422 protein-coding genes and 18 pseudogenes (1 of these 440 only partly in view) are annotated in these 450,860 nt (G+C 65.1%); 207 read left to right on the forward strand and 233 right to left on the reverse strand.

Annotated features, from left to right (window positions below):
- Positions 1-22: 22 nt before the first annotated feature.
- The 8 genes from ACZ899_RS06060 to ACZ899_RS06095 form a co-directional block, all read right to left on the reverse strand.
- Positions 23-838, reverse strand: coding sequence for an HpcH/HpaI aldolase/citrate lyase family protein (locus ACZ899_RS06060; RefSeq protein ID WP_234561676.1), 816 nt, complete (start codon positions 836-838; stop codon positions 23-25).
- Positions 835-1,677, reverse strand: a complete 843-nt coding sequence (locus ACZ899_RS06065) for an HTD2 family dehydratase (RefSeq protein WP_234561675.1) — start codon at positions 1,675-1,677, stop codon at positions 835-837. The genes ACZ899_RS06060 and ACZ899_RS06065 overlap by 4 nt, the downstream gene beginning before the upstream one ends.
- 13 nt (positions 1,678-1,690) lie before the next feature.
- Positions 1,691-2,620 carry an electron transfer flavoprotein subunit alpha/FixB family protein gene (locus ACZ899_RS06070; RefSeq protein ID WP_234561674.1) on the reverse strand — a complete coding sequence of 310 codons (930 nt, stop codon included), beginning with the start codon at positions 2,618-2,620 and terminating at the stop codon, positions 1,691-1,693.
- Positions 2,620-3,369 (reverse strand): electron transfer flavoprotein subunit beta/FixA family protein, encoded by a 750-nt coding sequence (locus ACZ899_RS06075; protein ID WP_234561673.1) that lies wholly within the window; start codon positions 3,367-3,369, stop codon positions 2,620-2,622. Before ACZ899_RS06075 ends, ACZ899_RS06070 begins: the two co-directional genes overlap by 1 nt.
- 53 nt (positions 3,370-3,422) lie before the next feature.
- Positions 3,423-4,619 (reverse strand): CaiB/BaiF CoA transferase family protein, encoded by a 1,197-nt coding sequence (locus ACZ899_RS06080; RefSeq protein WP_234561672.1) that lies wholly within the window; start codon positions 4,617-4,619, stop codon positions 3,423-3,425.
- Between the two features lie 54 nt (positions 4,620-4,673).
- Positions 4,674-5,837, reverse strand: coding sequence for an acyl-CoA dehydrogenase family protein (locus ACZ899_RS06085; protein ID WP_234561671.1), 1,164 nt, complete (start codon positions 5,835-5,837; stop codon positions 4,674-4,676).
- 71 nt (positions 5,838-5,908) lie between these two features.
- Positions 5,909-6,505: a thiamine pyrophosphate-dependent enzyme gene (locus ACZ899_RS06090; protein WP_234561670.1), complete on the reverse strand. Its 597-nt coding sequence runs from the start codon at positions 6,503-6,505 to the stop codon at positions 5,909-5,911.
- Positions 6,493-7,023: a thiamine pyrophosphate-binding protein gene (locus ACZ899_RS06095; protein ID WP_234561669.1), complete on the reverse strand. Its 531-nt coding sequence runs from the start codon at positions 7,021-7,023 to the stop codon at positions 6,493-6,495. The genes ACZ899_RS06090 and ACZ899_RS06095 overlap by 13 nt, the downstream gene beginning before the upstream one ends.
- 487 nt (positions 7,024-7,510) lie before the next feature.
- Here ACZ899_RS06095 and ACZ899_RS06100 point away from each other — a divergent pair, with 487 nt between their 5' ends.
- From ACZ899_RS06100 to ACZ899_RS06110, 3 genes are all read left to right on the forward strand, one after another.
- Positions 7,511-8,803 (forward strand): dicarboxylate/amino acid:cation symporter, encoded by a 1,293-nt coding sequence (locus tag ACZ899_RS06100; RefSeq protein ID WP_234561668.1) that lies wholly within the window; start codon positions 7,511-7,513, stop codon positions 8,801-8,803.
- A gap of 183 nt (positions 8,804-8,986) precedes the next feature.
- Positions 8,987-9,910 carry a LysR family transcriptional regulator gene (locus tag ACZ899_RS06105; RefSeq protein ID WP_234561667.1) on the forward strand — a complete coding sequence of 308 codons (924 nt, stop codon included), beginning with the start codon at positions 8,987-8,989 and terminating at the stop codon, positions 9,908-9,910.
- Positions 9,911-10,184: 274 nt separating this feature from the next.
- On the forward strand, positions 10,185-11,555 hold the full coding sequence (locus tag ACZ899_RS06110; RefSeq protein WP_234561666.1) for an MFS family transporter: 1,371 nt from the start codon (positions 10,185-10,187) through the stop codon (positions 11,553-11,555).
- Between the two features lie 1,175 nt (positions 11,556-12,730).
- On the opposite strand, the gene ACZ899_RS06115 is transcribed toward ACZ899_RS06110, so the two are convergent.
- The gene (locus ACZ899_RS06115) at positions 12,731-13,468 is read right to left on the reverse strand and encodes a PA3715 family protein (protein ID WP_234561665.1); all 738 of its coding nucleotides are present in this window, start codon (positions 13,466-13,468) and stop codon (positions 12,731-12,733) included.
- An 831-nt stretch (positions 13,469-14,299) separates the two neighbouring features.
- On the opposite strand from ACZ899_RS06115, the pseudogene ACZ899_RS06120 reads away from it, so the two are divergent.
- Positions 14,300-14,479 (forward strand): annotated as a pseudogene (locus ACZ899_RS06120) (HAMP domain-containing protein); the annotation flags it as partial.
- 135 nt (positions 14,480-14,614) lie between these two features.
- Complete coding sequence (locus ACZ899_RS06125; RefSeq protein ID WP_485628011.1) at positions 14,615-15,340, forward strand: methyl-accepting chemotaxis protein; 726 nt, start codon at positions 14,615-14,617, stop codon at positions 15,338-15,340.
- A 403-nt stretch (positions 15,341-15,743) separates the two neighbouring features.
- Here the strand turns inward: ACZ899_RS06125 and ACZ899_RS06130 are convergent, their stop codons facing one another.
- The 9 genes from ACZ899_RS06130 to ACZ899_RS06170 all read right to left on the reverse strand — a co-directional run bounded on the left by ACZ899_RS06130 (position 15,744) and on the right by ACZ899_RS06170 (position 26,463).
- Entirely contained in the window at positions 15,744-15,923 is a 180-nt protein-coding gene (locus ACZ899_RS06130) for a hypothetical protein (RefSeq protein WP_442799986.1), read from the reverse strand.
- A gap of 217 nt (positions 15,924-16,140) precedes the next feature.
- Positions 16,141-18,378, reverse strand: coding sequence for a TonB-dependent receptor (locus ACZ899_RS06135; RefSeq protein WP_234561663.1), 2,238 nt, complete (start codon positions 18,376-18,378; stop codon positions 16,141-16,143).
- Between the two features lie 275 nt (positions 18,379-18,653).
- Positions 18,654-19,616, reverse strand: coding sequence for a siderophore ABC transporter substrate-binding protein (locus ACZ899_RS06140; RefSeq protein WP_234561662.1), 963 nt, complete (start codon positions 19,614-19,616; stop codon positions 18,654-18,656).
- Positions 19,613-20,395 (reverse strand): iron ABC transporter ATP-binding protein, encoded by a 783-nt coding sequence (locus ACZ899_RS06145; RefSeq protein WP_234561661.1) that lies wholly within the window; start codon positions 20,393-20,395, stop codon positions 19,613-19,615. Before ACZ899_RS06145 ends, ACZ899_RS06140 begins: the two co-directional genes overlap by 4 nt.
- Complete coding sequence (locus ACZ899_RS06150; RefSeq protein ID WP_234561683.1) at positions 20,392-21,327, reverse strand: iron chelate uptake ABC transporter family permease subunit; 936 nt, start codon at positions 21,325-21,327, stop codon at positions 20,392-20,394. Before ACZ899_RS06150 ends, ACZ899_RS06145 begins: the two co-directional genes overlap by 4 nt.
- Positions 21,327-22,271 carry an ABC transporter permease gene (locus tag ACZ899_RS06155; RefSeq protein WP_203646454.1) on the reverse strand — a complete coding sequence of 315 codons (945 nt, stop codon included), beginning with the start codon at positions 22,269-22,271 and terminating at the stop codon, positions 21,327-21,329. The genes ACZ899_RS06150 and ACZ899_RS06155 overlap by 1 nt, the downstream gene beginning before the upstream one ends.
- Positions 22,268-24,037, reverse strand: a complete 1,770-nt coding sequence (locus ACZ899_RS06160; RefSeq protein ID WP_234561660.1) for an ABC transporter ATP-binding protein — start codon at positions 24,035-24,037, stop codon at positions 22,268-22,270. The genes ACZ899_RS06155 and ACZ899_RS06160 overlap by 4 nt, the downstream gene beginning before the upstream one ends.
- A 2-nt stretch (positions 24,038-24,039) precedes the next feature.
- On the reverse strand, positions 24,040-25,827 hold the full coding sequence (locus ACZ899_RS06165) for an ABC transporter ATP-binding protein (RefSeq protein WP_234561659.1): 1,788 nt from the start codon (positions 25,825-25,827) through the stop codon (positions 24,040-24,042).
- Positions 25,828-25,947: 120 nt separating this feature from the next.
- Positions 25,948-26,463, reverse strand: a complete 516-nt coding sequence (locus ACZ899_RS06170) for a sigma-70 family RNA polymerase sigma factor (RefSeq protein WP_234561658.1) — start codon at positions 26,461-26,463, stop codon at positions 25,948-25,950.
- 217 nt (positions 26,464-26,680) lie between these two features.
- Between ACZ899_RS06170 and ACZ899_RS06175 the strand changes: the two genes are divergently transcribed.
- Positions 26,681-28,786, forward strand: a complete 2,106-nt coding sequence (locus tag ACZ899_RS06175) for a condensation domain-containing protein (protein WP_234561657.1) — start codon at positions 26,681-26,683, stop codon at positions 28,784-28,786.
- Positions 28,787-28,908: 122 nt separating this feature from the next.
- On the opposite strand, the gene basC is transcribed toward ACZ899_RS06175, so the two are convergent.
- Positions 28,909-30,228: a putative histamine N-monooxygenase gene (gene basC / locus ACZ899_RS06180; RefSeq protein ID WP_234561656.1), complete on the reverse strand. Its 1,320-nt coding sequence runs from the start codon at positions 30,226-30,228 to the stop codon at positions 28,909-28,911.
- 61 nt (positions 30,229-30,289) lie between these two features.
- Positions 30,290-34,576 (reverse strand): amino acid adenylation domain-containing protein, encoded by a 4,287-nt coding sequence (locus tag ACZ899_RS06185; RefSeq protein WP_234561655.1) that lies wholly within the window; start codon positions 34,574-34,576, stop codon positions 30,290-30,292.
- Positions 34,577-34,704: 128 nt separating this feature from the next.
- Between ACZ899_RS06185 and ACZ899_RS06190 the strand changes: the two genes are divergently transcribed.
- From ACZ899_RS06190 to ACZ899_RS06220, 7 genes are all read left to right on the forward strand, one after another.
- The gene (locus ACZ899_RS06190) at positions 34,705-35,877 is read left to right on the forward strand and encodes an isochorismate synthase (protein ID WP_234561654.1); all 1,173 of its coding nucleotides are present in this window, start codon (positions 34,705-34,707) and stop codon (positions 35,875-35,877) included.
- 26 nt (positions 35,878-35,903) lie between these two features.
- Complete coding sequence (locus ACZ899_RS06195) at positions 35,904-37,505, forward strand: (2,3-dihydroxybenzoyl)adenylate synthase (RefSeq protein ID WP_234561653.1); 1,602 nt, start codon at positions 35,904-35,906, stop codon at positions 37,503-37,505.
- Positions 37,506-37,522: 17 nt separating this feature from the next.
- Positions 37,523-38,389 carry an isochorismatase gene (locus ACZ899_RS06200; protein WP_232856207.1) on the forward strand — a complete coding sequence of 289 codons (867 nt, stop codon included), beginning with the start codon at positions 37,523-37,525 and terminating at the stop codon, positions 38,387-38,389.
- The gene (gene dhbA, locus ACZ899_RS06205) at positions 38,389-39,138 is read left to right on the forward strand and encodes a 2,3-dihydro-2,3-dihydroxybenzoate dehydrogenase (protein WP_234561652.1); all 750 of its coding nucleotides are present in this window, start codon (positions 38,389-38,391) and stop codon (positions 39,136-39,138) included. Before ACZ899_RS06200 ends, dhbA begins: the two co-directional genes overlap by 1 nt.
- Before the next feature lie 80 nt (positions 39,139-39,218).
- Positions 39,219-40,502, forward strand: a complete 1,284-nt coding sequence (locus ACZ899_RS06210; RefSeq protein ID WP_326491851.1) for a histidine decarboxylase — start codon at positions 39,219-39,221, stop codon at positions 40,500-40,502.
- A gap of 427 nt (positions 40,503-40,929) precedes the next feature.
- Positions 40,930-41,997 (forward strand): GNAT family N-acetyltransferase, encoded by a 1,068-nt coding sequence (locus ACZ899_RS06215; RefSeq protein ID WP_234561651.1) that lies wholly within the window; start codon positions 40,930-40,932, stop codon positions 41,995-41,997.
- A gap of 88 nt (positions 41,998-42,085) precedes the next feature.
- The gene (locus ACZ899_RS06220; protein ID WP_234561682.1) at positions 42,086-43,000 is read left to right on the forward strand and encodes a fatty acid desaturase family protein; all 915 of its coding nucleotides are present in this window, start codon (positions 42,086-42,088) and stop codon (positions 42,998-43,000) included.
- A gap of 111 nt (positions 43,001-43,111) precedes the next feature.
- On the opposite strand, the gene ACZ899_RS06225 is transcribed toward ACZ899_RS06220, so the two are convergent.
- Positions 43,112-43,546 (reverse strand): LLM class oxidoreductase, encoded by a 435-nt coding sequence (locus ACZ899_RS06225; RefSeq protein WP_442799987.1) that lies wholly within the window; start codon positions 43,544-43,546, stop codon positions 43,112-43,114.
- Positions 43,547-43,572: 26 nt separating this feature from the next.
- Here ACZ899_RS06225 and ACZ899_RS06230 point away from each other — a divergent pair.
- Positions 43,573-43,677: pseudogene (locus ACZ899_RS06230) on the forward strand (hypothetical protein); the annotation flags it as partial.
- Between the two features lie 319 nt (positions 43,678-43,996).
- Here the strand turns inward: ACZ899_RS06230 and paaX are convergent.
- Together paaX and paaY are read right to left on the reverse strand one after the other, a co-directional pair.
- A complete protein-coding gene (gene paaX, locus ACZ899_RS06235; RefSeq protein WP_234561650.1) occupies positions 43,997-44,920 on the reverse strand; it encodes a phenylacetic acid degradation operon negative regulatory protein PaaX in 924 nt (307 codons plus the stop codon).
- A 59-nt stretch (positions 44,921-44,979) separates the two neighbouring features.
- Positions 44,980-45,579, reverse strand: coding sequence for a phenylacetic acid degradation protein PaaY (paaY, locus tag ACZ899_RS06240; RefSeq protein WP_234561649.1), 600 nt, complete (start codon positions 45,577-45,579; stop codon positions 44,980-44,982).
- Positions 45,580-45,920: 341 nt separating this feature from the next.
- Between paaY and paaF the strand changes: the two genes are divergently transcribed.
- The 17 genes and pseudogenes from paaF to ACZ899_RS06325 all read left to right on the forward strand — a co-directional run bounded on the left by paaF (position 45,921) and on the right by ACZ899_RS06325 (position 63,602).
- Positions 45,921-46,694 carry a 2,3-dehydroadipyl-CoA hydratase PaaF gene (gene paaF / locus ACZ899_RS06245; RefSeq protein ID WP_203646643.1) on the forward strand — a complete coding sequence of 258 codons (774 nt, stop codon included), beginning with the start codon at positions 45,921-45,923 and terminating at the stop codon, positions 46,692-46,694.
- Positions 46,695-46,725: 31 nt separating this feature from the next.
- Positions 46,726-47,520 carry a 2-(1,2-epoxy-1,2-dihydrophenyl)acetyl-CoA isomerase PaaG gene (paaG, locus tag ACZ899_RS06250; RefSeq protein ID WP_234561648.1) on the forward strand — a complete coding sequence of 265 codons (795 nt, stop codon included), beginning with the start codon at positions 46,726-46,728 and terminating at the stop codon, positions 47,518-47,520.
- Between the two features lie 2 nt (positions 47,521-47,522).
- A complete protein-coding gene (gene paaH / locus ACZ899_RS06255; protein WP_234561647.1) occupies positions 47,523-49,040 on the forward strand; it encodes a 3-hydroxyacyl-CoA dehydrogenase PaaH in 1,518 nt (505 codons plus the stop codon).
- Positions 49,033-49,482, forward strand: coding sequence for a hydroxyphenylacetyl-CoA thioesterase PaaI (paaI, locus tag ACZ899_RS06260; protein WP_203646647.1), 450 nt, complete (start codon positions 49,033-49,035; stop codon positions 49,480-49,482). Before paaH ends, paaI begins: the two co-directional genes overlap by 8 nt.
- A complete protein-coding gene (gene pcaF, locus ACZ899_RS06265; RefSeq protein WP_326491850.1) occupies positions 49,475-50,695 on the forward strand; it encodes a 3-oxoadipyl-CoA thiolase in 1,221 nt (406 codons plus the stop codon). Before paaI ends, pcaF begins: the two co-directional genes overlap by 8 nt.
- A gap of 94 nt (positions 50,696-50,789) precedes the next feature.
- Positions 50,790-52,109, forward strand: coding sequence for a phenylacetate--CoA ligase PaaK (gene paaK / locus ACZ899_RS06270; protein WP_234561646.1), 1,320 nt, complete (start codon positions 50,790-50,792; stop codon positions 52,107-52,109).
- Between the two features lie 284 nt (positions 52,110-52,393).
- Positions 52,394-53,383, forward strand: a complete 990-nt coding sequence (gene paaA, locus ACZ899_RS06275; protein ID WP_234561645.1) for a 1,2-phenylacetyl-CoA epoxidase subunit PaaA — start codon at positions 52,394-52,396, stop codon at positions 53,381-53,383.
- A 28-nt stretch (positions 53,384-53,411) separates the two neighbouring features.
- Positions 53,412-53,693 carry a 1,2-phenylacetyl-CoA epoxidase subunit PaaB gene (gene paaB, locus ACZ899_RS06280; protein ID WP_011533969.1) on the forward strand — a complete coding sequence of 94 codons (282 nt, stop codon included), beginning with the start codon at positions 53,412-53,414 and terminating at the stop codon, positions 53,691-53,693.
- Positions 53,694-53,701: 8 nt separating this feature from the next.
- Positions 53,702-54,460, forward strand: a complete 759-nt coding sequence (gene paaC, locus ACZ899_RS06285; protein WP_203646653.1) for a 1,2-phenylacetyl-CoA epoxidase subunit PaaC — start codon at positions 53,702-53,704, stop codon at positions 54,458-54,460.
- On the forward strand, positions 54,447-54,971 hold the full coding sequence (paaD, locus tag ACZ899_RS06290; protein ID WP_234561644.1) for a 1,2-phenylacetyl-CoA epoxidase subunit PaaD: 525 nt from the start codon (positions 54,447-54,449) through the stop codon (positions 54,969-54,971). The genes paaC and paaD overlap by 14 nt, the downstream gene beginning before the upstream one ends.
- A gap of 15 nt (positions 54,972-54,986) precedes the next feature.
- On the forward strand, positions 54,987-56,063 hold the full coding sequence (paaE, locus tag ACZ899_RS06295) for a 1,2-phenylacetyl-CoA epoxidase subunit PaaE (RefSeq protein ID WP_234561643.1): 1,077 nt from the start codon (positions 54,987-54,989) through the stop codon (positions 56,061-56,063).
- 132 nt (positions 56,064-56,195) lie between these two features.
- Positions 56,196-56,504 (forward strand): DUF485 domain-containing protein, encoded by a 309-nt coding sequence (locus ACZ899_RS06300; protein ID WP_234561642.1) that lies wholly within the window; start codon positions 56,196-56,198, stop codon positions 56,502-56,504.
- Positions 56,495-58,063 (forward strand): annotated as a pseudogene (locus ACZ899_RS06305) (cation acetate symporter); the annotation flags it as partial. The gene ACZ899_RS06300 and the pseudogene ACZ899_RS06305, both read left to right, overlap by 10 nt.
- A 35-nt stretch (positions 58,064-58,098) precedes the next feature.
- On the forward strand, positions 58,099-59,331 hold the full coding sequence (locus tag ACZ899_RS06310; RefSeq protein WP_234561640.1) for an OprD family porin: 1,233 nt from the start codon (positions 58,099-58,101) through the stop codon (positions 59,329-59,331).
- 25 nt (positions 59,332-59,356) lie between these two features.
- Positions 59,357-61,405 carry a phenylacetic acid degradation bifunctional protein PaaZ gene (gene paaZ, locus ACZ899_RS06315; RefSeq protein WP_234561639.1) on the forward strand — a complete coding sequence of 683 codons (2,049 nt, stop codon included), beginning with the start codon at positions 59,357-59,359 and terminating at the stop codon, positions 61,403-61,405.
- Positions 61,406-61,731: 326 nt separating this feature from the next.
- Positions 61,732-62,757 (forward strand): IS110 family RNA-guided transposase, encoded by a 1,026-nt coding sequence (locus ACZ899_RS06320; protein WP_203646634.1) that lies wholly within the window; start codon positions 61,732-61,734, stop codon positions 62,755-62,757.
- Positions 62,758-63,290: 533 nt separating this feature from the next.
- Positions 63,291-63,602 carry a hypothetical protein gene (locus tag ACZ899_RS06325; RefSeq protein WP_232856177.1) on the forward strand — a complete coding sequence of 104 codons (312 nt, stop codon included), beginning with the start codon at positions 63,291-63,293 and terminating at the stop codon, positions 63,600-63,602.
- Between the two features lie 5 nt (positions 63,603-63,607).
- Here ACZ899_RS06325 and ACZ899_RS06330 read toward each other — a convergent pair whose 3' ends face one another.
- Positions 63,608-65,239, reverse strand: coding sequence for an ATP-binding response regulator (locus ACZ899_RS06330; protein ID WP_234562802.1), 1,632 nt, complete (start codon positions 65,237-65,239; stop codon positions 63,608-63,610).
- 107 nt (positions 65,240-65,346) lie between these two features.
- Here ACZ899_RS06330 and ACZ899_RS06335 point away from each other — a divergent pair, with 107 nt between their 5' ends.
- A complete protein-coding gene (locus tag ACZ899_RS06335) occupies positions 65,347-65,961 on the forward strand; it encodes a LuxR C-terminal-related transcriptional regulator (RefSeq protein WP_234562801.1) in 615 nt (204 codons plus the stop codon).
- A gap of 151 nt (positions 65,962-66,112) precedes the next feature.
- On the opposite strand, the gene ACZ899_RS06340 is transcribed toward ACZ899_RS06335, so the two are convergent.
- The 5 genes from ACZ899_RS06340 to ACZ899_RS06360 all read right to left on the reverse strand — a co-directional run bounded on the left by ACZ899_RS06340 (position 66,113) and on the right by ACZ899_RS06360 (position 67,893).
- Entirely contained in the window at positions 66,113-66,334 is a 222-nt protein-coding gene (locus ACZ899_RS06340; RefSeq protein ID WP_050705694.1) for a DUF6555 family protein, read from the reverse strand.
- Positions 66,335-66,438: 104 nt separating this feature from the next.
- On the reverse strand, positions 66,439-66,645 hold the full coding sequence (locus ACZ899_RS06345) for a con-10 family general stress protein (protein WP_234562800.1): 207 nt from the start codon (positions 66,643-66,645) through the stop codon (positions 66,439-66,441).
- 141 nt (positions 66,646-66,786) lie between these two features.
- Positions 66,787-67,338 (reverse strand): ATP-dependent Clp protease proteolytic subunit, encoded by a 552-nt coding sequence (locus ACZ899_RS06350; protein ID WP_234562799.1) that lies wholly within the window; start codon positions 67,336-67,338, stop codon positions 66,787-66,789.
- Between the two features lie 14 nt (positions 67,339-67,352).
- Positions 67,353-67,748, reverse strand: a complete 396-nt coding sequence (locus tag ACZ899_RS06355) for a low affinity iron permease family protein (RefSeq protein ID WP_110736983.1) — start codon at positions 67,746-67,748, stop codon at positions 67,353-67,355.
- Positions 67,749-67,761: 13 nt separating this feature from the next.
- A complete protein-coding gene (locus ACZ899_RS06360) occupies positions 67,762-67,893 on the reverse strand; it encodes a hypothetical protein (RefSeq protein WP_267967267.1) in 132 nt (43 codons plus the stop codon).
- Between the two features lie 230 nt (positions 67,894-68,123).
- Between ACZ899_RS06360 and ACZ899_RS06365 the strand changes: the two genes are divergently transcribed.
- The 10 genes and pseudogenes from ACZ899_RS06365 to ACZ899_RS06410 all read left to right on the forward strand — a co-directional run bounded on the left by ACZ899_RS06365 (position 68,124) and on the right by ACZ899_RS06410 (position 74,223).
- Entirely contained in the window at positions 68,124-68,420 is a 297-nt protein-coding gene (locus ACZ899_RS06365; protein ID WP_234562798.1) for a hypothetical protein, read from the forward strand.
- A 108-nt stretch (positions 68,421-68,528) separates the two neighbouring features.
- Positions 68,529-68,672 carry a hypothetical protein gene (locus ACZ899_RS06370; protein ID WP_234562797.1) on the forward strand — a complete coding sequence of 48 codons (144 nt, stop codon included), beginning with the start codon at positions 68,529-68,531 and terminating at the stop codon, positions 68,670-68,672.
- A 46-nt stretch (positions 68,673-68,718) separates the two neighbouring features.
- Positions 68,719-69,258: a type 1 glutamine amidotransferase domain-containing protein gene (locus ACZ899_RS06375; RefSeq protein WP_234562796.1), complete on the forward strand. Its 540-nt coding sequence runs from the start codon at positions 68,719-68,721 to the stop codon at positions 69,256-69,258.
- A gap of 35 nt (positions 69,259-69,293) precedes the next feature.
- The gene (locus ACZ899_RS06380; RefSeq protein ID WP_234562795.1) at positions 69,294-69,668 is read left to right on the forward strand and encodes an NUDIX domain-containing protein; all 375 of its coding nucleotides are present in this window, start codon (positions 69,294-69,296) and stop codon (positions 69,666-69,668) included.
- 589 nt (positions 69,669-70,257) lie between these two features.
- A complete protein-coding gene (locus tag ACZ899_RS06385; RefSeq protein ID WP_442800056.1) occupies positions 70,258-70,446 on the forward strand; it encodes a hypothetical protein in 189 nt (62 codons plus the stop codon).
- A complete protein-coding gene (locus tag ACZ899_RS06390) occupies positions 70,443-71,216 on the forward strand; it encodes an endonuclease/exonuclease/phosphatase family protein (RefSeq protein WP_234562793.1) in 774 nt (257 codons plus the stop codon). The genes ACZ899_RS06385 and ACZ899_RS06390 overlap by 4 nt, the downstream gene beginning before the upstream one ends.
- Entirely contained in the window at positions 71,213-72,415 is a 1,203-nt protein-coding gene (gene clsB, locus ACZ899_RS06395) for a cardiolipin synthase ClsB (RefSeq protein ID WP_234562792.1), read from the forward strand. Before ACZ899_RS06390 ends, clsB begins: the two co-directional genes overlap by 4 nt.
- On the forward strand, positions 72,415-73,374 hold the full coding sequence (locus ACZ899_RS06400; RefSeq protein WP_234562791.1) for a lysylphosphatidylglycerol synthase domain-containing protein: 960 nt from the start codon (positions 72,415-72,417) through the stop codon (positions 73,372-73,374). Before clsB ends, ACZ899_RS06400 begins: the two co-directional genes overlap by 1 nt.
- Positions 73,375-73,401: 27 nt before the next feature.
- Positions 73,402-73,830 (forward strand): hypothetical protein, encoded by a 429-nt coding sequence (locus ACZ899_RS06405; RefSeq protein WP_234562790.1) that lies wholly within the window; start codon positions 73,402-73,404, stop codon positions 73,828-73,830.
- A 14-nt stretch (positions 73,831-73,844) separates the two neighbouring features.
- Positions 73,845-74,223, forward strand: a pseudogene (locus tag ACZ899_RS06410) (Rho termination factor N-terminal domain-containing protein).
- Positions 74,224-75,157: 934 nt separating this feature from the next.
- On the opposite strand, the gene ACZ899_RS06415 reads toward ACZ899_RS06410, so the two are convergent.
- Complete coding sequence (locus tag ACZ899_RS06415) at positions 75,158-75,388, reverse strand: metallothionein (RefSeq protein WP_234562789.1); 231 nt, start codon at positions 75,386-75,388, stop codon at positions 75,158-75,160.
- The gene (locus tag ACZ899_RS06420; RefSeq protein ID WP_234562788.1) at positions 75,388-75,849 is read right to left on the reverse strand and encodes a phosphotransferase system, HPr-related protein; all 462 of its coding nucleotides are present in this window, start codon (positions 75,847-75,849) and stop codon (positions 75,388-75,390) included. The genes ACZ899_RS06415 and ACZ899_RS06420 overlap by 1 nt, the downstream gene beginning before the upstream one ends.
- Positions 75,850-76,006: 157 nt before the next feature.
- Here ACZ899_RS06420 and ligD point away from each other — a divergent pair, with 157 nt between their 5' ends.
- The 5 genes from ligD to ACZ899_RS06445 are packed head-to-tail and all read left to right on the forward strand — an operon-like array spanning position 76,007 to position 81,513.
- Positions 76,007-78,469: a DNA ligase D gene (gene ligD / locus ACZ899_RS06425; protein WP_234562787.1), complete on the forward strand. Its 2,463-nt coding sequence runs from the start codon at positions 76,007-76,009 to the stop codon at positions 78,467-78,469.
- Positions 78,469-79,491, forward strand: a complete 1,023-nt coding sequence (locus ACZ899_RS06430; protein ID WP_234562786.1) for an acyl-CoA dehydrogenase family protein — start codon at positions 78,469-78,471, stop codon at positions 79,489-79,491. The genes ligD and ACZ899_RS06430 overlap by 1 nt, the downstream gene beginning before the upstream one ends.
- Positions 79,488-80,258 (forward strand): PIG-L deacetylase family protein, encoded by a 771-nt coding sequence (locus ACZ899_RS06435; RefSeq protein WP_203646674.1) that lies wholly within the window; start codon positions 79,488-79,490, stop codon positions 80,256-80,258. Before ACZ899_RS06430 ends, ACZ899_RS06435 begins: the two co-directional genes overlap by 4 nt.
- Positions 80,255-80,854 carry a class I SAM-dependent methyltransferase gene (locus tag ACZ899_RS06440; protein WP_234562785.1) on the forward strand — a complete coding sequence of 200 codons (600 nt, stop codon included), beginning with the start codon at positions 80,255-80,257 and terminating at the stop codon, positions 80,852-80,854. The genes ACZ899_RS06435 and ACZ899_RS06440 overlap by 4 nt, the downstream gene beginning before the upstream one ends.
- The gene (locus tag ACZ899_RS06445; protein WP_234562784.1) at positions 80,851-81,513 is read left to right on the forward strand and encodes a glycosyltransferase; all 663 of its coding nucleotides are present in this window, start codon (positions 80,851-80,853) and stop codon (positions 81,511-81,513) included. The genes ACZ899_RS06440 and ACZ899_RS06445 overlap by 4 nt, the downstream gene beginning before the upstream one ends.
- Before the next feature lie 14 nt (positions 81,514-81,527).
- On the opposite strand, the gene ku is transcribed toward ACZ899_RS06445, so the two are convergent.
- From ku to ACZ899_RS06460, 3 genes are all read right to left on the reverse strand, one after another.
- Positions 81,528-82,364, reverse strand: a complete 837-nt coding sequence (gene ku / locus ACZ899_RS06450; protein ID WP_234562783.1) for a non-homologous end joining protein Ku — start codon at positions 82,362-82,364, stop codon at positions 81,528-81,530.
- Between the two features lie 9 nt (positions 82,365-82,373).
- Complete coding sequence (locus ACZ899_RS06455) at positions 82,374-82,511, reverse strand: PSPA7_2676 family Cys-rich small protein (protein ID WP_203646679.1); 138 nt, start codon at positions 82,509-82,511, stop codon at positions 82,374-82,376.
- Positions 82,512-82,651: 140 nt separating this feature from the next.
- Positions 82,652-82,840, reverse strand: coding sequence for a con-10 family general stress protein (locus ACZ899_RS06460; RefSeq protein WP_203646680.1), 189 nt, complete (start codon positions 82,838-82,840; stop codon positions 82,652-82,654).
- Positions 82,841-83,080: 240 nt separating this feature from the next.
- On the opposite strand from ACZ899_RS06460, the gene ACZ899_RS06465 reads away from it, so the two are divergent.
- Positions 83,081-84,292 (forward strand): multidrug effflux MFS transporter, encoded by a 1,212-nt coding sequence (locus ACZ899_RS06465; RefSeq protein WP_234562782.1) that lies wholly within the window; start codon positions 83,081-83,083, stop codon positions 84,290-84,292.
- Positions 84,293-84,297: 5 nt separating this feature from the next.
- Complete coding sequence (locus ACZ899_RS06470; RefSeq protein WP_234562781.1) at positions 84,298-84,894, forward strand: TetR/AcrR family transcriptional regulator; 597 nt, start codon at positions 84,298-84,300, stop codon at positions 84,892-84,894.
- 108 nt (positions 84,895-85,002) lie between these two features.
- On the opposite strand, the gene hpaR is transcribed toward ACZ899_RS06470, so the two are convergent.
- Positions 85,003-85,425, reverse strand: coding sequence for a homoprotocatechuate degradation operon regulator HpaR (hpaR, locus tag ACZ899_RS06475; protein WP_203646685.1), 423 nt, complete (start codon positions 85,423-85,425; stop codon positions 85,003-85,005).
- Positions 85,426-85,596: 171 nt separating this feature from the next.
- On the reverse strand, positions 85,597-86,499 hold the full coding sequence (hpaA, locus tag ACZ899_RS06480; RefSeq protein ID WP_028688922.1) for a 4-hydroxyphenylacetate catabolism regulatory protein HpaA: 903 nt from the start codon (positions 86,497-86,499) through the stop codon (positions 85,597-85,599).
- 162 nt (positions 86,500-86,661) lie between these two features.
- On the opposite strand from hpaA, the gene ACZ899_RS06485 reads away from it, so the two are divergent.
- The 8 genes from ACZ899_RS06485 to ACZ899_RS06520 all read left to right on the forward strand — a co-directional run bounded on the left by ACZ899_RS06485 (position 86,662) and on the right by ACZ899_RS06520 (position 93,855).
- Positions 86,662-87,336 carry a fumarylacetoacetate hydrolase family protein gene (locus ACZ899_RS06485; protein ID WP_234562780.1) on the forward strand — a complete coding sequence of 225 codons (675 nt, stop codon included), beginning with the start codon at positions 86,662-86,664 and terminating at the stop codon, positions 87,334-87,336.
- The gene (locus ACZ899_RS06490; protein WP_232855108.1) at positions 87,333-88,112 is read left to right on the forward strand and encodes a fumarylacetoacetate hydrolase family protein; all 780 of its coding nucleotides are present in this window, start codon (positions 87,333-87,335) and stop codon (positions 88,110-88,112) included. The genes ACZ899_RS06485 and ACZ899_RS06490 overlap by 4 nt, the downstream gene beginning before the upstream one ends.
- Positions 88,109-89,569, forward strand: a complete 1,461-nt coding sequence (hpaE, locus tag ACZ899_RS06495; protein ID WP_234562779.1) for a 5-carboxymethyl-2-hydroxymuconate semialdehyde dehydrogenase — start codon at positions 88,109-88,111, stop codon at positions 89,567-89,569. Before ACZ899_RS06490 ends, hpaE begins: the two co-directional genes overlap by 4 nt.
- Before the next feature lie 89 nt (positions 89,570-89,658).
- Positions 89,659-90,582: a 3,4-dihydroxyphenylacetate 2,3-dioxygenase gene (gene hpaD / locus ACZ899_RS06500; RefSeq protein ID WP_203646703.1), complete on the forward strand. Its 924-nt coding sequence runs from the start codon at positions 89,659-89,661 to the stop codon at positions 90,580-90,582.
- 11 nt (positions 90,583-90,593) lie between these two features.
- Positions 90,594-91,004: a 5-carboxymethyl-2-hydroxymuconate Delta-isomerase gene (locus ACZ899_RS06505; protein WP_232855110.1), complete on the forward strand. Its 411-nt coding sequence runs from the start codon at positions 90,594-90,596 to the stop codon at positions 91,002-91,004.
- A 7-nt stretch (positions 91,005-91,011) separates the two neighbouring features.
- Positions 91,012-91,815 (forward strand): 2-oxo-hept-4-ene-1,7-dioate hydratase, encoded by an 804-nt coding sequence (gene hpaH / locus ACZ899_RS06510; protein WP_203646706.1) that lies wholly within the window; start codon positions 91,012-91,014, stop codon positions 91,813-91,815.
- A gap of 135 nt (positions 91,816-91,950) precedes the next feature.
- The gene (gene hpaI / locus ACZ899_RS06515; protein ID WP_234560970.1) at positions 91,951-92,751 is read left to right on the forward strand and encodes a 4-hydroxy-2-oxoheptanedioate aldolase; all 801 of its coding nucleotides are present in this window, start codon (positions 91,951-91,953) and stop codon (positions 92,749-92,751) included.
- A 144-nt stretch (positions 92,752-92,895) separates the two neighbouring features.
- On the forward strand, positions 92,896-93,855 hold the full coding sequence (locus tag ACZ899_RS06520; protein WP_234560971.1) for a ribonuclease Z: 960 nt from the start codon (positions 92,896-92,898) through the stop codon (positions 93,853-93,855).
- Between the two features lie 153 nt (positions 93,856-94,008).
- Here ACZ899_RS06520 and ACZ899_RS06525 read toward each other — a convergent pair whose 3' ends face one another.
- Positions 94,009-95,577 carry a sensor domain-containing diguanylate cyclase gene (locus ACZ899_RS06525; protein WP_234560972.1) on the reverse strand — a complete coding sequence of 523 codons (1,569 nt, stop codon included), beginning with the start codon at positions 95,575-95,577 and terminating at the stop codon, positions 94,009-94,011.
- 179 nt (positions 95,578-95,756) lie between these two features.
- Complete coding sequence (locus ACZ899_RS06530) at positions 95,757-96,647, reverse strand: LysR family transcriptional regulator (protein ID WP_234560973.1); 891 nt, start codon at positions 96,645-96,647, stop codon at positions 95,757-95,759.
- A 108-nt stretch (positions 96,648-96,755) separates the two neighbouring features.
- Between ACZ899_RS06530 and ACZ899_RS06535 the strand changes: the two genes are divergently transcribed.
- Positions 96,756-97,730: a polysaccharide deacetylase family protein gene (locus ACZ899_RS06535; RefSeq protein WP_234560974.1), complete on the forward strand. Its 975-nt coding sequence runs from the start codon at positions 96,756-96,758 to the stop codon at positions 97,728-97,730.
- A gap of 130 nt (positions 97,731-97,860) precedes the next feature.
- On the opposite strand, the gene ACZ899_RS06540 is transcribed toward ACZ899_RS06535, so the two are convergent.
- A complete protein-coding gene (locus ACZ899_RS06540; RefSeq protein ID WP_234561025.1) occupies positions 97,861-98,364 on the reverse strand; it encodes an ester cyclase in 504 nt (167 codons plus the stop codon).
- A 179-nt stretch (positions 98,365-98,543) separates the two neighbouring features.
- Here ACZ899_RS06540 and ACZ899_RS06545 point away from each other — a divergent pair, with 179 nt between their 5' ends.
- Positions 98,544-98,957 carry a winged helix-turn-helix transcriptional regulator gene (locus ACZ899_RS06545; RefSeq protein WP_234560975.1) on the forward strand — a complete coding sequence of 138 codons (414 nt, stop codon included), beginning with the start codon at positions 98,544-98,546 and terminating at the stop codon, positions 98,955-98,957.
- Positions 98,958-99,089: 132 nt separating this feature from the next.
- Here the strand turns inward: ACZ899_RS06545 and ACZ899_RS06550 are convergent, their stop codons facing one another.
- The 20 genes and pseudogenes from ACZ899_RS06550 to ACZ899_RS06645 form a co-directional block, all read right to left on the reverse strand.
- Positions 99,090-99,941, reverse strand: a complete 852-nt coding sequence (locus ACZ899_RS06550) for a CsgG/HfaB family protein (RefSeq protein ID WP_186735546.1) — start codon at positions 99,939-99,941, stop codon at positions 99,090-99,092.
- A 32-nt stretch (positions 99,942-99,973) separates the two neighbouring features.
- Positions 99,974-100,393 (reverse strand): curli assembly protein CsgF, encoded by a 420-nt coding sequence (locus ACZ899_RS06555; RefSeq protein WP_050705917.1) that lies wholly within the window; start codon positions 100,391-100,393, stop codon positions 99,974-99,976.
- The gene (csgE, locus tag ACZ899_RS06560; RefSeq protein WP_203646718.1) at positions 100,390-100,785 is read right to left on the reverse strand and encodes a curli production assembly/transport protein CsgE; all 396 of its coding nucleotides are present in this window, start codon (positions 100,783-100,785) and stop codon (positions 100,390-100,392) included. Before csgE ends, ACZ899_RS06555 begins: the two co-directional genes overlap by 4 nt.
- Positions 100,782-101,303: a type II secretion system protein gene (locus ACZ899_RS06565; protein WP_234560976.1), complete on the reverse strand. Its 522-nt coding sequence runs from the start codon at positions 101,301-101,303 to the stop codon at positions 100,782-100,784. The genes csgE and ACZ899_RS06565 overlap by 4 nt, the downstream gene beginning before the upstream one ends.
- Positions 101,278-101,652 carry a type II secretion system protein gene (locus ACZ899_RS06570; protein ID WP_096050074.1) on the reverse strand — a complete coding sequence of 125 codons (375 nt, stop codon included), beginning with the start codon at positions 101,650-101,652 and terminating at the stop codon, positions 101,278-101,280. The genes ACZ899_RS06565 and ACZ899_RS06570 overlap by 26 nt, the downstream gene beginning before the upstream one ends.
- Positions 101,653-101,657: 5 nt before the next feature.
- The gene (locus tag ACZ899_RS06575; protein ID WP_203646723.1) at positions 101,658-102,131 is read right to left on the reverse strand and encodes a type II secretion system protein; all 474 of its coding nucleotides are present in this window, start codon (positions 102,129-102,131) and stop codon (positions 101,658-101,660) included.
- Positions 102,128-104,005, reverse strand: coding sequence for a secretin N-terminal domain-containing protein (locus ACZ899_RS06580; RefSeq protein WP_234560977.1), 1,878 nt, complete (start codon positions 104,003-104,005; stop codon positions 102,128-102,130). The genes ACZ899_RS06575 and ACZ899_RS06580 overlap by 4 nt, the downstream gene beginning before the upstream one ends.
- Positions 104,002-104,502, reverse strand: coding sequence for a hypothetical protein (locus ACZ899_RS06585; protein WP_234560978.1), 501 nt, complete (start codon positions 104,500-104,502; stop codon positions 104,002-104,004). Before ACZ899_RS06585 ends, ACZ899_RS06580 begins: the two co-directional genes overlap by 4 nt.
- On the reverse strand, positions 104,502-105,053 hold the full coding sequence (gene pilO / locus ACZ899_RS06590; protein ID WP_232855122.1) for a type 4a pilus biogenesis protein PilO: 552 nt from the start codon (positions 105,051-105,053) through the stop codon (positions 104,502-104,504). Before pilO ends, ACZ899_RS06585 begins: the two co-directional genes overlap by 1 nt.
- Positions 105,040-105,582, reverse strand: a complete 543-nt coding sequence (locus tag ACZ899_RS06595; protein WP_110739465.1) for a PilN domain-containing protein — start codon at positions 105,580-105,582, stop codon at positions 105,040-105,042. Before ACZ899_RS06595 ends, pilO begins: the two co-directional genes overlap by 14 nt.
- A gap of 1 nt (position 105,583) precedes the next feature.
- The gene (locus ACZ899_RS06600) at positions 105,584-106,366 is read right to left on the reverse strand and encodes a hypothetical protein (protein ID WP_203646728.1); all 783 of its coding nucleotides are present in this window, start codon (positions 106,364-106,366) and stop codon (positions 105,584-105,586) included.
- A complete protein-coding gene (locus ACZ899_RS06605) occupies positions 106,347-108,098 on the reverse strand; it encodes a GspE/PulE family protein (RefSeq protein ID WP_234560979.1) in 1,752 nt (583 codons plus the stop codon). Before ACZ899_RS06605 ends, ACZ899_RS06600 begins: the two co-directional genes overlap by 20 nt.
- A gap of 54 nt (positions 108,099-108,152) precedes the next feature.
- A pseudogene (locus ACZ899_RS06610) lies at positions 108,153-108,687 on the reverse strand (response regulator).
- A gap of 239 nt (positions 108,688-108,926) precedes the next feature.
- Complete coding sequence (locus ACZ899_RS06615; protein ID WP_234560981.1) at positions 108,927-109,568, reverse strand: SurA N-terminal domain-containing protein; 642 nt, start codon at positions 109,566-109,568, stop codon at positions 108,927-108,929.
- A 21-nt stretch (positions 109,569-109,589) separates the two neighbouring features.
- The gene (locus ACZ899_RS06620) at positions 109,590-111,080 is read right to left on the reverse strand and encodes a cytochrome c/ABC transporter substrate-binding protein (RefSeq protein ID WP_442799928.1); all 1,491 of its coding nucleotides are present in this window, start codon (positions 111,078-111,080) and stop codon (positions 109,590-109,592) included.
- 152 nt (positions 111,081-111,232) lie between these two features.
- The gene (locus ACZ899_RS06625) at positions 111,233-111,889 is read right to left on the reverse strand and encodes an SCO family protein (protein ID WP_234560982.1); all 657 of its coding nucleotides are present in this window, start codon (positions 111,887-111,889) and stop codon (positions 111,233-111,235) included.
- Positions 111,886-112,539 carry an SCO family protein gene (locus ACZ899_RS06630; RefSeq protein WP_203646734.1) on the reverse strand — a complete coding sequence of 218 codons (654 nt, stop codon included), beginning with the start codon at positions 112,537-112,539 and terminating at the stop codon, positions 111,886-111,888. The genes ACZ899_RS06625 and ACZ899_RS06630 overlap by 4 nt, the downstream gene beginning before the upstream one ends.
- Complete coding sequence (locus ACZ899_RS06635; protein ID WP_234560983.1) at positions 112,536-114,515, reverse strand: cytochrome D1 domain-containing protein; 1,980 nt, start codon at positions 114,513-114,515, stop codon at positions 112,536-112,538. Before ACZ899_RS06635 ends, ACZ899_RS06630 begins: the two co-directional genes overlap by 4 nt.
- A gap of 360 nt (positions 114,516-114,875) precedes the next feature.
- Positions 114,876-114,950: pseudogene (locus ACZ899_RS06640) on the reverse strand (DUF3077 domain-containing protein); the annotation flags it as partial.
- 69 nt (positions 114,951-115,019) lie between these two features.
- Positions 115,020-115,841, reverse strand: a complete 822-nt coding sequence (locus ACZ899_RS06645) for a shikimate 5-dehydrogenase (RefSeq protein WP_232855128.1) — start codon at positions 115,839-115,841, stop codon at positions 115,020-115,022.
- Between the two features lie 164 nt (positions 115,842-116,005).
- On the opposite strand from ACZ899_RS06645, the pseudogene ACZ899_RS06650 reads away from it, so the two are divergent.
- Positions 116,006-116,351: pseudogene (locus tag ACZ899_RS06650) on the forward strand (hypothetical protein).
- A 101-nt stretch (positions 116,352-116,452) separates the two neighbouring features.
- Positions 116,453-116,635 carry a hypothetical protein gene (locus tag ACZ899_RS06655; protein ID WP_203646739.1) on the forward strand — a complete coding sequence of 61 codons (183 nt, stop codon included), beginning with the start codon at positions 116,453-116,455 and terminating at the stop codon, positions 116,633-116,635.
- A 68-nt stretch (positions 116,636-116,703) separates the two neighbouring features.
- On the opposite strand, the gene ACZ899_RS06660 is transcribed toward ACZ899_RS06655, so the two are convergent.
- The 12 genes from ACZ899_RS06660 to gntR form a co-directional block, all read right to left on the reverse strand.
- On the reverse strand, positions 116,704-117,762 hold the full coding sequence (locus ACZ899_RS06660) for a metal-dependent hydrolase (protein WP_234560985.1): 1,059 nt from the start codon (positions 117,760-117,762) through the stop codon (positions 116,704-116,706).
- 75 nt (positions 117,763-117,837) lie between these two features.
- A complete protein-coding gene (locus ACZ899_RS06665) occupies positions 117,838-119,088 on the reverse strand; it encodes an OprD family porin (protein WP_234560986.1) in 1,251 nt (416 codons plus the stop codon).
- Positions 119,089-119,280: 192 nt separating this feature from the next.
- Entirely contained in the window at positions 119,281-120,195 is a 915-nt protein-coding gene (gene catA, locus ACZ899_RS06670) for a catechol 1,2-dioxygenase (protein ID WP_234560987.1), read from the reverse strand.
- 35 nt (positions 120,196-120,230) lie between these two features.
- Entirely contained in the window at positions 120,231-120,521 is a 291-nt protein-coding gene (gene catC, locus ACZ899_RS06675; protein ID WP_203646744.1) for a muconolactone Delta-isomerase, read from the reverse strand.
- Positions 120,522-120,665: 144 nt separating this feature from the next.
- Positions 120,666-121,787 carry a muconate cycloisomerase family protein gene (locus ACZ899_RS06680; RefSeq protein WP_234560988.1) on the reverse strand — a complete coding sequence of 374 codons (1,122 nt, stop codon included), beginning with the start codon at positions 121,785-121,787 and terminating at the stop codon, positions 120,666-120,668.
- A gap of 28 nt (positions 121,788-121,815) precedes the next feature.
- Entirely contained in the window at positions 121,816-123,150 is a 1,335-nt protein-coding gene (locus ACZ899_RS06685; protein ID WP_232855140.1) for an MFS transporter, read from the reverse strand.
- A 55-nt stretch (positions 123,151-123,205) separates the two neighbouring features.
- Complete coding sequence (locus ACZ899_RS06690) at positions 123,206-123,967, reverse strand: 1,6-dihydroxycyclohexa-2,4-diene-1-carboxylate dehydrogenase (RefSeq protein WP_234560989.1); 762 nt, start codon at positions 123,965-123,967, stop codon at positions 123,206-123,208.
- Between the two features lie 216 nt (positions 123,968-124,183).
- On the reverse strand, positions 124,184-125,194 hold the full coding sequence (gene benC / locus ACZ899_RS06695; protein WP_234560990.1) for a benzoate 1,2-dioxygenase electron transfer component BenC: 1,011 nt from the start codon (positions 125,192-125,194) through the stop codon (positions 124,184-124,186).
- 66 nt (positions 125,195-125,260) lie between these two features.
- Positions 125,261-125,746: a benzoate 1,2-dioxygenase small subunit gene (benB, locus tag ACZ899_RS06700; protein WP_234560991.1), complete on the reverse strand. Its 486-nt coding sequence runs from the start codon at positions 125,744-125,746 to the stop codon at positions 125,261-125,263.
- Positions 125,743-127,101: a benzoate 1,2-dioxygenase large subunit gene (gene benA / locus ACZ899_RS06705; RefSeq protein WP_203646751.1), complete on the reverse strand. Its 1,359-nt coding sequence runs from the start codon at positions 127,099-127,101 to the stop codon at positions 125,743-125,745. Before benA ends, benB begins: the two co-directional genes overlap by 4 nt.
- 336 nt (positions 127,102-127,437) lie before the next feature.
- On the reverse strand, positions 127,438-128,160 hold the full coding sequence (locus ACZ899_RS06710) for an RHS repeat-associated core domain-containing protein (protein WP_234560992.1): 723 nt from the start codon (positions 128,158-128,160) through the stop codon (positions 127,438-127,440).
- A gap of 443 nt (positions 128,161-128,603) precedes the next feature.
- Entirely contained in the window at positions 128,604-129,623 is a 1,020-nt protein-coding gene (gene gntR, locus ACZ899_RS06715) for an HTH-type transcriptional regulator GntR (RefSeq protein WP_203646752.1), read from the reverse strand.
- A 349-nt stretch (positions 129,624-129,972) separates the two neighbouring features.
- Between gntR and ACZ899_RS06720 the strand changes: the two genes are divergently transcribed.
- The 3 genes from ACZ899_RS06720 to ACZ899_RS06730 all read left to right on the forward strand — a co-directional run bounded on the left by ACZ899_RS06720 (position 129,973) and on the right by ACZ899_RS06730 (position 132,384).
- Positions 129,973-130,512 carry a gluconokinase gene (locus ACZ899_RS06720; protein WP_186735161.1) on the forward strand — a complete coding sequence of 180 codons (540 nt, stop codon included), beginning with the start codon at positions 129,973-129,975 and terminating at the stop codon, positions 130,510-130,512.
- A gap of 114 nt (positions 130,513-130,626) precedes the next feature.
- Positions 130,627-131,979, forward strand: a complete 1,353-nt coding sequence (locus tag ACZ899_RS06725; protein WP_203646753.1) for a GntP family permease — start codon at positions 130,627-130,629, stop codon at positions 131,977-131,979.
- 105 nt (positions 131,980-132,084) lie between these two features.
- The gene (locus ACZ899_RS06730) at positions 132,085-132,384 is read left to right on the forward strand and encodes a hypothetical protein (protein ID WP_234560993.1); all 300 of its coding nucleotides are present in this window, start codon (positions 132,085-132,087) and stop codon (positions 132,382-132,384) included.
- A gap of 326 nt (positions 132,385-132,710) precedes the next feature.
- On the opposite strand, the gene ACZ899_RS06735 is transcribed toward ACZ899_RS06730, so the two are convergent.
- The 4 genes from ACZ899_RS06735 to ACZ899_RS06750 form a co-directional block, all read right to left on the reverse strand.
- Complete coding sequence (locus ACZ899_RS06735; protein WP_234560994.1) at positions 132,711-134,138, reverse strand: sigma-54-dependent transcriptional regulator; 1,428 nt, start codon at positions 134,136-134,138, stop codon at positions 132,711-132,713.
- Positions 134,107-135,600, reverse strand: coding sequence for a sensor histidine kinase (locus tag ACZ899_RS06740; RefSeq protein ID WP_203646756.1), 1,494 nt, complete (start codon positions 135,598-135,600; stop codon positions 134,107-134,109). The genes ACZ899_RS06735 and ACZ899_RS06740 overlap by 32 nt, the downstream gene beginning before the upstream one ends.
- Positions 135,601-135,890: 290 nt before the next feature.
- Positions 135,891-137,336 (reverse strand): ATP-binding protein, encoded by a 1,446-nt coding sequence (locus ACZ899_RS06745; protein ID WP_203646758.1) that lies wholly within the window; start codon positions 137,334-137,336, stop codon positions 135,891-135,893.
- 417 nt (positions 137,337-137,753) lie between these two features.
- A complete protein-coding gene (locus tag ACZ899_RS06750) occupies positions 137,754-138,353 on the reverse strand; it encodes a lytic transglycosylase domain-containing protein (RefSeq protein ID WP_203646759.1) in 600 nt (199 codons plus the stop codon).
- A 185-nt stretch (positions 138,354-138,538) separates the two neighbouring features.
- On the opposite strand from ACZ899_RS06750, the gene gspG reads away from it, so the two are divergent.
- The 3 genes from gspG to ACZ899_RS06765 all read left to right on the forward strand — a co-directional run bounded on the left by gspG (position 138,539) and on the right by ACZ899_RS06765 (position 141,377).
- The gene (gene gspG / locus ACZ899_RS06755; RefSeq protein ID WP_203646760.1) at positions 138,539-138,964 is read left to right on the forward strand and encodes a type II secretion system major pseudopilin GspG; all 426 of its coding nucleotides are present in this window, start codon (positions 138,539-138,541) and stop codon (positions 138,962-138,964) included.
- A gap of 11 nt (positions 138,965-138,975) precedes the next feature.
- Positions 138,976-140,154, forward strand: coding sequence for a type II secretion system F family protein (locus ACZ899_RS06760; RefSeq protein WP_234560995.1), 1,179 nt, complete (start codon positions 138,976-138,978; stop codon positions 140,152-140,154).
- A 65-nt stretch (positions 140,155-140,219) separates the two neighbouring features.
- Complete coding sequence (locus ACZ899_RS06765) at positions 140,220-141,377, forward strand: GGDEF domain-containing protein (protein WP_234560996.1); 1,158 nt, start codon at positions 140,220-140,222, stop codon at positions 141,375-141,377.
- 15 nt (positions 141,378-141,392) lie between these two features.
- Here the strand turns inward: ACZ899_RS06765 and ACZ899_RS06770 are convergent, their stop codons facing one another.
- On the reverse strand, positions 141,393-142,307 hold the full coding sequence (locus ACZ899_RS06770; RefSeq protein ID WP_234560997.1) for a site-specific integrase: 915 nt from the start codon (positions 142,305-142,307) through the stop codon (positions 141,393-141,395).
- Positions 142,308-142,521: 214 nt separating this feature from the next.
- Here ACZ899_RS06770 and ACZ899_RS06775 point away from each other — a divergent pair, with 214 nt between their 5' ends.
- On the forward strand, positions 142,522-143,703 hold the full coding sequence (locus tag ACZ899_RS06775; RefSeq protein WP_234560998.1) for an NnrS family protein: 1,182 nt from the start codon (positions 142,522-142,524) through the stop codon (positions 143,701-143,703).
- 112 nt (positions 143,704-143,815) lie between these two features.
- Positions 143,816-144,463: a DUF1345 domain-containing protein gene (locus tag ACZ899_RS06780; protein WP_062574194.1), complete on the forward strand. Its 648-nt coding sequence runs from the start codon at positions 143,816-143,818 to the stop codon at positions 144,461-144,463.
- Here the strand turns inward: ACZ899_RS06780 and ACZ899_RS06785 are convergent.
- A complete protein-coding gene (locus ACZ899_RS06785; RefSeq protein WP_234560999.1) occupies positions 144,389-145,618 on the reverse strand; it encodes a pyridoxal phosphate-dependent aminotransferase in 1,230 nt (409 codons plus the stop codon). The genes ACZ899_RS06780 and ACZ899_RS06785 overlap by 75 nt on opposite strands.
- 296 nt (positions 145,619-145,914) lie before the next feature.
- Between ACZ899_RS06785 and ACZ899_RS06790 the strand changes: the two genes are divergently transcribed.
- The gene (locus ACZ899_RS06790) at positions 145,915-146,178 is read left to right on the forward strand and encodes a DUF1652 domain-containing protein (protein WP_186714368.1); all 264 of its coding nucleotides are present in this window, start codon (positions 145,915-145,917) and stop codon (positions 146,176-146,178) included.
- Here the strand turns inward: ACZ899_RS06790 and ACZ899_RS06795 are convergent.
- Positions 146,175-148,262, reverse strand: coding sequence for a putative bifunctional diguanylate cyclase/phosphodiesterase (locus tag ACZ899_RS06795; RefSeq protein WP_203646770.1), 2,088 nt, complete (start codon positions 148,260-148,262; stop codon positions 146,175-146,177). The genes ACZ899_RS06790 and ACZ899_RS06795 overlap by 4 nt on opposite strands.
- A gap of 364 nt (positions 148,263-148,626) precedes the next feature.
- Here ACZ899_RS06795 and ACZ899_RS06800 point away from each other — a divergent pair, with 364 nt between their 5' ends.
- Positions 148,627-148,908, forward strand: coding sequence for a hypothetical protein (locus tag ACZ899_RS06800; RefSeq protein ID WP_234561000.1), 282 nt, complete (start codon positions 148,627-148,629; stop codon positions 148,906-148,908).
- Position 148,909: 1 nt separating this feature from the next.
- Here the strand turns inward: ACZ899_RS06800 and ACZ899_RS06805 are convergent, their stop codons facing one another.
- From ACZ899_RS06805 to ACZ899_RS06815, 3 genes are all read right to left on the reverse strand, one after another.
- Positions 148,910-149,590 carry an alpha/beta hydrolase gene (locus ACZ899_RS06805; protein ID WP_203646774.1) on the reverse strand — a complete coding sequence of 227 codons (681 nt, stop codon included), beginning with the start codon at positions 149,588-149,590 and terminating at the stop codon, positions 148,910-148,912.
- A 116-nt stretch (positions 149,591-149,706) separates the two neighbouring features.
- The gene (locus tag ACZ899_RS06810) at positions 149,707-150,516 is read right to left on the reverse strand and encodes a substrate-binding periplasmic protein (RefSeq protein WP_234561001.1); all 810 of its coding nucleotides are present in this window, start codon (positions 150,514-150,516) and stop codon (positions 149,707-149,709) included.
- Between the two features lie 141 nt (positions 150,517-150,657).
- Positions 150,658-151,284 carry a glutathione S-transferase family protein gene (locus tag ACZ899_RS06815; RefSeq protein ID WP_234561002.1) on the reverse strand — a complete coding sequence of 209 codons (627 nt, stop codon included), beginning with the start codon at positions 151,282-151,284 and terminating at the stop codon, positions 150,658-150,660.
- Positions 151,285-151,522: 238 nt separating this feature from the next.
- On the opposite strand from ACZ899_RS06815, the gene ACZ899_RS06820 reads away from it, so the two are divergent.
- Complete coding sequence (locus tag ACZ899_RS06820) at positions 151,523-151,840, forward strand: DUF2388 domain-containing protein (RefSeq protein WP_232855179.1); 318 nt, start codon at positions 151,523-151,525, stop codon at positions 151,838-151,840.
- A gap of 40 nt (positions 151,841-151,880) precedes the next feature.
- Here ACZ899_RS06820 and ACZ899_RS06825 read toward each other — a convergent pair whose 3' ends face one another.
- The 4 genes from ACZ899_RS06825 to ACZ899_RS06840 all read right to left on the reverse strand — a co-directional run bounded on the left by ACZ899_RS06825 (position 151,881) and on the right by ACZ899_RS06840 (position 155,100).
- Complete coding sequence (locus tag ACZ899_RS06825; protein WP_234561003.1) at positions 151,881-152,816, reverse strand: 5'-nucleotidase; 936 nt, start codon at positions 152,814-152,816, stop codon at positions 151,881-151,883.
- Between the two features lie 40 nt (positions 152,817-152,856).
- Complete coding sequence (locus tag ACZ899_RS06830) at positions 152,857-153,555, reverse strand: MOSC domain-containing protein (protein WP_234561004.1); 699 nt, start codon at positions 153,553-153,555, stop codon at positions 152,857-152,859.
- 288 nt (positions 153,556-153,843) lie between these two features.
- Complete coding sequence (locus ACZ899_RS06835; protein ID WP_234561005.1) at positions 153,844-154,113, reverse strand: hypothetical protein; 270 nt, start codon at positions 154,111-154,113, stop codon at positions 153,844-153,846.
- A 66-nt stretch (positions 154,114-154,179) separates the two neighbouring features.
- Entirely contained in the window at positions 154,180-155,100 is a 921-nt protein-coding gene (locus ACZ899_RS06840; RefSeq protein ID WP_234561006.1) for a LysR family transcriptional regulator, read from the reverse strand.
- Between the two features lie 124 nt (positions 155,101-155,224).
- On the opposite strand from ACZ899_RS06840, the gene ACZ899_RS06845 reads away from it, so the two are divergent.
- Together ACZ899_RS06845 and ACZ899_RS06850 are read left to right on the forward strand one after the other, a co-directional pair.
- The gene (locus ACZ899_RS06845; RefSeq protein WP_232855186.1) at positions 155,225-155,959 is read left to right on the forward strand and encodes an SDR family NAD(P)-dependent oxidoreductase; all 735 of its coding nucleotides are present in this window, start codon (positions 155,225-155,227) and stop codon (positions 155,957-155,959) included.
- Between the two features lie 16 nt (positions 155,960-155,975).
- Entirely contained in the window at positions 155,976-156,182 is a 207-nt protein-coding gene (locus ACZ899_RS06850; protein WP_203646781.1) for a tautomerase family protein, read from the forward strand.
- Positions 156,183-156,223: 41 nt separating this feature from the next.
- Here the strand turns inward: ACZ899_RS06850 and ACZ899_RS06855 are convergent, their stop codons facing one another.
- From ACZ899_RS06855 to ACZ899_RS06875, 5 genes are read right to left on the reverse strand one after another with little or no spacing between them, the layout of a single operon-like run.
- The gene (locus ACZ899_RS06855) at positions 156,224-156,601 is read right to left on the reverse strand and encodes a response regulator (RefSeq protein ID WP_203646783.1); all 378 of its coding nucleotides are present in this window, start codon (positions 156,599-156,601) and stop codon (positions 156,224-156,226) included.
- A 44-nt stretch (positions 156,602-156,645) separates the two neighbouring features.
- Entirely contained in the window at positions 156,646-157,872 is a 1,227-nt protein-coding gene (locus ACZ899_RS06860; RefSeq protein WP_232855188.1) for a hybrid sensor histidine kinase/response regulator, read from the reverse strand.
- Complete coding sequence (locus tag ACZ899_RS06865) at positions 157,866-158,441, reverse strand: chemotaxis protein CheB (RefSeq protein ID WP_203646787.1); 576 nt, start codon at positions 158,439-158,441, stop codon at positions 157,866-157,868. The genes ACZ899_RS06860 and ACZ899_RS06865 overlap by 7 nt, the downstream gene beginning before the upstream one ends.
- Positions 158,438-159,259: a CheR family methyltransferase gene (locus ACZ899_RS06870; RefSeq protein WP_050705979.1), complete on the reverse strand. Its 822-nt coding sequence runs from the start codon at positions 159,257-159,259 to the stop codon at positions 158,438-158,440. The genes ACZ899_RS06865 and ACZ899_RS06870 overlap by 4 nt, the downstream gene beginning before the upstream one ends.
- Positions 159,260-159,263: 4 nt before the next feature.
- Positions 159,264-162,731 (reverse strand): response regulator, encoded by a 3,468-nt coding sequence (locus ACZ899_RS06875; protein ID WP_232855193.1) that lies wholly within the window; start codon positions 162,729-162,731, stop codon positions 159,264-159,266.
- 256 nt (positions 162,732-162,987) lie between these two features.
- On the opposite strand from ACZ899_RS06875, the gene ACZ899_RS06880 reads away from it, so the two are divergent.
- Both ACZ899_RS06880 and ACZ899_RS06885 read left to right on the forward strand, forming a co-directional pair.
- Positions 162,988-163,353 carry a response regulator gene (locus ACZ899_RS06880; RefSeq protein WP_234561007.1) on the forward strand — a complete coding sequence of 122 codons (366 nt, stop codon included), beginning with the start codon at positions 162,988-162,990 and terminating at the stop codon, positions 163,351-163,353.
- A gap of 226 nt (positions 163,354-163,579) precedes the next feature.
- Positions 163,580-163,867 carry a hypothetical protein gene (locus tag ACZ899_RS06885; protein WP_186714385.1) on the forward strand — a complete coding sequence of 96 codons (288 nt, stop codon included), beginning with the start codon at positions 163,580-163,582 and terminating at the stop codon, positions 163,865-163,867.
- 2 nt (positions 163,868-163,869) lie between these two features.
- Here the strand turns inward: ACZ899_RS06885 and ACZ899_RS06890 are convergent, their stop codons facing one another.
- The 3 genes from ACZ899_RS06890 to ACZ899_RS06900 all read right to left on the reverse strand — a co-directional run bounded on the left by ACZ899_RS06890 (position 163,870) and on the right by ACZ899_RS06900 (position 165,932).
- The gene (locus ACZ899_RS06890) at positions 163,870-164,130 is read right to left on the reverse strand and encodes a DUF1652 domain-containing protein (protein WP_203646791.1); all 261 of its coding nucleotides are present in this window, start codon (positions 164,128-164,130) and stop codon (positions 163,870-163,872) included.
- Positions 164,131-164,337: 207 nt separating this feature from the next.
- Positions 164,338-165,243, reverse strand: coding sequence for a LysR family transcriptional regulator (locus tag ACZ899_RS06895; RefSeq protein ID WP_203646793.1), 906 nt, complete (start codon positions 165,241-165,243; stop codon positions 164,338-164,340).
- A 146-nt stretch (positions 165,244-165,389) separates the two neighbouring features.
- The gene (locus ACZ899_RS06900) at positions 165,390-165,932 is read right to left on the reverse strand and encodes an RrF2 family transcriptional regulator (protein WP_234561008.1); all 543 of its coding nucleotides are present in this window, start codon (positions 165,930-165,932) and stop codon (positions 165,390-165,392) included.
- 261 nt (positions 165,933-166,193) lie between these two features.
- Between ACZ899_RS06900 and ACZ899_RS06905 the strand changes: the two genes are divergently transcribed.
- The 4 genes from ACZ899_RS06905 (at position 166,194) to ACZ899_RS06920 (ending at position 173,416) form a co-directional block, all read left to right on the forward strand.
- Positions 166,194-167,396: an NAD(P)/FAD-dependent oxidoreductase gene (locus tag ACZ899_RS06905; protein ID WP_234561009.1), complete on the forward strand. Its 1,203-nt coding sequence runs from the start codon at positions 166,194-166,196 to the stop codon at positions 167,394-167,396.
- Positions 167,397-167,655: 259 nt separating this feature from the next.
- Complete coding sequence (locus tag ACZ899_RS06910) at positions 167,656-169,239, forward strand: methyl-accepting chemotaxis protein (RefSeq protein ID WP_442799931.1); 1,584 nt, start codon at positions 167,656-167,658, stop codon at positions 169,237-169,239.
- A gap of 204 nt (positions 169,240-169,443) precedes the next feature.
- A complete protein-coding gene (locus ACZ899_RS06915) occupies positions 169,444-171,051 on the forward strand; it encodes a methyl-accepting chemotaxis protein (RefSeq protein ID WP_442799932.1) in 1,608 nt (535 codons plus the stop codon).
- Positions 171,052-171,232: 181 nt separating this feature from the next.
- Entirely contained in the window at positions 171,233-173,416 is a 2,184-nt protein-coding gene (locus ACZ899_RS06920) for a response regulator (protein WP_234561012.1), read from the forward strand.
- A 64-nt stretch (positions 173,417-173,480) separates the two neighbouring features.
- On the opposite strand, the gene ACZ899_RS06925 is transcribed toward ACZ899_RS06920, so the two are convergent.
- Together ACZ899_RS06925 and ACZ899_RS06930 are read right to left on the reverse strand one after the other, a co-directional pair.
- Entirely contained in the window at positions 173,481-175,661 is a 2,181-nt protein-coding gene (locus ACZ899_RS06925) for an ATP-binding protein (protein ID WP_234561013.1), read from the reverse strand.
- 87 nt (positions 175,662-175,748) lie between these two features.
- Positions 175,749-176,381, reverse strand: a complete 633-nt coding sequence (locus tag ACZ899_RS06930; protein WP_203646805.1) for a LysE family translocator — start codon at positions 176,379-176,381, stop codon at positions 175,749-175,751.
- Between the two features lie 107 nt (positions 176,382-176,488).
- Between ACZ899_RS06930 and ACZ899_RS06935 the strand changes: the two genes are divergently transcribed.
- From ACZ899_RS06935 to ACZ899_RS06945, 3 genes are all read left to right on the forward strand, one after another.
- Positions 176,489-177,232, forward strand: a complete 744-nt coding sequence (locus tag ACZ899_RS06935; RefSeq protein WP_234561014.1) for an RHS repeat-associated core domain-containing protein — start codon at positions 176,489-176,491, stop codon at positions 177,230-177,232.
- A 391-nt stretch (positions 177,233-177,623) separates the two neighbouring features.
- Positions 177,624-177,857 (forward strand): hypothetical protein, encoded by a 234-nt coding sequence (locus ACZ899_RS06940; protein WP_028689390.1) that lies wholly within the window; start codon positions 177,624-177,626, stop codon positions 177,855-177,857.
- Positions 177,858-178,243: 386 nt separating this feature from the next.
- Positions 178,244-179,245, forward strand: coding sequence for a FecR family protein (locus ACZ899_RS06945; protein ID WP_234561015.1), 1,002 nt, complete (start codon positions 178,244-178,246; stop codon positions 179,243-179,245).
- 167 nt (positions 179,246-179,412) lie between these two features.
- On the opposite strand, the gene ACZ899_RS06950 is transcribed toward ACZ899_RS06945, so the two are convergent.
- Positions 179,413-180,732, reverse strand: a complete 1,320-nt coding sequence (locus ACZ899_RS06950; protein ID WP_198745489.1) for a Na+/H+ antiporter family protein — start codon at positions 180,730-180,732, stop codon at positions 179,413-179,415.
- A gap of 586 nt (positions 180,733-181,318) precedes the next feature.
- Between ACZ899_RS06950 and ACZ899_RS06955 the strand changes: the two are divergent.
- The 7 genes and pseudogenes from ACZ899_RS06955 to ACZ899_RS06985 form a co-directional block, all read left to right on the forward strand.
- Positions 181,319-182,284: pseudogene (locus tag ACZ899_RS06955) on the forward strand (methyl-accepting chemotaxis protein); the annotation flags it as partial.
- Positions 182,285-182,386: 102 nt separating this feature from the next.
- The gene (locus ACZ899_RS06960; RefSeq protein WP_371041468.1) at positions 182,387-183,142 is read left to right on the forward strand and encodes a methyl-accepting chemotaxis protein; all 756 of its coding nucleotides are present in this window, start codon (positions 182,387-182,389) and stop codon (positions 183,140-183,142) included.
- A gap of 391 nt (positions 183,143-183,533) precedes the next feature.
- The gene (locus tag ACZ899_RS06965) at positions 183,534-184,550 is read left to right on the forward strand and encodes an ABC transporter substrate-binding protein (protein ID WP_234561016.1); all 1,017 of its coding nucleotides are present in this window, start codon (positions 183,534-183,536) and stop codon (positions 184,548-184,550) included.
- Positions 184,547-185,395 (forward strand): ABC transporter permease, encoded by an 849-nt coding sequence (locus tag ACZ899_RS06970; protein WP_198745492.1) that lies wholly within the window; start codon positions 184,547-184,549, stop codon positions 185,393-185,395. Before ACZ899_RS06965 ends, ACZ899_RS06970 begins: the two co-directional genes overlap by 4 nt.
- 52 nt (positions 185,396-185,447) lie before the next feature.
- Entirely contained in the window at positions 185,448-186,059 is a 612-nt protein-coding gene (locus tag ACZ899_RS06975) for a cell wall hydrolase (protein WP_234561017.1), read from the forward strand.
- Positions 186,060-186,297: 238 nt separating this feature from the next.
- Positions 186,298-187,161 carry a LysR family transcriptional regulator gene (locus tag ACZ899_RS06980; protein WP_203646814.1) on the forward strand — a complete coding sequence of 288 codons (864 nt, stop codon included), beginning with the start codon at positions 186,298-186,300 and terminating at the stop codon, positions 187,159-187,161.
- A 285-nt stretch (positions 187,162-187,446) separates the two neighbouring features.
- Positions 187,447-188,364 (forward strand): AEC family transporter, encoded by a 918-nt coding sequence (locus tag ACZ899_RS06985; protein ID WP_234561018.1) that lies wholly within the window; start codon positions 187,447-187,449, stop codon positions 188,362-188,364.
- A gap of 459 nt (positions 188,365-188,823) precedes the next feature.
- Here the strand turns inward: ACZ899_RS06985 and ureG are convergent, their stop codons facing one another.
- The 8 genes and pseudogenes from ureG to ACZ899_RS07025 form a co-directional block, all read right to left on the reverse strand.
- Positions 188,824-189,447: an urease accessory protein UreG gene (gene ureG / locus ACZ899_RS06990; protein ID WP_203646818.1), complete on the reverse strand. Its 624-nt coding sequence runs from the start codon at positions 189,445-189,447 to the stop codon at positions 188,824-188,826.
- Positions 189,448-189,458: 11 nt separating this feature from the next.
- On the reverse strand, positions 189,459-190,133 hold the full coding sequence (locus ACZ899_RS06995; RefSeq protein ID WP_234561019.1) for an urease accessory protein UreF: 675 nt from the start codon (positions 190,131-190,133) through the stop codon (positions 189,459-189,461).
- Positions 190,133-190,678 (reverse strand): HupE/UreJ family protein, encoded by a 546-nt coding sequence (locus ACZ899_RS07000; RefSeq protein ID WP_234561020.1) that lies wholly within the window; start codon positions 190,676-190,678, stop codon positions 190,133-190,135. Before ACZ899_RS07000 ends, ACZ899_RS06995 begins: the two co-directional genes overlap by 1 nt.
- 19 nt (positions 190,679-190,697) lie before the next feature.
- Positions 190,698-191,183 carry an urease accessory protein UreE gene (ureE, locus tag ACZ899_RS07005; protein ID WP_234561021.1) on the reverse strand — a complete coding sequence of 162 codons (486 nt, stop codon included), beginning with the start codon at positions 191,181-191,183 and terminating at the stop codon, positions 190,698-190,700.
- A 10-nt stretch (positions 191,184-191,193) separates the two neighbouring features.
- A complete protein-coding gene (ureC, locus tag ACZ899_RS07010; RefSeq protein WP_234561022.1) occupies positions 191,194-192,897 on the reverse strand; it encodes an urease subunit alpha in 1,704 nt (567 codons plus the stop codon).
- A complete protein-coding gene (locus tag ACZ899_RS07015; protein ID WP_232855380.1) occupies positions 192,894-193,211 on the reverse strand; it encodes an urease subunit beta in 318 nt (105 codons plus the stop codon). The genes ureC and ACZ899_RS07015 overlap by 4 nt, the downstream gene beginning before the upstream one ends.
- Before the next feature lie 10 nt (positions 193,212-193,221).
- A complete protein-coding gene (locus ACZ899_RS07020) occupies positions 193,222-193,524 on the reverse strand; it encodes an urease subunit gamma (protein WP_038706005.1) in 303 nt (100 codons plus the stop codon).
- Positions 193,525-193,535: 11 nt separating this feature from the next.
- Positions 193,536-194,370 (reverse strand): annotated as a pseudogene (locus ACZ899_RS07025) (urease accessory protein UreD).
- Positions 194,371-194,653: 283 nt separating this feature from the next.
- On the opposite strand from ACZ899_RS07025, the gene ACZ899_RS07030 reads away from it, so the two are divergent.
- The 3 genes from ACZ899_RS07030 to ACZ899_RS07040 all read left to right on the forward strand — a co-directional run bounded on the left by ACZ899_RS07030 (position 194,654) and on the right by ACZ899_RS07040 (position 197,366).
- Positions 194,654-195,022: a glyoxalase superfamily protein gene (locus tag ACZ899_RS07030; RefSeq protein ID WP_050706017.1), complete on the forward strand. Its 369-nt coding sequence runs from the start codon at positions 194,654-194,656 to the stop codon at positions 195,020-195,022.
- A complete protein-coding gene (locus tag ACZ899_RS07035) occupies positions 195,019-195,372 on the forward strand; it encodes a hypothetical protein (protein WP_234561027.1) in 354 nt (117 codons plus the stop codon). The genes ACZ899_RS07030 and ACZ899_RS07035 overlap by 4 nt, the downstream gene beginning before the upstream one ends.
- A 347-nt stretch (positions 195,373-195,719) precedes the next feature.
- On the forward strand, positions 195,720-197,366 hold the full coding sequence (locus tag ACZ899_RS07040) for an ATP-binding cassette domain-containing protein (protein ID WP_234561024.1): 1,647 nt from the start codon (positions 195,720-195,722) through the stop codon (positions 197,364-197,366).
- 318 nt (positions 197,367-197,684) lie between these two features.
- On the opposite strand, the gene ACZ899_RS07045 is transcribed toward ACZ899_RS07040, so the two are convergent.
- Entirely contained in the window at positions 197,685-198,710 is a 1,026-nt protein-coding gene (locus ACZ899_RS07045; RefSeq protein ID WP_203646634.1) for an IS110 family RNA-guided transposase, read from the reverse strand.
- Positions 198,711-199,370: 660 nt separating this feature from the next.
- On the opposite strand from ACZ899_RS07045, the gene ACZ899_RS07050 reads away from it, so the two are divergent.
- The 3 genes from ACZ899_RS07050 to ACZ899_RS07060 all read left to right on the forward strand — a co-directional run bounded on the left by ACZ899_RS07050 (position 199,371) and on the right by ACZ899_RS07060 (position 202,702).
- Entirely contained in the window at positions 199,371-200,390 is a 1,020-nt protein-coding gene (locus ACZ899_RS07050; RefSeq protein ID WP_203646838.1) for a branched-chain amino acid aminotransferase, read from the forward strand.
- A 262-nt stretch (positions 200,391-200,652) separates the two neighbouring features.
- The gene (locus ACZ899_RS07055; protein ID WP_050706019.1) at positions 200,653-201,333 is read left to right on the forward strand and encodes a response regulator transcription factor; all 681 of its coding nucleotides are present in this window, start codon (positions 200,653-200,655) and stop codon (positions 201,331-201,333) included.
- Positions 201,311-202,702: a sensor histidine kinase gene (locus tag ACZ899_RS07060; protein ID WP_234562499.1), complete on the forward strand. Its 1,392-nt coding sequence runs from the start codon at positions 201,311-201,313 to the stop codon at positions 202,700-202,702. The genes ACZ899_RS07055 and ACZ899_RS07060 overlap by 23 nt, the downstream gene beginning before the upstream one ends.
- A 118-nt stretch (positions 202,703-202,820) precedes the next feature.
- Here ACZ899_RS07060 and cysS read toward each other — a convergent pair whose 3' ends face one another.
- Positions 202,821-204,203 carry a cysteine--tRNA ligase gene (gene cysS / locus ACZ899_RS07065; protein WP_186714427.1) on the reverse strand — a complete coding sequence of 461 codons (1,383 nt, stop codon included), beginning with the start codon at positions 204,201-204,203 and terminating at the stop codon, positions 202,821-202,823.
- 9 nt (positions 204,204-204,212) lie between these two features.
- Complete coding sequence (locus ACZ899_RS07070; RefSeq protein ID WP_203646844.1) at positions 204,213-205,916, reverse strand: glutamine--tRNA ligase/YqeY domain fusion protein; 1,704 nt, start codon at positions 205,914-205,916, stop codon at positions 204,213-204,215.
- A 247-nt stretch (positions 205,917-206,163) separates the two neighbouring features.
- Between ACZ899_RS07070 and ACZ899_RS07075 the strand changes: the two genes are divergently transcribed.
- Both ACZ899_RS07075 and ACZ899_RS07080 read left to right on the forward strand, forming a co-directional pair.
- Positions 206,164-206,667 (forward strand): peptidylprolyl isomerase, encoded by a 504-nt coding sequence (locus tag ACZ899_RS07075; RefSeq protein ID WP_234562498.1) that lies wholly within the window; start codon positions 206,164-206,166, stop codon positions 206,665-206,667.
- The gene (locus tag ACZ899_RS07080; RefSeq protein ID WP_234562497.1) at positions 206,664-207,386 is read left to right on the forward strand and encodes a UDP-2,3-diacylglucosamine diphosphatase; all 723 of its coding nucleotides are present in this window, start codon (positions 206,664-206,666) and stop codon (positions 207,384-207,386) included. The genes ACZ899_RS07075 and ACZ899_RS07080 overlap by 4 nt, the downstream gene beginning before the upstream one ends.
- A 150-nt stretch (positions 207,387-207,536) precedes the next feature.
- On the opposite strand, the gene pvdQ is transcribed toward ACZ899_RS07080, so the two are convergent.
- A complete protein-coding gene (gene pvdQ, locus ACZ899_RS07085) occupies positions 207,537-209,843 on the reverse strand; it encodes a bifunctional acylase PvdQ (protein ID WP_442800037.1) in 2,307 nt (768 codons plus the stop codon).
- 199 nt (positions 209,844-210,042) lie between these two features.
- On the opposite strand from pvdQ, the gene ACZ899_RS07090 reads away from it, so the two are divergent.
- Complete coding sequence (locus ACZ899_RS07090; protein WP_110737627.1) at positions 210,043-210,405, forward strand: fe2+ zn2+ uptake regulation protein; 363 nt, start codon at positions 210,043-210,045, stop codon at positions 210,403-210,405.
- 36 nt (positions 210,406-210,441) lie between these two features.
- On the opposite strand, the gene ACZ899_RS07095 is transcribed toward ACZ899_RS07090, so the two are convergent.
- Positions 210,442-210,630, reverse strand: coding sequence for a hypothetical protein (locus tag ACZ899_RS07095; RefSeq protein WP_011533313.1), 189 nt, complete (start codon positions 210,628-210,630; stop codon positions 210,442-210,444).
- Positions 210,631-211,064: 434 nt separating this feature from the next.
- Here ACZ899_RS07095 and ACZ899_RS07100 point away from each other — a divergent pair, with 434 nt between their 5' ends.
- Positions 211,065-211,445, forward strand: coding sequence for a Mor transcription activator family protein (locus ACZ899_RS07100; protein ID WP_232855220.1), 381 nt, complete (start codon positions 211,065-211,067; stop codon positions 211,443-211,445).
- An 18-nt stretch (positions 211,446-211,463) separates the two neighbouring features.
- On the opposite strand, the gene ACZ899_RS07105 is transcribed toward ACZ899_RS07100, so the two are convergent.
- The 3 genes from ACZ899_RS07105 to ACZ899_RS07115 are packed head-to-tail and all read right to left on the reverse strand — an operon-like array spanning position 211,464 to position 217,581.
- Positions 211,464-215,138 carry a translocation/assembly module TamB domain-containing protein gene (locus ACZ899_RS07105; protein ID WP_442800036.1) on the reverse strand — a complete coding sequence of 1,225 codons (3,675 nt, stop codon included), beginning with the start codon at positions 215,136-215,138 and terminating at the stop codon, positions 211,464-211,466.
- The gene (locus ACZ899_RS07110) at positions 215,135-216,877 is read right to left on the reverse strand and encodes an autotransporter assembly complex protein TamA (protein ID WP_234562495.1); all 1,743 of its coding nucleotides are present in this window, start codon (positions 216,875-216,877) and stop codon (positions 215,135-215,137) included. The genes ACZ899_RS07105 and ACZ899_RS07110 overlap by 4 nt, the downstream gene beginning before the upstream one ends.
- Before the next feature lie 53 nt (positions 216,878-216,930).
- Positions 216,931-217,581: a GNAT family N-acetyltransferase gene (locus tag ACZ899_RS07115; protein ID WP_062574305.1), complete on the reverse strand. Its 651-nt coding sequence runs from the start codon at positions 217,579-217,581 to the stop codon at positions 216,931-216,933.
- Positions 217,582-217,744: 163 nt separating this feature from the next.
- On the opposite strand from ACZ899_RS07115, the gene xthA reads away from it, so the two are divergent.
- The 5 genes from xthA (at position 217,745) to ACZ899_RS07140 (ending at position 225,464) form a co-directional block, all read left to right on the forward strand.
- Complete coding sequence (gene xthA / locus ACZ899_RS07120) at positions 217,745-218,557, forward strand: exodeoxyribonuclease III (protein WP_232855224.1); 813 nt, start codon at positions 217,745-217,747, stop codon at positions 218,555-218,557.
- Between the two features lie 420 nt (positions 218,558-218,977).
- Entirely contained in the window at positions 218,978-219,856 is an 879-nt protein-coding gene (locus ACZ899_RS07125) for a formylglycine-generating enzyme family protein (protein ID WP_234562494.1), read from the forward strand.
- Between the two features lie 130 nt (positions 219,857-219,986).
- Positions 219,987-221,651 (forward strand): cyclic peptide export ABC transporter, encoded by a 1,665-nt coding sequence (locus ACZ899_RS07130; protein WP_234562493.1) that lies wholly within the window; start codon positions 219,987-219,989, stop codon positions 221,649-221,651.
- Positions 221,652-221,881: 230 nt separating this feature from the next.
- On the forward strand, positions 221,882-224,326 hold the full coding sequence (locus tag ACZ899_RS07135; RefSeq protein ID WP_234562492.1) for a TonB-dependent siderophore receptor: 2,445 nt from the start codon (positions 221,882-221,884) through the stop codon (positions 224,324-224,326).
- A gap of 130 nt (positions 224,327-224,456) precedes the next feature.
- Complete coding sequence (locus ACZ899_RS07140) at positions 224,457-225,464, forward strand: GlxA family transcriptional regulator (protein ID WP_203646867.1); 1,008 nt, start codon at positions 224,457-224,459, stop codon at positions 225,462-225,464.
- A gap of 108 nt (positions 225,465-225,572) precedes the next feature.
- On the opposite strand, the gene ACZ899_RS07145 is transcribed toward ACZ899_RS07140, so the two are convergent.
- Positions 225,573-226,088 carry a thioredoxin family protein gene (locus ACZ899_RS07145; protein WP_442800039.1) on the reverse strand — a complete coding sequence of 172 codons (516 nt, stop codon included), beginning with the start codon at positions 226,086-226,088 and terminating at the stop codon, positions 225,573-225,575.
- A 19-nt stretch (positions 226,089-226,107) separates the two neighbouring features.
- The gene (locus tag ACZ899_RS07150; RefSeq protein WP_203646871.1) at positions 226,108-226,383 is read right to left on the reverse strand and encodes a DUF2790 domain-containing protein; all 276 of its coding nucleotides are present in this window, start codon (positions 226,381-226,383) and stop codon (positions 226,108-226,110) included.
- Positions 226,384-226,602: 219 nt separating this feature from the next.
- Here ACZ899_RS07150 and ACZ899_RS07155 point away from each other — a divergent pair, with 219 nt between their 5' ends.
- A complete protein-coding gene (locus tag ACZ899_RS07155) occupies positions 226,603-227,343 on the forward strand; it encodes a response regulator (protein WP_050705623.1) in 741 nt (246 codons plus the stop codon).
- Positions 227,340-228,626 (forward strand): sensor histidine kinase, encoded by a 1,287-nt coding sequence (locus tag ACZ899_RS07160; protein WP_186733277.1) that lies wholly within the window; start codon positions 227,340-227,342, stop codon positions 228,624-228,626. The genes ACZ899_RS07155 and ACZ899_RS07160 overlap by 4 nt, the downstream gene beginning before the upstream one ends.
- A gap of 26 nt (positions 228,627-228,652) precedes the next feature.
- On the opposite strand, the gene ACZ899_RS07165 is transcribed toward ACZ899_RS07160, so the two are convergent.
- From ACZ899_RS07165 to ACZ899_RS07210, 10 genes are all read right to left on the reverse strand, one after another.
- Positions 228,653-231,727, reverse strand: coding sequence for an error-prone DNA polymerase (locus tag ACZ899_RS07165; protein WP_234562490.1), 3,075 nt, complete (start codon positions 231,725-231,727; stop codon positions 228,653-228,655).
- Positions 231,724-233,142, reverse strand: a complete 1,419-nt coding sequence (locus ACZ899_RS07170) for a Y-family DNA polymerase (RefSeq protein WP_234562489.1) — start codon at positions 233,140-233,142, stop codon at positions 231,724-231,726. Before ACZ899_RS07170 ends, ACZ899_RS07165 begins: the two co-directional genes overlap by 4 nt.
- Positions 233,143-233,148: 6 nt before the next feature.
- Entirely contained in the window at positions 233,149-233,769 is a 621-nt protein-coding gene (imuA, locus tag ACZ899_RS07175; protein WP_234562488.1) for a translesion DNA synthesis-associated protein ImuA, read from the reverse strand.
- Positions 233,769-234,377, reverse strand: coding sequence for a transcriptional repressor LexA (lexA, locus tag ACZ899_RS07180; protein ID WP_485627514.1), 609 nt, complete (start codon positions 234,375-234,377; stop codon positions 233,769-233,771). Before lexA ends, imuA begins: the two co-directional genes overlap by 1 nt.
- A gap of 70 nt (positions 234,378-234,447) precedes the next feature.
- Entirely contained in the window at positions 234,448-236,046 is a 1,599-nt protein-coding gene (locus ACZ899_RS07185; protein ID WP_234562486.1) for a hypothetical protein, read from the reverse strand.
- A 3-nt stretch (positions 236,047-236,049) separates the two neighbouring features.
- On the reverse strand, positions 236,050-236,811 hold the full coding sequence (locus ACZ899_RS07190) for a hypothetical protein (protein ID WP_234562485.1): 762 nt from the start codon (positions 236,809-236,811) through the stop codon (positions 236,050-236,052).
- 160 nt (positions 236,812-236,971) lie between these two features.
- Entirely contained in the window at positions 236,972-237,499 is a 528-nt protein-coding gene (locus ACZ899_RS07195; protein ID WP_198743174.1) for a thioesterase family protein, read from the reverse strand.
- Between the two features lie 268 nt (positions 237,500-237,767).
- A complete protein-coding gene (locus ACZ899_RS07200) occupies positions 237,768-238,178 on the reverse strand; it encodes an acyl-CoA thioesterase (RefSeq protein WP_234562484.1) in 411 nt (136 codons plus the stop codon).
- Positions 238,179-238,506: 328 nt separating this feature from the next.
- On the reverse strand, positions 238,507-239,352 hold the full coding sequence (locus tag ACZ899_RS07205) for an IS3 family transposase (RefSeq protein ID WP_324256565.1): 846 nt from the start codon (positions 239,350-239,352) through the stop codon (positions 238,507-238,509).
- Entirely contained in the window at positions 239,349-239,708 is a 360-nt protein-coding gene (locus ACZ899_RS07210; protein WP_075043813.1) for a transposase, read from the reverse strand. The genes ACZ899_RS07205 and ACZ899_RS07210 overlap by 4 nt, the downstream gene beginning before the upstream one ends.
- A gap of 173 nt (positions 239,709-239,881) precedes the next feature.
- On the opposite strand from ACZ899_RS07210, the gene ACZ899_RS07215 reads away from it, so the two are divergent.
- Positions 239,882-240,547, forward strand: coding sequence for an HAD family hydrolase (locus ACZ899_RS07215; protein WP_234560354.1), 666 nt, complete (start codon positions 239,882-239,884; stop codon positions 240,545-240,547).
- Between the two features lie 76 nt (positions 240,548-240,623).
- On the opposite strand, the gene ppk2 is transcribed toward ACZ899_RS07215, so the two are convergent.
- Positions 240,624-241,442, reverse strand: a complete 819-nt coding sequence (gene ppk2 / locus ACZ899_RS07220; RefSeq protein WP_234560355.1) for a polyphosphate kinase 2 — start codon at positions 241,440-241,442, stop codon at positions 240,624-240,626.
- Positions 241,443-241,700: 258 nt separating this feature from the next.
- Here ppk2 and ACZ899_RS07225 point away from each other — a divergent pair, with 258 nt between their 5' ends.
- Entirely contained in the window at positions 241,701-242,333 is a 633-nt protein-coding gene (locus ACZ899_RS07225) for a hypothetical protein (protein ID WP_234560356.1), read from the forward strand.
- Positions 242,334-242,431: 98 nt separating this feature from the next.
- Positions 242,432-242,650 (forward strand): hypothetical protein, encoded by a 219-nt coding sequence (locus ACZ899_RS07230; protein ID WP_234560357.1) that lies wholly within the window; start codon positions 242,432-242,434, stop codon positions 242,648-242,650.
- A 159-nt stretch (positions 242,651-242,809) separates the two neighbouring features.
- On the opposite strand, the gene ACZ899_RS07235 is transcribed toward ACZ899_RS07230, so the two are convergent.
- Positions 242,810-243,709: a proline iminopeptidase-family hydrolase gene (locus ACZ899_RS07235; RefSeq protein ID WP_234560358.1), complete on the reverse strand. Its 900-nt coding sequence runs from the start codon at positions 243,707-243,709 to the stop codon at positions 242,810-242,812.
- A 98-nt stretch (positions 243,710-243,807) separates the two neighbouring features.
- Positions 243,808-244,569, reverse strand: a complete 762-nt coding sequence (locus ACZ899_RS07240; protein ID WP_203646892.1) for a LuxR family transcriptional regulator — start codon at positions 244,567-244,569, stop codon at positions 243,808-243,810.
- A gap of 172 nt (positions 244,570-244,741) precedes the next feature.
- Between ACZ899_RS07240 and ACZ899_RS07245 the strand changes: the two genes are divergently transcribed.
- From ACZ899_RS07245 to ACZ899_RS07270, 6 genes are read left to right on the forward strand one after another with little or no spacing between them, the layout of a single operon-like run.
- The gene (locus ACZ899_RS07245; RefSeq protein WP_203646895.1) at positions 244,742-245,632 is read left to right on the forward strand and encodes a proline iminopeptidase-family hydrolase; all 891 of its coding nucleotides are present in this window, start codon (positions 244,742-244,744) and stop codon (positions 245,630-245,632) included.
- A 3-nt stretch (positions 245,633-245,635) separates the two neighbouring features.
- Positions 245,636-246,583, forward strand: a complete 948-nt coding sequence (locus ACZ899_RS07250) for an ABC transporter permease (RefSeq protein WP_234560359.1) — start codon at positions 245,636-245,638, stop codon at positions 246,581-246,583.
- Positions 246,580-247,428, forward strand: coding sequence for an ABC transporter permease (locus ACZ899_RS07255; protein ID WP_234560360.1), 849 nt, complete (start codon positions 246,580-246,582; stop codon positions 247,426-247,428). The genes ACZ899_RS07250 and ACZ899_RS07255 overlap by 4 nt, the downstream gene beginning before the upstream one ends.
- On the forward strand, positions 247,425-248,411 hold the full coding sequence (locus ACZ899_RS07260) for an ABC transporter ATP-binding protein (RefSeq protein WP_234560361.1): 987 nt from the start codon (positions 247,425-247,427) through the stop codon (positions 248,409-248,411). The genes ACZ899_RS07255 and ACZ899_RS07260 overlap by 4 nt, the downstream gene beginning before the upstream one ends.
- Positions 248,408-249,382 (forward strand): ABC transporter ATP-binding protein, encoded by a 975-nt coding sequence (locus ACZ899_RS07265; protein ID WP_203646901.1) that lies wholly within the window; start codon positions 248,408-248,410, stop codon positions 249,380-249,382. The genes ACZ899_RS07260 and ACZ899_RS07265 overlap by 4 nt, the downstream gene beginning before the upstream one ends.
- 34 nt (positions 249,383-249,416) lie before the next feature.
- Positions 249,417-250,958, forward strand: a complete 1,542-nt coding sequence (locus ACZ899_RS07270) for an ABC transporter substrate-binding protein (RefSeq protein WP_234560362.1) — start codon at positions 249,417-249,419, stop codon at positions 250,956-250,958.
- A gap of 43 nt (positions 250,959-251,001) precedes the next feature.
- Here the strand turns inward: ACZ899_RS07270 and ACZ899_RS07275 are convergent, their stop codons facing one another.
- Positions 251,002-253,149: a hypothetical protein gene (locus ACZ899_RS07275; RefSeq protein WP_234560363.1), complete on the reverse strand. Its 2,148-nt coding sequence runs from the start codon at positions 253,147-253,149 to the stop codon at positions 251,002-251,004.
- The gene (locus ACZ899_RS07280) at positions 253,136-254,338 is read right to left on the reverse strand and encodes a DUF3142 domain-containing protein (protein WP_234560364.1); all 1,203 of its coding nucleotides are present in this window, start codon (positions 254,336-254,338) and stop codon (positions 253,136-253,138) included. Before ACZ899_RS07280 ends, ACZ899_RS07275 begins: the two co-directional genes overlap by 14 nt.
- A 287-nt stretch (positions 254,339-254,625) precedes the next feature.
- Between ACZ899_RS07280 and ACZ899_RS07285 the strand changes: the two genes are divergently transcribed.
- Positions 254,626-255,615, forward strand: a complete 990-nt coding sequence (locus ACZ899_RS07285; protein WP_234560365.1) for a hypothetical protein — start codon at positions 254,626-254,628, stop codon at positions 255,613-255,615.
- A gap of 119 nt (positions 255,616-255,734) precedes the next feature.
- On the opposite strand, the gene ACZ899_RS07290 is transcribed toward ACZ899_RS07285, so the two are convergent.
- The gene (locus ACZ899_RS07290; protein WP_234560366.1) at positions 255,735-256,586 is read right to left on the reverse strand and encodes a hypothetical protein; all 852 of its coding nucleotides are present in this window, start codon (positions 256,584-256,586) and stop codon (positions 255,735-255,737) included.
- Between the two features lie 367 nt (positions 256,587-256,953).
- On the opposite strand from ACZ899_RS07290, the gene ACZ899_RS07295 reads away from it, so the two are divergent.
- Positions 256,954-257,472, forward strand: coding sequence for a GNAT family N-acetyltransferase (locus ACZ899_RS07295; protein ID WP_234560367.1), 519 nt, complete (start codon positions 256,954-256,956; stop codon positions 257,470-257,472).
- 3 nt (positions 257,473-257,475) lie between these two features.
- A complete protein-coding gene (locus tag ACZ899_RS07300; RefSeq protein WP_234560368.1) occupies positions 257,476-258,510 on the forward strand; it encodes a GSCFA domain-containing protein in 1,035 nt (344 codons plus the stop codon).
- Between the two features lie 655 nt (positions 258,511-259,165).
- Here ACZ899_RS07300 and ACZ899_RS07305 read toward each other — a convergent pair.
- From ACZ899_RS07305 to ACZ899_RS07330, 6 genes and pseudogenes are all read right to left on the reverse strand, one after another.
- Positions 259,166-260,036: pseudogene (locus tag ACZ899_RS07305) on the reverse strand (TauD/TfdA dioxygenase family protein).
- On the reverse strand, positions 260,018-260,701 hold the full coding sequence (locus ACZ899_RS07310) for a hypothetical protein (RefSeq protein ID WP_234560371.1): 684 nt from the start codon (positions 260,699-260,701) through the stop codon (positions 260,018-260,020). The pseudogene ACZ899_RS07305 and the gene ACZ899_RS07310 overlap by 19 nt, the downstream one beginning before the upstream one ends.
- Positions 260,691-269,711, reverse strand: coding sequence for a non-ribosomal peptide synthetase (locus ACZ899_RS07315; RefSeq protein ID WP_234560372.1), 9,021 nt, complete (start codon positions 269,709-269,711; stop codon positions 260,691-260,693). Before ACZ899_RS07315 ends, ACZ899_RS07310 begins: the two co-directional genes overlap by 11 nt.
- On the reverse strand, positions 269,708-273,823 hold the full coding sequence (locus tag ACZ899_RS07320; protein ID WP_234560373.1) for a non-ribosomal peptide synthetase: 4,116 nt from the start codon (positions 273,821-273,823) through the stop codon (positions 269,708-269,710). The genes ACZ899_RS07315 and ACZ899_RS07320 overlap by 4 nt, the downstream gene beginning before the upstream one ends.
- The gene (locus tag ACZ899_RS07325) at positions 273,820-282,795 is read right to left on the reverse strand and encodes a non-ribosomal peptide synthetase (RefSeq protein ID WP_234560374.1); all 8,976 of its coding nucleotides are present in this window, start codon (positions 282,793-282,795) and stop codon (positions 273,820-273,822) included. The genes ACZ899_RS07320 and ACZ899_RS07325 overlap by 4 nt, the downstream gene beginning before the upstream one ends.
- Positions 282,796-283,278: 483 nt before the next feature.
- Positions 283,279-284,304, reverse strand: a complete 1,026-nt coding sequence (locus ACZ899_RS07330; RefSeq protein WP_234560375.1) for an AraC family transcriptional regulator — start codon at positions 284,302-284,304, stop codon at positions 283,279-283,281.
- Between the two features lie 171 nt (positions 284,305-284,475).
- Here ACZ899_RS07330 and ACZ899_RS07335 point away from each other — a divergent pair.
- The 3 genes and pseudogenes from ACZ899_RS07335 to ACZ899_RS07345 all read left to right on the forward strand — a co-directional run bounded on the left by ACZ899_RS07335 (position 284,476) and on the right by ACZ899_RS07345 (position 287,124).
- Positions 284,476-285,661, forward strand: a pseudogene (locus ACZ899_RS07335) (acetyl-CoA C-acyltransferase family protein).
- Positions 285,662-285,675: 14 nt separating this feature from the next.
- Positions 285,676-286,524, forward strand: a complete 849-nt coding sequence (locus ACZ899_RS07340; protein WP_186715304.1) for a 3-hydroxybutyryl-CoA dehydrogenase — start codon at positions 285,676-285,678, stop codon at positions 286,522-286,524.
- Positions 286,525-286,536: 12 nt separating this feature from the next.
- A complete protein-coding gene (locus ACZ899_RS07345) occupies positions 286,537-287,124 on the forward strand; it encodes a TetR/AcrR family transcriptional regulator (protein WP_234560376.1) in 588 nt (195 codons plus the stop codon).
- 895 nt (positions 287,125-288,019) lie between these two features.
- Here the strand turns inward: ACZ899_RS07345 and ACZ899_RS07350 are convergent.
- From ACZ899_RS07350 to ACZ899_RS07390, 9 genes are all read right to left on the reverse strand, one after another.
- Positions 288,020-289,504 (reverse strand): efflux transporter outer membrane subunit, encoded by a 1,485-nt coding sequence (locus tag ACZ899_RS07350; protein WP_234563037.1) that lies wholly within the window; start codon positions 289,502-289,504, stop codon positions 288,020-288,022.
- On the reverse strand, positions 289,501-292,611 hold the full coding sequence (locus tag ACZ899_RS07355; protein WP_234563038.1) for a multidrug efflux RND transporter permease subunit: 3,111 nt from the start codon (positions 292,609-292,611) through the stop codon (positions 289,501-289,503). Before ACZ899_RS07355 ends, ACZ899_RS07350 begins: the two co-directional genes overlap by 4 nt.
- Positions 292,608-295,706: an MdtB/MuxB family multidrug efflux RND transporter permease subunit gene (locus ACZ899_RS07360; protein WP_234563039.1), complete on the reverse strand. Its 3,099-nt coding sequence runs from the start codon at positions 295,704-295,706 to the stop codon at positions 292,608-292,610. Before ACZ899_RS07360 ends, ACZ899_RS07355 begins: the two co-directional genes overlap by 4 nt.
- A complete protein-coding gene (locus ACZ899_RS07365; RefSeq protein ID WP_234563040.1) occupies positions 295,703-296,977 on the reverse strand; it encodes an MdtA/MuxA family multidrug efflux RND transporter periplasmic adaptor subunit in 1,275 nt (424 codons plus the stop codon). The genes ACZ899_RS07360 and ACZ899_RS07365 overlap by 4 nt, the downstream gene beginning before the upstream one ends.
- A gap of 288 nt (positions 296,978-297,265) precedes the next feature.
- On the reverse strand, positions 297,266-297,766 hold the full coding sequence (gene tpx, locus ACZ899_RS07370; RefSeq protein WP_234563041.1) for a thiol peroxidase: 501 nt from the start codon (positions 297,764-297,766) through the stop codon (positions 297,266-297,268).
- Between the two features lie 163 nt (positions 297,767-297,929).
- Entirely contained in the window at positions 297,930-299,210 is a 1,281-nt protein-coding gene (locus tag ACZ899_RS07375; RefSeq protein ID WP_234563042.1) for a serine/threonine transporter, read from the reverse strand.
- 282 nt (positions 299,211-299,492) lie between these two features.
- Positions 299,493-300,689, reverse strand: coding sequence for an amino acid aminotransferase (locus ACZ899_RS07380; RefSeq protein WP_203646918.1), 1,197 nt, complete (start codon positions 300,687-300,689; stop codon positions 299,493-299,495).
- 463 nt (positions 300,690-301,152) lie between these two features.
- Positions 301,153-302,178 (reverse strand): IS110 family RNA-guided transposase, encoded by a 1,026-nt coding sequence (locus ACZ899_RS07385; RefSeq protein WP_203646634.1) that lies wholly within the window; start codon positions 302,176-302,178, stop codon positions 301,153-301,155.
- Between the two features lie 344 nt (positions 302,179-302,522).
- A complete protein-coding gene (locus ACZ899_RS07390; RefSeq protein ID WP_234561130.1) occupies positions 302,523-303,548 on the reverse strand; it encodes an Ldh family oxidoreductase in 1,026 nt (341 codons plus the stop codon).
- Between the two features lie 143 nt (positions 303,549-303,691).
- Between ACZ899_RS07390 and ACZ899_RS07395 the strand changes: the two genes are divergently transcribed.
- The 6 genes from ACZ899_RS07395 (at position 303,692) to ACZ899_RS07420 (ending at position 308,941) form a co-directional block, all read left to right on the forward strand.
- The gene (locus ACZ899_RS07395) at positions 303,692-304,564 is read left to right on the forward strand and encodes a MurR/RpiR family transcriptional regulator (protein WP_203646922.1); all 873 of its coding nucleotides are present in this window, start codon (positions 303,692-303,694) and stop codon (positions 304,562-304,564) included.
- 26 nt (positions 304,565-304,590) lie between these two features.
- Positions 304,591-305,343 (forward strand): transporter substrate-binding domain-containing protein, encoded by a 753-nt coding sequence (locus ACZ899_RS07400; RefSeq protein ID WP_234561129.1) that lies wholly within the window; start codon positions 304,591-304,593, stop codon positions 305,341-305,343.
- 104 nt (positions 305,344-305,447) lie between these two features.
- On the forward strand, positions 305,448-306,167 hold the full coding sequence (locus tag ACZ899_RS07405; RefSeq protein WP_232855319.1) for an ABC transporter permease: 720 nt from the start codon (positions 305,448-305,450) through the stop codon (positions 306,165-306,167).
- Entirely contained in the window at positions 306,164-306,874 is a 711-nt protein-coding gene (locus ACZ899_RS07410) for an ABC transporter permease (RefSeq protein WP_203646925.1), read from the forward strand. Before ACZ899_RS07405 ends, ACZ899_RS07410 begins: the two co-directional genes overlap by 4 nt.
- Before the next feature lie 16 nt (positions 306,875-306,890).
- Positions 306,891-308,135: an NAD(P)/FAD-dependent oxidoreductase gene (locus ACZ899_RS07415; protein ID WP_234561128.1), complete on the forward strand. Its 1,245-nt coding sequence runs from the start codon at positions 306,891-306,893 to the stop codon at positions 308,133-308,135.
- Positions 308,136-308,158: 23 nt separating this feature from the next.
- A complete protein-coding gene (locus ACZ899_RS07420; protein ID WP_096047910.1) occupies positions 308,159-308,941 on the forward strand; it encodes an amino acid ABC transporter ATP-binding protein in 783 nt (260 codons plus the stop codon).
- A gap of 43 nt (positions 308,942-308,984) precedes the next feature.
- On the opposite strand, the pseudogene ACZ899_RS07425 reads toward ACZ899_RS07420, so the two are convergent.
- Positions 308,985-309,868, reverse strand: a pseudogene (locus ACZ899_RS07425) (LysR family transcriptional regulator).
- A 275-nt stretch (positions 309,869-310,143) separates the two neighbouring features.
- Here ACZ899_RS07425 and argC point away from each other — a divergent pair.
- Positions 310,144-311,073, forward strand: coding sequence for an N-acetyl-gamma-glutamyl-phosphate reductase (gene argC, locus ACZ899_RS07430; RefSeq protein ID WP_234561127.1), 930 nt, complete (start codon positions 310,144-310,146; stop codon positions 311,071-311,073).
- 59 nt (positions 311,074-311,132) lie between these two features.
- Positions 311,133-311,819, forward strand: coding sequence for a GNAT family N-acetyltransferase (locus tag ACZ899_RS07435; protein ID WP_234561126.1), 687 nt, complete (start codon positions 311,133-311,135; stop codon positions 311,817-311,819).
- A gap of 12 nt (positions 311,820-311,831) precedes the next feature.
- On the opposite strand, the gene ACZ899_RS07440 is transcribed toward ACZ899_RS07435, so the two are convergent.
- From ACZ899_RS07440 to ACZ899_RS07450, 3 genes are all read right to left on the reverse strand, one after another.
- A complete protein-coding gene (locus ACZ899_RS07440) occupies positions 311,832-312,311 on the reverse strand; it encodes a VOC family protein (RefSeq protein WP_234561125.1) in 480 nt (159 codons plus the stop codon).
- 87 nt (positions 312,312-312,398) lie between these two features.
- Positions 312,399-312,713 (reverse strand): DUF2388 domain-containing protein, encoded by a 315-nt coding sequence (locus tag ACZ899_RS07445; protein WP_234561124.1) that lies wholly within the window; start codon positions 312,711-312,713, stop codon positions 312,399-312,401.
- A complete protein-coding gene (locus tag ACZ899_RS07450) occupies positions 312,710-313,081 on the reverse strand; it encodes a VOC family protein (protein WP_203646931.1) in 372 nt (123 codons plus the stop codon). Before ACZ899_RS07450 ends, ACZ899_RS07445 begins: the two co-directional genes overlap by 4 nt.
- Positions 313,082-313,630: 549 nt before the next feature.
- On the opposite strand from ACZ899_RS07450, the gene ACZ899_RS07455 reads away from it, so the two are divergent.
- Positions 313,631-314,239, forward strand: a complete 609-nt coding sequence (locus ACZ899_RS07455; RefSeq protein ID WP_234561123.1) for a hypothetical protein — start codon at positions 313,631-313,633, stop codon at positions 314,237-314,239.
- Between the two features lie 60 nt (positions 314,240-314,299).
- Positions 314,300-315,115: a protein phosphatase 2C domain-containing protein gene (locus tag ACZ899_RS07460; protein ID WP_234561122.1), complete on the forward strand. Its 816-nt coding sequence runs from the start codon at positions 314,300-314,302 to the stop codon at positions 315,113-315,115.
- Positions 315,116-315,182: 67 nt separating this feature from the next.
- On the opposite strand, the gene ACZ899_RS07465 is transcribed toward ACZ899_RS07460, so the two are convergent.
- Both ACZ899_RS07465 and ACZ899_RS07470 read right to left on the reverse strand, forming a co-directional pair.
- On the reverse strand, positions 315,183-315,608 hold the full coding sequence (locus ACZ899_RS07465; RefSeq protein WP_234561121.1) for a GNAT family N-acetyltransferase: 426 nt from the start codon (positions 315,606-315,608) through the stop codon (positions 315,183-315,185).
- Positions 315,609-315,958: 350 nt separating this feature from the next.
- Positions 315,959-316,558 (reverse strand): hypothetical protein, encoded by a 600-nt coding sequence (locus ACZ899_RS07470; protein WP_234561120.1) that lies wholly within the window; start codon positions 316,556-316,558, stop codon positions 315,959-315,961.
- Positions 316,559-317,326: 768 nt separating this feature from the next.
- Here ACZ899_RS07470 and ACZ899_RS07475 point away from each other — a divergent pair.
- Positions 317,327-317,641, forward strand: coding sequence for a hypothetical protein (locus tag ACZ899_RS07475; RefSeq protein WP_234561119.1), 315 nt, complete (start codon positions 317,327-317,329; stop codon positions 317,639-317,641).
- Here the strand turns inward: ACZ899_RS07475 and ACZ899_RS07480 are convergent.
- The 10 genes from ACZ899_RS07480 to ACZ899_RS07525 form a co-directional block, all read right to left on the reverse strand.
- Positions 317,625-318,107: a DUF2514 domain-containing protein gene (locus ACZ899_RS07480; protein WP_234561118.1), complete on the reverse strand. Its 483-nt coding sequence runs from the start codon at positions 318,105-318,107 to the stop codon at positions 317,625-317,627. The genes ACZ899_RS07475 and ACZ899_RS07480 overlap by 17 nt on opposite strands.
- A gap of 17 nt (positions 318,108-318,124) precedes the next feature.
- Positions 318,125-318,556 carry a lysozyme gene (locus ACZ899_RS07485; protein WP_234561117.1) on the reverse strand — a complete coding sequence of 144 codons (432 nt, stop codon included), beginning with the start codon at positions 318,554-318,556 and terminating at the stop codon, positions 318,125-318,127.
- 57 nt (positions 318,557-318,613) lie between these two features.
- A complete protein-coding gene (locus ACZ899_RS07490; protein ID WP_234561116.1) occupies positions 318,614-319,210 on the reverse strand; it encodes a tail fiber assembly protein in 597 nt (198 codons plus the stop codon).
- On the reverse strand, positions 319,210-319,971 hold the full coding sequence (locus ACZ899_RS07495) for a phage tail protein (RefSeq protein WP_234561115.1): 762 nt from the start codon (positions 319,969-319,971) through the stop codon (positions 319,210-319,212). Before ACZ899_RS07495 ends, ACZ899_RS07490 begins: the two co-directional genes overlap by 1 nt.
- A 99-nt stretch (positions 319,972-320,070) precedes the next feature.
- Positions 320,071-320,928: a hypothetical protein gene (locus ACZ899_RS07500; protein ID WP_234561114.1), complete on the reverse strand. Its 858-nt coding sequence runs from the start codon at positions 320,926-320,928 to the stop codon at positions 320,071-320,073.
- A 301-nt stretch (positions 320,929-321,229) separates the two neighbouring features.
- Positions 321,230-324,706 carry a TipJ family phage tail tip protein gene (locus ACZ899_RS07505; protein ID WP_234561113.1) on the reverse strand — a complete coding sequence of 1,159 codons (3,477 nt, stop codon included), beginning with the start codon at positions 324,704-324,706 and terminating at the stop codon, positions 321,230-321,232.
- A gap of 56 nt (positions 324,707-324,762) precedes the next feature.
- Positions 324,763-325,344, reverse strand: coding sequence for a tail assembly protein (locus ACZ899_RS07510; RefSeq protein ID WP_234561112.1), 582 nt, complete (start codon positions 325,342-325,344; stop codon positions 324,763-324,765).
- Positions 325,341-326,096, reverse strand: coding sequence for a C40 family peptidase (locus ACZ899_RS07515; RefSeq protein ID WP_234561111.1), 756 nt, complete (start codon positions 326,094-326,096; stop codon positions 325,341-325,343). Before ACZ899_RS07515 ends, ACZ899_RS07510 begins: the two co-directional genes overlap by 4 nt.
- A 2-nt stretch (positions 326,097-326,098) precedes the next feature.
- Positions 326,099-326,848, reverse strand: coding sequence for a phage minor tail protein L (locus ACZ899_RS07520; protein ID WP_234561110.1), 750 nt, complete (start codon positions 326,846-326,848; stop codon positions 326,099-326,101).
- 9 nt (positions 326,849-326,857) lie between these two features.
- On the reverse strand, positions 326,858-327,196 hold the full coding sequence (locus tag ACZ899_RS07525) for a phage tail protein (RefSeq protein ID WP_234561109.1): 339 nt from the start codon (positions 327,194-327,196) through the stop codon (positions 326,858-326,860).
- Between the two features lie 48 nt (positions 327,197-327,244).
- On the opposite strand from ACZ899_RS07525, the gene ACZ899_RS07530 reads away from it, so the two are divergent.
- Positions 327,245-327,457 carry a hypothetical protein gene (locus tag ACZ899_RS07530; RefSeq protein ID WP_234561108.1) on the forward strand — a complete coding sequence of 71 codons (213 nt, stop codon included), beginning with the start codon at positions 327,245-327,247 and terminating at the stop codon, positions 327,455-327,457.
- A gap of 2 nt (positions 327,458-327,459) precedes the next feature.
- On the opposite strand, the gene ACZ899_RS07535 is transcribed toward ACZ899_RS07530, so the two are convergent.
- The 6 genes from ACZ899_RS07535 to ACZ899_RS07560 form a co-directional block, all read right to left on the reverse strand.
- On the reverse strand, positions 327,460-330,870 hold the full coding sequence (locus tag ACZ899_RS07535; protein ID WP_234561107.1) for a phage tail tape measure protein: 3,411 nt from the start codon (positions 330,868-330,870) through the stop codon (positions 327,460-327,462).
- Between the two features lie 50 nt (positions 330,871-330,920).
- The gene (locus ACZ899_RS07540; protein WP_234561106.1) at positions 330,921-331,418 is read right to left on the reverse strand and encodes a hypothetical protein; all 498 of its coding nucleotides are present in this window, start codon (positions 331,416-331,418) and stop codon (positions 330,921-330,923) included.
- 367 nt (positions 331,419-331,785) lie between these two features.
- Positions 331,786-332,244 carry a hypothetical protein gene (locus tag ACZ899_RS07545; RefSeq protein ID WP_234561105.1) on the reverse strand — a complete coding sequence of 153 codons (459 nt, stop codon included), beginning with the start codon at positions 332,242-332,244 and terminating at the stop codon, positions 331,786-331,788.
- Positions 332,237-332,812 carry a hypothetical protein gene (locus ACZ899_RS07550; protein WP_326491844.1) on the reverse strand — a complete coding sequence of 192 codons (576 nt, stop codon included), beginning with the start codon at positions 332,810-332,812 and terminating at the stop codon, positions 332,237-332,239. Before ACZ899_RS07550 ends, ACZ899_RS07545 begins: the two co-directional genes overlap by 8 nt.
- Positions 332,809-333,753 carry a BRO-N domain-containing protein gene (locus ACZ899_RS07555; protein WP_234561103.1) on the reverse strand — a complete coding sequence of 315 codons (945 nt, stop codon included), beginning with the start codon at positions 333,751-333,753 and terminating at the stop codon, positions 332,809-332,811. The genes ACZ899_RS07550 and ACZ899_RS07555 overlap by 4 nt, the downstream gene beginning before the upstream one ends.
- Positions 333,731-333,904, reverse strand: a complete 174-nt coding sequence (locus ACZ899_RS07560; protein WP_234561102.1) for an Arc family DNA-binding protein — start codon at positions 333,902-333,904, stop codon at positions 333,731-333,733. The genes ACZ899_RS07555 and ACZ899_RS07560 overlap by 23 nt, the downstream gene beginning before the upstream one ends.
- A 141-nt stretch (positions 333,905-334,045) precedes the next feature.
- On the opposite strand from ACZ899_RS07560, the gene ACZ899_RS07565 reads away from it, so the two are divergent.
- The 3 genes from ACZ899_RS07565 to ACZ899_RS07575 all read left to right on the forward strand — a co-directional run bounded on the left by ACZ899_RS07565 (position 334,046) and on the right by ACZ899_RS07575 (position 336,345).
- Entirely contained in the window at positions 334,046-334,501 is a 456-nt protein-coding gene (locus tag ACZ899_RS07565) for a helix-turn-helix transcriptional regulator (RefSeq protein ID WP_234561101.1), read from the forward strand.
- 55 nt (positions 334,502-334,556) lie between these two features.
- Positions 334,557-335,018: a hypothetical protein gene (locus ACZ899_RS07570; protein WP_234561100.1), complete on the forward strand. Its 462-nt coding sequence runs from the start codon at positions 334,557-334,559 to the stop codon at positions 335,016-335,018.
- A 256-nt stretch (positions 335,019-335,274) separates the two neighbouring features.
- Positions 335,275-336,345 (forward strand): hypothetical protein, encoded by a 1,071-nt coding sequence (locus ACZ899_RS07575; protein ID WP_234561099.1) that lies wholly within the window; start codon positions 335,275-335,277, stop codon positions 336,343-336,345.
- 128 nt (positions 336,346-336,473) lie between these two features.
- Here the strand turns inward: ACZ899_RS07575 and ACZ899_RS07580 are convergent, their stop codons facing one another.
- Positions 336,474-336,716: a hypothetical protein gene (locus ACZ899_RS07580; protein ID WP_234561098.1), complete on the reverse strand. Its 243-nt coding sequence runs from the start codon at positions 336,714-336,716 to the stop codon at positions 336,474-336,476.
- Between the two features lie 856 nt (positions 336,717-337,572).
- Between ACZ899_RS07580 and ACZ899_RS07585 the strand changes: the two genes are divergently transcribed.
- Both ACZ899_RS07585 and ACZ899_RS07590 read left to right on the forward strand, forming a co-directional pair.
- Positions 337,573-338,742 carry a PAS domain-containing sensor histidine kinase gene (locus ACZ899_RS07585; RefSeq protein WP_234561097.1) on the forward strand — a complete coding sequence of 390 codons (1,170 nt, stop codon included), beginning with the start codon at positions 337,573-337,575 and terminating at the stop codon, positions 338,740-338,742.
- 179 nt (positions 338,743-338,921) lie between these two features.
- A complete protein-coding gene (locus tag ACZ899_RS07590) occupies positions 338,922-339,119 on the forward strand; it encodes a hypothetical protein (protein ID WP_054573889.1) in 198 nt (65 codons plus the stop codon).
- 205 nt (positions 339,120-339,324) lie between these two features.
- Here the strand turns inward: ACZ899_RS07590 and ACZ899_RS07595 are convergent, their stop codons facing one another.
- The 6 genes and pseudogenes from ACZ899_RS07595 to ACZ899_RS07620 form a co-directional block, all read right to left on the reverse strand.
- On the reverse strand, positions 339,325-339,711 hold the full coding sequence (locus tag ACZ899_RS07595; protein ID WP_485628012.1) for a DUF1799 domain-containing protein: 387 nt from the start codon (positions 339,709-339,711) through the stop codon (positions 339,325-339,327).
- A complete protein-coding gene (locus tag ACZ899_RS07600; protein WP_234561096.1) occupies positions 339,639-340,022 on the reverse strand; it encodes a phage tail assembly chaperone in 384 nt (127 codons plus the stop codon). The genes ACZ899_RS07595 and ACZ899_RS07600 overlap by 73 nt, the downstream gene beginning before the upstream one ends.
- A gap of 9 nt (positions 340,023-340,031) precedes the next feature.
- A complete protein-coding gene (locus tag ACZ899_RS07605) occupies positions 340,032-340,685 on the reverse strand; it encodes a phage tail protein (protein ID WP_094011945.1) in 654 nt (217 codons plus the stop codon).
- 37 nt (positions 340,686-340,722) lie between these two features.
- Positions 340,723-341,151, reverse strand: coding sequence for a phage tail terminator-like protein (locus ACZ899_RS07610; protein ID WP_234561095.1), 429 nt, complete (start codon positions 341,149-341,151; stop codon positions 340,723-340,725).
- A pseudogene (locus tag ACZ899_RS07615) lies at positions 341,148-341,823 on the reverse strand (hypothetical protein). Before ACZ899_RS07615 ends, ACZ899_RS07610 begins: the two are co-directional and overlap by 4 nt.
- A 1-nt stretch (position 341,824) precedes the next feature.
- A complete protein-coding gene (locus ACZ899_RS07620; RefSeq protein ID WP_234561134.1) occupies positions 341,825-342,217 on the reverse strand; it encodes a hypothetical protein in 393 nt (130 codons plus the stop codon).
- A 40-nt stretch (positions 342,218-342,257) separates the two neighbouring features.
- Here ACZ899_RS07620 and ACZ899_RS07625 point away from each other — a divergent pair, with 40 nt between their 5' ends.
- Positions 342,258-342,482 carry a hypothetical protein gene (locus ACZ899_RS07625; RefSeq protein ID WP_234561093.1) on the forward strand — a complete coding sequence of 75 codons (225 nt, stop codon included), beginning with the start codon at positions 342,258-342,260 and terminating at the stop codon, positions 342,480-342,482.
- A gap of 6 nt (positions 342,483-342,488) precedes the next feature.
- Here ACZ899_RS07625 and ACZ899_RS07630 read toward each other — a convergent pair whose 3' ends face one another.
- The 29 genes from ACZ899_RS07630 to ACZ899_RS07770 form a co-directional block, all read right to left on the reverse strand.
- Positions 342,489-342,866, reverse strand: coding sequence for a hypothetical protein (locus ACZ899_RS07630; protein WP_234561092.1), 378 nt, complete (start codon positions 342,864-342,866; stop codon positions 342,489-342,491).
- Between the two features lie 3 nt (positions 342,867-342,869).
- Complete coding sequence (locus tag ACZ899_RS07635) at positions 342,870-343,310, reverse strand: hypothetical protein (RefSeq protein ID WP_234561091.1); 441 nt, start codon at positions 343,308-343,310, stop codon at positions 342,870-342,872.
- A gap of 47 nt (positions 343,311-343,357) precedes the next feature.
- Positions 343,358-344,335, reverse strand: coding sequence for a major capsid protein (locus ACZ899_RS07640; protein WP_234561090.1), 978 nt, complete (start codon positions 344,333-344,335; stop codon positions 343,358-343,360).
- Positions 344,336-344,338: 3 nt separating this feature from the next.
- On the reverse strand, positions 344,339-345,112 hold the full coding sequence (locus tag ACZ899_RS07645; RefSeq protein ID WP_234561089.1) for a hypothetical protein: 774 nt from the start codon (positions 345,110-345,112) through the stop codon (positions 344,339-344,341).
- Between the two features lie 89 nt (positions 345,113-345,201).
- On the reverse strand, positions 345,202-345,558 hold the full coding sequence (locus tag ACZ899_RS07650) for a hypothetical protein (protein WP_234561088.1): 357 nt from the start codon (positions 345,556-345,558) through the stop codon (positions 345,202-345,204).
- 103 nt (positions 345,559-345,661) lie between these two features.
- Positions 345,662-346,753, reverse strand: a complete 1,092-nt coding sequence (locus ACZ899_RS07655; protein ID WP_234561087.1) for a minor capsid protein — start codon at positions 346,751-346,753, stop codon at positions 345,662-345,664.
- Positions 346,680-348,131: a DUF4055 domain-containing protein gene (locus ACZ899_RS07660; protein ID WP_234561086.1), complete on the reverse strand. Its 1,452-nt coding sequence runs from the start codon at positions 348,129-348,131 to the stop codon at positions 346,680-346,682. Before ACZ899_RS07660 ends, ACZ899_RS07655 begins: the two co-directional genes overlap by 74 nt.
- Positions 348,131-349,456 (reverse strand): phage terminase large subunit family protein, encoded by a 1,326-nt coding sequence (locus ACZ899_RS07665; protein ID WP_234561085.1) that lies wholly within the window; start codon positions 349,454-349,456, stop codon positions 348,131-348,133. The genes ACZ899_RS07660 and ACZ899_RS07665 overlap by 1 nt, the downstream gene beginning before the upstream one ends.
- Positions 349,431-349,907 (reverse strand): DUF2280 domain-containing protein, encoded by a 477-nt coding sequence (locus ACZ899_RS07670; protein ID WP_186668957.1) that lies wholly within the window; start codon positions 349,905-349,907, stop codon positions 349,431-349,433. The genes ACZ899_RS07665 and ACZ899_RS07670 overlap by 26 nt, the downstream gene beginning before the upstream one ends.
- Positions 349,908-349,938: 31 nt before the next feature.
- Complete coding sequence (locus tag ACZ899_RS07675; protein ID WP_234561084.1) at positions 349,939-350,562, reverse strand: putative metallopeptidase; 624 nt, start codon at positions 350,560-350,562, stop codon at positions 349,939-349,941.
- Positions 350,537-350,989, reverse strand: a complete 453-nt coding sequence (locus ACZ899_RS07680; protein WP_234561083.1) for an Ntn hydrolase family protein — start codon at positions 350,987-350,989, stop codon at positions 350,537-350,539. The genes ACZ899_RS07675 and ACZ899_RS07680 overlap by 26 nt, the downstream gene beginning before the upstream one ends.
- A complete protein-coding gene (locus ACZ899_RS07685; RefSeq protein ID WP_234561082.1) occupies positions 350,986-351,273 on the reverse strand; it encodes a hypothetical protein in 288 nt (95 codons plus the stop codon). Before ACZ899_RS07685 ends, ACZ899_RS07680 begins: the two co-directional genes overlap by 4 nt.
- 18 nt (positions 351,274-351,291) lie before the next feature.
- Positions 351,292-351,594, reverse strand: a complete 303-nt coding sequence (locus ACZ899_RS07690) for a phage holin family protein (protein WP_023379912.1) — start codon at positions 351,592-351,594, stop codon at positions 351,292-351,294.
- Complete coding sequence (locus ACZ899_RS07695) at positions 351,591-351,980, reverse strand: putative holin (protein ID WP_046854952.1); 390 nt, start codon at positions 351,978-351,980, stop codon at positions 351,591-351,593. The genes ACZ899_RS07690 and ACZ899_RS07695 overlap by 4 nt, the downstream gene beginning before the upstream one ends.
- Before the next feature lie 10 nt (positions 351,981-351,990).
- A complete protein-coding gene (locus tag ACZ899_RS07700; protein ID WP_234561081.1) occupies positions 351,991-352,380 on the reverse strand; it encodes a hypothetical protein in 390 nt (129 codons plus the stop codon).
- Positions 352,370-353,059, reverse strand: a complete 690-nt coding sequence (locus tag ACZ899_RS07705) for a hypothetical protein (protein WP_234561080.1) — start codon at positions 353,057-353,059, stop codon at positions 352,370-352,372. The genes ACZ899_RS07700 and ACZ899_RS07705 overlap by 11 nt, the downstream gene beginning before the upstream one ends.
- Positions 353,056-353,178, reverse strand: coding sequence for a hypothetical protein (locus ACZ899_RS07710; RefSeq protein WP_267967118.1), 123 nt, complete (start codon positions 353,176-353,178; stop codon positions 353,056-353,058). Before ACZ899_RS07710 ends, ACZ899_RS07705 begins: the two co-directional genes overlap by 4 nt.
- The gene (locus tag ACZ899_RS07715) at positions 353,175-353,777 is read right to left on the reverse strand and encodes a recombination protein NinG (protein ID WP_234561079.1); all 603 of its coding nucleotides are present in this window, start codon (positions 353,775-353,777) and stop codon (positions 353,175-353,177) included. Before ACZ899_RS07715 ends, ACZ899_RS07710 begins: the two co-directional genes overlap by 4 nt.
- Positions 353,768-354,082, reverse strand: a complete 315-nt coding sequence (locus ACZ899_RS07720) for a hypothetical protein (protein ID WP_234561078.1) — start codon at positions 354,080-354,082, stop codon at positions 353,768-353,770. The genes ACZ899_RS07715 and ACZ899_RS07720 overlap by 10 nt, the downstream gene beginning before the upstream one ends.
- Positions 354,082-354,480 (reverse strand): recombination protein NinB, encoded by a 399-nt coding sequence (locus ACZ899_RS07725; protein WP_234561077.1) that lies wholly within the window; start codon positions 354,478-354,480, stop codon positions 354,082-354,084. Before ACZ899_RS07725 ends, ACZ899_RS07720 begins: the two co-directional genes overlap by 1 nt.
- Positions 354,473-354,694: a hypothetical protein gene (locus ACZ899_RS07730; protein WP_234561076.1), complete on the reverse strand. Its 222-nt coding sequence runs from the start codon at positions 354,692-354,694 to the stop codon at positions 354,473-354,475. Before ACZ899_RS07730 ends, ACZ899_RS07725 begins: the two co-directional genes overlap by 8 nt.
- On the reverse strand, positions 354,691-354,963 hold the full coding sequence (locus ACZ899_RS07735; protein ID WP_234561075.1) for a phiTE_015 family protein: 273 nt from the start codon (positions 354,961-354,963) through the stop codon (positions 354,691-354,693). Before ACZ899_RS07735 ends, ACZ899_RS07730 begins: the two co-directional genes overlap by 4 nt.
- Positions 354,963-355,196 (reverse strand): hypothetical protein, encoded by a 234-nt coding sequence (locus ACZ899_RS07740; RefSeq protein WP_234561074.1) that lies wholly within the window; start codon positions 355,194-355,196, stop codon positions 354,963-354,965. Before ACZ899_RS07740 ends, ACZ899_RS07735 begins: the two co-directional genes overlap by 1 nt.
- A complete protein-coding gene (locus ACZ899_RS07745; RefSeq protein WP_234561073.1) occupies positions 355,193-355,996 on the reverse strand; it encodes a hypothetical protein in 804 nt (267 codons plus the stop codon). Before ACZ899_RS07745 ends, ACZ899_RS07740 begins: the two co-directional genes overlap by 4 nt.
- Positions 355,986-356,924, reverse strand: a complete 939-nt coding sequence (locus tag ACZ899_RS07750; protein ID WP_234561072.1) for a helix-turn-helix domain-containing protein — start codon at positions 356,922-356,924, stop codon at positions 355,986-355,988. The genes ACZ899_RS07745 and ACZ899_RS07750 overlap by 11 nt, the downstream gene beginning before the upstream one ends.
- Positions 356,921-357,097 (reverse strand): hypothetical protein, encoded by a 177-nt coding sequence (locus ACZ899_RS07755; RefSeq protein WP_234561071.1) that lies wholly within the window; start codon positions 357,095-357,097, stop codon positions 356,921-356,923. Before ACZ899_RS07755 ends, ACZ899_RS07750 begins: the two co-directional genes overlap by 4 nt.
- The gene (locus ACZ899_RS07760; protein WP_234561133.1) at positions 357,094-357,888 is read right to left on the reverse strand and encodes a Rha family transcriptional regulator; all 795 of its coding nucleotides are present in this window, start codon (positions 357,886-357,888) and stop codon (positions 357,094-357,096) included. Before ACZ899_RS07760 ends, ACZ899_RS07755 begins: the two co-directional genes overlap by 4 nt.
- Before the next feature lie 296 nt (positions 357,889-358,184).
- Positions 358,185-358,379, reverse strand: coding sequence for a hypothetical protein (locus tag ACZ899_RS07765; protein WP_160290763.1), 195 nt, complete (start codon positions 358,377-358,379; stop codon positions 358,185-358,187).
- Positions 358,380-358,408: 29 nt separating this feature from the next.
- Positions 358,409-358,648: a transcriptional regulator gene (locus ACZ899_RS07770; RefSeq protein WP_160290764.1), complete on the reverse strand. Its 240-nt coding sequence runs from the start codon at positions 358,646-358,648 to the stop codon at positions 358,409-358,411.
- Positions 358,649-358,788: 140 nt separating this feature from the next.
- On the opposite strand from ACZ899_RS07770, the pseudogene ACZ899_RS07775 reads away from it, so the two are divergent.
- The 5 genes and pseudogenes from ACZ899_RS07775 to ACZ899_RS07795 all read left to right on the forward strand — a co-directional run.
- Positions 358,789-358,917: pseudogene (locus ACZ899_RS07775) on the forward strand (helix-turn-helix domain-containing protein); the annotation flags it as partial.
- A gap of 84 nt (positions 358,918-359,001) precedes the next feature.
- Positions 359,002-359,829 carry a S24 family peptidase gene (locus ACZ899_RS07780; RefSeq protein WP_234561132.1) on the forward strand — a complete coding sequence of 276 codons (828 nt, stop codon included), beginning with the start codon at positions 359,002-359,004 and terminating at the stop codon, positions 359,827-359,829.
- Between the two features lie 34 nt (positions 359,830-359,863).
- Positions 359,864-360,205, forward strand: coding sequence for a hypothetical protein (locus ACZ899_RS07785; protein WP_234561070.1), 342 nt, complete (start codon positions 359,864-359,866; stop codon positions 360,203-360,205).
- Positions 360,206-360,329: 124 nt separating this feature from the next.
- On the forward strand, positions 360,330-360,782 hold the full coding sequence (locus tag ACZ899_RS07790) for a hypothetical protein (RefSeq protein WP_234561069.1): 453 nt from the start codon (positions 360,330-360,332) through the stop codon (positions 360,780-360,782).
- Positions 360,783-360,895: 113 nt separating this feature from the next.
- Positions 360,896-361,333: a DUF2846 domain-containing protein gene (locus tag ACZ899_RS07795; protein WP_234561068.1), complete on the forward strand. Its 438-nt coding sequence runs from the start codon at positions 360,896-360,898 to the stop codon at positions 361,331-361,333.
- Positions 361,334-361,383: 50 nt separating this feature from the next.
- Here ACZ899_RS07795 and ACZ899_RS07800 read toward each other — a convergent pair whose 3' ends face one another.
- The gene (locus ACZ899_RS07800) at positions 361,384-361,707 is read right to left on the reverse strand and encodes a DUF1654 domain-containing protein (RefSeq protein ID WP_234561067.1); all 324 of its coding nucleotides are present in this window, start codon (positions 361,705-361,707) and stop codon (positions 361,384-361,386) included.
- A 466-nt stretch (positions 361,708-362,173) separates the two neighbouring features.
- On the opposite strand from ACZ899_RS07800, the gene ACZ899_RS07805 reads away from it, so the two are divergent.
- From ACZ899_RS07805 to ACZ899_RS07855, 11 genes are all read left to right on the forward strand, one after another.
- Positions 362,174-362,353 (forward strand): hypothetical protein, encoded by a 180-nt coding sequence (locus ACZ899_RS07805; RefSeq protein ID WP_234561066.1) that lies wholly within the window; start codon positions 362,174-362,176, stop codon positions 362,351-362,353.
- Positions 362,354-362,411: 58 nt separating this feature from the next.
- The gene (locus tag ACZ899_RS07810; protein ID WP_234561065.1) at positions 362,412-362,597 is read left to right on the forward strand and encodes a hypothetical protein; all 186 of its coding nucleotides are present in this window, start codon (positions 362,412-362,414) and stop codon (positions 362,595-362,597) included.
- The gene (locus tag ACZ899_RS07815; protein WP_234561064.1) at positions 362,594-362,779 is read left to right on the forward strand and encodes a hypothetical protein; all 186 of its coding nucleotides are present in this window, start codon (positions 362,594-362,596) and stop codon (positions 362,777-362,779) included. The genes ACZ899_RS07810 and ACZ899_RS07815 overlap by 4 nt, the downstream gene beginning before the upstream one ends.
- A gap of 248 nt (positions 362,780-363,027) precedes the next feature.
- On the forward strand, positions 363,028-363,201 hold the full coding sequence (locus ACZ899_RS07820; RefSeq protein WP_234561063.1) for a hypothetical protein: 174 nt from the start codon (positions 363,028-363,030) through the stop codon (positions 363,199-363,201).
- A gap of 239 nt (positions 363,202-363,440) precedes the next feature.
- Positions 363,441-363,869 (forward strand): hypothetical protein, encoded by a 429-nt coding sequence (locus tag ACZ899_RS07825; RefSeq protein WP_234561062.1) that lies wholly within the window; start codon positions 363,441-363,443, stop codon positions 363,867-363,869.
- Complete coding sequence (locus ACZ899_RS07830; protein ID WP_234561061.1) at positions 363,866-364,054, forward strand: hypothetical protein; 189 nt, start codon at positions 363,866-363,868, stop codon at positions 364,052-364,054. The genes ACZ899_RS07825 and ACZ899_RS07830 overlap by 4 nt, the downstream gene beginning before the upstream one ends.
- Positions 364,051-364,224 (forward strand): hypothetical protein, encoded by a 174-nt coding sequence (locus ACZ899_RS07835; protein ID WP_234561060.1) that lies wholly within the window; start codon positions 364,051-364,053, stop codon positions 364,222-364,224. The genes ACZ899_RS07830 and ACZ899_RS07835 overlap by 4 nt, the downstream gene beginning before the upstream one ends.
- Before the next feature lie 290 nt (positions 364,225-364,514).
- Entirely contained in the window at positions 364,515-365,246 is a 732-nt protein-coding gene (locus ACZ899_RS07840) for a hypothetical protein (RefSeq protein WP_234561059.1), read from the forward strand.
- On the forward strand, positions 365,243-365,806 hold the full coding sequence (locus tag ACZ899_RS07845) for a siphovirus Gp157 family protein (RefSeq protein WP_234561058.1): 564 nt from the start codon (positions 365,243-365,245) through the stop codon (positions 365,804-365,806). Before ACZ899_RS07840 ends, ACZ899_RS07845 begins: the two co-directional genes overlap by 4 nt.
- A 9-nt stretch (positions 365,807-365,815) precedes the next feature.
- Positions 365,816-366,286: a single-stranded DNA-binding protein gene (locus tag ACZ899_RS07850; protein ID WP_234561057.1), complete on the forward strand. Its 471-nt coding sequence runs from the start codon at positions 365,816-365,818 to the stop codon at positions 366,284-366,286.
- A 259-nt stretch (positions 366,287-366,545) separates the two neighbouring features.
- Positions 366,546-367,106 (forward strand): hypothetical protein, encoded by a 561-nt coding sequence (locus tag ACZ899_RS07855; RefSeq protein ID WP_234561056.1) that lies wholly within the window; start codon positions 366,546-366,548, stop codon positions 367,104-367,106.
- Here ACZ899_RS07855 and ACZ899_RS07860 read toward each other — a convergent pair.
- Positions 367,061-367,321, reverse strand: a complete 261-nt coding sequence (locus ACZ899_RS07860) for a hypothetical protein (protein ID WP_234561055.1) — start codon at positions 367,319-367,321, stop codon at positions 367,061-367,063. The genes ACZ899_RS07855 and ACZ899_RS07860 overlap by 46 nt on opposite strands.
- Before the next feature lie 121 nt (positions 367,322-367,442).
- Here ACZ899_RS07860 and ACZ899_RS07865 point away from each other — a divergent pair, with 121 nt between their 5' ends.
- The 3 genes from ACZ899_RS07865 to ACZ899_RS07875 all read left to right on the forward strand — a co-directional run bounded on the left by ACZ899_RS07865 (position 367,443) and on the right by ACZ899_RS07875 (position 369,499).
- A complete protein-coding gene (locus tag ACZ899_RS07865; RefSeq protein WP_234561054.1) occupies positions 367,443-368,036 on the forward strand; it encodes a hypothetical protein in 594 nt (197 codons plus the stop codon).
- Positions 368,037-368,050: 14 nt separating this feature from the next.
- Positions 368,051-368,461 carry a hypothetical protein gene (locus tag ACZ899_RS07870; RefSeq protein WP_234561053.1) on the forward strand — a complete coding sequence of 137 codons (411 nt, stop codon included), beginning with the start codon at positions 368,051-368,053 and terminating at the stop codon, positions 368,459-368,461.
- 87 nt (positions 368,462-368,548) lie between these two features.
- Positions 368,549-369,499 carry a phosphoadenosine phosphosulfate reductase domain-containing protein gene (locus ACZ899_RS07875; protein WP_234561052.1) on the forward strand — a complete coding sequence of 317 codons (951 nt, stop codon included), beginning with the start codon at positions 368,549-368,551 and terminating at the stop codon, positions 369,497-369,499.
- A gap of 58 nt (positions 369,500-369,557) precedes the next feature.
- Here the strand turns inward: ACZ899_RS07875 and ACZ899_RS07880 are convergent, their stop codons facing one another.
- The gene (locus tag ACZ899_RS07880; protein ID WP_234561051.1) at positions 369,558-369,803 is read right to left on the reverse strand and encodes a hypothetical protein; all 246 of its coding nucleotides are present in this window, start codon (positions 369,801-369,803) and stop codon (positions 369,558-369,560) included.
- 84 nt (positions 369,804-369,887) lie between these two features.
- On the opposite strand from ACZ899_RS07880, the gene ACZ899_RS07885 reads away from it, so the two are divergent.
- Complete coding sequence (locus ACZ899_RS07885; RefSeq protein ID WP_234561050.1) at positions 369,888-372,056, forward strand: DNA cytosine methyltransferase; 2,169 nt, start codon at positions 369,888-369,890, stop codon at positions 372,054-372,056.
- A gap of 13 nt (positions 372,057-372,069) precedes the next feature.
- Here the strand turns inward: ACZ899_RS07885 and ACZ899_RS07890 are convergent, their stop codons facing one another.
- Positions 372,070-372,315 (reverse strand): hypothetical protein, encoded by a 246-nt coding sequence (locus ACZ899_RS07890; protein ID WP_234561049.1) that lies wholly within the window; start codon positions 372,313-372,315, stop codon positions 372,070-372,072.
- A 48-nt stretch (positions 372,316-372,363) separates the two neighbouring features.
- Here ACZ899_RS07890 and ACZ899_RS07895 point away from each other — a divergent pair, with 48 nt between their 5' ends.
- The 9 genes from ACZ899_RS07895 to pbpG all read left to right on the forward strand — a co-directional run bounded on the left by ACZ899_RS07895 (position 372,364) and on the right by pbpG (position 377,847).
- The gene (locus ACZ899_RS07895) at positions 372,364-372,951 is read left to right on the forward strand and encodes a hypothetical protein (protein WP_234561048.1); all 588 of its coding nucleotides are present in this window, start codon (positions 372,364-372,366) and stop codon (positions 372,949-372,951) included.
- An 89-nt stretch (positions 372,952-373,040) separates the two neighbouring features.
- A complete protein-coding gene (locus ACZ899_RS07900) occupies positions 373,041-373,691 on the forward strand; it encodes an ASCH domain-containing protein (RefSeq protein ID WP_234561047.1) in 651 nt (216 codons plus the stop codon).
- Positions 373,688-373,939 carry a hypothetical protein gene (locus ACZ899_RS07905; RefSeq protein WP_234561046.1) on the forward strand — a complete coding sequence of 84 codons (252 nt, stop codon included), beginning with the start codon at positions 373,688-373,690 and terminating at the stop codon, positions 373,937-373,939. The genes ACZ899_RS07900 and ACZ899_RS07905 overlap by 4 nt, the downstream gene beginning before the upstream one ends.
- Entirely contained in the window at positions 373,936-374,457 is a 522-nt protein-coding gene (locus ACZ899_RS07910) for a DUF1643 domain-containing protein (RefSeq protein ID WP_234561045.1), read from the forward strand. The genes ACZ899_RS07905 and ACZ899_RS07910 overlap by 4 nt, the downstream gene beginning before the upstream one ends.
- Positions 374,458-374,551: 94 nt before the next feature.
- Complete coding sequence (locus tag ACZ899_RS07915; protein WP_234561044.1) at positions 374,552-374,926, forward strand: hypothetical protein; 375 nt, start codon at positions 374,552-374,554, stop codon at positions 374,924-374,926.
- A gap of 43 nt (positions 374,927-374,969) precedes the next feature.
- Positions 374,970-375,161: a hypothetical protein gene (locus tag ACZ899_RS07920; RefSeq protein WP_234561043.1), complete on the forward strand. Its 192-nt coding sequence runs from the start codon at positions 374,970-374,972 to the stop codon at positions 375,159-375,161.
- Between the two features lie 109 nt (positions 375,162-375,270).
- Entirely contained in the window at positions 375,271-375,756 is a 486-nt protein-coding gene (locus ACZ899_RS07925; protein WP_234561042.1) for a hypothetical protein, read from the forward strand.
- Complete coding sequence (locus ACZ899_RS07930; RefSeq protein WP_485628013.1) at positions 375,657-376,790, forward strand: tyrosine-type recombinase/integrase; 1,134 nt, start codon at positions 375,657-375,659, stop codon at positions 376,788-376,790. Before ACZ899_RS07925 ends, ACZ899_RS07930 begins: the two co-directional genes overlap by 100 nt.
- Before the next feature lie 130 nt (positions 376,791-376,920).
- On the forward strand, positions 376,921-377,847 hold the full coding sequence (pbpG, locus tag ACZ899_RS07935; RefSeq protein WP_203646942.1) for a D-alanyl-D-alanine endopeptidase: 927 nt from the start codon (positions 376,921-376,923) through the stop codon (positions 377,845-377,847).
- Positions 377,848-377,909: 62 nt separating this feature from the next.
- Here pbpG and ACZ899_RS07940 read toward each other — a convergent pair whose 3' ends face one another.
- Positions 377,910-378,335, reverse strand: coding sequence for a hypothetical protein (locus tag ACZ899_RS07940; RefSeq protein ID WP_232855340.1), 426 nt, complete (start codon positions 378,333-378,335; stop codon positions 377,910-377,912).
- Between the two features lie 182 nt (positions 378,336-378,517).
- Here ACZ899_RS07940 and pvdM point away from each other — a divergent pair, with 182 nt between their 5' ends.
- From pvdM to ACZ899_RS07975, 7 genes are all read left to right on the forward strand, one after another.
- On the forward strand, positions 378,518-379,891 hold the full coding sequence (gene pvdM, locus ACZ899_RS07945) for a pyoverdine-tailoring dipeptidase-like protein PvdM (protein ID WP_186714606.1): 1,374 nt from the start codon (positions 378,518-378,520) through the stop codon (positions 379,889-379,891).
- Positions 379,884-381,164, forward strand: a complete 1,281-nt coding sequence (gene pvdN / locus ACZ899_RS07950) for a pyoverdine-tailoring periplasmic protein PvdN (protein ID WP_234561041.1) — start codon at positions 379,884-379,886, stop codon at positions 381,162-381,164. Before pvdM ends, pvdN begins: the two co-directional genes overlap by 8 nt.
- A 431-nt stretch (positions 381,165-381,595) precedes the next feature.
- Entirely contained in the window at positions 381,596-382,405 is an 810-nt protein-coding gene (locus ACZ899_RS07955; RefSeq protein ID WP_234561040.1) for a gamma-glutamyl-gamma-aminobutyrate hydrolase family protein, read from the forward strand.
- Between the two features lie 461 nt (positions 382,406-382,866).
- Positions 382,867-383,778: a 5-dehydro-4-deoxyglucarate dehydratase gene (gene kdgD / locus ACZ899_RS07960; RefSeq protein WP_234561039.1), complete on the forward strand. Its 912-nt coding sequence runs from the start codon at positions 382,867-382,869 to the stop codon at positions 383,776-383,778.
- A 102-nt stretch (positions 383,779-383,880) separates the two neighbouring features.
- Positions 383,881-385,236, forward strand: a complete 1,356-nt coding sequence (locus ACZ899_RS07965) for an MFS transporter (protein WP_234561038.1) — start codon at positions 383,881-383,883, stop codon at positions 385,234-385,236.
- 78 nt (positions 385,237-385,314) lie between these two features.
- Positions 385,315-386,868, forward strand: coding sequence for a galactarate dehydratase (gene garD / locus ACZ899_RS07970; protein WP_234561037.1), 1,554 nt, complete (start codon positions 385,315-385,317; stop codon positions 386,866-386,868).
- 138 nt (positions 386,869-387,006) lie between these two features.
- Positions 387,007-388,587 (forward strand): aldehyde dehydrogenase (NADP(+)), encoded by a 1,581-nt coding sequence (locus ACZ899_RS07975; protein ID WP_234561036.1) that lies wholly within the window; start codon positions 387,007-387,009, stop codon positions 388,585-388,587.
- Positions 388,588-388,664: 77 nt separating this feature from the next.
- Here the strand turns inward: ACZ899_RS07975 and ACZ899_RS07980 are convergent, their stop codons facing one another.
- The gene (locus tag ACZ899_RS07980; RefSeq protein ID WP_186714600.1) at positions 388,665-389,414 is read right to left on the reverse strand and encodes a FadR/GntR family transcriptional regulator; all 750 of its coding nucleotides are present in this window, start codon (positions 389,412-389,414) and stop codon (positions 388,665-388,667) included.
- 79 nt (positions 389,415-389,493) lie between these two features.
- The gene (locus tag ACZ899_RS07985) at positions 389,494-390,261 is read right to left on the reverse strand and encodes an AraC family transcriptional regulator (protein ID WP_234561035.1); all 768 of its coding nucleotides are present in this window, start codon (positions 390,259-390,261) and stop codon (positions 389,494-389,496) included.
- A 108-nt stretch (positions 390,262-390,369) separates the two neighbouring features.
- On the opposite strand from ACZ899_RS07985, the gene ACZ899_RS07990 reads away from it, so the two are divergent.
- The 9 genes from ACZ899_RS07990 (at position 390,370) to pdxR (ending at position 399,713) form a co-directional block, all read left to right on the forward strand.
- Positions 390,370-391,185 carry a sulfite exporter TauE/SafE family protein gene (locus ACZ899_RS07990; protein ID WP_234561034.1) on the forward strand — a complete coding sequence of 272 codons (816 nt, stop codon included), beginning with the start codon at positions 390,370-390,372 and terminating at the stop codon, positions 391,183-391,185.
- A 63-nt stretch (positions 391,186-391,248) separates the two neighbouring features.
- Positions 391,249-391,899, forward strand: a complete 651-nt coding sequence (locus ACZ899_RS07995; RefSeq protein WP_203646957.1) for a DUF998 domain-containing protein — start codon at positions 391,249-391,251, stop codon at positions 391,897-391,899.
- Positions 391,900-391,973: 74 nt separating this feature from the next.
- A complete protein-coding gene (locus ACZ899_RS08000) occupies positions 391,974-392,303 on the forward strand; it encodes a hypothetical protein (RefSeq protein ID WP_203646959.1) in 330 nt (109 codons plus the stop codon).
- Between the two features lie 173 nt (positions 392,304-392,476).
- Complete coding sequence (locus tag ACZ899_RS08005) at positions 392,477-393,697, forward strand: M20/M25/M40 family metallo-hydrolase (RefSeq protein WP_234561033.1); 1,221 nt, start codon at positions 392,477-392,479, stop codon at positions 393,695-393,697.
- A gap of 6 nt (positions 393,698-393,703) precedes the next feature.
- On the forward strand, positions 393,704-395,203 hold the full coding sequence (glcD, locus tag ACZ899_RS08010; RefSeq protein ID WP_234561032.1) for a glycolate oxidase subunit GlcD: 1,500 nt from the start codon (positions 393,704-393,706) through the stop codon (positions 395,201-395,203).
- Entirely contained in the window at positions 395,203-396,249 is a 1,047-nt protein-coding gene (gene glcE, locus ACZ899_RS08015; protein ID WP_234561031.1) for a glycolate oxidase subunit GlcE, read from the forward strand. Before glcD ends, glcE begins: the two co-directional genes overlap by 1 nt.
- Positions 396,250-396,258: 9 nt before the next feature.
- Positions 396,259-397,515 (forward strand): glycolate oxidase subunit GlcF, encoded by a 1,257-nt coding sequence (gene glcF, locus ACZ899_RS08020; protein WP_234561030.1) that lies wholly within the window; start codon positions 396,259-396,261, stop codon positions 397,513-397,515.
- Positions 397,516-397,680: 165 nt separating this feature from the next.
- Positions 397,681-398,022, forward strand: coding sequence for a hypothetical protein (locus ACZ899_RS08025; protein ID WP_110738654.1), 342 nt, complete (start codon positions 397,681-397,683; stop codon positions 398,020-398,022).
- A 257-nt stretch (positions 398,023-398,279) separates the two neighbouring features.
- A complete protein-coding gene (gene pdxR / locus ACZ899_RS08030) occupies positions 398,280-399,713 on the forward strand; it encodes a MocR-like pyridoxine biosynthesis transcription factor PdxR (protein WP_232855355.1) in 1,434 nt (477 codons plus the stop codon).
- Here the strand turns inward: pdxR and ACZ899_RS08035 are convergent.
- Complete coding sequence (locus tag ACZ899_RS08035; protein ID WP_234561029.1) at positions 399,706-400,899, reverse strand: cyanate transporter; 1,194 nt, start codon at positions 400,897-400,899, stop codon at positions 399,706-399,708. The two genes, pdxR and ACZ899_RS08035, sit on opposite strands and share 8 nt — an antisense overlap.
- Positions 400,896-401,354 carry a nucleoside deaminase gene (locus ACZ899_RS08040; protein WP_234561028.1) on the reverse strand — a complete coding sequence of 153 codons (459 nt, stop codon included), beginning with the start codon at positions 401,352-401,354 and terminating at the stop codon, positions 400,896-400,898. The genes ACZ899_RS08035 and ACZ899_RS08040 overlap by 4 nt, the downstream gene beginning before the upstream one ends.
- Before the next feature lie 196 nt (positions 401,355-401,550).
- Here ACZ899_RS08040 and ACZ899_RS08045 point away from each other — a divergent pair, with 196 nt between their 5' ends.
- Complete coding sequence (locus tag ACZ899_RS08045) at positions 401,551-401,988, forward strand: carboxymuconolactone decarboxylase family protein (protein ID WP_062364339.1); 438 nt, start codon at positions 401,551-401,553, stop codon at positions 401,986-401,988.
- A 4-nt stretch (positions 401,989-401,992) separates the two neighbouring features.
- Here ACZ899_RS08045 and ACZ899_RS08050 read toward each other — a convergent pair.
- A pseudogene (locus ACZ899_RS08050) lies at positions 401,993-402,307 on the reverse strand (LysR substrate-binding domain-containing protein); the annotation flags it as partial.
- Here ACZ899_RS08050 and ACZ899_RS08055 point away from each other — a divergent pair.
- Positions 402,299-402,436: pseudogene (locus ACZ899_RS08055) on the forward strand (NAD(P)H-dependent oxidoreductase); the annotation flags it as partial. The pseudogenes ACZ899_RS08050 and ACZ899_RS08055 sit on opposite strands and share 9 nt — an antisense overlap.
- 321 nt (positions 402,437-402,757) lie before the next feature.
- Positions 402,758-403,782: pseudogene (locus tag ACZ899_RS08060) on the forward strand (IS110 family RNA-guided transposase).
- Between the two features lie 215 nt (positions 403,783-403,997).
- Here the strand turns inward: ACZ899_RS08060 and ACZ899_RS08065 are convergent.
- Positions 403,998-404,171, reverse strand: a complete 174-nt coding sequence (locus ACZ899_RS08065; protein ID WP_485627551.1) for a hypothetical protein — start codon at positions 404,169-404,171, stop codon at positions 403,998-404,000.
- A 77-nt stretch (positions 404,172-404,248) separates the two neighbouring features.
- Here ACZ899_RS08065 and ACZ899_RS08070 point away from each other — a divergent pair, with 77 nt between their 5' ends.
- From ACZ899_RS08070 to ACZ899_RS08095, 6 genes are all read left to right on the forward strand, one after another.
- Positions 404,249-405,025 (forward strand): ABC transporter substrate-binding protein, encoded by a 777-nt coding sequence (locus ACZ899_RS08070; protein ID WP_234562294.1) that lies wholly within the window; start codon positions 404,249-404,251, stop codon positions 405,023-405,025.
- A gap of 24 nt (positions 405,026-405,049) precedes the next feature.
- The gene (locus ACZ899_RS08075; protein ID WP_234562295.1) at positions 405,050-405,739 is read left to right on the forward strand and encodes an ABC transporter permease; all 690 of its coding nucleotides are present in this window, start codon (positions 405,050-405,052) and stop codon (positions 405,737-405,739) included.
- A gap of 12 nt (positions 405,740-405,751) precedes the next feature.
- A complete protein-coding gene (locus tag ACZ899_RS08080) occupies positions 405,752-406,450 on the forward strand; it encodes an ABC transporter permease (RefSeq protein WP_186714582.1) in 699 nt (232 codons plus the stop codon).
- A gap of 9 nt (positions 406,451-406,459) precedes the next feature.
- On the forward strand, positions 406,460-407,572 hold the full coding sequence (locus ACZ899_RS08085) for a succinylglutamate desuccinylase/aspartoacylase family protein (RefSeq protein WP_234562296.1): 1,113 nt from the start codon (positions 406,460-406,462) through the stop codon (positions 407,570-407,572).
- Positions 407,573-407,591: 19 nt separating this feature from the next.
- Positions 407,592-408,356: an ABC transporter ATP-binding protein gene (locus tag ACZ899_RS08090; protein ID WP_234562297.1), complete on the forward strand. Its 765-nt coding sequence runs from the start codon at positions 407,592-407,594 to the stop codon at positions 408,354-408,356.
- A 78-nt stretch (positions 408,357-408,434) separates the two neighbouring features.
- Entirely contained in the window at positions 408,435-409,340 is a 906-nt protein-coding gene (locus ACZ899_RS08095; protein ID WP_234562298.1) for a MurR/RpiR family transcriptional regulator, read from the forward strand.
- Between the two features lie 33 nt (positions 409,341-409,373).
- Here ACZ899_RS08095 and ACZ899_RS08100 read toward each other — a convergent pair whose 3' ends face one another.
- On the reverse strand, positions 409,374-410,306 hold the full coding sequence (locus ACZ899_RS08100; protein WP_232855361.1) for a LysR family transcriptional regulator: 933 nt from the start codon (positions 410,304-410,306) through the stop codon (positions 409,374-409,376).
- A gap of 144 nt (positions 410,307-410,450) precedes the next feature.
- On the opposite strand from ACZ899_RS08100, the gene ACZ899_RS08105 reads away from it, so the two are divergent.
- Complete coding sequence (locus tag ACZ899_RS08105) at positions 410,451-411,674, forward strand: MFS transporter (RefSeq protein WP_234562299.1); 1,224 nt, start codon at positions 410,451-410,453, stop codon at positions 411,672-411,674.
- Between the two features lie 328 nt (positions 411,675-412,002).
- On the opposite strand, the gene ACZ899_RS08110 is transcribed toward ACZ899_RS08105, so the two are convergent.
- The 5 genes from ACZ899_RS08110 to ACZ899_RS08130 form a co-directional block, all read right to left on the reverse strand.
- The gene (locus tag ACZ899_RS08110; RefSeq protein WP_234562300.1) at positions 412,003-412,551 is read right to left on the reverse strand and encodes a hypothetical protein; all 549 of its coding nucleotides are present in this window, start codon (positions 412,549-412,551) and stop codon (positions 412,003-412,005) included.
- A 55-nt stretch (positions 412,552-412,606) separates the two neighbouring features.
- Positions 412,607-412,915, reverse strand: coding sequence for a hypothetical protein (locus ACZ899_RS08115; protein ID WP_234562301.1), 309 nt, complete (start codon positions 412,913-412,915; stop codon positions 412,607-412,609).
- A 200-nt stretch (positions 412,916-413,115) separates the two neighbouring features.
- Complete coding sequence (katB, locus tag ACZ899_RS08120) at positions 413,116-414,657, reverse strand: catalase KatB (protein ID WP_234562302.1); 1,542 nt, start codon at positions 414,655-414,657, stop codon at positions 413,116-413,118.
- A 166-nt stretch (positions 414,658-414,823) separates the two neighbouring features.
- On the reverse strand, positions 414,824-415,237 hold the full coding sequence (arfB, locus tag ACZ899_RS08125) for an alternative ribosome rescue aminoacyl-tRNA hydrolase ArfB (protein ID WP_050705520.1): 414 nt from the start codon (positions 415,235-415,237) through the stop codon (positions 414,824-414,826).
- A 56-nt stretch (positions 415,238-415,293) separates the two neighbouring features.
- A complete protein-coding gene (locus ACZ899_RS08130) occupies positions 415,294-416,520 on the reverse strand; it encodes an NADH:flavin oxidoreductase/NADH oxidase family protein (RefSeq protein ID WP_234562303.1) in 1,227 nt (408 codons plus the stop codon).
- 207 nt (positions 416,521-416,727) lie between these two features.
- On the opposite strand from ACZ899_RS08130, the gene ACZ899_RS08135 reads away from it, so the two are divergent.
- Positions 416,728-417,681 (forward strand): acetoacetate decarboxylase (ADC), encoded by a 954-nt coding sequence (locus ACZ899_RS08135; protein ID WP_234562322.1) that lies wholly within the window; start codon positions 416,728-416,730, stop codon positions 417,679-417,681.
- 118 nt (positions 417,682-417,799) lie between these two features.
- Here ACZ899_RS08135 and ACZ899_RS08140 read toward each other — a convergent pair whose 3' ends face one another.
- A complete protein-coding gene (locus ACZ899_RS08140) occupies positions 417,800-418,240 on the reverse strand; it encodes a MerR family transcriptional regulator (RefSeq protein WP_203646976.1) in 441 nt (146 codons plus the stop codon).
- Positions 418,241-418,357: 117 nt separating this feature from the next.
- Between ACZ899_RS08140 and ACZ899_RS08145 the strand changes: the two genes are divergently transcribed.
- The 4 genes from ACZ899_RS08145 (at position 418,358) to ACZ899_RS08160 (ending at position 422,792) form a co-directional block, all read left to right on the forward strand.
- The gene (locus tag ACZ899_RS08145; RefSeq protein ID WP_203646978.1) at positions 418,358-419,188 is read left to right on the forward strand and encodes an alpha/beta fold hydrolase; all 831 of its coding nucleotides are present in this window, start codon (positions 418,358-418,360) and stop codon (positions 419,186-419,188) included.
- 376 nt (positions 419,189-419,564) lie between these two features.
- Positions 419,565-420,722, forward strand: a complete 1,158-nt coding sequence (gene cprA, locus ACZ899_RS08150) for a cationic peptide resistance protein CprA (protein ID WP_234562304.1) — start codon at positions 419,565-419,567, stop codon at positions 420,720-420,722.
- A 375-nt stretch (positions 420,723-421,097) separates the two neighbouring features.
- Positions 421,098-422,396: an NAD(P)/FAD-dependent oxidoreductase gene (locus ACZ899_RS08155; RefSeq protein ID WP_234562305.1), complete on the forward strand. Its 1,299-nt coding sequence runs from the start codon at positions 421,098-421,100 to the stop codon at positions 422,394-422,396.
- Positions 422,397-422,426: 30 nt separating this feature from the next.
- Positions 422,427-422,792: a cupin domain-containing protein gene (locus ACZ899_RS08160; RefSeq protein ID WP_050705511.1), complete on the forward strand. Its 366-nt coding sequence runs from the start codon at positions 422,427-422,429 to the stop codon at positions 422,790-422,792.
- 157 nt (positions 422,793-422,949) lie between these two features.
- Here ACZ899_RS08160 and feaR read toward each other — a convergent pair whose 3' ends face one another.
- The 4 genes from feaR to pobA form a co-directional block, all read right to left on the reverse strand.
- Entirely contained in the window at positions 422,950-423,915 is a 966-nt protein-coding gene (gene feaR, locus ACZ899_RS08165; RefSeq protein WP_234562306.1) for a transcriptional regulator FeaR, read from the reverse strand.
- A gap of 364 nt (positions 423,916-424,279) precedes the next feature.
- Positions 424,280-424,843, reverse strand: a complete 564-nt coding sequence (locus tag ACZ899_RS08170; RefSeq protein WP_234562915.1) for a DUF3156 family protein — start codon at positions 424,841-424,843, stop codon at positions 424,280-424,282.
- Positions 424,824-426,323 carry an APC family permease gene (locus tag ACZ899_RS08175; protein WP_234562914.1) on the reverse strand — a complete coding sequence of 500 codons (1,500 nt, stop codon included), beginning with the start codon at positions 426,321-426,323 and terminating at the stop codon, positions 424,824-424,826. Before ACZ899_RS08175 ends, ACZ899_RS08170 begins: the two co-directional genes overlap by 20 nt.
- 248 nt (positions 426,324-426,571) lie before the next feature.
- Positions 426,572-427,759 carry a 4-hydroxybenzoate 3-monooxygenase gene (gene pobA, locus ACZ899_RS08180; RefSeq protein ID WP_234562913.1) on the reverse strand — a complete coding sequence of 396 codons (1,188 nt, stop codon included), beginning with the start codon at positions 427,757-427,759 and terminating at the stop codon, positions 426,572-426,574.
- Positions 427,760-427,925: 166 nt separating this feature from the next.
- Between pobA and ACZ899_RS08185 the strand changes: the two genes are divergently transcribed.
- The 3 genes from ACZ899_RS08185 to ACZ899_RS08195 all read left to right on the forward strand — a co-directional run bounded on the left by ACZ899_RS08185 (position 427,926) and on the right by ACZ899_RS08195 (position 430,335).
- Complete coding sequence (locus tag ACZ899_RS08185; protein WP_234562912.1) at positions 427,926-428,798, forward strand: helix-turn-helix domain-containing protein; 873 nt, start codon at positions 427,926-427,928, stop codon at positions 428,796-428,798.
- A gap of 215 nt (positions 428,799-429,013) precedes the next feature.
- Complete coding sequence (locus ACZ899_RS08190; RefSeq protein ID WP_028692177.1) at positions 429,014-429,415, forward strand: MerR family transcriptional regulator; 402 nt, start codon at positions 429,014-429,016, stop codon at positions 429,413-429,415.
- A gap of 20 nt (positions 429,416-429,435) precedes the next feature.
- Positions 429,436-430,335: a hydroxymethylglutaryl-CoA lyase gene (locus ACZ899_RS08195; RefSeq protein WP_234562911.1), complete on the forward strand. Its 900-nt coding sequence runs from the start codon at positions 429,436-429,438 to the stop codon at positions 430,333-430,335.
- 539 nt (positions 430,336-430,874) lie between these two features.
- On the opposite strand, the gene ACZ899_RS08200 is transcribed toward ACZ899_RS08195, so the two are convergent.
- Positions 430,875-431,411, reverse strand: a complete 537-nt coding sequence (locus tag ACZ899_RS08200) for an MgtC/SapB family protein (protein WP_203646987.1) — start codon at positions 431,409-431,411, stop codon at positions 430,875-430,877.
- Positions 431,412-431,836: 425 nt separating this feature from the next.
- On the opposite strand from ACZ899_RS08200, the gene ccoG reads away from it, so the two are divergent.
- The 4 genes from ccoG (at position 431,837) to ACZ899_RS08220 (ending at position 438,941) form a co-directional block, all read left to right on the forward strand.
- On the forward strand, positions 431,837-433,243 hold the full coding sequence (gene ccoG, locus ACZ899_RS08205) for a cytochrome c oxidase accessory protein CcoG (protein ID WP_232855376.1): 1,407 nt from the start codon (positions 431,837-431,839) through the stop codon (positions 433,241-433,243).
- A 39-nt stretch (positions 433,244-433,282) separates the two neighbouring features.
- Complete coding sequence (gene mapR / locus ACZ899_RS08210; protein WP_234562910.1) at positions 433,283-434,692, forward strand: GntR family transcriptional regulator MpaR; 1,410 nt, start codon at positions 433,283-433,285, stop codon at positions 434,690-434,692.
- 65 nt (positions 434,693-434,757) lie between these two features.
- Positions 434,758-436,821 (forward strand): PAS domain-containing sensor histidine kinase, encoded by a 2,064-nt coding sequence (locus tag ACZ899_RS08215; RefSeq protein WP_234562909.1) that lies wholly within the window; start codon positions 434,758-434,760, stop codon positions 436,819-436,821.
- A 68-nt stretch (positions 436,822-436,889) separates the two neighbouring features.
- Positions 436,890-438,941: a PAS domain-containing protein gene (locus tag ACZ899_RS08220; RefSeq protein ID WP_234562908.1), complete on the forward strand. Its 2,052-nt coding sequence runs from the start codon at positions 436,890-436,892 to the stop codon at positions 438,939-438,941.
- Positions 438,942-439,088: 147 nt separating this feature from the next.
- Here ACZ899_RS08220 and ACZ899_RS08225 read toward each other — a convergent pair whose 3' ends face one another.
- From ACZ899_RS08225 to ACZ899_RS08255, 7 genes and pseudogenes are all read right to left on the reverse strand, one after another.
- A complete protein-coding gene (locus ACZ899_RS08225; protein WP_203646991.1) occupies positions 439,089-439,835 on the reverse strand; it encodes an SDR family oxidoreductase in 747 nt (248 codons plus the stop codon).
- A 94-nt stretch (positions 439,836-439,929) separates the two neighbouring features.
- Positions 439,930-441,465 (reverse strand): DHA2 family efflux MFS transporter permease subunit, encoded by a 1,536-nt coding sequence (locus tag ACZ899_RS08230; RefSeq protein ID WP_203646992.1) that lies wholly within the window; start codon positions 441,463-441,465, stop codon positions 439,930-439,932.
- A complete protein-coding gene (locus ACZ899_RS08235; protein WP_234562907.1) occupies positions 441,462-442,655 on the reverse strand; it encodes an HlyD/EmrA/EmrK family protein in 1,194 nt (397 codons plus the stop codon). The genes ACZ899_RS08230 and ACZ899_RS08235 overlap by 4 nt, the downstream gene beginning before the upstream one ends.
- Before the next feature lie 30 nt (positions 442,656-442,685).
- Positions 442,686-443,159, reverse strand: a complete 474-nt coding sequence (locus ACZ899_RS08240) for a MarR family winged helix-turn-helix transcriptional regulator (RefSeq protein ID WP_203646995.1) — start codon at positions 443,157-443,159, stop codon at positions 442,686-442,688.
- A 914-nt stretch (positions 443,160-444,073) separates the two neighbouring features.
- On the reverse strand, positions 444,074-446,077 hold the full coding sequence (locus ACZ899_RS08245; RefSeq protein ID WP_234563128.1) for a MacB family efflux pump subunit: 2,004 nt from the start codon (positions 446,075-446,077) through the stop codon (positions 444,074-444,076).
- Positions 446,078-446,079: 2 nt separating this feature from the next.
- A pseudogene (gene macA, locus ACZ899_RS08250) lies at positions 446,080-447,235 on the reverse strand (macrolide transporter subunit MacA).
- Positions 447,236-447,301: 66 nt separating this feature from the next.
- Positions 447,302-450,860, reverse strand: partial view of a non-ribosomal peptide synthetase gene (locus ACZ899_RS08255; RefSeq protein ID WP_234562870.1) — the final stretch only. Its footprint extends 10,967 nt past the window's final position; only the last 3,559 of its 14,526 coding nucleotides appear in the window; its start codon lies beyond the right edge, outside the window; its stop codon occupies positions 447,302-447,304.

Here is a 450,860-nt window from a genome sequence, read left to right on the forward strand (position 1 = left end):
GCCGGGAGCGATAACGGAGGCTTCAGCCGGCTTGGAGCAGCATGGCCCGGGCGCGAAGGATCACGGGCGCGTCGACCATCTGGCCATCGAGGGTGAATACGCCGGCGCCAGTTTCAGCGTGTTCAACCACCCGCTGCGCCCAGTCCAGCTCGGCAGCCGAGGGCTTGAGTGCGGCGTGAATCACGTTGACCTGGCCAGGATGGATGCACAGAGCGCCGGCAAAGCCCATGTCCCGGGCGAAATGCACCTGGCGCTGCAGCCCGTCGGTGTCCTGAATGGCAGGGAATACGCCGTCCAGAGGCGCGGCAAGCCCGGCGACACGGCTGTGCAGCAGCACCGCATAGCGGGCATGGTCCAGTACCTGTTCGGCAGCGGCACTGCCAGTGTTCAGCCCGAGGTCCAGGCCCAGGTCCAGGCTGCCGAACGACAGGCGGTCGACGCCTGGCGCCGCCGCCAGGAGGGGCAGCGCGGCAAGGCCCTTGGCACTTTCAATGATTGGCCATACCGCTTTGCCAGTGGCATGGGCACGTTCGATCTGGCCGACGGTTTCCGCTTTCGGCAGCAGGATGCCAACGACGCCGGTGTGGCGCTGACACAGCGCCAAGTCGGCCTCATGGGCCCAGTGGCCCGGCGCGTTGACGCGCACAAGCACTCGGGCCTGGGGTTGATCGCTGAGAAACTGCTCGAGGTTGTCGCGCGCCTGTTCCTTCAGCGCCTCTTCAACGGCATCCTCAAGGTCAACGATGACTCGATCTGCGCCACTGACCAATGCCTTGGGTATGCGCTCTGGGCGGGTAGCTGGCACGAACAGCGCGCTGCGTACGATCTCTGCGTTCATGGGCGTACCCCCTGGACGAATTCGATTTCGCCAACCTGCGCCTGACCGGCCTGATTACCCGCCCAGACCTGCGCCTTACCGTCACCGGTCAACCGCCCGCCGACTTGGAACGCATCCGGGCAGATCAGCGGGCGCACACCGCGATAGCTGAAGCGGCGGACGTTCAGTTGCGGGTTCGCGCGCACGAAGGCGCGCAGGTTCAGGGTAGCGATCAGTGGACCGTGGACCACCAGACCCGGGTACCCCTCGGTTTCGGTGACGTATGGCCAGTCGTAATGGATACGATGTCCGTTGAAGGTCACCGCCGAGTAGCGGAACAGTAGCGTCGGATCTGGCTGCACGCTTTCGCTCCAATCGCCGTGGGGCATCGGCTCGGTGCCGCCAAGCTTGGGCGGTGAGGGCTCGCGGTAGACGATGTCCTGCTCTTCAACCAATGCTCTCTGCCCGTCCTGCACATATTCATGCTGCACGGTGACGAACATCAGGGAGCCGGTGCGCCCGTGCTTCTCCTCGACATTGAGGATGGTCGAGCGGCGGGACACCTGAGCATCGATCCGCAGCGGGCGGATGAATTCCAGGCGCCCCCCGGCCCACATGCGGTTGCGGTTGTCTGCCGGGGGCAGAAAACCGCCCCGCGCCGGATGGCCATCGCCACCTAGGCCGACCGCTTCGACAGGCTCCTGGAAAAACGCCCAGTGCCAGAGTGCGGGTAAGGCATCACCAGGGGCGGGTGCCGGCTCGCTCAAAGTGGCAGCTATGCGCTTGACCAGGTTATGGCTGATGCAGTCATGGACAGTCTCGCTGCGGCCAATCCATGTTTGGGGTGCAGGTGTACTCATTTTTTATTGTCCTTTACAGCGTCGAAGTCAGTTCCGGTACGATCTCGAACAGGTCGCCGACCAAACCGTAATCAGCTACCTGGAAGATAGGTGCTTCTTCATCCTTGTTGATCGCGACAATGACCTTGGAGTCCTTCATGCCGGCCAGGTGCTGAATAGCGCCGGAGATACCCACTGCAATGTACAACTGCGGCGCTACGATCTTGCCAGTCTGACCGACCTGCATGTCGTTGGGCACGAAGCCTGCGTCTACCGCTGCGCGCGAAGCGCCAACCGCAGCGCCGAGCTTGTCGGCCAGGCTATACAGGTGGCTGAAGTTTTCACCGTTGCCCATGCCACGACCGCCCGACACCACGATCTTGGCGGCCGTCAGTTCGGGACGGTCGGACTTGGCCAGTTCTTCGCCGACAAATGCCGACAGGCCTGCATCTGCAGCGCCTGCCAAGGCCTCGATTGGCGCGCCGCCGCCTTCTGCCGGTACGGCCTCAAAAGCGGTGGAGCGCACTGTGATGACTTTTACCGCAGCGCTGGACTGGACGGTGGCAATGGCGTTGCCGGCGTAGATCGGGCGCTTGAATGTGTCAGCTGACTCGACCGAAATGATCTCGGAGATCTGGTCGACATCCAGCAGCGCAGCTACCCGCGGCAAGAGGTTCTTGCCGTTGCTGGTGGCCGGGGCCAGCACGTGGCTGAAATCGCGACCCAGGTTGGCCACCAAGGGCGCCACGTTTTCCGGAAGCTGATGGGCGTAGGCGGCATTGTCAGCCAGCAGCACTTTGGTCACCCCAGCGCACTGCGCGGCAGCGAACGCCACACCGGCTGCGTCCAGTCCGGCTACGAGCACCACGATGTCAGCGCCGATCTGGTGAGCGGCGGCCAGGGTGTGCAGGGTTGGGCTGGCGAGGGTGCGATTGTCGTGTTCAGCAATTACCAGAATGCTCATCAGATCACCTTCGCTTCGTTCTTCAGCTTTTCGACCAGTTCGGCCACCGATTTGACCTTGATGCCAGCGCTGCGGGCAGCCGGGGCTTCAACTTTCAGGGTCTTGTTGGTGGAGGCGAGGGAAACGCCCAGCGCATCTGGAGTAACGGTTTCCAGCGGCTTTTTCTTGGCCTTCATGATGTTCGGCAGCGACGCATAGCGTGGCTCGTTCAGGCGCAGGTCGGTGGTGACGATGGCAGGCAGGTTCAGCGCAACGGTCTGCAGGCCGCCGTCGATTTCACGGGTGACGTTCAGCTTGTCGCCAGCCACTTCGACCTTGGAGGCGAAGGTGCCTTGGGCGAAACCGGTGAGCGCCGCCAGCATCTGGCCAGTCTGGTTGTTGTCGCTGTCGATAGCCTGCTTGCCGAGGATGACCAACTGCGGCTGCTCCTTGTCGACAACGGCTTTCAGTGCCTTGGCGACGGCCAGGGAGCTCAGTTCGTCAGCGGCTTCGACCAGGATGGCACGGTCGGCACCCAGGGCCAGGGCGGTACGCAGTTGCTCCTGGGCGGTGGTCAGGCCGACGGAAACGACCACGATCTCGCTCGCCACGCCTTTCTCCTTCAGGCGTACGGCTTCTTCGACGGCAATTTCGCAGAAGGGGTTCATGGACATCTTGACGTTAGCAAGGTCGACGCCGGAGTTGTCCGCCTTGACGCGAACCTTGATGTTGTAGTCGACCACTCGTTTGATTGCGACGAGCACTTTCATAGGCAGGGATACTCTGTGTTTAAGCGATGGCAACGGGCGGGAAAAAAGAGGGGTCAGATGACCCCTGAAGCGCGCAGTTGCTGAATACGTTCAAGGGGCAGTCCGAGCCCGGTAAGGATGCTTTCGCTGTGCTGGCCCAGCGCGGGGACCGGGTCCATGCGCGGTGCATAGGCGTTGCTGGTGGCGGGCGGCAACAGGCTGGGTACTGAACCCGCGGCGGTGCCGATCCGCCGCCAGCGGTCGCGGGCCTGCAGTTGCGGGTGGGCCCAGACACCCTGCATGTCATTGACCTTGGCATTGGCGATGCTTGCCCCATCGAGGCGCCCGATTACCGTGTCGAAGTCCAGCGCAGCAAAGGCCTCGACGATCAGTCCGCGCAGAGCATCGCGATTGGTCACGCGCTTGAAGTTGGCGCTGAAGCGGTCATCACTGGCCAGTTCTGGTTGCTGCAGCACCTGTTCACAGAAAAGCTGCCACTCCCGCTCGTTTTGCAGGCCAAGCATGACGGTGCTCCCGTCACCCACCGGGAACGGGCCGTACGGATAGATGGTGGCGTGCGCCGCGCCGGCACGTGGCGGTGGTGCGGCACCTTCGTAGGCGTAGTAGAGCGGGTAGTTCATCCACTCCACCAAGGCCTCGAGCATGGACACTTCCACCTGGCTGCCGATGCCGGTCTTTTCCCGCAACAGGACCGCCGAAAGGATACCGGTATAGGCATACATGCCAGCGGCGATATCAGCGATCGAGTTGCCGGCCTTGGCCATCCCGTCTTCCCCCGGCCCACCAGTGACCGACAGGAAGCCGCCTTCGCTCTGAATCAGCAGGTCGTAGGCTTTCTTCTGTTCATAAGGGCCGCCCGCGCCATAGCCGGAGATATCGCAAACGATCAGCCGTGGGAATCGCGCGTGCAGCGCCTCGAAGCTCAGTCCCAGGCGAGCGGCCGCACCTGGTGCCAGGTTCTGCACCAACACATCGGCCTGCTCTAACAGTTGGTCGAGAATATCGCCGGCGATTTCCTGCTTGAGGTCCAGGGCCAGGCTCTCTTTCGAGCGGTTGGTCCACACGAAATGCGAGGCCAGACCGTTGACCCGCTGGTCGTAGCCCCGGGCGAAGTCGCCACTGCCAGGGCGTTCCACCTTGATGACCCGGGCGCCCAGGTCGGCCAATTGGCGGGTGCAGAAGGGCGCCGCGATAGCGTGTTCAAGGCTGATGACGGTAATGCCGTCAAGGGGGCGGATGGGCTGGCTCATGCTGGTTGTCTCTCTTGTTATGGCAGGCCCCCGTAGGTAACGGGGCGGTCCGGATCAGAACGAACGTGGCAGTTCCAACAGGTGTTCGGCCACGTAGGACAGGATCAGGTTGGTCGAGATAGGGGCAACCTGGTACAGGCGGGTTTCGCGGAATTTGCGCTCGACGTCGTATTCATTGGCAAAGCCGAAGCCACCGTGGGTCTGCAGGCAGGCGTTGGCCGCCTCCCAGCTGGCCTTGGCGGCCAGATACTTGGCCATGTTGGCGGCCGCCCCGGCGTTGCGCCCGCTGTCGTATTCGGCGCAGGCGCGCCAGCGCATCAGGTCGGCGGCTTCAATCTCGATGTGGGCTTCAGCGATGGGGAACTGCACGCCCTGATTCTTGCCGATCGGCCGGCCGAACACCTCGCGGTCACGGGCGTACTGGCTGGCTTTCTCGACGAACCAGCGGCCATCGCCGATGCATTCGGCGGCAATCAGGGTGCGCTCGGCGTTGAGGCCGTCGAGGATGTAGCGGAAGCCTTTGCCTTCTTCACCGATCAGGCTACTGGCCGGGATTTCCAGGTTGTCGAAGAACAGCTCGTTGGTCTCGTGGTTCACCAGGTTGGCAATTGGCTGCACGGTCAGACCATTGCCGATGGCCTCACGCAGGTCGACCAGAAAGATCGACATGCCATCGACCTTTTTTGTCACCTCGGCGAGCGGGGTGGTGCGTGCCAGCAGAATCATCAGGTCGGAGTGCTGCACACGCGAGATCCACACCTTCTGACCATTGACCACGTACTTGTCGCCCTGGCGAACGGCGGTGGTCTTGATCTTGGTGGTGTCGGTGCCGGTTGACGGCTCGGTCACGGCCATCGATTGCAGGCGCAGTTCGCCGCTGGCCAGCTTGGGCAGGTAATAGCGCTTCTGCTCGTCGCTGCCGTTACGCAGCAAGGTGAACATGTTGTACATCTGGCCGTGGATGGTGCCGGAGTTGCCGCCGCAGGCATTGACCTCCTCGAGAATCACCGAGGCCTCGGCCAGGCCCAGGCCGGAACCGCCGAACTCCTCGGGAATCATCGCCGACAGCCAACCTTCTTCGGTCATGGCCTTGACGAAGGCTTCAGGGAAGCCCTTTTCCTCATCGATCTTGCGCCAGTACTCGGCGGGGAAGTCGCCACACAGGGCACGCACACCCTCACGAATGGCGTTGAGTTCTTCGTTGTTGTTGTCGTTCATCATCATTCTCCAAATCGGGCCGGGCCGGCAGCGTCATCGTGGTTCGGCCGCCGGCCGGCCCTTTAACACGGTCAGATGGGCTGGAAGCCCAGAGCAGCGCGGAAGCGGTTCTTGATGTAATGACCATCGCGCGGCGGCAGTACCCGAGGGGGGTTCTCGGCTTTGATTTTTACCGTCGCCAGCTTGACGCCATCACGGGTGGCGAATTGCTCGCGCAAAGCATGCACACCGTCCATTTCACGGATTTCCTGAGTCCAGGAAAAACCGCAGGTATCGGCGATCCGGTCCAGCTGAATGCCGAACCCGGCGTGGCTGACCTGCATGCCGGTCTCACCGAAGTGGCCGTTATCCAGCACCACGATGGTCAGGTTCTTGGGCTGCTGCAGAGCAACCGTGGCCAAGGCGCCAAAGCCCATCAGCAGTTCGCCGTCACCGGTGACCACCACCACGCTTTTGTCCGGCTGAGCATTGGCCAGGCCCAGACCCACGGTGATGGCGCTGCCCATGGCGGCCCAGAGGTAGTAGTTGTTGTCGTGATCGCCTGCGGCCATCACATCATAGGAGGCCGAGCCCAGACCGGTGACCACAAGCACATCGTTGCGATCGGCGAGCAGGGTACGGACGACTTCACGGCGGCAGAGCACGTGGTTGGCGCTTACTTGACCCATTTCTTTTCTCCGATCAGACGCTGGCCAAGCAGCAGGGCAGTGGCGGCATCGCCATTGAAGGCCATGGTGGCGGCACCATGGAGAAGGGGCGCCACATCCTCAGGCTTGTCAGCGCGCCAACTCATTACCTTCATCAGGTTCAACGAGGCTTCGGTGGCCTGGCCCATGGGGTTCTGCCAGGCATTGAACTCGGCCCAGTCGCCGCGCATGGTCACCACCATCAGCAGCGGGAAGCCGGCGCAGTTCTGAAGGGCGAGGGTGTTGATGCAGTTGCCGACGCCGCTCGATTGCATGAGCAGGGCGCCCCGTTCACCGCCCAGCCATGCGCCGGCCAGGTAGCCGATGCCTTCTTCTTCGGTGGTGAGTACCACGGCCTTGATATCGGGGTCGGCGTAGGACATGCGGATGGCTGCCGAGTGGCCGGCATCCGGGACGAACACGACGTGCTTGACGTCGTGGGCCTTGAGGACACGGAACACGTCCTCTTGCCAGTTCTGTTCAGCTTCTTGCGATGACATGGGTATCTCCCGGCAGTGCTGCTTTTGTTTTCCACATGATGGGGGGAGTTGCTGTGCACGACGACTACCGTTTTTTTCTTTGAGATATGCCGGGTCGGCATAGGTTGGCCCATGTGATGGCGGGTTAGCGTTCGGCGCGACCAGCTGCCGCATAAAGTCAGGCATGGCTCACGCAGGAGAGGTTGCCTCTATAGAAAGCGGGCATAGCTGATAGACACATGCGGTGCTTATGGGCCGCAGGCGAAGACGTTAGGTTGTCCACTCGGTTGCGGCCGCGCCGCTGTCGAATCAAAACAACAATAAGATCGAGGGTTGTCCATGATGCTTCGTTACCTGCGCACACTCGCCGGGTGGCTCACTGCTGAGCCGCCAGTGGCCGATACGCCATCCTCGCCCTGCCGGTTCCGGCACCTTGCACTGTCCTACTTCGTTCCGTAATGCACTGCTCAGGCGGTGACGGATCCTATTGCTTGAATACAGGTGCTCAATGAGACTCAAACTACCGTTAGCGGGCTGGATACTGCTGGCCATGTTTCTAGGCGTGGTAATCGGCTACGTCATTTTTCTCACCAGCCCGGACAAAGCCGCAGCCGCCCATACCGCCGGGTACATCTCGGTGATCTCGGACGTTTTCCTGAGACTAATCAAGATGCTGATCGGGCCTCTGGTGTTTTCCACCCTGGTAGTGGGCATCGCCCACATGGGCGATGCCGGTGCGGTAGGCCGGGTGTTCGGCAAGGCCATAATGTGGTTCTTGACGGCCTCATTGCTGTCGCTAGCGGTCGGTCTGATGATGGCCAATATCCTGCAGCCCGGGCTGCATCTGGCGCTGCCCTTGCCGGACGTCAGTGAAACCACTTCGCTGCAGACCTCGGCCTTTACCCTCAAGGCCTTTGTCACCCACCTGGTACCCAGGTCGTTCGCCGAAGCCTTGGCCAACAACGAGATCCTGCAGATCGTGGTGTTCTCATTGTTCTTTGGGGTCGCTCTGGCGGCGCTGGGGGAAAAAGCCAAGGGCCTGGTACGCTTGGCCGATGAGCTGGCCCAGGCCATGCTTCTCATCACCGGCTATGTCATGAAGCTCGCGCCCTTGGCTGTCATGGCGGCGATGGCTGCCACGGTGGCAGTCAATGGTTTGTCGATCCTGGCCACGTTCGCCGTGTTCATGCGCGACTTCTATCTGGGCTTGGTCTTGCTGTGGGTGTTGCTGGTGCTGGCCGGGGCGATGTTCCTGGGCCGGCGGGTGTTCGCCTTGCTGGCACTCATCAAGGAAGCGTTTCTGCTGGCGTTCGCCACAGCCAGTTCCGAATCGGCCTATCCGAAACTCCTCGGGGCGCTGGACCGCTTTGGGGTCAGCCGCAAGATTTCCAGTTTCGTGATGCCCATGGGTTACTCCTTCAACCTCGACGGCTCGATGATGTACTGCACCTTTGCCGTGCTGTTCATTGCCCAGGCGTATGGTATCGAGATGACACTCGGCACGCAGATCCTCATGCTGCTGACCTTGATGCTGACCTCCAAGGGGCTAGCAGGGGTGCCGCGGGCATCATTGGTGGTGATTGCCGCGACGCTTGTTCAATTCGATATTCCCGAAGCGGGGCTGCTGCTGATTCTGGGCATCGACACCTTCCTCGACATGGGACGCTCGGCGACCAACGCCGTGGGTAACTCGATCGCCACTGCGGTGGTGGCCAAGTGGGAAGGGGAGTTGCAGGATCCGGACGTAGAGTCGCCCCCCCCGCGCGCCACTGCCTCGGGCGCAGAACGGCCAATGGTTTGAGGTCAACGCTTGCCCCACGTTTGAAGTATCCATCTAGGCTGGCCTCACCCCGGGGCTAGCCCGCTCCGTATCAAATGGATTCTAACTGCTATGCTCAAATGCTATAGCTGGTGCCCCAGGCCGTCTTTAGACTGTCAAATACGCCGCTCCAGCGGCACTCCCTTCCCTGCAAGTGGTTGATCGATGGACGTAACGCAACTCAAAACCCTGATCCATGTGGCGGAGCTTGGCAGTTTGAGCAAGGCGTCGGATCGCCTGCACGTGGCGCAACCGGCTTTGAGTCGGCAGATCCGGCAGTTGGAAAAGGAACTGGGCGTCTACCTGTTCGAGCGCCACGGCCGTGGCATGGAAATCACCGCAGCGGGGCTGGAGGTGCTTGAGCGGGCCACCCGAATCATGAATGAGCTGGAGTCCATTCGTACCTCGGTAGCCGGCGGGCGTGCGGCCTTTCGCGGCATGGTCGCCATCGGTACCACGCCGACGATCGCCGAGATCGTCACGGTTCCGCTGGTCAAGCGCATCAGCGATACCCACCCGGATCTCTCCATCCGCTTTTCATCGGCTTTCAGCGGCTATCTGCTGGACTGGTTGCAGCGGGGCGAACTGGAACTGGCCATCTCCTACGATCCGCAGCCCCTGCATACACTGCGCATCGAACCGGTGATGATGGAAAACCTGGTACTGGTTGGCCACCCCGATTCTGGGCTGAATCTCGATACGGCGGTCCCTTTCGCACAGTTGGCCAGGGAACCGATGGTCTTACCCAGCCCCCGTCACGGGCTACGCAAGATCATGGACCAATGTGCCCTGGAGCGCGGCTTCAAGATCACCACTAGCGTCGAGGCGGATTCATTCGGCGCGATGATCGACCTTGTGCGCAATGGCTTTGGTTACACCGCGTTGCCCTTGGCCTCGATCTACTCGCGCTTGAACGACGGCACGCTATGCGCGGCACCGCTGGTAGACCCTACGCCCATGCGAAAACTGGTGCTGGTGCTGCCGGCCGATCGCCAGGTGAGCCCGGCTACCCGCTATGTCGGCCAGACTTTCGTCGACATTGCCTCGGAGCTGGTGGCCGAAGGTATCTGGGCTGGGCATATGCTCTGACGCAGCGAGCTATTCAATTGAGGCATAACTGCTAGAGGGGACCGGGTCTGGCCGCTATCCAGGTGAGGGCGTAGCTTTGCTCGGGAATAAAAGTCAGTGCGCTTTCGCTGACTTGTAAAATAATAGATCCCAGAAGGTACCCCCCATGATGCGCGTTTCATCGCCTTGCGTTTTGCCGCCCGCTTTTTCCCACCACGACTCCAAGCCGATCAATCGAACGTAAACCGACGCTGTCGTTCCTGCCTTACGTTTGCCTTAGATCTGGAGTTACCCAATGCACGCCAACAATAACAATCCCGCTGCGCCTGATATCCACAATCTGACCAACCGCCAACGAATCCGCGCCATTCTCGGTGCCTGCTCCGGCAACCTGGTGGAGTGGTACGACTTCTTCATCTACGCCTACACCTCGATCTACTTCGCAGCCCTGTTCTTCCCCCAAGGCGACCAGACCACGCAGTTGCTGGCGACCGCCGGAATCTTCGCCGTGGGCTTCTTCATGCGCCCGTTGGGCGGGTGGATCTTCGGCTATCTGGCCGACACCCGTGGTCGCAAGTTCTCCATGATCATCTCTGTGTTCCTGATGTGTGGCGGCTCGCTGATGATCGCTGTATTGCCCACTTACGAGTCCATCGGCATGGCAGCTCCGGTGCTGCTGCTGGTAGCCCGCTTGATGCAGGGGCTCTCGGTAGGTGCTGAATACGGCACCGGGGCCACCTACATCAGCGAAATTTCCCGCAAGGGCAAGCGCTGCTTCTTTGGCTCGTTCCAGTACTTCACCATCATCGCCGGCCAGTTGCTCGCGCTGCTGACGGTGGTGGTGCTGCAAAATGTGCTGCCAATCGAGGAGCTCAAGGCCTGGGGCTGGCGGATTCCGTTCTTCATCGGTGCGATCAGCGCACTGGTAGTGGTGTACCTGCGCCGCTCGATGCTTGAGACCGCCCATGCCCAGGGCGCCAAACACAAGGAAGCCGGCTCGATCAAGGCACTGATGAAACACAAGAAAGCCGTGCTGCTGACCATTGCCATCACGGCCGGTTGCTCGCTGCACTTCTACACCTTCTCCACCTACATGCAGAAGTATCTGGTGGTGTCGGCTGGCTTCGACCCCTCGACGGTCAGCTTCATCATGACAGCTGCCTTGGTGGTGTTCATGTGCCTGCAGCCGGTGTTCGGGATGATGGCTGACCGGATCGGCTCACGTAACAGCATGATTGCTTTCGGCCTCCTATCAAGCATGTTGATCGTGCCGTTGCTTACTGGTCTGAAGAGCGTCACCAACCCGTATGAGGCCTTTGCATTGGTCATGCTTGGGCTGCTGATTGCTGCGTTCTATACGCCGGTGACCGGCGTACTTAAAGCTGACCTGTATCCCGCCACCGTGCGCGCGCTTGGGGTAGGCTTACCGTATGCGCTGGGCAATGCGCTGTGCGGCGGTACGGCCGAGTACGTGGCACTCTCATTGCGCGGGGCTGGGGTGGAGTCATACTTCTATTACTACGTGGCGGCCATGAGCGCTATTACCCTGCTGGCTGCCGTGCTCATGCCCGACCTGCGCAAGCATGGCTACCTGGACGGCACCGGCGCGGTGGAAGAGAACACCGGCCTGCGCAGCGGCCCTGCTTACTCCGACGCCCGGGGCTGACCCCGGCTGGGCAGCCGCTGGCGGTTGCCCAGAGTCCCCCACGATCGTGCCGCCCGGCCTTTCGGGACCTTGATGTCCCGCTATACCTGTGCCGCGATGTTGCCCTCTATGTCGACAAGATTCAGCGCTAGACGATGGCATTGCCAACTGCGGCAAGGATAGGCAGCCAGTTGCTCTAGGAGTAGGGCATCCAACATTAAAGGAGGGTGAGCACGAACTCGCCACACGGCCGCTTATCGCGCTGCAGGATGAACCCTCAGGCGGATGGTGGGTGAGGGTGTGGGACACGCTCCTGTTCCACAATAGGTTCGGCCACATCAGCTGAGAACCTTGGCTGCCTGCTCAAGAACCTTGGCGAATTGAAAGGCTATTGCGCTCTGTGAAGCGTTGAGTCTTAAGGTGCCGTTATCAGTCTTTTGTGGCTTCGACTTGCCCAAAATTCGATCAATTACCTTTGACGAGGCCGGCGTAGAGCTTGGAAATGGAGACCATGGCGCGTACGTCTTGCAGCGCGAAACCATCTTTTACCAACAAGAAAATGTTTAGCTGGCTCAAATGCTCGGTTTTGATCTGAGTCAGGCAATCCGTTGGACTCCGAAACTCGGGAGGTGAAATGGGCATCTGGGCACGAGGAGAAACCATAGGTCACTGATCACGTTCATCGTTATTGGACGATGCAGTCAAGCTGTGCGGCTGTCGGCGACCAAGGCAATTGAATATTGATTAGACGGGCTCAGTCAGGGGCTTGTAAGGCGCTTGCCAGCTCTGGCCTAAAAAAAGAAGCCCGCCATGGTAGGCGGGCTATCGAATGTCTCCAAGGGGAGGCTCATCGCCAACAAGTCTCGGAGCAAGCATGCTCACGATACACAATAAACAGCCCAGTGTCGCTGGCAGCTCAGCATGGCGGCACACGTAGGACCCATACGCAAGACCCAACCAACACGCTGGCACGAACTAAAAATCCCCAAATATCCGGCGCGTCTGATTTTGCACCATCAGTTTTTAGCTTTTCGCATGTTTAGTTCTGAGCGCTACCACAGGTGATCGACTCAGGAGGTCACCTCCCATAATACTCAATTTAACATAATATACATTATGCGTATGTTCGTATTGAGCATCACGCCCAGAGGGAGGCCAGATTTCAGCCTCCATCAAAGCCCCGTGGCCAACCCAGATCACTGGAACGTCAATTCCTTCGGCACCTCATACCGACTGCCGTCATAATCCAGATTGAACGTCTTCGTCGTCGAACTGCTCTCGATCTCCTCACAGTCATCAACACCTTTCACAACGCTCTGACTTCCGGTCGTGATCTCGGTAACCCGCAACCTGCTGAAACCATCCTTGCCAGGTTTGCCAATCGCCAGAGTCCGCTTTGTCTCGCCGAACTCACCAGCGCAGGAACCATCCCATTCACCGTTGCCCTTGCTTACAACCAGGCCTCCCATGATCTGGCGCAATTGCGAGCCGTCGTTCACGTAAAGACTCAGGGTCTCGCTACTGAACGGATTGACCCGTGACGAGCCGGTATGGCTGATACGCACGCCAAATGCCCGCTGCCCAGGCGCAACCTGATACCGCGCCGTGTCCAACGTCAGGCCTGAAAACTGCACAGCGTCGGAGACGATCGCAGCCTCTTGGTAACTGCGAGCAATGATCTTGCCGCTGGCGGCTTCGGCCACCAGTACATCCAGACCGTAATCGCCTTGCCCGTACTCATCGACATTCATCATCACGGGCAAGGCTGCCAGTACCTGGTTGGCGTCTGCGGGATTGACCTTGCAGACCGCAAACTCGCTGGCGAGCTTCAAGGTTGGATGCAGGTTCTGGGCCCAGGTTTGCAGGTGCTGCGTGCAGTCGCCCCAGGCGATCATGGGAGCAAACAACAACGGTATTACGGTGAGTCCACGCATGGATATATCTCATTCCTTTGATGGTTTTTTCAGGGTATGTGAACTGGGGGCAAACTTCACATGATCGGCAGGCTCCTGCAACACGTCTGTGTGCCCTGCCCGACTATTGATAACCAATAATTATAACTCAACTAAATGAATATTTAGTTGAGTTATATATGAGTTCTTGGAACAGCGTCACCCTCCTCCATGGCCCTTTCCCAACCAGCGAAATACCTCCAGCCATCTATGCTCACCAGACCCACCCCACGGAGCCTGTTCGAAATGGACATTCGCCAGAAAACCATCGGGTTCGGTCTGGTCAGCATCCTCGCCGCGCTGTTGCTCGGCGGCAGCGGCCTGCTCGCCGAGCATGACCAGAACCAGGCACTCAAGCGCAGCGAGGACAGCATGGCCGCCCTGCGCAACCACATGGAAGGCGACATGATGCACGACGCGCTGCGCGCCGACGTGCTCGCCGCCCTGCTGGTCAAGCCGGGCGATGTTGATACCGCCAACCAGGTGCTGGCCGACCTCGACGAGCACGCCAAGTGGTTCCGCAGTGTTGTGCAGAGTAATCTCGAGCTGTCCCTGGACGCCGATCTGCACCAGGCCATCAGCGACCTCGGCCCCCTGCTGGACCACTACATCGCCAGCGCCACCTCGATCATCCAGCTGGCGTTGAAATCGCCCGAACAGGCGCAGGCGCAGTTGCCGGCCTTCGTCGCGGCGTTCAAGGAGCTGGAGCAGCGCAACAGCACCCTCAGCGACCTGATCGCCGGCAACGCCGACAAGAGCCGCGAGCAGAGCACCGCCACCCTGCACCAGGGCGTCGCCGTGCTGGTCGGCGGGATGGTCCTGGCCACACTGGTCCTGGCGCTGTGCACCGTCCTGCTGCTGCGCTCGATCCTGCGCCCCTTGAGCCAGACCATGGCGGTGGCCGAACGCATCGCCCAGGGCGACCTGACCACCGAGATCCAGGTCCATGACCGCGACGAGACCGGCCGTCTGCTGCGCTCGCTGGCCGACATGCGCGACAGCCTGGGCAACATGATCAAGGCGATCCACCAGGAGAACCTGCTGCTGCGCGAGGTGGCCGACGAACTGGGGCTGGCCTCAAGCAGCCTGGTGGAGCGCACCAGCCAGCAGTCCGACAGCGCCGTGAGCATGGCTTCGGCCACCGAGCAGATGATCGCCAACCTAGCGCAGATTGCCGAACATGCCCGGGATGCGCAGTCCATTTCCGGGCAGTCCGAACGCCTGGCCAGCGACGGCGGCGAGGTCATCCTCAGCGTGGTCGGCGGCATGCAGGGGATCGACGAGGCGGTCAACCGCTCCTCCGAGACCATCACCGTGCTGGGCCAGAGTTCCGAGGAGATCTACTCGATCATCCAGGTGATCAACACCATCGCCGAGCAGACCAACCTGCTGGCCCTAAACGCGGCCATCGAGGCGGCCCGCGCCGGCGACGCCGGTCGCGGCTTCGCCGTGGTGGCCGACGAGGTGCGTGGCCTGGCCGGGCGCACGGCGCAGTCGACCCGGGAAATCGCCGACATGATCGAGCGCATCCGCCACAGCACCGGCAATGCCGTGGACAGCATGCAGACTGGCGTCACCCGGGTGCGCGCCGGCGTGGAACTGGCCACCCAGGCGGGCGCGTCGATCCAGCAGATTCGTGAAGGGGCGCGCCGCGCCGCCTCGGTGGTCGAGGAGATCTCGCTGACCATCGGCGAGCAGACCAAGGCCAGCCAGGAGGTGGCGCAGCAGGTCGAGCTGATTGCCCGCATGTCCAGGGACAGTACCGACACCACGCGGCAGCTGGCCTCGGCGGCGCAGCGGTTGGGGGAGATTGCCCAGGGCATGCAGGCGAGTGTGTCGCGGTTTCGGGTGTGAGGGGGCTGCGGGGTGTTCGACGAGAGAGTTGCAGCGCTCTTGAGATCGAGCGCCGCCCGCGCGGCGCATCGCGGGACAAGCCCGCTCCCACATCTGTTGCAACGTGCCAAACCTGTCAGGCCATGGTTGCCAGCCTTGGCGCATGTCTTGAGTCATGTGGAGCGGCGGCAGCGACCACGCTAAAACCGCGTCGTACAAACAAGGTGGACCAGGTAATGGAACAGGATTGACTGGCCCGAAACAGATGTGGGAGCGGGCTTGTCCCGCGATGCGCCGCGCGGGCGGCGCTCGATCTTGTAGGCGCCGCAAGACTATCGCCAAACACTTGGAGCCAACACTTCGCTCTCTGCCTGACACCGGCTGTGCCGGTGATGCTTGGCAACTTCATACCCTGCACGAGCAGTTATGCGTCGCCGTGCGGAGCTGGTAATGGTGCATCCGGGCCGAGGCTATCGACCCAGGCCTCAACGGCCTGATGGTCAATCACACAGTCAGTGTCAACATCCGCCAACGCTTCCAATGTCAACCGCATGTGTTCCTCTTCATGGGTCAAGATAGAGCAGGCTTTGACAATAGTCGCCATGATCGGATCTCCTCAGTAGTCGTGCTGAAACTGACGGTTCGCTCATGAGTACCTTCACCGGTGCTCTGTTTTGCTAGACCGTTGAGCAGTTTGATGCAAAAACAGCGAATGGTCATCCTGCATCCAGGGCTTGGATAACTTGGCACCGGCTACGCGGTGATCGCGGGGCGACTCGCATCGGCGCACCGCCCCTCCCACGTAGCCAGCGCTGGTCTGGCTAGAAATCCACCGAGGTAGAGAACAACAACGACCGCGGCGTCCCCAGCCCACCGGACAAACCACTGCCATCACCGCCATTCCACGAACCAATCCAGTAGGCCTTGTTGGCCACGTTCTGCACGGTAGCGCGCAAGGTCACCGGCTTGTCCGAGATCTTCAGGCTGTAGCGGGCGCCCAGGTCGAAGATCGTGTAGGACGGCAGCGACAGGTTGTTGGCATCGGTGGCGTAGCGCCGGCCGGCATAGTTGGCGTTGCCGGTCAGGGTCAGGCCGGGAAGCGCGCGCAAGTCGTACTCGACGCCGAGCTTGGCCAGCACCTTGGGCACGCCGGTGGCCTGGTTGCCTTCGTTCTCCTTGCGTATCGATTTCGTCAGCTCGGCCTTGGTGTAGGACGCACCGCCCAGCAGGCGCAGGCCCGGCTCGAGCTCGCCGAAGAACGACCATTCCAGGCCACGGTTGCGCTGCTCGCCGTACACGCCGTAGATCTGCGTGGCCGGGTCGGTATAGGCGCTTGGCTTCTTCACCTGGTAGACACTGACCGTGTGGGCGAAGGTGCCCAGGTCGAGCTTGGCGCCCAGTTCGTACTGCTTGGTCTGGTACGGCGCCATGATCGCGCCCGCGTTTCGCGCGTTGTCCGGCGCGATGCCGCCCTGGCTCAGGCCTTCGATGTAGTTGCCGTACAGCGACAGCTCGTCGGTGACCTTGACCAGCAGGGCCGTGGCCGGCGATACACGGCTTTCATCGTAGGCCTTGGAGGTGCGCTGGTGGTTGCCGTCGTAGTTCGACGCTCGCACGTTCTGGTGACGTGCGCCCACGGTCCACTGCACCTTGTCATCGAGGAACGACATCGTGTCGAGCAAGGCTTCGCTGCTCAGCCGGGCGCGCATGCGCGAGGTGACATTGCCGTACACGCCGATCTCCGGGCGCGGGCCGTAGTCCAGGTTGTAGTAGTTGGTGAGGATGCGCGTCGGCAGGCGCTTGTCCTTGAAGCTGTTCTCGGAGTCGTAGCGGGTGGCCGCCAGCGACCAGGCGTGGTCCACGGGGCCGGTGGCGAAACGCCCGCGCAGGCCGACTTCGCCGGACTTCTGCTCGCCGTCGCGGGCCGAGCGGATCGGCGTGGCGGCGATGTCGCCGGCATCATTGAGCAGCATGCCGCTGGTCATCAGCGCGTTGTAGCCCCCTTCCCTATGGCCCCAGCCGGCAAAGGCGGTGAGCGAGTCGTTGAGGTCGTACTCGCCGCGCAGCACCACGGTGTCGGTGTCGTTGACGGTGTAGCCCCACTCCGGAGCCAGCGAGTGATCGCCCTTCTTGGCCTTGGGCAGGTGGGTCACCCCGGGGCTGATCGAAGAGATACCGAAATAGTTGACCCCGTCCATGCGCTCGCGCTGGTGGTAGTAGTCCAGCGACGCCCTCGCCCGCTCGCCGCGCCAGTCCAGGGCCAGCGACGACAACTGCATGCGGTGCTGCTGGTCGTCCACCGGGGTGTCGCCGTCGCGGTAGACGCCGTTGAAGCGCACGCCGAACTGCTTCTGGTCGCCGAAGCGGCGGCCGATATCGGCATGCATGCCGGCCAGACCGTCGGACTCGTAGGAGGCGGTCAGCCGGGCCAGGGGCTCGTCGCCGGCTCGCTTGGGCACGATATTGATGCTGCCGCCGACGCTGCCGTCGGGCGGCATGCCGTTGAGCAGCGCCGACGGACCCTTGAGCACTTCGATACGCTCGGCCAGCTCGGTGGAGCCGCGCATGTTCGGCGCCATGCTCGGCAGGCCATTGAAGGTGATGTCGTTGCCGGTGCTGTAGAGACCTCGGATGAAGAAGGTCTCGAAGATGCCACGCTTGCTCGGCACATAGACCGACGGATCGGTGGCGCCGATCAGCGAGCCGATGTCCTGGGCCTGGCGGTTCTCGATGTATTCCTTGGTGTAGCTGATGGCGTTGAATGGTGTTTCGCTGAAGTCCTTGTTGCCCATCAGGCCGAGCCGGCTGCCGGAGCCGACCTGGCCACCGGCATATTCCGGCGGTGGCGAGCCCAGCGAATCACGGGTGTCCTGCACCAGGGTTTCCGGCAAGGTCAGGCCCTCTTCCTTCACATCGGGGGTCTGTTGCTGCGCCGAGGAAGTGGGGCGTGGCGGTTGCGCGAACGTGTTGCCGGCAAGGGTGGCCATGCCCAGCAGCAGGGCCATGTGCAAGGCCCTGCGGGGCAGGTTTGGGGCCTTGGGGTATTGCAGTGGCGACATGAGGGATTCCTTTCGGGACGAAATGGTAATGTTTCTCATTAGTCATTCCGTACGAGTCGACGAATCCCTCAACAGAAATTACAGTCATTTGGCCACTATCGTTTCAGCAACACATTCCGTGTAGGAGCGGCCTTGTGTCGCGAAAGGGCTGCGTAGCAGCCCCGGCAATCTTGAGCCGGACTCAAGATCCCGGGGCCGCGCTGCGGCCCTTTCGCGACACAAGGCCGCTCCTACAGAGAATGCGAAAGGCCTGAATTGGCGTATGGCCTGCAGGCTTAGCCCTGATACCCCTTCACCACCTCGTCCGCTACCCGCTCCAGGCAGGTCACGCTGGCCGTGCACAGGTACCAGGTCTGCGGGTCGACGAACACCACATGGCCGCTTTTCCACGCCTTGGTCTGGCGCAGCAGCGGGTTGTCCAGGGTCTCGCGGTCCAGCGCGGCCCGGCGCTCCATTACTGCGGTGCGGTCGATCACGTAGAGGATGTCCGGGTCGGCCTGGTGAATGAACTCGTTGGAAATCGGCTGCCCGTGCAGGCCTGCCTGCATGTCGTCACTGGCCGGTTTGACCCCGAGGGTGTCGAAGATGAAGCCATAGCGTGAGCGCACGCCGTAGGCGGTGAACGCGCCGTTGTTGTGCAGCACTATCAGCGCCTTCTCCGGACGCCCGTCGGTCACCTGGCGTACCTGGGCCACCTTGGTGTCGATGCGCGCGGCGGTTTCCCGGGCCCGCTCTTCCTTGCCGAGGATCCGCCCGACGGTCAGCAAGTGCTGCTTGGCGGTCTCGATGACGTTGCCCTGGCGGTTGTCCATGTCAATGTCGTAGTGCACCGTCGGGGCGATCTGGCTCAGTTCCTGGTAGCTCTGTGCCTGCAACGGCGAAATCAGGATCAGGTCGGGCTTGAGCGCATGCAGGCGCTCGAGGTTGGGCTGGATGGTGGTGCCGACATCGGCCACCTGCGGGTCGTCGCGGTACTTGACCAGGAAGCCCGCCACATAGTCCTTGGCGATGCCGACCACCGGCGCGCCGAGTTGGTCGAGGGTGTCCAGCTCGCTCATGTCGAAGGCCACCACGCGCTGCGGCTGGTGTTCGACCAGCGTGGTGCCCAGGGCGTGCTCGACCTTCACCGGGGCGTAGTCGGCGCTGGCGGCGCGCGCCTGTGCCGGCGGGGCCTGGTCGCAGCCGACCAACGCGGCCGCCACGGCGGCGGCCAGCAGTATCTTGCAGATTCCGTTCATACCAGCTCTCTCGATAGTGATGGGTTGAAGTAGTTGCAGACGAAACCGTGCGCGCTGGGCAGGATCTCGAAGGCCAGGCCGAACAGCGCGCGCAGGTTGGCCTGGGTGACCACCTCGGCGACCGTCCCGTGGCTGTGCACGGCGCCGCCCTTCAGGGCGACGATGTGGTCGGAATAGTTGGCGGCGAAGTTGATGTCGTGCACCACCAGGATCACCGTGCGCCCCTGCTCGTCACAGAGCCTGCGGACCGCCTGCATGATCTGCACCGCGTGCTTCATGTCGAGGTTGTTCAGCGGCTCGTCGAGCAGCAGCAGGTCGGTGCGCTGGGCGATGGTCATGGCCAGGAAGGCCATCTGCCGCTGGCCGCCGCTGAGCTCGTCGAGGTAAGCCCCGCGCAGGGGTTGCAGCCCCAGGAAATCCAGCGACTCGTCGATCACCTGCTGGTCGTCGGCGGTAAGCAGGCCGCGGCTGTACGGGAAGCGGCCGAAGGCGACCAACTCCTCGACGGTCAGGCGCAGGTTGAAGTCCAGCACCTGGCGCAGGGTGGCCACGCGGCGGGCGTAGTCGGCGATGGCGATGCGGCCGATGTCCTGGCCGTCGAGCAGGATTCGCCCGCGATTGGCCGGCAGCAGCCGGGCGATGCACATCAGCAGGGTGCTCTTGCCGGCGCCGTTGGGACCGATCAGCGAGGTGACCTGGCCTGCGGGAAACGCCAGGCTCACGTTGTCGAGCACGGTCTTCTCGCCGTAGGCCTTGTACAGGTGTTCAAGGGTGATCATGGGGTGCCTCGGGTGCGGACCATCAGCGCGAGGAAGTACGCGCCGCACACCAGGTTGACGAGGATGCTCACGCTGGTCCGGTAGTTGAACAGGTGCTCGACCAGCAGTTGGGCGAGCAGGAACATGCCGATGGCCACGGCGCAGGCCAGTGGCAGGGTCACCTGGTGCCGGGCGCTACGCGCCAGGGCGTAGGCGATGTTGGCGACAAACACCCCCATGAACGCGGTCGGCCCCACCAGGCTGGTGGACACCGCCACCAGCACGGCGATCAGCGCCATCTGCAGGCGCAGGCAGCGGCCATGGTCCAGGCCCAGGGCGATGGCCTGGTCGCGCCCCAGCGCCAGCACGTCGAGCACCCGCGTGCCGCGCACCACCAGCAGCGCCACCGCCGCCACCAGCAGGCCCGAGTACAGCACCTGGGCCGGCTGGGCGCGGTTGAAGCTGGTGTAGCCCAGGCTCTGCAGGATGGAGAATTCCCCCGGACTGGTCTTGAGCTGGATGAACTGGGTGAAAGTGCCCAGCACCATGGTCAGCACCAGGCCCAGCAGCAACAGGCGGTAGACATCACCCCGCCCCTCGCGCAGCAGCCAGCGTTGCAGCAGCCACGAGTAACCGAGCATCAGCGCGATCGACAACAGCGCGTTGCCCTGGGCGCCCAGCAGCGCCACGCTGGCGGTGCCCAGCCACAGCACCAGCAAGGCCTGGAACAGCAGGTAGATGCCTTCGTAGCCCATGATCGCCGGGGTCAGCACGCGGTTGCCGGCCAGGGTCTGGAAGATCACCGAGGACAAGGCGATGCACACCCCGGCCACGACGATCGCGCCCAGGCGCACCAGGCGCTTGGGGATCACGTAGCTGAAGTCCATGCCCGAGCCCAGCAGCAGGAACGCCAGCGCCAGGGCCGGCAACAACAACCAGGCGACGCGGCGCATCATTTGCACTTCCACAGGATCAGCAACAGGAACAGCACGCCGCCGACACTGCCGGCGGTCAGGCCAATGGGTACCTCGTAGGGATGGATCAGCAGCCGGCCGAGGATGTCGCAGGCCAGCAGCAGCGCCGCGCCGCACATGGCAACGATGGGCAGGGTGCGCTTGAGGTTCTCGCCGTAGCGCAGCGCCACCAGGTTAGGCACCACCAGGCCGACGAAGGGAATCGCGCCCACGGTGATCACCGTGGCCGACACGGTCACCGCCACCAGCACCAGGCCGAGGATGGCGGTGGCCGCGTAGTTGAGCCCGAGGCTGGTGGCCATGCCCTCGCCCATGCCGAGCACGGTGAAACGCTGGGCGTACAGGTAGGTCAGCACGACGATCGGCAGGATCAGGTAGATGATCTCGTAGTTGCCCTCGATCACCCGCGAGAAGTCGCCCAGCAGCCAGCCCTGCATGCTCTGCAGGATGTTGTGGCGATAGGCGTAGAACTCGGCGATGGCGCTTAGCAGGCTGCCGTACATCAGGCCGATCACCGGCACCAGCACCAGGTTGGTGAAGCGGATGCGGCGGATGATCGCCACATACACCAGGCTCGCCAGCAGGCAGAACACCAGGGCGAACAGCATGCGCCCGCTGGCCCCGGCCCCGGGCAGCACGGTCAGGGCCACCAGGATGCCCAGCTTGGCCGCGTCGAGTCCGCCGCAGGTGGCCGGCTCGACGAAGCGGTTGCGCACGATCTGCTGCAGGATCACCCCGCAGATCGACAGGCCGACACCGGTCAGCACCAGCGCCGCCAGGCGTGGCAAGCGGCTGGCGGTGAGGGTCAGCCAGGCATCGTCGCTGGCCGACCACAAGGCCGACCAGGACATCTGGCTGGCCCCGACCATCAGTGAAACGCCACACAGCAGCAACAACAGCGTTGGCAGCAGCACCCGACTCAAGCGGTCACTCCATCACCCGCCGCCTCGCCGATACGCCAGCCCTTGGCGGCCCGGCGCTGCTCAAGGAAGTGCGCGTACAGCCCACCTTCGGCAGCCAGCTGGGCATGGGCACCCTGCTCGCGGATGCGCCCTTGGTCCAGCACCACGATCTGGTCGGCCATGGCCACCGTCGACAGCTGGTGGGCGATGACGATCAGCGTGCGCTTGCCGCGCAGCCGTGCCAGCGCCTCGGCGATGGCCGCCTGGTTCTCGGCATCCAGCGCCGCGGTGGCCTCGTCGATCAGCAGGATCGGCGCGTCCTTGATCAAGGCACGGGCAATCGAAATGCGCTGGCGCTCCCCGCCGGACAGCCGCGCCCCGCCCTCGCCCACCGGCGTGTGCAAGCCTTCGGGAAGGCGCTCGAGGATCTCCTGCACCCCGGCCAGCCGCGCTGCCTCCAGTACCTCGGCCTCGCTGGCATCGGGTTTGCCGAGGCGGATGTTGTCGGCGATGCTGCCCTGGAACAGGTAGGCGTCCTGGAAGATCTGGCTGATCTGCCCGGCCAGCTGCTCGGCGGACATCTGCCGCACATCCACGCCGCCGATCTTGACCCGGCCCTGGGTGACATCAAAGAACCGGGCGATCAGGCGCACCAGGGTGGTCTTGCCCGACCCCGACGCGCCGACCAGCGCGGTCATGCTGCCGGGCGCGATATCCAGGCTGACCTCGCGCAGCACTTCGGGTTGGTCATCGCCGTAGCGGAAACCGACCTGCTCCAGCTGCACCGACCCGTCGACCGGCGCCTGCGGCGCGGCGGGTTCGGGCAGCGGTTCTACGGCCAGCAGTTCGGCCACCGCCTGCAACTGGCCACGGGTGCCGCGCAGCACCTCGCTGTAGCCGGCCACATCCAGCAGCGGATCGATGAAGCGGGTCGCCAGCACCAGCGCGACCAGGGTGGCGATCACTGCCGCGCTGTCGAAGGCTGCACCGGCCTGCTCGCCGAGCCACAGGGTGGCGACCACCAGCAAGGCGGCGAAGCTGGCCTGCACTGCCCAGACATTGAGCACCGACGACAGCGCCGAGAGCTGGATCAGCTTGCGCGCGGCCTGCTGTTGCTGGGCCACGGCCTGCTCCAGGAAGCGCGTGCCGCCCTGCTCGCCATTGAAGGCACGCAGCACCGACTGCGCCTGGGCGAACTCGACCATGCGCTGGCTGGTCTGCGCGGTGTCGCGCTGGTAGCGCTGGTCGGCACGTTGGCCCAGGCGCATGGTCGCCAGCATCACCAGGGCCAGCAGCGGCAGGCTGACCAGGGCCACCAGGCCCAGGCGCAGGTCGACCAGCAACAGCGCGACGAGGATCACCAGCGGCGTCACCACCCCGGTGAACAGCGGCGTGAACACGTGGGCTGGCAGTTGCGCGATCTCCATCATGCCCTGGGTGGTCACATGGCTAAGGCGCGCGGTATTGGCGGCGCTGAACCAACCCACCGGCAGCGTGCCGACATGCTCGCCCAGGCGCTGGCGGCCGCCGCGCAGCACCGCGATGCCCACGGCGATGCCGGCCTCCTCCACCCGTCGGCGCAGGTACCAGCACACCACCACGCCCACGGCCAGCAGCGCTAGCCATTGGCCGGCGGCTTCCAGCTGGTTGCCCAGCAGGTGACGCAGGATCGGCACCAGGGTGACGATGGTCAGCCCGCACAGCACGCCATACACCAGTGCCAGACGCATGTAGCGGCGCAGGAACACGGCGTCGGCGCCGAGCAGTCGAACGAAAATCCCCAGCATGATCAGTGCTCCTCCACCTGTGCGGTCGCCCGCGCCTTCGCATAACCCCCGGCAGCCCACAAGCGGGCGTACAGGCCACGCCGGGCCAGCAGTTCGTCATGATTGCCGCGTTCGGCGACCGTGCCTTGGTCCAGCACCAGGATCTGGTCGGCGTGCATCACCGTGTCCAGGCGGTGGGCGATCACCAGCAGCGTGCGGCCCTGGGCGAAGCGCGACAGCGCCTGTTGCAGTTTGACTTCGTTCTCGGCATCGGCCGCCGCGGTGGCTTCGTCGAGCACCAGCACCGGCGGGTCGAGCAGCACGGCACGGGCGATGCTCAGCCGTTGCAGCTCGCCGCCGGAGAACTGCACGTCCTCGCCGATCACCGCGTCGTAGCCGCGCGGCTGGGCGAGGATGCGCTCGTGGATATTGGCGATCCGTGCCGCGGCCTCGATCTGCTCCTGGCTCGCCGAAGGCCGGCCCAGGGCGATGTTCTCGCGCACGCTGGCATGGATCAGGCGCACGTCCTGCAGGACGAAGCCGATACGCCGGTACAGCTGGGCGCTGTCGATCTGGCGCAGGTCGACGCCGCCCAGGGTGATGCGCCCGGCGCTGGGGTCGAAGAAGCGCAGCAGCAGGCGCGCCAGGGTCGACTTGCCGGCCCCCGAGGCACCGACCACCGCGGTCACCGTGCCGGGCTCGAGGGTGAACGACACCTCGCTCAGCACCGGATTGCGCGGGTCATAGTGATAGCCCAGGCCCTGCACTTCGATCCGAGCATTGGCCGGCAGCTTGCCGGCGGCGCCCTGGTCGTCGGTCTCCAGCACCGGCGTGCGCAGCAGCGCCTGCACGCGCTGGGCGGCACCGGTGGCGTTATTCAGGTCATGGGTGATATAGGCCAGCAACAGCAGCGGCGCGCAGATGCCCGGCGCCACCAGGGCGAACGGCAGTACCTGCACCGGGGTGATCCAGCCCAGGCTGACGAACAGTGTGCCGAACGCCAGCACCACACCGAGCACCGACACCGGCGCGATCATCGCGTTGGCATTGGCCATGGCGCTGACCAGCGGCCGGGTGAAGTCGGTGAAGGCCGCGGCGAAGGCGTCCACCGCCTCGCGGTAGCTGCCATGGGCCTTGCGCTGGCCACCGAAGGCCTTGACCACAGGGATGCCGTTGACGAACTCGACCACGGCCTGGTTGATCCGCCCCATGCCGGCGCCGAAGGCCTGCATGTTGCGGGCGCTGGCCTGGTGGGCGCGGGCGAAGAACAGGAAGAACAGCGGGAACGGCAGCATCGACACGATCGCCATGCGCCAGTCCATGGCGAACAGGTAGACGATCGAGGCCAGCACCGCCCCGGCGCTGCGTCCGAGAGTGGTATAGAAGTGCGCGGTGAGGCTGTGCAGGATGCCTATATCGTCCTGCATGGCCTGCTTGACCTCGCCCGAGGCGCGGCTGGTGAACCAGCCCAGCGGTACCCGCGCCAGGCGGCGGATGATCGCCAGGCGCAGTGTGCCGGTGATGTGGTTGTCGGCCAGGTGCGCCACCAGGTCGCCCAGCGAGATCAGCGCCATGCCGGCAAACAGGCAACCCAGCCCCACGGCGATGACCGGCCAGGCCTGGTCGACGCCCTGCCCGCCGGCGAAGGCCAGCCGGGCAACTTCAGCGATCGCCGCCAGGGGCGCCAGGGTCAGCATGGCGCCCAGGGCGGCAAGCAGCCCGGCGACGATCAATCGGCCGCGTATCGGCGCAAGCACCGCGGCGACCGGCCCACGGGCGGACGATTCCGCCACCCCTTGTTCAACACTCATGAATGCTCCTTTTCAGCACGAGGGGCGGGCCGGGCCGTCCCAGGGGCGCCCTGCCCGCGTGTCCTTCTCAACCTGTATTCCGCACGAGGCGGTCAAACCCGCAAGAAAATCTGCGCACGCTCAGGCGCCGCCCAGCCGGTAGCGCCGGCAGGTGCGCAGGCCGGCGGCGATGTATTTTTCCACCGAGGACACCGAAACCCGCAGCTCGGCGGCGATGGCGCGATGGGCCATGCCGTCGAGGCGGCACAGCAACAGGGCCTGGCGCGCCTTGGGCGAGTGCCGTTGCAGGGCGCTGTCGATCGCACCCAACGCTTCGACCACCAGCGCCCGCGCCTCCTCCGACGGCACCCGTGGCTCGGGCTGCAGGCCATGATCTTCGAGGTAGCGGATTTCGCGCTGGCGACGGCGGTACAGGTCAATGACCTTGCCGTTGGCGATCTGCGTGAGGTGGCAGCGCGACTGCTCGGCGCTGGGCACCTGGCCCTTGTTCATCAGGTGCAGGTAGATGTCGTGGGCCAGGTCCGCCGCGTCCACCGAGTTGCCCAACTTGCGCCGCAGCAGGTCGCACAGCCAGCCGTGATGATCCTGATACAGCTGGTGCAGCTGCTGACGAAGCGCGAACGTTCCGTTGTCCACGGTACCTCTCCCTGAGCGTGGTGCATTCCAGACGGCTTGCTTTGACGTGCGCCAATCTAGATGATAATTATTTGCATCTTTCACACCATAACGAATCCCCGGGATTCACGCAATGCACCCCGGTGGTGCAACCCCTCTGCGCGGCCACTCACCGCGATCCATGGATGGCAGTGAGGCCGACGCGGGCCTTGAACGATCGAACAGCAGGAAGCTAGCTATGTTGGAACGCAACACCACCCCACCCTCGCCCCAGGTCCTTGACGAACACGAGGAACTCGCCTGGTTCGCCCAGCAGCAGCAACCCGAGCGGTTGCACCGGCAACTGGGCGCCTGGCGCCTTGGCCCCCGGGCCGACCTGTCGCTGCTGGCCCTGGCCGTGCAGGCGGTGGTCGAAGCCACGCCGGGCCTGAACAGCCGCTACCACTTCAGCGACGACGGCGACCTGTACAAGACCCAGGAACCCGGCTGGTACCCGTGCCTGCGCATCGAACGGAGCGCGGCCGAGGGCATGGACGCCCTGCTGCGGGCGCGCCAGGCGGCGCCCTGGGATTCCACCAGGCAGCCGCCGTTCGAGGCCCTGCTGCTGGCCAGCGAACAGCAGGCCGTGCTCGGCCTGCTCTGCCATGCGGTGCTGCGCCAGTCGCCACAAGCCTTGCTCGAACGCATCCGCGCCGAATACGACGCCCAGGCCGGCGACCAGCCACTGCTGCTCGAACCGCTGTCGCAGGCGCCCTCGACGGACATTGCGCAACGCATCCTCGACGCGTTCCGCCAGGCCCTGGCGGAGCCTGGCATGACCCTGGACGATGACTTCTTCGACATGGGCGGCCACTCGCTGCTGGCCACGCGGATCATCGGTCGCCTGCAGGGCGAGCACGGTATCGAACTGCGCTTCAGCGACTTCTTCGCCTCGCCCAGCGCGTCGGCGCTGGCCACCCGCGCCAAGCTGAGCCAAGGGCAAGCCGACCAGGTCAGCCAACTGGCCGAGGAAATCCAGCAAGCGCCGATGGCCCTGGCCCAGGCATCGTTGTGGCGCGCCTGCGCGGCCTTCGACTACGGCACCATCTTCAACCTGCCCTTTGCCCTGGACTTCCACGACCCGGTGGACGAAGTGCTGCTGCAACAGGCCTTCACTGACCTGCTGGAACGCCACGCCAGCCTGCGCACCACCTACCATGGCGAAGGCGACAGCGCCTGCCAGCGCATCGTGCCGTTGGCCGAACTGGGCCGCTACAAGTGGTTCTGGAACAGCACCGAAAGCACCGGTGCAAGCCTGGCCAGCGAGGCCAAGCACCGCTTTGACCTGGCCCGCGAGCTGCCGCTGAGGCTGCGCCTGCTGCGTGACCCGCACAGCGGCCACCAGGTGCTGTCGTTCCTGGTCCACCACATGGCCATCGACGAGTGGTCGCTGAACGTGATCATGGCCGAACTGGCCGAGGCTTACCTGGCCCGCGCCCAGGACCGGGCGCCGCAATGGCCGGCGGCGGCGCGTACCTTCCACGAATTCGCCCTCGCCCAGAGTGCCCAAGGCCCGAAACCGCGCCACCTGGCGTACTGGACCGAGCTGCTGCGCGACGCCACCCGTGGCCTTGCCCTGCCCGCCTGCGCCGACGCCCCGAGCGTTCCCGCCGAACAAGCCACCACACGCGCACGCTGGCTGGAGCTGCGCCCCGAACCCGGCGTGCTGGAGCAACTCGGCGCCAGTGCCCGGCAGCACCAATCATCGCTGTTCAGCGTGATCTACACCGCCATCGCCCTGTCGCTGCACAAGCTCGGCAACCTGTCGGACCTGGTGATCGGGACCTCGGCCTCGGGGCGTACGGATCCGGCGTTCTTCGACACCGTCGGCTACTTCACCACCATGGTCGCCCACCGCGTGCAGTTCGCCCCGGAGCAGTCGCTGGGCGAGCTGCTGGGTGAAGTGACGCGGATGATCAACGACTCGATGGCCTATGCCGACGTGCCCATGGAGACCATCCAGCAGGCATTGGGCATGACGCCCGCCGAGGGCCTGATGTTCGATGTGTACGTGCAGATCCACGCCAACAACGCCCTCAATGGCGCCCTGCGCACGCCCGAGGGCCAGGCGATCCGCTACAAGCAGATCGACCCGGACAAGAGCGAGTCGATGTTCGGCCTGCAGTTCGAGATCATGGAGGATGTGTTCGACGGCCAGCGCTCGCTGCGACTGGTGGTCACCTACCGCAGTGATCGCTACAGCGCTGTCCAGGTCGAGCGCCTGTGCGCGATGATTTCGGCGGCGTTCGGGGTATTTGCCGAGGTGGATGCCGGCCGGCGGGCGCTGGGCGACGTAGTGTTGTAGCACCCCGGGGGGGGGGCGCTTTGCGCCCCTTTCGCGGCGCAAGGCCGCTCCTACAGAGAGGTACGCGTTCCCCTGTAGGAGCGGCCTTGTGCCGCGAAAGGGCTGCGAAGCAGCCCCATGGCTCAGTCCTGCGGCAACCCGTAGAGCTGGAACGACGACCGCTGCGGCACCCGGTACTGCGCCCGGCCCAGCAACTGGTTGAGGATCACCGCATTGCGCACCGGCCCCAGACCCAGGTCCGGCGAGCCGACGCCATGCTGGAAGATCTCCGCGTTCTGCACGAACACCCGGCCACTGCCGCCATCGCAACGCTGTGCGGTGAAATCCTCACCGACGATGCAGTCACCGTGCGCGTCGGTGGCCAGCACCGTGCCCTTGAGCTGCTCGAACCACTGCGGCCAGGCATGGGCATAGCCGGTCGCCGCGACAATCGCATCGGTTTCCAGCGTCGCCCGCTGGTCCAGTTGGCGGTGGCGGAAGGTCATGCGCAGGCCCGCCGAGGCCAGGTCCTCCACAGTCTCCACGTCGCAGTTGGACAACAACGTCAGCCCCGGCTCGCGCCCGCCGATGGAACGCTCGTAGATCAGGTCGTAGATTGCGCCGATGGTGGAGAAACTGATGCCCTTGTACAGCAGGCCCTGCTCCGCGACGATCTCGCGGCGCTTGTCGCGGTCCAGGGTGTGGAAGTAGTTCATGTAGGCCGGGGTGAAGCACTCCTGGCCAAGCTTGGAGTACTCCATGGGATGGAAGCCCCCCGACCGAGTAATCCAGTGGATCGACGCCCCCGCCTCCACCTGCTCCGGCGTCAACGCATTGAACAGGGCCAGCACGCACTCCGCCGCGCTCTGCCCGGAGCCGACCACCACCACGCGCCGGCACTGCTCCAGTTCGGCCTGGCGCTTGCCGAACTCCGCCGAGTGCAGCACCGGTGCCTGGCTGCGCGCGCGCGCCCAGGCCGGCAGCCACGGCCGGGTGCCGAGGCCGATGGCCAGGTCGCGGCTGCTGTAGCGCCGCTCCAGGCCCGACACCGACACACTGTCGATGACGAAGCGCTCGCTGCCGCCATCGTAGCGCACCCCGGTGACCTCTTCGCCGAAGTGGCAGGCTGGCAGCTGGCGCGCGGCCCAGCGGCAATAGTGATCGTATTCGCGTCGGGGCACCTGGAAGTGGTCGTAGTAGTAGAACTGGAACAACCGGTCGTGCTGGTGCAGGTAGTTGAGGTAGCTCAACGGGTGGCACGGGTCGGCCAGGGTCACCAGGTCGGCGAGGAATGGCACCTGCAAGGTGGTGCCCGGCAGCAGCAGCCCCTCGTGCCAGCGAAATTCCGCCTTGCGCTCGAGGAACGCGCAGCGCAGGTCCGGGTGGCGCGACAGCAGCGCGGCCAGGCCCAGGTTGAACGGTCCGACGCCGATGCCGGCGATGTCTACGGTTGCTATGTCCATATGCTCGATGATTTCCCAAAAACTACGGATGGCGCCCTGGGCCGGGCCCAGGGCGGTTGATTCAGGCAGGCGTGGCGGCAAGCAGGCGCTCGACGTCTTCGACCGTGCGGCACGGCAGCAACTGTGCGGGCGACAAGCGCACCGCAAAGGCCTCGCCCAGGCGTGCCGCCAGGGGCTTGAGGTGCTGCGGGCGCAGGCCCATGGCGAGGAAGTCCAATGCCGGCTGCGTGGCACCGAGCACCTGCTGGTAGATCGCCAGCACCTGGGCGCAACGCTGCGGGTCATTGGGCGTCGCTGCCGGCGCCTGCTCGGTTTCGCCTTCCAGCAACGCGCGGGCGCGGCGGCGGTCCGGCTTGCCGTTGGCCGTCAACGGCAACTCGGCCACTTCGACGAAGCGCGTGGGCACGTGGGACTGCGCCAGCAGCGCCCGGGCATGCTCGCGTAGCGCCACGGCGCCGGGCGGCGCGCCGTTGCGCCGCACATAGAGCGCGCCGATGCAGGCCTCGCCCTGTTGCGTGTCGCCATAGTCCACCACCAGCACCTGCTGCACCGCCGGGTGGCGGATCAGCTCGATCTCGATGTCCGGCAGCGACACGCGCACGCCGCGCACCTTTACATAGCCATTGACCCGGCTGTCGAACAGCAGCACGCCGTCCTCGCGATAGCGGCCACGGTCGCCGGTACGGAAGGCACGCACCGGCGCGCCGTGCTCGTCGAGCACGCTGACGAAGTCGTTCTGCACCAGCTCGCCCTCCTGCAGGTAGCCCAGGGCCAGGCCCACGCCGCTGGTGTGAATACGCCCGGCGACGCCCTGCGGGCAATGCTCGCCGTGCTCGTCCAGCAGCCAGTAGCGATTGCCCGGCAGTGGCCGGCCATAGGGCACCCTGGCACGGTCCTGGTCACCGATCTCGTGCCAGATGCTCCAGATGGTGGTCTCGGTCGGCCCGCCAAGGGACACCAGCCGTGCCGCCGGCAACTGCTCGCGCAGCTCAGCGATCACCGCCGGCTTGATGTAGTCGCCGCCCTGGGCCAGCAGGCGCAGGCTGTTCAGTCCGTCGCCCTGGCGGCAGGCCAGGAGCATTTCGAGGATGGCCGGCACCGAGCACCAGAGGCTCACGCCATGCTGCCTGACCAGCTGGTTCCAGCGCAGCGCGTCCTTCTCCTCGCCGGGCTCGGGCAACACCAGCGCCGCCCCGGCGCAGAGGCTGCCGAGCACGTCGAACACCGACATGTCGTGGTGCAGCGGGGTCACCGAGATGAATACGTCATTGCGGCTGACCTGCCACTGCGCCAGGGTGCTGCCGATGACGTTGGCCGTGGCGCGGTTGTTCAGCACCACGCACTTGGGCTTGCCGGTGGTGCCAGAGGTATAGAGGTAGTAGGCCGGCGCGCTGCTGGCCGACAAGGCCGCCAGGCCACCCAGGTCCAGGGTTGCCGGCGGACTCGCCAGCAGTGGACCGACTGCGTCGACCACCAGCGCCGGCTGGCAGTTGTCCAGCAGGTAGCGCAGGCGCTCCTCGGGCGCCGCCGCGTCGATCGGCACCCAGACCAGCCCGCTCAGGGCGCAGGCCAGGGTCGTCATGGTGTGCTCGGGGCCACGTGGCAGGCAGATGGCGACCACCTGGCCGGGGCGCAACCCGCGAGCCTGGAATGCCCCGGCGATGCGATTCACGCCCTGCCCCAGTTCGGCATAGCTGATACGCCGTTCGCCGTGCAGCAAGGCAATGCGCCCATTGTCCGGGCCGAACAGGTTGTGGGCGATGCGCCCGAGGATGTCGACAGGTTCGGCCTGCGCCTCAGTGCTGTTCAGGCGGTAGTGACCAAGGTCGATGAACTGCCGTGCGTGAATTTCGAACGCGGCCTGCCCGGCCAACTGCTCCACCGCCTGGCCAAGAGCCGCGAGCAACTGCCCGACCCAGCGGCCATCGACCGCTTCGCGGGCATAGTCGATCTCGAACGCCAGGCCTCCCTCGGCGGTGTTGCAGAAGCGGATGTCCATCGCCACCTGGGGCGTCTGAGTCAGGCCCGCGCTCAAGGTCATCGGACCATCGACCGCGCCCACCGGCCAGGACAAGCCATTGGTCAACACCACCGGCAGTGCCGGGCCCGGGCCGTTGCTGTCGTATAGCAGGCGGGCCAGGTCCACGCCGGAGAACGCCAGGTGCTGCAGCCCCTCCAGCACATCGGCCTGCAGGCGCTTGGCGCGCTCGGCGAGCGTGGGCAGGCGGTGTTGCCAGTCGAGGGCGATGAAGCTGGAACGGTTGGCGAACGCGCCGTCCTGGGGCGGCGCCACCGGCACCGCCACGCACAGGCTGCCCTCGTCGAGCCAGTGGCCGAGCACTTCCAGCACCACGGCCATGATCGTCGAGTTCTTGAACAGCCCCTCGCGCGCACCGGCACGACTCAACGCCTTGAACGCCGGGGCCGGGATCACCTGACGCTGGCGTGCATACCGGGCCACGCCGACCTTGTCCAGGGCGCAGCGCCACGGTAGCCGTGGCGCGCCATCAACCTCGGCCAGCTTTGACTTCCAATACTCGGCATCGGCTTTGCGCACCTCGCTTTGGTCGTTAACAGCCGCCGTCGGCTCGCTGGCGGTCAGCGGCTGGCAGTGCCCGTTGAACAGTTCGACCATCAGGGTAGCGATGGAGCGTCCATCGAGGATCAACGCATCGAAGCGCACGAACACCACCAGCTCGCCCTGCGGCAACGGGAAGGCGGTGACATTCCAGGGCGGCCCGGCAAGGTCGGACAGCGCATGGGCGTAGACCTCACGACGAACGTCGAGCTGTGCCTGGGCCTGCTCGGCCGTCAAATCGTGCAGGTCGATCACCTCCAGGTTGACCTGCACCTGGTCGCTTACCGACTGGGTCAGTGCCTGGGCGTCGATGCGGGTGCGCAGGCTGTCGTGGCGGCGCACCATGTCCATGAGGCGGCTGCGCAGCAGCGCCAGGTCCATGCGCCCGCGATACTCGCGAAACTCCTGCATGGCCACGCCGCCCAGCGGCAGATGTTCGCCTCGCCCCAGCAGGTAGGCCTGCTGCAAGGCGTTCAAGGGACAATCCCGGTTGGCCGCGATCGCCAAAGGCTGTTGCAGCGCGCCCGTGTCGGCAGCCACCGCCACGGCCAAGGCGATGAAGCGCTCGAACAGCGCCTGGACCCAATCCGCCGGCAGTGCGTCCAGGCGCACATCCCAGTTGACCAGCAGACCGCCATCGACCTGGACCACCTGCGCGTCCAGTGCCACCTGCGGACCTTGGGAGATCACCCAGTCCATCGGCCCGAACACCCGGCCCACGCGCTCGGAGAACAGCTCGCCACCGGGCAGGTCCAGCCCTGCGGTAAAGACCACTGGCGCCAATTGCGGCGTGCCGTGATGGCGCGACAGGTCGCGCATCAGGTCCACGCCCGGATAGGCGCTGTGCGCCAGGCGCTCGACCAATTGCCGGTGCAGGTCCTGGCACAGCGCGGCAAGGCTGGTGACGCCGGTGAAGTCGACATCGACCAGCACCAGGTTGGCGAACTCGCCGACGATCCGTTGCACCGGCTCCAGCACCGGCTCGCGCCAGAACACCGGTACGTTCAGGCGCAGGCGGCGGTCCCCGGTGTGTTCGCCCAGGGCGCTGGCGAACAGCCCGAGCAGCAACGCCGACGAGGTGATCCGCTGCGCCCGCGCCGCCTGCTGCAAGGCGCGGTACTGGGCAGGTTCGAGCCGGGCGGCAAGGCGCTCGCTGCGCGCCGGCCCTGGCGGGAGCAAGGGTAATGAGGGCGCCGGGGCGATATGCGCCAGGCGTGCTCGCCACCAGCCGCGGTCACGGCTGCGGGCGGCGCGCAGGTCGGCATCGGCACGCACCTGGTCCAGCCAGTCGAAGTAGCTCGGCGTGGTCGGCAGCACGGTTCCAGGGGTGTCGTACAGCCGGGCCAGGTCTTCCATCAGTACCCGGAAGCTCGACGGGTCCACCGCGATCATGTCGGTGTCCACATGCAGCCGGCTGGCATTGCCCGGCAGCAGGCTGAGGCCAAAGCGTGCGCCCTGGCCGACATTCAGGTCCAGGCGCTGGTGGCTCCACTGGCGACGTTTCTCCAGCAGGCGCCGCTCCACGGCCGGCCCGTCCAGGTGGCTGAAATCCTCCAGCTCCAGCTGGGCGCACAGCGCCTCGTCGATGCTCTGCCGCCCCTGCCCGTCGATGCGCAGCCTGAGCATCGAATGCGCCCGGTACAGCCCCTCAAGTGCGCCCGTCAGGCGCGCCACATCGATGGCCTGGCCATCGAACTCGGCATACAGGTGAGCGCTGACGCCACCCAGTGCCGCATGTGCATCCCGCCCGATCCAACAGGCGGCCTGCATCGAAGTTAACTCTCTCATCGCTTACCCGCGTGGTTGACAAATCCATGTGTTTCGCGTCCTCATATTTACTAACGAGAATGATTATATTTCAAGGTTTTCTTTCTCACCCATCGCCAAGGAGGCTACCCATGAAGACAGGCACCCTGCGTTTGCAAGACAGGGACACCGTGCCGCTCAGCCAAGAGGACACGAGCTTTTCATTCACATCCGGCGACCGCGAACTGAGCGTCAGCGGTCTGCGCGAGCGTATCGACACCCCGGCGCAAGGAAGCCATCTGGCCGGCGGCGCACTGCGGCGCAGCATCGACCAGGCCTTCGAACGCGCCCGCCAGGCGGGGCAGGACAACCCGATCGTGGTCGGCGCCATCCCTTTCGACACCACCCAGGCTTGCAGCCTGTACGTCCCCCAGGCCTATGCCTGGCAGGCGCGCACCGCGGCTCCCGCCCAGGCCGGCGCACTGCCGGCGTTGCTCAGCCAGGCCAACATCCCCGACGAACACGGCTTCAAGCGCGCCGTGCGCCACGCCATCGTCAACTTCCAGCACAGCGATGTGCGCAAGGCCGTGCTCTCGGTGCAGCGTGAACTGCACTTTGCCGCACCCGTGGACCCGGCACAGGTGCAGGCCAACCTGAAAGCACTGAACCGCGAGGGCTACCACTTCCGCGTGCCCCTGGCCGATGGCGCCACCCTGCTGGGTGTGAGCCCGGAGCTGCTGGTGCACAAGCAAGGCACGGCGTTCGTCAGCAACCCGCTGGCCGGCTCGGTGCGGCGCATGGCCGACCCTGAGGCCGACCGCGCCAATGCGCAATGGCTGGCGGCGTCGGAGAAGGACCACTACGAGCACCGTCTGGTCACCGAGGACATCGCCCAGCGCGTCGGTGAACTGTGCAGCCGCCTGCAGGTCCCCGAGCGACCGTCGCTGATCAGCACTGCCGCGCTGTGGCACCTGTCCACCCGTATCGAGGGCGAACTGGCGGCGGCCGATATCGACGCCCTGCAACTGGCCTGCCGCCTGCACCCGACCCCCGCCGTGTGCGGCTATCCCACCGAGCGGGCCCGCCAGTTGATCCGTTTCGTCGAGCCTTTCGAGCGCGGCCTGTTCACCGGCATGGTCGGTTGGTGCGACGCCCAGGGCAACGGCGAGTGGGTAGTGACCATCCGCTGCGGCACCTTCAACGGCCAGCGCGTGCGCCTGTTCGCCGGCGCCGGCATCGTCGAGGCTTCCAGCCCCGATACCGAATGGAACGAAGTACAGACCAAGCTCGGCACCATGCTGCGTGCCTGCGGCCTGGACCATTGACCTCAAATCCGTTTTCCGAGACCTTCATGACTATCGAATTCACCCCCTGGCCGGCGGACCGGGCGCAGCGCTATCGCGCCGCCGGCTACTGGAACGACCAGCCGCTCAGCCAGTTGCTGATCGAGCGCGCCGCCGCGCAGCCACAAGCACCGGCGATCCTCTGCAGTGAGCGCCGCATCAGCTACGGCGAACTGGACCGGCGCGCCTCCAACCTGGCCTCGCGCCTGGCCGCCCACGGCCTGGGCCAGGGCGACACGGCGCTGGTGCAGCTGCCCAACGTCGCCGAGTTCTACATCGTGCTGTTTGCCCTGTTCAAGGCCGGCATCGCCCCGGTCAACGCGCTCTACAGCCACCGCCAGCACGAGCTGGGCGCCTTTGCCCGGCAGATCCACCCCGCCCTGCTGATCGCCTCGGCCGAGCACGAAGTGTTCCGCAACGACGCGTTCCTCGACGACCTGGCCAAGGAAGGCCTGCGCCCGAAGCTCACGCTGATGCTCGATGCCCTCGACGACTGGAGCGCCAGCGCCGATGTGCGCGGCACCCACTACGCGCCCAGCCCAGCCGGCGCAGTGGCGCTGTTCCAGCTGTCCGGCGGCAGCACCGGCACTCCCAAGCTGATTCCGCGCACCCACAACGACTACGCCTACAGCGTGCGCGCCAGCGCGCAGATCTGCGCACTGGACAGCGACACACGCTTTCTCTGTGCCTTGCCCGCGGCGCACAACTACACCCTCAGTTCCCCCGGTGGCCTGGGCGTGCTGCATGCCGGTGGCTGCATCGTCATGGCGGCCAATCCGGAGCCGCTCAACTGCTTCGCCCTGATCGAGCGCCATGCCGTGACCATGGCCGCCCTGGTGCCCAGCGCCGTGGCCCTGTGGCTGCAGGCCGCGCCCGGGCATGCCGCCAAACTGCGAAGCCTGCGCCTGCTGCAGGTCGGCGGCGCCAGTTTCGCCGAGGCCTTGGCCCGGCAGGTGCCCGAGGTGCTGGGCTGCAGGCTGCAACAGGTGTTCGGCATGGCCGAGGGCCTGGTCAACTACACCCGTCTGGATGACAGCGACGAGCAGGTGTTCACCACCCAGGGCCGGCCGATCAGCGAGCTGGACGAAGTGCGCATCCTCGACGAACAGGGCCAGCCGGTCGCCGACGGCGAGCCGGGCATGCTCGCCACCCGTGGCCCCTATACCTTCTGCGGCTACTACAAAAGCCCCGAGCACAACGCCCAGGTGTTCGACCAGGACGGCTTCTACCACTCCGGCGACATCGTCCAGCGCAGCGCCGACGGCAACCTGCGGGTGGTCGGCCGGGTCAAGGACCAGATCAACCGCGGCGGCGAAAAGGTCGCCTCGGAAGAGATCGAGAACCTGATCGTCATGCACCCGGACGTGACCCACGCCGCCCTGGTGGCGCTGCCCGACGACCTGCTCGGCGAAAAGAGCTGCGCCTTCATCGTCTCGCGCAATCCGCAGCTCAAGCCGATTGCCCTGCGCCGTCACCTGATGGGCCTGGGCATCGCCGAGTACAAGCTCCCGGACCGGATCCGGCTGATCGACGCCATGCCGCTGACCGCAGTGGGCAAGATCGACAAGAAGCAACTGCGCGCGCTGCTCGCCGTTGCCCCGACCGCCTGACCGTCCAAGGACCCGACATGACCATTCCAACCATCCACGACTATGCCATGCCACAACGGGCCAGCTACCCGGCCAACAAGACCCAGTGGCAGCCCGACCCGGCCCGCGCCGTGCTGCTGATCCACGACATGCAGCGCTACTTCCTGCGTTTCTACCAGCCCGACGGCGCCCTGCTCACCGCCCTGGTGGACAACCTGTCGCGGCTGATCCAGTGGGCCCGCGAGCAGGGCATCCCGGTGGTCTACACCGCCCAGCCCCATGAACAGCCGCCCGAGGACCGCGCCCTGCTCAACGCCATGTGGGGTCCGGGCCTGCCGGCGGCCAGCCCCGAGCAGCAACCGATCATCGACGCCCTGGCGCCGCAGCCGGGCGATACCGTGCTGACCAAGTGGCGCTACAGCGCCTTCCAGCGCTCCGACCTGCTCGAGCGCATGCGCGGTTGGCAGCGTGACCAGTTGCTGATCGGTGGCGTGTACGCTCATATCGGCTGCATGATCACCGCCGCCGACGCCTTCATGAACGATATCCAGGCCTTCCTGGTGGGCGATGCGGTGGCCGACTTCTCCGAGGAGGAGCACCGTCTGGCCCTGAAGTACGTGGCCACCCGTTGCGGCCATGTGACCGACACCGCCACCCTGCTGACCCAGCCCGCGGGCGAAACCACCCGCGACTGGCTGCACGGCCGGGTGCGCCAGATGATCGAGGACGACAGCGACCTCGACCCGCAGGAAAGCCTGATTTTCTACGGGCTGGACTCGCTGCAGGTGATGAAGCTGGCCGCTGAGCTCAAGCAGCGCGGCATCGCCGTCAGCTTCGAGGAACTGGCCAACGCGCCGACCCTGGACGGCTGGTGGTCGCTGGTGCAAGCGCGGGGTGCCGCCTGATGGCCATGGCCCGTTTCACCGGCCGGCGCGTGCTGGTCACCGGTGCCGCCAGCGGCATCGGCCGCTGCGTGGCGCAGCAGTTTCTCGACGAAGGCGCCGAGGTCATCGGCCTGGACTGCGAGGAGGCCGAGGTGCCGTTCCCGCTGCTGCATGTCGAGCTCACCGATCCGGCCGACGTGCAGCGGGTCTGTGACCGCCTCAAGGAGCAGGCGCAGTACCTCGACGTACTGGTCAATGTCGCCGGCGTGCTGCGCCTGGGGCGCAGCGACGAGGTGTCCTGGGAGGACTGGCAGCGCTGCCTGGATGTCAACGTCAGCGCGCCGTTCTACCTGATGCGACAATGGACCCCGGTGTTCCGCCGCCAGCGCCGCGGCGCCATCGTCAACGTCGCCTCCAACGCCGCCCATGTACCCCGCCTGAACATGGCCGCCTACTGCGCCTCCAAGGCCGCGCTGGTCAGCCTGAGCCATTGCGTGGGCCTGGAACTGGCGCCCTATGGCGTGCGCTGCAACGTGGTCTCGCCGGGCTCGACGCGCACGCCGATGCTCGCCGGCATGCTCGGCGACCCGGCGCTCGAGCGCCAGCTGGTCGACGGCCTGCCCGGGCAGTTCAAGCTCGGCGTGCCGCTGGGCAAGATCGCCACGCCCGACGACATCGCCAATGTGGTGCTGTTCCTGGCCTCCGAGCAGGCCGGCCACGTGACCCTGCAGGATATCGTGGTCGACGGCGGCGCCACCCTGGCCGCCTGAGCCTGATGCGGCACTGACAAGGACTTTCACCCGCACCGCGCTCGGCCCTGGCTGGCCGAGCGCGCACCATGGAGCTGGACATGACATTCTCACCCGCCAACCACAAGCGTCTCGAGGCTTTCTGGCAATACTGCCTCACCCACCAGTACTTCAATGTCGGCTACCCCGAGTCAGCCGACTTCGACTACAGCCTGCTGCACCGTTTCATGCGCTTTTCCATCAACAACTGCGGCGACTGGAACGAGCCCAGCAACTACCTGCTCAACTCCTTCGACTTCGAGCGCGAGGTGATGCGCTACTTCGCCGAGCTGTTCCACATCCCGTTCGAGGACAGCTGGGGCTACGTCACCAACGGCGGCACCGAAGGCAACATGTTCGGCTGCTACCTGGCCCGCGAGCTGTTTCCCGATGCCACCCTCTACTACTCGAAGGACACTCACTACTCGGTGGCCAAGATCGTCCGCCTGCTGCGCATCAAGGCCCAGGTGGTTGAGTCCCAGGCCAACGGCGAGATGGACTACGACGACCTGGTCGCGCGGATCGCCGCCGACGGCGAGCGCCACCCGATCATCTTTGCCAATATCGGCACCACCCTGCGCGGCGCCACCGACAATATCGCCACCATCCAGCAACGCCTGGCCCGGGCCGGCATCCGCCGCGAGGACTACTACCTGCATGCCGACGCGGCCCTGAGCGGCATGATCCTGCCCTTCGTCGACGCCCCCGAGCCCTACTCATTCGCCGACGGCATCGACTCGATCTGCGTCTCCGGGCACAAGATGATCGGCTCGCCGATGCCCTGCGGCATCGTCGTGGCGCGGCGTGGCAACGTCGAGCGCATCTCGGTGGAAATCGACTACATCAGCGCCCGCGACCAGACCATCAGCGGCTCGCGCAATGGTCACACGCCACTGCTGATGTGGGCCGCCCTGTGCAGCCGGTCGCGGGAGGACTGGCGCGCACGCATCCAGCGCTGCCTGGATCTGGCCCAGCACGCGGTGGACCGGCTGCGGGCGGCCGGCATCGAGGCCTGGCGCAACCCCAACTCGATCACCGTGGTGTTCCCCTGCCCCTCGGCCAGCGTGTGGAAACGCCATTGCCTGGCCACCTCGGGCGACACCGCGCACCTGATCACCACTGCCCACCATCAGGACAGCGCACAGATCGACGCCCTGCTCGACGAGGTGATCGCTGACCTCAAGGCTCGCACCCGATACCCGCTGCAGGCGCCACTGGTGGATGGCCTGGGCAGTCGTACCCGAGTCTACAGCACGACAGGACTACCCCGGCCGGAGCCGCTGCCGGGCCATGCCAGACCCTCGCGCGACAGCGGCCTTGCCCGCCTCAAGGACAGCGATATCTGAACGCCTGGTCATCTTTACAACCATTTACATGTAAGCCTTTTCTTACGGCGCACTGCTCCGGGACCTTGCGTGCCGAAAAACAGGGGGCGGGCCTGCCCGCCGCCTCGGCACCGTGGCGGGGCACCGCGTTGCAGACGCCGGTCGCCCCCCGTTTGACGGCCCATGGCGTGGCTCTATAGTCCGTTTCCTGGCAGCGGCAAGGATTTCCGCTGGCCTTGGACAAGAACCCGCCATGTACAGGAGTCGTATGATGGCCATGCTCACGGATGACGCACCCTCGCCTCACCCTCTACACACATCACCCAGCCGCGCCGACCTGCGACGACATCCCCGTCACTGACCCCTGCACCCACCCCGCCACGTGCTTGTGACCCGCCTTGGGCGGTCACTGCATTCGTTCGCCTTCAATAAAGACAAAAGGTGCGTCATGACTGCGACCCGTTCGCCGCAAACGGCCGTTACGCCGTTGCCGGAAACCGAATCACTGCGTTATCGCCCGGCCAGCCCCGCCGATATCGAAGCCCTCGCCGCGCTGTTCCAGCAGGTGTATGGGCAGACCACCCACCCCTGCCAGAACCCGGGCTATATCCGCCACTCCATGGGCAGTGGGCAACAACAGTGGTTCGTTGCCGAGGCCCAGGGCCAGCTGCTCGGTTGCTGCTGCATCGCCCGTCGCCCCTGGAACCGCTCGTGGGAAGTCTGCCACGGGGTCATCCACCCCGATGCGCGCAGGACCGGCGCCATCTCCAGCCTGATCCGCCTGGGCTTCGAGACCCACCGGCCCGAGCCCGTGGAACTGGGCTTCTACATCACCCGCAACATCGCAAGCCACAGCGTCATGAACAAGATCCGCCCGGCCGTGCTGGTGGGGCATGACGGCGGCCCGGACACGGTCGACGGCCTGCGCGAATATCACCTGACCGCCATCCAGCCGGTGCTCCAGGCCGGTTTTGTCCATGTTGCGCCCTGGTACGTGACCACCCGCGCCGCCGACTTCGTCCGCCGCCTGCTCTACCCCGCCCTTCGGCTCGGCGTCACCCCCGGCAGCTACCCGGAGACCTTCCTGAGCGGCCCCACCGGCGCCGAACGCCATGGCCAGCTCAGCTACACCCACGATCCCAAGGCCCGCGCGCTGATGCTGTCGGGCCAGTGCGGTTGCTACCTGTCAAGCCAAGCCGTGCTGGCGGAACTGGGCGCACTGCTGCGCCAACATGCGCAGGCCGAGTACGTCAGCCTGGTGATCCTGGCCGACAAGCTGGAACTGCTGGCCAGCCTGCGCCGCCTGGGTTTTGCCATCACCGCCTACCTGCCGGCCTGGCACCTGGAGAACGGCACGCGCTACGACTGCATCCAACTGGTGTTCCAGGACTTCGACGTGGCGCCGCGCAGCCACGGCTTCGACGACGACATCGCCCGCTTCGACCTGGCCTACGCGCACCTGGCCAACAACCTCTGCAGCCTTCCCGCGGCCCCGGCTTCCCGGGCCGCCAGCTAACCGATCGGAGTTTTTGCAAGTGACCAAGGACCAATGGCTTAGTGTAAGAAAACAGATCCCCGACGGCGCCCGGGAACCCTGGACCGTGATGCTTTGGGTCGCCGACCTGGCGTTGTTGGCGGTGGCCTGGAATCTCTGGCTCGCCGACTCCACCGCCCTGCAGTTGCTGGGCCTGGCGCTGGCCGGCCTGGCCACCGTGCAGCTCTACCTGATCATGCACGAGGCGACCCACGGCGCCGCCTCGGCCAACCGCCGGCTCAACGACTTCATCGGCCACTGCGACGGCTGGCTGATCGCCCTACCGTTCCTGGTCCGCCGGCGCTTCCACATGGCCCACCACACCTGGACCGCGCACCCGGTGAACGACCCGGAGAACCGCGGCATGATCGAGCGCTTCTCGGTGATGACGAAAAAACAGGAGCGCACCCTGGAGTTCGTCTGGAAGCACTGGATCCCGATGATCGCCGCCAACCATTTCCTGCTCAACTGGCGCGCGCCATTCATTGCCCGGGCCAAGGGCGACAGTTCGCCGAGGATTCTCAAGGAGATCCGCTTCGCCCGCCTGTACCTGGCCGGTTATCTGGCGGCGGCGGTGCTGGCCTGGAGCCTGGGGCACCTGCTGGACCTGGTGCTGTTCTACGGGATCACCTGGGTATTCCTGTTCTTCATGGTCGAGCTGCTCAACCTGCCTCACCATGCCGAGGCGCCGTTGCTTGCGCGGGACGCCGACCGCCTGCAGTTCTGGGAGCAGGACGGGGTGTCCCACGACTGCAAGGACCTGCCGCTGTGGTCGCGCTATGTGATCCTCAACTTCAACCTGCACATCGTCCACCACGCCTTCCCCTCGGTGCCGTGGTACCGGTTGGCCCAGGTGCAGAAGCTGCTGAGCGAACATGAGGTCGGCCATGCGCCGTCGCAGACCCATGAGTGGGAGTTCGCGGTGAAGAACCGGCGGCGGCCGTTGTTGCAGCTGATGGGGCATTTCTTCGATCAGCGGGGTTGAGCTGCCCCTCCGGGTCAGTACAGGTATTCGTGGGAGCGGGCTTGCCGCGCGATAGCGTCAGTTCACTAATGACGCCATCGCGGGGCAAGCCCGCTCCCACAGGTGCCATGCTCAGTTCGAAAAATGTCGATTGGGCACATACCGCAACCCCAGATTCTCCCGCGATGTGCGCCCCTCGTACTCACGCCGGAACAACCCCAGCCGCTGCAACTCGGGCATCACCTGCCCGACAAAATCAATCAGCCCACCCGGCAGGTGGGTGAACAGCAGGTTGAAGCCATCCGCCGCCCCTTCCTCGAACCAGCAGGCCATCTCCTCGACGATCTGCCCCGGCGTGCCCACCAACAGCCGGTGCCCGCCCGCGCCAAGCCTGGCCAGTAACTGCCTGGCCGTTGGCCGTTCGCGGCGGATCAGGTCAACCACCAGTTGCTGGCGGCTCTGGTGCCGCTCGGTCAGCGGCAACGGCTCCGGCAGCACTACCGGGGCATCCGCCGGCAACTGCTCCAGGTCGATGCCGATGTCCAGCAGGAACGACGCGTGGGGCATTCAACGGGCCACGCCCCCGAAAATGCGGCACCGACAATCCTCGGGAAGCGATGCAGGGGTATCTGGACTGGGAGTTTGGGCTCGTGGACCAGTTGGGGCGTGACGGGACCCATGGGTTCTTTGTGATCTGAAGAAAATACACCCGACTATCGGCCCTGTGCTGTCACGCAGAGAACCATGATTGCGCGGCTAGCGCGCACCCTGTAGGAGCAACTGTCTTGCTCAACTGCTAAAGCTAGCGCGATCCCTGTGGGAGCGGCCTTGCGTCGCGAAAGGGGCGCGTAGCGGTCCCAGGTTCTGAGCCACCATCGAGATCGCCGGAGCTGCTGCGCAGCCCTTTCGCGACGCAAGGCCGCTCCCACAGGAGGACAGTTCCCTGCGCGACAGCGTAGCCCGAAGGGCTTGGCGATCTCTTACAGTTCCCTGCTAAACCCATCAGTTAGGTGCCACTCAACCAAGCCCACCAAACCGCCGATAGTAACTCTCGTTGGCATCCGGCAACGGCCCGTCCGCCGTTTCCAGCGCGCTGGCCAGATACTCCTCCGCCCTGCCCTGCACCAGCCGGTACAGGTTGCGGCACAGCTGCCGCGCCGCGCGCCCTTCCCAATCCCCCGGCAACAACTCGTCCGGCAACTGCGGGTCACGCAACAACAGGCGGCGGTATTCGTGGATCAGCAGCGTGCGCGCCAGGAAACAATCCTGCGGGCTCGCCGCCTCGAGGTCCTTCATGGCCTGCCACAGCGGGCGGAACAGGCGGATGAACTCACTGTAGTGCTGACCCAGCTCCTCGATGTTCCAGCTTTCCCGCACCTGGGCGCGCAGGGCCTTGGAGGCCAGCACTTCCTGGGCGAGGGTTTCGAAGACGATGCAGTCGTCCTCGACGTCCTGCTCGCGCAGGGTCGCGGCGAGGTCGGCGCGGTCGGTACGCGGGCAGCCCAGCAGGTTCGCACCCATGGCGCCGAAGCCCTGCCATTCGAGTTCTTCGCGCACGGCCTTGCGCTTGCCGGCGTCGAGCTGCGACAGCAGCACCAGGGTCCAGGCGCCGTTCCAGGCCGGCAGGCTGGCGCTGTAGACGCGCTTGAAGGCTTTCTCGAAACGCCGCCGGCCGGTGCCGGTAAGGCTGTAGTAGCTGCGCCGGCCGACCTTCTCGGCGGTCAGCCAGCCTTCCTTGGTCAGGCGGAAGATCGAGGTACGGATCAGCCGCTCGTTGATGCCCATCGGCTCCAGCAGGTTGATCAGGCTGCCCAGCCAGACCGTGCCGCCATGGGGTTCGATGGCATCGCCATACAGGGTGATGATCAGGGAGCTTGCGCGGATCGGCGTCTGCTCCTGGAAACGGGTGATCAGGTGGTTCAGGGGGGCAAGGCTGCTCATGGGGGAACGAGGCGCGGCTAAAGCCTCGACTATACCTGCCTGTCGCGACCGCGCAAGGCTCATGCGCCGCCCTCGGCCTTGGGCCGGAAGCCGGAGTCGCCCATGCGTGGGCGGTCAGCTTCGGGCGCAGTCAGTGGCGGGCACTCCACCAGCGCGGTCATGCAGCGCCGGGCCAGGCTGTGGTATTCGGCGGTGCCGCGCTGCTTCCAGGCCAGTTCCTGGTCGCTGAGCGGGCGCTTGACCTCGGCTGGCGCGCCGACCACCAGGCTTTGCTCCGGGCAGGTGAACCCCGCCTTGACGAAGGCCGTGGCGGCGACGATGCAGCGTGGGGCGATATGCGCGCCGTCCATGACCACCGCGTTCATGCCGACCAGGGCGTCCTCGCCTATCCGACAGCCGTGCAGCACGGCGCCATGGCCGATATGGCCGTTGCGCTCGACCACCGTGTCGCCGCTGGGGAAGCCGTGCATCACGCAGGTGTCCTGCAGGTTCGCGCCCTCTTCCAAGACGATTCGTCCGAAATCGCCGCGCAGCGAAGCCAGGGGGCCGATGTAGCAGTTAGGGCCGACCAGCACGTCGCCGATCAGCACGGCGCTGGGGTGTACGTAGGCGCTGGGGTGAACCACTGGGGTCAGGCCGTCGAGGCGATAGCAGGGCATGGGCTGGGCGCTCGATATGATTCAGAAGACATGGTGATCCTGTATCAGATCAAATCACTTAGTCAATGCCTTGCTGGTGTATCGCTTTCTTCACAAAGCGTCAGGACAGTGATGACCTAATCGCTAGGCAAGCCAGCTCCCACAAATGGTTACAATAGTGAGGCAGCGTGGGAGCGGGCTTGCCCCGCGATAGCGTCGCTCGCCTCAACTATAGATACGTAATTACAATTTCAATGTTGATTTTACGTATCACTTTGAACATATACTTGCCCCAGCACCGCGAACAATTCCAAGAAAAGCCGGCCCCAGCCGGCGCCGAACGTGCAGCCTGAGGTACCCCCATGCCAAGCAACCTCATCGTGCAGGCCCCGGCGGACGGCGTCCGCCTGATCACCCTGCACCGCCCGCAAGCCCTCAACGCCCTGAACACGGCGCTGCTGGAAGAACTGGCCGCAGAACTGGACGCCGCCGACCAGGACCCGCAGATCCGCGCCGTGGTCATCACCGGCAGCCGCAAGGCCTTCGCCGCCGGCGCCGATATCAACGAAATGGCCCAGCGCGACCTGGTCGGCATCCTCAATGACCCGCGCGTGGCCCACTGGCAGCGCATCGCCGGCTTTGGCAAACCGCTGATCGCCGCCGTCAATGGCTTCGCCCTCGGCGGTGGCTGCGAACTGGTGATGTGCGCCGACATCGTCATCGCCGGCAGCGACGCCCGTTTCGGCCAGCCGGAAATCAACCTCGGCATCATCCCCGGCGCCGGCGGCACCCAGCGCCTGCTGCGCGCCGTGGGCAAGCCGCTGGCCATGCAGATGGTCCTCGGCGGCGAAGCCATCGACGCCCGTCACGCCCTGCAGGCAGGCCTGGTCGGCGAAGTCACCCAGCCCGAACTCACCGTCGAGCGCGCCCTGCAGGTGGCCGCCGCCATCGCCGCCAAGGCACCGCTGGCGGTGCGCCTGGCCAAGGAGGCGCTGCTCAAGGCCCAGGACATGGACCTGGCCTGTGGCCTGCGCTTCGAACGCCACGCCTTCACCCTGCTGGCCGGCACCGCCGACCGCGACGAGGGTATCCGCGCCTTCCAGGCCAAACGCCCGGCCCGATTCCAAGGGCTGTAAGCCTTCCACCGACTGACGGAGCGAGCCAGTCATGTCCTTCCAGCACATCCTGTTTTCCATCGGCGACGACGGCGTCGCCCTGCTTTCGCTGAACCGGCCCGAGCAGCTCAACAGCTTCAACAGCGCCATGCACCTGGAAGTGCGCGAGGCGCTGAAGCAGGTGCGCCAGAGCGAAACCGCCCGGGTGCTGCTGCTGACCGGCGAAGGCCGTGGCTTCTGCGCAGGCCAGGACCTGGCCGACCGCAATGTCGCCCCCGGCGCCGAGCTGCCTGACCTGGGCCAGTCCATCGAGCAGTTCTACAACCCGCTGGTGCGCAGTCTGCGCGACCTGCCGCTGCCGGTGATCTGCGCGGTCAATGGCGTGGCCGCCGGCGCCGGCGCCAACCTGCCGCTGGCCTGCGACCTGGTGCTGGCGGCGCGCTCGGCAAGCTTCCTCCAGGCGTTCTGCAAGATCGGCCTGGTGCCGGACTCCGGTGGCACCTGGCTGCTGCCGCGCCTGGTCGGCATGGCCCGGGCCAAGGCGCTGGCCCTGCTCGGTGAGCGCCTGAGCGCCGAGCAGGCCGAGCAATGGGGGCTGATCCACCGGGTGGTGGACGATGCCGCGCTGCGCGACGAAGCGCTCAAGCTCGCCCGCCACCTGGCGACCCAGCCCACCTATGGCCTGGCCCTGATCAAGCGCGCCCTCAACCAGAGCTTCGACAACCGCTTCGACCAACAGCTGGAACTGGAGCGCGACCTGCAACGCCTGGCTGGGCGCAGCGAGGACTACCGCGAGGGCGTCGGCGCCTTCATGAACAAACGCACACCTGTGTTCAAGGGGCGCTGACCATGGCCGCACTCGACAACGACGCCCTGGTGGCAGTGATCGGCGCCGGCGCCATGGGGGCCGGTATCGCCCAGGTGGCGGCCCAGGCCGGCCACCCGGTACGCCTGTATGACAACCGTCCCGGCGCCGCCGCGCAGGCTATCGAGGGTATCGACCGGCAGCTCGGCCGGCTGGTGGAGAAAGGTAGGCTTACCCCTGACACCCGCCGTGCTATTCACGCTCGCCTGCAACCGATCGACAGCCTCGACGGCCTGGCCGATGCCCGCCTGGTGATCGAGGCCATCGTCGAAAGCCTGCCGATCAAGCAGGAGCTGCTACGCCAGCTTGAAGCCCGCTGCGCCGACGACTGCATCCTGGCCAGCAACACCTCGTCACTGTCGATCACCAGCCTTGCCGCCGGGCTCCGGCACCCGCAACGGGTGATCGGCATGCATTTCTTCAACCCGGCACCGCTGATGGCGCTGGTGGAGGTCGTGTCCGGACTGGCCACGGCGCCGACATTGGCGAGCACCCTGTACGACACCGCCCGCAACTGGGGCAAGCAACCGGCGCACACCCGTTCGACGCCGGGCTTTATCGTCAACCGCGTGGCTCGGCCCTTCTACGCCGAAAGCCTGCGCCTGCTGCAAGAAGGCGCCGCCGACTGCGCCACCCTTGATGCCCTGCTGCGCGACGCCGGAGGCTTTCGCATGGGCGCCTTCGAGCTGACCGACCTGATCGGCCATGACGTCAACTACGCGGTGACCTGCTCGGTGTTCGAGGCGTTCTATGGCGACTTCCGCTTCCAGCCATCGCTGGTGCAAAAAGAGCTGGTCGACGCCGGGCGCCTCGGGCGCAAGACCGGCCAGGGCTTCTATAGCTACGCTGAAGGCGCCGAGCGGCCAGCGCCTGCGGCACTCACCAGCCAGGCGCCTGTCGAGCGCTGCACGGTGGAAGGTGACCTCGGTGTCCTGCGGCCCCTGGTCGAGCGTCTGCGCGCCAAGGGTATCGACGTCACCGAGCGCGCTGGCAGCGGCCTGCTGCGGGTGAGAGACGCCACCCTGGCGCTGTCCGATGGCCGCCTGGCCAGCCAGCGCGCCCGCGAGGACGGTTTGCGCAACCTGGTGCTGCTGGACCTGGCCCTGGACTACACCAGCGCCACGCGCCTGGCCATCAGTCACGGCGCCGAGTGCAGTGCCGAGGCCCTGGACCAGGCCGTTGCCCTGCTCGCCCGGGCCGGCTTGAGCGCCTGCCCGGTGGCCGACCTGCCCGGCCTGGTGGTGCTGCGCACCGTGGCCATGCTCGCCAACGAAGCCGCTGACGCCGTGCTGCAAGGCGTCGGCACGCCCGGCGACATCGACCTGGCCATGCGCGCCGGGGTCAACTACCCGCGCGGCCCGCTGGCCTGGGCCGACGACCTGGGGGTCGGCTACACCCTGAACGTGCTCGACAACCTGCAACGCAGCTACGGCGAGGAACGTTATCGCCCGTCCCTGCTGCTGCGCCGCACCCACGCCGAAGGAGGCCGCCTGCATGGCTGAACAATCCGCACACACCCTGGCCCGCGCCTGCGCCCAGGCCATGTTCGCCCGCGACGCCGCCAGCCAGGGCCTGGGCATCGAACTGCTCGACGCCGGCCCAGGCAGCGCCCGGCTGGGCATGCGCGTGCGCGCCGACATGCTCCAGGGCCACGGCACCTGCCACGGCGGCTACCTGTTCGCCCTGGCCGACTCGGCCTTCGCTTTTGCCTGCAACAGCTACGATGAAGCGGCCGTGGCCCTGGGTTGCAGCATCGACTATGTGGCGCCGGCACGCCTGGGCGATCAGTTGCTGGCCACCGCCAGCGAGCAGAGCCGCAAGGGCCGTACCGGCAACTACGACGTGCGCATCGAGAACCAGCAGGGCGAGCTGATCGCCCTGTTCCACGGCAAATCCTACAAAGTGCGCGGCACCGTGCTGTCGCCGGAGACCTCCCATGACTGACGCCACCCTGCCCCACGCGCTGATCATCGATGCCGTGCGCACGCCCATCGGCCGCTATGGCGGCGCCCTGTCCAGCGTGCGCCCCGATGACCTTGCCGCAGTGCCGATCAAGGCGCTGATGGCGCGCCATCCCGATTTGGACTGGGCGGCCGTGGACGATGTCATCCTTGGCTGCGCCAACCAGGCCGGCGAAGACAACCGCAACGTCGCGCGCATGGCCGGCCTGCTGGCCGGGCTGCCGATCGAGGTGCCCGGCACCACCCTCAACCGTCTGTGCGGCTCGGGCCTGGACGCCATCGGCAACGCCGCCCGCGCCCTGCGCTGCGGCGAGGCCGGGCTGATGCTGGCCGGCGGCGTCGAATCGATGTCGCGGGCGCCCTTCGTCATGGGCAAGTCGGAACAGGCCTTCGGCCGCAGCGCGCAGCTGTTCGACACCACCATCGGCTGGCGCTTCGTCAATCCGCTGATGCAGGCGCACTACGGTATCGACTCGATGCCCGAGACCGCCGAGAACGTCGCCGAGCGCTTCGCCATCTCCCGCGAGGACCAGGACGCCTTCGCCCTGCGCAGCCAGCTCAAGGCCGCCGCCGCCCAGGCCAATGGCCGCCTGGCCCGGGAGATCGTCGCGGTGCAGATCCCCCAGCGCAAAGGCCCGGCCAAGCGTATCGAGCAGGACGAACATCCACGGGGCGACACCACCCTTGAGCAACTGGCGCGCCTGGGCACGCCGTTTCGCGAGGGCGGCAGCGTCACCGCCGGCAATGCCTCGGGGGTCAACGACGGCGCCTGCGCCCTGCTCCTGGCCAGCCCCGCGGCAGCCCGGCGACATGGCCTCAAGGCTCGCGGCCGGGTGCTTGGCCTCGCGGCGGCGGGCGTCGAGCCGCGACTCATGGGCATCGGCCCGGTGCCAGCCACCCGCAAGGTACTGGAACTGACCGGCCTGTCCCTGGCCGACATGGACGTGATCGAACTCAACGAAGCCTTCGCCGCCCAGGGCCTGGCCGTGCTGCGCGAGCTGGGCCTGGCCGACGACGATCCCCGGGTCAACCCCAACGGCGGCGCCATCGCCCTGGGCCACCCGCTGGGCATGAGCGGCGCACGGCTGGTCACCACCGCCCTGCACCAGTTGGAACAGACCGGCGGGCGTTACGCCCTGTGCACCATGTGCATCGGCGTCGGCCAGGGCATCGCCCTGGTGCTCGAACGCCTCTGATCAGCCGCCAGAGACGCCACGCGACGCGGGCAGTATGCTGCCTGCCATGACACTCAGGGCTTCGGCCCACGACAAGAACAACTCGAGTGAAACCATGAACCTCTACCACGATGCCGACCGCGCCCTGCTCGACCCGATGGAAACCGCCAGCCTCGACGCGCTGCGCCAGCACCAGCTGGAGCGCCTGCGCTGGAGCCTGAACCACGCCTATGCCAACGTGCCGCTGTATCGCCAGCGCTTCGACGCCTGCGGCGCCCACCCCGATGACCTGAAGTCGCTGGACGACCTGGCGAAGTTCCCCTTCACCGGCAAGAACGACCTGCGCGACAACTACCCCTACGGCATGTTCGCCGTGCCCCAGGACCAGGTGGTGCGCCTGCACGCCTCCAGCGGCACCACCGGCAAGCCGACGGTGGTCGGCTACACCCAGAACGACATCGACACCTGGGCCAACGTGGTGGCGCGCTCGATCCGCGCCGCTGGCGGGCGTCGTGGCGACAAGGTGCATGTGTCCTATGGCTACGGCCTGTTCACCGGCGGCCTGGGCGCGCACTACGGCGCCGAGCGCCTGGGCTGCACGGTGATCCCCATGTCCGGCGGCCAGACCGAGAAGCAGGTGCAGCTGATCCGCGACTTCCAGCCGGACATCATCATGGTCACCCCTTCGTACATGCTCAACCTCGCCGACGAGATCGAGCGCCAGGGCATCGACCCGCACGACCTCAAGCTGCGCCTGGGCATCTTCGGCGCCGAACCCTGGACCGACGAACTGCGCCGCTCCATCGAGCAGCGCCTGGGCATCGACGCACTGGATATCTACGGACTATCGGAAATCATGGGCCCGGGCGTGGCCATGGAATGCCTCGAGACCAAGGATGGCCCGACCATCTGGGAGGACCACTTCTACCCCGAGATCATCGACCCGGTCAGCGGCGACGTGCTGCCGGACGGCCAGCTTGGCGAGCTGGTGTTCACCTCGTTGAGCAAGGAGGCATTGCCGATGGTGCGCTACCGCACCCGTGACCTGACCCGCCTGCTGCCCGGCACGGCGCGGCCGATGCGGCGCATTGGCAAGATCACCGGGCGCAGCGACGACATGCTGATCATCCGCGGGGTCAATGTGTTCCCCACGCAGATCGAGGAGCAGGTGCTCAAGATAAAACAGCTTTCAGAGCTTTATGAGATCCATCTGTATCGCAATGGCAACCTCGACAGCGTCGAGGTGCATGTGGAACTGCGCAGCGACAGCCAGTACCTCGACGAGGGCCAGCGCAAGCAGGTGGTGGGCGAGCTGGCGCGGCAGATCAAGACCTATATCGGTATCAGCACGCAGGTCCAGTTGCAGCCTTGCGGCACGCTGAAGCGTTCGGAGGGCAAGGCTTGTCATGTGTATGACAAGCGGTTGGCGGGCTGATCGATAGAGCTGACAGGCAAGCCCCGGTAGAGTCCGGGGCTTTTTTTTGCCTCGAGAAAGCTGGGGGCGCTTTGCGCCCCTTTCGCGACGCAAGGCCGCTCCTACAGGGGAACGCGAATCCCTGTAGGAGCGGCCTTGCGTCGCGAAAGGGCTGCGCAGCAGCCCCGGCATTCTAAAAGCGATACACAAATCTTATTTGATACATCAAATACTGTTTGATGTTGTGTTTTGTATCGCTTATAAATGACCCACGCCCCAAGCAGCCCACAACCGGGAGCCTGAACATGTACGCACAGCTCGTAGAAACCGGCGTCAAGCGCCTCAAGTCCCTGGAGGAGATGTCGCCCGAAGAGCGCGCCTTCCAGGAGAAGATCGACGCCGAGATCAAGATCGAAGCCAAGAACTGGATGCCCGAGGCCTACCGCCAGACCCTCATCCGCCAGATCTCCCAGCATGCCCACTCGGAAATCGTCGGCATGCTCCCGGAAGGCAACTGGGTCACCCGCGCCCCGTCGCTCAAGCGCAAGCTGCAGCTGATGGCCAAGATCCAGGACGAAGCCGGCCACGGCCTGTACCTGTACAGCGCCATGGAAACCCTCGGCGCCGACCGCGACGAAGAGATCGCCAAGCTGCACAGTGGCAAGGCCAAGTACTCGAGCATCTTCAACTACCCGACCCTGAGCTGGGCCGACATGGGCGCGGTGGGCTGGCTGGTGGACGGCGCGGCGATCGTCAACCAGGTGGTGCTGCAGCGCACCTCCTACGGCCCCTACTCCCGCGCCATGATCCGCATCTGCAAGGAAGAGAGCTTCCACCAGCGCCAGGGCTACGAGCTGCTGCTGACCATGATGCGCCACGGCACCCAGGCGCAGAAGGACATGGTCCAGGACGCCATCGACCGCCTGTGGTGGCCGGCGCTGATGATGTTCGGCCCCAGCGACGAGCATTCCCCCAACAGCGCCCAATCCATGGCCTGGAAGATCAAGCGCCAGACCAACGACGAACTGCGCCAGCGCTTCATCGACCAGACCGTGCCCCAGCTCGAACTGCTCGGCTGCACCGCGCCGGACCCCGCGCTCAAGTGGAACGAGGCCCGTGGCCACTACGACTTCGGCGAGATCCAGTGGGATGAGTTCTACGAAGTGATCAAGGGCAACGGCCCGTGCAACCAGGAACGCCTGGCCACCCGGCGCACCGCCATCGAAAGCGGTGCCTGGGTGCGCGAGGCCGCCGTGGCTTATGCCCGCAAGCAACAGAACAAGAACGCCGCCTGAAGCGGCGAATGATGCGGAGATACCCCCAATGTCTGTCTGGACCCTGTTCGAAGTCTTCGTGCGCAGCAAGCACGGCCTGAACCACAAGCACGTCGGCAGCGTGCACGCCGCCGACGCCGCCATGGCCATCGAGAATGCCCGCGAGCTGTACACCCGCCGCAGCGAGGGGGTGAGCCTGTGGGTAGTGCCCTCGGCGCTGATCACCGCCTCCTCTCCTGACGAGAAGGATCCGCTGTTCGCCCCGGCGGATGACAAGGTCTATCGCCACGCCAGCTTCTACGAGCTGCCGGCAGAAGTCGGACACATGTGAGGCGCGCCATGCACAAGCAAGCACTGATTCAATACCTGCTGCTGCTCGGCGACAGCGCCCTGGTCCAGGGCCAGCGCCTGTGCGAGTGGTGCGGCAAGGCCCCGGCGCTGGAGGAAGAACTGGCGCTGATGAACGTCGGCCTCGACCTGGTCGGCCAGGCGCGCAACTGGCTGGACTATGCCGCCGAACTGCAGGACGACGGCCGCGATGCCGACGCCCTGGCCTTCCGCCGCGACGAGCGCGCCTACCGCAACCTGCTGCTGGTCGAACAGCCCAACGGCGACTATGCCGTGACGATGCTCAAGCAATTCCTCTACGACGCCTGGCACCACGCCGTGCTTGACGGTCTGTGTGCCTCGAACGATGAGCGCATCGCCGGTATCGCCGCCAAGGCCCTGAAGGAGGTGACCTACCACCTGCGCCGCTCCGGCGAGTGGGTGCAGCGCCTGGGCGGCGGCACCGAAGAGAGCCGCCAGCGCATGCTCGAGGCCATCCCCGTGCTGTGGCGCTTCACCGTCGAGCTGACGGTCGCCAGCGACAGTGAAGTGCAACTGGCCCAGGCCGGCATCGCCGCCCACCCGGCGCAGGTCGCCCAGCGCTGGCACGCCACGGTGGAAACGATCTTCGCCTCGATCGAGCTGCCGCTGCCCAAAGCCGCCAGCCACTTCTACCTGGACGGGCGCAAGGGCCTGCACACCGAGCACCTGGGCCTGCTGCTGGCCGAGATGCAGTGCCTGCCGCGAGCCTACCCCGATGCGACCTGGTGAGCTGATCGCGGGTGACCGCGGCGCCCGCGCCCTGCGCGACGGCGACCTGGCCCAGGCCTGGGCGGTGCTGGTCGAGGTGATGGACCCGGAGGTACCGGTGGTCAGTGTGGTCGACTTAGGTGTCGTGCGCGACCTCGACTGGCGCGCCGGCCACTTGCACCTGGTGGTCACCCCGACCTACTCCGGCTGCCCGGCCACCGAGGTGATCGAGGCCGATATCCGCCAGGCGCTGGAGCAGGCCGGGTTCGCCGAGCCCGCGCTGGAGCGCAGCCTTACCCCGGCCTGGAGCACCGACTGGATCAGCGACCAGGGCCGCGAGCGCCTGCGCGCCTACGGCATCGCACCGCCCGTCGGCAGTGCCAGCCTGCGGGGGGCCTCGCCCACGGTGTGCTGCCCGCAATGCGCAAGTAGCGATACCGAACTGCTCAGCCAGTTCGGCTCCACCGCCTGCAAGGCCCTGTACCGCTGCCGTGCGTGCCTGGAGCCGTTCGACTATTTCAAATGCCTTTGAGCCGTGGAGAACGCCATGAGCCAGTTTCACAGCCTGACCGTCAAGCAAGTGCGCCAGGAGACCCGCGACGCGGTGTCCATCGCCTTCGACGTGCCCGCGCACCTGCACGATGAGTTTCGTTTCACCCAGGGCCAGTACCTGGTCATGCGCACCCGACTGGATGACGAAGAAGTGCGCCGCTCCTATTCGATCTGCAGCGCGGTGCAGGACGGCGAATTGCGCGTGGCGGTCAAACGCGTGCCGGGCGGTCGTTTCTCGGCCTTCGCCAACGAAGTGCTCAAGGCCGGCCAGCAGCTCGAGGTAATGCCGCCGTCGGGCAGCTTCTTCGTGCCGCTGGACCCGACGCGCCGAGGTCACTACCTGGGCGTGGCCGCCGGCAGCGGCATCACCCCGATCCTGTCGCTGGTCGCCACCACCCTGGCCTGCGAACCCCACAGCCGCTTCACCCTGCTGTACGGCAACCGCGCCAGCAACAGCGCGCTGTTCCGCGATCGCCTGGAAGACCTGAAGAACCAGTACCTCGACCGCCTCAACCTGATCTTCGTGTTCAGCCGCGAGCAGCAGGATGTCGACCTGTACAACGGCCGCATCGACGCCGACAAGTGCGGCCAGCTGTTCGCCCGCTGGCTCGACGTCAAATCACTCGATGCGGCATTCATCTGCGGCCCGCAGGCGATGACCGAGACCGTGCGCGACAGCCTGCAGGCCAATGGCCTGGCCAGGGAGCGCATCCACTTCGAGCTGTTCGCCGCCGCCGGTGCACAGGCCCGTCGCGAAGCCCGCGAGGCGGCGCGCCAGGTGGATTCGGCGGTCAGCCACGTCACCGTGATCAGCGACGGCCGCGCCCTGGCCTTCGACCTGCCGCGCAACACCCGCAGCGTGCTCGAGGCCGGCAACGCCATCGGCGCCGAGTTGCCCTGGTCGTGCAAGGCCGGGGTGTGCTCGACCTGCAAGTGCAAGGTGATCGAGGGCGAGGTGGAGATGGACAGCAACCATGCCCTGGAGGACTACGAAGTGGCGGCCGGGTATGTGCTGTCGTGCCAGACCTACCCGCTGAGCGACAAGGTGGTGCTCGATTTCGATCAGCTTTGAACCCCATCGCGGGGCAAGCCCGCTCCCACGAAGGCAGCTGAAACCCGTGGGAGCGGGCTTGCCCCGCGATCTCCCAAAGCAACACCCGCGTGACCTGAAAAAACAATTACAACAGCCAGAGAGAACGCCCCCATGACACCCGAACACCTCGAATCCATCAGCAAGCACCCCGCCTTCGTGCAACTGATCCAGCGCAAGCGCCGTCTCAACGGCTCGCTGACCCTGACCATGCTCGTCGCCTACTACGGTTTCGTCCTGCTGGTGGCCTTCGCCCCCGGCGTGCTCGGCCAGTCACTCAGCGGCGGGGTGACCAGCGTCGGCATGCTGGTGGGCGTGCTGATGGTGCTGCTGTCCTTCGCCCTCACCGGCATCTACATGCACCGCGCCAACCGCGTCATCGACCCGCTCAACGAGGTGGTCAAGCAGGAGTGCGCGCGATGAACTGGACCGCCATCTCGATGTTCCTGGTGTTCGTCGGCTTCACCCTGCTGGTGACCCGCTGGGCCGCCCTGCGCACCCGCTCGGCCAGCGACTTCTACACCGCCGGCGGCGGCCTGACCGGCATGCAGAACGGCCTGGCGATCGCCGGCGACATGATCAGCGCCGCCTCCTTCCTCGGCATCTCGGCGATGATGTTCATGAACGGCTACGACGGCCTGCTCTACGCCCTGGGCGTGCTGGCCGGCTGGCCGATCATCCTGTTCCTGATCGCCGAGCGCCTGCGCAACCTGGGCAAGTACACCTTCGCCGACGTGGTCTCCTACCGCCTGGCCCAGGCCCCGGTGCGCCTGACCTCGGCCTTCGGCACCCTGGCCGTGGCGCTGATGTACCTGGTGGCGCAGATGGTCGGCGCCGGCAAGCTGATCGAGCTGCTGTTCGGCATCAGCTACCTGTACGCGGTGATGCTGGTGGGCGTGCTGATGGTGCTGTACGTCACTTTCGGCGGCATGCTCGCCACCACCTGGGTGCAGATCATCAAGGCGGTGATGCTGCTGTCGGGCACCACCTTCATGGCCTTCATGGTGCTCAGGCACTTCGGCTTCAGCACCGAGGCGATGTTCGCCAGCGCCGTGGCCGTGCACGCCAAGGGCCAGGCGATCATGGCGCCGGGAGCGCTGTTGTCAAACCCGGTGGACGCCATCTCCCTGGGCCTGGGCATGATGTTCGGCACGGCCGGCCTGCCGCATATCCTCATGCGCTTCTTCACCGTCAGCGATGCCAAGGAAGCGCGCAAGAGCGTGTTCTACGCCACCGGCTTCATCGGCTACTTCTACCTGCTGCTGATCGTCATCGGCTTCGGCGCCATCGTCATGGTCGGCACCGAACCGTCCTACCGCGACGCCACCGGTGCGATCATCGGCGGCGGCAACATGGTCGCGGTGCACCTGGCCCAGGCCGTGGGCGGCAACCTGTTCCTCGGTTTCATCTCGGCGGTGGCCTTCGCCACCATCCTCGCCGTTGTGGCGGGCCTGGCGCTGTCCGGCGCCTCGGCGGTGTCCCACGACCTGTACGCCTGCGTGGTGCGCAAGGGCCAGGCCAGCGAGCAGGAAGAGATGCGCGTCTCGCGCCTGGCCACCCTGGGGATCGGCCTGTTCGCGGTGCTGCTGGGGTTGCTGTTCGAGTCGCAGAACATCGCCTTCCTTTCCGGCCTGGTGCTGGCGGTGGCCGCCTCGGTCAACTTCCCGGTGCTGCTGCTCTCGATGTTCTGGAAAGGCCTGACCACTCGCGGCGCGGTGGGCGGCAGCCTGGCCGGGCTGGTCTCGGCCATCGTCCTGGTGGTGCTGGGGCCGGCGGTGTGGGTCAACGTGCTGCACAACGAGCGGGCGCTGTTCCCCTATAGCAACCCGGCGCTGTTCTCCATGTCGCTGGCCTTCCTCGCCGCCTGGGCCTTCTCGGTCACCGACAGCTCAGAGCGGGCGCGCGAAGAACGTGGGCGCTACCTGGCCCAGTTCATTCGCTCGATGACCGGTATCGGCGCCGCCGGCGCCAGCAAGCACTGACCTCAAGAACAATAAAAATGTCGGGTACAACAACAATGAACCGCACGCACCTCAAGTCAGCCGCCTGGCTGGCCACCCTCGCCCTGCCCTTGCCGGCCATGGCGGACTTCGTCGCTGACAGCCACGCACGCCTCGAACTGCGCAACCACTACATCAACCGCGACTTCCGCCAGGGCAACGCCCCGCAGAGCAAGGCCGAGGAATGGGGCCAGGGCTTCACCGCCCGCTTCGAATCGGGTTTCACTGAGGGGCCGGTCGGCGTCGGGGTGGACGCCATGGGCCAATTGGGCATCAAGCTCGACTCCAGCCGCGACCGGCGCAACACCGGCCTGCTGCCCTACGGGCCACGCAGCCTGGAACCGGTGGACGATTACAGCGAACTGGGCCTGACCGGCAAGCTGCGGGTGTCCAAGAGCACCCTGCGCCTTGGCACCTTGCAGCCGATCCTGCCGGTGGTGGTGTACAACGACACCCGCCTGCTGGCCTCGACTTTCCAGGGCGGCCTGCTGACCAGCCAGGAGCTGGACGGCCTGACCTTCAATGGCGGCCGCCTGACCAAGGCCAACCTGCGCGACTCCTCCGGGCGCGACGACATCGGCTACGGCGCCGCCAGCAGCGACCACTTCGACTTCGGCGGCGGCAGCTACGCCATCACCCCACAGGCCAGCGTCAGCTACTACTACGCCAAGCTCGAAGACATCTACCGCCAGCAATACGTCGGTTTGCTGCATACCCAGCCCCTGGCCGAAGGCGTCAGCCTGCGCAGCGACCTGCGTTACTTCGACAGCCGCGGCGACGGTGCCGAGCGCGCCGGGCGCATCGACAACCGCAACTTCAACGCCATGTTCACCCTGGGCGTGAAGGCCCACAAGTTCACCGCCACCTGGCAGCAGATGTCCGGCGACAGCGCCTTTCCGTTCCTCAACGGCGGCGATCCGTACACCGTCAACCTGGTCACCTACAACACCTTCACCCGCGCCGGGCTCGACTCCTGGCAAGTGCGCTACGACTACGACTTTGTCGCGATGGGCATACCTGGGTTGAGCTTCATGACCCGCTACACCGACGGTCGCCACGCCGAAACCGCCACGCTCAGCAATGGCCGCGAGCGCGAACGCGACACCGACATCACTTACGTCATCCAGAGCGGCCCGTTCAAGGACGTCAGCCTGCGCTGGCGCAACGTCACTTTCCGTTCCGGCAACGGCCTGACCAATGCCGTGGACGAGAACCGCCTGATCATCGGCTACACCCTGGCGCTGTGGTAACCGCGCCCCTTCAAAGGAGAACAGCATGTCCGCCGCCCCTACCCTGCAAAGCTTCATCGCCGGCCGCTGGATCGGCCAGCACGGCGCCCAGGCCCTGCGCAGCGCCCTGGATGGCCATATCCTGGCCTACAGCCACGAAGAACGCCCGGACTTCGCCGAGGCCGTGGATTTCGCCCGGGCCCAGGGCCTCAAGCAGCTGCTGGCCATGGATTTCCAGCAGCGCGCCGCCCGGCTCAAGGCCCTGGCGCTGTACCTGGCCGAGCGCAAGGAGCAGCTCTACGCCCTGTCCCACCACAGCGGCGCCACCCGCGCCGACAGCTGGATCGACATCGAGGGCGGCAACGCCACGCTGTTCGCCTATTGCAGCATGGGCCGGCGCGAACTGCCGTCGGGCAACCTGGTGCATGAAGGCCCGGCAATCGCGCTGGGCAAGCAAGGCCATTTCGCCGGCAGCCATATCCTGGTGCCGCGCACGGGGGTGGCCGTGCATATCAACGCCTTCAACTTCCCGATCTGGGGCATGCTGGAGAAGTTCGCCCCGACCTTCCTCGCCGGCATGCCGTGCATCGTCAAACCCGCCACCTCAACCAGCTACCTCACCGAAGCCGTGGTGCGCCTGATGAACGAATCGGGCCTGTTGCCGGCCGGCAGCCTGCAACTGGTGATCGGCAGCACGGGCGATCTGCTCGACCGCCTCCAAGGCCAGGACGTGGTGACCTTCACCGGCTCCGCCGACACGGCGGCCAAGCTGCGCGTCACCCCGAACCTGATCCGCCATTCGGTGCCCTTCACCGCCGAGGCCGACTCGCTGAACTGCGCCATCCTTGGCCCGGACGTGAGCCCCGACAGCGAGGAGTTCGAGCTGTACATCAAGGAAGTAGCGCGGGAAATGACCACCAAGGCCGGGCAGAAATGCACGGCGATCCGCCGCGCCATCGTCCCGGCCAAACACCTCGACGCGGTGGCCACCCGCCTGCGCGAGCGGCTGCGCAAGGTGATGGTGGGCGATCCTGCGGTCGAAGGCGTGCGCATGGGCGCGCTGGCCTCCCACGACCAGCAGCGCGATGTCGGCGAGCGCGTGCGCCAGTTACTGGACAGTTGCGAGCAGTTGCTGGGGGCCAGTGACGGTTTCACCCCGGTGGGTGAAGGCGTGGCCGAAGGCGCGTTCTTCGCCCCGACCCTGCTGCTGGCCCGCGACCCGCATGCCGAGGGCGGCGCCCATGATATCGAGGCGTTCGGCCCGGTGAGCACGCTGATGGCCTACGACGACCTCGACGAGGCCCTGGCCCTGGCCGCCCGCGGCAAGGGCAGCCTGGTGGCGTCGCTGGTCACCGCCGACCGCGCCGTGGCGGCCAAGGCCATTCCGGTGGCGGCGGCCTGGCACGGGCGGCTGCTGGTGCTCGACAGCGAGGCGGCCAAGGAATCCACCGGCCATGGCTCGCCATTGCCGCAGCTCAAGCACGGCGGCCCCGGCCGTGCGGGCGGCGGTGAAGAGCTGGGCGGCCTGCGCGCGGTCAAGCACTACCTGCAGCGCGCCGCCGTGCAGGGCTCGCCGAGCATGCTGATGGCGGTGACCGGCGAATACGTGCGCGGCGCCGAGGTGATCGAGACCGAGGTGCACCCGTTCCGCCGCCATTTTGACGACCTGCGCATCGGCGAGTCGCTGCTGACCCACCGCCGCACCGTGACCGAGGCCGACCTGGTCAACTTCGGCTGCCTGTCGGGCGATCACTTCTACATGCACTTCGACGAGATCGCGGCGAAGCAGTCGCAGTTCGGCAAGCGCATCGCCCACGGTTACTTCGTGCTGTCGGCGGCGGCCGGGTTGTTTGTTTCTCCGGGCGAAGGGCCAGTGCTGGCCAACTATGGCCTGGACACCCTGCGCTTCATTACCCCGGTGGGGATCGGCGACACCATCCAGGCGCGCTTGACCTGCAAGCGCAAGATCGACCAGGGCAAGACCAGCCCGCAGGGGCAGGCGCAAGGGGTGGTGGCGTGGGATGTGGAGGTGACCAACCAGCTGGGTGAGCTGGTGGCCAGTTATGACATCTTGACGTTGGTGCTTAAACGCTGAGCGTGGTTGGGTTGAGGTGCCTGGCGACAGCCTTGCAGCGCTCTTGAGATCGAGCGCCGCCCGCGCGGCGCATCGCGACGCAAGGCCGCTCCTACATTTGTTGCAACGTGCCAAACCTGTCAGGCCATGGTTGCCCGCCTTGGTGCATGTCTTGAGGCAGGTGAGGCGCCAGTGGTGCCCACGCTGAAACCGCGTCGTACCAACAAGGCGGACCCGGTAATGGCACAGGATTGACTGGCCCGAAACAAATAATGAAATGGCTACCCCCGCCCCACCCTGTGTCAGCCCTCTAAGCTTTCACAGGGTGCCTATCGGAGTGCAACGCCATGAACACTGTCGCCATCATCGCCATCGACCTGGGAAAGTTGAGCTTCCATGTACACGCTCAGGATGATCGGGGTCATGAGCTCTATCACCGCAGGTTCAACCGTGAGTCACTCATCCGCCACCTTGCCAATCTTGCGCCCTGCACGGTGGCGATGGAGGCCTGTGGTGGCTCTCATTTCATGGCGCGAGAGGTGACGAGACAGGGTCATACGCCCAAACTTATTCCCGCACAGTTCGTTCGCCCCTACGTGAAAAGCAACAAGAATGACTTTGCCGATGCTGCCGCTATCGGTGAGGCGGCAACCCGCGATCAGATGCGCTTCGTGCCTCCCAAAACCGAGGCCCAGCAGGCGCTGGCGATGCTCAATTCACTGCGCGACAGCTTCATCAGAGACCGTACTGCCACCATGAACCGCATCCACGCTTATTTGCTCGAGGTGGGGGTCAGTTTGGCACCCACCTTCAAGGCGGTCCGGGAGCTCCCCATTCTGCTGGACGACAGTACCTTCTCACCGTTGATCAAGAAGCTGTTGCTGGACCTACATGCCCACTTCCGCTATCTCGATGATCGGATCAAGGCTCTGGACAAGGAAGTGCATAGCCAGGCCGTTAGCGATGATCTTGCTTCCCGTTTGATGTCGATACCTTGTATTGGCCCGATCACCGCTACCGCCCTGGCTGCGGAATTGGGTGATGGTAAGCAGTTCCGCTGTGGGCGAAATTATTCAGCCTCCATAGGCCTGGTTCCCAGGCAGCACACGACAGGCGGCAAACCTTGCCTGGGGCGAATCAGCAAGCGGGGCGACGGCAATCAGCGACGACTGCTGATCCAGTGCGCGAGGGTCTATCTGATTGGGCTGGAGCGCAAAACCGGCAAGCTGGCGGACTGGGTACGTGGCTTGCTACGTGTTCACCACCCCAACCTGGTGGTGTGCGCTATCGCCAACAAACTGGCCCGAATCGCCTGGGCCATCACGGCACACCACAGCGAATTTGATGCAGGGTCAAGCGCCATGAACGCTTGACCCTGCAGACACACGAGTAACAACCCACCTGGTTTTGCGATGCTGCACACAGATGACGTGAACGGTATACCGGCCTGGCGATCAACCTGAGCTCCTACTCGGCTTCAGAAGCCGAACAAATATCTAGGCTCGTCGGGCGCGATTTTCATCGAGGCGCGGGACCAACCTCCCACACGACGCCGTATAGATTGACGCAAACCAAACTCACGCACAACTCAGTACAGTATTGCAGAAATGGGGGTAACCATAGATGTAGGAGCGGCCTTGCGTCGCGATGCGCCGCGCGGGCGGCGCTCGATCTGATAGGCGCTGCAAGGGTAGCGGCGAACACTTGGTGGCCCTCACTCGGTCAATAGCCCTCGCGCCCAAAGGCCTTGAAAGGCCCGATACTAAAGGCCATATGCCACCTCGCACATCCGCCCTACATCGCGCAACGCCACCTAGGCGCTATAGTCGGCCCATCGCCCCACCGCCAGCCCCCCTTCCTGGCGGTGGGTGCGCCGTACCGAGAACAATGCCAAGGAAGCAACGCGATGATCCCCATGTCCTTCCCCTTCAAGTCCCTGGTCCTGCTTGCCGGCCTCGCCACCCTGGCCGGTTGCCAGACCGCCAGCCCCAGCGCCGACACCCTCAAGCAGCGTACCGAGGTCACCCTCGGCGTGCCGGTAAGCAAGGTCAGCAACCTGCGCAGCGACTCCAACACCACCTACTTCACAGCCAGCACGTCCAAGGGCCAGTTTGACTGCCAGGTGCCCAGCGGCGGCCTGGTCGCCGTGGCCGGCATGGGCATCTACACCCCGTCACCAACCTGCTGGAAGGAAGGCCAGGCCCCCGTCTTCCAGTGACACCCTCAAGCGCCGGCCTGAACCGTCGGCGCCGCTGCCGTCTCGCGCAGGGCACGCAACGCCGCGCGCAACTCGGCAGGTCGCACCGGCTTGGCCAACACCGCGATGCCCCGCGCCTGCAAGGCGCCCTGCAACCTGTCGATATCGTGACCGGTCATGATCAGCGCCGGCACATCGGCGCCGCGCTGCGCGCGCAACTGGTCGATGCAGTCGATACCGGTAGCCTGCGGCCCCAGGTCGTAGTCGGCGACGATCACATCACAGTCGCTGACCAGGCCATGGGGCGAACTCTCTGCCTGGACCTCGCACCCCCAGCGTTGCAACAAGGCACTGGTGGCCTGCAGCACGTTGTGGTCGTCCTCCACCAGGCACACCCGCAGCCCGGTGAGCAGGCCCGCCCGCACGGCCTGGTCGAGCGTGGCCCGCGGCACCTGCGCGGGGGCCTTGGCCAACCCCTGCAGGGTCACGCAGGTACCATGCCCCAGGCGCGAGCGCAGGCTGACCTCCAGGCCCATCAAGCGCCCCAGCCGCTTGACGATGGCCAAGCCCAGGCCGACCCCCTCGACATCCTTGTCGCGCACTTCGCGCACCCGGTAGAACTCCTCGAACACCCGGCTCTGGTGCTCCTCGGCAATCCCCCGACCCTGGTCGCAGACGACGATGGCCAGGCCCTGCCCGCGAGGCCGCACACCGATCAGCAGCGGGCGGCCGGCGGCGTACTTGAAGCTGTTGGACAGCACGTTCTGCACCATGGTCGCCAGCATGCCCGGGTCGGCGCGGATCCAGTGACGGCTGGGCACCAGGCGCATCTCGACCCCGGCCCAGCGCGCCGCTTCGCTGTTCTGGCGCAGCAGCTCGCGCAGGAAGCCGTCCACGGCAATGGTCTCCCATTTCGGCTGCACCCGGCCGTTGTCCAGGGTGTACAGGTCGAGGATCGAGCGAAACAGCTGCGAGACGTTGAGCAGCGAGCGGTCGATGCTGTCCACCAGGCGCCGCTCCTCCTCGCCCAGGCGCGCCTCGCGCAGGCAGGCGGTGAACAGGCCGATGGAGTGGATCGGCTGGCGCAGGTCGTGGCTGGCCTGGGCCAGGAAGCGCGATTTCTCGCGGGTCGCGGCCTCGGCCAGGGCCGTGGCCTTGCGCGTGCGCTCCAGCAGCAGGTGGGCGTAGAACGGAATCAAGGTGCTGGTGGTCAGCAGCATCGGCAGCAGGAACGGCTGTTCCTGCCAGTAGGGCGTCAGCCGCCACACCACCAGCAACGCGGCCAGGGCCAGCACCGTGGCGATGGCCAGGTAGCGCGAACCGAAGCGCATGCCGTTGCCCAGGTTGATCCATACCATCACCGCATACAGCGGCAATGCGGTCTCGCCGCCGACCACCAGGCCGAAGCAGGTACCGGTGTAGTCGCCGAGCATGCCGAAGATCCGCCGCGCCGGGTAATGCCCCGGCCAGCGCTTGATGGCCTGGCGCATGCCGATCGACACCACTACAAAACCCGCGTAGTAGAGCAGTACCGGCAGGTAGGTGGCCGGCGAGCGTCCCGGCAGGAAGCCCAGCAGCGCCACGTAGCTGATCGCGCAGGAGGCGACGATGATGCGCAGGTTGGCTTGGTCCAGTTCGTTGTTTTTCTCGAACCTCATGGGGTAACGTCCTTGTGCGCCAGTCGGCATTTGCGGCATCCATCATGGGAAAATGCCACAGGTGACTGCTAAATTAGCATGTGTCGGACGACAGGGAGTTCCTCGACGTGAGTTGCCGCATCATCGTGGCGGACGACCATCCGCTGTTCAGGGAAGCCATGGTCAACACCGTGCGACGCATCCTGCCCGACGCCCGGCTGGAGGAAGCCGGCAGCCTGGCCGATGTGCTGCGCCTGGCTACCTTGGGCGCCACGCCCGACACCCTGATCCTCGACCTGCGCTTTCCCGGCCTTACCTGCATCGGCCGCCTCGCCGAGCTGCGCCGGCAACTGCCGCGCACCACCCTGATCGTGGTGTCGATGGTCGATGACCCGGAGGTGATCTGCGAAGTAATGGCCGCTGGCGTCGACGGTTTCATCGGCAAGAGTGTCAGCCCTGCGGAAATCGGCGCGGCCATCCTCGCCATCCGCGCCGGCGAGGTGGTGGTCAACTACCTGCCCAGCGGCCTGCTGCCGCAACCGGGGGCCTCCAGCGAGCTGGAACAGCTCACTCACCGCCAGCAGGACGTGCTGCGCCTGATCGCCCAGGGCAAGACCAACAAGGAGATCGCACGGGCGCTGGATATCTCGCCGTTCACGGTGCGTATTCATGTGTCTTCGCTGCTCAAGACCCTCAATGTACCAACCCGCACGGCAGCGGCGGTGAAGTATTCGGGGAACTGAGAAACCATCAGACGATTGTGTGTGACTGCGTGGGAGCGGGCTTGCCCCGCGATGCAATGCCTGGCACCGGCTTTGCCGGTGTTCGCGGGACTAGCCCGCTCCCACGTTGATTCAGGTACCTGGCCGATTTCCCGCAGTTCGCCTCGACGCCTCACACCCGCCAGTGCACATCAGTAATGCCATGCCGCTCGGCCATCGGCCGGCTGACCTTCTTGATCTTTTCCCGTCCGAACTTCGGAATGATCCCCAACCCCGCGTCGCAACTTGCCCAGTGCCAGGCTTCGGCGTTGTCCATGTGCTCCTGGCGGATGATGAACCGCCGCGGCTCTCCGTGCAGCCGATATTCAATGGTAAATAGCTGGGGACTTGGCATTGCCGCTGGCCCTCCTCTTCTCCATGGATGACTCTTTGACTGATCGTGGTGTTCCATGAAAATTCAAAAAAATTGTCAGACACGGTGAAGGGAGGGCCAACCACTCACGAATCAGCGCCCCCATGACTGTTGCGGCCGCCCTTGCGGCCCGCCTCGGAGGCGCGGGCCCGGTCATTGGCGAAGTTACCACCTGAGTTGCGACCGCCCTTCTGACCCGCACGGGATGCCCGCTCACGATCATTGGCGAAGTTGCCGGGATTGGTTTGCTTGGTGCCGCCGCGCCGGCCAGTCTGGTCTGGGTCACGAGCCATGACGTGTCTCCTTCTACGTATTGGTTGGACGTGGCAGACAGTGCCACCGTGCAACAGTTATGAGTTGTCGCGATTCGTGACAGCTCATTCGTTCTCGTCGCGTTCTCACTAACGGCAATCAGCGCCTGAGGTGTGCCCCACTCACGCATGCACGCTCCATTGCACCGCATCCGCAGCGATGGGCATTTCGTCGATGGCATGGATCATTCCGCTGGCCAGCGCCTCCTGCGGCTCCAGGATCCGCGGATAGGCCATCAGGTAGCGCGGCACGTCGAGCACGTCGCTGGCGCCTTCGGTGCGCTCGGCGACGATTTGCGCATACAGGCGCAGGTCGTAGTCCAGGCTCATGGCGTACTCGGCCATGCGCGCATGGTCCACCGAGCCGTGCAAGGTCCAGTGGAAGGGATGGAACAGGAACTTGCTGCAGGCACAGGCCGTACGGTGAACGCCGGCCAGGAACAGGATGTTGCCCATCGATTCGACCGTGCCCAGGTTGTGGGTATGCACCGGTACCGGCAAGGCGCGCAGGAAATTGTACAGGGTGAAGCCGTAGCTGCATTCGCCGCCCATGGTGGCGATGTTCAGCTGCAACACCTCGGCGCCCTGCTGCAGGGCCTTGGAGCAGGTATTGATCAGGTTGCCGCAGGTCGCGGAGTTGATCGGGCCGGTGTAGTGGATGATGTGTCTGGCCATGTCGTCCTCCAGGGTCAGTCAGGCGTGTTCTTTTCCACAGCGTCACTGCCCGGCGTCGCCGGGTCGTGCTCGCCCATCTGCTGGTAATGCTTGCGCAGCGCATGCAGTTCGGCCGGCCCCATGTCCTCGAGGTCGAGCAGTGCCTTGTGCGCCCGCTTGGTGGTGCGCAGCAGCTCGTCGATCTTGATGTGCAACTCATCGTTGTCGCGGTTCTGGGTGTTCTGGATCAGAAACACCATCAGGAAAGTGATGATCGTGGTCGAAGTGTTGATCACCAGTTGCCAGGTGTCGTTGAAGTGGAACAACGGCCCGCTGACGCCCCAGGCGATGATCAGCATCAATGCGATGGCGAAGGTCACCGGGCGTCCACTGTGGTTGGCCAGCCATTGGGCAAACCGGTCGAATTTCATGGCTGGATCTCCTTCAGGCCGGTTGCCCGGTTTCGTCAGGCAGGCCTTCGATGTCCGGGTCGTCCGGCTGCACTTGCGGTTCCCCCTCATCCGGTTGCACCGGGGGCTGCGGTTGATCGTCGTCGAAATCGTTGTCGCTGTTCATGGCCCACCTCGGTTTACGCGCCGCCATGCGGTGGAGGCTCGCAAGGCGCGCAAAGTTCCAGTTTTCTCCCACACCATGACCTGTACTGCGGTTGTTCACCCGCCAAATATTTGCCTCGCGGTCCTTCAGGCAACTGGTCCGAAAAACCGAGAATATTTGCAGTGCGATGACTGACCACCCAGTCACAACTGAACACAGACCTTCCTGTGTTCGACCAGAGGTAAGCCATCATGGCTAACAATCAAGACAAGGGCGGCGACCGTAACGCCGACAACAACATGGGCAACGCCGGCCAGCAAGGGGGCCACGGCTCGGCAGGCGACATGACCGACCGGCACAAAGGCGGCCAGCAAGGCGGTCAACGGCCTGAGGACAAGACCGACAAGGATTGGGCACAGTCCCAGGATACCGGGCGACAAGGCGGGCAATCGGTGGAACAGCCTGATGACAGGGAGAACCTTACCGACCCTGGAAAAGTTGGTGGTCAACAACGCGACCAAGACCAGGGCATGGACAAGGAACGCTGATTTCACTGGGGTCCACCCAGGGCGACAGCGTTCGCCCTGGGGATCGTATTGACAATCCCGGTACTGGCGGTATGCAAGGCCGAAAATTCTCTGACGAGGTAACAGCCCATGATCGACCCCAATCATCCAGACCCTTACGTCGATGAAGTACCGCACGATCCCGGCGAAAAGGTACCACCGCCCGATCCGCAACATGAGGCACCCGACTGGCCGGAAGGCCAAGTGCCACCCGAGGAGCAATCCGACGGATGACAAAGTCCTTCGCTTCCACAGGCTCATCGAAAACGGAGATCGAACAATGACAGCTCAATTGAATGGCAAGCGTGTGGCCTTCCTGGTTACTGATGGCTTTGAACAGGTGGAGCTGACAGGCCCTCGTGAAGCTCTCGAAACCAATGGGGCGATAATCGACATTCTGAGTGACAAGGAAGGCACCGTTCGCGGCTGGCATCACGACAAGCCTGCCGACGAGTTTGCAGTGGACGCCACCTTCGAGAGCGCCCACCTTGATCTGTACGATGCCATTGTGCTCCCGGGTGGCGTACAGAACGCCGATACCATTCGCCTGATACCCGCGGCTCAGAAACTGGTGAAAAGCCACAACTCGGCAAGCAGACCGCTGGCGGTGATTTGTCACGGTGCCTGGCTGCTGGTGTCGAGTGATCTGGCCAAAGGCAGGCGGCTGACCAGCTACAAGACGTTGCAGGATGATATTCGCAACGCCGGTGGCAACTGGGTAGATGAAGAAGTGGTGGTGGATGGCAACCTGATCACCAGTCGCCAGCCAGACGATATCCCGGCCTTCAACGAGCAGTTGATCAAGGCACTGGCGGGTTGAGTGCTGTCGATTCGCCACTTGCCCCAGGAGGCCTCATGAGTGAACCCCGAGAGTTGCATTCAACCGTCATTTGCGTGCAGGAGGGCAAGATCCTGTTCGTGCGCAAAGAAGCGCCAGAGTGGTCTTTGCCCGGCGGCAAGCTCGAACCGGGCGAACAACCCCTCGAGGCGGCCCGTCGGGAACTGCGGGAGGAGACAAGCCTGACGCTACGAAACGCTCGGCACCTTGGCCATCACGCCTATGCGATGGAACAACATTACCTTTACCGGATGCCTGTCGAGCGTTCAGAGGTACCGCGCGCATCCGGGGAAATAGTCGAATGCCGCTGGTTCACACCCGTCGAGTTGGTTCATGTGACGGTGAAGCCTACCAACCTGGACCTGCTCAAGCGGGCAGGACAAATTTGCTAGGAAAATGCTAATAGACCGGTCGCTCCCTCTTCAGTGGGAAGCGGCACCCGAACAGGATTGAGAAGACGCCAGTTCACGCGCTCTGGCAACACCCCACAGCATGGCGGTCGTCATGGACTGCCCTGGACGCGTTCCATATGCCTCTTCGTGGATCAATGCGCCCTCGTGACCATAGATACCCATGAACAATTGCGTGGTACCCACGCGTGATAGGCGTACCTGGACATCGATAGTCCAGCCGGAATCAAGTATTTCAGTGTGCGTACGGCAGTGCAGCTGGGCATCCATCCAATCCCAATAAGTCTGGCCTCTTTCTCTCATCACTTTCTCCCAGGGTGAGATCTAAGTAATACACATTGTCGCAAACGAGGCTGACCGCTGATCGAATTTCTGGAACCTTTTCAAAAAGTTGAATGCTTTGACGCTGACTTACCAGTCACAGGAAGAGCTAAACATTTTGCTTTTCGGCGGATATGGACCGCCAAGTGCGGAGAAGGATTTCCAGCCAGCGCCACTCGTCAATCCTGCTGAACCCTACTGCGCCGCCACCGGTCGCTATTAGATGAGTACACAAACGCAGGGGGCTCTGGTGAGTGAGATCCGCATTGGCAGTTCCGGTTGGCGTTATGACACCGGGCACAGGGACTTCTACCCCAAGGGCCAATGCCAGGTCGACGATCTGCCGTTCGCCTTGGGGGCGACCAGCCTGCTGGCCGAGCTCGGCCTTGACGGCGAGCTGGTGACCGAACCTGGCGTCGAGCCGCAGGAGGCGCTATGAACGGAACCCTGCCTGCCCCCCGCTGCATCATCGACAAAGTAACCGCCGTACACCGCCTGACGGTGCTGACCCTCAACGTGCACAAGGGCTTCACCCTGTTCAACCGCCGCTTCATCCTGCCGGAGTTGCGCGAGGCGGTCCGTGCCACCGGAGCCGACCTGGTGTTCCTGCAGGAAGTGCACGGCAGCCACCAGCGGCATGCCGAACGCCATCCGACCTGGCCGACGGCACCTCAGTACGAATTCCTCGCCGACAGCATGTGGCCGCAGTTCGCCTACGGGCGCAACGCGGTCTATCCCCATGGCGACCATGGCAACGCCCTGCTGTCCAAGTTTCCAATCCGCGCCCACGACAACCTCGACGTCACGATCCACGGCAACGAGGAGCGCGGTCTATTGCACTGCCTCCTCGAAGTGCCCGGCCATGAGCAGGTGCACGCGATCTGCGTACACCTGGGGCTGCGCGAAGACCATCGTCAGCGCCAGGTCGGCCTGCTGCTGGCGTTGCTCGACAGCCTGCCGCCGGACGAGCCGGTCATCGTCGCCGGCGACTTCAACGACTGGCGCCTGAAAGCCGATGCACGACTGTCGGGGCATCTGCGCGAAGCCTTTGGCAAACCAGCGCGCAGCTTTCCCGCGCGCCTGCCGCTGCTGCGCCTGGACCGCATCTACCTGCGCAATGCACAAGCCTGCGAGGCGCGGGTGTTGTCCCGATACCCGTGGTCACACCTCTCCGACCATGCCCCGCTGGTGGCTCAGGTGACGCTATGAAGCAGTCCTGGAGCGACGGCAACCGTGTCGAACTGTTGATCAACGGCGAGCAGTACTACCCGCGCGTGTTCGAAGCCATGGCCCAGGCACGGGAGGAGATCCTTCTGGAGACCTTCATCATCTACGACGACAAGGTCGGCCAACCCTTGCGCCAGGCTCTGATCGACGCCGCGCGGCGCGGGGTACGGGTCGAGGTGGCGGTGGACGGCTACGGCACCGCGGACCTGCCCCACGATTTCATCGCCTCGATGACCGAGGCCGGGGTGCGCTTCCATTCGTTCGATCCGCAACCCCGGCTGGCCGGCATGCGCACCAACCTGTTCCGCCGCCTGCACCGCAAGATCCTGGTGATCGACGGGCAGCGCGCGTTCATCGGCGGCATCAACTACAGCGCCGACCACCTCGGCGATTTCGGTCCGCAGGCCAAGCAGGACTACGCCGTGGAGGTCGTCGGCCCGGTGGTGGCCCAGGTGCACGCTTCCTCGTGCCGTATGCTCGCAGCGGTGCTGGACGCCGCCAGCCAGGTCCAGCCGACCTGCACCACCGCAGGCACGGCCAGCGCCGTGCTGGTGGAACGCGACAACCGCCGCCATCGCAACGATATCGAGGCCTGTTACCTGCAGGTCTTCCGTGAGGCCAGGCAACGTATCGTCGTGGCCAACGCCTACTTCTTCCCCGGCTATCGCCTGCTGCGTGAACTGCGCAACGCCGCCCGGCGCGGGGTCGAAGTGACCCTGATCCTCCAGGGGCAGCCGGACATGCGCTGGGTGCGCGCGCTCTCGCGACTGCTCTACAACTACCTGCTGCGCGACGACGTGCGCATCCACGAGTACTGCCAGCGCCCGCTGCACGGCAAGGTGGCGTTGGTGGACGACGACTGGTCCACGGTGGGTTCGAGCAATCTCGACCCGCTGAGCCTGTCATTCAACCTCGAGGCCAACCTGCTGATCCGCGACCGTGCGTTCAACGAACATCTGTTCCAGCACTTGAGCGAACTGACCCGCGAGCACTGCAAGACCGTGACGCTGGAGCGCATGGTGCGTGGCTACTGGTGGCGCGCGCCGTTGATCTTCCTGGGCTTCCACATCACCCGCTATTTCCCGCGTATCGCCGGCTGGTTCCCGGCGCACCGGCAACGCCTGCAGTCGTTGCAAGCCGACAGCGAGGCCCCGGCCGGCTACCACGGGGGCAAGACCTGATGGCCACGCCACGCTGGAAGACCTGGGGCAAACGCCTGCTGACCGTGCTGTTCCTGGTCCTGATCCCGGTGCTGCTGTTCACCCTGGCGCGTAACCTGGACTGGAACGAAGTGCGCCAGTCGCTGCTGGCCTACCGACCCTCGACCCTGGCCCTGGGGTTGCTGCTGGCCCTGTGCAGCTACCTGGTGTTCGCCAGCTACGACCTGCTCGCCCGCGCCTACACCGGCCACCGCCTGCCAGCTCGCCAGGTGCTGCCGGTGGCGTTCGTGTGTTATGCGTTCAACCTCAACTTCACCACCTGGGTCGGTGGCGTGGCCCTGCGTTATCGCCTGTACGGCAGGTTGGGTCTCGATACTCCGACCATCACTCGCATCCTCACCCTGGGCCTGTTGACCAACTGGATGGGCTACCTGCTGCTGGCCGGCACAGTGTTCACCTTGGGCTTGGTCAAGCTGCCGGATAGCTGGGAGGTGGGCGCCGGCGGCCTGCGTCTGATCGGCGTGCTGATGGTGGCGGTCGCGTTGGCTTACCTGTTCGCCTGTGCCTTCGCCAAGCGGCGAACGTGGGACCTGCGCGGGCACGAAGTCACCCTGCCGAGCCTGCGCCTGGCGTTGTGCCAGGTGGCCCTGGGGGCCAGCAACTGGGCTTTGATGGCGGCGCTGATCCACCTGCTGCTGCCGCCGGAACTGTTCTATCCGTCGGTATTGGGCGTGCTGCTGATCAGCTGCGTGGCGGGCGTTGTCGCGCATATTCCCGCAGGGCTCGGCGTGCTGGAGGCCGTGTTCCTCGCCCTGCTCCATGGCCAGCTCGGCCAGGGCACGCTGGTCGCCGCGCTGCTGGGTTATCGAACGTTGTACTACCTGATTCCGCTGCTGTTGGCGGTGGTCACCTACCTGATCCTCGAGAAGCGTGCCAAGGCCTTGCGCCAACAGGCCGGTCAGGCCCTCGACAAGCGCTGATGGGCCGTCGGGCCCGGGAGGTACATCATGCGGTTCATTCTGTGTATGGCACTGCTGGGCACCTTGGCCAGCGGGCAGGTGCTGGCCGAAGGCTGCGATGTGGTCACCCGCTCCTCCAGCGAGGCGGTCAAACCAGTGCAGCAGCACACCTGCTACAGCTACGGCAACATGCCGGCCGAAGCGATCGCCTGGTCGTGCAGCAACCAAAGCAAGGAAATGCTCAACAGCCAGAAACGCAGGGTCGAGCGTTGCGCCGACGGCAGCGTCGGCAGCTGCATCGCGCCACTGACCCAGGAGACCCTGGCCAACCCCGATGCCGCAGGGCGTGGCGAGCCCTCCACTCGCCCCGCCGTGCCCAAGGATGCGCGGATCATCACCTACTACTACGACACCCCGAGCCTGGGCCAGGCGCGCAGCGATTGCGAGCGCAACAACGGGGTCTGGCAGACTCACTGACGCGGAGAACGACCATGCCACGTGGAGACAAAGACAAGTACACCGACAAGCAGAAGCGTAAGGCCGAGCATATCGAGCAGAGCTACGAGGACAAGGGCGTGTCCAAGGACGAAGCTGAAGCCCGCGCCTGGGCCACCGTTAACAAGCAGTCCGGGGGTGGCGAGCGCAAAGGCGGTTCCGGGCAGAAGAAAAGCCCGGCGGCCAAGGCCGAGGCGCGGGCTTCATCGGCCCGGCGCGCGGTGGCGACGAAGCACGGCGTGCCTCGCCCCGCGACAGCGGCTGGAGGACATGACCAAGGCTGAACTGATGGACCGTGCGCGCAAGCGGCACATTGCCGGGCGCTCGACCATGCGCAAGGGAGAATTGATCGAGGCCCTACGCAAGGTGGCTTGAGACGCGCCGGCGTCCCCTCGAGGCAAGCTCGGCGCTGTGGCGTTGCCGTTGCCGTTGCCGTTGCCGTTGCCGTTGCCGTTGCCGTTGCCGTTGCCGTTGCCGTTGCCGTTGCCGTTGCCGTTGCCGATCAAGAGTCTAGCGCCATACCCAACTAGCGACAGCTGCGTCAGCCCAGGCGCCGCTCGTACCTTCGCGACTTCAGGAGGCCGAACGCAGGCCTTGCGGAGGGAGGTGACGGGCATGGATGCCCGTCAAGCGCTGGGGCCCAGGATGGGCCCTGCAGCGCGGTCCTCCCGGGAGCAAGGCCGGAGTGAGGGGACCCGGAGCGAAGCGTAGGGCCGGATGAATGGAGCGAGGATTTTTTGGTTCCTTTTTGATCCTTCAAAAAGGAACTCGCCGTAAGGGCGAAAAGGTGACTATGCGTCGACATCGCAAATGAATGCACTTAGAGCCATTAAAACCAGCACCGGCCGACTTTGACTTTGACTTTTAGAGTCATGTGTTTTGAAAGTTATATGCGCATTCATTTGCGATGGTGACGCATAGTCACCTTTCCGCCCTTACGGCGGCTCACTTTTTGAAGGATCAAAAAGTAAGCAAAAAATCCTCGCTCCATTCATCCGGCCCCTACGCTTCGCTCCGGGGTTCCCTCGCTCCGTTCTTGCTCCCGGGAGGACCGCGCTGAACGCCCCATCCTGGGGCGCAGCGCTTGACGGGCATCCATGCCCGTCACCTCCCTCCGCAAGAACTCCGCTCGGCCTCCTGAAGTCGCAATTGGCGGCGCCTGAAATATCGCGCACTTAGAAGCAAGATCAAGATCAAGATCAAGATCAAGATCAAGATCAAAAGGATTACTGCTGCGGTGCGTACATTGATGTAACAGTTGGCACTTCACTGGAGATTCCAACAAAAGGATCGTCAAGAGTGAAAAACCTTATGGCGATATAGGATCACTCGCCGGGAATGTTTCATCCAGCGCATTATCGACATTGCTCTCCTTCGGCTGGATCATCTCACCACATTTGCAGTCAGCCATACGACAAGGCTCCCCATTGCGATGCCCCGTCGCACAGGCTTCGCAGCAATAGGCCTTGCCATCCTGGACCACGGCATTGGCATCCACGGTGCAGGAACAGTGGTTGCAGGAACAGCGTTGCTCATTCATCACGGCTCTCTCCTGTCGTCATCAGGCACCACCTCATCGACCCACGGCTCACCATCCAACGGCGCCGAGCGGGCCAGTTCGGCCTCGTCCAGGCCGATGCCACCACCGATCTCGTGGGCCTCCACCTGGCGCAGGGTCTGGTCGGCAGGTCCGCTGCCTGCGCCAGGTTCATGCGGGTCTCGAGCACCGGTTTCATCGAACAGCGTATCCGGGCTCAAATCGTCGAGGGTGACATTGTCCTCGTGCAGGCTGTCGCCCAGGGTCTCGCCACCGGTCATGCCGCTTTCGGCGACGCGCCGGGGCGGGTAGTCCTCGGCGATCTCGCGCGCCGGACGCTCGTCGCCGACACGCCCCTGGCGCTCATCGCGGCGCTCGCTGAAATCCAGCTCGTGGACGCTGCCCATGCGGTCCTCGGTGTCGTCTATATCAACCTGCGGTCTTGGGTCATCGGGTCTAGGCATGAACGTTCTCCGTCAGTGGGCTTCACACGGTCGACTGCCCCCACCAAGCAATGATTCAGAGTTTCTTCACAAGGCACCGCCCCGCGCTTTTTTTGAACTCCGCGCCGCACCGCCGCCTCCCAATCCTGAGACCCCGCGAACCGTCCCGGAGCCCGCCATGGCCAAGCCCCTGCAGGAGTACCAGCGCAAGCGCGATTTCAACGCCACGCCCGAGCCGGCTGGCAAGCGCGCCAGGCCACGCTCGGCCCACGCCCTGCAGTACTGCATCCAGAAGCACGATGCCAGCCACCTGCATTACGACTTTCGCCTGGAACTCGACGGCACCCTCAAGAGCTGGGCGATCCCCAAGGGGCCCTCGCTCGACCCCAAGGTCCGGCGCCTGGCGGTGCACGTGGAAGATCACCCACTGGACTACGCCAACTTCGAAGGACACATTCCCGAAGGCCATTACGGCGCCGGTGATGTGATCGTCTGGGACCGGGGTGTCTGGGAGCCCGAGGGCGATCCGCATGAAACCTATGCCAAGGGCAAGCTGCGCTTTCGCCTGCAAGGCGAGAAGCTGTCGGGAATCTGGAACCTGTTCCGCACCCACCTGGCCGGCAAGAAAGAGCAGTGGATGCTGGTCAAATCCCATGACGGACAGGCGCGCAGCGAATCCGACTACCGCATCGTCGAGGCCCTGCCGGACAGTGTGCTGAGCGACCGCACCCTGCCACCGCGGCGCCCGACCAAGGCAACCGCTTCCACGCGCAAGCGCAAGGCCGGTCGCAAAGCCCTGCCGGCGCAGCTCCAGCCACAACTGGCGACGTTGCTTGACTCACCTCCCAGCGGCGACTGGCGTTACGAAGTCAAGTTCGATGGCTACCGGATCCTGGCGCGCATCGACGGTGACGACGTACGCCTGTTTACCCGCAATGGCCACGACTGGAGTGCGAAGATGCCTCGTCAGGTCAAGGCGCTCAAGGCACTGGGGGTCGACACGGCGTGGCTGGACGGCGAGATGGTGGTGGTCGACGACAACGGCGTGGCCGATTTCCAGGCCTTGCAGAACGCCTTCGACTCCGAGCACGACGAACGCATCACCTATTACCTGTTCGACCTGCCCTGGCTGGGCGGCGAGGATCTGCGCGAACTGCCGCTACAGGCCCGTCGCGCCACCCTGGTCAAGCTGCTGGAAGACAACGCTTCGCCGCTGCTCAGGTATTCCACCGATTTCAACGAGCCGGTTGACTCGCTGCTCGACAGCGCCTGTCGGCTGGAGCTCGAGGGGCTGATCGGCAAGCGTGCCAACAGCCCCTACATCGGCCGGCGCAGCAGCGACTGGATCAAGCTCAAGTGCAAGCAGCGCCAGGAATTCGTGATCGTCGGCTATACCGACCCCAAGGGCAGCCGCCACGGCTTTGGCGCCCTGCTGCTGGCCCTGCACGACCATGACAGCGGCCAGCTGCGCTACGCCGGCAAGGTCGGCACCGGCTTCAGCGCCGCCACCCTGGACAGCATCCTCACCCGACTGAAACCGCTGCAGACCGCCAAGCCGCCCTTGGCCAGCCCTCCCACCGGAGCCGAAGCCCGCGGCGTGCACTGGCTCAAACCGCAACTGCTGGCGGAAGTCGCCTACGCCCAGATGACCCGCGAAGGCATCGTGCGCCATTCAGTGTTCCACGGTCTGCGCGACGACAAGCCCGCCACCGCCATCGACCTGGAGCCAGCGATGCCCGCCAAGCACGTAGCACAACCCGAGGGCCTGGGCACCCTGCGCCTGACCCACCCCGACCGCGTGGTCGACGCAACCACCGGGGCCACCAAACGCCAGGTCGCACAGTACTACGCCCAGGTCGCCGACTGGCTGCTGCCGCAGCTCAAGGATCGGCCCGTGGCCCTGGTCCGGGCACCGGATGGCCTGGGCGGCGAGCTGTTCTTCCAGAAGAACGCCGGCCAGTTGCACATCCCCCACGTGCTCAGCTACAGCAAGGCCCAGGCCGGCCAGGCGGCCATGGTGCTCAACCGCGCCGACAGCCTGCTGGGCGCGGTGCAGATGAACACCCTCGAACTGCACACCTGGAATGCCACCACCAAGGACTTCGACAAGCCCGACCGCTTCGTACTCGACCTCGACCCTGATCCCGCACTGCCTTGGAAGGCCATGCTTGAGGCCACCCAACTGACTCTCACCCTGCTCGATGAGCTGGGCCTGAAGGTGTTCCTCAAGACCAGCGGCGGCAAGGGCATGCACCTCGTCGTGCCGTTGACCCGGCGCGCCGGTTGGGACGAGGTGAAGGACTTCAGCCATGCCTTGGTCGAGCACATGGCCGGCCTGTTCCCCGATCGCCTCAGCGCCGTGTCCGGGCCAAAGAACCGGGTCGGGCGGATCTTCATCGACTACCTGCGCAACGGCAAGGGCGCCACCACCGTGGCCGCCTACTCGCTGCGCGCCCGCGAGGGATTGCCAGTGTCGGTGCCGATCTGGCGCGAGGAACTGACTCAGCTTAAAGGCGCCAACCAATGGAACATCGGCAACCTGCAGGCCCGGCTTGCCGAGGTGGACGATCCGTGGGCCGACATGGCCAGGACCCGTCAGTCGATCACCGTGCGCATGCGCAAGCAACTGGGGATTGCCTGATGGAATCGACCCACTTTGATCAGCTGCTACACCGGCTCGCTGCTCGTTCGCAGCCCCTCGAACTCGAACCCTTGCTGCCGGAGCTGCTGCAGGCTCTGCAGCGCGAACACCTCGACCTGCTCCCCTTGCCGGGCCAGGGGCAGACCCTGGAGCGCTGGCGGGCACTGGCGTGGGTCGCCGCTTGCGATCTCAGCCTGGCCAAACTCTACGAAGGCCATACCGACGCCTTGGCGATCCTTGCCGAGTGCGGCGCCGCTCATCATGCCGGTGAAGGGACCTGGGGCGTGTGGGCTGCCGAACCGCCGGATGCCCGCACCCTCATCGTCGAACGGAACGGCGAGCAGGTTCGCCTGCAAGGCCGCAAGGCCTGGTGTTCGGGGGCGTTGCAGATCGACCGTGCGCTGCTGACCGCCTGGCAAGACGACCAGCCTCAACTGGTGGCCATCGAGCTGCGCCATCCCAGCCAGCGCATCCATGCCGACCACTGGCAGGCCGTCGGCATGGCCACCACCACCAGTGTCGCCATCGCGTTCGACGACTCGCCGGGGTTGGCCATCGGCAAGCCCGGCCAGTACCTGTCCCGTCCGGGCTTCTGGCACGGCGGCGCGGGCATCGCCGCCTGCTGGTACGGCGCCGCCGAAGCCTTGGCGGACTACCTGCGCGAACACTGCCGCAAACCCCGGCCCGACCCGCACGCCGATGCCCACCTGGGCGCGGTCGATGCCGCCTTGTTCGGGGCCCGTGCCGCCCTGCGCGAATGCGCCGCCTGGATCGACCGGCACCCTCACGACGATGCCAGTTTCGAGGTGCACCGCACCCGCGCCCAGGTCGAGCAGGCGGTCGAGTTGGTCATCCAGCATGTCGGCCGGGCGCTGGGCGCCACACCGTTCTGTTGCAGCAGCCATTTTGCCCGGCTCAGCGCCGACCTGCCGGTATACCTGCGGCAAAGTCACGCAGAACGCGACCTGGCCGAGCTGGGGCGGCAACTGACCGACATGCCTGCAGGAGCATGGCAACTATGAGCCAGAATCTGATTCAGACCGCTGACGGCACGCCATGGAGCGCCTGGCAGCAATCCGCGCACCTGGCCCGGGCCACCTGGCTGACACCCGACCGACTGTGCCCGCCCGGCAGACGGCTAGTGCTGCTGGCGCCGCACCCGGACGACGAAATCCTCATGGCCGGCGGCCTGTTGGCCAGCTTCCACGGCCGGGAACAGGACCTGGTGCTGATTTCCGCCACCAACGGCGAGGCCAGCCATCCGCATTCCAGCCAGTGGACCGAGCACCGCCTGCGCCATCAGCGCCCCCTTGAGAGCCGCCATGCCCTGCACAAGCTGGAGCTGGACCTCAACCGCGTCGATTGGCGACGACTCAATCTCAAGGACGGCGCCCTGCCACGCGACGAGGCTTTCCTGGTCACGCACCTGGAACAGTTGCTCCAACCCGACGACCTGCTGCTGACCACCTGGCGTGGCGATGGGCACTGCGATCATGAAGCCGCCGGCCGCGCCTGCGCCCGAGCGGCCCAGTCGCGCCGCGCGCAGTTGGCCGAAGTACCCGTGTGGGCCTGGCACTGGGCCGTTCCCGACGATCCGCGCCTGCCTTGGCCCCAGGCATATCGCCTCCAGCTCGACGAAACGCGCCTGGCGCGCAAGCGCGAGGCCCTGGCCGCCCATGCCAGCCAGTTGCAGCCCGATGGCGATCGTCCGCCGGTACTGCCCGAACAGCTGCAGGCCTGCCTGCTGCAACCTTTCGAACTGGTCTTCCTGTCAATGGAGTCGCCATGAGCCTCGACGCGCAGTACTTCGCCGACCTGTATGCCGGCAACGATGACCCGTGGGCCTTTCGCACCCGCTGGTACGAACGACGCAAGCGCGACCTGGCCCTGGCCAGCCTGCCGCGCCAGTGCTACGCGCGCGTGTTCGAGCCGGCCTGCGCCAACGGCGAATTGAGCGTCCTGCTGGCCGGGCGCTGCGTCGACCTGCTGTGCCAGGACATCGACGCCACCGCCGTGGCCCTGGCCCGCCAGCGGCTGGCAGGCGTGAGCCATGCCCGCGTCGAACAGGGACACCTGCCGGGCGATTGGCCGGGCGGGCAGTTCGACCTGATCGTGCTCAGCGAGATCGGCTACTACCTGGCCCCCACCGACTGGTTGCAGGTGATCGAGCAATCGGTGGCCAGCCTGAACCATGACGGCGGCCTGCTGGCCTGCCACTGGCGCCATCCCATCGCCGGTTGCCCCCAGGATGGCCGCGAGGTCCATGCCCTGCTGGCCCGACACCTGCCGCTGTACCCGCTGCTGCGCCACGAGGAGGCGGACTTCCTGCTCGAGTACTGGTCGTGCCAGCTCAGCCTGGTGGACCTGGACGAGACCTGCCCATGATCGCCGTCATCATTCCGGCCCACAACGAGGCCCGCCGCCTCGGGCACTGCCTGGCCGCCGTCAAGCTGGCGGTGGCGCGGGCCGAGGCGGCGGGCCTGGAGGTCGAGGTGCTGGTGGTGCTCGATCGCTGCGTCGACGCCAGCGCGCGCATCGCTCGTCGTCATGGCGTGCACACCCTGGAACTGCAGGCCGGCAACGTCGGCTTCGCCCGGCGCCTGGGCGCGGCGTGGATGATCGAGCGCGGCGCCCAGTGGCTGGCTTTTACCGATGCCGACAGTCGCGTGCCTGGGCACTGGCTGGTGTCGCAACTGCAATGGCATGCCGACGCGGTTTGCGGCACGGTGCACATCGAGCGCTGGCAGCCCTGGCACGGCGCCGCCCTGCGCCAGTTGTACCGTAGCCGTTACCAGGCCCGGGACGGGCACCGGCATATTCACGGCGCCAACCTGGGCGTCTGCACCAAGGCCTATGAGCGCGTCGGCGGATTCCAGCCGTTGCCGGCCCACGAAGATGTGCAACTGGTGCTGGCCCTCGAGGCCAGTGGCGCGCAGATCGTCTGGACGGCGGCGCACAGCGTGGCCACCAGCAGTCGCCGGGACAGCCGCGCCCGCCAGGGCTTCGGGGACTACCTGAATGGACTGGAAGGGCAACTGCCGTAACCGCTGCGCAACCGCTATGACGCTTTGCGCGGTCGCTTGGTCGCCGGTTTCTTCGCCTTGGCCTTGCCACCCAGGCTGCGCTTGAGCAGCTCGGTAAGGTCGATGATGTCCGCGCCCTTCTCCGCTGGGGCACCCTCGCCTTTGTCCACGGTCTCGATCTTGCCCTTGCTGGCCTTCTCTTCCACCAGGTCGAGGATGGTCTGGCGAAAGGCATCATGGTACTCGTCGGGTGTCCATGGGCCGCTCATGTCTTGCACCAGCTTCCTGGCCATGTCCAGTTCGCGCTTGTCCAGCTTGCTGTCGGTCACACTCTTGTCCAGTTCCAGCGACTCCAGGCCGCGCACCTCCTCGGGCCAGCGCAGGGTGATCATCACCAGTGCGTCCTCCAGGGGGCGCAGTAGCGCCAGGTGCTGGCGGGTGTGCAGCACCACGGTGGCCAGGGCGACCTTGCCGGTGCTGTGCAAGGTCTCGCGCAGCAAGGCGTAGACCTTGCCGCCGCGGCGGTCAGGGCTCAGGTAGTAAGGCGTGTCGAACTGTTGCAGCGGGATCTCCCCGGCATCGATGAAGGAAAAGATCTCGATGGTCTGGGTCGCCTCGGGCCGGGCCTTGCGAATCTCCTCCTCGCTGATCACCACATAGCGGCCCTTCTCGTACTCCACACCCTTGACGATGTGCGCCTTGTCGATCTCCTTGCCGGTCACCTTGTTCACCCGCTTGTAGCCCACCGGCTCCATGCTGCGTTTGTCGAGCCAGTCGAAGTCGACGCGTTCGGTACGCACGGCGGTGTTGAGGGCGACGGGGATATGCACGAGGCCGAAGCTGATCGCACCTTTCCAGATTGCCCGGGGCATGGTCGGCTCCTACGCGTCGAACGGTTGGCCGGGCTGGCTGTAGCGCAACGCGCCGCAGCGCTCGCAGCACTGGCAGTCAAGCCCGGCGATTTCCCGGACCAGCAGGCTGCGCCATTGGCAGCCACGCAACAGGCAGACGAGTTTCATCAGCCACCTCCTTGGCCCGCATGTAGGGGCTCATACAAGGAATGACTGCACAGCATGTCAAAGGTTTACTCGATGTTTTCGGCCGATCCAAGTCGGGATATGCGCGGTACCAGGCGAACCCGGCACCGCGTGCCCTTCACTTACGAGCGGCCACCCTTGCGGCCGGACTCGGTCTGGCGGTTGTCGCCACTGCTCTGGCCGCCCTTGCGACCGGCTTCGGATGCTTTTTCGCGGTCGTTGGCGAAATTGCCCGGGTTCTTCGATCCACCCTGGCTGCCGGTCTTGTTGCTGTCCTGGCGACCGGTCATGTTGCTGTCTTTATTGGCCATGGTTGCAAAACCTCATGTGGCTGGGGGATGCACGGCTGCATGCCGTACAGAGTTGGGAGTGCAGCGATAAGGAGGGATTCGGATTATTCCGGGGTGATCGGACCGGTGGCGCTAAACATGCCGATGCCCTGTATCTGGGACGCAAGCGGACGCTGCCATGGTTGACCCCTTCACGCACTCTGGCATAATTTGCACAACCTACCGGTCGGTAGGTTTTTTTTGCCAACGGATTTTCCAGTCATGCCTGCTTCCAACCTGCGCTTCGCCGCCTCCCTCGCCCTGATCGGCGCCCTCGGCCCTTCGGCCATCGACATGTACCTGGCCAGCCTGCCGGAAATGGCCCGCGACTTCGCCACCGGCTATACCCAGGTGCAGCTGACCCTGACCGTGTTCCTGCTGGCGATGGGCGCCGGCCAGTTGCTGTTCGGCCCCGTGGTGGATGCCCTGGGTCGTCGTCGTCCATTGCTCGCGGGCCTGATGGTGTTCTGCCTGGCCTCCCTCGGCGCCGCCGCCGCGCCATCGCTGGACACATTGCTGCTGGCACGCCTGGTCCAGGGCCTGGCCAGCGCGCTGACGCTGGTGGTGATCATGAGCATGGTGCGCGACAGCGCCGACGGCGCGCGGGCGGCGCAGATCTTCGCCCTGCTGATGACCATCGAAGGCCTGGCGCCGATCCTCGCCCCGGCGCTGGGCGGGGTGATCGACGCGGCCTACGGCTGGCGGGCGATCATGCTGGTGCTGGCCGGTCTGGGCCTGCTGACCCTGCTCAACTCGATGCTGACGCTCGACGAGACCTTGCCTGTGGCGCAGCGGGTACGCCTGGCGCCGACCAGCGTATGGCGCACCTATGCGCGCATCGCCGCCGACGGCGCGTTCCTGCGCCCTGCCCTGGCGTTGTCGGCGGTGTTCTTCTTCCTGTTCGCCTACATCGCCGGTTCCGCCTACGTATACCAGCAGCATTTCGGCCTCTCCAGCGCTCACTTCGGCCTGCTGTTCGGGGGCTGTGGCGTGGCCATCCTGCTCGGCGCGGCGCTGTCCGGCTACTGGGTGACGCGCCACGGCGTGGCTCGCGTGGCCTGGTGGGGCGCGCTGTGCATGGGCGGCGGCGCGCTGCTGGCGGTACTTGCCGGGCTGACCGGCGCGGACCTGGTGCTGCTGCTGGCGGGCGTGGTACTGGCGCTGTTCGGCTTAGGCATTTGCGAGGCCACCTTGATGGCCCTGGCGATGTCGTCGCAACAACGTGACGTCGGCTCCACCGCAGCGTTGCTCGGTGCCCTCCAACTGGTGATCTCGTCCAGTGCCACACCGTTGGCCGGGCACCTGGCAACGCTGGGGCCGCTGGCCTGGGCCTGGCTGCTGGCGGCCGCTGCCCTGGTCATCGTCGGTTTGACCCGCGCCGCCGTGGCAAAGACAATCAGCGCCTCGCCCTACCCCAGCGCCAATCCGGAGTGACCGCCTTGAAAGCCCTGACCCCTTCCGCCGCGCGCATCTGCGACCATGCTGTCGAGCACTTTGCCGAACATGGCTACGACGGCTCGTCGCTGAACGAGATCGCCGCCCTGGCGGGCATGCGCAAGGCGTCGCTGTATGCCCACTTCGCCAACAAGGACGCGTTGTTCGTGCGCGCCTTCGAACGGGCGCTGGCGGACGAGACCGCCTACGTCGAGGCAGGGTTCGGCCATGAGGCGGCGGGCCGCGAGGCGCCGGGGCACTGGCACCCGCTGCACCTGGCCGAGCGCTACGCCGCCTCGGCCAACCTGCGCTTCGTGCTGCGCACGGCGTTCCTGCCGCCGGCGCCGATCCGTGCGATCGTCACCGGCGGCTTCGAGGCCTACCTGGAGCAGATCCGCCTGGGCTTCTGCCAAGCGCTGCGCGAGCGCCACGCCTGGGCTCGCAGCGATGGCAACAAGCTTGAGCTGTATGGCGATGCGTACCTGGGGATCATCGACAGCCTGCATGTGGAGCTGCTGTATGCGAACCCGGCGGTGTATGCGCGGCGGGCGGCTTCGTTGCTGAAGATTCTCGATGATTCGTTGCATCTTGCCGGGCTCTAGCAGGACCCTGTACACGGTTCAAGGGCCCTATCGCGGGGCAAGCCCGCTCCCACGTTTATCCGTGGGAGCGGGCTTGCCCCGCGATGGCGGAGGCCAGCGCTCGCGCCATCAGGGCCTGACCTTCTTCAGCTCGTTCAACAACCCCATCAACTGCTCCAGCTTGTCCTCGCCGAACTGGCGCTGGATCTCCTGGTAATTGCGCTCCATCTCCTCGCTCATGGCCAGGAACGCCTGCTGCCCGCGCACGGTCAGGCTGATGAAGATCCGCCGCTGGTCCTCCGGCGACTTGCGCCGGCCCACCAGGCCGTCGCGCTCCAGGCGCTTGAGCACGCCGCTCATGCTCGGTTTGAGGATGCAGGCCAGGTCCGCCAGCTGGTGGCTTTCCAGCTCGCCCTGCTGGCGCAGGATGCGGATCACCCGCCACTGCTGCTCGGTCAGGTCATGGGCATTGAGGGCCGGGCGGAAGAACGCCATGGTCGCTTCGCGGGCCTGCAACAGGGTCAACGTCAGGGAAGGTCTAGGAGTGGTCATCAGGATAAACGGCTGGTTTTATTAAGATATTAATAAAGTGAAAACCATTTTCACCCGTGCTGTCCAGCCCCTGTGAAAAGTACCAGCGCTCCCGGCAAACGCCCATTTTCCAGGCGCCGCCTTCGTTGCACGATCAGTTGAAGCCTGTAGCCCGGAGCTGATCGCCCCATGTCAACGCAATCCCGCCTGGCGCTGGCGATACTCCCCCGGCGTCATCTGCGCATGGCGCTGGAAGAAGCGGCTGAAATACGCCGGATCCTTGAACCCCAGCCGATAGCAGATCTCGTTGGCCGAACCGCCGGTGTACAGCAGCAATCGGCGCGCCTCCTGCATCAGCCGTTCGAACACCAGGCGCTTGGACGGCAGGTCGGCCATGCGCCGGCACACATCGTTCAGCCGCGCCTCGGTGACGCCCAGCGCCGCCGCGTAGGCCGGCAGCGTCCAGTGGTCGAGGTAGTGGCGCTCGATCAGCTCATTGAATCGATGAAACAGCTGCAGGTCCTCGTGCCGCGCAGGTGTGGCCTCCAGCGAATTGGCGCCCAGGCGCAGCAGGCTGATCATCACCAGGCGCGCCAGGTCCTGCACGGCGGTGCCCTGCCCGGCCTGGCCATGGCCGATTTCGTCGCCAAGCAGGTCGAACAGTTGCTCCAGGCGCCGCACCTCGCCGGCCGCCGCCCCCTGCAGGTGACCCAGGGCAACGCACGCCGGTTGCAGCCGCGGCCCCAGCGCCAGCCCAGGCTCGGCCTGCAGCAGTTGCCAGACCAGTTGCTGGCGCACGGTCAGCACATGGCCGTCGGCGTCGGCCTCGGTGACGAAGGCATGGGGAATGGTCGGCGGGGTGAGGAAGAACATCGGCCCGGACTCGTGGTAGCGCTGCTCGTCCAGGTACACCCGCACGCTGCCGGTCTTCACGTAGTGCACCTGGAAGAAGCGGTCGTGGCGGTGCACCGGCATGTTGCGGCCGAAGAATCCGGCCAGGTTGCCCAGGCGGTCGTAGTGCACCTCGCTGTCGCTATAGCGCTGGTCGTACACCTGACCGATGTTGATGTTGGGAATCGGCTGTCGTTCTTTCATTGTTGTTCTCGCAGCGGTGAAACGCGCCGGGGAAACCATCGTAGCACCACCGGCCAGCGGTAGACGCCTTGACGATCGTTAACATATTAAATATAACGTTAACACATTAACAAAAACACCACGAGGCGCCCCTGGTCGCCTCAATCACCGCAGGAGAAAAGCATGAGCCGTGCCTTGCACGAGGTCGCCAACGGCAGCTTGTTCGGCGTCGCCCTGAACTACCAGGGCCTGCTGCAGCAGCATCTGGCATCCTTCCATGAAGCGCCGTACCTGCAGCCGCCGGTCAAACCGGTGCTGTTCATCAAGACCCCGAACACCCGCAACGAGCATGCCCGCCCGGTGACCTACCCGTCGGCAGTCGAGCGCCTGCAACCCGGCCCCGCGTTGGGCGTGGTGATCGGCAAGGACGCCAGCCGCATCAGCGTCGAAAACGCCCTCGCGCATGTGGCCGGCTACACCATCGTCAACGAGTTCAGCCTGCCCGAGGACAGCTACTACCGTCCGGCGGTCAAGGCCAAGTGCCGCGACGGCTTCTGCGCCATCGGCCCGCAGCTGGTGCCGGCCGCGCAGGTCGGCAACCCCGATGCGCTGGGCATCCGCCTGTGGGTCAACGGCGAGCTGCGCCAGCACAACAACACCGCCAACTGCGTGCGCGGCGTGGCCCGGCTGATCGCCGAGATCAGCGAGTTCATGACCCTGCATGCCGGCGACGTGCTGATCACCGGCACCCCCGAAGGCCGCGTCGATGTGCTGCCCGGCGACCGGGTGACGGTCGAGATCGACGGCCTTGGCCAGCTGACCAACCCCATCGTCGCCGAACAAGGACTCGCCCCATGAAGCACGCCCGTATCCAGTTCGACGGCCAGGTCCATCAGGTCACCGTCGAGGACGACCAGCAACTGCGCCTGGCCGATGGCCGCCTGGTCCATGCCGACCAGGTCACCTGGCTGCCACCGGCCACCGGCAACATGTTCGCCCTGGGCCTGAACTACGCCGACCACGCCGCCGAGCTGGCCTTCACCCCGCCCACCGAACCGCTGGCGTTCATCAAGTCGCCGGGCACCTACACCGGGCACGACCAGGTCACCTGGCGCCCGGACAACGTCAAGTACATGCACTACGAGTGCGAACTGGTGGCGGTGATCGGCAAGCCGGCGCGCAACGTCAGGCGCGAGGACGCCCTCGACTACCTGGCCGGCTACACGGTGTGCAACGACTACGCCATCCGCGACTACCTGGAGAACTACTACCGCCCCAACCTGCGGGTGAAAAACCGTGACGCCACCACCCCGGTGGGCCCGTGGATCGTCGACGTCGCCGACGTGCCGGATCCGTCGAAGCTGACGCTGCGCACCTGGATCAACGGCGAGCTGAAACAGCAAGGCAGCACCGCCGACATGATCTTCGACATCCCCTACCTGATCGAATACTTCTCCAGCTTCATGACCCTGCAGCCCGGCGACATGATCGCCACCGGCACCCCGGAAGGCCTGGCCGACGTGGTACCGGGCGACGAGGTGGTGGTGGAAGTAGAAGGCGTTGGTCGCCTGGTCAACCGAATCGTCAGCGAAGCCGAGTTCTTCGCCCGCAAAAAACACGAGGCAACAGCATGATCAAGCACTGGATCAACGGCCGCGAAGTCGAGAGCCGCGACACCTTCATCAACTACAACCCGGCCACCGGCGAAGCCATCGGCGAAGTCGCCAGCGGCGGCGCCGAGGAAGTCGCCCAGGCCGTGGCCGCGGCCAAGCAAGCCTTCCCCAAATGGGCCAACACGCCGGCCAAGGAGCGCGCCCGGCTGATGCGCCGCCTGGGTGAGCTGATCGAGCAGAACGTGCCGCAGCTGGCCGAACTGGAGACCCTGGACACCGGCCTGCCGATCCACCAGACGCGCAACGTGCTGATTCCCCGCGCCTCGCACAACTTCGACTTCTTCGCCGAGGTGTGCACGCGCATGGACGGCCACACCTACCCGGTGGACGACCAGATGCTCAACTACACCCTCTACCAGCCGGTGGGCGTGTGCGGGCTGGTGTCGCCCTGGAACGTGCCGTTCATGACCGCCACCTGGAAGACCGCGCCATGCCTGGCCCTGGGCAACACCGCGGTGCTGAAGATGAGCGAACTGTCGCCGCTGACCGCCAATGAACTGGGACGCCTGGCGGTCGAGGCTGGCATCCCCAATGGCGTACTCAATGTGATCCAGGGCTACGGCGCCACCGCCGGCGATGCCCTGGTGCGCCACCCGGACGTGCGCGCCATCTCCTTCACCGGCGGCACCGCCACCGGCCGCAAGATCATGCAGACGGCGGGCCTGAAGAAGTACTCGATGGAGCTGGGCGGCAAGTCGCCGGTGCTGATCTTCGAAGACGCCGACCTGGACCGTGCCCTGGACGCCGCGCTGTTCACCATTTTCTCGCTCAACGGCGAGCGCTGCACCGCCGGCAGCCGGATCTTCATCCAGGAGAGCGTATACCCGCAGTTCGTCGCCGAGTTCGCCGCCCGCGCCAGGCGCCTGGTCGTCGGTGACCCGACCGATCCGCAGACCCAGGTCGGCTCGATGATCACCCAGCAGCACTACGACAAGGTCACCGGCTACATCCGCATCGGCCTCGAGGAAGGCGCACGCTTGGTGGCCGGCGGCCTGGAGCGTCCGGCCGGGCTGCCGGCGCACCTGGCCAAGGGGCAGTTCATCCAGCCGACGGTGTTCGCCGACGTGAACAACTCGATGCGCATCGCCCAGGAAGAGATCTTCGGCCCGGTGGTCTGCCTGATCCCGTTCAAGGACGAGGCCGAGGCGCTGCAACTGGCCAACGACACCGAATACGGCCTGGCGTCGTACATCTGGACCCAGGACATCGGCAAGGCCCACCGCCTGGCCCGAGGCATCGAAGCGGGCATGGTGTTCATCAACAGCCAGAACGTGCGCGACCTGCGCCAGCCGTTCGGTGGGGTGAAAGGCTCGGGTACCGGGCGCGAAGGTGGGCAATACAGCTTCGAGGTCTTCGCCGAGATCAAGAACGTGTGTATATCCATGGGTAGCCATCACATTCCGCGCTGGGGCATCTGACGCCATCGCGGGGCAAGCCCGCTCCCACGACTTTGTGGGAGCGGGCTTGCCCCGCGATGCGGCCACAACAACAATCACAGGAGATTCCCATGGGCAAACTCGCTCTCGCCGCCAAGATCACCCATGTTCCCTCGATGTACCTGTCCGAACTGCCCGGCCCGCGCCAGGGCTTTCGCCAGGCGGCCATCGACGGCCACCACGAGATCGGCCGGCGCTGCCGTGAACTGGGCGTGGACACCATCGTCGTGTTCGACACCCACTGGCTGGTCAACGCCAACTACCACATCAACTGCGCCGCGCATTTCGAAGGCCTGTACACCAGCAACGAACTGCCCCACTTCATCGCCAACATGGACTACGGCTTCCCCGGCAACCCCGAGCTGGGGCGGATCCTTGCCGAGGAATGCAACCGCCTGGGCGTGGAGACCATGGCCCACGACGCCACCACCCTGGCCCCGGAGTACGGCACCCTGGTGCCGATGCGCTACATGAACGCCGACCGCCACTTCAAGGTGATCTCGGTCTCGGCCCTGTGCACCTCGCACTACCTCAATGACAGCGCGCGCCTGGGCTGGGCCATGCGCAAGGCGGTCGAGGACCACTACGACGGCACCGTGGCCTTCCTCGCCAGTGGCTCGCTGTCGCACCGCTTCGCCCAGAACGGCCAGGCCCCGGACTTTGCCACCAAGGTCTGGAGCCCGTTCCTGGAGACCCTCGACCACCGCGTGGTGCGCATGTGGCAGGACGGCGACTGGGCCGACTTCTGCGCGATGCTGCCCGAGTACGCAGTCAAGGGCCACGGCGAAGGCTTCATGCACGACACCGCCATGCTGCTCGGCGCCCTGGGCTGGTCCCAGTACGACGCCAAGGCCGAGGTGGTGACGCCGTACTTCGGCTCCTCCGGCACCGGCCAGATCAACGCGATCTTCCCGGTCACCCCGCAGGACGGCAGCGCGATCCCCGCCGCCCAGGCCTCGAACCCGGCCGGCGTCACCGCCACCAGCCGCCTGTAAGGAGTACCGTCATGCCTCATCTGGTCCTGCTCTACAGCCCGGACATCGAAGCCGACGCCGATATGCCCGGCCTGTGCCGCGCCCTGGCCGACTGCATGCTCGCCCAGCGCGACGAACATGATCGCCAGGTGTTCCCCACCGGCGGCACCCGCGTGCTGGCCTACCCGGCCGCCCACGCGGCGATCGCCGATGGTCGTGGCGACTACGGCTTCGTCTACGCCAACCTGCGCATGGGCAGCGGTCGCAGCGCCACAGTGCACCGGCAGGTCGGCGATGCGCTGCTGGCGGTGCTGCGTCGGCAGTTGGACGCGCTGCTGGAACGTCGCCCGGTCGGGCTGACCCTGCAGATCGATGAAAGCCAGGCGCAGGTGTACGACGCCAAGCACAGCAGCCTGCATCCCCTGTTCACCCGTCAGCCCTGAGGTCTCCATGCTCGACGCCCGCATCATCCAGCAAGCCGCCGCCCGCCTCGACCAGGCCGAACGCACCCGCGAACAAGTCGGCCAGTTCTCCCTGGAACACCCCTCGATCAGCATCGAGGACGCCTACGCCATCCAGCGTGCCTGGGTGGCGCAGAAGATCAAGGACGGCCGCAAGCTGGTCGGCCACAAGATCGGCCTGACTTCCCGGGCCATGCAGGTCTCCTCGAACATTACCGAGCCGGACTATGGCGCGCTGCTCGACGACATGCTGTTCGACGAAGGCAGCGACATTCCCTTCGAGCGCTTTATCGTGCCCCGGGTCGAGGTGGAGCTGGCGTTCATCCTCGGCAAGCCGCTCAAGGGGCCGAACGTGACCCTGTTCGACGTGCTCGACGCCACCGAGTGGGTGATTCCGGCCCTGGAGATCATCGATGCGCGCATCCAGCAGGTCGACCCGCTCAGCGGTGCCACCCGCAAGGTGTTCGACACCATCTCCGACAACGCTGCCAACGCCGGCGTGGTCATGGGCGGTCGCGCCGTGCGCCCGGGCGACGTCGACCTGCGCAAGGTGCCGGCGGTGCTGTACCGCAACGGCGTGATCGAGGAGTCCGGCGTGTCGGCGGCGGTGCTCAACCACCCGGCCAAGGGCGTGGCCTGGCTGGCCAACAAGCTGGCGCCATACGACGTGGGCCTCGAAGCCGGCCAGATCATTCTCGGCGGCTCCTTCACCCGCCCGGTGGCCGCCCGGCCTGGCGACACCTTCCACGTCGACTACGATCAACTCGGTTCGATCGCCTGCCGATTCGTCTGACGCCTGCCCAGACAGCAGAGATTCCCGTGGGAGCGGGTTCACCCGCGAAAGCATCATCAGCATCACCATCGCATTCGCGGGTGAACCCGCTCCCACAGTGTACCTGCGACCCCACACGCTCAACGAGGACCGCCCATGGACATGCCCATCAACACCTTCAAACAACGCCTGTGCGCAGGCCAGGCGCAGATCGGCCTGTGGCTCGGCCTGGCCGACCCGTACTGCGCGGAGCTGGCGGCCAATGCCGGCTTCGACTGGCTGCTGCTCGACGGCGAGCACGCGCCCAACGACCTGCGCAGCCTGCTCGGCCAGTTGCAGGCGGTGGCGCCCTACCCGGCCCAACCCATCGTGCGCCCGGTGATCGGCGACACCGCGCTGATCAAGCAATTGCTGGATATCGGCGCGCAGACCCTGCTGGTGCCCATGGTCGAAAGCGCCGAGCAGGCACGCCAGCTGGTGCGAGCGATGCACTACCCGCCCCACGGCGTGCGCGGCGTCGGCAGCGCTCTGGCACGAGCGTCGCGCTGGAACAGCCTGCCCGACTACCTGGACCAGGCCGACGAACAGATGTGCCTGCTGGTGCAGGTGGAGAACCGCGAAGGCCTGGCCAACCTCGACGCGATCTGCGCCGTCGAAGGCGTCGATGGCGTGTTCATCGGCCCCGCCGACCTCAGCGCCGCCATGGGCCACCGGGGCAACCCGGGGCATCCCGAAGTGCAGGCGGCCATCGACGACGCCATCGTGCGCATCGGCCGTGCCGGCAAGGCGGCTGGGATCCTCAGCGCCGACGAGGCGCTGGCGCGCCGGTACATCGAACTGGGCGCGGCGTTCGTCGCGGTCGGGGTCGACACCACGGTGCTGATGCGCGGCTTGCAGACGTTGGCGGGCAAGTTCAAGGACGGGGCCGCTGCCAGCGCCCAGGGCGGTGTCTACTAGTCCGGCCTGGTAACGCGTAAGCTCGATGTTGGGAGCGGTCCGGTAACAGCAGGAAGCAGCACTGGCCCCTCCGGCAGCACCATGCTAGCCTCCGCGCGCCCCGCCCTGCGGGGTCGCAACAACATCGAATCAAGGAGCCAGGCAATGGACCTGCAGTTTCTGGGCACCTCTTCCGGTGTGCCCACCAAGGCCCGCAACGTCAGTGCGACCGCGGTCATCGAATCCTCAGGCACCGGCTGGTACCTGGTCGATTGCGGCGAAGGCACCCAGCACCAGTTGCTGCACAGCCCGCTGTCGGTGCGCGACCTGCGCGCCGTCCTCATCACCCATGTGCACGGCGACCACTGCTTCGGCTTGCCGGGGCTGCTGGCCAGCGCCGGCATGTCGGGGCGCAAGGAGCCACTGCAGCTGGTTTTACCGGCCGACCTGCAGGCCTGGGTACGCCAGAGCCTGGCGGTCAGTGACACCTACCTGCCCTTCGAGCTGCAAATGCAGCCGGTCGAGACCTTCACCGGGCTGGAACATGGCAATGTGCAGATTGGCGTGGTCGAGCTGTCGCATCGGGTGCCGTCCTACGGTTTCGTGTTCGAGGAACGTGACCCAGAGCCACGGTTGGACACCCAGCGCCTGCAGGCCAACGGCATCCCCGCCGGGCCACTGTGGGGGCAACTGGCCCGTGGCAGGACTGTCGAGCACGAAGGGCGCCAGCTCGACCCGCAGGCCTACCTGCAACCGACGCGCCCGGCGCAGCGGATCATCGTCTGCGGCGACAACGACCGCCCGGAGCTGTTGAGCACGCTGGCGGCGAACGTGGATGTGCTGGTCCACGAAGCCACCTTCACCCAGCCAGTGGTCGAACGCGCCCAGGCAAGCTTCGGCCACAGCACCGCCGCCGCGGTGGCGCGCTTCGCCGAAACAGCGGGGGTGAACAACCTGGTACTGACGCATTTCAGCGCCCGCTACCAGTCCGGCGGCGGGCGTGGTGGCTCCATCGAGGAGGTACGCGAAGAGGCGCTGGCGCACTACAACGGGCACCTGACACTGGCCCGGGACCTGCAGCGTTATCGGCTTGGCCGTGATGGGGTGCTGGTCGAGGTGGAGTAACCCCCCCGACGGGGACCTATCGTGGGAGCGGGCTTGCCCCGCGATGAGGCCTGACCAGGCACCTTCATTGCCTGACCGGACGCTATCGCGGGGCAAGCCCGCTCCCACGAATGCCCGCACAACGCTAGTAATGCCTGGGCGACTCCTGCGACCTCAATGCGCCGGATGCTGCTCCACACTGGCTGCCAGGCAGTAGCGATCCCGCCCCTGGCGCTTGGCTTCATAGAGCGCCGCATCCGCCGCCGCCATCAGGTTCTCCGGGGTCACCGTCTCCAGCGTTGGCGCGCCCACCGCGATGCCGGCGCTGGCCGAGACATGCCCAAGCGGGCTGCCGGCATGCTCGATGGCCAGCCGGCGCAACAGCTGCAGGATCTCCTGGACGATCTGGCTGGCGCCCTGGCCATCGGTATCGGGCAACAACAGGGTGAACTCCTCGCCGCCATAGCGCACCGCCAGGTCCCCCGGGCGCTTGAGCGCCTGGCGCAGCAGCTCGGCGAAACGCCGCAGGCACTGGTCGCCCGCCGGGTGGCCGTAGCGGTCGTTGTAGGCCTTGAAGTAGTCCAGGTCGAGCATCACCAGGGCCAGCGGCCGACCCTGGCGCCGCGCCCGGCGGATCTCCGGCTCGAACACCGCGTCCAGGCGTCGGCGGTTGCCCAAACCGGTCAGGCTGTCGCTCAGGGCCAGCGCCTTTAGGGTCTGGTGGGCCTGGTGCAGTGCGCGCTCGATGGCGATGCGCTCGCGCAACTGGCGCAGGACGATCCAGCCGAAGCCGGCCAGGCCGACCAGCAGCAGGACCAGCACGGCCAGTGACTTGATCATGTCATGCCGCCAGGGCCCGACGATCGACTCGCGGGACAAGCCCGCCTGTACCACCAGCGGGTAGCTGGACAGCGCACGGAACGCATACAACCGGGTGGTGCCATCAACCACCGCCACCGCTTCGGTCACGCCTTCGCTGGCGTAGGGCAGGTAAAGACGGAAGATCTCGCTGCCCGCCAGGCTGCGGCCAATGACCTGCTCGACGAACGGCCGGCGCACGAGGATGGTACCGTCGCGTTTGGCCAGCACCAGGGCGCCACGTTCATCGATCTTGAAATCACCGTAGTAACGCACGAACCAGTCGACCTTGATGGTGCCCAGCAGCACCCCGGCGAAGCGGCCATCGGGCAGGTCCAGGCGCCGCGAGATGGGGATGATCAGGTCGCCCGTGGAACGGCTGCGCACCACCGAGCCGATACGCACCTGGTGACCGGCGTGGGTCTGGTGGTAGATGAAATAGTCGCGGTCGGCGTTGTTGGCACCCGGCGGCACGGCGTCCTTGTCGGTGACGATCCAGCTGCCATCGGCGCCGTAGACGAACAGGCCGTGCAACTGCGGCATGATTTTCACCTGCTGCTTGAGCAGGGCGTGCAGGCGCGGTCGATCGACATGGGCGAAGCCATCGCCTTCCAGGCGCTCGGCCAGGACGGCGGTGATCGCGTCCACCTGGCGGATGGCGTCCTCGGCGTGCTGGGCGGTGGCCCTGGCCAGGTTGGTGACCGCGTTCTCGGCGTCGCTGAACGCCTGCCGGTACTCGCGCCAGATCCGCCAGCCCTCGATCAGCACGAACGCCAGCATCACCACCGCCATGAAACCCAGCACCAGGCGGAATAACGACACGGCGCGGCCCTCGCCGGTCACCGCGAAGACGCTGTCATCAGTGTGTTTCCTGGCTGCTGCCATCGAAGTCCCTTGTCATCACGCATTGGCCGCTCATCACTATAGTTCAGCCAGGACACTGTCCATCTACTGTAGGAGCGGCCTTGTGCCGCGAAAGGGCCGCGTAGCGGCCCCGGCGATCTTTGCGTCAACGCTGACATCCGGGGGCCGCTCTGCGGCCCTTTCGCGGCACGAGGCCGCTCCTACAAATACCCCGCCCCAAGCTCCACCACGATCGCCTCCATCAACGCCCGCACCCGCCTCGGTTGCACCCGAGTCGGCGGATAGACGATCTGCAGCGCCACCTGCCCGGCGCTGAATTCGCCCAGCACCTCCACCAGCCGGCCACTGTCCAGGTCATCGCGCACATCGCGCAGCGACTTCAGGCACAGGCCATGCCCGGCCAGTGCCCAGCGCCGCACCTGCTCGCCGTTGTTGGCGACCCGCCGCCCGCGCACGCTGACCGGATAGGCCGCCGCGCCCAGGCGAAACGGCCATACCCGCTCGGTGTGGATGCCGAAGCGCATGACGATGCAGTTGTGCCGCGCCAGGTCGTCCGGGTGCAGTGGTGTGCCGTGCCGACTCAGGTATTCGGGCGCGGCGCATACCACCCGGCGGTTGTCGCCCAGGGGCCGGGCGCGCAGGGAGCTGTCGGCCAATGTGCCGTAGCGGACGGCGAAGTCGATGCCCTGCCCGACAAGGTCGACGTAGCCATCGGTCAGGTCCAGGTCGATCGACACTTCGGGGTGTTCGGCAAGGAAGCGGTCGAGCAGCGGCGCGATGCAGTGCTGGCCGAGGTCCACCGGGGCGCTCAGGCGCACCAGCCCGGAGATCTTCTGCTGGCCGTGGCGCAGCTGGCTCTGCAGCTCGTCGGCCTCGGCCAGCAAGCGCCGGGCGCCGTCGGCCAGCAGCCGACCGGCGTCGGTCAGGCTGAGCGAGCGGGTGCTGCGGGTCAGCAGCGTCACCCCGTAATGCGCCTCCAGCGCCGACAGGCGCTCGGACACCGTGGCCGGTGACAACCCGCGCTCACGGCCCGCCGCCGACAGGCTGCCCTTTTCGATGATGGTGAGGAACAACGCCAGTTGATCCAGCATGGCTTTCGACTTTTCCGAAATATGATTTTGTCTTTCGGCTGATTATTAGCGATTTTCTCGCTAATTACACTGCCCGGCATCGAAACCCACGCACTCAGGAGCGAACCGATGACCAGCAGAAGAGACTTCATGAAAGGCACCCTTGCCGGCGGCATCGCCGTGGCGGCGGGCGCGGCACTGGCGAGCGAGCCAGGCAGCACCAACGGGACGACGCCAGGTAGCGGCGATGGCAAGGCGTTCTGGCCCAACGGCGCGCAACTGGTGATATCGGTGTCGTTGCAGTTCGAATCGGGTGGGCAGCCGGAGCATGCCGAAAGCCCCTTCCCGCCCCTGGACCCACGCTACCCCGACACCATCGCCCCCAGCTGGTACCGCTACGGCCCGCTGGAAGGCGTGCCGCGCCTGCTCGCGCTGTTCGACCGGCACGGCATCAAGGTTACTTCGCACATGGTCGGCAAGGCCGTGGAAGCTTACCCGGAGCTGGCGGCCGAGGTGGTCCGGCGTGGTCACGAAGCCGCCGGTCACGGCCTGCACTGGGCGCCCCAGTACAGCCTGACGCCCGCCGAGGAGCGCCGCCAGTACCAGCAGGCCAGCGCCATCATCGAGCGCGTCACCGGGCAACGTCCGCTGGGTTTCAACGCGTTCTGGATGCGCCACTCCCGCGAGACCCTGAATATCCTCCAGGACCTGGGTTTCCTCTACCACATCGACGACCTGGCCTGTGACGAGCCGTCGATCACCCCGGTGCGCGGCAAGCCGTTCGCCGTGGTGCCCTACACCCTGCGCAACAACGACATCGGCCGCATCGCCGGGTCCACGGCGATGACCGGCGCCGCCTTGCTGCAGGAGCTCAAGGACGAATTCGACGTGCTGTACGCCGAAGGCCGCCAGCGCCGCCGGCTGATGTCGCTGTCGGCCCATGACCGCATCGGCGGCACGCCCACCGTGGTGCGGGCGCTGGACCAGTTCTTCGCCTATGCCCGCAGCCATGCCGGGGTGGCGTTCATGCGCAAGGACGACATCGCCCGCTGGACCCTGGCCCAGGGCGATGCGCCGGTCAATCCGCCGCGGGTGTTCAGCTGATCGCAGGCCAGGCCCAACCTGTAGGAGCGGCCTTGTGCCGCGAAAGGGCTGCGCAGCAGCCCCGGGATCTCAGCCTCAAGGCAGATATTGCTGGGCCGCTTCGCGGCCCTTTCGCGGCACAAGGCCGCTCCTACAGCCCCACCAGACCCGCCTGGCGCATGAACGCCAGGTTGTCCTCCAGATGCCAGTCCTCGGCGATGCGGCCATCGGCGATGCGATAGATGTCCATGGCGATGAAGTCGATGGCCTGACCCTGGCCCCGGTGCTCGCCCAGTGTGCCGGTGAAATGGCCGGTGAAGCGCAGCGCCGCAGTAACCCGGTCGCCCGCGACGATCATCTGCAGCACCTCGCAGCGCAGGTCCGGCACTGCCGCGCGGAATGTCCGGGAAGCCTCCAGCGGCCCTTCGACGCCCTGCACCCGCCCCGGCGGCAGGGTGTTGTCGCGAAAGTCGGCGGCCAGCGCGGCGCGGGCCATGGCCTCGTCGCCAGTGTTCCAGAAGGTGTCGTAGCGGCGGGCGGCGAGGATCTGCTGCTGCGCCTGGGCCTCGGGCAGGCTCTGGTCGACCACCAGCGTGGCCGGCGTCACCAGCTCACTGGCGTTGCCCAGATTGGCCGCCGCCGTCAGCAGCAGCATGGAGATGCAGCGGGCGGCACGCAGCGCCGAAGCCTTGGTTTCGGTGTTCATCCTGATTTCCTTCAGTGCGTTTACAAGGGGGCATGGCGCGGCCGCGAACCATGGACAACAGCCTAACCAGCCCCGAGCAAGCGCTCAAGAAGGCACTTTTCACTCACCTGATTACCTTGGAGTAACCCATGGCCCACTACCGCGAATGCCCGGCCTACGACGTCTTTGCCCCGAACTGCCCGGCACGCCTGGTGCTCGATCGGCTGGCCGACAAATGGGTGCTGCTGCTCATCGACCGCCTCAGCGCCGGCGAGCGGGTGCGCTTCAACCAGCTGCGCCGGGATATCGCCGGGGTCTCGCAGAAGGTGCTGTCGCAGACCCTGAAGAAGCTCGAGCGCGATGGCCTGGTGGAACGCCAAGTGCATCCGACCGTGCCGCCCACCGTCGAATACGCCCTGACCGAACTGGGCGCGACACTGGGTGGCACGGTGGAACAACTGGCGCATTGGGCGGAGTCGAACATGCCGGCGATAGTTCAAGCTCGGCAACGCTACGATAAGAGGCCGGACCCAGGATCCCCCCGCAATGCACTTCCCCTGTAGGAGCGGCCTTGTGCCGCGAAAGGGCTGCAAAGCAGCCCCGCCGATCTTTGCATTAGCGCGCAAATCCCGGGGCCGCTGTGCGGCCCTTTCGCGGCGCAAGGCCGCTCCTACAGGCAAGCGCGTAACCTCGACTTACGGCTGCTGATACTGACTCAGGTACTTGTCCAGCACCGCCTTGTCCCCCGCCCCATCCCCCGCCACCTGCCACAACCGCCGCTCGATGCCCTGGGCCAGCAGGTGGCCCACCGCGGCTTCGATGGCCGACAGCACGCACAGCTGCGCCGGTTCGTTGGTGGTGTAGCCCACCTCGGCTTCGAGCAGCTTCTTGAACTCGATGAACTTGAACACCCCGGCGTTCTGCCCGACCGAGTAGATGGTCTTGCTGGTCATCACGTTGGCCAGCACCTGGCCGGTGCGCACGTCCACCGCCCGCAGGTTGACCGTGACCTGGTCGACCCGGTACTCGCGGGACAGGCCGATGCCCAGGTAGCGGGCGCCCTCACCGCCGCTGCGCACATTGGTGTCGTAGGCGATGATGCCACCCTCGAGCATCAGGTTGGCCGCCTGCAGCGGCGGCAGCTCGCCCTGGATGTTTTCCGCGACGTCGGGCTTCTTCTGCGAGGCGCGGATGATCTTGCGCTCGGTCAGCAGGTTCTGCAGGCCCTCGCGCTCCAGCACCACGAACCAGCCGCTGGCATTGAGCGCGTCCATCAGCATGCTCGCCGCCCCCTGGGTGACGCTAGTGGAAAACGAACTGGCCGGGGTCGGCTTGTATTGCCCGGTCTGGTCGCGGAAACCGTACACCACCGCCATCAGCCGCCCGCGCGGCCGAGGCATGTTGACCAGGTCGTAGTAGGTCGAGGCCCGCGGCGTCAGCGTCGGGGTCTCGGGGTCCTGTTCGGCGGGCATCGGCTCGCGCAGGCCGCAGCCTGGCAGGCTACCCAGGGCGGCGAGGACCAGCAGTGTGCTCAGCAGGCGTTTCATGGCGTTCTCTCCCCAGTAAAGACCCGTCCCTCTCAGGGGTTCAGGCCGCTGACCTCGATGATCGAGACTTCCCCGGTGGCCCGGTCGGTGACCTTGATGCTCAGCGCCCCCGAGTCGTCGATGACGTCGATCAGGAAGGCGTCGGTGGACATGCTGCCGGTGTTGCCGTTGCTGATGTTGTCCAGCAGCTGCCCGAGCAGGCGCGACTCGAGCTGGTTGCTGAAGCGCTCCAGGGCCGAGGTGCCGGCGAATGCCGAGCTGCGGTCCTTGAGGTCGGGATCGTCGTAGTCGTTCTGCGCCTGGGCGTTGTTCAGCAGCCAGGTGCCATTGATCGGGTTGCCGCCGAAGGACGGGTTGACCGGGGTGTACACCAACTCGGTGGCCAGGGCCTGGCCACCGAGGCCGGCAGCCAGCAGGCAGGCGGCGATGCGTCGTGCAAGATGGGTGCTCATAGCTCGTCCCTCTCCAGATCGGTTGTGTCCTGCAGCAGTCGTTGCAGCTTGCGCTGGATGATCTGTTGCCTGACCAGGTCGGCGGCCGCGATGGCCTCGTCGTTGAGTTGCGTGGTGTTGGGCGGCAGGAAACGCCGGTACAGCACCTCGCGCTCGTATTCCACCGTCACCAGGCTGCCCCAGCGGGCATCCGGGCGTTCGCGCACCACCAGGTTGAAGTCGAGCCGGCTGGTGGCGCGCAGCCGGTCGCTGAAGGCGTGATAGAAGTCGTGGCCGATGTGCGAGATGGTGTTGTCGACGATAAAACCCATCATCTCGTCCTCGGCACCCGCCCGGGCCTGACCCTGCAGCAGGGCCAGGCACAGGCACAGCAACGTGGCCAGGCGTTTCATGGCGCCTCTCCCGGGCCTGCGTGTTGACGGGCGCCGCCGGCACTCTCGGCAAAGGCCTGCTCGGCGACGAACTGCCAGTCGCTGTAGTGTTCCAGCCCTTCGAAAGCGCTCCACTGGGCGTCGAAGCCACTGCGCTTGAGCGGCGCGGCCTCGGAGCGGCTGTACACCCCGGTGATACGGCCATCGACCGCGCGCAGCAGGCCCCACTCCTCGCCGCCGCCGACAGGGTCCGGGTAGAGCCTGCGCAGGTGGCGCTGCGGCGATGGAAAACGGTTGTCCTCCACCAGCTCGCCCAGCTCCTGCGGGTACTGGGCCAGGCCCGGCGAGGCGCGGTAGTAGCTGCGCAGGGCCTGGGCATACTGGCCGCCCACCCACAGCAGCTGGCGCTCGCGCTCACGCTGCACGCTGGTGGCCCACAGGGGGCCGGTGGCCGCCAGGGCCACGCTGCTGACGGCGATCAGCAGCAGCACGCCCAGGTAGGTGAAGCCGGTTTCACCATTCGGCATAGAGGCTGCCATCACGCGCCCTCCCGCTGGCTCCACTCTTGATGTCGGCCACCCCGCCAGCCACGCCCTCGGGCGGCGGCACCAGCTGCCAGGCATCGCGGCGCTCGGTGATCGGGTCGACCGGTGTGTTGCGCAGGTAGCGCTGCTCCACCAGCTGATCGAGGGAATCGGGGTAGTGCCCGGTGTCGCCGTAGTAGTGGTCCAGGGCCTCGCGCAGCACCGCCAGGCTCTGGCGCAGGGTGGCCTCGCGGGAGGCCTCCAGGCTGTTGAAGTAGCGCGGCATGGCGATGGTCATCAGGGTGGCGATGATCGCCATCACCACCAGCAGTTCGATGAGGGTAAAGCCCTTGCTCGGTTTCATCGCCGTCACCATTGCCCGTAGGGGACGTTGTTGAGGCCCTTGCCGGCGGCCGTGGAATAGACGTCGAACACGTCCTCGCCCTCGCGCGGGCTGTCGGCCGCGCTGTCGTAGGCGCGCAGGCCCCAGCCGCCCTGGTCGTCGGCCTTGGCGGCGCGCAGCGGGTCGTGGGGGATGCGCCGCAGGAAGTAGAACTTCGCGCCCTTGGCGCTGCGCACATCGCGCACGCCGTCCACCAGCACCTGCAGGTTCGGTGGATAGCCGCTGCCGTTCAGGCGCTTCTCGATGTAGCCGGCGTCGAAGGCGCGCTTGTAGGCATCGATGGCGTCGCGGATCTGGTACAGGGCCTCGCGCAGTTGCTGCTCCTTGCCCCGGCGTACCACGGTCTCGGTCAGTGGCGCGGCCATGCTGGCGAGCAGCCCGAGCAGCGCCAGGGTCAGCACCACCTCGATCAGGCTGAAGCCCTGCTGGCGGCGTGTCATGGCCGTGGCCTCGGGCTGGCGGGCACCACCGCCATCTGCCCTTCCACCAGCGGCGCCTCCTGCGACTCGCTGCCCGGCACCTCGGTGGGCACCGCGCTGGCCGGCACCGGCTGGGCCAGCTGGCGCACCTGCAGGGCCGACTCGGTGCCGGTGGCGAACTCCATGTCCGACGGGCTCTGGTACGGCAGGTTGCGCACGATGCGCGGGGTGATCGCCAGCACCAGTTCGGACTTGCTCATGTCGTCCTTGTTGCTGCCGAACAGCCGGCCCAGGCCGGGAATGTCACCCAGCCCCGGGATCTTGTTGCCGCTGGCGTTGTGGTCGTTGCGCACCAGCCCGGCCAGCACCTGGGTCTCGCCATCATGCAGGCGCAGGCTGGTCTGGGCGTTGCGGGTATCGACCTGGACCGGAATGGTGCCCTGGCGGGTCGCCTCCAGGGGCGTGGCGTTGCTCACTTCCAGCGCCACCTTGATCGCCACCTCGTTGTTCAGGTGCACGGTGGGCTGCACTTCGAGCTTGAGGCCGACGTCCAGGTAGGTGACGCTCTCGGTGATCACCGGGCCCTGGGTCGAGGGCACCGAGGTCGCGCTGATGATCGGCACCCGCTGGCCGATGTGGATGCGCGCCTGCTCGCGGTTGCTGACCCGGATCACGGGGCTTGCCAGGGTGTTGATGTCCTTGTCCTGGGCGTTGATCTTGGCCTGCGGCGCCGGCGAGATGCTGATGCGGCTGGAGTCGATGCCGCGCAGCTGGTCGAGCACGCTCACCGACTTGCCGTCGCTGGTCAGCACGCCGAAGGTGTTGGGCCATTGCAGGCCAAGGTCGAGGATGCGCGAGGTGGCCACCTCCATCACCTCCACCTCCAGCACCACCTCGGGGTTGGACTGGTCCTGGGACTGCAGCAGTTTCTCGGCCATGCGCACGGCGTCGGGAGTGTCGCGCATGGTCAGGGTGTTGAGGCGCTCGTCGACGAACACGTCGCGGGTCTTGAGCATGGTTTTGACCATGTTCAGCGCGGTGTTGGCGTCGATGCTGGTCAGGTAGAAGGTGCGCATGACCAGTTCCTGGTAGTCCTTGGTCTTCTGCGGCGAGTCCGGGTAGATCAGCAGGGTGTTGTCGTTGACGATCTTCTGGCGCAGCTGGTTCTGCTCCAGCAGCAGGGCCACGGCGTCCTCGATGCGCACCTCGCGCACGAAGATGGTGGCCTTCATGTCCGGGCGCAGGTCCTTGTCGAAGATGAAGTTGATCCCGGCAACCTGGGCCAGCACCTCGAAGATGGTCTTGAGGTCTGCATCGCGAAACTCCAGGGTGACCGGGCGCTCCAGCTTGCTGCGCAGCTGCGGATACGGCGTGGCGGTGCGCGCCTGGACGTTCTCGATGTCGCTGCGCAGGGTCTGGCCTTTCTGGTTCTGCGGATCCAGGCGCAGCACCTCGTGCATGTAGCGCTCGGCGCCGAACAGGTCGCCCTGGCGCAACGCCGCCTGGCCGAGGGCGACGCGATCGTCGAGGGTGCGGATCAGCTCCAGCTGGCGGATGCCTTCCTGGGCGCGGCGGTTGTTCGCCTCGATGGTCAGTACCCGGCCGTAGCCCATGCGCGCGCCGGCGAAGTCGTGGCGCACGCGGTCGCTGTCGGCCTGGGTCAGCAGCGCTTCGACCGCGGCCTGGCGGCCGTGGGCCAGGGCGATGTTCAGTTCGGTGTCGCGCGGGTCCTCGCGCAGGGCCTCTTCCAGGCGGGCGATCCCGGCCTCGTACTGGCCTTCCTTGATCAGTTCCTGGCTGTCCTTGCGCGCGGCGCTCGAGCCGCATCCGCCGATGGCCACGCACAGGGCCAGGAGCATGAACGGCGCAGGCTTGCACAACTTCGACGATTTCATGGTGCGCTCCCGACAGACAGGGTCTGTGGCTGGTGCAGTGGCAGGTAGACCAGGCTCAGCTCGGTGGCCGAGACGTGGTCCAGACGGTAGGTGTCATCGATCACGTCGCCCTGGCGCACGACGTAGAGCTTGTCGCCGCTCTGCAGGAAGATCTGCAGGTCGTCGCGCTCGCCCATGCGGCCGATGAAGCGAAACGGCAGCGTCGGCGCGGTGGGCGCGGCGGCCACCGGGGCGCTGACCACGGGTTGCTCGGTGACGGTGGCCAGGGCCTGGGGTGGGGTCCATTGCTGGCTGGGGAACAGGTCGTGTGAAGGGCTGGTGGCCTCATCGCGGGGCAAGCCCGCTCCCACCGGGACCGTGGATGCTGCGTGGGAGCGGGCTTGCCCCGCGATCGGGCCAACCTCCTCCTCCACACCAAACCAGTGCCCCGGTGCCCACGCCAGCGCGGCGCTCAACCCCAGGAACCCGGCCCACGTCACCGCACGCTGAGTGTTCATCACGACCTCGACAGGTAAAGGGTCATGCGCACACGACCGGTCAGTTCCCGGTCACCGATCCGCTTGCGCTGCAGCTCCAGGTCTTCCAGCACCAGGGTCGGCAACTGGCCGAGCAGGGCCTTGAGGAAGCCGCGTATCTGCGGGTAGCTGCCGCGCACCGGCAGGACGATCTGGTAGCGCGCCAGCTGGGTCTTGGGGTCCACCCCCAGGGCGTACTCGCCGCGGGACAGGCTGATGCGCTCGGCGCTGGCCAGGTGGTACAGGCGCTCGATCAGCTCGCTGGCCTGGGGCTGGCCGGGCAACTGCTGGCGCAGTTCGTCCAGGGCCTGCTGCTCGGGCCGGGCCTGGACCTTCAGCTCGCCGCGCGCCAGGCGCTGCACCTGGGCGCTGGCATCGGCCTCGCTGGCGCGCAGCTCGCGCACCGCCTGCCAGTGCGGCAGCACCCCGGCCAGGGCGATGGCCAGCGCCAGGGCGCCAACCAGCAGCGCCGCCAGCCCTGCCCGGCCCAGGCGCCGCAGCGCTTCGTGGACAATCAGGCTAGGGACGCGCATGGCCGGTCTCCCAGGTGGCGGTGAGGTTGAAACGCACCGGATGCTCGGCCTGCCCGGCCAGCACTTCGTGGTTGAGCAGCGACACGTCGGACAGCTCGGCGCTGCGCTCCAGGCGCTGGTGGTACTGCAGCATCGCCTCGAGGTTGCGCGCCTCGGCGCTGATGCGGACCTGGCCCTTGCGTGCGTCTGGGGTGAGGCTGAGCAACGCCACGTCTTCCTGTGGCATCGCCTCGAGCATGGCGAACAGTTGCTGCCAGGGACGCTGCAGCTGCTGCGAGACGCTGCGCATCTGTGCCAGGCGCTCGGCCTGCTCGCGGATCACCGCGCTGCTCTGCACGGCGGCGGTGGCCGGGCGCCGGCCGAGCTTGAGTTCGAGCTGGTGCACGCGGCCTTCAAGGTCCACCTGCTCGCTCACCAGTTGCTGCTGGGCCAGCACCAGCACCGCCAGCACGGCGCCGCCCAGGGCCAGCAGCGACCAGGCCAGGGGGCTGCTGTGACGGGGCTGGAATTCCAGGTCGAGGCGGCGCATGTCAGGCCACCGCCCGCCACATGGCGCACAGCGGGTCGGCCTCGGCGCAAGGCGCGCACAGCTGCACCGCCGCCAGCTGCGAGGCCGCCGTGCGTCCCGGCGCGTGCAGGTACACCCGCGGCAGCTGCTCGCCGTACAGCTCGCAGGTGCGCTCGATCAGCGCCTGCAGGGCCTGGTCGCTGTCGGCGCAGCCCTGGGCCAGCACCTGTTGCCAGGCGCCGCCGGCGGCCAGCAGCAGCACGCTGCGGCGCGGCTCGGCGAGCACGAACAGGAAGTCGCCCTGGGCCAGCTGTGCCGAGCAGCGGTTGTAGGCGGCCATCAGGTACGGCTGCACCGAGCGCAGGCTCAGCCGGCTTTCCCGGCCCAGGGCCTGCAGGCCCTGGAGCAGCGCCTCGGGCAGCGCGGTGGCGATGCGCGCGGCGCCTGCCGGCTCCGGCGACAGGACGATGCGCCAATCGTCCAGGGCCTGGCCGTAGAGATGTTCGAAGCAGGCCCGGGCGTAGCTGTCCAGCTCGCCCGGGGTGCCTATGGCGTCGCTCCAGGGCACCAGGCAGAAGCGGCTGTAGCGGGCCGAGAGCAGCACCCGCAGTTGCGCGCCGCGTGCCGGGTGCTCGTCGAGCAGGCCGGCCAGGGCCTCCAGGGCCGCGGCCCAGGCCGGCTGGGCGGCGTCGCAGTTGAAGGCGCGACTGCCCAGCCACTGGTGTTGATGACCGTGCCAGCGGCCCAGGCCGACACCCTCGGCGCCGAGTACGGCGCAATACCGATCAGGCGATAAATGTGACACGGTTGATCTCCTCGAGTGTGGTGCGGCCGTTGCGGACCAGGTCCAGGGCCGAGGCACGCAGCAGGCGCAGACCGCGTTGGCAGGCCAGCTGCTTGATTTGCGCGAGCGGGCGGCGTTCGACGATCATCTGCCGCAGGTCGTCGTCCAGGTGCAGCAGCTCGGCAATGGCGTTGCGCCCGCGGTAGCCACTGCCACGGCACTGGCCGCAACCCTGGGCGCGCACGAAGCGCCAGCCGGCCACCGCGTCACGGGCCAGGCCCGAGGCGGCCAGCAGTTCGTCGTCGGGCTCGCAGGGCACCGCGCAATGCGGGCAGGCCAGGCGTACCAGGCGCTGGGCCAGCACGGCGTTGAGCGCCGAGACGAAGCTGTAGGGGTCGACCTGCATCTGGCTGAAGCGGCCGATCACGTCGAACACGTTGTTGGCGTGGATGGTGGTGAACACCAGGTGCCCGGTGAGCGCCGACTGCACGGCGATCTGCGCGGTGTCCGGGTCGCGGATCTCGCCGACCAGGATCTTGTCCGGGTCGTGGCGCAGGATCGAACGCAGGCCGCGGGCGAAGGTCAGGCCCTTCTTCTCGTTGACCGGGATCTGCAGCACGCCGGGCAGCTGGTACTCGACCGGGTCTTCGATGGTGATGATCTTGTCGACGCCGTGGTTGATCTCGCTGAGCATGGCGTACAGCGTGGTGGTCTTGCCGCTGCCGGTGGGCCCGGTGACCAGGATCATGCCGTAGGGTTCGCTGGCCAGGCGGCGCAGGGCGCGCAGGGTGTGCTCCTCGAAACCCAGCGCCTGCAGCTGTACGCCGCTGACCTGGTCGGACAGGTCCTGCTTGTCCAGCACCCGCAGCACCGCGTCCTCGCCGAAGATGCTCGGCATGATCGAGACGCGAAAGTCGATCTGCCGCTCGCCGATGGCCACCTTGAAGCGCCCGTCCTGGGGCACGCGCTTCTCGCCGATGTCCAGCTCGGCCATGACCTTGATGCGCGAGATCACCTGCTCGGCGAAGGCGCTGCCGCTGGCCTTGCCGGCACCGTTGAGCACGCCGTCGATGCGGTACTTGATGGTCAGGCCCTGGCCGGTCATGCCCAAGTGGATGTCGCTGGCGTGCAGCTTGAGGGCGTCGTACAGGGTCGAGTTGACCAGCTTGACCACCCGGCTCTGGTCTTCGCTGATGCTGGTCAGCGACAGGCGCTGCAGCGGGTCGGCCTCGCCACCGGCCTCGGCGTCGTGGCCGAGGGCGTCGACGGCGTGGAAGCTCTCTTCGTGGCGGGCCAGGAACGCGGCCAGGTCGGCGGCGTGAACCAGGTACAGCGGCGCGCCCTGCAGGCAGTCGTCGATCCAGGCCAGGCGGGCGCTGTCGAAGGGGTCGGCGAACACGCCAACCCGCTCGCCGTCATACTCGACCAGGGCGAATTCACGCTTCAGGCATTGCGCCAGGCTGACCTGGTCGAAGGCCGGGGCGCAGGCGAACAGGGTCTGGGTGGCGAGTGCCGGGTAATGCAGGGTGGCGGCCAGGCGCTGGGTGAAGGTGGCGGGCGTGTCACCGGCGAGGCGTTCCAGACAGGCCAGCAGGCGCTCTTCGCCGGCTTGCTGGCGGGCCTGGGTCAGGAGATCGCGGGGGTAGCCAGCAATCGCGGGGCAAGCCCGCTCCCACGAGTCCGTAGCCAGTTGCGTGGGAGCGGGCTTGCCCCGCGATGGGTCCAGTGGATCTGTATCGAATGCCTGGGACATGGCCTGCGACTCCGCTCAGGGGCGGCGCCGCAGGCTGGGGGGCCTTGGGCGCCGCTATTCCCCGGTGAGCAGTTGATCGTCGTCAGGTTCGGGAGGCCTGGCGCCGTTGCGTCGGCGGTCGGCCAGGACCCAGCTGCCATCGTACAACTGCAAGGGGAACGACTCGTTCCTGTTCTGGCGTCGTTCGACGAACCCCGTGGCCGGCTGGTCGGTGCTCCTGCGCTGGCGCTCGATGCCCATCAGGTCGAAGACGGCGCGGGCCAGTTCCATCAGCGGGAACGGCTTGAACAGGACATGGGTCACACCCAGCTCGGCGGCGCGCTCACGGACCTCGGCGGTCGGGTGGGCGGTGATCAGCACGAAATGACACGACCTGTTCCTGCGCACGGTCTCCAGGACCTGAAACCCCTCCATGTCGGGCAAGCGGTAATCCAGCACGATCACGTCCGGTGCCAGGTTCTCGGCCTGATCGATGCCGCTGGCACCGTCATGGGCGAGATGGGACCTCCAGGCCTTGCGCCTGCAGATACGCTTGCAGGTTCTGCGCAAGGGTCTGTTCGTCATCGACTACCAATACTCTGTTCACCAAGGTCCACTCCCATGAACTGCCCGGTTTCCCGGTCTGCGAAGTGCGGCCTTGTAGAGGCTTGAGCAGGCTTCGTGCCAGGCATGAAAAGTCATTGCGCACCGCTTTCAAGTCATTGATATCGTTGTCGCTTTCAATCCACTTCAAGCCGTGCCGGCAGGCCGTCCCCCACAACCGGGGAAGCTGATGGCACTTTGCCTTTGGGGCATTCCCCAACAGTGGGGGAACGCCCTGGCGCGGCTTCAATCGCCGCGCTCCACTGTAGCGGAATCACGCAAACGTTGGCGCACCGCTTGACGCGCCTGGGCCTGCAATTGCGCGACGAGCGCTGCCCTGGCCAGGCGCAGGCCGTGTTCAGGTAAGACAGAAGTATTATCACTTTGGTTCTGCATCCCTTGCAGTCTTTGCCGATTGGCCTGATGGAAGGCCGCGACCTCGGCTTCGCTGGGCTCGACCACCGCCGTCAGCCGGGCGTAGACCTGCTGGGCGGCCATCTCCTGACGAGTGTAGTCAGCGAAGCTGCGCCGATCGAAGCCCGCCTCCTCCAGGCGGCGCTCGAACACCGCGGGACTGCCGAAGGCCGCCTCCACCTCGCCGACCCGGGCCGTCAGCTGCGCCTCGCTGATCTCGACGCCCTGGCGCTTGGCCTCCTGCCATAGCAGCTCCTTGTCGATCAGTTCATCCAGGGCCTGCTCGCGCAAGCGCTGGTAAAGGTTGGGGTTGCGGATGCTCGCCACCGCCCGCCCCTGGACCTGCAGGTATTCGCTGAAGTAGCGCTCCAGCCGCAGCACGCCGATGTCTACGCCATTGACCCGCGCCGCCGGCGTGTCGGCGTGGCTTGCCAGGGCAAGCAGTGACAGCAGGCAGGCAATCAGTACGCGCATGGTCATCCACTCCTGAAGGGATCATGGTGAGTCCGGCACCGGACGATACGGCGCCACCTCGACATAGCCCGGCCCCGGCAGGCTCACCGCCACCACATGGGCGCCGGCCATGCCCTGGCGGCGCCCAGGGCCGAAGCCCAGCAACGGCGTCAGCCCGGTCTCGACGTCATGCAACTGTTCCAGGGCGCCGAGCAGTTGTTCACGGCTGGCGTCGCGCCCCACCTGTTTCAGGGCTTCGACCAGCAACTGCCAGGCGCACAGCGTGCTCACCTGCAGCGACGCCTGGCGCGGTTCCAGCCCCTGGCGCTGCTGCACGCCGGCCAGGGTGGCCCGGCCCCTCGCGGTCCAGTCGCCAGGCACGAACGGATAGGCCAGCAGCACGCGTCGCGACCAGGCCGGTGCCAGCCCCGGCACGGCACCGGCCACCTGGCTCGACGCGGCCAGCAGGTATGGGTTGCGTCCGGCGGCCTGCAGGCTGGCGGCCAGCTCGGCAAACGCCTGGGCGCGCCCCAGGAAGACGATGCCCTCGCCCGCCAGTGCCTGGCCGGTGAACGCTTGCGCGGATACGCCGGTAAAGCCCAACTGGCGCAAGCGCTGTTGTACAACCTGCGCCGCCTCGGCCTGGTCGTCACCGGCGTAGATCACCTGCACGGCATCGGCTGCCAGGCCAAGGCTGTCGCGGGCATGCAAGGCCACGCTGAGCAATTGCTCGGGCACGCCCGGCAAAGGGTCGAACACCTGCGCGTTGCCGCCACTGCGCGGCGTGGCGCCGATCAGCGGCAGGCTCGCCTGTTCCAGCTGGCGACTGTCGAGCAGTGGTGCCACGGGCGCGATCAGGGCGAAAACCTGCTCGCGCTGGATCAGCTGGTCCAGCGCCTGTGCGGTACTGGCCGGATCCGGCCCAGGGTCCAGCGCGATCAGCTGCAGTCGACGGCCATGGATGCCCCCCGCCTGGTTCAGCTGAGCGACACCATCCTCCAGCACCGCCCGCACCGTTCGCCCGGCCTCGGCCAGCGGGCCCTGTTCGGGCAGCAAGGTACCGAGGCGCAGGGTGCCCTCCTCCACGCCCGGGTCGCGGTCTTCGCCCAGGCGCTTGAGGTAGGCCGCCAGGTTGCGCTGGTCGGCCAGGCTCAGCTCGAAGCGTGGCATGGCCGGGTCCAGGTGGTTGCCGGCGGGATCGACGCCGCTGCGCACAACCCGCGCCAGGCTGGCTTCGGTATAGGCCGGGTAGCGTCGGTTGTTGACCTCGCGATCGCCTGGGCCGAGGGCCAGGCGCTGCCAGTCCAGGCTCGGCGGGCGTACCCCGCCTTCGCTGCGGCCGCGCCCGTCGTTGCCGTGGCAACTGGCACAGGGCAGCACGCTGGCCGGCACGCTCATGTCAGCGGGGCCGACCCGGGCCAGCAACTGGGCGTCGCTGCTGGAGAGGCCTTCGCGGTAGAGGCGTTTGCCCGCTTGCTCCTGGGCCGTCAGATCCAGTGCGTGCGAGGTGTTGCACATCATCAGGATCAACATCAGGTACAGGGGCAGGCCATTTCTGATGCCTGCAGCGCCTCCTGTGGGAGCGGGTTTACCCGCGAATGCTGCACTGGGCTCACTGACGCATTCGCGGGTAAACCCGCTCCCACAGGGGCCGTACCGCCCGATTGCCCAGGGCTTCATGATGTTCACCGCCCCGCCAGCGGCTGGGCCAGCAGCTGCATGCGCTGGGCGATGGCGGCAGGCGGTGCATCGGGGCGGATCTTGCTCCAGCGCTTGCCTGCCACATCACCGGCGATCAACTGCGTCGAATGCTGCTCTGGGCTGGGCAGGAACTGCCCCAGGCGCCCGAGCACCAGGTCGACGCTGGCCTTGTCGCCGGTCAGGAACAGCCAGTTCGGCCCGTCCACCCCTTGCTTGCGGGCAAACGCCTTGAGCACCTCGGGCGTGTCGTTCAGCGGATCGCTGCTCACCGAGACGAAGGTCACCTGCGCCGCAAGCTCGGTGCCCATGGCCTCGCGCACCTCGCGCAACTTGCGGGTGATCAGCGGGCAGGCGTCGTTGCAGTGGGTGAAGATCACGTTGAGCATCACCACCTTGTCCTTGAGCACATCGCTGTAGAAGCGCAGTTCGCGGCCGTCCTGGTCCTTGAGCACGGTGTCGGTGAACCAGGTCTGCGCATCGCGGGTACCGCCGCCGCTAACCATGGGCTGCGGCGCGGGTTGCGGTGCCGGCGCGTGGCCCTCGTGGGCGAACGCGACCGAAGCGAGGATCCACAGGCAGCCGCCGAGCACCAGCCAGTCGAGGCTGCGCATGCCGGCATGGCGGGAGGTCTGCGCGCTCATGGCCGCACCTCCTGGCCGGCGATGGCCGTGCTCTTGGCGTGCACCCGGCGCGCGCTCAGGCGGTTGATCTCGCCGATCAACACGTTGGGGTCGGTGAAACCGTAGTAGCGCGTCCAGTGCCCGCTGCGACCGTCCCCGACCAGGATCAGCGGCGGGTGCTCGCTGAGGTTGGCGCTGAAGCTGCCCAGCCCCTTGAGCGTCTCGCTGATGGCATAGGGCGAACCGGTCAGCCAGCTCCACCCCGGCCCGTGCTGGAACGCCCGGGCATAGCCGGCCAGGCGTTTCGAGTCGTCGCGCTGCGGGTCGACGCTGATCGATACCAGGCGGATCTCCTCGCCCACCCGCCCGCCCAGCTGCTGCTGGACCTTGCTCATGATCGACGAGACCACCGGGCACACCGTGGTACAGCTGGTGTAGATGAAGCCCATGACCACCAGGTGATCGCCCACCAGGTCTTGCTCCAGACGCACAGGCATGCCGTCCTGGTCCAGCAGCGCCACGTCGGCGAAGCGCACGCTGGCTTTCTCCTGGCGTGCGGCCGGGGGTTGCTCGGGCTGGCCGCCGTGATCGTGACCAGCGTGGGCCAGGGCCAGGTTGCTGGCCAGCAGCAGGCTCAGGCCCAGTAGTTTTCCGCCATGCAGACGCGTCATCGCACACTCCTGGCTTCCCCTTGGGAAGTACTGGGCTTTGCTGCGGCCGGCAGGACGCGCAGGCTGGTGTAGTTGTCTTCGGTGAAGGCGCGCCCGAGGCTGGGCGACTGCACGTGCAGGTACCAGGCGCCGGCCTCGGCCAGCTCCAGCGGTGCCTGGTAGAGCCCGTCGCCCACCTCGACCAGCGCCACGTCACGCGGCAGCGACGAAGGCGCCAGGAAGTAGCGCAGGCTCAGGTCATCGAGCCCGTGGCGCGGCTTGCCGTCCTCGCCGAGGATGCGTACCTGGGCCATGTAGGGCGCGTGCTGCTGCAACGGCCGGGCGGTGCCGATGAACTCGGCATGGGCCCGCTTGCGCAGGCTCGACTGCGGCAGCGCCGCGACCTCGGTGCTGAAGCAGTGGATGATCTGCGGCTGGTTGAGCAGGAACGCCACGTCGAAGGTGCCGGCCGCCGGCAGCTTGACCGTCGAGCCATACACCCCCGGCGCCACCTCGCGCAGGCTGCGATCGACGACCAGCGCGGCGCGGGCCTGGTGGCCGCGGTTGTTGTAGCCCGACATCGGTGCGTTCATGCCCTCGGCGTAGAAGTAGGTGGTGTTGTCCACCGGGTTGACCACGAACACCGAGTTGTCGTCGCGGGAGATGCTCACCCCCTGGGCCAGCGGCAGGTCGCCGGCCTGGCGCGGCGCCGCCGGGCCGGCCTCGAAGCCCTGGACGATCGGCGTGCGCCCCTGCCCGAGGCTTGCCAGGTTGATCATGCTCACCTTCGGTGAGGCCAGGCCGCGCACGTAGGCGTAAGCCTTGGTAAAGGTCAGCTGGTAAGGCTCGGCGGCCACCGGGATGCGGTGGATCAGCTGGTCGGTACTGGCATCTATCACCAGCGCCTGGTTCTCCAGGGTATTGAGCACCACGCCGTAGCGGCCATCGTGGCTGAAGCGCATCGGCCCCAGGCCCTGCTCGGCCTTGACCGTATGGCGCAGGCTATGGCTGCGCGCATCGATCACCCGCACCGAGCCCTCCTGGCCATCGACCACATACACCGCCTGCGACAAGGGCGAGTAGGCCACCGCCAGCGGATGCGGGCCGACTTCGAGGGTCTTCACCAGACGCATCTGGGCGGTGTCGATGACGCTCAGGGTGCCGCCGTCGCGGTTGCTGACGAAGGCGAAACGCGAATCGGCGCTGAAGGCGATCTCGTGGTGGCCGGAGCCGGTGACGAACGACTTGAGCTTGGTGCGGCTGGGCACGTCGATCACCGTTACCCCGCCCTTGGCCGGGTCCTGGCTGTTGTTGCCCACCCACAGCAGGCGCTGGTCGGGTTGCAGCGCCACCCGCAGCGGCTGCTCGCCGGCCTCCAGGGTGGCCACGCGGGTGAAGGTCTCGGTGTCGATCAGCGCCACCTGGTTGCGTTCGGGCATGGACACGAACACCTGCTTGTCATCGCCGGTGGCCACCCAGTCCATGGGCCGCCCCGGCAGGTCGATGCGCGCCAGGGTGCTGGTGACCCCGCCCACCGACACGGTCGGGTCGATCACGGTGAGGCTCGCGTCCTTGTTCAGCACCAACAGGAAGTAACTGTTCAGATCGAGCAAAGGGCGAGCGCCGATGCTGCTCTTGAGGAACAGCGCCACCCGCGCCTTGCAGCTGCTGTCGCGGTCACCGACCGGTGCCGACTGCGCAGGGTCGAGCCAGGCGCCGGGGGCCATGCCCGACAGCGGCTGGCCGCTTGACTGGTCGCTGACCTTGAAGCGGATGTTGGCAAAGTCGCCCTCGCGCAGTTCACCGCCGCCGAGGGGGCGCGCCTCGAACTCCACGGTGACGCCGTCGCGGCTGAGCGTGTGCAAGGCCTGGGGATCGGCGGCCTCCTGCAGCAGTTCGCGGGGGTCGCACCAGAGCTTTTCGTAGGCCACGCCGAGGCCGATCAGCGCGGTGCCCAGCAGCAGGCCCAGGTAGGCTGGGCGCAGCTTGCGGTTCATGCCCGCGCTCCGCTGGCACGGGTGGGCGCGCACGGGGCAGCGCCTTCGAGCGGGATGACCATGCTGCACCTCCACGGGGCTCAAGGGTTCTGTGGAGGGTGGAAGCAAGCGTTATGCCATCAATAAAAGTGTTTTGAATCAGTGTGTTGGAGAAACAAGTGGAGAGTATTGGGGAGGCTGCCCCAAAGACGGGGGCGCTTTGCGCCGCTTTTCAAGGCTTTTGCGGTTTTCAAGATTGCCGGGGTCGCTTTGCGACCCTTTCGCGGCACAAGGCCGCTCCTACAGAGGATCGCGCGCCCCTGTAGGAGCGGCCTTGTGCCGCGAAAGGGCTGCAAGGCAGCCCCGGCGATTACAAGCCGGGCCCAGTTCGGCATCGTCCATCAACGCCTTGGCCAGGGCACTGAGATAGTGAGCGGCCCAGACCATGCGTGGGTCGCTCTCCACCACCCCGACCAGGGTCAGAAGAAAGCGATTAAGTCTGATGTTTCTGGGCAAGGTTTCAGGTCAGATCTCCCGGGCATGCGCCACTGCCGCCGCCACCTGCTCGGCCGTCGGCCGCACCCCGGTATACAGCACGAACTGCTCCAGCGCCTGCAACGCGATGACATCGAGCCCGGTGATCACCGGTTTGCCCAGCGCCTCGGCGGCGCGGATCAAGGGCGTGCGCACGGGCATGGCCACCACGTCGAATACCTGCTGCGCCGCCGCGATGGCGGTTTCGCTGAACGCCAACTGCTCGGCTTCAGGCCCTCCTGCCATGCCGATCGGCGTGACATTGACCAGCATCGGCGGACACCGGTCGCCCAGGTCCGGCAACCAGCGGTACCCGCAGGTGTCCGCCAACTGCCGCCCGGCTTGCTCGTTGCGGGCGACGATGGTGCCCTCACGGAATCCTGCGTCCCGCAGCGCACTGGCCACCGCCTTGGCCATGCCGCCGCTGCCGCGCAGGGCGAACGCGGTGCTCGGATCGACCTCATGCCGGGTCAACAGTTGGCGCACCGCCAGGTAGTCGGTGTTGTAGGCCTTGAGATGGCCATCGGTGTTGACCAGGGTGTTCACCGAGGCGATGGCCGCGGCGGACGGATCGAGCTCGTCCACCAGCGCCAGGCACGCCTCCTTGTACGGCATCGACACGCCGCAGCCACGGATGCCCAGGGCGCGGATGCCGGCCACGGCGGCGGGCAGGTCATGGGTGGTCATGGCCTTGTAGTAGTAATCCAGCCCGAGCTGGCGGTAGAGGTGGTTGTGAAAGCGCACGCCGAACGTCCCGGGGCGCCCTGCCAGGGAGATGCACAGCACCGTGTCCCGGCTCGGAGAATGGCTCATCGCGGTTCCTCTGTCATGTGGCTGAATCGATTTTTCCAGCGTACCAGACCCTGCCGCCGATCGCCCCTTACACAACCTTTACCCTTTGCCGGCACGCACTTTACCGTGGCTGCGGTCATAGTTATCAGGCCCCGTGCGTGGGGTTGTCTTGCGAGGTGTTCGCCATGAAGCGTTTCATCCCCGGAATCGCCCTGCTGGTCGGTGCGCTGGCCATCAGCGGGCAGGCATCGGCCCATGGTGGCGGCTGGTATGGCCCGGGGCCCAGTGATCGGCGCGGCGGTAGTGGGCGCGGTGGTCGGGGCGGCGGTATCGGGCGGCCACGACCGTACCGTCTATGTCGAGCGCCAGCCGGCCTACTACCCGCCGCCACCGGTCTACGTGCAGGCGCCACAGCCGCCGGTCTACTACCAGCCCTACGTGGTCGAGCGCTATGTCCCCGCCCCGCCGCCACCGGTGTACCGTCGCTACTACGGCCCGCCACCGGTGTACTACGGTCCGCCACGCTGGTAAGGGGCATAGTTGATAAAAGCAATGACCACTATCGAGGACATTGATTTCAAACCCTGAGGGCATCTGCGTAAGGTGGGGCCATGTTCGAGAGGAGATACACCATGGCCCCGATCCAGATCATGTCCGTTGTCGGCAGCGCGGTACCCAGCAGCCTGCGCCAACAAGGCCTGCTGGCCTGCTGGTACCTGTTGCGCAACGGTGAAACCATCAGCGGCCCATTGACCAGCCGCCGCTCGGCCGAGACCCTGGCCGACCGCCTGCTCGGCGAGACGTTCGCCGCCTGACCCCGAATTTGTTGTGCGTTGCTCCCTACGCCTCTTGTTGCCCGCCGTCATGGCGGGCTTTTTTTGCCTCACAAGTGCCCGGAGCCCGGCGTCCCCCATGCCGCCAAAGGCAGCGGCGGTTGCTGCTCGAGGATGCGACGCCAGATCAAGGCCAACCTGCCGCCATCGAACAGGGACGCGGCTCCGCCACCGATCCAACCCCGGGGCTGGGAGACCGCCCATTGTCCGGCAGCGTCACGCCGGGCCATCTCGAAGCGGAAACTGTAGCTACCAGGCATGCCCATGCGCAGGTCGGTGACCACCAGCGAGTCGCCGATGATGTCGTAGCGCAACCAGTCATCGGTGAACCAGCGCAGCCGCTCGTGTAACGCGGCTCCCGCCAGTATCCCGGCCATCTCCAGGTTGCGCGACTGACGCAGCATCTCGGGCGGCTCGCGGTCGAACCAGCTGCTCACGCCCTCGTAGTAGTCGCCCTCCGGGGTTTTCGCCAGCACTCGCCAGATCAGGCTGTTGAAGGCGATGGGCACCGCGCGGACCTCGCTGTTGCTGACGCCTTGCGCCTGCAGGGCCATGGCGAAACGTTGCTCGGCAGCCATCCGCCCAGCCAGGCCGAAGCCCAGGTATGCAGTGCTGAACGCCAGCGCCAGGGACAGCAACACGGTCGCCCTGCCCTTCAGGCCCTTGACCGCCGCATAGCCGACCGCCAGCAACAACGGCACGGTGTATACCGGGTCGATGATGAACACCGCGGCCCAGCTTTCCGGCGTCAGGTGCAAGGGCCAGAACAGCTGGGTACCGTAGACGGTGAACGCGTCGAGAATCGGGTGGGTGACCAGCGCCAGCCAGAAGGCCAGGAACAGCCGGGGCCGGGTGTAGCCCTTGTCCGGCCAGCGCCAGGCGACCAGCCAGGCCAGCAGCAAGGCCAGGCCGGTCAGGACGAAGATCGAATGGGAAAAGCCACGGTGGAAGGTCATCTGCGACACCGGATCGGCGTAGCGGATCACCACATCCAGATCGGGCACGGTGCCAAGGGCGGCGCCGTAGAGCAGCGCACGGCGCCCCTGGAGGCGGCCCAGCACGGTGCCCTGCAGGGCGGCGCCGAGTACGGCTTGGGTGAGTGAGTCCAAAGGGAACGGTTCCTGAGCGAGACCTGCGCAAGCTACCTGCTTCGCCAGTGAATATGCAAATAGCCATCGTGGCAGTCAGAACAGCTGCCAGGTGTACACCAGGATCAAGCGGTTCTCGTCGATGTCGCTGCGATAGTTCGAACGTGCCATGGCGTTGCGCACCCGGATCCCCAGCCCCTTGAACACCCCGCTCTGCACCGCGTAGCCCAGGTCGATATCCCGCTCGCGATCCCGGCCTTCGAAGCCCTGCCCGGTGTCGACATTGTCGCCAGTGATGTAGCGCACCATCGCGGTCAACCCGGGGATGCCCAGGGCGGCGAAGTTGTAGTCGTAGCGCAGCTGCCAGGAGCGCTCGTCGGTGTAGGCGAACTCGTAGGTCGGCACCTCGTTGCCCAGCGGCGAGATGTTGGCGAACACCCGGGGAAACGGGCTGTCGCCGTAGATGCCCTGGTAGCCGACATGAAAGCCGTGCCCGCCACGCCGGGCAGTCAGCAGCGAGAAGAACGCCTGGTTGTCGATCCGCCCCAGCCGCGCGTCGCCCGCCTCGCGGGCGCTGAAGTAGCCGAGGTTGGCGCTGAGCACCCAGTCGCCCACGGGCTTGCTGTGCTTGAGGCCCACAAAGCCCTGCCGGTAGATATCCTCCAGTTGCCCATACCACAGGCTGACACTGCTCTGGCCGGCATTGAACCCATAGTCGCCGCCCGCATAGTCGAAGGCGTCGCTCTGTACCTGGCGCATGGGCACATGGCCGAGCATGGCGCTCATCCTATCGTCGCCACCCTCGTTGCGCAGGTGCGTGCTGCCCAGGTGACCGGCCTGCACGGTCAGGCCCTCCAGTTCGGCGGAGCTGAGGCTGATGCCCTGGTAGGTCGGCGGCAGCAGGCGGATATCGCTGAAGGTGAGGACCGGCAGGTTGGGTTGCAGCTCGCCCAGGCGCAGTTCGCTCTTCGACCAGCGCGCCTTGAAGGTCGGCGCCAGGCGGCTGTACTCGGCCGCGGCGCGGCCATCGCCGTGCACCGGCAGCAGCCCGCTGTTGACCCGATCGGGGCTGCTGTCCAGGCGGATGCCCAACAGGCCCAGGGCGTCCACACCAAAACCGACGGTGCCGGGGGTATAGCCGGACTTGAAGTCGAGGATGAAGCCCTGGGCCCACTCCTCGGCCCGGGACTGCCGGTTGGCGCCGACGATGTCGCCGTAGTCGCGGCTGAAATAGTAGTTGCGCGCGCCGAGGCTGGCTTTGGCGTCTTCGAGGAAGCCGCCTTCGGCGGCCAGCAGGGTGGGGCTGAGCAGGGTCAGGCCCAGGACGACGCAAGGGGTGTGGTTCATTCCGAAGCTCTCTGATCTTGTTGTTATGTGATGAAGTGCTGGAACGGGGGTGAAACGCTGGTATGCCCTCCTCCTGGGCATGGCGAAGGCTGCGCCTTCGATCGCGGGGCAAGCCCGCTCCCACGCGGCCCTTGGCAAACCAAAGGGCCACGGTTTGATCTGTGGGAGCGGGCTTGCCCTGCGATGAGGCCCTCAGTCCTGCTGCAAGGCCCGTGGTCTTGAGCTACGTTGCTCGGTCTCGCTGTCCTGCGCCTGCTGCAGCTGGAAGTCGAAGGTCAGTTCCGCAACCCGCCCCTGCCCGTCGTCGCGCAACACCACCTCGCCCACCAGCCCTTCACGGGTGGCATAGGCGAAGTCGTCCCACAGGTAGCGGTCGCCGGCGAGGTTGATCTGGGTGGTCAGGTGGCGGTAGCCCGGTGCCGAGATGAAGAAGTGAATGTGCGCCGGGCGCTGGCCGTGGCGGCCGAGCAGGTCCAGGCACTCCTGGGTCGGCCCCTGCGGGTCGCAACCGTAGCCCGACGGCACGATCGAACGGGCGCGGTAGCGGCCCTGGGCGTCGGTAACGATGCGTCGACGCAGGTTGTAGGCGGACTGGCTCTGGTCGAAGAACGAGTAGGTGCCCCGGGTGTTGGCGTGCCACAGATCGACCGTGGCGCCGGCCAGTGGCTGGCCCTGCGGGCCGAACACCTGCCCCTCGAGGAACATCACCGTGGCCACGCCCTCCTCGCTGCCATCGTCCATGCGCGCCTCGCCCTCGGTGATCGGCGCGCCCGCCACATACAACGGACCTTCGATGGTGCGTGGGGTGCCGCCACCCAGACCGGCCTGGGCATCCTTGGCGTCCTGCAGCAGGTCGAGGAAGTGCTCCAGGCCCAACCCGGCCACCAGCAAACCGGCCTCGCCGCGTCCGCCGAGGCGGTTGAGGTAATCGACGGCGTGCCAGAACTCGTCCTCGCTGATCTCCAGGTCTTCGATCAGGCGCGCGGCGTCCTGCAGCACCCGCTGGACGATACGCTTGAGGCGCGGACTGCCGTTGTCGTTGTGCAGGCCCGCGGCCTCTTCGAAGAACTGCTGCACCTCAGGGGTATGGGAAATCTTCACGGTCATGATCAGGTACCTCGTGTTGTTCTTGTCGTGTGGGGTCAGCGGTCGTCGGCATGGATCGACGAGGGGTGGCGGCACAGGCCGGCGACCTCGATGTCCATGTAGGGGAACAGCGGCAGTTGCAGCAGGGTGTCGTGCAGCGCCTCGACGCTGGGCACGTCGAACACGCTGTAGTTGGCGTAGTGGCCGGCGATGCGCCACAGGTGCCGCCAGGTGCCCTCGCGCTGCAGGCGCTGGGCCAGTTCCTTTTCATCGGCCTTCAGTTGCGCGGCCTTGGCCGGGTCCATGTCGACCGGCAGTTTCACGGTCATCTTCACGTGGAACAGCATGGCGTCTCTCCTTACGTATGACGGAATCATTCAGGCAGGGACCCTGTGGGAGCGGCTTCAGCCGCGAACACCGGCGCAGCCGGTGCCATCCACCGTGTCGCCTGCTTCGCGGCTAAAGCCGCTCCCACAGGACTGGGTGTTTCTTCAGCGGCGGGCGAAGCGCGACAACCGCGCCTCGTCCAGGGTCAGGCCCAAGCCGGGGGTGGCCGGAACGTGCAGGTGGAAATCGCGGTAGACCGGCGCCTCGCAGACGACGTCCTCGGTCAGCAGCAACGGGCCGAACAGCTCGGTGCCCCAGGTCAGCTGGCGCAGGGTGAGGAAGGCATGGGCCGAGGCCAGGGTGCCCACCGCCCCTTCGAGCATGGTCCCGCCATACAGCGCGATGCCGGCGGCCTCGGCGATCTGCGCGGTGCGCAGCACGGCGCGGGGGCCGCCGTTCTTGGCGATCTTCAGGGCGAAGACACTCGCCGCGCCCTCGGCGGCCAGGCTGAAGGCGTCCTCCACGCTCTCGATGGACTCGTCAGCCATGATCGGCGCCGGGCTGCGCTGGTTGAGGCGGACCTGGCCGCCACGGTTGATGCGCGAGATCGGCTGCTCGACCAGGTCGACGCCGTTGTCGCCCAGCACCTGGCAGGCGCGGATGGCCTGGGACTCGTCCCAGTACTGGTTGACGTCGACCCGCACGCTGGCGCGCTCGCCCAGTTCGCGCTTGATCGCCAGCACGTGACTGAGGTCCTGCTCCAGCGGGTTGGCGCCGATCTTCAGCTTGAACAGCCGGTGACGGCGGATCTCCAGCAGGTGCTCGGCCTCGGCGATATCCCGGGCGGTGTCACCGCTGGCCAGGGTCCAGGCCACCTCCAGGCTGTCGCGTACCCGCCCGCCGAGCAGCTCGCTGACCGGCAGCCCCAGGCGCTTGCCCTGGGCGTCGAGCAAGGCGCTCTCGATTGCCGACTTGGCGAAGGTATTGCCCTTGGCCAACTTGTCCAGCCTGAGCATGGCGGCGTTGATGTTGCCCGCAGGCAGGCCGATCACGGCCGGCGCCAGGTGCGCGTCGATATTGGCCTTGATGCCCTCGGGGCTTTCGTAGCCGTAGGCCAGACCGCCGATGGTGGTGGCCTCACCGATGCCTTCCACGCCGTCGCTGCAACGCAGGCGCAGGATCACCAGGGTCTGACGCTGCATCGTGTGCATGGCCAGCTTGTGCGGGCGGATGGTCGGCAGGTCGACGATGAGCGTCTCCAGCCGGTCGATGGTTGGGCGTGTCATGCAGGCTCCAGTTCAGTCAGGTTGGGGTTCAGGCCGCTGCGGCCAGGGCGTGGCGCCGGCCGCTGGCCAGGTGCACGGCCATGGCCAGCGCGGCAACGGCGCCGGGGATGGCGAAGGCAATGAAGTTCAGTTGCAGCGGCAGATTGATGCCCATCAGCGCGCCGCCCAGCAACGGCCCGACGATGGCGCCGTTGCGGCCGATGCCGGAGGCCCAGCCCAGGCCCGTGGAGCGCACCGCCAGGCCATACAGCTGGGCGGCACCGGCATACAGCAGGATCTGCGTGCCGATGGTGGTGGCGCCGGCGATGAAGATCAGCAGGTACAGCACCGGCATCGGGCTGTTCACCCCCAGCAGGCTGATCGACAGCGCGGCGGCGAGGAAGAACGCCACCTTGACCTTGACCAGGTTGTAGCGGTCGCCCAGCCAGCCGCCGAGAATCGCCCCGGCCATGCCGCCGAAGTTCAGCACCAGCAGGAACGACAAGCTCGAGCCGAGGCTGTAGCCGGCGCTGGCCATCAGCTTGGGCAGCCAGGAGCTGAGGGCGTAGACCATCAGCAGGCAGCAGAAGAACGCCAGCCACAGGGCCAGGGTGCGGATCGCCAGGCCGTTGCGGAACAGTTCGAGCACTGATGAGGCTTTACCGGCATCGCGGGGCAAGCCCGCCCCCACGACCAGGTCATCGTGCTCGGTGACACCGCAATCGGGGTCGAGGCGCTTGAGCAACTGGCGCGCTTCATCGACGCGGCCCTGGCGCACCAGGAAGCCGATGGACTCCGGCAGGTAGAACAGGATCACCGGCAGGAACAGCAGCGGTACGGCGGCAGCGAAGAACATCGACTCCCAACCGAAGCGCGGCAGCAGGAGGATGCCGATGCCCGCCGAGAGCATGCCGCCCAGCGAGTAGCCGCTGAACATGATCGCCACCAGGGTGCTGCGCAGGCGCTTGGGCGCGTACTCGTTCATCAGCGCCACGGCGTTGGGCATCAGCCCGCCACAGCCGAGGCCGGCAAAGAAACGATAGAGGCCGAACTCGCTGGGGCTGCTGGCGAAGCCGTTGAGGATGGTCGCCCCCGAGAACAGCGCGAAGCACAGGGCGATGCCCTTCTTGCGCCCGATGCGGTCGGCCAGGCTGCCGAACGCCAGGGCGCCGAACATCATGCCGAACAGCGCGTAGCTGCCCAGGGCGCCGGCCTGCAGCGGGGTCAGCGCCCACTCCTGCATGATCACCGGCAGCACCACGCCGTAGATGAACAGGTCGTAGCCGTCGAAGATCAGCAGCAGGCCGCACCAGGCCATGACCCTCCAGTGGAAGGGGGTGAAGCGGGCATTGTCGATGATCGCGTGGACGTCGAGTGTTCGCATGGCATCTGTCTCCGTTGTTCTTGTTGTGTGCAGAGAAACCTTGCCGGGGCGGCCTTCAGCCGAGGTCGCCACCGCCCACCGGCAGGGTCACGCCGGTGATGTACGAGGCCTCGTCAGAAGCCAGGAAGAGGATCGCGCCGACCTGCTCGTCGAGGCTGCCATAGCGTTTCATCAGGCTGCTGGACAGGGTCTGGTCGACGATCTGCTGGTACCAGGCCCGCTCCTGGGCGCTCTGCTCGGCCTCGTTGCGCGGAATGCGCCGCGGTGGCGCCTCAGTGCCGCCGGGAGCGGTGGCGTTGACCCGGATGCCGCGCCCGGCGGTTTCGAAGGCCAGGCACGCGGTGAGCGCGTTGACGCCGCCCTTGGCCGCGCCGTAAGGCACGCGGTTGACGCCCCGGGTGGCGATGGACGAGACGTTGACGATGGCGCCGCTGCCGCGTTCGAGCATGTACGGCAGCGCCGCGTGGCAGCACCATAGGGTGGGGAACAGCGAGCGGCGCACCTCGGCCTCGATCTGCTCGACCTGGTAGTGCTCAAAGGGCTTGGCCCAGATCGTGCCGCCGACGTTGTTGACCAGGATGTCGAGGCGGCCGAAAGTCTCGACGGCGCGGGCCATGACCTGGGTGCAGTCGGCATGCCGTTCGAGGTCGGCGGTGAGGGTCAGCACGCCCTCGCCCGCCAGTTCGTGGACCAGTTCGGAGCGGTCCACCGCCACCACCTGCGCGCCCTCGGCCTTGAGCCGCCAGCACACGGCGCGGCCGATGCCCTGGGCGGCGCCGGTGACCAGGGCGACTTTGCCTTGGAATCGGTTGTTCATGTAGATCTCCTTTGAATCCGAAATTGCCGGGAGGGCTGCGCCCTCCATCGCGACACAAGGCCGCTCCTACAGGTATTACGCTGGGTTCAGGGCACAGGAGAACCTGTGGGAGCGGCCTTGTGTCGCGAAAGGGCCGCAACGCGGCCCCGGCAATCTTGCAGTCAAATAAAAAGAGGCCACCCTCACCCGCACGATGCAGGCAGCCCCATAAAAGCTTCAGGCCGCCGCCGCGAACTTCTCGTAGTAGAAATTGGCCGGGGTGATGCCCTGCTCGCGGATGTACTGGCTGACCGCCTCGACCATCGGCGGCGGGCCGCACAGGTACACATCGACATCGCCGTCATTGAGGTGGCGTGGCTCGATGTGCTGGGTGACGTAGCCCTTTTGCGGATACTGGCTGTCGGGGTTGGCCACACAGGCGCTGAAGGTGAAGTTGGGAATGCGCGCGGCCAGGGCTTGCAGGCGATCCAGTTCGACCAGGTCGAAGTCGTTGGTCACCCCGTAGACAAGGTGCAGCGGATGCCCACTACCCTGCTCGGCGATCTTCTCCAGCATTGCGGTGAATGGCGCGAGGCCCGTGCCGCCGGCCAGCAGCAGCAAGGGGCGCTGGATCGGCCGTAGGTAGAAGCTGCCCAGCGGCCCGGCCAGGCTCAGGCTGTCGCCGGTCTTGGCCAGTTGGGTCAGGAAACTGCTCATCAGCCCGCCCGGCACATTGCGGATCAGGAAGCTGACTTCGCCGTCCTTGGGCAGCGAACTGAACGAATAGGCGCGGCTCTGCTCGCTGCCCGGCACCTTGAGATTGACGTACTGCCCCGGCAGGAATGCCAGGCGACTGAGCGCCTCGCCCTTGATCGAAAGGGCGATGGTGCTGGCCGACAGCTGGCGCACGTCGCTGATGGCCGCTTCAAAGCTGGCCTGCTCGGTCTTGCACAGTTGCGACGAAGCCGGGATGCGCACCACGCAATCGCTGGCAGCGCGCATCTGGCAGGTCAGCACGTAACCCTGGGCGATTTCCTCCTGGCTCAGGGCGTCCTCGATGAAGTTGTCGCCCAGCTCGTAGTGCCCGGACTCGGCCTTGCACTTGCAGGTGCCGCAGGCGCCGTCGCGGCAGTCCAGCGGGATGTTGATGCCCTGGCGGTAGGCGGCGTCGGCCACGGTCTCGTGGCCGGCGGCCTCGATGAAACGGGTGACCCCGTCCTCGAAATTCAGTGCGATCTGGTAGCTCATGGTGCACCTCGCGGGCGAGCCTGGGCGCGGCGCGCCATCAGGCACACCGACAGGCTCGGCGGTGAATCAGATGTGGTAGATGTCGATGACCTGGCGCACGTAGTCGTTCTTCAGGACCACCTTCTTGGCCTTGATCAGCGGCTGTTCGCCGCGCAGGTCGAGGGTGTAGAAGCTGGTGCCGAAGTAACTGTCGGTGGTCTTGTAGCGAAAGCTCAGGGTGTGCCAGTTGAAACGCACCTGGCAGCTGCCCTCGTCCGCCGCGACGATCTCGATGTTGCTGAGATTGTGCGAGGTGCGGGTATCCGGGACCGTGGCGCTGGAGCGCTCGGTCTTGATGCGGAACACCCGGTCCTCGAGGCCGCCACGGTTGCCGTACCAGATCAGCGAGATCTCGCTTTGCGGGTCTTCGGTCAGGGTGTCGTCGTCATCCCAGGAGGGCATCCAGAAGGTCGCGTCGCAGGCGTACAGCTCCAGCCACTGGTCCCACTGGGCGTCGTCCAGGTAGCGCGCCTCGCGGTAGAGGAATTTGCGCACGGTGTCATGCAGGCTCATTGCACGGCCTCCACGGGGATCAGCTGTTGTTCGTCCTTCAGGGCCTGGACCATGGTGTCCTGCCAGTACTTGTGCTGCAGCACGAACAGGCCTTCGTCTTCGGTGCGCACGCCCGACAGCAACGGCTTGAGCGCGATCTCGCTGGCCGCCGCGTCGGCGCCTTCGATCCAGTGCCTTGCGCCCCGGGACATGTCGTTCCAGCCGGCACCTGCGCCGTAGCCGGTCTGGCAGGAGCGGAACTCTTCCAGATCGTCCGGGGTGGCCATGCCGCTGACGTTGAAGAAGTCCTCGTATTGGCGGATGCGCCGGGCGCGGGCCTCGGCGCTTTCACCCTTAGGCGCGATGCAGTAGATGGTGATCTCGGTCTTGTTCACCGAGATCGGCCGGGCCACGCGGATCTGCGAGCTGAACTGGTCCATCAGGTAGACGTTCGGGTACAGGCACAGGTTGCGCGAGTTCTCGATCATCCAGTCGGCGCGGGCCTGGCCGAAGTCGGCGGCCAGTTGCTCGCGGCGCTCGTAGGCCGGGCGATCCTCGGGGTTGGCCCAGCGGGTCCAGAGCAGCAGGTGGCCGTGCTCGAAGGAGTAGAAGCCGCCGCCCTGCTTGGCCCAGGCGCCGGCGCTCATGGTCTTGATCTCGTCGCCCGCCTCGCGCTGCTTGCGCTGGTTCTGGGTGGCGGCGTAGTTCCAGTGCACGGAGCTGACGTGGTAGCCGTCGGCGCCGTTCTCGGCGGTGAGCTTCCAGTTGCCTTCATAGATGTAGGAGCTTGCGCCGCGCAGCACTTCCAGACCCTCGGGCGACTGGTCGACGATCATGTCGATGATCTTCGCCGACTCGCCCAGGTGTTCGACCAGCGGCTTGACCTCGGCATTCAGGCTGCCGAACAGGAAGCCCCGGTACGACTCGAAACGGGCGACCTTGGTCAGGTCGTGGGAGCCGTCGCAGTTGAAGCTGTCGGGGTAGCCGGCGTTGCCCGGGTCCTTGACCTTGAGCAGCTTGCCGCTGTTGTTGAAGGTCCAGCCGTGGAACGGGCAGGTGTAGCTGGAGCGGTTGCCGCGCTTGTGCCGGCAGAGCATGGCGCCGCGGTGGCTGCAGGCGTTGAGGAAGGCATTGAGTTCGCCGTCCTTGTTGCGCGCGATGAAGATCGGCTGGCGCCCCATGGTCAGGGTGAGGAAGTCGTTGTTGGCGGGAATCTGGCTTTCGTGGGCCAGGTAGATCCAGTTGCCCTCGAAGATGTGCTTCATCTCCAGGTCGAACAGGCGCGGGTCGGTGAACATCTCCCGCTTGCAGCGATAGACGCCCTTCTCCCGGTCATCCTCGAGCAAGGCATTGAGATAGTCGAATCCCAGGGACATGGCCAGGGCCTCCGTTGTTATTGTTCAGGCCGGGTCAGGTTAGGTCCCTGGGTGGGACGGGGATATCCGGATTGTGCAGAGTGCTATCCGTTTTGTGCAGGCTCCTTGTGTGTTGCGGTGCGCTGATGGGGCGCTACTTCCACGCTTGCGGTAGAGATGAAAGCGCCAGGCGCGCTGGGATGGCTGGTACTGGTTTTGCCGATGCTTGCTCGGAAAGTGCGGTGACCGAGTAACACTCAACGCCCCGTCGTGGTCATGCGATGAGTCGTCGCCGCACCTTGATCGCACATTAAAGCCACCCGCCAAAAGCGAACAGGTTATTTCCGAGACAGCAGACTAGACAGGACTAAAGTTGTTGGACTCACGGACAGCGGAACCCTGATTGTTAGGATTTTTGGGGGAGTTAGAGGCAGGCCCGTTTGCAACAAGCACCGACTTTACAGCAATCAGGTCAATTGAAGGGCTTGAGGAAGAATATGATTTTTTATCAGAATCCATAGAGGCGCTTGAACATGAGACTTTTGGCGCCAACTCAACCTCTACTCCCTTCTCAACGATTATTTCACTTGAACGTTCCCCTGATTCAGTGACCGCCTTCCTCCTTCCTTTTTCATGGAATAACTTTCTTTTCTCCGAGGGCCCTAGCACGAATGTATTGTCATCGACAGGCTTCGTTCTTTCATGGAATCTTTTTCTTTTTTCAGCAATTGTAGTAAGCGACGTATTCTTAGACGCCCTGCTTATTGAGATGGGTACCCCATCCATATGCCCGGTCGGATCACTCCGAGAAACAGGATCCCCACTACAGTACATGTAACAATTCCCCCCGCCTGCCCCAAAAGGACTGTAGCTATCAGGCGAGTTGAACCGCATCAGCACCGGATTGTACGCACGATAGCCATTGCCCAGCAGGTAATAACCGGAGATCAATTCACGAAGCTGGCCACCGAATCGCAGGCATGGCTCAGTTGCAAGGTTGCCGTGGCCATAGACCGTATAGGCCAACAGGCTGGATCCACCAACGGCGTGCATTACTGTCCCAAGGATGTCCACTTGCATAAGTCGAGGAGCCATGATGTTTGGTAGCCCTACCTGAAAATCTTAGGTTCCGGCCTCCTTCGGTCATTTACAACTGGTAAATCTGATAGCTTGCCCAGTGATGTATACACCGCACGGGCTATCGCCCTCAGGGCCGACGTGTATTCACATACAGGTTTGCGCTACTGCCCCATCTCGAAGAATGCGGCCAAGGCGCCGCCAGAAGTGAACAGCTTTTTTTGAGACAGGACACTTGCCCCAAGGTCAGTTCATGCAAGGCAGGGGTCAAACCGTCGCGTTTCTGGTACAGCATCGTCACGCGCTTTCATGGCTTTTGAGCAAGCCGAACGCCGCGCCACTCCCAGCAGGCGATGTCCCGCGACTTCGCCCGGCCAGCAAACTTCAATAATTGAGAGTGAGCAATGCCGCGCAGTGCGCCCTCCCAAGAAAGCGCAGCTCAATTCTCAGGAGCTCTCCCGCACCATCAGCTCGAATCCCAGGTCCTGCTGCCCGGTGGCCACCCGCTTGCCGTCGAGCAGCGCCAGCAGCGCCTGGGCCGCGCCGCGGCCGACCGCCGCGCGCGGGGTGCGGATCGAGGTCAGGCGCGGGACCATGTGCGCCGAGGCCGGCAGGTCGTTGAAGCCGACCATCGCCACCCGCTGAGGCACCTCGACGTCCTCGCGCAGCGCCTGCAGCACCGCGCCCTGGGCCAGGTCGTCGTTGCAGAAGAAGATCCCGTCTACGTCCGGCGCCTTGGCCAGCAGGCGGCTGAACAGCGTGCCGCCCAGGCCGATGGACGACGGCTGCGGATCGAGCATTTCCAGCTCGGGCGCCTGCAGTCCGGCCTCGGCCAGGGCCTGGCGGAAGCCCTCGGCGCGCTGCATCACCCGCGGGTCGAGCTGCGCGGCGATGAAGCCCAGGCGCCGCCGGCCGCGCTCGATCAGGTGACGCGCCGCGGCGCGCCCGGCCTCGTGCTGGGAGAAGCCCACCGACAGGGCATCGGCCTCACCACCCAGCTCCATCATATGCACGCACGGCACCCGGCTGGCGGCGAGCATCTGCCGCGAGGCGTCGCTGCGTTCGAAGCCGGTGAGCAGCATGCCGCACGGCTGGTAGGCCAGGTAGTTGCGGATCAGGTTCTCTTCCTCGGCGATATCGTAGTGATAGTTGCCGATCAGCACCTCCAGGCCACGGGGGCGCATCACCTCGTGGATGGCCTCGAGGGTATCGATGAACAGCTGGTTGGACAGCGACGGGATCAACACCACCACCGACTGGCTGCGCGCCGAGGCCAGAGCACGCGCCGCCGGGTTGGCGACGTAGCCCAGGCTGGCCGCTGCGGCCATGACCTTCTGCGCCAGTTCCGGCGCGACCGTGCTGACGCCGCGCAGGGCGCGGGAGGCGGTGATGGGGGAAACCCCGGAAAGCCTGGCGACTTCCGCCAGGGTGGGACGACCGGTAGTGCGCGAGCCAGTGCGGGACATGAGTATTGTAATTTTACCGCTTGCAGGAATGGGGAACGGTCACTAAGGTAGCGCTGTCTCTGAATGCAGGCAATGCAATCTTGGTAGGGTCTGTACGAAATGTGTCTGCGCGAAGGCCAGACAAGGCGAAACGGGGGGAGCAAGCGCAGTGTACTGGAGTACATGAGCATTCCGAGCCCCGTTTCAACGCAGTATGGGCGAGTGCAGATACATTTCGGACAGAGCCTGGCAGGCATGCGTTCAGCGTCCATACTGCCAAAGACAAGATCAATAACACCCGGGAGGGTGGCGCATGACCTTCGGCTCGTCCCGGCCAAGACAGCGCTATCTCACCCAGCAGGAGGTACAGATGAACCCTTCCCTGTCCGCGATCGTGGTCATGGGCGTAGCCGGCTGTGGTAAAAGCAGCGTCGGCGCCGCCATCGCCACCCGCAGCGGCGGCCGCCTGATCGAAGGCGATGCCTTCCACCCCGCCGCGAACATCGCCAAGATGAGTGCCGGTATTCCCCTGGACGACGACGACCGCGCCGGCTGGCTGGTGCGTCTGGGCCAGGAGCTGCAAGACACCCTGGCCGCCGGCGAACGCCCAATCCTGACCTGCTCGGCCCTCAAGCGCCGCTACCGCGACACCCTGCGCCAGGCCGTGCCCGAACTGTGCTTCGTGTTCCTCGAACTGACCCCGCAGGAAGCGGAAAAGCGCGTGCTGGCCCGCCCCGGCCACTTCATGCCGGCCAGCCTGATCGACAGCCAGTTCGCCGCGCTGGAACCGCCGCACGCCGAGCCCCTGACCCTGGCCCTGGATGCCACCCGCCCGCTGATTACCCTGGCCGAGGACGTGCACCAATGGCTAAAGCCTTGCGGTGAGCAGGCGCTGGCGCGGACTGCCTGATCCGGCGGTTTTTCCGGCTCACCAAAGACAGCGCTGTCTCCATGCTTCTCAAGACGCAATGACGCAAGACACGCGACACCAAAACAACAACGAAAAGACCGAGGTTCACGAACCATGTTCGGACTGGCTACCGATACCTTCCTGTTGCTCGACGCACTGGTCACCATCGTCGGGCTCATCCTGCTGATCACCCATTTCAAAGTCCACCCCTTCGTCGCCCTCACCCTGGCCGCAGGCTTTCTCGGCCTGACCTCCGGCATGCCGGTGGCCAAGGTGATGAAATCGTTCCAGGACGGCTTCGGCGGCGTGCTCGGCTTCGTCGGCATCGTCCTGGCGCTGGGCACCATGCTCGGCAAGCTGATGGCCGACTCCGGCGGCGCCGACCAGATCGCCCAGACCCTGATCCGCGCCTTCGGCAAGCAGAAGGTGCACTGGGCGATGATGTTCGCCGCCTTCCTGGTGGGCATCCCGCTGTTCTTCGAGATCGGCTTCGTGCTGCTGATCCCGCTGGTGTTCATCGTCGCCCGCCGCTCCGGCGTGTCGCTGGTGAAGATCGGCATCCCGCTGCTGGCGGGCCTTTCGGTGGTGCACGGCCTGGTGCCGCCGCACCCGGGGCCGCTGCTGGCGATCGGCATCTTCCACGCCGACATCGGCAAGACCATCTTCTACGGCCTGCTGGTGGCCCTGCCGACCGCGGTGATCGCCGGCCCCCTGTTCGGCAACTTCATCTCGCGCTACATCCCGGGCAACCCGTCCCAGGAGCTGATGGACCAGATCGCCCGCGAGTCGAACCAGCAGAACCTGCCGAGTTTCAGCGTGACCCTGATCACCGTGCTGCTGCCGGTGGTGCTGATGCTGCTGAAAACCTTCGCCGACGTGGTACTGCCGGCCGAGCACATCGTGCGCCAGTGGATGGACCTGATCGGCCATCCGATCACCGCCCTGCTCGCCGCCCTGCTGCTGGCCTTCTACACCTTCGGTTCGGCCCGCGGCTTCAACCGCCAGCAGATCATGAAGATGCTCGACCAGAGCCTGGCCCCCACCGCCGCCATCGTGCTGATCGTCGGCGCCGGCGGCGGCTTCAAGCAGATGCTGGTGGACACCGGCGTCGGCAACGTGATCGGGCAGATGGCGGTGCAGGCCGAGATCTCGCCGATCCTGCTGGCCTGGCTGGTGGCGGCGGTGATCCGCATCGCCACCGGCTCCGCCACCGTGGCGACCATCACCGGCGCCGGCATCGTCGCCCCGGTGATCGACCTGGTGCCGGGGGTCAACCGTGAGCTGCTGGTGCTGGCCACTGGCGCCGGTTCCTTGATTCTGTCCCACGTCAACGACGCCGGGTTCTGGCTGGTCAAGCAGTACTTCAACATGACCGTGGCCGAGACCTTCAAGACCTGGAGCATGATGGAGACCATCCTTTCGGTGGTGGGCATCATCTTCATCATGCTGCTGTCGCTGGTGGTGTGACCGTTGGTCGCCGTCATGGCACCTTGCTGACGGGCCACAGGCCCAAGTGAGACAGAGGCCCTGCGCAGGCAGGGCCGCTTTCTCCGTCGCAAAGGAGCCTGCCCCATGAAACACGCCTTCCTCCTCGCCGCCCTGCTCGCCTCGCCCCTGGCCTTCGCCGCCGGTACCGGCGCCACCTACCCTGACGATCCGCACAATCCGGCGCCACAGCCGGGGGTCGACAGCACCCTCAACCCGATCGAGAAGCCCATGCCACGGGATACCGACCCGCGGATCAAGGGCAATGACCCGGAAAGTCCGCCAGCTGAGCAGAACGATGATCGTGACCTGCCGGGGATGGGCGACAGCGGGTCGGAGGGGATGGGGCGTGACGGTGGTGGATCAGGGACTGGCGGGAAACCTTGAGCCCATAACGCTACTCGATCCCTGTAGGAGAACGCCCAGCCCTTCGGGCTACGCTGTCGCGCAGGGAACAGAGTTCCAGCGTGGGAGCGGGCTTGCCCCGCGATCACCGGTGTAGCCGGTGCCAAACGCCGCATCGCGGGGCAAGCCCGCTCCCACGCTGCCCCAGTCAAATCAAAGAGTTGTGTTTTGTTCCATGAGAGCGGCCTTGTGCCGCGAAAGGGCTGCAAGGCAGCCCCGGCGATATCGGCTTGATGCACGAATCCTGGGGGCGCTTCGCACCCCTTTCGCGGCACAAGGCCGCTCCTACAGGGATCGCGCTGGGCTGGTCACCACTGGCGCTTGTCTGGACGGGTCAGGCCGAGTTTTTCGATCTTGTAGCGCAGCATGTCCCGCGACAGCCCCAGCAGCCGTGCCGACTTGGTGACGTTCCAGTCGGTGCGATCAAGCGTGCGGCAGACCATGTCGCGCTCCATGTCCGGCAGGCTGGCGGCGCTCGGAGGCTCGTGGCGCGGTGCTTCGAACGCTAGCACCTGCGCGGGTTGCGCCGGCGGCTCGTCGACCAGGGTCAGGCACAGGTTCAGCTGATGGGCGCCAATCACCTCGCTGGGGGCCAGCAGCACCGTCTGCTCAAGCATGTTGCGCAGTTCGCGCACATTGCCCGGCCAACCGTAACCCAGCATCAGCGCCTCGGCCTCGGCCGAGAAACGCAGGTTGGGCTTGCCGTAGCGCCGCCCGTGGTGGGCCAGGAAATGCCGGGCCAGGCGCAGGATATCCTGCCCGCGCGCGTACAGGCGCGGTACCTTGAGCGCGATGATGCGCAGGCGGAAGAACAGGTCGCGGCGGAACTTGCCCTGCTGGACCATCTGCTCGAGGTTGCAGTTGGTGGCGCTGATTACCCGCAGGTCGACCTTGCGCTCCTTGACCGCGCCGATGCGGCGGATGGTGCGGTCCTCCAGCAGCTTGAGCAGCTTGGCCTGCAGCACCAGGTCCATCTCGCCGATCTCGTCGAGGAACAAAGTGCCGCCGTCGGCCGCCTCGACCAGGCCCACGCGACGTTCCTTGGCATCGGTGAAGGCGCCCTTTTCATGGCCGAACAGCTCGGCCTCCAGCAGGTTGGCGGGAATCGAGGCGCAGTTGAACTCGATGAACGGACCCTTGGCCCGGCTGCCGTCGAAATGCAGGGCGCGGGCCACCAGCTCCTTGCCAGTGCCGGTCTCACCCTCCACCAGTACTGGCGGCAGGTCGCCGCTGGCCATGCGCTGCTCGGCGTCGAGCAGCTGGCGCAGGGTGTGCTTGAGCTCGAGCATGGCCGGCGACTCGCCGATCAGCGCCTGCAACCCGGACTTCTGCGCCTCGCGCTCCTGGTAGAACGACAGCGTGCGCTCCATGCGTTCGGCGGCCAGGGCCTTGTCCAGCATCAGCTTGAGCTCGGCCAGCACCACCGGCTTGGTCAGGTAGTGGAACGCCCCCTCCTTCATCGCCAGCACGGCGTCCTCGACGTTGCCGTAGCCGGTCATCATGATCACCTTGAGCTCCGGCGCCTTTGCCACCAGCGTGCGCAGCAGGTCGTGGCCGCTCATGCCGGGCAGCGAGTTGTCGGTCAGCACGGCGTCCGGCTGGGCGCGCTTGATCTGCTCCAGCGCCAGTTCCGCACTGTGGCACACCGTGACCTCGAAGCCTTTCAGGCCCAGGTAGGTGCGAATGTTATCTGCAAGGATTTCATCATCCTCTACCACCAGGATGCTGTGCTCCATGGTCCCCTCCCGCTGCAATGTTGAAAGTCAGGCTGACGCGGGTTCCTTCCTCTTCGCGGCTGGTCAGTTCGACCGCGCCGCCAAAGCGTTCCATGATCCGTTTGACCAAGGCCAGGCCGACACCCAGCCCGCCCTGCTTGGTGGTGAAGAACGGCTTGAACACCATGCGCCGCTGCTGCTCGCTCATGCCCTTGCCGGTGTCGCTGAGCTGCAGCTGGGCCTGCTGGCCCTCCAGCTGGCGCACCTCGGCGCGCAGCTCGCCACCCTGGGGCATGGCCTCCAGGGCGTTGGCGAACAGGCTGTTGAGGATCTGCGTCAGTTGCAGCGGCTGGCTGGCCACCCATTGCGCCGGCGGCCCGTCGAAGGCGAAACGTACGCCGTTGCGCTCGATCTGCGGGGCGAAGGCCTGGCGCGCATCCTCGATGGCCGCCACCAGGTCCACCGACTCGGCTTCGTCGCTGGTCGGGCGCAGCGACACCAGCAGGTCGCGGACCCAGCGCGACATACGGTCGACCTGGGTGATGATGTCGCCAATGTTCTTCTGCGCCGCCGGACTGGCGATGTCCTGCGCAAGTTCGGCGCTGGAGCGGATGTTGGCCAACGGGTTGCGCAGGCTGTGGGCCACCGCCGAGGACATCTCGCCCAGGGCCACGTAGGTCTCGCTGGCCACCAGGCGGTCCTGCTGGTGGTGCAGCAGGCTGGCGGCGCGGCGCACGATCCAGAACAGGCCGAAGTAGATCAGCGCCCCGCCGACCAGGGTCGAGGCCCAGATCAGCACATAGCCGCGCTGGATACGTCGCACCAGGTCCTGGGGTTCCTTGTAGATCTCGACCATGGCCAGCACCTGTTCACCCTGGCTGTCGAACAGCGGGATGTAGTTCTCGATGAACAGGTGCCGGGGCTCGCGCTGGAACTTCTGTTCCTCGCGGTCCTCGTCGGCCTTGTGGTAGCTGGCCGATACCGCCTTGCGCGAGTGGAAGGCATGCTCCAGGTCGTCGTCCTCGTCGATGCGCTTGCCGATCAGGTTGGGGTTGGTCGACCAGACCACCAGGCGGTCGCGGGCGTAGACATTGGCCAGCAGGGTGTCGGGCAGGTGTTCGACGTGGTCGAGAAACTCGACCCGGGTCGACTCCGCCAACTGCGGGGTGAACTGCAGGTGTTGCTGGTCCAGGCGCGGGTCAAGCAACTCGCCCATGGTGATGCCCGGCGGCAGTTGCGAGTGACGCACCTCGGCCTGGGCCATGGCCTGGATGAACTGGGCGGTGAGCATGGCGTCGCGCTCGACGCTGTCTCGTACCACGAAACGCGTCGAGACGTACCCCAGCCCGCCGGCGACCGAGGCGATGATCAGCAGGCTGACCAGCGAGAACCAGCGCAGCAGGTTGAACTCGCGCAGCGGCGCGGCCAACCCGCTGGCGGAGGCGCCGGGCTTGTCTGGGGCTTCGTTTTCGAGCGTCTGCATCGCGTCGCTCCCGCCTGGGGCCGATGAGGGCTATCGGCATGCCCTTGCTACCGGTGGTAGCAAAGTGACTCCATTGAGCCCGGACAGACGATGCCGCCTCAGGCCTGTATCAGGTCTAGCAAAAACTCAGCCAGCACATTCAATATTCTATTTTTTATTATAAATCATAGACTTAAATAAATTTGTTAATGCTAAATGTTGAAAAACCCCCCACTTTTGGGGAATTGCTACCCACATCCAATAAATTCCTTATAAAACAATCCATTAAGAGACATTTCTACCGTTACACATCACACTGCTGCGACGCGAAAATTCAACAGCACCCGTGTCCCCATCCCCTCGCGACTGCTCAACCGCACCGAACCACCAAAGCACTCCATGATCCGCTTGACCAGCATCAGCCCTACCCCCACGCCACCCTGCTTGGTGGTGAAGAATGGCCGGAAGGCCATGCGCTGCTGCTGCTCGCTCATGCCCTTGCCGGTATCCGATAGACGCAGGCTGAGGGTGCGTCGGTCGTGGCGCACCACCTCCACGCGCAACTCTCCGCCCGCCTCCATCGATTCCAGAGCGTTGGCGATCAGGCTGTTGAAGATCTGCCCGAGCAAGGCCGGCTGGCCCAGCACCCGGACCGTCGGCAGGTCGGCCAGGACCAACCGTACACCACCCTGTTGCAGCGCCTGGCCATGGGCCTGGAGGCTGTCGCGCAGGGCCTGGGCCACATCCACCGGCACAGCCTCGTCGCCGAGCGGGCGCAGCGACTGCAGCAGCTCGCGCACCCACTGCGACATGCGATCGACCTGGTTGATGATGTCGCTGATGTTCTTCTGCGCCGGGCCTTCGTCGAACGCCTGGGCCAGTTCGGCGCTGGAGCGGATGCTCGCCAGCGGGTTGCGCAGGCTGTGCGCCACAGCCGACGACACTTCGCCCAGGGCGACGAAGGTTTCGTTGCCAATCAGCCGCTTCTGCTGCACCGCCATCAACCGGGCGGCGCGGCGCATGATGCCGTACAAGCCGACATAGACCAGGCCGACGCCCACGGCGATGGCCAGCCAGATCAGCAGCAGGCCGTGCTCGATGCGCACGATCAGGTCGTGGGGCTCCTTGTAGATCTCGACCATGGCCGTGACATGTTCGCCGTCGGCATCGAACAGGGGGATGTAGTTTTCGATGAACAGCTGCTCGGGCGGGGTGACGAACTTCTGTTCGCTGCGCGCCTGCTCGAAGTCGTGGTAGCTGGCCGACACCCGCATCTTGTACTCGAACGCCCGGTCGAGGTCGTCGTCCGACTCGATCAGCTTGCCGATCAGCGCCGGGTTGCTCGACCAGATCACCGTGCGGTCGGGGGCGTAGATGTTGGCCAGGAGCATGTCCGGCAGGTGGGCGATATGGTCGAGGAACTCGCCCCGGGCCCGGCGCCGGGCCTCGGGATCGACGTCCGAAAGGGCGTGGTCGGTGCGCGGATCGAGTAGCTCGCCCATGGTCCGCACGTTGGGGATCGACACATGGCGCACTTCGGCATCGGCGATGGAGGTGATGAACTGCGCGGTGAGCAAGGCGTCGCGCTCGACGCTCTCGTCGATGATGAAGCGGCTGGAGATCAGGCCCAGGCCGACACCCACCGAGAGGATGATGGCCAGGCTCACCCAGGCGTACCAGCGCAACATGTTGAACGGTTTGCGCGCCGGGCCGGTGTCGGCGGGCGGCAACGTGTCGGGACGTGGGGCGAGGTCCATGGCGGGCTCCGCGGCTGGGCACCTCTAGAGGTTATAGCCCAGAGTTGGGGGAAGCATGGGGTGTTGGGGGGGCTATTGATCGTGTGGGGGCTGCCAGGTGTCCGCCGAATGCCTTGCAGCGCCTATGAGATCGCGCGGCGCATCGCGACGCAAGGCCGCTCCTACATTTGTTGCAACCTGCCGAACCTGTCAGGTCATGGTTGCCCGCCTTGGCGCATGTCTTGAAACAGGTGGCGCGGCAGTGATGCCCACGCTGAAACCGCGTCGTACCAACAAGGCGGATCAGGTAATGGCACAGGATTGACTGGCCCGAAACAGATGTAGGAGCGGCCTTGTGTCGCGATGCGCCGCGCGGGCGGCGCTCGATCTCATAGGCGCTGCAAAACTCACGGCGAACACCTCGAAACCCCACCCCGATCAAAGCGGCGCATCCTCAGCCAACCCCCGCAACAACCGATACTCACGCAACACCGCCGGCACATACCGCCGCGTCTCGGCAAACGGCGGCACCACCCGCCCCCGGCTGAGCACGGCATCGGGCCCGGCATTGTAGGCCGCCACCGCCAACGTGATGTCGTTGTCGAACAGCTTGAGCATGCGCTTGAGATAGCGCGCCCCACCCTGCACGTTGGACGCCGGGTCCAGCACATCCGCCACGCCCATCTCCTTCGCCGTGTCCGGCATCAGCTGCATCAGCCCCGCCGCCCCTTTGGCCGAGCGGGCCTTGGGGTTGTAGCCAGACTCGGCCTTGATCAGCGCATGCAGCAGCGCCGGCGACACACCGTTGGCCAGGGCCGCGGCCGCCACCAGGTCGGCATAGGGCCTCCCGGTGACCAACTGGGCGTTGACCGGCCCGCCAGCCACCCCGTTCTCCTGGATCACCCGCTCATAGTGCCGTCCTGGCCGATGCACGTTGGACAGCACGAAGCCGCCTTTGCCATCGCTGGAGATGTAGATATCGGCCTGGGCGCCAAACGCCATCAGCCCCACCGCCAGTCCCAGGATCAGTCCACGCATGTCGGTCGCCTCCCGTCGCACAAGATCAAGAGTGGCCCCCGATGTGGGGGATATGCCCCGTCGATCCGGGCTTTTCAGCTATGACGCAAGCGCCGTGCCGCCCGCCATCACGCACGGCGCAAGGGCCCGACGCAGACGTGCACGGCTGTTGCATGGCAGGGGCAAACGCACTGGAGGGTTTCACCATGCAGCGCAACATCCACAACCAACGCGGCTTCACCCTGCTCGAACTGTTGGTGGTGCTGGTGGTGCTGGGCCTGCTGGCCGGCATCGTCGCGCCCAAGTACTTCAGCCAGCTGGGCCGTTCCGAGGCCAAGGTGGCACGGGCGCAGATCGAAGGCCTGGGCAAGGCCCTGGACCTCTATCGCCTGGAAGTGGGCCACTACCCCAGCAGCGAACAAGGCCTTCAGGCCCTGGTGGTCGCGCCCGGCGGCGAGGCACGCTGGTCGGGGCCGTACCTGCAGAAAGCGGTGCCCCAGGACCCTTGGGGACGCCCCTACATCTACAAGCAGCCCGGCGAGAACGGCGGCGAGTACGACCTGCTGTCGATGGGCAAGGACGGCCAGCCCGGCGGTGACGGGGAAAACGCCGAGATCACCAGCTGGCAGTGAGGAGCCCGGCCATGCGCTATCAGCTCAAGGCCCTGGGCAGCCAGGGCGTGGTGCAATTGCAGGTCGAGGCCGAGGACAGCGACCAGGCCCGGCGCCAGGCCGAGGACCAGGGCTTGCGCGTGCTCAGCGTGCGCCGCCAGGGCCTGGCCCTGCGCCGCCGCCCGGCGGCGTTCGACCTGATGCTGTTCAGCCAGGAACTGGCCACCCTGCTCGGCGCCGGCCTGCCGCTGATCGACGCCCTCGAGAGCCTGGCCGAGAAAGCCCCGGGCGGCGCCACGCGCAAGACCCTGGAGCAACTGGTGCGCCAGCTGTATGAGGGGCGCTCGCTGTCCCAGGCCCTGGCCCAGCAGCCACGGGTGTTTCCCGCCCTGTACGTGGCCCTGGTGCAGTCGAGCGAGCGCACCGGCGCCCTGGGCGACGCCCTGAACCGCTACATCGGCTATCGCCAGCGGCTGGACCTGGTGCGCCAGAAGCTGGTCGGCGCTTCGGTCTACCCGCTGCTGCTGTTGCTGGTGGGCGGCGGCGTGGTGCTGTTCCTGCTGGGCTATGTGGTGCCGCGCTTCAGCCTGGTGTTCGAGGGCATGGGCACCGAGCTGCCCTGGCTGTCGCGGGTGCTGATGCGCATCGGCCTGTTCCTGCATGCCCAGCAACTGCCCCTCGGGCTGGGCACGCTCGCCGGCATCGGCGCGCTGGTCGCCCTGCGTCGCCATCCGGCGCTGCGCCGTGGCGCCGGTCGCCTGCTGCGCCGGCTACCGGCCCTGCACCAGCGCCTGATGATGTACGAACTGGCGCGCTTCTACCGCTCGCTGGGGATCCTCCTGCAAGGCGGCATTCCCATCCTCACCGCCCTGGGCATGGCCCGCGGGCTGCTGGGCAGCAGCGCGGCCGAAGGCCTGGAGCAGGCCAGCCGGCGGGTCGCCGAAGGCCTGCCGTTGTCCGATGCGCTGCAGGCCGGGCAACTGGTCACGCCGGTTTCGCTACGCCTGCTGCGCGCCGGCGAGCAGTCGGGCAACCTGGGCGAAATGCTCGAACGCTGCGCGGACTTCCACGACCAGGAGATCGGCCGCTGGGTCGAGTGGTTCGTCAAACTGTTCGAGCCCTTGCTGATGACCTTCATCGGCCTGCTGATCGGGCTGATCGTGATCCTCATGTACATGCCGATCTTCGAGCTGGCGTCGAGCATTCACTGAGCAAGGTAGCAAATGGCCATGCGCATGGCTTAGCATCGCCGGTTTGCCCTTTGAGCCCTTGTATCGTGCCGCTTAGCCTGCCGACCCTGATCCTGGTCGCCGTTTTCATCCTGACCCTTACGGGCATCCTGACCCTGCACGCCTGGCGGCGTTGCGCCAGCGATCCGAGCTTGGGCTACCTGGGCGCGATGCTGCTGCTCTCGGCCCTGGGGGTCAGCCTGAATGCCCTGCGTGGCATTGACATGGACTACCTGGCCCTGGTGCTGGGCAACATCGTCCTGCTGGTCGGCACCGGGCTGGGCTGGACGGCCATGCGCGTGCTCGGCGGGCGCAAGCCGCACTGGCCGCTGCTGCTGGCCGGTGCCGTGTTCTGGGGGCTGTTCAGCCTGTGGCCGGGTTTTTACGGCGATCTCGGCCTGCGGGTGAAAGTGTATTCGCTGCTGACCCTGGGTTACACCTGCCTGAGCATCGGCGAGTTGCTGCGGCCACGGGTGCGCCTGCAGGTGTCCTATACCCCGGCGTTGATCCTGACCACCCTGCATGCAGCGCTCTACCTGATGCGCACGCTGCTCGAGGACGGTGTCGCCCTCGACCACGCCATCAACAGCGGCGGCGCCAGCCCGGGCTTCTTCGCCTTCATCCTGTTCGAGTCGATGCTGTTCGCCATCGGCATCTCCTATGTGACCCTGGCGATGGTCCGCGAACGCGCCGAGATCATGCTCCGCGCCGCGGCCTACAGCGACCCGCTGACCGGCATCGACAACCGCCGGGCGTTCATGGAGCGCGGCGCAGGCTTGCTGCATGACTGCGCGGCAGGCCAGGCACCGGTGGCGCTGCTGCTGTGCGACCTGGACCACTTCAAGCGCATCAACGACCGCTTCGGCCACCCCGTCGGGGACGAAGTGCTGCTGGCGTTCGCCCGGGAAACCGCTCGTCACCTGCGCCGGGACGACCTGTTTGCGCGCATCGGTGGCGAGGAGTTCGCCTGCCTGCTGCGTGGCGCCAGCGAAGCCGAGGGCGAACAGGTGGCACAGCGGATCTGCGCCGGGTTTTCCGGGCTGGCGCTGCTGGAGCCGGGGCTGCTGGGCGTGAGCATCGGCATCGTCAGCCAGCCGGCCGCGCAAGGCGAGCTGTCGCGGCTGCTGTCGATGGGCGACCGGGCGCTGTATGCGGCCAAGCAACAGGGGCGTGGCCGGGTGTTGCGCTATGCCGAGGTGTCCTGACGCCCTCGATCCCTCTCAGTAGTCGAAGCGCTCCACCGCCCGCCGCCGCTCGTTGTCATCGCGCCGGTCATAGCTCGCCGTGGTCTGGATGTTGGCATGGTGCGCGAGCTTCTGCGCGATCGACAGGTCGTGCTCCTCGATTACCCGGGTGATGAACGCCCGGCGAAAATCATGGGGCATGATCTTCGCCCCCACCTGCGCTCCGCGCTGGCGGGCGATGTAGTAGATCGCGTGTTTGGTGATGCGCGCACGGGTGATATGGCTGCCGCGGCGGATGCGGTTGAACAGGAAGCTGTCGTCGCGCTCGCCGGCGGGCAGGTGCTCGCGGCGCAGGTCGAGCCAGGCCTGCAGCTTGTCGAAGGCCCAGGCCGGGGCGTACTTGAGCAACTGGCGGTTGCCCTTGGCCAGCACCTGCACGCTGCGCTCCTGGAAGTCCACCTGGTCCAGGTCGACGTCCACCGATTCCGACTTGCGCATGCCGGTGCCGTAGAGCAGCGCCAGGATCGCCGCGTCGCGCACGCCCTGGGGGCGCGGGTCGGCGGCGCAGACATCCATCAGTTCACGAATCAGGTTACGCCGCAGGTTGCGCCCCGGCGGCAGGCGGCTGCCGCTGGCTGGCTTGACCTCGCGGATCATCAGCAACTGCTCGTGGTCGATCAGCCCCTGGCGCCAGGCCTCGTTCATCACCCCGCGCACGGCATTGACGTACAGCGATGAGGTATTGGGCGCGTAGCCATCCGCGCGTAACGCCGCGACCAGGGCGATCACATGGCCGGGCTCGAGACGGTGCCAGGGCACCTCGGCGATATCGCCATCGGCGAAGCCCAGGCGGTCGGCGGCATCCTGCAGGATGTAGCGCATGGTCAGCTGGCTGGACGGGGCCAGGCGGGCAAGGTACTGCAGCAGCGGATTGCGCAGGAGGTCGGTCACAGCGGGGATCCTGTAGCAAAGCCGAATGCTCGGCGGCGCAAGACGGCGCAAAGCGAGTCGTTTCGACCCTGATCAAGGTCAAAAAGACTACAAACAAAAAGAGTCATAATGACTTCACACAGTGCCATCACCTTGATATTCAAGGCCTTTGAACGCTGGCATGGTTCGTGATGGTACCCCATTCAACCGCTCCGATCGAACCAAGGTCCCCGCCATGCTCGTCCAGCCGATCACCGCTCGCCCACGCCAGGCCCTCTGGGCCCTGGGTTTTCGTCCGTTCTTCCTCGGCGGCAGCCTGTTCGCCCTGCTCGCCCTGCTGCTGTGGGCCGGCGTGCTGGCCGGCGCGTTCCAGCTCGACCCGGCCGGCGGCATGCTCGCCTGGCACCGCCATGAAATGCTGTTCGGCTTCGCGGTGGCCGTTGTCGCCGGTTTTCTGCTTACCGCCGTACAGAACTGGAGCGGCATCCCGGGCCTGAGCGGCCGGCCGCTGCAGGGGCTGTTCCTGCTCTGGCTGCTGGGCCGGATCAGTTGGTTCCTGCCCTTGCCGGCCTGGCTGCTGGTCCTCATCGAAGGCGCCTTCCTGCCCCTGGTGGCGCTGGCCCTGGCCCGACCGATCATCCAGCGGCGGCTGCGCAACAACTACCCCATCGTGGTCCTGGTGCTGCTGATCGCCGCCTGCCAGTGGCTGACCCTGGCCGGCGGGCTGCTGGGCAACGAGGTGTGGCAACGCCGCGGTGTGCTGGCCGGGCTGTGGCTGGTGGCGGCGATGATGAGCGTGATCGGCGGGCGGGTGATCCCTTTCTTCACCCATCGCGGCCTGGGCAACATGAGCCCGGCGCCGGCCCGGCCCTGGCTGGATCGTGCCAGCCTGCTGGGCAGCGTGGCGCTGCCGCTCACCTACGTACTGGGCTTCAACGATGCGCCGCAGCCACTGATGGCCGCGCTGTTCGCCGCCCTGGCGGTGCTGCACGGCGTGCGCCTGGCGCTGTGGCATGACCGTGGCCTGTGGCGGGTGCCGCTGCTGTGGTCACTGCACCTGGCCTACGCCTGGCTGATCCCGGCCTGCCTGGGCCTGGCGCTGTGGCATGCCGGGTTGGCGATCAATCCGAGCCTGGCCGCCCACGCCCTGACGGTCGGCGCCATGACCGGACTGATCGTGGCGATGATGGCCCGGGTCAGCCTGGGGCATACCGGGCGGCCGCTGGCGGTGCCGCGCAGCATTGGCTGGGCGTTCGCGCTGATCCAGCTGGCGGCGCTGGCCCGGGTCGTGGTGGTGCCGTTCACGGCGCTGGGGCTGGGGTTGTCGGTGCTGTTCGGCAGCGCCGCGCTGCTGCTGTTCCTTTGGCACTACCTGCCTATCCTGCTGCGAGCGCGAGTGGATGGCATGCCGGGCTGAACGACCTGTATGGGCTGCGCGCATGGAATGAGTTGCGTGGGAGCGGGCTTGCCCCGCGATAGGGGCGCATCTGGTCTACAGTTCAACCCACGCCCATCCGCCAAGGGACCGCATGGCCTTCCACCACCTCACCCGCACCCACCCCCGTCTCAGTATCGCCACCCTGGCCGGCCTGCTCGGTGGCTGGCTGATCCCCGCCGGCGACACCGTGCAGCATATCCTCGCCGGCTGGAACCTCGGCGTCTGGCTGTACCTGGCCATGGTCCTGTGGCTGAGCCTGCGGGCCAATGCCGAGCGGGTGCGCAAGGTCGCCCGGATCGAGGATGAAAACGCCGGCCTGGTGCTGATCACCGTCTGCGTCTCGGCCATCGCCAGCCTGGCCGCCGTCACCCTGCAACTGGTGTCCAGCCGCGGCCTGGAGGGCGGCGCCCTGGCCCTGCACTACCTGTACACCGGGCTGACCGTGGCCGGCTCATGGCTGCTGATCGGCTGCATCTTCAGCCTGCACTACGCCCGGCTGTTCTACACCGGCGACCGCCATGAGCCGCCCCTGCGCTTTGCCGACGGCGAACGCAACCCGGACTACTGGGACTTCCACTACTTCTCGTTCACCATCAACGTCGCCGTGCAGACCTCGGACATCGGTGTCGCCGGCCGAGCCATGCGCCGGGTGGTGCTGGCCCACTCACTGGTAGGTTTCGTGTTCAACACGGCGATCCTCGGCTTTACCATCAACATCGCCGCCGGACTGCTCGGCTAGCACCCGCAGCGCGCAGGCGGCGATCCGCCGGCACACCTGCTCCAGCACGTCGGCCTCCAGCACCAGCCCCAGGCGCAGGTGCCCCGCCGCACTCGGTCCGAAACCATCCCCCGGCAGCAACGCCACGCCCTCCTCGTCCAGCAGGCGCTGGGCGAACGCCTGGGCGCCGAGCCCGCTGCCGCGGATATCGAGCATCACGAACATGCCACCGGCCGGCCGATGGGCATGAATGCCAGGACAGCCCTCCAGCACCGCGCATACCCGGTCACGCCGCTGCCGGTAGATCTCGCGCATCCGCCGCACGTCATCCCCTGCCTGATCCAGGGCCACGCAGGCAGCATGCATGACGAACTCCGGCAGGCCGAACAGCATGCTCATGACCAGGGTACCGAGGTGCCTGGCGAACAGCGGCGGCCCGATCACCCAGCCGACCCGCCAGCCACTCATGGCATGGGACTTGGACAGGCTGCCGATCGACACGCAGCGCTCGGCCATGCCCGGGAGGCTCAACGGACTGGGCGCCTCACCGTCGTACAGCAATGACTGGTAGACATCGTCGCAGACCAACCACAGGTCATGCTCCCGGCATAACTGCGCCAGGCGCTCCAGGTCGGCCTGGTCGATCACCGCGCCCGTCGGATTGTGCGGACTGTTGAGCAGCAGGCCCCGGGTGCGCGGGGTGATCGCCCTGGCCACCGCCGCAGGATCCAGGCGAAACCCCTGTTCCGGCCGCACCGCGACCTGCACGGCCCGTGCACCGCAGGCACCGAACACGCCGTGATAGGTCACGTACATGGGTTCGGCGACGATCACCTCGTCGCCGGGTTCGAACAGGCACTGGAAGGTCGCAAACAGACCGCACTGTGCCCCTGCGGTCACCACCACCTGCACCGGATCGAGGGGCAGTTGGCTATGGCGCACCACCGCCTCACGCAGGGCGAGGCTGCCGCGCACATCGCTGTAATGGGTGTCGCCGCGGCGCAGGCTGGCCACGGCGGCCTCGACCACCGGGGCCGGAGTGTCGAAATCGGGGTCGCCCACCGACAGCAGCATAATCTCTCGCCCCTGTCGGCGCTGCTCCAGGGCCTGGTAGTGAATGTCCCAGGCGGCGACTGCATGGCCGGCAATACGTTGGGTGAGCGTGGAATAACGCATGACTGTCTCCCTGTCTGCCGGCCGGCACCGTTGGTCCGAAAAGCGCTGCAGATAAACATAGCAGAGCAACCCTCGCTGCCAGCCGTCCACCCACGGGGAAAACGTTTGCCCAGCCAACGAGCACCCACCGTTCATCGTGACAGGACTGTGACCGCCGTCATGCATTAGTACATCTGCCATATTTTCCGGCGAACACTGCCATGGCAGGTGCTATGGTTAGAGTCCCGACGGCCAGGACGGCCACAGTATTACCGCTACGCAATCACCGCGTTCAGGATACGAACAAGGAGGCTGGCATGAACAAGATGACGTTCCCCAACGCCTGCCAGGTGATGCGCTGGCATTTCCATCCGCTGGGTTTCGAGGCCAGCATGGATGCCCCGCGCAGCATGGTCGCCCGGCTGTTCGACCGGGCCACTGGCGAAACCCTTCTGGCGATCGCCGGCATTCCCTGCGCCACCATCATGCCCGCCGCCGATGTCGAGCGGATCATCGAGGCGGTGGAGGCCGAGATGGAAACCTTCGACCTGCTGGCCGGCCCCATGCGCAGCGCTGTCTAAATTGCCTGTTCCTGACGCGCTTTCAACGCCTGCAACCCCTTCATGAACTGCTCGGGCGGCACCGGCTGGCCAAGCAGGTAGCCCTGCAGCGAGTCGCAACCCAGCCGGGTCAGGAAGTCCTGTTGGCGGTCGGTCTCCACGCCTTCGGCGACAATCCGCAAGCCCAGTGCCTGGCCCAGGGCGACGATGGCCGAGACGATCGCCGCATCGTCGCTGTCCTGCTCCAGGTCACGCACGAAGCCGCGGTCGATCTTCAGCTCGTTGGCCGGCAGGCGCTTGAGGTACATCAGGCTGGAGTAGCCGGTGCCGAAATCGTCGATGGACAAATCCACGCCCATGTCCGACAGGCGCTGCAGCACATGCAGGCTGGCGTCGGCATCGCGCATGGCGGTGGTTTCGGTGATTTCCAGGGTCAGGCGGTTGGCCGGCAGGCCATTATCACTCAACGCCTGGGCCACGTTGTCGACCAGTCCGGCATGGCAGAACTGAATGGCCGACAGGTTGACCGCGATACGCCAGTCGTCGTTGCCCTCATCCAGCCACTGGCGCATCTGCCGACAGGCTTCGCCCAGTACCCACTCGCCGATCGGAATGATCAACCCGGTCTTCTCGGCCAGGCCGATGAAACGGTCCGGCAGCATCAGGCCATGTAGCGGGTGCTCCCAGCGCAGCAGGGCCTCGGCGCCGATGGGCTGGCGCTGCACGGCGTCGAACTTGGGCTGGTAGTGCAGGCGGAACTGCTGGTGCTCCAGGGCCGTGCGCAGATCCTGCAGCAATTGCAGTTGCTGGCGCGCGTTGCTGTTCATCGAGGCGTCGAAGAAGCTGTAGCCGTTCTTGCCGGCGCTCTTGGCGTGGTACATGGCCGCGTCGGCGTTGCGCAGCAGCTCGTGCTGGTCCAGGCCATTGCCCGGGTACATCACGATGCCCAGGCTTGCCGACAGTTGCAGGTCGTGCTCGGCCACGCGGAACGGCCTGGCCATCAGGTTGACCTGCTTGACCGCGACATTCATGGCGTCGTCCGGCTCTTCCAGCTCCACCAGCAACACGAACTCGTCGCCGCCGATCCGCGCCAGGGTGTCCTGGCTGTGCAGATGGCCGCGCAGGCGCGCCGCCACGGCCTTGAGCAGCAGGTCGCCGACATGGTGGCCGAAGGCGTCGTTGACCGGTTTGAAACCGTCCAGGTCGATGAACATCAGGGCGAAGCAGCCGCCCTGCTCCGCCACCCGGCCCATGGCCTGGTCGATACGGTCGGCCAGCAGCGTGCGGTTGGGCAACCCGGTCAGGGTGTCGTGCAGGGCCAGTTGGGTCAGCTCCTGGTTGGCCAGGGTCAGCGAGCGTGCCAGCTCCGCCGTGCGCGCTTCCAGGCGGGCGTCCAGCACCGAGGTGAGCAGGGCCACCGCCAGCACCGCCAGGGTGGTGATCAATACCAGGTAGTCCAGGCCGTCGCCGGCCAGGCCCGTGGCCAACGCACCACAGAAGCTGCCCGCCGGGAAGTTGGCCGCGGCCATGCCGGTGTAGTGCATGCCGACGATGGCGATGCCCATCACCACTGCCGCGACGCCGCGGATCTGGCGCACATAGGGCGTGTGCTGGCGCAGGCGGAAGGCAATCCACAGCGCCGCCGCCGACGCCCCCACCGCGATGGCCAGCGACGCGCCGAACAGCGTCGGGTCGTAGTCGATACCCGGCTGCATGCGCAGCGCGGCCATGCCCATGTAGTGCATGCAGGCGATGCCGGTGCCCATGATCAAGGCGCCGAACGCCAGCTGCAACCACGGCAGCTTCGGCTGGCTCACCAGCCACAGGGCAAAGCCCGAGGAGGCCACCGCGATCAGCAGCGACAAGGCCGTCAGGGCGGTGTCATAGCCCAGCTCGATCGGCAGGCTGAACGCCAGCATGCCGATGAAATGCATCGACCAGATGCCGATGCCCATGGCGAACGCCCCGCCACCCATCCACAGGTACACCGCCCGCCCCTTGGCCGTGGCGATGCGCCCGGTAAGGTCCAGGGCCGTATAGGAGGCAAGGATGGCCACGCACAGCGAAATCAACACCAGCGAGGAGGAGTAACTACCGATCAGCATTCGCACTTCCAGGAACAGGCCGAAGGACGGCCCGGGAAAAGCCGATAATTGTACTCAAGCTTTGGCGAAACGCACGGGGTTTTCGTGGGTCTGAGTGGATCCAATGATTGACCGGAGGCGCCGCAGGGACTGGGCTAGAGCGCGTTCCCCAGCAATTGAAGGCATATTGCCACTTGTCGTCTCGGACCTCATCGCGGGGCAAGCCCGCTCCCACGCTGTGAAACATGCCTGAATGACCTGGAAGATGGCGTGGGAGCGGGCTTGCCCCGTGATAGCGTCACGACGAAACCCAAGCCAGGCGAAGCGACTCCAGCTAATCTAAACAGGCCAACACCCTGAAACCACGCCGCCCCAGGAGCTCGCCATGGCCACCCGCCCCAGGCAGGTAGTGCTGCTCACCCTGCTTGCCGCCTCACTGTCCCTGAGCGCAGGCTGTTCGAGCAAACACGCCACCACCCGCTACGCAGCACAAGGCTCCGCTTGCTATGCCAAGGCCCTGCCCAGCAGTGGCGAGGGTGGCCTGGCCTTCGGCCCCACCCTCGCCATGGCCAGCAAGAAGTCGCTGGCCAGCTGCGTGCGCTACGCTGGCAGGTCGGGCGGCACGCCGCATACCTGCCAGGTCGTCGTGGCCAAGTGCAAAGGCTGAGCTAGCCCAGCGCCTCTTCGATCAGCGCGGCGACTTCCTTGGCCCGCGAGGCCAGCGACGCGTGGCTGGCATCCAGGGTGATGACCTTGCGCGCCTTCAACCGCGCCGACATCATCTGCTGGTTGGCCGGCGCGATCATGTGATCCTGGCTGGAGACCTGGTACCACGACGGTTTGTGCTTCCACGCCGGATCAACGATGGTGTCGCCAAAGGTGCTCGCCAGCGGCGCCTTCTGCGTCACTGCCATGACCAGCGCCTCATCCGCCGACAGGTCCTGGCAGAAACTCTCGTGGAATTTGTCGGGTTTGATCCACAGGTAGCCGTCGCTGTCCGGCGCCAGGTTCGCTGCCGCCAGCGGTGGATGCTGCTGGGTCAATCCGCCCGGGCTTTCACCCGCATCGGGTGCGAAGGCCGCGATGTAGACCAGCCCCGTTACATTGGCCTGGTTGCCCGCCTGGGTGATCACCGCCCCGCCATAGGAGTGGCCGACCAGCAGCACCGGTCCGCCGACCTGCGCCACCATCTTGCGCGTGCGCTCGGCGTCGTCCGCCAGGGAGGTCAGCGGCAGCTCCACGGCGCGGACTTGCGTGATGCCCTTGCGCGCCAGCTCGACGATCACCTTGCCCCAATGGGCGGCACCGCCCCAGAAACCGTGTACCAATACGACCGTTGGCTTGCTCATGGATGAACACCTTCGCTAGGGAAACAGGGATGTGATTCGCCGCAACAGCATAGGCCATAGGCTGGCGCGCCTTAGATCAAAGGCACTGGACGGCACTCGCGCAAATGACGCAAAACCTATTGGCCGGTCTGCTGGCGTTGCCAGCGTTGCAGGTTTTCTGCCACCAGTTGCTCGGGCAACGGGCCTGCAACCAGCGCCTTCATCTTGCGCGCCAGCTGCTCGCGCAGCGCCGGCTTGTTGCAGCCGGACTTGTGCGACAACGCCAGGTACAACCCTTCGCTGGAGACTGGCGGTTCGAGCACCTCAAGCGCCTGCTCCTTGCCCAGCGTGCGAGCCAGGGCCAGCCCGGGATAGTGCTCGAAGATCACATAGTCGCTGCGCTTGAGCAGCAGCTTCTGGAAGGCCTGAGTGACACTGGGCACGGCCTCGAGGTTGAGTTGCGCCCTTGCGTAGTCGTCGAAGGCCTGGCCGTGGCTGTTGTTGACCAGCGTCCCGCCGCGCCGGCCCTTGAGGTCGGACCAGTCGCTGTAGGCGAAGCCCTCGCCCTTGCGCACCCAGACCACACTGGAGTTGAACAGGAATGGCGGATTGACGAAATCCACCAGCAGTTCCCGCGCCTGGGTGTGGAAATACCCGGCAAGCATGTCGACGCGCCCGCTGCTCACCTCTTCCTGGGCCCTCGACCAGGGCCCGACATACACCACGTCCACCACCAGGCCGAGCTCCTTGGCCACCTGCTTGAGCAGGTCGGCATTGGCACCGATAAGGCGCTCGGGGTCCTGCGGGTCACGCCAGAGGTAAGGGGGGTATTCAGGATTGCCGGTGGCGGTGAGGTGCTGGCAGGCGTCAGCGGCGACGCTGATCTTGGGCACCGCCGCCAGGGCGAACGACAACAACACAGACACGCCCAGACAACGTCCGTTCATTGCGTTCCTCGTACTATGGATTACGCCACTGACAACGTGGCCTTACACAGTGTGCACGAGAAATGGCCGAACGCCACGTGCGCTGTCGCGATCCGTGCTGCGGTACGTCGTCACGCCTACTGCTGAACGTGCAGGGCTGCCTCAGCCGGCCGCCCGCGGCATCAGGTCGTAGGGGTGCTTCCAGCCTGGAACCGCCTGGATACGCGCCTTCCAGGCTTCGATATGGCGGAACTCCTCCAGCGCCAACCCCGTGTCTTCAGGCATGTACACATATCCCGCCAGGGACAGGTCGGCAATGGTCAGCCGCCCACCCACCATGAACGGCGTGTTTGCCAGGTGCGCATCGACGATCTGGTAGGCCGCCTTGGCCCGCTCGCGCAAGAAGCGGGTGACATCCGACTCGCCCATGCTCTTCAGGCAATAGATGAAACGCAAGGCCGCGTAGTAGCTGGTGAACTTGTGGTTGTCGAACAGCATCCAGCGCCAGATCTCGCGCTTCTCATGATCGTCACGCGGGCCGAAGCGGCCGGTGCGCTCGGCCAGGTAGTCGAGGATCAGCGCCGACTGGGTGAGCTTCTCCCCGGCGTGCTCCAGCACGGGCACCTCGCCCTGTTCATTGACCGCATCACGCCAGTCCTGGCCACGGGTCTGGCCGTGGAAGAAATCGACGAACTCCGGCGCCCAGTCCTGGCCGGTGAGTTCCAGCATCAATGCGACCTTGTAGGCGTTGCCGGATTCGGCAAAGCAGTGGAGCGTGTATTCGGCCATGGGTATCAGCGTCCTTTGATTGTTGAACGTCTGTCAAACGAACAGATCCTAGACCCGCAACGACTGTGCGCGCTACTGTCGCTTGCCATTCAACGATATTCGCTTGCGCCTCTCCTTGATCCTGTCCTTTTCCACTGCCCATCATGGCGATTGTGGGGAGTGGAACTCCCGGCGACCCTTTGCGCTCTTAACATCATGCAGTAACTCCCTTGGGCATCACCTTTCCGGAGGACTCGCCATGCGCCATTTACTGCTCGTTCCCGCACTGCTGCTCCTGCTCCCCGCAGGTTTCGCCCTGGCCCGCGTCGATGCCGGGGATGTCGCCACCTCGGCGGGGATCTCCGCATCGCTGTACTCGACCTTCAAGGACGACAAACGGATCATTCCGGCCCGTGACGAACTGTCGGCCTTCGTCGCCAGTGGTGGTGCCATTCGCGGGGCTTACCTGGAGTCGGCGCTGGCCCATGTACGCCAGGCCAATCCCGGGCTGCAGGCCAGTGACGAGGAACTGGCCCGGGCGCTACTGTCGCAGGATGACGGTTTGGCGGATCACTGAGCTCAAGAAGCCCGGGGCCGCCCATGCGGCCCCTGCCTGCTCAGCGCGCCCGGTTGGTAACCCCGAACGGGATGTGCACCGACGGCGCCACGGTGCTGGTGCTCTTCAAGTGCCCCGACTGGTCGTCGAAGAAGATGTGCGGCTTGAGCACCTGAAGCACCCGTCGCTTCTCGATGCCGCCGAGGAAGAACGCATCGTTGGCCATCACCCCCCAGCTTTTCAGGGTGTTGAGCGCTCGTTCATGGGAGGGCGCGTTGCGCGCCGTGACAATCGATACCCGCAGGCGGTTCTCGTAGCCCGGATGGGTCAGCTTGTGCTGTTCCTCGGCCGCCTGGATGCGGGCGATGCGCACGAAGAACTCCTTGAGCGGGCCAGGGTTGTGCGGCTGGGTGACGTTGATCACCTCATGGGCGTGAAAGCTGTCCAGCCCGCCTGACTGCATCACCGCCTCCGACTCGTCCCCGGCCAGCACGCCGTCGAAGTCAAAGGCGATGCGCAGGTTGTCGTCGCTTTCGTCGTCATCGAACTTCGAATCCAGCACCTGCCCTGCCGGATAACCGGCCTTGATCGCGGCATCGACGTGCTGCTTGTCAGCGGAGAGGAACAGGGCGATGTTCAGCGCCGGGATGTACTCGTACGGCGAGCGGCCCTGGGTGAAGATCGCCCGGGTCATGTTCAGGCCGTAATGGCCGATGGTCTTCATCACCCGCATGCCGGTGTCCGGGTCGTTCTGCGACAACAGCACCACCTCCACCAGCGGGTCCTCGGGATCGCCGCGCAGGTCGTTGAGGGCCAGCAGGCGCTTGATGAAGGGATAGGCAATGCCTTTTCCCAACGGCACGTCCAGGTGCTGCTCCTGGTATTTGCGGTACTGTGCCTCGCCCTCTCGACGGAACACCGCGTCCGATTCACTGAGGTCAAACACCGCACTGGAGGCGACACCGATGACCAGCCGATCATCCAGTTCGAAGGCCATGGGGCTTTCCTTGTATTGATAACGTTGTACGCGATGCCGCTCAGCCTTCGCTGCGGCCCTGCAGCCGCGAGGTCCAGTCTTCGACCTGATGTTGCTCCAGGCGCTTCTCCAGGGTCCGGCGCCAGTTCGGCACCAGCGGCAGCACCAGGCACTCGCGCAAGAGGTCGGGTTCCAGGCGCTTGTCGAACAGCACCGCCGAAAGCCGCGCCACCGACCATTCGCCGTGCGGGCGCTCGACCAGTTGCAGGGCATCGCCGGCCTCGATCACGCCCTCCTCCAGCACCCGGTAGTACCAACCGGTTCGCCCGCTCTGTTGCACCCGCAACGCCATCTGCGCCACGTCGAAGCGGTCGTTGAGCTTCCAGCACGGCATGCGCCCCTGGGAGATTTCCAGCAACGCCGTGCCGACGCGGATCCGGTCGCCCAGGCAGACATCGGCCTCGCGCCAGCCGGTGCTGCTGAAGTTTTCGCCGAAGGCGCCGGGCCGGTCCAGCAAGGGATGCTCGCCCAGTTCGGCAGTCCAGTCGGGATAGTGATCGCGGGGGTAATGGTGGATGGCTTTCTCGACACCACCGTGTACCCGCAGATCACCCTGTTCGTCGCCGGCGATACCGAGGAAGGTCACTGCCAGAGGCCCTTGGCGAGGCTGCTTGTCGATGGCACTGTGCGAACCCGGGCGGGTAAACGGCCGGGCACAGCCGGTGAGCAGGCTGTCGAGGCGCGGGCTGGGCAAGTTCATGCGGCGGTCTCGTGGAAAGGTCCGCAGAGCTTACACCAGAGCGCCTGAGGGCCCAACCGCATTGCCTGTGGGAGAAACGGTCTTGCTGAGTTTTTTCAACTGACGCGATCTCTGTAGGAGCGGCCTTGTGCCGCGAAAGGGCTGCGAAGCAGCCCCAGTATTTCAGCGTTCTTGCAAAGATCGCCGGGGCCGCTTTGCGGCCCTTTCCGGCCGGTCCGGCGCCCCGGCAAGGCCGCTCCTACAGGTTGGAGTAGCACCTGTGGGAGCTGGCCGCGCAATCATAGACCGTTACTTGCCCCGCGCCTTGTTGTAGATGGTCTTGGCGCGGTCGGCCGAGGCTTGGCACTTGGCCATGTCGCCTTTGTCCCGGGCGTCCTTGGCCTCCTTGAGCAGCTCGTGATAGTCATGGGCCATGCCGCCATGCAGTGCCTGGCCATCGGTCTTGCTGATGTACTCCAGATCGTTGATCTTGGCATCGCAATTGGTCGCCGGGCCATCCTCGGCTTGGGCGGCGAAACTCAGTACGCAGGTGATCGCTAGCAGTGTCATGGATTTCATGGCGTGTTCTCCTGGGAAATCGACGCAGAACAGAGCTTAGTCCGCCCGTGCATGCCCGACGGTGCTTCAGCCCAACGGTCGTGCAACCTCGCCGATCAGGAAGTCGATGAACACCCGCACCTTCAACGGCATGTACCGGGCTTGCGGATACACCAGCATGAACGGCCGCGACGTCCCGCCATGCCCGGCCAGCACCTCCACCAGTTCGCCACTGTCCAGCGCATCCTGCACGGTAAAGCGGTACGCCTGCATCAGGCCGCCCCCATGGCGCACCAGGGTCGTGGTGGCGAGGAAATCGCCCAGGCAAGTCAGCGCGCCCTGGGTCTCGAGCTCGACCAACAGCCCGTCACGGCGAAAGCTCCAGGGCGGACGCCTGCCGCTGCTGGGCAGCTCGAACTGGATGCACTCGTGCCCAGCCAGATCCTCCAGGGTCTGTGGCGTACCGGTCCGGGCCAGGTAGCCGGGGGTGGCGACCACCACCAGCTCGGCGTCCTCCAGGCGCCGGGCCACCAACCGCGAATCGGCAGGCGCGCGGCCACGGATCGCCAGATCAAAGTGCTCCTCGGCGAAATCGACGTTGCGATTGCTGACATGCACATCTACCTGCACCCCTGGATAGCGCTGGCGAAAACGCGGCAGCAGTGGCAACAGGCGGTGATGGGCATAGGGCGTAGGTGCGCTGATGCGCAGGCGGCCAGCGGGCTCGAGCTGGCCACCGGTGACTTGGCGCTCGGCCTCGACCAACTGCCCCAGTGCCTGGCGGCAGTGCAGGTAATAGGCCTGGCCGGCCTCGCTCAGGCGCATCTGCCGGGTGGTGCGCACGAACAGGCGCACGCCCAGACGCTCCTCCAGGCGCGCCACCGAGCGGCTCACCGCCGCGGGGGTGACCCCTGCCAGGGTGGCCGCCTCGGTAAAGCTGCCGGCATCGGCGGCAAGGCAGAACAACTCCAGGCTGCCCAGTTGCAGGTCATCGAAATGGCGGGTCATGGCGGGCTCTATTAATTACATGATGTATCGATTGAAATGCCCTGCGCCTCATTTTTCAAGCCGAGATTGCAACTTAAAGTGACTCCACACCCGAGCAACGGCTCGCATTACCGGAGAGTTTCCCATGAGCAACGCAAGAACCGTCATCATCACCGGCGCCTCCAGCGGCCTGGGCTTCGCCCTGGCACAGGCCTACCTCAAGCGTGGCGATAACGTGGTCGGCAACGCCCGCACCCAGGCTCGCCTGGACGAAGCCGCAGCGCGCCTGGGAAATCCGGCCGCCTTTATCGGCGTGGCGGGCGACATCGCCGAAAAAGCCACCGCCGAGCGGCTATTCGCCGCCGCCCAGGAAGCCTTTGGCCGGGTTGATATCCTGGTCAACAACGCCGGCATCTTCATTCCAAAGCCCGTGACCGACTACACCGAGGCAGACGTCGATGCGCTGGTCGGCACCAACCTCAAGGGCTTCTTCTACCCTGCCCAGGCCGCGGCGAAAATCATGAAGGCCCAGGGGCACGGGCATATCGTCGCCATCACCGCCTCGGTGGCCCTGCAACCGGACACCCGCGTCCCGGCGCTGCTGCCGGTGCTGGTCAAGGGCGGGCTGAACCAGGCGGTCAAGGGCCTGGCCCTGGAGCTGGCAGCGAGCGGCGTGCAGGTCAACGCCGTGGCCCCAGGCATCATCGACACGCCGCTGCACAGCGGCCACACCGAAGGGCTCGGCGCACTGTCGCCAAGCGGTCGCACCGGCAAGCCAGAGGATGTGGTGGACGCCGTGCTGTACCTGACCGATGCCCGTTTCGTCAGCGGCGTCATCCTCCCCGTCGACGGTGGCAGCACCGCCGGTACCTGGCACTGAACCTGGAGCGACGCACATGCCTTATGTCCATATCCGCGTGACCGATGAAGGCGTCACGGCCGAACACAAGCGTCAACTGATCGAAGGCACCACCCGCCTGCTGGAAAAGGTCCTGAACAAGCCGCCGGCGAGCACTTTCGTGGTGATCGAGGAAGTGCCCACCGACAACTGGGGCGTCGGTGGCGAATCGGTGACCTCATTGAGAGCACGCGAACGGCGATAAAAGCAACCACCGGCCTGGAAAACTGGCCGGTTCGCATGCGCCTAGCGCAACAGCGTCTGGATCTGCTCGTGGAGCGTGTCGAGGTCGAAAGGCTTGGCCAGGATCGGCGCCTTGCGCGCGATCGGGCTGCCCGACTCGACGATCTCGGCCGGGTAGCCACTGATGAAGATCACCTTCAGGTCCGGGCGCAGCTTCACAGCAGGCTCGGCGATTTCCACCCCGGAAATCCCGCCTGGCAGGCGGAAATCGGTGACCATCAGGTCCAGGTGCGGCTTGCTCGCCAGGATCGCGAACGCCTCCTCGCCGTCCTCGGCCACCAGCACGTGGTAGCCCTCGCCGGCCAGGTAATCGCGCAGGATCATGCGGATCGCCGGTTCATCCTCGACCACCAGTACCACGTCTTGTGCATCTTCACTCATGACAACGCCTTCGCATTCAACAGGTTGGCCATCAGACCCCAGCACTACGCAGAGGTTGCGCGGGCCGGGTCACAATGTTGCGACTGTGCCGACAGCGGCAGATACACGGTGAAGGTCGAGCCGATGCCGGCCTGGCTGTCGACCTGGATCCGCCCGCCATGGGCCAGGACGATCTGCTCGGAGATGTACAGGCCCAGGCCCAGCCCGCCCGTGGCCTGCTGCGCGGCGACGCGCTCGAATTGCTGGAAGATCCGCTGCAGGTGTTGCGCATCGATACCGATGCCATGGTCCTGCACCTGCACGCAGGCCATCTCGCCCGCTTCGAACACCCGCACCTGGACCGGTTTGCGCTCACCATAGCGCAAGGCATTGGACAACAGGTTGGCCACCACTTGTTCAATGCGGAACTCGTCCCAGTCGCCCTGCAAGGGGTCGCAGCGCTGCAGTTCGAGCGGCGTGTCCACGGCGCCGGCCTGGGTGGCGAAGTTCTCCACCAGGCCCCGCACCAGTTGCCCAAGGTCGAAGGTCCGCGGGCGGATCGACAGCTTGCCGGTACGGATCCGCGATACATCGAGCATGTCCTCGACCAGGCGGATCAGGCTGTTGATCTGGCGCTCGTCGCGCTCGACCATGGCCTTGAGCTTGTCCTCGCTGAACGCCGCCAGGTTGCCGCGGGACAGGTGCAGGCGGCGCAGCTGGGTTTCCAGGATCAGCCCGTTGAGCGGCGTGCGCACCTCATGGGAGACAATCGACATGAAGTCGTCACGCATGCGCACCGCGTGCTCCAGCTCGCCCCGCGCCACCTGCAACTGGGCCAGCAGCAGCTCTTGCTCCTGGCGGCTCTGCTCCAGGGCCTGCAACTGGCGGTCGAGGGCCTTGCGCTGGCGGAACAGATCGACGAACACCGACACCTTGCTCTTCACCGCCAGGGTTTCCAGCGGCTTGTGCAGGAAGTCCACGGCGCCGCTCTCGTAGCCCTTGAAGGCGTAGTTCATTTCGCGCCCGGCGGCGCTGACGAAGACGATGGGGATGCTGCGGGTCTTTTCCGTGCCGCGCATCAGCTCGGCCAGCTCGAAGCCGTTCATGCCCGGCATCTGTACATCGAGAATGGCCAGGGCGAACTCGTGCTCGAGCAGCAGCGACAACGCCTGCTCGGCGGACTGCGCCTGGTGCACCTCGCGGTCCTCGCCCTGGATCAGGGCGTCGAGGGCCAGCAGGTTCTCCGGCAGGTCGTCGACGATCAGCAGTTTCGCGGTAATGTGGCTTAGCATGCGCTGGGTTCCAGGGTAGCGAGCAACTGCCCGATACCGCCAAGGGAAAGAATATGGTCAGGGTCGTGCAGGGCCAGGGCGGCCTCCGGCATCAACGCCACCTGTGCGTCGCGGGGGTCCTGGACAACCGTCCGGCCACCGCTTTGTCTGATGCGCAACAGCCCCCGGGCGCCGTCTTCGTTGGCGCCGGTGAGCAGCACGCCGAGCAGGCCCGGGCCATAGGCATCGGCGGCCGACTCGAAGAGAAAATCGATTGCCGGGCGCGAGAAATGCACCGGCGCTTCCTGGCTGAGCGAGAAGCTGAGGTCGCGCTCGACCGACAAGTGATAGCCCGGCCCCGCCACGTAGATCAGCCCTGGCTCGATCCGCGCCTTGTCGAAGGCTTCGCGCACCGGCCGGCGCAGGCGCCGCTGCAGCACTTCGGCGAGCTGGCTGTGGCGGTCGTCCGGCAGGTGCAGCAGGCACAACACCGGGATGGCGAAGTCCGCCGGTAGCGCGCCAAGCACGCTGAACAGCGCCGTGACGCCGCCCGCCGAGGCGCCGATGACGATCGCGCGCACGCCGTTCATGTCTTGCGGTAGATCCGCTCGGGCCGCACCAGCGGCTCGAAGCCTTCACTGTAGGCCGAGAAATCCACCGACTCCTTGCTGCCCAGCACCAGGAAGCCGCGGTGGCACAGCGACTCGTGGAACAGGCCCAGGGCGCGGTCCTGCAGGTCCTTGTTGAAGTAGATCAGCACGTTGCGGCACGACACCAGCTGGGTCTCGGAGAACACGCTGTCGGTGGCCAGGCTGTGGTCGGCGAAGGTCACGTTGTCGCGCAGGCTGCTGTCCATGATGGCGTTACCGTAGGCGGCGGTGTAGTACTCGGAGAAATCCCGCCGGCCACCGGCCTTGCGGTAGTTCTCCTCGTACTCGCGCATGCTCTGCATCGAGTAGATGCCCTGTTTGGCGCGCTCCAGCGAATGCGGGTTGATGTCCGTGGCGTAGAGGATGGTGCGCTCCAGCAGGCCTTCCTCGCGCAGCAGGATGGCCATGGAGTATACCTCCTCGCCGGTGCTGCAGCCGGCGATCCAGAGCTTCAGCGACGGCCAGGTGCGCAGCAGCGGCACCACTTCGTTGCGCAGCGCAAGGAAATGCCCGGGGTCGCGGAACATCTCGCTGACCGGGATCGTCAGGTACTGCAGCAGCTCGAGGAACATGCCCGGGTCGTGCAGCACCCGCTCCTGCAGCGCCGACACCGTGCGGCAGTCGAACTGGCGCACGGCGTGGAGGATCCGGCGCTTGATCGAGGCGCCGGAGTAATCGCGAAAATCGTAGCTGTACTTGAGGTAGATCGCCTCGATCAGCAGCCGGATCTCGATATCGGTGTTGCGTTCACTGGTCAAGATTTCAGATTCGCTCCAATTGCGGCAGCCAGACCCGGATCAGCGAGAACAGGCGGTCCAGGTCGATCGGTTTGGCCAGGTAGTCGTTGGCCCCGGCCTGCAGGCAGCGCTGCTGGTCATCCTTCATCGCCTTGGCGGTCACGGCGATGATCGGCAGCTTGCGCCAGCGCGGCTGCTGACGGATCAGGCGGGTGGCCTCGTAGCCGTCCATCTCCGGCATCATCACGTCCATCAGCACCAGGTCGATGTCATCGTTGGCCTCCAGGCACTCGATGGCTTCGCGCCCGTTGCGGCCGATCTCGACGATGGCGCCCTTGTGCTCCAGGGCGCTGGTGAGGGCAAAGATGTTGCGCACATCGTCGTCCACCAGCAGGACCTTGCGCCCCTCGAACACCTTGTCGCGGCTGCGCGCGGTCTTGAGCATGCGCTGGCGTTCGTTGGACAGCTGCGACTCGACCTTGTGCAGGAACAGCGTGACTTCGTCGAGCAGGCGCTCGGGCGAACGCGCGCCCTTGATGATGATCGAGCGCGAATACTTGAGCAGGTCGGCCTCTTCCTCGCGGGTGAGGTTGCGCCCGGTGTAGACGATCACTGGCGGGAAGCTGCGGATGTCCTCGGCGGTCATGCGCTTGAGCAGCTCGTTGCCGAGCATGTCGGGCAGCTTGAGGTCGATGATCATGCAGTCGTAGATGTTCTCGCGCAGCAGCGCCAGGGCGTCCTGGGCCATGGCCACGGCGGTGATCTGGATATCGTCGTCACCGATCAGGCGGGCGATGCTCTCGCGCTGCAGGTCATCGTCCTCCACCAGCAGGATGTGCTTGAGCTTCTGCGTGAGCTTGGCCTCCAGGCGGCCGAACACCGCCTTGAGCTCCTCGCGGCTGGTGGGTTTGACCGCGTAGCCCACCGCGCCCATGTGCATGGCCGCCTCGACGCGATCTTCCACCGAAATGATGTGCACCGGGATGTGCCGGGTGCCGGCCTGCTCTTTCAGGCGCTGCAGCACGGTGAGCCCGGAATGGTCGGGCAGGCGCATGTCCAGCAGGATGGCGTCGGGCAGGTACTGGGCGGCCAGCTCGAAGCCTTCGTCGGCGGCATGGGCGACCAGGCAGCTGTAGCCCAGCTCGTGGGCCAGGTCGAAGAGGATGCGGGCGAAGTTCGGCTCGTCCTCGATCACCAGGATGCAGCGGTTGGCGAACGGCGCCTGGGCGCGGTCGTCGGCAAAGGCCGGGGCCGGGCGCTCGGTGCGCACCGGCGCCGGTACCGGCGGCGCTGGCGGCAGTTCGTCGACCGCCGGGCGCAGGCTGTGCACCTCTACCTGCTGCGCCGACGGCTCGAAGTGCTCGGGCAGGATCAGGCTGAACACGCTACCCTGCCCCGGGCTGCTGTCAACATTGATCTGCCCGCCCAGCAGGTGCGCCAGGTCGCGGGAAATCGACAGGCCCAGACCGGTGCCGCCGTAGCGGCGGTTACTGGTGCCGTCGACCTGGTGGAAGGCGCCGAAGATCGCCTGCTGCTGGTCGGCGGCAATGCCGATACCGGTGTCGCGCACGGCAAAGACGATGCCCAGGCCGGCCTGGTGGCTGATGCCCAGGCTGACCTGGCCGCGCTCGGTGAACTTGATGGCGTTGGACAGCAGGTTCTTGAGGATCTGCTCCAGGCGCTGGCGGTCGGTGAACAGGCTCGCCGGCAACGGCTGCTCGAGTTTCACCTCGAAGGCCAGGCCCTTGTCCTGGGCCAGCGGCTGGAACATGCCCCGCAGCCCTTCGACCAGGCGCTCCAGCGGCGTGCTCTCGGCGCGCACCTCCAGCTTGCCGGCCTCGACCTTGGCGATGTCGAGGATATCGTTGATCAGGTTCAGCAGGTCGTTGCCGGCCGAGTAGATCGACTCGGCGAACTTGACCTGCTCCTCGCTGAGGTTGCCTTCGGCGTTCTCGGACAAGAGCTTGGCCAGGATCAGCGAGCTGTTGAGCGGCGTGCGCAGCTCATGGGACATGTTGGCGAGGAACTCGGACTTGTACTTGCTCGAACGCTGCAGGTCGTCGGCGCGGGCCTGCAGCTCGACCTGGGCCTGGTTCAGCTCGCTGTTCTTGCGATCCAGGGCCTCGGTGCGCTCGGCCAGCTGTTCGTTGGTCTGCTCCAGTTCCGCCTGCTGGGTCTCCAGGTGGGCCTGGGACTCCTTGAGCACCCGCGATTGCTCCTCGAGCTCTTCGTTGGCGGTCTTGAGCTCTTCCTGCTGCACCTGCAGCTCTTCGTTGAGCTGCTGGGTCTCGGCCAGTACTTCCTGCAGGCGCTGGCGGTAGCGTGCGCTCTCGATGGAGATGCCCAGGTTCTCGGTGATCCGCTCCAGCAGTTCGACGTCGCGCTCCTGCAGCGTGCGCAGGAAGCCCAGCTCCAGTACGCCGTTGACCCGCCCGTCGTCCTGGGACGGCACCAGCACGCCGCTGCGTGGCAGGCCGCGCCCCAGGCCAGAGCTCAGGCGGTAGTAATCCTCGGGCAGTTCGTCCAGGCGCAGCAGGCGCCTCTGGATCACCGCTTCGCCCAACAGGCCGGCATGATCGCCCAGACGCGGCTCGCTGCCCTGCTGCTCGGTGTCCAGCCCATAGGTGGCGACCCGCACCAGCTGGCCATGCTCGTCGCGCACGTACAACGCGCCGACCACGCTGCCCAGATAGCCGGCGAAGAAACGCAGGATATTGTCGCCGAGCATGGGCAAGGTCAGCTGCCCCAGCACCTGCTCGGCCAGCTGGGTCTGCCCGGCCCGCAGCCAGGCCTGTTGCTCCAGGCGCTCGGCGGCGCGCTGCTGGGCCTCCAGGTTCGACACATAGCTGGCCGATAGCGCCAGCAGGTCGCGGCGCCCCAGGTAGGCAAGCAAGGCACTCAGGGCGACGATGAACAGCACAAAGGCCGAGATCGCGGTCATGGTGACCGTGCTGACCGTCTCGTTGCGGGTCGTACGCAGTTGCTGCTCGGTGTTGATGAAGGTGTCGAACTCCTTGCGGATCTCGTCGGTCAGGCGCTTGCCGCGGCCACGGCCAATCGACGCCTGCACGTCGCCCTGGCTGCGGCGCTGGCTGATCATCTCGTTACCGAAGGTATTCCACTCGCGCTGCAAGGCCGCGATGCGGTCAATGCGGTCGACCTGCTGGGGGTTGTCCGCGACCATTTCCTTCAAACTGTCCAGGCTGCCGAAAATACGCGGCTTGGCGACCTCATAGGGGTCGAGGAAACGCTCCTCGCCAGTCAGCAGGTAGCCGCGCATGCCGGTTTCCATGTCGATCGACAGCTTGATCGTCTCGTTGGCATTGCCGATCACCCGGTCGGTGTGCTCGACCCACTGCATGGCCGAGAGCAGGTAGTTGATCACCGCGACAAACGCCACGGCGCCCAGGAGCCCTACGCCCAGGGGCAGGCCGACGTTACGGCTCAGCAGTTTGCGAAAGCTGCGTTGGTCCATCGAGGCTGCTTGAATCATCTGAAAGTGCCCGAGTGAAAAAAGTCCATTGAACAGACTGGCGTCTACATCGTGTAAGGGTTGCCCTGCGCCAGACCGACCGGGGGAATACAGCGAGTCTAACCAGCTTTGGCGGATCTGGCAGGGCATTTAGCCAGTATTTGAAGCCTGTCTGCGGCAATCGTTCCATCTATTTGCCGGTGCCGTTAAGCTTGGGAACTTCTGCCACCGCCTTGCGCACAGAGTAGAGACAATCCACCGAAACAGGATCCGCACAATGCACCTTCTGGTAGTCGAAGACGACGACATCGTACGCATGCTGATAGTCGAAGTGCTCGGCGAACTGGGCTACACCACTACCGAGGCCGACAGCGCCGGCGCGGCCCTGAAGATCATCGAGGATCCCGAGCAGTCCCTGGCACTGTTGATGACCGACGTCGGCCTGCCCGACCTGCGCGGCGAGGAACTGGCCGCCAAGGCCCGCGAGGCCCGGCCACTGCTGCCGGTGCTGTTCGCCAGCGGCTATGCCGAGAGTTTCACCGTGCCCGAGGGCATGCACCTGATCGGCAAGCCGTTCAGCATTGATCAACTGCGCGATAAGGTGCTGGAGATTCTCGGCGCGCCGTCCATGCCTGGCCTGTAGGAGCGGCCTTGTGCCGCGAAAGGGCTGCGAAGCAGCCCCGGCAATTGATGCATCAACGCTTGGACCCAGGAGCCGTTCTGCGCCCCGTTCCGGCCGGTCCGACGCCTCGGCAAGGCCGCTCCTACAGGCAGGCGCCTGGCAACAGGCACAGGCTGAAATAATTTGAACGTCTTGCGCTTTTAAGCTTCCAACGTTCGAGGTATGCCTCTTTCGCCGGAAAGCCACCATGAAGATGCCCTGCCGCGCCCCCTGCGTCCTTCTGGAACTGGACTTTGTCCGCGACACCCTGTTCGGCCGGGTGGCCCAGCGCGCCGAGTGCCAGGTGCAGTTGGCGGCCCTCAGTCTGCAAGGCCGCCCGGCACTGCGCCTGCATATCGAGCCGCCGCTGCCGGGCAAGGTCGAGAAAGCCCACAGCGTCGCCTTCGCCTGGGAAGGACGCAACTATCGCGGCGTGGTCCGCGAGCATGTCAAATGCGGTGACGGTGGCATCAACCTGCTGCTCGAGCTTTTATGACCTCAGGCGCTGACCTTGCGCACGGTGGCCGGGGCCTTGCGCTGCGCCTTGACCCTTGCCACCAGGCCCAGCAGGTCATGGCAGCTGTTCAGCTCGGCAATCGGCACACCGGTCACGGTCAGGCAGTCGTCCAGGCTCTGTCCCTGGCCCAGGCGAATGGTAAGGTGTTCGCCGTCCGGGCAGCTCACCTCGCAGCGGTCAGGCAGGCAGGCCTGTTCGATCATCTGCCGCATCTCAAGCATTGAAACGCCAATCAACGACATGGTACGACCCTCTCTGTACTGGATGGCCTGTTGGGTGTGGTACGCCCTCGACTGGCGAGCCGCCAATTGATATTGCCCATGCCCGGGTGCAGGTCCATTCGCCCAGGCAATGACAACGTCGAAGTGCCTCTAGCACCTTAGTGGAAGAAACCGCTGGCATGGCAACGTTCGCTCGCCAGCGCCATGTTGGCGACGGATGGTCAACGCCTACAGGCGTGCCAGTTCCTCGCGACAGAATTCGACGAACAATTGCGCCGGCTTGGTCAACTGCACGCGCTTGAGATGCGCCGCCGCCAGGCCCGACAGCGCCACCGGCTCGGTGATGTCGAGGGTCACCAGGCGCTGTCCGTCGTAGGTGAATTCGGAGTGCGGCCGGGTCACCAGCAGCGAGAAACCGAAACCCTGGCCCACCATGCCCCGGACCATCTCTATCGACGGCGAGCTGAAGACGATGTTCGGCGTCAGCCCCAGCTCGTTGAACAGGCTGACGAAGTAGGTGCGGCTAGGCGCCACGTCAAGCAGGATCATCGGTTCCGGGCACAGGTCGCGCAGCGACACCTGGGTTTGGCCGGCGAAACGGTGCTTTTCCGGCAGCAGCACATAGGGTTTCTGCGCCGGCATCAACGGCTCGGTCTCTATGGTGCCGTCCAGGTCATGGTCGTAGAGGAACGCCAGGTCGAAGGTGCCCGCCGTCAGGCCCTGAATCAGGTCCTGCTGCTCGCCATCGCGCAGGCGGATGTCCACCCCCGGGTAACGCTGGCGAAAACCGGCGATCAGTCGCGGCAGGTACAAAGGCGCCACGGTCTCGAAACAGCCGATGTCGATCTGCCCGGCCACCGTGTCGTTGTCGGCCAGGGCGTTCTGCTCGAACTCATGGGCCATCTGCAGCAGGGCCCGGGTCTTGGCATAGAAGCGCTTGCCGCTGGGCGTCAGCGACACGCCCTGGGCGTGATGGCGGATGAACAGCTGCACACCGAAGCTCTCTTCCAGGCTCTTGATCGCGGTGGAGATAGACGGCTGGGCGATATACAGCTGGCGCGAGGCCTCGGCGACGCTGCCGGCCTCCACCGTGGTGACGAAGTACTTGAGTTGGCGCAAGGTGTAGGAAGCCACGCTGACCTCTCTGGCGCCGGGAGCGGCGCACGGAATTTTTCTGTCAGCTTACCTCGGCTTGGCACCTGTGGGCTTATCGCGCAGGCAAGGATTTACCTTGGGGTTGAGCACAATTTTCCGTTGCGCCGCCCAACCGACCCAGCTCGTCAGACGGCCTGCAGCGGAATGTCCCCACTGGCGCCCTTGCCGTCGCGCCGCTCGCTCATCCAGTCATTGACCTTCTGCCCGAACTCGGCCGGAGCCTTGCGCCCGAAGCGCCGCGCCAGGTCGAGGATGGTTTGCTGGGCCAGCGCCTCCTCCATGCGTTTCTGCGCCCCCAGCATCACCGCATGGATCGCGCAGGTGCCTTCGGTGGCCCAGGCCGGCGCGGCGCCCTCGAACACCGCGCAACGCTCGCGGATCTCCCGGCAGTCGAAGAGCTTCTTCGGCCCGTCGATGGCCGTGACGATATCCAGCACGGTGATCTCGTCGGACGGCCGCGCCAGACGGAATCCGCCGCGCACGCCTTCGGTCGCCGCCACCAATCCGGCGCGGGCCAGCTTGGTGAAGACCTTGGCCAGGTATTCCTGGGGCACGCCCTGCAACTCGGCCAGGTCGCGCACGCTGGATTCGCGGCTGTCGCCGCGCTCGTCCACCAGGAACAGCAGGCAATGGATGCCGTATTCGACGCCGGCGCTGTAAAGGGACATATCAATCTCCGACTAATTCTGTCGCAAATAGTACGCCCATAATCGGTGGCAGGCAAAGCCGGTCGTCGCCGTGCAAGCATATCAATATCCCAGCAGAAGCCAATAAACACGCTGGATACAGCCGATACACCTGCGTTTGCGAAAGGACGACCCGAAAAATAACACTTGCCGACTTAAACTACGATCAATACAGTCGTAGTTATTCGACGGGCCGTGAACGCCTCATCGAAGACCTTTTTCCTGTCCTTGCGGAGCATCCACATGACCTCTCGTATCCTGATCATCGGTGCCGGCTTTGCCGGTGTCTGGAGCGCCCTGAGCGCCGCCCGCCTGCTCGACCAGGCACAACGCGGCGACGTGCGCATCAGCGTGCTGGCCCCGCAGCCGCAACTGCGCATCCGTCCACGCTTCTACGAGGCCGACGTCCACACGCTGCAGGCACCGCTGGAGGCGCTGTTCGACGTGGTGGGCGTGGAGTTCATCCCTGGCACCGCCGACAGCATCGACAGCGCCGCCCGCCAGGTCGGCTACCGCGATGCCGATGGCCTGCCGCAGCAGCTCGCCTACGACCGCCTGATCCTCGCCGCCGGCAGCCAGGTGGCCCGCCCTGCCGTACCGGGCCTGGCCGAGCACAGCTTCGATGTCGACCAGATGGAGTCGGCCGTGCGCCTGGAACAGCACCTGCACGGCCTGGCCAGCCTGCCCGCCTCGCCGGCGCGCAACACCGTGGTGGTCTGCGGCGGCGGCTTCACCGGCATCGAGACCGCCACCGAGATGCCGCCGCGCCTGCGCGCCATCCTTGGTGAAGGCCATGCCCGCGTGGTGCTGATCGACCGTGGCGCCAGCGTCGGTGCCGCCCTCGGTGCCGGGATCACCCCGGCCATCGTCGCCGCCAGCGAGCAGGCGGGCGTCGAATGGCTGACCGGCACCTCGGTGGTGGCGGTGGATGCCGGCGGCGTGACCCTGGACAACGGCGAGTACATCGCCAGCAAGACCGTGATCTGGACCGCTGGCGTCAAGGCCAGCCCGTTGACCGCGCAGGTCGCCGGCGAGCGTGACGGCTTCGGTCGCCTGCGGGTCGACGACCACCTCAAGGTGATCGGCCAATCGCACATTTATGCCACCGGCGATGTGGCCTGGGCCGCGGTGGACGAGCTGGGCAACCACGCCCTGATGACCTGCCAGCACGCCATCCCCATGGGTCGCCACAGCGGCAACAACGCCATGGCCGACCTGCTGGGCCAGGCGCCGATAGCGTACCGCCAGCCCAAGTACGTCACCTGCCTGGACCTGGGCGACTGGGGCGCCGCGTACAGCGAAGGCTGGACCCGCGAACTGAAGCTGCAGGGCCAGGAAGGCAAGGACCTCAAGCGCCAGATCAACTCGGTCTGGATCTACCCGCCGGCCGCCGACCGCGCCCTGGCCCTGGCGGCGGCCGACCCGATGATTCCGATCGTCGAGTGAACGAAAACAACAGGCCCGTCCCGGAAGTGACGGGCCTGTTTGTATGCGTCATTACATTGAACGACTGGTCAATAATAGTGGCGTTATGTCATCATTCAGAAAAAACAACATGAACCGTGAGGATATAACCCCCTTCGCAGTGCATCGAGAGCCTTTCCAGCCGAGCCCGGTCAGTCCGCGCTCTTGACGCCTGCCAGCCACCGTCAAGGAGCGTCGCATGCAGTTACGGAACATGAAGATCGGTATTCGGGCAGCAGGAATGTTCACCCTGCTCGGGGTCCTGGTCCTGGCCCTGGGCCTGGTCGCCCTCTACGAAACCCGGCGGATGGACAGCGCCACCGACGAAATCCGTCTCACCTGGATGCCCGCCGTGCTCGCCCTGGGCGAGGTCAGCAGCAACCTGGGCCGGGCCCGCGCCCTGACCCTGCGCAGTGTCCTTGAGGACAGCAGCAGCGCCCGCCATGCCACGCTGGACAAGATCGTCCAGGTCAACCAGCAGCTCGAAAACGACCTCAAGGCCTACGAGCGCACCATCTTCGCCGCGGACGACCGCGCCCTGTTCGACGCCTTCATGGGCCTGAGCGAACGCTATCACGCACTGCAGCAAGCCATTCGCAGCGCCGCCGGCGATGACCGACTGGACGAGGCCCGACGTCTGGTCAACGGCCCGCTGGCCGAGTACGCCGACAGCATGATGAAGGCCCTGGCCGAACTGATCGACTACAACACCCAGGGCGCCGAGCAAGCCTCGCTGCGCAGCAGCGCGGCCTCCGACGAAGCCTTCAGCCTGATCATCGCCGCCATTGCCGTGATCACCCTGGCGCTGATCGGCATCGCCACCCTCCTCACCCGCAGTATCGTCGTGCCCCTGGCCGATGCCGTTGCCGTGGCCGAGCGGGTCGCCACCGGCGACCTGACCCGCGAAATCGTCGTGCTCGGCCGCGACGAACCGGCCTTGCTGCTGGCCGCCCTGAGCCGCATGCAGCATAGCCTGCGCGACACCCTGCGCAGGATTGCCGCGTCTTCCGACCAGTTGGCCTCGGCCTCCGAGGAGCTGCACACCGTCACCGAGGACACCAGCCGCGGCCTGCACCAGCAGAGCGCCGAGATCGACCAGGCCGCCACGGCGGTCAACCAGATGACCGCCGCCGTCGAAGAGGTAGCGAGCAACGCCGTGAGCACCGCCGACGCCTCCCAGGGCGCCGACCGCACTACCCGCGACGGTCGCGACCAGGTCAACCAGGCGCTGGCCTCGATCCAGCACCTGGTCGATGACGTGACCGGCACCTCCGGGGAAATCGAGCAGCTGGCCAGCCACGCCAACGAGATCAGCCAGGTCTTGGACGTCATCGGCTCGATCGCCGGGCAGACCAACCTGCTGGCCCTCAACGCCGCCATCGAGGCCGCCCGCGCCGGTGAGGCCGGCCGCGGCTTCGCGGTGGTCGCCGACGAGGTCCGTGCCCTGGCCCACCGCACCCAGCAGTCCACCGCGGAGATCGAGCAGATGATCGGCGGCATCCAGTCCGGCACCGAGCGTGCGGTCAGCGCCATGCACAGCAGCCAGGGCCGTGCCAACGGCACCCTGGCCGTGGCGCAGTCGGCCGGCCAGGCCCTGGAGCTGATTGCCGAGGCGATCGCCACCATCAACCAGCGCAACCTGGTAATCGCCACCGCCTCCGAACAGCAGGCCCAGGTGGCCCGGGAGGTGGACCGCAACCTGGTGAACATCCGCGACCTGGCGATGCAGACCTCGGCCGGCGCCAACCAGACCAGCGCGGCGGCCCAGGACCTGTCGCGCCTGGCGGTGGAGCTGAACGGGATGGTGGCGCAGTTCAAAGTCTGAGCAAGCGCATTACATTGCCGCTCAACCGGGCTACCAGCGGATGACGCCGTCCGCTGGGAGCCCGCCTACGCCGGGACAGGTACCGGCAAATAGGAAAATCCGCCGCAATACGTGCGACCTGGCGACTATCTCCCCGCAGCCCCCGGAATCATGCTCCTGACGTTTGCATTCTGACGTCAAGGAACATCCATGCTGTTGAGAAACATGAAGATCGGTAAACGGGCGACCAGCCTGTTCACGCTGCTGGCCGGCCTGGTCCTGGCCATGGGCCTGGTGGCCTTGTACGAAACCCGGCAGATGAACGATGCCACCAACGAGATCCGCCGCAACTGGCTGCCGGCCGTGATCGCCCTCAACGAGATCGGCGGCACCCTGGCCCAGGAACGCGCCGCCACGCTGCGCGCGGCGCTGGAGGAAGACACCGACGAAAACGCCAGCGTCAACCTGCTCAACAGTATCGAGGAAGCGATCCAGCAGGACCTCAAGGATTACGAGAAGACCATCTCCGACCCCCAGGACCGCGGCCTGTTCAATGCCTTCCTGGTGGCGCGCCAGCAATACACCCAGCAACAGCAACAGGTGCTGGCGAACATCGGCGCCGGGCGCATGGCCGAAGCCAGACGCCTGATCAATGGCCCGCTGATCCAGCGCGCCGACCGTATGATGGACGCCATGGCAACACTGGTGGCCTTCAACTACAAAGGCGCGGAAACGGCCTCGCACCGCAGCGACACGGTCAGCGACCAGGCGTATGCGGTGATCATCACGGCACTGGTGCTGATCGTCCTGGCACTGATCGCCATCGCCACCCTGTTCACCCGCAGCGTCGTCGCGCCGCTGGCCGACGCCGTCATGGTGGCCGAGCGCATCGCCACCGGCGACCTGACCCGCGAGATCACGGTAGTCGGCCACGACGAGCCGGCATTGCTGCTGCACGCCCTGCGCCGCATGCAGCAGAGCCTGCGCGACACCATCGGCAAGATCGCCGCGTCCTCCGACCGCCTGGCCTCGGCCTCCGAAGAGCTGCACAGCGTCACCGAGGACACCAGCCGCGGCCTGCAGCAACAAAGCACCGAGATCGACCAGGCCGCCACTGCGGTCAACCAGATGACCAGCGCCGTCGAGGAAGTGGCGAGCAACGCGGTGAGCACCGCCGAGGCCTCCCAAGGCGCGGACCAGACCACCCGGGACGGCCGTGACCAGGTCAACCAGGCGCTGGCTTCGATCCAGCATCTGGTCGACGATGTCACCGGTACCGCCGGGGAGATCGAACAGCTGGCCAGCAGCGCCAACGAGATTACCCGGGTGCTGGATGTGATCGGCTCGATCGCCGGGCAGACCAACCTGCTGGCCCTCAACGCCGCCATCGAGGCCGCCCGTGCCGGCGAAGCCGGGCGTGGCTTCGCCGTGGTCGCCGACGAGGTGCGGGCGCTGGCCCATCGCACCCAGCAGTCCACCGCCGAGATCGAACAGATGATCGGCGGCATCCAGGTCGGCACCGAGCGCGCGGTCAGCGCCATGCACAGCAGCCAGGGCCGTGCCAGCGGCACCCTGGAGGTGGCGCAGTCGGCCGGCCAGGCCCTGGAACTGATCGCCCGGACCATCGCCTCGATCAACCAGCGCAACCTGGTGATCGCCAGCGCTTCGGAACAACAGGCCCAGGTGGCGCGGGAAGTGGACCGCAACCTGATGAACATCCGCGACCTGTCGATGCAGACCACCACCGGGGCCAACCAGACCAGCGCATCGGCCCAGGACCTGTCGCACCTGGCGCTGGAACTCAATGGGCTGGTGGCGCAGTTCAAGGTCTGATTCGGGTCGCCCTGCGCTCCATCGCCGGCAAGCCCGCTCCCACGTGATTCTTCCAGAGATGCATACCGTGGGCGCGGGCTTGCCCCGCGATGGCGCCCCCCCCAGACGACACTAAACCCCTCGCCAAGCGCCGCGTCTCGGTGCACCCTGATGCTCTCACGCACAAGGACCCGCACAGCTCATGGCGAAATGGCTCGACGGCGGCGGTCTCATGGCCGAACGCATCCGCAACCACGACTGGTCGTCGACCACCCTGGGCCCCCTTGCCAGCTGGCCCGATGTGCTCAAGACCACGGTTGCCCTGTGCCTGGCCTCGCGCTTTCCCCAGGCCGTGCTGTGGGGCGACGCGCTGATCACCCTGCACAACGACGCCTTCAGCGAAATCCTCGGCAACAAACCCTCTGCCCTGGGCCGCCCCTTCAGCGCGGTCTGGCAGGAAGCCTGGAGTGATATCCACCACCTGGCCCAGCGCGCCCTCGACGGCGAAGCCGTATACATCGAAGATTTCCCGCTGATGATCGAGCGCCACGGCAGCCCGGAGCGCGCCTACTTCACCTTCTGCTACAGCCCCATCCGCGACCACGACGGGCAGGTGGTGGGGATGATCGACACGGTTACCGAGACCACCGCCAGCGTGGTGGCCAACCAGCGCCTGAACTTTCTCGACAGTTTGAGCCGGGCGGCGGCCAACGCCATCGATCCTGAACGGGTCATGGCCACCACCACGCGCCTGCTGGGCGAGCACCTGCACCTGTCGAGCTGCGCCTATGCGGTCATGGACCCCGACGAGGACGGTTTCACCATCTGCGGCGACTGGGTCGCGCCAGGTTCGCCGCGCCTGCTTGGCCAGTACCGCCTTGCCGACTTCGGCGATCTGGCCGTCAGCCGCCTGCGCGCCGGACTGGCGCTGGTGATCGAGGACAACCTTGCGCAACTGCCACCCCGCGAATCGGCGACCTTCCAGGCCATCGGCATTACCGCCACCATCTGCATGCCCTTGATCAAGGAAGGCCGCCTGACGGCGCTGATGGCCATCCATGACAAGGCGCCCAGGACGTGGACCCGCTACGAGAGGGCCTTGATCGGTGAGGCCACGGAGCGCTGCTGGGCACATATCCAGCGGGTCCAGGCCAATGCCGAGGTGCGCGAGGCGTTGACGGCGCTGGAGGCCCTCAACGCCACCCTCGAGCAACGCGTGGAGGAGCGCACCAGCCAGCTGCTGCACACCGAGGCCGTGCTGCGCCAGGCGCAGAAGCTCGAGGCCATCGGCCAATTGACCGGCGGCGTGGCACACGATTTCAACAACCTGCTGACCATCATCCGCTCCTCCATCCACTTCCTGCAGCGGGCGGACCTCGACGAGACTCGGCGCAGCCGCTACTTCAAGACCGTCTCCGACACCGTCGACCGCGGCGCCAAGCTCACCGGACAACTGCTCGCCTTCGCTCGGCGCCAGGCCCTCAGCCCGCAGGTGTTCGAGGCCGGTCCCAGGCTCGAAGCCATGGCCGAGATGCTCGACACCGCCACCGGCGCCCGCATCCAGGTGGGCCTGGAACTGCCCGACACGCCCTGCCACGTGCACGCCGACCTCGGCCAGCTGGAAACCGCGGTGATCAACCTGATGATCAATGGCCGTGACGCCATGGACGGCATCGCGGGCACGCTGCGTCTGCGCCTGGAGGCCAATCAGCGACTGCCGGCGTTGCGTGGACAGGCGGCGCAGGACGGGCCGTTCGCGGCGATCTCGGTCATCGACAGTGGCGTTGGCATCGCCCCGCACCTGCTGGAGCGCATCTTCGATCCGTTCTTCACCACCAAGGCCGCCGGCCAGGGTACCGGGCTTGGCCTGTCGCAGGTGTTCGGCTTCGTCAAGCAATCCGGTGGCGATGTGCAGGTGGTCAGCGTGCCAGGCCAGGGCACCACCTTCACCCTGTATCTGCCCCAGGTGCCGCAGGCCGATGGCGAAACACCTGACGTGACGGTGCCGCTGGTCCTGCCCGGCGAGCGCAAGCGCATCCTGGTGGTGGAGGACAATCCGGATGTCGGCAGCTTCACTGCGCAGATCCTGCGTGACCATGGCTACCAGATCAGCTGGGCGACCTCGGCCGAGGATGCCCTGGCCCAGATCGCGGCGGCCCGCGGCGGATTCGACGCAGTGTTCTCCGATGTGGTGATGCCGGGCATGGGCGGTCTCGCCCTGGCCAGGGAACTGCGGCGCAGCCAGCCGCAACTGCCGGTGATTCTCACCTCCGGGTACAGCGAAGCGATCGCCGAGGGTGGCCACCAGGGCTTCGCGTTCCTGGCCAAGCCCTATTCGGCCGAACAGGTGTGCCAGATGCTGGGGGATGTACTGGCTAGTCGGTGAGTCGCATCAACTCGCCATGGCATGGGAGCGGGCTGCATGCTGTTCGAGGTTTCCTCCACAGCGTTCACTTTCGCGTCGCCAATAGCCGCGCCAGACTCTGCCCCAGCTCGTCCTGGCGAAACGGTTTGCGCAGTACCTCGAAGCCATGCAACTCACGTGGCGTCAGGTTGGTGTAACCGGTAATGATCAGCACCGGCAATTGCACCAGCTGCTCGCGCACCTGCTGGGCGAAGCGCACGCCGGTAGTCTCGGCCATGACATGATCGGTCAGCAGCACATCGGGCAGCAGGCCCTTGTCCAGCAACGCCAACGCCTGGGCCGGTCCCTCGGCCTCGGTCACCTCGTAGCCGAGGGCACGCAGTTGCAGGAGCGTGGCCTGACGCACCAGTGGCTCGTCGTCCACCAGCAGCACGCGGATCTGGCCTTGCGCCCGGGGAACCTCGACCGGCTTGGCCGCTTCATCAACCACCTCCTGCTCGCTGGCCGGGAGCCACAAGGTCGCTTCGGTGCCCTCACCCACGCGCGAACGAATGCCGAAGCCGCCGCCGGACTGCAGCGCCAGGCCCTGCACCATCGGCAAGCCAAGCCCGGTGCTGCGACCCACGCCCTTGGTCGAGTAGAACGGCTCGACGCAATGCGCCAGCACCTCCTCGCTCATGCCACAGCCATTGTCGGTGACCCGCAGCCACACCTGTGGCCCTGCCTGCAGACCGGGCGGACCAGGCGTACCGTCGCCGCCAAGACCGGCGCGTATGGTCAACTTCCCGCCCTCGCCCATGGCATCGCGGGCATTGACCACCAGGTTCAGCAAAGCCAGTTCGAGTTGGTGCGGGTCCACCAGCACCCCCGGCAGTGCCGTCTCGACACTGACCTCCATGGCAACGGTCGGGCCCAGCGAGCGAGCGATCAGCTCGCGCATGTCCCCCACCAGCGCCGCAAGCGACACCGTCGTCGGCTTGAGGGTCTGCCGCCGCGCGAAGCTGAGCAGGCGCCCGACCAGATTGCGCGCGCGCTCGGCCGCCTGCAGGCCGCCATCGATGAGGCGCTCGGCGCGCTCCGGTTGCGGATGGCGGCGCAGCAGTTCCAGGGAAGCGATGATCGGTGTCAGCATGTTGTTGAGGTCGTGGGCAATGCCGCCGCTAAGCTGGCCGATCATCTCCATCTTGCGTGCTTCGTGCAGTTGCACCAGTGCGGCCTCGCGCTGGGCAAGCATGTTGGCCACCCGCTCCTCCAGGTTTTCGTTGAGCATGTGCAGGGCGCGCTCGGCACGGGCGTGAGTGACCGCCGCCCAGACCTGCCGGGCGGCCTCTTCCACCAGCAGGCATTCGCTCTCGCCCCAGGCATGGGGTGTATGAAAATGCACCGCGAGCATCGCCTCCAGATGCTCGGCGCGCAGCACCGGCACGTGCAGCGTGGCGCACAGGCCCTTGAACCGGGCCGGCGCGCCCTTGCTCGGTTCATAGTTGCGCTGCACGGCCTGGCCGGCCAGCAAGGCCTCACGCAGGGCCGGGTCCAGGGCCGAGTACTGGTTGAAGCCGACCATCGACGGTACTTCGGCGGCCCACTCCTGAGCAACTCGATAGCGTCGGCCATCGCCCAGGTCCTCGCCGAAGCAGACCCGCGCCGCGCCCAGTTCCTCCCCCAGGCGGCGCACCGCATGGGCCTCGATGCGCTCGGCCTCGCCCAGGCCCGGCAAGGCCTGGCGCAACTCCTGGAGAAACGCCTGGCGTTGCTGGAAACGCACCCGCTCGGTGGTGTCGGTGACGATGCACAGCACGCCGCCCACCCCACCGTCGGCCTCGCGCACGGCAGAGTAGGAGACATCGAAATAGGCGGTTTCGCCCGGGCCATGTCGCTCGATATAGAACGGCCGATCCCGGGCCGAGAAGGTCACCCCGGTTTCACGCACTCCGCGCAGCAGCGGCTCGAGGTCGTTCCACAACTCGCTCCAGTGCTCCTGTCCGGGCCGGCCCAGGGCCGCGGGGTGCTTGCTGCCGATGGTCGGCCAGTAGGCATCGTTGTACAACGCGATGTACTGCGGCCCCCAGAACAGCACGATCTGCGCCTGCGCCGGCAGGAGCATGGCCACCACCGACTGCAGCACTGGCGACCAGCCATCCGGCACTCCGAGCGGAGACTGTCGCCAGTCCATCGCCTGCAACAGGCAGCTGACTTCGCCACCGCCGCCCAAGAAGCTCGGCAGTGCTTGCAGGTTAACCGTCTTGCTCTCCTGGCGCGCTTTCATGTCTCGGTTTTCCCGGGCACGTTTTCTTTCCTCTGAGGGTAAGAAGTCGCCCGGTGGCAAAACGTTCCATCGGATCGACGCCGACGATCAACGGCGTCCTTCGGCCAGCATGCGCAGCGCCAGCGCCGCCAGCACCGTGCCCATCAGCCAGCGCTGGACTTGCTGCCACACCGGCCTGCCGGCCAGGAACACGGCGATGGAACCGGCCATCAGCGCGATCAGCGCGTTGACCGTGACGCTGATGGCGATCTGCGTGCTGCCCAGCACCAGCGACTGCGCCAGCACGCTGCCGTGGCCGGGCTCGATGAACTGCGGCATCAGCGACAGGTACATGACCGCGATCTTGGGGTTCAGCAGGTTGGTCAGAAACCCCATCATGAACAGCCGCCGCGGGCTGTCGGCCGGCAGGGCGCGGACCTGGAACGGCGAACGCCCGCCCGGGCGCAGCGCCTGCCAGGCCAGGTACAGCAGGTACAGCGCGCCGCCGATGCGCAGGGCGTCGTAGGCGAAAGGCACGGCCATGACCAGCGCGGTGATGCCCAGCGCGGCGCAGAGCATGTAGAAGACGAAGCCCAGCGCCACGCCACCCAGCGAGATCAAGCCGGCGCCACGCCCCTGGCAGATGGAGCGGGAGATCAGGTAGATCATGTTGGGGCCCGGCGTCAGCACCATGCCCAGGCTGATCAGGGCGAAGGCCAGCAGGTTGGAGGGTTCTGGCATTGCAAGTCCTCTTTGTCGGTAGTGCCATACCTGGCATTTTTGCCAGTTTCACTGGCCAGGGGCGCACGTTAACGTGGATTGGTCATTTCTGAACAGTGGGTGGGAAGGTGGTTAGTCCAGATACCAGGCTGCTGGCAGGCGACTTGGCAGGCTCCGTGCTGGTGGCGTCGCGGGGGGCCTTGCGCCATGGGTTCGTTTTCTCGGCTTACGGCCATGATCCGGCCCAGGCGGATATCCGCGCGCAGCTTGGCTTCAATGGCGTGATACGGGAACTGTTGACGGGCTGTTACCTGCTCGGCAATGGGCATCGTGCGTTCAGCCCGACATTGATGCGGTTCCACTCGCCGGACGGGCTCAGCCCTTTTGCGGCGGGTGGGATCAATGCCTATGGGTATTGCGGGGGGGATCCGGTAAATCATGTCGACCCGGATGGGAGAATGATTAAAAGTACAGCCGAAAAAAGGTTGAAAGAAATTATAAATAACACGCCATCCCATGAGATGGAAACATTATCCAAAGAGCTCAAATTTGACCTGGCGACGCTCCAAAACACAACCAGAATGAACGCACTAAAACAAGCGTCAAATATACCGACTATAGATCAAATAAAAAAAGACGGTACAACATTTGATCCATCCCCCTTAGGGATCACAGAGAAAAACTATATACTTCTGGAACAGGTAGCCATCTCCGCTAAAAATTTCAGCGCCGCGCACCTTAAGTTGACCAGCTCTCCAAGCTCAGACTCACAGTCCGACTACGCTCAGGCATCAGCAAACTACATCGAAAGCGTGAACGCAGTCGCTAACTCCTTGAGGCAAGATAAAAGAACATCTGAAGAACTATCCTAGTTCCATTGGATAAATTTTTACATATTCGTTCTTGAATCTCCCGCGTTCCCCCGGTAACCTTCGCCCGCTGCTGTAAGTCCAGCAGCCGGGTTTGGTCACCCGCGAACATCAAGGCGCACAAGCGCCCGCTCTGCGATTCAGTTGGCGCTTTTTTTGTGCCCGGCTGTCTCGTTCTATGGCGGCTGTGCGTGGGGCGCCTCCGTGCGCGCCGGTTTCCTTGATTCCCGGTTGACCAACCCGCGTACAGTCGCCACCCATTCGTTTGGTCACGTCGAGTGGCGGCTCCATTGAATCAAGGAGCGACACAATGACAAAAGGCTTACCTGATCCTCCGTCCCGCGCCACCACGGCGCACTCCAGCTTCGGCAACTGCGAATGCAGCCACCCTTCCTTGTTCGCCGTGCGCGAAGGCGTGGACTTCGAAGATGCACTGGTGCACCTGTCCACCCTGCTCAAGGGCGCGTTCGCCACCAACCTCAAGGCCATGGAGCTGGCAACCGGCACCTGCCACGACCTGCTGCTGGGCAACGACCACGGGCTGGACGCGGCCAAGGCAGTGGTCGAGGCGTTGCTCGACGGGGTGGAAATGCAGCAGGTGGAAAAGGCGCGCCTGCGTACCGTCTGAAGGGCCTCATCGCGGGGCAAGCCCGCTCCCACGCAGCCCCCCCCTGTAGGAGCGGGCTTGCCCCGCGAACACCGGCCCAGCCGGTGCCATAAAACGCATTGCCTTCTTCGCGGGTAAACCCGCTCCCACAGGGTATCCGATGCGCGCTCGAGTATTGCTTCGTGCATCGCATCGCGGTCCCTGTGGGAGCGGGCTTGCCCGCGAACACCGGCGCAGCCGGTGCCATGCGCCAGGGGATCGCCCGCGCAAACCGGCAAATCACCCTGTCGCAGATGAAACCCAACCTCAGATACGACGAAAAACTGCACAATTGATAGTCATTCGCCATTAACTCGTTCTCGGAAGCACCCGCCCGGGGGTAGAATGCCGCAAAACCGGGAGCCGCGATGAACCAGGACCGCCACATTCCAAGCGAAGAAGATGCCATTACCGATGCCGCCGCGCATTGGTGCATGCGCCTGCACGCCGACGACTGCACGGCGGGCGAGCGCGAGGCGTTCGGCCAATGGTTGGCGAGCGACCCGCGGCACGCCGAGGAATACCAGGCGATGCTGGAAATCTGGGACACCGCCGACCTGCTCCCACGTAGCGCCCAGGTGATCCCACTGCCCACCCGGCAAGCGACGCCGACGCGTCACTGGCGCCCGTTCGCCTCGGCTGCCGCCATCGCCCTGCTCGCCTTGCCCCTGGCCGGTTGGGTCGGCTGGGAGCAAGGTTGGCTGCCCAACGGCTACCAGCACTTCGAAGCCACCGACCAGTTGCGCCACGTGCGCCTGAGCGACGGCAGCAGCGTCGAGCTGAACCTGCATAGCGAATTGCGCTTCCTCAACTACAAGGACGAGCGCAAGGTCACCCTGGTCAAGGGCGAGGCATTCTTCAAGGTCACCCACGACAGCAACCACCCGTTCATCGTCCACGCCGCCAACGGCCAGACCCGGGTTACCGGGACCCAGTTCAACGTGTGGAAGTATCAGGACCAGGTCAAGGTGACGCTGGTGGAAGGCTCGGTGCTGGTGAGCGCCGGCGGCAACACTGGCGGCTACCGTCTTGGCCCGGGCATGCAGGCCAGCTACCACAAGGGCGATTTCGAACCCGAACTGAACCAGAGCGACGATTACGCCAACAGCCTGGCCTGGCGCAGCGGCAAGCTGGTGCTGGACAACCTCAGCCTCGGCCAGGCCCTGCCGGTGATCAACCGCTACCTGGACAAGCCGCTCATGGTGGCCGACGACAGCACCGCCAGCATTCGCATCAGCGGTGTCTACAGCACAAGCGAGGTTGCACGCCTGGTCGACACCCTGCCCAAGGTGCTGCCGGTGTACCTGACCCGCAGCAAGGACGGCAGCACCGTCCTCAACCGCATCGTCCCCGCGCCGACCCGCGGCTGAGCTGAAGCTGCGCCCTCTGACCCTGTAGGAGCGGCCTTGTGCCGCGAAAGGGCTGCGCAGCGGCCCCAGGGTATCAGCGTTTACGCAAAGATCGCCGGGGCCGCTTTGCGGCCCTTTCGCGGCACAAGGCCGCTCCTACAGAGACAGCGTGCGGCTGTGACAGCAGATCAGAGCGTCATCGCCGCCAACCAGCCAAACGCCAGCAGCGGCAGATTGTAGTGGATGAACGTCGGCACCACGGTATCCCAGATGTGATGGTGCTGTCCGTCCACGTTCAGCCCCGAGGTCGGCCCCAGGGTCGAGTCCGACGCCGGCGAACCGGCATCGCCCAGGGCGCCGGCGGTACCGACGATGCACACGGTGGCCAGCGGGTCGAAGCCCAGCTGCACGCACAGCGGCACGAAGATCGCCGCCAGGATCGGCACGGTGGAGAACGACGAGCCGATGCCCATGGTCACCAGCAGCCCCACCAGCAGCATCAGCAGCGCGCCGACGCCCTTGCTGTGGTCGATCCACTGGGCCGAGGCTTCCACCAGGCTCTTGACCTCGCCGGTGGCCTTCATCACTTCGGCAAAGCCGGAGGCGGCGATCATGATGAAGCCGATCATCGCCATCATCTTCATGCCTTCGGTGAACAGGCTGTCGGTGTCCTTCCAGCGCACGATGCCCGACAGCGAGAAGATCAGGAAGCCGACCATCGCACCGATGATCATCGAATCCAGCCACAGCTGGATTATGAACGCGGCGCCGATCGCCACCCCGGCCACCAGCAGGGTCACCGGGTTGTACTGCACGCTGACCTGCTCGACCTGTTCGATGCGTTCCAGGTCGTAGTCACGCTTCTTGCGGTAACTGAAGAACACCGCCAGCAACAGGCCGGCGAGCATGCCCGCCGCCGGGATGGCCATGGCGTGGGTCACATTGACGCCGCTGACGTCCACTCCGGCGCGGCTGACATTGGCCAGCAGGATCTCGTTGAGGAAGATGTTGCCGAAGCCCACCGGCAGGAACATGTACGGGGTGATCAGGCCGAAGGTGATCACGCAGGCGATCAGCCGGCGGTCGATGCGCAGGCGGGTCAGCACGTACAGCAGCGGCGGCACCAGCAAGGGAATGAAGGCGATGTGGATCGGCAGGATGTTCTGCGACGACACCGCCACCACCAGCATCAGGCCGACCAGCAGCCACTTGACCTTGCCACCGTCGGCATGGCCCTGGCGATCGATCATCGCCAGCGCCCGGTCGGCCAGGGCATGGGCCAGTCCGGACTTGGCGATGGCCACCGCGAAGGCGCCGAGCAAGGCATAGGACAGGGCCACCGTGGCCCCGCCACCCAGGCCTCCATTAAAGGCCTTGAGCGTACCCTCGATACCCAAGCCACCGACCAGGCCTCCGGCCAGGGCGCCGATGATCAGGGCGATGACCACATGCACGCGGGACAGGCTCAGGATCAGCATGAGCCCGACCGCGGCAATCACTGCATTCATGGTGTGCGAACCTCGTTACGACAGACAAAAAGCGGGCATTCCGGCGACAGACTGCGCGCAGGCAGTGGCCGGACCAGGGGATGTTGTTATGAAGGGCGCACACTCTGAAGCACAGGCCGGCAGAAGTCAAAAGCGTCTGCGCCGCAACATCGCGTAGGGAATAGACGAAAGTCGCAGGGTTTAATTGAACGTTTGAATAAAGAAAAATCCGAGCAGGCCGACACAGTCGGCAGCATCAAACCTATTACAAGGGATTTTCCCCATGCCTTTGCTGCGACAACTCTCCATCCAATGGAAGATCACCCTGCTGGCGGGCCTGTGCCTGGCGGCCATCGTCACCCTGCTCGTCGGCCTTTCGCTGTACCGCATGGACCACAGTTCGGACCTGGTGAAAGCCAGCAGCATGCGCATGCTCTCCGACTCGGCCCAGTCGCGCATCGAATCCCAGGGTGAGGTCCAGGCCCTGAACATCCGCCGCCAGTTCATGGACGCCTACCAGTACGGCGCCGGTTTCGCCCGCCAGGTGCTGTTCCTGCGCGAACAGGCCGAGAAACGCTTCCTCGACGCCTACGACCTGCGCCAGGACATGACCGCCCAGGTGCGTGCCGCGTTGCAGGCCAACCCCGACCTGCTCGGCCTGTCGCTGGTGTTCGAGCCGGGCGCGCTGGATGGCAAGGACAAGTTGTTCGCCGGCCAGAGCGAACTGGGCAGCAACGAGACCGGGCGCTTCGCCCTGTACTGGTCGCAGCCGCGGGTCGGCCAGCTGACCTCGATGGCCCTGCCCGAGCACGACATGGCCAACACCGAGATCGGCCCCAGCGGCCAGCCGGCCAACACCTGGTGGGTGTGCCCGCGCAGCACCGGCACGGTGTGCGTGGTCGAGCCGTACTTCTATGACATCGACGGCCAGCGCGTGCTGATGACCAGCATCGTGTTCCCGCTCAAGGCGGGCGACAAGGTCATCGCCACCCTGTCCATCGACATCAACCTCAACAGCCTGCAGGCCCTGAGCCAGACCGCCAGCCGCAGCCTCTACGACGGCCAGACCACCGTCGGCATCCTCAGCCCCGTGGGCCTGCTGGCCGGCTACAGCGCCGACGCCGGCAAGCTGGCCCAGCGCTTCGACCAGGTCGACCGCACCCAGGGCGCGGAGCTTGTGCGCAAGCTCGCAGACGGCAAGCTGCAGATCCTTCACGACCAGCAACGCCTGAAAGTGCTGGCCGCTTTCGAGCCGATCCCTGGCGGCAAGCCATGGGGCGTGCTGCTGGACGTGCCGGAAAGCGCCCTGACCGGTCCGGCCGAGGCCCTCAAGGTTGAACTCGACGCCCTCAACACCAGCGGTACCCTGCTCGAACTGGGCCTGGGCCTGGCCGCTGCCATCGCCGGCCTGCTGCTGGTGTGGCTGATGGCCCGCGGCGTGACCCGGCCGATCCTCGGCGTGGCCGCCATGCTCAAGGACATCGCCAGCGGCGAAGGCGACCTGACCCGCCGCCTGCAGTACGACAAGCAGGATGAGCTGGGCGAGCTGGCCGGCTGGTTCAACCGCTTCCTCGACAAGCTGCAGCCGACCATTGCCGAGGTGAAACGCTCGGTGCAGGCCGCTCGCGGCACCGCCGACCAGTCCGCGGCGATTGCCGCCGAGACCAGCGCCGGCATGGAGCAGCAATACCGCCAGGTCGACCAGGTGGCCACCGCCTCCCACGAGATGAGCGCCACTGCCCAGGACGTTGCCCGCAGCGCGGCCCAGGCCGCCCAGGCCGCGCGCGAAGCCGACCAGGCGACCCGCGAAGGCCTGGCGGTGATCGACCGCACCACCACCAGCATCGACACCCTGGCCGCCGACATGAGCGGCGCCATGGCCCAGGTCGAGGGGCTGGCGCGCAACAGCGAGAAGATCGGCTCGGTGCTCGAGGTGATCCGCTCTATCGCCGAGCAGACCAACCTGCTGGCGCTCAACGCCGCCATCGAGGCCGCTCGCGCCGGTGAGGCCGGCCGTGGCTTCGCCGTGGTCGCCGACGAGGTGCGCAACCTGGCCCGCCGCACCCAGGAGTCGGTGGAGGAAACCCGCCAGGTGATCGAAGCCCTGCAGGCCGGTACCCAGGAAGTGGTCGGCGCCATGGACAGCAGCCACCGCCAGGCCCAGGGCGGCGTCGAGCAGGTCGGCCAGGCCGTCACCGCGCTGCAGCGCATCGGCCAGGCGGTGACCGTGATCACCGACATGAACCTGCAGATCGCCAGCGCCGCCGAGGAGCAGAGCGCGGTGGCCGAGGAGATCAACAGCAACGTCGCCACCATCCGTGACGTGACCGAGTCGCTGAGCGGCCAGGCCAACGAATCGGCGCGGGTCAGCCAGTCGCTCAACAGCCTGGCCAACCAGCAGCAGGGGCTGATGGATCAGTTCCGCGTTTAAGCCTTCAGAGATGCAGTGCCTGTGAGATCGAGCGCCGCCCGCGCGGCGCATCGCGGGACGAGCCCGCTCCCACATCTGTTGCAACGTGCCAAACCTGTCAGGCCATGGTTGCCCGCCTTGGTACATGTCTTGTGACATGTGGAACGGCAATAGCGACCACGCTGAAACCGCGTCATACCAACAGGGCGGACCAGGTAATGGCACAGGAGATACTGGCCCGAAACAGATGTGGGAGCGGGCTCGTCCCGCGATGCGCCGCGCGGGCGGCGCTCGATGTGATAGGCGCTGCAAGGTCATCGCCAGACACCCCGCAGCCCATCGGCCATAGCTGAAAACCCTCGTCGTCTACACTTCTGCCCGAACCCAAGGACCGGCAACCGACGAGGCCCCGATGAAGAAAGTCCCCACCCTGCTGGCCAGCCTGCTCCTCGCCTTCGGCCTGGCCAGCACCGATTCTGCCGCTGCTGCGGACCAACCCGCCCCCATCCACTTCGGCGCCATCGGCTGGGAAAGCGGTGCCCTGACCACAGAGATCCTGCGCCTGATCGTCGAACGCGGGTACGGCTACACCACCGACACCCTCCCCGGCAGTACCGTCAGCATGGAAGTGGCCCTGGCGCGCAACGACCTGCAAGTGATCGCCGAGGAATGGGCCGGGCGCAGCCCCGCCTGGGTCAAGGCCGAACAGGCCGGCCAGGTGTTCGCCCTGGGCGACACGGTGAAGAACGCCGAGGAAGGCTGGTGGGTGCCGGCCTACGTGATCAAGGGCGACCCTGCACGCTACCTGAAACCCTTGGCCCCGGACCTGCGCAAAGTCTACGACCTCAAAGACTACCCCCAAGTGTTCAAGGACCCCGAGGTACCCGGCAAAGGCCGCTTCCTCAATAGCCCCAGCGGCTGGACCTCCGAGACCGTCAACAGCCAGAAGCTCAAGGCCTACGGCCTGGACGGGCTGTACAACAACTTCCGCAGCGGCTCCGGCGCCGCCCTCGACGCCGAGATCGGCTCGGCGATCCGCCGAGGTCAGCCTGTACTGTTCTACTACTGGAGCCCGACGCCATTGATGGGCCGCTACGACTTGGTTCGCCTGGAGGAACCGGCGTTCGATGCCACCGCCTGGGCCACCCTCACCGATGCCGCCAACCCCAACCCGAAAGGCAGCCGCTCGTTGCCGGCCAAGCTCTCGATCGGCGTGTCGAAGGCATTCCGTGACGCCCACCCCGAGCTGGTCGCGGTGTTCGAAAAGGTCGACCTGCCCATCGCCACCCTGAACAAGGCCCTGGCACGCATGAGCGAAACCCGCCAGCCGCCCCGCGAGGCCGCCCTCGCCTTCCTGCGCGACAACCCCACTGTGTGGAAGGCCTGGCTGCCCGCCGAAAACGCCGCCAAGGTCGAGGCCGGCCTGTGAGTGGTGGTTTCCCCGAAGCTCTGCAATTCTCCTTCGCCGCCTGGGTCAACCGCCTGGTCGACTGGCTGGTGCTGCACTATGGCGATCACCTGCGCAGCATCTCCGACCAACTGCTGCAACTGCTGGTGGGCCTGGAGAACCTGCTCCGGTTACTGCCCTGGTGGCTGCTGTTGCTGCTGGTCGGGCTGCTGGCCTGGCACGCCAGCCGCAGCCTGGCACGGGCGTTGGTGTTGCCGCTGCTGCTGGCGCTGATCGGCATGCTCGGGCTGTGGGATAAGCTGCTGCAGACCCTCGCCCTGGTGCTGGTGAGCACCGGCCTGTGCGTGCTGGTCGGCGTGCCGCTGGGCATCCTGCTGGCCACTCGCCCCCTGGCCCGGCGCCTGATCCTGCCGGTGCTCGACGTGATGCAGACGCTGCCGGCCTTCGTCTACCTGATCCCGGTGCTGATGCTGTTCGGCCTGGGCAAGGTGCCAGCGGTGTTCGCCACCCTCATCTATGCCCTGCCGCCGCTGGTTCGCCTGACCGATCTGGGCCTGGCGCAGATCGACCCGTCGCTGCTGCAGGCCGCCCACGGCCTGGGCGCCAGCCGCTGGCAGCGCTTGCGCCGCATCGCCCTGCCGCTGGCCTTGCCGAGCATCATGGCCGGGCTCAACCAGTCGGTGATGATGGCATTGTCGATGGTGGTGGTGGCGTCGATGATCGGCGCCCGCGGGCTGGGCGAAGACGTGCTGGCCGGGATCCAGACCCTGAACGTCGGCCAGGGCGTCGAGGCGGGGCTGGCGATCGTCGCCCTGGCGATGGTCATCGACCGCATCAGCCAGGCTTATGGACGACCTGGGCGCTGAGTTGAAGCCGTGCAGCTAGACTGTGGACAGCCCACCCTCAGGAATATCGACCATGCGCCTACCGTGGATGCTGTTCGGCCTGTCCCTCGCCCTGTTCGCAGGCCTCCTCCCCGCCGCTGACAGCCAGAAAGCCGCGGTCGCCGAAGACAAGGCTCAGGTACTGGAAGAAAAGGTGGCCGAGGATGCACCACCGCCGAAAAAGCAGGAGACCCTGACCCCTGGAGAAGTCCAGGCGGTCGACCCGGCGGGCCAGTCGCCGATGGATGACAGCATCACCTGCCTGGCGCGCACCATCTACTGGGAGGCCAAGGGTGCCAATGCCCAGGACATGGGTGCGGTAGCCAGCGTGGTGCTCAATCGCCTGGGGCACGAGGGCTTTCCCGACAGCATCTGCGCGGTGGTCAAGCAAGGTGTAGAGAGCAAGAGCTGCCAGTTTTCCTGGTGGTGCGATGGACGCCCCGATCAGGTGGAAGAAGAGGAACGCTATGCAGTGGCCAAGGAAATTGCCCGCAAGGCCCTCAACCAGCAGTTGAAGGACCCCACCGGCGGCGCCCTGTATTTTCACGACCGCAACGTCAACCCGGATTGGGCCAAGGCCTACCGCAAGACGGCCGAGACCACGCACTTCCTGTTTTACAAACCGAACCAAGCGCTAGCCCGATGATGACCGGCGGCAGTCCGACATTGATCCGTGGGCGCCTCGTACGATAATGAAATCGGTCCATCTGAGCCAAGACTTCGCCCATCAGTGCTCCCACAATCTTGTCCTCCAGCATCCTTCGCGTGATCAGACCTCAGGCCTACGCTCGCCTTGAGCGTGGAACCATGTTTTCGCGTATCGTACCCGCCTCCCCCTCCTGCACGGCCCAACCTGCCAAGCCACGAACCGGAGCCTGCCCCGCGTGTCCCTCAAAGCCTTGCGCACCCTGGTCACCATCGCTCGCCATGGCACCTTCGCCCGCGCCGCCGACCTGCTGAGCCTGACCCCCTCGGCGGTGAGTCTGCATATCAAGACCCTGGAGGTCGAACTGCAGGTCTCCCTGTTCGACCGCAGCCGCCGCCAGGTCATGCTGACCGAGGCTGGCCAACTCGCAGTGGTCCGTGCCGAAGGCATCCTGGCCGCCTACGACGAGCTGGCAGACACCCTGGCCAGCGGCCCAAGCTTGCGTGGGCGTCTGCGCATCGGCGCAATTCATACCGTGCTTGCCCGGCGCCTGCCCAAGGCGCTGGTGTGGATCAAGGCGCACCACCCCGAACTGCATGTCAGTGTGGTTTCGGGCATGTCGGCAGAGCTCGCCCGACGGGTCGAGGATGGGGAGCTGGACGCGGCGATCACCACCGAGCCGGTCAGCCCCTACCCGCAGAGTCTTCAGTACACGCCGCTGTTCGAGGACCGCTTCTGGGCCATCGCCAGCCCGGAACTGGCCGGCCAGAACCTGCCGACGCTGCTCGCCGAGCAGCCGTTCCTGCGCTTCGACAAACGCGCCTGGGCCGGTCGGCAGATCGAGCAGGAGCTGCGTCGTCAGCGGCTGCAGGTGAACGAGCAGATGGAACTGGACAGCCAGGAGGCCTTGGCGCGTATGGCGGCCATGGGGCTGGGGGTGGCGGTGATTCCCATGAGCGACGACGACCTCGAGCGGCTGCCAGCAGCCACCGTGCTGCCCTTCGGCGAACCGCAGCTGATCCGGCGTATGGTGCTGCTGGAGCATGAGAAGAGTCAGCGCCGGCATTTGAGTGCAGTGTTGAGGACCGCGTTGGAGGCCTGATCACAGTGTCGCGCCGCGAACCATGATTGCGCGGTCAGCGCGCACCCTGTGGGAGCGGCTTCAGCCGCGAAGCAAGCGACGCAGTGGATGGCACCGGCTTCGCCGGTGTTCGCGGCTAAAGCCGCTCCCACAGGATAAAATTAAATCAATGAGTCACGCATTGGTCATGGAGCGCGGGCTTTCAGTTCGTGCAGTTTTTCTCAACAGTCGCTCAAGAAAACACCGTTTTTTCTGCTCACTCCACTCCGCTAGTCTGTGACGGTACCCGACCACGGACCCGCCCCCATGCTTCATCTGCTGCTCACCACCCTCGTCCCGATCATCCTGCTCATCACCCTCGGTACCTGGCTGCGAGTGCGTGGCTTTCTCGCCGAAACCTTCTGGCCCGGCGCCGAGCGCCTGAGCTACTACGTGCTGCTGCCGTCGCTGTTCCTCCACGGCCTGGCCACCGCCAACCTCGACGGCGTGCCGGTGCTGGGCATGGTGGGCGTGTTAATGCTCTCGACGCTGCTTGGCGCCCTGTTATTGGTGCTCTACCAGGGCGTTGCCAATTATGACGGTGCCGATTTCACCTCGGTATTCCAAGGTGGCGTGCGCTTCAACAACTACATTGGCGCGACCCTGGCCGCCGGTATCTACGGCACGGCCGGCATCGCCCTGGCGGCCGTGGCCAACGCCGCCATCGTGCCGCTGGTCAACCTGCTCTGTGTGCTGGTCTTCGCTCGCTTCAGCGCACGCCACAGCTCGCCGGCCGTGGTACTCCAGGCGATCTTTGCCAACCCGCTGATCATCGGCTGTGCCGGGGGGCTATTGCTGCGATTGACGGGCGTGGGCCTGCCAGCAGGCCTGGAGCCCACGGTCAAAGCCCTGGGCCAGGCGGCGTTACCTTTAGGACTGCTTTGCGTTGGCGCAGCACTGGGTGGCGCGCGGATCGGCCAGCAGGCCAAGCCCTTGGTAGTCTCGGCACTGTTCAAGTTCCTGGTCATGCCAGTGACCACCTGGGCATTGTGCCGGCTGCTCGGGCTGGGCGGCCAGGCGGCTGTGGTGGCCGTGCTGTTCCAGGCCCTGCCCACCGCCTCGTCATCCTACGTGATGGCCCGACAGATGGGTGGTAACGCGCCGCTGATGGCGACCATCATCGCCCTGCAGACCATCATCGCCGCCGTGACGCTGCCAATGGTGCTGACATTGGCGCTGAGTTGAAACAATACGCTTTGAGGTTGGGCAGCCCACGCTCAGGAGAAAGGCCAGCAAGCAAAAAAAGCGCCGCTGAGCATGACTGCCCAGCGGCGCGGGTATCGCATTGAAACAGCTGACTTGACTTAGTCGAAGTCGAAATCAGGCTGGCAGGATCCCATTGCCGTCGGGTAGTAACCCTCTGGGCATTCGATCGGCATCGGCAACCAGGACGATTGAGCCTGAGCTAAGCCAGCAGTGGCCAACAGAGCGACAAATGCGAACATTTTCATAACAGTTTCCTTCAGTAAATAATGTGGTTTAACCGCGACAAGTGAAACTTCTCATTCCGCCCTGTCATCAGTCCGACACACGATATCCCTTGTCGCAGGAAACGACTTTCACCAAAGGCCCATCCATAACCCGGAAATCAACGCCTAAACCGTAGGAAATATGTCGAAAATGCCGAGTTAGGCACCAATTTCATCACTTATCCTTCTCCAACATCCCCCGCTCGACAATGAAGTCGATCACCGCTTGCAACCCCTCACCCTTCTTCAGATTGCTGAAGGTCCACGGCCGCTCCGGGCGCATGCGCCGGGTATCACGCTCCATCACTTCCAGCGAAGCACCGACATAAGGCGCCAGGTCGGTCTTGTTGATCACCAGGAAGTCCGACTTGGTGATCCCCGGCCCGCCCTTGCGCGGGATCTTCTCGCCCTCGGCGACGTCGATCACGTAGATGGTCAGGTCGGCCAGTTCCGGGCTGAAGGTGGCGCTGAGGTTGTCGCCGCCACTCTCGACGAAGATCACTTCGAGGTTACCGAACCTGCGCGCCAGATCTTCGACGGCGGCCAGGTTCATCGAGGCGTCCTCGCGGATCGCGGTGTGCGGGCAGCCGCCGGTCTCGACGCCGACGATGCGCTCGGGCGCCAGGGCCCCGGCCTCGGTGAGGATGCGCTGGTCTTCCTTGGTATAGATGTCGTTGGTCACCACGGCGATCTGGTAGTGGTCGCGCATGGCCTTGCACAGGCACTCGAGCAGCGCGGTCTTGCCGGAACCGACCGGGCCGCCGACACCGACGCGCAGGGGTTGCTGGTAGTTTTCCATCTAGGCAGTCCTCAGGAACGGAACAATCGGGTGTATTGGGTTTCGTGACGCGATGAGGCGATGGCCAGCAGCGGCAGGCCGCCGCCGAGCTGGTCGTCATCGAGGGCCAGGGCATGGTCGAGCACGGCGGGCAGCGCCTCGCCCAGGTCGCGCAGCAAGGTCTGGGCGGCCTGCTGGCCGAACGGCACCAGCTTCACCCCTGCCATCACCGCGCCTTCCAGCCAGGCGAAGCCATGGCCCAGGGCGAGCTGGCGCAACGGGATCGACCAATGTGCGCCGAGCCAGGCCATGCCGCCCAGCTGGCTGAGTTCGAGGCTGGCGCGCCAGGCCGGAGCCTGCGCCAGCTGCCAGCCATCGAGCAGGCGCGCCAGGGCGCTGCCGCGCTGGCGCTCCTCGAGGCGCAACTCGGCGGTCTCGCGGTTGGCCAGCAGGAACAGGCTCCAGTGGGCGAAGGCCTCGGCATCGTCCGCCTGGCAGGCCCGGTAGAGGCGCGCCAGCAGCGGCCAATCGAGATGGCCGAGGGTGTCTTGCAACTGCTCGCGCTGCCAGGCGGCAAAGCCCTTGGCATCCTTCACCCAGCCAGCTTCCACGGCCCACTCCAGGCCTTGCGAATAGGTGAAGCCACCCACGGGCAGCCCGGGGCTGGCCAGCTGCAGCAGGCGCAGCAGCGCCAGGTCGCTGGTCATCAACCGGCCAGCACCAGCGCGGCACCGGCCAGCAGGCCGCCGCCAAAGGCTTTCTGCAGACCGGCATGGCGGCGCAGCAGGCAGCCGACGCCGAAGCCCGCCGCCAGCAGCAGGCCGCTGACCGTGACAAAGCCGGCGCTGAACTGCCAGAACGCGCTGGGGGTGGCTTCCACGCCATGGGCCCAGCCGTGGAACAGGGCGAACACCGGCATGATCAGCGACAGCAGCAACTGGCGGCTCGGCAGCAGCATGGCGGCGGCGGCCACCAGCAGCGAGCCGAGGATCATCTGCTCCATGCCGACCACGTCGCCGAACAGATGGCCGCACACCGCGCCGCCGAACATCGCCGCCAAGGTCGCCAGCGGCAGGGTCAGGTTGCGCCGGGTCAGGGCGGCGAGCACGCCGGTGCCGAGCAGCATCAGCAGGTGATCGAGCCCGGTCAGCGGATGCAGCAGGCCGTCCTGCAGCGGGTTGGCGTCGTGGCCGGGGTGGGCGAAGGCCGGCAGGGCCACCATCAGCAGTACCAGGGCGAAAGTCTTTTTCATTGTGGGCTCCAGGGTGAGGTCAGGAATGGGCTGGCAGGCGTACGAACGGATGGGCGTGGCCATGGGAATGACCATGGGGTGCGCTCTGGTAGGCACCGGCCTCGGGCTCGAACGGCGCCTGTTCGGCGACCACCTCCAGCCCCAGGCCGCGCAGCATGTCGTCGAGCACATGGTCGTGCTGGTAGCGCAGCAGGCCCGGCTCGATCTGCAGCGGCACATGGCGGTTGCCCAGGTGGTAGGCGGCGCGGGCCAGCAGGTGCGGGTCGGTGCAGCGCACCGTGGACACCGCCTCCGGCGCGGCCAGTACCTGGATCACTTGAGTGCCTTCGGCGTCGCCCAGCAATTCGCCGCCACGCAGCAGATGGCCGCGCTCAAGCATCAATCCGGCCTCGCGGCCATCGTCGAGGGTGACCCGCAGGCGGCTCTTGATGCGGCTGTCGACATTGAGAGTGACGGTGCCGGTGATGGCCTCGGCCTGGGTGATGCGACGGGTAAGGACAATCATGTTCGCTCCTTCAGAACAGGAAATAGCGCTGCGCCAGCGGCAGCTCGTGGGCCGGCTCGCACACCAGCAGCTCGCCATCAGCGCGCACCTGGTAGGTCTGGGCATCGACCTCGATCAGCGGTTGCAGGGTGTTGTGGAGCATGTCGGCCTTGCGCACCCGCCGGCAGCCATGGGCCACGCCGATCAGGCTCTGCAGCTTCAGTTCATGGGATAGGCCACGGTCCACGGCGGCCTGGGGCAGGAAGGTCATGCGCGTGGCATGCCGCGCCGCGCCCAGGGCGCCGAACATCGGCCGGTAGTGCACCGGTTGCGGGGTCGGGATCGAGCCGTTGATATCGCCCATCGGCGCCGTGGCGATCATCCCGCCCTTGAGCACCAGGGCCGGCTTTACCGCAAAGAACGCCGGCGCCCACAGCACCAGGTCGGCCAGCTTGCCCACCTCCACCGAACCGACTTCGTGGGCGATGCCGTGGGTCAATGCCGGGTTGATGGTGTACTTGGCGATGTAGCGCTTGACCCGGAAGTTGTCGCTGTAGGCGCCGTCCGGCGCCAGCGGGCCGCGGCGCAGCTTCATCTGGTGCGCCACCTGCCAGGTGCGCAGCACCACCTCACCGACCCGGCCCATGGCCTGGGAATCGGAGGAGGTCATGGCGAAGGCGCCCATGTCGTGGAGGATATCCTCGGCGGCGATGGTCTCGCGGCGGATGCGCGACTCGGCGAAGGCCACGTCCTCGGCAATGCTCGGGTCCAGGTGGTGGCAGACCATGAGCATGTCCAGGTGCTCGTCCACCGTGTTCACGGTGTAGGGCAGCGTCGGGTTGGTCGAGGACGGCAGCACATTGGCCTGCCCCGCCGCGCGGATGATGTCCGGCGCGTGGCCGCCGCCCGCCCCTTCGGTGTGGAAGGTATGGATGGTGCGCTCGCCGATGGCGGCCAGGGTATCCTCGATGCAGCCCGACTCGTTGAGGGTGTCGGTGTGGATCGCCACCTGGATGTCCATCTCCTCGGCCACCCCCAGGCAGCAGTCGATGGCGGCGGGCGTCGAGCCCCAGTCTTCGTGCAGCTTGAGGCCCACGGCACCGGCGGCGATCTGCTCGCGCAGGGCCTCGGGCCGCGAGGCGTTACCCTTGCCCAGCAGGCCGATGTTGATCGGCAGGCAGTCGGCGGCCTGAAGCATGCGCGCCAGGTACCAGGGGCCGGGGGTGCAAGTAGTGGCGTTGGTGCCGGTGGCGGGGCCGGTGCCGCCGCCGATGAACGTGGTCACGCCGCTGGTCAGCGCCTCTTCCACCTGCTGCGGGCAGATGAAGTGGATATGCGAGTCGATGCCGCCGGCGGTGACGATCTTGCCTTCGGCGGCGATCACCTCGGTACCCGGCCCTACAGGCACCGTGACACCAGGCTGCACATCGGGGTTGCCGGCTTTGCCGATGGCGGCAATACGCCCGTGCTTGACACCGATATCGGCCTTGACGATGCCCCAGTGGTCGATGATCAGTGCGTTGGTCAGCACCAGGTCCATGGCCTGCGCCGCGAGCATCTGCCCCTGGCCCATGCCGTCGCGGATCACCTTGCCGCCGCCGAACTTGACCTCCTCGCCGTAGATCGTGAAGTCCTTCTCCACCTCCACCCACAGCGCGGTATCGGCCAGGCGCACACGGTCGCCGACGGTGGGACCGAACATGTCGGCGTAGGCCTGGCGGGAAATGCGGCTCATGCCCTGCCCTCCAGCGCGCCCATCACCTTGCCCTGGAAACCGTACACCTCGCGCTTGCCGGCATAGGCCACCAGTTGCACGGTGCGCGCCTGCCCCGGTTCGAAGCGCACCGCGGTGCCGGCCGGTATGTCCAGGCGATAGCCACGGGTCGGCTCGCGCTCGAATACCAGGGCGTCGTTGACTTCATAGAAGTGGTAGTGCGAGCCCACCTGCACCGGGCGGTCGCCATGGTTGGCCACGCTGACGCTGACAGTCTGGCGGCCGAGATTGAGCTCGATGTCGCCCGCGGCGACCTGGACTTCTCCGGGGATCATGCCGGCTTCCTCAAACGATGGGTTCATGCACGGTCACCAGCTTGGTGCCGTCGGGAAAGGTCGCCTCGACCTGGACGTCGTGCAGCATCTCCGGCACACCGGCCATCACCTGTTCGCGCACCAGCACCTCGCGCCCCAGGCTCATCAGCTCGGCTACCGTGCGGCCATCGCGGGCGCCTTCGAGTACCGCGGCGCTGATCAGCGCCACCGCTTCCGGGTAGTTGAGTTTCAGGCCACGGGCCAGGCGCCGCTCGGCCAGCAAGGCGGCGGTGAACAGCAGCAGTTTGTCTTTCTCTCGCGGGGTCAGCTCCATGGCGGCTCTCTTCAGGTGGCCCAGATGCGCGGCGGGCACGGCGCCAGGCCGAGCACGGCCGGGCGCAGCAGGTGCCAGAGGCGCTGCAGGTTACGTTGCAGGTGTTGGTTGTCATGGTCGAGCAGGCGGATCACCAGCAGCGGGCCGAGCAGGGTCGCGCCGGCGGGCGTGGCCAGTTCGTCGAGGGCCTGGCGCACCTGGTCGAGCAGCGCCTGGTCGGCCGGCGCGGCGCAGAACGTGGCGATCAGCGGGTGCCCGGCCAGTTTGTCCAGGTGCCCGCCTTGGATGCGCAGGCGCTCGTGCAGGCCGGGCTCACCGGGCAGTTCGATGCGCAATCGGCTATCCAGGGCGCCCTGTTCGAAGCGCTCGCCCATCACCGGGCGGCCCAGGCACAGCGTCTCCCAGGCCAGCAGGCGGGCACCGGGCTCGAGGGTGAAGCGGCTGTCCAGGCAGGCCCGCGCACCGTTGAAGAAGATGCTGTCCTGGGGCAGCCACTCCAGGGTGCTGCCGGCGGCGAGGTGAAAGCGCTGGGCCAGGCGCGCGGTGGGGCCAATGCTGCGGTAGAACTTGCTGGCGCGCGGGCATGGTCAGCAAGGCGTGGCTGCCGGTCTCCAGGTGGATGTCCAGCTCCAGGCGGTCACCAGCAACGATCCCGCCGGGCGGGTGCAGCACATAGACATGGCACGGCGCGCCCTCCGGGTAGAATGGTCGCTGCACCAAAAGAGGTCCGACATGACGGCGCGCACCAAGGCGGGTCACGCCCTCGCGCTGGACGAAGCGCAACTGCAGATGGGCGCTCCAGCCCGGGTCTGCCTGCGGTGGGTCGATCTGTTGCGCCAACGACATCCTGGAACCCCTGAAATCCGTGGCCTGGCGGCCGGATTGAGGGTCAAGCGCGGGGGCTTGCGGGCACGCCGGGCTGACCACTCGATCAATATTCGCTGATGGGATATAGCAGGGAGCGGGCCAACTGCGCAGATGAACGATGATGAAACTTTCGAACCGTCAGTCATGCCGCAAGGCTGCGGCCCAGAGCGGCTGCGCCCCGGCGCGCAATTCGGGTGCCAGCCTCGATGGCGAAGTGCGCTAAAGTGACCACCCTGCCCTTTTTCGAGCCAAGGACGCCACCATGCAATTCGCCCCCGCCATTCCGATCCTGCGGATCTTTTCGGTCGACAAGGCCCGGGAGTTCTACCTCGACTTCCTCGGTTTCCAGCTCGACTGGGAACACCGCTTCGCCCCGGACCTGCCGCTGTACATGCAGGTCCACCGCGACGGTCTGATCCTGCACCTGTCCGAGCACCACGGCGACGCCACGCCGGGCGCGGCAGTGTTCGCCCGGGTCGAGGACCTCAAGGCCCTGGAGCGTGAACTGCTGGCCAAACAATACGGCTATGCGCGACCGCACGCCGAGGCAGTCGATTGGGGTCTGGAGATGCAGGTCGCCGACCCGTTCGGCAACCGCCTGCGCTTCTGCCAGCAGATCGACAACGTCTGATGGCCGGCGGCAAGCGTGCCCTGGCGCGCCTGGAGCGGGAGATGGTCGCCTGCCTGACCGAGGCCTGCGCCACCGCCCAGGGCGAGATCGTCGGTTTCGCCTGGCTCACCCACCAGGTGGACCTCGACGACTTCCCCGCCAGCCTGCGCATCACCTGGGTGTTCACCGACGACACCGACAAGGCCCGGGCCCTGGCCGGCACGGACAAGGCGCGGATGATCGCGTTGACCGCCCAGGCGCTGAGCGACGCGGGGATCGAGCTGGACCATGTGGCCTGGCATGTGCGCTTCGACAGCGAAGAGGCATGCTGTCGCGATCATGGCGGCGACTGGAACCGGCGTTTGCGCTGAGCCCTTCAAGCCCTGCGCGGTCCCTGTAGGAGCGGCCTCGTGCCGCGAAGGGGGCGCGTAGCGGCCCCAGGTTTTCAGCGTTGACGCATCAATCGCCGGGGCTGCTACGCAGCCCTTTCCGGCCGGTCCGACGCCTCGGCAAGGCCGCTCCTACAGGGGATTGCGCATGTGCTGACGACGCGCATAGGCGAAAACGTTGCCTTCCAACGCGTTGCTGGACTAGTCTTGCACCCATTCCACACCACGAGGTATTCGTCCAATGCGCCATTGATGCCGCCGTCAGCCTGACGGCCAGTCTTCAGCCTCCGGTTCACACCGGGGATGTCGCGGCATGAGTGGAGTTGTGCATGACGAACTCGTCGATCCTGACGCTGGACAGCGTCACCCTGGTCCTGCCCGATGGCAGGCCACTTTTCACCGACCTCAACGAATCCTTCGACCTGCGCCACACCGGCCTGGTCGGACGCAACGGCGTGGGCAAGAGCTTGCTCGGGCAACTGCTGGCCGGCCTGCGCGAGCCCAGCCAGGGCCACTGCCTGCGCCATGGCCGGGTGCATCATCTCGACCAGCAGGTACTCGCCAACAGCGCCACTCTCGCTGACCTGGCCCGGATCGGTGGCACCCTGCGCGCCCTCGAACGGATCGAACGCGGCAGCATCGACCCGGCGGACTTCGACGCAGTCGACGATCGCTGGGACATCCGCTCGCGATTGCAGGCCCAGTTGCAACGCCATGGCCTGGGTCATCTCGACCCGCACTGCCCGGCCAATCGCCTGAGCGGCGGCCAGGCCATGCGCGTCGCCCTACTCGGCGCCTGGCTGAGCGAGGCCGACTACCTGATCCTCGACGAGCCAAGCAACCACCTGGACAGCAGTGCCAGGGCCATGCTGCATGACATGCTCCAGGGCTGGGACAAGGGCCTGCTGGTGATCAGTCACGATCGGGCACTGCTCGGGCACATGGCACGCATCGTCGAACTGTCGCCCCTTGGCTTGCGCGCCTATGGCGGCGATTTCGCCTTCTACCGGCAGCAGAGCACCGCGCAGGCCGAACTGGCCGCGCAGGAATTGCTGCGCCTCAAGCAGCAACGTCAACGCCAGGCCCTGGCATTGCAACGTCAGCGCGAGAATCTCGAGCGTCACCAGGCCAGTGCCGGGCGCCAGGCCAGGCAGGCGAACCAGGCGCAGATTCTGCTCGACCGCCAGCAACAGCGCAGCCAGGCCACCGCCGGGCGCCAGCGCCGCGAGCAGCAAGACGCCAAGGTGGCGCTGGACGCACAGGTGCGCCAGGCAGCGCGCCAGGTCGAGCGCGAGGTACCGATCATACTGCACGCCCCCATGCCGCAACGGCATGCGGGGCGCGAGGTGCTGGCCCTGGAGGGTTTGTGCCTGCCACGGGGCACGACGGATGCGCTGGACCTGCGCCTGTGCCTGGGCCAGCGGCTGGGGGTGGTGGGCGACAACGGCAGCGGCAAGTCCACCCTGTTGCGGGTGCTGGCCGGTGAACTGGCGCCGCGCGCGGGCAGCCTGCGGCTGACTGGCGAAGTGGCCCTGCTCGACCAGCATGGCAGTTGCCTGGGGCCACGGCAGAGCGCCCTGGAACATCTGCGCGCCGCCAATCCGCGCCTGCCCGACGACGAACTGCGTCGTCGGCTGGCGCAGCTGGGCATCGACGCGGCACGCATCACACTGCCCGGCGCCCTGCTCAGTGGCGGCGAACGGCTCAAGGTCGCGTTGGCTGCCGTGCTGTACCGTGAACAGCCATTGGACCTGCTACTGCTCGATGAACCGAACAACCACCTCGACCTGCCGTCGCTCGAGGCGCTGGAGCAGTTGTTGCGACAGTTCAAGGGGGCGCTGCTGGTGGTCTCGCATGACCACGTTTTTCTGGAAAACCTGATTCTGAAGGACTATCTGCGTTTAGGCTCATCCCTTTCAAGGTCTTTTGGCGCGAGGGCTATTGACCGCATCAGGGCTACCAGGTGTTCGCCTTAACGCTTGCAGCGCCTATCAGATCGAGCGCCGCCCGCGCGGCGCATCGCGACGCAAGGCCGCTCCTACATCTATGGTTACCCCCATTTCTGCAATACTGTACTGAGATGTGCGTGAGTTTGGTTTGCGTCAATCTATACGGCGTCGTGTGGGAGGTTGGTCCCGCGCCTCGATGAAAATCGCGCCCGACGAGCCTAGATATTTGTTCGGCTTCTGAAGCCGAGTAGGAGCTCAGGTTGATCGCCAGGCCGGTATACCGTTCACGTCATCTGTGTGCAGCATCGCAAAACCAGGTGGGTTGTTACTCGTGTGTCTGCAGGGTCAAGCGTTCATGGCGCTTGACCCTGCATCAAATTCGCTGTGGTGTGCCGTGATGGCCCAGGCGATTCGGGCCAGTTTGTTGGCGATAGCGCACACCACCAGGTTGGGGTGGTGAACACGTAGCAAGCCACGTACCCAGTCCGCCAGCTTGCCGGTTTTGCGCTCCAGCCCAATCAGATAGACCCTCGCGCACTGGATCAGCAGTCGTCGCTGATTGCCGTCGCCCCGCTTGCTGATTCGCCCCAGGCAAGGTTTGCCGCCTGTCGTGTGCTGCCTGGGAACCAGGCCTATGGAGGCTGAATAATTTCGCCCACAGCGGAACTGCTTACCATCACCCAATTCCGCAGCCAGGGCGGTAGCGGTGATCGGGCCAATACAAGGTATCGACATCAAACGGGAAGCAAGATCATCGCTAACGGCCTGGCTATGCACTTCCTTGTCCAGAGCCTTGATCCGATCATCGAGATAGCGGAAGTGGGCATGTAGGTCCAGCAACAGCTTCTTGATCAACGGTGAGAAGGTACTGTCGTCCAGCAGAATGGGGAGCTCCCGGACCGCCTTGAAGGTGGGTGCCAAACTGACCCCCACCTCGAGCAAATAAGCGTGGATGCGGTTCATGGTGGCAGTACGGTCTCTGATGAAGCTGTCGCGCAGTGAATTGAGCATCGCCAGCGCCTGCTGGGCCTCGGTTTTGGGAGGCACGAAGCGCATCTGATCGCGGGTTGCCGCCTCACCGATAGCGGCAGCATCGGCAAAGTCATTCTTGTTGCTTTTCACGTAGGGGCGAACGAACTGTGCGGGAATAAGTTTGGGCGTATGACCCTGTCTCGTCACCTCTCGCGCCATGAAATGAGAGCCACCACAGGCCTCCATCGCCACCGTACAGGGCGCAAGATTGGCAAGGTGGCGAATGAGTGACTCACGGTTGAACCTGCGGTGATAGAGCTCATGACCCCGATCATCCTGAGCGTGTACATGGAAGCTCAACTTTCCCAGGTCGATGGCGATGATGGCGACAGTGTTCATGGCGTTGCACTCCGATAGGCACCCTGTGAAAGCTTAGAGGGCTGACACAGGGTGGGGCGGGGGTAGCCATTTCATTATTTGTTGCAACGTGCCAAACCTGTCAGGCCATGGTTACCCGCCTTGGTGCAAGTCGTGAGACAGGTGAGGCGCCAGTGGTGCCCACGCTGAAACCGCGTCGTACCAACAAGGCGTCCCAGGTAATGTCACAGGATTGACTGGCCCGAAACAGATGCAGGAGCGGCCTTGCGTCGCGATGCGCCGCGCGGGCGGCGCTCGATCTGACAGGCGCTGCAAGAGTTACGGCGAACACCATGAAAGGCCTGGCGTTTAGGCTGAATACTCAAAGACATGTCTGACTAACATCCGACAACCTTCAGAATCCTCCAACACATCATTCGGAAGTCGGGGTCTTTAGCAACATCCCCCTGCACGGCAATGTTCCTGGCCAAGGTAAATTCCAAGGAATGTGGATGTGCAGTTCTGCACAGGCTCAGGCCTGTTCGTTCATCGTAATCGCCATCGCGACAGCGACTGACCCGAACGTACACGCCCGGCGGATTGTGTGACTGGCCGTTCCCGATCCGCGCCGGATGTATTATGGTGGCGGGGTGCGCATATAAAAGCAGCCCGCCGTGTTCGGGCCAGAGCAATGAGGGTGTCATGAGTAACGAAAGCATTAACTGGGACAAGCTGGGTTTCGACTACATCAAGACCGACAAACGTTACCTGTCCGTATGGCGTAACGGCGAGTGGGACAAGGGCACCCTGACCGAAGACAACGTGCTGCACATCAGTGAAGGCTCCACCGCCTTGCACTATGGCCAGCAGTGCTTCGAAGGCCTGAAGGCCTACCGCTGCAAGGACGGTTCGATCAACCTGTTCCGCCCGGACCAGAACGCCGCGCGCATGCAGCGCAGCTGCGACCGCCTGCTGATGCCACGGGTCTCGACCGAACAGTTCATCGAAGCCTGCAAGCAGGTGGTCAAGGCCAACGAAAAATTCGTGCCGCCGCACGGCAAGGGCGCGCTGTACCTGCGTCCATTCGTGATCGGCACCGGTGACAACATCGGCGTGCGCACCGCTCCCGAGTTCATCTTCTCGGTCTTCGCCATCCCGGTCGGTTCGTACTTCAAGGGCGGCATGACCCCGCACAAGTTCCTGATCTCCGACTACGACCGCGCAGCCCCGCAAGGCACCGGCGCAGCCAAGGTCGGCGGCAACTACGCGGCCAGCCTGCAACCAGGCTACGAGGCCAAGAAAGCCGGCTTCGCCGACTGCATCTACCTCGATCCGCTGACCCACAAGAAGATCGAGGAAGTCGGTTCGGCCAACTTCTTCGGCATCACCGCCAACGACGAATTCGTCACGCCGAAGTCGATCTCGGTATTGCCGGGCATCACCCGCCTGTCGCTGATGGAACTGGCCGAATCGCGCCTGGGCCTGAAAGTGATCGAAGGCGACGTGGAAATCGACAAGCTCGACCGTTTCATCGAAGCCGGCGCCTGCGGCACCGCCGCGGTGATCACGCCGATCGGCGGCATCCAGTACAACGGCAAGCTGCACGTGTTCCACAGCGAAACCGAAGTCGGCCCGGTCACCCAGAAGCTCTACGCCGAGCTGACCGGTATCCAGAGCGGTGACGTCGAAGCCCCGGCGGGCTGGATCGTCAAGGTCGCCTGAAGCATCCGCCTGAAGTGACGATGGGGCATGCCAGCGATGGCATGCCCCATTTTTCTTAGAACCTCCACGCCCCCCTGTAGGAGCGGGCTTGCCCCGCGAAACAGGCACCGCGTTGCATGGCACCGGCTTCGCCAGTCTTCGCGGGACAAGCCCGCTCCTACAGGGGAATGCGTCTCCCATACAGCCAGATGAATTTTTCTTAAATCGCCGGTTGTCTATTCTTTGGCACAATCAGGTCTCCACTCGCCGCCCAGGAACCAGCATGCCTCGCGTACTGACCATCGAAGACGACGCCGTCACCGCCCAGGAAATCGTCGCCGAACTGTCCAGCCACGGTCTGGAAGTCGACTGGGCCGACAATGGCCGTGAAGGCCTGGCCAAGGCCATCGCCGGCGGCTACGACCTGATCACCCTCGACCGCATGCTGCCCGAGGTCGATGGCCTGACCATCGTCACCACCCTGCGCAACCTGAAAATCACCACGCCGATCCTGATGATCAGCGCCCTGTCGGACGTCGACGAGCGCGTGCGCGGCCTGCGTGCCGGCGGCGACGACTACCTGACCAAGCCGTTCGCCTCCGACGAGATGGCCGCCCGGGTCGAGGTGCTGCTGCGCCGCAACAGCGTGCCGATGACCCAGACCCGCCTGCAGGTCGCCGACCTCGAGCTGGACCTGATCAGCCACGAGGCGCGCCGCGGCGAACAGGCGCTGAACCTGCTGCCCACCGAGTACAAGCTGCTCGAGTACCTGATGCGCCACTCCGGCCAGGTGATCACCCGGATGATGATCTTCGAGGAAGTCTGGGGCTATCACTTCGACCCGGGCACCAACCTGATCGACGTGCACATCGGCCGTCTGCGCAAGAAGATCGACTCGCCCGGGCAGAACCCGCTGATCCGTACCGTGCGGGGCTCCGGCTATGCCATTGCCGAACCCGTCTAAGGGCTGGAGTTCCTCCACCAGCCGCCTGCTGGCGCTGTACAGCTTCCTGTTCGTGGCCTGGAGCAGCATCCTCATGGGGGTGCTGTACTTCGAGGTCACCAGCTACCTGAACAAGCTCACCCGCCATTCCATGCTGCAACGCCAGCACCTGTTCGCCCACATGAGCGGCAAGCAGCTGGACGACGCGCTGATCGCAAGCCAGGCCTTCGAGGAACGCAGCTTCGACGCCTACGGTTTGTTCGACACCCAGCTCAACCCGATCGGCGGGCGCATCCGCACGATACCCTCGGAGCTGGGCCTGGACGGCAAGGTCCACGAGCTCAAGCGCTGCCTGGACGCCGACGACCCCCACCTGCCCCGCGACAGCTGCGACGCCGTGGCGATCAAGGTGCAGGACGGTCGCTGGCTGGTGCTGGTGCGCGACAATGGCTCGCTGTTCGTGGTCACCCGGATCATTCTCGACGCGCTGCTTTGGGGCATTTCCCTGACCCTGATTCCAGGCTTCGCCGGCTGGTACCTGCTGCGCCGCCGACCGCTCAAACGCATCCGGGCGATCCAGGCCCAGGCCGAACTTATCGTCGCCGGTGACCTGACCCACCGCCTGCCGGTGTCGGTGCGCCGCGATGAACTGGACATGCTGGCCGCCATTGTCAACGCGATGCTCGACCGCATCGAAAGGCTGATGCATGAGGTCAAGGGGGTCTGTGACAACATCGCCCACGACCTGCGCACGCCCCTCACCCGCCTGCGCGCACAGCTCTATCGCATTCGCCAGCAAAGCGGCGCCGACTCTGCCGAAGGCGCAGCGCTGGACCAGGCGATCGGCGAGACCGACACGCTGATGGCGCGCTTCCGTGGCCTACTGCGCATCAGCGAACTGGAAGACCGCCAGCGTCGCGCCGGCTTCGTCCAGCTTGACCCGCAGGCCTTGCTGGTGGAGCTGCACGACTTCTACCTGCCACTGGCCGAGGATGGCGGCATCCGCCTGCAACTGGAGCAGCCCGCACAACTGGCGGCCCTGCATGGCGATCGGGAACTGCTGTTCGAGGCCCTGGCCAACCTGGTAGGCAATGCGATCAAGTTCACCCCGCAAGGCGGTCAGGTGCGCATGGTCGCAAGCGAGGACGATCAAGGCGTGCATATCGCCGTCGAGGACAGCGGGCCGGGGATTCCGGCGGATGAGCGTGAGGCGGTGTTGAAGCGCTTCTACCGCAGCGAGGAAGGCCATCGTCACCCGGGGTTCGGGCTGGGATTGTCGATCGTCGCGGCGATCGTCGACCTGCATGGGTTCGGGCTGGAGGTGGCCAGCAGTGCGCTGGGTGGGGCAAAGCTGGTGCTGCATTGCCCATTGGCGGGGCCGGCAAAGTAGCAGCCTGAAAAGCATCGCGGGGCAAGCCCGCTCCCACGTTGACACCCAATAGCAGGTGCGTCGACGTGGGAGCGGGCTTGCCCCGCGATTGGGCCGCACAGCGGCCCCGGTTGCAGTATCAGTCAGCCAGGCGCCAGGTGGTGGTGCCCTTGCTGTCTTCCAGCACCACGCCCATGGCCGTCAGCTGGTCGCGGATGCGGTCGGACTCGGCCCAGTTCTTGTCGGTGCGTGCCTGCAGGCGCGCCTGGATCAGCGCCTCCACTTCGGCGGCATCGACCTTGCCCTCGGCACCGGCGCGCAGGAAGTCATCGGCTTCCAGCTGCAGCACGCCCAGCACATCCCCCAGCTCACGCAGGCGACCGGCCAGGCCGGCGGCGGCCTCGGGGTCGCTGTCGCGCAGGCGGTTGATCTCGCGCACCAGGTCGAACAGCACGGCGCAGGCTTCCGGCGTGCCGAAGTCGTCGTTCATCGCCACGGTGAAACGCTCGACGAATGCCTCGCCACCCTTGGCCGCGACCCGCGGCAAGCCGCGCAGCGCGTGGTAGAAGCGCTCGAGCGCGCCCTTGGCGTCGCGCAGGCTGTCCTCGGAGTAGTTGATCGCGCTGCGGTAGTGGCTGGCCACCAGCAGGTAGCGCACCACTTCCGGGTGGTACTTGTCGAGCACGTCGCGGATGGTGAAGAAGTTGTTCAACGACTTGGACATCTTCTCGCCATTGATGCGGATCATGCCGCAGTGCATCCAGGCGTTGGCGTACTGCTTGCCGGTGGCCGCCTCGCTCTGGGCGATCTCGTTCTCGTGGTGCGGGAACTCCAGGTCGCTGCCGCCGCCGTGGATGTCGAAGCTCTCGCCCAGGCAGCAGGTGGACATCACCGAGCACTCGATGTGCCAGCCCGGACGGCCCGGGCCCCACGGCGAATCCCAGTAAGGCTCGCCGGGCTTGACGCCCTTCCACAGGACGAAGTCCAGCGGGTCCTGCTTGGCCTCGTCGACCTCGATGCGGGCGCCGATGCGCAGGTCTTCGATCTTCTTGCGCGACAGCTTGCCGTAGCCGACGAACTTGCCGACCCGGTAGTACACGTCGCCGTTGCCCGGCGCGTAGGCATAGCCCTTATCGATCAGGGTCTGGATCATCGCGTGCATGCCGGGGATATGGTCGGTGGCACGCGGTTCCAGGTCCGGCGGCAGGATGCTCAGGCGCCGCTCGTCCTCGTGCATCGCATCGATCATGCGGGCAGTCAACGCGTCGAACGACTCGCCGTTCTCGTTGGCCCGGTTGATGATCTTGTCGTCGATGTCGGTGATGTTGCGCACATAGGTCAGCTCATAGCCGCTCTTGCGCAGCCAGCGGGTGACCAGGTCGAAGGCCACCATGCTGCGGCCGTGGCCCAGGTGGCAGTAGTCGTACACGGTCATGCCGCACACGTACATGCGCACCTTGTTGCCGTCCAGCGGCTTGAAAACTTCCTTGGTCTTGCTCAGCGTGTTGTAGATGGTAAGCACGAAGGTTCCTCAGCTGCCCCACGAATCGCGCAGGGTCACGGTCCGGTTGAATACCGGGCGACCCGGCTGGGAGTCTTTCAGGTCGGCGCAGAAGTAGCCTTCGCGCTCGAACTGGAAGCGGTCTTCTGGCTGGGCCTGGCCCAGGGAAGGTTCCGCGCGACAACCGCTGAGCACCTGCAGCGAATCGGGGTTGATGTTGTCGAGGAAGCTGCCGCCGTCTTCGGTCTTCTCCGGGTTGGCGGAGCGGAACAGGCGGTCGTACAGACGCACTTCGCACTCGACGCTGCCTTGCGCCGGCACCCAGTGGATCACGCCCTTGACCTTGCGGCCCTCGGGGTTCTTGCCCAGGGTGTCCGGATCGTACGAGCAGCGCAGTTCGACGATGTTGCCGCCTTCGTCCTTGATCGCCTCGTCGGCGCGGATCACGTAGCTGCCGCGCAGACGCACTTCACCGGCCGGCTCCAGGCGCTTGTAGCCCTTGGGCGGCTCTTCCATGAAGTCGTCGCGGTCGATGTACAGCTCGCGGGCGAACGGCAACACGCGCACGCCCATGTCTTCCTTCGGGTGGCGCGGCAGTTCGAGCTGCTCGACCTGGCCCTCGGGGTAGTTGGTGATCACCACCTTCAGCGGGCGCAGCACGCACATCGCGCGTGGCGCGGTGCGGTCGAGGTCGTCGCGGATGCTGAACTCGAGCATCGCCATGTCGACCACGCCGTCGGAGCGGTTGGTGCCGATCATCTCGCAGAAGTTGCGAATCGAGGCCGGGGTGTAGCCGCGACGGCGATAGCCCGACAGGGTCGACATGCGCGGATCGTCCCAGGCCTCGACGTGGCCTTCGTCCACCAGCTGCTTGAGCTTGCGCTTGGAGGTGATGGTGTAGTTCAGGTTCAGGCGGCTGAACTCGTACTGGCGCGGGTGCGCCGGCACCGGCAGCTTGTCGAGGAACCAGTCGTACAGCGGACGGTGACTTTCGAACTCCAGGGTGCAGATCGAGTGGGTGATGCCTTCGATGGCGTCCGACTGACCGTGGGTGAAGTCGTAGTTGGGGTAGATGCACCACTTGTCACCGGTCTGGTGGTGGTGGGCATGACGGATGCGGTACAGGATCGGGTCGCGCAGGTTCATGTTCGGCGAGGCCATGTCGATCTTGGCGCGCAGCACGCGCTCGCCGTCCTTGAACTCGCCGGCCTTCATGCGCGCGAACAGGTCCAGGTTCTCCTCGACGCTGCGCTCGCGGAACGGGCTGTTCTTGCCAGCCTCGGTCAGGCTGCCGCGGTATTCCTTGGCCTGCTCGGGGGTCAGGTCGCAGACATAGGCGTTGCCCGACTTGATCAGCTCCACGGCCCAGGCGTGCAGTTGCTCGAAGTAGTCCGAGGCATAGCGCACCGGGCCTGCCCACTCGAAGCCCAGCCATTTGACGTCACGCTGGATGGAGTCGATGTACTCCTGGTCTTCCTTGGCCGGGTTGGTGTCGTCGAAACGCAGGTGGCAGGCACCGCCGAATTCCTTGGCCAGGCCGAAGTTGACGCAGATCGACTTGGCGTGACCGATATGCAGGTAACCGTTGGGCTCCGGCGGGAAACGGGTGACGATGCTCTGGTGCTTGCCCGAGTCCAGGTCGGCCTGGACGATCGGCCGCAGGAAGTTCACAGGGACGGCGGGTGCGCCTTTGGCAGCGGCGTTTGGCGCGTTGTCGGCAGTGGGCTTGCTCATAGTGTCCTTGAATGCAGGTAGCCGGCCGGGTAGGCCGATTGAATCAAAGCGCCTATCATAGCCGAAGCAGTCAAGCTGCTGACAGCCGGAGCACCGACAAAGTGGCGCGTTTTGTCGCCGCAGCGGTCTACAATCCGGCACAATGGCGCCCCAGTGGCGTGTGCCGCGGCGGCCTGATCCTGCGTCAGGTCATCCGAGCGCACCGCGCACCCTATTTCCCGAATGCCTTGAAAGAGCGAATTTCAGCATGTCCAAAGTCAAACTGAGCACCAACCACGGCGATATCGTCATTGAACTGAATGACGAAAAAGCCCCGATCACCGTGGCCAACTTCCTCGAATATGTGAAGGCCGGGCACTACAGCAACGTCGTGTTCCACCGTGTGATCAAGGGTTTCATGATCCAGGGCGGCGGTTTCGAGCCAGGCATGAACGAAAAACGTGACAAGCGTGCCAGCATCCTGAACGAAGCCGACAACGGCCTGAAGAACGACAAGTACACCATCGCCATGGCCCGTACCATGGAGCCGCACTCGGCCTCCGCGCAGTTCTTCATCAACGCCTCGAACAACGACTTCCTCAACCACAGCGGCAAGAATGTCCAAGGCTGGGGCTACGCCGTGTTCGGTAAAGTGACCGAAGGCACCGAGGTTGTCGACGCCATCGAAAAGGTCGCCACCGGTTCCAAGTCTGGCCACCAGGACGTACCGAAAGAAGACGTGATCATCGAGAAAGCCGAGATCATTGAGTGATACTGCTGATCTCCGATCTGCACCTGCAAGAAGAACGCCCGGACATCACCCGGGCGTTTCTTGATCTGCTCGACGGCCGCGCCCGCCACGCCAAGGCGCTGTACATCCTTGGCGACTTCTTCGAGGCCTGGATCGGCGACGATGCGATGACGCCGTTCCAGCAGTCGATCTGCCAGGCCCTGCGCCGGCTGAGCGACAGCGGCACGACGATCTACCTGATGCACGGCAACCGCGACTTCCTCATCGGCCAGGCGTTCTGCGACGCCGCCGGCTGCACCCTGCTGGCCGACCCCAGTGTGGTCGAGCTCGGTGGCGAGGCGGTGCTGCTGATGCACGGCGACACCCTGTGCACCCGCGACGTAGCCTACATGAAGCTGCGCCGCTACCTGCGCAACCCGCTGACCCTGTGGGTCCTGCGGCACCTGCCGCTGGGCACGCGGCACAAGCTGGCGCGCAAGCTACGCAGCGAAAGCAGTACGCAGGTGCGCATGAAGAGCACCGAGATCGTCGATGTCACCCCCGAGGAAGTGCCCAAGGTGATGGCCGCCCATGGCGTGCGCACCCTGGTCCACGGCCACACCCACCGGCCGGCGTTGCACAAGCTGGTGGTCGACGGCCAGCCGGCGCGGCGTATCGTGCTGGGGGACTGGGATCGTCGGGGCTGGGCGTTGCAGGTGGACGAACAGGGCTTCCAGCTGGCGCCGTTCGAGTTTTCCTGAACGACAGACGCTTGCCCCCTGTAGGAGCGGCCTTGTGCCGCGAAAGGGCTGCAAAGCAGCCCCGGCGATCTTTGCATAATCGCTGAAATCGGGGGCCGCTTTGCGGCCCTTTCGCGGCACGAGGCCGCTCCTACATCATCTGACGCCGGATCACTGAGCGCTGACCACGCGCCCCTTATCCCGCTCACTGATCACATACTGCCGATACTGCGGATCAGCCTTGATCTGCGCCTCGGTAAACGGGATCGGCGCCAGTTGCTTGGCCGCGAAGGCCCGCGTCTGGTCGGCGGCATGCGCCGACGCCTTTTCGCTCGACAGCGAGAACGCCAGCAATCCCTGAGCCTGTGGCCCTTGCTCGGTGAAGCTGACCACCTGCAGATAGCTCGAACCACTGACCACCAGGCGCTTGCCCGGCCCCACCGGCACACTGACCATCGCGTTGTAGACCCCCAGGGCCTGCGGACCGCCAGGCACCGGTGTGCCATCGGCAGCCTGCTGTATCTGCCCCCAACGCTGATCGGCGGCGATGCCCGCCTTGCCCACCTGCTCCAGCGACGCCAGCGCCGCCTCGCGCAGCAGCTTGCCTACCGCGGCCTGCTCCACCGCCAGGCTACGCGGGGTGTGCTGCGGGTCGGCCGGATCGAACGGCACGCGCCAGCTTTGCGGGTGCTCGGCCAACGCGCCGGCGATGTTCATGAAATGAACCAGGCCGACACTGCTGTCCAGGTCGGCCTTGCCGTTCCAGTCCCGCAAGCTGGCACACACTGGCTCAATATCCGCCTCCACGCCCTTGCACCATTGCAGCAGGTCCGGCAACAGCAGGCTGGCCTGGTACACCTCGTCATCGAACACCATGCGCTGCAGCTCGGCGACACCCAGCTTGTCCCTGCCCTGCAGGCGCTGCAGGGCAAAGCGGCTGCGCATGCCCAGGGGCTGGTCGGCACGGCTGACCAGTGGCGAGAAACCGGTCAGCGGCTGGGCCGGGTTGGCCATCCACGCCGAGTCGTTGGCGTGCTGCACATAGTCACGGCGCTCCAGGCTCGGCAGCAGGTTCGCCGGGAAGATCCCCGGCTGGGCCGCCTGCGCATCGACCTTCCACTGGCAGGTGCTGCGCGAGCCATCGAGCACCACCAGCGGGCCAGACGCCGCCGGATTGCTGCACTGCGCCAACAGCGCCTGGTCGACATAGGGCACCACCGACTGGTTCAGGTACAGGGCCTGGCCGGCGGCATCCACCGCCAGGGTGTTGACCCAGGGGATACCCTGCAACTGCCCCACCGAGGCCTTGAGCGCCTCCAGGCTATCGGCGCGGTTGATCCGGTACCACTGCTGCAGCACCCGGGTATTGTCCAGGTTGGCGTCGCGCAGGCTGTAGGCCACCTGGTTGTCCCAGTCCAGCCGCCCTGGCCACTGCACCACCGGGCCGAACTTCGACAGGTGGATGGTGCGTTCCACCTCGCTCAGCGTGCCGTCCTCGCCCTTGACCGTGACCTTGAGCGGCTTGCGCTCGAGCGGCAGCGACTGGCCGTCATACAGGTAACGGGTCGCGTCCTTGGGATCCAGTTGCAGGCGGTAGAGGGTGAAATGCTTCGAGGTGTCGACGGTATGGGTCCAGGCCAGATGGCGGTTGAAGCCGATGTTGACCACCGGCAGGCCCGGCAGGGCCGCGCCCATCACATCCAGCTGCCCGGGGATGGTCAGCTGCATCTGGTAGAAGCGCATCCCGCCGATCCAGGGGAAATGCGGGTTGGCCAACAATAGCCCGCGCCCATTGGCCGAACGCTCGCTGCCCACCGCCACGGCGTTGCTGCCACGCTCGGCGGCGAACTGCGCCTGGCGCGCGAGGGCCATGCCGTAGTCGACCGCCGGGCGTTGCGCCGCCAGCTTCGGCGGGGTCGCGGCCACCACCGCCTCGACGAACTGGCCGACACCACCTTCGGCCAGCAGGCGCCGGGTCAGCTTGACCAGGTCGCGGCTGCTGATCGGTCGCACCCAGTCCCCTGCCCCGCACTCGGCCGGCAGGCCCTGGGCGCGCCGCTCGCCCAGGGCACGGTTATAGCCGCTGGCGTAGCCGTCGAGCAGGTCACGCACCGCCACCGGTTGCGCCTGCAGGAAGGCGTCCACTGCCGCCGATTCGTTCAGCCAGGTGAAGAACAGGTCGCTGGACAGGTTGTCGCGCTGCTCGACCGTCTTGGCGTCGCCACCGAAATAGCGCGAGCGCTCGCCATTGACCGTCAGCACCTCGTTGGCCAGCAGGCACAGGTTGTCCTGGGCGTAGGCATAGCCGATGCCGTAGCCCAGGCCGCGTTCGTCCTTGGCCAGGATATGCGGCACGCCAAAGCTGGTGCGGCGGATCTGCGCAGAGGCCTCGTCGGCGACCTCCCGTGCCTGGACGGCCAGGCTGGAGGCAACCAGGGCGGCGGCAAGGCCCAGGCGGAACAGGGGAAGAGGGATCACAGGCACTCCTCGTGCTATCGGGGTCATCCCGAACAGACGAATGGCCGGATGAAAATTTTACGGTCGACGCGAGGCTGCAACGTTCTCAACAGAACGTGTCAGATTTTTTTCACCGAGGGTTGCAGTTTTGTCGATCTCATTCGTCTTTAGATGTGAGGCACCCATGATTTCGGGACAGTCCACGAAAAGGAGCATTCACATGTATAACCCGCAACAAACGCTATCGGCGCCGCCCGCCCCAGGCCAGGCCGCCGCCCCCCAGGAGGAACGCGTGGGCAACGAACAGATCCGCGAGCTGCTGCGCGCCTATGGCCTGCGCACCAGCCTGATCCGCCTGAAGGTCATCGACGCGCTGCACACCGCCGGGCGCAATGGCCGCAGCATTGGCGTGCGCGGCGTGCATGCGCAACTCGAGCAACTGGATATTCCCTTGTCGTTCCTGAGTGTGCGCGAGGTGCTCAAACGCCTGTGCAGCGAAGGCGTGATCAGCCTGGGCAGCGACAAATGCTACAGCCTCAACCCCCAGGCCTGGGCCGTGCTCGAGCAACCCGTCTCGCGTTGAGCGCATGGCCGGCAAGGATATGCCGGCCCGCCCGCCTCAGGGCTTGACCTTGCGCCGCAGGATCCCGTTGATCACCACCACTACCACCGCGATGGCGATGGCGATGTACTGGAACGTCTGCTCGCTGATAGTGCCCTGCTTCTGCAGGTAGCTTAGGCCGAGCATGATTCCCAGGACCACCAGGATGATCAGGATCGAGTATTTGAGGCGCTGCACGTGGGTCATCGGAAATTCCTTGCGACATCGGGGACATGAGGCTCCAGCGGAGCCGACGCCATGATACCTCGCCCGCTTTTCCCCCGCTGAAGTTCCTGCCTGCCTCCTTTTCCTGCACATACCTCCTCACCCCAGGACCCCGGGCGTGTCTGCGCGCGAACGCCTGGGTCATCCACCCAAACCGCCATCATGGAACCCCTTCACTAGACGATTTGGGGCCTGTAGCTAAAGGGTGAAGGCGTTTCCTACTTCACGCTATCAGGCTGCCCGCAAACAACAGGCAGTTGCGACTACAAGCTCCGGTCCGCTTCACGCCTAGCGACCCTTTCCGCTGCTGTTCGAAAATCGGACCACGCCACTCGGACCGCCACCTGTGGCCGACCACGCCGCAGCCAACCGGGCCTCGGCGTCTGCCAAACCTACATGACGGAAGGAACCATTTCGTGGAAACGCCAGACCTGAGCAATATCGACATCACCCAACTGCCTCAATCGCTGCAGGCGCTGATCGAGTGCGTCGGCCTGGACAGCGCCTACCGCCTGACCTGTGCCTTCGGCGGACGACCCAAGTACATTCCCAAGCACCGCGACCGCAGCAAGCTGGCCGATGTGCTGCCATCTGCGGCGCTCGACGCGCTGATCGAGCGCTACGCCGGTCTGGCCCTGGAAATCCCCAAGCCCGACCACTTCCAGCGCCAGTTACGCAACAAGCAGATCCAGAAGGAAAGCGCCAGCGGGCTGTCGCGCAGCCTGCTGGCCAACAAGTACGGTCTGAGCTTGCGACAGATCGGCAACATTCGGCGTCAGGAGTGCCATGCCCGCTAAGCAGGCACTCCACCGGGCTCAGAAATCGCGCTTGTAGAAGATGTCCAGCGAGCTGGCCAGGCCGCTGGCGGCCTCGAGGTAGACCTTCTTGCTGAGCTTGTAGCGCAAGGCGATGGTGTTGGCCGGCTCGAATACGCCGACGCCATAACGCAGGCTAAGCCGCTCGGTAAGATTGCCGCTGGCCACCACGCTGGTCTTGTTGCCCGTGCCCTGGGTGTCGAGCTGGAAGTCGTCGATGCCCAGGTTCGAGGCCAGGCCGCCGGTCAGGCCGGCGCTGCCCATCAGGCCCAGGCCCAGCGCCGCCTCGGCAAGCATGTTGTTGTCCTCGCCGGAGCTGTTCAGCGGCCGGCCCAGCACCAGGTAGGACAATGCCTGCTCCTGGCTCATCGCCGGCTCCGAGAACACCTTGGTGGTCGGCTGCTCGGCGCTGCCGCTCAGGCGGATGCCGGCAATCACCTCATCGACCTGGCGGATGGCCTCGATGTCCAGGTACGGCTGGTCGATGGGCCCGGCGAACAACAGGCGCGCGCGGCGGATGGTCAGATTCTGCCCATACTGCCGATAGCGCCCGTCGGCCAGGCTCAGTTCGCCGCGGGTGTCGAGGTTGTCGCCGATATGTACATGGCCCAGCAGGTTGGCGGTAAGGCCGAAGCCCTTGAACGACAGTTTTTCGCTGCCGACCTCGACATCGATGTCCATGGCCACCGCCATCGGCGGCTTGCCCTGCTCGGTCTGGTGGCCGACGATCACCGTGTCATCCGAGACCTTGACCGTGGACGGCGGCAACTCGCGCACGGTGATCTTGCCCTTGGGCACCAGCACCTTGCCGGTGACCGCCAGGCGGTCGTCCAGCAGGCGGATGGTCAGGTCGGGCGCCACCTCCAGTGCCGCGTACGGCTCGACACTGACCGGCAGTTGCTGGCCCTGCAGGCGCAGGTCCATGCCCAGCGCCTGCCCCCAGGTCAGGTGACCGGCCAGTTGCCCACGGCCGGCGGCGCCGCTGCGCCAGTTGCCGTTCAACTGCACCTGCTCACCGGCGATCAGTGCCTGCAGCGACAGGTCCTCGAGGCTGACCGGCAGTTCCGCGCCGCTGACTTCGCCGCCGCTCAAGGCCAGGTTGCCATTGACCTTGGGCGCCAGCAGGCTGCCCGACAGGCGCCCGCTGCCATTGAGCTGGCCGGCCAGGCGCTCGACCATCGGCAGGAACGGGCGGATGACCGACAGATCGAGCCCGGCCAGGCGGAAGTCGCCGGAAAGCGGCTTGTTGCGGCCCAGCGGGTCGATGCGGGCATTCAGGTTCAGCTCGCCCAGGCGCTCGCCACGGAAATCCACGCGGGTGTCGACCCGGCGTGGCGCCAGGGTGCTGTCCAGGCGCAACACCTGGTAGGGGAAGTCGATCCAGCGGTCCTTGTCGCGCACCCGCAGGGTACCGCCGCCGGCATCGATGCGAATGCTGCCCTTGGGGCCACTGGACGGGATGTCGAGGTTGATGTCGGCGTTGAGCAGGCCGTGCCAGGCGAAGTCCTTGGGCAGCCACTGCGCCAGGCTGTCCAGCGGGAACTGCTTGAGGTGGTAGCGCAGGCGCGGCTCCGGCGCCAGACGCTGGTCCTCTCCACACAGGCTGGCCTGCCCGGAGCGCCAGCAGTGGGCACCGAAGTCGAGCTGGCCGCTGGCCAGGCGTTGCAGGCGCGCTGGTGCCTGCAACTGCCAATCCTGGCCGCCGGCCTGGATGCGCCCGCTGGCCAGGCGGCCCCGCCAGTCGCCCTTGCTCAAGGCGCCATCCAGCGCCAGGTCGAGCTTGAGTTGCGAGCCATCAAGGGCCAGCGTCGCAGCCTGCTGGCGGATATCGCCCTTGCCTTGCACATCGAGGCTGCCCAGGGCGGTGTCCCCCAGGCGGATCCCGCCGGCCTTGAGCGTCAGCTGGCCGCGCTGGGCGCTGTCCAGTCGCGCGTCGAGGTCCAGGCGCTGCACGCGGTTGTCGGCCTGGCCCAGTTGCTGGCCCTGCAGGGCCAGGGTGCCCTGGGGCGCGGCCAGGGTACCGGCCAGGTCCAGGCGGCCCTTGGCCTGCCCTTGCAGTTGCGGCCAGAGCTGGCCCAGGCGCGGCAGGTCGAGGTCGATGCGCCCGGCCAGGCGCTGCTGCAGGCTGGCGCTGCCGCTGATGCGGTTGTCACCCAGCTGCACCGCCAGGCTGCCCAGGGTCCAGCGCTCGCCGGCGCCCTCGGCGTCGACCTTGACCAGCGCCGACTGGCCGCGCAGGCGACCCTTGAGGTCCAGCTGCGCCTTGAGCGCCAACTGCTCGTGCTTGAGCTCGCCCTGGCTGCGCAGCGGCCCGGCCAGGGTGCCCGGCAGCTCCGCCAGCCAATAGGCCGGGTCCAGCGCCGACAATTGCAGGTCGACATCCCAGGCCAGGGTGTCGGCGAAACGCAGGGCGACACTGCCCGCGGCCTTGCCCTGCCCCGCGCTGAGCAACAACTGCGGCAGGCGTACCTGGCCCAGGTCGCCCTCGAACGGGCTGGCCAGGCTGAAAGCGCCCGCCGGACCGTCCAGGTCGCCGTTGAACGCGCCCTTGTAGTTGCCGTCGCGGTACTGCACCTGGGCGTTGAAGCGCTTGAGGGTGACCTGGGGCGGCTGTTCCAACGGATACAGGCGCAACCAGGGGAAGTCCAGCCAGTCGAGGCTAGCCTCGGCGCTCAGGCCTTGCTGCCAGTCGGCGCTGGCCTGCAGCTTGAGCCGCTGCGTGTCGCTGGCATTAAGGTCCAGGGCATCGACCCGTGCGCCCTTGGCGTCCACCTTACCGGCCAGCACCAGGCCCACCGGCCCTTGCTCGGCGGGCAAGGTGGCCGAGCCTGAGAGCTGGTAGCCCTTGAGCAGGTCGCCCTGGGCATCGAGCTTGAGCTGGTTCAGCTGCAGGGTGTCGGGCAACTCGCCGGCGGGCTTGAAGGCCTCCGAGCGGATGCTCAGGCGGGCCGGCAGGTGCTCGGCCAAGGCCTGCAATTCACCGTTCAACCGGGCATCCAGGTAACCGCTGCTGGTGGCCTCGATGACGAGGGTCTGCTGCAGCTCGCCCTTGGCGTTCAATGCCAGCTGCCACGGCTTGCCATCCACTGTCGGCAGTTGCAGCGTGCCCTGCAGCTGCAGCGGCCAGTCACCCTGGGGCGTTAGGTCGCCTTGGACATCCAGGTGCAGATCGTCTCGGCGCAGTCGCAGGCTGTCCACCCGCAGCCCGCTGGCGGTCCAGTGCGCGGCCAGGCTCAGGTCGCCCAGCAGTTCGCTGCCATCCAGGCGCAACTGGCCCACCTTGACCTCGCCCAGTTCGATGGCCAGCGGCAGGTTCAGCGCCGGCAATTGCAGCGGGCCGCTGTTGGGGTTGTCCTCTCCCGGCGCGAAGGCCATGTCGATGCGCTCGGCCTGCAGGCGCTCGATGCACAGGGTGGCACGCAGCAGGCAGGCCGGCGACCAGGCCAATTGTGGCGTCAGCAGCTCGACCCGATCGTCGCCGGCGGACCAGCGCAGCAGGCTGGCCTGCCAGCTGCCGCCAAGGCGCCCGGTAAAATCGCTGACCTCGAGCCCCGGCACCCGCGCCAGCGCCCAGCGGCTGCCCGCCTGGGTGCCGAGCACCAGCCCCAGCGCCAGGACGATCAGCACCAGCAGGCCCGCCAGCACCAGCAGGATCGGTTTGAACACACGCATCACAGCTCGGGCCCCATGGAGAAGTGCAAGCGAAAACCACCGTCATCATCCAGCGCGCGGGCCAGGTCAAGGCGCAGCGGCCCGACCGGCGACACCCAGCGCACACCGATGCCGACACCGGTCTTGAGGCTGGGGAACTCCAGCGAATTGAACGAGTTGCCCTGGTCGACGAAGGTCGCCAGGCGCCATTTTTCCGCGATCGAGTACTGGTACTCGGCGCTGCCGGCCACCAGGTAGCGGCCGCCGATGCGGTCGCCCTGGTTGTTCTTTGGCGACAGCGACTGGTAGTCGTAGCCGCGCACGCTCTGGTCGCCACCGGCGAAGAAGCGCAGCGACGGCGGGATGTTCTGCTGGTAGCCGTTGGTGGCGCTGCCGCCGAACTGCACGCGACCGAGGAAGCGATGGTTCTGGCCCAGGGTGGTCAGGCCCTTGAGCAGCACGTTGCCGTGGATCAGGTTGGTGTCCGAGCCCAGGCCTTCCTTGGCCGCCTGCAGGTCGAACTGCAGGCGGTAGCCGTTATGCGGGTCGATGCGGTTGTCGCTGCGCAGGTACGAAAAGCTGACGCCCGGCATCAGCAGGTTGCTCAGCCCCGAGTCGTCACCCAGCCGATATTCCTCGCGCTGGTACTTGAGCGAGATCACCCGTTGCCAGCCGCTGGGCAGCTTGCTGTGCCACTCGGGGCCAACGGTGAGCAGCTTGCTCAGGGTGTCGGTGCCGGAGATCTCCTCGTTCTGGTAGCCGCCGGCGAAGCGCAGCTTGTCGGTGAGCGGCGGGTCCAGCGGGATGTCGTACCACAGCCCGACGTTCTGCCGGGGCGCCGACAATTCGGTTTCCCACCCATAGCTGTGCCCTTGCGGGTTGACCCAGTGGCGGGTCCAGTTGGCCTTGCCGCGCGGCCCGACGTCGGTGGAAAAGCCCAGGCCCAGGCCCAGGGTGCGCGGCTTGCGGGTATCGAGGCGCACATCCACCGGGATGTCCTCGCCCACTGCGGCGGTGGGCGCGGCGTCCACCCGCACGCTGTCGAAGTAGCCGCTCGATTGCAGGTCGTTGTTGAGTTCGGCGATCAGTTCAGAGTCGTAGGGGGTGCCGGGCTTGAACGACACCATGCGCTGCAGCAGGTCATTGTCCAGCGGCGCGTCGCCGCCGAAGGTCACCGCGCCCAGGCGGTAGCGCGGGCCGCTCAGGTAGACCAGCTCGATGTCGGCCACGCCGGCCTGCGGGTCCACCGCCAGGCGCTGGCGCTCGAAACGGCCGGCGAAGAAGCCGTAGCGCGACGCCTGGTTCTGGATCAACCGCTTGGCATCCTCGTAGATGCCGTGGTTGAGTTGCTCGCCCGGGCGCAGCGCCTTGCTGTCGGGGATGCGAAAGGCCTTGAGTTCGCTGGCCGGCCCGTCGACGCGCACGGTCACGTTGCGCAGGCGCACAGGCTCCCCGGGCTCGACCCGGATGATCAATTGCGCGGGTTTGTCCTTGTCGCTGGCGGGCTTGACCTCGGTCTCGACCCGCGCCTGGTAGTAGCCCAGGGCCTGGGCGGCCTTGCGCGTCTGCTCCTCGGCGCCCCGGCTGAAGCGCAGCAAGGCTTCTTCGTCGCGCTCGCCCAGGCTGCCGATATACCCTTCTATATTGGACTTGAGCGCCTTGTTGGCGGGTTTGACCCGCACCAGCAATTCGCTCTGCGCCCATGCCATGGAGCTGGCGGCCAGCAACAGCAGGCCCCAGCCAAGTCTTCCTGAATACGTCATGCGCGGCATGCTACCAGAGCAAAGGGGTCAAGAGGGTTGTCGGCAACCACCTGTCACAGGTTCGCCACCCTGGACGAGCGGGGATTGGGGTGGAAGAACACCCGCTCCCTGATCGGTCCCACCGCGATCTCGCCGATCTCTTCATAGCCCTGGCGCTGGTAGAACGCCAGGTAGTGCGCATTACCGGTGTCCAGCACCACGCCCTCGGTGCTGGCGTCCTCCGCGCACCAGTCGTGCACGGCCTGTAGCAATTGTTCGCCGTAGTGCTGGCCCTGGAACTGCGGGTGCACGCCCAGCAGCGGCAGGACATGGACATTGTCGCCCGGCAGGCAGCCGGCCAGCGCGGCCTGGTAGTCCAGGTAACGCCGGGTGCAGCGCAGGCCGGTGCCGAGGATCATGCGCAGGCGCCAGGCCCAGCTGTCGGCCACGCCCAGGCGCCGCTGTGGCGGCACGATCAGCGCCAGGCCGATCAAGCGGTCCTCCAGCAGCAGGCCGATTGCCGGCAGCTGCAGATAGAAGTGCTGGCGCACCCACTCGCGCACCATCACCCGCAGGCGACGCTCGTAGCCGGGGCGCTGGCCCTCGAACAGCCAGGCGAAGGTCGGCTCGTGGCGATAGGCATGGTAGAGCAGCGAACGCGCCTCACGGGCGTAGCCGGCGTCGAGCAGGCAGGTGCGGGCCGGGGCGGCGATGACGTCGGGCATTGCGGGCAGTCCTCCTGGAATGGGCGTACAGTGCCTTGGAGCCAGATTCCGGCGCTGGGTTCACCTCCTCCAGCACGTTAGCAGTGCCCGACGCGCGGCGCCATGCTGGCCGTGGCCGGCGATGTCGGCTAGCATCCGTGGCTTTTACCAGGATCATCTTTCCATGAAGATCGTCTCGTTCAACATCAATGGCCTGCGCGCCCGTCCGCACCAGCTGGCGGCGCTGATCGACAAACACCAGCCGGACGTGATCGGCCTGCAGGAAACCAAGGTCAGCGACGATCAGTTCCCGTTGGCCGACGTCGAGGCGCTCGGCTACCACGTGCACTACCACGGCCAGAAGGGCCACTACGGTGTCGCCCTGCTCTCGCGCCAGGCGCCGCTGTCGTTGTTCAAAGGCTTTGCCAGCGATGAAGAGGACGCCCAGCGCCGTTTCATCTGGGGCACCTTCGCCGATGCCGACGGCACGCCGATCACGGTCATGAACGGTTACTTCCCCCAGGGCGAGAGCCGCGACCACCCCACCAAGTTCCCGGCCAAGCAGCGCTTCTACAGCGACCTGCAGGCCCTGCTCGAAGGGCAGTTCAAGAATGACCAGCCCGTCGTGGTGATGGGTGACCTGAACATCTCGCCCCAGGACTGCGACATCGGCATCGGCGCGGACAACGCCAAGCGCTGGCTGAAGACCGGCAAGTGCAGCTTCCTGCCCGAGGAGCGCGAGTGGATGGAGCGGCTCAAGGGCTGGGGCCTGGTCGACAGCTTCCGTCACCTGCACCCGGAGGTGGCCGACCGCTTCAGCTGGTTCGACTACCGCAGCCGCGGCTTCGAGGACGAGCCCAAGCGGGGCCTGCGCATCGACCTGATCATGGCCTCCCAGGGCTTGCTGCCACGGGTCAAGGCCGCCGGGGTCGACTATGAGCTGCGGGGGATGGAGAAGCCTTCGGACCATGCGCCGATCTGGCTTGAGTTGGGTTGAGTTGAGGCGCTAGCGCTTGACTGTAGCCTTGCAGCGCTCTCGAGATCGAGCGCCGCCCGCGCGGCGCATCGCGGCGCAAGGCCGCTCCTACATCTGTTTCGGGCCAGTCAATCCTGTGCCATTACCTGGTCCGCCTTGTTGGTCCGACGCGGTTCCAGCGTGGGCACCGCTGCCGCTTCACCTGCCTCAAGGCATGCACCAAGGCGGGCGCCGCCTCACTCTCAGGCATAACTGGCCCGAAACAGATGTAGGAGCGGCCTTGCGCCGCGATGCGCCGCGCGGGCGGCGCTCGATCTGATAGGCGCCACACCTCTCCCGCCAAACACTTGTTACAACCCACCCTTAAACATCGCCTCGTTCATTTCGTCCATCAGCACGAACTCCCGCTGTCTGCCCAGCAACCCTGAACAAGGCTTCCCCATGACCGCACCCCTGAACCGCCTCACCCTGGCCGCCCTGCTGGTCGCCTGCAGCCTGCCGGCCCTGGCCGCGGCGCCCGCGCACAAACCCGGCACGGTGTTCCGCGACTGTGCCAAGACCTGCCCGGAAATGGTGGTGCTGCCCGCCGGCAGCTTCATGATGGGTACCCCGGACGACGAAAAAGGCCGACAGGACGACGAAGGACCGCTGCACCAGGTGACCTTCAAGAAGGCCTTTGCCGTCAGCCAATACCAGATCACCAACGGGGAATGGAAAGCCTACCTCAAGGCCAGCGGCTACAAGGTCCCCAACGGCGACACCCGCCCGGGCCGCGAATGCATCGCGGGCGTGCCGCGCTACCAACAGGGTGACCGCCAACCCGCCGTGTGCCTGAACTTCCACGAAGCCGAGGCCTACGCCTCGTGGCTGTCGAAGAAGACCGGCAAGGTCTACAAGGTGCTCAGCGAGTCCCAGCGCGAATACGCCGTGCGCGGCGGCAGCACCGGGCCGTTCCCCTTCCCGCTCGATGACAACGACGAGCAGAAGTACCAGATCTCCAAGCACGCCAACACCTACGGCCCCACGGACGGTTTCTCCTTCACCTCGCCCGTCGGCAGCTTCCCGCCCAACGCCTTCGGCGTCTACGACGGCCACGGCAACGTCTACGAGTGGACCCGCGACTGCTACGTCGACAGCTACGCCACCGCCCCCACCGATGGCAGCCCGCAGACCAACAGCAGCGAATGCGAGGACCGCCGGGTGATCCGCGGCAACGACTACACCGAGGCGCCGATCTTCTCCCGCTCGGGCAACCGCAACGAACGCAGCTCCACCCTGCGCGGCGACTGGATCGGCTTCCGTGTCGCCCGCGAGCTCTAAGCCCTCCCCACTTCCGGCGCCCCTGGCGCCGGATCCGCCTCGCCACTAAATCCGCGCAAAACCCTCTCGTCTACCAAGATCAGGGCCTGGTCCGCCGCCCTGCGCCAACGAATACTCACGAGATGACTCCATGACGTCCAAGACTCCCAGCCTCGCCCAGGAAACCCTGCGGATACTCAAGCCGTTCTGGATGCTGGTCGCGCTTTCGGCGGCCCTCGGCGTGGTCAGCGGCCTGAGCGTCACCGCCCTGCTGGCCACCATCAACAGCGCGATGAACGCCGTGGACGGGCCGGACACCCGCACCGCCCTGCTGTTCGGCGGCCTGTGCCTGCTGACCCTGGCCTGCTCCACCGGCTCGAACCTGCTGACCAACTACGTCGGGCAGAAGGTGGTGGCGCGCCTGCGCCGCGAACTGGCCGCCAAGGTGCTGGTGGCGCCGATCGCACAACTGGAGCGCTACCGCGCCCACCGCCTGATCCCGGTGCTGCTCAATGACGTCAGCACCATCAGCGCCTTCGCCCTGTCAGTGGCGCCGATGGTCATCGCCTTCACCGTCACCCTCGGCTGCCTGTCCTACCTGGCGCTGCTGTCCTGGCAGATCCTGCTGGTCACCGTGCTGACCGTGGTGATCGGCACCGGCGCGCAGTTCCTCGCCCATCGCCACGGCATGAAGAACATCCTCACCGCGCGCAACAACGAAGACGAGCTGCAGAAGCACTACCAGGCCCTTTCCGGCGGCGCCAAGGAGCTGCGTATCCAGCGCCAGCGCCGCCAGCATATGCACGACCAGCTGATCCACGGCGCCACCGAACGCATCTGCAAGGCCAACATCCGCGCGGCGAACATCTTCGTCAGCGCCGAGACCTTCGGCTCGATGCTGTTCTTCGCGGTGATCGGCATCGCCATCGCCTTCCAGGCCTTGTGGCCGAGCACCGACAAGACCGTGCTGGGTGGTTTCGTGCTGGTGATGCTGTACATGAAGGGGCCGCTGGAACAGCTGATCACCAACCTGCCGAGCATCAGCCGGGCACAGATCGCCCTGCGCCGGATCGCCGAACTGTCCCAGCGTTTCTCCTCGCCCGAACCGCACCTGCTGGTCAGCGACCGCGCGCCACAGGTGACAGAGGTCGCCTCCATCGAACTGCGCCAGCTGCGCTATGACTACCCTCAGGTCGAAGGCAGCCAGCCGTTCCACCTGGGTCCGGTGGACCTGACCATCCGCCAGGGCGACATCGTCTTCATCGTCGGCGAGAACGGCTGCGGCAAGACCACCCTGATCAAGCTGCTGCTGGGCCTGTACACCCCGCAACAGGGCGAGGTCCGCCTCAACGGCGAGACAGTTACCCCGCAGCGCCTGGACGACTACCGCCAGCTGTTCACCACCATCTTCGCCGACTACTACCTGTTCGACGAACCGCTGCCGGGCCTCGCCGAGCTGCCGCCGGAGGCCGCCAAGTACCTCGAACGCCTGGACATCGCCCACAAGGTCGGGATCCGCGACGGCAGCTTCACCACCACCGACCTGTCCACCGGCCAGCGCAAGCGCCTGGCGCTGATCAACGCCTGGCTCGACCAGCGCCCGGTGCTGGTGTTCGACGAGTGGGCCGCCGACCAGGACCCGGCCTTCCGCCGGGTGTTCTACACCGAGCTGCTGCCGGAGCTGAAGCAGCAGGGCAAGACCATCATCGTCATCTCCCACGACGACCGCTACTTCCCGGTGGCCGACCAGCTGGTGCGCATGCACAGCGGCAAGATCCTGGTCGAACGCAACCAGGAACCGGCCCTGCCCGCCTGACCCCTCCTCCACGGGCGGTGGCCCTGTCACCGCCCGCGCCGCTTAAATTCCCCGCCGCACCGCTCGTTCCCCTATTGCCGCACGCTGAATCAACCCTGCCTACAGGGAAGTCGCAGGTCACGCCTCTACCAACCGCAATAATTATTTTTCCGGTTTTGGCATTCGCATGCGTCCTACTCGCAACGGAATAATTTTCATTTACTTTGCGTACCTTGAGCCAGAGCATAAAAATGCCAATACCAGCCAACACCCTGACCCCTTTGAGCAAAGCGCTGATGCTGCGCCGGATGCTGCGCTCCTCGCCGGCCATGGCCACCCTCGGCCTCGCCCTGTCCCTGCCGCTGGCCGCCCAGGTGCAGGCCCAGGAGCAGGACTTCGACATTCCGGCCCAGTCGCTGGCCAGCGCTCTGCAAGAGCTGGGTCGCCAGGGCAACCTGCAGGTGCTGTTCAGTCCGGAAACCGTCCAAGGCCTGCGCAGCAGCCCGGTCAAGGGCCGCTTCTCGCCAACCCAGGCAGCTGGGGAGCTGCTCAGGAACAGCGGGATTCGCTACAGCGTGCAGGACAACACCCTGATCATCAGCGGCGCGGCGGAGTCCGGTTCGGCCATGACCCTGGACGCCACCACCATCAACGGCCAGGTGCTCGGCGCCACCACCGAGGGCAGCAACTCCTACACCACCGGTGCCGTGACCATTGGCAAGACCGCGCAATCGCTGCGTGAAACCCCGCAGTCGGTGACCGTGGTCACCCGCAAACTGATGGACGACAAGAACCTGGTCTCGCTGGACCAGGTGATGGCCCAGACCACCGGTATCACCCGCGCCAACCGCGGCTACGGCAACCACCACTTCAGCTCCCGTGGTTTCGACCTCACCGACGAAAGCTACATGGTCGACGGCGTGCCCGGGCAGGCCTATGCCTACACCGGCTGGATGACCCCGGACATGGCGATCTTCGACCGCGTCGAAGTGCTGCGCGGTGCTTCCGGCCTGCTGGTCGGCGCCGGCAACCCGGGCGGTGCGGTGAACCTGGTGCGCAAGCGCCCAACCGCCGACCCGCGCTTCACCGTGATCACCCGCGCCGGCTCCTGGGACAACTACCGCCTGGACCTGGATGCCAGTGGCCGCCTCAACCCCCAGGGCACCCTGCGCGGGCGCATGGTCGCCTCCTATGAGGACCGCGGCTACTTCACCGACGTCACCAAGTCCAAGCGGCCACTGCTGTACGGGATCGTCGAGGCCGACCTGAACGATGCCACCACCGTCGCCCTGGGCCTGCGCCGCCAGACTTCGCGCATCGACGGCTACAGCGTGCTGGGCATCCCCAACAACCCCGATGGCAGCAACCCGCACCTGAAGCGCTCGACCTACCTGGGCCAGGACTGGACCAAGCTGCAGACCGACATGGACGAGGTGTTTGCCGACCTCACCCACCGTTTCAACGACAACTGGACCGCCAAGCTGGCGCTGTCCCATTCCGAGGGTGGCTACAACCGCAGCGCCATCGAGTGGGGCGCGCGGGAAACCCTGGAGTACAACGCTCCCGGCGGTCCGACGGTCAACACCGTCAGCTATCACAAGTTCGATGTGACCTCCAATGCCGTCGACGGCCACCTGGACGGCACCTTCGAGGCCTTCGGCCTGACCCACCAGTTGACCCTCGGCGCCAACTGGTCCAAGCGCAAGATGAACGACAAGGACAACACCATCGCGCTACCGAGCCCGATCCCGCTCAATGTGTTTGATCCCAATCACAGCAATATCCCTGAGCTGCAGCGTAACGGCTGGAAGTCCATGGACGACACCATCGACACCCGCTACGGCACCTACCTGAGCGCCCGCCTGCACGCGACCGAAGACCTGAGCTTCGTCCTCGGTGGTCGCCTGAGCTGGTACAAGAACGAAGCCTGGAACGGCCCGAAGGTGACCACCAGCCGTCAGGATGAAGAATTCACACCCTTCGTCGGTGCGATCTACGACCTGAACGACCAGTGGTCCTGGTACGCCAGCTACGCCGATATCTTCCTGCCGCAGGCCAACTACCGCACCGTCAGCGGCAGCGTGCTCGACCCGTCCATCGGTTCGAACTACGAAACCGGTATCAAGGGTGAGCTGTTCGACAAACGCCTTAACGTGTCCTTCGCCGTGTTCTACATCGAGCAGGAAGACGTGGCCCAGCAAGACGCGGCCAACCGCGGCAAGTGCCCGACCGACCCGGCCGGCCGCTGCTGGACCAACGGCGATGGCATCAACCGCAGCAAGGGCTTCGAAGCCGAGGCCACCGGCGAACTGCTGCCGGGCCTGCAGGTCGCGGCCGGCTATACCTACAACACCACCAGTTCGTCCGAGGGCGGCCCGATCTCGGCGCAGACCCCGAAACACATGGTGCGCGTGAACACCAACTACACCTTCCCGGGTGAATGGAACCGCCTGAGCGTCGGCGGTGGCGTCTCGGCGCAGAACTCCTACGTCGATGCCTACAACGAGGCGTACAACAGCGGCCGTGCGATCTTCGACGCCCGCGCCGCCTACAAGCTCGACGAGCACTGGACCGTCGGCGTCGACATCGAGAACCTGTTCGACCGCAAGTACTTCGACTCCATGGGCTACTGGACCCGCGGCACCACCTACGGCACCCCGCGCAGCTACATGTTCACCCTGCGCGGCGACTTCTAAGTCCCGCGTTGCATGACCGGCGCCCCCTCTCGAGGGGGCGCTGTGCTTTCAGCGCCAGCGAGCGCCGCTGTTGTCTTTCCCCGCGTCCCGCCGCACACTCGTGCGCGCCAGCCAGGAAGCGGAGTCCGCAGTGCCCACGCCACGCCAGTTCAGCAAGAAGACCAGCACCAGCAACATGCTGCGGCTCAAGTCCGGCGATGCCGGCAACCAGCGCCCCTACCGCGTCGACTTCGTCCTGCTCGAGCATTTCTCCATGGCCAGCTTCACCGTGGCGATGGACGTGCTGGTCACCGCCAACCTGCTGCGCACCGACAGCTTCACCTCCACCCCGCTGTCCCTGGCGGGCGATCGCGTGCTCAGCGACCTGGGCCTGGAACTGGTGGCCAGTCCGCTGGCGCCGCGCAGCCTGCAGGACCTCGACCTGCTGGTGATCTGCGGCGGCCTGCGCACACCCTTGAAATACCCCGACCTCGACCGCCTGCTGGGCGATTGCGCCAGCCACGGCATGACCCTCGGCGGGCTGTGGAACGGCGCCTGGTTCCTCGGCCGCGCCGGGGTGCTCGACGACTATGGTTGCAGCGTGCACCCCGAGCAGCGCGCCAGCCTGGCCGAGATCAGCCCGCAGACACGCATCACCCCGGCCAGCTTCACCCTCGACCGCGACCGCCTGAGCGCCGCCAGCCCCAACGGCGCCATGGAGCTGATGCTCGGGCTGGTGCGGCGGCTGTACGGCGATGCCCTGGCCGAAGGCGTCGAAGAGATCCTGTCGTTCTCCGGGGCGCGCTATCGCCAGGTCGGACCGGGGGCGAAGAAGTCCATGAGCCTGCACCTGCGCACCATCGTCGAGCTGATGGAGAACAACCTCGAGGAGACCCTGAGCCTCGACCAGCTGGCCACCTACTCCGGGCGTTCCCGGCGGCAGATCGACCGCCTGTTCCAGGCCCAGCTGGGCACCTCGCCCCGGCGCTACTACATGGAGCTGCGCATCACCAAGAGCCGACGATTGCTGCAGTATTCGGACCTGTCGGTGATGGAGGTGGCGGTGGCCTGCGGGTTCGTCTCGGTATCGCACTTCAGCAAGTGCTATGCGGCGTATTTCGGCTATCCGCCGTCGCGGGAGCAGCGGCTAGGGGAGTGAAGTTGCCTGGGCCGGCTCTATCGCGGGGCAAGCCCGCTCCCACGCTATCACTGCACGGACGGCGTGGGAGCGGGCTTGCCCCGCGATAGGGCCAGAGCGGACAACGAATCAACCCGGCTCATTCAACAACGCCTGAATCACCCCCTCCTGCCCCGCATAATCACCCTCGCCAAAGTGCACATGGCGCACCTGCCCCTTGCGATCGACAAAATAATGCGCCGGCCAGAACTGGTTGCCCCAGGCGTTCCAGATCCGGTAGCCATTGTCCACCGCCACCGGGTAGGCGATGCCCAGTTGCTGCACCTGGGCCCGGACATTGTCCAGGTCGTGCTCGTAGTCGTACTCCGGCGTATGCACCCCGACCACCACCAGCCCCTGCTCGCCGTAGCGCCGCGCCCAATCATTGACATGGGGCAGGCTGCGCCGACAGTTGATGCAGTCGTAGGTCCAGAAGTCCACCAGCACCACCTTGCCCTTGAGCGCGGTGCCATCCAGCGGCGGCGAGTTGAGCCACTGCTCGGCCCCCGCCAGCGACGGCATGGGGCCGTAGCTGTCCCTGGCCAGCAGGTGGCCGGCCAGGCCCAGCCCGAGCAGGGCCAGGGCCACGCCGCCGGCCTTGAGCAGGCGGCGCTTGCCGCGCGCCTCAGTTGTCATGGCAGCCACTGGTGGCGTAGGAGCGGTACTCGACACTCTGCGGCTTGCCCTGGGAGTCGAGGTAGTCCATGCGAGTCTTCACCGGCCCGCAGGTGGTGCCTGGCTCATCCTTCACCGACAGCACTTTCTTCACATCCAGCCGGTCGCCGTAGCGGTATTGCATCACACTGGCGTCGTTCAGCGAGCTGCTGCTGGCCTGGGCCGTCAGGGCGCCGAGGCCGAGGACGGCAAACAGGGCGGCGCTGGCGAGGGTCTTGAGGTTCATGGCGTGTCTCCTTGTGCGGATTCTGGTTTGGGAAGGCTTTACTCCCCGGTCGAGAGCCATTTCACGCCTGCCAGGTATCGCGCATGTGTCCGGCCAGGGGCCGCCGTGCTTCTTCCTGTATCTGTGTCGCCAGCAGATACACTGCAATACAAACCCGGGCAGGCAAGCCCGGATCCACTCGGTACACTGCGCCCATTCCCCACGTACAAGGACACCCCGATGGAACACGCCGATCACATCCTGATCGTCGACGACGACCGCGAGATCCGCGAACTGGTCGGCAACTACCTGAAGAAGAACGGGCTGCGCACCAGCATCGTCGCCGATGGCCGGCAGATGCGCGCCTTCCTGGAAAACAACGCCGTCGACCTGATCGTCCTCGACATCATGATGCCCGGCGACGACGGCCTGCTGCTGTGCCGCGAACTGCGCGCCGGCAAGCACCGCAACACGCCGGTGCTGATGCTCACCGCGCGCAACGACGAGACCGACCGCATCATCGGCCTGGAGATGGGCGCCGACGACTACCTGACCAAGCCGTTCTCCGCCCGCGAGCTGCTGGCGCGGATCAACGCCGTGCTGCGCCGCACGCGCATGCTGCCGCCGAACCTGACCATCAGCGAGAGCAGCCGGCTGATCGCCTTTGGCCCATGGCGCCTGGACACCACCGCCCGCCACCTGCTCGACAACGAAGGCACCCTGGTGGCGCTATCGGGTGCCGAGTACCGCCTGCTGCGGGTGTTCCTCGACCATCCGCAGCGGGTGCTCAGTCGCGAACAGCTGCTCAACCTCACCCAGGGCCGCGAGGCGGACATCTTCGACCGCTCCATCGACCTGCTGGTCAGCCGCCTGCGCCAGCGCCTGGGCGACGACGCCCGCGAGCCGACCTGCATCAAGACCGTGCGCAGCGAAGGCTATGTGTTCTCGCTGCCGGTGCAGCTGCTGGAGTCGCCGGCATGAAATGGCCGCGCACCCTGGCTTCGCGCCTGGCCCTGATCTTCTTCACCGGGCTGGTGCTGGCCTACGGCCTGTCGTTCAGCCTGCAGGCCTACGAACGTTACGTCAGCAGCCGCTCGATGATGCTCAGCAACCTGGAGCTGGATGTCTCGACCTCGGTGGCCATCCTCGACCGCCTGCCCGCCGCCGAGCGCCCGGCCTGGCTGTCACGCCTGGAGCGACGCACCTACCGCTACCGGCTGGACGGCGGCCTGCCCGGCGAAGCCATGCCCAGCGCCGACCCGCCGATGGCCGCCGAGTCGATCGTCAAGGCCATCGGTGACCGCTACGCCCTGACCTTCCAGGAAATCCCCGGCCCCAACGCGCACTTCCAGGCTCACCTGCGCCTGGCCGACGGCGCGCCGCTGACCATCGACGTCACCCCTGCCCCGGTGCCGGTGGCCACCTGGCTGCCGGTGGTGCTGCTGATCCAGCTGGCGGTGCTGCTGGCCTGCACCTGGCTGGCCGTGCGCCTGGCCATCGGCCCGCTGACCCGCCTGGTCCAGGCGGTAGACAACCTCGACCCGAACAGCCCCGGCCCGCAGCTCGACGAGAGCGGCCCACGCGAGGTGCGCTACGCCGCCGTTGCCTTCAATGCGCTGCAGGCGCGCATCGGCGCCTACCTCAAGGAGCGCATGCAGCTGCTCGCCGCCATCTCCCACGACCTGCAGACACCGATCACGCGCATGAAGCTGCGGGTCGAGCAGATGGACGACGGCCAGGAGAAGGACAAGCTGGCGCACGACCTGGACGCCATGGAACACCTGGTGCGCGAGGGCGTGGCCTATGCCCGCAGCATGGACAGCGGCACCGAGGCGCCGTGCCGGGTCAACCTCGACGCCTTCCTCGACAGCCTGGTATTCGACTACCAGGACAGCGGCGCCCGGGTGGACCGCCGCGGCAGCGCCCAGGCGACCCTGCAAACCCGCCCCCATGCCTTGCGCCGGGTGCTGGTGAACCTGGTGGACAATGCCCTCAAGTTCTCAGGCGCCGCGCAGCTGGAGGTGGGCTGCGAGAACGGCGTAACCCTGATCCGCGTGCTCGACGATGGCCCGGGCATCCCCGAGGCGGAACTCGACGACGTGCTCAAGCCGTTCTACCGGGTCGAGGGTTCGCGCAACCGCAGCACCGGCGGTACCGGGCTGGGGCTGGCGATCGCCCAGCAACTGACCCAGGCCATGGGCGGCAGCCTGACCCTGCGCAACCGTGCCGAAGGGGGGCTGTGCGCGCAGGTCGAACTGCGCTGAAACGCGGCTGTTCATAGCTTGCCGTGCTAGTGAAAATCTCGACTGCGCACATCCAGCCCCTGCAACAAGGGGCTGATGTCCTCCAGTCGTCGGGCGATCAGGTGCCGCACCCCGCTCTCCTGCTCCAGGCGCCCGCTCACCTTGAGCAATTTCGAGCCTACCAGCGCCCGCCGCTGGCGCTCGGCCAGCTCGCGCCAGACCACCACGTTGACCATCCCGTGCTCATCCTCGAGGGTGACGAAGGTCACGCCACTGGCGGTCTGCGGGCGCTGCCGGCCGACCACGATGCCGGCCACGGCAATCGTGTCGCCATGCTCGACCCCCGCCAACTCCGTCGAGCTGCGACAACCCAGTGCCCGCAAGCGTGAACGCAGCAGGGTCAAGGGATGCGGTCCGAGGGTGGTGCCCAGGGTGTCGTAGTCGGCGGCCAGGTCCTCGGCGACACTCGGCAGCGGCAACATCACCGCCTGCTCGGGCACGGAGTCGACCTCGGCAAACAGCGGCAACTGCGCCTGCACCGCCGCCACCTGCCAGCGCGCCTGGTGGCGGTCACCGGCCAGCCCGCGCAAGGCCCCGGCATCCGCCAGGCGCGCACGGGCCCGAGCGTCGAGCCCGGCACGCAGGCACAGGTCCTCGACGTCGCGCCACGGACGCTGTGCCCGCGCCTGCGCCAGGCGGCGGGCATCGTCTTCCCCGAAGCCACGAATCTGACGCAGCCCCAGGCGGATGGCCAGCGCGCCCTCACCCACGGCTTCCAGCGTGCAGTCCCAGTCGCTATGGAACACATCCACCGGGCGCACTTCGATCCCTTGGCGGCGCGCCTCCTGCAGTAGTTGGTCGGGGCTGTAGAAGCCCATCGGCCAACTGTTGACCAGCGCGCAGGTGAAGATCGCCGGCTCATGGCACTTGAGCCAGCTGCTGGCGTAGCACAGCAGGGCGAAACTGGCGGCGTGGGACTCAGGAAAACCGTAGCTGCCGAAGCCCTTGATCTGCTCGAAGATGCGCTCGGCAAACGCCAGTTCGTAGCCATTGCGCAGCATGCCCGCGATCAACCGCTCGCGGTGCGGTTCCAGGCCGCCATGGCGCTTCCAGGCAGCCATGCTGCGGCGCAACTGGTCGGCCTCGCCCGGGCTGTAGTCGGCGGCGACCATGGCCAGCTCCATCACCTGCTCCTGGAACAACGGCACGCCCAGGGTGCGCTCGAAGACGGCCTGGAGTTTTTCCGATGGATAGGTAACCGGCTCCTGCTTGAGCCTGCGGCGCAGGTACGGGTGGACCATGTCGCCCTGGATCGGCCCGGGACGGACGATGGCCACCTCGATCACCAGGTCGTAGAACTTCACCGGCTTGAGCCGGGGCAGCATGGCCATCTGTGCCCGCGACTCGATCTGGAACACGCCCATGGTCTCGGCGCGGCCGATCATGGCGTAGGTGGCCGGGTCCTCCTTGGGCAGGGTCGCCAGCGTGTACTCGCGCCCCCGGTGCCGGGCGATCAGGTCGAAGCAGCGGCGCAGGGCGCTGAGCATGCCCAGCGCCAGCACATCGACCTTGAGCAGGCCGACCATGTCCAGGTCGTCCTTGTCCCACTGGATCACCGTGCGCTCGGCCATCGCCGCGTTCTCCACCGGCACCAGCCGGTCCAGCGGCTGCTCGGAGATGACAAAGCCGCCGGGATGCTGCGACAGGTGCCGGGGAAAGCCGATCAGTTCCCCCGCCAGCACCAGGATGCGCCGCAGCGAGGGGCTGTGCGCGTCGAAACCGGCCTCGGCCAGGCGCCCGGCATCGGGGATGCGATCACTCCAGCGCCCGCAGCACTTGGCCAGGGCGTCCACCTGGTCGGCCGGCAAGCCGAGCACCCGGGCTACGTCGCGCACCGCCCCGGCGGCGTGGTAGCTGCTGACCACGGCGGTAAGTGCCGCACGGTGCCGGCCATAGCGGCGGAACACGTACTGGATCACCTCTTCGCGGCGGTCATGCTCGAAGTCCACGTCGATGTCCGGCGGCTCGTTGCGCTCGCGGGAGAGAAAGCGCTCGAACAACAGGCGATGCTCCATGGGGTCGAGCTCGGTGATGCCGAGGACGAAACACACCACCGAGTTGGCCGCCGAACCGCGCCCCTGGCAGAGGATGCGCTGGCGGCGGGCGAAGGCGACGATGTCGTGGACGGTCAGGAAGTAACTCTCGTAGCCCAGTTCCTCGATCAGTGCCAGCTCCCGCTCCAGCACCGTGCGCACCTTGTCGCTCGGGCCCTGGGGCCAGCGCTCGGGCAGGCCGCGCCGGCACAGTTCGCGCAACCAGCTGGCCGGGGTCTGCCCTTCGGGCACCAGTTCCCGTGGGTACTGGTACTTCAACTGTGACAGGTCGAAGGTGCAGCGCCCGGCAACCTGGGTGGTCTGCGCGAGCAGGTCGGCGGGGTACAGCTCGCGCAGCTGGTCGAGCGACCTCAGGTGACGCTCGCCGTTGGCGAACAGGAAGCGCCCCGCCTCGGCGACCGCGCAATGTTCGCGGATGGCGGTCATGCAGTCCTGCAGCGCCCGCCGCCCGCGCACATGCATGTGCACATCGCCGCAGGCCACCAGCGGGATCTCCAGCCGAGTCCCAAGCGCGCGCAGCTGCGCCAGGCGCTGGGCGTCGTCGGCCCCGCGGTGCAGGTGCACTGCCAACCATAGGCGCTCGCCGAACAGCGGCCGCAACCAGGCCGCGTCGCCATCGTCGGGCTCGGCCACCCACAGCGCCAGCAGGCCCTGGTGGTGGGCCTCGAGGTCCTCGGCGAGCAACTGGTAGCTGCCCTTCTCCGAACGCCGCCGGGCGCGGGTGATCAGCGCGCAGAGGTTCTGGTAGCCGACAAGGTCCCCCACCAGCAGGACCAGCTTCGGCCCCTGGTGCACCCGCACCTCGCTGCCGACGATCAGCTTCAGCTGATGCTGCTTCGCTGCCTGCCAGGCCCGGACAATCCCCGCCAGCGTGCATTCGTCGGTGATCGCCAGGGCCTGGTAGCCCTGCTCGCGGGCGCGGCGGAACAGTTCGTCGGCACTGGAGGCGCCGCGCTGGAAACTGAAGTTCGACAGGCAGTGCAACTCTGCATAATCCGGGCTGTTCATGCGAACCAGCCCTGCAACCACAGCGGCCCGGGGCTCGCCAGGTCACGGAAGGCCCAACCGCGCAGGCCGTCGCGGGTCTCGATGCGGTAGTAGTCACGGCGCACGTCGCCACCGTCCCACCAGCCGGACTCGATGCGCTCGGCCTGCCCCAGCAGTTGCAGGCCGGTCTCGCTCAAGAGCTGGGGTGTGGGCAGCAGCCAACCGGGACGACGACCAGGAGCCATCACCCGTTGGCCCTGGGCGCCCTGCTCCACGCCTTGCCAGGCGCACTCGGGGCGATGGTCGGCTGCGGCGCGCAGGCCCCTGACCGCCTCGTCACCGAGCCGTGCCCGCAGCCGTTCACGCAGTTGCTCCCAGGGCTGGGCCTGCTGTGCACGCGGGTCGAACAGCGCCTGGCGTTGCGGCACGAATGGCGGCAGGTCGGCGGCCAGCAGGCGCAGGTTGCGTACCGGCGCCGGAATACGCAGCGGCTCCAGGCGACCACGGGCCAGCTCGAACAGCAGCGAGGCGTCGCGCTCGGCGGCCAGCAGGCCGACCTTGAGCACGGTGTCCGCGCCTTCGGCGTGCTCCAGATGCAGCTCGAAACGCTGCACGCCGCAGTCGCGCCCGGCGAGGAAGGCCGCCAGGTCGCTGATGAGGCGACGCAAGGGGAACAGCAGCGCCTGATGCGACTCGACATCGAAATTCAGCTCCAGCCGCGCCTCGAAACGATCGGGCGGCTGGTAAAAGTCCAGCCCCAGGTTGCGCAGGCCGAGCAGCTGGTCCAGGTGCAACTGCACCTGGACACTGAAACGCCTGGCCAAGGCATCGCGCGGCAATGCCAGCACCTGCCCGAGCCGGTGCAGGCCCATGCGGGCGAAGGCTTCGGCCGCCTCGGCGGGCAGGCCGACACGCTCGACGGGCATCTCGAGCAAGGCGGCGCGGGTGGCCTGCGGGCAGGTCAGCGCCAGGCCATCATGGCCATTGGCGAGCATCCTCGCCGCCACCGGATTGCTGGCCACGACGATCCGCTGGCGCAACCCCAATGCCGCCAGTTCCTTGCGCAGGCGGGCCTCGAACAGCGGCCAGGGGCCGAACAATTGCAGGCTCGAGCCCACCTCCAACAGCAACGCACGGGGATAGTGCAGGCTGACCTGGGCGCTGAAGCGGTAGGCCCAGGCTGCCAGCAACTGCTGCAACTGCTCGATGCGTGCCGGCTCGACCTCAACACAGGTGAAACCGTCGGCCAGGGCGCGGGCGGCGGTCAGCGTCTGCCCGGCGCGCAGGCCCAGCTCAGCGGCCGCCGGGTTGACCGCCCGCAGCACGCGGCGCTGGGGCGGCCCGCCGAGCAGCACCAGCGGTGCCTCGGGGTCGTCGCGTTCGCGCAGGACGGTGTCCAGCGCCAGCTGTGGCAACAAAATGCAAGCCCAGAGCATGGCGCATCACTCCCGCCCCGGGCAGGCGATGGGCGTGGCCGGCGCCAGGCCGCCCCGGCACTTGAGCACGCGCCATTGTGCCGGACGCAGGTCGAGGGCGATGCGCAGGGCGGCGGGTGACGGGTTCAGCGCGGCCTGGTGCGGACGACAGGCGAACGCCAGCGCGTCGCCGGTCTCCGCGGCCACCTGCAGGCGGCGCAAGGCACGGTCGTCGGCACGCGCTGGCCAGCACAGCACGGCGGCGCAACTGCCCGAGCGCAGGCACTGCTCGGCCGCCCACAAGGCATCGGCCGCCTCGGCATCGACCTGCACCAGCCAGCGCAGGTCCACCCCGGCGGCCTGCCAGGCCGGCGCATAGGGAATGAACGGCGGCGCCACCAGCACCACCCGCTGCCCCTCCCCGGTCAACCGGGCGAGTGTCGGCCAGAGCAGTTGCAGCTCACCGCAACCGGGGCTGGCCAGCAGCAGCTCGCTCAACGCCGCCGCCGGCCAACCGCCTTCCGGCAGTCGATGGTCGAGGCTCGTATGCCCGGTGGGTTGCAGGCCCTGCGGACGCGCCTGGGCCTGCCGCCCACGCCATACCTGGCGCTGGTCGAGCAGCCGGTCGAGTTCGACCACGGCGCCCATCAGTCACGCCTCAGCAGGCCGCAGAACACGCCTTCGATGAAGAACTCGTGCCCGGGGGTCACGTCGATGGGGGCATAGGCCGGGTTGCGCGGCAGCAGGCGATAGCCGTCGCGGGTGCGCTGCAGGCGCTTGATGGTCACCTCGCCGTCGAGCCGGGCGACCACGATCTGCCCGTCGCGGGCCTCGCCCTGCTGGCGGATGCCGACCAGGTCGCCGTCGAAGATGCCGTCATCGATCATCGAATCGCCGCGCACCTTGAGCAGGTAGTCGGGGGTGCACCGGAACAGGCTGGGGTCGAGCAGCAACTGCTCGTGGATGTCGAGGTCGGGGCCGATCGGCGCACCGGCGGCGACCTGGCCAAGTACCGGGATCTCGAGGATTTCGGGCCGGCGCAGGGGCTCGGCCAGGCGGATGCCACGCGCCTGGTTGGGCGTGACGTCGATGAACCCGGCCTGGCTCAGGGCGGTGATGTGCTTGCGCGCCACGCTGCGCGAGGCGAAACCGAAGCGCTCGGCGATGTCGGCCAGCGATGGTGGCTGGCCTTGATCGGTGATGCGCTCGCGGATGAAGCCGAGGATGGCGCGGCGTTTGGGGGATAAAGTGTCCATGGAGTACATTTGTACTCTTTTTTCAAAACACTGAACAGTCCCCTTCGTCGCCGGCCCTCCCCGCCTCGCCTCAGTAGCGAATGGACAAGGCGATCGCCTCGTTCGGGGTCTGGTGTTTGTCCAACAGGCCCAGCACCTCTTTCTTCAACTGCTCCTGCCGATCGATCAGCGCCAGGTCGCGGAACTTGTAGTCCAGGTCGGCATAGCTTTCCGACACGCCGGCATTGAGGTGGTTCTTGCCGAAGGTGTGCACGATGTGCTTGGACTTCCAGATGTCGTACTGGCTGAACACCTGGTCCTGCGGCAGGTGCCTGGCGACCGAGAACGGCACCCGGGTCAGCAGGCAGTAGTTCATCTTGTACTTGTGGAACTGGTAGTGCTCCAGGGAGTGGACGAACGACACGTACCAGATATAGGTGGCGATCACCTCGATGTTGAAGGCCTTGTCGCCGGGCTGGCACGGCAGGTTGACGTAGCGGCACAGCTCGGCGACCCAGTTGTTGATGTAAGGCTCGGAGCCGTCGCGCAGCAGGTCGTCGTAGCTGGCCGAGACGAACTTCAGCACCGCCGCGTAGTAGTCGCGGTACTGGGCGTTGAGCGCGTGCTGGCCATTGAGGTACTGGTCGAACGGGATGGCGAACCTGATCTCGAACTTCTGGGTCAGCGCCTGGTCCTCGGTCTCGCGCTTGTTGTACATGTTCAGGGCATTTTCATAGCCGACCTTGTAGAAGGTCTGCGCCGAGTAGTAGCCGATGCAGCTGTAGAGGAACTTGTCGGCGATGCCGGTGGTTTCGCGCAGCGACAGTGGCGATTCCTTGAACTGGTGGTTGAGCATCAGGATGTAGGCGGTGTGCGGGTCCATCAGCTTGTGGAAGTTCGACTCCCTGGGCACCAGGTTGAACAGGAACGCCGCGCCCATTTCGGCGAAGAACAGGTGATGGTGCAGGTGCGCGCCGAGGATGAAGAACACCATGGTGTTGGACATGAAGTACACCTTGGCCAGGTCCCAGTCCGGCTCACCCGGGCCGACGCTTGAACCGTCGCGCAGGGTGATGCGCATGCTGTCGGCGGCAAAATCCTCGGCGATGGCGATGCTGGCCACGTCGAACACCGAGCTGGACAGGCGGATCTCGCGAGTGAAGTCACGCATGTCGAAGGTCGACACGCCATCGACCGTCTGCAGGTAGTGGGTGATCTGCGAGGACATCAGGAATACCCGCAGGTCCTCGTCCGAGATGGCCGTCGGCTGCGGGAACTGGCCCAGCGGCACCTTGTAGTAGTCGCGGTTGGCCTTGATGATCGACTGGATGTAGTTGTGGTAGACCTTGTCCTTTCTCCAGCGGTAGACCAGCTCGGCGGGGAGCTTTTTCGGGATGTAGCCCATGTGGTAGTCGGTGCCCGGGATCGGCGTGCTTTCCATCGAGATGGAATCGCGGTTGTAGTGGCGGTAGCCGAAGTAGCGAGGCAGCAGCCACTTCAACTGGACCCACTTCCAGGCCAGGAAGCTGGTGCCGAGGTTGACCGCGTACAGCGCCAGCAGCAGCGGCACGAACTTCACGTAGTACAGACCTACGTACACATGCTTCAACGGCTCGGCACGGGTCTTGCTCATCAGGATGATCACGGGGCTGACGGTGATGAAAAACGCCAGCAGGATGACTTCCAGCATGCTTCAAACTCCTTGTTCGATCGCTTTGTTCTTGTTGCGGCTTGCGCCGTAGCTGTACAGGCAGGCGCCTGTGAAAATCACGTTGGCCACGCTCCAGGCGAGGGCCGCGTCGGGGCTGTACCAGTTCGTCAGGTCGAAGGCCGGCAGGTTCATCAACGGTGTGTCGCCGGCGAGCGTGCGCACGAACAGGTAAAAACCAAAGGTGTAGGCACGGGCCTGGAAGTACAGGTCCGAACGACGCAGGAGCAAGGCGTAGGCCACCGGTGCCAGCAACAGCGGCAGGGCGTAGCCGAAGGTGGTGATCCGTGCCGAGTACAGGAAGCACAGGTTCCAGGTGGTGTAGAGGTAGGGCCAGTAGGCCGGGACACGCACCACGAAATCATTGTGACGGCCAGAGATCTCCCAATGCTTGCGCGAGTACGGCAGGCAGACGATCAGGCCCACGGCGGCGACGATGTTGAGGATGTTGCCGGTCTGCCAGTCGATCACCGAGGCTTCGATGATGTTCAGCACGATCACCACGTAGATGAGCTTGTAGATGAAGCCTTCGATCCTTGGCTTGTAGCGGGCATAGGCCAGGAAGCACATGGGCAGCAACACACTGATGGTCTTGATGCGCATGAACAGGTTGGCGTTGGGCACCAGCAGCGCCGGCAGCGACAGGACGAAGAAGGTCAGGCCCACCAGGCGGTAGCGCCTGAACAGCTCGGCGACCAGCAGGAAGGCGGCGAAAAAGGCCAGCATCAACAGCAAGGTGTTCGACATGAGGTGTTTCCCTACTCATTCATGGATCGACGTGCGGCGCGAACGCCGGGCACGGCAAAGCCTGCCGCGCACGTCCGGGCCAGAGGCCGGGGACGGTGGAGCAATGGACAGGCGTTGCAGGTATCAGGTGGCTGGCAAGGAGGCCGCGGCGCGGCCTGGCTCAGGCCTTGCCGAGGACGTGCGCTTCAGCCTCCAGCCACTTCTTCACGGCTTCGGGCATCGGCGCGGTGGTGGGCTGGACCTTGAGCTTCTCGGCGATCACCGCATTGGCGACCAGGCCCTTGCGACCGACCCAGGCGCCTTTGGAGTAGCCGGTCACGACCACTTCGCCAGCCATGTTCAAGAAGCTGTACTGGAAGTAGGTCCAGTTTTCGTCGAGGCAGCAGATGCTGAATTCGGCGGTATACTTCTCGAACATGGAAAGTTGCTTCTTGTAGACAACCAAGTTGCCACCGAGCATCGGCTTCCAGCCCAACTTGAAGGCCGGAATGAGGATTTTCGCGCGCAGGCAAAGTTCCAGCATGAACAAGTCGGCGATGGTCATGTAACGACCATTGTTCATGTGTTTGTTGATGTCGATATCGTTCGGCCAAACCCGCAGCGTGCGGTGCAGCGTGTCGGTCAGGGCCATGGGCGGCTTGAAGAAACCGCGCAGGACAGCCAGCAACAGGCGGATGTACAGATTCATCCGGTTATCCCTCCCTAGGATTTTTATTATCGTTCCCTGTCAAGCCAGCCGTTGATGCGTCGGCTGGCGGCAAGCGGCGCATTGCAGGCCTGCTTGTTTGCTTCGTAGCGGTGGCGAAACTAACAGCTTTCCCCAAGAGCAACCAGTGGCCAACACCTTAATTGGTCGAAAAACGCCAACTGAATAACCGGTCACGTTCGGACTTTATATCCGATTGATGCTGAAACGTTTGTTCTTTTATTGGAAAACTATTCGTCGCGGTGTCCCGCTAGTCCATGTGCTCGCTCAATGCCTGGCGCAATGCCTCGGGCACTGCAACCGGCTGCATGCTCTCGGGGCAGACGCACACCTGGGTCATGCTGGCGCGAAAGCAAACCTGGCCGTCGGCGCCGCGCGCCTCCACGGCGAAGCTGAATGATGTGGTACCAGGCTCACCACTGCTGACCTGCACGCTGATCAGGTCGCCCCAGGTCATGGGCGCCAGGAATTCGATGGACAGGGCCCGCGCCGGCGGCATCACGCCCATGGCGAACAAGGTGCGCAGACCTTCGCCGCCAAGGCGGTGGGAGAGAAACTCATGAATCGCCTCGATGACGAAATAGGAGATGCGCGGCGTATAGACGATCCCCGCAGGATCGCAGTCGCCAAACAGAACTTTCCTGGTAGTGACAAAAGGCATGGCGTTATGTGCTCCGTGCTGGGAATGCCTGGCCGCTCATACTAACGTACAAACGGCTGGCATCTTTGCTGCCCACCACTCCCAAGCCATGCACCAAGGCAGGCAACCATGGCCTGACAGGTTCGGCACGTTGCAACAAATGTAGGAGCAACTGTCTTGCTGAGATTTTTCAACCGGCATGATCTCTGTAGGAGCGGCCTTGTGTCGCGAAAGGGCCGCAAAGCGGCCCCGGCGATCTTTGCGACAACGCTGAAATCCCGGGGCTGCTTCGCAGCCCTTTCGCGACACAAGGTGAACTGGTCAAGTAATTTTGGACACCGGTTAAGGTTCATGCCGCTGCCTTGAGCTTTTCCTCCATGGCTACTGGCGTTTCATAGCCGTTGTAGCTGTGGAGGCGCTTGAGGTTGTAGCGCATCAGATAAGCCTGGATATCCACTCGTGCCTGCGCTTCGGTCTCGTAACCCTCTGCCGGCACCCATTCTGATTTCAATGCTCCGAAGAATCGCTCCATGGCAGCGTTATCCCAGCATTGGCCTCGATGGCTCATGCTCTGGTTCAAGTTGTACTCATCGAGCGCGGCTCTGAATTTATGGCTGGTGTACTGACAGCCCTGGTCTGAATGAAACATTACGCCCGCCGGCCTACCCCGCGATTCAGCGGCCATGCGCAGGGCGTTACAAGCTAAGTTGGCATCTGCAATCATCGAGAATGCCCAACCCACTACGCGACGGGCATAGAGGTCAATCACGGCGGCTAGGTACAGCCAGCGCCTGCCAACCTGGATATAGGTCACATCGCCACACCAAACCTCATTGATCGCCGAAACCTTGAAATTGCGCTTCAGCTGATTCTCGGCGATCAACGCTTCTGCCCCTGATGACCGATAGCGGTGCGGCCTGCGCTGTTTGCACTTCAGGCCAGCTTCACGCATTAGCGCACGCACCTTGTATCGTCCTATTTCATGGCCTTCGTGCCGCAATTCCTGCGCCAGGGTTCGCGAGCCAGAAGCACTTCGCGATGCGTTGAAGTGCTTGATTACCAGCAGGCGTAGCGCATCTCTTGCCGGGTTTTCACGTCCTTGCCGTTTGCGCCACGCATAGAAACTGCTGCGCTTAACCCCAAGCACGCGGCAGCAGTCGACAACAGGGTATTGCTCACTCAGCTCGTTGATCAGCGAGAACGATCTTTGGAGTCCCGAAGCAGGAGAGCACTGGCCTTTTTTAGGATTTCGATATCCCGATCCTTTTGCCGAACCAGCGCTTCGAGTTCTTCAATTCGTTGCTGCTCGGGTGTGATCGCTTTGGCTCCAGCAGGAACCTTACCGGCTCTCTCTTCACGCACCTGATCAACCCAGCGGCGAAGCGCGGTAGGGCCCAGCCCAAGGGCTGCACAGACCTCAGGAACTGACTGCCCACCATCCAGCACCATTTCGGCAGCTTGGACTTTGTATTCTCTTGAATAAGATTTACGCACTGATTTTGCCTCCAATTGGGCGCCATCATAGCGCCCGATGAAGGTGTCCAAAATCATTAGGCCAGTTCAAGGCCGCTCCTACAGGTTGGCGTAGTACCTGTGAGCCTTGCGTCGCGATGCGCCGCGCGGGCGGCGCTCCCGCCGAGCACCTCGAACGCCCCCAGCCAAGTGCATTTCCCCCCCCTGATCCCTTATGATGCTGAATGGTTTCTCCACCCCCAGGATGCCCGATGCTGACCGCCCTGCTGTTCGACCTCGATGGGACCCTCACCGATACCGACACCTTGCACCTGCAAGCCTTCCGCCAGCTGCTGTTCGACCATGACGGCCGCGAGCTGACCCAGGAGCAGTTCAACACTCAGGTCAGCGGTCGCTCCAACGGCCTGCTGTTCGCCGAACTGTTCCCCCAGGCCAACGCCGCCAGCCGCCAGGCCCTGGCCGAACGCAAGGAAGCGCTGTTCCGCGAACTGTCACCGACCCTGGCGCCGATGCCCGGCCTGTTGCGCCTGCTGGATCACGCCACGCGGCATGGCATCGGCATGTGCGTGGTAACCAACGCGCCCCGCCTGAACGCCGAGCACATGCTCGGCGCCATGGACCTGGCCACGCGTTTCGAGCATGTGCTGATAGCGGACGAGCTGGCGCGCCCCAAACCCGACCCCCTGCCCTACCTCACCGGCCTGCAGCGCCTGGACGCCAAGGCCGGACAGGCACTGGCATTCGAGGACTCGCTGCCAGGCGTCAAGGCCGCCGTCGATGCCGGCATCTTCACCGTCGGGCTGGCGACTACCCAGCCCGCCGAGCGCTTGCTGGAAGCCGGGGCAAGGCTGGTGATCGAGGACTATGACGACCCACGGTTGTGGGACTTGGTCGAGCGAATGCAGTCTGCTGGCTGATTGTCCGGGGAGCGCAACGTGCACCTTGCCCGAGTGCTCGGAACAGTCGCCGCCACGGCTTGCGTCGATCCAGGCGTCAGAACCGCTCCGCCACCATCTTGAACGGATACGGCTGCGCCTTGTGCTTGCCGATCTTGCCGCGCTTGGGCAACGACACTTTGTGCGCTTGGCTGAGGTCCTTGTAGGGGATCTGCTGCAGCAGGTGGCTGATGATGTTCAGCCGCGCCTTGCGCTTGTCCTCCGAGCGCGCCATGTACCAGGGTGCCCAGGAAGAGTCGGAGGCGGCGAACATGTCGTCGCGGGCGCGGGTGTAGTCGTCCCAGCGGTTGTAGGACTTGACGTCCATCGGCGACAGCTTCCACAGCTTGCGCCCGTCGCTGATGCGGTCCTGCAGGCGGCGGGTCTGCTCCTCGGCGCTGACCTCGAGCCAGTACTTGATGAGGATGATCCCCGACTCGACCATCATGCGCTCGAACATCGGCACCACGGTGAGGAACTTGTGGGCCTGCTCGTCAGTGCAGAAGCCCATCACCCGCTCGACGCCGGCGCGGTTGTACCAACTGCGATCGAAGATCACCACCTCGCCCGCCGCCGGCAGGTGGACCAGGTAGCGCTGGGCATACATCTGGGTCTTCTCGCGCTCGGTGGGAGCCGGCAGCGCCACCACGCGAAACACCCGCGGGCTCACCCGCTCGGTGATGGCCTTGATGGTGCCGCCCTTGCCGGCGCCGTCGCGGCCCTCGAAGACGATGCACACCTTCAGGCCCTTCTCCACCACCCACTGCTGCAGCTTGACCAGCTCGACGTGCAACCGTCGCAGTTCTGCCTCGTAGCTCTTGCGCCCGAGTCTGTCCGTGGCATCGCCCTTGCGTTTCTTGCCCTCGCCCTTGGCCATCGGCGGCTCCTCTGTGTGCGTTGCAGGTCTGTCCGTTGCCGGTTGCCCCGACGGCGCCAGGGCGGATCAAAGGAGTATGGATGAGCAGCGGCATTTTGCCGGGCATGGCGTTGCCCGGGTGCTGCGAAACAGCGCACACCCTCGAGGATATGTCGTCTTGCCACGATTGCGGGGGCTCTGGCCCGCGGGTTCTAATCCCGCACCAGCCGGCCCGGCCGGCGCGCATCCCTGCAATTGGCAACTCAAGGAAGCCCTACGATGGACAGGAAGATCATACCGCTGGCCCTGCTGGCGACCCTGGTCGGCTGCTCGGACGGCCAACAGCCCCGCGAAGCCGACCTGCGCCAGGCTGCCCAGGCCTACCTCGACACCCAGTACCCGCACTGTTTCGTGATCAGCGCCTTCCCCACGCGCACCCGTGACTTCGATGTGGAAGGCACCAACAAGGCCCTGCACGCCCTGGCCCGGGTCGGCGTGGTCAGCGAACGGGAAGTCGCCCGCACCGAGGTGCCGGAGCGCCTGTGGCAGCCGGCGCGGACCGACATCTACTACGCCTACGACCTCACCGACGAGGGCCGGCGCCACTACAAGGCCGATGCCCGGCGCGAGGCAAACGGCGCCAGCACCGGCGGCCTGTGCTTCGGCAAGGCACAGGTCACCACCATCAAGGGCTTCAGCCCCCCTGTCGAACACGATGGACGGCAGCAGTCCCAGGTGACCTACAGCTACCAGATCACCGAACTGCCGGGGTGGGCCGACGACGCGGCGATCCAGGCCGATATCGCCGGGCTTGGCCAGGCGGTCGCCAGCGCCGCCAAGCCGCTGGAGGAAACCCGATCCATGGTCCTTACGGCCCAGGGCTGGGTGCACGAACAACTGCTGGCCAACTGAACGGCTTGTTAATCCTGGGAAAATCCGCGCACGCCATCCTTGCCTCAACCCGGCCGTCAGGCGGCCGACCTTCAGGTCAAACGATGGAGACTCCAGTGATGAAATCCGTAGCATGCGCACTCGCCGTGCTGGCAACGATCTCGGCCACCTCGGCCTTTGCCGAAGGCGGCGCCGACCGCCTCAGGGAGCGCAGCGACCAACTTGCGCTGCAACGCCAGCAGGCGGCCGAGCAGGTTGCCAAGGGTGACGCCCCGTCACCCACCCGGCAGCATCTCGGCCAGCAAGGACAGGACGCTAGCGACAAGCCCTCCAGCTGATGCCCCCTGAACAGCGTCTTTCAGCGCAGACGCCTTGCGCGTGGATGGCTTGGCCCCTGATGGCTTGGCCCCTACCTGACAACACCGCGCAAAAAACTCAGGCCCGCCGGGCAACGCCCGGACAGGCCTGAGGAAGGGAAAACGGTCGAATGCTACGCGCTACAGACTCTCGTCGAGGAACTTCACCACCGTGCCCATGCACGCCACCCGCTCCTCTACATGGGGCATATGGCTGGAGTTCTCGAACAGCGCCCAGCGGATCCCGGGGATCAGGTCCAGGTACGGCTTGACCACCAGCGGCGTGGCCTCGTCATAACGCCCGGAAATCAGCAGGCTCGGCACATTGATCTGCGGCAGGCGGTCGACGATGGTCCAGTCCTTGGTGCTGCCGATGATATGGAACTCGTTCGGCCCGGTCATGGCGTGGTACACGGTCGGGTCGGCATCCACCTGGGCGAAGGTGCGCGCCACTTCTTCCGGCCAGGGCTTGAGCCGGCACACGTGGCGGTCGTAGAACACCCGGGTGGCGGCGATATAGTCGGCTGCGGTGTAGTCGCCCACGGCCTCGTGCCGCAACAGGGTGTCCTGGACCTCCTTGGGCAGCTCTTCACGCAGGCGGTTGGCCTCGCGTACCCAGGTGCGCATGTCGGCCGGCGAGTTGGCGATCACCAGGCAGCGCAGGCCCAGTGGCTGGCGCACCGCGTGCTCGCTGGCGAGCATGCCGCCCCAGGATTGGCCCAGCAGCGCGTAGCGCTCGCTGATGCCCAGGTGTTCCAGCAGGTTGTCGAGCTCCTCGAGGAACAGCTTGACCGTCCAGAACGATGCCGGCATCTGCGGCAGGTGGGTCGAGCGGCCGTTGCCCAGCTGGTCGTAGTGAATGACCGGGTAGCCACCGGCAGCGACATCCTTGTAGGCGTCAACATAATCGTAGGTGCAACCCGGGCCACCATGCAGGATGACCAGCGGGGTGCGGCCACAGTCCAGGTCACCGGTAACGCGGTACCAGGTCTTGTAGTTGCCGAAGGGGGCAAAACCTTCACGCGATTGGGTGAGTTCCATGTCATCCGGCTCCGTGCGAATCATGGAGCACACAATAACCTCACGCGCGGCGCGGCATAACTAGAGAGTTCTCTAGGTTTTCGACCTTTTTTGTTGCTTCATTGGTCCAGCAGGCGGTAGTGCACCGCCCGGGCGACCGCCTGGACGCGGTTTTTCGCCCCCAGTTTGTGCATGGCCGAGGTCAGGTGCAGGGAAATCGTCGCCAGCGAGCGGTTGAGCTTCTCGGCAATCTCCCCTGCCGTCAGGCCTTCGGCGGCCCAGCGCAGGCATTCGACCTCGCGGCGGGTCAGGCGGATGACGCGGGTGGCGGACGCCTTGGCCAGCAAGGGATAGGCCGCCTCCTGCAGGGCATGGGCGATCAGGCTGAAATCGCCCAGGTGCTCCCGGGCGTCGTCCAGGTCGCGTTGGCTGGCCTGGGGGCGCAGGCCGGTCAGGGTCGCCAGCCCGCCCCGTGGCAGGTGGATGGGCACGGTCACGCCGCAGGTCAGCTGCGCGTCGTGCAGGTAACCGACCACCGGGGCGTGGCGCTGGTCGATGTGGCGCTGCAGGACGGTCTCGCCCTTGGGCAGGTACGACCAGACGAAGGGTGCGATGGATGACACCGCCACCTGCTGCACCGGGTCGATCTGGTAGAAGCCCTCGGAGCACCACAGGTCCTGCCAGTCCTTCGGGGTCTGGCGCAGCCGGACCACACTCGGGGTGATCAGCTCGCCGACATGATCCAGCGGCACCGGGCTGTAGTCGTACACCAGGGCATCGAAGCCCAGTTCCGCCGCCAGTTCGGCGACGCTGTCCATCTGCTCGTCGAGGCTATCGTCCGACGCCAGACGCGCATTGAGTTCAGCCATCTTGGCCTGCATACCTGACACTCCCTGTGATTCCTTTTGGATTTCCATCTCGAAGTCCGGCACGTAGAATGCCACGGCTTGGCGCGGGACTGCCATACGAAACCTATAGGAAACACTAGCTTGTAGGCGACGAAAACTCCTGCGCTAGTTATAGCTGCAAGCCATGGCCAACAGGAGAGTAGCGATGTGGCGTGAGATGCAACCTGACCAGCAGTTCAACGTATCGGTCGATGGCCACAATCTCGTGGTGTACAGCTTTGGTGAAGGGGACGAGGTGCTGCTGTGCCTCAATGGCGGGCCGGGGCTGCCCTGCGACTACCTGCGCGACGCCCATGCCTGGCTCAAGGACAAGGGTATCCGCGTGGTCGCCTTCGACCAGCTGGGCACCGGCGCCTCCGACCGCCCGGATGACGACAGCCTGTGGAACATCACCCGCTACGTGGCCGAGGTCGAGCAGGTGCGCCAGGCCCTGGACCTGGGCCGTGTGCACATGCTCGGGCACTCCTGGGGCGGCTGGCTGGCGATCGAGTACGCCATTCATCACCCGCAGTCGCTGAAAAGTCTGATTCTCGAGAACACCGTCGGCGACATTCCGCACCTGATCACCGAGCTGGAGCGCCTGCGCGGCGCCCTGGGCAGCGAAACAGTGGCGATGATGCAGCGCCACGAGGCCATGGGCACCCTCGACCACCCGCAGTACCAGGCCGCCATCACCCTGCTCAACTACCGCCATGTCTGCCGGCTCGATGAATGGCCGGCGCCGATCCAGCGCTCGCTGGGCGACTGGAACATGGGCCCCTACGCCACCATGCAGGGCCCCAACGAGTTCCTTTATATCGGCAACCTCAAGGACTGGAACCGCCTCGAGCAAATGGGCTCGTTCCGCATGCCGGTGCTGATCACCACCGGCCAGCACGACGAACTGACCCCGGCCTGCGCCATGCGCATGAAGCTGGCGCTGCATGAGCGCGCCGAGCTGCACGTGTTCCCCAACAGCAGCCATATGCCGTTCTACGAAGAGCCCCAGGCCTATTTCCCGGTGTTGCTGGATTTCCTGCAACGCAACCGGGGCTGATCGATGAGCCTGGCCCGCTACCGGTTCGTCCTCATCCGTCCGTTGCAATTGCTGCCGGTGCTGCTGGGCATCAGCATCATCACCTTCGTACTGGTGCGCTCGATCCCGGGCGACCCGGCGCGGGTGCTGCTGGGCGCGCGCAGCACCCCGGACGCGATCCAGAAGATCCGCGCCCAGTTCGGCCTCGACGAGCCGATCTGGGTGCAGTACCTGTACTTCCTGAAGAACCTGCTCAACGGCGACCTGGGCAAGTCGCTGCTGTACAAGGTCGACGCCCTGCCGCTGATCGCCAGTCGCATCGAGCCGACCGTGATGCTGGTGCTGGGTAGCGTGGCCCTGGCGCTGCTGATCGCCGTGCCGCTGGCCATACTTGCCGCCCGCAGCAAGGGCGGCTGGGCCGACAACCTGATCCGCCTGTTCACCACCGCCGGCCTCGGCTTGCCGGCCTTCTGGCTGGGGCTGATGCTGATCCTGCTGTTCAGCGTGCACTGGGGGCTGTTCCCGGTGTCCGGCTATGGCCGTACCTGGACCGACAAGCTGCACCACCTGGTGCTGCCCTGCCTGACCATCGCCCTGGCGCTGTCGGCGGTGCTGGTGCGCAACCTGCGCGCCAGCATCCTGCTGGAGATGCAGGCCGACCATGTCACCGCCGCCCGTGCCCGGGGCCTGGGCGAAGGGGCGATCCTGCGCCGGCATGTCCTGCCCAACTCCATGGTGCCGACCATCAACCTGCTGGCGGTCAACATCGGCTGGCTGATCAGCGGCACGGTGGTGATCGAGAGCCTGTTCTCCCTGCCGGGCGTCGGCCAATTGCTGGTGCGCGGCATCTTCACCCGTGACTACATGGTGGTCCAGGGCGTGGCCATGGTGCTGGCCTGCGCCACGGTGGCGGTGAACTTCCTCGCCGACGTGGCGACCACCGTCCTCGATCCGCGGGTGAAGATCCAATGAGCGCCACCCTCGCCCTGCGCGCACGCCTGGCCTGGAACCTCGGCGATGGTCGCCTGACCCTGTACTGCGGCCTGGCCATCGTCCTCGGCTGGTGCCTGCTGGCGCTGTGCGCGCCGTGGGTTGCGCCATTCGACCCGCTGCTGCAGAACGGCGACCTGCGCCTGGCCGCGCCGAGCCTGGCGCATCCCTTCGGCACCGACAACTTCGGCCGCGACGTGCTCTCGCGGGTGATCTGGGGCGCCCGCGTCGACCTGCAGATGGCCTTGATCGGGGTGATCTTCCCGTTCCTGCTCGGCACCTGCATCGGCGCGGTATCCGGCTACGTCGGCGGCTGGCTGGACAACGCCTGCATGCGCCTGATCGACATTGTCCTGGCCTTTCCGTTCCTGGTGCTGATGCTGGCGATCATGGCCATTCTCGGCCCGGGCCTGGGCAGCTTCTACATCGCCATGGCGCTGGTTGGCTGGGTGTCCTATGCGCGGCTGATCCGCTCGCAGATCCTCGTGCTCAAGCACAGCGACTTCGCCCTGGCCGCCAGGAGCCTGGGCTTCAGCCACCGACGCACGCTGTTCGGCCACCTGCTGCCCAACGCGCTGTTCGGCTCGGTGGTGTTCTGCATGTCGGACGCCGTGCTGGTGCTGCTCAACGGCGCCGCCGTCAGCTACCTGGGCCTCGGTGTGCAACCGCCGACCCCGGAATGGGGCACCATGGTCGCCGAGGGGCAGAGCTTCATCACCAGTGCCTGGTGGATCTGCACCTTCCCGGGCCTGGCGGTGGTGACCCTGGCCATGGGCTTCAGCCTGCTGGCCGACGGCGTCGCCGAACGCCTGGGAGACCGCTCATGACCACGCCCCTGCTCCAGGTCCGCGGACTGAGCGTCATCGCCCGTGCCGGCCAACGGGATATCACCCTGGTCGACCGGCTGTCCTTCGACCTTGGCGAAGGCGAGATCCTCGGCCTGGTGGGCGAAAGCGGTTCGGGCAAGACCCTGGCCTGCCGGGGCCTGATGCGCCTGCTGCCGGCGCCGAACCTGCGGCTCGAGGGCCAGGCCGTGCGCCTGGCGGGCCACGACCTGCTGCAGCTGGACGAAGCCGGCATGCGCCGCCTGCGTGGGCGCGAGCTGGGGATGATCTTCCAGAACCCCAGCAGCCACCTGGACCCGCTGATGCGCATCGGCGAGCAGATCGCCGAGGGCATCCGCCTGCACCAGGGCGTTTCGCGTCGCGAGGCCCGGGCCGAAGCCATCGAGGTACTGCGCCAGGTCGGTATCCCCGATCCGAAGTCCCGGGTCGACAACTATCCCCATGAGTTTTCCGGCGGCATGCGCCAACGGGCGATGATCGCCGTGGCCCTGGGCTGCAACCCCAAGGTGCTGATCGCCGACGAGCCGACCACGGCCCTGGATGTCACCGTGCAGGCGCAGATCCTGCGCCTGCTGCTGGAGCTGCGCGACCGCCGCGGGCTGTCGATGATCCTGATCAGCCACGACCTGGGCGTGGTGGCGCAGACCTGCGACAGCATCGCCGTGATGTACGCCGGGCGCCTCTGCGAACACGGCGCCAAGCACGAAATGCTGGCCCGGCCTCGACATCCGTACAGCGCCGGGCTGCTGGCCTGCCATCCGGCGGCGCAACCCGAGGCACGGCGCATGACCACCATCGCCGGGCAGCCACCGCTGCTCGATGACCTGCCGGCGGGCTGCCGCTTCGAATCACGTTGCCCCCAGGCCATGCCGCTCTGCCGGCAACAATTGCCCGAACTGCTAGAGGCAAGCCCCGGCCACCGCCTGGCCTGCCATGTCCCGCTGCTGGCCGGAGGCCTGTCATGACCAGTTTGTTGCAGGTCAAGGACCTGCAGGTTCAATTTCCCGCCGCCGGCAGCGGCCTGTTCAACCTGCGTCCGCGCAAGGTCAGCGCGGTCAACGGCGCCTCGCTGAATCTCGCCGCCGGCGAAACCCTCGGCCTGGTGGGCGAATCGGGCTGCGGCAAGAGCACCCTGGCCCGGGCCATCCTCCAGCTCACCCCGAGCTGCGGCGGCCAGGTGCTGTTCGACGGCACCGACATGAACCAGGGCAGCCCGGCGGATATCGCCCGCCTGCGCCGCGAGACCGCGATGATCTTCCAGGACCCGTACAGCGCGCTCAACCCGCGCCAGCGCATCGGCCAGATCCTCGCCGAAGTGCTGCAAGTGCAGCGCAAGGTGCCCGCCACGCAGATTCCGGCCCGGGTCGGTGAACTGCTCGAGCTGGTCGGCCTGCGCGCCGAGCTGGCCGAGCGCAGGCCCGGTTCGCTGAGCGGTGGCCAGTGCCAGCGGGTCGGCATCGCCCGGGCCCTGGCCGTCGAGCCCAGGCTGATCGTCGCCGATGAATGTGTCGCCGCGCTGGACGTGTCGATCCAGGGGCAGATCATCAACCTGCTGCTGGAGCTGCGCGAGCGCATGGGCCTGGCGCTGCTGTTCATCACCCATGACCTGGGCGTGGTGCGCCGCCTGTGCGACCGGGTGGCGGTGATGTACCTGGGGCAGATCGTCGAGGAAGGCCCGGTGCATGAAGTCTTTACCGCCCCGCGCCACCCCTACACCGCCGCGCTGATCCAGTCCATCGCCGACATCGACCCGGCCCGACGCCTGCCCCAGGACCCGCTGGCCGGCGAGCCGCCGAGCCCACTGAACCTGCCATCCGGCTGCGCCTTCCATCCGCGCTGCCGGCACGCGCTGCCCGGCTGCGGCGAAACCGCGCCACCCGAGCATATCCAGGGCGCCCGGCGCCACGCCTGCGTTCACTCGCAACTGCCCTGCTGACATCACCACCATGACCATCAAACGGAGCTTGAGCATGAAACCCGCCGCATTGAAACTTCTCACCGCCGCCGTGCTGGCCGCCAGCACCCTGGCCAGCGGCATGGCCCAGGCCGCCGGCGTGCTGACCATCGGCTGCCGTGAGGAAAGCACCACCTTCGACCCGATCAAGAGCGCGCAGAACCGCGACAGCTGGGTATTCGCCAACGTCTACGACGTGCTGATCCGCGTCGACAACAGCGGCACCCGGCTGGTGCCGGGCCTGGCCGAAAGCTGGAAGGTTTCCGACGACGGCCTGACCTACACCTTCAAGATGCGCAACGCCAAGTTCTCCGACGGCTCGCCGATCACCGCCGAGGACGCCGCCTTCTCCCTGCTGCGCATCCGCGACAACCCGGGTTCGCTCTGGGCCGATTCGTACAAGATCATCGACACCGCCAAGGCCGCCGACCCACATACCTTGGTGGTGACCCTGCACAGCAAGTCGGTGCCGTTCCTGGCCCAGCTCGCCACCGCCAACATCTCGATCCTGTCGAAAAAGGCCATGGACAAGCTCGGCGAGGAGGAATACGCACAGAACCCGGTGGTGTCCGGGGCCTTCAAACTCAAGGAATGGCTACGGGGCGACCGGGTGATCCTGGAGAAGAACCCGGAGTTCTGGCAGGCCGACAAGGTCAGCCTGGATGGCGTGGAGTGGATCTCCATCCCGGATGACCGCACGCGCATGATGAAGGTCCAGGCCGGCGAACTGGACTCGGCGATCTTTGTGCCGTTCACCCAGGTGGACGAGTTGCAGAAGGACAAGAAGATCACCATCCATATCGACCCCTCGACCCGTGAAGACCACCTGCTGATCAACCACTCCAAGGGCCTGCTGGGCAAACAGGAAGTGCGCGAGGCCATCGACCTGGCGATCGACAAGAAGGCGCTGGTGGACACGGTGACCTTCGGCCATGGCGAAATGGCCTACTCGTACATTCCCAAGGGCGCGCTCTACCACAACGCCGACAACCCGCAGCGCCCGTTCGACCCGGCCAAGGCCCGCGAGCTGCTGAAAAAAGCCGGTGCCGAGGGGCTGAAGGTCAACTACGTCGTCAACGCCGGCAACGAGGCCGACGAGCAGATCGCCGTGCTGGTGCAGAAGCAGCTGGCCGATGTCGGCATCACCGCCAACCTGCAGAAGGTCGACCCGACCCAGAGCTGGCAGATGCTGGTCGACGGCGACTACGACCTGTCGGTGATGTACTGGACCAACGACGTGCTCGACCCGGACCAGAAGACCACCTTCGTGCTGGGCCACGACACCAACATGAACTACATGACCCGCTACCACAACGACAAGGTCAAGGACCTGGTGGCCGCGGCCCGGGTGGAAACCGACCCGGTCAAGCGCAAGCAGATGTACCAGGACCTGCAGAAGCTGGCCAAGCAGGACGTGCACTGGATCGACCTGTATTACAGCCCGTACATCAACATCTCGCGCAGCAATATCCAGAACTTCCTGCAGAACCCGCTGGGGCGTTTCACCCTGGAGGAGACAGTGAAGCTGGAGCCTGGGCAGAAGACCGCGCAGAACTGACGGCGGTTTATCGAGCGCCGCCCTCGCGGCGCTCGATCTCATTTCAAGCCTTTGCCTTGCGCCGCCGCATCCACGCCCAGGCAACCCCCGCCAGCACCACCAACCCCACCGGCAGCACCTGCGCCTTGTACGGCCGCAACGCCGTGCGCACGCTGTCCAGCTTCTCGGTCAGGTAGCGCTTGTTGGCCTGGTCGAACCGGGGCTCTTCGCATTGCTTGCCGAAATCCTCCGCCCACTGCACGAACGGCCCCTGCTGGACGTAGCGCCTGTACAGCGCGCTTTCCTGTTCGCTGCCGGGCACCCAGCCGGCCGCGATGCACAGCACCGCGGCGAAGGCCTGGCTGCTGTGTGGCAGCTGGTCAGCGGCCTGGTTGGCCAGGTCGGCGGCGACATAGCGGTAGTGGTATCGCTGATCGGGCTTGGCCTCGGTCGCCCGTTGGCGCTGCACCTCGCCAGCGGCCAGGAAAGGCCCTGGCTTCACCTCGGCATTACCGAGGCTGTAGCTGCCGCCCAACCAGGCGTAGTCGGGCGCCATTTCATAACCGAGGATCTCCATGCCCGCGCTGCGCGCCAAAGTCGCTGCGGCGTACAGTGCTTCAGCCCGGCCGGTAGGCGTCCAGCGCGAGACGGCATCCTGGCGGTGCTGGCCGTAGGCCTTGGCGTCGGCCTGCAACTGCGGCGTGGCAAAGTAGCCGGGCGCTTCGTCGTAGCGTCCTTCACGCAGCAAGCGTCGCCCCAGCAGCTCGCGCAACTGTGTCGCTACCGGGCGCGGCACATAGCCGCCCTCTTCCACCTTGGGCGCTGGCGGCGCCGGCACATGGGCATCGACATAGCCCTTGAGCTCATCCAGGGTCAGCACGCGGTCAGCCACGTTGGCCGTGTCCTGCCAGTAGATCTCCTGGCTGCGGTACAGCAGGTCGAAGGCCTGCAGGTAGTCGCCACGCTCCAGCGCCAGGATCGCGCCTTCGCCTTCGACGCGGCAGCCGGGCTTCACGCTTTCGTAGTCCCAATCGGGTGTCTGTCGCGAACCCCATGACTCTTCGCGGGGGAACGCGGCAGCGGCCTTGGCATAGGCCGCCGCTGCCTGGTTCTTGTCGCCGTCGCGCAGGGCCAGCTTGGCGCGCAGCCACCACGCCAGGCCGGTGTCACCTGCCTGCTGCAGATAGCTTCTGGCTGCGGCATAGTTGCCTTGCTGGTAGGTCAACGCAGCCAGGCGGTCGGCGTCTTCCAGCTTGCCGCCGACACTGGCCTGCAGCAACGCAGGCAGGCGCCGGGCCTGGGTTGGCGGCTGACCGTCGTAGTCCCAGCCGACATGGCTGAGCAGGTAGGCGGTGAGCAGCTTGCGCGGCATTGGCTGCGCCAGCAGCGCCTTCAGTTGCTCATCCGGCAGGCTCACCAGTTCGTCGGCAAGCTGCCTGAGCGAGCTGTAGCCGCTGCCCGAGCCCAGACGGCTCTGGCTGGCATACAGCTGGATGGCGCTGTTCCAGTCGCCGGCGAGCTTGGCCAGACGGGCCTCCTCACCAAGGCTGGCCACCCCGAGCTCCAACGGGTCGCTGAAGCCTTCGGCGCTGAGCGCGCGGGCCTGTTGGAAGGCCTCGCGCGCCTGGGCTTGCAGGGCCTGCGGCGTCTGTTGCGGATCATCGCTGGCCTCGAAGCTGCGGGCCATCAGCGCCCGCCCCAGCGAGTAGGCCGCCCAGGTGCTGCGCAGCTTGCGTTGCTCGGCAGGCAGGGCCAGCACCTTGGCGAAGTAATCCGCCGCCAGGGTGTGGTCGTCGGTGTCGAAGGCGACTGCGCCGGCAATGTACAGGCGCAGTTCATCCGGCAGTTCGGCGCCCTGCTCCAGCACTTGTTGCGGATCGTCCAGGGCACGCAGCTGCGCGACCTTTTCGCGCAGCGATTCCGGCAACTCGCTGGCCTCGATATGGCGGCGCTGCTCACGGTAAGGTCGGTCGTTGTCGTCACCGTCCCAGTAAGGGGTCAGGGTCATCTCGGTGGTGGGTTTGAGGCCTGCCAACTGCTCACCGAGGCGATTCACCTCGAAGCCGAAGTTACCTTCCGGCAGCTCGGACAGGGTCTGCGCCCGGTCATCCAGCAGGCGCATCGGGAAGTCCGGGCCACAGGCCAGCGCCGTGCCGACCGGCACGCTCAGGGACAGGCACAGCAGGCGTCGGGGCCAGTCAGGGGTTGACATTCCATGCTCCTTGTTCGATTCCATGGCAGCGCGCCCAACCGAGGACGCGCCGGCCGCCAGCGGCCACACGCACGCTGGACTGGCGGTTGAAGATGAGGTGTTGCGGGAATTGCTGCAGGCGGTAGCCATTGAGCCCATCCGCGGCGTCGCAGGATTCGACGTTCAGTTCCACGCGCGCGGGCACCGCCAAGTCGAGATTGCCGACATTGACCAGGCTGATGTCGAAGAGCCCGCCCTGCCCGGACAGTTCGACCCGCCACTGACTGGCGAGCGTATCGCCGCGCGCCACCGCCTTCAGGGTGGCCAGGCTCCAGGCCCGGCGGTCGCCGGGCAACGGCAGGCGGAACCAGATCAACCCGGCCAGGTGCGCGGGCGGCTTGTCCCGCAGTTGCCTGCTCAGGTCCGCCAGTTGCTGCGGATCGGCCAGCAGCTCGCGGCGCTCGCCGGGCCGGTTCAATGGGGTTTCACTTTCCACCACCGGCGCACCGCCGGTATCCGGCAGCAGCGCGACGCCATAGGCGGGCAAGGCCAGGTAGAACGGTCGGTCACTGACGCGACTCCAGCGCTCGGCCCAGGCCTTCGCCTGCAGCGGATCGAACAGGCCCCGCCGCGGATCGCTCACCGCGTGCACCTGCAACACGCTGCTGTCCACCGCCTGCAACAGCGCCGGCAGGTGCGGACTGTCGAGCCAGGCGGGCAGCGCGGTGATGCTCAGTTTCAGGCCCGGCGGCAGTTGCTCGCGCAGTTTCAGGAGGAATTCGGTATAGCCCGGCAGGCGGGCGCTGCCGCTGTCGTGGTCGATCTCGAGTCCGCTTGGGGTCAAGCCGGCGGCCTGCCAGTCGGCCAGCAATCGGGCGATATGGGTGCCGGCCAGCTGCAGGTCGAGCGCGGGCAGCTGACCGTCAAGACGCACCACGGCGATCACCGGGCGGCCATCGGCCTTGAGCTGAGGCAGGTTGACCAGCGCCCTGCTCCAGCCTGCCTTGGGCTGGGCCTGCAAGGCCAGCACACGCAGGGTCGAGAAGTCGGCGCGACTATCGGCCAGGGCTTGTTCGTGGGCTGGCCGCCACTGGCGTTGCCAGATGTAGAGTTGCTGGTCGAGGGGCGGTGCAGGCTCGGGCTGGCAGCCGGTGAGCACTGCGAGGACGAAACCTGCGAAAAGACGACGCAGTAGCGGGATGGCGGGCATACAGTCCTTTGTCTTATGGCGTTGGTACTATTATGCAGTTCCCTTCGTGTCGATCAATATATTCTGCTCCTCACGACCGCATTTGCTTCTGCTGAGACCGGATTATGACGCGTGATGTAGCGTCTTGAAGGATTTGGAAGATTTTCCGAAATAGGTAGAACCATGTCATTATGAGGGAGGCTGCATACCCGCCAGCCAATAGTTAGCTGAAAGATTTTTGCAATCAGCACAATATGGAAGCTCGCCAAATACTTGACTACCTCAATGTATTTTCAATGGAACAGAACATGAATATTTTGACTAAATTTCTTTACAATAGCGACTCTCAAGCGCCCAGCACCCCTCCAAGCCTGAACATCAAGAATGTTCTCTTTGCCTGTTTCGCTTCGATCGTGCTAGTCGTGCTTTCATATGGTGGCTTCCTGATTGTCATGACATTACCGGTGACGCGATACTCTATCGAATCAGCCGGAACATTCGGGGATAGCTTTGGTGCATTAAATAGTCTTTTCACTGGATTAGGCTTTGCGGGCCTGCTCGTAACCATTTTCCTGCAACGCGAAGACCTCAAGCTTACCAGGCTGGAGCTTTCCGAGACTAGAAACGAAATAAAAAGCCAAAGCGAAACATTCAGGCAACAACAATTTGAAGAATCATTCTATCGACTACTCACTCTTTACAAAGCAAACTTAGAGCAAGTATCGGTAAAGTCAGGACGCACACCAGAAGAACGAATACATGGAGTCACCGCACTACGACAGAAACAGAAAAAATTTGATGAGGCCTGCGCCACGCAGCGCGGCCTGCAATTTCCAAGCGCTGAAAAACCCCAAGAACAAGAAGATTACGCTTACCACCTATACTTAATTTGCAACAGCAACCTACCGCAACAAGCCAGATACATGGAGACCCTTAGCTCACTGCTCATGCTCATCGAAAAAGACTGTTATTCCGCAAGCAGACGTGAGTACTACCTGAATATACTTTCCTCTCAGTTTACCACTCACGAGGTGAAGTATATGTTTTACCAGGCGTTTCTCAATCCAAATTATTCCGCACTTAGGAATACCTTGAAAAACTCACCCTCTTTCCAGGAAAGATTTTCGGTCGATAGCATTCCGCATGGACACTACGCGTGTTTCGAATACCTATGGCAGATACCGGTGGGCAATAGTAGATCCAACAATGACCGACTCTTTTCGACCGGGCGTTTCAAGGACGCAAAAGCGCGCGCGCGTATCAAACCACAGGTTAATCTTCATGATCATAACGCGTAATCCTCAAAACTAGACACCTATCCTGAATCGTAAAATAGTGCTCAAGGCATAGGAGGAACGCTCCCCAGGGAGCGTTCAAAAGCTTGGCTACCTGATTGTAAATATTTACAACCCACGCATCACTGCTTAACGACTTCGGCTGGCGATAGCACCCTTGTTTTTACACCTAAAAACTCATATGCGGCCTTGCACCTTTCCCGCGAGCGCGCATCCTCAATCACATACAAGTCAAAATATGAAGCATAAATCGCATGCGTGATATCATGCATTTCCGAGCGATGCTTCTTCACCGGATCTGGATAATACCTCTCCCGAATCAAACACTTTATAACAGATTCGATCATTGCTTGAGTCGCGTCATGGTTCCCTTTTAGCGCTTCAATACAGCCCTCTGGATCCAGAATTTCTATGAAGGGTGACTGCTTTTCGATGCCTGCCTGCATTACTGCATACATATGCCCGCTATGAAATATCTCGCGATACTCCCAAAGAATACTATGCTTCACGCTTGCTTGCTGTAGAATGCTTTGGGGATCAAGGCGATTTACGGTGCCTGGCACCCGTCCCCCTGCGTTCTGATTGGCTTCCACTGAGAATGATCTTTGCCCGCCCTCAGCGATATCATTGAGGCACTCATAATCTTTCGTAACCCTCTTGTAACATTGCTTAGGGTTCTCTTTACATATAAAAGCACCAAATCTACCTTCAGACCTTATCTCGCGTAAACCTCTCCGCCTGCCTGGAAGCACCTCATAATTATTCGTCAGCCCAGATAGCAACTTCATTTCATTCATGACAATGCTTTCAGGCAAAGCGCTTCTCTGCACAGGGACGGCCAATTCTTCTATATGCGCGGGACTATAGACCGGTTGAAAACCGTCTTTCACTAGCTTTTCTACCGCATTAAATGCTGGCGTGCTTTTTTTAAGCCATTCAACCAACACCCCGTGATCGAGATAAACAAACTTCATGGACTTCCATTTCCCTCTGTGCAATGACTGAAAATTCCCCGAACGCTAGAGTAACAGTTTTCACTACAAGCAACTGATGATTTCACTTGATCTGGAGGGCGATCCGCCGTGACTGTCTAGTGTCCTGTCTCGGAAATACGTTCTCTTTTGGCGAGTGGCTTGGGTGTTCGGCCAAGGCGCCGCGACGAGTCATAGCAGGGCTATGGCGAGGAGTGGCAACGCCGGACGGGCGCCCAAGACGCCGCCAAAAGTGAACAGCTTATTTCCGAGACAGGACACTAGCCATTTAGTCGCCTTTGCAGCTTGATCCTGTCGTCAACACATCGTACAAAGCACCTTGCCCTCCCAATCCCGCAAGGAGCACCGGATGCTGGAGCTGCACACCGATCGCTTGTACCTGCGCCCCCTGGCCGAAGCCGACTGGCCTCTGTTCCTCAAGCTCCACCGCGAGCCCGAGACCATGCGCCATGTGTTCGACGAGCTGCCGGAAAGCAAAGTGCGCCGGGGTTTCGAGCATCGTCTGCCGGACTGGTCGCCCGGCGCCGAACACTGGCTGTGCCTGGTGATGACCGACAAGGCCAGCGGCCGGAACGTCGGGGTCACCGGCCTGCGCGTGCTGCGCCCAGGGCATGCCGAATGCGGCTATCTGCTGCTGCCCGAGTGGCACGGCCAAGGCCTGGGCAGTGAATCGCTGCGGGTGATCGTGGATTTCGCCCACGCCACCGGTCTCACCTCGCTGGAGGCCACCGTCACCGACGGCAACACGGCCTCCAGCCGGGTCCTGGAAAAGTGCGGCTTCACCCTCGCCCGCCGTGTGCCGGAAGCCTACCGGCTTGGTGGCCGCTGGCACGACGACCTCATCTACAGCCTCGACCTGCACGGATAGCCCATGACCCCCTACCAATGCCTGCCGCCCCGCGCCTTCTGGCGCACGGCGATCGCCGAGCGGCCCGTCGAACAGATCGGCGAACTGTGGTCGCCCGCCTTCGAGATCGACGCCAAGGACGCCATCGTCACCGCAGGTTCCTGCTTCGCCCAGCACATCGGCCAGGCCCTGGTGGCGCGCGGGATGAACTGGCTCGACGCGGAGCCGGCGCCGGCCGCGATGACCGAGCAGGAACGCAAGGCGCAACAGTATGGCGTTTTTTCGTTTCGCACCGGCAACCTCTATACCCCGGCGATGCTGCGCCAGTGGCTGGAGTGGGCGCTGGGCAGGCAGCCACAGTCGAGCGAAACCTGGCAGCACGACGGGCGCTTCTTCGATCCGTTCCGCCCGGCGCTGGATGCGGCCGGCTTTGCCAGCGAGCAGGCACTGTTCGACGCACGGGAGCAGACCCTGGCGGCGATTCGCCTGGCGCTGCGCCGCGCCAAGGTGTTCGTCTTCACCCTGGGCCTGACCGAGGCCTGGGCCAACCGCGACACGGGTGTGCTGTACCCGGTGTGCCCGGGCACCGTGCGCGGCAAATTCGACCCAAGGGTGCACGAGTTCCGCAACTTCGGCTTCAGCGACACCTGCCAGGCCATGACCGACGCCATCGCGCTGATGCACTCGGTGAACCCGGACCTGAAGTTGTTGCTCACCGTCTCACCGGTGCCGCTGACCGCCAGCGCCACTGGCGAACATGTACTCAGTGCCACCACCTATTCCAAGTCGGTGCTGCGCGCCGTGGCCGGCCAGCTGTGCCAGGACCTGCCCGGCGTGGACTACTTCCCCTCCTACGAGATCATCACCGGAACGCCGTTCAAGGGCGCGTTCTACCGGCCCAACCAGCGCGAGGTGACGCCTGAGGGCGTGGCCTTCGTGATGCGCCAGTTCTTTGCCGGCCTGGATGGCGAAACCGTGCCGGCAGCCCCCACCGCCACTGCATCCCTGGCCAGCGAGGACCTTGTCTGTGAAGACGCCAGACTCGACTACTACGCCTAGTTTCCTGCTGCTGGGCGACTCCCATGTCGGTGTCGTCGGCCTGGCCGCCAGGGCGCGAGGACTGGCGTTCGGTGGTGGGCCGCTGGGTGCCGGGCGCGATTTCGGCGTCGACTTCTTCCGCATGACAGCGGACGACGTGGCAATGCGCGACGCCGAGCTCGAGCATCTGTACCGCCAGGCCCTCGCCCAGCTTGACGCCCCCAGCCTCGGGCGGATTCCCGGACCGCTGGTGTCCAGCATCGGCCTGAGCGTGCATTGCCTGGCCACCACCCAGAACTGGCTGTGCTACCAGGGCGCGGACGGCGAGTTCGACCTCGGTTTTCTCGAAGGCCCGTTATTCGCCACGATCATCGACACCCTGTCGCGCCCTGCCCTGGCGTTCTACGAGCAGGCGCTGGCCCTGGGCTTGAAGGTATACGCCGTGCTGCCGCCGCAACGGGTGCCGCCGATGTCCGACGCGCGAGTGTTCATGGCCGCCCAGACCCGGCTGATCGAGCGCCTGCGCGGTCTGGGCGTCGAGCTGGTCGATGTGCGAGAGGCCGCCAATGACGACAGGGGGCTGCAGCGGGTCGAGTTCTGTGAAGTCGATGATCGCGCTGCATGGCAACCTGGCCTTTGGCGAGCTGGTGCTCGACCAGTTGTTGCGACAGATGGCCTAGGCCTGTGGCCGCCCGCCAAGAATCGTCACCCGCTCGCCATACCGCGAATGCGGGAAGTAGTCCCACACCGCATGGTGCTGGGTACAGCGGTTATCCCAGAACACCAGGGTCCCCTGCGCCCAGCGTACCCGGCAACTGAGCACCGGCTCGCGGGCCACCAGGTCGAACAACATCCCCAGCAGCACCTGGCTCTCGCCGGCGGACAACTGCACGATATGCGAGGTGAAGCCCGAGTTGACGAACAGCGAGGCTCGTCCGGTCTCTGGATGGCGCACCACCACCGGGTGTTCGGTCTTGGGCAGGCCTGGCGGCGGCGTGTAGCCCTTCCACGGGATCTCGCCGTCATGAATGGCCGTCAAGGTGCCGAGAAACCCCTGCATCGCCGGCGACAGCATCTCCAGCGCCAGGTGCATGTTGGCGAACAGGGTGTCGCCGCCCCGTGCCGATGGCCGGCGTTTCCTTCACATACAGCATCGAGCCCATGGACGGCTCCGGGTCGGCGGTGCCGTCGGTGTGCCAGGTTTCGCCGGCAACGAAACGCGACTGGGCGTTGGCGCGGATCACCACCAGTTCCGGGTCGTCGCCGTCGATGTCCTCCAGCGGCAAGGCGCGCAGCTGGCCAAACAGGCGACCGAAGGCCTTGTGCTGTTCGACGCTCAGTTGCTGGTCGCGGAACACCAGCACGTGGTTTTCCAGGAACGCCCGGCGGATCTCCGCCAACTGCTCGGGCGGCAAGCTGCGCGACAGGTCGACCCCGCCGATCTCGGCGCCGATGATCGGTGTCAGCCGTTCCACGCTGATACTGCGGTACGGCGCGCGTTGGGCGCCGGCAATCCGCTCAATGGCGCTCAATCCCTGTTGATCCATGCTTCCCTCCCTGATGTGTGTTGATTGAGTTGGCTCGCCAGGCGCTGGAGCCCCTCCGCCAGTTGCGTCACTCGCGCCATGCGTTGCTCGATCGAGGTCGCGCAGGCCCAACCGCAGACCCGCGCCAAGGCGCCGACAACACTGGCGCACGCCTGTTCGTCAGCGTGGGCATAGGCGCGGGCAGCGACCTCACTGCTGGCCGCCGCGTTGGCCGTGGCAAATGCCTGGGCATTGGCCTCGGTACTCAGCTGTGCATAGTGTCGGGCGAATGCCTCAGCGTCGCCGAACTGCCCGGCGATCATTGCCTGGTTGGACGGTGCCTGACCGTAGGCCAGGGCGCTGTCATAGGCCTGGGCATGGGCGCTCTCGAAGTCGTAGGCCCGGCGAAACGTTGGCAACAGCACCGGCCTGAGCGCAGCGCGCCACTCACCGGTCCGCCCGCGCAGGCCCAGGCTGGCACGTTGGTGCAGACGTTGCAGCGTGACCACGGCCGGAGCGTGTTCGGCGAGCGCCTCGGCGAGCAGCGGCAGCACCACCTCGGCTTGCCACAGGTGCAGCAGTCGCCAATACGCCTCACGGTCCATCGGCTGCACCAAGGGCCCGGCCCCCAATACCCGCAGCAGCGGGCTCAGCCACGCCGGTGGCGTGGCGTGTTCAGGCACCATGGACACGCTCCTCCTGCCTGAGCAGGTCGGCATTGATTGCCTCGGCAATCTGCCGGGCCCAGGGGCCGGTGACGATGCCATAGTGGTCGGTATCCAACGTCGTCCAGCTGTCCAGGTCCGGCAGCAAGGCCTGCCAGGCCTGGCGCAAGTCCTGGGTCTGCCAGCCACTGCCGATGCCATAGGGGTTGGGGTGCGTGGCGATGAACAGGCGCCCGGTCGGGCCGGCCTGCGTTGCCGGCGCATGCCCCAGCATGCTTGCCAGGTTGTTGCGACAGCAGGTCACCAGGCGCTCCAGATAGCGCGCGCCGTCCGACTCGCCGTTGCGCAGGGCGAACTCCTGTTCGAACACCTGCTGGATCTGCCCTTCGTCGATCTGCCGCAACTCTGTCCCGGCGTCCGGCGCAGGTGGATCGACCAGGTACAGCGTCGGTGGCTCGTGCCCGGCTTCACAGGCCAACGCGTACATGGCCTGGGCCACCCAGGCGCCGAAGGACCAACCGAGCAGCCCCCAGCTTGCGCCATCGGGCAGGTCGGTCTGTATCGCCTCCAGGTACAGCTGCGCCCGCGCCGCCAGTGAAAGGTTGGCCAGTTCAGGCTGGCGCAGCACCGGGTCGGCGATCACCCGCACGCCGAGGTCCGGGTGCAGCGTAGCGGCCAGCTCGCGGTAGGCCTGGACATCGCCACCGACCGGGTGGATCAGGTAAAGGCATTGACGACCATCGCCCTGCTGCCACGGATCGATGCGCAGCGCCTCGCGCCACGGGTCGCTGCCACATGCGGCCTGGCCTGGGTCGGCGTCAACCAGGGCCAGCACCTCGCGCAGGCTGACATGGGGGCTGAACTGCGACAGCTGCACGACCACGCCGGTGGCGCGCTGCAGTTCGTCGATCAGGTCCAGCAGGGTCAGGGAATCGGCGCCGAGGTCATACAAGGAGGCATCGTCCTCCAGCGAGTCCACGCCCAGCCACTGGCACAGGCATTCGCGCAGGCGTGTCGGCAGATCGTCCTGGCTCGGCTGCACGTCGACCGGTGTGGCCACGGCACCATGACGGCGCGGATAGAAACGCCGGGCGCTGTGCAGAGCCGTGGTCGAGACCAGCACCTGGGGCAATTGCGCCGCCATGGCGCGCTCGAACACCTCGCAGCCCTCCTGCGCCGACAGGCCGACCTTCAGGTGCTGCTGGTGCGCCGCATCGTTGCTGTTGCCGCGCGTGGCCATGCCGGTATCACACCAGATGTCCCAGTTGATGCCCAGCCGCAGGCAGCCTTCGTCGCCCGCTGCGCGGTAGTGGCTGAAGCCGTCGAGCACGGCGTTGGCGGCGGCGTAGTCGAGGTGACCGGCACCGCCGAACAGCGCCGACATGGACGAGCAGTACAGCACGAAATCCGGGGCCATCCGTGCGATCAGCGCCTCCACGGCAAGCAAGCCGTGGGTCTTGGCGGCCATGGCGATCGCCATCTGCCGGGCATCGCGCTGGCGAATCAGGCTGCCGGCGCCGATGCCGGCGGCATGGATCACCCCGTCGAAACGCCCGTAGCGTCGGGCCAGCGCCTTGAGGACCTGGGGCCAGCGCTGCAGGTCGGCAAGATCGGCCTGCACCCAATCGACCCGCTCGTGGTCCAGGTCCGCTACCGGCGAACGCGACAGCAGCACCACGCGCCGGTCCGCTGCGCGCAGCAGGTGCTGGCACAGGGTGCGGCCGATGCCGCCAGCCCCCAGGATCAGGTACGTGCCGCGCTCGGCCAGGCCTGGCGCCGTGGGCGACGGCAGCGGGCTTGGCACCAGGCGCGACTGCCACAGGTAGCCTTCGCGCAGCGCCATGCGCCGGGGCAATGCCTCGGGCTCGGCCAGCAACGTGGCCAGGGCGTTGGCATGCTCGCCCAGTGATGGGCTCGGGCAGTCCAGCCAGTGGCAGCGCAGCGGGTATTCCTGGGGCGCCACTTCGGTCACCCCGGCCAGGGCCGCCAGCTCCGGACGCGCCACCGCGCCCTGCACCGGGCACGCTTGCCAGGACAGCAGCCACAGGCGCAGGTCGGCGTCTCGCGGTGCCTGGCCCCAGGCCTGCAACAGGCTGCTCGGCGTGTCGAGGCAGGCCCACTGGGCCGCCGCCAGGCTTTGTTCGTCGACTGCGCCGGTCACCGACAAGGGCAAGGCGTGCAGCCAATCCAGTTCACCCGGCAGCGCCTCGAGCAACCGTCCCAGCGCCTGGGTGTCGAGCACATCAAGCTCGAAGCGATCCGTGGCGAGCTTGCGGTAGCCCTGGCCTGCCTGTACCTGCACGACTCGCCCGTAGGCACGGCCCAGGGTTGCGAGCAATGCGTCGTCGACAGCCTCGCGGACGCACACCACCAGCGTCTGCCGTGCACCCTGCGCCATGGATGTACCCAGCCGTCGCACCCGCTGCCATTGCCGTTGATGGAACCAGTCGGCCAGTGGTTGGCGCTGCCCTGCCCCATGACCTTGGAAACGGAAGGACTGCAGATCGAACGACGCAGGCGGCAGGTTCCAGGGCGGCGGCGCCGAGCAGCCCGGCCATTCGATATGCGCGCCCTCGTACCATGCCGTCAGCAGGTCATCAGGTGCGTATTCGCAGGCCTTGAGCCGCACCTGCGTTGGCGTGACCTCGCGGATGGCCGACAACGGCAAGGCGTCGCCCGCCCGGTACGGCGCCGCAAAGCGCCAACGCCCCTGCCGGCGACCGGCCTGCAGGTGGCGCAGCACCGCATGTGCCTGCCCGGGGTTAGCGCGCAACCAGGTGTCGGTGGCGGCGATGTCGCGTTCCAGTGCCTCACGGCTATGGGCGGACAGCAGCAACAACGGTGTTGCATCTTCAGGGTCCTGTGGCTCCGCCTGCACGGCACCGACGATCACATGGGCATTGGTACCGCCGATGCCGAAGCTGCTGACCCCGGCCATGCGTCGCCGCCCCGCCGGCCAGGGACGTGCCGTGGTCGGGATATGGAACGGCGAACGCGCCAGGTCGATCTGCGGATTGATCCGGGAAAAGCCCAGGTTCGGCGGGATCACCCCGTGGTACACCGCCAGGGTGGCGCGGATCAGCCCGACCACACCGGCCGCCGCGCCCAGGTGGCCGATCTGGCTCTTCACCGAGGCCAGGGCGCAACTGCCCGACGGCGCCTCGCCGAAGGCCTGGGCCAACGCGGCGACCTCGACCGGATCGCCGAGCAAGGTGCCGGTGCCGTGGGCCTCGACATAGCCGATGTCGGCACCTGCGACCCCGGCCCTTTCCAGGGCCTGGGCAATCACCGCGCCCTGCCCGGCCACCGACGGCGCGGTGTAGCTCATCTTGCCGCGGCCATCGTTGTTCAGTGCCGAGCCCTCCACCAGCGCATAGATGCGGTCGCCGTCGGCACGGGCGCGGGCCAGGGGCTTGAGCACCACCACCCCGTAGCCACTGGCGCCGAGGGTACCGCTGGCATCCTCGCTGAACGGCCGGCACAGCCCGTCGCGGGAGAAGATGTGCTGCGAACGGTGGCGGTAGCCGTCGCTGAGGGTCGGGTCGATCAGCACGCCGGCCGCCAGCATCACGTCGCTGTCGCCCTGGCGCAGCAGGTTGCAGGCCAGGTGCACGCCGATCAGCGAACTGCCGCAGGCGGCCTGCACGCTCAGCGCCGGCCCGGTGAGGTCCAGGTGGTAGGCGGCCTTGGTGGCGAGGAAGTCCTTGTCGTGATGCAGGGCCAGCTGGAAGCCATCCGGCAGCTCGCCCTCGCCGTTTTCGCGCAGCAGCTGCTGGAAGTAGGTGGTCTCGCCACAACTGGCCACCAGGCCGATGCGCGGGCCGCCCGCCGCCGGCACGATGGCGGCATGCTGCAGGGCTTGTACGCAGGCCATCAGCAGATGGCGTTGCTGCGGATCCATCAGCCGCGCTTCCTGGCGGCTGATGCCGAAGTACTCGGGGTCGAAATCGAGCATGCCCTGCAGTTGGCTGCGTGCGCCGACCAGGCCTTCGCCGGCCTGGAAGTGCTCGATGCCCAGCGCGTTGCCCTGGACCATCGTCCAGAACTCGCCCAGGTCGCGGGCACCGGCCACGTTGACCGCCATGCCGATGATCGCCATCGGCTGTTCGCCTGGGTTGGATGCGCGCTCACGGCGTTGCGGTGCGGCCTCGGCACGGGCCAGGTGCGCGGCCAGGCGACGGATGGTCACGTGCTCGAACAGCTCGGCCATGCTGGGCGCGCCGGGCAAGGCCTGGGCGTAGCGCGCCTGCAGGCGCATCAGGCCCAGGCTGGTGGCGCCCGCCTCGAAGAAGGTCTGCGTCGGCTCGATGTCGTGGCCGATTACCTCGCGGAACAGCGCGGCCAGCTGGCTTTCCAGCGGGGTCAAGGTGGCCGCCTGCACGCGCCGCCGCTCCAGGGCCTCGCCCTGCCCGGCCAGCGCCTTGCGGTCGACCTTGCCGCTGGGCGTGCGCGGCCAGCTGTCGAGGCGCCGGTACTGGTCGATGCGCACATGGGCCGGCAAGTGCCGCGCCACCTGGCGATCGAGATCCTGTGCCGAGGGCGGTATGCCGGTCAGTTGCAGATAGGCGGTGAGGCGCGCGGGCTCGCCCTGCACCGTCACCACCGCGGTCGCCACCCCGGCCACCGCCATCAGTGCCGATTCGACCTGCCCCAGTTCCAGGCGATGGCCACTGAGCTTGACCTGCTGATCGTCGCGACCCACGTAGTGCAGGCAGCCCTGGGCATCGACCCAGGCCAGGTCGCCGGTGCGGTAATACAGGCAGCGATTGCCGTCGGCCTGGGGCAGTTCGACGAAACGCTCGGCGTTGAGCGCCGCATCTGCCAGGTAGCAGCGGGCGACCATCGCCCCTGCCACCAGCAGGTAGCCCTGGTTGCCAGGGGGTACGGGACGGTCATGGGCGTCCACCAGCAGCAGCCGGGCATTGTCGACCGCCTGCCCGATTGGCGCGCGCAGCGGCCAGTCGCTCACCTGCGCTGGCAAGCGGTAGGCGCTGACCACATGGGTTTCGGTGGGGCCATAGTGGTTGAACAGGCGGGCCTTCGGCATGCCGCCGAACCAACTGCGCAACGCTTCGCTGCACAGCAACTGCTCGCCGGCCGTCACCACCTCGCGCAGGGCCGCTGGGTAGATGCCCTGGGCGACGGCGGTCTGCGCCAGGTGCTGCAAGGCCACGCAGGGCAGGAACAGCCGCTCGATACGCGCCTGCTGCAGGTACGCCAGTAGCGTCTGGGAGTCCTGGCGCCAGTGGGGCTCGATCAGGTGGTAGCAACCGCCGCCGCACAGGGTGCCGAACAGCTCCTGGAACGCCACGTCGAACGACAGCATGGAAAACTGCAAGGTCACCGAACGGGCCGGCAACTGGCCGGCGTGGCGCTGCCAGTACAACAGGTTGCACAGGGTACGGTCGGCCACCTGCACTCCCTTCGGCGTGCCGGTCGAGCCCGAGGTGAACAAGGTGTACAGCGGTCGCTCGCCGTTGTGGCGCAGGCGTTCCAGGGACCGTGCCGGCGCGTCGAGGTCCACCCGGTGACGGCTGAGGAGCTCGACGTCCAGCGCGGCCAGGACGGTTTCCGTGGCGCTGCTGAACAGCACGCAGTCCGGGCGCGCCTGGGTCAGCACCTGGCGCTGCACCGCAACGGGGTAGTTCGGGTCCAGCGGCACGGCGGTGATATTGAGCTTGGCCAGGGCCAGCAAGGCCACCACATGCTCCACCGACGGCGCCAGGAACAGCACCATGGTCGCCGACTCGTCGCGTGCGTGCTGGCTGGACAAGGTCGCCGCCAGGGTGTCGGCCAGCGCATTCAGTTGCGCGTAGCTCAACTGCAGCTGCCCGGCGACCAGCGCGGTGGCCTCGGGAGTCTGCTGCGCCTGATGCTCGAACCAGTCGGCCAGCGTGGCGAACGGCAGCGTGGCGGCCAGGCCTTCGCTGGCCGGCGGCAGGCTTTGCCGATAAGGCATTACCAGGCTGTCGAGGGTCGCCCGAAGGTCGTCGAGCAGCAAATCCAGCCCCCGCTGCAGCAGTTGGTCCAGCTCGGCCACCTCATGGGCGTCGAAATGGCTGCACTGGTATTCCCACCAGCACTCCAGCGGCCCTTCGCCGCCCACCACCAGCAAGGTCAGCGGACACTTGGCCTGGGGTGTCGGGTACGGCTCCAGGCTGGCCCGCAGAGGTGCGGCGGCGAGCTTGTCGTAGTCGGTGTTCTCCAGTACGAACAGGTAGTCGAACAGGGCCTGGTCGGAGGACAGCCGCAGGTCCTCGACCAGATCAGCCAGGGCCACGTCCTGCAAGGCCAGCACGTCACGCACGGTGGCGGTCTGTCGGCGCAGCTGCTCGCCCAGCGCTTGCGTGCCTTGCAGATCGGTCGGGATCAGCACCGTGTTGGCGAACATGCCCACGCTGGTCTCGAACTCGGCCAGCGGGCGGTTGGCCACCGGGCTGGCGATCCGTGGGCGCTCGCAACCGACCAGGGCGTGCAGGCTCCAGGCAAAGACGCTGAACAGCACGTCGAAGCGGGTCAGGCGCTGCTCGGTGCAAAAGCGTTCGAGCGCGGCGCTGCGCCGTTCGCCCAGGGGCTGGCGATACAGCCGCCCTCCTGTTTCCCCGGGGTACCTGGCTGGCCGCGGCGGGGTCGCCTCGCCGTGACGGGCGTGCAGCGTGGCCAAGGCGCGGCGCTGCTCCCGGTAGTGCGGGCTGACGCTCCACTGCCGCTGCCACGAGGCGAAGTCCAGGGTGTCCAGTGCCGGCGTGGCTGCTGTGCTGTCCTGCCCCTGCAGGGCATCCTGGTACAGGCTGGCCAGGTCGTCGAACAGCAGGTTCATCGACCAGCCGTCGGTGACGATATGGTGCAGGTTCAGCAGCAGGCGGCAGCTGCCGTCGGCGTGTGGCGCCACCCAGGCGCGCAGCAGCGTGGGGCTTGCCAGCTCGAACGGGGTGTCGAACACCAGGCTGGCAAAAGCTGGCCAGGTGCTGCCGTCCAGCGCGCCCGCTGCCAGCACCCGGCACACCGCCGCCTGCTCGGCGACGACCTGCTCCGGACCGTCAGCGCCCGCCATGAAAGCCGTGCGCAACGCGGGGTGCTTGGCCACCAGTCGCCTCACCGCCTCGGCCAGGGCCTGCGGATCGGCGCCTGCGGCCAGGTGCAGCACCATAGGTACGTTGTACGCGGTCGAGTCGGGCACGCGCTGCTGCTCCAGCCACAGCCGGCGCTGCTCGGCGCTGGCCGGACCGAGACGGGCGCCTTGCGCGGCCGGCGCCGGGGGATAGGGCGACGCCATGCCCTGCCCGCTTTGCAGACGCTCGGCCAAGGCCTCGAACGGCTCGCCGAGCAACGTCGCCATGCTGATTTCCTGCTGCCAGCGGTCACGGATCACCGACCGCAGGCGCATGGCCCTGAGCGAATCACCGCCGCTGCCGAGCCAGTCGTCCTGGCCCCCCAGGGCGGGTTGCCCGAGCAGCGTGCGCGCCTGCTGCAACAGCCAGTCCAGGGCCGGCGAGTGCTCGCCTGCCTCGACAGGCGGTCGCCAGGGAGTGTCGGCCTGGGCAAGCAGGCGCTCCTGGTCGATCTTGCCATTGGCCGTCAGTGGCAGGCCTGGCACCCGGAACAACTGGTGCGGGCGCATCCAGGGCGCCAGGTGGGCACGCAGGTAGGCGTCGAACACGCGATAGTCCAGTTCCCCACACGGCACCAAGAACGCCAGCAGTTGATGGTCCTCGGCGGCCTGTCGGCGGCTGCAGACGTAGGCCTGGGCCACCTGGGGGTGTTCGAGAAGGCGCTGCTCCACCTCGCCCGGCTCGATGCGAAAACCGCGAACCTTGATCTGCCGGTCGACCCGCCCCAGGCATTCGACCTGCCCCTGGGCGTTGACCCGCACCAGGTCGCCGGTGCGGTAGTGCACCTGCCGCCCGCCATCCAGCGCCGGCAGGCGCACGAACGCGCGCGCGGTCTCCTCGGGGCGGTTGCGGTAGCCACGGGCCACGCCGCTGCCGCTGAGGTACAGCTCGCCGACTTCTCCCGGCGCCACCGGCTGCTGGCGAGGGTCGAGCACCTGCATGCCGGTGTCCGGCAGCGGCAGGCCGATGGGCACGCTGTCGCCGCTGAAGTCACGCGGGATGGGGTGGCACAGGGCGAAGGTGGTGCACTCGGTGGGGCCGTAGACGTTGAACAAGCGGCAGGCGCTGTCCGGGTTGGCCTGGTACCAGGCACGCACCGCCACCGGGCTGACCTGCTCGCCACCGGTCAGCACCTGGCGCAAGCTGGCAAAGCACGCCGGGTACTGCGCGTTCAGAGAGTTGAACAGCGACACCGTGATGAACAGGGTGTCGACTTGCTGTACCTGCAGCAGCCGGGCCAGCCGGCGGGCGTCGAGCACGTCCTCGTCGGCGACCATCACCACGCAGCCACCATTGAGCAAGGGTGCCCACAACTCGAAGCTGCAGGCATCGAACGCCGGGTTGGACAGGCAGGCGAAGCGCTGGCCGGGGCGGATGTCGATATAGCTGCCCGCCTGCGCCAGGCGCAGCAGCCCGCGCTCGCCGACCTCCACGCCCTTGGGCACCCCGGTGGTGCCGGAGGTGTAGAACAGGCACATGACCTCGGCAAAGGTTTCCGGCAACGGCTGGGCCGGTTGGTCCGGGTGGTCCAGCAACGCCTCGACACTGGCCTCCCACGGCCCCGGCAGCCCCTGGGGCACATCGGCGAGGCTGAGCACGCCCACGCAGGCGGCATCGTCCAGCATCAGCCCGCAACGCTCGGCAGGGCTGGCACGGTCCAGCGGCATCACCACGGCCCCGGCCTTGAGCGCGCCAAGCAGTGCCGCCAGCCATTGCCAGCCGCGCGGCAGGTACAGCGCCAGGGCCTGGCCCGGCAATACGCCCCGCGCCTGCAGCCCCCGGGCGATACGCTCACTGGCGCTGGCCAGCTCGGCGTAAGTCATGTGCAGCTGCTGATCGATCACCGCCAGGGCCTGCGGATCTCGTTGCACCTGGGCGGCAAAACGCGCGAGCACGGTTTCCTGGAGCACGCTCATCATTTCCCCTCCTGGGCATCGAAACGTTGCAGTTCACGCTGGATCGTCCGTGAGACCCGATGAATCTCGGCGCTTTCGAGCATGTCCCAATGACCGCCCTGCACCAGGGTCGCCAGGTAGCCGTCGGCGGCGCGACGCCGCCAGAACCCGCGCAAGGCGCGCAGCTGGCCACGCGGCAGGTCTTCGCGGGCCTGCACCAGCACCACCCGCCCAGCCTGCGGCGGACAGGTGTAGGCGGCCATGGCCAGGCGATTGTGGTTGTACAGGTGGAAATAGCGCTCGACCTGGGCGTCCTCGATACCGGGGTACATGCCGTTGAAGCGCACCAGCTTGTCGCGGAACTCGGCCATGTCGACGGTGCCGATCTGCCCGCGGAAGGCCGGATCGTCCGAGCCCTGGGTATCGAGCAGCACCACGCTGACCGACGCCCGCCCGGCCGCGCGCAGGCGCCGGGCCATCTCGTAGGCCACCAGGCCGCCGAACGACAGCCCGGTGAGCACCAGCGGCCGCTCCAGCAAGGGCTCGATCTGGCGCAGGTAGGCCTCGGCCATCGCCTCGACCGTGGGCTCGGTGGCCTCCCCTGGGTTGAGCCCCGGCGACTGCACGCCGTACACGCCGACCGACTCGGGCAGCACCTTGGCCAGGGACAGGTAGCAGAACGCGGTACCGCCGGCCGGGTGGATGCACACCACGTTGCGCTGCCCGTCTCCACTGCGGAAGGTGATCAGGTTGCCATTGTCCACCTGGATACTGGACCCGGCCCGCAGCCAGCCGCCCAGGGCTTCGATGGTCGGATGGCCGAGCACCACCCGGGCCGGTACCTCGACATTGAACGCCTGGCCGATCTGGTAAGCCATCTTGATTGCCGCGATGGAGGTGCCGCCGACGGCGAAGAAGTTGTCGCGGATGCCGATCTGCGGTGCCAGCAGCAGGCTTTTCCAGATCTGGTAGAGGGCCAGCTCGATAGGGTCGCGGGGGCTGCTCAGGTTGACCTGGCGCGCCGCCAGGTCATTGTCCGCGCGCTCGGCCAGGGCCTGACGGTCGACCTTGCCGTTGGCGGTGAGCGGCATGCCGTCGAGCCACAGATAGGCACTAGGCAGCACGGCACTGGGCAGGGTCTCGGCCAGGTGCGCACGTACCGCCTGCTCGTCCAGCGTGGCGCTCGTCACGCAACAGGCTACGAGCCGTTGGTGCTGGGCCTCCTCGCCCAGCATCAGCACCACGCAGGAGGCGATGCCGGGGAAGGCCTGCAGTCGCGCCTCGATCTCGCCCAGTTCCAGGCGCACGCCACGCAGCTTGACCTGGAAGTCGTCACGGCCGAGGAATTCCAATTGGCCGTCGGCGCGATAGCGCGCCAAGTCGCCGCTGCGGTACAGGCGCTCGCCCGCCACGAACGGGCTGTCGATAAAGCGCTCGGCGGTCAGCGCCGGCAGCCCCAGGTAGCCGCGGGCCACGCCCACGCCGCCGATATGCAGGTGGCCGGTGACACCGGGCGGCACCGGTGCATCGAAGGCGTCGAGCACATGGAAGCGGTTGTTGGCGATGGGCCTGCCGATCGGCAGGCGCAACGCCGGGATTTCATCGCCCGGCGCCAGGGTCCAGATGCTGTTGATCACCGTAGTCTCGGTGGGGCCATAGACATTGTGCAGCCGCGCCTGCGGCAGTCGAGCGCGCAGCAGCCGCGCCAGGGCCGGCGTCAGCTCGCCGCCGCCGCAGAACACGTCGGTCAGGCTGTGGCACTGGCTGGCCTCCTCCACCTCCAGGAACAGCTGCAGCATCGCCGGCACGAAGACCATCGCCGTGACCTGTTGCTCGCGTACCAGTCGCGCCAGGTAACCCGGCTCGAAATGCCCGCCGGGCCGGGCGATCACCAGCCGCCCACCGCTGGCCAGCGGCCAGAAGGTCTCCCAGGCCGAGGCGTCGAAGCCGAACGGGATCTTGTGCAGCATCGTCCCGGCCTCACCGCAGACGCCCAGGCACCAGACCAGCAGGTTGGCCAGCCCACGGTGCGCGACCATCACGCCCTTGGGCAGGCCGGTAGTACCTGAGGTGTAGATCACATAGGCCAGGTGCTCGGGCGTCACGCCCACCTCGTGGGGCGCCAGGTTGTCGCCGGGCAGTTCAGCCCAGCCGGGCGCGTCGGCCTGCAGGTCGATCAGCGGCGCCTCCCAGCCACAGGCCTGCATGGCCTGGTGCAGGGTCGCCCGGGCCGAACCCAGGGTCAGCAGCGCCACGGGGGTGCTGTCGCCAAGCATGTGGCCCAGGCGCCCGACCGGATAGTCCGGATCCAGCGGCACATAGGCGCCACCGGCCTTGAGCACCGCCAGCAGCGCCACCGGCAGTTCCAGCGAGCGCTCCATGCACACGGCCACGCGGACATCCGGCCCAACGCCCAGGGTGCGCAGGTGGCGGGCCAGGCGGTTGGCCTGGGCATTGAGCTCGGCATAGCTGAGGGTTTGGCCCTCGAAAACCACCGCGCAGGCTTGCGGTTGCCGCGCCGCCTGCGTCTCGACCAGGTGATGCACGCAGTCGATCGGTCCCTCCGGGGCGGGCGCCTGGTTCCAGGTATGCAGCACCGTTTCACGCTCGTCGGCATCCATCAGCGACAGCGCGTGCAGCGGCTGCTTGGGTTCGGCGGCCACCTGGGCGAGCAACTCGCGGTAATGGTGGCTGAGGCGCTCGATGGTGGTGCGGTCGAACAGGTCGGTGTTGTACTCGACCAGCAGGTGCAACGCGCCGTCGCGCACCACCCACTCGAAGGCCAGGTCGAACTTGGCCGTGGCGCTGCCGGTGACATGAGGCGACAGTTCCAGGCCGGGCATGGCCAGCGTGGAACCGGGTGTGTTCTGCAACACCATCATCACCTGGAACAGCGGCGAATGGCCCGGGTCGCGGGGCGGGTTGAGCGCCTCGACCACCCGGTCAAAGGGCGCATCGTGGTGCCCATGGACCTCCAGCATGTTCGCCCGCACCTCGCGCAGCAGCTCGGCGAAGGTCTGTTGCGGATCGAGCCGCTGGCGGATCACCAGGGTGTTGACGAAGTGTCCGATCAGCGGCTCCAACTCCGCCCTGCCCCGGTTGGCGAACGGCGTGCCCACGCACAGGTCGTGCTGGCCGCTGTAGCGCCACAGCAGCACGTCCAGGGCGGCGAGCAACACATTGAACAAGGTGCCCTGGGTATGCCGGGCCAGCGCCTCGAGCTCGGCCAGGGTGTCGCCGTCCACCGTCGAGCTGAAAGTGGCACCGACAAAACGCTGTACCCGCGGACGCGGGCGATCGCTGGGCAGGTCCAGCAGCACTGGCGCGTCGCCCAGGGCGCGGCGCCAGTAGTCGAGCTGGCCCTGCAGCGCCTCGCCGTCCAGGCGTTGCCGCTGCCAGCAGGCGTAGTCGGCGTACTGCACCGGCAGCGGAGCCAGGCTCGGCGGCTGGCCGCGCAGGAAGTCGCTGTAAAGGCTGGCGATCTCGTGCTGGATCACCCCCATCGACCAGCCATCGGCGACGATATGGTGCACGCTGTACAGCCACACATGATCCTCGTCGGCCAGCCGCACCAGCCGTGCCCGCAGCAGCGGGCCACTTGCCAGGTCGAACGGGGCGCGGGCCTCGGCCTCGACCGCCTCAGTCAGGCAGGCCTGACGCTCGGGCTCGGGCAACTCGCACAGGTCGAGCACGGCCAGGCTCAGCGGCCTGCTGGCGTGCACCACCTGCTGCGGTTCGCCATCGACGCTGGCGAAGGTGGTTCGCAGCATGGCGTGGCGCTCGATCAGCGCATTCAGGGCCCGTTCCAGCGCGGCCACATCCAGTCGTCCCTTGAGTCGCACCGCCGAGGGCACGTTGTAGAACGGGTTGCCCGGTTCCAGTTGGTCGAGGAACCACAGTTGTCGTTGCGAGAACGACAACGGGAAACGGGCCTGACCGTCCGGCCGACACGGGATCGGCGCGTTGTCGTCAGGCCGGGCCAGCAAGGCGATCAGCGCTTGCTTGTGGGTCTTCAGCGCCTGCATCAGGGCCTCGTCGAGAAACCCCTTGGGCGCCTTGCAGCGCAGCTTGTCGCCATCCACCTCGAGGGCCACGCCATGGCGGTCGAAAAACGCCAGCAGTTGATAGGCGTTCATACTTCGAATTCCTCCATGTCGTTGTCGTCCTGCGCCGTGATGGCGAGTGCTTCCGGTGCTGTGCGTTGTGGCGTGTGAGGCGCACGTACGCCGCCGACCATCGAGTAGATCAGTGAATGGCTGCTGCCCAGGTCGAACAGCGTCGCCAGCTGCCGCGTCTCCACCGAGCCGACGCCGCACAGGCCCAGCCCCAGGTCGGCGGCGGCCATGGTCAGCAATTGCGCCATGGCGCCGGTCTCGATCAGGCAGAAGTCATGGCTGCCCTCGCCGTACAGCGGACGGATCGCCGCCAGGTCGGCGACGAAGAACAGCGCGAACGCCGCGCCCTCGTAGACCGGGCGGTTGACGAAGAAGTCGTAGATGTCCGGGTCGAGCTCGCCGGCGCCCATGGCCACCAGGCGGTGCCCGAGCGGATCGTGGTAGTAGGCGCCGCCCGGCACGCCCAGCACCCGACCGGACTTGATGTAGAGGTAGGTCTGGATCGGGTACGCGCCGCCCGCCGACGGGAACAGGTACTTCGCCTCGCCGTCCAGCTGCCCCTGCGCCAGCACCGCCAGCAGTTCGGCGAACGCCTGCTCGGCAATGGGCTGTTCCTGGTACTGACGCACCGAGCGATAGTCGCGGTAGCGCCGGGCGAAAGCAGGGTCGGCCGGCAGCGCCAGGGCCACCTGCGGCGTGTCGCTGGCAAAGCGCCGCCGTGCGCGCTGCTCGGCCTTGAACGCCGCCCGCTGCTGCGGATCGTCCAGCACGGCGTCGACACTGGTACTCGGTGACGCGCTCTGCTCCTGGCGCTGGCGGTACAGCGCCAAAAGGTTTAGCAAGGTCGGCTGCGCCAGCAGGTTCGCCACATGGGGGCGGAAGCGCAGCTCGCTCGACAGCGCGTTGCTGATGCGCACGATGTCGATGGAGGTGGCGCCCAGGCTCAACAGGTTGGCGTCAGCGGCAATATCCGCCCTGCCCAGCACCTGCTGGACGATGGCCACCAGGCGCTGCTCCTGCGGCCCTTCAAGCTCCAACGCCAAGCCACCGGCCTGGACCTGTTCAGGTTCGGGCAGGCGACTCTTGTCGACCTTGCCATTGGCCGACAGTGGCCAGGCCTCCACGAAGGTGAAGGACGCCGGCACCATGTACGCCGGCAGCTTGTCGGCCAGGTAACTGGCGAAATCGCCGGCCTGCAGCGCCGGGTCGGCCTTGAGCACGTAGCCGGCCAGGCGCTTCTGCGCCTGGGCCTCGCCGAGGATGCGCACCACCGCGCTGTGCACGCCGGGGTGGCGGTTGAGCACCGCCTCGATCTCGCCCAGTTCGATCCGATAACCCTGGACCTTGACCTGGTTGTCGTCACGACCGAGGAACTCGATGTTGCCATCCGGCAGCAGGCGCCCCAGGTCTCCGGTGCGGTACAGGCGCTCGCCAGTCAGCGGATGGTCGAAGAAGCTCCTGGCGCTCAGCGCCTCGTCGCGCCAGTAGCCCTTGGCCAGGCCGATGCCACCGATGTACAGGTGGCCGGTGACCCAGGTCGGGCGCACTTGCAGCGCCTCGTCCAGCACATGGAAACGCTGGTGATCCAGCGCCTGGCCATAGGGAATGCTGCGCCAGGCCGGATCGACCTGCTCGATCGGGTAGCCGATCGACCAGATCGACGCTTCGGTGGCCCCGCCCAGGCTCATCATTTGCAAGCCTGGACGCAACACCCGGGCGCGCTCGGGCAGTGCCAGCGGGATCCAGTCGCCGGAGAGCATGGCCAGGCGCAGGCTCGCCGGCAGCACCCTGCCCTCGCCCTCCAGGTATTCCACCAGCATGCCCAGCAGCGCCGGCACCGAGTTCCACAGGCTGACCCGGTGCCGTTCGAGCAGCGTGGTCCAGTGCGCGGGATCCAGGCTCAGCTGCGGTTCGAGCATGACCACCGCCGCGCCCGCCGCCAGGGTGCCGAAGAAGTCGTACACCGACAGGTCGAAGCTCAGCGACGAGATGGCCAGCAAACGGTCCTGCGGGCCCACGGCGAAGCGGCGGTTGATGTCGAGCAAGGTGTTCACCGCGCCCTGGTGGTCGATCACCACGCCCTTGGGCGTGCCGGTGGAGCCGGAGGTGTAGATCACGTAGGCCAGGTCATCGGGGTGCACCTGCACGTCGCGCAGTGGTTCACCCGGGCTGTCTATCTGGTCGCTGACCGGCAGCACGGTGACCTGCGTCGGCCACGCCACCCGCTCCAGCAGGCACGGCTGGGTCAGCGCCAGGCTGGCCTCGGCGCGCTCGAGGATATGGCGCAAACGCGCGCCGGGCAGGCTCGGGTCGATGGGCAGGTAGGCACCGCCGGCATAGAGGATCGCCAGCGTCGCCACCACTTGCTCCCAGCCGCGCTCCATCACCACGGCGACCAGTCGGTTAGGCTTTACGCCACGGGATTGCAACTGCGCGGCCAGCTGTCGGGCCTCCTGGCGCAATTGACCGTAGCTCAGCTCACGGGCACCCAGTACCGCGATGGCCTCGGGCGTGGCCAGGGCCTGGCGCTCGAACAGCGCGTGCATCAGCGGCAGATCACTTGGCGCAGCTGGCGCCTGCGGCAGACGCGCCTGGGGCAGCAACTGCGGCGTGCTGGCGGCCCAGGCTTCAGCGGCGAGCAGGCGGTCGAGCAACGCATTGTAGGCGGCGAACATCTGCCCGATCATGCCCTCGGGGAACAGCGCATCGATGCTGTCCCAGTTGAACAGCAGGCGACCTTCGAGTTCGAGCAGGGTGTGGTCGAGCCACACGTGCGGGGTCTGGGTGATGCTGTGTTCCAGCGTTGCGCCAAGAGCGTCGCCCAGGTTGAACTCGGCCAGCTCCGGCGCCGCTTCCGACAGGGTGCTGTTGAACACGATCGGCATCGCCGTCTGCTGCACGCCGCGGGCCTGGGACAGCTCGCGCAGCACACGCACGCCGCTGACCACCGAGTGGTCGATGTCCTGCCACAGGCGCGCCTGCACGGCGCGGGCCTTGTCGGTGAAACTGGCGTTGCCGTCGATAGCCACTTCCAGCAGCACCAGGGAGGTGAAGTCGCCGATGATCGCATCCACCTGCGGGTGCAGCGGCAGGCGGTTGAACAGCGGCAGGCTGAGGGTGAAGCGCGGCTGGCGGCTCCACAGCGCCAGCACTTCGCTGAACGCGGTCAGCAGCATCACCGGCGGGGTGACGCCGAACTGCCGGGCCATGGCCTTGAGCCGGCTCCACTGCGTTGCCGGCATGTCGCGGTCGCGGCGGGTGAAGTGCGGGTTGGCGATGCTTTCCGGCTGGCACACCCGTGGCAGGTCCGGGGCGGGAGCCAGGGTCTCGATCCGCCCGCGCCAGTAGTCCAGGGCGCGTTCATAGGAGGAGTCGGCGCGCAAACGGCGCTCGGCCAGCACATAGTCGCGGAAGGTCACGCCCGGCTCGGGCCGTTCCAGGTCGGGCTCGTGGTAGTACCCCATCAGCTCACGGGCCAGGATCTGCGTGCTGGCGGCATCGACCACCAGGGCGTCGAGGCTGATGTGCAGGTGGCTGATGCCGTCATCCAACAGCGACACGCTGAAGTCAAACAGCGGCCAGCGGCTGGCGTCGAGCACCTGGTGCGACTGGCGCTCGCGGACAGCCATCAGGGCACTCCGGGCTTCCTCGCCGCTCCTGCCGCGCAGGTCGCGGCGGGCCAGCTGGTAAACCGGCACTTGTTCCAGCACCTGCTGGGTGCCATCGTCGAGGAACACCACGCGCAGCATGTCGTGGCGCTGGATCATCCGGTTCAGCGCCGCCTCGAAGCGCGGCACATCGAAATCGGGGATGCGCCACTCCTCGTAACCATGGGCGCTGACCCCGCCGAGGCTTACGCTGGCCTCACGGCCGAACCAGTAGGCCTGCTGGATGTCGGTGAGCGGGAACGGCGCATGGCGTCCGGCCGGGTCGGCCTGCAGGGCCTGCGCCTGGGGTCCGCCATGGGTCTCTTGCGTCACCCCGACCTGCGCGGCCAGCTCCATCAGCACCGGTGCCTGGAACAGGCTGCTCAGCGACAGCTGCGCGCCCAGGCGCTGGTTGATCGCGTAGACCAGGCGCGTGGCCAGCAGCGAGTGGCCGCCCAGGTCGAAGAAGTTGTCATGAATGCCGACCCGCTCGCACTTGAGCACCTCGGCCCACACCTGGGCCATGCGCCGCTCGGTCTCGTTGCGTGGTGGCTCGAAATGCGCCGCGCCGCCACGTTCGGGCGCCGGCAGCGCCTGGCGGTCGAGCTTGCCGTTGCGGGTCAGCGGCAGCTGCGCGAGGCTGACCCAGGCGCTGGGCAGCATGTGCTCGGGCAGTTGTCGTTGCAAGGCGGCGCGCAGGGTCTGCGGATCGCCACTGCCCACCACGTAGGCGACCAGACGCGGATCGCCGGGAATGTCTTCGCGCAGCAGCACGGTGGTGTCCTGCACGCCCGGCTGCTGGCGCAACAGGCTGTCGATCTCGCCCAGCTCGATACGGAAACCGCGCAGTTTGACCTGCTGGTCCACGCGCCCGAGGTACTGCACATTGCCATCGGCCTGCAGCCGCGCCAGGTCGCCGCTGCGATACATGCGTGCGCCGGGCTGCGGGTTGAACGGGTCGGGCAGGAAGCGCTCGCCGCTCAGGAGTGGGCGGTTGAGGTAGCCACGCGCCAGGCAGTCGCCTGCAATATACAGCTCGCCCGGGACACCCACCGGCAATGGATTCAGGTCGCCGTCCAGCACGTAGAGCCGGGCATTGGCAATCGGCTTGCCGATGGCAGGCAACTCAGGCCAGTGTTCGGCATCGACGCAATCGAGGCTGAACTGGCTGACCACATGGGTCTCGGTCGGGCCGTACTGGTTGCGCAGGCGCGCACCGCCCAGGCCACGGACGAAGGCGCGCAACGCGTCATTGACCTGCAGCGCCTCGCCGGCGGTGACGATCTCGCAGCCGCCGGGCGGCATCGGCGCGTCGGCCTCGGTCACGGCGGCCAGTTGTTGCAGCACGGCGAACGGCAGGAACGCACGCCCCACACCCTGGGCCACCAGGGTCGGACGCAGGGTGGCCAAGTCCTTGCGTTCAACCTCGCTCATCAACTGCAAGGTGCCGCCCTGGCACAGGGTGCTGCAGATCTCCTGGAACGACACGTCGAAATTCAGCGAGGCGAACTGCAGTACGCGACAAGGCGTTGGTGCGTCCTCCAGTTGCCAGGCGATCAGGTTGTCCAGGGCCCGACGGCTGTGGGCCACGCCCTTGGGGCGGCCAGTCGAGCCGGAGGTATAGAGCACATAGCCGAGGTGCTCGGGATGGACCGTCACCTGCGGTTCGCTGTCCAGGCAGTCGGCCCAGCGCTCGGCGTCGGCGTCCAGGCACAGCAGCTCGACCGCCTGCGGCAGGCCCGGGCGCAGCGAGGCCTGGGTCAGCACCAGGCTGGGCGCTGCGTCGGCGAGCATGAAGGCCAGCCGGTCGGCCGGGTACGCGGGGTCGAACGGCACATAGGCGGCGCCGGCCTTGAGGATCGCCAATAGGCCAACGACCATCTGCGCCGAGCGCTCCAGGCATAGTCCCACCCGCTGCTCGGGGCCGATGCCCAGGGCGACCAGGTGCTGGGCCAGGCGGTTGGCTGCACGGTCCAGTTCGGCATAGCTCAGCGACTGCCCGTCGGCCACCAGCGCCACGGCATCCGGTGTCTGGCGGGCGATGGCCGCCAGCCGCGCCATGCAATTCGGCTGACTGGCGTTGTCGCGGGCTGTACGGTTGAAGCGGTCCAACACTTGCACGCGCTGTGCGGCATCGAGCAGCTCGAGAGTGGCAATGGACTGTCCTGGGTTGTCGACCATGCCTTCCAGCAAGCGGCGCAGGTACTCGCCGATACGCGCCACGGTGGCGCGTTCGAACAACCCGCTGGCGTACTCCAGCCCACCGACGATCTGGCCATCACGTTCGCTCAGGGCCAGTTGCAGGTCGAATTTCGCCACCGACTGGCTGCTCGGCACGGGGCTGATGTCCAGCCCGGGCAAGGCCAGGGTCTGGCCCTGGTCCTGCTCCCAGGCGAACAGCACCTGGAACACCGGGCTGTAGGCCAGGCTGCGCGGCGGGTTGAGCAGCTCCACCAGTTGCTCGAACGGCAGGTCCTGGTGCGCCTGGGCCTGGACGGTTACCTGGCGGGCCTGATGCAGCCACTGCTCCAGGGTCGGCGCAGCGCTGCGGGTCATGCGCAGCGCCAGGGTGTTGACGAAGAAACCGATCAGCCCGTCCAGCGCTGGGTCCGGACGGTTGGCCGTGGGCACGCCGACCACCACGTCGTCCTGCCCGGACAGGCGCATCAGCAGCAGCGACCAGGCGCTCAGCAAGCCCATGAACAGCGTGCAGCCATGGGCGCCGCACAGCGCCTTCAGGCGCGTGGTCAGCTCGCGATCCAGCATCAGCGGCACGAATCCACCACGGTAATCCTGCACCGTCGGGCGCGGGTGGTCGGTCGCCAGGGTCAGCAGCGGCGGCGCGCCTTCCAGCGCCTGCTGCCAGTACCGGCGCTGGCCCTCCAGTCGCTCGCCAGCCAGCCAGCGCGGGTGCCAGGCAGCGTAGTCCACGTACTGCACCGGCAACGCCGGCAGTGTCGCGTCGATGCCTTGCACGGCGGCGCGATACAGGGTTTCCAGGTCGCGGGTAAGCACGCCCACCGACCAACCGTCGGAGATGATGTGGTGCTGGGTCAGCAGCAGCACGTGCTCGTCTGGTGCCAGGCGCGCCAGGCAGGCGCGCATCAGCGGCCCCCTGGCCAGGTCGAATGGTCTTGCGCCCTCCTCTTCGATCAGCGCGTCCAGGCGTGCCGAGACATCGGGCAGGCCCTGCAGGTCGACCTGTACCAGGGCCATGCCCTGGTCTTCGGCGCCGACACATTGTCGGCCCTCACCCTCGACGCTGAGGAAAGTAGTGCGCAGTGCCTCATGGCGCGCCACCAGCTTGTCCAGGCTGTCCGCCAGCGCCTGCACCTGCAAGGCACCTTTGAGACGCAGGTTCAGCGGCATGTGGTAGGCGGCGTTGCCACCCTCCATCTGCGCCAGGAACCATAACCGGCGCTGGGCGGACGACAACGTTTGCGCACCCGTGCGTTCGACTGCCTCGATCGGCAGCCGCGCCTCGTCCCGGCTGGCCTGCAGGCGCTGAGCGAAGTCCACGAGCCGCGGGCTTTCGAACAGCGCCACCGGTGCGGCTTCGCGCCCCAGGTCCTGGCGCACGCGGGCCAGCACGCGCATCACCAGCAGCGAATGGCCGCCCAGGGCGAAGAAGTGATCGTCGCGGCCGATGTGCGCAACCCCCAGCACCTCGCCCCAGATCGCCGCCAGGCTGGTTTCCAGCGCCCCCTGCGGCGCCTGGTAGTCACGTTGCTTGAAGGCAGCGGCGTCCGGCGCGGGCAGGCCGACGCGGTCGAACTTGCCGTTGGCGGTCAGCGGCAAGGCAGGCAGTTGCACGTAGGCGCTCGGCAGCATGTAGTCCGGCAGGTGTTCGCCCAACTGCTCGCGCAGGGCCGCCGGGCTCAGCCCGGCGCCCGGCTGCTGGGCGAAGTAGGCCACCAGGCGGGGCTCGCCGGGCGTATCCTGGCGCAGCAGCACCAGGCTTTGCCGCACGCCGGGCACCTGCGCCAGGCGCGCCTCGATCTCGCCCAGCTCCAGGCGCAGGCCGCGCAGCTTGGCCTGCTGGTCGCCGCGACCAAGGAATTCGAGCTGGCCATCGCCGCGCAGGCGCGCCAGGTCGCCGGTGCGGTACAGGCGCTCGCCGGCCACGAAGGGGTTGTCGATGAAACGCTCGGCGGTCAGTTGCGGCAGGTTCAGGTAGCCGCGCGCGACCCCGACGCCGCCGAGGTACAACTCACCCTCCTCGCTCGCCTGCCCTCGCGCATCAAGCAGATAGACGCGGCAGTTCGCCAGTGGTCGACCGATAGGCAGCACAGCATCAGCCACCTCGTGCGCCGGCAGTTCGTGGCAGGTGCTGTCGATGCTCGCCTCGGTGACGCCGTACGCCTGCACCAGCTGCACTCGCCCGCCGCACAGCCTGCGCAGCCGGCGGGCGCTGTGGGCGGTCCAGATATCCGAGCCACAGACCACCGTGCGCAGAAAGGCCAGGTCGTGGCCGTTCGCCTCGACCCAGTCCAGCAGCGGGTCGAGCACCGCCGGCACGAAGTCGCCGAAGCCCACCTGCGCCTCGCGCAGCAGCCGGTACAACGCGGGCGGGTCCATCAGCGTGTCGCGTGGACACAGCACCAGGGTGCCGCCGAAGCCCAGGGCGCGGATCAGGTCGGCGCTGAACACATCGAAGGAGAAACCAGCCATCTGCAGGTGATTGAGCGGCGCCCGCAGTGGATACAACTGAGCCCAGGCCGCGCCCAGGGCGACCAGGCCACGGTGCTCGACCATCACCCCCTTGGGCGTGCCGGTGGAACCGGAGGTGTAGATCACATAGGCCAGGTGGCTGGGGGTCAGCCCGATCGCTTGCGGGTCCGGGTCATGGGACGCAAGCTCGGCCCAGGCCGCGCTGTCGTCGAGATCGAGCAGTGTCGAGGCCGCTGCCAGGCCATCGAGTGCAGCCCGGGCCGGGCCATGGCTGAGCAACACCGCCGGGGCACTGTCAGCCAGCATGTGCGCCAGGCGCGCCCGTGGATAGCCAGGGTCCAGCGGCACGTAGGCGCCACCGGCCTTGAGCACGGCGAGCACGGCCACCAGCATGGCCGGCGAACGCGTCAGGCACAGGCCAACCCGCACATCCGGCCCGACCCCCAGGGTCCGCAGGTGGTGAGCCAGGCGGTTGGCCTGTGCGTTGAGCTCGGCGTAGGTCAGTGCCTGCTCGCCAAAGCGCACGGCAATGGCCTGCGGCGCACGCCGCACCTGGGCCTCGAACAGGCCGTGGACACACTGGTCGGCGTCGAACGGGGCATCGTGGTGCCAGTTCTCGGGTAAAACGTCGGGCTGCGTGCCGGCCGTGCCGCGCGAGGAGGTGGTGTCGAACATCGAGGCTGCCATCCATGAGTATTGTTCTTATGGGACGTACAGGACGACGGGCGTCCTGCCTGTCGGGCCCGGCCATCGGGCCGGGGCGGTCATGCGTCGGCGATCAGGGGCCGAGCGCTACACCGTTGCGTGCGGGAGTGGTGGGCGGGACGCCGTGCGGCCGGGCGGCAGCGCACGTGATGGGAAGAGCAGCGACTACGGGCGCACGGCCCGTCATATCTACGATTCCAGACTGCGTGACCAATTGAAACCTCACCATCCTTATGGGGGGCGTGGAGGGGCCACGAGCGTTGAGCCTGGGTGGTCCCTTCGGCTGCGGTACCGGCGACCTGTGGGTCAGCGGCGATCCATTGGCGCCGGGCTCCTGGCCCCGCGCGCTGGCGGATGATAACCATGCGAGTCGGCGCCAAGGCAACAAAAAGAAATGTTTTCTTGATTGGGTGCTGATCTTTCGAGGTGCTCGACGAAACGGGATAGTGCGTACTACGTAGTACACCACGAATCATGTTTCCCCTTGGCCCGGTAACTGCCCGGACTCTGCCCGGTCCATTTCTTGAACGCTCGGTGAAACGCGCTGGGCTCCTGGAACCCGGTATGCTCGGCGATCTCGGCAATGCTCAGGCACCCTTCGCGCAGCAGCTCGAAAGCCATTGCTCGACGCACCTCGTCCTTGATCTGCTGGTACGAGCGCCCTTCCCGCTCCAGCCGGCGGCGGAAGCTGCTGGCGCCAAGCCCCTGCCGCTCGGCCATGACGTTGAGGGTCGGCCACTGCCCGTAGTGGCGGGCGCGCAGGTGGCGGTAGACCTCGGCCGCCAGGCCGTTCTGGTTGCGAAAGCGAATCACCAGCCCCTGCGGCGCGCTGCGCAGGAAACCCTTCAGCGCCGCCAGGTCCTGCACCACCGGCAGGCGCAGCCAGGCGCTGTCGAACTCCACCTCGGTACGCCCGCTGCCCAGGCGCAAGTCCGGCCCCCACAGCAACGCGTCGTCCTCCTGCGCCGGCCGCGCCAGGGCCAGTTCGGTGCGGTCGATGGCGATGCGCCTTCCCGCCAGCCAGCACAACAAGCCGATCACCAGCACCAGGTAGGTTTCCTCGGCATAGACCCGGGTCAGCGGATCGGCGATGTTCGACTGCACGCTGATCACCGTGCGCGCGCCGCGCACCGTGACACTGCCGTTCAGGTCGCGCAGGAACAGGGCGAAACTGCCCAGGCACTGGCGCAGTGCCTTGCCCAGGGTGGATTCCTGGATCAGCCCGCGGCAGATCAGGGCGAAGCTGCCCAGGGGCATGCCGTGGCTGTCGAGATGGAAGAACTCGTCGTGCAGCTCGTCGATCAGCGCGAGCCACAGTTGCGCGAAAGCCTTGGCCGGCACCCGCGCCAGGGGCTCGGCCAGCACCTGCGGATCAATGCCCACCGCCCGCAGATGGGCGTCGCGTGCCTGTGGCCGCTCACGCAGGGCGTGGAGCATGGCGTTGAGGAAATACACCGCGACCGTATCGCTATCGCGCATGGCAGAAGTCCGCTGTCTATGCTGAGTGGCAAAAAATACCAGGTTGATTGAACAGATCCGGCATAGGCCACCTGAAGGCCTTTGCCTAGACTCGATCCACCCCGGGAGGGTGCGGCCGCCATTCTCGCAGAGCCACCTCCACCCCGCCACGCCTTCGCAAACGGAGCCCCCATGAGCAGCACAGAAATCTTTGTCGTCAGCGCGGTACGTTCGGCCATCGGCAGCTTCGGCGGTTCGCTCAAGGACCTGCCGCTGGCCGACCTCGCCACCCAGGTGACCCGCGCCGCCATCGAGCGTTCGGGCATCGCCGCCGAGCAGATCGGCCATGTGGTGATGGGCAATGTGATCCCCACCGAGCCACGCGACGCCTATCTGGGGCGGGTCGCGGCCATGAATGCAGGTATCCCCAAGGAAACCCCGGCCTTCAGCGTCAACCGCCTGTGCGGCTCGGGTCTGCAGGCCATCGTTTCAGCCACCCAGGGCCTGCTGCTGGGCGACAGCGACATCGCCCTGGCCGCCGGCGCCGAATCCATGAGCCGCGGCCCCTACCTGCTGCCACAGGCCCGCTGGGGCGCGCGCATGGGCGACCTGCAGGGCATCGACTACATGGTCGGCATCCTCCAGGACCCGTTCGAGCACTTCCACATGGGCATCACCGCCGAGAACGTCGCGGCGGCCCACGGCATCAGCCGCGAGATGCAGGACGAGGTCGCCCTGACCAGCCAGCGCCGTGCCGCCCGCGCCATTGCCGAGGGCCGCTTCGACGGCCAGATCGTGCCGATCGAGATCAAGACCCGCAAAGGCCCCGTGCAATTCGCCGTGGACGAGAACGTGCGCGGCGACGCCAGCGCCGAACAGCTGGCGGCCATGAAGGCGGTATTCAAGAAGGACGGCACCGTCACCGCCGGCAACGCCAGCAGCATCAACGACGGCGCCGCCGGCCTGGTCCTGGCCACCGGTGACGCCGTGCGCCGCCAGGGCCTCAAGCCACTGGCGCGGATCGTCGCCTACGCCCACGCCGGCGTGGAGCCGGCACTGATGGGCCTGGGCCCGATCCCGGCCACGCAGAAGGTGCTGGAGAAGGCCGGCCTGAAGGTCGCCGACCTGGACGTGATCGAATCCAACGAAGCCTTCGCCTCCCAGGCCTGCGCCGTTGCCCGCGCCCTGGGCTTCGACCCGGAGAAGGTCAACCCCAACGGTTCGGGCATTTCCCTCGGCCACCCGGTCGGCGCCACCGGCGCGATCATCGCCACCAAGGCCATCCATGAACTGCACCGCGTCCAGGGCCGCTACGCCCTGGACCACCATGTGCATCGGCGGCGGCCAAGGCATCGCCGTCGTCTTCGAACGCGTCTGAAAGGAGTCAGCAACATGAACATCGAACGCATCGCCGTGATCGGCGCCGGCACCATGGGCAACGGCATCGCCCAGGTGTGCGCGCTTGCCGGCTACCAGGTCCTGCTGGTGGACGTCTCCGACGCCGCGCTGGAGCGCGGCGTGGCGACCCTGGGCAAGAACCTGGAGCGCCAGGTCGGCAAGGGCACCATCGACGCCGACAAGGCCAGCGCAGCCAAGGCGCGCATCCGCACCAGCACCGACTACGCCCAGTTGGCGGACGCGCAGCTGGTGATCGAGGCGGCCACCGAGAACCTCGCCCTCAAGCAGCGCATCCTGCAGCAGGTGGCCGCCAATGTCGGTGCCGAGTGCCTGATCGCCACCAACACCTCGTCGCTGTCGGTCACCCAACTGGCGGCCAGCATCGAGCAGCCGCAGCGTTTCATCGGCGTGCACTTCTTCAACCCGGTGCCGATGATGGCGCTGGTCGAGATCATCCGGGGCCTGCAGACCAGCGATGCGACCTACGCCCAGGCGCTGCTGGTCACCGAGAAGCTCGGCAAGACCCCGATCACTGCCGGCAACCGCCCGGGCTTCGTGGTCAACCGGATCCTGGTGCCGATGATCAACGAGGCGATCTTCGTGTTCCAGGAAGGCCTGGCCAGCGCCGAGGACATCGACACCGGCATGCGCCTGGGCTGCAACCAGCCGATCGGCCCGCTGGCCCTGGCCGACCTGGTGGGCCTGGACACCTTGCTGGCGATCATGGAGGCCTTCCACGAAGGCTTCAACGACAGCAAGTACCGCCCCGCCCCACTGCTCAAGGAGATGGTTGCCGCCGGTTACCTCGGGCGCAAGAGCGGCCGCGGCTTCTTCACCTACTAGAGGAGCCGCGTGATGCCCCCGGTCAACGCGGCGCTGCGCTGCGCCAACTTCGAGGAGCGGCGTGACCGGGCCATGGCCCTGTTCGCCGAAAAAGGCTTCGGCCAGGTCAGCATGCGTGAGCTGGCGGCGCACGTGGGCTTGACCGCGGGCTCGCTGTACCACCATTTCCCCAGCAAGCAGGACCTGTTGTATGACTTGATCGAGGAGTTGTACGAGGAGTTGCAGGCCACCCTGGACCTGGGCCGTCGGGCGCGGGCCCAGGGCCGGCCAGTGCTGGCTTGCCTGATTGCCGCGCACTGGCAGTTGCATGCGGAGCGGCCTTTGCAGTTTCGTCTGGCCGAGCGGGATGTCTGCTGCCTGACCGGGGAGCAGCAGGCGCGGCTGGCGGGCCTGCGGGAGCGCTATGAAACCGGGCTCCTGCGGTTGATTGCGCCACAGGCGCGGTTGGGGGCCGAGGTCCTGGCGGCTACCGGGCATGTGCTGGCGACGCTGTTGAACCAGTTGCCTGGGATGTTGCGGGGGAAGGGGCTGGGTGAGGCGGAGGGGGTTGGGTTGATGGAGCGTTTGGTGGGGGGGGCTGTGGAGAGGGCTTTGGGGTAGGGTTCTGGTTCTCTGGTTCTCTGGTTCTCTGGTTCTCTGGTTCTCTGGTTCTCTGGTTCTCTGGTTCTCTGGTGATTGTTTTGGTTTTTTTATACGCATTCGTAGGTGATGTCGACATTTAGTCACCTTTTCGCCTTTACGGCGACCTACTTTTCTCTAGGGAAAAGTAGGCAAAACCGTTCCGCTCCGTTCATCCGGCCCCTGCGCTTCGCTCCGGGGTTCCCTCGCTCCGTTCTTGCTCCCGGGAGGACCGCGCTGAACGCCCCATCCTGGGGCGCAGCGCTTGACGGGCATCCATGCCCGTCACCTCCCTCCGCAAGAACTCCGCTCGGCCTCCTGAAGTCGCAATTGGTGGTGCCTGGACTATCGCGCGCTTAGAAGCAAGAGCAAGAGCAAGAGCAAGAAATTCGAAGTTGGTTGTTTGACAGTTAATTATGTACTGGCTGTTCCGACCTTTTCGCGGGGCAAGCCCGCTCCTACAGGGTTATATATAACGACGACTATTGCGCGGGAGCGGGCTTGCCCCGCGAAACGATCGAGAGATTAATTAATCTCCAACTAGCGACAACTGCGCCAGTCTAGGCGCCGCTCGTAACTTCGCGACTTCAGGAGGCCGAACGCAGGACTTGCGGAGGGAGGTGACGGGCATGGATGCCCGTCAAGCGCTGGGGCCCAGGATGGGCCCTGCAGCGCGGTCCTCCCGGGAGCAAGGCCGGAGTGAGGGAACCCCGGAGCGAAGCGTAGGGGCCGGATGAATGGAGCGAGGATTTTTTGGTGACTTTTTGATCCTTCAAAAAGTTACCCGCCGTAAGGGCGGAAAGGTGAATAAGCGTCGACATCACAAATGAATGCGCCTACAACTTACAAAACAATCAAAAAACCAAAAAAACCAACCCTACTCCACTACCAAATCCCGCCCAACATCCCACCCTCCCCCAAGCGCCGCAATCAACTGCACACTCGCCACCAACCGCCCCTGCAACAACGTCAACACACTCCGCTCGTTGCTGAGCGCCGTCGTCTGCACATTGACCACATCCAGATACCCGATCAACCCCGCCTTGTACTGATTCTCGGTCAACCGCAACGACTCCCGCGCCGCGTCCAGCGCTTCCTGCCGCACCACCGCCTCGTCCCCGTACACCTTGAGCTGCACCAGGTAGTTCTCGACCTCCTTGAACCCGTCGAGCACCGTCTGCCGATACTGCGCCACGGTCTGGTCGTACACCGCCACCGTCCGGTCGACCTCGGCACTGCGCTTGCCGGCGTCAAACAGCGTCAGCGCCAGTTGCGGCCCGACCGACCAGTAACGGTTGGGCAACTCGATCCAGTTGTTGAAGCTGCTGCTGGAGTACCCCCCGTTCATGCTCAGCGACAAATCCGGGAAATACGCCGCCCGCGACACGCCGATGTTCGAGTTGGCCGCCATCACCTTGCGCTCGGCCGAGGCAATGTCGGGACGCCGCTCGAGCAACTGCGACGGCAGCGACAGCGGCACCTGCGGCAACACCGGAATATCGTTGCTCGCCGCCAGGGCAAAATCAGCCGGCGCCTTGCCCATCAACACGGCGATGGCGTTCTCGTACTGCGCCCGCTGCCAGGCCAGGTCGATCAGGTCGGCCTGGGTGCTCTTGAGCTGGGTACGCGCCTGGGCCACGGCATCCGGCCCGGCAACCCCGGCACGGTACTGGTTCTCGTTCATCTTCAACGACCGCTCATAAGTTGCGACCGTGGCTTCAAGCAGGCGCTTCTGCGCGTCGATCACCCGCAGTTGCAGGTAGTTCTGCACCAGTTCCGATTGCTGGCTCAGGCGAATGGCCGCCATGTCGGCCAGGCTGGCCTCGGCGCTGGATTCGTTGGCGTTCATGGTTTCACGCAACTTGCCCCACAGGTCGATCTCCCAGCTCACCCCGAGCTGCGCGTTGTAGGTGTCGCGGATGCCACTGCTGTTGTTCGACAGGCTGGAGCTGGAACTGCCGGTGCCCTGGGCTGAACGGTTCTTGCTGGTGGTCAGGTTCAGCGAAGGGAACAGCGAGGCACGGCTGCTGCGCACCAGCGCCTGGGCCTGGCGGTACTGCGCCTCGTACTGCGCCACCGTCTGGTTGCTGCGATTGAGCTCCTCCACCAGGGCGTCAAGCTGCTTGTCGCCATAGATCTCCCACCACGCCCCGCGGGCGATGGCGTCGGACGGATTGGCCTGGGTCCAGCCTTCGGCCTGCTTGAACTGCGCCGGGGTGCTGATTTCCGGGCGCTGGTAGTCCGGGCTCAGGGTACAGGCGCTGAGCATGGCCACGCACAACCCGGCGCTGACCAGGCGCGAACCGCGCCCGTGGGTCAGCCGCTTGAGGGCACGGTGGATTCGGGTGTGGGCAAAGTTCATAGCGGGGTATCCAGGGCAGCGTCGGTGCGCACGCCGCGCCAGCGGTTGAACCGGTGGCGCAGGCGATCGAGGTACAGGTAGACCACGGGCGTGGTGTAGAGGGTGAGAATCTGGCTGAACACCAGGCCGCCGATGATGGTCAGGCCCAGCGGCTGGCGCATCTCGGCGCCCTCGGCGCGGCTGAGCAGCAACGGCAGCGCGCCGAGGATCGCCGCCAGGGTGGTCATCAGGATCGGCCGCAGGCGCAGCAGGCAGGCGCGGCGGATCGACTCCTCCGGCGATAGGCCGTCGTGGCGCTCCAACTGCAGCGCCAGGTCGATCATCAAGATGGCGTTCTTCTTCACCACGCCGATCAGCAGGAACAGCCCGAGCAACGAGATCAGGCTGAACTCGCCATCGGTCAGGTACAGCGCCAGCAAGGCGCCGACACCGGCCGAGGGCAGCGTGGAGAGGATCGTCAGCGGGTGGATGTAGCTCTCGTAGAGGATGCCCAGCACCAGGTACACCAGCACCAGGGCGCCGAGGATCATCAGCGGCTGGCCTTCGGTGGTCTTGGTGAAGGCGTCGGCGTCGCCGCCGAGCTTGGCGATCACCGACTCGGGCAGGCCGAGCTTGGCCACCGCGCGTTCCAGCGCGGCCATGGCCTGGTCGGGGCTGTAACCTTCGGCGACGTCGAACGAGATGTCCTCGGAGGCGAACTGCCCTTCGTGGCTGACGCGGTCGTTGGCCAGGCTGTTCTCGTAGCGGGCGAAGGTGGACAGCGGCACCCGGGCGCCGTCGGCAGTGATCACCTGCACCTGCTCCAGGGTGCTCGGGTCCCAGGCGTATTTCGGGTTGATCTCCAGCACCACCTGGTACTGGTTGAGGCTGTCATAGATGGTCGAGATCTGCCGCTGGCTGTAGGCGTTGTTCAGCACCGCAGTGACCATGTCCATATCGATGCCCAGGCGCTTGGCCTGGTCACGGTCGACCACCAGGGTCACCTGCTGGGTGCCGGCGCCGTCGCGGGCGTCGATGGCGGTCAGCTCGGGCAGCTTGCGCAGCTCGGCGGCCACCTTCGGGAACCACTCGCGCAGGGCCGCCAGGTCGCCGCTCTGCAGGGTGTAAAGGTACTGCGAGGTGCTCTGGTCTCGACCGCCACCGCCCAGTTGCAGGTCCTGGTCGGCCATCAGGTACAGACGCCCGCCGGGGATCTTCGGCAGGTCCTTGCGCAGGCGGTCGATCACCTTCTGCGCGTTCTCCTTGCGCTCGGCGATCGGTTTGAGGCGCACCAGCACGAAGGCGTTGTTGGTGCCGCTGTTGCCGCCGATGAAACCGGCGACGCTCTCCACCGCAGGGTCCTTGAGCAGGGCGCGGCGATAGATCTCCATCTTCGGCTGCATCACGGTGAACGACAGGCCGTCGTCGCCACGGATAAAGCCTTGCAACTGGCCGGTATCCTGCTGCGGCATCAGGGTCTTGGGCACCACCACGTACAGGGCGATGTTCAGCCCGATGGTGGCCAGCAGGCTGAGCAGGGTCAGGCGCTTGTGGCGCAGCGCCCAGCCCAGGCTCTTGTCGTAGCCGGCGACCATGCGCTGGTGGATGCGGTCGCTCCAGCGTTGCAGGCGGGTCTGCTGCTGCGGGCCGTGGACCTTGAGCCAGCGCGAGCAGAGCATCGGCGTCAGCGTCAGCGACACCACCAGCGAGACGATGATCGCCGCGGCCAGGGTGATCGAGAACTCCTTGAACAGCCCGCGCACGATACCACCCATGAACAGGATCGAGACGAACACCGCCACCAGCGAGACGTTCATCGACAGCAGGGTGAAGCCCACCTCCTGCGCGCCCTTGTAGGCGGCGCGCATGGGGTTTTCGCCGTTCTCGATATGCCGCGAAATGTTCTCCAGCACCACGATGGCGTCGTCCACCACCAGGCCGGTGGCGAGAATCAGCGCCATCAGCGACAGGTTGTTCAGCGAGAACCCGCACAGGTACATGACCGCGAAGGTGCCCACCAGCGACACCGGCACCGCCAGGCTCGGGATCAGCGAGGCGCGCAGGTTGCCGAGAAACAGATAGACCACCAGGATCACCAGCACCACGGCGATCAGCAGGGTGTGCTCGGCCTCCTTCAGGGTGGCCTTGATCACCGGCGAGCGGTCCATGGCCACGTTGAGCTTGACGCTGGCCGGCAGCAGCGACTGCAAGGCCGGCAGCTCGGCCTTGATCTGCTCGACGGTCTGGATGATGTTGGCGTTGGTCTGGCGGTTGACCACCAGCAGCACCGCGCTCTCGTCGTTGAAGAAACCGCTGTTGTAGCGGTTCTCCACGCCATCGCTGACCTTGGCCACGTCGGACAGGCGCAGGATCGCGCCGTTCTGCTGGCGGATCACCAGCGGCTTGTAGTCCTCGGCGGTCTCCAACTGGTCGTTGGCGCGCACCTGCCAGTTGCGCTCATGGTCTTCGACGAAGCCCATGGGCCGGCGCTGGTTGGCGTTGGCCACCGCATTGCGCACGTCGTCCAGGGACAGGCCGTACTGGTTGAGCAGCTGCGGTTCCAGCTCGATGCGCACCGCCGGCAGCGAGCTGCCGCCGATCTGCACCTCCCCTACCCCGCTGACCTGCGCCAGGCTCTGGGACAGGATGGTGTCGGCCAGGTCGTAGAGCTTGCCCTTGGACAGCACCTCCGAGGTCAGCGACAGCACCATGATCGGCGCCTGGGACGGGTTGATCTTCTTGTAGGTGGGCATGCTGCGCATGCCGCTGGGCAGCAGGTTGCGGGTGGCGTTGATCGCCGCCTGCACCTCGCGCGCCGCGCCGTCGATGTCGCGGCCCAGCTCGAAGCCGATGATCACCCGGGTCGAGCCCTGGTTGGAGCTGCTGGTCAGGGTGGTGACGCCGGCGATGGCGCCAAGCTTGCGCTCCAGCGGCGTGGCCACGGTGGAGGCCATGACCTCCGGGCTGGCGCCGGGCAGGCTGGCCTGCACCACGATCACCGGGAAGTCCATCTGCGGCAGCGGCGACACCGGCAGCAGGCCGAAGCTCACCCCGCCCAGCAGCATGATCGCCAGGCTCAGCAGCATGGTGGCTACCGGCCGGCGGATAAAAGGTCCGGACAGGTTCATGCTTCGGCCTGCCGCGCATCGTCAGCCGGGCGCCAGCGGCGCGCCAGGCGGTCGAAGTACAGGTAGATGACCGGCGTGGTGAACAAGGTCAGCACCTGGCTCACCAGCAGGCCGCCGACCATCACCAGGCCCAGTGGCTGGCGCAGCTCGGCGCCGGAACCTGTGGCGAGCATCAGCGGCATGGCGCCGAACAGCGCGGCCAGGGTGGTCATCAGGATCGGTCGGAAGCGCAGCAGCGCCGCCTGGTAGATCGCGTCACGTGGGCTCATGCCCTGGTGGCGCTCGGCCTCCAGGGCGAAGTCGATCATCATGATCGCGTTCTTCTTGACGATGCCGATCAGCAGGATGATGCCGATGATGGCGATCATGCCCAGGTCGTTGCCGCTCAGCAGCAGCGCCAGCAAGGCCCCCACCGCCGCCGAGGGCAGCGTGGAGAGGATGGTCACCGGGTGGATGTAGCTCTCGTAGAGCACGCCCAGCACGATGTACATGGTCACCACCGCGGCCAGGATCAGCAGCAAGGTGCTCGACAGCGAGGCCTGGAACGCCTCGGCGGCGCCCTGGAAGCGGGTCTGCACGCCGATCGGCATGCCGATGTCCTGCTGCACCTGCTCGATCACCTTGACCGCCTCGCCCAGGGACGCGCCGTGGGCCAGGTTGAACGACATCATCACCGCCGGGAACTGGCCGATGTGCGAGATCGCCAGTTGGGCCTGGCGCTGCTCGATGCGCGCCAGGGCCGACAGGCGCACCTGGCCGCCGTCGGTGGCCTTGACGTGGATCGACTCCAGGGCCTGCGGGCCGAGGCTGGCCGCGGTCTGCGACTGCAGCACCACGCGGTACTGGCTGGCCTGGGTGTAGATGGTCGAGATCTGCCGCTGGCCGAAGGCGTCATACAGCGCGTTGGTGATCTGCGCCACGGCGATCCCCAGGCGACTGGCCATATCGCGGTCGATCACCAGGAATACCTGCAGGCCCTGGTCCTGCAGATCGCTGGCCACATCCTGCAGCTCGGGACGGTCCTTGAGCGCCTGCACCAGCTTGCCGCTCCATTCGGCGAGCATGTCGGCATCCGGCGAACTGAGGCTGAACTGGTACTGGGTGCGGCTGACCCGGTCCTCGATGCTCAGGTCCTGCACCGGCTGCATGAACAGGCGGATGCCGACCAGCCTGTCGAGCTGCGGCTGCAGGCGGTTGATCACCTCGGCGGCGGTGACGTCGCGCTCGCCGTGAGGCTTGAGGTTGATCAGCAGGCGGCCGCTGTTGAGGGTGGCGTTATCGCCGTCCACGCCTATATACGAGGACAGGCTCTGTACCGCCGGGTCCTGCAGGATCACCTTGGCCAGGGATTGCTGGCGCTCGCTCATGGCGGCGAACGAGGTCGATTGCGGCGCCTCGGAGATGCCCTGGATGACCCCGGTGTCCTGGGCCGGGAAGAAGCCCTTGGGCACCATCAGGTACAGCACCACGGTCAATGCCAGGGTGGCCACGGCCACCAGCAGGGTCAGCGGCTGGCGCTCGAGCACCCAGGTCAGGGTGGTGCCGTAGTGCTTGATCAGCCAGTCGATCCAGGCACCGCTGGCGCGGTAGAAGCGGCCTTGCTCCTCTTCCTTGGGTTCGCGCTTGAGCAGGCGCGCGCACATCATCGGCGTCAGGGTCAGCGACACCACCAGGGAAATCAGGATGGCCACCGCCAGGGTGATGGCGAACTCGCGGAACAGCCGCCCGACCACGTCGGCCATGAACAGCAGCGGAATCAGCACGGCGATCAGCGAGAAGGTCAGCGAGATCAGGGTGAAACCAATCTGCTTGGCGCCCTTGAGCGCGGCCTGCATGGGTGTTTCGCCCTCCTCGATGTGCCGGGAAATGTTCTCCAGCATGACGATGGCATCGTCCACCACGAAACCGGTGGCGATGGTCAGGGCCATCAAGGTGAGGTTGTTGACCGAGAAGCCGGCCAGGTACATCACCCCGAAGGTGCCGATCAGTGACAGCGGCACGGCGATGGAGGGGATGATGGTGGCGCTGAAGCGGCGCAGGAAGACGAAGGTGACCATCACCACCAGGGCGATGGCGAACAACAGCTCGTGCTGCACGTCGCGCACGGCGGCGCGGATGGTCTGGGTGCGGTCGGTGAGCACGCTGACATCCAGGCCCGCCGGCAGGTTGTCGGTGATCGACGGCAGCAGTTCCTTGATCCGGTCGACCACCTCGATGACGTTGGCGCCGGGCTGGCGCTGGATGTTCAGCAGCACCGCCTCGTTCTGGTTGGCCCAGGCGGCCAGCCGTTCGTTCTCGGCGCCGTCGACGATCTCGGCGACGTCCTTCAGGCGCAGCGGCGCGCCATTGCTGTACTTGAGGATGAGGTTGGCGTATTCCTCGGGCGAGCGCAGCTGGTCGTTGGCGTCGAGCATCGACACCCGGGTCGGGCCATCGAAGTTGCCCTTGGGCTGGTTGACGTTGGAGGCGCCGATCAGGGTGCGCACGTCGTCCAGATTGAGGCCGTTGGCGGCCAGGGCGTCGACGTTGACCTTGATCCGCACGGCCTGGCGCTGGCCGCCGGCGATGCTGACCATGCCGACACCGCTGATCTGGGCGATCTTCTGCGCCACGCGGGTATCGACCAGGTCGTTGAGCTTGGGCAGCGGCATGGTCTTCGAGGAAATGGCCAGGGTCAGCACCGGGGTGTCGGCCGGGTTGACCTTGTTGTACACCGGCGGCGCCGGCAGGTCGCTGGGCAGCAGGTTGCTGGCGGCGTTGATCGCGGCCTGCACCTGCTGCTCGGCGACATCCATGTTCATGTCGAGGTTGAAGCGCAGGGTCAGTACCGAGGCGCCGCCGGAGCTGGTCGAGGCCATCTGCTCCAGGCCCGGCATCTGCCCGAACTGGCGTTCCAGCGGCGCGGTGACGGCGCTGGTCATCACCTGTGGGCTGGCGCCGGGATACAGGGTCATGACGCGGATGGTCGGGTAGTCGACCTGGGGCAAGGCCGCCACCGGCAGCAGCTTGTAGGCGATCAGGCCGGCCAGGACGATGGCCAGCATGCTCAGCGTGGTGGCGACCGGCCGCAGGATGAACAGGCGCGAGAGGTTCATGCGCCCGCCTTGGTGCCTGGTTCAGCGGCCTGGGCCGAACCCTTGGCGCCCTGCCCCTGCAGGTGCTGGCCAGGGGTGGTCGGGACCTGGGAGCTGTCCTCGACCACATCGACCTTGGTGCCTTCGCGCAGGCGGTCGGTGCCTTCCAGCACCAGGCGCTCGCCGGCGGCCAGGCCCTCGACGATCACCGTGTTCTCGCCATCGCTGGCGCCGACCTTGAGCTTGCGCACATTGATGGTGTTCTCGGCGTTGACCACGTAGGCGAAGGTACCGTCGTTGCCGAACTGGATCGCCGCGGCCGGTGCCATCACCACCTGCTTGAGGGTGTCGGCCAGCAGGCGCACGTTGACGAACTGGTTGGGGAACAGCGCATGGTCGTTGTTCTGGAAGGTGCCCTTGAACTTCAGGGTGCCGGTGGCGACGTCGATCTGGTTGTCGAGGCTGCCCAGCACGCCGGTGGACTGCAGCTTCTGATCGCCCCGGTCCCAGGCCTCGACCGGCAGGCTGGCGCCGCTGCGGTAGCGGGCCAGGACGGTGTCGAGCTGGGTTTCCGGCAAGGTGAAGGCAACACTGATCGGCTGGGTCTGGGTGATGACCACCAGCGCCGTGGTGTCGTTGGCCGCCACCAGGTTGCCCAGGTCCAGCTGGCGCAGGCCCACGCGGCCGTTGATCGGTGCGCGGATCTGGGTGAACTCGAGGTTCAGGCGAGCGTCGTTGACCTGGGCCTGGTTGGTCTTGACCAGTCCCTGGAACTGACCAACCTGGGCTTCGGCGGTGTCGAGGGTCTGCTTGGCGATGCTGTCCTCGGCGTACAGGCCTTTATAGCGAGCCAGGTCGACCTGGGCGTTCTTCAGCTGCGCCTGGTTCTGCGCCAGGGTGCCTTCGGCCTGCTGCAGGGCGATGCGATAGGAACGTGGGTCGATCTCGGCGAGCAGGTCGCCTGCCTTGACCTGCTGACCTTCCTTGAAGTGGACCTTGACCAGCTCGCCGGCGACCCGGCTGCGCACGTTGACCGTGTTGGTGGCGGTGACGGTGCCGAGGGCCTTGTAGTACAGCGGGAAGTCCCCGACACGCACGGGTTCGACCCGTACCGGCACCGCCTCGGTGGAGGCACCGAAGCCCGGTCGCCCGCCCTTGCCCGGTCGGTGCCCGGCGTCCTCCTTATGGACGGTCGCCGCGGGCCACAGCCACCAGGCCAGCAGGGCCACCAGCAGCAGGATCAGCAGGCCGAACAGCCAGCGACGAGGGGAACGGGAATTGGAGGCTTGCATGGGTCGAACGAACCTTGTTCAGAGAAAGACGGCGTGGAGAGCGTGAACGATAAGCACTGGCATCGCTTTAGCAAAGGGGCTTTACCAGTGCTTTACCTTCGGCTGACGTTGGCAAAGGGGTGAACTTTAAATGAAAACGGCCTGGAACAGGGTCCAGGCCGTTACAGGGTGTAACCCCTGGGGGTGCTTCGCCCCTTTCGCGGCACAAGGCCGCTCCTACAGGATTCAGCGTTTTCTGTAGGAGCGGCCTTGTGCCGCGAAAGGGCCGCAGGGCGGCCCCAGCGTCACTTACTTCAGGACAGCCAGCGCCGCCTCGTAGTTCGGCTCGTCGGCGATTTCGCCCACCAGCTCGCTGTGCAGCACCTTGTCGTTTTCGTCCAGCACCACCACGGCGCGGGCGGCCAGCCCGGCCAGCGGGCCGTCGGCGATGGCCACACCGTAGTTTTCCAGGAACTCGCGGCCACGCAGGGTCGACAGGTTCTTCACGTTCTCCAGACCTTCGGCGCCGCAGAAGCGCGCCTGGGCGAACGGCAGGTCGGCGGAGATGCACAGCACCACGGTGTTGGCCAGGTCACCTGCCTTCTTGTTGAAGGTACGCACCGAGGTAGCGCAGGTCGGGGTGTCAACGCTCGGGAAGATGTTCAGCACCTTGCGCTTGCCGGCGAAGTCGGCCAGCGACTTGTTCGACAGGTCGCCAGCGACCAGGGAGAAGGCTGGTGCCGCGGCGCCTTGCTTCGGCAGTTCACCGCTGACCTTGACCGGGTTGCCTTTGAGAGTCACTTGAGCCATGGCGGAAATCCTTATACGGGGTTGGAAAAGGACTCAGAGTTAACCATGAAGGGACGCAAGTGCCTATGGGCAAAGATGAAATTGTCCTACGTTCGGGCAATTCCTGTAGACAAACGCCCGGGTGACTGGCGTCGACCCGGGCGCTTTTCCTACGTGACGGGGCTCAGGCCAGCAGGCCGTACACCACCGAGGTCAGGGCCACCAGGCCGACGACCACCACGAACAGGTTGGACAGCGCACCGCTGTACTTGCGCATCGATGGCACGCGACGGATGGCGTACATCGGCATCAGGAACAGCAGCACGGCGATGATCGGGCCGCCGAGGGATTCGATCATGCCGAGGATGCTCGGGTTGAGGGTGGCGACGATCCAGCACACCACCAGCATCAGCGCGGCGACGATGCGGTCCAGGCCCTTGGCGCCCGGGCGCATGCCGGACTTGACGATCATGCCCTTGAGGCCCTCGCTGGCACCGATGTAATGGCCCAGGAACGACTTGGCAATGGCGATGAAGGCGATCAGGGGCGCGGCGAAGGCGATGGCCGGCTGCTCGAAGTGGTTGGCCAGGTACGACAGGATCGACAGGTTCTGCGCCTTGGCCTCGGCCAGCTGGGCGCTGCTCAGGGTCAGCACGCAGCTGAACACGAAGAACAGCACCATCAGCACCATCAGCAGGTGCGCGCGACGCAGGATCTGGCCGCTGCGCTCATCGGCGTGCTCGCCGTAGCGGCGCTTCTGGTCGACGGCGAAGGCCGAGATGATCGGCGAGTGGTTGAACGAGAACACCATCACCGGGATCGCCAGCCACACGGTGTGCAGGAAGGCCGAGCCCGACGGCACCTGGGTGGCGGTGTCGAGGATGCCGCCGGTCCAGTGCGGCACCAGGTACAGGGCCAGCAGCGCCAGGGCAACGATGAACGGGTAGACCAGCAGGCTCATGACCTTGACCGTGGCCTGTTCGCCGCAGCGCACGATGGCCAGCAGGCCGAGGATCAGCACGAACGACAGGATCGCCCGCGGTGGCGGCGCGATGTGCAGCTGGTGCTCCATGAAGCTGCTGACGGTGTTGGTCAGCGCCACGCTGTAGATCAGCAGGATCGGGAAGATGGCGAAGAAGTACAGGACGGTGATCAGCGCGCCGGCGGTGATGCCGAAATGCTCCTCGACCACCTCGGTGATGTCGCCGCCCTTGCTGCCGGAGAGCACGAAGCGGGTCAGCCCGCGGTGGGCGAAGTAGGTCATGGGGAAGGCCAGCAAGGCCAGGACCAGCAGCGGCCAGAAACCGCCAAGGCCGGCGTTGATGGGCAGGAACAGGGTTCCGGCGCCGATGGCCGTGCCGAACAGGCCCAGCATCCAGGTGGTGTCTTGACGCGACCAGCTGCCGAGGGTGGCGGGGGTCGATTCTACAAAGCGTTGTTCAACGCTTGGGGCCTGCTCATTCATTCCGGGTGACGCTCCACTCGCAAGACTGCAACAGGCTGAGAATGGCGAAATAGACGATTCGCCCAACTCAACCGGGGAAGAGGGGCGCGATTGTGCATGCAAAGGTTGCACTTGGGGAAGCCCCGCCCGAGGGACGGTTGCACTTGTCTTTACAAGCAGGTTGTGCTGGAGGGGCTGCTTCGCAGCCCTTTCGCGGCACAAGGCCGCTCCTACAGAGAAACGCAACCTCCCTGTAGGAGCGGCCTTGTGCCGCGAAAGGGCCGCAGAGCGGCCCCTGGCAGGTTACCGCTGAACGGCGGCAAACGCCTCGGCCACCTGGCGCAGGTTGGCCGGACGCAGCCCGGACATGCACACCCGGCCGCTGTCGATCAGGTACACGCCGAACTCGTCACGCAGACGGCGCACCTGCTCCACGCTGAAGCCGGTGTAGCTGAACATGCCGCGCTGGCGCAGGAAGAACTGGAAGTCCTGGCCCGGCAGCAGCTCGCCGAGGAGGTCGACCAGGCCCTGGCGCATGTCGAGGATACGCTTGCGCATCACCTCCACTTCCGCCGCCCACTGGGCATTGAGCGCGGCATCGCCGAGCACGCCGGCCACCAGCTGGGCGCCGAACGCGGGCGGGCTGGAATAGTTGCGGCGCACGGTGGCCTTGAGCTGACCAAGCACGCTGGAGGCGGTGGCGGCATCGTCGCAGACCACCGACAGCCCCCCAACCCGCTCGCCGTACAGCGAGAAGATCTTCGAGAACGAGTTGCTGACCAGGCACGGCACGCCGGCACGGGCCATCTCGCGGATGGCGTAGGCGTCTTCCACCAGGCCTTCACCGAAGCCCTGGTAGGCGATGTCGAGGAACGGAATCAGCTGGCGCGCCTTGACTACCTCGACCACCTGCTGCCACTGCTGCTGGTTCAGGTCGACGCCAGTGGGGTTGTGGCAGCACGGGTGCAGCAGGACGATGCTGTTGGCCGGCAGGGTCTGCAGGGTCGCCAGCATGCCGGCGAAATCGACGCCACGGCTGGCGGTGTCGAAGTACGGGTAGCTGTGCACCTTGAAACCCGCGCCTTCGAAGATCGCCCGGTGGTTGTCCCAGGTCGGGTTGCTCACCCACACCTCGGAGCCCGGGAAGTAGCGCTTGAGGAAGTCGGCGCCGACTTTCAGCGCGCCGGAACCGCCGACGGTCTGCACGGTGGCCACGCGGCCATCGGCCACAGCCGGGTGATCTGCGCCGAACAGCAGCGCCTGGATCGCCTGGCGGTAGGCGGCCAGGCCTTCCATCGGCAGGTACAGCGAGGCTTCATGGGGCTGACCGGCCAGGCGCTTCTCCACCTCGCCCACCGCCGCCAGCTGCGGCACCACGCCGGCTTCGTCGTAGTACAGGCCGATACTCAGGTTGACCTTGTCGGCGCGCGGGTCGGCCTTGAAGGTTTCCATCAGCGAGAGGATCGGGTCGCCGGCATAGGCATCGACATGTTTGAACACAGCGTGCAGCTCCTTGGAAATCAGGACAGTTCAGGGAAGGCTCCAGCGAGGATACCCGCAGTGGGGCGTCAGGAACATCACCGATGTGCAAGGAGTCGATGCGGGGGTGCAAGGCCGGGGGTGGGCTTCAAGATATTCGACGAAGAATATGTAGCGCCTGTGAGATCGAGCGCCGCCCGCGCGGCGCATCGCGACGCAAGGCCGCTCCTACATCTATGGTTACCCCCATTTCTGCAATACTGTACTGAGATGTGCGTGAGTTTGGTTTGCGTCAATCTATACGGCGTCGTGTGGGAGGTTGGTCCCGCGCCTCGATGAAAATCGCGCCCGACGAGCCTAGATATTTGTTCGGCTTCTGAAGCCGAGTAGGAGCTCAGGTTGATCGCCAGGCCGGTATACCGTTCACGTCATCTGTGTGCAGCATCGCAAAACCAGGTGGGTTGTTACTCGTGTGTCTGCAGGGTCAAGCGTTCATGGCGCTTGACCCTGCATCAAATTCGCTGTGGTGTGCCGTGATGGCCCAGGCGATTCGGGCCAGTTTGTTGGCGATAGCGCACACCACCAGGTTGGGGTGGTGAACACGTAGCAAGCCACGTACCCAGTCCGCCAGCTTGCCGGTTTTGCGCTCCAGCCCAATCAGATAGACCCTCGCGCACTGGATCAGCAGTCGTCGCTGATTGCCGTCGCCCCGCTTGCTGATTCGCCCCAGGCAAGGTTTGCCGCCTGTCGTGTGCTGCCTGGGAACCAGGCCTATGGAGGCTGAATAATTTCGCCCACAGCGGAACTGCTTACCATCACCCAATTCCGCAGCCAGGGCGGTAGCGGTGATCGGGCCAATACAAGGTATCGACATCAAACGGGAAGCAAGATCATCGCTAACGGCCTGGCTATGCACTTCCTTGTCCAGAGCCTTGATCCGATCATCGAGATAGCGGAAGTGGGCATGTAGGTCCAGCAACAGCTTCTTGATCAACGGTGAGAAGGTACTGTCGTCCAGCAGAATGGGGAGCTCCCGGACCGCCTTGAAGGTGGGTGCCAAACTGACCCCCACCTCGAGCAAATAAGCGTGGATGCGGTTCATGGTGGCAGTACGGTCTCTGATGAAGCTGTCGCGCAGTGAATTGAGCATCGCCAGCGCCTGCTGGGCCTCGGTTTTGGGAGGCACGAAGCGCATCTGATCGCGGGTTGCCGCCTCACCGATAGCGGCAGCATCGGCAAAGTCATTCTTGTTGCTTTTCACGTAGGGGCGAACGAACTGTGCGGGAATAAGTTTGGGCGTATGACCCTGTCTCGTCACCTCTCGCGCCATGAAATGAGAGCCACCACAGGCCTCCATCGCCACCGTGCAGGGCGCAAGATTGGCAAGGTGGCGGATGAGTGACTCACGGTTGAACCTGCGGTGATAGAGCTCATGACCCCGATCATCCTGAGCGTGTACATGGAAGCTCAACTTTCCCAGGTCGATGGCGATGATGGCGACAGTGTTCATGGCGTTGCACTCCGATAGGCACCCTGTGAAAGCTTAGAGGGCTGACACAGGGTGGGGCGGGGGTAGCCATTTCATTATTTGTTGCAACGTACCGAACCTGTCAGGCCATGGTTGCCCGCCTTGGTGCATGCCTTGAGACAGGTGAGGCGCCAGTGGTGCCCACCCCGAAACCGCGTCATACCAACAAGGCGGACTCGGTAATGGCACAGGATTGACTGGCCCGAAACAGATGTAGGAGCGGCCTTGCGTCGCGATGCGCCGCGCGGGCGGCGCTGGATCTCACAGGCGCTGGATCTTTCCTGTCGAACACTTGGCGCCTCCCCCTTAGCCAGCAAAGGGTCAACTCAGCCCGCCAACCCCCGCAACTCCCCCCACTCCCGCTCACTCAACGCCACCCCTTCCCGCCCGGCCACTTCACGCTCGCGATAACGCCGCTCGCCCGGCATCCGCGTCAACCCGACTGCCTGCATCTGCTCCACCAGTTCGCGGCTGCGCAGCGCGAAGCGCTCGCCCTCGGCCTTGCTCGGGTCGATCACGATGATCAACTGCCCGGTCCAGGGGGTCTTGGCTCCTGGGTGGCCCGACCAGTCGAACTCCCAGGAGAAATTGCCTCCCGTCAGCGCCGCCGCCAGCAGCTCGACCATCATCGACAGCGCCGAGCCCTTGTGCCCGCCGAACGGCAGCAAGGCGCCGCCCTCGAGAATCGCCTTGGGGTCGCTGGTCGGCTGGCCCTCGGCATCCACGCCCATGCCCGGCGGCAACTGCTCGCCCGCCCGCGCGGCGATCTGCACATCGCCATGGGCCATGGCGCTGGTGGCCATGTCGAAGACGATCGGATCATGCCCGGCGCAAGGCGCGGCAAAAGCAATGGGGTTGGTGCCGAACAGCGGCTTGCGCGCACCGTGTGGCACCACGCAGGTCATGCTGTTGACCACGCTCAAGGCCACCAGGCCTTCGTCGGCGAACGGCTCGACATCCGGCCACAGCGCGGCGAAATGGTGCGAGTTGTGGATCGCCAGCACCGCGATGCCGGCCGCCCGGGCCTTCTCCACCAGCAGCGGCCGGGCCGCCGCCAGCGCCGGCTGGGCGAAACCACCCTTGGCATCGACCCGTACATAGCCGGATGCCAGGTCGGTCACCAACGGCTCGGCGCGGCCATCAACCCAGCCGCTGGCCAGGGTCGAGACATAACCGGGAATACGGAACACCCCATGGCTGTGGGCACCGTCGCGCTGGGCACTGGCGCAATTGTGGGCGAGCACGGCGGCCACCGCCGCGCTGCAGCCATGACGCTCGAAAATCGACTGCAGCAACGCCTGCAGCTCGGTAAAAGGCACGCGCACGACAGGGCCGGTGGAAGGTGAAGACATCTGGAGCTCCTTTCTTGGAATTGGATTCGCTACAGCGCAACTGCACAGACTTTCCCGCCAATGACAGCTATCTGTCAAATGTTGACTTGATGACAGAAAACAGCCATTTTGGCTTCCACGCCAGAAATCAACCGGAACCGACCATGAGCCAATCGATCAAGCAACGCCTGGAAAGCAGCCTGCACACCGCTGCCGCCTCGGGCCGCCAGATCGCCAGCTACATGCTCGCCAACCTCCACGAACTGCCGTTCCAGACCTCGGCCAGCATCGCCACCAAGCTGGGTGTGAGCGAGTCGAGCGTCGGCCGCTTCTGCCGCTCGCTGGGCTACGCGCACCTCAAGGCGCTCAAGCAGGACCTGCAGAACGACCTCGGCGACGGCCCCTGGCTGGTGGGCGACCGCCTGCAGGAGTTCCGCCAGCAACCCGAGGACGACCAGCGCTCGGGCAGCCTGGAGCTGGAAATGGCCGCGCTGGTGCGCGTGCACGAATACAGCCGCGGCGAAGCCTGGCAGCAGGTCGCCCGGCGCCTGGCGGAAAAACCGCGGGTGTTCGTCGCAGGCTTTCAGACCGAACGCGGCGTGGCCATGTGCATGAGCCACCTGCTGCAATACCTGCGCGACGGCGTGCAACTGGTCGACGGCAGCGCCGGACATTTCGCCGAGGTGCTGCTGGGGCGCCCGCAGGACTGTGCACTGGTGGTATTCGAGGCGCGCCGCTATTCCCGCCACGCCCTGCAGCTGTGCCACAAGGCCCGCGAGCTGGGCATCCCGGTGACCCTGGTAACCGACACCTTCTGTGACTGGGCCGATGCCAACGCCGACGAGGTGTTCCGCATCCCCACCGAATTCAACCTGTTCTGGGAATCCACCGCGACCATGCTGTCGTGGGTGCACCTGATGGTCAACGAGGTCTGCAAGAAGCTCGGACCGGATGTTGAAAGACGCTTGGAAGCAACTGCCGCTCTACATAACGAGTTCGTCGGCTACACCTCGTGGCCGGCGGGCAAACAACAATAGCAAGAGTGCAACTACCGAGGTGCGAGATGAAAGGAACCATGGCTGTGGTGGGTGCGTGCGCCCTGCTGCTGGCGGCCGGCGCCAGTGCCGAGACCCTGCGTTTTGCCACTGAAGGCGCTTACCCGCCGTTCAACTACGTCGATGCCGACAACAAATTGCACGGCTTCGACATCGACATCACCCATGCCTTGTGCGAGCAGATGAAAGTCGAGTGCACCCTGGTGGCCCAGGACTGGGAAGGCATCATCCCGGCGCTGATGGCGCGCAAGTACGACGCCGTGGTGGCCTCGATGATCGACACCGAGGAGCGCCGCCGCAAGATCGCCTTCACCGACCGCTACTACCGCACCCCGCTGACCGTGGCGGTCGCCAAGGACAGCAAGATCAGCGACGCGCAGACCGACTTCAAGGGCTACACCGTCGGTGCCCAGTCCGCCTCGACCCAGGCGATCTACGCCGAGGACGTGTACGGCAAGGCCGGCGCGGACGTGAAGCTGTACCCGACCCTGGACGAGGCCAATGCCGACCTGGCCGCCGGTCGCCTGGACGGGGTGATCGCCGACAAGTTCCCGTTGCACGAATGGCTGAACAAGAATGGCAAGGACTGCTGCAAGATCCTCGGCGACGTCGACGGCACCAAGGCCGACGCGGCGATTGCCGTGCGCAAGGATGACGAGGCCCTGCGCGTGCGGCTGAACGAGGCCCTGGCGGCGATCGTGGCCAATGGCACGTACCAGAAGATCGCGAGCAAATACTTCGCCTTCGATATCTACCAGTAATCTCGTGGGAGCGGGCTTGCCCCGCGATGGCGTCCTGCGTCAACCAGGTGCTATCGCGGGGCAAGCCCGCTCCCACGGGGTCGTCTGTATCCCGGGGGTTACCCATGCTCGATCAACTCTCCCTGCTCTCCTTCGCCAGCGGCGGCTGGGGCCAGGCGCTCTTGGCCGGCGCTCTGGTGACCGTGTCGTTGGCCCTGGCCTGCCTGCCCATCGGCCTGCCGCTGGGCCTGCTGGTGGCGCTCGCCGCGCGCTCGCGCAAACGCCTGCCGCGGGCCTGGGCCACCACGTTCTCCACGGTGTTCCGCGGCCTGCCCGAATTGCTGACCCTGCTGATCATCTACTACGGCTGCCAGATCGCCGCGCAGAAGATCCTCGCCGCGCTGGGCTACCAGGGCGAGGTGCTGATCAACACCTTCCTCGCCGCGATGGCCGCCTTCAGCCTGGTGTTCGCCGCGTTTTCCAGCGAGATCTGGCTGATGGCCTTCAAGACCCTGCCCAAGGGCCAGCTGGAAGCCTGCGCGGCCCTGGGCCTTAGCAAGCGCACCGGATTCTTCAAGGTGGTGTTGCCGCAACTGACGCGCATCGCCCTGCCGGGCCTGTCGAACAACTGGCTGAGCCTGCTCAAGGACACCTCGCTGGTCTCGACCATCTCGCTGATCGACCTGATGCGCCAGACCAACCTGGCGGTCAGCGTGACCAAGGAGCCGATGCTGTTCTACGGCGTCGCCTGCCTGGTCTACCTGCTGTTCTCGGCGCTGTCGGGCAGGGTCTTCACCCTGCTGGAGCGGCGCAGCAACCGCCATTTGCAAGGAGCCCGCCCATGAGCCCGGAGCAACTGCTGGCCTACGTGCTCGATCCCGACCTGCTGGAGCGCTACGGCGCGCGCTTCGTCGATGGCCTGCTGGTCACCGCCAAGCTGGTGGCGATCTCCTTCACCCTCGGCGCGCTGCTGGGCATGCTCCTGGCCCTGGCGCGGATGTCGCAGCACCTCGTTCTGCGACGCCTGGCTGCGGGCTACGTGTATTTCTTTCGCGGCTCGCCGCTGCTGGCCCAGCTGTTTTTGCTGTACTACGGGCTCGGTTCGCTCAAGGGCTTCTGGCAGGACCTGGGGCTGTGGTGGTTCTTCCGCGAGGCCTGGTACTGCGCCCTGCTCGCCTTCACCCTCAACACCGCCGCGTACCAGGCCGAGATCTTCCGCGCCAGCCTGATGGCCGTCGCGCCGGGCCAGTACGAGGCGGCCAAGGCCCTCAACCTCAAGCGCTCGACCACCTTCTTCAAGGTGGTGCTGCCGCAGTCGCTGCTGGTGGCCATCGGCCCGTTGGGCAACGAGCTGATCATGATGATCAAGGCCAGCGCCATCGCCTCGCTGGTGACCATCTACGACCTGATGGGGGTGACCAAGCTGGCCTTCTCGCGCAGCTTCGACTTCCAGATCTACCTGTGGGCGGCGGTGCTCTACCTGCTGATCGTCGAGGTGGTCCGGCGCACCCTGAAACACCTGGAGGCCCGCCTGGGCCGCCACCTGAACTGATTGAAGGAACCTTTTCATGCATTGCCAGACCATCGTCCTGGGCGCCGGCATCGTCGGCGTCAGCACCGCTCTGCACCTGCAGGCCCGCGGACGCCAGGTGATCCTCGTCGACCGCGACGAACCGGGCAGCGGCACCAGCCATGGCAACGCCGGGCTGATCGAGCGCTCCAGCGTGATCCCCTACGCCTTCCCGCGCCAATGGAGCGCCCTGCTGCGCTACGGCCTGAACCGCCAGCCCGACGTGCGCTACAGCCTGACCCACCTGCCCAAGGTCGCGCCCTGGCTGCTCAGCTACTGGCGCCAGTCCGCCCCCGGCCGCCTGGCCAAGGCTGCCGCCGACATGCTGCCGCTGGTGCAGCGCAGCGTCGAGGAACACGATGCGCTGATCGAGGCCGCCGGCCTGCAAGGGCTGGTGCAGGCCAAGGGCTGGATCGAGGTGTACCGTGATGCCGCGCTGTTCGAACAGGCCAAGCGCGACCTGAAGGGGCTGGCCCGCTACGGCCTGCAATACGAGATCCTCGAACGCGAACAACTGCAGGCCCGCGAACAGCAACTCGACGGTGGCGTGATCGGCGGCATCCACTGGCTCGACCCGAAGACGGTGAGCAACCCCGGCGGCCTGACCCGTGGCTATGCGGCGCTGTTCGTCCAGCGCGGCGGGCAGTTCCTCCACGGCGATGCCCGCAGCCTGCGCCAGGTCGAGGACGGCTGGCAGCTGGACACACGTCGCGGCAGCGTGACCGCCGACGAAGTGGTGGCCTGCCTCGGTCCGCAGTCGGCCGACCTCTACGAGCGGCTGGGCTACCGCTTTCCGCTGGGCATCAAACGCGGCTACCACATGCACTACGCCACCCGCGATGGCGCCGAGCTGGGTCATTCGATCTGCGACACCCAGGGCGGTTACGTCCTGGCGCCGATGGCCCGTGGCGTGCGCCTGACCACCGGCATCGAGTTCGCGGCGAGCGACGACGCCGCCAACGAGATCCAGCTGCGCCGCTGCGAAACCCTGGCGCGCCGGCTGTTCCCGGCCCTGGGCGAGCGCCTGGACGACAAGCCGTGGCTGGGCCGCCGCCCCTGCCTGCCGGACATGCGCCCGGTGATCGGCCCGGCGCCCCTGCACAAGCACCTGTGGTTCAACTTCGGCCATGCCCACCACGGTCTGACCCTGGGCCCGGTCAGCGGCCGCCTGCTGGCCGAATTGATGACCGGCGAGCACCCCTTCACCGACCCTGCGCCCTACAGCGCCGCACGTTTCGACTGAACCTTGAGCGGGAGAACAACAAGATGACCGCCCCCCTGAGCCTTGCCAGCCTGCACCCTGCCCCCGATCCGCGCCCGGAGCTGATCCGCATCGAGGGCCTGAACAAGCACTACGGCGCCTTCCATGTGCTGCACGATATCGACCTGTCGGTGCGCGAGGGCGAGCGCATCGTGCTCTGCGGCCCGTCGGGTTCGGGCAAGTCGACGCTGATCCGCTGCATCAACCGCCTGGAAATCGCCCAGCAGGGCAGCATCCGCGTGGCCGGCACCGACCTCGCCAGCAAAGGCCGCCAGGCCGACCAGGTGCGCAGCGAGATCGGCATGGTGTTCCAGCACTTCAACCTGTTCCCGCACATGAGCGTGCTCGACAACTGCCTGCTGGCGCCGATGAGCGTGCGCGGCCTGTCGCGCCGGGAGGCCGAGGAACGGGCGCGCTTCTACTTGAGCAAGGTCGGCATCGAGAGCCAGGCGCACAAGTACCCCAGCCAGCTGTCCGGTGGCCAGCAGCAGCGGGTGGCGATCGCCCGGGCGCTATGCATGAAACCGAGGATCATGCTGTTCGACGAGCCGACCTCGGCGCTCGACCCGGAGATGGTGGCCGAGGTGCTGGATGTGCTGGTGCAGTTGGCCGGCACCGGCATGACCATGCTGTGCGTCACCCACGAGATGGGCTTCGCCCGGCAGGTGGCCGAGCGGGTGCTGTTCCTCGAGGGCGGGAAGATTATCGAGGACAGCCCACCCGAGGTGTTCTTCGGCCAGCCGCGCACGGCGCGGGCACAGGCGTTTCTCAAGCAGATCCTGCACTAGCATTCTCCAGTGAATGGCAAGTGACAGCCTGTACTGCCATTTTTCATTGACGCAGCCGCCCCAACGCCTCCAGTACATGTTCCGTCGCCCGCTCCACCTGCCCCTCGCGACAGGCGATCCCCAGTTGGCGCCACATCCCCGGTCGCAACGGCCGCCGGGCGATGCGCGCGGCGGCGACTGCTGCACCTCCCCTTCCTGCGGCAGCAAGGTGGCGCCGTAGCCCGCCGCCACCAGGCTCTTGATCGCATCGTTGTAGTTCAGCTCGATCCGCGGCTCGGGGTACAGCCCCGCCGCGGCAAACCACTCCGAGGTCACCCGCGACAACTGCGTGGAGCTGTCGTTGAGGATCAGCGCCCGGGCCGCGAGCCAGGCCGGCGTGACCCGGGCAGGCGGCTGCCAGTCGGCGGGAACATAGGCCATGATCGGGTCACGCCGCCACGGTGTGATCCTCACCCCTTTGCCCGCCACCTGCGGCAGCGCCACCAGGCCGATGTCCAGGGTGCCCTCGCGCAGTCGCGCCAGGGAGGCCTGTGAAGTGAGCACCTGAACCTGCACGTCGACTCCCGGATGGTCCACCCGCAGTGTTTCCAGGGCCTGGGGCAACAGGTGGGCGATGGCGCCAGTCGAAGCGCCCAGGCGCACCCGCCCGGTCAGGCCCTGCACCTGGCGGCGCACTTCGTCCAGGGCCTGGTCGGCGTCGGCCAGCAGGCGCCGGGCGCGGGTCAGCAAGGTCTCGCCAATGGCCGTGGGGCGCACCTGGCCGCGGGTGCGGGTGAGCAAGGGCGCACCAATGCGTGCCTCCAGCTCGGCCACGTGCAGGCTGATGGTCGGAGGCGCCAGGTTGAGCTGACGGGCGGCGTCGGCAAAGGAGGCACGGTCGGCAATCACCACCAGGGTGCGCAGGCGGTCGAGGCTGATTTCTCGCATGGGGTCTCGGCACGGATGAAGTATTAGCGGCTGGCACATCTCAGGTAGGAGCGGCCTTGTGCCGCGAAAGGGCTGCACAGCAGCCCCGGCACTTTCGCGCCAAACGGGCAACCCTGGGGCTGCTTCGCAGCCCTTTCGCGGCACGAGGCCGCTCCTACAGGGGCATGCGATTTAGATTCAGGATTACTGAACATGGCAATCATGATATTCAAATTTTCTTTCGTCCAGCGAACGACGAGGATAACGCCATTCCCTCTCTTCACTGGACCACCGACATGCACCAGCCCCTCGTCTTCATCGACGGCGACCAAGGCACCACCGGCCTGCAGATCCATGCCCGCCTGCACGGCCGCCAGGACCTGCGCCTGCTCACCCTGCCCGAAGCCGAGCGCAAGGACCCGGCGCGGCGCAGCGAGGCGATCAACAGCGCCGATATCGCCGTGCTCTGCCTGCCCGACGACGCCGCCCGCGAGGCCGTGGCCACCCTGCACAACCCGGCGGTGCGGGTGATCGACGCAAGCTCCGCGCACCGCACCACGCCCGGCTGGATCTATGGCCTGCCGGAACTGAACGAACAACAGGCCGAACGCATTGCCCGGGCCACCCGGGTAAGCAACCCCGGCTGCTACCCCACCGGCGCCATCGCCCTGCTGCATCCGCTGGTCAAGGCAGGCTTGCTGCCGGCGGACTATCCGCTGAGCATCCATGCCATCTCCGGCTACTCCGGTGGCGGCCGGGCCGCCGTCGAGCGGCATGAGCTGCGCAGCGACGCCTACCTGCCGACACTCCAGCTATACGGCCTGGAGCTCGCCCACAAGCATGTGCCAGAGATCCAGCAGCATGCGAGGCTGAGCGCGCGGCCGGTGTTCGTGCCGGGTTACGGCGACTACCGCCAGGGCATCGTGCTGAGCATCCCGCTGCAACTGCGTCTGCTGCCCGGGGTCAGCGCCGAGCAGCTGCAAGCCTGCCTGGAGCGGCATTACCAGGGCGCCCGCCATGTGCAGGTGATGCCTCTGCACCAGCACGGCCCAGCTCAGGCGCTGGACCCGCAGGCGCTGAACGACAGCAACGACTTGCGCCTGGCCGTGTATGCCAACCCCGAGCATGGCCAGGTATTGCTGACCGCGGTGTTCGACAACCTGGGCAAGGGCGCCTCGGGCGCCGCGGTGCAGAACCTCGACCTCATGCTGGCCGGGCTGCGCTAGAATGATCGCCCGCCTCGTTCCGGGGCGGGTGTTTCAGTCCTGCCGGAGCCCGACCCGCGATGTTCATCCTCCGCCGCCTCGAAGGCGTGCCGCCCGAATCCTTCCAGAACCAGATCCGCCAGCTGGTGATCGACCATGTCGGCCAGCTCAGCAGCGTCGCCATCAGCCCGGACAATCCGCTCTACCCGTTGTACCAGTACGGTGTCGGCCTGGAGGTGCACCAGTACCTGATGGCACTGGACGGCACCCGTGGCCTGGCCGTCGAGCTGACCCTGGCCCTGGATGCCGAGGCACCGGACCAACTGCTCGGCTTCGCCCTGGTACTGCCGGCCCAGGACAATCCTCAGGCCTGCGCCCTGGCCTACCTTGCAGTGACGCCCAGCCACCGCCGCCAGGGCATCGCCCGTGGCCTGCTGCACGCGGTGCGTGAACGCTATGCCTGCGTCGAGCTGAGCACCTTCGCCCAGCAGGTACCGTGGTTCGAGAACATGGGCCTGCAGGTGGTCGCCTGTATCGGGCCGCAGGTGTTGATGAGCAGCACCGGGCAGGCCAGCGGCGCGCTGATCGGGCGGCTGGACATCGCGCCGATCTACCAGACCGTCGAAGTCCGGCAGATCCACGCCTACCTGCTCAAGCAACAGGGCGAGGCGGCGATGATGGATGCCGAGCGCCTTCGCGACGAGCGGCTGGACGTCCTGACGGAACAGGCACGGGCGTGCGTCAGGGAACGCAAGACCGTGCATTGAGGCGCCTCGCCGTCAGCCCTTGATGGCCTTCTCGATCGTGGCAATGTCGATCTTGCGCATCTGCAGCATCGCCTCGAACGCCCGTTGCGCCACGGCGCGATCGGGGCTGGCCACCGCCTGGGTCAATACCCGCGGACTGATCTGCCAGGACAGCCCCCACCTGTCCTTGCACCAGCCGCATACGCTCTCGCTGCCACCGTTGCCGACGATGGCGTCCCAGTAGCGATCGGTTTCCTCCTGGCTATCGGTCGCCACCTGGAACGAAAAGGCCTCGCTGTGGCTGAACGCCTTGCCGCCATTGAGACCGATGCACGGGATGCCCATCACGGTGAACTCCACCGTGATCACATCGCCCGCCTTGCCCGAGGGGTAGTCGGCGGGCGCCTTGTGCACGGCGGTCACCCGGCTGTCGGGGAAGGTGCTGGCGTAGAAGTTCGCCGCGTCCTCGGCGTCGTTGTCGTACCACAGGCAAATGCTGTTCTTGGCGGTCATGATCGGACTCCTGGCGGGACTCGTTGCCCACGAGTCTAGCCGCCTGTCCTGGCATGCCAGGTCGGGCACGATCAGCGGCTCAAGCCATCAGCCCTGGCAGGCGAACGCCTGGGCCAGGTCACCGTCGCTCAGCGCGCTGGCCGGATGCAACTGGCGATACTCGCTCAAGGCCTGCTCCAGCCGTGCGCCGCGCAGGCGCCCGTCGCTGGCGATGAACAGCAACGCATCGTCGCGGGCGGCCTGGTAGGTACGCGTCGGATGGCTGGTGGAGCCGCTTACCGCTGCGGTGGCGAGGCTCGAGCCGACGGTGAAGTGGTCGGTCGAGTTGCCCTTGCCGTCCATGGCCAAGGCCGGGCCGGCAAGCAGCAACATCGCCAGCAATGCTCGGCCGCGCAGGATCACGAGGCAACCCGTGCGGCTTGCGCGACGTCGGCGTGCCGCTGGCTGAAGGCCAGGTAATAGCCATTGCAATCACGCACGCCGAACTCCCGCGAACCATACTCCGTGTCGTGCAACGGCCAGGCGATATCCGCCAGCTCGCGAACTTGTGCGTAATAGCCGTCGACATCCTCGACCACCAGATAGAAGGTCCCGGCACACCCCGGCGGCAGCCGCCACAGGTCGTCCTCGGTGAACAGCAGGCGGCAGTCGTGCAACTGGACGGTAAGGGTCGATTGCGCGGTGTCGGCGACGGTAAATTGCAGCACATCGCGGTAATGACGGCGGGTGGCGTCAAGGTCGGTGCAGCGCAAAAGCGGGGCAACAGGCATGCGGAACCTCCTCGTCGGTGAACGGGTTGCGGCGGATCATCGCCGCAAACCTCAGCCCCTTCAAGGTCTTTGGCTCGTGGGTCATTGACTGCGTCGGGGCTACCAGGTGTCCTACGCAAATCTTGCAGCGGCTGTGAGATCGAGCGCCGCCCGCGCGGCGCATCGCGGGACAAGCCCGCTCCCACATTTGTTTCGGGCCTGTCTTTCCTGTGCCATCACCTGGTCCGCCTTGTTGGTACGACGCGGTTTTGGCGTGGTCGCTAACGCTGCTCCACATGACTCAAGGCATGCACCAAGGCAGGCGCCGGTACTTTCACAGGCATAATTGGCCCGAAACAAACTGTGGGAGCGGGCTTGTCCCGCGATGCGCCGCGCGGGCGGCGCTCGATCTTACAGACGCTGAAAGATTTGCGGCGAACAGTGCCTGGTCTCGAAACTGATGCGCCTGGCCAAGCATCGCGGCTGAGCGCTCAAGTCGGCCAGGCAAGAGCCGATACCCCTAGTGCATCCGATCGGATGCACGATTGTGCAGTTACTCAAGGATGATTCATGTTGCGCCACAACCTGCCAGCCCTGCTGGCACTGTCGCTGTTGCTGTCACTCACCGGCTGCAATGGCCTGCCACGCTCGAACGCCACCGACTCAGCGCCGCTCGGTCCGATTCAACCGGATAGCGAAGCCCGCACGGCCTGGATCACACAGATCCTGGCCCAGGACCCACTGGCCAGCCAGGACCGACAGCCACCACCGCGCCAGAGCAACGCGCAGATCGTCGACGCATTGCGCCAGAAACGCGACCTGAAGTTGCCGGATGCCTACTGGGCGCAATGGCAACGCAATCTCGATACTTTCGATGCCGAAGCCTCCCGTCACAAGGAAGCACAGCGCGCCCGTTACATCGCCACCTTCAGCGACCAGCTCAAGCGCGTCGACGACACCACCCTGCAACGCCTGGCCATTGCGCCCGACACCCTGGACGCGGCTACCCGCGATGCCTGGAAGCAACGCCTGATCGAGCGCTACAGCCGCTATATCATCGACAGCGAAGTAGGCCGCGACATCCTCGACGCCCACCTGCGACGCATGGCGCTGATGGACCGGCAATTCGGCGTCTGCGACCTGGACAGCCATTGCTGGGACCGCACGCCCAGACCGTGAAATTTGACTCGCGACGGCGCAGGGCTCAAGGTCAGTGATCCCACCGACCTGGAGCCCGACATGCATTTCGACCTGATCCAGAGCTTGTGCCTGGCTGGCAAGCCCGATGTGCCCAATGACGACCGTATCGGCAACGCCGACTGCCACGCCTGGGTCATCGACGGCGCCACCGACCTCGGCGCCCCCGGCCTGCTCGGCGAGCGCGGCGGCGCGGCGTGGCTCTCGGCCACGGCCCAGCGCGCCTTCGCCACGGCCTCGGGGTCACTGCGACAGGTCTGCGAGACAGTTTTCGATACTATTGCCCAGGCCTACCGGCAGGATCGCCGGCGCGAGCCCCTGGCCACCTGGGAACTGCCGCGCGCGGCCTTTGCCGCGGTGGCCATCGAAGGTGAAGAACTGGTCTGCGCGCACCTGGCCGACTGCGTGGTGCTGCATCGCAGCGCGCAAGGCATCCGCTTCCTCACCCCCGAGCCCGATCGCGAGGCCGAGCAAGCCGAAGCCGCCGCACTCGGCCCCGGCACCGGCGCCCACGGCGTGCGCACCCCAGCGGTGCTGGCCGACCGCCGCAGCGCCCGCGAGCGGCCCCGGGCCGTGCTCGGCGTCGATGCCGAGCTGTCCCGTGAAGGTACCTTCTACAGCCGAGCGCCAGTCGCCGTGGGTGACGATGTGCTGCTGATGAGCGATGGCTTCGCGGCGCTGTTCGATACCTACCGGGCCTATGACCCGGCAGGTTTCATCGAGCGCCTGCAAAGCCACGGCCTGGATGACCTGGCACGGACACTGCGCGGCATCGAGCACGACGATGCCGCATGCCTGCGCTACCCGCGGTTCAAGATGAGCGACGACGCCTCGGCGATCTGGTTGCGGGTGGGTTGACCCTTGTAGGAGCGGCCTTGTGCCGCGAAAGGGCTGCAAAGCAGCCCCGGCTGTGAGGAGCGAGATGTTACGCCAACCGTTTATGCAGGAAATAACGGCTATGCCCAGGCGGAAAGTCGGCAAGCTCGCCGAACACCTCGAACCCCAGCTTGCGGTAGAAGTCCGGCGCCTGGAAGCTGAAGGTGTCCAGCCAGATTCCGCAGCAGCCCCTCTCCCTCGCCAGCGCCTCGGCCTGGGCCATCAGCTCGCGTCCGGTGCCCTGCCCGCGCATGCGCTCGGGTACCACCAGCAGCTCGACGAACAACCAACCCCCTCCGAGCCTGGCGTAGAGCCCGCCAACGACCTCATCATCGTCGGGATCGCGCAGCGTCCAGGCGACGGTGGCCGCGCCGGGCGAACCGATCACGCTGTCGTTGAAGGCGCGCAGGGGTTTGAGAATCGCATCGTGGTGCAGGCTGTTGGCCTGGTCGGTGAAATCGATCGTGAGCGTCATGGCAGATCGTCCGGTTGACCAGGCAGGAAGGAGGGGCTAAGCGTGCAGGATCAAATCTACTTCGGATTGCTCCGTCCAGATATATACCATTCGCCCCCGCTCTGCCATACCTCAAAGAAGCTCACGCATTCAGCCGCGTTTTCGTGGGTGATGAGACCCCATCAACTCACGGCGCTCACTTGTATGGTCAAAGCTGTACCCATACCAGGGCATGCGCCTTGGTACAAAAAACACCTGTAGTATTCGCCTCCACGAAGGCTACCGAGCGTATGCCGCTGAGCTGCACGACCTGCCCTAAAATCAGTCTTGCACTCACCAATAAAAAGTGAATGCAAGACCCATTTCAATAACTAAAACCAGCCTGAAATCATGCGTGAAACATCAGTGAAGAAATTCTTGATGGACGACCATGCATTGGCCAACCACTTGGCAACGCTTTGGACAATCGAAGTGAAAAAGTCGATAATTGCACTGTACACTTTGTTCGCCAAGGCACAGACACTTTCAAAAGCAAAAAGAATTGCCTTGCCAGCCCCAGGATTCTCTTGGTGGATCAGCTTTGCTTTTTCGCGCCAACGATCAATCGCCGCAGCATTGTCTCTTTTGGCCTTGTCGGCCATTTCATCGATCCTTTTACTGAATTCATCCTGATTCTGCGAGGACTGCAGCGCTGTCGTGTACTCGGACGTCTTGCCATGAAAGCCAGCACTGTCGGCATTCAAATCCGCCTTGCAGTCACCTGTAAATCGACTAACTGCTTGGTCACTGCCACTGTCGGACAGAGCACCAACGGCAAGCGAAACAGGTTCAAGACTGGCATACAGCGCCCTCAGCCCTTCCGATTCGGCACTGTAACTCTGGGCCCTCCTGTCACTTTTAAAGTGACTCGCCATATCATCAATAATACTCTCGAAGTCATTACGAGCAAAAGCAACATTTTGCGCTGGCATCTTCTTCTCCTTGAATATTAAAACAACCCTCGACAACGCCCTCAATATAGTACACCCCGAGCCAGCGTCAAAAAATCAAACACTAAACTTGTACATAATCATTTTTTACTACTACCAGCTGGCAGCATCGATATTAAGCGCCACACAAGCGCACACTGTTATTCTGCTGCCCAAGCACGAATAAGATAACCCGAAAGTTTACCCGCGCTAACCGCAGCTGTTATGGGCAGGGCGCAGAGCCCGACGTCCCTGTGTGCTTGCACACCGAAATGCGCACCACCACTCGCCTTCAAATCGACTGGAAAACCCCTCGCATGACTGCCTCAGGCACGCCAGGTGTTCATTTTTGCCAAGGCGTTCGACGCAACCTCGACTCGCATGAACTCAACGAATGACTGGTCAGAGCTTGAGGCAGCGACAATTGGGTGCGGAATCGGTACAGGATTAAATTTCGTTCACGTTACGCCCTTTAGATATAAGGCATTCGACAGCGCTTCGACCATACTCCAAAGATGTTTTCCGCGTTTTTCTGAGTTTACGTGAGTGGGGAAACCCAATGAATTCAGGGGGTTCGCCACTCGCGTCAACGCTGCAGCACGCGCCAAAACACATCCACTGGTACAAAAATTGGTACGAGCCACACCCCTCCTCCGGCGTTCTGCCGACCGCTCCCCCTCTCCCCATCGCTACACCTCGTCGGCTGCTGCTGGCCGGGCGCACTCAATCGAAATACTGTATACGCATACAGTATTCGTTTAGGTGCCATCCATGGACATCGACACAGCCGGCTTCGAGCTCGGCATGCCGACCCACGTCGAAATGCTCGAGCATCAGTGCCACATGCTCTGCAACGAGAATGACCAGCTCAGGCGAGCCCTGGCCAAAGCGCAGCGCAACATCAACAAGCTGGTCGAGATCAACCAGGACCTGCTCGCGCAGATCGCCGTTGAGCATCGACGGGCCAACGGCGCGTATGTCGAGTACGTCCACCTGATGAACTACGCCAGGTGTCGGTATGGGATTCAGCTCGACAAGGATGGCTATGCAGCAGACCCCCACGAGCAGGTCAGGAGCCGCCCTTGAGTGCGTCGTAGGACGCCTCGCAGGCCAGGCCGGCTACTCGGGCTCGGTCATACGCTGCCGCCAGTTCTCGATTCGTTTCGACAGACCTGTCGAGCAATCCGGAGAGCACCATGGCGGCGCGGCGGGCTGCCTCGCTTCGAGCGGCAGCGGCGGGATCCTGGCCGGGGCAACCGACGGTGGCGGCGAGTTTTCCGGCTTCGACGCGCAGCCGCTGGCCAGCAGCATCAGCCCCAGCAGCAGCGCCTTCAGCGATTGTTCGTTGTTCCTGAGCATGCGCCCTCACCTCCTCATGCACCGCAGCGCGGCGTTGTTCTTCCTGGCGGGCTCCGCGCTCGCCCAGCACTTCAGCCAAGCGATCGCCGCTGTCCCGGGTCGCTGACGCGGCTTCAGCCTCGGCGCGCTCAACTGATCGCCCGTGCTGGTAGACGAGCCAGTACGACCCGACCACGGCAAGCAGCGCGATCACACGAACGCCCCAACCGCTCACGCAGCCCCCAGAAACAGATCACGCTCAGCGGCGCGGCGGCGGACCAGGCCCGGCAGAACCTTTCCCCCCGCCTTGTTCCACCGCGGGAACTGCTCAGCGGCGGCGCCATAATCCCCGGCATTGAGCAGGCGCCGCAGCGTCGACGACTCGAGGTTGGCCGATCCCAGGTTGTAGGTGAAGCTGATCATGGCGTCCCACTGGTTCTGGTTCAGCGGCGCCGTGACCAGTCGCTGCACTTCCGGCTCGAACCGCTGCACGTCATTCAGCAGCATGCGCTCGGCTTGCTCCTTGCTGATCGACATGCCGGGCTTCACCCCGCGGGTGGTGCCGTAGCCGATGGTCCAGACGCCGACAGCATCCTGATAGGCTTGCAGGCGCAGGCCTTCGAACGACTTGATGAGGCTCAAGCCGCGTTGCGATGTACGCATGGGTTTTCTCCAGGCAAAAAAATACCGCCAGGCGGCGGTCGGTGGGTTCGGTGCGGGTCAGGCTGGCAGCGCGGGCCAGTCGATCGCTGCGGGGTAACCAGGTTGTTCGGGCAGGCGATTCAGCGCCACGCGGTAGCGCTTCCATTCTTTCAGGCGCAGGGCCTCGGCCTCGGTCGCTTCGTCCAGGTCTACCGCATCCTGCAGCGGGGCGATCGCCTGATCGGCCTGCGCTCGGCGAAGCGCGATCTCGGCTGCCGCCTCAGCGCGCTGCTGCTCGAGCAGGTTCGCCGCCTTCTGTCCGGCGGTAATGACCCGGGACCAATTGATGACGCCAACCGTCGCCGGCTGGGGCTCAGTCGCGGCGATCCCAGGCAGTGCGACCTCCCCATCTGGTGGATCAATGATGTCGGCCGGGAATCGCGCCTCGTACGGGGCATCAGCTGCATGCGGCAGGCGAAGCGATACGATCAGCTTGCCGTCCTTTCGCTCGATAGGGTCGAGGACGAACTTGCTCCCGACAGCATCCGCCGGAAGCGTTTCGCCATCCTGCAACCTGGTGAAGTCCAGCGCCAGACTGTTGATCGTCAGCATATCGCCAAGACGGGACACCGCGATCAGCTCATCGGAGCGGACCGGTGAAAGCTTGATAATCATCAGAACCACCTCCCTTCGACACTCCAGCGCACAACGAACTGCTGCGCACCGGAGGCGCCATTCCTGACCGTGATAGTCATGTTGCTGGAAGTCACGGAAGAGATGCCCGTGACGCCGTAGTGGTCCAAGCTGGCGAACGGCTCGACGGCAGCCGAAGGTGCAATCGTCTCGGAAGAGTTCAGGCCGATCGGCAGCTGGATTGTGGTGCTGGTGGTGCTGTTGACGGCGATGGATGCGGTGGTGAACGAGCCGCGCAGCAGCGCAGTGCCATCGGCAAACTGGGTGTACTGGCCGTTTGCGTTCGAGCCTCGGCCAATGATCGCGCCCGTCGGGACTCCGCCGGACTGGCTGACGGAGCCGACGATGTCTGCAAGGGCTGCCGATTTCAGGCCGAGTCCGGTCCGTGCCTCTGCCGCCGTCTTACCGCCCGTTCCGCCCTGGGCGATGCTGAGGGCCGTGGTCAGCCCGCTCAGCGAGGTGATGTCGCTGTTCATTCCTCGGGCTGCTGCGCCAATGTTTACCCGCAAGGTAGCAGCATCTGCAGCTCCGCCAAACAGCGCCAGGGTCGCACCGAACTGGTCGACCAGTTGCCGCAGGCGGTCGGCGGACTCTTTTACGTAGCCCTGCATCGGGGCGAGTCCGTACAGCCCTCCAGCCACCGTTGCCCCTTGATAGGCCGGAAGGATGCTGATGACCGTTGTGCTGGCAATGTTCGCCAGCTCATAAACGTTTCCATCAGGACCAATAAACGCATCACCCACGCGACTGTTCGCGGGGAAATCTGTTCCAACGCCGACCACCGTTGTCTGTCCAGCGGTAATCGAGACAGTACCCTGTCTATACCATGGCATATGCAAGTCTCAGTTAAATGGAAATGGAAGCCCGGACGTCTTAATCACGAGGGCCTGAGGAAAAACTGCAGGGATCTGCCGCCAATAGTTGTATGGAAAACTACCGACAATGGCCCTGGTAGTTGCTGCAGCAACAGTAAACATGAACCTTACCCCGCCACTGTAGCCGCCGCATCCTTCCTGGCATCCAAATTCAAACCCTCCTGCCCCGGAAAATGAACCGTTACAACCTGCTGAGCGCGTGAACGTAATGGCGGCAGCCAACTCTCCAGCCGCCACTGGTACATCGACGTAAGACTTCATCTGGTAGTAAGTTGATCCGCCGTTGTTACCGATCATTGCATTGTAACCACCGTCATAGGCCTCGTATCGGTAGTCGAAATTTGGGCTGACCAACCTGCCAAGGCCTGGGGCCTGCACCGAGGCAATGATGTTTAGCGGCGGCTGCCCGGAGTTGAACGTCAGCTCCCAAGGGTTCTCCTTGTAGCACTTGAGCCCAGTGATCGGGCCATTGTCAGTCATCAGGTCGAAGACGTAGGCCTTTGTGCTGGACGAAGCCCCTACGAACAGAAGAGTCTTCACGCCAGAGACAAGCATCTCCCCACACGGACTGCCATCACCCACCAGGAACGCAATAGGCGAGCTCCAAATTGACAGCGCGATTCCATAGATTGGCTCTCTTGGGTCTGGGTCGTCGTTCCAGTTTTCGCCATTGTTCGGATCAAGCTGAGCAGACCTCAGGTACTTCTGGGACCAATTACCTACAAACTGAAGATACCCACTTTTGCGAAGCCCATAACAAATCAAATCAGTATCAAATAAAAGCTGTTGATCCGATTCCCGATACGCAACAAATTTGCCGGCCATCAGTAGTATCCAAAGTAAATTCGACAGTTAGCCGAGAAGTACCCCCAGTTGTTGGTGCTGTAGGAGTACGTCCAGGTTATGGTGTTACCTGAAATGCTAACGCCAGGCCTTTTCCCCTTTTCCCTGTTCATGTCAACGAGCGACACGATCATGTAGAACCGTTGCCGCCCAGCAGGTACGGGCGGCATCGTTGCACTTCCGTTCGCGCTGCCAGTCACAACGCTTCCCTGCGTCTGACTGACGAGCACTGTCATGTCAGTTACGACCGATCCGTCTTCTGCGAAGGCAAGAAAGCCTGTGCTCATATGCCGATACCCATCATGGTAGCCGGGTTGCCGCTGGTGAAGTAGGTGTTGACCTGGCCGTTGGTAATGAGGGTCGAGCCGTTTGCGTCCTGACCACGGAACGTCACTACCCCCGTCTTGAAGTTCATTTCAAGCAGAGGGCGGCCTTGGGAGTCTCTCGATTCCGAGACAATCGACATGCCAGCCACTATCTGCTGGATGTAGGCCGTGTTGATGAGCGCCTGATTGATGAACACCTGGCCACCCTGAACAACGAACGGCGAAGACAGCGCGCCGTTGATGTTGTTCACCACAGCGAACCGGTCCGCAGACACCAGGAACTGGCTCTGCAGGCCCGCCGGGCCGTTCTCGATGCCGAGGCCGATACCGGCGGCAACGAAATGCCCCTGCGCGTTCAGCTGCATCTTGACCGACCACATCGTGCTGGCTTTGCCCTCGAGGTTGGCCTGGGCCTGGCTGACGGTCTGGACCGTTGCGTTGGTCTGGCCAATCTTGGCGTCGAGCGTTTCGGAGCTGCGCGCAAGCGCCTCGGTTTCGCTCGCCCGAACCATCTGTTCGCGAGCCAGTCGAGCCTTGGAGCTCCAGCCCGCGAGCGCATCCGCAAGCTCTCCCTCCCCGCTGTCAGGCCGCCAGGCCGCTTGCAGCGCGCTCAGCTGGCTGGCCGATGCTTCGACCTTACCGTCCACCTCCTCGATCTTGGCGGTGTTGGTCTGCACCTGCTGGGCCAGGCCATTGGCCGACTCGATGGACTGACCAACGTCGATCCAGAACGAAGCGTTTGGCGGCGCATTGGCTCCGCTCGGGTCGGCTGGTACGTCATGGATAGCCTGGTAGATCCGGCTGTCCTCAACCACCATCTGGCCCTCTTCGTACGGCTCGTCCTTGTTGTAGGCCTTCAGGCCATCCAGGGCGTCGATCTGGTCCTGCAGGCCGTCGATCTTGTTCCTCAACTCCTCGCCAAGCATGGACTCGTCGATCTCGCCGGAGATCATGTCGAGGATGGGGCCGGGGTCCGTCTGGGCGATACCCTGAACAGCAGCGGGCGGCACCGGGAAGAACGGCCCGATGTTCCCGGTTCGGTCGACCAGGCGCGCCCAGAAGAAGAACGACGCGCCGGCGGCCAGGCCGGACATAACGTGCTCCGACTGCGGGTAAGCCAGATCGGCCAGCTTGGTGGCGCTGGTCAGGTCGTTGATCGCGCTGCTCCAGATCTCCGTGCGCTGGGTATCCTCGGCGCCCGGCGGCATCCCCCACTTCAGGCGAATCGCGAAGATCTCGCTGGTCGCCGTGAGGAACGTCACTGCTGGTGGTGCACCCTCCTTCCCTTTCAGGTCGGTGAGCACAGAACTGCGCCAGGTCGACGTGATATCGAAGGCGCTGACCGCGCGCACGCGCGCCAGATACTGGCCGGCGTAGATCCCAACCACGTCTACCGACGCAGTACCGGTGCGCTGCAGGCGGATCCAGTTGCCGCTGTCCTTGCGCCACTCGACGTCATAGGCCACGGCCCCTTCCACTGCCGGCCAAGCGATTGTCATGGTGCTGACGGCCAGACCTTGGGCAATCGCGTAGTCGGACGTCAGGGTCACGCTCGCCGGCGGCGGCACGGTCGTCACCGGGATGACGCTGATCGGCCGCTCCTCGAGCTTGGCGCCGGTGTCGATCGAGGCGAACTTGCTTGGGTTGAACTCCAGGCCGGTGATCTCATACTCGCCCTCGGCGGTGCGCGAGGTCTTCAGCACCCGGAACAGCTGGATGGCCAGGTCGTCGGCATCGATCGCCCACTGCAGCTCTGGCTCTGGCTGCACACTGTAGGCCGTGGTCACCGTCACGACGCGGCCAGCCACAGACTGCACCGTGCGGCCCTGGGCGCTGCCATTGGGCAGGTTGATGATCAGCCGGTCGCCGGCCTTGATCTGCGTATCACGGTCCAGGGTCACGACCTTGCCAGCCGCCGCAGCGATTCGGCCACCGTTGGGGCGCCCCGAAAGCAGCTCATCCGCCACCGGGATGACATGGCCAGGCAGTGGGATGCGCCCTTCCATGCCGGTCTTGAAGGTGACGGTGCGGTCCTGGCTGTTGCTCAGCAGCGCCCACTTCCCGCGGCGCTGGGCCTCGCTGGCCCTGGTGCAGCCAATGGCCGAGATCTCGATCGGGCGGTCCTGGTATCTCCGCTGCAGCGCCAGGTCGGTGACCGGGATGACGTCGGTGTCGTAGTTGTTGCCCGGGTTGTCGTAACTGACCAGGGCGCGACTGTAGTGCGTGCTGCGCTCGGCCCCACCGTAGGTGAACTCGCCGTCGATGACGTTCGCCCGCGTGAACACATAGTCGAAGTCCTGCGCCCGGGGCATGTCGGCCTGCATGAACAGCGCGCCCTGCGCCCAGTACACCATGCCGCGGTAGATGGCCGACAGGTCGCGCAGCAGCGTCCAGGCCTCGGCCTTGGCCTGCAGATTCATGTCGCACAGGAACCGCGGCTCCTGGCCCCCGACTCCATCCGGCACCAGCTGGTCGCAGTACTGGGCGATGCGGTACATCTCCCACTTGTCGACCATCCACGACTTAATGCGCTTGCCCAGGCCAAACCGGTCTTCGACGCACAGGCCATAGGTGACAAAGGCCGGGTTGTTGGTCCAGGCCTGCTTGAAGGTGCCGTCCCAGGTGCCGGTGTAGGTGCGGGCGATCGGGTCGTAGTTGGTCGGCACCGGCCAGCGCCGGGCCTTGCACTTCACGGTCACCGACGGGATGTTCTGGAACTGCTCGGCGTCGAACTCTATGTAGAGCAGCGCAGTGTTCGGGTACCGCAGCTTCTGGTCGATGATCTCGGTGTAGGCCGCGATCGTCATCGTGTCTGCGATGGTGCCGGTGTTGGCGTTCGGCGTGAGGCGGCGGGCGCGGATCACCCAGCCCGAGGTAGCCGCCGGCAGGTCGACGCGCACGGATCGCTGATAGCCGCCGCTGGTCTTCCCGCTGACGGCGTTGCGGTGCGCCTCGACGAAGGCGCCACCGTCGGTTGCGATGTCGATGGCGTACTCGATGGTATAGCCGTTGGTGTCGCCAGTGGTCGGGTTCTGCTGGAGCAGGCGCGGCCAGGAGAAGCGCAGGCGCACGGCCGACAGCTGAGTGTTGCTCAGCGCGCGGGTCCACGGCTGGTCACTGCGCAGCTCCACACCGACCGACGTCTCGCTCTCGATCGCCGGGATGCCCTGGATGTAGTCCTGTTCAACGGTGCCGCGGCGCCACTCCCACTTCACGCCAGGGAAGTTCACGTTGCCGCTGACGTCCATGATCGGGGTGTTGTCGAGGTAGATATCCCGGTCAGTTGGGGTGCCGTCGAACTCGCCCTCGCCCACGGCCAGCAGGATCTTGGCGATGTTCGTCGAGCGAAGGCTGTCGGGGGCCTCGTAGGGCGCCTTGGGCTTCTTCTCGCCGCCCTTGGCGCCGGTGACGGCAGGTTGAAGTGCTGCGCCCATGCTTTCCTCCGGGCAATAAAAAACCGCCCGAAGGCGGCCTGGTGACGGCTCAGTCTCTACGCTTTGTCTTCGGCGTAAACGGATGCGGAGATGATCGCCCCGCCCCAGCGCCGATCACCGATGCAGATCGGTACCGGATTGCCGCTGGCGGTTGTGTTGTTCGCGCTGCCGAAGGCGTAGCTGGGCAGGTTCTCGGGCGCTGCGCTCTGCGACAGCCCTTTGGCCTGTGGGCTGAGCATCTGGATAACGCCGCCCGCCGCCAGGGCGATACCCGGAGCCAGGGTGCTGCCACCCGTAAAAGGAGAGGCAATGATCAAGAGCGCGCCGATGATTGTCTGCAGCAGACCGGCGCGCTTACTACCCTCAACGACCGGCACAATCCGGACCTCGCGGGTGCCGCCTCGCCCCATGTCGTCGGGCCCGACGTTCTTCCGGTTGCGAAATACGGCGAAGTGCATGCCCAGGCCGTCCAGGCGCCGGATCTCCTCTTCAAACCCGGCAAGCGTTGCCTTCAAGGCCTTGAACGCCTCCCAGGTGTCGCCGCTGTCGAGCTGCCGGCGATGCGTACGGCCGAACTTCTGGGCGAGCGATCCTGAGAGCTTAATGGTCGTCATAGGGCAGTAAACGATAGCGCTCATCGGGCCTCCTTGTGGCGCAGGATCAGGCGGGCGCGGTCATGCCATGGGCCGCCGTAGATGATCACCTCGGACGGCCTGCCGTACAGGTGGTGCAGCAGGAACGGACCAGTGCCGTATAGCTCGGCTCGCTCGCCGGGAAGGCTTGGGTCGCCGGCGAGATAGATGCCCGCGTGATTCGGGTGCACCGTCCGGCCCACGGCCATGACGATCATGTCGCCGCGCTCTGGCCGGTCCACCTGGTAGAACCCGGCAGCCTCGTAGGCCTGCTCGTACAGGCTCGGCCCGGCGGCCTGCTCCCACCAACCGTCCTCCCGGGTGTAGGCCGGGAAGCCCAGGCCCCACTCCCGCTGGTACCAGTCTGCGCAGACCTGCCAGCAGTCCCAGGCGCCGTGCACGAAGGGCCGGCCCAGAAGCGGCGTTTCGCCGGTTGGCGTGATGGTCCGCAGGTCGCCCTCCGGCCACGACAGGATATGCCATGGCAGCCCCGTGGCCTCGCACATTGCCAGGTCGCGCGGAGAAGGCCTGCTGGTGGCGTCAGGGTGCGAGTGCACGACGCCGATCACCTGCCCCTGGTCTTCCGCCTCGGCGTACTGCTCCGGTGCGATGCGGAATTCCTCGGTCGGCTCGGTAGCCACGTTGGCGCAGGGGAAGTACACCTGCTTGCGGCCCACGGCCAGGATCAGCCCGCAGCACTCGCGCGGGTACTCCGCCGCGGCGTGCTTCTGCACGGCAGCGAGGATGTGTTTCAGCATGATCAGCTCCTGGCGATCAGGGAGACAGCCGGGAAGCCGCCGAACGGCAGCTGGTTGCCCTGGCCGAAGCGCGCGACACAGCCGGTGTCCAGGCATCCGTTGCACTGGTCCTTGGCCGGGTCGTCCGTGGGGTTCCCGTCGAAGTCGAAGTACGGCCCGGTGTAGCCGCAGTTCGGCCCACGGTATCCGTTGGTCATGGACCAGTGGCAGAGCTGGGTCATCTGGCGGCCAATGCTCTCACCGCCCACATCGCCCGGGCTGGACAGCTCCCACGACACCGTCGCGCCGTTCTCCGACACCTTCTGGTCGATGTACCAGACCTCCGTGCTTTCCTGGGTCGGATCAGCCTCAGGATTGCCGGCGGGGAAGTTCACCGGGTCCAGGTACCGCTTCAGGGTCTGCCTGATCGTCAGCTTGAACTCGAGCAGGTTGTCGAAGGCCAGGCACAGGGCGGTAATCCGGCCGTTGACGTTGCCGACAGAGATCGTCGGGCGCACCGCAGTACCGTCCGAGTTCGCCTCGATACCCTCGATCTGCATCGGCCAGGCGTCGTATTCGTTGCCCTGCCACCAGATCGACTTGGCCGGCAGCTGGTCGGCATTCGCGCCGGCCGCTGCCAGCTCTGCGGGCGAGTGCGGGATCGCATGCCCGTGGAAGCGCAGGATATCGGCGCCCCAGTCCGAGCCGTCGAGCTCGAACAGCAGCACCTCGCTGCCCGGCTGGAGCAGCTGGATGTCTTTGATCAGTGACATGGTGACTCCTTACGGGTGGAAGGCCCGCTGGAAGGTGGCGGTGACCTTGAATTGCTCACCGCCCATGGGGGTCGGTTTGGGATCGACGCAGGTGAACAGGCCCAGCTCGCCAAGCGGGGTGCTCCAGAGGAACGCCTTCGCGCCAGCGTGCCGGTCGAAGAAGGCCATGACCTCCAGCACCCGGGCCTTCCTGCCAGTGATGGTCACCGGGTAGCTGTCTTCCTTGTTGTTCGGGCCGTCGCCAACGACCTGTCGGTACCCACCGCCGAAGCGAGACTCCCGCACCCGGTACTGGATATCGGGGGTCTCACCGCGCTCGGTGAGCCAGCGAAAGGTTTCTATCGACATAGAGATCTCGGTAAGATTCTGACTTTCAGCCAAGGAATGAGGTGCTACATGAAACTGACACTTAAGAGCTTCAGCCTCTACGACGTCGACTCGCCGAACGAACCGACAAAAATTGGAGCGGAGCTTGATGTGAATTTCGACCGCAGCCACGGTCAAATAGGCGGCCGAATTGGCCTCACTTTCCCCCATGAAGGCGCAGAGTCCTTGACCTTCAAAGAGGTGGAAAAGCTGGCAACGGAAAAGGTTCTGGCCGCACTCTGACACTATCGACGCTGCATGGTCCTGCCAATGGCTCCATCAGGACGCAGGTCCATGCTCAAGAGCTTCCGGTACTTTGCCTCTACGAATGCGCCGATCTCCTTGCCAAACTGGTCCATCATCGGCGCCTTCGATTCGACCTGAGTAGATCCGTCGCTGTTGATCGTGATCGATACGCTGACCGGCGCCGCTGCAGCGGTCGCTGAGTCACTCCCCGCTCTTCCCAGGGCGCGAACCCCCAAGTTTCCATCCGGCGCTCGGGTCAGAGGCATGATCGCCTCCGGCCCGGCCTCACCGAACACGCCCGCCCCCTTCGCGAACGCGAAGAACTGAGGCGTGCTGTGCACCTGGTTGCTGAAGTGCGACAGGCTCGGCGAGTCGTACACCCCGCCCTTGGCATTGGGCACAAAAGAGCCCTCGCTGAACCCTGTCATGGTCCCCTCGCCGACCGCCGAAGCCCCACCGCCGAAGAACCCGCCAATGGCCGACCCAAACAGGCTGCCGGCAATGCCGGTGATCGCCTGCCTGGTCGCAATCCTGGCCATGTCTGCCAGCACCGACTTGGCGAAGTCGGAGAACGACAGCTTGCCGGTAATTGCGAAGTTCGCCACAGCGTCCTCCATGCTGGAGAAAGCGTTGCTGAACAGTGTGCGGGTTTGGCCGGCAACGTCCCGGGCCTGTTCCAGGTAACTGCTGAACGCAGACGATGCCCCGTTGCGCCAGTCACCCTGCGCCGCCGTCATGGCGTCGTAGTTGGCGATGGTGGTTTCCTGCAGGTCTCGCTCGGTCTTATTCAGTGCCGCCAGCTTCTGGTTGTACTCGTCAAGGCTCATGCCGCGGGAGCCATCGCCGTACTGATTGGCCAGGTCCAGCCGCTGCTGATTCATCCGGTCGGTGATGCCGTTCTGCTGGTCCTGCAAGGCGCGCTGTCGGTCGCCAAGGCCCAGACCATCTGCCGCTCGCTGCCCCTGAAGCCTCAGGGCCTTGACCTGTTGATCAAGGGCATCAGTGTAGGTCTGCACCGCCCTCGCCTGCTTGGCCAGGCGGCCCTGCTCATTGGTCGCGAGCACGGCCAATTCCGAATCCGCATCCTTCTGCGCCTTGACCATGGCGGCCCGCGCGTCGGCGATCTTCTGGTCTAGCTGGATTCGCTGTTGTGCACTGGTGCTTCTCCGAGCCTTGGCGTCCTCCAGCGCCTTGATTTCGGCCTCGTAGGCGTTGGTGACCTCAGCCTTCTGCTGTTCGACGATCGCGGCGCGCTGGGAGGCGTACGACTCTTGGGAGATGATCCCGGCCTTCTGCGCCGCATCCAGCTCCTTCTGGTGATTCTTGTACTCAGCCAGGATGGCGCTCAGCGCGTTCTTCTGGTTGTTGAAGCTGGATAAATCAACCGCTGAAGAACGCGCTGCGGCCGGTTTGAACTTAGCCTTGGTCTGCGCCTCCAGGGCGGTCTCCTGCTCAGCAGTAATCGTGTAGCCAGCGCGGCGAGCCTCTGCGACTTGCCGCCTATTTTCATCAAGCGCTTTCTTCAGTTTTTCAGACTTCGGTGCTGTGCTGTCGATAGCCTTCTGAAGGGCCTGATAGGCTTTGGTGCCGCGCTCTACGGCCTCCGCCTCGAACATGGCTGCTCGAGCCCTGGATTGGTCATCAACCTCCTGCTGAAGAACCCCAGTCCACTCTTTGCCAATCTCTGTTGTGCTGCCCTGGGCAGCCTCAAAGCCGGACAGAAGCCCGCCGCCTAGACCCCCAGCACCAATGTTCGCTCGCTGCTCAAGTTGACGGAGCTTGTCCTCAAAGGTCTCCTCTCGACCGATGTCGAGAAATGCATCCCAGGCCCCCTTAGCCGCCCCCTTAGCAGAGTCCCAGGCACGCTCTACATACCCCAAATTACGCTGTATCTCTCCGGCGCGCTTTGTCAAAGCATCCGCATATGCACCCTCGGCAATTTGCTGAGCCCCAAGGGTATCTCCTTGCTCTTGAAGTGCATGAATCTGACTGAAAACTGCCGCGGTCAAGAAGCGATACTTTTCGTTAAGGGCGACTACGGCCTTGACTGGATCATCTGCAAGCTTTGCAAATTCAGCCACAGTTTCAGACGCAGCCCTTCCAGTCGCCTTCTCGAACGAAAGCGCGGCAATCGCGATCTGCTCAAAGCTGGAGCTGACTATTTTTCCGGTCCCTGCGAGCTGAGCCAGAACAGCAGCAGCCGCTCCCGTGGTGCCAACGGTTGAGCCAACCTGTCTCGCCATTGCAGCCAGGCCAGATGTCGTGGCGCCCGCTGCATTTCCGGTCGTCACCAGGCTCTGAAGAAACGCATCTTGCTCCTTACTACCTTGATAGTACGCAAGCCCCAGAGCGGCAAGTGCGGCTCCTGCGGCAGTCAGCGGGGTTACTAGCCCAGCCACATAGCCGCCCATTGCCTTCGCTGCTGGTCCGATGCCCCCAAGGGAGTCTTTCAACTGCCCGCCTTGTTGAATGGCCACCATCATCAGAGGCTGACCGCCTGCGATGGATGTCACGATGTCCGTGAACTGCATCGGAACCATGCGCAGTGCTGCAGCGGTCTGCTTGGCCGTCATGCCGGTTCTGTTCAGCGCAGCGTCGGCGCCGCCAAGCGCAGTACGCGCCTGATCAATTTTCGCCTGGTACTCGCCGAACGTCTCCGCGTCGAGCGCGCCGCTGGTGCGGAAGCCCTTCAGCTTCTGCTCCATCTGGTCCAGCCGGCTAATGGCAGCCACGGTCGGGTCGATCTTGCCCAGCAGATCCTCGAGCGCCTCGCCTTCCTCACGCTGAGCGCCAGCCGTTTTCTTGGCTGCCTGGGCCAGACGCTCCTCGGTCGCCAGAAGCGCCTGGGCACGACCGTTGATGGCGGCCTGGCGGCTGGCCTTGTCCGATAGAACGGCGTTCGCCTGGGCGGTGACCTCGGCCGTTTGTTCAGTCGCACGGTTCAGCGACTGGACGTACTGGCTGGCCTCCAGCGAAGCCTTGGCCACGGCCAGAATCCTGGCCTGCTGCTCGTCGGCAGATTCGGCGGCGCGCCGTCCAGCCTGTGCACCGGCGTCCGTGGCGCTGGTGAGGGCCTCCTGCACCTTGCCCGCCTGCGCGACCTCAGTCCGGAACGACCCCATGTTGGCGGCGGCGTTGCTGAAAGCCGTGGAAGCGCTGGTAACGGCGCGCCCCACGGTGGCCATCTGCTGAGCCAGCTCGGCCTGCTTGGCATTGAGCGCCTGCAGCTCCTGAACGATCTGCCGGGTGTCACCCTGCAGACTGCCGAGCGCTACCTCCCAGGCGCGCCCAGTTCGTCCAGCCGACTCCTCACTGCGCTTACCGGCGTCCGTTAGCTGATCGAGGTTATCTTTCGCCTCAACGGCATCGCCGGAGTCGATCTGCAGGCCAAGGGAGGCGATGGTGGTCATGATTTTCTCCAGGCGTAAAAAAGCCCGCGCTAGGCGGGCCTTGGTTCAGGCTACTCTTTCGTTCGGCACTGATCGAAGTTTTCATACCAAAAACTAACTAAGGCAGAGACGCGAGGCTCACTTCCAGTGAACTCACTCGTGATTTCAATGATTTCATCGCTCAACTTGTACTTGCTCGATGCCCAGACCACGCCCCACGGCACTCGCTCGTCCTTAACCGGCATCCCATACTTCGCCTTCAATTCGACCATCAACGGCGAGCTCGATCGGTTCACGTTCTCAAAGCGCATCTGTACCAAGCAGAGGCCACCGTCCTTGGTGAACACGTAGTTGTAACTGTCCGCTTGAGCGTCCAGCTTCGGTGCCTGTTTTGAAGAATAGATAGTGGCCCCGACATTGTTTGAGCCTTCCTTTTGCAGCACAGCGTGCTTCTCTATTTGCTCTAGCTTGAGGCCCATCTTCGTTCCTGCGGGGCCGCCCCAGGGTCCGTCATCAGAACAGCCGTACACCACCGCTGCGGCCATAGTCACCAGTGCCAAACGCTTCATTCGCGCCCTCCTTGTTAATGAGGGCAATCTACCATCGCGTCGTGTCAGTGCAAAACCAAGCAGCGGCACCAAAAGAAAAGGCACCCGAAGGTGCCCTCTCGATGCCGTTTACGGCCCATGCCCCGCCCCACCAAGCCATACCTCAGCTTGCCAGACCTGACCGAACCCCGCCTGACCTGGTCAGACCAGAGCACACCGTGCCAGTTGGTGACTGTCGCCACCGCAATACCCTCTCATTGAACGGGCATTACGCTGTTTTCAGCCCATGTCATACCTAGCCTTGCCCTACCCCGACACGCCATGCCGTGCCGCCGATGACTGTCGCCACCGCACAACGCACCCTCTGGATGCGCTGTACGCTGTGAAATCAGCTCAACGCCTTGGTGGTCATGCCGCGCAGTGCGGAGAACTTCGCAACCTGGTCCAGGTTGTCACGCCGCTGCTCATCCGTCAGCTCAGTGATCCGCAGGTGCCGGAGCTTCTGCCCGGTGCTGCGGAACACCTTGCGGACATTGCGTCCCAGCTCATCCATCGCCACGCCTGTCTGCTCATGCGGCGGCACCCAGCGGTAGCCGCGTCCACGAACCGACTGCAGGCACACCTGATGGTCGCGCAGCAGTTCAGCCTTAAACGCTTCGACATTGGCCAGCCACTCGAACTGCCTATCTCGAAACTGCTCAACCGTCAGTGACCTAGATTCGCTCATCAAAAGCATCCCGAACCGCGCCTCCAGCCAGTCATGACCGACGAGATCACCGTACTTGAACTGCGCCAGGAAGTCTTCGACTGCCTGCTTGTGTACTGGATACTTGGTGACTTCAGACATAGGCCACCTCGAAGCGTCCGAAGCGCGGCCGATACTCGCAGACGCCGATCAGCTTTCCGGAGTCCTCGATAGCCTTCTTGACCTCCTGCAGGTCCAGTACATCTGTGTTGATCGCCACCTCAAGCTGACAGGCCCAGTCGAGGAAGATCGGGCGGTATCGCATGATCTTGGCTTGGCCAACCTTAACGCCCCGGCAGTCGACGAAGCGCTGATCTTCCCACAGCGACTCCGGCGTATCCGGGCCGTCGAACTCCAGTGAAGCCTTGTCCGTCATGACCAGCGCGCCGCGTTTCCAGTGCGTGCCGAGCTTTTGAAGCTTCGCGCCAGCCAAGAAGGTGGCGTCGAAGTTCGCTCCAGGGATGTGGATGCCTGCCCGCGCATCGAAATAGGCACCAGCAATAAACTCGGACTTCGCAATGGCGACATGATCGTCATCAACTTTTTTGCGCTTGCTGGTGAGCTCCCGATGCGCCTTCGTGGCCGGGTGCAACGGGTTGGCCAGCTTGTCGGAATGCATCATCAGCGGCGAGGTACCCTTGATGGTCAGGGTCAGAAGCTCCATGCTCATGCTCCCGCCCTCCGGGCCATGCACTCGTATCGGCTCTTTAGATTCATGACGGCAGCCATCAAAAACTGGAACATGTCAGGAGTCGAGACAGGAACATCTCCAGGAGTCGCCACCATGCATGCCATCAGATCGCGCTGGGTAAGCACGTAAGCATCATGCGGGATTTCCTCAATCGCTTGTTCGCCCTTATAGTTAAACGCTACCAAGTACCGCTTTTGCGGACCGCCAACGATCTGTACCTGGTCGCGCTTCGGCAAAAACTCACCCTCGACCACCGCGTAGGATGCGATGAAATTTCGAGCGCCATCCAGGTGCTCGGCAGGAATGTCTGCGGCAGATCGAACGCCGAAAGCCGCATGGACTTGAGACCAGATCTTTGCAGTGGCGCGGCGCTGGACTGGAGCTGGAAGCGATGCAACTTTGCCCTTCACAATTGCGCCAAGCATGTGGAAGCCGTCAGTCCCGATAGTCTGACCAATCAGGGTTGCCAGGCGCCCGTGCTGGTCGTCGTAACGGCCTGTCTTACGGATAGCTGGCAGCACATCACCGGCAAGCCAGATCTGGAAAGGGAGGGCTTTGGGCTTGTCGGAGCGCCCAAGCACAAAATACAGGCCTTGCTCGGAAATCATCAGTGTTTGCTGAGTGCCGCCAGGGGTGTGCAACCGATGAACACCCTTCCAGGCATCAGGTACGTGCGACATAGCACGGGAAGGCTTGTAGGTTTCTGCATACTCCAAGGAGTCGAGAACATCCTGCGCGGCAAACCAAGGCTCGCCGGCGATCAGCAGCGTGCGCACCTGCTGCTTTCCGAAATTGAACGGGACCACTTTTGTGCTATTATTCGCCATGACGTTGTTTTCCTGATAGATGACTGCGTTGATCTCCGAAGCCTCAGTCGCGCCAACGACTGGGGCTTTTTCATGCCCGCTGTTTCTGCTCATCCTGCACCTCCTCCTCCATCATTTTTTTCAGGCGATAGATGACCTCGCCGTTTATTGTGCGTCCGTTCATATCTGCTTCACCTAGCAGCCACTCACGCATTGCGGGGGCCAGCCTTAACACCGTCTGAACCTTTGCCTCACCCTTTTTCATCAACCTCTCCAAGACAGACATGTGATCAGTTGTGATCATTTAAGCGCTCTATAGATCACCTGTCAAGTGTGATCACTTACTTCCTTTTCTTGTCTGGTATAGTGATATGAAACCTTGTTACCGGAAGGCTTCTAGTACGCAATGACCGACACCAGATCTTTCGCCGAGCGCCTACTGTGGGCGCGATCAGAGGCCGGCCTCACACAAAAGGACCTCGCTGAACAGAGTGGAATTAGCCAGCCTCAGATCGTTCGTTACGAGGCTGGGCGCTCCAAGCCACGGCTCGGCGGCGCCCTGAAGCTAGCCCGGGTCCTGAAGATGGATGCCTTCGACTTGATGCCAGAGCTGAAGAAGACCACTAAGGAAATCGAAGTACAGCTCAGCGCCGAGGAGGCCGAGCAGTTCGACACAGAGGCGGCGAAGCTTGGCATCTCAACTGAAGAGCTCATGCGCAAACTGACTATCATCGGCCTTCGCATGAAGCTGAAAGACCCCGAGACTCGACGACTGATGGAAGAGGAGTTTCCTGGCATGCTGGAGCGCTTCGATGCGTTACCAGGCCCGGATGAAGAAGAAGACGAGGAACTCTCTAAGTAATCCCAAGCCCGGCCCGCGCCGGGTTTCTCTTACATATTAGGTCAAGGACACCTACATGAGTGCGATGTTTAGTAATCCGGAATGGTGGACAACCTTAATTCTGGGTGGCGTGGTTAGCTCCATAATCCCCAAAGCTTATAAAACACTTCAAAACATAGCAGCTCTTCTTGTAGTCGGCACTAAGGGACGGTTACAAACCTTTATGAGGCGGCAAAAACGCAACCGACTCATCAAGATAAAATCAAAGCGATTCGATAGCGTAGCAATCAACCGAGAAATCACACTAAGCTATGCTCTTTTTGTATTATTCGCCATCACCTCGATCGCCACTATCGCAGCAATAGCGAACCTTCCAAGCAACCCACAAAGAAGCGAAACAGCAACTGTGCTTGTAGGTTTTTGCCTTGCCGGCCCTGCCTTTTTATTTGAGATTGCCTGGCTCAATGCATCGACCAGAGTTGACAGCTTAATCAAATACCGAAAGCGTATTAAACGCATCCACCGGCAACTTTACTGATAGAAATACTCCCCTCTCACCTTTAGATACCTCGGCCACACCAAGCGGGACGATGGCACGGTCGAGAGCTATACCATTGGGGTGACCAACGCTTGTGCTGAGGACCAAAGTGGTCATTGTAGGAACCAAATACTTGGCCACAAGATCCTGCAAAACGTGAATATTTTCTACCGCGCAACACAGCAAAAGCACAATTAGATACCCCGTGAAATTTAATGGGCAACCAGAAAATTAGACCAAGACAAGATCGACCGACATGAAGCTCATGAAATATTTTATTTATTCTGCGGCTATAGTAAGCGTGCTATCGGCAGCGGCAATCCTACTTTTATACGGAAACACCTTTCACTGGAAATTATCTAGCCTTGCGGACGACTGGGGTAGTTTTGGCTCACTGCTAGGAGGCTGCTTCACTTTAATTGGTGCATTAGTTACGACAATTACATTTATCTTACTCCGCGACCAGCAAGAGCTTACCGCCAAGGCGCTGCAAAAACAGATTGACTCACTTACATTCGAGCAATACAGGCAGCATAAAGACGAATTCACCAAGCTGGTAGAAGATCGCACCCGCAACGGCTGCCTTTCAATTCCAAATGCAATCGAATTTTACCAGCGAATTTTTCCTCGTAACAACCCAACAGAAGTCACGCTTCGCGCTTCCACCACCTCAATGGATGGCTTACCATCCGTATTAGGGCGCAGCATCAAGGCGATTGAAAAAATACTTCTAATTCTGGATGGACACTTACAACAAACGCCAACGCAGAACTTAGCGACCCTCATGCAACAGACAATATCTACTTTAGGACTGAAGCATTCGAAACACTTCAACCCATATGGAAAAGTAACTAACCCTGATACAGGAATCTTCTTTTATCTGGAGCAGTTAGGCACACAAATTCATAAAATCGAGGAACTGATTACCGAGATAGCTTTTTTTGGCGGGCTGCACTACGAAGGACGAAAGATAGAAGTAATCGACTGGCGCACGCCCACTCTCAAATACCTAGAATTGCTAATAGAAAAAGATCAGTACAAATCAACATTGGATCCCAGCAGTCGCGGCGCTATCGGACTAATAAAATTAAGCCGCTCAGCCACTAGCGAACAGCTCCGCCATTTCAAGAATAAGGTCAACGAGACCCTACACTCCGATAAATTCCTTAACACACTTCAGCCCACATACTCTCTTATCCTAGGAGGGGAGCTTGCCAAAAATTTAAAGAGCACTGAGCACTGGAGCGAAATACAGGACAATCCGGAAATACTCCAGATAAAGAACCTGCTAGTAGATTACTTAAACTACCCACCCCATTACTGGTAACCGCACTCTTAAACAAGATAGATTTACTGATTTAATTTCTTTCCCTGAAAAATTAGCGAGCACTTCGATGCCAGACGCAAAAAACCCAGCGCGGTTCTGGGCTTCAGGATTGGACTGTCGCTCTAGCGTCAGAAATCAGCAGTGATTTCCAGGGTTGCGCATTTACGCCCTTCGCCGGCTGCTGTTGCCGCAATCTCGGGCCGATTGCTCCTATCCCGGCTCAGCTCGACCTCTACTACCGAGACATCGTCGATGACAAAAGGTCGAACCGCGTAGCCTGGAACAACCACATCGGGATCTTCGCAGGTAACGTACACCGTCAGGTCGTGGTCAAGCTTCTGGAGCTTTTCGATGAGGTCTTTTACTTTCACAGGGCGTCCTTTTCTGTTGGCGGCATCGAGTCGGCAATCTACCACAGCCAGGCATCCGCCGGCGCTCGCCGACAAACAACCCTACCCGCCCTTCCATCCGGTCTATCCTTACCCCTCCCAACCACTCACGCGAAGGGTTCGGAGATGCCTGAGAATGAGAAGCGGCGATTCATGGAGGCCCTGGAGCATTGGGCCGCAATGCTCGACGACTTGCGCGCCAGGGAGCGTGCTGAGGCCATAGCCTGGGCTGAAGAGCTGGAGAAGGCGCATCTCACGCGGGCATTTCACGCCAGTGACTTGGGTAGGCATCACGCCTGGAAGCGCCGGAGCCAAGGGTGAGCGCCGGATGCAAAAAGCCCAGCTTGGGGGCTGGGCTTCTAGCCAGTAGTGCTCGCCTTGAATCAGTGAGCCTTTAGACTTGGTAATTATTCCAGTGGGCGCTCGTGATGGCTATAGCGCTCGGCGTTGGATGCCCGCGATGGGTCCGGCGGACCTTGCTTCTGACCGCCTCGAAACGGCCGTTTATCAATGTACTCGTAGCGGCCGTCAAGGCGAGCTGTTTTGGCATCCTCTTCTCGACCGTTTTGCAAGTCACCCTGCCCGCGTGAACTGCCACCCTGGCCATTATTCCCTTGTCTGGTCATACACACCTCTCAATGCTCAGAAGTCCTGAGCTAAATTGAGTATGCGCCTATCAGCACCAAAGAATTATTTATCGGACCACCGGCTAAAATAGAAAATTTCAATTAACGAGCATCGCAAAAGATTCCCCCTAAAGCGAGTCACGTCGAGGCGCACGCTATAATTTTTTATTCCAGGTCATCAGGGCAATGCCCCACACAAGGTGATTGGCGCCATGGCAGAAGAGAGCGACTCGATACCCAGCAGCGATATTCTCTTCGACGATGCCGCCTGTGGATTGTTGCTTACGGCGGAAGGCGGCGCTATCAAGAGGGTCAATCTGACCTTTTGCCGCTGGATCGGGTACTCCAAACAGGAGCTTTTGAATCGTCAAATTCAGACCTTGATGAGCGATGAGGCGCGCGCCTTCCACCAGACCCATTGGCTCCCACTCATGCATGCACAGGGAGCAATTTCAGATGTTAAGTTCGACCTCGTTCACCGAGATGGCCACCTTGTTTCAATGATGCTCAACGGAATCAGGTGCGAGCATGCAAGCGGTATTTTTCACGAGCTAACGCTTTTCAAGGCGCGGGACCGCAACCGATATGAACGAGAGCTGCTCAGTGCTCGCATGCTCGCAGAGCGGCACCTGGCAAACCACCTGAAATCCCTGCGAGCCCTGGACGTGGCTCAAGGCAAGTTGCGGTTGACCTATGCGGCAGCGGAAGACAGGGCCCTATTTGCGGAACAGATGATAGGCATTGTTAGCCATGACCTGCGAAATCCATTGGCCGCAGTCAAAATGGCTGCCAGCTTGCTGGCGCGCAAGCAGCTGGATTCCAAGACGTTACAGACGGTAGGCCACATCACGCATTCGGTAGACCGGGCACAGCGTCTGGTTGCGGACTTGCTCGACTTTACGTTGGTACAGGTTGGACGTGGCATCGCTGTGACGAGGGAACCCCTTGATCTGCACATGTTGGTGGAGGAGTGCCTTGAAGAGTTGCGCCTGGTCTTCCCTGGCCACAAACTCATCCACCAGATGACGGGGCAAGGAGAGTTCAGCGCGGACAGCGACCGGCTCTATCAGCTTCTGGGGAATCTTATTGCCAACGCTATCGCCTATGGTGAAATTGATGGTTGCGTGACGGTTAACTCACGGATCGAGGAAAACCAGATAAGCCTTATCGTGCACAACCTCGGCACTCCAATCCCTGAAGAGCTGCTCAAAGATCTGTTCGAGCCAATGATACGAGGCAGCCACGATAACTCCGGCCTTAGAAGCATAGGGCTGGGACTTTTCATCGTGCGAGAAATCGTGAAAGCCCATGATGGATATGTAACTGTATCTTCATCAATAGAGGAAGGTACGACATTCACTGTGTCGTTCCCGCGTCATTGATCTCAAATTACCCGATACTCCTTTTGGCGCTTGTAGAAGCCTGTCCGCCCATCCACCCTGGACGGAAAGCCAGTACGTGAGCTGAGCCTGGACGTAGTAGCGTTGTGCCTTCCAACGAACCGCCCCGGTCCGTTGCCGGAAAGCCCATGGACTGGGGGCATGATCTTCAAGGAAGCAACATGAGCTCTAAATGGAAAATCGTCACGATCAGTTGCGCCAATCTCGACAACCCGAACTGGACAATGATGGTGAATCTCGCCGGCCCATTGGGCGCGCAGACTACCTGCCACGTTCCTGCACCGAGCAACATCGACAGCATGACCTTCAAACAGATCAAGGAATATGCGCTAGCGAAATGGGAAGAAGCTAACGCCTGACCTTTCGCGAGCTCTTCAGGCTTGCTACTTGAGCCTGGAGAGCAGCCAAACCCCCTTCTACGGCCCTGATCCGATCTTCAATCCGATGAAATCTAGCCTCAGAGTTGATGCCCAATGCGGATAGGTCTCGGCGCAGAACTTCAATTTCTAATTTGACGTCATCGGTCATGTTCCCTCCTGCGGCCTGGCCGCGTCAGTCGTTGCCCTACTCCGCCGCTTCAGCCATCACGGCCAGAGCTTCGTGCTCCATGATGCGGAGATCGGGGAAAATTTCGGTGAGTTCTCGGCGCTTGATTCCGAGCATCGACGCGACCGCGGGGATGGCTGTGTAGTCCAAACCCGAAGGTCCGCCCTGCCCCAGGCGCCATTGTGTGCCCAATGCCTCGAATACCAGCAGAGCCGGCCAAGCATCTGGCCAAACCGCCACCTCTTCCTCGGGGAGGTCGGCCAGGGTCAGGCCAATGGCCGCAAGCTGCTCGGCGGACGGGCCGCGCTCGTACAGTGCCCGCGCCGCCGCCCTCAGTTTCCCAAGCGGGCCGGGTTGTAGGCCGCCTGGTAGGCATCGGTCACTGCCTTCGGCGCGCCGGTGCAGGTGCGCACGAGTTCGACGATCGCCTCCTGGCTGAACTCGTCCTCCAGATCCCAGCCGGTGATGATCTCGCCCAGCTGCTCGGCCTGCAGGGTGATTTCACCAGCGGTGACGTCCTCCCAACTCACCCTGTCCTTCTGGGCCTTTTCTGCCCAGGCGTCGCGCGCCTTGTTCCAGCGGTCGAACATGCTGGCCAGGGCCACGCGGTCCATGTAGCGGAATTGGAACTCAACCGGCACCGGCTCGCCGCCGATACGCGGAACCTGCACAACCGCAGTGAAAGTAGGGTTCTGCGCGATCTTGATCTTCGCCATGAGCCCTCCTTAGGCGCTGTAACGGGTTGGACGGCCGGACAGGCCAACGCTGATGGTGCGGGTCATCAGCTGGTTGCGCTCCATCGTAGGCGTGCTGGTGATGCTGACGTAGCCAGGCATCAGGATCTGACCGCCGCCGGGCAACTTCAGGCGGATCACCGTCAGCTCCTTGGAGTCGTCGTAGCCCTCGACCACAGGCACGTACAGCGCGGTGGGCTGGTCCTCAACTGTTACCGAAACACTGATCGGGTTGCGGTTGGTCGGGAACTGCAGGTCGTCGTCATTCTCGAGGTAGCCGACAGTGAGAAACTGCTGCTCGCCGCCGGAGACGGTGAACCCTGTCACTTTCGAGATCTGCGTCCAGCCCGAGACAGGGACAACCGAGCCAACGCCGGCGCCGGCGGTGTACCGGTCGGTGTTGGTGGTGTCCAGGCCCGCCAGCGAGAACGCGTCGGTGGTGACGTTGGCGGCCTTGGCGGTGCGGTCGTTGATGAGGGCCCAGCCGGAGCTGATCAGCAGGATGTCGTCGGCATCGATACTGTGGCCTACCGCGCTCGCCACTGGCGGCTTGGCATTGGTCAGGGCAGTGAAAGGCACGGCGGTGCCCAGGGTGCTGGCGATCTCCAGCACGGAACCGTTCGGCAGCGGGATGCGTGCGGCCATGTGTGTTTCCTCTTTGTTGCCCGCCGGACGGCGGTGGTTATGCCCCAGCGGGCGGTTGGTCCGCGATGCCGCGATAGGTGAAGCTGGCCGGGACCGTGTAGGTCGCCGACTCGGTGATGGTTGGGCCCTGATCAACTGGCTCGGTGACCAGACCCTCGAAGCCATTGCGGCTGAGTTCTGAATCCACCCGGAAGAGACTCGAAAGCTCTCCTACCAGGGTCTCGGCGATTGCCAGAGGCTGGCCCGCCGGGCAAACGATGCTGACCTGATAAACTCCGCCGTACTCGTAGGCCTCACCGCCTAGGTAGCGGCAGGTGGTTCCCGACGGCAGCTGGAACGCCTGAAGATACGTTTCGTCGGGCAGGGCAACGAATTCCTGCTCGAAGTTCACAACCCGGATCGGGCGCGCCGCCGCCCAGGCCATCAGTCTGATCTCGATGGCTTGCCTGGCTCGTGCTTGGCTCATACGCGATTGTTCCTGATAGCTGCGTCCACGATTCCCTGAAAGCGATCCAGCGTCACCCGAACCATTCCCCTTGGCGCTTGGGTTGAGTGGCCGTACTCGAGGGGAATGGCGTAAGGAAGGTTGTTCACGATATAGGCCGTCTGGCCTATGGTCAGCGCCGCGACTTGCGCCTTGAGTTGAGCGATAGTCTCGTTGCCAGACCGATCAACAACATCCAGTTCGCCGGTGGCCGGCGATTCGATGGAGAACTGCCAGTTTCCGCGGAATCGCCCGCCTACGTAGCCCTGGCCAGCTACCAGGCCACTGGTGGCGAAGTTCTGCTCACGCTCGGTCTTGGTCAGGGGCTTGGCGTACTTAACGCCCTTGCGGAGCCTGCCGGCCTTGCTGAAGTTGTCCTGGTTCAGGTTGATCAGGGTATTACGGACCGCCACCTTGAAGTCATAGTCGTCGGCGGCCCCTGGTGGCTTTGGCGCGGTGGGCCACGTTGGCCGCCCATAGCTCCGGATTGCCTACCGGCGACATGCGAATAACGCTGCTGCCGATCTCGATCACGATCTCTCGGAAGGTTGCGTCCAGGGCCTGCTCAGCCTGTTCCGCGAACGCCCGTATGGCCTCAGCGAAACCGCCCTGCTGCCCGCCGTACCGCTGGGCCATGTGTGAGCCACGCGCCATGTCACCTCCTCAGCTGAATGGTCCAGGTCGCCTGGGCCGGGTCCTCGGAAACGTTGAGCACGCGGTAGCCGCTCACCTGGTCGCCGATCTTGGGGGCCGCCGGGGCATCGGTGGCGGCACCGGCCTGCCCCTCGAAAAGCTCGTTCTGGAGCACCAGCAGCTTCACGTCCTCGGTTTGGATGCGTGTGCCGTCGATCTCCTTGGCCAGATAGCTGCCGAACACGCCGCGACCGGCGTAGTGGAAAGTAGAGGCTGGCACCGTGCCGCCGATCCCAGGGTCGTAACCGCCCTTCACCGTTCGGGATCCAGCCACAGGCTTCACTGCGTCTGCCAGTCCATCTGGATCATCGAACGCTTCCGCCAGGTCGGCCTGGATTTCTTCTCGCATGCCCATTTCAAATAAACTCCAGCCAACCCCATGACAGAGATCGGACATGACAAAAAAAGCTGAATGCGAAATGGCGATACGCCAACTGGTCCACACCTGGGCGGGAACCAAGGAGCAACCGCCAGGCTGGCATCCGAGTTTCGGAGAGTTCAAAGACTGGCTTCGGGCCCAAGGTTATGGTCACTACCTTGAGTTCAAGAGCGTGATGCCCGCGAACGATGTAGCTGAGCAATGGTTTGATCAGGAACTGAAACAGACCTGGCGAAACTGAAGGCAGTTACACCCGTTTCAGCATCACGGTGCCAGGGCGCCGGATCCACGGGGCGATAAGGTCTAGAGCGAAGTTCTCGCCAGCGGAGCGATCTACAGACCCCGCGACGTAGGTCTTGCTGGTCGAGGTGCCAGCCTGGGCCGACACCGTCTTGCTCTGCACCTCGCGCTGGGTGTCCTTGTACAGCTTGCCGGCTGCAGCCAGCTTGGCCACCTGCGCTCCGGCGCTCGCGATGGCGTCAGGCACCGGGTCTGGCACCGGCCGCTTGATCTTGGCCGTGAGCCAGGCATTGGCCATGGCAACGGCGAAAACCGCATCACCGTCTCCTGCCCAGCCCTGCCCGAGCTCCTGGTCAACATCAGCGACGGTGATGAAGTCGGTCATGGCTTATTCCTTCGACGGGATCAGGGCCTGCAGATCGGGCTTGTTGAGGGCTGGGTCGAAGGTGATGCCCTGCGCTGTCAGCCACTCCTTGAGCTCCGGCACCTTCATCTTGTGCGGGTCGGTCTCGGGAGCGCCGTCGCCCTCCTCAGCCAGCGCCTTCGCGATCTCTGCCGCGGTGCTGTTGGCGGCATAACCAGCAGGTGGATAAGCCGACGCCTTGTAGCCCTCCGCCACCCACTGAGCGATGGTTGGGCCGTCCAGGCGCAGACCTTCCTCGATCTCGCTCACGCTGATGCCCTGGCTCTGGTACGCCTCGCCGATGTGCGGAGCATCGCCCTGCACGGACACTGAGGTAGCGCCGTCAATTACGCCGAAAAACTGGTCCAGACGGCGATAGCAGGTGCCGCGCTCGCTGCCCGGGGTGTTGGTGTAGATGACTTTCATGCATATCTCCTGCGCAGGACGCCAGGCCGGCGCCCTGCATCAAGGGGTCAAGGGGTGGCGGTGCCGCTGATGACCGCGGCGAACGGAACCTGCTTGCGATCGAAGACACGCTTCCAGTTCGCTGCTGCAGCGTACTGGGCGGCGGTCGGGCTCAGGTTGCGGTTCTCGCTGCCCTGCCAGCTGAAGCCGGCCGGCTGGAGGATGTAGGTCTTGCGCTCCCACAGCACCTCGGCGCCGCCACCGTTACCGCCATCCGGCTTGCGCTGCATCTCGACCGGCATGTGCGGACTGCCCTCGCCATAGCCGAATGCCCCCTGGCCGAAGAACAGCGACAGGTACTGGCCCGGCGCGTAGGTCAGGGCGTCATCCATGAACACAGGCTTGCCCAGGTAAGTCGCCAGGATGATCTTGCCTTGCGAGTCGCGCAGGTACTCGATCATGTCCTGCTTCACCATCTGGTTCATGACGACCGAGTGCACGCCGATGGCGGCGAACATGTCGGCTGCGTCACCAGCGGTAAAGGCGGCGTCTTGGAAGGCATTGGCACTGATCGAGGCGCCCGAGTCCTTGACCATGTCGCCGCCGTTCTGGGCGATGTTGGCGGCAATGATGCCGCGGCCGGCGCCCATCAGGTAGCGCTGCCACTGGCGGGTCCAGTAGGTACCGAAGCGGTTGCGAATGTGCTGCATCGGCTCAGAGTTGGCCAGTTCAGCAGTCAGGTCAGAGACGCCGTAGCCTTTGTTAAGGTACAGGGTCCGGGCACGCATGCTGCCCTGTTCGGCTTTGCCAACAGCGCCGAGGTCATCGGGGTCATCGTTGGAGATGTTCGGCGCCTCGTCAGCGTCGAGATCCTGCCAGTAGCTGATCTCGGAGGTGCCCTGGCCGTTCTTGGCAATGTTGTCCAATGTGGCCGAGCGGGTGATGATGCCCGACTCGTAGACGGCGGTCTTCTCTGGAGAGTTCACCGGTTCCAGAGTGCCGTAGTAGTCGGCGACGAAGATGTCCGACAGCTGGGTAGATGCCATGGGTTAGGTTCCTCGGGTGGCTTGGAGTTTTTTGAATGCGTCGGGGTTGTCACGAGCCATCGCAGCACGCTCGGTCTCGGTGTACTCGCCCCATTTCTTCGTGGCCTTGCCACCGTTGTCGCCGGTCTGCCCGGCACCCTGAGCCCTTGGCCACAGGTGGGTAGCGGTTTCGCGCAGCGATTCCGCCCATTCGAGAGGAGACAGCGGGGTCTTGCCGTCCTTCCCGTACACGACTTCGCCGGCACGGTCAGTGGCGACAGGCTCGCCGTCTTCGCTCAGTTTGAAGGTGCCGCGGGCGCGGAGAATGATGTCCTCGGCGGCCTCGGGCAGCGCGCCGGCCTTGATGGCAGCAGCGCGGATGGAGTCGGCCAGCACCTTGTCGCTGTACTTGGCGGCGAAGGCTTCGGCCTTGTCCGCACGCTCGTTGGCGGCCTTGACCTGCTTGTCCAGATCGGTGCGCAGGCGCTCGGTGCGGCGGCTGATGACCTCGTCCAGCTTGCCCTCCGCGATCAGCTTGGTCTCTTCGTCCTGACCGGCTTTGGCCAGCAGGCCCTTGACCGCTTCGATGTCCAGGCCGTCGAACTGACCTTTCAGCTTGTCCAGTTCGGCTTTGATGGTCTTGTTGGAGCCGATCAGCTCGGCGTTTTTGGACTTAAGGCCCGAGACCTCACCGTCCAAGAATTTTTGTACCTCGCCGCCCAGCACTGCTTTCAGCGCGGTGGTTTGGGTTTCGTCGAGGGTGAGGCCGTGGGCGGCCGGGTCGAAGTCGAAAGGCATGTGGCTATCCCCTGGGGATTGATTGACCCGCCTTGCGGGCATAAAAAAACCCCGCACTTGGCGGGGTTTGTATTTGCAGATTGAGTTAATCAGTCGGTACTGAGACTCAATAGAAGGCGCTCGAAAATTGAATCGGCAAGATGATGGAAATCCATCGTTTCATTGATCACTTGCGGATCCATGCCAGACACCTCAACGAGGACTCGGTCTTGGCGATACGAAAAATTGATGTCCAACATGAAAGTGGTCGGAGGCGCAGCAGATATACCTTTGATTGCGATTTCTCCTCGAGCTAGGAGTACATCTCCTATCTCAAGCGTCGCCAGCTCGGAGAGCAACAAGCCGCCATCCCGCGCCTTCATCTCAACAATTTCAGAATCTTGATTGGTGATTCCGAGTCGCTCGAGCAGAGCTACTCGCAGTGCATTCACAGCGTCGAGCGTCATTCTTCGTCGAAGGACCGTAACCTCATGATTACGTTCATACGCTTCCTGCAGTTCTCGATACCCAGACATCCTGCCTCCACTTTCATTTAGACGAGAGGCGAATCTATAGGCTGGCTCGCTCAAATGCCAGCGGCTCCAACTCCTTGAGTTGGTAGAGCGTAAGCGGCTTGAAGTTCTTATCCAACTGCAGCGAAGCGAAACGCTCAGCAGTCAGGCCACCGTCGCGGAACAGCTTGCCGCGTACCGGCCCCAGCGCAGCGTCCTGGAAGGCCGCTGGCTGCGTTTTGAGCCACTGGTAGTAGCTGAGGCTTGCAGAGACCTGCCCGCCACCGCCTGCGCCGACAGCCGCCCTCGTAGCTCCTTGCCCGAACAGCGCCGACAACCTAGTGATTGGCGTAATGGTCGTCCGGCAGTGGATATGAAACGGCGGCACCGGCCCCTTGCCCATTTCATACTCACGACCATCGAGGCTCCGACACTGCACGCTGGTCTTCCGGTCCAGGGTGGCGACGATCCGATATCCAGGCACCACCTCGGTATTCGCCCTGAGCGTTTCCATGCGCGCTGTGGTGGACACATGCTGGACTGCGGTCTGAACGACTGCCCGAGCACTCCGGTTCGTGACCGCCAGTACTCCGTCTGTGAAGTTCTGCGCCGCGGTGCCGCGCACGGCCTGGGTGATCTCGGCGTTGGTCTGGCCCTGCACGACCCCCATCCGGATGGCGTTGGTGACCCTGTCAGCTTCGGTTCGGGTCCATCCGCTCAGGAACGGCTTGAGCAGCTTGCCGCCATCCACCCCGGCCACCTGCAGGGGCTGAGTGTTGATCGCCGCCCGGATCAGGGAATCCGCTGGCATCACCGCGTCGATCAGCAGCGCCTTCGCCAGGCTGCGCCCCTCGAATGCGGCTTCGTACTGCGCAATGTCAACCAGGTCGGACTGCATCCGGTCGCTGAAGGCCTTGTAGATCTCCAGCAGCTTGCTGCCCACCCGCCCCAGAAACTCCTCAAGCCGGCTTCGGCCGTAGGTGGTCAGCTCCTTGCGGGTGAGCTGGTCGCGGATGTGGGTGTCAGCGCGGCGCAGGTAGGTCTCGAACTTCTTGACCTCGCCAGCCTTGAGCCGCTCAAGCAGTACCGAGTGGCGGCTGACCTGCTCCAGCAGCTTCTCGTCCGCCGTTTGCTCCGGTTTCGTCGCCATCGTCTTTGTCCAAGTTAACGCCGCCTGCGCCGTGGTCGTCGCCGATCAGTTCGGCCTCTTCGTCGTAGGGATGCTCGGGAAGCTTCCCTGTGGTGAGGTACTGCCAGTAGGTCTCGGCGCTGATGGTGCCGGCCATGACACTCTTCTGCAGCTCGGCCAGCACCTGGGCGTTGACCTCTGGAATGACGAACTCCGGCTTGACCGTGAAGACGACGTCGTCCGGGTCGTAGCCAGTCCACTCTGCGGCGTACCGCAAGGCCTGCTCAATGGCCTCCGCCGCAGTGATGACGATGCTGTGCAGGGTGGCATGCTGGTCGTTCTGCCGGGTCTTGCGGGCCTCGCCCGATTCCGTGCCGGACACGTCCATGACCTTGGCGCCCGCCTCGAGGGCCGAGCTCTTCTGGTCTGCCATCGCCGTGCGGACAGCTTCGATTCCGGCACCCTGGAACTCCAGATAGCCGCATTGACCCTTCGGCCCGAGATCCCAGGCTGCGGAAGGACCGGTTACACTGAGCTCCACGCTCTCGTCCAGGCCGGACACCCACGGCTGCGGGTGGCTGGTCTGGTGCAGCGCGGTGAAGTAGTCGGCGCTCAGTTGGTAGGACTTCAGCGCGGCTCTGGCCATGGTCAGCAACGGGATCTCGTCCACATCGGGCGAGTTGTCAGTGGAGCCGCAGTAGATGACGGGGATGTAGCCCAGGCCGCGCACCAGGTTGTTGTTGCCGTCGACTGTGCCCAGGGGGCGATCCTCCTCGATCAGCTCGCCAGCCTCGTTGCGCACGCCTGTGCGGCAGACCACGCCATCCATGTAGAACTCGCGGTACACCGTCTCGCACTCGTGGCTGTAGCGATCCTGCTCCTTGCGCCGGAACTCACGGAACACCGACAGCACCAGGTCCTGGCGCCCACCTTGATCGGCGGTGTCCCAGTTGATGGCGTTGCGCACCGCGTACGTCGCGAAGTACGGCTGGCCCGCGTCATCGATGTTAACCACCAGCGGCACCCGGCCATGGGAAATGGCCTGGCGCACGATCCGCAGAAACAGTTGGGTCAGGCCGAAGCCATCAGCCGTGGCGTTGTCCTCCAGGCCCTTCAGCCCCGCAGGCAGCTCAACCTCGGGTATCAGCCGCGAGACCAAGCCCATCATCGAGCGCAGCGAGTCGCGCACCCAGTGTTCGTACTGGGCCCGGCCAGTGTAGTTACGGTAGAGGTACGCATTGCCCTGGCCGTCGAGCTTTTCAGCTTCGACCATGCCGCTGGGCTTGGGCAGGTTGCGCGGACTGCGCTTGATGGCGCCTTCGCCCTCCAGGGCGTCGTCCATCATCCGCCACTCTTCGATGTGAGCGTCGTAGTCTGGGTTGGTGGATTGAACAGGCATTACGCCAAACCTCCGATGCGGCGGGTGCCGGCGGACTGAGTCTTGATCGGGAACCGCTTGGCGATGAAGTAGCCGGCGGCGTCGTTCATGTGGTCGTGCCCCTTCTTGGGGTCCTTGTCCGGCTCACCTTTGTCGGTGTAGGTCTGCCGTTCCAGACACTGAGTCAGCTGAGGGCACTGGTCGATGTTGACCTTCAGGCGCCGCTCCCCGTAGGTGTTGAGGAACATGGAATTGACCGCATTGATCCGGTCCTTCACGCCGGGGTTCTGTGAGTCGACCACGACGGTGAAGCCGGCCTTCTTGAGCAGGGAAAGGTCCGACTCGCTGGCGTTCTTGCTGCTGGTGTTCTGGCCGCTGGCGTCTGGATAGACGGCAATGCCGTGCCCGGGGAAGCGCGCCTGAATCTTCTCAATCATCTCCGGCGTGTCGCGCACTGAGTGGAACTCATCCAGGGCCAGCGGCAGGCCATCGCGGACGACATAGACCACCGCGGCCATCTTCATGACGTTGAAGTCCATGCCGATGTGCAGGGCCTCTCCCGGCTTGATTCGCTCGCTGGTGCGGCTCTCGCTTCGGCTGAAGGTGTAGTAAACGACCCCGGCATAGTTCTCGAAGCTGGCTTCGTATTCTTGCCGGAACGTGCGCGGGTCCATCTTGCGGCTCGCTGCATCCAGCTCCTCAGCTGGGACGTTGCCGCCCTGTAGCGAGGTGTAGAGCCAGCTCTTGTGGTCTGGCTCGCCGTCGGCCTGACCGTCGCGGTAAGTGTCGAAACAGTGGTTGAAGCCCTTGGGGGTGCCGATTCGCAGCGCATGACCGCCCTTGCACTTGCCGACGCCAGGTATGACGTACTCACACGTCGACAGCATCGGCCGCAGGACTTCCTCCCAGGCAGCCCACTTGCAGTCCGCCCATTCGTCCACCAGCACGAAGAACAGGCCGGAACCACGCAGGTCGTCGTAGTTCTCCAGGCCTACACATCGGATCAGGTGCCCGCTCTTCAGCGTGATGAGCATGTCCGACTCGTTCGGCTTGCATTCCCGCCACTCTCGCGGGATGGCCTGCTTCAGTCGGCGCCAGAACACTCGGCGGGCCTGCTTCTGCGTCGGGGCCGCGTACCAGATCTCGTCCTCAACGCTCACACCCCACTCTGCAGCCAATCGGGCCGCGCGACGCATCTCAGCCTTGCCGAGGAACGTCTTGCCGAATCGCCGACCACACACCGCATCTCGGAAGCGCGCATTGCGCTGGAAGCCCCAGACGTAGATGTTCGCCTGCTTGGGCGTCAGCTTGACCGGCGCCTCATAGGTACGGGGTAGCGGGGACATTCTCGTCTGGCTCCAGCTTGTACTCAGCAACGGCGTGCTGCTGGTCCGCCTGGGAGCCCAGGGGCTTGTCGGGTTCAATCTTGCGGTTGACGTACATGTCGCCGCACTCCTTGGCTGCCTGCTCGTACAACTGAGCTGTCAGCGCCAGGTTGCGCATGTTCTCGGCCTTCTCAGCCATCCGCCCAAGACCGCGCAGACGGAACGCCCGGTTGGCGATTGGAATGTCTGCGGTCTCCTCACGAAAGCGCTTTCGGCACTCATGGAAAAGGTCAGCCCACTTCTGGGCCAGGCCCCTGCCTGCATACTTGGTGGGGTCATGTGACTCGCACTGCTGGCGACTCACCTCGACCCCGAATTCCTTCTTGACGGCCTCCACCACCTGGCTGGGTGAATCGAAGCAGGCCAGAGCCTGAACAATGAAGGCTTTGACCTCGCTTCGTAGTGCTGCCATGGGTTTGTCATCCGTCAAAACCTGTCAAAAATCAGGCCGACTTGAGTAGGCAGGTTCCGCAGGCCCTCGAAATGTTGATCTTGGCCACCTCAGGCGGCCGGCTTGCAGCGTCAATCAGCTGCTGTACGTCGTCGCTGGCACCGTAGCGCCTCACCACGCCGACGAACTCCTCCACATCGTGGCCACGGAGCGTCAGGCTGGGTAGTCCGTCCTGGGTGAACTTGGGCGCGCCGTGCTGATCGAGCTTCTGGGCTATGTGGTAAAGCTCGTGCTCGATGAGGGCGCAGAACTCGTTGTCAGAGCACTGGGAGCAATAATCGGCGGCCAGGGTGATGATGAAGCCCGGCACCTCGCCGAACCAGTCGATCATCTGCTGCTCTTGCCGAGCCTTCTGCCATCCGCCCGCCCGGAACATCACCGCTTCGGCCTGGCCTACCACGGTTCGACCTTGCTTCTCGAAGCAGGCAGACGCCCACAGGAAGCGCAGCGGCGCGTCGATCAGGTGTGCATGGTCAGGGTTATGCAGCTCGCCACCCTCGCTGAGGATCACAGCCTGCACCCATTCGCCAATCTCTGGCGCTGGCTGAAGCCTGGTGCCGAGCATTGATAACTCGGTCAGCTCAAGGAGATCAGCAGGAGGAACTGGCCTTTCCATGCTGGTCAATCCTCATAGTCCGAACCTTGCCACCGGTGTAGATATCCCGCTTCATGGCAGCGCGCACAGCCTCTTCGGCACTTGCGCCCATGTCCATTGCTGCCAGGGCATAGGCCGAGCCGCTGCCGATCGCGTCAGGGTTGGCCGGGTCGAGGTCCTGCCGCCATACGCCGGTCTTGTCGTCATGGCCCACCATCTGCAGCCTGCCGCCATCCACCACGTAGCCAGAGCACTCGACCGATACCGGCGAAGGCGTGCCGAAGTAGGCCGCAATCAGGGCCTTCTCGTCGCACACGGCACCGGATAGGAAGAAGCTGCCGCCATCCACGACGGTGAGCTTTTGGCAGTCATCGGAAACGATGGAGCCGCTGCGGGCCTGGCGGGAGTCGTAGGCGATCACGCCGTCCTTGTATGCGATGGTGGTCACTCGTCCATCCTCTGCCGGCTTGGTGCGTTGTTGAAATAGCCGCCAGTGAAGAAGACCTTGACGGTGCCGCGCAGGCGCCTGGCATACACCGTGTCTCGCCCTGGGCGCTTTGCCTTGACCGGTCTTGGCGCATACACGCAGACGCCGGCATTGGTATCACACCAGATCACGTTGTCGATCTTGATCCCATTGACGAAAACGTCGCGGGATCCTCTACCATCAGCGTGGCTATGGAAACTTGATGGCGCAGGCATTTGATGTCCTCGCGCCACGAAACGGCGCATCTCGAAACTGCGGCGCGTTCACCGGCGCCGCGACTGATCGAACAGCCTGGCCACGTTGCCCTTCGAGCGCAGTGCCAGGATGAACAGAATCCCGAAGATCAGCGTGCTGGGCACCGAGGTGACCGGCCACTGACCGTACAGCAGGATCGCGCCGATGATGCTCAGCCACTCCTGCCCGAACAGGGATGCCAGGCAGAAGGCGCACAGGCTGGGCAAGAACTTGTAGCTCGAGCCGCCACGCCGGTACATGAACGCGATGACGAAGCAGATCCCGCCGCAGAACCCGGCATGGGCAAGCGTGATGGTTTGGTCTAGGGTCATTGGCCCCCTCGCTTGGGGAACAGGCTGCCAATTGCTGCTGGCAGCTCGGTTACCCACTTCGGCAGTTTGCCGGTGTTGAACGACTCCAGAACGCTGATGCTCACCAGGACCGTGGCCAGGCCGCAGGCGAAGGCAGCGATACCGCTGGTCTTCGTCCAGGCCTGGGCCAGGATCTCGGCAGAGCCGTAGTACCCGCCGATCCAGCCGACGAGCAAGTACCCGAGGCGTTGCCACAGGTTGATGTCCTTCGCCCAGAGGATGAAGAGCAGCGCGCCACCGAAGGCGCAGACAACAGCGTTGAGGTCGATCGTGGGGAGGCAGCTTGCGAGGGCAATGCCGCCCAACCCTACAACCGTGCAAGCTGCTGGGGTAGCGGCATCGGCCATGTTCAGTCCCTTAGTGTTTGTAGCGGAATGGCGCCGGGCCTCGGATGTCGAGGCCGGTGGCGAGTGCCCATAGCGCGAAAAGGAGGATGCCAGCGCTCAGTGCGGCAGCCAGGAATGTAGCCCGGCGCTCTTGGGCCGAACCGTCGGGCCTTTTGAGGCCCTGAATAATGAAAACGCAGCCAAGGAAGACGTTGGCGCTAATGTCGCGGTGAAGGGCGTAGCTGGCCAGGGCCAAGGCGAATGCCAGGAGGCTCCATGCAGTTGATGGCTTCATGCGCTTTCCTACAGGCAACAAAAAGCCCGACACGATGGCCGGGCTTTGTTCGTCAATCCTCAACACGCGCAGGAATGACAGGATGAGCAAATAATGTTGCATCGTTGCACGGGTGTCAAGCGGCATCTGCCATCAAAATGCCTTCGTCCTCCAGAATCTTGCTGGCAGCCACCAGAGCCTCGGCAACCATCTCGTCCAGCACATTCTCGATAGCCTTCTTCCAGCGCCAGTAGGTGGTCCGATTCAGGCCCTGGCCATCCCAGGTGTTGATGTCGTAGAACTCGGCCGGCAGCACGATCATGTCGGTGGAGCGCTTCACGTACTGCTCGCGGCGTGCCCGGTCTTCGCCATCCGCCACCGACTCGCCGGCCAGTTGCTTCCGCACGGCATCGGTAAGTGCATCAAAGTCCGCGCGATCACGGGCAGATCTGCTTGCCACCTCTCGACCCGACTGCGCTTGCACGCCCTTCACGGGCGGAATGGCCCAGGCCGTCACCGCCTTGTACCGGAACAGGTTCGGCGCCTGGGTGGCGATCAGCGGCACTAGCTTGCCGATCGCCTCCACCTTCTTGACCTTGTGGGTAGAGAACCTGGCCGTCAGCGCGCTCCAGTGCCGCGGGATCAGCTTGCTGTGCAGGCGGGCGTGCACCCAGCAGTCCACCAGCATCGCCGCATCCTTCCCGGTGATCTCGCCCTTGAGCTTGGACGCCTGGACCTTCGGCTCGAAGTCGCCACCACCTACACCGCTCACGGTATCCGCCGCCAGGGCGCGAACCACTGCTGCCAAAACGCTTTGGTACTTCATTGGCCGTTCTCCTTCTTCCGGCGATTCGCGATGAGCTGGCCGCGTGTGACGCACCAGGTGGAGCTGATGAACATGGCCAGCAGGAGCAGGCCGACGATTTGTTCGGTGGTCCAGGTCATGCTGCTGCCCTCTTGAGGTCACGGAGTTTCTGGCGGTATAGGGCCTTTATGGCCTGCAGGTCTTCGATGGTCAGGCGCTGGGGCTTATGAGGCCCTTCGAGCCAGTCGACTTGGTCGGCGCCGATGCGCTTCACCAGCCGGATGCGGTACTCGACGGCATTGCCGGACAGGTTCCGGTTGCACTTCACGCACTGGCGGTGGACGTTCAGCGGCTCGAAGCGCAACTCCGGGCAGGCACCCACTGACCGGTAATGGCCGGCGTCCCAGCGGCTGCCGGTGATAAGGTCGTGGTCACTAGGCTGTGAATCGCAGCTGATGCACGGCAGGCCGGCGTCGCGCTCGCGGATGTAGGCGTTGAACGCAGTCTGCGCCTCGGCCATGTGCTCCCGGCGGGTCTTAAGCTTCTCCCGGCGCACCTGAAGGTCTTCGCGCTTCTGCTTGGTGATGGCCTTGGCCGCGATCTTCTGCAGCTTCGGGTCCTTGGCCATGGCCTTGGCGCAGGCGATGCTGCACACCTTCTGCGTGGTCATGGTCGGCTTGAAGTGCTTGCCGCAGCCTGGCGCTTTGCACTTCTTCGGCTTGATCTCGGCTACGCGCATGGCTCGGCCTCCTTGGCTTTCCGCTGCTCGGGGGAGAAGTCGCCGCGCAGGGGCATGAGGTGCCGGGGCTCATGGATACCGAAGTCTAAGCACACAGCCTCGCCGTCGATTACGGCCGCCAGCCCTTCCCCGCTGATTGTCCAGCAGGGGACGTCGTCCTGCCGATACATGCGACCGTTCGGCGCCAGGTAGATATCGCCAGGCTCAACGTACTCGCGCAGCTCGCCGTGCTTTCCGATGTTCTCGGTCAACGAGTTGGCTCCCACGATGACCACAAGGTCGCCTGGCTTGAATTTATGGCTCATCAGTACCGCCCTCCCCACCGATCCGGCTCAGTCCAGCGCACGCCATGCTCGGCGCCGAAGGCGTGCATCACTTCGAACAGATCGCTGAACCACTTCTGCGACTGCTTGCGGGTCGAGACGCCCAGGACGACAAAGCCGCCATCGATGCCCGGCACCGCGTCCTGCTTCTGCACCGCGGCGCTGAAGATGTGCTTCCAATCCTCGTCCGTGAGCTTGCGGCCGTACCACTCCACCTGCTGGGAGACGTCGCGGAGCATTGCCCACATCTTCCGGTTGCAGACGTCGGGGCGCTTCTCGTCCTTGATGACCACCACCTTTGGCTTGGTCAGGTCGATGGCGTGCAGGGCACCGTAGAGGCGGTTGAGGTCCTGTGTGCTGCGAATAGCGAACTCAGACATTCGCCACCTCCTGCAGCTGCTTCTCCGCAGCGCGCACCCGGGCGGTGAGCTGGCTGATCTCGTCCAGCAGGCCCAGCGCGACCTCCTCAACCGTCGTCTCGCCGAGGAACTCGTCCAGGGCGTCCGTGTGCCGCTCGATGGCATCACTGCCGGCACGCCAAGAGGCGACTACCGACCACAGCAGGGGCTGGAGCTTTTGTTTGTCGATTGTCATGGCGCCACCTTCAGGCCCTGGGCCTCGATCGCAGAGCGCAGCGACTCACGCATATCGCGCTCCATGCTGGCCGGGTAGTCATCGAAACTCGGCAGCTCCACCACCACGCCCTCGCGGGAGGCTTGCCAGGCCCACCAGGACATGCTCACCATCGGCGGATTTGCTGCGAGGGTATGAGCTGCGAGTTCGCGCGCACCTTCACCGAGAACCCTGACGTATTCCTCGACAAACTGAACCTCGAACTGCTCCCGCATCTTGTTGGTGTCCATCAGTGCTTCTCCTTACGGCAGGCGTTGCAGCCTGGGCGGCAGATCCACTCCGGCATTGGGTCGCCTTCTCGACGCTCGATCCGCTCCACCGCGTCGCCGCGGCGTACGCAGCCGGCCACGAACTTCGCGGTGCTCTTCTCGTGCCCCTTGTCATCCCAGCAAGCAGCCGAGACCCTTCCGCAGGCCCGGCGAGCGATGTACTGGTGACCCAGGAATTTGCGTTGCTCGGTCATACGCCCTCCCCGGCCGGCTGCCCGGCGCGCTTGATGTTCAACTGAGCAATGGCGACGCGCGTCTGCCGTTTGCGCAGATAGGTGTCGACGCGGCGGCGCTGGGCTTCCTTCACGCGTTCACCGTCTTTCTTGGTCTGGGCGGCCTCGATGATGCAGCGCACCTCGGCGAGCTTTTCGCGCACCTTGGGGCTGGCCTTGGCTCGCACTTCGCCAGTGATCAGGCCTGCGATGGCCCGGCCATCCTCAGTGGGAGGAGCAATTTGCAGGTGTGCCAGATGCTTGGCGCCCGCCTCCTGACTTATCAGCTTCGAGCGCACCGCCGACTCGATGGCTATCACGCGACGGGCCGAGTCATATCCAAGGGATACTTCCCACTTGGCCGGCAGTGCCTCAGCCCGGGCAGCGATAACCAAGCGCTCATAGGCGCTCATGAAGGCCATGCGCGCACCAACCTTGTCGCCAACCTCCAGCACGGGGCCGGAAGCGGTCATGGCCTGTCGAATCTCGGCAGTCATAACCACCGTCTCGCTTTCGTCGCTGGCCGACAGGGCAATGGCCCAGGCCTCGTCCTTGCCGGGGTGCCCATCAGCGGCCTGGGCGTGCTTGAGGATCGCAGACACGGTCAGGCGCCCACCTTCACGGCGGCAAGTGCGAAGGGCATCGGTCAGCACGCCCTCGCTGTACTCACGCAGATCCTCGACCATCAGCAGCGCAGCGCCCTGAGTGAGCTGCTGACCCATCACCTCTGCGGTGGCGAACAGGGACAGCAGCAGTTGGTCTTGCTGGTCTTCACTCAGCATGGGTTGCAGCCCTCTTGGCTCGCAGCGCTTCCAGGGCTTGCTCGGCGGCGCTGTAGTTGGCTTGGGTCTGCTCCTGCTGACGGGCAGTCGTGGCATTCATCTGGCGATTGGTGACCCACTGGGTGTGGTAGGCCTCGGCCTTGGCCAGTAGGTCGCCCAGGTTGTGGCAGCCGTTGATCAGGCGCGCGTCGTTGATCGTCAGGAAGTAAGCAGCCACATGGTGGGCAACCTCGATGCCGAGACGACCGATCAGTTGGCCAACCTGCCCGGCGGTCTTCGCATTCCAGACCGGCCAAGCGTGGTAGCGCTTGCGATAGGCCATTGCATAGTTCGCCCAAGCCTTGAAGGTCTTGCACTCAGGATCTTTCGGGCCAGGCATATCGGCAGGGATTGCGCAGCGCGGTTGCGGGACTAGTGCGATGACCTTGGCGGCGCCCTCTCCCGCTTCAGCGGGTGGGGTGCAATGCTCAAGATCAGTATTTTCTTCTTCTTCAGTACGTTGCTGAAGATCATTCTTTATTAGGGGGGGATTTCCCGGCGCCGGTTTTGCCGGGGCCGGTTTCTCCGGCGCCGGATTTTCCGTCTGTGGTGAACCCATAGACGGATTTTCCGTCTGTGGTCGCTCGCACACGGTGTAGGCCATTCCGTTGAACGAGCCACCGTCATTGCGCGCACGGTCAACAGCCATGTAACCAGCTGCCTCAAGCTCCTTGATGATCACGCGCACAGCATCGCGGCCGCTGGACTTGCCGATGGCCTTGCTGGTCTGTTTGATCAGGTGGGTGACGGAAACCTCCCAGTTGTCCGGCTTGCCCAGCAGGAAGATCAGCAGGCCACGAGCACCCCACGAAAGGCGCTCGTCCTCACTGATCGTCTTGTCCAGGGTGTAGAACCTCGTTTCAGGCCGAGGGGCTCGGATGATGCTCATGGCAGCACCAGCAGGCCGAGCCCAGCCAATGTGGTTATCACCGAATCTGCCTCTTCCCAAACTGGATGATCCTTGCCCAGTTCTTTGAGCTCCTGATCACACCGGTCTTCGTGGTCCCGGCGGACATCCCAGATAGCCTCGGCGACCTCTTCCCTCATTTCGTCGTAGGTCATGCTGCACCCCGCACGGCCTTGTCGTGGGTGTGCAGACCGTCCCAGTTCTTCTTCATGGGCAGCTCGTCGGCCAGGTACAACTCGTAGAGGCGCACGGCGCCCTTGCGCAGCAGGATCGGCGTGTAGTTGATGAACGCCTCTTTCCCGTGAGGGGTGATCTCCTGCTGGTGCTCGGTCATGTACTTGTCGCGGGCGTAGGCAGCCACGCGATAGCGGGTACCGGATTTGCTCTCGTTGTAGAGCCAGTTGCGGCGCTCGAGGAAATGGCCGACCTGCATCACGTTGACCCCATTCAGGCCCTTGCAGAACTGAACGTGGCTCATGCCTTGCTTGAACAGGTTTTCCAGGTGGTCGATCTTCTTGGCCTGGGCTTCGACCTGGACGGTGAGCAGTACGCGGGCTTTCTCAGACTCCAGCGCCATCTGGAGGATTTCCAGTTTGCTGAGGTCGGTCGGCATCGGCTTCGCTACCTGGGCTTCCAGCTGCTGCCATCGGTCAACCAGGGCGGCGGTGAATTCTGGCGACAGCTGGGCAACGACAACGAAGCTGTCGCGCTTGCCGACGAGGTACTGCTTGATGCAAAGCGGCCCAGGGCCCGGATTAGGGACTTCCTCAAATTGAGGGAGTCCAATCAGACCTTTGGCGTGAAGGGATTCGATGGTCCGCCACACATTGTCGTGGCGCTTTTGGGTGACCTCGGCAATTTCCCGCGACGACATCCGCGCCACGAAATCTTGGTTCGCATTTTGTGGCGCGGGCCGTTTGAGGGCCTGTACACTTGGGGTCTGCATGTGCATAATTGGTCTCACTTATGTGATGTTGCAGATAGCCGGGCCGCAATCCCGGCTTTTTTGTGCCTGTCTCCAGGGCTTCCCTTTTCAGGGCCTTTTAAGGCCGAGGCAGGTGCCGGATTTTTCCGGCGCCCTTAGGCCTCGTTTTCTCGACCAGGCTCTCCCGCACTATCTGGACGGCGTACTGTTCCGGGGCCATCCCGGCTTCCCTCGCCTTCTCTTCAAGCTTTCGGTAAAAGCGCTCCTCGAGGCCGTGGCAGATCGTGGTTTCAGCCATGAGTCCCCCTTGCGGGCCTTCAGGCCGTCTGCGTTGTCTCGTTATCATCCTGAGAGATCAGGTGAGCGAGCTTCTCTTCCACACACATGCGCACGAATACAGCTGGCTGCAGCCGGTGGAGTTTTGCCACCGCCCTGACTGCCTCGTACGTGTCCTCGTCGTAACGAGACTTGATCTCCCTGTCTTTCAGATGGCGGCTATCGTCGTAGCTCATCAGTTGATGTTTCCTTGCTTGTGAAGTGGTTAAGCGGCGGATTTGGTTGCTTTGGAGTTGCGGAGATATGCCCAGTCGATGTCCGGGCGCATGTCTTCGCAAATCACCTGTCCAGTGGTTTCACGCTCAATGCTGATGGCAAGGGCTGCCCCTGGGCGGCGGTATCCGTAAGCAACCTGTTTGAGCTGCCCCGCGGTGGTCCCGCAGCGAGCTGCAAAGCTCTCCAGATCGAGCTTTTCGAGAGGCCTGATGTAGTCGTGCAGATTCATGGTGCACCTCCTATTGCCGCCAGATTAGCAACTGCTAATGAGTCGATCAATAGCAAACAGTAATTTACTGATTGCTAACAGAAGGCGATGATTGCGGGATGGATATCAATAAGCTCCGGGTTGCAGCTCTGAAAGCCGTAATGGCTGGGGCCAGCCAGAAAGAATTCGCTGATCAGTACGGCCTCGATGCCTCATACCTTTCCCAGATTCTCAATGGGCATAGGAACTTGGGGGAGAAGGCTGCGCTTAGGCTTGAGGAAAAGATCGGCTTGGATTTCGGAACGCTGGTGTCTCCTGCCATAGCATCCGATCCGGACTCATTTGCACGGCAAGAAGGAGCAATCCCTCACGCCATGGATATCTACGAGATTCGCAAGCACAACTTGATCAAGCTGATTGGCGACCAGAGAAAAGGCCCCTGCGCCGAGCGCTGGGGGATGGCGCCTGCGCACCTGAGCCAAATCCTTTCGGACAAGACCGCGAAGAACCTGGGCGACGATGTGGCCCGGCGGATCGAGGGCATCGAAGGCCTTCCCCACGGATGGTTCGACTCGATCCCTTCGGATGATGAGCCGCGGGCGACAGCGCCGGGCTTAGATATCGGCGGGAAATCGGCCGCCGACCTGGTCAAGCAGATGCTGGCGAAGAGCGGCAAGGGGATTCCGGAGGAGACACGGCAGCGCTTGCTGGCGGCAGCCGAGGAGCCGGCAGCCAGCAACGTGATCACCGCCGACTTCTCCCGCCCAGGACTCGTGGGTGATGAGGTCTGGATCGCCCACTACGACATCCGCGCGGCGATGGGCGGCGGCCAGACGGTGCAGGACTACCCGGAAATGCTCCAGGACGTGCGCGTCAGCCCGCGGCACCTGCGCGAGCTCGGCGTGGAGTTCACCGAGCACTTCCACCTAAAGCTGGTCACGGGATGGGGCCAGTCGATGGAGCCCACCATCAAGCACCGGGACCCGCTGATCGTCGACGTCAGCATCCGCGAGTTCGTCGGTGATGGGATCTACCTGTTCTCCTGGGGCGACCATATCTACATCAAGCGGTTACAGATCGCGGATGAAGATCACTTTGAGATGATCTCGGACAATAGCAAGCACAAGGATCGGATGATCAGACGAGAAGAGACCTTTATCCAGGCCAGGGTGTTACTCGTTTGGAATGCGCATCTGGTGTGAAAAGAATACACGTACGCTTTTTGAGGTTTCTTAGATGTCTGAAGAAAGAAAGGTCCATCGCTTCACTACAACGATGGACGATTTCATCCGCTTTCTTGAAGCCAAAACAGGCGAGTCACGCTGCCCCGTTTGTAATTTTCAACGCTGGGTGGTCCTTGGCGCGCCTAGCACAGAAACATCGTATCGCATGGTCACGACACTTAGAGACGGGGCAAAGCCTACGTTCCTGAGTAGTTTCTCGGTTTACTGCAGCAACTGCGGCTTCATAAGGCAACATATCGCCCGGGTGGTGAAGGAATGGGTTGATGAGAACCCGCCGCCAGAGCAGCTTGAATTGGAAGATCTCGACGAGGATTCCCCAAATGACGACGAGTAGGTACGAAACGCCCGACTCAGTCAGGGAGTCTTTCGAGAAGATCACTCCGATGTACGCCAGACCTAGTGCTAAAGAGCAACTGAACCATACTGACAAGCAGGCTCCTGAGGTACATACTGGCCCCATGAGTGAAATCACGCGCGAAGAATTTAATGCCAAGCTCGAGACCATCGAAACCAAGATGGATGCTCGAGCTGAGGCTATATCGTCAAAAATCGATTCATTCTTGACGCTTCAAGCAGAACGAGACCAGCGCTTCAATGAGCGCCTGAATTCATCGATCGCGCTCTCGGATGAATGGAACCAGAAATTTCGGATGCTCGCCGAGCAGTCGGTGCAAGCCGCAGCCAGCGCTGATGCCTCAGCAAAGGAGGCCGCCACTCTTAAGACACATTTCTGGGCAAGCGTAATCGCTCAGCTGCTTGCAGTAGGGGCAATCGTCGTAGGAGCGTACTTCGCCAACCAAGCGAACGTGCTCTCGGCAGTGTCAACCACCGTTTCGGTATTCCAGGCCGGAAAGGATCAAGCAAAGGCGCCAGAGACGCAGGCTCCTGCACCCCAGCAAGAAAGCAAATGAAGCAGCCCGCCTCGGCGGGCTTTTCTTTGCGTGCGAGATGATCTGCCCAAGCGACGCGTCATCTGGTCATTTTGATATCATTCGCGCCTTCCAACCATGAACGGATTCTCCTGATGCGCTCGCTCGCTGCTACCGCCCTACTTTGCCTGTCACTTGTCGGCTGCGCCTCTGTGCCCATGGCCAACACACAGGATGACAGCGCCGCCAAGCGCTTTTCTCCTGCCCCTGATATGTCTGGCATCTACATCTACCGCAATGAGTTCGTAGGCGCTGCCATCAAGATGCCGGTCGTGCTCGATGGCCGGCAGCTTGGGAAGACAGTCGCTTACAGCTACTTGTACAAAGAAGTTCCTCCAGGCAAGCACATCATCACAGCCGATGGCGAGAACACCGACCTTCTGAAGGTTGAGACCCGAGCTGGCCAAACCATTTTCATCCATCAGGAGGTAAAGATGGGGTTCGCAGTTGCTCGCAGCGGAATGAGGGTTGTTGATACCGCTGAGGGCAAAGCAGGCGTGCTTGAGTGCAAGCTGATCGAGTCGCAGTACTGAATCATTTTGCTGGCAGGAGGGCCCGCCTAGCGCGGGCTTTTTCATGCGCGTCAGAAAGGTGCCTCTTCCTTCGGCTCATCATCTTCCTCGCCTTCATCTTGCTTATCCACCTGCTCATCGTCCGACCTCTCCCACTGCAGGATCACTGATCCGTCGTCGCAGAAGGTCATATCCAACCCTTCTGTCTCAGCCAGCAGCTCCATGATCGCCTCCCAGTCCTGATCGCTGTCCGTGTCCAGGCGATGGATCAGCACCCTCCTCCCCAACTGCGCCAGCGGCGAGTTGATCATCGCTGACGCCCGCAACCCCAGGCGCTCCAGTCCTGTCAATTCGGGGCGCGCGGTCATTGAGGTGTCTTCGAGTACTGCTGCCATTTCCTACCTCCAAATACTGTATATTCGTACAGTCATAAGCGAAGCATAGCCAAGCGATTACAAAAATGTAACCCCCATTTGAACGCTGCCCGTGTGGGCGGCGAGATGGCTGCCGAGAAAGAAATTTAGCAATTGCTATTGACGATCAATTTAGCGATTGCTAATTTTACTTCGCCGAGGCGCTACACAGTCCCTCGCCAGGCCCTCACAGGCCGCCGCTCTTTAACAGCCAGCGCAACAACCAACAGACCGCTTTGCCTCTACCGGCGACCGGCGCCAGACAGCCCAGAAAGGCTGCCCACGACAGGGAGAACCCTGTACGGCTGACGAAGGCGAAATGCCTGAACCGAGCGAATGACCTGGCAAGCAATGCGCCCCGCTGAGCACGGCGGAAAACGTGCGATTTCACCCGGTGCCCTTCTCGCGAGGGGCATCAGGGAAATCACCCCAACAGAAAGGAGCTCACATGAGCGGATTCACGAAAGGCCAGGACGTAATCCTCACCAACCCGCGCGGCGCCGAGAAGTCGGGCAAGTTCCTCCGCACCGACAACCTTGGACACGGCCGAGGCCTGGGCTTGTATCTGGTCGTCGATGTCGACGGCAAGGAGCTGAGAGCGCGGGCCAGCAAGGTGCGCGCAGCCTGACGATTCACTGATACCGCTTCGATGAGGCGGCATTGGGAATCCACTGGAGGAACACGACATGAACAAAGTCCTTCGCATCACCCTCGCTGGCGAACGCGAGGTGTTTGCCGCCGACGACCTAGACGCCTGCATCCGCGAGGCGAACAGGATCAACGCTGAGCGCGGCTACACCAGTGGCGTTTGCGTGGTTGAGCTGGAGGACGGCCAGCGCATGACCGCTGCTGACTGCAAGGCGGCGGCATGAACCTGCGCGACCAGGGCTTCAAGTTCTGCATCAGCCCAGACAAGCAGCAAGGCCGGTGGCTGCACCCGGCTGAGTTCAAGCACCTGCATCCCGACTGGACCGACGTAACGGAATGGCCGACCGAGCAACTGATGGCCTACCTGATGCCGGCACCGCAGCAGCAAGAGCTGTTCGCAGCATGAGGATCTACTGCGAAGGCCGCAGCGCCAGCAAGGGGTGGGCTATCTCAAGAACATGGAGTGACGCGGAATGCAGTGCGCTGCCATGTGCGCAGGAGGATGAACTGCACCCTGTTCGTTTTGTGAGGTCGCGAGAGCGTGCGCTCAAATTGATCGAGCGCTGGAACCGCAGATTCGCAACTCACTGATTTCACTGGCAGCCCTTCACACGAGGGGCTGACGGGAAATCAACCGCCCTGGAGGGCAAGACGATGTACCTGTTCATTCACGAAGACGGGCTGATCCAGAAGGCAAGCAAGGTCGGCGATGACGACCTGCAGGCATGCGACGACGAATGCGTCGAGATCATCGACATCAGCGATCCGGAAAACCCAAAGCGCCGCTTCGACGGCGAGTGGGAAGAAATCGAAAGCATCGACAACTGAGCCCTGACAGCCGGAAAGACGGCCCGATGCCCTGCTCCCCATCGCAGGGTTCATCGGAAAGCGCATGGAATCGTCCGGATCAAATGTCGTTACCGGCCATGCGCTTCCCGATGCATCCCGCATCCCCTTCCCTTTACTTCGACCGCATCAGACAGGTGCCAGCGAGCTTCACGGCTCGGGTTTGGTCACCTGCGCTGGCATCTGCCTAATGCGGTTGCTCAACACAACAAGAGGTCGCCATGGGCGCACTTAGAGCCGCACAGTTTGAGTACGACAACCGGATGCCGCTGGCGGTGAGCGACGATGACGCCGACCAGGTGGAGTGGATCGAAACACACGCGGCCCAGCTGGTCCTGGGCTATCGGGTCAGCTGGGGCTACCGCGGCGAACACGGTGAGATCACCCAGGTCGACTTCGCCCGGGCGGTACAGGACCACCTGAACAACCGTCAGATCGACGGGCTGGACCAACAGGACGCCTTCGGCAAGCTGGTCATGGCTGGCATGGGCACCGGTAGCGCGGGCTTCATCATGGAGCTGTGCACGTACCTGCTTGGCGGTCCAAAGGTGCTCAAGGAGATCGCCGCCGACCTGCTGCGCCCGGTAGCGGCCAAGGCCGTTGCCGCCGAGCGCGACAAGGAACACGACATTCAGGAGTGTGGGTTTTGAGCCCGCATGTACGAATTGGCGAGGCCATCGACCGGCTGGCTGCGCACTGCACCGCCGAGACCGACCGAGAAACCGAGTCGCTGATCGTTGCCCACTTCACTGCCGGCGATATCGACGCCGACGAGTTCAAACACTACTGCGAGCGCATCCGCCGCATCGCCGAGCGGCGCAAGGAGGCTGCATGACCACCCCGATCGTAAAGACGCTGATCGACGAGCAAATCGAAGAAGCGAAGGCCGCCCAGGTGCGCGGCACCGTCGAGTTCCCGGTCGGCATGCGTGTGGCCGATCTGCCCTACCCGATCAAGGCCGACTGGCTGAAGCGCCGGCCGCTCAGCTCAAGGCCCCGACCATGACCCGCTACCAGCGCGCCCGGCGCCTGGTCATCTGGCGCGGCTCCTTCTCCATGCTCTTCGCCTGCACCTTCTTCATGCTCGCCAGTGCACTGGCCGGCAGCATCACTTCCTGAACAACGCACCCGAGCACGGCGGGCCCTTCGGGGATACCCGTACCCAGCAGGGAGCGTAAGCCGGCAAGAGCGCGCAACCATCACCGGCAGCCAGGGCGCCCAGCAGACACCCACGGGCGTGACCTGGCATTTCCCCTATTCCCAACTGACGGCGCCGGCCTGGCGCGAGGTTTTCCAATGCCCACCACCAACATGCGCATCTGGGAGCAGGTGCAGACCACCGATACTCGCTACACCAAGAACGCCGAGGTCGGCGGTCAGAAGATCACCAGCCTCAACGGCACCGCAATGGTCATGAAGGCGACCGAAATGTTCGGCCCGGTCGGCATCGGCTGGGGCTGGAAGGTGCTTGAAGAGCGATTCGACGATGGTCACGAGGTGTTCGCCGGCGAAGGCGACAAGCGAATTTGCCTGGGCCGGGAGATCGGTCACACCGTCAAGATCCAGCTCTGGTTCATGCAGGACGGCCAGCGCGGCGAGGTCGAGCAGTACGGGTGCACCCGGTACCAGTACAAGACCAAGTACGGCATGACCACCGACGGCGAGGCGCCGACAAAGTCCCTAACCGACGCCATCAAGAAGGCCCTGTCCATGCTGGGCTTCAGCGCCGACGTATTCCTGGGCTTGTTCGATGACCAGAACTACGTCGAGCACCTTCGCGCCGAGGAGGCGATCGAGCAGGCGGAGGACCGTCAGGCCGAGGTCGAGCGCCAGAAGCAAGAGCGCCTGGACTTCATCCGGGACACCATCGAGACCATGAAGCGCGCGGTCACCCCGCATGAGCGTAAAAAGATCCATGACCACGCAGTGCGCAAGCTCATGGTGCGCAAGGACGAGAAAGGCGCCGCCCGCATTTCGCTCGAGCTGCGAAACATCGAAGCCGGCAAACCACAGGAGACTGCAGCATGACCCAGCTCTACGCGCTCACCGGCCAGATGGCCGAACTGGCCGTCATGTGCGACACCGACGACGAAGGCCTCAAGCAGGCCATTCAGGACACCATGGCCGGCATCCAGGGCGAGTTCGAAGTGAAGGCCGACAACATCGTCATGTTGCGCCGGAACATCGAGGGCGACATCGGCGCGATCGACGACGAGATCAACCGCCTCAACGAGCTCAAGCGCATCAAGGCCAACAGCGTGACAGCGATCACCGAATACCTTCGCAAGAACATGGACGCGGCCAACATCAAATCAATCAAGCGCCCGCTGTTCACCATCAGCCTGGTCGCAGGCAAAGAGAAGGTGATCGTCGACAACGAGGAGGCGGTGCCGGACGACCTAACTACGGTGGCCACCAAGATCACGCCGGACAAAAACGCCATCGCCGCCAAGCTCAAGGCCGACCGCGAGCACAATGATGCAGTCCGCAAGCGCATGGACGCCGGCGAAGACTGCGAAGACGAACTCATCCCGGAACCGGCCTGGGCGCACCTTGAGCGCGGCGAGAGCTCGATCCGAATCAAGTAAGGAGGCCTCATGGCCCGCGGAGTAAACAAAGTCATCCTGGTCGGTACCTGCGGCCAGGACCCCGAGGTCCGCTACTTGCCCAATGGCAACGCGGTCACCAACCTAAGTCTGGCCACCAGCGAGGCCTGGACCGACAAGCAGAGCGGCCAGAAGGTCGAGAAGACCGAATGGCACCGCGTGGTGCTGTTCGGCAAGGTCGCCGAGATCGCCGGCGAATATCTGCGCAAGGGTTCCCAGTGCTACATCGAGGGGAAGCTCAAGACCAGGGAGTGGGAGAAGGACGGCATCAAGCGGTACAGCACCGAGGTGCATGTCGACATCAACGGCACCATGCAATTACTTGGTAGCCGGCCGGACAACCAGGGCGGTGGCCAGCAACAGCGTCAGCCTCAACAGCAACGGCAGCAGCGCCAGGCGCCCCAGCCGAACCCACAACCCGCCACCGACTTCGACAGCTTCGACGACGATATCCCCTTCTGAGGTGCGCCATGTTCCCGCGCAAACCCAAGCAGATACACCCGCTGCCCTACTACCAGGGTCGCACTGCCAGGGCTGCCGGCCGGTGTCGCGCGGCCCAGCCCTACCCCGAAATGACGATCGACAGCGCCTGGTGGCTTGCCGGCTGGCATGACTGCGACATGGAGCTATCCAATGAACCGAAAAATCCTGCGCTCGCTGCAGCTGCATAGGCGCCGCGACCAGTTCAACTTGCCGCCCAGCGGATTGAAGGAGGTGCCGTATGGCGATGTCTCAGAAGGATCGCGACGAGAAGCGCCGCGCCAAGGCCATCAAGCTGCAGGAAGAAGACCTGCGCTTGAAGGTTCGACCAGGGACTAAACAGGCCCTACTGGAACTGATGGAGTGGGCCGGCATCGAGGAACAGGGCGAGGCGATGACGCTGATGATTCATCACATCGAAGCGCTCGGGCATCACGCACTATTCAGGATTGCGCGCCACGAAATAGAAGGTCACCGTTCTGTGGCGCGGACTGAGTCGCTGCGGCTGTCAGCCAGGAAGCGAACCGGCCAGCACCTGCGGGCGATTTGCGGATGGGCTGACGCTACCTACAGCCAGATGGTCGAGGCGCTGATTCGCGGAATCCACGCCCTGGACCGGCTGCACGCAGCGAAGTTTCTCACTCCGCCGCGGCATCAGATCATCATCTCGCCAAGGCTGGCCCTGGCCTTCGACCGGAAGAGCATGCTGATGATTCAGCAGGATCCTGGCGACAGCATTATCCCTCCAGCCAGCACTCAGCCTTCTTCGCGAATCCTATCCGCCCATTCACCGAAAACCTGAGCAAGGCCCAAAATGTCCTGCTTGGACATGGTCAACGTAGGATGGAACTTGCCTGCCGACCATTTTGCTTGAATGTCGCAAGTAAACTCTTGAGTCAACGGGTCTCGGGTTTCAAAAAAATCTATCACTCGGTTTTTATGCTTCTTATCGCTGAGATCAATGGAAATATATTCCAGCGTCTCACCATAGTGATCGTGTGTGCCTTTCTCAATCATAAAAGTAGCCTTATTTCCTTATTTGCCGGCTCCATGCCGGCCATCCGTAATACCCCATCCCACCCCAAATTGCCACCATGCCGCCACCAGCACGGAGGGCGGCGCATGCATGGAGAAAGCCATGAGCGATACCGAAGCCGGCCCGAGCCTGGCAACCGGACACCCGATGAACGCCGACACCTGGGCGGACTTCGTTTCCCGCCTCCGCCACCACTGCAACGGCCAGGGAGTGAAGTGGCACCACACGGCCTGCGCGTTGTTCACCGTGCAGCAGAAGCGCATCGACTACGGCTATGAGGCTGACTACGCCGAGGGCCTGGTGGTTTGCTTGGAAGACAGGCGCTGGTTCAGTCCTGAGGAGTACTGGAAAGACCTCGACGAGGAAGAGCAGCAGGAGATCAACCAGGCGGTCCAGGTTGACCACGAATGCGATTTCCTTGAGCTGGATACGGACGATCAGTGGGATTTCCTGGCCGAACTCGAGGACCACACCGTCACCGGCTGGAATAAGCACTGGGAAATCGTGAACAGCCACTTCACCAAGGAAGCGGCCGAGGCCTTCATCCGCCGCAAGCAGCACGACTACCCCGAGCTGCGGGTCTACGTCGAGTCGCAGTACTTCGCCTGGGAGTTCGAAGCAATCAAGGCCGCCATCCTTGATGGCACGCTGACCTACCAGCCAAAGCCACCAACTGAAAACGCAGAGGCCACCTGAGCAAGGAGCGATCCATGAGCAACTACAACTGCGACTACGTTCGCCGCACCTACAACGTACCGGCAGAGGTCGGGCGCCGCGTCATCGCCAACGGTGAGTCAGGTGTGATCATGGCCGACCGCGGCCAGTACATCGGCGTCATCCTCGACAGCGACCCGAAGAAGCGCATCCGCAACTACCACCCAACCTGGGGAATGCAGTACGGCGAGATGGCCGAGACGCTGCCGCTCAAGCAGTGGGAAGTCCTCACCAACGGCATGTACGACTGGGACGACGTGAAGTACATGCTTGGCGATGCGCGCCACTACGTTCGGCGCGTATGGGCAGCTACCCGCAGCCAGGCCAAGTATCGGGCCTATCAAGAGCTGGACGAGTGCTTCGATGACGCCACAGCCATGCTGACCTTCAAGGTCCGCGCCGCCTGACCCTCCGGCGCTGCCCGCCAGTGCCTTCCCCTATTCAACGATAACGCCGACCCGGCGAGGGCGGCGCCTGCACGCAAGGACCACACGATGGCCGAATACAACATCGTCAGTATGAGCGGCGGCAAGGACAGCACGGCCACTCTTCTGGTCGCTCGCGAGCTGGAGGTGCCGAACCTCGGCGCCGTCTTCGCAGACACTGGACATGAACACCCGGCCACCTATGACTACGTGCACTATCTGGCCGATGCTGTTGGGGTGCCGATTCGCTGGGTAAAGGCCGACTTCACCAGGCAGATCGTCGGCAAACGCAAGTTCATCGCGACGAAGTGGCGCGAGAAGGGAGTGCCCGAGGCGGTGGTCCTGGCTGCATTGGAGGTTCTGCACCCCACCGGTAACCCGTTCCTCGACATGTGCCTCTGGAAGGGCCGCTTCCCCAGCACCAAGGCACGCTTCTGCACCGATGAGTTGAAGCGAAACCCGATCATCGAAGACGTTTTCATGCCGCTGATGACCGGCGAGAACCTGGTGCTGTCCTGGCAGGGCGTGCGAGCTGATGAGTCGCTGGCCCGGCGATACCTGCCCGAGTGCGACGAAGTCGGCGGAGGCCTGTACAACTACCGCCCCATCCTGAAATGGACGGTGGATGCGGTGTTCGAGGCGCACCGGGCCGCAGGCATCAAGCCTAACCCGTTGTACCTTCAAGGCTGCAACCGCGTCGGCTGCATGCCTTGCATCATGTGCGCGAAGGATGAGCTGCGCGAGATCGCCACCAGGTGGCCAGAGGAAGTCGCCAGGGTGCGCGAGTGGGAGCGCCTGGTAAGCATCGCCAGCAAACGCGGCGCAGCCACGTTCTTCGCCACTGTCACCGACCCTACTGTCCGATCCGACGAGAAGGTCAGTGCCGAAACCCACGGTATCGACCGCATGGTCGACTGGGCCAATACAGCGCGCGGCGGCCGACAGTTCGACATGGTCGACCTGATAGCCCGCACCGACAGCAAGCAGAAATGCTCTTCGGCCTACGGCCTCTGCGAGTAATCCATGACTACAGCAATCGACCTGTTCGCCGGCCTCGGCGGATGGAGCGACGACGCATTTAGAGTCTTGCCTTTTTGAAAGACGCGACCTTGGAAAACGCGTAGTAACCGCCAGCTATTTCAGCGAATGCCATCACCCCATACACCGCTCCGAACATGAACGATGAAATGACAAAGCCGAGCCCCAACAGGAAGATCAGTGCTTCCGAAATGGTGCGCCACTTCGTCGACAACGATGGCCCGAGAGCTTCAACAATACCTGCCACGAAACCTATCAACAGCCCTACAACTATCCGCGCAAACATCACTTCTCCTTAGCCGGCTCCATGCCGGAAAACGAAACAGATACCGCACTTCTACCCATCACGCCACCCCGGCGAGGATCGCCCATGTCTGCATTCCAGAAAAAGAACCCGCTCGACTTCAAAACCCAGTATGGCCTTGGCTTCGATCCGCAAGATGACGAGATCGTGGTCGACTTCTTCTGCGGCGGCGGCGGCGCCGGTACCGGGCTGGAAATGGGTCTGAGCCGTCCGGTGACGGTCGCCAAGAACCACAGCCCCGCCGCCATCAGCATGCACACGGCCAACCATCCCGCAGCGCGTCACTTCACCACCGATGTCTTCGAGGGCGACCCCGACGAGGAATGCCAGGGCCGGCCGGTGGGCTGGTTCCACATGAGCCCAGATTGCACCCATCACAGCCAGGCCGCCGGCGGCCAGCCCCGCAAGCGCGAGATCCGCAACCTGTCTTGGGTTGGGCTGAAGTGGGCGGGCAAGAAGCCGGGCAAGAAGCGCATCCGGGTGATCAGCCTCGAGAACGTGAAGCAGATCCTGCAGTGGGGTCCTCTGATCGCCAAGCGTGACAAGGCCACCGGCCGGGTGATGAAGCTGGACGGCACTGTGGCCGCCATTGGTGAGCGCGTACCAGTGCAACAGCAGTTCCTGGTACCCGACCCGAAGCGACGCGGCATCACCTGGCGGCGCTTCGTGCAGCTGCTTGAGGGCATGGGCTACCAGGTGGAATGGCGAGTAATCAAGGCCTGCGACTTCGGCGCCCCGACCAGTCGCGAACGCCTGTTCATGATCGCCCGCTGCGACGGCCAGCCAATCGTGTGGCCGGAGCCTACCCACGCCAAGAACCCAGCCAAGGGCCAGCAGAAATGGCGCACCGCCGCCGACTGCATTGACTGGAGCGTGCCGAGCAAGAGCATCTTCGGCCGCAAGAAGGATCTGGCCGCCGCCACCTTGCGCAGGGTGGCCAAAGGCATGAAGAAGTTCGTGTTGGACAACCCGCAACCCTTCATCGTGCCGATCGCGAACTGGTCGGGCGAACTGGCCCAGTCTGCTGACGAGCCGCTGCGCACCGTCACTTCCTGGCCACGGGGCGGCTCGTTCGCCATGGCTAGCCCTACCCTGGTTCAAACCGGCTACGGCGAGCGCGCCGGGCAGCAACCTCGAGTGCCTGGCCTGGACAAGCCACTCGGGACGATCGTCGCCGCCGGCGCGAAGCACGCGTTGTCGAGCGCGGTCATCCTGCCAGCCACGCACCAGGGTGCTGACCGCGTGAACGATCCAAGCGAGCCACTGCCCACGGTAACTGCCGCCAACCGCGGCGAGCTCATGATGGCGAGTCCGGTCATGGTCGGCGCTGGCGGTCCTGTGTATGCCGGCCACCCAGTAACAGCCGATCATCCCATGGGCACCTTGATGACGCGCAGCCACCGTGCACTGGCGTCGGCACACCTGGTCAAGTTCCGCTTCAACAGCGAGGGCGCGGCAATCACCGACCCGATGCCAACCATCACCAGCGGCGGAAACTACCAGCGTCCGGCCGGCGCCGCCCACGCCATGGGCATCTGCACTGCGTTTATCGAGCAGGCCAATGGCGGGTTCAACACCACCCCGGCAAAGGGCGCGGACGAGCCAATGACCACGGTCACCAACACCGGCAGCCAGCAGCGCCTGGTGACGGCTCACCTGGCAACCCTGCGCAACGGCAGTACCGGGCAACAGGCCGATGATCCACTGAGCACAGTTACGACCGGCGAGCACCACGCACTGGTGGGAGCGAACCTCCTTCACCTTCGCGGCAACTGCGATGCCCGTGCTGTCGACGAGCCGCTGCATACCGTCAGCGCTGGCGGCACCCACCACGGTCTGGTCGAGTACAAGCTCTCGCCTGAGCATGAGGCCGGCGCCCTGCGTGTCGCCGCGTTCCTGATCAGCTACTACGGCACGGAGAACATCAGCGGCTGCGACTCACCGGCACCCACGGTAACCACCAAGGATCGCCTGGGCCTGGTCACCGTGTACGTGAAAGGTACCCCGTACGTGATCGTCGACATCTGCCTGCGCATGCTCCAGCCACACGAGCTCTACCGCGCCCAGGGCTTCCCCTCCAGCTACATCATCGACAAGGGCGCCGACGGTAAGCCGTTCACCAAGACCGAGCAGGTGCACATGTGCGGCAACAGCGTCAGCCCGCCGCCGATGGCTGCTCTGGCTCGGGCTAATGACCCGTGGAAGGCCAAGCAGCGGAACGCGGTAGCCGCATGAGTTCGCAGGCCGGTCAACGCATGAGCACTCCTTCATATTCTGCATTTTCGCTGTTAATGACTGGCACCTTAACCCCGGCCTTATGCTGCTTGAGCAGCCACTCTTGCATGGCAGAAGTTCGGAGCCACTTGCCCATGTCAAGTTGACGCCGGACAGTGCCCGTTACCCGATACTTCCCACATTCGTCGCAGTCATAGTCCGCATGATCAATGGCACGACTCACCTCCATTTCCGGCTTGTTGCAGACAACGCACTCCATACCAACCTCCTTTTTTTGAGCGGTGAACTATAGCCGCGAGGTATCCCCATGCCCACAGAAAACCGATCCACGCCGCGCCTTGTTGCGTTGTTCTGGCGCCTGGTCGCCAAGATCCTGGCCAGGCCTGCGGCAGTCGACTGGATCATCAGCCGCGCCCAGCGCACTCCGTACCAGCACATCACCTCCGCCGACGGCCAGGACATCTACATGGGCCGCTGGTGGCTGCTCAACGCCTACTGCCGAGAAACACGCAAGCGCGCCATGCAGTGGTTTCCCTGGTCGATCCGCATCCATCACATCATGCGGCCCGATCATGACCGCGACCTACATGACCATCCGTGGAATGCGCGCACCATCATCCTGCGAGGCTGGTACACAGAGCAGCGCCTTCTTGACCATGAAGATCCAGCGCTGCGCGGGCTCAACGTTCCAGCCGGTGCACTGGCAACCGAGTACATCACCCGCCGTGCCGGAGACACCGCTCGACTGCTGCACGGCGAGTACCACCGCATCGACGAGATTTCTCCGGGCGGCGTCTTCACCCTATTCATCACCAGCAAATGGCGTGGCGACTGGGGGTTCCTGGTGGATGGCGTGAAGGTGCCGTGGCGGACCTACACCGGCACCGATGACTGACACCACGTAAAGAGCACATTTGTACTCCACCCAGCTGTAACCCCTCTCCCCTCTATTCACTGCCGCGATATGGCGGCCAAGGCGAAGCTATGTCTCAAGCAAAGGAACGCCCGATCCTGTTCAGCGGGCATATGGTCCGCGCCATCCTAAACGGCCAGAAGACTGTCACGCGGCGCGAGATCAAGCCCAGCATGCGGAGCGCTGATAGCAGCTTCGAGCTTCACCAGCAGGAAGACGAGTCTTGGCGACCCATGCACACTTTTGACGAGAGCTGCATGGATGCCAACGGCACCGAGCATCCAATTGTCTGCCCGTACGGCCAGCCAGGTGACCGCCTGTGGGTGCGCGAGGCCTGGCTGGCAGATGCTCAACTCGACTCGATCGCACCGCGCGATCTGAGCCAGGGCGAGCCAATTTTGTATCCGGCAGATGGCAGCGTCCGGCAGACGGGATGCGCAATGGTTTCGCAGGGCCGAGGGCGCCCATCTATCCACATGCCGCGCTGGGCTAGCCGCATCCTGCTGGAAATCACCGCAGTGCGCGTCGAGCTGCTGCAGGACATCACCGAGGAGCAAGCCGAAGCAGAAGGTGTGAATTTCCTTCGGCACGTACCAGACGCAGACGAGACGCTCACAGCTTCGCAGTTATTCGAGTGCCTCTGGAGCAGCATCAACGGCGACGAATCATGGAATGGCAACCCCTGGGTCTGGGTCGTCGAATTCAAGAGGATCGAGCCATGACCCGCCTCGCCGTCTGCCTCCTACTGCTGGCCACCGGCGCCAGCGCAAGCGAGAACGTTATCGACGTGCAGCACGACAGCCAGCGCGGCGTCACCTGCTATCTCCTGAATGGGGTCGGCATCAGCTGCATCCCCGACAGCCAGCTGCAGGCCGGCAACGAGCGCCAGCTCTCCCCGCACGAAACCCAACCTGAACCTACACCTGCTGCCGCGCCGGCGGCCTGGAATGATGAGAGGTATCAGCTGTGAGCGCAGTAATCAGTTCTTGCGGGCTCTACCGTTACCGCCTCGAACGAGAGGTGCAGGCCGAGGGCAAGGTGTTCGCCTTCTTTGGAATCAACCCCAGCACGGCAGACGCCACCCTGGATGACGCGACCGTTCGCAAATGGCGCGGCTTCACCCAGCGCAACGGCGGCCGGCGATTCATCGTTGGCAACGTGTTCTGCTATCGCGCGACAGACCCCCGCGATGTTGGTTTCTCGAACGACAGGCGAACCTACATCAACGGCCTACCCACGCCTTCCCACCACTTGGATAACCTCGAGCACATCCGTCAGATCATCACTGATGCCGATGTGCTGGTCCCGTGCTGGGGGCGCACCACCAAGGTGACCGCAGCAATCAGATATTGCTTTGCCGAGGTACTGGGCCTGCTCAACGCCAGCGGAAAGCCTGTTCTGCATTTCGGGGTGACCGCCAGCGGCGACCCGAAGCACCCGCTTATGCTGGGCTATGACACTCCGCTGATCCCGTGGGGACAACCATGACCGACCTGACCGAAGTGAAGACCTGCACCTGCCCGAGCGGCAACGGCTCACTGCGCTGGCCGTGCCCGGTTCATCCGCCGAAGGAGGTCCAACCATGACCGAAATTCACCGATACAAAGTCGTCGCGATGCTTTCTGAGGAAGGCAATCGTATTGGCTACGACCCGCATGGCCCTGATGTTGTGATGGCCTCGGCCTACGACCAGCTCAAGGCCAAGAACGAGGAGTTGCGCAAGGATGCCGAACGCAGCAAGAGCATGCTGCTGGATGCCTGCGTGCAGGTCGGCTCTATCGGCGAGGCCTTATGCCTGGATATGGATGCCGACGCCGACACAATGATCGGCACGGCCCGCGACCTGATCGAAGGCCTGAGCCGCATCACCAAGGAATGCCCGCTTGGAAGCCCAGGCTTTGCCATCGCTTGCGAGGTACTTGGGGAGCTTGGCGTGCAGCAGGAGGCGCAGCCATGATCGCCCTCGCCTACATGGCCTACCTGATCTATCGGGCGCCGCGATGATCCCGCATACAGGCTGGCTACGCCGCCAGCTTGAGGCGGTACTGATCGTGCTGGCCGCCTGGATTCTTGGCGGCCGCAACGTCACCAGATCCGGGGTCGTCTCGCGCCGGGACAACAACGAAATGTTCGAGATGGACTGCCGACTGCGTGACATCGCCCGCCGCATCCGCAACCAGTACAGCAAGTAACCCCTCCCCCAACTACTCAAGCCCGCCGACATCAGCGGGCGAGGATGACCTATGTCCAATCACACCGTGAAATGCAGCAGGTGCCGGAACCAGCACAAGGAAAGCGAGCGTGTTCTCGCTGCCTGCAGATGGCTCAATGGTGCCAGCACCATGGTCTGCCCGCGCTGCCGGTGCACCAGTTATTACATCGTCGAGCCTGCGCCAGCGGCCTGACCACCAACCTGCCGCCACCGGCGGCGTGGAGACCAACATGCAAGACGAAGAACGCCAGCCGGTGGCCTATGTATCCGACAAGGTCCCAGAGGAAAAAATGGCCGAGCTGATCGGAACGACCAAGCGGGCCCTGGAAGGAAAGCGAAGCCGCGGCGTGATCCCTGAGGGGGTTTGGAAGAAGATCGACGGCCGGATTTTTTACAGCATCAGGAGATACGAAGCGTGGCTGGAAGGAAGCTGGGGCTACCCACTGGAGTCGAGCTCATCGGCAAGTCAATTCGGATCCGTTTTACTTGGAACGGTGAGCGTCGATCCGAAACGCTCGCATATCCCCAAACCGCCAAAGGGATCAAGGCGGCAGCCGATCTACGCACTCAAGTAGTCAGCCTGGCCAAGCACGGCGTGCTGGACGAAAAAAGGTACGCCGAACTGTTCCCGGCCTCCAGCTACACAGCGCCAGCCAGCGAACTGATGTTTGGCGAGTACGCCCAGAGCTGGCTGAACAGCCTGGAGGTGGTGCACGACACTCGAGTCAACTACAAAGGATTGATGAACAACTACTGGATGCCCCATCTGGCGGCGCTGCCGATCAAGGCGGTAACGCCGATGGTGCTGAGGGAGGTGGTCGCTAAGACCGAATGGAAGAGCTCGACAGTCAAGCGCGCCGCCATCGCCCGGGTTAAGGCGATGTTCCGCGCAGCGGTTTATGACGAGGTTGTAGATAGGAACCCAGCGGCATCAATCCAACTGCCGCAGAAGAACAAGAAGCAGGTCGACCCTTTCACTGTTGAAGAGGCGGAGGACCTGATCAGGTGGATGTACAAGAACTTCTCACGCTGCAACCAGGTGTTCGCAGCCTTCTATGAGTTCGCCTTCTACACCGGCATGCGCACCGGCGAGATCATGGCGCTACGCTGGGACGAGATCGATTTCGAGAAGAAGACGGCCCACGTCTGCCGGATCGTTGTAGAGAACCAGGTCGTGGAGCGGACGAAGACTAAGTACACGCGAACGATCATGCTCAACAGTCGCGCCCTGGCAGCTCTCGGGCGAGCCAGGGAGATTGCAAGCGCTCGAAAGCGAAACGGTAGGCGGGTGTCCGCTGAATCACCGTTCATCTTTCAGCCTGCCGGCAGGTCCCCTCACATGAAAGGCACCAGCACGCCTGGTTTTCACTTCAACCAGGCGGTCGAAGCAACCTCAATTCGGGCCAGGCCACAGTACAACTGCAGGCACACCTATGCCACGATGTGCCTCATGTCAGGAATGAACCCGGCCTTCATCGCCGGACAGCTTGGACACTCCGTCCAGGTCCTACTCACCACCTACGCGAAGTGGCTGAATTCAGCGAACGATTGGTCCGAGCTGGCCAAGCTTGAGGCAGCGGTAATTGGTACAGAATTGGTACAGGATTAAATTTCGTTCACGTTGCGCCCTTTAGATATAAGGCATTCGACAGCGGTTCGACCATACTCCAAAATGCAACGGTTTTTTGGGGGAAACCCTTGCACAGCCAACGACATACCAACATTTAGTGAGCCTCAACGTGAAAACTTCCCTGTCCATCCTCAGCCTGCTGCTGTTGCTCACAGGTACCGCGACCCTACCGTCGACCGCTGCTGCACAACCCCCGGCCCAGGTCCAGCGTGACCCAAGCAAGCTGCACCTGGCCTCTGGCAGCGCCCTGTTGATCGACCTCAACACCAACAAGGAGCTGTATGCCAGCCACGCCGATCGCGTGCGCCCCATCGCCTCGGTCACCAAGCTGATGACCGCGATGGTCGTGCTCGACGCCAAGCTGCCCATGGACGAAATGCTCGGCATGACCATCGCCAACAACCCGGAGATGAAGGGCGTGTACTCGCGGGTACGCCTGGGCAGTGAGCTGAACCGTCGCGAGACGTTGCTGATCACCCTGATGTCGTCGGAAAACCGCGCGGCCAACACCCTGGCCAACCACTACCCCGGTGGCTATGGCGCCTTCATCAAGGCGATGAACGCCAAGGCCCGCAGCCTTGGCATGAGCCGCACCCGCTACGTCGAGCCGACCGGCCTGTCGACCCTGAACGTGTCCACCGCCCACGACCTCGCCAAGTTGTTGATGGCCTCGCGCAAGTATCCGCTGCTCAGCGAGCTGTCGACCACCCGCGAGAAGACCGTGGCGTTCCGCAAGCCCAACTACACCCTGGGCTTTCGCAACACCGACCACCTGGTGAACAAGAGCAACTGGGACATCGCCCTGACCAAGACCGGCTTCACCAACGAAGCGGGGCATTGCCTGGTGCTGCTGACGAAGATGGACAACCGTCCGGTGGCCATGGTGATTCTCGACGCCTACGGCAAGTACACCCACTTCGCCGATGCCAGCCGCATGCGCCAGTGGCTGGAGACCGGCAGCGCCAAGCCGGCGCCGGCGGTGGCCATGCAGTACAAGAGCGAGCGCCAGAGCCGCGCGCGCCTGGCGCAGGACTGACACACCGCTGAAACGAAAACGCCCCGCATGATGCGGGGCGTCTTGCTTTACCGGTATGGGTCTCAGGCCTGGGTGGCGATCATGCCACCGGCGCTGCTGCCGCCAGTCTTGGTCAACGCTTCGAGCAATTGCTGCGTGGCGGCCAGGATCTGCCCGCTCAGGGTGGCGATGCTCGCCTGCTTGGCGGTGATCATGGCCAGCTTGGAGGTTTCGTCCATCTCTTGCTCGGCAATCATCGCCAGTTGCTTCTGCTCTTCGGCAAGCTGCTTCTGCAATTGCTTGATCATGTCGCGCAGCTGGGTAATGTGCCCCGGCTCGCCGCTGCCCTCACCGCCCTCGGCCTGCTTGGCCTCCTCGGCCTTGCCCGGGGTGGTTTCACCCGACAGGTCCACCGCGACGCTCGTCAACGGCTTTTCTTTCTTTTCTGCGGGCTGGGCGTTGGCCACACTGGTGATCACGCCCATCGTCGCACTGTTGATACCTACCATTCCCTAATCCTCCGTGGTGGGTCCTTTCAATACCAGCGCTATCGGCCGCGCCACGGCAGACTTGATGGCTTTACGCCGATAAATTTACCCCCTCGTCATTCGTCCACCACATACCCGAGCCATGCCCTGGCGCCCCTGGCGACCCGACAGGCCGACCCGATCAGCCCCGCAACGAGATGGCAATGACCAAGACCCGTTCCCGCAAAGCCTTGTACATCGGCCTGCCCCTGGCCCTGGTGGCCGCCCTGGGTGGCGCCGCCGGCTATTACTTCTGGAAGCAGGACAGCGGCTATCCCCGCGCCATCGTGCAGCAGGCCAATGAACTGCACGAACACATGCTCTCCTTCGACAGCCATGTCACCGTGCCGCTGGGCTACGGCAGCGACGGCTACGAGGCTGACAAGGACGGCCGTGGTCAGTTCGACCTGGCCAAGGCGGCCAAGGGCCGGTTGTCGGGCGCGGCGCTGACCGTCTTCGGCTGGCCCGAGCTGTGGAACGGCCCGAACGCACCGCACCGTCCGACCCCGGGCTTCGTCGACGAGGCCCGCAACCAGCAGGAAGTGCGCTACAAGATCATCAGCGGGATCGTGCGCGACTTCCCCAACCAGGTCGGCATCGCCTACACCCCCGAGGACTTCCGCCGCCTGAACGGAGAAGGCAAGTTCGCCATCTTCATCAGCATGCTCAACGCCTACCCGCTGGGCAACGACCTGTCGCAGCTCGACCTGTGGAGCAAGCGCGGCATGCGCATGTTCGGCTTCAGCTACACCGGCAACAACGCCTGGGCCGACTCCTCGCGCCCGCTGCCGTTCTTCAACGACACCCCCGACGCCTTCGGCGGCCTGTCGCCACTGGGCGAGCAGGCGGTCAAGCGGCTCAACGACCTGGGCGTGATCATCGACGTCTCACAGATGTCCACCCTGGCCCTGGAAGACGTGGCCCGCCTGAGCCGCGCCCCGTTCGTCGCCTCGCACTCGGCGCCGCGGGCGCTGGTGGACATCCCGCGCAACCTCTCCGACAAGGAGATGCAGCTGATCAAGGACAGCGGCGGCGTGCTCCAGGTCGTGGCCTTCACCACCTACCTCAAGCCGCTGAGCAAGCCGACCCTGGAAAAACTCGAGGCCCTGCGCGCGCGCTTCGACCTGCAACCGCTGCAAGGCCTGACCAACGCGCTGATGCCAGGCGACCCGATCATCGCCATCTGGCCCGAGGCGCGCTTCGGCGAATACGCCAGCAGCCTTTACGCCATCGTCGACGAAGAGCCCCGTGCCGGCCTCAAGGAATACGTCGATGCCATCGACTACGCCGTGAAGAAGATGGGCATCGACCATGTCGGCATCAGCTCCGACTTCAACGATGGCGGCGGCGTCACCGGCTTCATGAACGTCGGCGAGATCCGTAACGTCACCGCCGAGCTGCTGACCCGCGGCTACTCCGAGACCGATATCGCCAAGCTCTGGGCAGGTAACTTCCTGCGCGTCTGGGGGCAGGTGCAGAAAGCCGCCAATCCGGTCGCCCAGCACGACAGCAGCACCCGGGAAGTTCGCCATGACTGACCGCCGTGCCTTCCTCAAGCAGGCCGCCGCCCTGGCCGCCAGCCTGCCCTTGCTGCCCAGTGCCCTCGCCGCCAATCCGGCATCGCCGCCTCTGCAAGGGCCGGACAAATGGCGCCAATTGCGCGAGTTGTTCCCCCTGGCCCCCGATGTCGCGCACTTCGCCAATTTCCTGATTACCGCCCACCCGCGCCCGGTGCAGGAAGCGATCGACCGCCACCGCGCCACCCTCGACCGCAACCCGGCCCTGTGCATGGACTGGGAAAGCCAGTACGAATGGCAACGCGAGGACGAGGTCCGCGAATGGGCGGGCCGCTACCTGGATGTGCGTCCGCGCCAGGTTGCCCTGACCGGCAGCACCACCGAGGGCCTCGGCATGATCTACGGCGGCCTGCATGTGGCGCCGCACCAGGAAATCCTCACCACCGAACACGAGCACTACTCGACCCACAATTGCCTGGCATTCCGCCAGCGCCAGCACGGCACCCAGGTGCGCAAGCTGCGCCTGTTCGACAAACCCGGCGAGGTCTCCACTGATCGGGTCCTGAGCCTGATCGACCGCAGCATCCGCCCCGAGACCCGGGTGCTGGGCATGACCTGGGTGCACTCGGGCAGCGGCGTCAAGCTGCCGGTGGGCGCCATCGGCGAACTGGTGCGCCAGCACAACCGCAACCGCGACGAGGCTGATCGTATCCTCTACGTGGTCGATGGCGTGCATGGTTTCGGCGTGGAAAACGTGCGCTTCGCCGACTTCAACTGCGACTGGTTCATCGCCGGCACCCACAAATGGATGTTCGGCCCCCGGGGCACGGGGATCATCTGCGCGGCGTCGGAGCAGATGCAGCACCTGACACCGACCTTCGCCACCTTCTCGCGCAACGAGGACTTCGGCACCATCATGACCCCGGGCGGTTACCACGCCTTCGAGCACCGCTGGGCGCTGGGCGAGGCCTTCAAGCTGCACCTGGCCCTGGGCAAGGCCGACGTCCAGGCGCGCATCCATCAGCTCAACGACTACCTCAAGGCACGCCTGGCCGAGCACCGCGCCATCGAGCTGGTGACCCCGGTCAGCCGTGAGTTCTCCGCCGGCTTCACCTTCCTGCGCATCAAGGACCGCGATCCCGATGCCGTGGCGGCCTACCTGAACGCCAACAAGGTCATGGTCGATGCCGTGGACCGCGACGTCGGGCCGGTGATCCGCTTTGCGCCCAGCCTGCTCAACGACGAGCAACAGATCGATCGGGCCATGGCGCTACTGCGCAAGCAGATCGGTTGAAACGCCTCCTGCTGTAATGGGGCCGCTCTGCGGCCCTTTCGCCGACAAGTCCAACTTCCCTTGCAGGCATGCCTGCAGACAGACACGGCCCGGACTGTGCCGTACGCCTGCTTGTCGGCGAAAAACCAACGTGCACGAGCGATCATTGCACCGGCGCAATGAGCCAACTGCATCGTTAAATATTATTGACCTAAACCCCCGCCAAACCCTTGCCAGCCAAGGCCTTGAACATCTCAATCCCCCGGAAACCGGCGCCTGGGCGCCCCGCCACTCGTTTGACATATCGAACGGCTCTGGCAAGCTAGGAGTCAGGCCCCGACCGACATCGCCTGCAAGGCGAGCCGGCAGTGCTCGGGGCTCCAGGCAGCACTGAAGGCCCCGGCCGTGCGCCTGCACAACAACGACAGGCATGACCTGTCTCAAGGTGACATATGTCCAACAGCAACATTGGCAACAAGCAACCCTCCGTGCGCAAACCCGTCGTCCTGATGACCATGGGCAGCCAAGAGCGCAAAGGCCATGACTATCAGGTCATGACCCACAAATACATCACCCCGCTGGTCGATTTCGCCGGTTGCGTCCCGGTCCTGGTGCCCACCTGCTGTGGCGTCGAAGACCTCGAGACCTACCTGGACATGGCCGACGGCGTCTACCTGACCGGTGCCGGCAGCAACATCGACCCGACCCTCTACGGCCAGGAAAACCAGACCCCCGGCAAGGGCCAGGACAAGGACCGCGACCTGTTCGACATGCCGCTGGTCAAGGCTGCGATCAAGCGCGGTCTGCCGATCTTCGGCATCTGCCGCGGCATGCAGGAAATCAACGTGGCCCTGGGCGGTGACATCTACCAGAAGGTCTACGCCGAACCCGGCTTCAACGACCACCGGGAAAACCCGGAAGATCCGGTCGAGGTCCAGTACGCCCCGGTACACAGCGTGAAGATCAAGCCAGGCAGCTGGCTGCGCGATACCCTGGGCACCGACGAGATCCGCGTCAACTCGCTGCACGGCCAGGGCCTGCGCAACCTGGGTGCCGGCATCGAGCCGATCGCCCATGCCGAAGACGGCCTGGTCGAGGCGATCCACGCCCCGAGCCTCTCGCCCTTCCTGTTCGCGGTGCAGTGGCACCCGGAGTGGCAGGCGGCGAAGAACCCCGACTCGATCAAGATGTTCCAGGCCTTCGGCGACGCCTGCCGCGCCCAGGTCCGCAAGTCCCAGGTCAAGCACCACCAGGCTGCCTGATCCACTGAAGCTTCGTTAGCTTTGATCGCGGGGCGGTGCAATACCGCCCCCGTTTCCCCGGTCACCCTCTGCTGGTCCCAGAACACTTCCCGTGGAAGCGGGCGGCGGGCTTGTGCCTGTCTCCGCGATCTTTTTTCTTCCGCATAAGTCATACGACAACATCACTCAACCGAATAAATAGGGCTTACGCTTTCCCCTGTAGGAGCGGCCTTGTGTCGCGAAAGGGGCGCGCAGCGGCCCCAGGGTCTTAGCGTAGACGCATCAATCGCCGGGGCCGCTTTGCGGCCCTTTCCGACCGGTCCGACGCCTCGGCAAGGCCGCTCCTACAGGGATTGCGTTGTCATGGCTGAAACGAATTCAAAATTCTGTGCAGGGGGGACTAGTCATCGCGCAAGTTGTACGATAACTTACCTCTCACCTTGGTTCCCCCCTCCTCCAAGCGCCACAGGATGCCTACAACAATGACCCCACAAGAACTGCAATCCATCCTCTCCCACGGCCTGCTGTCGTTCCCCGTCACCGACTTCGACGCCCACGGCGACTTCAACCCGGCCGGCTACGTCAAGCGCCTGGAATGGCTCGCCCCCTACGGCGCCAGCGCCCTGTTCGCCGCCGGCGGCACCGGCGAGTTCTTCTCCCTGGCCGCCAGCGAGTACAGCCAGGTGATCAAGACCGCCGTCGACACCTGCGCCACCTCGGTGCCGATCCTCGCCGGCGTCGGCGGCTCGACCCGCCAGGCCATCGAATACGCCAAAGAGGCCGAGCGCCTCGGCGCCAAAGGCCTGCTGCTGCTGCCCCACTACCTCACCGAAGCCAGCCAGGACGGCGTCGCCGCCCATGTCGAGGCGGTGTGCAAGGCGGTGAATATCGGCGTGGTGGTATACAACCGCAACGTCTGCCGGCTGAACGCCGACCTGCTGGAACGCCTGGCCGAGCGCTGCCCGAACCTGATCGGCTACAAGGACGGCCTGGGCGACATCGAGCTGATGGTGTCGATTCGTCGCCGCCTGGGCGATCGCTTCAGCTACCTGGGTGGTCTGCCCACCGCCGAGGTGTATGCTGCGGCGTACAAGGCCCTGGGCGTGCCGGTGTACTCCTCGGCGGTGTTCAACTTCGTGCCGAAGACGGCGATGGACTTCTACCACGCCATCGCCCGCGACGATCACGCCACCGTGGCCAAGCTGATCGACGACTTCTTCCTGCCGTACCTGGACATCCGCAACCGCAAGGCCGGTTACGCCGTGAGCATCGTCAAGGCCGGGGCGAAGATCGCCGGCTACGACGCCGGGCCCGTGCGCACGCCGCTGACCGACCTGACCGCGCAGGAGTACGAGATGCTCGCCGCGCTGATGGACAAGATGGGCCCGCAATAAGCGAACGCCCTGCGGCCTGCCGATGCCGCCGCCGGAGCAGGGCCACCCTGCTCCGGCCCACAACCGATCCCCGTATAAAAATAACGAGTGGGAGTAACCAGCATGCAAGCGACGAAAAAGACGCATGTGCGCTACCTGATCCTGTTGATGCTGTTCCTGGTGACCACCATCAACTACGCCGACCGCGCCACCATCGCCATCGCCGGCTCCAGCCTGCAGAAGGACCTGGGCATCGACGCGGTCACCCTCGGCTACATCTTCTCCGCCTTCGGCTGGGCCTACGTGGCCGGGCAGATCCCCGGCGGCTGGCTGCTTGACCGCTTCGGTTCGAAGAACGTCTACGCCTTCAGCATCTTCACCTGGTCGCTGTTCACCCTGCTGCAGGGCTTTGTCGGCGGCCTGCCGGTGGCCTGGGCGGTGGTCACGCTGTTCACCCTGCGCTTTCTGGTCGGCTTCGCCGAAGCGCCGTCGTTCCCCGGCAATGCCCGGATCGTCGCGGCCTGGTTCCCGACGCAAGAGCGCGGCACCGCCTCGGCGATCTTCAACTCGGCGCAGTACTTCGCCACCGCGCTGTTCGCGCCGATCATGGGCTGGATCGTCTTCACCTTCGGCTGGGAACATGTGTTCGTGGTGATGGGCGCGCTGGGCATCGTGTTCTCGGCGGTGTGGCTCAAGACCATCTACAACCCGCGCCAGCATCCGCGCATCAGCGCCGCCGAGCTCGAGCACATCGAACAGAACGGCGGCCTGGTGGACATGGACCAGAAACGCGGCAACGACGGCCCGAAATGGGGCTATATCAAGCAACTGCTGACCAGCCGCATGCTGCTGGGCGTCTACCTGGGCCAGTACTGCATCAACGCCATCACCTACTTCTTCCTCACCTGGTTCCCGGTGTACCTGGTGCAGGAACGCGGCATGACCATCCTCAAGGCCGGCTTCATCGCCTCGTTGCCGGCAGTGTGCGGCTTCATCGGCGGCGTACTCGGCGGCGTGCTGTCGGACTGGTTGCTGCGCCGCGGCAACTCGCTGACCTTCTCGCGCAAGCTGCCGATCGTCTGCGGCCTGCTGCTGTCGACCACCATGGTCTTCTGCAACTACGTCGAGGCCGAATGGATGGTGGTCGGTTTCATGACCCTGGCATTCTTCGGCAAGGGCATCGGCGCGCTGGGCTGGGCGGTGGTCGCCGACACCTCGCCCAAGCAGATCGCCGGGCTGTCGGGTGGGCTGTTCAACACCTTCGGCAACATCGCCTCGATCACCACGCCGATCGTCATCGGCTACATCATCAGCGCCACCGGCTCGTTCAAGTGGGCCCTGGTGTACGTGGGCGCCAACGCCCTGGTGGCAGTGTTCAGCTACCTGGTGATCGTCGGTCCGATCAAGCGCATCGAGCTCAAGGACGACCCGAAGCAGGAAGCGGCACACACCACTGAACTCGCCACTTCGCGCCATTGAGTGAAACACGCCTGCGCCCTGCCCGGGCGCAGGCTGGCGTACAAGAAGCCTGAAAGAAACGACAAGAAGGGCCTGACCATGCAGTTGATCGAACATTCCGAGTCGCCCCGCTACGTGCGCCTGCATCCTGACGACAATGTCGTGGTGGTGGTCAACGACGGCGGCCTGGGCGAAGGCGCGCGCTTCGCCGACGGCCTGACCCTGGTCGAGGGCGTTCCGCAGAGCCACAAGGTCGCCACCGCGGATATCCGCCGGGGCGAGGCGGTGCGCCGCTACGGCCAGGTCATCGGCCATGCCCTGGAAGACCTGCGCCAGGGCAGTTGGGTCAAGGAAGATCAACTGGCGATGCCGGCCGCCCCCGAGCTCGACAGCCTGCCGCGCTGCGACGCCGTGCCCGCCGCCCAGGCGCCCCTCGAAGGCTTCACCTTCGAGGGCTATCGCAATGCCGACGGCACCGTCGGCACCCGCAACATCCTCGGCATCACCACCACCGTGCAGTGCGTGACCGGCGTGCTCGACCACGCGGTCAAGCGTATCCGCGACGAACTGCTGCCCAAATACCCCAACGTGGATGATGTGGTCGCCCTCACCCACAGCTACGGCTGCGGCGTGGCGATCAACGCCCGCGATGCCTACATCCCGATTCGCACCGTGCGCAACCTGGCGCGCAACCCCAACCTGGGCGGCGAAGCGCTGGTCATCAGCCTGGGCTGCGAAAAACTCCAGGCCGGCCAGGTGATGCACGAGGACGACCCGTCCGTGGACCTCAGCGAGCCCTGGCTATACCGCCTGCAGGACGCCTCGCTGGGCTTCGTCGAGATGATCGAGCAGATCATGGCCCTGGCCGAAACCCGCCTGCGCAAGCTTGACCAGCGCCGCCGCGAAACCGTGCCGGCCAGCGAGCTGATCCTGGGCATGCAATGCGGCGGCAGCGACGCCTTTTCCGGCATCACCGCCAACCCCGCCCTGGGCCATGCCGCCGACCTGCTGGTGCGCGCCGGAGCCACCGTGCTGTTCTCGGAAGTCACCGAGGTGCGCGACGCCATCTACATGCTCACCTCCCGCGCCGAAACGCCGGAAGTCGCCGAGGCGCTGGTGCGCGAGATGGACTGGTACGACCGCTACCTGCAACAGGGCGCGGCGGATCGCAGCGCCAACACCACACCGGGCAACAAGAAAGGTGGCTTGTCCAACATCGTCGAGAAATCCCTGGGCTCGATCGTCAAGTCCGGCAGCGGCGCCATCCAGGGCGTGCTCGGCCCGGGCGAGCGGGTCACGCGCAAGGGCCTGATCTTCTGCGCCACCCCGGCCAGCGACTTCGTCTGCGGCACCCTGCAGCTGGCTGCCGGGATGAACCTGCATGTGTTCACCACCGGCCGCGGCACACCCTACGGCCTGGCCATGGCGCCGGTGGTCAAGGTGTGCACCCGCAGCGAACTGGCCCAGCGCTGGCCGGACCTGATCGACATCGACGCCGGGCGCATCGCCAGTGGCCGGGCGAGCATCGAGGAGCTTGGTTGGGAGCTGTTCCACTACTACCTCGACGTGGCCAGCGGTCGCAAGCGCACCTGGGCCGAGCAGCATGGCTTGCACAACGACATCACCCTGTTCAATCCGGCACCTATTACCTGATGAATATTGGGGCTGCTGCGCAGCCCTTTCGCGGCACAAGGCCGTTCCTACAGTAGATCGCATCCCCCTTGTAGGAGCGGCCTTGTGCCGCGAAAGGGGCGCAAAGCGCCCCCCAACGTCCCCCGACAGGAGCACCCCATGCCCAATATCCTCGGCCACAACTTCATCGCCGGCCAACGCAGTGCCGTCGGCCCGCAACGCCTGCAAAGCCTGGACGCCACCACCGGCGAGGCACTGCCCTACAGCTTTGCCCAGGCCACCGAGAGCGAAGTCAACCGCGCCACCCAAGCCGCCGCCGTCGCCTTCGGCGAATTCCGCCAGCTGCCCCCGGCACGCCGCGCCGAATTCCTCGACGCCATCGCCGCCGAACTGGACGAACTCGATGACAGCTTCGTCGCCATCGTCTGCCGTGAAACAGCCCTGCCCGCCGCGCGTATCCAGGGCGAACGCGGCCGCACCAGCGGGCAGATGCGCCTGTTCGCCCAGGTACTGCGCCGTGGCGACTTCCTCGGTGCGCGCATCGACCTGGCGCTGCCCGAGCGCCAGCCGCTGCCACGGGTGGACATCCGCCAGATGCGTATCGGCGTCGGCCCGGTAGCGGTATTTGGCGCCAGCAATTTCCCGCTGGCCTTCTCCACCGCCGGCGGCGACACCGCCGCAGCCCTGGCCGCCGGTTGCCCGGTGGTGTTCAAGGCTCACAGTGGCCACATGGCCACCGCCGACCTGGTGGCCTGCGCCATCCTGCGCGCCGCCGAACGCACCGGCATGCCCAAGGGTGTGTTCAACATGGTATTCGGTGGCGGTGTCGGTGAATGGCTGGTCAAGCACCCGGCCATCCAGGCGGTCGGCTTCACCGGTTCGCTCAAGGGCGGCGACGCCCTGTGCCGCATGGCTGCCGAGCGGGTGCAACCGATCCCGGTGTTCGCCGAGATGTCCAGCATCAACCCGGTGATCATCCTGCCGGCCGCGCTGGCCAAGCGCGGCGAGGCCATCGCCCGTGAGCTGGCCGGCTCCGTGTGCCTGGGCGCCGGGCAGTTCTGCACCAACCCGGGGATGCTGATCGGCCTGCAGTCGCCTGGCTTCAGCCAGTTGCTGAATGACCTGGGCCAACATCTGGACCAACAGGCCGGCCAGACCCTGCTCAACGCCGGCGGCCTGCGCAGCTATGTCGCCGGCCTGGAACACTTGCACGCCCATGCCGGCATCCAGCACCTGGCCGGTCAGGCGCAACAGGGCGAGCAGGCCCGTGCCCAGCTGTTCAAGGCCGACGTCCGCCTGCTGCTGGAGTCCGATCCGCTGCTGCAGGAAGAAGTGTTCGGCCCGGCCACGGTGGCCGTCGAAGTCAGCGACCGTGAACAACTGCGCGCCGCCCTGCTCGGCCTGCGCGGCCAGCTGACCGCCACGCTGATCGGCGAGCCGGAAGACTTCGAAGCCTTTGCCTGGCTGGTGCCGCTGCTGGAGGAGAAGGTCGGGCGGATCCTGGTCAATGGCTACCCGACCGGGGTCGAGGTGTGCGACGCCATGGTCCATGGCGGGCCTTACCCGGCGACCTCGGATGCCCGTGGCACTTCGGTCGGCACCCTGGCCATCGATCGCTTCCTGCGCCCGGTGTGCTACCAGAACTACCCGCAGGCGCTGCTGCCGGAGGCGTTGCGCGATGGCAACCCGCTGGGGCTGCGGCGGTTGGTGAATGGGCAGTGGAGTGAAGGGGTGATTTGATCGTCTGTAAACGTGAATGAGGGGCCCTGCGATACCTGCATCGCGGGGCAAGCCCGCTCCCACGCATTCCCCCGACGTCAGCCCCTTTGCGCCTCGGCCTCTTCATGGGCCTGGCGCAGACGCTCGCGGCTGTTGCTCAGGTGCATGCGCATGGCCATCTTCGCGCCTTCGCTGTCGCGCCGGGCGATGGCCTCGTAGATCGCCTCGTGCTCATGCATCAGCCGGCTCATGTAGTGCGCCTGGTCGTCATGGGCCAGGCGCGCCGAATTGAGCCGGGTGCGCGGGATGATGCTGGTGCCCAGGTGATTGATGATGTCGGCGAAATAGTGATTGCCGCTGGCCTGGGCGATACGCAGGTGGAACTGGAAGTCCGCCGACACCGCATCCGAGGCGTGGGCTGCGCCCTCGTTGAGCTCGTCCAGCGCGGCACGCATGCCGGCCAGTTCCTCGTCGCTGCGACGCTGGGCGGCCAAGCCCGCGGCTTCGATTTCCAGGGCGATGCGCAGCTCCAGCACCGCCAGCACCTCGCGCAGGGTGACGATGGTCGCCGGGTCGATCCGAAAGCCGCCGGTGCTCGGCGCGTCCAGCACGAAGGTGCCGATGCCATGACGGGTCTCGACCTGGCCGGCGGCCTGCAGCCGCGAGATGGCCTCGCGCACCACGGTGCGGCTGACCCCCTCCTCGACCATGATCTGCGACTCGGTGGGCAGCTTGTCGCCGCGCTTGAGCTGGCCGCTGCGGATGCGTTCGGTCAGCACCGTGACCAGTTCCTGGGCCAGACTGCGCGGCTTGCGCCGGGTCCGTGCCTGTACCTGCTGCTCTGTCATGCCCTGTATGTCTGGTTGTGAAAGACAGGCGTGATGATAGCGCAAGCAGTTGTACGATCACATACGTCCAACGGGGTTTTCATCTGCCCTGGCGTGCCGCCGACGGCGGCTGGCCCATGACTCGCCGGTACAGGCTGGAAAACGCGCTGGGGCTTTCATAGCCCAGGTCCAGGGCGACGGTGGTCACCGGCTCGCCGGTCGCCAGTCGTGTCACCGCGGCCATCAGGCAGGCCTGCTGGCGCCACTGGCCGAACGACAGCCCGGTCTGCTCGCGAAAGCGCCGGCTGAAGGTACGTGGGCTCCAGTTGAGCTGGCCTGCCCATGTTTCGCCACGGGTGTGGATTGATGGCTGCGCCAGGAACGCCTGGCACAGGGCCGCCAGACGCGGCTCGGCCGGCAGCGGCGCGAACAGCGGCAGACGCTCGGCCTGGCCCAGCTCATGCAGCACCAGCCGCAGCAGCAGGCCGTCGCGCCCCGCCTCGTCATGCAGGGCCGGCACCTCGGCGCTGGCCAGCAACAGCTGGTGCAGCAGCGGCCCGACCCGCAGTGCCTCGCACACGCCACCCGGCCTGGGCAGCGCGGTCGGTTCGATGTACAGGCTGCGGGTACTCACGCCACGCATGCGCACCTGATGCGGCTTGCCGGGCGGAATCCATACCCCGCTGCCGGGCGGGATGACCCAGGCGCCGTCATCGGTCAGCACCTCCATCAGCCCGCTCATGCCATACAGGAACTGCGCCCGGCGATGGACATGTCTGGGCAGCAAGGTATCGGGCGAATAGTCGGTGGCGATGGCCAGCACCGCACGCGGGGTGGCATCGACCTCGGACAGGGGAACATTGCGCATGAAAGGAGGCTCTGGCCGAAACACGACGATTATTGGCCAGGTTGCGCAAGCCAGCCAAGAGGCATACCCCTACCCTGACCGCCTCAGCCCTGGCCCGAGGCCCACCCCATGCTCTATCCCCTGCTTGGCCTGTTCGGCCTGTGCGCCGGCGTCACCACCTTGCTGTTTGGCTTCGGCGGCGGGTTCTTCGCCGTGCCGCTGTTCTATGCCCTGCTGCTGGCCAGCCATGGCGCGGGGACCACCATGGCCCAGCACGCCATGCAGATCGCCGTGGCCACCTCGGCCACGGTGATGATCTTCAGCAGCGCGCTGGCCACCTGGCGCCATCACCGCGCGGGCAGCCTGCGCTGGGACCTGGTGCGACCACTGGCGCCGGCCATCGCCCTCGGCGCGCTGCTCGGGGCCTGGGCGGCGCTGTATCTGGCCAGCGCCTGGCTGCGCTGGCTGTTCATCGCCTACCTGGCGCTGAGCCTGATGGACGCCTGGCTGCGCCCGGGCTTCGTCCGCGCTGGCGAACATCGCCTGGCGCCCCTGGGCAGTACCGGCGCCAGCCTGGTCGGCGTGCCCATCGGCGCCCTGGCAGCGTTGCTCGGGGTGGGCGGCAGCGTGATGACCGTGCCACTGATGCGCCGCCGCGGCGCCAGCATGCGCACCGCCACGGCCATGGCCAACCCGCTGTCGCTGCCCATGGCCCTGGCGGCCACGCTGGTCTATGCGCTGCTGCCGGCTGGCCAGCTCGACCTTGGCCCGGGCCTGCTGGGCTTCATCGACCTGCGCGCGGCCCTGGTGATGACCGTCGGCGCCTGGCTCGGCATGCACCTGGCCGCGCCCCTGCTCGGGCGCATCCCCGACAGCGTGCATGCCCGGGCCTACCTGGCGCTGCTGGCCTGCGTGCTGCTGGTGATGCTGGTCAACGGCCGCTAAGGCTGGCGAATGGCCACGGCGACGCGGTAGGCTGCGTCCTGCACTCACCAAGGAAGGCACTGCATGAAGACGTTCGATCGCCTGCTGCTCGCCAGCGGCCTGCTCATCCCCCTCTGGCTGCTGCTGGGCGTCACCCTGACGGCGCTGGCCTACCCCGGCTACGACCACCTGCAACAAGCCATGAGCCAGCTCGGCGCGGTCGGCGCCCCCACCCACGGGCTGTCGCCCTGGGCCAACAATTTCCCGCTGGCCCTGTTGTTCGCACTGTTCGCCTGGGGCCTGGCGCGGCGCTGGCGGCGCTCGAAGCTGGCACGGCTGAGCGCCCTGCTGGTGCTGTTGCATGGCCTGGGCAGCCTGGTGACCGGCGGGTTTGCCTGTGACCAGGGCTGCGCGCCGCTGGAGCCATCGTTCTCGCAACAGATGCACAACCTCGGCGGCCTGCTGATGTTCCTTTCGCTGACGCTCGCCAGCGTGTTGTGGATCGGCCTGGGCATGCGCCTTGCCCGATCCCCGGGGCTGGCCTGGGGGTCGCTGCTGAGCGCTGTACTGGCGGTGGTTACCGTAGTGTTGATGACCCAGGCCGTGCACAGCGGTGAACTGTTCGGTCTCTACCAGCGCCTGAACTACGGCGTCGGCGTGCTGTGGATCGCGGCCCTGGCCCTGCAGTCGCTGCGCAGGCGCCAGCACGGTGGCCTGCAAATGGCCATCGCCTGACGGCAAACTGCTGGCCCCCAGGCGTCGGAAGCAAAGGCAAACTTTGTTTTCCTTCAGATGCTTAGGACAGCAACATGCGAGTGATTCTAGCAACCGTGGCCGGCTGCCTGCTGGCCACCGCCGCCTTCGGCGCCCAGGCCCGGGCACTGAGCCAGAACGATCGCCAGGTGTGCGGCTGGGGCGCGCAGATCGCCGCCGAGGCGCAGCAGGCCAAGCTTTCCGGCGTCACCCTGTACGCCACGCGCAAGAAGCTCCAGGCGCGCAAGTTCGCCAAGCCGTGGATGCGCATGACGGCCTTCGGCATCACCGAGCAGACCTACAACAGCCGGTCTCGGCTGAAGCCGACGGCGATCAAGCAGACGTATTACGAGCAGTGCGTACAACACGCGATAGCGAAAAGATAAATTCTTTATATTCAATGGCTTATTAACTATATGTAATGTCATGTATCACTATGAGTTGTCATGATTTTCACCCCTCTCAGGCTGCACGGCAGCTTTGTCGCCGGGGGCAAATGACTCGGTAATCGGATGGCAGGGTCTACGCTGAAGGGTTCACGACAACGAGATCCCTGCCCATGCCCTTGCGATTCTGCTCATTGGCCCTTGCCCTGGCCTGTGCCACCGCCCAGGCCGCCGACCCGACGCCCCAGGAACTGTTCAGCCAGGCCCAGGCCGAACAGCCTCATTACCTGGAGACCCTCAAGACCCTGGTGGCAGTGGACACCGGCACCGGCACCGAACCCGGTCTGAAACAGGTCGGCAGCGAACTGGTGAAACGCCTCGAGGCCCTCGGTGCCAAGGTCAGCACCCAGCCGGCCACGCCCTCGGTGGGCGACAATATCGTCGGCACCCTCAAGGGCAGCGGCGACAAGGACTTCCTGCTGATGGTCCACTACGACACGGTGTTCGGCCCCGGCACCGTGGCCAAGCGCCCGTTCCGGATCGATGGGGAACGCGCCTACGGCCCCGGCGTGGCCGACGCCAAGGGCGGCGTGGCGATGATCCTGCATGCGCTGAAACTGCTACAGGACCAGCAGTACAAGGGCTACCGCACCCTCACCGTGCTGTTCAACCCGGACGAGGAGATGGGCTCGGCCGGCTCGCGGCAACTGATCGCCGAGCTGGCGCGCAAGCACGATTTCGTCTTCTCCTACGAGCCGCCGGACAAGGACGCGGTCACCGTCGCCACCAACGGCATCAACCGCCTCAAGCTCGAGGTCAAGGGCCGCGCCTCCCACGCCGGCTCCGCCCCGGAAGCCGGGCGCAACGCGCTGGTGGAGCTGGCGCACCAGTTGCTGCAGTTGAACGACCTCGGCGACAAGGGCAAGGGCACCACCGTCAACTGGACCCTGGCCAAGGCCGGGGAAAAGGCCAATATCATTCCCGCCCAGGCCAGCGCCGAGGCCGACATGCGCTACTCCGACCTGAGCGAGACCGAGCGGGTGCAGGAAGACGCCCTGCGGATCATCAAGAAACAGCTTGTAGCCGATACCCAGGTCGAGCTGGTCGTGGAACAAGGCCGCCCGCCGCTGGCCAGGAACGACGCCTCCACGGAGCTTGCGCAAACGGCACGGCAGCTCTACAGCAAGATCGACCGGCAATTGCAGCCGATCGCCATGCGCTTCGGCACCGACGCCGGCTACGCCTATATGCCCGACAGCGACAAGCCGGCGGTGCTGGAAACGCTGGGTGTGGTCGGCGCCGGCCTGCATGGCGACGACGAGTACATGGAGATCGCCAGCGTGGCGCCACGCTTGTACCTGACGGTGGCGATGATCCGGCACCTGGCGCAGTAAACCTGCATGAATATCCTTTACGACGAACGTGTCGATGGACCGTTGCCAGCCGTGGACAAGCCGGCACTGCTGGCCGCCCTGCGCGAGGCCCTCCCCGATCTGCAGATCCTGCACCGCAGCGAAGACCTCAAGCCCTACGAGTGCGACGGCCTCTCGGCCTACCGTTCGTTGCCGCTGCTGGTGGCGCTGCCCGAGCGCCTGGAGCAGGTGCAGGCGTTAATGCGGCTCTGCCACCAGCGCGGCGTGCCGGTGGTGGCGCGCGGCGCCGGCACCGGCCTGTCCGGCGGCGCCCTGCCGTTGAGCCAGGGCATCCTGCTGGTGATGGCGCGCTTCAACCGCATCCTCGAAGTCAACCCGCAGGGCCGCTTCGCCCGGGTCCAGCCTGGCGTGCGCAACCTGGCGATCTCCCAGGCGGCGGCGCCCCATGGGCTGTACTACGCGCCCGATCCTTCCTCGCAGATCGCCTGCTCGATCGGCGGCAATGTCGCCGAAAATGCCGGTGGCGTGCATTGCCTGAAATACGGCCTGACCGTGCACAACCTGCTCAAGGTGGAGATCCTCACCGTCGAAGGCGAACGCCTGGTACTGGGCAGCGACGCCCTGGACAGCCCCGGTTTCGACCTGCTGGCGTTGTTTACCGGCTCCGAGGGCATGCTCGGCGTCGTCACCGAGGTCACCGTCAAGCTGCTGCCCAGGCCGCAGGTGGCGCGGGTACTGCTGGCCAGTTTCGACAATGTCGAGGACGCCGGGGGCGCGGTGGCCGAGATCATCGGCGCCGGGATCATCCCGGCTGGACTCGAGATGATGGACAACCTGGCGATTCGCGCCGCCGAGGACTTCATCCATGCCGGCTACCCGCTGGACGCGGCGGCGATCCTGCTGTGCGAGCTCGACGGCGTCGAGGCCGACGTGCAGGACGACTGCGCCCGGGTCGATGCCGTGCTACGCAAGGCCGGCGCCCGCGAGGTGCGCCTGGCCTGCGACGAAGCCGAGCGCGTGCGCTTCTGGGCCGGGCGCAAGAATGCCTTCCCGGCGGTGGGGCGCATTTCCCCGGACTACTACTGCATGGATGGCACCATCCCGCGCCGCGAGCTGCCGCGGGTGCTCAAGGGCATCAGCGCGCTTTCCCGGCAGTACGGCCTGCGGGTGGCCAATGTGTTCCATGCCGGCGACGGCAACCTGCACCCGCTGATCCTGTTCGATGCCAACCTGCCCGGTGAACTGGAGCGCGCCGAGGCCATCGGCGGCCAGATCCTCGAACTGTGCGTGGCCGTCGGAGGCAGCATCACTGGCGAACACGGCGTAGGACGGGAGAAGATCAACCAGATGTGCGCGCAGTTCAACAGCGACGAGATCACCCTGTTCCACGCGGTCAAGGCCGCCTTCGACCCACGGGGCCTGCTCAACCCGGGCAAGAACATCCCCACCCTGCAGCGCTGCGCCGAGTTCGGCGCGCTGCATGTACACCACGGGCAACTGCCCTTCCCCGACCTGGAGCGTTTCTGATGGACAGGGACCTCGGCCAGGACCTGCTGGAGCAGGTCAACCAGGCGCTGGACCGGCGCACCCCGCTGCGCATCCAGGGCGGCAACAGCAAGGCCATGCTCGGTCGCCCGGTGACCGGGCAGGTCATCGACACCCGTGGCCACCGCGGCATCGTCGGCTACGACCCCACCGAGCTGGTGCTCACCGCCCGCGCCGGCACGCCCCTGCGGGAGGTCGAGGCGACGCTGCACGAGGCCGGGCAGATGCTGGCCTGCGAGCCACCGCACCTGGGCCCCGAGGCGACGCTGGGCGGCATGGTCGCGGCCGGGCTGTCGGGGCCACGCCGGCCCTGGGCCGGGTCGGTGCGTGACTATGTCCTCGGCACCCGGCTGATCACCGGCCACGGCAAGCTCCTGCGCTTTGGTGGTGAGGTGATGAAGAATGTCGCCGGCTACGACGTGTCGCGGCTGATGGCGGGCAGCTTCGGCTGCCTGGGGCTGCTCACCGAGGTGTCGCTCAAGGTGCTGCCGCAACCGCGCCAATGCCTGGGCCTGCGCCTGGAGATGAGCACGCAGCAGGCACTCGCCGCACTCGCCGAATGGGGCCGACAAGCGCTGCCAGTCAGCGCCGCCTGCCATGACGGCGAGGCGCTGCATCTGCGCCTGGAGGGCGGCGAAGGTTCGGTGCGCTCGGCCCGTGAGCGCCTGGGTGGTGAAGCGTTCGACACAGGCTTCTGGCAAGACCTGCGCGAGCAGCGCCTGGCGTTCTTCACCGCACCCGCAACGCTGTGGCGGCTGTCCCTGCCCATGGCCTGCGGTGCACTCGAACTGCCGGGACAGCAGTTGATCGACTGGGGTGGCGCCCAGCGCTGGCTCAAGTCCGACGCCCCGACGTCCGTCATCCGGGCATTGGCGGCCGAGGCCGGCGGTCACGCCACCGCCTACGCGCCCGGCGACGACAGCAGCGCCCCGCTCGGTCCGCTGATGCTGCGCTATCACCAGGCGCTGAAACGCCAACTCGATCCCCAGGGTGTGTTCAACCCTGGCCGCCTGTACGCGCACTTGTGAGGCCACGGCATGCAAACCCACCTGAGCGAATCCGCCCGCCAGTTGCCCCGCGCCGACGAGGCCGAACGCATCCTGCGTTCCTGCGTGCACTGCGGGTTCTGCACCGCCACCTGCCCCACCTACCAGCTGCTCGGCGATGAACTGGACGGGCCTCGCGGGCGCATCTACCTGATCAAGCAGGTGCTCGAAGGCGAACCGGCGGGCACCAGCACCCAGGCGCACCTGGACCGCTGCCTGAGCTGCCGCAACTGTGAGACCACCTGCCCGTCGGGGGTGGAATACCACAACCTGCTCGACATCGGCCGCGCCGTGGTCGATCGGCAGGTCCCCCGGCCGCCGGGGCAACGCCTGCTGCGCGCGGGCCTGCGCGCCGTGGTGCCGAGGCCGGGCGCATTCAAGGCGCTTGTGCGCGCCGGGCAGGCCCTGTATCCCCTGCTCCCGGCCAGCCTCAAGGACAAGCTGCCGGCGCAGGTCGTCACCCCGGGCCAACGTCCGATGCCGCGCCACACCCGTCGCGTGCTGCTGCTCGAAGGCTGCGTGCAGCAGGCACTTTCACCCAACACCAATGCCGCCGCCACTCGCCTGCTCGACCGGCTAGGCATCAGCGTCGAGCCGATCCACCAGGCCGGTTGCTGCGGCGCCGTGGACTATCACCTGGATGCCCAGGCACGAGGCCTCGACCGCGCCCGACGCAACATCGACGCCTGGTGGCCGGCCATCGAGGCCGGCGCCGAGGCCATCGTGCAAACCGCCAGCGGCTGCGGCGCCTTTGTCCGCGACTATGGCCACCTGCTTCAACAAGACCCACGCTACGCCGCCAAGGCCGCTCGGGTCAGCGCCCTGTCTCGTGACCTGGTACAGGTGCTGCAGGCCGAGCCACTGGAGCATTTGGGTCTATGCGCCGAGCAGCGCCTGGCATTCCACTGCCCCTGCACCCTGCAGCACGCCCTCAAGCTTGGCGGCGCGGTGGAAGGTCTGCTGGCCCGGCTGGGCTTTCATCTCACCCAGGTGCCGGATAGCCACTTGTGCTGCGGCTCGGCCGGCACCTATTCACTGACCCAGCCGCAGCTGGCGCGCCAGCTGCGCGACAACCGCCTCAATGCCCTGGAAAGCGACAACCCACTGGTCATCGCCACTGCCAACATCGGCTGCCAGCTGCACCTCGGCGGCGCCGGTCGCACGCCGGTACGGCACTGGATCGAAATCGTCGAGGCGGCACTTGAGCCCGGCGCTGTCGAGGCCGCGGAAATTGTGCCCCGCACCTGACGCGGATCAAGGCGATGTTCAACCTGGTGCCTGTAATTTCGGAACCCTCCTACCGAAAGTACGGAAGCTTCTAGATTGTTGCCCCACCCTCGGCAAAACATCATCAGGACTGGAGACGTGACCGCCGCCCCGGCGCGGCCAACCCCATCCAGACGAGGCCATGCCATGCCCACAAATGCTCATCGCCCTACCCGCGAACTGCGCCACACCCTGCGTCAACTGTTGGCCCACGAGGTCAGCAACCCCGACGACAACCCGCACCTGTCCGGGGTGCGGTTCTTCTGCGCCACCGATGAACACACCCGCCAGCTGATCGAGCGTGTCGAGCTGCTCGCCAGCGAAGCCTTCTTCGATGCCAAGGGCCGCGCCATCCCCGCGCGCATGCGCGAAGCAGCGGTGGATGGCGTGTGCATCCAACAGAAACGCAAGGCCTGCGAGGACGAGACGGTGATCCGCATCGCATTGCCGGAAAAAGGCTACATCACCATCAGTACCGCTCGCCTGTGAACACGCCGTCCGCCCTGCAGAAAATCAATAGCCCAAGCCTTTCGGCTGCGTGGGAGCGGGCTTGCCCCGCGATGGCGTAGGTCCAGACAGCATCGTTGCCTGTACTTATGCCATCGCGGGGCAAGCCCGCTCCCACGCTGGTGATGCTGGAAACGCAAATCCCTGTTCGACAGCGCAGTCACCTACAGGGCCCCTTGCAGCTTTGTCGATAAAACCCGAAGCTTTTACACCCCCTGCGCTTCGGACCCCCTGCCCCGATGGAACTGCACATCCGCCTCGAAGGCCGCAAAGGCCTGGCCGACCAGCTCTACCAGCAACTGCGCGCCGGCATCGACAGCGGCCACCTGGCGGCCGGCACCCAACTGCCACCCACGCGCCTTTTGGCCGAGCAGCTGGGGGTTTCGCGCAAGACCGTGGCCGAAGCCTACTCGCGCCTGACCTACGACAACCTGCTCAGTGGCGTGGTCGGTCGCGGCACCTTCATCACCCCGCGCCACACGCCGCGCCAGAGCGACAGCGACAACATCCCCCTGGCCGCCGCCGAAACCCTCGAACGCTGGCGCCAGCGCGCCACGGTATTGGGCCAACGGGCGCTGGACGCGCCGTCGCGCTACGACTTCATCGGCGGCGCCTCGAGCAAGGCGCAGTTCCCCTACGACCACTGGCGCAGTTGCATGAACTACGCCCTGCGCCGCAGCCAGCGCCACCCCGACCGACAGTTTTCCGCCCAGGGCCTGCCCGAGCTGCGCGAGGCCATCGCCCACCAGATTGCCTTCACCCGCGGCATCCAGTGCACCGCAAGTGACGTGCTGGTATGCAACGGCGCCCAGCAGGCCCTGGACCTGATCGCCCGGGTACTGGTCGAACCCGGCTGCAAGGTGGCCATGGAGGACCCGGGCTACCCACCGGCGCGCCAACTGTTCCTGGCCCTGGGCGCGCGCCTGCAGTCGGTGGCGGTGGACGACCAGGGGCTGTGCGTCGAGCAGATCGAGGACGGCACCCGGCTGATCTACGTGACACCCTCGCACCAGTTTCCGCTTGGCATGCCCATGGCCGAGCCGCGGCGCCAGGCGCTGCTGGCGCGGGCTGTCGAGCTCGGCGCGCTGATCATCGAGGACGACTACGACTGCGAGTTCCGCTACCAGGGGCCAGCCGCCGAAGCCTTGCAGCGCCTGGATCGACATGGCCTGGTGGCCTATGTCGGAACCTTCTCCAAGACCCTGCTGCCGGAGTTGCGCCTGGGCTACGCGGTGCTGCCACCGGCCGTGCTGCAGGCCGCCTGCGTGGCCAAGCACCTGAGCGACTGGCACAGCCCGACCTTGCAGCAATGGGCCCTGGCCCGCTTCATCAGCGAAGGTCACCTGAACAAGCACATCCGTCGTTGCCATGAGGTGTACAGCGCCCGCCGCGAGCGGATCCTGGCACGCCTGGGCGGCGACCTGGCGCCCTGGTTCGACACGGTGCCGGCCAGCGCCGGCTTTCACCTGAGCGCGCTGGCCAAGCCCGGGGTGGATATCGAGCTGTTGATCAACCTGGCGCGCAAGGTGGAAGTCGGCCTCTACTCGCTGGCCCCGTTCTTCAGCGAAGCGCCGGTCAGGCCGGGACTGCTGTTCGGTTTCGGTGCCATCGAACTGCTGGACATCGACCCGGCGCTGGACCGGGTCGGTGACACCCTGCAGCGCCTCAGTTGAGCGCTGCCTCAGCGACTCGTCCCTCACGGGCGATGGCCCGGGCATAGCCTTTCGGAGCGAAACGCACGGTCACCAGCAGCATCGCCAGCACGGTGCAGGCCAGCAGGGTCCAGGAGGCCTGGAAGTCGCCGCTGACATCACGCAACCAGCCGGTGACGTACGGCACGATACCGGTGACGATGAAACCTACGCCCTGGACGAAAGCCGCCAGGCTGCCGGCTTCGCCGGGCGTGCGCAGGTGCTCCAGGGTCAGCGTCAGGCTGAGGCTGAAGCACGCGCCCAGGCCCAGGCCGATCAGCGCCACCCACAGGCCCATGGCGCTGGCTGGCGCCAGCAGCAGGCCAAGGAAGCCCGCCAATTGGATCAGCAAGGCCAGCCACAGGCCCGGCCGCCGATCAACCAGACGCCGCAGCAGCAACGGCAGGCCCAGGGCACCGCAGACCTGGAAGATGGTCATCAGGCCAACCAGCTCGCCGCCGCCCTGGGCCGTGCCGCCGTGCTCGAGGTGATAGGCCGGCAACCAGGCCACCATGCTCGTATAGCCACCGTTGATCAGCCCGAAATAGAGCGCAAGCAGCCAGGCCCGGCGGTTGCCGAACCAATGGCCGCCCCCGCCACCGGCCAGGCTGGGTGCATCCTGGCGCGGGCGCAGGACGGTCCACGCCACGATCGCCAGCAGCGCCGGCAACGCCCACAGGCCAAGGCCGAACTGCCAATGGCCGAAGTGCGCGGTGATCGATGGGCCAAGCACCGCCGCCAGGCCACCGCCGCTCATCAACGCCGCCGAATACAGCCCCATGGTCGCCGCCAGGCGGCCGGGGAACCAGCGGTTGACCAGCCCCGGCATCATGCCCTGCACCACGGCGGCACCCAGGCCTGCGACCACCGCACTTACGATCAGCGCCCAGGCGCTGTCCAGCTGCAGGCGCCACAGGCACGCCAGGGCGATGGCCGCCAGCCCCGCCAGCATGCCGCCATGCTCGCTCAGCCAGCGCCGCAGCCAGGGTTGCAGAAGCGGTACCAGGCCCATGCACAGCACCGGCAACGCGGTCAGCAGCGCCGCCTGCTGGTAGCCCAGGCCGGTGCTCTGGCGCATCGGTTCGAGCAGTGGGCCAATGCTGGTAAGAATCGGCCGCAGGTTCAACGCCAGCAGCACCACCAGCAACAGGTTCAACGCGCCCCTCATGCTTCGCCGGCCTGCTGCCATTCAAGGTACAGGCCGCTTTCACCCGCCGGTTTCAGCGGGCGCAGGGGCAGGCTCTGCTGCTGTGGCGGGCGGGCCATCTGCGCATACACTGCGGCGGTGGACAACCCATAGGGCTCGCCCTCGTCGTTGTCGTAGGCGAACCAGGCGCGCTCGATGCCGCACAGGTGCATGGCGGCCAGGCACATCGGGCACGGATGGCCGCTGGCGTAGATCTCGGCACCGTCCAGGCGCGCCCGGCCAAGCACCTGGGCGGCCTGGCGGATGGCCTGCATCTCGGCGTGGCTGGTGGGGTCCTGGGTGCTGTGGATCTGGTTGACGGCACGGGCGATCACCTGCCCCTGGTGGACCAGCACGGCGCCGAAGGGGCGGCCACCGGCCTGGATATTGGCGCGGGCAAGCTCAAGGGCCTCGCGCATGAATCGATCTGCGGACATGAAACGGTTCTCAGGTGAAGACCTGCCCATTATCCCGCCTCGGCCGCCCTGGCAGAAATGAAGAGATTGGATGCCTGTCAGTGCCCATCCGAATGACGGATTGGCCTCCTGGCAAAGCGCGGGATTGGCTATTCGGCGCGGCGCGAACTGGCCCTAAGGTAATGCCACTTTCCTCTTGTCGAACTGGAGCCTCACCATGCATGACCGTATCGAATGGGCCAAACACTCGCCGGAAGCCTACAAGGCCATGATCGGCCTCGAGCAGGCGCTGGTCGCCTCGGGCCTTGAGCATTCACTGCTCGAGCTGATCCGCCTGCGCGCCTCGCAGATCAATGGCTGCGCCTACTGCGTCAACATGCACGCCAACGATGCGCGCAAGGCTGGTGAAACCGAAGCACGCCTGCAGACCCTGAGCGTCTGGCGCGAGACCCGCTACTTCAGCGAGCGGGAGCGGGCGGCCCTGGCCTGGGTCGAAAGCCTGACCCGCCTGGCCGAGCGCGGCGCGCCGCAGGACGAGTACCAGGCGCTGCTGGAGCACTTCAGCGCCAAGGAGGTCGCCAACCTGACCCTGGCCATCGCCACCATCAATGCCTGGAACCGCTTCGGCGTGGGCTTTGCCATGGTGCCGGCATAACAACTCAAGGCGCCTGCAACGGTACCGCCCGGGCCAACTGTTCACGCAACCACTGATGCGCAGGATCGCGGTGCACCCGCTCCGGCCACAGCATCAGCATCTCGAAGCCCGGCACCACCAAGGGCGCCTCCACCACCCTGAGGGCCGGGTTCCCGGCCACCAGGCGCGGCGGCAGCATGGCCACCAGGTCGCTGTCGACCAGCATCGCCGCAAGCCCCGAGAAGCGCGGTACCGACAGCACCACATTGCGTGCCAGGCCCTGCTCGGCCAGGGCGTCGTCGGTGGGCCCCGTGAAACCTCCACCATCGGGCGAGACGATGATTTGTGGCGTGATGCGCCCATCCCGTTCCGGCGGCAGAACGGTGGGGATTATGTGATTCCGGCGTTGACCCTGCGGCCAGAGCTTGCGCCTGGCCGGGATGGATTGGGCGTGCATGTTGCCGACTAGGCGGATACCAGGTGTCCGCCACAACCCTTGCAGCGCCTGTCAGATCGAGCGCCGCCCGCGCGGCGCATCGCGGCACAAGGCCGCTCCCACATCTGTTTCGGGCCAGTCAATCCTGTGCTCTTACCTGGTCCGCCTTGTTGGTCCGACGCAATTTCAGCGTGGGCATTACTGTCGCCTCACCTGTCTCAAGACATGCGCCAAGGCGGGCAACCATGGCCTGACAGGTTCGGCACGTTGCAACAAATAATGAAATGGCTACCCCCGCCCCACCCTGTGTCAGCCCTCTAAGCTTTCACAGGGTGCCTATCGGAGTGCAACGCCATGAACACTGTCGCCATCATCGCCATCGACCTGGGAAAGTTGAGCTTCCATGTACACGCTCAGGATGATCGGGGTCATGAGCTCTATCACCGCAGGTTCAACCGTGAGTCACTCATCCGCCACCTTGCCAATCTTGCGCCCTGCACGGTGGCGATGGAGGCCTGTGGTGGCTCTCATTTCATGGCGCGAGAGGTGACGAGACAGGGTCATACGCCCAAACTTATTCCCGCACAGTTCGTTCGCCCCTACGTGAAAAGCAACAAGAATGACTTTGCCGATGCTGCCGCTATCGGTGAGGCGGCAACCCGCGATCAGATGCGCTTCGTGCCTCCCAAAACCGAGGCCCAGCAGGCGCTGGCGATGCTCAATTCACTGCGCGACAGCTTCATCAGAGACCGTACTGCCACCATGAACCGCATCCACGCTTATTTGCTCGAGGTGGGGGTCAGTTTGGCACCCACCTTCAAGGCGGTCCGGGAGCTCCCCATTCTGCTGGACGACAGTACCTTCTCACCGTTGATCAAGAAGCTGTTGCTGGACCTACATGCCCACTTCCGCTATCTCGATGATCGGATCAAGGCTCTGGACAAGGAAGTGCATGCCAGGCCGTTAGCGATGATCTTGCTTCCCGTTTGATGTCGATACCTTGTATTGGCCCGATCACCGCTACCGCCCTGGCTGCGGAATTGGGTGATGGTAAGCAGTTCCGCTGTGGGCGAAATTATTCAGCCTCCATAGGCCTGGTTCCCAGGCAGCACACGACAGGCGGCAAACCTTGCCTGGGGCGAATCAGCAAGCGGGGCGACGGCAATCAGCGACGACTGCTGATCCAGTGCGCGAGGGTCTATCTGATTGGGCTGGAGCGCAAAACCGGCAAGCTGGCGGACTGGGTACGTGGCTTGCTACGTGTTCACCACCCCAACCTGGTGGTGTGCGCTATCGCCAACAAACTGGCCCGAATCGCCTGGGCCATCACGGCACACCACAGCGAATTTGATGCAGGGTCAAGCGCCATGAACGCTTGACCCTGCAGACACACGAGTAACAACCCACCTGGTTTTGCGATGCTGCACACAGATGACGTGAACGGTATACCGGCCTGGCGATCAACCTGAGCTCCTACTCGGCTTCAGAAGCCGAACAAATATCTAGGCTCGTCGGGCGCGATTTTCATCGAGGCGCGGGACCAACCTCCCACACGACGCCGTATAGATTGACGCAAACCAAACTCACGCACATCTCAGTACAGTATTGCAGAAATGGGGGTAACCATAGATGTAGGAGCGGCCTTGTGCCGCGATGCGCCGCGCGGGCGGCGCTCGATCTCATAGGCGCCACAACCCTGTCGGCGAACACCATCGACCACTGCACTGACACAATTATTTTCACCGTATTGATAAATGAAATATTTCATGTCATGTTCTTCTCCGTACCCAGGCCCCTCCCAAGCAAGGCCCTGGACGGTACGCCCCACCCACCGGAGTCAAGAACATGAACAAGACAGGACTTCTCGGCGCGCTGGCACTCTGTGCCTGCAGCGCCTTCGCCCAGGCCGACGACGCCAGCCTGCGCATCGGCATCGAGGCCGCCTACCCGCCCTTCTCCTACCGCACCCCTGAAGGCGAGCTCGCCGGCTTCGACTACGACATCGGCAATGCCCTCTGTGCACAGATGCAGGTCAGGTGCCAGTGGGTGATCCAGGAGTTCGACGGCATGATCCCGTCGCTGAAGGTGCGCAAGATCGACGCGGTGCTGTCGTCGATGTCGATCACCGAGGATCGCTTGAAGTCGGTCGACTTCACCGACAAGTACTACCAGACCCCCGGCAAGTTCGCGATGAAGGCCGGCAGCCGGCTCGACACCCCGGCGGTGGACCTCAAGGGCCGCAAGGTCGGGGTGCAGCGCTCGTCCACCTATGACCGCTTCGCCACCGAGCAACTGGAGCCGGCGGGGGTCGAGATCGTGCGCTACGCCTCGCAGAACGAAGCCTTCCTCGACCTGGTGTCCGGGCGCCTGGATGCCACCCTCGCCGATATCGTCAACACCGAGGAGAGCTTCATCAAGACCCCGGCCGGCCAGGGCTTCGCCCTGGTCGGCCCGGACATCGCCGACCCGCACTACTTCGGCCGCGGCGCCGGCATCGCCGTGCGCAAGGGCGACAGCGCCAACCTGGCGCGGCTCAACGCCGCCATCGCCGCGATCCGCGCCAATGGCACCTACCAGCAGGTGCAGCGCAAGTACTTCCCGTTCGACATCTACGGCCAATAGCGCAGGCTGACGAGGGTTTTCATCATGCTTCACGGCTACGGATCGAGCATTCTCGATGGCGCCTGGCTGAGCATCCACCTGGCCCTGCTGGCGATGGCACTGGCCATCGGCCTGGGCCTGTTCGGTGCGGCCTGTCGCCTGTCCCCCCTGAAATGGCTGGCGGTACCGGGCGAGGTCTACACCACGGTGGTGCGCGGTATTCCCGACCTGGTCCTGATCCTGCTGGTGTTCTATGGCGGCCAGGACCTGGTCAACCGCCTGGCGCTGGCACTGGGTTACGAGCAGTACATCGACATCAATCCCTTCGTCGCCGGGGTCTGCACCTTGGGCTTCATCTTCGGTGCCTACCTCTCGGAGACCTTTCGCGGCGCCTTCCTGGCCATCCCCAAAGGCCAGGCCGAGGCCGGTATGGCCTACGGCATGAGCACCCTGCAGGTGTTCCGGCGGATCAGCCTGCCGCAGATGGTGCGCCTGGCGCTGCCGGGCTTCACCAACAACTGGCTGGTGCTGACCAAGTCCACCGCGCTGATCTCGGTGATCGGTCTGCAGGACATGATGTTCAAGGCCAAGAACGCCGCCGACGCCACCCACCAGCCGTTCACCTTCTTCCTCGCCGTGGCGGCGCTGTACCTGCTGCTGACCAGTGCCTCGCTGCTGCTGTTGCGCGGCGTGGAGAAACGTTACTCGGTCGGCTTCAAAGCCGCCGAGCTCTAGGGGATCTGCCCGATGACACTCGACTATCCGCTGATCTGGCAGAACCTGCCGTTGTACCTGAACGGCATCGCCCTGACCCTCAAGGTGCTGTTGATCTCGCTGGCCTGCGGCCTGGCCCTGGCGATCCCGCTGGGGTTGATGCGGGTCTCGCGCGCGTGCCTGCTGCGCTACCCCGCCTGGCTCTACACCTATGTGATCCGCGGCACGCCGATGCTGGTGCAGCTGTTCCTGATCTACTACGGGCTGGCCCAGTTCGAGGCGGTGCGCCAGAGCCCGTTGTGGCCCTACCTGTCCAGCGCCACGTTCTGCACCTGCCTGGCGTTCGCCATCAACACCAGCGCCTACAGCGCCGAGTTGCTGGCCGGGAGCCTGCGCGCCACGCCGCGTGGCGAGGTGGAGGCGGCCCGCGCCATGGGCATGTCGAGGCTGACGCTGTACCGGCGCATCCTGCTGCCCTCGGCCTTGCGCCGCACCTTGCCGCAGTACGGCAACGAGGTGCTGATGATGCTGCAGACCACCAGCCTGGCCTCGATCGTCACCCTGGTCGACATCACCGGCGCGGCAAAGACCTTCAATGCGCGCTACTACCTGCCGTTCGAGGCCTTCATCACCGCCGGGCTGATCTACCTGGTCCTGACCTTCCTGCTGGTGCGCCTGTTCAAGCTGGCCGAGCGCCACTGGCTGGCCTACCTCGCCCCCCGCAAGCACTAAGGAGCTTCCATGCAGCACATCGACCATATCCTGCCCTGGAGCGCCTGCGGCACCCAACGCTCGCTGCGCGTGCTGCGCTTTGGCAGCGGCCCGCGCAAGGCCTATATCCAGGCCTCGTTGCACGCCGACGAGCTGCCGGGGATGCGTGTGGCCATAGAGCTCAAGCGCCGCCTGCTCGAACTCGAGGAGCAAGGCCGGCTGGCGGCGGTGATCGAACTGGTGCCACTGGCCAACCCGATCGGCATCGGCCAGATGTTCCAGGCCACCCACCAGGGCCGTTTCGAGTTCAACAGCGGCAAGAATTTCAATCGCGATTTCCCGGCGCTGACCGAAGCGCTGGCCGCCCACCTGGAAGGCCGCCTGGGCAGCGATGGCCAGGCCAACGTGGCAACCATCCGCCGGGCCATGCTCGAGCTTCTTGACGAACTGCCCGCGCCCGACTCGGAGCTCGACGGCCTGCGCCGCCTGCTGCTGCGCCACGCCTGCAACGCCGACCTGGTGCTGGACCTGCACTGCGATTTCGAATCGGTGATGCTGCTGTACGCCATGCCGCAGCACTGGAGCCAGCTGCGCCCGCTCGCCGCCCGCCTCGGCGCGCAAGTGGCGCTGCTGGCCGAAGGCGCCGGTGGCGATGCCTTCGATGAAGCCTGCGCGGCGCCGTGGCTGCACCTGCGCGAATACTTCCCCGAGGCCGAGATTCCCCTGGCCTGCGTGGCGACCACCATCGAGTTGCGCGGCATGGCCGACACCGAACGCGAGCAGTGCCAGGCCAGCGCCGAGCAGATCCTCGGCTACCTCGCCGACCAGGGCCTGATCAGCGGCCCGTGGCCGGCCGCGCCGGAACACTGCTGCCAACCCACGCCCTTCGCCGGCGCGCAGTATGCCTACGCCGAGCACCCGGGGGTGGTCAGCTACCTGCAGCCGCTGGGCGCGCAGGTGCGGATCGGCGATCCGCTGTTCGAAGTGCTCGATCCGCTCAGCGACCGCCACAGCGTGGTCAGGGCCACCACCGACGGCATCCTCTATGCCCGCGAACGCCTGCGTTTCGCCCAGCCCGGCCTGTGGCTGGCCAAGGTCGCCGGCAGCACCTCCATCCGCCAAGGTCGCTTGCTCAGCGACTGACCCCTGCGAGTACCGACTGATGAACAAACTGCAAATCCACGACCTGCACAAAAGCTACGGCAACCACCAGGTGCTCAAGGGCGTTTCGCTGCAGGCCGACGCCGGTGATGTGATCAGCATCATCGGCTCCAGCGGCTCGGGCAAGAGCACCTTCCTGCGCTGCATCAACCTGCTCGAGCAACCCAATGCCGGGCAGATCCTGGTCAACGGTGAACAGCTCAAGCTGCGCGAGTGCGCCCGCGGCGGGCTGCGCGCGGCAGACCCGCGCCAACTGCAGCGCCTGCGCTCTCGGTTGAGCATGGTCTTCCAGCACTTCAACCTGTGGTCGCACATGAGCGCCCTGGACAACGTCATGGAAGCCCCGGTGCACGTGCTCGGCATCAACCGCAAGGAGGCCCGGGACAAGGCCGAGCACTACCTGGCCAAGGTCGGTGTCGGCCATCGCCGCGACGCCTACCCGGCGCACATGTCCGGTGGCGAGCAGCAACGGGTGGCGATTGCCCGGGCCCTGGCCATGGAGCCCGAGGTGATGCTGTTCGACGAGCCGACCTCGGCGCTCGACCCGGAGCTGGTCGGCGAGGTGCTCAAGGTCATGCAGGACCTGGCCCAGGAAGGCCGCACCATGGTCGTGGTCACCCACGAGATGGGTTTTGCCCGCGAGGTGTCCAACCAGCTGCTGTTCCTCCACCAGGGCCAGGCCGAGGAGCGCGGCGACCCACGCGAAGTGCTGGCCCGGCCGCAGTCCGAACGCCTGCGCCAGTTCCTCGCCGGCAGCCTGAAGTAAGCGCCAGGGCGCTCAACGGCTCCGCCGCCGGGCGCCTTGGGATACACTACCGGCAACTTTCAGGGAGCGTCGCGCCGGATGTCGAGCCATACCAAGAACACCACCGTCTACGCCTCCGCGGTCATGCGCAAGCTGTCGCAGAGCCTGGGCGAACTGCCGCCGTCCCTGCGCAAGGTCGCCGATTACATCCTGCGCCACCCGCTGAAGGCCGCGACCCTGACCATCGAGGAGATGGCCCAGGCCACCGCCACCTCGCCGGCCGCGGTCAACCGCTTGGCCAAGGCCCTGGACCTGGGCGGCTACAGCGGCATGAAAGCCGAGCTGGTGGCGACCCTGCAACAGATGGTCTCGCCGGTGGACAAGCTGCGCAACGAACTGGCCCAGCGCCCGGGTGGCGAGTTCGGCCTGCATGAGCAGATCCAGAGCGCCAGCAGCAACCTGGCGACCACCGCTAGCAACAACCAGGCCGACGCCTTCGAGGCCTTCGTCGGCTGCCTGCTCGAGGCGCGCAAGGTCTATGTGCTGGGGTTCGGCAACAGCGTCTACCTGGCGGGCCTCGCCGCCTCGACCCTGGTGCCGTTCTGCAAGGACACCTGCGCCATCAGCATGGAAGGCGGCAACGAGAACGCCGCCTACCGCCTGGCCGCGATCACCGAACAGGACGTGCTGCTGGCCATCGCCCTGCCACGTTACTCCCAGGACACCCTGCAGCTGTCGCGCTTCGCCCATGAGCGCAAGGCCACCGTGCTGGCCATCACCGACTCCCCGGCCTCGCCGCTGGCGCCGCTGGCCCGTCACGTGCTGTATGCCACCGCCGATCATCCGGTGCTGACCAGCTCCAACATCGCCGTGCTGGCGTTGATCGAGGGCCTGGTGGCCGGGGTCATGGCGCGCAACAAGGAGGCGGTGAAACTGGCCACCGAACTCACCGAAAGCGTGATGTCGTATCTGCATGTGCCAGGTGACAAGTTCAGCAGAAAGTAGGTGCGCCAGACAGCTGGGTAGATCCCCGTGAATTTACTCCGCTCTCCCTGAGCAGCCTTCGGCACTCAATCGGGGCAACAGGTAATCGAGCAACGCCCGTACCTTGGGCAACCCCTCCCGCCTTTTCAGCCAGACCAGATTCATCGGCAATCCCTGCGAGGTGAGCTGCGGCAACACCTCGACCAGCGTGCCGCACTCGATATGCGTTCGGGTCAGCCAGGTCGGCAGCTGGCCAATGCCCAGGCCCGCCAGGACCGTGTCGAGCATGCCTTCGCCATCGCCGATGGCCAGGTGTGGCTGGACGATCCGCTGCCTGATCTCGCCCGGCAACCCACCGCCCAGGTACCACGGCGTGACCAGACCTGCGGCCTCGCCATAGCCGATGCACAGGTGGCGCTCCAGGGCTTGCTCGTCCTGTGGCGTGCCATGTTGCGCCAGGTAGTCGGGCGAAGCGCAGAACGCCAGGCGCTGGGCACCGAAATACCGGTGCCCCAGGGCCGCAGGCCAGGCTTGCGCGCCGCCGATGCGCACCAGGATGTCCACGCCCTCCTGCACCGGGTCGATGTAGCGGTCGGAAAACGACACATGCGGTTGCAACCGCGGATGCGCCCGGGTGAACGCCACGATCAGCGGCAACACATGCAGTCGGCCAAAGGCGGCCGGCAGATCGATGCGTACCTTGCCGTGGGGGGTGTCGCTTTCGGCGAAGATGGCCTGCTCGGCCTCTTCCAGATCGGCCAGCACGCTGGTGCAGGTCTTGTAGAACAGCGCGCCCGCCTCGGTCAGCGACAGCCTGCGGGTAGTGCGGTTGAACAATCGTGCCCCCAGGCGCGCCTCCAGCCGCGCCACCCCCTTGCTTACCGCCGAGCCACTGAGGCTCAGGCGCCCGGCGGCAGCGCTGAAGCTGCCCATCTCGGCCACCGCGACGAAGACGTCGATTCCCTTCAACCGTTCGGATGCGTACATCAGCCACTCCATTGATGACGAAAATTCCGCTACCGGCGGAATTTATCGCCCAGATCAATCCTGGGTTCTCCAATAGGCTACGGCAAAAAGCAAGGTGGGCCCAAGCGTCTACCTGCCCCCTTCACCTGCCCAGGGACCTGGACCATGACCATTGAAACGCAACCTGCACAGCACACGGAAACCGGCCGCTTGCTACCGGTGGCCACCGCGGTGTTCCTCGGCCTGATGACCATGGGCATGCCGCTGGCCAGCGTGCCGCTGTGGGTCCATGGGCAGTTGGGCTACGGCATGCTCATGGTGGGGTGCGTCATGGGCGTCGAGTCGCTGGCCACCCTGCTCACCCGTCATTTCGCCGGGACCGCCGCGGATCGTCGCGGCCCGAAACGGGCGGTGGTTCTGGGTCTGCTGGGCAGCGCGGTCTCCGGCCTCTGCTACCTGCTGGCCGCGCAACTGCAGGACACCCCTGCGGCCAGCCTGGCGGCCGTCATCGCCGGGCGAATCGCCATGGGCTTTGCCCAGAGCCTGCTGTTTACCGGTGGCAGTACCTGGCCGATCGCCCTGTTCGGCGCAGAGCAGGCCGGCAAGGCGCTGTCCTGGATCGGCATCGCCATGTTCGCCGGCATCGCCTGCGGCGCGGCGGTGGCAGCGCAGCTGGGTGAAGTCGCAAGCTTTGCCTGGGTGTCGGCGGTGACGGCGATCATTCCGCTGTTCGGCCTGCTCGTTGCACTGCGCACGCCGGCGGCCCGCCTCGTCCATGCGTCGGGCGCGTCGATGCCCCTGGCGGCGCTGCTGGCCCGGATCTGGCGCCCCGGCCTGGTGTTCGCGCTGGCAACCGTGGGCTATGTGTCGGTGTCGTCGTTCATCACCCTTACCTACGCACACCATCAGTGGAACGGCGCCGGCTATGCCCTCGCGGCGTTCGGCGCCGGTTACGTCTGCGCCCGCCTGTTGTTCGGCGCTCGGGTGGACAGCACTGCGGGGCCGGACATGGCCTTGTCGATGCTGGCCATTGAGGCCATCGGCCAGTTGCTGCTGTGGCTGGCGGCGAGCCCCGCCCAGGCGATGCTGGGGGCGGCACTGAGCGGCTTCGGTGTGTCGATGATCTATCCCTTGCTGGCGCTGGTGGCGCTGCGTGCGGTGCCATTGCACAGCCTGGGGCTGGCCATCGGTTTCTATGACGCCTGCTTCGATATTTCCATCGGCCTGACGGCACCGCTGGCCGGCCTGCTCGCCCGCCAGCAGGAGGTACCCGCGGTATTCCTGATCGGCGTGCTGGCCTCGCTGGTGGCGATGCTGGCCGCGCTTTGCGCCTATCGTCACGTGGTCGATGGTCCCCGGGGCAGTTGCTCGCGCAACCACCCGGCTTGACCCCTCTACTGCCACTCGCTGGACAGATTGGGCGGCAAAGATTCCTCGACGGAACGACTGATTTCCAACGGGATACAGTCCTGTTGCGGAAACTCATCTGGAATTGTCACAGGCTGCAACCACGAGGCCTTCTTGTCAGCGTTCCAGCCCACACGTTCCTCGAGCTTGGGCGCTATAAGCACCTTACTTCGTTGCGCATCCGTATAGACAACAAGCTCGTCACTTGCAACTCCCTTGCAACTGTTCCTTGCATTGAAGTCAGCAAAATGCGCAATCCGATAGATGGAGTTACGACTCTGCTCTTCATCATTAATCCAAGCGTGGATCATCAGTGCAAAAAAAGCTGTGCCGCCGCACTGATTATGATAGTTACAATAATCGCAACACCATCCCTGGAGCCTGAAAAACTATCGCGCCCCAGCCAAGCGACTATAATCAGGAGCACAGAAATTGCCACAACAAACCAAAAAAACATCCCAAGCGTCTGAAGCGCGGTCACCGCCAACAACGTCATCGGGAAAACCGAAGCATCCACATGAAATATGTCATTGATGGCGATGGCCGCATTGGATTTCGCCAAGAACGCCACATACGAAAAAATCGCCAGCCAGGCCACGAGTGACGCACGCAGTTCTACCAGGTTTCTCAGGACGGTCGTTTCCAATGTCGCGATGAAAACATAGACTCCCAAGAACACGAACACTGCCATCAGACCAAAACCAAGATCCGGATGCCCTTCGTTAACCGACATGAATGCAGCGAAAAGACTCAGAGCAGCAATACAGGAGATCACCAATAAGATGCGCCTGATTACACTAATTTTTCGCCCCTCGAAATCAATATTATCAGCCCGTAGAGCTCTTTCGATTTTTTCCATGGCGTTACGCTTTCCCTCTACTCGGCTGCACCTTGTATCGCTGAGACATTGGCAACTAACGCTTCAAGACCTTACTGATATCCACCAGCTTCTTCCCATTGCTTTTGGCGAGTTCGTACATTTCGATCACCAGCCTATTAACCTCTTCAATCAGTTCGATCCGCTCGCTCTTTGAAGTACTTTTTTTGATGGAATTCAGGCGATTGGTGATAATGCGCTTTCTGCCCAGCAGGCTGTAGTCATTCACGCTACCGTAAATCTCCAAGTAGTCATAGCTCGGAAATTTTTCGGCAATTTCAGAAATATTTACTCCACTCTCCAAAAGTTGATTCATTTCCTTGAGATCATGGGCGGCAATTGTCATTTGGTTCACGTTTCCTTACAAGAATGAAGTCTGCGCTCGCTGAGACAGACAGACGATTGTCAACAACTGCAGGAAGGTGACATTCTTTAGCCATCATTACAACCTCGGGCCGCGATATCGGAGGAGAAACGGATTTACCTATGACGCGCCCGGCTTCGCGGGTGCTCGCGGACAAACCCGCTCCTGCAGGTCCGCGCCGCTCAGTCCTTGAGCTTCGCCGCCAACTGCCGGACCCGCTCGAGGTCGGCCTTGGCCACCTTGGCCAGGCCGGTGCCGTAGTCCGCATCCGCCTTGTAGAAGAACGACAGCATGATGTAGCGGCTCTGCTCGTCCGCCGTCGCCAGGGCCTGGCCGAGGCTGTTGATCAGGTCGGTCTGGTCCTTCTTGCCGTAGGAACGGAACAGCTCGCCCGCCTGCTTGAAGTTCTGCTCGCGCTGGATCTTCGCCTGCTGGGTGCTGCCGCTCAGCGGGGTCTGCACGTACCGCGCGTCGGCCTGCTCGTCACGCGGCTGGCGGCGGCTCGGCTGGTAGTTCACGCCGCTGTCGGTGTGCCCGGCGTTCATCGCGCCATCCTGGTTGACGGTGTTGACCTCAGCCCGCGGGCGGTTCACCGGCAGGCTCAGGCCATTGGCGCCGACCCGGTACATCTGGGTATCGGCGTAGGCGAACAGGCGCCCCTGGAGCAGGCGATCCTCGGACGGTTCGATACCCGGTACCAGGTTCGACGGCGCCATGGCCACCTGCTCGGTCTCCTGGAAGAAGTTGTCGACGTTGCGCTCGAGCACCATCTGGCCGATCTTGCGCTCCGGCACGTCGGGCCAGATCTTGGTTGCGTCCAGCGGGTCGAAGTCGAACTTGGCCAGCTCCTCGGGCTTGAGCACCTGGATGTACAGGTCCCATTTCGGCAGCTTGCCCTGGTTGATCGCGCTGACCAGGTCGTGGGTCATGTGGCTATAGTCGCGGCCCTGGACCTGGGCGGCCTGTTTCGGGTCGAGGTTCTTCTGCCCTTGCAGACTCTTCCAGTGGAACTTCACGTAGTGCACCTGGCCCTTGGCGTTGACCAGCTTGTAGGCGTGCACGCTGTTGCCGTCCATCTCGCGGTAGCTGGCCGGCGTGCCTTCGTTGGAGTACAGCAGGGTCAGGGTGCGGGTGGCTTCCGGTACATGGGAGAAGAAATCGAAGCGGCGCGAATCGTCATCGAGGTTGCTGCGCGGGTCCGGCTTGAAGGCGTGGACCATGTCCGGGAACTTGATCGCGTCGCGGATGAAGAAGGTTGGGAAGTTGTTGCCGACCAGGTCCCAGTTGCCATCAGCAGTGTAGAACTTGGTGGCGAAACCGCGCGGATCACGCAGGGTTTCCGGCGAGTGGTTGCCGTGCACCACCGAGGAAAAGCGCACGAATACCGGGGTCTTCTCGCCGGGGCGGAACACCTTGGCCATGCTCAGGTCGCTGATGTCGGCACTGGCGGTGAACTGGCCATGGGCGCCGGTGCCGCGGGCGTGCACCACGCGCTCGGGGATGCGTTCGCGGTCGAATCGCTGCAGCTTCTGCAGCAGTTGCACGTCCTGCAACAGCACCGAGCCGTTGGGGCCGGCTGTCTGCGAGTTCTGGTTGTCGCCGACCGGCGCGCCGTTGTCACGGGTCAGGGTGGCGGCCTGCACGGATAGCGACAGCAGACTGGCGGCGAGGCTGCCCGCCACCAGCAGGCGACCGGGTTGGAACAGCTTGAGCAAAGGGATCATGGGGTACTCCTAAGGGTTCTTTCAGGCGTCTTGATGCGCCTCGAAAAGGGTAAGGAGCCCGTGACCGATCACTAAATTGATCCTGCTCATCAGTGCAATTGGTAATTTCAATCCTGTTTTTTATTCATGAATGCTATAGGCAAGCAGAGCTGTCCTGCATTGAGCCCTAGAAATCCACCTTTCCGCGCCCCGCCTTGATCGTCCCACGCCTGGACTTCGAATCGAGGCGGCGGGTCTTTGAACCGAGGGTCGGCTTGGTCGGCCGGCGCTTCTTCTCGACCTTGCCGGCGCCGATGATCAGCTCGGCCAGACGCTCCAGCGCATCGATGCGGTTCTGTTCCTGGGTACGGTACTGCTGGGCCTTGATGATCAACACGCCGTCACCGGTAATGCGGCTGTCGCGCAGCGCCAGCAGCCGCTCCTTGTAGAACGCGGGCAGCGACGAGGCCGGGATGTCGAAGCGCAGGTGCACGGCGCTGGAGACCTTGTTGACGTTCTGCCCGCCGGCGCCCTGGGCACGGATGTAGGTCAGTTCGATCTCGGCATCCGGCAGATGCACGTTGTTGGAGATGGTCAGCATGGTGCGCCTCTTGTGATAGCGCGGCCATTATCGCATCTCCTTGGCGCCCTGGGGTGTCAGGCCTGCGCCATGCGCCGCCGGTACTGCCTGGCGCGCACGGCGTCGGTCCATTGCTGGCGCAGCAGCGCCCACAATGGAGATACCCTGGGCTCGGGCGCCTTGGCCTCGCTCAGCCTGCGCAGCTGGAACTTGACCATGGCCATGTTGCCCAGCGAAGCCAGCGCCTTGTTCTTCCAGGTGATCGGGCGTAGTTCCGGCACCACCGTCTCCCCCGCCTGCCACGCACGGGGCAAGGCCGGCACGATGGCCAGGGCGGTGCCGATACCGACCATCTCGACGCCGCTCTGCACCACGTGCTCGGCGACCGGTCGACGGCGGATACCGCCGGTGACCATCACCGGCATCTTCGCCACCGTGCGGATGTCCTGGGCGAACTCCAGGAAGTACGCTTCACGCGCAAGCGTGCGGCCATCCCGGGCCTGGCCCTGCATCGCCGGCGCCTCATAGCTGCCACCGGACAGTTCCACCAGGTCGACCGCCAGCTCATTGAGCAGGCGCACCACCTGCCGGGCATCGTCAGCGCTGAAGCCGCCACGCTGGAAGTCCGCCGAGTTGAGCTTGACCGCCACGGCGAAGCCGGGCGACACCACCGCGCGCACCGCCTTGACGATCTCCAGCAGCAGCCGCGCGCGGTTGTCCAGGGAGCCGCCCCACTGGTCGGTGCGCTGGTTGCTCAGCGGCGAAAGGAACTGGCTGAGCAGGTAGCCATGGGCCGCGTGGATCTGCACGCCGCTGAAGCCTGCCTGCTCGGCAAGCCGCGCGGAGTTGGCGAAGCGCCGGATCACCTCGTCGATTACCTCGGCAGGCATCGCCCGCGGGGTGGAGAAATGCCTGGACATGTTGCCCAGGTCCAGCGCCACGGCCGAGGGCGCCCAGGTCTGCTGCCCGAGGCTCGCCGGCATCTGCCGTCCGGGGTGGTTGATCTGCAACCAGAACTGCGCACCCTTCGAGCGGCCAACGGCGGCCCACTGGCGAAAACGCGCCAGGTGTCGGTCATCCTCCAGCACCACGCCGCCGGGGCCGGTCATGGCGCGCTGGTCGACCATGACGTTGCCGCTGATGAGCAGACCGGCGCCGCCCTGCGCCCAAGCCTGGTACAGGCGCATCAGGCGGTCCGAAGGCGCATGGTCGGCATCGGCCATGTTTTCCTCCATGGCGGCCTTGGCGATGCGGTTGGGGACGACCGCGCCATTGGGCAGGGTCAGGGAGGAGAACACGTCCATCGGCAATACCTCGAGAAAGTGGCGTTGCGCAGACGTTAGCCTTGAAGTCAACTTTAAGGTCAAGCCCTGAATTGTCGAAAATTTGATCATTGACTCTCAAGTTGGGTTGAACGTTAGGGTGATTGCGCAGTGACTGCCCTTACCCACCCCTGGAGATACCGCACCGTGAAACTCGCAAGCACAACCGCCTTGGCCGGCGCCCTGCTGATGCCCGTCACCCACGCCGCCAATGGCCTCCCTGAACATGCCGAAACCACGCAGATCGACATCGCGGGGCTCTCGGTACCGGTGCTCAAGGGCGGGCTGTACGACCGTTACCGTTCCAACCCGCCGCTGGCGGTGATCCAGGCCGAGGCACCGGGCATCGACCTGAGCTGGTTCAAGGGCTTGGAGAAGACCCGGGTCGACATGGGCTTTACCTCCTATTCGCCGAACTTCTACTACAGGAACAGCCGCGTCACCGCCGTCTATACCGCCGACCTGGACCGCCTGCGCGCCCTGATGCCCGCCGAAGTGCTGGAACAAGTGCAACCGTTGCAGGTGTGGCCGGGGCGCGGGCTGGTGGCGCTTACCGCCTACACCTACGACTACTGCGACAACGACAGCTACAACGAGATCGCCCTGTCGATCATCACCAGCAAGCCCGGCAAGGCGAACTTCGGGCCCTTCTCCCTGCTTGGCCAGTCGATGGCCAAGGATTTCTGGGGTTATGTGCTCAAGCTACCGGTCAATACCGAGCTGGCGCGGGTGCGCGGCGTGGTGGGCTACAACCTGCCCAAGTGGCTGACCGCGATCGACCGCCGCGAGGATGCGCGGGCGGTGACCTACGACATCGGCGATGCGCGCAGCGGCAAGGTGGACGTGATCTTCAGGGCGAAGAAACTCGAGGGGCTGTCCGCTGAACCGGGCCTGGTGACCAACAGTTTCACCAACCTCGACCACAAGGGGCAACTGGCCTACGGCTACGCCACCTCGCGCCAGACCCTGCATGCCTCGAGCATGAGCGGGGATTCGGCGCAGCTGGTGCTTGGGGATGGCGAGCTGTCGCGCTATATCCGCGATCTGCAGCTGGGACGGATGGTCAAGTACGAGTATGTGCCTGAGTTCCAGAGCGCGCTGTATGCACCCAGGCCGCTGGCGGCGCTGGGCTCGAGCGACTGAGACGGAACTGACGGTGCTCGATTCCTGTAGGAGCGGGCTTGCCCCGCGATGAGGCCGGCCATGACTATGCAGTGGCATGGCACCGGCCGAGGCCGGTGTTCGCGGGGCAAGCCCGCTCCTACAAGTCAGTAGCTTGCCGGGCCTTGTCCTGGGCAAGCTCCTCGCGCAGCCGCTCCAGCACCCGTTGCGAGTTGTCCACGCAGGGCATGCCTTCAGGCTTGCTCTCGATCCCCTCGATCACCAGCAGCAACTGCGCCTTGTTGCGCGCCAGGCGTTCCTGCAGCCGCTCGATCTCCTCGACCTTGCGCCTGAGCCCGCCGAGCAGTTCGTCATGCTGCCAGCCCTTGCTCTTGGCAGGCAGCAACTGGCGGATCTCCTCCAGCGAGAACCCGGCAGCCTGGGCGTTGGTGATCATTTCCAGCACCCACACCGCGTCGGCGTCGTAGTCGCGATAGCCATTGGCCTTGCGTTCGACCGAGCTGATCAGCCCGCTGGCTTCGTAGAAGCGGATGCGCGACGCAGCCAGCCCGGTAAGTTTGGCCAACTCTCCTATTCTCATCCGGCACCTTTGAAATTGCATTGACCTTCAAGCGCACTTTAATCCTAGAGTTGTCCGGTGGCCAGGTGAACCATCACCGGCCTGCCCGCTCCACACCCTAGAGACAGGAGAAGCGAAATGGGATACGTCACAAGCAAAGACGGTGTCGAAATCTTCTACAAGGACTGGGGCCCCCGTAACGCCCAGGTGATCTTCTTCCACCACGGCTGGCCACTGAGCGCCGACGACTGGGATGCCCAGCTGTTGTTCTTCGTCGCCGAAGGCTATCGCGTGGTCGCCCATGACCGCCGTGGCCACGGTCGTTCGAGCCAGGTCTGGGATGGCCACGACATGGACCACTACGCCGACGATGTGGCCGCCGTGGTCAAGCACCTGGGCGTCGAGGGTGCGGTCCATGTCGGCCACTCCACCGGCGGTGGCGAGGTGATCCACTACATGGCCCGCCATCCCGAAGACAAGGTGCCCAAGGCCGCGATCATCGCCGCGGTTCCGCCGCTGATGGTCAAGACCGACGGCAACCCCGGCGGGCTGCCCAAGTCGGTGTTCGATGATCTGCAGGCCCAGCTGAAAGCCAACCGGGCGCAGTTCTACCACGATATCCCGGCGGGGCCGTTCTACGGTTACAACCGCCCCGGGGCCAAGGCGGACCAGGGGGTGATCCTCAACTGGTGGCGCCAGGGCATGATGGGCGGCGCCCAGGCACACTACGACGGCATCGTCGCGTTCTCCCAGACCGACTTCACCGAGTCGCTGAAGAAAGTGACCGTCCCGGTGCTGGTGATGCATGGCGACGACGACCAGATCGTGCCCTACGAGAACTCGGGGCCGCTGTCGGCCAAGCTGCTGCCCAAGGGCATCCTGAAGACCTACAAGGGCTACCCCCACGGCATGCCGACCACCCACGCCGACGTGATCAACAAGGACCTGCTGGCATTCTTGCGCAGTTGAGATACCCGTCGGGGGCCGCCGCGCCCCCAACGAGTACTTGATCGAGCAACAACTTTAAAACTTTTTACATATTGGCTACGCGCACTTACAGCTGTTCAACACCCATTAAAATACTTTCACCAAAAACCTCCATATCGGCCACAACTGTTAATTGAATTAACAGGCCACGGGCCAGACAATTAAATACCCCTGCCCCTGGTAACGTCCCGCGTTACCTGGGCATGGTGGTTTCAAACCAACCAGGTACGGCTGCCTTCTCTTGACTCAAGAGTGCGTATGGCTGTGCGCCTGAAACTGCTGTTCGGCCCAACTTTCACACGACTTCTACACCCCTTCACGGGGTGTAAGCCGGGCCCGTCATTGACCGAGGAAACCTATGAACACCCCTGCCACCGTCGCGCTCGACGCTGTCCCTTCAACCCAGGAACGTATCCTGCTGACCGGCGCCACAGGTTTTCTCGGAGGCGCCGTCGCCGCCCGGATGATCGCCGAAGGCCATGCCGGCGCCCTGTGCTTCCTGGTCCGCGCCGACAACCCGGTCCAGGGCCTGCAACGCCTGCGCGACAACCTGCGCCAGCATGGCGTCGATGAGCGCCAGGGACTGGCGCTGAGCGAGTCGCAGATCATCTGCGGCGACTTCCTCGACACCGCCTGGCTGGCCCGCGAGACCCCGCGGCTGATGCAGGTCGACAGGGTAATCAACTGCGCCGCCGTGGCGTCGTTCTCGAAGAACCCCAATATCTGGCCGGTGAACGTCGAGGGCACCTTCGCCTTTGCCCAGGTGCTGAGCCGCTCCGCGCGCCTGAAGCGCTTCCTGCACGTGGGCACCGCCATGTGCTGCGGCCCGCAGCGCGAGTCGCCAATCAGCGAGTCCTGGGAATTCCCCGAGGCCGCCCAACAGCTGGTGGACTACACCGCCTCGAAGGCTGAGATCGAGCGACGTCTGCGTGAGGAGCTGCCCGCCCTGCCCCTGGTGGTGGCGCGGCCGTCCATCGTGGTCGGCCACCGCAGCCTGGGTTGCCAGGCGTCGGGCAGCATCTTCTGGGTGTTCCGCATGGGCTTCGCCCTGGAAAGCTTCACCTGCGGCCTGGACGAACAGATCGATGTGATCCCGGTGGACTATTGCGCCGAGGCGCTGATCGGCCTGACCCTCAAGCCACGCCTGAGTCACGACCTGTACCACATCTCCGCCGGCCATCACTCGGCCTGCACCTTCGCCGAGATCGACGAAGCCTTCGCCCTGGCCAATGGCGCGCAACCAGTGGGCGAGCGCTACCGCAAGGTCGATGTCGACGACCTGAAGTCGCTGGCCAGCCGCTTCGAAGCCCGCATCGGCCCGGCCAACCCGCGCCTGGTGCTGCGCGCACTGCGCCTGTACAGCGGCTTCGCCGACCTCAACTACCTGTTCGACAACAGCCGGCTGCTGGAAGAAGGCATCGCCGTGCCGCCACGCTTCACCGACTACCTGGACGTGTGCGTCAGGTCGTCCAGCGGTGTGAGCATCGCCACGCAGATGCAGTGGGATTTCAAGTAAAAGCCATTCGCCATCCCTGTAGGAGCGGCCTCGTGCCGCGAAAGGGCCGCGCAGCGGCCCCAGCGAATTCTGCCTCTACGCTGAGATCCTGGGGCCGCTGCGCAGCCCTTTCGCGGCACAAGGCCGCTCCTACAGGGAATGCAGCCGCTGGCGGTGATTTACTTAACATGTTCATGAGGCGCATGATCACCACACCTCCTGTGGAGGTCATGCTGTCGCCGTACGCCCTCAGAGATGGACACACTTGGCAGCCTGAAGCAAAACCCTGGCAGCCCCAGGCAAGACACCTACCTGTCGTTAGGTGCTCAATGCCTGCAACCGCCAGCGCTTGTGCAAGCCCTGCTGTCCAACAATTCCAACTGTCCAGGCTGCGCCATGATCAACATCGAAACGCCCACGTACTACACCGCCACCAAGAAGTACAACCTGAGCTTCCCCACCCTGGAAAGCGACATCGACGCCGATGTCGTGGTGATCGGCGGCGGCTTCTCGGGCATCAACACCGCCCTGGAACTGGCCGAGAAAGGCATCACCAACGTCGTCGTGCTCGAAGCCCGCTACCTGGGCTTCGGCGGCACCGGCCGCAATGGCGGGCAGATCATGGCCGGCATCGGCCACGACCTGGAGAAGATCAAGGGCAGCGTCGGCGAGAAAGGCCTGCGCGAGATCTTCGAGATCAGCGAACTGGGCGCCGGCATCATCAAGGAGCGCATCGCCCGCTACCAGATCGACGCCGACTTCTGCCACGGCTACGGCTACATGGGCTTCAACGCCCGCCAGGAAAAGACCCTGCGCGCCTGGGAAAAAGACTTCAAGGCGATCAACGGCAAGGATGAGATCCGCTTCCTCGCCGGCTCGGAGGTCAAGCAGATCATCGGCTCCGACGCCTACAGCAGCGCGCTGCTGCACATGGGCGGCGGCCACGTGCATTCGCTGAACCTGCTGCTCGGCGAAGCCCAGGCCCTGGTCGGCCACGGCGCGCGGATCTTCGAGCACAGCCCGGCCCTGGAGGTGCACTACGGCGAGCGGATTACCGTGCGCACCGGACGCGGCTCGGTCAAGGCCAACAAACTGCTGTGGGCCTGTGACAGTTTCCTCAACAAGCTCGAACCCGAGCTGCATGCGCGCACCGTCAACACCTACGCCTTCCAGCTGATGACCGAACCGCTGTCGGACGAGCAGATCCTGCGCATCAGCCCGATCCGCGGTGCCTACAGCGACATCCGCCCGGTGATCGACTACTACCGCGTCACCCGCGAGAACCGTCTGCTGTTCGGCGCCGCCACCCCGTTCGTGGAACACATCCCGAAGGACCTGAAGGCCTGGAACCGCAACCTGATGCTGAAGATCTTCCCCTACCTCAAGGACGTGCGCATCGACCTGGCCTGGGGCGGACCGATGGCCACCAGCGCCAACCTGTTCCCGCAGATCGGCACCCTGAGCAACCGTCCCAACGCCTTCTACGTGCAGGGCTATTCGGGCTTCGGCGTCACCCCCAGCCACATCATTTGCAAGATCCTCGCCGAAGGCATGAGCGAAGGCTCCAGCCGCTACGAGCTGATCAGCTCGGTCAAGCATGCGCGCATCCTCGGCAAGGACCACATCCGCCCGCTGCTGCTGACCGCCGGCAAGACCGTGCATCAGCTGTCGGGCTTCTTCAACGGCCGCCGTTGATTCCTTTTGAACAACACCAGGAGAACCACCATGACCCTCACCGCCGTCCGCCAGGGTGTGCAACTGTCCGAACTCGACGCCTGGGGCACCGTTGCCGACCTCGGCTCGACCATCCTCGAAGGCGAGGTCAAGTGCTACGGCAAGATGACCCATGGCGCCCCCACCGACCCGGTCAGCAGCGCCTACTTCGGCACCACCCAGGGCAAGTTCCGCATGGTCTACCCGTTCAGCGAGCAGGCGGTGATCGTGACCGGCGAGATCCAGCTGACCGATGAATCCACCGGTCAGGTGACTCGGTACAAGGCAGGCGATGCCTGGTTCGTGACCAAGGGCACGCCGGTGCTGTGGGAAGTGCTGAGCGAGACCTTCGTCAAGCATTACCTGGCGATTGCCTGACGAAACGCCCCCGCGATAGCGGCCGCGGATACATCCTCGTCAGGCAGATTAATACTATCGCGGGGCAAGTCGCATCGGCGCACCGCCGCTCCCACGGGTTCGATGAGTACCTTGTGGGAGCGGCGGTGCGCCGATGCGACTTGCCCCGCGATGACCATTACCGCCCCGGCTTCAGGGCCATGGCCCGGAAATCCTTCGGCGACTGCTCGAAATGCTTCTTGAATGCCCGGCTGAAATGCGCCGAGTCGGTGAACCCCCACTTGTAGGCGATCGAGGTGATCGACTCGCGCTTGAGGAACGGGTTGGACAGGTCGTCCGCGCTGCGCTTGAGCCGTGAGCGCTGGATGTAGCGACAGACGCTGTCGCCCTCCTCCTCGAACAGGCGATACAGGTGGCGTACCGAGATGCTCAGGCGTTCGGCCAGGTTGGCCGGGGTCAGGCCCGGCTGGCCCAGCGACTCGTCGATGACCTTCTGCACGTAGCCGCGCAGGCTGGCGCCGCTGAGCCCGGCGAGCGACCCGGGATTGTCGTCGCCGCGCTCGAAACCCGGCTCCAGCAAGGCGATGAACGCCGCCTGCAGCGCCTCGCCCTGGGTTGCCCCGGCCTCGTCGCCCTCGCGGCACAACTGGTCCATCAGCAGGTGCAGCATGCGCCCGCAGGCGTTGGTCGAGGAAATCTTGCCGAAGGTCGCGCCCTGCCCGGTCACGTGCTTGCGCACCTGCTCGCGGGACAGCGACAGCGAGACATGCTCGATCAGGCCGAACGGGGTGATCTCGCACGGGCCTACCGAATCCATCAGCAGCAGCTCGCCCGGTGACAGCTGGATACTCACGCCGTCCTGGGTGATCTGCGAGTAGCCCATGCGTTGGCTGACCAAAAAGCAATGCTGGTCGTCGTCGCGGTCGGGGTTGTCGCCAAAGCGGCGGATGGTGCCGGCGTTGGTACGCAAGTTGGCCAGGGCCAGACCGGCGCGGTTGTAGGTCGAGATCTCGCCGATGAACAGCGAGCGGTTGAAGGCCAGTTCGGTCTGGAACCGGCCGCAGACCTTCTGCATGGCCGTGGTCCAGCGCTCCAGGCCGTCCAGGGCGGGTCTGGCGTTGCACTGAGTGACGGGTTGGGGCATGGCAACCTCCACACGCGGGCGTTGTTGTTATGCGCTAATTGTTAACATGTTATCAATGAGCGTACAACTGTCATCGTTCGCAGGAGGCTTTAGGACGGTGGGAGCGCTTCTCGGCACAAGGCCGCTCCTACAGGAGGAGGCGATCGTCTGTAGGAGATTACACAGCCCTTACGGGCTGCTGTCGCGCAGGAAACAGAGTTCCAGCGTGGGAGCGGGCTTGCCCCGCGAACACCGGCGAAGCCGGTGCCATACACCGCATCGCGGGGCAAGCCCGCTCCCACGCTACCCAGTCAAATCAAAGAATTATGTTTTGTTCCATGAGAGCGGCCTTGTGCCGCGAAAGGGGCGCGAAGCGGCCCCAGGTTCAAAGATCGCGAAGCATGCGCTCCAACGCATCAAATACCTGCCAGAGGTGCTTGCGCTGTTCAGCGTCGAGGGGAATGTAGCGGCGCAAGGCGGGCATCCGGTTGACCACCTCGCTGGCGCCCATGTGCTCTAGGGTTACCTGCCACTGGCCGTCCTGGCAATCGATGGCCAGGCGCTTGAAATCCAGGGGCATCAGGATGGCGTGAACCGCTGCGAGACGCGCGTCGAGGCGCTCGAACAAGGCCTGGTCGCCGCCCCGCCGTCGGCAGGTAACACCACTGCGGCGCAGCGCGCCGGTGTGGTGCAGTTCCGCCCGCAACCTGCCCTGGTCGCGGGCAGGCACGCGCAGGATGAACTCGCACATCACCAGGTGCATCAGCAGATGACTCTCGGTGCGCTCACGTACTTCGATCCGAGGGCCATCCTCGCGGTAGGTAAACGATGTTGCGGATTGCAAATCCGTCAATCCCAGGTTTCGCCCCACCCGCTGCAAGGTCGCCCCAGGCCGGTATCCAGCCGGGGCGCGCGGGCCGGTCAGGTGTTCAAGCCAGCTTGCCGACATGCTGCACCTGCTCGTTGTGAGAATGACCGGGCTCGGCGGCGAACTCCTTCTCCAGCACGTCCTCGACCCGCGCCGGGCGGAACGGGTTGACCTTCTGCACGCACAGCGTCCAGAACAGCGCATAGGCCGCAGTGGCGCCGAGCATCACGGCGAACGGCAGGTAGACATCGGCCGGGTTCATCCCCGGCGGGGTGATGAACCACATGCCCAGCAGGATGCCGATGCTGGAGACGATCTGCGGCAGCGGGAACAGCGGCGAACGGTAGGCCCGCGGCAGGTCCGGGCGGCGGATGCGCAGGATCACCACCGACAGGGTCACCAGCAGGTACGCGGTGCTCCAGGCACACACCGCCGCCAGCACCAGGTGCAGGATGTTGTCGGTGTTGCCGCCCAGGTACCAGGCGTGCAGGCACGGGATCAGCGCCACCACCAGGATGCACAGCAGCGGCGTCTTGAAGCGTGGGTGGAGGTAGGTGAACACCTTGGGCAGCGCCCCGTCCACCGCCATGCCGTAGAGAATCCGCGGCACCCCGGCCATCAGCGTGTTGATGGTGGCGGCGCCGGCGAAGAGGAAGCCGATGCCCAGCCACACCGGTCCGATATCGCCCATCACCTGCTCGGCGAAGTGCGGGATGGCCATGGGCGTGTCCAGCAGGTGCACGCCGCTGGCGGCGTCGAGCACGACGTTCTCCACCTGGCGCTTCATCGCCGCGCCGTAGATGAACATGCAGCTGGCCACGCCGAACAAGCCCAGGGCCATGGCCTTGGGCATGACCCAGGCCGAGCGGCGCAGTTCCGGCGCCAGCGGGGTGACGAACTCGCAGCCGACGAACATGAACATGGCCATGCCCACCAGCGACAGGATGGTCATCAGGTCGGTGCCAACCAGCGACACGCCGAACGGCCCTTCCAGCTCCACGGCTGGCGCGGCGATCAGGCCAAGCACGCCGAACACCATCAGCGTGGTCCACATGCCGAAGGTCAGCACCACTTCGGCACGGCCAAAGGCGCTTACGCCGAAAGCGTTGAGCACGCCGAACACCAGCACGAAGCCCACTCCCAGCAACCAGGATCCGCCAGCCGACTCGGCCAGGGTGTTGAGGTGCTCGAAGTTCACCAGGGCCATGACCCCGGAGAGGATGGTCTCGGCGGTGCCGGCGAACACATGCACGATCAGGTAGGCCGAGAGGGTGCCGGTGATCGCAAAGAACCGACCCAGGCCGCAGTTGATGTAGTCGTAGACGGAGCCGGTGGTCGGCAGGATCGCCGCCGCCTCGGCGAAGGTGGTCGACTGCGCCAGCATCATCACCGCGGCGATCACCATGGCCACGGCGAAGGCGCTGCCGCCAATGCCGAAACCCATGGTCGCGGTGAGGATCACGGGGCTGGCCATGATCAGGCCGACGGTGCTGGCCAGCGCGGTGGGAAAGCCGACGCTGCCACGGTTGAGGTGCTCGGTGAGCTTATTGTTTATTGTCATGGGTAGGCCCTGGGTGGACGAGGGAAAGATGATCGCTTGCCCGGCGCGCCGCAAGTGCTGGCGAACGCCGGGCCTGCCCCGCGATGAGCTTGACACCCATTGCCGGCATTACCCCTTCACTTTGCGGCCTCCTCCCAGGCGGGGTCTTGCCACAGCCTGCCGCCGATCTTGCCGCTCCCTGCCAGCCCTGCTGCATGCCCTGGGGCCTGCGTGCCGACGATTGAACCTCGACGCGATCCTCGCCGGCCCTATTCCACCGCCTCGAATGGCAGCCCCACATAGTTCTCGGCAATATTGGCAAGGCCGACCGACGAGCCCAGGTAATACTCACGATCCGCCTCCTGCATCTTGCGGTCCCAATCATCCTGGTGCTCGCCAAAATCGTGCAGCAGCCGGGTCATGAACCAACTGAACCGCTCGCCCTTCCATACCCGTCGCAAGGCCATCGGCGAATACTCGGCCAGCAGGTCGGTGCGACCCTCGCGGTACACCTTGACCAGGATCCGGTACAGATAGTTGACGTCCGACGCCGCCAGGTTCAGGCCCTTGGCACCGGTGGGCGGGACGATATGGGCAGCGTCACCGACCAGGAACAGGCGGCCATGCTGCATGGGCTCGAGCACATGGCTGCGCAGCGGCGCGATGCTCTTCTCCAGCGCCGGCCCCGTGACCAGCTGCGCGGCCACCTCCGCCGGCAGGCGTGCCTTGAGCTCTTCCCAGAAGCGCGCGTCGGACCAGTCCTCCACCCGCTCCTGCAAGGGCACCTGCAGGTAGTAGCGGCTGCGGGTCTGGGAGCGCTGGCTGCACAGCACGAAGCCACGTTCATGGTGGGCGTAGATCAGCTCGTGGTTGACCGGCGGGGTGTCGGCCAGCAGCCCCAGCCAGCCGAACGGGTAGACCCGTTCGTAGACCTTCAGCACATCGGCCGGAATGCTCTGGCGCGCTACACCGTGGAAGCCGTCGCAGCCGGCGATGTAGTCGCAGTCGACGCGGTGCTGGCGACCGTCCCTGTCGAAGGTGAGGTAGGGACGCTCACCGTCGATGGCATGGGGCCGGACATTGTCCGCCGAATAGATGATCGGCGCCCCGCTGGCCTGGCGCGCCTGCATCAGGTCGCGGGTGACCTCGGTCTGGCCGTACACCATCACCGTCTTGCCACCGGTCAGCACCTTCAGGTCGAGGCGCTGGCGACGGCCATTGACCAGCAGTTCGACGCCTTCATGCACCAGCCCCTCACGGTCCATGCGCTCGGCCACCCCGGCTTCGCGCAGCAGGTCGACCGTGCCTTGCTCGAGCACCCCGGCGCGGATGCGCCCCAACACATAGTCCGGGGCCTGGCGTTCGACGATCAGCGTGTCGATGCCCGCACGGTGCAGCAGCTGGCCCAGCAGCAGGCCAGAGGGGCCGGCGCCGATGATTGCAACCTGAGTCTTCATTGTTGTTGTCTCGCGATGACGATGCCGGCCGGTACTGGCAATGGCCGTACACCTGCTGTTAGGGTTTGCACCTGTATTTTTACTGGCTAACCTGGCGCGAAACGTGTGATATCTGCGCTAAAAACTGTACTTTTACAAAATTCGTTCGATTAACGGACAGCCTTTCATGAACACCCCGCTCCCCGGTATCCCGCTGTTCCAGCTGTACGGCGAACACCACGCCTGGCCGGACACCGACCTGCTGCACTGCGAGTCGATCCCGGCGCGCAGCCGCCTGCACCATTGGGAAATCAAGCCGCACCGGCATGCCGAACTGTTCCAGCTTCTTTATGTGCAACGGGGCGAGGCCCAGGTGGAGATCGAGGGCGAGCGCCGGGTGATTCGCGAGGCGGCGATCCAGGTGGTGCCGCCGCTCACCGTGCATGGCTTTCGCTTCAGCGCCGATATCCAGGGGCATGTGCTGACCTTCGGCACGGCCCTGGTGGTCGACCTGGAGCAGCGCCTCGGCGCGCCCTTGAGCGTACTGGCGGCCCCCCGCTGTTACCCGCTGGGCCAGGACCGTGTGCGCCTGCACGGACTGATCGACACGCTGCAGCAGGAGTACCAGGGCAGCGCACCGGCGCGAGGGCCCATGCTGCAGGCGCTGGTCACCGCGTTGATGGTCTGGATTCACCGCCAGCAGCGCGCCCTGCCGGCGCGCAATCAGGACGAACGGGACCAGCAACTGCTGGGGCGTTACCTGCGCCTGGTCGAGGCGCATTACCGCGAGCACTTGGCCGTGGACGTATTCGCCGGTCGGCTGGGCATCACCAGCCTGCAGTTGAACCAGCTGTGCCGCACGCTGGCCGGGCAATCGGCGTTGCAGGTGATCCACCAGCGCCTGCTGCTCGAGGCGCGGCGCAACCTGGCGTATACCCGCATGAGCATCGGCCAGTTGTCCGACAGCCTGGGGTTCAGCGATCCGACCTACTTTGCGCGGTTCTTCAAGCGGCTCGATGGCCAGACGCCCAAGGAATATCGCAGGTCGGTCAATACCTGAACTTGCGCAGTCCCGGTAGGAGCGGCCTTGTGCCGCGAAAAGGGCCGCAGAGCGGCCCCGGCGATCTTTGCTTAAAAGCTGAATCCTGGGGCCGCTCAGCGGCCCTTTCGCGGCACAAGGCCGCTCCTACAGAGAGCCAAATCCCTTGGCAGCCTGCTTGACGTATACGTCAACCTGGCATTAGGTTACTCGCATTCCCTCCCCCGAGCCCAAGCATGAGCAGCCAGACCTACAGCATCTCCGATTTGTCCCGCGAACTGGACATCACCACCCGCGCCATTCGCTTCTACGAGGAACAGGGCCTGCTCAGCCCCGAGCGCCGTGGCCTGGAGCGCATCTATTCGGCACGCGACAAGGTCACCCTCAAGCTGATCCTGCGGGGCAAGCGCATCGGCTTCTCGCTGGCCGAGTGCCGGGAGCTGATCGAACTCTACGACCCCACCAGCGGCAACCAGAAGCAGCTCACCAGCATGCTGGCCAAGATCGCCGAACGCCGTGCCCAGCTCGAACAGCAGATGCTCGACATCCAGCAGATGCACCTGGAGCTGGACACCGCCCAGGAGCGCTGCGAGCAGGCCCTGGCCGCCACCCTGAACCCGTCGCACCCCCACCGTTGATCCGCCACAGGAAGCCCGCCATGTCATTGCCCAAGAATGTCCGCCTGGTCGAAGTCGGCCCGCGCGACGGCCTGCAGAACGAAGCCCAGCCCATCAGCGTCGCCGACAAGGTGCGGCTGGTGGACGACCTCACCGACGCCGGTCTCGGCTATATCGAAGTGGGCAGTTTCGTCTCGCCCAAGTGGGTGCCGCAGATGGCCGGCTCCGCCGAGGTGTTCGCCGGTATCTGCCAGCGCAAAGGGGTCACCTATGCGGCCCTGGCACCCAACCTGCGCGGTTTCGAGGATGCCCTGGCCGCCGGGGTGAAGGAAGTGGCGGTGTTCGCGGCGGCCTCGGAAGCCTTCTCGCAGCGCAACATCAACTGCTCGATCAGTGACAGCCTCAAGCGCTTCGAGCCGATCATGGACGCCGCCCGCAGCCAGGGTGTGCGGGTGCGCGGCTATGTGTCCTGCGTGCTCGGCTGCCCCTACGAGGGACGTATCAGCGCCGAGCAGGTCGCGCCGGTGGCCCGCGCCCTGCACGACATGGGCTGCTATGAGGTGTCGCTGGGCGACACCATCGGCACCGGCACCGCCGGTGACACCCGCCGCCTGTTCGAGGTGGTCGCGGCCCAGGTACCCCGCGAGCAACTGGCCGGGCACTTCCACGATACCTATGGCCAGGCCCTGGCCAATGTCTACGCCAGCCTGCTGGAAGGCATCAGCGTATTCGACAGCTCGGTGGCGGGCCTGGGCGGTTGCCCGTACGCCAAGGGTGCCACCGGTAACGTGGCCAGCGAGGACGTGGTGTACCTGATGCAGGGGCTGGGCATCGAGACCGGGATCGACCTGGACAAGCTGATCGCCGCCGGCCTGCGCATCAGCGAAGTGCTGGGGCGCGCCACTGGTTCACGGGTGGCGCGGGCACGTGGCGTGCGCTGAGTCATACGCCTGTCACACAGGTGTGGGCGGAGTGTTACCGCCTACACGCTTTGCAGAAAAAAATCGGGTAACAGGGAAACAATTCGACAGAATTTCACGTGCCAGCTTTCCCTCAAAAATCATCAAACCATTGATTTTAAAGGACTTTAAAAAGTTGGCACGCCACCTGCTATATCTTTTGGCATAACAAGAACAAAAAACGCGATACCCAATAAAAACAACAGTAAACGGCTCTGACATAACAAGAACAACACGGCAGAGGCGTAGCAAGCAGATTTTTTTGGAGTCGACGTGCTTTCCAGGGGTTTCGGCCCCGCAGCCTGACACAGAACAATAAAACTACCTCCAAGGTAGCGGCAGTCAAGGTTGGATCACGTTGCATGAACGCAGGTCAGCGCTCAAAAAAATACGTTTGCTCTTGGCCCCGGTTGGGGGCCCCGCAATGCAGAGACAAGCGCCGACAAAAACAACAACAGGCCCGTCTCCAATAATAAGAAAAGAGCAGGCAACAACGCTTATGAGGGGAGCTTCGGCTCCCCTCAGTGCTTCCTGCCCTCCTCGTCTTCCTCGCCTTTCTTTTCCCTCGCCTCGCCCTCGACCTTGTCCACCAGCAGCGGCATGCTGGCCAGTACCAGCAGCGCCAGCACGGTGCTCACCAGTGCCGTGGCCTCGCGCCCCATACCTGCGGCCGTACCGATGGCGGCAGTCATCCACAGCCCGGCGGCGGTGGTCAGGCCCTTGACGTGGCTGGTGTCCTGGCCGTTACCCTTGAGAATCGTGCCCGCCCCGAGAAAACCGATGCCGGCGACGATACCCTGGATCACCCGGCTCAACGCCTGCTCGTCGGCGCCGGCCATGCTCGGCGCCAGCACGAACAACGCCGCCCCCATCGACACCAGCATGTGCGTGCGCACTCCGGCCGCCTTGCCCTTGCTCTCGCGCTCGAAGCCCAGCACCGCCCCCAGCAGGGCCGCCATCAGCAGGCGGATCAGGATGCGGGCGACCTCGCGCTCGTCGGTGACATCGGCGAACTCGGTCTGCAAGGCCTCGAGCATCGATTGCCAGAATGTGTCCATCGCTTGCCTCCGGTGTCCCCGATCCTTGTGGAAGATCGCCTGTCGCGCAGTTCGCGCCCCTGTGGGAGTGGGTTTATCGGACCGCCGCGAACACCGGCGCAGCCGGTGCCATCCACCTCTTTGGATTCTTCGCGGGTAAACCCGCTTCCACAGGGTGTGCTTCCCTGTGCGATCTCCTACAGATGACCGCGACACAAGCACCTCGTGCCTTGCACCCCGCCCAACGGCCCCAAGCACGCTGCGACGAAGGTGCGGTGGATAGCCGCAGGCATCTGCAACCAATTGCTCAAGGCTGCTAAATCCAAGGCCTGAGCAAATCAACCCATCATCTGATATGGTTTTTCTCTCAATACCTGGGCCTGTGCTGAAAACAGATCGGGGGCCATAGTGCCCTGGCCTGATCGAGGCCTGATGAGCGATGAACCATGAGCGATAGAATCCCCTTCCGAGTCATCGAGATTGCCCCCGCCGCCAACAAGAGCAAAAGCCAGGTGGCCGATGGCATCCACACCCGCAGCTTCACCGGCTTCTACCGCAACCTGCGGATTGCCTTCGCCGGGTTGCTGTTCGTACTGTTCTTTGGCACCGCCTGGTTGCAATGGGGCGACCGTCAGGCCGTGCTCTGGGACCTGGCCGAAAGCAAGTTCCACATCTTCGGCGCGACCTTCTGGCCGCAGGACTTCATCCTGCTGTCGGCGCTGCTGATCATTTGCGCCTTCGGCCTGTTCGCCATCACGGTGTTCGCCGGGCGTGTCTGGTGCGGCTACAGCTGCCCGCAGAGCACCTGGACCTGGCTGTTCATGTGGTGCGAGAAGATCACCGAAGGCGACCGCAACCAGCGCATCAAGCTGGCCGCCGCACCTTGGGGCGTCGAGAAGATCGCCCGGCGCGGCCTCAAGCACGGCCTGTGGCTGGCCATCGGTCTGCTCACCGGCCTGACCTTCGTCGGCTACTTCACCCCGATCCGCCCACTGGCCGCCGAGCTGTTCAGCTTCGAGCTGGGCGGCGTTGCGCTGTTCTGGATCCTGTTTTTCACCGGCGCCACCTACCTCAACGCCGGCTGGCTGCGCGAGGCGGTGTGCATGCACATGTGCCCCTATGCGCGATTCCAGAGCGTGATGTTCGACAAGGACACCCTGGCGGTGGCCTACGACCCCAGCCGCGGCGAAGCCCGTGGCCCGCGCAAGAAAGGCAGCGACCCGCGCAGCCAGGGCCTGGGCGACTGCATCGACTGCACCCTGTGCGTGCAGGTCTGCCCCACCGGCATCGATATCCGCGAGGGTCTGCAGATGGCCTGCATCGGCTGCGCGGCCTGCATCGACGCCTGCGACGGGGTAATGGACAAGATGAACTACGCCCGCGGCCTGATCGGCTACAAGTCCGAGCACAACCTGCAAGGCGGCAAGACCCACTGGCTGCGCCCTCGCCTGCTGGGCTACGCCGCCGCGCTGACGGTGATGATCGGCGCCCTGGTGGTCGCCCTGCAGATGCGCCCGATGGTGTCGATGGACGTGATCAAGGACCGTGGCCTGTTCCGCGAGAACGCCCTGGGCCAGATCGAGAACATCTACCTGCTCAAGATCATCAACAAGACCCAGGAACCGCAGCACTATCGCCTGCGCCTGGTGGACGCCGACGGCTTCGAGCTGCACGGGCGCACTGAGTTCACCATCGCCGCCGGCGAGATGAGCGAGCTGCCGGTGTCGGTGGCGATGCTCGCCGACCGCCCGAGCAGCAGCTCCCAGGAGCTGACGTTCGAGATCCAGGACAGCGACCAGCCGGGCATCCGTAGCACCGCGCACAGCCGTTTCGTCGCGCCGATGAATCGCTGATCCCCTACACTGACCACCACCTTGCCTGCCCAGACCATAATGAAACGCTACGAACGATTTGCCGACGACATTGCCGAACTGATCCGCTCCGGGGTGCTTGGCCCCGGCCAGCGGGTGCCTTCGGTACGCTACGCCAGCCAGACCCACGGGGTCAGCCCGTCCACGGTGTTCCAGGCTTATTACCTGCTGGAGCGGCGCGGCCTCATCCGCGCCCGGCCGCGCTCGGGCTACTTCGTCAACGCCCATGCGCCGCGCCCGTTCAGCGAGCCGCAGCCCCAGGCGCCGGCCAGCGAGTCCACCGATGTCGATGTCAGCGGCCTGGTGTTCTCGATCCTCGACTCGATCAAGGATCCGCACACCGTGCCGTTCGGTTCGGCCTTCCCCAGCCCGACCCTGTTCCCCCTGCAGCGCCTGTCACGTTCGCTGGCCAGTGCCAGCCGGGCCATGGACCCGCGCATGGTGGTCACCGACCTGTCGCCGGGCAACCCGCAACTGCGCCGGCAGATCGCCCTGCGCTACATGGTCGCCGGGTTGATGCTGCCGATGGAGGAACTGCTGATCACCAACGGCGCCCTGGAAGCGCTGAACCTGTGCCTGCAGGCCGTCACCCAGCCCGGCGACCTGGTGGCCATCGAGGCACCGGCCTTCTACGCCTGCCTGCAGGTGCTCGAGCGCCTCAAGCTCAAGGCAGTGGAGATCCCGGTGCACCCGCGCGAGGGCATGGACCTCGGCGTGCTGGCCCAGACCCTGGAGAAACACCCGGTCAAAGCCGTGTGGTGCATGACCAACTTCCAGAACCCCGTGGGTGCCAGCATGCCGGAGACCAAGAAGCAGGAACTGGTCGAGCTGCTGCGGCGCCACCAGGTGCCACTGATCGAGGACGACGTCTACGCCGAGCTGTACTACTCGCAGCAGGCACCGAAACCGGCCAAGGCCTTCGACACAGAAGGCCTGGTGATGCACTGCGGCTCGTTCGCCAAAAGCCTGGCCCCCGGCTACCGGATCGGCTGGGTGGCGGCCGGACGCTTCGCGCAGAAGATCGAGCGACTCAAGCTGATGACCTCGCTGTGTGCCTCGATGCCGGCCCAGGCGGCGATTGCCGACTACCTGCAACATGGCGGCTACGATCGCCACCTGCGCAAGCTGCGCTACGCCCTCGAGGGCCAACAGGCCAACATGCTGGCCGCCATCGCCCGCCACTTCCCGGCGCAGACCCGGGTCAGCCAACCCTCCGGGGGCTACTTCCTGTGGCTGGAGCTGCCCGAGCAGATGGACGCCCTGAAGCTGTTCCACATGGCTTTGGCCCAGGGCATCAGCATCGCGCCGGGGCCGATCTTCTCGCCGACCCGGCGCTTCGGCAACTGCATCCGCCTGAACTACGGCAGCCCCTGGGGCGATGCCGCCGAGCAGGCCATGGAGACCCTGGGGCGGATCGTGCGGTCGTTTTGATGGCTTGATGGCTGGGAGCATGGACCACAACTATAGTGTTACGGTCCACCGGATGGATCCAGCCTATGCCAGCCCCGTCGCCATCTTCCGAGCAGTTGCAGGCCCGTATCGAGACCCTCGAAGCGCGGGTAGCCAGGCATGATCTGGAGTTGGTTTGTTTCGAGTTGTTACGCTCCTGCATGGCCGAAGGTTTCTGTGTCCTGGAACTGCTTGATGGCCCCCAAGGGCCATTGAGCGACTACCGCTACATCCTCAGCAACGACGCCTGCCTGCGCCATACAGGCCATGACAAGCGGATGGGGCAGACCGTACGCGAGCTGATCCCGGACGAAGCCGATGCCTGGGTGCCGCGCTTTGCCGAGGTGCTGCGCAGCGGCCAGCCGGTACGCTTCGAACAGCGCCTGAACGCCACCGACCGTTTGCTCAACGTCACCGCCTATCGCTTGGGCCCAGCCAATGACAGACGAGTGGCCGTACTGTTTACCGGTGTCCCGGCCAGCGAACAGGCGCGCCAGCTGCTGCACGAGCAAACGGAAGAGCGCATGGACAAGGCCGAAACCAACAACAGGTTGCTCGGCGAGCTGGTGGACCACAGCCTGGCCAATGTGTTCGCCGCAGACTGCAACTTACGCCTGGTGGCGATCAACCGCACGGCGCGCGAAACCTTCGAGCGCTTGCATGGCATTTCGCCCAAGGTTGGCGACCATGTCCATGACATCCTGGCAGGTCTGCCACAGATCATGGAGAAGCTCCAACCGATCTGGCCCCGACTTATCACCGGGGAGTCTTTCGTCGAGATGGTCAGCCTGGGCACGCCTGACCATCCCCGCCATTATGAAATGCGCTACAACCCACTGCGCGACGGCAAAGGCCAAATCCGTGGCGGCTATCTGTTCGCCTACGACATCACCGCCCGCGTGCAGGAACAGGAGCGCTTGAGGCAGGCCGAGGAAGCCTTGCGCCAGTCGCAGAAGATGGAAGCCATCGGCCAATTGACCGGCGGCATCGCCCATGACTTCAACAACCTGCTCGGCAGTATTCTCGGCGCGCTGGAGCTGGCCGAAAAGCGCCTGACGCAGGGGCGTCAGCAGGACAGCAGGCATCTGCTCGACATTGCCCGGCAGAACACCTCGCGCGCGGCTTCTCTGGTCCAGCGCCTGCTGGCTTTCGCCCGCCAGCAGGCGCTGACGCCACAGCCGCTGGATGTGCACCACCTGGTCGCCGGCATGCGCGAACTGATCCACAGTTCCCTTGACACCCATATAACGTTCGTCGATGCCACCCGCGCCGGCCAATGGCTGGTCTGCGTCGATCCATCGCAGCTGGAAAGCACACTGCTCAACCTGTGCATCAACGCCCGGGACGCGATGGCGCAGGGCGGCACCCTGCGCATCAGCTGCGGCAACTGCCAGCTGGATGCCGCGCAGGCTGCAGCCCTTCAGCTCAAAACCGGACAGTATCTGCACATTCAGGTCGAAGATACCGGCTGTGGCATGACCCAGCAGATCAGCGAGCGTGCCGCCGAACCTTTTTTCACCACCAAGCCCCTGGGGCAAGGCACCGGGCTGGGCCTGTCCATGGCTTATGGCTTCGTGCGCCAGTCAGCCGGCCAACTGAGCATCGACAGCTCACCAGAGCGCGGCACCTGCATCCACATGTATTTACAACGTGCTCATGCAGGCAGTGCAGCGCAAGCAGACGATATGCCGCAGGCGATCACGCAAGCAAGGCCCAGGCAACCGCTCATCCTGCTGGTAGAAGATCAAGCGACACTGCGTCTGGTGATACGGGAAATCCTCGAGGAACAGGGTTTGCAGGTTCAGGACTTCGAGAATGGCCGCACGACCCTGTGCGCCTTGGACGAAGGCGCTCGCCCAGACTTGCTGGTGGTGGATATCGGGCTGCCGGGGGATATCGACGGATACCAGGTCGCCAATGCCTGCTGGGCTATCGACGAGCATCTGCCCACCCTGTTCATCACCGGCTACGATGGTGCCATCGATACCCACCGGATCAAGGGCTCGCCGCCCATGACCCTGTTGCACAAACCCTTCGAACTGACACTGCTGACCAGCAGCGTGCATGAACTGCTGAACGCCGCGCGAAGCAAGCCCCGCGCAAGGCCTTGAACCGCGCGACTGGACAGGCACACCGACTGGCGATTAGCGTATCTGACCTCACATCGACGGATGCCCGCATGCCCTCGCGCGAACTGCAGTCCCTGCGCCTGGAAGTTGAACGCCTACGCCAGCGCAACGCCTTGCTGGAGGCCGAACTGGCCAATCCACCACGGCATGATCCCGACCTGTTCCGCTTTCTCTTCGACACGATGGACGAAGGGTTCTGCGTCATCGAATTCTTCGACGGCCCGCACGGCCCGCTGAGCGACTACATCCATATCCTCGCCAACGCCGCCTATGCCCGCCATGCGGGGATTCCCAACGTGGTGGGGCAGAAGCTGCGCGAGATGGTGCCGGACGAGGCCGACGACTGGGTGGCCCGCTATGGCCAGGTGCTACGCACCGGTGAGCCTCTGCAGTTCGAGCAGGAATTGATTGCCACTGGCCGGGTGCTGTCGGTCACCACCTTCCGGATCGAGCCCGCCGGGAAACACCAGGTGGCGGTGCTGTTCAAGGATGTCACCGAACGACGCCGCGCAGAAACCGCCTTGCAACAACTCAACGACCAGCTCGAGCAACGGGTCACCGCAGCCCTGGCCGAACGCAGCCTGTTTGCCGAGCTGGTCGAACACAGTGTCGCCCGGGTGCAGGTGGTGGACACCGCGTTGCGCTTGCTCGCGATCAATGCCCGTGCAGTCAAGGATTTCGAGTACCTGTTCGGACGCAGGATCAAGGCGGGCGACAGCCTGCTCGAACGCCTGGAGGGATTCCCCGAGGAATGCGAACGATCGGTGGCGCTATGGCGCAGGGCATTGTCCGGTGAAAGCTATACCGAAGTGATCGAATACGGTCGCGGCAATGACAGGCGGCATTTCGAACTGCGCTTCACCCCCTTGCGTGACCACACCGGCGGGATTGTCGGTGCCTATCTGTTCGTCTACGACATCACCCGCCAGGTCTGCGAGCAGAAGCGGCTGCTCGAGGCCGAGGAGGCCCTGCGCCAGGTCCAGAAGATGGAGGCCGTAGGCCAGCTCACCGGCGGCATCGCCCATGACTTCAACAATCTGCTTGGCGGCATGCTCGGCGCCCAGGAGTTGATACGTCAGCGGCTGCAGAAGGCCCGTTACGCCGAAATCACGCCATTGTTGAACAGCGCCTGTGAATCCGCGCAACGGGCCGCCACGCTGGTGCAACGCCTGCTGGCGTTCTCCCGCCGCCAGACCCTGCTGCCCCAGGCCACCCGCCTGAGCACGCTGGTAGGGGGCATGGAAGACCTGATCAGCCGCAGCGTCGGCCCGGCCATCGAGGTGCGCAGCGATTTCGAGCAGGAAAACGGCACGGTGTTCATCGATCCACCGCAACTGGAAAGCGCCCTGCTCAACCTGTGCATCAATGCCCGCGACGCCATGCCTGCCGGCGGTCGCATCGACATCCGCTGCAGCGCGCTGGAGGTGACGCAGGATACAGCCCAGTCACTGGACCTGCCTTCCGGGCCCTACCTGCGCTTGAGCGTCAGCGACACCGGACGCGGCATGCCAGCGGAGGTGATCGATCGCGCGATCGAACCCTTCTTCACCACCAAGCCCATGGGGCAAAGCACCGGACTGGGCCTTTCCATGGTCTATGGCTTCGTCCGTCAGTCAGGTGGGCAACTGCAGATCTGCTCCCAGCCGGGCGAAGGGACCTGCATCCACCTCTACCTGCCCAGGCATGAGACCGTTGCCCAGCCTGCGCCTGCAAAAGCTGCGTCACTGCTGTCCGCTCGCGGGCCCGGAAAGCGGGTACTGCTGGTCGAAGACCAGGCCGCGTTGCGCCTGGTGATCGCTGAAGTGCTCGAGGAGCTGGGCCACCAGGTCGATGGCTACGCCACCGGACCTGCGGCACTCGAGGCAGACCTGGGGTTCGACCTGCTGATCACCGACATCGGCCTGCCCGGCGGCATGAACGGCCGCCAGGTCGCCCAGGCCATGCGCGGGCGACTGCCTTCGATCCCGGTGCTGTTCATCACCGGCTACGATGCCAACGCGGTGCTTGAGGATGGGCCCCTGCCGCAAGGCATGCGTGTACTGACCAAGCCCTTCGACCTCGAAAAGCTGGTGGATCAGGTCGATCTGTTGCTGCGCGACTGACGAGCCTAGGGTCTGTACGAAATGTGTCTGCGCGAAGGCCAGACAAGGCGAAACGGGGGGAGGAAGCGCAGTGTACTGGAGTACATGAGCATTCCGAGCCCCGTTTCAACGCAGTATGGGCGAGTGCAGATACATTTCGTACAGAGCCTAACGTCCGCCACTCAGGTCGATGAAGGTGCCGGTCGCGTAGGACGCCTTTTCCGACAGCAACCACAGGATCGCCTCGGCCACTTCCTCGGGCTGGCCACCGCGCCCCATCGGCAAGCCCGGCTCGAGCTTGCTGACGCGGTCCGGATCGCCACTCAGGGCATGAAAGCCGGTATGGATGTAGCCCGGCCGCACGCCATTGACCCGCACGCCCTCGCCGGCTACTTCCCTGGCCAGGCCCACCGTGAAGGTGTCCAGGGCACCCTTGGAAGCGGCATAGTCGACGTACTCGTTGGGCGAGCCCAGCCGCGCGGCCATCGACGACACGTTGACAATCGCCCCGCCCTGGCCGCCATGGCGGCGGGCCATGCGCAGCAAGGCGTGCTTGGCGCAGAGGATCGGGCCGACCACATTGGTCTTCATCACCTTGAGCAGGCGGAACTCGGACATGTCCTCGACGCGACTCTGCTGGCCGATGGTGCCGGCATTGTTGACCAGCGCGGTAACCGGCCCGAGCTCCTGGTCGACGCAGCGGAACAGCCGCACCACTTCGTCCTCGACGCTGGCGTCGGCGCGCACAGCAATGGCCTCGGCGCCCAGCGCACGGACCTGCGCCAGCATCGCCTCGGCGGCCTGGTCGTCAGCGTGGTAGTTGATGCAGATGCGGTAACCCTGTTGCGCCGCCAGCAATGCGGTGGCGGCGCCGATGCCCCGGCTGGCGCCGGTGATGACGATGACCTTGTCCATGAGTCTGCCAAGTAGCCAGGTAAAGGCCTACAAGATTAGGGGAAATGCCATCATTTGAAAACGGGGCAGGTGCTGCATGGACAGGATCATTGGTTCAATGCCCCGCGGAAGCCGGACCGGCCTTGGCAGTGAACGGTGGCTTGGCCAGCCATACCAGCAGGATCAACCCGGCGAACACCCAGGTAAGCAAGGTGAAATAGTCCACCGTCGACATCATGTAGGCCTGGCTGTTGAGGATCTGTTCCAGCTTCGCGTAACTCTGCGGAGTGGCCCCGCCCAGCTGCTCCAAGGTCTGCCGGGTGGCCGGATCGAAGCTGCTGATGTGCTCGCTCAGGTAGGCGTGGTGCTGGTCGGCCCGGCGAATCCAGATCCAGGTGGTCAGCGACGCGGCAAAGCTGCCGCCCAGGGTGCGCAGGAAGGTGGCCAGCCCGGAACCGTCGGCGATCTGGTGCGGCGGCAGGTCCGACAGCAGGATGCCCAGGGTCGGCATGAAGAACAGCGCCACGCCGATGCCCATGAACAACTGCACCAGGGCGATGTGCAGGAAGTCCACCTCGTTGGTGAAGCCGGCACGCATGTAGCAACTGGTACCGATCGCCAGGAAGGCGATGCCGGCCAGCAAGCGCAGGTCGAAGCGATGGGCGTACTGGCCGATGAAGGGCGACATGAGCACCGGCAGCAGGCCGATCGGCGCCACCGCAAGGCCTGCCCAGGTGGCGGTGTAGCCCATCTGGGTCTGCAGCCATTGCGGCAGGATCAGGTTGATGCCGAAGAACCCCGCGTAGCCGCCCACCAGCACCAGGGTGCCGATGCGGAAGTTGCGGTGCACGAACAAACGCAGGTTGACCACCGGATGGCGATCGGTCAGCTCCCAGATGACGAACACCGCCAGGAACACCACCGAGATCAGCGTGCCAATCACGATGAACGACGACTCGAACCAGTCCAGGTCGTTGCCTTTGTCCAACACCACCTGCAACGCGCCGACACCGATGATCAGGGTTAGCAGGCCGATATAGTCCATCGGCTGGCGACTGGTGACTACCGGTCGCGCACGCATCTGCTGGCGCACCACGGCGGCGGCGAACAGGCCGATCGGCACGTTGATGAAGAAGATCCACGGCCAGCTGTAGCTGTCAGTGATCCAGCCACCAAGGATCGGCCCGGCAATCGGCGCGACCACCGTGACCATCGCCAGCAGCGCCAGGGCCATCCCCCTTTTCGCCGGCGGGTACACGGCGATCAGCAGGGTCTGGGTCATCGGGTACAGCGGGCCGGCCACCACGCCCTGGATCACGCGGAACAACACCAGCTCGGGCATCGACTGGGCGACGCCGCACAGGAACGAGGCCAGCACGAACAGCAGCGTGGCCCAGATGAACAGCTTCACCTCGCCGAAGCGTCGGCTGAGCCAGCCGGTCAACGGCAAGGCAATGGCGTTGCTCACCGCGAACGAGGTGATCACCCAGGTGCCCTGCTCCGAACTCACGCCGAGGTTGCCGGAAATGGTCGGCAACGCCACGTTGGCGATGGTGGTGTCGAGCACCTGCATGAAGGTCGCCAGCGACAGGCCGATGGTAGTCAGCAACAGGCTCGGCGGGGTGAACTGCGCGGGGGCCTGCTGGCTCATCGCTGAGCCGTCTTGCCGGTGGCGCTGTTCTCGTGGATCAGCCGGGCGATCAGGTCGTCGGCCTCGACCAGCTGACGGTCATACACCTGGGTGGTGTAGCTGGCCTGCTGCGGTGGCTGCTGGGCCAGGGCCGGGCCGCTCTGGTCGTGCAGGTCGACCTCGGTGACGGTGGACAGGCCGATGCGCAGCGGGTGCTTCTTCAGTTGCTCGGGATCAAGGTGGATGCGCACCGGTACGCGCTGGACAATCTTGATCCAGTTGCCAGTGGCGTTCTGTGCCGGCAACAGGGCAAAGGCGCTGCCGGTGCCCGCGCCGAGGCTGTCGACGGTGCCGGTGTACCTGACTTCGCTGCCGTACAGGTCGGCGGTGATCTCGACCGGCTGGCCAATGCGCATGTCGCGCAGCTGGGTTTCCTTGAAGTTGGCGTCGATCCACACCTCGTCCAGCGGGATCACCGCCATGGTTGTCGTGCCCGGTTGCAGGCGCTGGCCCAGTTGCACGGTGCGTTTGGCGACATAGCCGGTCACCGGCGCCACCAGCGTGGTGCGGGCATGGTCGAGGTAGGCCTGGCGCAGGTCTGCTGCGGCGGCCATCACTTCCGGATGCGAGGACACCACGGTGTCGTCGACCAGCGCGGTGCTGGTGTTGAGCTGTTGGCGAGCGCTGTTGACGGCGGCCTGGGCCACGGTCAGGTCATCGCGGGAGTGGGCGACTTCCTCGGCGGCAATGGCGCCGCTGTCGGCCAGCACCTTGCGTCGGTTGTAGTCCTGCTGGGCCTTCTGCAACTCGGCCTGGCGGGTCTGCAGTTGCGCCTTGAGCGAGTCGACATTGCTGTACAGCCCGCGCACCTGGCGCACGGTACGCGCCAGCTTGGCCTCGGCCGACTGCAGGGCGACCTCGCTGTCGGCCGGGTCGAATTGCAGCAGTACCTGGCCGGCATGGACCAGGTCGCCGTCATCGGCGCCGATACTGGTGACGGTGCCGGTCACCAGCGGGGTGATCTCCACGACATTGCCGTTGACGTAGGCGTCGTCGGTGCTTTCGTACCAGCGCCCGACCAGGCTGTACCAGGCCCAGGTGCCTGCACCGGCAAGGACCAGTATCAGCAACAGGGCGAGCAGCCAGACCTTGCGCTTGCGTGTGTTGTCAGGCGCGGGGGCCGGGATGGAGGTGTCAGCGGGAGTGGCCATGACAATACCTTGGAAGATGCGTGACAGGGATCAACGATCGCCGAAGCGGCGGATCGTCAGAGGGTCGCCGGCGTTGATCAGGACCTTGGCGAGCAGTTGCTCGAGGGTCTTGAGTTCCTCGGGCTGCAGCACGCCGACCAGTTCGTTCATCGCCGCCGCGCCGACCTGCGGGAGGCGGTCGGCCAGGCGCTGGCCATCGGCGGTCAGGGCCAGGCGCACCTGGCGGCGGTCGTCGGGGCAACGGTTGCGCAGGATCAGGCCCTTCTGCTCGAGGCGGTCGAGCATGCGGGTCATCGAGCCGCTGTCCAGGCCCAGGTAGCGGCACAGTTCGGCCGGGGTGTCGACCTGGTACTGGGTGACGATGATCAGCACCTTGAACTGGGCGGCGGTGACGCCGTCGGCTTCCAGGTGCCAGTCGAGGATGCGGTCCTTGAGGAGTGCGGCGCGGCCGAGCAGCATGCCTATGGCGCAGGTCTGGAAGGTTTCCGGGGTGAAGTGGGACATCGGGGTCTGCTCGGAGAATTGTGTAAAAATATTACTGCTTAGGCAGTTAATGTCAAAGCTTTGATTAGGGGGCTAAAGAAATTTTTTTGTTTGGGATCGGGATTGGATGTGATTGTTTTGAATTTTGTATTCATATTCTTTAAATTTGTCGACATCTAGTCACCTTTTCGCCTTTACGGCGACCTACTTTTGCTCTTGGGCAAAAGTAGGCAAAAACCGCTGGCTCCATTCATACGGCCCCTGCGCTGCGCTCCGGGGTTCCCTCGCTCCGTTCTTGCTCCCGGGAGGACCGCGCTGAACGCCCCATCCTGGGGCGCAGCGCTTGACGGCCATCCATGGCCGTCACCTCCCTCCGCAAGAACTCCGCTCGGCCTCCTGAAGTCGCAATTGGCGGCGCCTGAACTACCGCGCGCTTAGAAGCAAGAGCAAGAGCACGAGCACGAGCACGAAATGCGAAGTTAGTTGTTTGAGCATTAGTTATGCATCGGTTGTTCCGGCCCTTTCGCGGGGCAAGCCCGCTCCTACAGCGTGGGAGCGGGCTTGCCCCGCGATACGATCGAGAGATTAACTAAACTTTCAACTAGCGACAGCTGCGCGAGTCCAGGCGCCGCCCGTAACTTCGCGACTTCAGGAGGCCGAACGCAGGACTTGCGGAGGGAGGTGACGGGCATGGATGCCCGTCAAGCGCTGGGGCCCAGGATGGGCCCTGCAGCGCGGTCCTCCCGGGAGCAAGGCCGGAGTGAGGGGACCCGGAGCGAAGCGTAGGGCCGGATGAATGGAGCGAGGATTTTTTGGTGACTTTTTGATCCTTCAAAAAGTTACCCGCCGTAAGGGCGGAAAGGTGAATAGGCGTCGACATCGCAAATGAATACGCATACAACTTCCGACACCAACCCAACCCAACCCATCATATTTTAATCCCGAGCCAGCGCCTCAATAGGATCCAACCGCGCCGCATTCCGAGCCGGCACAAACCCAAACACAATCCCAATCAACGTAGAACAAATAAACGCCGTAACAACCGACCCCAACGAAAACACCATCTCCCACTGCTTGACAAACAAGGCAAACAGATACCCGATCCCATAGGACAACCCGATCCCGATCACCCCACCGATCAGACAGACCATCACCGCCTCCACCAGAAACTGCTGCCGGATATCGGACTGCCGCGCCCCCACCGCCATGCGAATGCCAATCTCCCGGGTCCGCTCGGTGACCGACACCAGCATGATGTTCATCACCCCGATCCCCCCCACCACCAGCGAAATCACCGCGATCAGCGACAACAGCAGGGTCAGCGAGCGGCTGGTCTTCTGCACGGTCTGCATGATGCTGTCGAGGTTGTTGGTGAAGAAGTCCTTGGTCCCATGCCGCTGCAGCATCAGCTTGTTGACCTCCTCCTCGACCCGCTTGCTCGGCATGCCATCCTTGATCCGCACGCTGATGCTGTCCAGGTGGCGCTGGCCGAGCACCCGCCCAGCGGCGGTCTCGTAGGGCATCCACACGTTCAGCGTGTTGCCGGCGACGAACAGGTTCTTGTTCTCGGCGGTCACGCCGATCACCGTGCACGGCAGCTTGCCGACCAGGATCACCTGCCCCAGCGGGTTGACCCCGTCGCCGAACAGGCGCTTGCGCGTGTTGTGGTCGATCACCACCACCTGCGCCTGGCGCCGGGCGTCGTCGGCGCTGAACACGATCCCCGAGGCCAGCGGAATGTTGCGCACCTGGAAGTACTGCTCGCTGACGCCGTTGAGCTGCACGTCGGCATCGATGTTGCGGTAGCGCACCAGCGAGCTCTGGCCGATCACCGGAGTGGCGCTGTCGACGTAGTAGAGCGCGTTGAGCGCCGTCACATCCGCCGGCATCAAGGTCTCGATGGCCTTGGCCCGGCTGTCGCCGAAACTGGTGCCCGAATAGATGTCGATGGTGTTGCTGCCGATCGCCTGGATGTCCTTGAGCACGTAACCCTTGGCGCCCTCGCCGATGGCCGAGATCGACACCACCGAGGTGATGCCGATGATGATCCCGAGCATGGTCAGCAAGGTGCGCATGCGGTGCGAGACCAGGGCGATCCAGGCCATCTTGAAGGCCTCGCGGAACAGGCCCAGGCTGGCCACCAGCCGCCGCGGCGCCTGCTCGACAGCCGGCGTGGCCTCGGCGGCTGGCGCCGGTGTCTCGGGTCGGGTGCGGCGGTCGCTGACGATCTGCCCGTCACTGACCTCGATGATCCGCTCAGCATGGGCGGCGACCTTGGGGTCGTGGGTCACCAGGATTACCGTGTGCCCGGCAGCGTGCAACTCCAGCAGGATGTTCATCACCTCCTTGCCGCTGGCGGTGTCGAGGGCGCCGGTGGGTTCGTCGGCAAGGATCACCTCGCCGCCGTTCATCAGCGCCCGGCAGATGCTCACCCGCTGCTGCTGGCCGCCAGACAGCTGGCTCGGGCGGTGGGCCAGATGGGTGCCCAGGCCCAAACGGCCCAGCAGTTCACGGGCACGGGCATGGCGTCCGGCCTGGGGCACGCCGGCATACACCGCCGGAATTTCCACATTGCGCAGGGCATCCAGGTGCGGCAACAGGTGGTAGCGCTGGAAGATGAAGCCGAAATGGTCGCGGCGCAGCGCAGCCAGGGCGTCGTCGTCCAGGTCGCGGGTTTCCTGGCCGCTGACCTGGTAGCTGCCGGCGCTGGCATGGTCCAGGCAGCCGAGGATATTCATCAGGGTCGACTTGCCCGAGCCCGAGGCGCCGATGATCGCCACCAGCTCACCGGCATGGATCTGCAGGTCGATACCCTTGAGCGCCAGGAACTCACGGTCGCCGGCCATAAAGCTGCGGCTGACCCCCTGCAGGCGCAGCAACGGCTGCTTCTGGTCAGCAGGCCGCGCCAGGTGCGGTGAAAGCTCGACGGTCATGTTCATGCTCACGCCCCCGCCTCGCCCGACACCGGCTCGCCGATCACCACCCGATCGCCTTCGGCCAGGCCACCCTTGACCTGCACCTTGACGTTGTTGTTGATCCCCGCCTGGACCTTGCGCACCTGGGCGAAGCCCTTGCCGTCGATCACCCGTACCGGGAAACTGCCGTCGGCGTCGCGCGGCCCCAGCGCCGCCACCGGCACGGTGAGCACGCCCTGGGCGGTGTCGAGGACGATGCGCACCTGGGCGGTCATCGAGATGCGCAGGCGGTGCTCGGGGTTGGGTACCTCGAACAGTGCGTTGTAGAACACCGCGCTGGCCTGCTTGGCCGCGCCGCTGTTCTTGTCGCTGCTTTCCAGGTAGTTCTGCGGCGCAGGCTCCGTGCCGCGCAGCTTGGCGTAATAGCGCTGGTCATCGCCGAGGATGGTGAAGTACACCTGCTGGCCGGGGCTGATGTGGATCACGTCGGCCTCTGACACCTGGGCCTTGATGGTCATGGTGTCGAGATCGGCCAGCTTGAGGATCACCGGTCGCCAACTGGTTGGAGATCACCGTCTGGCCTTCCTGGGTGACGATGCCCACCACATGGCCGTTGATCGGCGCGACGATGCGGGTGTAGCCGAGGTTGACCCTGGCGGTGTCGATCTGCACCCGGGCGCTCTTGATCTGCGCGTCCAGCGAGCGCAGGTTGGCCTGCTGCACCTCGAACTCGGACTCGGCACTCTCGAAATCCTGGCGCGAGATCGACTCGTCGTCCTGCAGCACCTCGTACCGCTCGTAGACCCGCTTGGCCTGCTTGAGCTTGGCCTGCACCGAGCGCCGCTCGGCCTGCAGCTTCTCCTCGTCGACCTCGGCCTGGCGCAGGGTGTTCTGCGGCACCAGCGGGTCGATCTCGGCCAGCCACTGGCCCTCGCTGACCTTGTCACCGAGCTTGACCTTCAGCGACTTGAGCTGCCCGGAAACCTGGGCGCCAACGTCTACCTGGCGGATGCCCTCCAGGGTGCCGGTGGCCAGCACCGCGTTCTCGATGTCGCCACGCTCGACCGTGGCGGTGATGTACTGCGGCGGCTTGGCCGGGGCCTGCACCGCGTACAGCACGATGCCGGCGACCAGGGCCGCGGCGACCCCAAGGGTGATCTTGCGAAACTTCGTCTTTTCCATAAAACCGTTCTTCCAGAATCCGATGAGGTCCCGTGGGCGCGGGCATGCCCCGCGCCCACGACGGTGTTACTGCTTCACCCTGCCGTGATGCAGGGCCTGCCCGTCATGCCACCACGCCGCCAGGCTGAACACATCCGGCACCTTGAGGATGCTGAAATGGTTACCCGGCCCCTGCCACACCTCCAGTTGCGGCAGCCAATCGCGCCAGCCCTCCTCCATGGCCTGCTGCTCGCGCTGGTTGCCGGCGACGTCCAGGCTCGGATCAGCCACCAGCACCAGCCGCGCCAGGCCGTTGAACCCGCCCTCGGGACGGTACACCGTGCGCAGGGCCGTGGCGAAGGTCCGCACCACGCCCTCGAGCGCCTGCGCCGAAGAGCGCGACGGCATCAGACCGACCCGCACCATGGCCGCGTGCAACTGGCGCAGTTGCTCCTGATCGTCGGCTTCGGCGAAGGCCGCAGGTTCGATGCCCAACGACTTGCCGGTGGACAGTTGCAACGACTCGATCAGCCGCTGCAGAGCCTGGGTAAAGGTGTACGGCTTGCCGCAACTGCCCCCCGCGCCCGGCGCCTCGCTGTCGACCAGGGTCAGGGAGCGCACTTCGCGCCCTTTGGCCTGCAAACGTGCCGCCATGGCGTGGGCCACCCAGCCACCGAACGAATGCCCGACCAGGTTCAACGGGCCTTCGGGGTACAGCGCCTCGATGGCCCGGACATGGCAGTCGGCGGCGGCCTCCACTGTGCTGTGCGGTACCTCGCCCGCGGCCAGGCCCCGGGCCTGCAGGCCATGCACCGGCCAATCCGGCCCCAGCGCCTCGGCCAGGCCGATAAAGCTGGTCACGCTGTCGCCGGCCCCCGGTACGCAGAACACCGGGACATGGGACGGCGTGCCGCTCTGGATCGCCAGCAGCGGCTGGTGTGTCGGCCGAACGCCACCGGGTGCGGCCTGCAACGCCTGCGCAATGGCCTGGCCCAACACCGCCGCCTGCGGGTCCTGCACCATGCTCTGGTGATCGCCCGGCACGCTCAGGCAATGCAACGCCTGCCCCGGCAAGGCCTCGGCCCAGCCCAGGGTCGGGCTGTCGGTGACGATGCCGGCGCTGCGCTGCTCGGCCACGAACAGATGCAGCGGCACCGGCAACGCTGCCAGCCGGTAGTGGGCCAGGGCATGCCCATGGGCCAGGTGACGCTCGAAGAAGTGGCGCAATTGCCCGTCGCTGGCCTGGACCAGGCCGGGCACCAGGAGCTGGCGATCACGGCAGTGGGCGAGCAGTGCTTCGAACGCCAGCGCCCCGGGCTGCAATGCCTCGATCTCGGCCAACTGCGCCGCCCCCGCCTCGCCCTGGGCCTGCCAATGCACCCGGCAATGCAGCAACAGCTGCCCTTGCAGCAGGTGCGGCCCTTGCCAGCGCGCCTTGCCCTGGTCGCTCAGGCGCGGCACGTAGGTGTCGATCAGACCGACGAAGGCCACCGGCTCGTCCGCGCCCAGCAACTGCGCGGCCACCTCGTAGGCCAGCACGCCGCCGAAAGACCAGCCCGCCAGCCGATACGGCCCGTGCGGCTGCACGGCGCGGATCCGCCGTACCAGGCGTGCCGCCAGGCACTCCATGGTATTCAGCTGCGCCTCCCCAGGGGCGACGCCAGCCAGGCCGTAGACGGGGAAATCACCTTCGATATGCCGCCCCAGGACCGGGAAGTACAGGTCCAGGCCACTGAACTCGTGGATCAGGAACAAGGCAGGCTGGCTGCCTGCGGCGCGCACCGTGACCAGGCCTTCGTCCTCGTCCGCACCCTCGCCCAGGCGCGCTGCCAGGGTGGCGATGGTCGGGTGCTGGAACAGCTCCGCCAGGGTCGTGTGCAGACCGGCCTGGCGCATCTCGCCTACCAGGCGGATCGCCGACAGCGAATGCCCGCCCAGTTCGAAGAAGCTGTCATGCCGCCCCACCCGCTCGACCTCCAGCACCTGCGCCCACAGCGCGGCCAATGCCTGTTCCACCGGTGTTGCAGCGGCCTCGAACACCGCCACGGCCAGGTCCTGCGCGCCCGGCAGCGGCAGCGCCCGGCGGTCGACCTTGCCATTGTTGGTCAACGGCAACGCCTCGAGCGCGACGAACGCCGTCGGCAACATGTACTCCGGCAGCCGTTCGCGCAGGAAACCGCGCAACGCCACGCCGTCGAGGGTCGCGTCGGTACGGGTGTACCAGGCCACCAGGCGCAGCGGTCCCTGCTCCAGGCGCAGGGCCATGACCACGACCTCGTCCACGCCCGGGCACTGGGTCAGGTGCTGCTCGATCTCGCCCAGCTCGATACGGAAACCACGGATCTTCACCTGGTCGTCGGTGCGCCCCAGACACTCCAGCTGGCCGTCATCACGCCAGCGGGCCAGGTCGCCGGTGCGGTACAACCTCGCGCCGGGCCCAGCACCGAACGGGTCGTCGAGGAAACGCTCGGCGGTCAGTTGCGGGCGATTCAGGTAGCCCAGGGCGACGCCATCGCCGCCAATGTACAGCTCGCCGGTCACGCCTTCGGGCAGCAGGCGCCCGTGCGCATCGAGGACATAGGCCGTGGTGTTGCCGATCGGGCCGCCGATCGGCACATGCTCGGCGCCGTCGGCCACGGCCCGCACGGTGCAGGCGGTGGCAAAGGTGGTGGTCTCGGTGGGCCCGTAGCAGTGCACCAGGCGCAGGTTCGGCGCCCGCGCCAGCAACGCCCGGAAGCTGGCGGGCTCGCCGCGCTCGCCGCCGCACAGCAGGACCCGCAGCCCGGCCAGGGCCTCGGGGATCAGCTGCACATACTGGTTGAACAGCGCCGTGGTGACGAACATCACGCTGGCGCCACCCTGGCGCAACGCGGTGGCGAACTGCGTTGGCTCGACCAGGGTCTGGTGATCGATCACCAGCACCTGGCCACCGTTGAGCAGGCCGCCCCAGACATCCAGGGTGGCGGCGTCGAACGCCGGATTGGAGACGAAGGCGAAACGGTCGCTGGCATCGAAGTCGGCATAGCCGTTGTTCAGCACCAGCCGGGTGATGCCGCGGTGGGTCACCCGCACCCCCTTCGGCGTGCCGGTGGAGCCCGAGGTGTACATCACATAGGCCACCGCGTCGGCGTCCTGCGCCAGGTTCGGGTTGTGCGCCGGCTGCTCGTCGAGGGCCAGGCAGTCCAGGTCGATGCGCCGCGCCTCGCATTCCGCCGCCAGGCTGCCGAGGGTCAGCAGCGCCACGGCCTGGCAGTCCTGGACCATGAACGCCTGGCGTTCGGCCGGGGCGTTGATGTCCAGCGGCACATAGATGGCCGCGCACTTGAGCACGGCCAGCTGCGCCACCAGCAAGGGCAACGAGCGCGGCAGCAGGATCGCCACCGGATCGCCTGCCGCCACGCCCTCGCCGATCAGCCAATGGGCCAGGCGGTTGGCCTGCTCGTTGAGCTCGCCATAGGTGAGCTGGCGTTCATCGTGGCGCGCCGCCAGCGCCAGCGGGTGCCGCGCCACCTGCTGCTCGAACAGGCGCTGCACCGGCAACGCTCGCGGGTAATCACGTTGCGTGGCGTTAAAGCCCACCAGGAGCCGCCGGCGTTCCTCGGCCGGCACGATCTCCAGCCGTTCCAGGCCTCGTTCGGGATCCTGC

Source organism: Pseudomonas sp. TE31087 (assembly GCF_057284075.1).

Excerpts from the sequence above, each read along its gene's own strand:
- ACZ899_RS06060 (WP_234561676.1), bottom strand. The coding sequence starts at position 838 with ATGAACGCAGAGATCGTACGCAGCGCGCTGTTCGTGCCAGCTACCCGC.
- ACZ899_RS06065 (WP_234561675.1), bottom strand. The coding sequence starts at position 1,677 with ATGAGTACACCTGCACCCCAAACATGGATTGGCCGCAGCGAGACTGTC.
- ACZ899_RS06070 (WP_234561674.1), bottom strand. The coding sequence starts at position 2,620 with ATGAGCATTCTGGTAATTGCTGAACACGACAATCGCACCCTCGCCAGC.
- ACZ899_RS06075 (WP_234561673.1), bottom strand. The coding sequence starts at position 3,369 with ATGAAAGTGCTCGTCGCAATCAAACGAGTGGTCGACTACAACATCAAG.
- ACZ899_RS06080 (WP_234561672.1), bottom strand. The coding sequence starts at position 4,619 with ATGAGCCAGCCCATCCGCCCCCTTGACGGCATTACCGTCATCAGCCTT.
- ACZ899_RS06085 (WP_234561671.1), bottom strand. The coding sequence starts at position 5,837 with ATGAACGACAACAACAACGAAGAACTCAACGCCATTCGTGAGGGTGTG.
- ACZ899_RS06090 (WP_234561670.1), bottom strand. The coding sequence starts at position 6,505 with ATGGGTCAAGTAAGCGCCAACCACGTGCTCTGCCGCCGTGAAGTCGTC.
- ACZ899_RS06095 (WP_234561669.1), bottom strand. The coding sequence starts at position 7,023 with ATGTCATCGCAAGAAGCTGAACAGAACTGGCAAGAGGACGTGTTCCGT.
- ACZ899_RS06100 (WP_234561668.1), top strand. The coding sequence starts at position 7,511 with ATGAGACTCAAACTACCGTTAGCGGGCTGGATACTGCTGGCCATGTTT.
- ACZ899_RS06105 (WP_234561667.1), top strand. The coding sequence starts at position 8,987 with ATGGACGTAACGCAACTCAAAACCCTGATCCATGTGGCGGAGCTTGGC.
- ACZ899_RS06110 (WP_234561666.1), top strand. The coding sequence starts at position 10,185 with ATGCACGCCAACAATAACAATCCCGCTGCGCCTGATATCCACAATCTG.
- ACZ899_RS06115 (WP_234561665.1), bottom strand. The coding sequence starts at position 13,468 with ATGCGTGGACTCACCGTAATACCGTTGTTGTTTGCTCCCATGATCGCC.
- ACZ899_RS06125 (WP_485628011.1), top strand. The coding sequence starts at position 14,615 with ATGGCTTCGGCCACCGAGCAGATGATCGCCAACCTAGCGCAGATTGCC.
- ACZ899_RS06130 (WP_442799986.1), bottom strand. The coding sequence starts at position 15,923 with ATGGCGACTATTGTCAAAGCCTGCTCTATCTTGACCCATGAAGAGGAA.
- ACZ899_RS06135 (WP_234561663.1), bottom strand. The coding sequence starts at position 18,378 with ATGTCGCCACTGCAATACCCCAAGGCCCCAAACCTGCCCCGCAGGGCC.
- ACZ899_RS06140 (WP_234561662.1), bottom strand. The coding sequence starts at position 19,616 with ATGAACGGAATCTGCAAGATACTGCTGGCCGCCGCCGTGGCGGCCGCG.
- ACZ899_RS06145 (WP_234561661.1), bottom strand. The coding sequence starts at position 20,395 with ATGATCACCCTTGAACACCTGTACAAGGCCTACGGCGAGAAGACCGTG.
- ACZ899_RS06150 (WP_234561683.1), bottom strand. The coding sequence starts at position 21,327 with ATGCGCCGCGTCGCCTGGTTGTTGTTGCCGGCCCTGGCGCTGGCGTTC.
- ACZ899_RS06160 (WP_234561660.1), bottom strand. The coding sequence starts at position 24,037 with ATGCTGGGGATTTTCGTTCGACTGCTCGGCGCCGACGCCGTGTTCCTG.
- ACZ899_RS06165 (WP_234561659.1), bottom strand. The coding sequence starts at position 25,827 with ATGAGTGTTGAACAAGGGGTGGCGGAATCGTCCGCCCGTGGGCCGGTC.
- ACZ899_RS06175 (WP_234561657.1), top strand. The coding sequence starts at position 26,681 with ATGTTGGAACGCAACACCACCCCACCCTCGCCCCAGGTCCTTGACGAA.
- basC (WP_234561656.1), bottom strand. The coding sequence starts at position 30,228 with ATGGACATAGCAACCGTAGACATCGCCGGCATCGGCGTCGGACCGTTC.
- ACZ899_RS06185 (WP_234561655.1), bottom strand. The coding sequence starts at position 34,576 with ATGCAGGCCGCCTGTTGGATCGGGCGGGATGCACATGCGGCACTGGGT.
- ACZ899_RS06190 (WP_234561654.1), top strand. The coding sequence starts at position 34,705 with ATGAAGACAGGCACCCTGCGTTTGCAAGACAGGGACACCGTGCCGCTC.
- ACZ899_RS06195 (WP_234561653.1), top strand. The coding sequence starts at position 35,904 with ATGACTATCGAATTCACCCCCTGGCCGGCGGACCGGGCGCAGCGCTAT.
- ACZ899_RS06200 (WP_232856207.1), top strand. The coding sequence starts at position 37,523 with ATGACCATTCCAACCATCCACGACTATGCCATGCCACAACGGGCCAGC.
- dhbA (WP_234561652.1), top strand. The coding sequence starts at position 38,389 with ATGGCCATGGCCCGTTTCACCGGCCGGCGCGTGCTGGTCACCGGTGCC.
- ACZ899_RS06210 (WP_326491851.1), top strand. The coding sequence starts at position 39,219 with ATGACATTCTCACCCGCCAACCACAAGCGTCTCGAGGCTTTCTGGCAA.
- ACZ899_RS06215 (WP_234561651.1), top strand. The coding sequence starts at position 40,930 with ATGACTGCGACCCGTTCGCCGCAAACGGCCGTTACGCCGTTGCCGGAA.
- ACZ899_RS06220 (WP_234561682.1), top strand. The coding sequence starts at position 42,086 with ATGCTTTGGGTCGCCGACCTGGCGTTGTTGGCGGTGGCCTGGAATCTC.
- ACZ899_RS06225 (WP_442799987.1), bottom strand. The coding sequence starts at position 43,546 with ATGCCCCACGCGTCGTTCCTGCTGGACATCGGCATCGACCTGGAGCAG.
- paaX (WP_234561650.1), bottom strand. The coding sequence starts at position 44,920 with ATGAGCAGCCTTGCCCCCCTGAACCACCTGATCACCCGTTTCCAGGAG.
- paaY (WP_234561649.1), bottom strand. The coding sequence starts at position 45,579 with ATGCCCTGCTATCGCCTCGACGGCCTGACCCCAGTGGTTCACCCCAGC.
- paaF (WP_203646643.1), top strand. The coding sequence starts at position 45,921 with ATGCCAAGCAACCTCATCGTGCAGGCCCCGGCGGACGGCGTCCGCCTG.
- paaG (WP_234561648.1), top strand. The coding sequence starts at position 46,726 with ATGTCCTTCCAGCACATCCTGTTTTCCATCGGCGACGACGGCGTCGCC.
- paaH (WP_234561647.1), top strand. The coding sequence starts at position 47,523 with ATGGCCGCACTCGACAACGACGCCCTGGTGGCAGTGATCGGCGCCGGC.
- paaI (WP_203646647.1), top strand. The coding sequence starts at position 49,033 with ATGGCTGAACAATCCGCACACACCCTGGCCCGCGCCTGCGCCCAGGCC.
- pcaF (WP_326491850.1), top strand. The coding sequence starts at position 49,475 with ATGACTGACGCCACCCTGCCCCACGCGCTGATCATCGATGCCGTGCGC.
- paaK (WP_234561646.1), top strand. The coding sequence starts at position 50,790 with ATGAACCTCTACCACGATGCCGACCGCGCCCTGCTCGACCCGATGGAA.
- paaA (WP_234561645.1), top strand. The coding sequence starts at position 52,394 with ATGTACGCACAGCTCGTAGAAACCGGCGTCAAGCGCCTCAAGTCCCTG.
- paaB (WP_011533969.1), top strand. The coding sequence starts at position 53,412 with ATGTCTGTCTGGACCCTGTTCGAAGTCTTCGTGCGCAGCAAGCACGGC.
- paaC (WP_203646653.1), top strand. The coding sequence starts at position 53,702 with ATGCACAAGCAAGCACTGATTCAATACCTGCTGCTGCTCGGCGACAGC.
- paaD (WP_234561644.1), top strand. The coding sequence starts at position 54,447 with ATGCGACCTGGTGAGCTGATCGCGGGTGACCGCGGCGCCCGCGCCCTG.
- paaE (WP_234561643.1), top strand. The coding sequence starts at position 54,987 with ATGAGCCAGTTTCACAGCCTGACCGTCAAGCAAGTGCGCCAGGAGACC.
- ACZ899_RS06300 (WP_234561642.1), top strand. The coding sequence starts at position 56,196 with ATGACACCCGAACACCTCGAATCCATCAGCAAGCACCCCGCCTTCGTG.
- ACZ899_RS06310 (WP_234561640.1), top strand. The coding sequence starts at position 58,099 with ATGAACCGCACGCACCTCAAGTCAGCCGCCTGGCTGGCCACCCTCGCC.
- paaZ (WP_234561639.1), top strand. The coding sequence starts at position 59,357 with ATGTCCGCCGCCCCTACCCTGCAAAGCTTCATCGCCGGCCGCTGGATC.
- ACZ899_RS06320 (WP_203646634.1), top strand. The coding sequence starts at position 61,732 with ATGAACACTGTCGCCATCATCGCCATCGACCTGGGAAAGTTGAGCTTC.
- ACZ899_RS06325 (WP_232856177.1), top strand. The coding sequence starts at position 63,291 with ATGATCCCCATGTCCTTCCCCTTCAAGTCCCTGGTCCTGCTTGCCGGC.
- ACZ899_RS06330 (WP_234562802.1), bottom strand. The coding sequence starts at position 65,239 with ATGAGGTTCGAGAAAAACAACGAACTGGACCAAGCCAACCTGCGCATC.
- ACZ899_RS06340 (WP_050705694.1), bottom strand. The coding sequence starts at position 66,334 with ATGCCAAGTCCCCAGCTATTTACCATTGAATATCGGCTGCACGGAGAG.
- ACZ899_RS06345 (WP_234562800.1), bottom strand. The coding sequence starts at position 66,645 with ATGGCTCGTGACCCAGACCAGACTGGCCGGCGCGGCGGCACCAAGCAA.
- ACZ899_RS06350 (WP_234562799.1), bottom strand. The coding sequence starts at position 67,338 with ATGGCCAGACACATCATCCACTACACCGGCCCGATCAACTCCGCGACC.
- ACZ899_RS06355 (WP_110736983.1), bottom strand. The coding sequence starts at position 67,748 with ATGAAATTCGACCGGTTTGCCCAATGGCTGGCCAACCACAGTGGACGC.
- ACZ899_RS06360 (WP_267967267.1), bottom strand. The coding sequence starts at position 67,893 with ATGAACAGCGACAACGATTTCGACGACGATCAACCGCAGCCCCCGGTG.
- ACZ899_RS06365 (WP_234562798.1), top strand. The coding sequence starts at position 68,124 with ATGGCTAACAATCAAGACAAGGGCGGCGACCGTAACGCCGACAACAAC.
- ACZ899_RS06370 (WP_234562797.1), top strand. The coding sequence starts at position 68,529 with ATGATCGACCCCAATCATCCAGACCCTTACGTCGATGAAGTACCGCAC.
- ACZ899_RS06375 (WP_234562796.1), top strand. The coding sequence starts at position 68,719 with ATGACAGCTCAATTGAATGGCAAGCGTGTGGCCTTCCTGGTTACTGAT.
- ACZ899_RS06380 (WP_234562795.1), top strand. The coding sequence starts at position 69,294 with ATGAGTGAACCCCGAGAGTTGCATTCAACCGTCATTTGCGTGCAGGAG.
- ACZ899_RS06390 (WP_234562793.1), top strand. The coding sequence starts at position 70,443 with ATGAACGGAACCCTGCCTGCCCCCCGCTGCATCATCGACAAAGTAACC.
- clsB (WP_234562792.1), top strand. The coding sequence starts at position 71,213 with ATGAAGCAGTCCTGGAGCGACGGCAACCGTGTCGAACTGTTGATCAAC.
- ACZ899_RS06400 (WP_234562791.1), top strand. The coding sequence starts at position 72,415 with ATGGCCACGCCACGCTGGAAGACCTGGGGCAAACGCCTGCTGACCGTG.
- ACZ899_RS06405 (WP_234562790.1), top strand. The coding sequence starts at position 73,402 with ATGCGGTTCATTCTGTGTATGGCACTGCTGGGCACCTTGGCCAGCGGG.
- ACZ899_RS06415 (WP_234562789.1), bottom strand. The coding sequence starts at position 75,388 with ATGAATGAGCAACGCTGTTCCTGCAACCACTGTTCCTGCACCGTGGAT.
- ACZ899_RS06420 (WP_234562788.1), bottom strand. The coding sequence starts at position 75,849 with ATGCCTAGACCCGATGACCCAAGACCGCAGGTTGATATAGACGACACC.
- ligD (WP_234562787.1), top strand. The coding sequence starts at position 76,007 with ATGGCCAAGCCCCTGCAGGAGTACCAGCGCAAGCGCGATTTCAACGCC.
- ACZ899_RS06430 (WP_234562786.1), top strand. The coding sequence starts at position 78,469 with ATGGAATCGACCCACTTTGATCAGCTGCTACACCGGCTCGCTGCTCGT.
- ACZ899_RS06435 (WP_203646674.1), top strand. The coding sequence starts at position 79,488 with ATGAGCCAGAATCTGATTCAGACCGCTGACGGCACGCCATGGAGCGCC.
- ACZ899_RS06440 (WP_234562785.1), top strand. The coding sequence starts at position 80,255 with ATGAGCCTCGACGCGCAGTACTTCGCCGACCTGTATGCCGGCAACGAT.
- ACZ899_RS06445 (WP_234562784.1), top strand. The coding sequence starts at position 80,851 with ATGATCGCCGTCATCATTCCGGCCCACAACGAGGCCCGCCGCCTCGGG.
- ku (WP_234562783.1), bottom strand. The coding sequence starts at position 82,364 with ATGCCCCGGGCAATCTGGAAAGGTGCGATCAGCTTCGGCCTCGTGCAT.
- ACZ899_RS06455 (WP_203646679.1), bottom strand. The coding sequence starts at position 82,511 with ATGAAACTCGTCTGCCTGTTGCGTGGCTGCCAATGGCGCAGCCTGCTG.
- ACZ899_RS06460 (WP_203646680.1), bottom strand. The coding sequence starts at position 82,840 with ATGGCCAATAAAGACAGCAACATGACCGGTCGCCAGGACAGCAACAAG.
- ACZ899_RS06465 (WP_234562782.1), top strand. The coding sequence starts at position 83,081 with ATGCCTGCTTCCAACCTGCGCTTCGCCGCCTCCCTCGCCCTGATCGGC.
- hpaR (WP_203646685.1), bottom strand. The coding sequence starts at position 85,425 with ATGACCACTCCTAGACCTTCCCTGACGTTGACCCTGTTGCAGGCCCGC.
- hpaA (WP_028688922.1), bottom strand. The coding sequence starts at position 86,499 with ATGAAAGAACGACAGCCGATTCCCAACATCAACATCGGTCAGGTGTAC.
- ACZ899_RS06485 (WP_234562780.1), top strand. The coding sequence starts at position 86,662 with ATGAGCCGTGCCTTGCACGAGGTCGCCAACGGCAGCTTGTTCGGCGTC.
- ACZ899_RS06490 (WP_232855108.1), top strand. The coding sequence starts at position 87,333 with ATGAAGCACGCCCGTATCCAGTTCGACGGCCAGGTCCATCAGGTCACC.
- hpaE (WP_234562779.1), top strand. The coding sequence starts at position 88,109 with ATGATCAAGCACTGGATCAACGGCCGCGAAGTCGAGAGCCGCGACACC.
- hpaD (WP_203646703.1), top strand. The coding sequence starts at position 89,659 with ATGGGCAAACTCGCTCTCGCCGCCAAGATCACCCATGTTCCCTCGATG.
- ACZ899_RS06505 (WP_232855110.1), top strand. The coding sequence starts at position 90,594 with ATGCCTCATCTGGTCCTGCTCTACAGCCCGGACATCGAAGCCGACGCC.
- hpaH (WP_203646706.1), top strand. The coding sequence starts at position 91,012 with ATGCTCGACGCCCGCATCATCCAGCAAGCCGCCGCCCGCCTCGACCAG.
- hpaI (WP_234560970.1), top strand. The coding sequence starts at position 91,951 with ATGGACATGCCCATCAACACCTTCAAACAACGCCTGTGCGCAGGCCAG.
- ACZ899_RS06520 (WP_234560971.1), top strand. The coding sequence starts at position 92,896 with ATGGACCTGCAGTTTCTGGGCACCTCTTCCGGTGTGCCCACCAAGGCC.
- ACZ899_RS06525 (WP_234560972.1), bottom strand. The coding sequence starts at position 95,577 with ATGGCAGCAGCCAGGAAACACACTGATGACAGCGTCTTCGCGGTGACC.
- ACZ899_RS06530 (WP_234560973.1), bottom strand. The coding sequence starts at position 96,647 with ATGCTGGATCAACTGGCGTTGTTCCTCACCATCATCGAAAAGGGCAGC.
- ACZ899_RS06535 (WP_234560974.1), top strand. The coding sequence starts at position 96,756 with ATGACCAGCAGAAGAGACTTCATGAAAGGCACCCTTGCCGGCGGCATC.
- ACZ899_RS06540 (WP_234561025.1), bottom strand. The coding sequence starts at position 98,364 with ATGCTGCTGCTGACGGCGGCGGCCAATCTGGGCAACGCCAGTGAGCTG.
- ACZ899_RS06545 (WP_234560975.1), top strand. The coding sequence starts at position 98,544 with ATGGCCCACTACCGCGAATGCCCGGCCTACGACGTCTTTGCCCCGAAC.
- ACZ899_RS06550 (WP_186735546.1), bottom strand. The coding sequence starts at position 99,941 with ATGAAACGCCTGCTGAGCACACTGCTGGTCCTCGCCGCCCTGGGTAGC.
- ACZ899_RS06555 (WP_050705917.1), bottom strand. The coding sequence starts at position 100,393 with ATGAGCACCCATCTTGCACGACGCATCGCCGCCTGCCTGCTGGCTGCC.
- csgE (WP_203646718.1), bottom strand. The coding sequence starts at position 100,785 with ATGAAACGCCTGGCCACGTTGCTGTGCCTGTGCCTGGCCCTGCTGCAG.
- ACZ899_RS06565 (WP_234560976.1), bottom strand. The coding sequence starts at position 101,303 with ATGGCAGCCTCTATGCCGAATGGTGAAACCGGCTTCACCTACCTGGGC.
- ACZ899_RS06570 (WP_096050074.1), bottom strand. The coding sequence starts at position 101,652 with ATGAAACCGAGCAAGGGCTTTACCCTCATCGAACTGCTGGTGGTGATG.
- ACZ899_RS06575 (WP_203646723.1), bottom strand. The coding sequence starts at position 102,131 with ATGACACGCCGCCAGCAGGGCTTCAGCCTGATCGAGGTGGTGCTGACC.
- ACZ899_RS06580 (WP_234560977.1), bottom strand. The coding sequence starts at position 104,005 with ATGAAATCGTCGAAGTTGTGCAAGCCTGCGCCGTTCATGCTCCTGGCC.
- ACZ899_RS06585 (WP_234560978.1), bottom strand. The coding sequence starts at position 104,502 with ATGAACACTCAGCGTGCGGTGACGTGGGCCGGGTTCCTGGGGTTGAGC.
- pilO (WP_232855122.1), bottom strand. The coding sequence starts at position 105,053 with ATGCGCGTCCCTAGCCTGATTGTCCACGAAGCGCTGCGGCGCCTGGGC.
- ACZ899_RS06595 (WP_110739465.1), bottom strand. The coding sequence starts at position 105,582 with ATGCGCCGCCTCGACCTGGAATTCCAGCCCCGTCACAGCAGCCCCCTG.
- ACZ899_RS06605 (WP_234560979.1), bottom strand. The coding sequence starts at position 108,098 with ATGTCCCAGGCATTCGATACAGATCCACTGGACCCATCGCGGGGCAAG.
- ACZ899_RS06615 (WP_234560981.1), bottom strand. The coding sequence starts at position 109,568 with ATGCGCGTACTGATTGCCTGCCTGCTGTCACTGCTTGCCCTGGCAAGC.
- ACZ899_RS06620 (WP_442799928.1), bottom strand. The coding sequence starts at position 111,080 with ATGTTGATCCTGATGATGTGCAACACCTCGCACGCACTGGATCTGACG.
- ACZ899_RS06625 (WP_234560982.1), bottom strand. The coding sequence starts at position 111,889 with ATGAGCGCGCAGACCTCCCGCCATGCCGGCATGCGCAGCCTCGACTGG.
- ACZ899_RS06630 (WP_203646734.1), bottom strand. The coding sequence starts at position 112,539 with ATGACGCGTCTGCATGGCGGAAAACTACTGGGCCTGAGCCTGCTGCTG.
- ACZ899_RS06635 (WP_234560983.1), bottom strand. The coding sequence starts at position 114,515 with ATGAACCGCAAGCTGCGCCCAGCCTACCTGGGCCTGCTGCTGGGCACC.
- ACZ899_RS06645 (WP_232855128.1), bottom strand. The coding sequence starts at position 115,841 with ATGAGCCATTCTCCGAGCCGGGACACGGTGCTGTGCATCTCCCTGGCA.
- ACZ899_RS06655 (WP_203646739.1), top strand. The coding sequence starts at position 116,453 with ATGGCCCCGATCCAGATCATGTCCGTTGTCGGCAGCGCGGTACCCAGC.
- ACZ899_RS06665 (WP_234560986.1), bottom strand. The coding sequence starts at position 119,088 with ATGAACCACACCCCTTGCGTCGTCCTGGGCCTGACCCTGCTCAGCCCC.
- catA (WP_234560987.1), bottom strand. The coding sequence starts at position 120,195 with ATGACCGTGAAGATTTCCCATACCCCTGAGGTGCAGCAGTTCTTCGAA.
- catC (WP_203646744.1), bottom strand. The coding sequence starts at position 120,521 with ATGCTGTTCCACGTGAAGATGACCGTGAAACTGCCGGTCGACATGGAC.
- ACZ899_RS06680 (WP_234560988.1), bottom strand. The coding sequence starts at position 121,787 with ATGACACGCCCAACCATCGACCGGCTGGAGACGCTCATCGTCGACCTG.
- ACZ899_RS06685 (WP_232855140.1), bottom strand. The coding sequence starts at position 123,150 with ATGCGAACACTCGACGTCCACGCGATCATCGACAATGCCCGCTTCACC.
- ACZ899_RS06690 (WP_234560989.1), bottom strand. The coding sequence starts at position 123,967 with ATGAACAACCGATTCCAAGGCAAAGTCGCCCTGGTCACCGGCGCCGCC.
- benC (WP_234560990.1), bottom strand. The coding sequence starts at position 125,194 with ATGAGCTACCAGATCGCACTGAATTTCGAGGACGGGGTCACCCGTTTC.
- benB (WP_234560991.1), bottom strand. The coding sequence starts at position 125,746 with ATGAGCCTGCATGACACCGTGCGCAAATTCCTCTACCGCGAGGCGCGC.
- benA (WP_203646751.1), bottom strand. The coding sequence starts at position 127,101 with ATGTCCCTGGGATTCGACTATCTCAATGCCTTGCTCGAGGATGACCGG.
- ACZ899_RS06710 (WP_234560992.1), bottom strand. The coding sequence starts at position 128,160 with ATGCAAGTGGACATCCTTGGGACAGTAATGCACGCCGTTGGTGGATCC.
- gntR (WP_203646752.1), bottom strand. The coding sequence starts at position 129,623 with ATGTCCCGCACTGGCTCGCGCACTACCGGTCGTCCCACCCTGGCGGAA.
- ACZ899_RS06720 (WP_186735161.1), top strand. The coding sequence starts at position 129,973 with ATGAACCCTTCCCTGTCCGCGATCGTGGTCATGGGCGTAGCCGGCTGT.
- ACZ899_RS06725 (WP_203646753.1), top strand. The coding sequence starts at position 130,627 with ATGTTCGGACTGGCTACCGATACCTTCCTGTTGCTCGACGCACTGGTC.
- ACZ899_RS06730 (WP_234560993.1), top strand. The coding sequence starts at position 132,085 with ATGAAACACGCCTTCCTCCTCGCCGCCCTGCTCGCCTCGCCCCTGGCC.
- ACZ899_RS06735 (WP_234560994.1), bottom strand. The coding sequence starts at position 134,138 with ATGGAGCACAGCATCCTGGTGGTAGAGGATGATGAAATCCTTGCAGAT.
- ACZ899_RS06740 (WP_203646756.1), bottom strand. The coding sequence starts at position 135,600 with ATGCAGACGCTCGAAAACGAAGCCCCAGACAAGCCCGGCGCCTCCGCC.
- ACZ899_RS06745 (WP_203646758.1), bottom strand. The coding sequence starts at position 137,336 with ATGGACCTCGCCCCACGTCCCGACACGTTGCCGCCCGCCGACACCGGC.
- ACZ899_RS06750 (WP_203646759.1), bottom strand. The coding sequence starts at position 138,353 with ATGCGTGGACTGATCCTGGGACTGGCGGTGGGGCTGATGGCGTTTGGC.
- gspG (WP_203646760.1), top strand. The coding sequence starts at position 138,539 with ATGCAGCGCAACATCCACAACCAACGCGGCTTCACCCTGCTCGAACTG.
- ACZ899_RS06760 (WP_234560995.1), top strand. The coding sequence starts at position 138,976 with ATGCGCTATCAGCTCAAGGCCCTGGGCAGCCAGGGCGTGGTGCAATTG.
- ACZ899_RS06775 (WP_234560998.1), top strand. The coding sequence starts at position 142,522 with ATGCTCGTCCAGCCGATCACCGCTCGCCCACGCCAGGCCCTCTGGGCC.
- ACZ899_RS06780 (WP_062574194.1), top strand. The coding sequence starts at position 143,816 with ATGGCCTTCCACCACCTCACCCGCACCCACCCCCGTCTCAGTATCGCC.
- ACZ899_RS06785 (WP_234560999.1), bottom strand. The coding sequence starts at position 145,618 with ATGCGTTATTCCACGCTCACCCAACGTATTGCCGGCCATGCAGTCGCC.
- ACZ899_RS06790 (WP_186714368.1), top strand. The coding sequence starts at position 145,915 with ATGAACAAGATGACGTTCCCCAACGCCTGCCAGGTGATGCGCTGGCAT.
- ACZ899_RS06795 (WP_203646770.1), bottom strand. The coding sequence starts at position 148,262 with ATGCTGATCGGTAGTTACTCCTCCTCGCTGGTGTTGATTTCGCTGTGC.
- ACZ899_RS06800 (WP_234561000.1), top strand. The coding sequence starts at position 148,627 with ATGGCCACCCGCCCCAGGCAGGTAGTGCTGCTCACCCTGCTTGCCGCC.
- ACZ899_RS06805 (WP_203646774.1), bottom strand. The coding sequence starts at position 149,590 with ATGAGCAAGCCAACGGTCGTATTGGTACACGGTTTCTGGGGCGGTGCC.
- ACZ899_RS06810 (WP_234561001.1), bottom strand. The coding sequence starts at position 150,516 with ATGAACGGACGTTGTCTGGGCGTGTCTGTGTTGTTGTCGTTCGCCCTG.
- ACZ899_RS06815 (WP_234561002.1), bottom strand. The coding sequence starts at position 151,284 with ATGGCCGAATACACGCTCCACTGCTTTGCCGAATCCGGCAACGCCTAC.
- ACZ899_RS06820 (WP_232855179.1), top strand. The coding sequence starts at position 151,523 with ATGCGCCATTTACTGCTCGTTCCCGCACTGCTGCTCCTGCTCCCCGCA.
- ACZ899_RS06825 (WP_234561003.1), bottom strand. The coding sequence starts at position 152,816 with ATGGCCTTCGAACTGGATGATCGGCTGGTCATCGGTGTCGCCTCCAGT.
- ACZ899_RS06830 (WP_234561004.1), bottom strand. The coding sequence starts at position 153,555 with ATGAACTTGCCCAGCCCGCGCCTCGACAGCCTGCTCACCGGCTGTGCC.
- ACZ899_RS06835 (WP_234561005.1), bottom strand. The coding sequence starts at position 154,113 with ATGAAATCCATGACACTGCTAGCGATCACCTGCGTACTGAGTTTCGCC.
- ACZ899_RS06840 (WP_234561006.1), bottom strand. The coding sequence starts at position 155,100 with ATGACCCGCCATTTCGATGACCTGCAACTGGGCAGCCTGGAGTTGTTC.
- ACZ899_RS06845 (WP_232855186.1), top strand. The coding sequence starts at position 155,225 with ATGAGCAACGCAAGAACCGTCATCATCACCGGCGCCTCCAGCGGCCTG.
- ACZ899_RS06850 (WP_203646781.1), top strand. The coding sequence starts at position 155,976 with ATGCCTTATGTCCATATCCGCGTGACCGATGAAGGCGTCACGGCCGAA.
- ACZ899_RS06855 (WP_203646783.1), bottom strand. The coding sequence starts at position 156,601 with ATGAGTGAAGATGCACAAGACGTGGTACTGGTGGTCGAGGATGAACCG.
- ACZ899_RS06860 (WP_232855188.1), bottom strand. The coding sequence starts at position 157,872 with ATGCTAAGCCACATTACCGCGAAACTGCTGATCGTCGACGACCTGCCG.
- ACZ899_RS06865 (WP_203646787.1), bottom strand. The coding sequence starts at position 158,441 with ATGAACGGCGTGCGCGCGATCGTCATCGGCGCCTCGGCGGGCGGCGTC.
- ACZ899_RS06875 (WP_232855193.1), bottom strand. The coding sequence starts at position 162,731 with ATGATTCAAGCAGCCTCGATGGACCAACGCAGCTTTCGCAAACTGCTG.
- ACZ899_RS06880 (WP_234561007.1), top strand. The coding sequence starts at position 162,988 with ATGCACCTTCTGGTAGTCGAAGACGACGACATCGTACGCATGCTGATA.
- ACZ899_RS06885 (WP_186714385.1), top strand. The coding sequence starts at position 163,580 with ATGAAGATGCCCTGCCGCGCCCCCTGCGTCCTTCTGGAACTGGACTTT.
- ACZ899_RS06890 (WP_203646791.1), bottom strand. The coding sequence starts at position 164,130 with ATGTCGTTGATTGGCGTTTCAATGCTTGAGATGCGGCAGATGATCGAA.
- ACZ899_RS06900 (WP_234561008.1), bottom strand. The coding sequence starts at position 165,932 with ATGTCCCTTTACAGCGCCGGCGTCGAATACGGCATCCATTGCCTGCTG.
- ACZ899_RS06905 (WP_234561009.1), top strand. The coding sequence starts at position 166,194 with ATGACCTCTCGTATCCTGATCATCGGTGCCGGCTTTGCCGGTGTCTGG.
- ACZ899_RS06910 (WP_442799931.1), top strand. The coding sequence starts at position 167,656 with ATGTTCACCCTGCTCGGGGTCCTGGTCCTGGCCCTGGGCCTGGTCGCC.
- ACZ899_RS06915 (WP_442799932.1), top strand. The coding sequence starts at position 169,444 with ATGAAGATCGGTAAACGGGCGACCAGCCTGTTCACGCTGCTGGCCGGC.
- ACZ899_RS06920 (WP_234561012.1), top strand. The coding sequence starts at position 171,233 with ATGGCGAAATGGCTCGACGGCGGCGGTCTCATGGCCGAACGCATCCGC.
- ACZ899_RS06925 (WP_234561013.1), bottom strand. The coding sequence starts at position 175,661 with ATGAAAGCGCGCCAGGAGAGCAAGACGGTTAACCTGCAAGCACTGCCG.
- ACZ899_RS06930 (WP_203646805.1), bottom strand. The coding sequence starts at position 176,381 with ATGCCAGAACCCTCCAACCTGCTGGCCTTCGCCCTGATCAGCCTGGGC.
- ACZ899_RS06945 (WP_234561015.1), top strand. The coding sequence starts at position 178,244 with ATGAACCAGGACCGCCACATTCCAAGCGAAGAAGATGCCATTACCGAT.
- ACZ899_RS06950 (WP_198745489.1), bottom strand. The coding sequence starts at position 180,732 with ATGAATGCAGTGATTGCCGCGGTCGGGCTCATGCTGATCCTGAGCCTG.
- ACZ899_RS06960 (WP_371041468.1), top strand. The coding sequence starts at position 182,387 with ATGGAGCAGCAATACCGCCAGGTCGACCAGGTGGCCACCGCCTCCCAC.
- ACZ899_RS06965 (WP_234561016.1), top strand. The coding sequence starts at position 183,534 with ATGAAGAAAGTCCCCACCCTGCTGGCCAGCCTGCTCCTCGCCTTCGGC.
- ACZ899_RS06975 (WP_234561017.1), top strand. The coding sequence starts at position 185,448 with ATGCGCCTACCGTGGATGCTGTTCGGCCTGTCCCTCGCCCTGTTCGCA.
- ACZ899_RS06985 (WP_234561018.1), top strand. The coding sequence starts at position 187,447 with ATGCTTCATCTGCTGCTCACCACCCTCGTCCCGATCATCCTGCTCATC.
- ureG (WP_203646818.1), bottom strand. The coding sequence starts at position 189,447 with ATGGAAAACTACCAGCAACCCCTGCGCGTCGGTGTCGGCGGCCCGGTC.
- ACZ899_RS06995 (WP_234561019.1), bottom strand. The coding sequence starts at position 190,133 with ATGACCAGCGACCTGGCGCTGCTGCGCCTGCTGCAGCTGGCCAGCCCC.
- ACZ899_RS07000 (WP_234561020.1), bottom strand. The coding sequence starts at position 190,678 with ATGAAAAAGACTTTCGCCCTGGTACTGCTGATGGTGGCCCTGCCGGCC.
- ureE (WP_234561021.1), bottom strand. The coding sequence starts at position 191,183 with ATGATTGTCCTTACCCGTCGCATCACCCAGGCCGAGGCCATCACCGGC.
- ureC (WP_234561022.1), bottom strand. The coding sequence starts at position 192,897 with ATGAGCCGCATTTCCCGCCAGGCCTACGCCGACATGTTCGGTCCCACC.
- ACZ899_RS07015 (WP_232855380.1), bottom strand. The coding sequence starts at position 193,211 with ATGATCCCCGGAGAAGTCCAGGTCGCCGCGGGCGACATCGAGCTCAAT.
- ACZ899_RS07020 (WP_038706005.1), bottom strand. The coding sequence starts at position 193,524 with ATGGAGCTGACCCCGCGAGAGAAAGACAAACTGCTGCTGTTCACCGCC.
- ACZ899_RS07030 (WP_050706017.1), top strand. The coding sequence starts at position 194,654 with ATGCAATTCGCCCCCGCCATTCCGATCCTGCGGATCTTTTCGGTCGAC.
- ACZ899_RS07040 (WP_234561024.1), top strand. The coding sequence starts at position 195,720 with ATGACGAACTCGTCGATCCTGACGCTGGACAGCGTCACCCTGGTCCTG.
- ACZ899_RS07045 (WP_203646634.1), bottom strand. The coding sequence starts at position 198,710 with ATGAACACTGTCGCCATCATCGCCATCGACCTGGGAAAGTTGAGCTTC.
- ACZ899_RS07050 (WP_203646838.1), top strand. The coding sequence starts at position 199,371 with ATGAGTAACGAAAGCATTAACTGGGACAAGCTGGGTTTCGACTACATC.
- ACZ899_RS07055 (WP_050706019.1), top strand. The coding sequence starts at position 200,653 with ATGCCTCGCGTACTGACCATCGAAGACGACGCCGTCACCGCCCAGGAA.
- ACZ899_RS07060 (WP_234562499.1), top strand. The coding sequence starts at position 201,311 with ATGCCATTGCCGAACCCGTCTAAGGGCTGGAGTTCCTCCACCAGCCGC.
- ACZ899_RS07070 (WP_203646844.1), bottom strand. The coding sequence starts at position 205,916 with ATGAGCAAGCCCACTGCCGACAACGCGCCAAACGCCGCTGCCAAAGGC.
- ACZ899_RS07075 (WP_234562498.1), top strand. The coding sequence starts at position 206,164 with ATGTCCAAAGTCAAACTGAGCACCAACCACGGCGATATCGTCATTGAA.
- ACZ899_RS07090 (WP_110737627.1), top strand. The coding sequence starts at position 210,043 with ATGTATAACCCGCAACAAACGCTATCGGCGCCGCCCGCCCCAGGCCAG.
- ACZ899_RS07095 (WP_011533313.1), bottom strand. The coding sequence starts at position 210,630 with ATGACCCACGTGCAGCGCCTCAAATACTCGATCCTGATCATCCTGGTG.
- ACZ899_RS07110 (WP_234562495.1), bottom strand. The coding sequence starts at position 216,877 with ATGACGTATTCAGGAAGACTTGGCTGGGGCCTGCTGTTGCTGGCCGCC.
- ACZ899_RS07115 (WP_062574305.1), bottom strand. The coding sequence starts at position 217,581 with ATGCCCGACGTCATCGCCGCCCCGGCCCGCACCTGCCTGCTCGACGCC.
- xthA (WP_232855224.1), top strand. The coding sequence starts at position 217,745 with ATGAAGATCGTCTCGTTCAACATCAATGGCCTGCGCGCCCGTCCGCAC.
- ACZ899_RS07125 (WP_234562494.1), top strand. The coding sequence starts at position 218,978 with ATGACCGCACCCCTGAACCGCCTCACCCTGGCCGCCCTGCTGGTCGCC.
- ACZ899_RS07130 (WP_234562493.1), top strand. The coding sequence starts at position 219,987 with ATGACGTCCAAGACTCCCAGCCTCGCCCAGGAAACCCTGCGGATACTC.
- ACZ899_RS07135 (WP_234562492.1), top strand. The coding sequence starts at position 221,882 with ATGCCAATACCAGCCAACACCCTGACCCCTTTGAGCAAAGCGCTGATG.
- ACZ899_RS07150 (WP_203646871.1), bottom strand. The coding sequence starts at position 226,383 with ATGAACCTCAAGACCCTCGCCAGCGCCGCCCTGTTTGCCGTCCTCGGC.
- ACZ899_RS07155 (WP_050705623.1), top strand. The coding sequence starts at position 226,603 with ATGGAACACGCCGATCACATCCTGATCGTCGACGACGACCGCGAGATC.
- ACZ899_RS07160 (WP_186733277.1), top strand. The coding sequence starts at position 227,340 with ATGAAATGGCCGCGCACCCTGGCTTCGCGCCTGGCCCTGATCTTCTTC.
- ACZ899_RS07165 (WP_234562490.1), bottom strand. The coding sequence starts at position 231,727 with ATGAACAGCCCGGATTATGCAGAGTTGCACTGCCTGTCGAACTTCAGT.
- ACZ899_RS07170 (WP_234562489.1), bottom strand. The coding sequence starts at position 233,142 with ATGCTCTGGGCTTGCATTTTGTTGCCACAGCTGGCGCTGGACACCGTC.
- imuA (WP_234562488.1), bottom strand. The coding sequence starts at position 233,769 with ATGGGCGCCGTGGTCGAACTCGACCGGCTGCTCGACCAGCGCCAGGTA.
- lexA (WP_485627514.1), bottom strand. The coding sequence starts at position 234,377 with ATGGACACTTTATCCCCCAAACGCCGCGCCATCCTCGGCTTCATCCGC.
- ACZ899_RS07185 (WP_234562486.1), bottom strand. The coding sequence starts at position 236,046 with ATGCTGGAAGTCATCCTGCTGGCGTTTTTCATCACCGTCAGCCCCGTG.
- ACZ899_RS07190 (WP_234562485.1), bottom strand. The coding sequence starts at position 236,811 with ATGTCGAACACCTTGCTGTTGATGCTGGCCTTTTTCGCCGCCTTCCTG.
- ACZ899_RS07195 (WP_198743174.1), bottom strand. The coding sequence starts at position 237,499 with ATGAATCTGTACATCCGCCTGTTGCTGGCTGTCCTGCGCGGTTTCTTC.
- ACZ899_RS07200 (WP_234562484.1), bottom strand. The coding sequence starts at position 238,178 with ATGCCTTTTGTCACTACCAGGAAAGTTCTGTTTGGCGACTGCGATCCT.
- ACZ899_RS07210 (WP_075043813.1), bottom strand. The coding sequence starts at position 239,708 with ATGATTTTGGACACCTTCATCGGGCGCTATGATGGCGCCCAATTGGAG.
- ACZ899_RS07215 (WP_234560354.1), top strand. The coding sequence starts at position 239,882 with ATGCTGACCGCCCTGCTGTTCGACCTCGATGGGACCCTCACCGATACC.
- ppk2 (WP_234560355.1), bottom strand. The coding sequence starts at position 241,442 with ATGGCCAAGGGCGAGGGCAAGAAACGCAAGGGCGATGCCACGGACAGA.
- ACZ899_RS07225 (WP_234560356.1), top strand. The coding sequence starts at position 241,701 with ATGGACAGGAAGATCATACCGCTGGCCCTGCTGGCGACCCTGGTCGGC.
- ACZ899_RS07230 (WP_234560357.1), top strand. The coding sequence starts at position 242,432 with ATGAAATCCGTAGCATGCGCACTCGCCGTGCTGGCAACGATCTCGGCC.
- ACZ899_RS07235 (WP_234560358.1), bottom strand. The coding sequence starts at position 243,709 with ATGGAACTCACCCAATCGCGTGAAGGTTTTGCCCCCTTCGGCAACTAC.
- ACZ899_RS07240 (WP_203646892.1), bottom strand. The coding sequence starts at position 244,569 with ATGCAGGCCAAGATGGCTGAACTCAATGCGCGTCTGGCGTCGGACGAT.
- ACZ899_RS07245 (WP_203646895.1), top strand. The coding sequence starts at position 244,742 with ATGTGGCGTGAGATGCAACCTGACCAGCAGTTCAACGTATCGGTCGAT.
- ACZ899_RS07250 (WP_234560359.1), top strand. The coding sequence starts at position 245,636 with ATGAGCCTGGCCCGCTACCGGTTCGTCCTCATCCGTCCGTTGCAATTG.
- ACZ899_RS07255 (WP_234560360.1), top strand. The coding sequence starts at position 246,580 with ATGAGCGCCACCCTCGCCCTGCGCGCACGCCTGGCCTGGAACCTCGGC.
- ACZ899_RS07260 (WP_234560361.1), top strand. The coding sequence starts at position 247,425 with ATGACCACGCCCCTGCTCCAGGTCCGCGGACTGAGCGTCATCGCCCGT.
- ACZ899_RS07265 (WP_203646901.1), top strand. The coding sequence starts at position 248,408 with ATGACCAGTTTGTTGCAGGTCAAGGACCTGCAGGTTCAATTTCCCGCC.
- ACZ899_RS07270 (WP_234560362.1), top strand. The coding sequence starts at position 249,417 with ATGAAACCCGCCGCATTGAAACTTCTCACCGCCGCCGTGCTGGCCGCC.
- ACZ899_RS07275 (WP_234560363.1), bottom strand. The coding sequence starts at position 253,149 with ATGTCAACCCCTGACTGGCCCCGACGCCTGCTGTGCCTGTCCCTGAGC.
- ACZ899_RS07280 (WP_234560364.1), bottom strand. The coding sequence starts at position 254,338 with ATGCCCGCCATCCCGCTACTGCGTCGTCTTTTCGCAGGTTTCGTCCTC.
- ACZ899_RS07285 (WP_234560365.1), top strand. The coding sequence starts at position 254,626 with ATGAATATTTTGACTAAATTTCTTTACAATAGCGACTCTCAAGCGCCC.
- ACZ899_RS07290 (WP_234560366.1), bottom strand. The coding sequence starts at position 256,586 with ATGAAGTTTGTTTATCTCGATCACGGGGTGTTGGTTGAATGGCTTAAA.
- ACZ899_RS07295 (WP_234560367.1), top strand. The coding sequence starts at position 256,954 with ATGCTGGAGCTGCACACCGATCGCTTGTACCTGCGCCCCCTGGCCGAA.
- ACZ899_RS07300 (WP_234560368.1), top strand. The coding sequence starts at position 257,476 with ATGACCCCCTACCAATGCCTGCCGCCCCGCGCCTTCTGGCGCACGGCG.
- ACZ899_RS07310 (WP_234560371.1), bottom strand. The coding sequence starts at position 260,701 with ATGGTGCCTGAACACGCCACGCCACCGGCGTGGCTGAGCCCGCTGCTG.
- ACZ899_RS07315 (WP_234560372.1), bottom strand. The coding sequence starts at position 269,711 with ATGATGAGCGTGCTCCAGGAAACCGTGCTCGCGCGTTTTGCCGCCCAG.
- ACZ899_RS07320 (WP_234560373.1), bottom strand. The coding sequence starts at position 273,823 with ATGAACGCCTATCAACTGCTGGCGTTTTTCGACCGCCATGGCGTGGCC.
- ACZ899_RS07325 (WP_234560374.1), bottom strand. The coding sequence starts at position 282,795 with ATGTTCGACACCACCTCCTCGCGCGGCACGGCCGGCACGCAGCCCGAC.
- ACZ899_RS07330 (WP_234560375.1), bottom strand. The coding sequence starts at position 284,304 with ATGCGCGATAGCGATACGGTCGCGGTGTATTTCCTCAACGCCATGCTC.
- ACZ899_RS07340 (WP_186715304.1), top strand. The coding sequence starts at position 285,676 with ATGAACATCGAACGCATCGCCGTGATCGGCGCCGGCACCATGGGCAAC.
- ACZ899_RS07345 (WP_234560376.1), top strand. The coding sequence starts at position 286,537 with ATGCCCCCGGTCAACGCGGCGCTGCGCTGCGCCAACTTCGAGGAGCGG.
- ACZ899_RS07350 (WP_234563037.1), bottom strand. The coding sequence starts at position 289,504 with ATGAACTTTGCCCACACCCGAATCCACCGTGCCCTCAAGCGGCTGACC.
- ACZ899_RS07355 (WP_234563038.1), bottom strand. The coding sequence starts at position 292,611 with ATGAACCTGTCCGGACCTTTTATCCGCCGGCCGGTAGCCACCATGCTG.
- ACZ899_RS07360 (WP_234563039.1), bottom strand. The coding sequence starts at position 295,706 with ATGAACCTCTCGCGCCTGTTCATCCTGCGGCCGGTCGCCACCACGCTG.
- ACZ899_RS07365 (WP_234563040.1), bottom strand. The coding sequence starts at position 296,977 with ATGCAAGCCTCCAATTCCCGTTCCCCTCGTCGCTGGCTGTTCGGCCTG.
- tpx (WP_234563041.1), bottom strand. The coding sequence starts at position 297,766 with ATGGCTCAAGTGACTCTCAAAGGCAACCCGGTCAAGGTCAGCGGTGAA.
- ACZ899_RS07375 (WP_234563042.1), bottom strand. The coding sequence starts at position 299,210 with ATGAATGAGCAGGCCCCAAGCGTTGAACAACGCTTTGTAGAATCGACC.
- ACZ899_RS07385 (WP_203646634.1), bottom strand. The coding sequence starts at position 302,178 with ATGAACACTGTCGCCATCATCGCCATCGACCTGGGAAAGTTGAGCTTC.
- ACZ899_RS07390 (WP_234561130.1), bottom strand. The coding sequence starts at position 303,548 with ATGTCTTCACCTTCCACCGGCCCTGTCGTGCGCGTGCCTTTTACCGAG.
- ACZ899_RS07395 (WP_203646922.1), top strand. The coding sequence starts at position 303,692 with ATGAGCCAATCGATCAAGCAACGCCTGGAAAGCAGCCTGCACACCGCT.
- ACZ899_RS07400 (WP_234561129.1), top strand. The coding sequence starts at position 304,591 with ATGAAAGGAACCATGGCTGTGGTGGGTGCGTGCGCCCTGCTGCTGGCG.
- ACZ899_RS07405 (WP_232855319.1), top strand. The coding sequence starts at position 305,448 with ATGCTCGATCAACTCTCCCTGCTCTCCTTCGCCAGCGGCGGCTGGGGC.
- ACZ899_RS07410 (WP_203646925.1), top strand. The coding sequence starts at position 306,164 with ATGAGCCCGGAGCAACTGCTGGCCTACGTGCTCGATCCCGACCTGCTG.
- ACZ899_RS07415 (WP_234561128.1), top strand. The coding sequence starts at position 306,891 with ATGCATTGCCAGACCATCGTCCTGGGCGCCGGCATCGTCGGCGTCAGC.
- ACZ899_RS07420 (WP_096047910.1), top strand. The coding sequence starts at position 308,159 with ATGACCGCCCCCCTGAGCCTTGCCAGCCTGCACCCTGCCCCCGATCCG.
- argC (WP_234561127.1), top strand. The coding sequence starts at position 310,144 with ATGCACCAGCCCCTCGTCTTCATCGACGGCGACCAAGGCACCACCGGC.
- ACZ899_RS07435 (WP_234561126.1), top strand. The coding sequence starts at position 311,133 with ATGTTCATCCTCCGCCGCCTCGAAGGCGTGCCGCCCGAATCCTTCCAG.
- ACZ899_RS07440 (WP_234561125.1), bottom strand. The coding sequence starts at position 312,311 with ATGACCGCCAAGAACAGCATTTGCCTGTGGTACGACAACGACGCCGAG.
- ACZ899_RS07450 (WP_203646931.1), bottom strand. The coding sequence starts at position 313,081 with ATGCCTGTTGCCCCGCTTTTGCGCTGCACCGACCTTGACGCCACCCGC.
- ACZ899_RS07455 (WP_234561123.1), top strand. The coding sequence starts at position 313,631 with ATGTTGCGCCACAACCTGCCAGCCCTGCTGGCACTGTCGCTGTTGCTG.
- ACZ899_RS07460 (WP_234561122.1), top strand. The coding sequence starts at position 314,300 with ATGCATTTCGACCTGATCCAGAGCTTGTGCCTGGCTGGCAAGCCCGAT.
- ACZ899_RS07465 (WP_234561121.1), bottom strand. The coding sequence starts at position 315,608 with ATGACGCTCACGATCGATTTCACCGACCAGGCCAACAGCCTGCACCAC.
- ACZ899_RS07470 (WP_234561120.1), bottom strand. The coding sequence starts at position 316,558 with ATGCCAGCGCAAAATGTTGCTTTTGCTCGTAATGACTTCGAGAGTATT.
- ACZ899_RS07475 (WP_234561119.1), top strand. The coding sequence starts at position 317,327 with ATGGACATCGACACAGCCGGCTTCGAGCTCGGCATGCCGACCCACGTC.
- ACZ899_RS07485 (WP_234561117.1), bottom strand. The coding sequence starts at position 318,556 with ATGCGTACATCGCAACGCGGCTTGAGCCTCATCAAGTCGTTCGAAGGC.
- ACZ899_RS07490 (WP_234561116.1), bottom strand. The coding sequence starts at position 319,210 with ATGATTATCAAGCTTTCACCGGTCCGCTCCGATGAGCTGATCGCGGTG.
- ACZ899_RS07500 (WP_234561114.1), bottom strand. The coding sequence starts at position 320,928 with ATGGCCGGCAAATTTGTTGCGTATCGGGAATCGGATCAACAGCTTTTA.
- ACZ899_RS07505 (WP_234561113.1), bottom strand. The coding sequence starts at position 324,706 with ATGGGCGCAGCACTTCAACCTGCCGTCACCGGCGCCAAGGGCGGCGAG.
- ACZ899_RS07510 (WP_234561112.1), bottom strand. The coding sequence starts at position 325,344 with ATGAGCGCTATCGTTTACTGCCCTATGACGACCATTAAGCTCTCAGGA.
- ACZ899_RS07515 (WP_234561111.1), bottom strand. The coding sequence starts at position 326,096 with ATGCTGAAACACATCCTCGCTGCCGTGCAGAAGCACGCCGCGGCGGAG.
- ACZ899_RS07520 (WP_234561110.1), bottom strand. The coding sequence starts at position 326,848 with ATGTCACTGATCAAAGACATCCAGCTGCTCCAGCCGGGCAGCGAGGTG.
- ACZ899_RS07525 (WP_234561109.1), bottom strand. The coding sequence starts at position 327,196 with ATGTCGATAGAAACCTTTCGCTGGCTCACCGAGCGCGGTGAGACCCCC.
- ACZ899_RS07530 (WP_234561108.1), top strand. The coding sequence starts at position 327,245 with ATGAAACTGACACTTAAGAGCTTCAGCCTCTACGACGTCGACTCGCCG.
- ACZ899_RS07535 (WP_234561107.1), bottom strand. The coding sequence starts at position 330,870 with ATGACCACCATCGCCTCCCTTGGCCTGCAGATCGACTCCGGCGATGCC.
- ACZ899_RS07540 (WP_234561106.1), bottom strand. The coding sequence starts at position 331,418 with ATGAAGCGTTTGGCACTGGTGACTATGGCCGCAGCGGTGGTGTACGGC.
- ACZ899_RS07545 (WP_234561105.1), bottom strand. The coding sequence starts at position 332,244 with ATGTCTGAAGTCACCAAGTATCCAGTACACAAGCAGGCAGTCGAAGAC.
- ACZ899_RS07550 (WP_326491844.1), bottom strand. The coding sequence starts at position 332,812 with ATGAGCATGGAGCTTCTGACCCTGACCATCAAGGGTACCTCGCCGCTG.
- ACZ899_RS07555 (WP_234561103.1), bottom strand. The coding sequence starts at position 333,753 with ATGAGCAGAAACAGCGGGCATGAAAAAGCCCCAGTCGTTGGCGCGACT.
- ACZ899_RS07560 (WP_234561102.1), bottom strand. The coding sequence starts at position 333,904 with ATGAAAAAGGGTGAGGCAAAGGTTCAGACGGTGTTAAGGCTGGCCCCC.
- ACZ899_RS07565 (WP_234561101.1), top strand. The coding sequence starts at position 334,046 with ATGACCGACACCAGATCTTTCGCCGAGCGCCTACTGTGGGCGCGATCA.
- ACZ899_RS07570 (WP_234561100.1), top strand. The coding sequence starts at position 334,557 with ATGAGTGCGATGTTTAGTAATCCGGAATGGTGGACAACCTTAATTCTG.
- ACZ899_RS07575 (WP_234561099.1), top strand. The coding sequence starts at position 335,275 with ATGAAGCTCATGAAATATTTTATTTATTCTGCGGCTATAGTAAGCGTG.
- ACZ899_RS07585 (WP_234561097.1), top strand. The coding sequence starts at position 337,573 with ATGGCAGAAGAGAGCGACTCGATACCCAGCAGCGATATTCTCTTCGAC.
- ACZ899_RS07590 (WP_054573889.1), top strand. The coding sequence starts at position 338,922 with ATGAGCTCTAAATGGAAAATCGTCACGATCAGTTGCGCCAATCTCGAC.
- ACZ899_RS07600 (WP_234561096.1), bottom strand. The coding sequence starts at position 340,022 with ATGGCGAAGATCAAGATCGCGCAGAACCCTACTTTCACTGCGGTTGTG.
- ACZ899_RS07605 (WP_094011945.1), bottom strand. The coding sequence starts at position 340,685 with ATGGCCGCACGCATCCCGCTGCCGAACGGTTCCGTGCTGGAGATCGCC.
- ACZ899_RS07610 (WP_234561095.1), bottom strand. The coding sequence starts at position 341,151 with ATGAGCCAAGCACGAGCCAGGCAAGCCATCGAGATCAGACTGATGGCC.
- ACZ899_RS07620 (WP_234561134.1), bottom strand. The coding sequence starts at position 342,217 with ATGGGCATGCGAGAAGAAATCCAGGCCGACCTGGCGGAAGCGTTCGAT.
- ACZ899_RS07625 (WP_234561093.1), top strand. The coding sequence starts at position 342,258 with ATGACAAAAAAAGCTGAATGCGAAATGGCGATACGCCAACTGGTCCAC.
- ACZ899_RS07630 (WP_234561092.1), bottom strand. The coding sequence starts at position 342,866 with ATGACCGACTTCATCACCGTCGCTGATGTTGACCAGGAGCTCGGGCAG.
- ACZ899_RS07635 (WP_234561091.1), bottom strand. The coding sequence starts at position 343,310 with ATGAAAGTCATCTACACCAACACCCCGGGCAGCGAGCGCGGCACCTGC.
- ACZ899_RS07640 (WP_234561090.1), bottom strand. The coding sequence starts at position 344,335 with ATGGCATCTACCCAGCTGTCGGACATCTTCGTCGCCGACTACTACGGC.
- ACZ899_RS07645 (WP_234561089.1), bottom strand. The coding sequence starts at position 345,112 with ATGCCTTTCGACTTCGACCCGGCCGCCCACGGCCTCACCCTCGACGAA.
- ACZ899_RS07650 (WP_234561088.1), bottom strand. The coding sequence starts at position 345,558 with ATGACGCTCGACGCTGTGAATGCACTGCGAGTAGCTCTGCTCGAGCGA.
- ACZ899_RS07655 (WP_234561087.1), bottom strand. The coding sequence starts at position 346,753 with ATGGCGACGAAACCGGAGCAAACGGCGGACGAGAAGCTGCTGGAGCAG.
- ACZ899_RS07660 (WP_234561086.1), bottom strand. The coding sequence starts at position 348,131 with ATGCCTGTTCAATCCACCAACCCAGACTACGACGCTCACATCGAAGAG.
- ACZ899_RS07665 (WP_234561085.1), bottom strand. The coding sequence starts at position 349,456 with ATGTCCCCGCTACCCCGTACCTATGAGGCGCCGGTCAAGCTGACGCCC.
- ACZ899_RS07670 (WP_186668957.1), bottom strand. The coding sequence starts at position 349,907 with ATGGCAGCACTACGAAGCGAGGTCAAAGCCTTCATTGTTCAGGCTCTG.
- ACZ899_RS07675 (WP_234561084.1), bottom strand. The coding sequence starts at position 350,562 with ATGGAAAGGCCAGTTCCTCCTGCTGATCTCCTTGAGCTGACCGAGTTA.
- ACZ899_RS07685 (WP_234561082.1), bottom strand. The coding sequence starts at position 351,273 with ATGCGCCGTTTCGTGGCGCGAGGACATCAAATGCCTGCGCCATCAAGT.
- ACZ899_RS07690 (WP_023379912.1), bottom strand. The coding sequence starts at position 351,594 with ATGACCCTAGACCAAACCATCACGCTTGCCCATGCCGGGTTCTGCGGC.
- ACZ899_RS07695 (WP_046854952.1), bottom strand. The coding sequence starts at position 351,980 with ATGGCCGATGCCGCTACCCCAGCAGCTTGCACGGTTGTAGGGTTGGGC.
- ACZ899_RS07700 (WP_234561081.1), bottom strand. The coding sequence starts at position 352,380 with ATGCCGCTTGACACCCGTGCAACGATGCAACATTATTTGCTCATCCTG.
- ACZ899_RS07705 (WP_234561080.1), bottom strand. The coding sequence starts at position 353,059 with ATGAAGTACCAAAGCGTTTTGGCAGCAGTGGTTCGCGCCCTGGCGGCG.
- ACZ899_RS07710 (WP_267967118.1), bottom strand. The coding sequence starts at position 353,178 with ATGACCTGGACCACCGAACAAATCGTCGGCCTGCTCCTGCTGGCCATG.
- ACZ899_RS07715 (WP_234561079.1), bottom strand. The coding sequence starts at position 353,777 with ATGCGCGTAGCCGAGATCAAGCCGAAGAAGTGCAAAGCGCCAGGCTGC.
- ACZ899_RS07720 (WP_234561078.1), bottom strand. The coding sequence starts at position 354,082 with ATGAGCCATAAATTCAAGCCAGGCGACCTTGTGGTCATCGTGGGAGCC.
- ACZ899_RS07725 (WP_234561077.1), bottom strand. The coding sequence starts at position 354,480 with ATGTCTGAGTTCGCTATTCGCAGCACACAGGACCTCAACCGCCTCTAC.
- ACZ899_RS07730 (WP_234561076.1), bottom strand. The coding sequence starts at position 354,694 with ATGACAATCGACAAACAAAAGCTCCAGCCCCTGCTGTGGTCGGTAGTC.
- ACZ899_RS07735 (WP_234561075.1), bottom strand. The coding sequence starts at position 354,963 with ATGGACACCAACAAGATGCGGGAGCAGTTCGAGGTTCAGTTTGTCGAG.
- ACZ899_RS07740 (WP_234561074.1), bottom strand. The coding sequence starts at position 355,196 with ATGACCGAGCAACGCAAATTCCTGGGTCACCAGTACATCGCTCGCCGG.
- ACZ899_RS07745 (WP_234561073.1), bottom strand. The coding sequence starts at position 355,996 with ATGCTGAGTGAAGACCAGCAAGACCAACTGCTGCTGTCCCTGTTCGCC.
- ACZ899_RS07750 (WP_234561072.1), bottom strand. The coding sequence starts at position 356,924 with ATGAGCATCATCCGAGCCCCTCGGCCTGAAACGAGGTTCTACACCCTG.
- ACZ899_RS07755 (WP_234561071.1), bottom strand. The coding sequence starts at position 357,097 with ATGACCTACGACGAAATGAGGGAAGAGGTCGCCGAGGCTATCTGGGAT.
- ACZ899_RS07760 (WP_234561133.1), bottom strand. The coding sequence starts at position 357,888 with ATGCAGACCCCAAGTGTACAGGCCCTCAAACGGCCCGCGCCACAAAAT.
- ACZ899_RS07765 (WP_160290763.1), bottom strand. The coding sequence starts at position 358,379 with ATGAGCTACGACGATAGCCGCCATCTGAAAGACAGGGAGATCAAGTCT.
- ACZ899_RS07770 (WP_160290764.1), bottom strand. The coding sequence starts at position 358,648 with ATGAATCTGCACGACTACATCAGGCCTCTCGAAAAGCTCGATCTGGAG.
- ACZ899_RS07780 (WP_234561132.1), top strand. The coding sequence starts at position 359,002 with ATGGATATCTACGAGATTCGCAAGCACAACTTGATCAAGCTGATTGGC.
- ACZ899_RS07785 (WP_234561070.1), top strand. The coding sequence starts at position 359,864 with ATGTCTGAAGAAAGAAAGGTCCATCGCTTCACTACAACGATGGACGAT.
- ACZ899_RS07790 (WP_234561069.1), top strand. The coding sequence starts at position 360,330 with ATGAGTGAAATCACGCGCGAAGAATTTAATGCCAAGCTCGAGACCATC.
- ACZ899_RS07795 (WP_234561068.1), top strand. The coding sequence starts at position 360,896 with ATGCGCTCGCTCGCTGCTACCGCCCTACTTTGCCTGTCACTTGTCGGC.
- ACZ899_RS07800 (WP_234561067.1), bottom strand. The coding sequence starts at position 361,707 with ATGGCAGCAGTACTCGAAGACACCTCAATGACCGCGCGCCCCGAATTG.
- ACZ899_RS07805 (WP_234561066.1), top strand. The coding sequence starts at position 362,174 with ATGAGCGGATTCACGAAAGGCCAGGACGTAATCCTCACCAACCCGCGC.
- ACZ899_RS07810 (WP_234561065.1), top strand. The coding sequence starts at position 362,412 with ATGAACAAAGTCCTTCGCATCACCCTCGCTGGCGAACGCGAGGTGTTT.
- ACZ899_RS07815 (WP_234561064.1), top strand. The coding sequence starts at position 362,594 with ATGAACCTGCGCGACCAGGGCTTCAAGTTCTGCATCAGCCCAGACAAG.
- ACZ899_RS07820 (WP_234561063.1), top strand. The coding sequence starts at position 363,028 with ATGTACCTGTTCATTCACGAAGACGGGCTGATCCAGAAGGCAAGCAAG.
- ACZ899_RS07825 (WP_234561062.1), top strand. The coding sequence starts at position 363,441 with ATGGGCGCACTTAGAGCCGCACAGTTTGAGTACGACAACCGGATGCCG.
- ACZ899_RS07835 (WP_234561060.1), top strand. The coding sequence starts at position 364,051 with ATGACCACCCCGATCGTAAAGACGCTGATCGACGAGCAAATCGAAGAA.
- ACZ899_RS07840 (WP_234561059.1), top strand. The coding sequence starts at position 364,515 with ATGCCCACCACCAACATGCGCATCTGGGAGCAGGTGCAGACCACCGAT.
- ACZ899_RS07845 (WP_234561058.1), top strand. The coding sequence starts at position 365,243 with ATGACCCAGCTCTACGCGCTCACCGGCCAGATGGCCGAACTGGCCGTC.
- ACZ899_RS07850 (WP_234561057.1), top strand. The coding sequence starts at position 365,816 with ATGGCCCGCGGAGTAAACAAAGTCATCCTGGTCGGTACCTGCGGCCAG.
- ACZ899_RS07855 (WP_234561056.1), top strand. The coding sequence starts at position 366,546 with ATGGCGATGTCTCAGAAGGATCGCGACGAGAAGCGCCGCGCCAAGGCC.
- ACZ899_RS07860 (WP_234561055.1), bottom strand. The coding sequence starts at position 367,321 with ATGATTGAGAAAGGCACACACGATCACTATGGTGAGACGCTGGAATAT.
- ACZ899_RS07865 (WP_234561054.1), top strand. The coding sequence starts at position 367,443 with ATGAGCGATACCGAAGCCGGCCCGAGCCTGGCAACCGGACACCCGATG.
- ACZ899_RS07870 (WP_234561053.1), top strand. The coding sequence starts at position 368,051 with ATGAGCAACTACAACTGCGACTACGTTCGCCGCACCTACAACGTACCG.
- ACZ899_RS07875 (WP_234561052.1), top strand. The coding sequence starts at position 368,549 with ATGGCCGAATACAACATCGTCAGTATGAGCGGCGGCAAGGACAGCACG.
- ACZ899_RS07880 (WP_234561051.1), bottom strand. The coding sequence starts at position 369,803 with ATGTTTGCGCGGATAGTTGTAGGGCTGTTGATAGGTTTCGTGGCAGGT.
- ACZ899_RS07885 (WP_234561050.1), top strand. The coding sequence starts at position 369,888 with ATGTCTGCATTCCAGAAAAAGAACCCGCTCGACTTCAAAACCCAGTAT.
- ACZ899_RS07890 (WP_234561049.1), bottom strand. The coding sequence starts at position 372,315 with ATGGAGTGCGTTGTCTGCAACAAGCCGGAAATGGAGGTGAGTCGTGCC.
- ACZ899_RS07895 (WP_234561048.1), top strand. The coding sequence starts at position 372,364 with ATGCCCACAGAAAACCGATCCACGCCGCGCCTTGTTGCGTTGTTCTGG.
- ACZ899_RS07900 (WP_234561047.1), top strand. The coding sequence starts at position 373,041 with ATGTCTCAAGCAAAGGAACGCCCGATCCTGTTCAGCGGGCATATGGTC.
- ACZ899_RS07905 (WP_234561046.1), top strand. The coding sequence starts at position 373,688 with ATGACCCGCCTCGCCGTCTGCCTCCTACTGCTGGCCACCGGCGCCAGC.
- ACZ899_RS07915 (WP_234561044.1), top strand. The coding sequence starts at position 374,552 with ATGACCGAAATTCACCGATACAAAGTCGTCGCGATGCTTTCTGAGGAA.
- ACZ899_RS07920 (WP_234561043.1), top strand. The coding sequence starts at position 374,970 with ATGATCCCGCATACAGGCTGGCTACGCCGCCAGCTTGAGGCGGTACTG.
- ACZ899_RS07940 (WP_232855340.1), bottom strand. The coding sequence starts at position 378,335 with ATGGTAGGTATCAACAGTGCGACGATGGGCGTGATCACCAGTGTGGCC.
- pvdM (WP_186714606.1), top strand. The coding sequence starts at position 378,518 with ATGACCAAGACCCGTTCCCGCAAAGCCTTGTACATCGGCCTGCCCCTG.
- pvdN (WP_234561041.1), top strand. The coding sequence starts at position 379,884 with ATGACTGACCGCCGTGCCTTCCTCAAGCAGGCCGCCGCCCTGGCCGCC.
- ACZ899_RS07955 (WP_234561040.1), top strand. The coding sequence starts at position 381,596 with ATGTCCAACAGCAACATTGGCAACAAGCAACCCTCCGTGCGCAAACCC.
- kdgD (WP_234561039.1), top strand. The coding sequence starts at position 382,867 with ATGACCCCACAAGAACTGCAATCCATCCTCTCCCACGGCCTGCTGTCG.
- ACZ899_RS07965 (WP_234561038.1), top strand. The coding sequence starts at position 383,881 with ATGCAAGCGACGAAAAAGACGCATGTGCGCTACCTGATCCTGTTGATG.
- garD (WP_234561037.1), top strand. The coding sequence starts at position 385,315 with ATGCAGTTGATCGAACATTCCGAGTCGCCCCGCTACGTGCGCCTGCAT.
- ACZ899_RS07975 (WP_234561036.1), top strand. The coding sequence starts at position 387,007 with ATGCCCAATATCCTCGGCCACAACTTCATCGCCGGCCAACGCAGTGCC.
- ACZ899_RS07980 (WP_186714600.1), bottom strand. The coding sequence starts at position 389,414 with ATGACAGAGCAGCAGGTACAGGCACGGACCCGGCGCAAGCCGCGCAGT.
- ACZ899_RS07985 (WP_234561035.1), bottom strand. The coding sequence starts at position 390,261 with ATGCGCAATGTTCCCCTGTCCGAGGTCGATGCCACCCCGCGTGCGGTG.
- ACZ899_RS07990 (WP_234561034.1), top strand. The coding sequence starts at position 390,370 with ATGCTCTATCCCCTGCTTGGCCTGTTCGGCCTGTGCGCCGGCGTCACC.
- ACZ899_RS07995 (WP_203646957.1), top strand. The coding sequence starts at position 391,249 with ATGAAGACGTTCGATCGCCTGCTGCTCGCCAGCGGCCTGCTCATCCCC.
- ACZ899_RS08000 (WP_203646959.1), top strand. The coding sequence starts at position 391,974 with ATGCGAGTGATTCTAGCAACCGTGGCCGGCTGCCTGCTGGCCACCGCC.
- ACZ899_RS08005 (WP_234561033.1), top strand. The coding sequence starts at position 392,477 with ATGCCCTTGCGATTCTGCTCATTGGCCCTTGCCCTGGCCTGTGCCACC.
- glcD (WP_234561032.1), top strand. The coding sequence starts at position 393,704 with ATGAATATCCTTTACGACGAACGTGTCGATGGACCGTTGCCAGCCGTG.
- glcE (WP_234561031.1), top strand. The coding sequence starts at position 395,203 with ATGGACAGGGACCTCGGCCAGGACCTGCTGGAGCAGGTCAACCAGGCG.
- glcF (WP_234561030.1), top strand. The coding sequence starts at position 396,259 with ATGCAAACCCACCTGAGCGAATCCGCCCGCCAGTTGCCCCGCGCCGAC.
- ACZ899_RS08025 (WP_110738654.1), top strand. The coding sequence starts at position 397,681 with ATGCCCACAAATGCTCATCGCCCTACCCGCGAACTGCGCCACACCCTG.
- pdxR (WP_232855355.1), top strand. The coding sequence starts at position 398,280 with ATGGAACTGCACATCCGCCTCGAAGGCCGCAAAGGCCTGGCCGACCAG.
- ACZ899_RS08035 (WP_234561029.1), bottom strand. The coding sequence starts at position 400,899 with ATGAGGGGCGCGTTGAACCTGTTGCTGGTGGTGCTGCTGGCGTTGAAC.
- ACZ899_RS08040 (WP_234561028.1), bottom strand. The coding sequence starts at position 401,354 with ATGTCCGCAGATCGATTCATGCGCGAGGCCCTTGAGCTTGCCCGCGCC.
- ACZ899_RS08045 (WP_062364339.1), top strand. The coding sequence starts at position 401,551 with ATGCATGACCGTATCGAATGGGCCAAACACTCGCCGGAAGCCTACAAG.
- ACZ899_RS08065 (WP_485627551.1), bottom strand. The coding sequence starts at position 404,171 with ATGAAATATTTCATTTATCAATACGGTGAAAATAATTGTGTCAGTGCA.
- ACZ899_RS08070 (WP_234562294.1), top strand. The coding sequence starts at position 404,249 with ATGAACAAGACAGGACTTCTCGGCGCGCTGGCACTCTGTGCCTGCAGC.
- ACZ899_RS08075 (WP_234562295.1), top strand. The coding sequence starts at position 405,050 with ATGCTTCACGGCTACGGATCGAGCATTCTCGATGGCGCCTGGCTGAGC.
- ACZ899_RS08080 (WP_186714582.1), top strand. The coding sequence starts at position 405,752 with ATGACACTCGACTATCCGCTGATCTGGCAGAACCTGCCGTTGTACCTG.
- ACZ899_RS08085 (WP_234562296.1), top strand. The coding sequence starts at position 406,460 with ATGCAGCACATCGACCATATCCTGCCCTGGAGCGCCTGCGGCACCCAA.
- ACZ899_RS08090 (WP_234562297.1), top strand. The coding sequence starts at position 407,592 with ATGAACAAACTGCAAATCCACGACCTGCACAAAAGCTACGGCAACCAC.
- ACZ899_RS08095 (WP_234562298.1), top strand. The coding sequence starts at position 408,435 with ATGTCGAGCCATACCAAGAACACCACCGTCTACGCCTCCGCGGTCATG.
- ACZ899_RS08100 (WP_232855361.1), bottom strand. The coding sequence starts at position 410,306 with ATGTACGCATCCGAACGGTTGAAGGGAATCGACGTCTTCGTCGCGGTG.
- ACZ899_RS08105 (WP_234562299.1), top strand. The coding sequence starts at position 410,451 with ATGACCATTGAAACGCAACCTGCACAGCACACGGAAACCGGCCGCTTG.
- ACZ899_RS08110 (WP_234562300.1), bottom strand. The coding sequence starts at position 412,551 with ATGGAAAAAATCGAAAGAGCTCTACGGGCTGATAATATTGATTTCGAG.
- ACZ899_RS08115 (WP_234562301.1), bottom strand. The coding sequence starts at position 412,915 with ATGACAATTGCCGCCCATGATCTCAAGGAAATGAATCAACTTTTGGAG.
- katB (WP_234562302.1), bottom strand. The coding sequence starts at position 414,657 with ATGATCCCTTTGCTCAAGCTGTTCCAACCCGGTCGCCTGCTGGTGGCG.
- arfB (WP_050705520.1), bottom strand. The coding sequence starts at position 415,237 with ATGCTGACCATCTCCAACAACGTGCATCTGCCGGATGCCGAGATCGAA.
- ACZ899_RS08130 (WP_234562303.1), bottom strand. The coding sequence starts at position 416,520 with ATGGACGTGTTCTCCTCCCTGACCCTGCCCAATGGCGCGGTCGTCCCC.
- ACZ899_RS08135 (WP_234562322.1), top strand. The coding sequence starts at position 416,728 with ATGCCCGTCACCCACGCCGCCAATGGCCTCCCTGAACATGCCGAAACC.
- ACZ899_RS08140 (WP_203646976.1), bottom strand. The coding sequence starts at position 418,240 with ATGAGAATAGGAGAGTTGGCCAAACTTACCGGGCTGGCTGCGTCGCGC.
- ACZ899_RS08145 (WP_203646978.1), top strand. The coding sequence starts at position 418,358 with ATGGGATACGTCACAAGCAAAGACGGTGTCGAAATCTTCTACAAGGAC.
- cprA (WP_234562304.1), top strand. The coding sequence starts at position 419,565 with ATGAACACCCCTGCCACCGTCGCGCTCGACGCTGTCCCTTCAACCCAG.
- ACZ899_RS08155 (WP_234562305.1), top strand. The coding sequence starts at position 421,098 with ATGATCAACATCGAAACGCCCACGTACTACACCGCCACCAAGAAGTAC.
- ACZ899_RS08160 (WP_050705511.1), top strand. The coding sequence starts at position 422,427 with ATGACCCTCACCGCCGTCCGCCAGGGTGTGCAACTGTCCGAACTCGAC.
- feaR (WP_234562306.1), bottom strand. The coding sequence starts at position 423,915 with ATGCCCCAACCCGTCACTCAGTGCAACGCCAGACCCGCCCTGGACGGC.
- ACZ899_RS08170 (WP_234562915.1), bottom strand. The coding sequence starts at position 424,843 with ATGTCGGCAAGCTGGCTTGAACACCTGACCGGCCCGCGCGCCCCGGCT.
- ACZ899_RS08175 (WP_234562914.1), bottom strand. The coding sequence starts at position 426,323 with ATGACAATAAACAATAAGCTCACCGAGCACCTCAACCGTGGCAGCGTC.
- pobA (WP_234562913.1), bottom strand. The coding sequence starts at position 427,759 with ATGAAGACTCAGGTTGCAATCATCGGCGCCGGCCCCTCTGGCCTGCTG.
- ACZ899_RS08185 (WP_234562912.1), top strand. The coding sequence starts at position 427,926 with ATGAACACCCCGCTCCCCGGTATCCCGCTGTTCCAGCTGTACGGCGAA.
- ACZ899_RS08190 (WP_028692177.1), top strand. The coding sequence starts at position 429,014 with ATGAGCAGCCAGACCTACAGCATCTCCGATTTGTCCCGCGAACTGGAC.
- ACZ899_RS08195 (WP_234562911.1), top strand. The coding sequence starts at position 429,436 with ATGTCATTGCCCAAGAATGTCCGCCTGGTCGAAGTCGGCCCGCGCGAC.
- ACZ899_RS08200 (WP_203646987.1), bottom strand. The coding sequence starts at position 431,411 with ATGGACACATTCTGGCAATCGATGCTCGAGGCCTTGCAGACCGAGTTC.
- ccoG (WP_232855376.1), top strand. The coding sequence starts at position 431,837 with ATGAGCGATAGAATCCCCTTCCGAGTCATCGAGATTGCCCCCGCCGCC.
- mapR (WP_234562910.1), top strand. The coding sequence starts at position 433,283 with ATGAAACGCTACGAACGATTTGCCGACGACATTGCCGAACTGATCCGC.
- ACZ899_RS08215 (WP_234562909.1), top strand. The coding sequence starts at position 434,758 with ATGCCAGCCCCGTCGCCATCTTCCGAGCAGTTGCAGGCCCGTATCGAG.
- ACZ899_RS08220 (WP_234562908.1), top strand. The coding sequence starts at position 436,890 with ATGCCCTCGCGCGAACTGCAGTCCCTGCGCCTGGAAGTTGAACGCCTA.
- ACZ899_RS08225 (WP_203646991.1), bottom strand. The coding sequence starts at position 439,835 with ATGGACAAGGTCATCGTCATCACCGGCGCCAGCCGGGGCATCGGCGCC.
- ACZ899_RS08230 (WP_203646992.1), bottom strand. The coding sequence starts at position 441,465 with ATGAGCCAGCAGGCCCCCGCGCAGTTCACCCCGCCGAGCCTGTTGCTG.
- ACZ899_RS08235 (WP_234562907.1), bottom strand. The coding sequence starts at position 442,655 with ATGGCCACTCCCGCTGACACCTCCATCCCGGCCCCCGCGCCTGACAAC.
- ACZ899_RS08240 (WP_203646995.1), bottom strand. The coding sequence starts at position 443,159 with ATGTCCCACTTCACCCCGGAAACCTTCCAGACCTGCGCCATAGGCATG.
- ACZ899_RS08245 (WP_234563128.1), bottom strand. The coding sequence starts at position 446,077 with ATGAACATGACCGTCGAGCTTTCACCGCACCTGGCGCGGCCTGCTGAC.